At 61.7% G+C, this 325,546-nt stretch carries 287 protein-coding genes, 1 other RNA gene and 1 pseudogene (1 of these 289 only partly in view); 166 read left to right on the top strand and 123 right to left on the bottom strand.

Annotation, left to right across the window (positions count from 1 at the left end):
• Nucleotides 1-126 (bottom strand): annotated as a pseudogene (locus ACB039_RS04135) (IS5/IS1182 family transposase); the annotation flags it as partial.
• Nucleotides 127-242: 116 nt separating this feature from the next.
• On the opposite strand from ACB039_RS04135, the gene ACB039_RS04130 reads away from it, so the two are divergent.
• Nucleotides 243-1,010, top strand: coding sequence for a hypothetical protein (locus ACB039_RS04130; protein ID WP_371165191.1), 768 nt, complete (start codon nucleotides 243-245; stop codon nucleotides 1,008-1,010).
• 5 nt (nucleotides 1,011-1,015) lie between these two features.
• On the opposite strand, the gene ACB039_RS04125 is transcribed toward ACB039_RS04130, so the two are convergent.
• The gene (locus ACB039_RS04125; RefSeq protein ID WP_218408758.1) at nucleotides 1,016-1,345 is read right to left on the bottom strand and encodes a hypothetical protein; all 330 of its coding nucleotides are present in this window, start codon (nucleotides 1,343-1,345) and stop codon (nucleotides 1,016-1,018) included.
• A 308-nt stretch (nucleotides 1,346-1,653) separates the two neighbouring features.
• Here ACB039_RS04125 and hybO point away from each other — a divergent pair, with 308 nt between their 5' ends.
• From hybO to ACB039_RS04070, 11 genes are all read left to right on the top strand, one after another.
• On the top strand, nucleotides 1,654-2,787 hold the full coding sequence (gene hybO, locus ACB039_RS04120) for a hydrogenase 2 small subunit (RefSeq protein ID WP_226169501.1): 1,134 nt from the start codon (nucleotides 1,654-1,656) through the stop codon (nucleotides 2,785-2,787).
• Complete coding sequence (gene hybA / locus ACB039_RS04115) at nucleotides 2,784-3,839, top strand: hydrogenase 2 operon protein HybA (RefSeq protein ID WP_232092272.1); 1,056 nt, start codon at nucleotides 2,784-2,786, stop codon at nucleotides 3,837-3,839. The genes hybO and hybA overlap by 4 nt, the downstream gene beginning before the upstream one ends.
• Nucleotides 3,832-5,019: a Ni/Fe-hydrogenase cytochrome b subunit gene (gene hybB / locus ACB039_RS04110; protein ID WP_182785671.1), complete on the top strand. Its 1,188-nt coding sequence runs from the start codon at nucleotides 3,832-3,834 to the stop codon at nucleotides 5,017-5,019. The genes hybA and hybB overlap by 8 nt, the downstream gene beginning before the upstream one ends.
• Nucleotides 5,016-6,719, top strand: coding sequence for a hydrogenase 2 large subunit (hybC, locus tag ACB039_RS04105; RefSeq protein ID WP_182785670.1), 1,704 nt, complete (start codon nucleotides 5,016-5,018; stop codon nucleotides 6,717-6,719). The genes hybB and hybC overlap by 4 nt, the downstream gene beginning before the upstream one ends.
• Nucleotides 6,719-7,249, top strand: a complete 531-nt coding sequence (locus ACB039_RS04100) for a HyaD/HybD family hydrogenase maturation endopeptidase (protein WP_182785669.1) — start codon at nucleotides 6,719-6,721, stop codon at nucleotides 7,247-7,249. The genes hybC and ACB039_RS04100 overlap by 1 nt, the downstream gene beginning before the upstream one ends.
• Nucleotides 7,231-7,746: a hydrogenase-2 assembly chaperone gene (gene hybE / locus ACB039_RS04095; protein WP_182785668.1), complete on the top strand. Its 516-nt coding sequence runs from the start codon at nucleotides 7,231-7,233 to the stop codon at nucleotides 7,744-7,746. Before ACB039_RS04100 ends, hybE begins: the two co-directional genes overlap by 19 nt.
• Nucleotides 7,747-7,860: 114 nt before the next feature.
• The gene (locus tag ACB039_RS04090) at nucleotides 7,861-9,477 is read left to right on the top strand and encodes an ABC transporter substrate-binding protein (protein WP_182785667.1); all 1,617 of its coding nucleotides are present in this window, start codon (nucleotides 7,861-7,863) and stop codon (nucleotides 9,475-9,477) included.
• On the top strand, nucleotides 9,462-10,466 hold the full coding sequence (locus tag ACB039_RS04085) for an ABC transporter permease (RefSeq protein WP_182785666.1): 1,005 nt from the start codon (nucleotides 9,462-9,464) through the stop codon (nucleotides 10,464-10,466). The genes ACB039_RS04090 and ACB039_RS04085 overlap by 16 nt, the downstream gene beginning before the upstream one ends.
• Nucleotides 10,456-11,271: an ABC transporter permease gene (locus ACB039_RS04080; RefSeq protein ID WP_182785665.1), complete on the top strand. Its 816-nt coding sequence runs from the start codon at nucleotides 10,456-10,458 to the stop codon at nucleotides 11,269-11,271. The genes ACB039_RS04085 and ACB039_RS04080 overlap by 11 nt, the downstream gene beginning before the upstream one ends.
• A complete protein-coding gene (locus ACB039_RS04075; protein WP_182785664.1) occupies nucleotides 11,265-12,053 on the top strand; it encodes an ATP-binding cassette domain-containing protein in 789 nt (262 codons plus the stop codon). The genes ACB039_RS04080 and ACB039_RS04075 overlap by 7 nt, the downstream gene beginning before the upstream one ends.
• The gene (locus ACB039_RS04070; protein WP_182785663.1) at nucleotides 12,053-12,694 is read left to right on the top strand and encodes an ATP-binding cassette domain-containing protein; all 642 of its coding nucleotides are present in this window, start codon (nucleotides 12,053-12,055) and stop codon (nucleotides 12,692-12,694) included. The genes ACB039_RS04075 and ACB039_RS04070 overlap by 1 nt, the downstream gene beginning before the upstream one ends.
• A gap of 243 nt (nucleotides 12,695-12,937) precedes the next feature.
• Here the strand turns inward: ACB039_RS04070 and hypB are convergent, their stop codons facing one another.
• Entirely contained in the window at nucleotides 12,938-13,792 is an 855-nt protein-coding gene (gene hypB / locus ACB039_RS04065; protein ID WP_197970397.1) for a hydrogenase nickel incorporation protein HypB, read from the bottom strand.
• On the opposite strand from hypB, the gene ACB039_RS04060 reads away from it, so the two are divergent.
• Nucleotides 13,679-14,008: a hypothetical protein gene (locus ACB039_RS04060; protein ID WP_232092271.1), complete on the top strand. Its 330-nt coding sequence runs from the start codon at nucleotides 13,679-13,681 to the stop codon at nucleotides 14,006-14,008. The two genes, hypB and ACB039_RS04060, sit on opposite strands and share 114 nt — an antisense overlap.
• Here ACB039_RS04060 and hypA read toward each other — a convergent pair.
• From hypA to hypF, 5 genes are all read right to left on the bottom strand, one after another.
• A complete protein-coding gene (gene hypA, locus ACB039_RS04055) occupies nucleotides 13,986-14,327 on the bottom strand; it encodes a hydrogenase maturation nickel metallochaperone HypA (RefSeq protein ID WP_005301911.1) in 342 nt (113 codons plus the stop codon). The genes ACB039_RS04060 and hypA overlap by 23 nt on opposite strands.
• A gap of 69 nt (nucleotides 14,328-14,396) precedes the next feature.
• Nucleotides 14,397-15,401 (bottom strand): hydrogenase expression/formation protein HypE, encoded by a 1,005-nt coding sequence (gene hypE / locus ACB039_RS04050; RefSeq protein WP_182785661.1) that lies wholly within the window; start codon nucleotides 15,399-15,401, stop codon nucleotides 14,397-14,399.
• Nucleotides 15,402-15,486: 85 nt separating this feature from the next.
• Entirely contained in the window at nucleotides 15,487-16,605 is a 1,119-nt protein-coding gene (hypD, locus tag ACB039_RS04045) for a hydrogenase formation protein HypD (RefSeq protein WP_182785660.1), read from the bottom strand.
• Nucleotides 16,599-16,850 (bottom strand): HypC/HybG/HupF family hydrogenase formation chaperone, encoded by a 252-nt coding sequence (locus ACB039_RS04040; RefSeq protein ID WP_144712927.1) that lies wholly within the window; start codon nucleotides 16,848-16,850, stop codon nucleotides 16,599-16,601. The genes hypD and ACB039_RS04040 overlap by 7 nt, the downstream gene beginning before the upstream one ends.
• A 5-nt stretch (nucleotides 16,851-16,855) precedes the next feature.
• The gene (gene hypF, locus ACB039_RS04035) at nucleotides 16,856-19,273 is read right to left on the bottom strand and encodes a carbamoyltransferase HypF (protein WP_371165190.1); all 2,418 of its coding nucleotides are present in this window, start codon (nucleotides 19,271-19,273) and stop codon (nucleotides 16,856-16,858) included.
• Nucleotides 19,274-20,094: 821 nt separating this feature from the next.
• Here hypF and recR point away from each other — a divergent pair.
• The 9 genes from recR (at nucleotide 20,095) to ACB039_RS03990 (ending at nucleotide 29,759) form a co-directional block, all read left to right on the top strand.
• A complete protein-coding gene (recR, locus tag ACB039_RS04030; protein ID WP_025326665.1) occupies nucleotides 20,095-20,694 on the top strand; it encodes a recombination mediator RecR in 600 nt (199 codons plus the stop codon).
• 281 nt (nucleotides 20,695-20,975) lie between these two features.
• Nucleotides 20,976-22,889, top strand: a complete 1,914-nt coding sequence (gene htpG / locus ACB039_RS04025; protein WP_371165189.1) for a molecular chaperone HtpG — start codon at nucleotides 20,976-20,978, stop codon at nucleotides 22,887-22,889.
• Between the two features lie 253 nt (nucleotides 22,890-23,142).
• Complete coding sequence (gene adk / locus ACB039_RS04020; protein ID WP_042648493.1) at nucleotides 23,143-23,787, top strand: adenylate kinase; 645 nt, start codon at nucleotides 23,143-23,145, stop codon at nucleotides 23,785-23,787.
• 114 nt (nucleotides 23,788-23,901) lie between these two features.
• The gene (gene hemH, locus ACB039_RS04015) at nucleotides 23,902-24,876 is read left to right on the top strand and encodes a ferrochelatase (RefSeq protein WP_371165188.1); all 975 of its coding nucleotides are present in this window, start codon (nucleotides 23,902-23,904) and stop codon (nucleotides 24,874-24,876) included.
• 64 nt (nucleotides 24,877-24,940) lie between these two features.
• Nucleotides 24,941-25,333, top strand: coding sequence for an MAPEG family protein (locus ACB039_RS04010; RefSeq protein ID WP_371165187.1), 393 nt, complete (start codon nucleotides 24,941-24,943; stop codon nucleotides 25,331-25,333).
• A 187-nt stretch (nucleotides 25,334-25,520) separates the two neighbouring features.
• On the top strand, nucleotides 25,521-26,825 hold the full coding sequence (locus ACB039_RS04005) for an inosine/guanosine kinase (RefSeq protein WP_043132330.1): 1,305 nt from the start codon (nucleotides 25,521-25,523) through the stop codon (nucleotides 26,823-26,825).
• A 161-nt stretch (nucleotides 26,826-26,986) separates the two neighbouring features.
• The gene (locus tag ACB039_RS04000; RefSeq protein WP_371165186.1) at nucleotides 26,987-28,615 is read left to right on the top strand and encodes a methyl-accepting chemotaxis protein; all 1,629 of its coding nucleotides are present in this window, start codon (nucleotides 26,987-26,989) and stop codon (nucleotides 28,613-28,615) included.
• Between the two features lie 114 nt (nucleotides 28,616-28,729).
• Nucleotides 28,730-29,092: a DUF2750 domain-containing protein gene (locus tag ACB039_RS03995; protein ID WP_010674427.1), complete on the top strand. Its 363-nt coding sequence runs from the start codon at nucleotides 28,730-28,732 to the stop codon at nucleotides 29,090-29,092.
• A gap of 172 nt (nucleotides 29,093-29,264) precedes the next feature.
• Entirely contained in the window at nucleotides 29,265-29,759 is a 495-nt protein-coding gene (locus tag ACB039_RS03990) for a hypothetical protein (RefSeq protein ID WP_371165185.1), read from the top strand.
• Here ACB039_RS03990 and ACB039_RS03985 read toward each other — a convergent pair.
• On the bottom strand, nucleotides 29,722-31,359 hold the full coding sequence (locus tag ACB039_RS03985; RefSeq protein WP_371165184.1) for an EAL domain-containing protein: 1,638 nt from the start codon (nucleotides 31,357-31,359) through the stop codon (nucleotides 29,722-29,724). The genes ACB039_RS03990 and ACB039_RS03985 overlap by 38 nt on opposite strands.
• Nucleotides 31,360-31,546: 187 nt before the next feature.
• Here ACB039_RS03985 and glgC point away from each other — a divergent pair, with 187 nt between their 5' ends.
• Nucleotides 31,547-32,821, top strand: coding sequence for a glucose-1-phosphate adenylyltransferase (gene glgC, locus ACB039_RS03980; protein ID WP_371165183.1), 1,275 nt, complete (start codon nucleotides 31,547-31,549; stop codon nucleotides 32,819-32,821).
• A 78-nt stretch (nucleotides 32,822-32,899) separates the two neighbouring features.
• Here glgC and ACB039_RS03975 read toward each other — a convergent pair whose 3' ends face one another.
• Nucleotides 32,900-34,900 carry a hypothetical protein gene (locus ACB039_RS03975; RefSeq protein WP_371165182.1) on the bottom strand — a complete coding sequence of 667 codons (2,001 nt, stop codon included), beginning with the start codon at nucleotides 34,898-34,900 and terminating at the stop codon, nucleotides 32,900-32,902.
• Between the two features lie 135 nt (nucleotides 34,901-35,035).
• Complete coding sequence (locus tag ACB039_RS03970) at nucleotides 35,036-35,587, bottom strand: lipoprotein (RefSeq protein ID WP_042648500.1); 552 nt, start codon at nucleotides 35,585-35,587, stop codon at nucleotides 35,036-35,038.
• A 322-nt stretch (nucleotides 35,588-35,909) separates the two neighbouring features.
• On the opposite strand from ACB039_RS03970, the gene amoC reads away from it, so the two are divergent.
• The 7 genes from amoC to amoH all read left to right on the top strand — a co-directional run bounded on the left by amoC (nucleotide 35,910) and on the right by amoH (nucleotide 51,528).
• Nucleotides 35,910-37,103, top strand: coding sequence for an amonabactin biosynthesis isochorismate synthase AmoC (amoC, locus tag ACB039_RS03965; RefSeq protein WP_197970355.1), 1,194 nt, complete (start codon nucleotides 35,910-35,912; stop codon nucleotides 37,101-37,103).
• A complete protein-coding gene (amoE, locus tag ACB039_RS03960; protein WP_182785656.1) occupies nucleotides 37,100-38,764 on the top strand; it encodes an amonabactin biosynthesis (2,3-dihydroxybenzoyl)adenylate synthase AmoE in 1,665 nt (554 codons plus the stop codon). The genes amoC and amoE overlap by 4 nt, the downstream gene beginning before the upstream one ends.
• A 17-nt stretch (nucleotides 38,765-38,781) precedes the next feature.
• Entirely contained in the window at nucleotides 38,782-39,705 is a 924-nt protein-coding gene (gene amoB / locus ACB039_RS03955; RefSeq protein WP_182785655.1) for an amonabactin biosynthesis bifunctional protein AmoB, read from the top strand.
• Nucleotides 39,702-42,791, top strand: a complete 3,090-nt coding sequence (amoF, locus tag ACB039_RS03950) for an amonabactin biosynthesis non-ribosomal peptide synthetase AmoF (protein ID WP_371165181.1) — start codon at nucleotides 39,702-39,704, stop codon at nucleotides 42,789-42,791. The genes amoB and amoF overlap by 4 nt, the downstream gene beginning before the upstream one ends.
• A 20-nt stretch (nucleotides 42,792-42,811) precedes the next feature.
• The gene (gene amoA / locus ACB039_RS03945; RefSeq protein ID WP_371165180.1) at nucleotides 42,812-43,561 is read left to right on the top strand and encodes an amonabactin biosynthesis protein AmoA; all 750 of its coding nucleotides are present in this window, start codon (nucleotides 42,812-42,814) and stop codon (nucleotides 43,559-43,561) included.
• Nucleotides 43,562-43,696: 135 nt separating this feature from the next.
• The gene (gene amoG, locus ACB039_RS03940; protein ID WP_371165179.1) at nucleotides 43,697-49,969 is read left to right on the top strand and encodes an amonabactin biosynthesis non-ribosomal peptide synthetase AmoG; all 6,273 of its coding nucleotides are present in this window, start codon (nucleotides 43,697-43,699) and stop codon (nucleotides 49,967-49,969) included.
• Nucleotides 49,966-51,528 (top strand): amonabactin biosynthesis glycine adenylation protein AmoH, encoded by a 1,563-nt coding sequence (gene amoH, locus ACB039_RS03935; RefSeq protein WP_042648507.1) that lies wholly within the window; start codon nucleotides 49,966-49,968, stop codon nucleotides 51,526-51,528. Before amoG ends, amoH begins: the two co-directional genes overlap by 4 nt.
• An 83-nt stretch (nucleotides 51,529-51,611) precedes the next feature.
• Here the strand turns inward: amoH and ACB039_RS03930 are convergent, their stop codons facing one another.
• Nucleotides 51,612-52,550, bottom strand: coding sequence for an iron-siderophore ABC transporter substrate-binding protein (locus tag ACB039_RS03930; protein ID WP_161507301.1), 939 nt, complete (start codon nucleotides 52,548-52,550; stop codon nucleotides 51,612-51,614).
• A 210-nt stretch (nucleotides 52,551-52,760) separates the two neighbouring features.
• Between ACB039_RS03930 and ACB039_RS03925 the strand changes: the two genes are divergently transcribed.
• A complete protein-coding gene (locus ACB039_RS03925) occupies nucleotides 52,761-53,486 on the top strand; it encodes a 4'-phosphopantetheinyl transferase (protein WP_371165178.1) in 726 nt (241 codons plus the stop codon).
• Nucleotides 53,487-53,561: 75 nt separating this feature from the next.
• Here the strand turns inward: ACB039_RS03925 and ACB039_RS03920 are convergent, their stop codons facing one another.
• The 5 genes from ACB039_RS03920 to ACB039_RS03900 form a co-directional block, all read right to left on the bottom strand.
• Complete coding sequence (locus ACB039_RS03920) at nucleotides 53,562-54,356, bottom strand: amonabactin ABC transporter ATP-binding protein (RefSeq protein ID WP_226169460.1); 795 nt, start codon at nucleotides 54,354-54,356, stop codon at nucleotides 53,562-53,564.
• Nucleotides 54,357-54,399: 43 nt separating this feature from the next.
• Complete coding sequence (locus tag ACB039_RS03915) at nucleotides 54,400-55,470, bottom strand: amonabactin ABC transporter permease subunit 1 (protein WP_371165177.1); 1,071 nt, start codon at nucleotides 55,468-55,470, stop codon at nucleotides 54,400-54,402.
• A gap of 11 nt (nucleotides 55,471-55,481) precedes the next feature.
• Entirely contained in the window at nucleotides 55,482-56,498 is a 1,017-nt protein-coding gene (locus ACB039_RS03910; RefSeq protein ID WP_371165176.1) for an amonabactin ABC transporter permease subunit 2, read from the bottom strand.
• Between the two features lie 75 nt (nucleotides 56,499-56,573).
• The gene (locus tag ACB039_RS03905; protein WP_371165175.1) at nucleotides 56,574-58,547 is read right to left on the bottom strand and encodes a siderophore amonabactin TonB-dependent receptor; all 1,974 of its coding nucleotides are present in this window, start codon (nucleotides 58,545-58,547) and stop codon (nucleotides 56,574-56,576) included.
• Nucleotides 58,548-58,605: 58 nt separating this feature from the next.
• A complete protein-coding gene (locus ACB039_RS03900; RefSeq protein WP_005332985.1) occupies nucleotides 58,606-59,841 on the bottom strand; it encodes an MFS transporter in 1,236 nt (411 codons plus the stop codon).
• A 261-nt stretch (nucleotides 59,842-60,102) separates the two neighbouring features.
• Between ACB039_RS03900 and ACB039_RS03895 the strand changes: the two genes are divergently transcribed.
• Nucleotides 60,103-60,855, top strand: a complete 753-nt coding sequence (locus ACB039_RS03895; protein ID WP_041205527.1) for a hypothetical protein — start codon at nucleotides 60,103-60,105, stop codon at nucleotides 60,853-60,855.
• Nucleotides 60,856-60,873: 18 nt separating this feature from the next.
• On the opposite strand, the gene ACB039_RS03890 is transcribed toward ACB039_RS03895, so the two are convergent.
• From ACB039_RS03890 to ACB039_RS03880, 3 genes are all read right to left on the bottom strand, one after another.
• Nucleotides 60,874-61,335 (bottom strand): DUF2919 domain-containing protein, encoded by a 462-nt coding sequence (locus tag ACB039_RS03890; RefSeq protein ID WP_005332982.1) that lies wholly within the window; start codon nucleotides 61,333-61,335, stop codon nucleotides 60,874-60,876.
• Nucleotides 61,336-61,466: 131 nt separating this feature from the next.
• Complete coding sequence (gene corA, locus ACB039_RS03885; protein WP_005332981.1) at nucleotides 61,467-62,414, bottom strand: magnesium/cobalt transporter CorA; 948 nt, start codon at nucleotides 62,412-62,414, stop codon at nucleotides 61,467-61,469.
• 408 nt (nucleotides 62,415-62,822) lie between these two features.
• A complete protein-coding gene (locus tag ACB039_RS03880; RefSeq protein WP_264160708.1) occupies nucleotides 62,823-64,493 on the bottom strand; it encodes an electron transfer flavoprotein-ubiquinone oxidoreductase in 1,671 nt (556 codons plus the stop codon).
• A gap of 126 nt (nucleotides 64,494-64,619) precedes the next feature.
• On the opposite strand from ACB039_RS03880, the gene ACB039_RS03875 reads away from it, so the two are divergent.
• The 5 genes from ACB039_RS03875 (at nucleotide 64,620) to aroG (ending at nucleotide 70,435) form a co-directional block, all read left to right on the top strand.
• Nucleotides 64,620-65,372, top strand: a complete 753-nt coding sequence (locus ACB039_RS03875) for an electron transfer flavoprotein subunit beta/FixA family protein (protein ID WP_226169450.1) — start codon at nucleotides 64,620-64,622, stop codon at nucleotides 65,370-65,372.
• Nucleotides 65,373-65,475: 103 nt separating this feature from the next.
• Entirely contained in the window at nucleotides 65,476-66,405 is a 930-nt protein-coding gene (locus tag ACB039_RS03870; RefSeq protein ID WP_371165174.1) for an electron transfer flavoprotein subunit alpha/FixB family protein, read from the top strand.
• Between the two features lie 223 nt (nucleotides 66,406-66,628).
• Nucleotides 66,629-67,717 carry a 3-phosphoserine/phosphohydroxythreonine transaminase gene (serC, locus tag ACB039_RS03865; RefSeq protein ID WP_161507294.1) on the top strand — a complete coding sequence of 363 codons (1,089 nt, stop codon included), beginning with the start codon at nucleotides 66,629-66,631 and terminating at the stop codon, nucleotides 67,715-67,717.
• A gap of 173 nt (nucleotides 67,718-67,890) precedes the next feature.
• On the top strand, nucleotides 67,891-69,171 hold the full coding sequence (aroA, locus tag ACB039_RS03860; RefSeq protein WP_182785642.1) for a 3-phosphoshikimate 1-carboxyvinyltransferase: 1,281 nt from the start codon (nucleotides 67,891-67,893) through the stop codon (nucleotides 69,169-69,171).
• Nucleotides 69,172-69,379: 208 nt separating this feature from the next.
• Nucleotides 69,380-70,435 (top strand): 3-deoxy-7-phosphoheptulonate synthase AroG, encoded by a 1,056-nt coding sequence (gene aroG, locus ACB039_RS03855; protein ID WP_041205532.1) that lies wholly within the window; start codon nucleotides 69,380-69,382, stop codon nucleotides 70,433-70,435.
• An 83-nt stretch (nucleotides 70,436-70,518) separates the two neighbouring features.
• Here aroG and ACB039_RS03850 read toward each other — a convergent pair whose 3' ends face one another.
• Nucleotides 70,519-71,277, bottom strand: coding sequence for a TerC family protein (locus ACB039_RS03850; RefSeq protein WP_005332960.1), 759 nt, complete (start codon nucleotides 71,275-71,277; stop codon nucleotides 70,519-70,521).
• 73 nt (nucleotides 71,278-71,350) lie between these two features.
• Between ACB039_RS03850 and ACB039_RS03845 the strand changes: the two genes are divergently transcribed.
• From ACB039_RS03845 to ACB039_RS03835, 3 genes are all read left to right on the top strand, one after another.
• On the top strand, nucleotides 71,351-72,466 hold the full coding sequence (locus tag ACB039_RS03845; RefSeq protein ID WP_042648669.1) for an ATP-NAD kinase family protein: 1,116 nt from the start codon (nucleotides 71,351-71,353) through the stop codon (nucleotides 72,464-72,466).
• Nucleotides 72,467-72,574: 108 nt separating this feature from the next.
• On the top strand, nucleotides 72,575-72,853 hold the full coding sequence (locus tag ACB039_RS03840; protein ID WP_005332956.1) for a YfcL family protein: 279 nt from the start codon (nucleotides 72,575-72,577) through the stop codon (nucleotides 72,851-72,853).
• Nucleotides 72,854-72,952: 99 nt separating this feature from the next.
• Nucleotides 72,953-74,617, top strand: coding sequence for an AMP-binding protein (locus ACB039_RS03835; RefSeq protein ID WP_042648653.1), 1,665 nt, complete (start codon nucleotides 72,953-72,955; stop codon nucleotides 74,615-74,617).
• Between the two features lie 79 nt (nucleotides 74,618-74,696).
• Here the strand turns inward: ACB039_RS03835 and cdd are convergent, their stop codons facing one another.
• The 3 genes from cdd to ACB039_RS03820 all read right to left on the bottom strand — a co-directional run bounded on the left by cdd (nucleotide 74,697) and on the right by ACB039_RS03820 (nucleotide 76,863).
• On the bottom strand, nucleotides 74,697-75,578 hold the full coding sequence (cdd, locus tag ACB039_RS03830; RefSeq protein ID WP_317840992.1) for a cytidine deaminase: 882 nt from the start codon (nucleotides 75,576-75,578) through the stop codon (nucleotides 74,697-74,699).
• Nucleotides 75,579-75,820: 242 nt separating this feature from the next.
• Nucleotides 75,821-76,507: an LrgB family protein gene (locus ACB039_RS03825; RefSeq protein ID WP_317840991.1), complete on the bottom strand. Its 687-nt coding sequence runs from the start codon at nucleotides 76,505-76,507 to the stop codon at nucleotides 75,821-75,823.
• Nucleotides 76,504-76,863 carry a CidA/LrgA family protein gene (locus ACB039_RS03820; protein WP_005332952.1) on the bottom strand — a complete coding sequence of 120 codons (360 nt, stop codon included), beginning with the start codon at nucleotides 76,861-76,863 and terminating at the stop codon, nucleotides 76,504-76,506. The genes ACB039_RS03825 and ACB039_RS03820 overlap by 4 nt, the downstream gene beginning before the upstream one ends.
• Nucleotides 76,864-76,993: 130 nt before the next feature.
• On the opposite strand from ACB039_RS03820, the gene ACB039_RS03815 reads away from it, so the two are divergent.
• Nucleotides 76,994-78,709, top strand: a complete 1,716-nt coding sequence (locus tag ACB039_RS03815; protein ID WP_371165173.1) for a glycoside hydrolase family 36 protein — start codon at nucleotides 76,994-76,996, stop codon at nucleotides 78,707-78,709.
• A 58-nt stretch (nucleotides 78,710-78,767) separates the two neighbouring features.
• On the opposite strand, the gene ACB039_RS03810 is transcribed toward ACB039_RS03815, so the two are convergent.
• From ACB039_RS03810 to ACB039_RS03800, 3 genes are all read right to left on the bottom strand, one after another.
• Complete coding sequence (locus ACB039_RS03810) at nucleotides 78,768-79,274, bottom strand: hypothetical protein (RefSeq protein ID WP_041205536.1); 507 nt, start codon at nucleotides 79,272-79,274, stop codon at nucleotides 78,768-78,770.
• A 146-nt stretch (nucleotides 79,275-79,420) separates the two neighbouring features.
• Nucleotides 79,421-80,848, bottom strand: coding sequence for an exodeoxyribonuclease I (gene sbcB / locus ACB039_RS03805; protein WP_182785639.1), 1,428 nt, complete (start codon nucleotides 80,846-80,848; stop codon nucleotides 79,421-79,423).
• Nucleotides 80,849-81,036: 188 nt separating this feature from the next.
• Nucleotides 81,037-81,753 (bottom strand): metallophosphoesterase, encoded by a 717-nt coding sequence (locus ACB039_RS03800; protein ID WP_182785638.1) that lies wholly within the window; start codon nucleotides 81,751-81,753, stop codon nucleotides 81,037-81,039.
• A gap of 237 nt (nucleotides 81,754-81,990) precedes the next feature.
• Between ACB039_RS03800 and mprF the strand changes: the two genes are divergently transcribed.
• The gene (mprF, locus tag ACB039_RS03795) at nucleotides 81,991-84,546 is read left to right on the top strand and encodes a bifunctional lysylphosphatidylglycerol flippase/synthetase MprF (RefSeq protein ID WP_371165172.1); all 2,556 of its coding nucleotides are present in this window, start codon (nucleotides 81,991-81,993) and stop codon (nucleotides 84,544-84,546) included.
• 10 nt (nucleotides 84,547-84,556) lie between these two features.
• Nucleotides 84,557-85,285 carry an AcvB/VirJ family lysyl-phosphatidylglycerol hydrolase gene (locus tag ACB039_RS03790; protein ID WP_371165171.1) on the top strand — a complete coding sequence of 243 codons (729 nt, stop codon included), beginning with the start codon at nucleotides 84,557-84,559 and terminating at the stop codon, nucleotides 85,283-85,285.
• Nucleotides 85,286-85,414: 129 nt separating this feature from the next.
• Here the strand turns inward: ACB039_RS03790 and ACB039_RS03785 are convergent, their stop codons facing one another.
• From ACB039_RS03785 to ACB039_RS03775, 3 genes are read right to left on the bottom strand one after another with little or no spacing between them, the layout of a single operon-like run.
• Nucleotides 85,415-86,185 (bottom strand): ABC transporter substrate-binding protein, encoded by a 771-nt coding sequence (locus ACB039_RS03785; RefSeq protein WP_371165170.1) that lies wholly within the window; start codon nucleotides 86,183-86,185, stop codon nucleotides 85,415-85,417.
• A 53-nt stretch (nucleotides 86,186-86,238) separates the two neighbouring features.
• Nucleotides 86,239-87,054, bottom strand: coding sequence for a carbon-nitrogen hydrolase family protein (locus ACB039_RS03780; RefSeq protein ID WP_371165169.1), 816 nt, complete (start codon nucleotides 87,052-87,054; stop codon nucleotides 86,239-86,241).
• Between the two features lie 8 nt (nucleotides 87,055-87,062).
• Entirely contained in the window at nucleotides 87,063-88,214 is a 1,152-nt protein-coding gene (locus ACB039_RS03775; protein WP_043132160.1) for a methionine aminotransferase, read from the bottom strand.
• Nucleotides 88,215-88,328: 114 nt separating this feature from the next.
• Here ACB039_RS03775 and ACB039_RS03770 point away from each other — a divergent pair, with 114 nt between their 5' ends.
• Nucleotides 88,329-89,219, top strand: coding sequence for a LysR family transcriptional regulator (locus ACB039_RS03770; protein ID WP_371165168.1), 891 nt, complete (start codon nucleotides 88,329-88,331; stop codon nucleotides 89,217-89,219).
• Between the two features lie 106 nt (nucleotides 89,220-89,325).
• On the opposite strand, the gene araA is transcribed toward ACB039_RS03770, so the two are convergent.
• Genes araA through ACB039_RS03755 form a run of 3 tightly spaced genes read right to left on the bottom strand, consistent with a single transcriptional unit; the run spans nucleotide 89,326 to nucleotide 93,225 of the window.
• A complete protein-coding gene (gene araA, locus ACB039_RS03765; RefSeq protein WP_317840981.1) occupies nucleotides 89,326-90,825 on the bottom strand; it encodes an L-arabinose isomerase in 1,500 nt (499 codons plus the stop codon).
• Between the two features lie 13 nt (nucleotides 90,826-90,838).
• A complete protein-coding gene (locus tag ACB039_RS03760) occupies nucleotides 90,839-91,537 on the bottom strand; it encodes an L-ribulose-5-phosphate 4-epimerase (RefSeq protein WP_182310581.1) in 699 nt (232 codons plus the stop codon).
• Nucleotides 91,534-93,225 (bottom strand): ribulokinase, encoded by a 1,692-nt coding sequence (locus ACB039_RS03755; protein ID WP_371165167.1) that lies wholly within the window; start codon nucleotides 93,223-93,225, stop codon nucleotides 91,534-91,536. The genes ACB039_RS03760 and ACB039_RS03755 overlap by 4 nt, the downstream gene beginning before the upstream one ends.
• Nucleotides 93,226-93,586: 361 nt before the next feature.
• On the opposite strand from ACB039_RS03755, the gene ACB039_RS03750 reads away from it, so the two are divergent.
• The 4 genes from ACB039_RS03750 (at nucleotide 93,587) to araC (ending at nucleotide 98,248) form a co-directional block, all read left to right on the top strand.
• Nucleotides 93,587-94,570: an arabinose ABC transporter substrate-binding protein gene (locus ACB039_RS03750; protein ID WP_043132148.1), complete on the top strand. Its 984-nt coding sequence runs from the start codon at nucleotides 93,587-93,589 to the stop codon at nucleotides 94,568-94,570.
• A gap of 72 nt (nucleotides 94,571-94,642) precedes the next feature.
• Nucleotides 94,643-96,142: an L-arabinose ABC transporter ATP-binding protein AraG gene (gene araG, locus ACB039_RS03745; protein WP_371165166.1), complete on the top strand. Its 1,500-nt coding sequence runs from the start codon at nucleotides 94,643-94,645 to the stop codon at nucleotides 96,140-96,142.
• Between the two features lie 48 nt (nucleotides 96,143-96,190).
• Entirely contained in the window at nucleotides 96,191-97,192 is a 1,002-nt protein-coding gene (araH, locus tag ACB039_RS03740) for an L-arabinose ABC transporter permease AraH (protein WP_042649062.1), read from the top strand.
• Nucleotides 97,193-97,336: 144 nt separating this feature from the next.
• Nucleotides 97,337-98,248, top strand: coding sequence for an arabinose operon transcriptional regulator AraC (araC, locus tag ACB039_RS03735; RefSeq protein WP_371165165.1), 912 nt, complete (start codon nucleotides 97,337-97,339; stop codon nucleotides 98,246-98,248).
• Nucleotides 98,249-98,329: 81 nt separating this feature from the next.
• On the opposite strand, the gene ykgO is transcribed toward araC, so the two are convergent.
• The 6 genes from ykgO to ACB039_RS03705 form a co-directional block, all read right to left on the bottom strand.
• On the bottom strand, nucleotides 98,330-98,455 hold the full coding sequence (ykgO, locus tag ACB039_RS03730) for a type B 50S ribosomal protein L36 (protein WP_043132143.1): 126 nt from the start codon (nucleotides 98,453-98,455) through the stop codon (nucleotides 98,330-98,332).
• Nucleotides 98,452-98,682, bottom strand: coding sequence for a 50S ribosomal protein L31 (rpmE, locus tag ACB039_RS03725; RefSeq protein WP_171269751.1), 231 nt, complete (start codon nucleotides 98,680-98,682; stop codon nucleotides 98,452-98,454). The genes ykgO and rpmE overlap by 4 nt, the downstream gene beginning before the upstream one ends.
• A 591-nt stretch (nucleotides 98,683-99,273) precedes the next feature.
• Nucleotides 99,274-100,269 (bottom strand): 2-keto-3-deoxygluconate transporter, encoded by a 996-nt coding sequence (kdgT, locus tag ACB039_RS03720; protein WP_171269752.1) that lies wholly within the window; start codon nucleotides 100,267-100,269, stop codon nucleotides 99,274-99,276.
• A 62-nt stretch (nucleotides 100,270-100,331) separates the two neighbouring features.
• Entirely contained in the window at nucleotides 100,332-100,805 is a 474-nt protein-coding gene (locus ACB039_RS03715) for a YhcH/YjgK/YiaL family protein (RefSeq protein ID WP_171269753.1), read from the bottom strand.
• Nucleotides 100,806-100,925: 120 nt separating this feature from the next.
• Nucleotides 100,926-101,546, bottom strand: a complete 621-nt coding sequence (locus tag ACB039_RS03710) for a bifunctional 4-hydroxy-2-oxoglutarate aldolase/2-dehydro-3-deoxy-phosphogluconate aldolase (RefSeq protein WP_171269754.1) — start codon at nucleotides 101,544-101,546, stop codon at nucleotides 100,926-100,928.
• A complete protein-coding gene (locus ACB039_RS03705; protein WP_171269755.1) occupies nucleotides 101,530-102,498 on the bottom strand; it encodes a sugar kinase in 969 nt (322 codons plus the stop codon). The genes ACB039_RS03710 and ACB039_RS03705 overlap by 17 nt, the downstream gene beginning before the upstream one ends.
• A gap of 327 nt (nucleotides 102,499-102,825) precedes the next feature.
• Here ACB039_RS03705 and kdgR point away from each other — a divergent pair, with 327 nt between their 5' ends.
• Nucleotides 102,826-103,620 carry a DNA-binding transcriptional regulator KdgR gene (gene kdgR / locus ACB039_RS03700; protein WP_171269756.1) on the top strand — a complete coding sequence of 265 codons (795 nt, stop codon included), beginning with the start codon at nucleotides 102,826-102,828 and terminating at the stop codon, nucleotides 103,618-103,620.
• A gap of 73 nt (nucleotides 103,621-103,693) precedes the next feature.
• Here the strand turns inward: kdgR and ACB039_RS03695 are convergent, their stop codons facing one another.
• The 3 genes from ACB039_RS03695 to kduI form a co-directional block, all read right to left on the bottom strand.
• Nucleotides 103,694-104,212, bottom strand: coding sequence for a YgjV family protein (locus tag ACB039_RS03695; RefSeq protein ID WP_182785626.1), 519 nt, complete (start codon nucleotides 104,210-104,212; stop codon nucleotides 103,694-103,696).
• Nucleotides 104,213-104,280: 68 nt separating this feature from the next.
• Complete coding sequence (kduD, locus tag ACB039_RS03690; RefSeq protein ID WP_171269757.1) at nucleotides 104,281-105,042, bottom strand: 2-dehydro-3-deoxy-D-gluconate 5-dehydrogenase KduD; 762 nt, start codon at nucleotides 105,040-105,042, stop codon at nucleotides 104,281-104,283.
• An 81-nt stretch (nucleotides 105,043-105,123) separates the two neighbouring features.
• Nucleotides 105,124-105,960 (bottom strand): 5-dehydro-4-deoxy-D-glucuronate isomerase, encoded by an 837-nt coding sequence (gene kduI, locus ACB039_RS03685; protein ID WP_171269758.1) that lies wholly within the window; start codon nucleotides 105,958-105,960, stop codon nucleotides 105,124-105,126.
• 334 nt (nucleotides 105,961-106,294) lie between these two features.
• Between kduI and ACB039_RS03680 the strand changes: the two genes are divergently transcribed.
• Nucleotides 106,295-106,549 carry a DinI family protein gene (locus tag ACB039_RS03680; protein WP_171269759.1) on the top strand — a complete coding sequence of 85 codons (255 nt, stop codon included), beginning with the start codon at nucleotides 106,295-106,297 and terminating at the stop codon, nucleotides 106,547-106,549.
• A gap of 131 nt (nucleotides 106,550-106,680) precedes the next feature.
• Here ACB039_RS03680 and ACB039_RS03675 read toward each other — a convergent pair whose 3' ends face one another.
• The 5 genes from ACB039_RS03675 to dcuC form a co-directional block, all read right to left on the bottom strand.
• Complete coding sequence (locus tag ACB039_RS03675; RefSeq protein WP_371165164.1) at nucleotides 106,681-107,442, bottom strand: DUF2927 domain-containing protein; 762 nt, start codon at nucleotides 107,440-107,442, stop codon at nucleotides 106,681-106,683.
• An 84-nt stretch (nucleotides 107,443-107,526) separates the two neighbouring features.
• Nucleotides 107,527-108,030: a M48 family metallopeptidase gene (locus ACB039_RS03670; protein ID WP_043132136.1), complete on the bottom strand. Its 504-nt coding sequence runs from the start codon at nucleotides 108,028-108,030 to the stop codon at nucleotides 107,527-107,529.
• A gap of 129 nt (nucleotides 108,031-108,159) precedes the next feature.
• Nucleotides 108,160-109,803, bottom strand: coding sequence for a hypothetical protein (locus ACB039_RS03665; RefSeq protein ID WP_226169420.1), 1,644 nt, complete (start codon nucleotides 109,801-109,803; stop codon nucleotides 108,160-108,162).
• 282 nt (nucleotides 109,804-110,085) lie between these two features.
• Nucleotides 110,086-111,747: a bifunctional UDP-sugar hydrolase/5'-nucleotidase gene (locus tag ACB039_RS03660; RefSeq protein ID WP_161507270.1), complete on the bottom strand. Its 1,662-nt coding sequence runs from the start codon at nucleotides 111,745-111,747 to the stop codon at nucleotides 110,086-110,088.
• A 101-nt stretch (nucleotides 111,748-111,848) separates the two neighbouring features.
• Nucleotides 111,849-113,201 carry an anaerobic C4-dicarboxylate transporter DcuC gene (gene dcuC / locus ACB039_RS03655; protein ID WP_171269763.1) on the bottom strand — a complete coding sequence of 451 codons (1,353 nt, stop codon included), beginning with the start codon at nucleotides 113,199-113,201 and terminating at the stop codon, nucleotides 111,849-111,851.
• Nucleotides 113,202-113,520: 319 nt separating this feature from the next.
• Between dcuC and ACB039_RS03650 the strand changes: the two genes are divergently transcribed.
• On the top strand, nucleotides 113,521-114,126 hold the full coding sequence (locus tag ACB039_RS03650) for a DUF922 domain-containing protein (RefSeq protein ID WP_161507268.1): 606 nt from the start codon (nucleotides 113,521-113,523) through the stop codon (nucleotides 114,124-114,126).
• 72 nt (nucleotides 114,127-114,198) lie between these two features.
• Here ACB039_RS03650 and mnmC read toward each other — a convergent pair whose 3' ends face one another.
• Nucleotides 114,199-116,223, bottom strand: coding sequence for a bifunctional tRNA (5-methylaminomethyl-2-thiouridine)(34)-methyltransferase MnmD/FAD-dependent 5-carboxymethylaminomethyl-2-thiouridine(34) oxidoreductase MnmC (gene mnmC, locus ACB039_RS03645; RefSeq protein WP_371165163.1), 2,025 nt, complete (start codon nucleotides 116,221-116,223; stop codon nucleotides 114,199-114,201).
• A gap of 90 nt (nucleotides 116,224-116,313) precedes the next feature.
• Here mnmC and fabB point away from each other — a divergent pair, with 90 nt between their 5' ends.
• Complete coding sequence (fabB, locus tag ACB039_RS03640; RefSeq protein ID WP_041205911.1) at nucleotides 116,314-117,525, top strand: beta-ketoacyl-ACP synthase I; 1,212 nt, start codon at nucleotides 116,314-116,316, stop codon at nucleotides 117,523-117,525.
• A 62-nt stretch (nucleotides 117,526-117,587) separates the two neighbouring features.
• On the opposite strand, the gene ACB039_RS03635 is transcribed toward fabB, so the two are convergent.
• The 3 genes from ACB039_RS03635 to ACB039_RS03625 all read right to left on the bottom strand — a co-directional run bounded on the left by ACB039_RS03635 (nucleotide 117,588) and on the right by ACB039_RS03625 (nucleotide 119,876).
• Nucleotides 117,588-118,082: a GNAT family N-acetyltransferase gene (locus tag ACB039_RS03635; RefSeq protein ID WP_005326918.1), complete on the bottom strand. Its 495-nt coding sequence runs from the start codon at nucleotides 118,080-118,082 to the stop codon at nucleotides 117,588-117,590.
• Between the two features lie 97 nt (nucleotides 118,083-118,179).
• Nucleotides 118,180-118,494, bottom strand: a complete 315-nt coding sequence (locus tag ACB039_RS03630) for a DUF4377 domain-containing protein (protein WP_005326919.1) — start codon at nucleotides 118,492-118,494, stop codon at nucleotides 118,180-118,182.
• 95 nt (nucleotides 118,495-118,589) lie between these two features.
• Nucleotides 118,590-119,876, bottom strand: coding sequence for a citrate synthase (locus ACB039_RS03625; protein WP_161507266.1), 1,287 nt, complete (start codon nucleotides 119,874-119,876; stop codon nucleotides 118,590-118,592).
• Nucleotides 119,877-120,299: 423 nt separating this feature from the next.
• On the opposite strand from ACB039_RS03625, the gene sdhC reads away from it, so the two are divergent.
• The 8 genes from sdhC (at nucleotide 120,300) to sucD (ending at nucleotide 129,879) form a co-directional block, all read left to right on the top strand.
• Complete coding sequence (sdhC, locus tag ACB039_RS03620) at nucleotides 120,300-120,689, top strand: succinate dehydrogenase cytochrome b556 subunit (RefSeq protein WP_025326734.1); 390 nt, start codon at nucleotides 120,300-120,302, stop codon at nucleotides 120,687-120,689.
• The gene (gene sdhD, locus ACB039_RS03615) at nucleotides 120,683-121,027 is read left to right on the top strand and encodes a succinate dehydrogenase, hydrophobic membrane anchor protein (protein WP_005326929.1); all 345 of its coding nucleotides are present in this window, start codon (nucleotides 120,683-120,685) and stop codon (nucleotides 121,025-121,027) included. The genes sdhC and sdhD overlap by 7 nt, the downstream gene beginning before the upstream one ends.
• A 1-nt stretch (nucleotide 121,028) precedes the next feature.
• Complete coding sequence (sdhA, locus tag ACB039_RS03610) at nucleotides 121,029-122,795, top strand: succinate dehydrogenase flavoprotein subunit (protein ID WP_025326735.1); 1,767 nt, start codon at nucleotides 121,029-121,031, stop codon at nucleotides 122,793-122,795.
• 17 nt (nucleotides 122,796-122,812) lie between these two features.
• On the top strand, nucleotides 122,813-123,529 hold the full coding sequence (locus tag ACB039_RS03605; RefSeq protein ID WP_025326736.1) for a succinate dehydrogenase iron-sulfur subunit: 717 nt from the start codon (nucleotides 122,813-122,815) through the stop codon (nucleotides 123,527-123,529).
• Between the two features lie 114 nt (nucleotides 123,530-123,643).
• Nucleotides 123,644-126,454, top strand: coding sequence for a 2-oxoglutarate dehydrogenase E1 component (gene sucA, locus ACB039_RS03600; RefSeq protein WP_161507265.1), 2,811 nt, complete (start codon nucleotides 123,644-123,646; stop codon nucleotides 126,452-126,454).
• 92 nt (nucleotides 126,455-126,546) lie between these two features.
• Nucleotides 126,547-127,734, top strand: a complete 1,188-nt coding sequence (odhB, locus tag ACB039_RS03595) for a 2-oxoglutarate dehydrogenase complex dihydrolipoyllysine-residue succinyltransferase (protein ID WP_005326941.1) — start codon at nucleotides 126,547-126,549, stop codon at nucleotides 127,732-127,734.
• Nucleotides 127,735-127,840: 106 nt separating this feature from the next.
• Nucleotides 127,841-129,007: an ADP-forming succinate--CoA ligase subunit beta gene (gene sucC / locus ACB039_RS03590; RefSeq protein ID WP_005326943.1), complete on the top strand. Its 1,167-nt coding sequence runs from the start codon at nucleotides 127,841-127,843 to the stop codon at nucleotides 129,005-129,007.
• Nucleotides 129,007-129,879 carry a succinate--CoA ligase subunit alpha gene (gene sucD / locus ACB039_RS03585; protein ID WP_042649072.1) on the top strand — a complete coding sequence of 291 codons (873 nt, stop codon included), beginning with the start codon at nucleotides 129,007-129,009 and terminating at the stop codon, nucleotides 129,877-129,879. The genes sucC and sucD overlap by 1 nt, the downstream gene beginning before the upstream one ends.
• A gap of 223 nt (nucleotides 129,880-130,102) precedes the next feature.
• Here the strand turns inward: sucD and ACB039_RS03580 are convergent, their stop codons facing one another.
• Nucleotides 130,103-130,315 carry a hypothetical protein gene (locus ACB039_RS03580; protein ID WP_152565409.1) on the bottom strand — a complete coding sequence of 71 codons (213 nt, stop codon included), beginning with the start codon at nucleotides 130,313-130,315 and terminating at the stop codon, nucleotides 130,103-130,105.
• Between the two features lie 355 nt (nucleotides 130,316-130,670).
• On the opposite strand from ACB039_RS03580, the gene ACB039_RS03575 reads away from it, so the two are divergent.
• On the top strand, nucleotides 130,671-131,108 hold the full coding sequence (locus ACB039_RS03575; protein WP_041205904.1) for a YcgN family cysteine cluster protein: 438 nt from the start codon (nucleotides 130,671-130,673) through the stop codon (nucleotides 131,106-131,108).
• Nucleotides 131,109-131,645: 537 nt separating this feature from the next.
• On the opposite strand, the gene pflB is transcribed toward ACB039_RS03575, so the two are convergent.
• The 3 genes from pflB to ycaO form a co-directional block, all read right to left on the bottom strand.
• Complete coding sequence (gene pflB, locus ACB039_RS03570) at nucleotides 131,646-133,928, bottom strand: formate C-acetyltransferase (RefSeq protein ID WP_371165162.1); 2,283 nt, start codon at nucleotides 133,926-133,928, stop codon at nucleotides 131,646-131,648.
• Between the two features lie 41 nt (nucleotides 133,929-133,969).
• Nucleotides 133,970-134,818 carry a formate transporter FocA gene (gene focA / locus ACB039_RS03565; protein ID WP_268420140.1) on the bottom strand — a complete coding sequence of 283 codons (849 nt, stop codon included), beginning with the start codon at nucleotides 134,816-134,818 and terminating at the stop codon, nucleotides 133,970-133,972.
• Between the two features lie 381 nt (nucleotides 134,819-135,199).
• A complete protein-coding gene (ycaO, locus tag ACB039_RS03560; protein ID WP_371165161.1) occupies nucleotides 135,200-136,960 on the bottom strand; it encodes a 30S ribosomal protein S12 methylthiotransferase accessory factor YcaO in 1,761 nt (586 codons plus the stop codon).
• Between the two features lie 310 nt (nucleotides 136,961-137,270).
• Here ycaO and ACB039_RS03555 point away from each other — a divergent pair, with 310 nt between their 5' ends.
• Complete coding sequence (locus tag ACB039_RS03555) at nucleotides 137,271-137,969, top strand: B3/4 domain-containing protein (protein WP_371165160.1); 699 nt, start codon at nucleotides 137,271-137,273, stop codon at nucleotides 137,967-137,969.
• Nucleotides 137,970-138,049: 80 nt separating this feature from the next.
• Here ACB039_RS03555 and sugE read toward each other — a convergent pair whose 3' ends face one another.
• Nucleotides 138,050-138,364, bottom strand: a complete 315-nt coding sequence (gene sugE, locus ACB039_RS03550) for a quaternary ammonium compound efflux SMR transporter SugE (RefSeq protein ID WP_043132113.1) — start codon at nucleotides 138,362-138,364, stop codon at nucleotides 138,050-138,052.
• Between the two features lie 329 nt (nucleotides 138,365-138,693).
• On the opposite strand from sugE, the gene asd reads away from it, so the two are divergent.
• Complete coding sequence (gene asd / locus ACB039_RS03545) at nucleotides 138,694-139,806, top strand: aspartate-semialdehyde dehydrogenase (RefSeq protein ID WP_005325413.1); 1,113 nt, start codon at nucleotides 138,694-138,696, stop codon at nucleotides 139,804-139,806.
• Between the two features lie 125 nt (nucleotides 139,807-139,931).
• Here the strand turns inward: asd and cspD are convergent, their stop codons facing one another.
• Entirely contained in the window at nucleotides 139,932-140,150 is a 219-nt protein-coding gene (gene cspD, locus ACB039_RS03540; RefSeq protein ID WP_005300025.1) for a cold shock-like protein CspD, read from the bottom strand.
• Between the two features lie 228 nt (nucleotides 140,151-140,378).
• Between cspD and clpS the strand changes: the two genes are divergently transcribed.
• Both clpS and clpA read left to right on the top strand, forming a co-directional pair.
• Complete coding sequence (gene clpS, locus ACB039_RS03535) at nucleotides 140,379-140,696, top strand: ATP-dependent Clp protease adapter ClpS (RefSeq protein WP_005325410.1); 318 nt, start codon at nucleotides 140,379-140,381, stop codon at nucleotides 140,694-140,696.
• A 60-nt stretch (nucleotides 140,697-140,756) separates the two neighbouring features.
• Nucleotides 140,757-143,009, top strand: coding sequence for an ATP-dependent Clp protease ATP-binding subunit ClpA (clpA, locus tag ACB039_RS03530; protein ID WP_171269772.1), 2,253 nt, complete (start codon nucleotides 140,757-140,759; stop codon nucleotides 143,007-143,009).
• Nucleotides 143,010-143,078: 69 nt separating this feature from the next.
• Here clpA and infA read toward each other — a convergent pair whose 3' ends face one another.
• From infA to aat, 3 genes are all read right to left on the bottom strand, one after another.
• Nucleotides 143,079-143,297, bottom strand: a complete 219-nt coding sequence (gene infA, locus ACB039_RS03525) for a translation initiation factor IF-1 (RefSeq protein WP_005300033.1) — start codon at nucleotides 143,295-143,297, stop codon at nucleotides 143,079-143,081.
• A 68-nt stretch (nucleotides 143,298-143,365) separates the two neighbouring features.
• Entirely contained in the window at nucleotides 143,366-144,082 is a 717-nt protein-coding gene (locus tag ACB039_RS03520; RefSeq protein ID WP_042650310.1) for an arginyltransferase, read from the bottom strand.
• Nucleotides 144,079-144,786, bottom strand: coding sequence for a leucyl/phenylalanyl-tRNA--protein transferase (gene aat, locus ACB039_RS03515; RefSeq protein WP_171269773.1), 708 nt, complete (start codon nucleotides 144,784-144,786; stop codon nucleotides 144,079-144,081). Before aat ends, ACB039_RS03520 begins: the two co-directional genes overlap by 4 nt.
• Nucleotides 144,787-144,803: 17 nt before the next feature.
• On the opposite strand from aat, the gene ACB039_RS03510 reads away from it, so the two are divergent.
• Nucleotides 144,804-145,274 carry a glycine zipper 2TM domain-containing protein gene (locus ACB039_RS03510; RefSeq protein ID WP_043132106.1) on the top strand — a complete coding sequence of 157 codons (471 nt, stop codon included), beginning with the start codon at nucleotides 144,804-144,806 and terminating at the stop codon, nucleotides 145,272-145,274.
• Between the two features lie 102 nt (nucleotides 145,275-145,376).
• On the opposite strand, the gene ACB039_RS03505 is transcribed toward ACB039_RS03510, so the two are convergent.
• From ACB039_RS03505 to ald, 3 genes are all read right to left on the bottom strand, one after another.
• Nucleotides 145,377-146,618, bottom strand: coding sequence for a diguanylate cyclase (locus ACB039_RS03505; protein WP_043132104.1), 1,242 nt, complete (start codon nucleotides 146,616-146,618; stop codon nucleotides 145,377-145,379).
• Nucleotides 146,619-146,674: 56 nt separating this feature from the next.
• On the bottom strand, nucleotides 146,675-147,625 hold the full coding sequence (trxB, locus tag ACB039_RS03500; RefSeq protein WP_171269775.1) for a thioredoxin-disulfide reductase: 951 nt from the start codon (nucleotides 147,623-147,625) through the stop codon (nucleotides 146,675-146,677).
• Nucleotides 147,626-147,809: 184 nt separating this feature from the next.
• Complete coding sequence (ald, locus tag ACB039_RS03495; RefSeq protein WP_043132101.1) at nucleotides 147,810-148,925, bottom strand: alanine dehydrogenase; 1,116 nt, start codon at nucleotides 148,923-148,925, stop codon at nucleotides 147,810-147,812.
• A gap of 150 nt (nucleotides 148,926-149,075) precedes the next feature.
• On the opposite strand from ald, the gene lrp reads away from it, so the two are divergent.
• The 7 genes from lrp (at nucleotide 149,076) to purF (ending at nucleotide 158,236) form a co-directional block, all read left to right on the top strand.
• Entirely contained in the window at nucleotides 149,076-149,567 is a 492-nt protein-coding gene (lrp, locus tag ACB039_RS03490; RefSeq protein WP_005300047.1) for a leucine-responsive transcriptional regulator Lrp, read from the top strand.
• A 192-nt stretch (nucleotides 149,568-149,759) separates the two neighbouring features.
• A complete protein-coding gene (locus tag ACB039_RS03485; RefSeq protein ID WP_371165159.1) occupies nucleotides 149,760-152,267 on the top strand; it encodes a DNA translocase FtsK 4TM domain-containing protein in 2,508 nt (835 codons plus the stop codon).
• Between the two features lie 69 nt (nucleotides 152,268-152,336).
• Nucleotides 152,337-152,945 (top strand): outer membrane lipoprotein chaperone LolA, encoded by a 609-nt coding sequence (gene lolA, locus ACB039_RS03480; protein ID WP_371165158.1) that lies wholly within the window; start codon nucleotides 152,337-152,339, stop codon nucleotides 152,943-152,945.
• A gap of 150 nt (nucleotides 152,946-153,095) precedes the next feature.
• Entirely contained in the window at nucleotides 153,096-154,433 is a 1,338-nt protein-coding gene (locus tag ACB039_RS03475) for a replication-associated recombination protein A (RefSeq protein WP_226169389.1), read from the top strand.
• 288 nt (nucleotides 154,434-154,721) lie between these two features.
• On the top strand, nucleotides 154,722-156,017 hold the full coding sequence (gene serS, locus ACB039_RS03470; protein WP_182785613.1) for a serine--tRNA ligase: 1,296 nt from the start codon (nucleotides 154,722-154,724) through the stop codon (nucleotides 156,015-156,017).
• Nucleotides 156,018-156,205: 188 nt separating this feature from the next.
• The gene (locus ACB039_RS03465) at nucleotides 156,206-156,697 is read left to right on the top strand and encodes a CvpA family protein (protein WP_005325372.1); all 492 of its coding nucleotides are present in this window, start codon (nucleotides 156,206-156,208) and stop codon (nucleotides 156,695-156,697) included.
• Between the two features lie 18 nt (nucleotides 156,698-156,715).
• Nucleotides 156,716-158,236: an amidophosphoribosyltransferase gene (gene purF, locus ACB039_RS03460; protein ID WP_005325371.1), complete on the top strand. Its 1,521-nt coding sequence runs from the start codon at nucleotides 156,716-156,718 to the stop codon at nucleotides 158,234-158,236.
• Between the two features lie 90 nt (nucleotides 158,237-158,326).
• Here the strand turns inward: purF and ACB039_RS03455 are convergent, their stop codons facing one another.
• Nucleotides 158,327-159,757: a 6-phospho-beta-glucosidase gene (locus ACB039_RS03455; RefSeq protein ID WP_005325370.1), complete on the bottom strand. Its 1,431-nt coding sequence runs from the start codon at nucleotides 159,755-159,757 to the stop codon at nucleotides 158,327-158,329.
• Between the two features lie 33 nt (nucleotides 159,758-159,790).
• Entirely contained in the window at nucleotides 159,791-161,245 is a 1,455-nt protein-coding gene (ascF, locus tag ACB039_RS03450) for a PTS cellobiose/arbutin/salicin transporter subunit IIBC (protein WP_317840966.1), read from the bottom strand.
• Nucleotides 161,246-161,495: 250 nt separating this feature from the next.
• Here ascF and ACB039_RS03445 point away from each other — a divergent pair, with 250 nt between their 5' ends.
• The gene (locus ACB039_RS03445; protein ID WP_371165157.1) at nucleotides 161,496-162,509 is read left to right on the top strand and encodes a LacI family DNA-binding transcriptional regulator; all 1,014 of its coding nucleotides are present in this window, start codon (nucleotides 161,496-161,498) and stop codon (nucleotides 162,507-162,509) included.
• Between the two features lie 118 nt (nucleotides 162,510-162,627).
• On the top strand, nucleotides 162,628-163,386 hold the full coding sequence (locus ACB039_RS03440) for a tRNA-(ms[2]io[6]A)-hydroxylase (RefSeq protein WP_005325367.1): 759 nt from the start codon (nucleotides 162,628-162,630) through the stop codon (nucleotides 163,384-163,386).
• Nucleotides 163,387-163,531: 145 nt separating this feature from the next.
• Here ACB039_RS03440 and ACB039_RS03435 read toward each other — a convergent pair whose 3' ends face one another.
• The 6 genes from ACB039_RS03435 to pspF all read right to left on the bottom strand — a co-directional run bounded on the left by ACB039_RS03435 (nucleotide 163,532) and on the right by pspF (nucleotide 170,445).
• Nucleotides 163,532-164,317 carry an ATP-binding cassette domain-containing protein gene (locus tag ACB039_RS03435; protein WP_005325357.1) on the bottom strand — a complete coding sequence of 262 codons (786 nt, stop codon included), beginning with the start codon at nucleotides 164,315-164,317 and terminating at the stop codon, nucleotides 163,532-163,534.
• A gap of 235 nt (nucleotides 164,318-164,552) precedes the next feature.
• The gene (locus ACB039_RS03430) at nucleotides 164,553-165,551 is read right to left on the bottom strand and encodes an oligopeptide/dipeptide ABC transporter ATP-binding protein (RefSeq protein ID WP_005325353.1); all 999 of its coding nucleotides are present in this window, start codon (nucleotides 165,549-165,551) and stop codon (nucleotides 164,553-164,555) included.
• A 120-nt stretch (nucleotides 165,552-165,671) separates the two neighbouring features.
• The gene (locus ACB039_RS03425) at nucleotides 165,672-166,565 is read right to left on the bottom strand and encodes an ABC transporter permease subunit (RefSeq protein WP_005325348.1); all 894 of its coding nucleotides are present in this window, start codon (nucleotides 166,563-166,565) and stop codon (nucleotides 165,672-165,674) included.
• 44 nt (nucleotides 166,566-166,609) lie between these two features.
• Nucleotides 166,610-167,569, bottom strand: a complete 960-nt coding sequence (locus tag ACB039_RS03420; RefSeq protein WP_043131985.1) for an ABC transporter permease subunit — start codon at nucleotides 167,567-167,569, stop codon at nucleotides 166,610-166,612.
• 76 nt (nucleotides 167,570-167,645) lie between these two features.
• On the bottom strand, nucleotides 167,646-169,241 hold the full coding sequence (gene sapA / locus ACB039_RS03415; RefSeq protein WP_041205887.1) for an ABC transporter substrate-binding protein SapA: 1,596 nt from the start codon (nucleotides 169,239-169,241) through the stop codon (nucleotides 167,646-167,648).
• 160 nt (nucleotides 169,242-169,401) lie between these two features.
• Entirely contained in the window at nucleotides 169,402-170,445 is a 1,044-nt protein-coding gene (gene pspF, locus ACB039_RS03410) for a phage shock protein operon transcriptional activator (protein ID WP_317840964.1), read from the bottom strand.
• Between the two features lie 195 nt (nucleotides 170,446-170,640).
• Between pspF and pspA the strand changes: the two genes are divergently transcribed.
• From pspA to hutW, 13 genes are all read left to right on the top strand, one after another.
• Nucleotides 170,641-171,321 (top strand): phage shock protein PspA, encoded by a 681-nt coding sequence (gene pspA, locus ACB039_RS03405; protein ID WP_041205885.1) that lies wholly within the window; start codon nucleotides 170,641-170,643, stop codon nucleotides 171,319-171,321.
• A gap of 3 nt (nucleotides 171,322-171,324) precedes the next feature.
• Nucleotides 171,325-171,561 carry an envelope stress response membrane protein PspB gene (gene pspB, locus ACB039_RS03400; protein WP_161507256.1) on the top strand — a complete coding sequence of 79 codons (237 nt, stop codon included), beginning with the start codon at nucleotides 171,325-171,327 and terminating at the stop codon, nucleotides 171,559-171,561.
• Complete coding sequence (gene pspC / locus ACB039_RS03395) at nucleotides 171,558-171,962, top strand: envelope stress response membrane protein PspC (protein ID WP_161507255.1); 405 nt, start codon at nucleotides 171,558-171,560, stop codon at nucleotides 171,960-171,962. Before pspB ends, pspC begins: the two co-directional genes overlap by 4 nt.
• 76 nt (nucleotides 171,963-172,038) lie before the next feature.
• Nucleotides 172,039-173,445, top strand: coding sequence for a YcjX family protein (locus ACB039_RS03390; RefSeq protein WP_371165156.1), 1,407 nt, complete (start codon nucleotides 172,039-172,041; stop codon nucleotides 173,443-173,445).
• A gap of 30 nt (nucleotides 173,446-173,475) precedes the next feature.
• Nucleotides 173,476-174,507, top strand: a complete 1,032-nt coding sequence (locus ACB039_RS03385; RefSeq protein ID WP_161507253.1) for a YcjF family protein — start codon at nucleotides 173,476-173,478, stop codon at nucleotides 174,505-174,507.
• Between the two features lie 220 nt (nucleotides 174,508-174,727).
• A complete protein-coding gene (gene phhA, locus ACB039_RS03380) occupies nucleotides 174,728-175,522 on the top strand; it encodes a phenylalanine 4-monooxygenase (protein ID WP_161507252.1) in 795 nt (264 codons plus the stop codon).
• 48 nt (nucleotides 175,523-175,570) lie between these two features.
• Nucleotides 175,571-175,906 (top strand): 4a-hydroxytetrahydrobiopterin dehydratase, encoded by a 336-nt coding sequence (locus ACB039_RS03375; RefSeq protein WP_317840962.1) that lies wholly within the window; start codon nucleotides 175,571-175,573, stop codon nucleotides 175,904-175,906.
• The gene (locus ACB039_RS03370) at nucleotides 175,906-176,049 is read left to right on the top strand and encodes a 4a-hydroxytetrahydrobiopterin dehydratase (RefSeq protein WP_371165155.1); all 144 of its coding nucleotides are present in this window, start codon (nucleotides 175,906-175,908) and stop codon (nucleotides 176,047-176,049) included. The genes ACB039_RS03375 and ACB039_RS03370 overlap by 1 nt, the downstream gene beginning before the upstream one ends.
• A 140-nt stretch (nucleotides 176,050-176,189) precedes the next feature.
• A complete protein-coding gene (gene tyrR, locus ACB039_RS03365; RefSeq protein ID WP_042650408.1) occupies nucleotides 176,190-177,737 on the top strand; it encodes a transcriptional regulator TyrR in 1,548 nt (515 codons plus the stop codon).
• A 228-nt stretch (nucleotides 177,738-177,965) separates the two neighbouring features.
• Nucleotides 177,966-178,481 (top strand): YfiR family protein, encoded by a 516-nt coding sequence (locus ACB039_RS03360; RefSeq protein WP_081805885.1) that lies wholly within the window; start codon nucleotides 177,966-177,968, stop codon nucleotides 178,479-178,481.
• Nucleotides 178,478-179,719: a diguanylate cyclase domain-containing protein gene (locus ACB039_RS03355; RefSeq protein ID WP_161507250.1), complete on the top strand. Its 1,242-nt coding sequence runs from the start codon at nucleotides 178,478-178,480 to the stop codon at nucleotides 179,717-179,719. Before ACB039_RS03360 ends, ACB039_RS03355 begins: the two co-directional genes overlap by 4 nt.
• Before the next feature lie 28 nt (nucleotides 179,720-179,747).
• On the top strand, nucleotides 179,748-180,236 hold the full coding sequence (locus tag ACB039_RS03350) for an OmpA family protein (RefSeq protein ID WP_371165154.1): 489 nt from the start codon (nucleotides 179,748-179,750) through the stop codon (nucleotides 180,234-180,236).
• A 249-nt stretch (nucleotides 180,237-180,485) separates the two neighbouring features.
• The gene (hutW, locus tag ACB039_RS03345; RefSeq protein ID WP_182785604.1) at nucleotides 180,486-181,859 is read left to right on the top strand and encodes a heme anaerobic degradation radical SAM methyltransferase ChuW/HutW; all 1,374 of its coding nucleotides are present in this window, start codon (nucleotides 180,486-180,488) and stop codon (nucleotides 181,857-181,859) included.
• Nucleotides 181,860-181,914: 55 nt separating this feature from the next.
• Here the strand turns inward: hutW and xseA are convergent, their stop codons facing one another.
• Nucleotides 181,915-183,279 (bottom strand): exodeoxyribonuclease VII large subunit, encoded by a 1,365-nt coding sequence (gene xseA / locus ACB039_RS03340; RefSeq protein ID WP_371165153.1) that lies wholly within the window; start codon nucleotides 183,277-183,279, stop codon nucleotides 181,915-181,917.
• A 161-nt stretch (nucleotides 183,280-183,440) separates the two neighbouring features.
• Nucleotides 183,441-184,355 (bottom strand): DMT family transporter, encoded by a 915-nt coding sequence (locus ACB039_RS03335; protein WP_317840961.1) that lies wholly within the window; start codon nucleotides 184,353-184,355, stop codon nucleotides 183,441-183,443.
• A 383-nt stretch (nucleotides 184,356-184,738) separates the two neighbouring features.
• Here ACB039_RS03335 and ACB039_RS03330 point away from each other — a divergent pair, with 383 nt between their 5' ends.
• From ACB039_RS03330 to ACB039_RS03300, 7 genes are all read left to right on the top strand, one after another.
• On the top strand, nucleotides 184,739-187,945 hold the full coding sequence (locus ACB039_RS03330) for an alpha-amylase family glycosyl hydrolase (RefSeq protein WP_232092267.1): 3,207 nt from the start codon (nucleotides 184,739-184,741) through the stop codon (nucleotides 187,943-187,945).
• Nucleotides 187,946-188,574: 629 nt separating this feature from the next.
• Nucleotides 188,575-189,210 (top strand): YitT family protein, encoded by a 636-nt coding sequence (locus ACB039_RS03325; RefSeq protein WP_171273936.1) that lies wholly within the window; start codon nucleotides 188,575-188,577, stop codon nucleotides 189,208-189,210.
• Nucleotides 189,211-189,485: 275 nt separating this feature from the next.
• Nucleotides 189,486-190,949, top strand: coding sequence for an IMP dehydrogenase (gene guaB, locus ACB039_RS03320; RefSeq protein ID WP_042650401.1), 1,464 nt, complete (start codon nucleotides 189,486-189,488; stop codon nucleotides 190,947-190,949).
• 84 nt (nucleotides 190,950-191,033) lie between these two features.
• The gene (gene guaA, locus ACB039_RS03315; RefSeq protein WP_182785603.1) at nucleotides 191,034-192,623 is read left to right on the top strand and encodes a glutamine-hydrolyzing GMP synthase; all 1,590 of its coding nucleotides are present in this window, start codon (nucleotides 191,034-191,036) and stop codon (nucleotides 192,621-192,623) included.
• A 246-nt stretch (nucleotides 192,624-192,869) separates the two neighbouring features.
• Complete coding sequence (locus tag ACB039_RS03310) at nucleotides 192,870-196,703, top strand: hypothetical protein (RefSeq protein ID WP_371165152.1); 3,834 nt, start codon at nucleotides 192,870-192,872, stop codon at nucleotides 196,701-196,703.
• A 320-nt stretch (nucleotides 196,704-197,023) separates the two neighbouring features.
• Entirely contained in the window at nucleotides 197,024-198,385 is a 1,362-nt protein-coding gene (locus tag ACB039_RS03305) for a leucine-rich repeat-containing protein kinase family protein (protein ID WP_263685423.1), read from the top strand.
• A 117-nt stretch (nucleotides 198,386-198,502) separates the two neighbouring features.
• Nucleotides 198,503-199,150: a thiopurine S-methyltransferase gene (locus ACB039_RS03300; protein WP_043130782.1), complete on the top strand. Its 648-nt coding sequence runs from the start codon at nucleotides 198,503-198,505 to the stop codon at nucleotides 199,148-199,150.
• Nucleotides 199,151-199,454: 304 nt separating this feature from the next.
• On the opposite strand, the gene ACB039_RS03295 is transcribed toward ACB039_RS03300, so the two are convergent.
• The gene (locus tag ACB039_RS03295) at nucleotides 199,455-202,229 is read right to left on the bottom strand and encodes an insulinase family protein (RefSeq protein ID WP_043130780.1); all 2,775 of its coding nucleotides are present in this window, start codon (nucleotides 202,227-202,229) and stop codon (nucleotides 199,455-199,457) included.
• 162 nt (nucleotides 202,230-202,391) lie between these two features.
• On the opposite strand from ACB039_RS03295, the gene sixA reads away from it, so the two are divergent.
• The 3 genes from sixA to ACB039_RS03280 all read left to right on the top strand — a co-directional run bounded on the left by sixA (nucleotide 202,392) and on the right by ACB039_RS03280 (nucleotide 204,317).
• Entirely contained in the window at nucleotides 202,392-202,859 is a 468-nt protein-coding gene (sixA, locus tag ACB039_RS03290; RefSeq protein ID WP_043130778.1) for a phosphohistidine phosphatase SixA, read from the top strand.
• Between the two features lie 132 nt (nucleotides 202,860-202,991).
• The gene (locus ACB039_RS03285) at nucleotides 202,992-203,198 is read left to right on the top strand and encodes a DUF1107 domain-containing protein (RefSeq protein ID WP_005324080.1); all 207 of its coding nucleotides are present in this window, start codon (nucleotides 202,992-202,994) and stop codon (nucleotides 203,196-203,198) included.
• A gap of 198 nt (nucleotides 203,199-203,396) precedes the next feature.
• Nucleotides 203,397-204,317 carry a DMT family transporter gene (locus tag ACB039_RS03280; protein WP_371165151.1) on the top strand — a complete coding sequence of 307 codons (921 nt, stop codon included), beginning with the start codon at nucleotides 203,397-203,399 and terminating at the stop codon, nucleotides 204,315-204,317.
• Nucleotides 204,318-204,366: 49 nt separating this feature from the next.
• Here ACB039_RS03280 and ACB039_RS03275 read toward each other — a convergent pair whose 3' ends face one another.
• Complete coding sequence (locus tag ACB039_RS03275) at nucleotides 204,367-205,983, bottom strand: peptide ABC transporter substrate-binding protein (protein WP_371165150.1); 1,617 nt, start codon at nucleotides 205,981-205,983, stop codon at nucleotides 204,367-204,369.
• A 372-nt stretch (nucleotides 205,984-206,355) separates the two neighbouring features.
• Here ACB039_RS03275 and fbp point away from each other — a divergent pair, with 372 nt between their 5' ends.
• A complete protein-coding gene (gene fbp, locus ACB039_RS03270; protein WP_042650393.1) occupies nucleotides 206,356-207,390 on the top strand; it encodes a class 1 fructose-bisphosphatase in 1,035 nt (344 codons plus the stop codon).
• A 78-nt stretch (nucleotides 207,391-207,468) separates the two neighbouring features.
• Here the strand turns inward: fbp and mfd are convergent, their stop codons facing one another.
• Together mfd and ACB039_RS03260 are read right to left on the bottom strand one after the other, a co-directional pair.
• Nucleotides 207,469-210,921 (bottom strand): transcription-repair coupling factor, encoded by a 3,453-nt coding sequence (gene mfd, locus ACB039_RS03265; protein ID WP_371165193.1) that lies wholly within the window; start codon nucleotides 210,919-210,921, stop codon nucleotides 207,469-207,471.
• A 40-nt stretch (nucleotides 210,922-210,961) separates the two neighbouring features.
• Entirely contained in the window at nucleotides 210,962-211,537 is a 576-nt protein-coding gene (locus tag ACB039_RS03260; RefSeq protein ID WP_371165149.1) for a PilZ domain-containing protein, read from the bottom strand.
• A gap of 312 nt (nucleotides 211,538-211,849) precedes the next feature.
• On the opposite strand from ACB039_RS03260, the gene ACB039_RS03255 reads away from it, so the two are divergent.
• The 3 genes from ACB039_RS03255 (at nucleotide 211,850) to lolE (ending at nucleotide 215,122) form a co-directional block, all read left to right on the top strand.
• Nucleotides 211,850-213,085, top strand: a complete 1,236-nt coding sequence (locus tag ACB039_RS03255) for a lipoprotein-releasing ABC transporter permease subunit (protein ID WP_042650390.1) — start codon at nucleotides 211,850-211,852, stop codon at nucleotides 213,083-213,085.
• A 97-nt stretch (nucleotides 213,086-213,182) separates the two neighbouring features.
• Entirely contained in the window at nucleotides 213,183-213,881 is a 699-nt protein-coding gene (lolD, locus tag ACB039_RS03250; protein ID WP_371165148.1) for a lipoprotein-releasing ABC transporter ATP-binding protein LolD, read from the top strand.
• Entirely contained in the window at nucleotides 213,881-215,122 is a 1,242-nt protein-coding gene (gene lolE / locus ACB039_RS03245) for a lipoprotein-releasing ABC transporter permease subunit LolE (RefSeq protein WP_182785597.1), read from the top strand. The genes lolD and lolE overlap by 1 nt, the downstream gene beginning before the upstream one ends.
• Nucleotides 215,123-215,222: 100 nt before the next feature.
• Here the strand turns inward: lolE and yfbR are convergent, their stop codons facing one another.
• On the bottom strand, nucleotides 215,223-215,813 hold the full coding sequence (gene yfbR, locus ACB039_RS03240; protein WP_005324098.1) for a 5'-deoxynucleotidase: 591 nt from the start codon (nucleotides 215,811-215,813) through the stop codon (nucleotides 215,223-215,225).
• Nucleotides 215,814-215,903: 90 nt separating this feature from the next.
• Nucleotides 215,904-216,338 carry a YccF domain-containing protein gene (locus ACB039_RS03235; protein WP_041205872.1) on the bottom strand — a complete coding sequence of 145 codons (435 nt, stop codon included), beginning with the start codon at nucleotides 216,336-216,338 and terminating at the stop codon, nucleotides 215,904-215,906.
• A gap of 429 nt (nucleotides 216,339-216,767) precedes the next feature.
• Here ACB039_RS03235 and tig point away from each other — a divergent pair, with 429 nt between their 5' ends.
• The 6 genes from tig to ppiD all read left to right on the top strand — a co-directional run bounded on the left by tig (nucleotide 216,768) and on the right by ppiD (nucleotide 225,204).
• The gene (gene tig, locus ACB039_RS03230) at nucleotides 216,768-218,078 is read left to right on the top strand and encodes a trigger factor (protein WP_042650384.1); all 1,311 of its coding nucleotides are present in this window, start codon (nucleotides 216,768-216,770) and stop codon (nucleotides 218,076-218,078) included.
• 86 nt (nucleotides 218,079-218,164) lie between these two features.
• Complete coding sequence (clpP, locus tag ACB039_RS03225) at nucleotides 218,165-218,788, top strand: ATP-dependent Clp endopeptidase proteolytic subunit ClpP (RefSeq protein WP_005324106.1); 624 nt, start codon at nucleotides 218,165-218,167, stop codon at nucleotides 218,786-218,788.
• Between the two features lie 70 nt (nucleotides 218,789-218,858).
• Nucleotides 218,859-220,133, top strand: a complete 1,275-nt coding sequence (clpX, locus tag ACB039_RS03220; RefSeq protein ID WP_005324108.1) for an ATP-dependent protease ATP-binding subunit ClpX — start codon at nucleotides 218,859-218,861, stop codon at nucleotides 220,131-220,133.
• 140 nt (nucleotides 220,134-220,273) lie between these two features.
• Nucleotides 220,274-222,628, top strand: a complete 2,355-nt coding sequence (gene lon / locus ACB039_RS03215) for an endopeptidase La (protein WP_005324110.1) — start codon at nucleotides 220,274-220,276, stop codon at nucleotides 222,626-222,628.
• A 240-nt stretch (nucleotides 222,629-222,868) separates the two neighbouring features.
• Entirely contained in the window at nucleotides 222,869-223,141 is a 273-nt protein-coding gene (gene hupB, locus ACB039_RS03210) for a nucleoid-associated protein HU-beta (RefSeq protein ID WP_005315375.1), read from the top strand.
• 149 nt (nucleotides 223,142-223,290) lie between these two features.
• Nucleotides 223,291-225,204 (top strand): peptidylprolyl isomerase, encoded by a 1,914-nt coding sequence (gene ppiD, locus ACB039_RS03205; protein WP_161507243.1) that lies wholly within the window; start codon nucleotides 223,291-223,293, stop codon nucleotides 225,202-225,204.
• A gap of 301 nt (nucleotides 225,205-225,505) precedes the next feature.
• Here the strand turns inward: ppiD and ACB039_RS03200 are convergent, their stop codons facing one another.
• From ACB039_RS03200 to ACB039_RS03135, 14 genes are all read right to left on the bottom strand, one after another.
• Nucleotides 225,506-227,098, bottom strand: a complete 1,593-nt coding sequence (locus ACB039_RS03200; RefSeq protein WP_371165147.1) for an ABC-F family ATPase — start codon at nucleotides 227,096-227,098, stop codon at nucleotides 225,506-225,508.
• Between the two features lie 62 nt (nucleotides 227,099-227,160).
• The gene (locus ACB039_RS03195; protein WP_371165146.1) at nucleotides 227,161-228,414 is read right to left on the bottom strand and encodes an Arm DNA-binding domain-containing protein; all 1,254 of its coding nucleotides are present in this window, start codon (nucleotides 228,412-228,414) and stop codon (nucleotides 227,161-227,163) included.
• 142 nt (nucleotides 228,415-228,556) lie between these two features.
• On the bottom strand, nucleotides 228,557-228,967 hold the full coding sequence (locus ACB039_RS03190; protein WP_234691008.1) for a hypothetical protein: 411 nt from the start codon (nucleotides 228,965-228,967) through the stop codon (nucleotides 228,557-228,559).
• Nucleotides 228,968-229,068: 101 nt separating this feature from the next.
• Complete coding sequence (locus tag ACB039_RS03185) at nucleotides 229,069-229,287, bottom strand: hypothetical protein (RefSeq protein WP_371165145.1); 219 nt, start codon at nucleotides 229,285-229,287, stop codon at nucleotides 229,069-229,071.
• A 118-nt stretch (nucleotides 229,288-229,405) separates the two neighbouring features.
• Nucleotides 229,406-229,984, bottom strand: a complete 579-nt coding sequence (locus tag ACB039_RS03180; protein ID WP_371165144.1) for a phage N-6-adenine-methyltransferase — start codon at nucleotides 229,982-229,984, stop codon at nucleotides 229,406-229,408.
• Nucleotides 229,985-230,014: 30 nt separating this feature from the next.
• Nucleotides 230,015-231,103, bottom strand: a complete 1,089-nt coding sequence (locus ACB039_RS03175) for a hypothetical protein (protein ID WP_371165143.1) — start codon at nucleotides 231,101-231,103, stop codon at nucleotides 230,015-230,017.
• A gap of 50 nt (nucleotides 231,104-231,153) precedes the next feature.
• A complete protein-coding gene (bet, locus tag ACB039_RS03170; protein ID WP_371165142.1) occupies nucleotides 231,154-232,137 on the bottom strand; it encodes a phage recombination protein Bet in 984 nt (327 codons plus the stop codon).
• On the bottom strand, nucleotides 232,134-232,979 hold the full coding sequence (locus tag ACB039_RS03165) for a PD-(D/E)XK nuclease-like domain-containing protein (RefSeq protein WP_371165141.1): 846 nt from the start codon (nucleotides 232,977-232,979) through the stop codon (nucleotides 232,134-232,136). The genes bet and ACB039_RS03165 overlap by 4 nt, the downstream gene beginning before the upstream one ends.
• On the bottom strand, nucleotides 232,976-233,341 hold the full coding sequence (locus tag ACB039_RS03160; RefSeq protein WP_371165140.1) for a hypothetical protein: 366 nt from the start codon (nucleotides 233,339-233,341) through the stop codon (nucleotides 232,976-232,978). Before ACB039_RS03160 ends, ACB039_RS03165 begins: the two co-directional genes overlap by 4 nt.
• Before the next feature lie 2 nt (nucleotides 233,342-233,343).
• The gene (locus ACB039_RS03155) at nucleotides 233,344-233,535 is read right to left on the bottom strand and encodes a PA3496 family putative envelope integrity protein (RefSeq protein WP_371165139.1); all 192 of its coding nucleotides are present in this window, start codon (nucleotides 233,533-233,535) and stop codon (nucleotides 233,344-233,346) included.
• Between the two features lie 300 nt (nucleotides 233,536-233,835).
• Nucleotides 233,836-234,333 (bottom strand): hypothetical protein, encoded by a 498-nt coding sequence (locus ACB039_RS03150; RefSeq protein WP_371165138.1) that lies wholly within the window; start codon nucleotides 234,331-234,333, stop codon nucleotides 233,836-233,838.
• Nucleotides 234,330-234,614 (bottom strand): helix-turn-helix domain-containing protein, encoded by a 285-nt coding sequence (locus tag ACB039_RS03145; protein ID WP_371165137.1) that lies wholly within the window; start codon nucleotides 234,612-234,614, stop codon nucleotides 234,330-234,332. Before ACB039_RS03145 ends, ACB039_RS03150 begins: the two co-directional genes overlap by 4 nt.
• A 74-nt stretch (nucleotides 234,615-234,688) precedes the next feature.
• On the bottom strand, nucleotides 234,689-235,357 hold the full coding sequence (locus tag ACB039_RS03140) for a tetratricopeptide repeat protein (protein ID WP_371165136.1): 669 nt from the start codon (nucleotides 235,355-235,357) through the stop codon (nucleotides 234,689-234,691).
• A 338-nt stretch (nucleotides 235,358-235,695) separates the two neighbouring features.
• The gene (locus ACB039_RS03135; RefSeq protein WP_371165135.1) at nucleotides 235,696-235,953 is read right to left on the bottom strand and encodes a hypothetical protein; all 258 of its coding nucleotides are present in this window, start codon (nucleotides 235,951-235,953) and stop codon (nucleotides 235,696-235,698) included.
• On the opposite strand from ACB039_RS03135, the gene ACB039_RS03130 reads away from it, so the two are divergent.
• Entirely contained in the window at nucleotides 235,952-236,173 is a 222-nt protein-coding gene (locus ACB039_RS03130) for a hypothetical protein (RefSeq protein WP_371165134.1), read from the top strand. The genes ACB039_RS03135 and ACB039_RS03130 overlap by 2 nt on opposite strands.
• Nucleotide 236,174: 1 nt before the next feature.
• Here the strand turns inward: ACB039_RS03130 and ACB039_RS03125 are convergent, their stop codons facing one another.
• The 3 genes from ACB039_RS03125 to ACB039_RS03115 form a co-directional block, all read right to left on the bottom strand.
• Nucleotides 236,175-236,420 (bottom strand): hypothetical protein, encoded by a 246-nt coding sequence (locus tag ACB039_RS03125; protein WP_371165133.1) that lies wholly within the window; start codon nucleotides 236,418-236,420, stop codon nucleotides 236,175-236,177.
• A 299-nt stretch (nucleotides 236,421-236,719) separates the two neighbouring features.
• Nucleotides 236,720-236,899: a hypothetical protein gene (locus ACB039_RS03120; RefSeq protein ID WP_371165132.1), complete on the bottom strand. Its 180-nt coding sequence runs from the start codon at nucleotides 236,897-236,899 to the stop codon at nucleotides 236,720-236,722.
• Nucleotides 236,900-237,126: 227 nt separating this feature from the next.
• The gene (locus tag ACB039_RS03115; RefSeq protein ID WP_289982625.1) at nucleotides 237,127-237,702 is read right to left on the bottom strand and encodes a helix-turn-helix transcriptional regulator; all 576 of its coding nucleotides are present in this window, start codon (nucleotides 237,700-237,702) and stop codon (nucleotides 237,127-237,129) included.
• Nucleotides 237,703-237,870: 168 nt separating this feature from the next.
• Here ACB039_RS03115 and ACB039_RS03110 point away from each other — a divergent pair, with 168 nt between their 5' ends.
• From ACB039_RS03110 to ACB039_RS03085, 6 genes are all read left to right on the top strand, one after another.
• Complete coding sequence (locus ACB039_RS03110; RefSeq protein ID WP_289982623.1) at nucleotides 237,871-238,086, top strand: Cro/CI family transcriptional regulator; 216 nt, start codon at nucleotides 237,871-237,873, stop codon at nucleotides 238,084-238,086.
• A 38-nt stretch (nucleotides 238,087-238,124) separates the two neighbouring features.
• Nucleotides 238,125-238,514 (top strand): hypothetical protein, encoded by a 390-nt coding sequence (locus tag ACB039_RS03105; RefSeq protein WP_371165131.1) that lies wholly within the window; start codon nucleotides 238,125-238,127, stop codon nucleotides 238,512-238,514.
• Nucleotides 238,515-238,517: 3 nt separating this feature from the next.
• The gene (locus tag ACB039_RS03100; RefSeq protein ID WP_371165130.1) at nucleotides 238,518-238,736 is read left to right on the top strand and encodes a hypothetical protein; all 219 of its coding nucleotides are present in this window, start codon (nucleotides 238,518-238,520) and stop codon (nucleotides 238,734-238,736) included.
• Between the two features lie 122 nt (nucleotides 238,737-238,858).
• Entirely contained in the window at nucleotides 238,859-239,104 is a 246-nt protein-coding gene (locus ACB039_RS03095) for a hypothetical protein (RefSeq protein ID WP_234690363.1), read from the top strand.
• Nucleotides 239,101-239,862 (top strand): helix-turn-helix domain-containing protein, encoded by a 762-nt coding sequence (locus tag ACB039_RS03090; protein ID WP_371165129.1) that lies wholly within the window; start codon nucleotides 239,101-239,103, stop codon nucleotides 239,860-239,862. The genes ACB039_RS03095 and ACB039_RS03090 overlap by 4 nt, the downstream gene beginning before the upstream one ends.
• On the top strand, nucleotides 239,840-240,331 hold the full coding sequence (locus tag ACB039_RS03085) for a hypothetical protein (RefSeq protein ID WP_371165128.1): 492 nt from the start codon (nucleotides 239,840-239,842) through the stop codon (nucleotides 240,329-240,331). The genes ACB039_RS03090 and ACB039_RS03085 overlap by 23 nt, the downstream gene beginning before the upstream one ends.
• Before the next feature lie 310 nt (nucleotides 240,332-240,641).
• Here the strand turns inward: ACB039_RS03085 and ACB039_RS03080 are convergent, their stop codons facing one another.
• The 4 genes from ACB039_RS03080 to ACB039_RS03065 all read right to left on the bottom strand — a co-directional run bounded on the left by ACB039_RS03080 (nucleotide 240,642) and on the right by ACB039_RS03065 (nucleotide 243,110).
• Nucleotides 240,642-241,076 carry a hypothetical protein gene (locus ACB039_RS03080; RefSeq protein ID WP_371165127.1) on the bottom strand — a complete coding sequence of 145 codons (435 nt, stop codon included), beginning with the start codon at nucleotides 241,074-241,076 and terminating at the stop codon, nucleotides 240,642-240,644.
• Entirely contained in the window at nucleotides 241,076-241,720 is a 645-nt protein-coding gene (locus tag ACB039_RS03075; protein WP_371165126.1) for a serine protease, read from the bottom strand. Before ACB039_RS03075 ends, ACB039_RS03080 begins: the two co-directional genes overlap by 1 nt.
• 90 nt (nucleotides 241,721-241,810) lie before the next feature.
• The gene (locus ACB039_RS03070; RefSeq protein WP_371165125.1) at nucleotides 241,811-242,203 is read right to left on the bottom strand and encodes a hypothetical protein; all 393 of its coding nucleotides are present in this window, start codon (nucleotides 242,201-242,203) and stop codon (nucleotides 241,811-241,813) included.
• A 511-nt stretch (nucleotides 242,204-242,714) separates the two neighbouring features.
• On the bottom strand, nucleotides 242,715-243,110 hold the full coding sequence (locus ACB039_RS03065; protein WP_371165124.1) for a hypothetical protein: 396 nt from the start codon (nucleotides 243,108-243,110) through the stop codon (nucleotides 242,715-242,717).
• A 423-nt stretch (nucleotides 243,111-243,533) separates the two neighbouring features.
• On the opposite strand from ACB039_RS03065, the gene ACB039_RS03060 reads away from it, so the two are divergent.
• On the top strand, nucleotides 243,534-243,818 hold the full coding sequence (locus ACB039_RS03060; RefSeq protein WP_371165123.1) for a hypothetical protein: 285 nt from the start codon (nucleotides 243,534-243,536) through the stop codon (nucleotides 243,816-243,818).
• 204 nt (nucleotides 243,819-244,022) lie between these two features.
• On the opposite strand, the gene ACB039_RS03055 is transcribed toward ACB039_RS03060, so the two are convergent.
• Both ACB039_RS03055 and ACB039_RS03050 read right to left on the bottom strand, forming a co-directional pair.
• Nucleotides 244,023-244,970, bottom strand: coding sequence for an HNH endonuclease (locus ACB039_RS03055; protein WP_371165122.1), 948 nt, complete (start codon nucleotides 244,968-244,970; stop codon nucleotides 244,023-244,025).
• 119 nt (nucleotides 244,971-245,089) lie between these two features.
• Nucleotides 245,090-245,710 carry a hypothetical protein gene (locus tag ACB039_RS03050; RefSeq protein WP_371165121.1) on the bottom strand — a complete coding sequence of 207 codons (621 nt, stop codon included), beginning with the start codon at nucleotides 245,708-245,710 and terminating at the stop codon, nucleotides 245,090-245,092.
• A gap of 165 nt (nucleotides 245,711-245,875) precedes the next feature.
• Here ACB039_RS03050 and ACB039_RS03045 point away from each other — a divergent pair, with 165 nt between their 5' ends.
• The 7 genes from ACB039_RS03045 to ACB039_RS03015 are packed head-to-tail and all read left to right on the top strand — an operon-like array spanning nucleotide 245,876 to nucleotide 249,539.
• Nucleotides 245,876-246,484, top strand: a complete 609-nt coding sequence (locus tag ACB039_RS03045) for a Rha family transcriptional regulator (protein WP_371165120.1) — start codon at nucleotides 245,876-245,878, stop codon at nucleotides 246,482-246,484.
• On the top strand, nucleotides 246,481-246,921 hold the full coding sequence (locus ACB039_RS03040) for a recombination protein NinB (RefSeq protein WP_371165119.1): 441 nt from the start codon (nucleotides 246,481-246,483) through the stop codon (nucleotides 246,919-246,921). The genes ACB039_RS03045 and ACB039_RS03040 overlap by 4 nt, the downstream gene beginning before the upstream one ends.
• A complete protein-coding gene (locus tag ACB039_RS03035) occupies nucleotides 246,918-247,235 on the top strand; it encodes a Ref family recombination enhancement nuclease (protein WP_371165118.1) in 318 nt (105 codons plus the stop codon). Before ACB039_RS03040 ends, ACB039_RS03035 begins: the two co-directional genes overlap by 4 nt.
• Entirely contained in the window at nucleotides 247,232-247,666 is a 435-nt protein-coding gene (locus tag ACB039_RS03030; RefSeq protein ID WP_371165117.1) for a hypothetical protein, read from the top strand. Before ACB039_RS03035 ends, ACB039_RS03030 begins: the two co-directional genes overlap by 4 nt.
• Entirely contained in the window at nucleotides 247,650-248,414 is a 765-nt protein-coding gene (locus ACB039_RS03025; protein WP_371165116.1) for a phage antirepressor KilAC domain-containing protein, read from the top strand. The genes ACB039_RS03030 and ACB039_RS03025 overlap by 17 nt, the downstream gene beginning before the upstream one ends.
• A 21-nt stretch (nucleotides 248,415-248,435) precedes the next feature.
• On the top strand, nucleotides 248,436-249,134 hold the full coding sequence (locus tag ACB039_RS03020; RefSeq protein ID WP_371165115.1) for a TIGR02642 family protein: 699 nt from the start codon (nucleotides 248,436-248,438) through the stop codon (nucleotides 249,132-249,134).
• 57 nt (nucleotides 249,135-249,191) lie between these two features.
• Nucleotides 249,192-249,539, top strand: a complete 348-nt coding sequence (locus ACB039_RS03015) for a hypothetical protein (RefSeq protein ID WP_371165114.1) — start codon at nucleotides 249,192-249,194, stop codon at nucleotides 249,537-249,539.
• Here ACB039_RS03015 and ACB039_RS03010 read toward each other — a convergent pair.
• The gene (locus tag ACB039_RS03010) at nucleotides 249,511-249,843 is read right to left on the bottom strand and encodes a DUF4113 domain-containing protein (RefSeq protein ID WP_371165113.1); all 333 of its coding nucleotides are present in this window, start codon (nucleotides 249,841-249,843) and stop codon (nucleotides 249,511-249,513) included. The two genes, ACB039_RS03015 and ACB039_RS03010, sit on opposite strands and share 29 nt — an antisense overlap.
• 387 nt (nucleotides 249,844-250,230) lie before the next feature.
• On the opposite strand from ACB039_RS03010, the gene ACB039_RS03005 reads away from it, so the two are divergent.
• From ACB039_RS03005 to ACB039_RS02870, 28 genes are all read left to right on the top strand, one after another.
• Nucleotides 250,231-250,380: a hypothetical protein gene (locus tag ACB039_RS03005; RefSeq protein ID WP_160175498.1), complete on the top strand. Its 150-nt coding sequence runs from the start codon at nucleotides 250,231-250,233 to the stop codon at nucleotides 250,378-250,380.
• Between the two features lie 202 nt (nucleotides 250,381-250,582).
• On the top strand, nucleotides 250,583-250,795 hold the full coding sequence (locus ACB039_RS03000) for a hypothetical protein (protein ID WP_041215975.1): 213 nt from the start codon (nucleotides 250,583-250,585) through the stop codon (nucleotides 250,793-250,795).
• On the top strand, nucleotides 250,792-251,283 hold the full coding sequence (locus ACB039_RS02995) for a lysozyme (protein WP_171269013.1): 492 nt from the start codon (nucleotides 250,792-250,794) through the stop codon (nucleotides 251,281-251,283). The genes ACB039_RS03000 and ACB039_RS02995 overlap by 4 nt, the downstream gene beginning before the upstream one ends.
• Nucleotides 251,283-251,837, top strand: coding sequence for a DUF2514 domain-containing protein (locus tag ACB039_RS02990; RefSeq protein ID WP_371165111.1), 555 nt, complete (start codon nucleotides 251,283-251,285; stop codon nucleotides 251,835-251,837). The genes ACB039_RS02995 and ACB039_RS02990 overlap by 1 nt, the downstream gene beginning before the upstream one ends.
• Nucleotides 251,838-251,874: 37 nt before the next feature.
• Nucleotides 251,875-252,060 carry a hypothetical protein gene (locus ACB039_RS02985; RefSeq protein ID WP_234690383.1) on the top strand — a complete coding sequence of 62 codons (186 nt, stop codon included), beginning with the start codon at nucleotides 251,875-251,877 and terminating at the stop codon, nucleotides 252,058-252,060.
• Between the two features lie 414 nt (nucleotides 252,061-252,474).
• Nucleotides 252,475-252,933, top strand: coding sequence for a hypothetical protein (locus tag ACB039_RS02980; RefSeq protein ID WP_371165110.1), 459 nt, complete (start codon nucleotides 252,475-252,477; stop codon nucleotides 252,931-252,933).
• 42 nt (nucleotides 252,934-252,975) lie between these two features.
• The gene (locus ACB039_RS02975) at nucleotides 252,976-253,173 is read left to right on the top strand and encodes a hypothetical protein (RefSeq protein WP_043129239.1); all 198 of its coding nucleotides are present in this window, start codon (nucleotides 252,976-252,978) and stop codon (nucleotides 253,171-253,173) included.
• Between the two features lie 22 nt (nucleotides 253,174-253,195).
• Complete coding sequence (locus tag ACB039_RS02970; protein WP_371165109.1) at nucleotides 253,196-253,555, top strand: hypothetical protein; 360 nt, start codon at nucleotides 253,196-253,198, stop codon at nucleotides 253,553-253,555.
• 59 nt (nucleotides 253,556-253,614) lie between these two features.
• Nucleotides 253,615-255,312 (top strand): terminase, encoded by a 1,698-nt coding sequence (locus ACB039_RS02965; RefSeq protein WP_371165108.1) that lies wholly within the window; start codon nucleotides 253,615-253,617, stop codon nucleotides 255,310-255,312.
• Nucleotides 255,312-257,438: a portal protein gene (locus ACB039_RS02960; RefSeq protein ID WP_371165107.1), complete on the top strand. Its 2,127-nt coding sequence runs from the start codon at nucleotides 255,312-255,314 to the stop codon at nucleotides 257,436-257,438. The genes ACB039_RS02965 and ACB039_RS02960 overlap by 1 nt, the downstream gene beginning before the upstream one ends.
• Nucleotides 257,439-257,738: 300 nt before the next feature.
• The gene (locus ACB039_RS02955) at nucleotides 257,739-258,668 is read left to right on the top strand and encodes a hypothetical protein (protein WP_371165106.1); all 930 of its coding nucleotides are present in this window, start codon (nucleotides 257,739-257,741) and stop codon (nucleotides 258,666-258,668) included.
• A 70-nt stretch (nucleotides 258,669-258,738) separates the two neighbouring features.
• The gene (locus ACB039_RS02950; protein ID WP_371165105.1) at nucleotides 258,739-259,956 is read left to right on the top strand and encodes a DUF4043 family protein; all 1,218 of its coding nucleotides are present in this window, start codon (nucleotides 258,739-258,741) and stop codon (nucleotides 259,954-259,956) included.
• A gap of 65 nt (nucleotides 259,957-260,021) precedes the next feature.
• Nucleotides 260,022-260,411 (top strand): hypothetical protein, encoded by a 390-nt coding sequence (locus ACB039_RS02945; protein WP_371165104.1) that lies wholly within the window; start codon nucleotides 260,022-260,024, stop codon nucleotides 260,409-260,411.
• Between the two features lie 65 nt (nucleotides 260,412-260,476).
• Nucleotides 260,477-260,914: a hypothetical protein gene (locus tag ACB039_RS02940; RefSeq protein WP_371165103.1), complete on the top strand. Its 438-nt coding sequence runs from the start codon at nucleotides 260,477-260,479 to the stop codon at nucleotides 260,912-260,914.
• 1 nt (nucleotide 260,915) lies between these two features.
• Nucleotides 260,916-261,497, top strand: coding sequence for a hypothetical protein (locus ACB039_RS02935; RefSeq protein WP_371165102.1), 582 nt, complete (start codon nucleotides 260,916-260,918; stop codon nucleotides 261,495-261,497).
• Between the two features lie 12 nt (nucleotides 261,498-261,509).
• Entirely contained in the window at nucleotides 261,510-262,187 is a 678-nt protein-coding gene (locus ACB039_RS02930) for a DUF6682 family protein (RefSeq protein WP_371165101.1), read from the top strand.
• Nucleotides 262,188-262,196: 9 nt separating this feature from the next.
• Complete coding sequence (locus ACB039_RS02925; protein ID WP_371165100.1) at nucleotides 262,197-263,984, top strand: hypothetical protein; 1,788 nt, start codon at nucleotides 262,197-262,199, stop codon at nucleotides 263,982-263,984.
• The gene (locus tag ACB039_RS02920) at nucleotides 263,981-264,211 is read left to right on the top strand and encodes a hypothetical protein (RefSeq protein ID WP_371165099.1); all 231 of its coding nucleotides are present in this window, start codon (nucleotides 263,981-263,983) and stop codon (nucleotides 264,209-264,211) included. The genes ACB039_RS02925 and ACB039_RS02920 overlap by 4 nt, the downstream gene beginning before the upstream one ends.
• Nucleotides 264,204-264,503 carry a hypothetical protein gene (locus tag ACB039_RS02915; protein ID WP_371165098.1) on the top strand — a complete coding sequence of 100 codons (300 nt, stop codon included), beginning with the start codon at nucleotides 264,204-264,206 and terminating at the stop codon, nucleotides 264,501-264,503. Before ACB039_RS02920 ends, ACB039_RS02915 begins: the two co-directional genes overlap by 8 nt.
• 101 nt (nucleotides 264,504-264,604) lie before the next feature.
• The gene (locus tag ACB039_RS02910) at nucleotides 264,605-266,212 is read left to right on the top strand and encodes a hypothetical protein (RefSeq protein ID WP_371165097.1); all 1,608 of its coding nucleotides are present in this window, start codon (nucleotides 264,605-264,607) and stop codon (nucleotides 266,210-266,212) included.
• A complete protein-coding gene (locus ACB039_RS02905; protein ID WP_371165096.1) occupies nucleotides 266,212-271,596 on the top strand; it encodes a DUF1983 domain-containing protein in 5,385 nt (1,794 codons plus the stop codon). Before ACB039_RS02910 ends, ACB039_RS02905 begins: the two co-directional genes overlap by 1 nt.
• A complete protein-coding gene (locus ACB039_RS02900; RefSeq protein ID WP_371165095.1) occupies nucleotides 271,575-271,952 on the top strand; it encodes a hypothetical protein in 378 nt (125 codons plus the stop codon). The genes ACB039_RS02905 and ACB039_RS02900 overlap by 22 nt, the downstream gene beginning before the upstream one ends.
• 10 nt (nucleotides 271,953-271,962) lie before the next feature.
• Entirely contained in the window at nucleotides 271,963-272,595 is a 633-nt protein-coding gene (locus ACB039_RS02895) for a hypothetical protein (RefSeq protein WP_371165094.1), read from the top strand.
• Between the two features lie 8 nt (nucleotides 272,596-272,603).
• Nucleotides 272,604-272,984, top strand: coding sequence for a hypothetical protein (locus ACB039_RS02890; protein WP_371165093.1), 381 nt, complete (start codon nucleotides 272,604-272,606; stop codon nucleotides 272,982-272,984).
• The gene (locus ACB039_RS02885) at nucleotides 272,984-273,244 is read left to right on the top strand and encodes a bacteriocin (RefSeq protein WP_371165092.1); all 261 of its coding nucleotides are present in this window, start codon (nucleotides 272,984-272,986) and stop codon (nucleotides 273,242-273,244) included. Before ACB039_RS02890 ends, ACB039_RS02885 begins: the two co-directional genes overlap by 1 nt.
• An 11-nt stretch (nucleotides 273,245-273,255) precedes the next feature.
• Entirely contained in the window at nucleotides 273,256-274,656 is a 1,401-nt protein-coding gene (locus tag ACB039_RS02880) for a hypothetical protein (RefSeq protein WP_371165091.1), read from the top strand.
• Between the two features lie 130 nt (nucleotides 274,657-274,786).
• Complete coding sequence (locus ACB039_RS02875; protein WP_371165090.1) at nucleotides 274,787-283,465, top strand: LPD38 domain-containing protein; 8,679 nt, start codon at nucleotides 274,787-274,789, stop codon at nucleotides 283,463-283,465.
• A gap of 523 nt (nucleotides 283,466-283,988) precedes the next feature.
• Nucleotides 283,989-284,336, top strand: a complete 348-nt coding sequence (locus ACB039_RS02870; RefSeq protein ID WP_371165089.1) for a hypothetical protein — start codon at nucleotides 283,989-283,991, stop codon at nucleotides 284,334-284,336.
• A gap of 105 nt (nucleotides 284,337-284,441) precedes the next feature.
• Here the strand turns inward: ACB039_RS02870 and ACB039_RS02865 are convergent, their stop codons facing one another.
• From ACB039_RS02865 to ACB039_RS02850, 4 genes are all read right to left on the bottom strand, one after another.
• Nucleotides 284,442-286,097, bottom strand: a complete 1,656-nt coding sequence (locus ACB039_RS02865; RefSeq protein WP_371165088.1) for a cation acetate symporter — start codon at nucleotides 286,095-286,097, stop codon at nucleotides 284,442-284,444.
• Nucleotides 286,094-286,405, bottom strand: a complete 312-nt coding sequence (locus ACB039_RS02860; RefSeq protein ID WP_005324119.1) for a DUF485 domain-containing protein — start codon at nucleotides 286,403-286,405, stop codon at nucleotides 286,094-286,096. The genes ACB039_RS02865 and ACB039_RS02860 overlap by 4 nt, the downstream gene beginning before the upstream one ends.
• Before the next feature lie 107 nt (nucleotides 286,406-286,512).
• On the bottom strand, nucleotides 286,513-287,139 hold the full coding sequence (locus ACB039_RS02855; protein WP_182310611.1) for a 3'-5' exonuclease: 627 nt from the start codon (nucleotides 287,137-287,139) through the stop codon (nucleotides 286,513-286,515).
• Nucleotides 287,140-287,141: 2 nt separating this feature from the next.
• Nucleotides 287,142-288,929 (bottom strand): putative nucleotidyltransferase substrate binding domain-containing protein, encoded by a 1,788-nt coding sequence (locus ACB039_RS02850; protein ID WP_371165087.1) that lies wholly within the window; start codon nucleotides 288,927-288,929, stop codon nucleotides 287,142-287,144.
• A 159-nt stretch (nucleotides 288,930-289,088) separates the two neighbouring features.
• On the opposite strand from ACB039_RS02850, the gene ACB039_RS02845 reads away from it, so the two are divergent.
• A complete protein-coding gene (locus ACB039_RS02845; RefSeq protein WP_182310613.1) occupies nucleotides 289,089-289,895 on the top strand; it encodes a crotonase/enoyl-CoA hydratase family protein in 807 nt (268 codons plus the stop codon).
• Nucleotides 289,896-289,964: 69 nt separating this feature from the next.
• Here the strand turns inward: ACB039_RS02845 and ACB039_RS02840 are convergent, their stop codons facing one another.
• Nucleotides 289,965-291,464: a sodium:alanine symporter family protein gene (locus ACB039_RS02840; protein WP_041205868.1), complete on the bottom strand. Its 1,500-nt coding sequence runs from the start codon at nucleotides 291,462-291,464 to the stop codon at nucleotides 289,965-289,967.
• Between the two features lie 306 nt (nucleotides 291,465-291,770).
• Between ACB039_RS02840 and ACB039_RS02835 the strand changes: the two genes are divergently transcribed.
• A complete protein-coding gene (locus tag ACB039_RS02835; RefSeq protein WP_005324130.1) occupies nucleotides 291,771-292,202 on the top strand; it encodes a GNAT family N-acetyltransferase in 432 nt (143 codons plus the stop codon).
• Between the two features lie 19 nt (nucleotides 292,203-292,221).
• Nucleotides 292,222-293,031, top strand: a complete 810-nt coding sequence (locus tag ACB039_RS02830; protein WP_041205867.1) for a zinc-dependent peptidase — start codon at nucleotides 292,222-292,224, stop codon at nucleotides 293,029-293,031.
• A 78-nt stretch (nucleotides 293,032-293,109) separates the two neighbouring features.
• On the opposite strand, the gene ACB039_RS02825 is transcribed toward ACB039_RS02830, so the two are convergent.
• From ACB039_RS02825 to ACB039_RS02785, 9 genes are all read right to left on the bottom strand, one after another.
• A complete protein-coding gene (locus ACB039_RS02825; RefSeq protein ID WP_005315399.1) occupies nucleotides 293,110-293,706 on the bottom strand; it encodes a GPR1/FUN34/YaaH family transporter in 597 nt (198 codons plus the stop codon).
• Nucleotides 293,707-294,470: 764 nt separating this feature from the next.
• Nucleotides 294,471-297,374 carry a DUF748 domain-containing protein gene (locus ACB039_RS02820; RefSeq protein WP_371165086.1) on the bottom strand — a complete coding sequence of 968 codons (2,904 nt, stop codon included), beginning with the start codon at nucleotides 297,372-297,374 and terminating at the stop codon, nucleotides 294,471-294,473.
• 268 nt (nucleotides 297,375-297,642) lie between these two features.
• Entirely contained in the window at nucleotides 297,643-298,056 is a 414-nt protein-coding gene (locus tag ACB039_RS02815; protein ID WP_171273919.1) for a MerR family DNA-binding transcriptional regulator, read from the bottom strand.
• 72 nt (nucleotides 298,057-298,128) lie between these two features.
• Nucleotides 298,129-299,100, bottom strand: coding sequence for a hydroxymethylglutaryl-CoA lyase (locus tag ACB039_RS02810; protein ID WP_371165085.1), 972 nt, complete (start codon nucleotides 299,098-299,100; stop codon nucleotides 298,129-298,131).
• On the bottom strand, nucleotides 299,097-301,058 hold the full coding sequence (locus ACB039_RS02805) for a biotin carboxylase N-terminal domain-containing protein (protein ID WP_371165084.1): 1,962 nt from the start codon (nucleotides 301,056-301,058) through the stop codon (nucleotides 299,097-299,099). Before ACB039_RS02805 ends, ACB039_RS02810 begins: the two co-directional genes overlap by 4 nt.
• Complete coding sequence (locus ACB039_RS02800) at nucleotides 301,055-301,189, bottom strand: hypothetical protein (protein WP_264160700.1); 135 nt, start codon at nucleotides 301,187-301,189, stop codon at nucleotides 301,055-301,057. The genes ACB039_RS02805 and ACB039_RS02800 overlap by 4 nt, the downstream gene beginning before the upstream one ends.
• The gene (locus tag ACB039_RS02795) at nucleotides 301,186-302,040 is read right to left on the bottom strand and encodes an enoyl-CoA hydratase-related protein (protein WP_042650373.1); all 855 of its coding nucleotides are present in this window, start codon (nucleotides 302,038-302,040) and stop codon (nucleotides 301,186-301,188) included. The genes ACB039_RS02800 and ACB039_RS02795 overlap by 4 nt, the downstream gene beginning before the upstream one ends.
• A 10-nt stretch (nucleotides 302,041-302,050) precedes the next feature.
• Complete coding sequence (locus ACB039_RS02790) at nucleotides 302,051-303,685, bottom strand: carboxyl transferase domain-containing protein (protein ID WP_226169356.1); 1,635 nt, start codon at nucleotides 303,683-303,685, stop codon at nucleotides 302,051-302,053.
• A gap of 55 nt (nucleotides 303,686-303,740) precedes the next feature.
• Nucleotides 303,741-304,889 carry an isovaleryl-CoA dehydrogenase gene (locus ACB039_RS02785; protein WP_226169354.1) on the bottom strand — a complete coding sequence of 383 codons (1,149 nt, stop codon included), beginning with the start codon at nucleotides 304,887-304,889 and terminating at the stop codon, nucleotides 303,741-303,743.
• A gap of 276 nt (nucleotides 304,890-305,165) precedes the next feature.
• Between ACB039_RS02785 and ACB039_RS02780 the strand changes: the two genes are divergently transcribed.
• The 9 genes from ACB039_RS02780 to ffs all read left to right on the top strand — a co-directional run bounded on the left by ACB039_RS02780 (nucleotide 305,166) and on the right by ffs (nucleotide 314,652).
• Nucleotides 305,166-306,677 (top strand): CoA-acylating methylmalonate-semialdehyde dehydrogenase, encoded by a 1,512-nt coding sequence (locus tag ACB039_RS02780; RefSeq protein WP_042650370.1) that lies wholly within the window; start codon nucleotides 305,166-305,168, stop codon nucleotides 306,675-306,677.
• An 80-nt stretch (nucleotides 306,678-306,757) separates the two neighbouring features.
• The gene (locus ACB039_RS02775; protein ID WP_161507237.1) at nucleotides 306,758-307,915 is read left to right on the top strand and encodes an acyl-CoA dehydrogenase family protein; all 1,158 of its coding nucleotides are present in this window, start codon (nucleotides 306,758-306,760) and stop codon (nucleotides 307,913-307,915) included.
• A gap of 115 nt (nucleotides 307,916-308,030) precedes the next feature.
• Nucleotides 308,031-308,828: an enoyl-CoA hydratase gene (locus ACB039_RS02770; RefSeq protein WP_042650368.1), complete on the top strand. Its 798-nt coding sequence runs from the start codon at nucleotides 308,031-308,033 to the stop codon at nucleotides 308,826-308,828.
• The gene (locus ACB039_RS02765; protein ID WP_042650367.1) at nucleotides 308,821-309,933 is read left to right on the top strand and encodes an enoyl-CoA hydratase/isomerase family protein; all 1,113 of its coding nucleotides are present in this window, start codon (nucleotides 308,821-308,823) and stop codon (nucleotides 309,931-309,933) included. The genes ACB039_RS02770 and ACB039_RS02765 overlap by 8 nt, the downstream gene beginning before the upstream one ends.
• A 72-nt stretch (nucleotides 309,934-310,005) precedes the next feature.
• Entirely contained in the window at nucleotides 310,006-310,926 is a 921-nt protein-coding gene (mmsB, locus tag ACB039_RS02760; RefSeq protein ID WP_371165083.1) for a 3-hydroxyisobutyrate dehydrogenase, read from the top strand.
• 53 nt (nucleotides 310,927-310,979) lie between these two features.
• Entirely contained in the window at nucleotides 310,980-311,741 is a 762-nt protein-coding gene (locus ACB039_RS02755; RefSeq protein WP_005324164.1) for an SDR family oxidoreductase, read from the top strand.
• Nucleotides 311,742-312,135: 394 nt separating this feature from the next.
• Nucleotides 312,136-313,572 carry an arginine-ornithine antiporter gene (gene arcD, locus ACB039_RS02750; protein WP_005324166.1) on the top strand — a complete coding sequence of 479 codons (1,437 nt, stop codon included), beginning with the start codon at nucleotides 312,136-312,138 and terminating at the stop codon, nucleotides 313,570-313,572.
• Nucleotides 313,573-313,664: 92 nt separating this feature from the next.
• The gene (locus tag ACB039_RS02745) at nucleotides 313,665-314,453 is read left to right on the top strand and encodes a sulfite exporter TauE/SafE family protein (protein ID WP_043130725.1); all 789 of its coding nucleotides are present in this window, start codon (nucleotides 313,665-313,667) and stop codon (nucleotides 314,451-314,453) included.
• Between the two features lie 102 nt (nucleotides 314,454-314,555).
• Nucleotides 314,556-314,652: signal recognition particle sRNA small type (gene ffs, locus ACB039_RS02740), an RNA gene on the top strand.
• A gap of 353 nt (nucleotides 314,653-315,005) precedes the next feature.
• Here the strand turns inward: ffs and yjfF are convergent.
• The 5 genes from yjfF to ACB039_RS02715 all read right to left on the bottom strand — a co-directional run bounded on the left by yjfF (nucleotide 315,006) and on the right by ACB039_RS02715 (nucleotide 320,869).
• On the bottom strand, nucleotides 315,006-316,016 hold the full coding sequence (gene yjfF / locus ACB039_RS02735; RefSeq protein WP_371165082.1) for a galactofuranose ABC transporter, permease protein YjfF: 1,011 nt from the start codon (nucleotides 316,014-316,016) through the stop codon (nucleotides 315,006-315,008).
• On the bottom strand, nucleotides 316,009-317,031 hold the full coding sequence (gene ytfT / locus ACB039_RS02730) for a galactofuranose ABC transporter, ATP-binding protein YtfT (RefSeq protein ID WP_371165081.1): 1,023 nt from the start codon (nucleotides 317,029-317,031) through the stop codon (nucleotides 316,009-316,011). Before ytfT ends, yjfF begins: the two co-directional genes overlap by 8 nt.
• Before the next feature lies 1 nt (nucleotide 317,032).
• Nucleotides 317,033-318,541: a sugar ABC transporter ATP-binding protein gene (locus tag ACB039_RS02725; RefSeq protein ID WP_371165080.1), complete on the bottom strand. Its 1,509-nt coding sequence runs from the start codon at nucleotides 318,539-318,541 to the stop codon at nucleotides 317,033-317,035.
• An 89-nt stretch (nucleotides 318,542-318,630) separates the two neighbouring features.
• Nucleotides 318,631-319,590, bottom strand: a complete 960-nt coding sequence (gene ytfQ / locus ACB039_RS02720; protein ID WP_042655967.1) for a galactofuranose ABC transporter, galactofuranose-binding protein YtfQ — start codon at nucleotides 319,588-319,590, stop codon at nucleotides 318,631-318,633.
• Nucleotides 319,591-319,954: 364 nt separating this feature from the next.
• Nucleotides 319,955-320,869, bottom strand: a complete 915-nt coding sequence (locus ACB039_RS02715; RefSeq protein ID WP_041205853.1) for a LysR family transcriptional regulator — start codon at nucleotides 320,867-320,869, stop codon at nucleotides 319,955-319,957.
• Between the two features lie 130 nt (nucleotides 320,870-320,999).
• On the opposite strand from ACB039_RS02715, the gene ACB039_RS02710 reads away from it, so the two are divergent.
• Entirely contained in the window at nucleotides 321,000-321,851 is an 852-nt protein-coding gene (locus ACB039_RS02710; RefSeq protein WP_371165079.1) for a type 1 glutamine amidotransferase domain-containing protein, read from the top strand.
• A 63-nt stretch (nucleotides 321,852-321,914) separates the two neighbouring features.
• On the opposite strand, the gene ACB039_RS02705 is transcribed toward ACB039_RS02710, so the two are convergent.
• Complete coding sequence (locus ACB039_RS02705; RefSeq protein ID WP_371165192.1) at nucleotides 321,915-322,793, bottom strand: LysR family transcriptional regulator; 879 nt, start codon at nucleotides 322,791-322,793, stop codon at nucleotides 321,915-321,917.
• A 160-nt stretch (nucleotides 322,794-322,953) separates the two neighbouring features.
• Here ACB039_RS02705 and fdhD point away from each other — a divergent pair, with 160 nt between their 5' ends.
• Both fdhD and ACB039_RS02695 read left to right on the top strand, forming a co-directional pair.
• The gene (gene fdhD / locus ACB039_RS02700; protein WP_371165078.1) at nucleotides 322,954-323,739 is read left to right on the top strand and encodes a formate dehydrogenase accessory sulfurtransferase FdhD; all 786 of its coding nucleotides are present in this window, start codon (nucleotides 322,954-322,956) and stop codon (nucleotides 323,737-323,739) included.
• Nucleotides 323,723-325,546, top strand: the 5' portion of a protein-coding gene (locus tag ACB039_RS02695) for an FdhF/YdeP family oxidoreductase (RefSeq protein ID WP_371165077.1). It continues 474 nt past the right edge of the window; only the first 1,824 of its 2,298 coding nucleotides appear in the window; the start codon lies at nucleotides 323,723-323,725; its stop codon lies beyond the right edge, outside the window. Before fdhD ends, ACB039_RS02695 begins: the two co-directional genes overlap by 17 nt.

Below are 325,546 nucleotides of genomic sequence, written 5' to 3'. Positions count from 1 at the left end.
CTCGATGACTTCCACCATGTTTTGCCATGGCAGAATCTGCTCCATGCGGGACAAGAAAATCTCTTTTCTGGTCTGACGGCGCTTACTGCTGAATTCACTGTCGGCGAAGGTGAGCTGATGACTCATGATGAACCCTTTTTCATGGCTCCAGATGACAAACATGATCTCATATCAGGGACTTGTTCGCACCTTCCTTAATGAATAGTTTATCGAAATGTTTGTTAATGGCGTTTTGTTGTTTTGTGCACACATGGGCATATGCTGTTGAGGATTGTTCAGATGAAATCATATATCAAGTGGATACCAATATTGAAAGTGGTGAGCCAGTGAGTGTTGTATCAATAAAGTATAATGAGGAGGTGAGATCGTTCACAGTTCCGTTTACTGCGGGAAATAGTTCATGTAAAAGAATAAATAATGATGGTCTTATAAAACTAACTGTTCCTTCTGATGGGCCCAGACAGAGTGCCGTATATTATTTTGATGTTGCTGGGAAGCTTAATTATATAGGTGGTGCATCTATCTCAACAAGCTCAGGCGAGGAGCGAGTAAGTGGTATTGGCAAAATAAATAAGGGCGATGGAATCACTGCGGTTAATTTGGCAGGGGTAGCAAGTGAAGATGCTTCTATCATAAGTAAAATCATAAATATTCCTTATGTTCTTACAGATAATAAAGTGTCAGACCTATACAGTGAGATGCGTTATATTGAGATCGATGCATTGTCAGAGAGTACTGGGAACAAAATTTGTGACAGTGACGAGAGCGTGTTCTATTACTGTAAGACAAAATCGGGGAAAAATTTGAACTTATGTTACTCTCCTTTCTCAGGAGACATAACATATAATTATGGCAGGCAGGGAAAGGAGCTATCACTTAATGATTTTTCATTGATGGGTGAGATATTTAGCTTTAAGAATAAAAATACGATGTACAATGTGTCACCTGATAAGGGTGAGATATCAGTGATCCAGAATGGCAAGATATTATCTGTTATTTCATGCACATGAAATATTTATTTTTGTATAGATTCTATTATATTCCGACACCGGCTTAAGGCCGGTGTTTTTATATCCAGGATCGCGTAGTTACGGCTCTCAGGTTCGTTCTCTTTTATCTGAGCATCGAGATCAGCTGTGTTCGTTTTTGTCGGGGATGTTGCCTGAAAGGCTCCCATTGAAGCTTTTTTGTGTGGCATTAACAAGTCGGATGTAGGCAGCAGTGGCAGGTCCTGATGATTAGCAATCCAGGTTTGATTAATTAATCGGTCTTGTACTGTTTTTTCCAAGCTTTCTTTGCGTGCCCCACTTGGAAAAATTGCGGTCCCAGTATCGATAACAGCCAATATCACTCGTAGGAGAATGATACTGTGACAACGCTTTCATTTTCTTTAATGGATGGCCGGAATGGATCGATAATTTATATGATTTTAATTGTATTGGATCTTGAAATGCCTCTTTATGGGTATTCTGTGTCATGCTTATGAAGCAATAAGTGCATGTTATATATAGCTTTTTATTTTCATTTCATGGGGTCTCGAGCGCATTAAAGTGTGGTGACTTGATAAAGATCAACATAAAGGGGGAGGGGGAGGCATAGCATTCCCGCCATTAAGCATTTGTCAAACAATGCTCACTGACGGGAATAAAAAGAATGGTCGAGGATACTTTTTTATCGGCTCATGGAATTAATCGCCGTGACTTTATGAAATTGTGTGCCGGGATGGCCGCAACCCTGGGATTAAGTCAGAATGCCGTCGCCAAGATGGCCACCGCGCTTACCAGCCCCGAGCGGCCGCCGGTGATCTGGATTGGGGCGCAGGAGTGTACTGGCTGTACCGAGTCGCTGCTGCGGGCCACTCACCCCACCATCGAGAACCTGATCCTCAATACCATTTCGCTGGAGTACCACGAGGTGCTCTCGGCGGCCTTTGGTCATCAGGCGGAAGAGAACAAGCACAACGCCATCAAGCGTTATAAAGGCAAGTATGTGCTGGTGGTGGATGGCTCCATTCCGCTCAAAGATGGCGGCGTATTCTGCATGGTGGCCGGTGAGCCCATCGTCGACCATATTCGCCGCGCCGCCGCCGATGCGGCTGCGGTCATCGCCATCGGCTCCTGCTCCGCCTGGGGCGGTGTGCCTGCCAGCGGCGGCAACCCGACCGGCGCCGTCAGCCTGGAAGAGGCCCTCGGCAATATCGGCACCCCCATCATCAATATCCCGGGCTGCCCACCCAATCCCCACAACTTCCTCACCACGGTCGCCTACTACATCACCTACGGCAAGCTGCCGGCGCTGGATAGCAAGAAGCGTCCGCTGTTTGCCTACGAGCGCCTGATCCACGAGAACTGCGAGCGTCGTCCGCACTTCGATGCAGGCCGCTTTGCCAAGGAGTTTGGCGATGAGGGGCACCGTCAGGGCTGGTGTCTCTACCATCTGGGCTGCAAGGGGCCGGAGACCTATGGCAACTGCTCGACCCTGGAGTTCTGCGATGTGGGCGGCGGCATCTGGCCGGTCGGCATCGGCCACCCTTGCTATGGCTGCAACGAGCAGGGGGTCGGTTTCAGCAAGGGGATCTTCCAGCTCGCCAAGGTGGAGAACCCGACCCCGCGGGTGGATAAACCCGACGTGAAGATCCAGGAGGGGGGCTATACCTCGCCCACCGCGACCGGCCTTATCGGTGGCGCCCTCGGGGTGCTGGTGGGGGTGAGTCTGATGACGGTGCGTGAACTCGGTCGCCAGCAGAAGCGCCACGAAGCCGGGCAGCACCCATCACGGGAGGAATGACCGTGAACAGACGCAATTTCCTCAAATTCGCTTCCGTCGGTGCACTGGCGGCGGGCACAGCCGTACCCGGCACCGCACTGGCGGCGGCCAAGAACAAGCCGCCCATTCCCGGGGCGCTCGGTATGTTGTATGACTCCACCCTCTGCGTCGGCTGTCAGGCCTGTGTGGCGGAGTGTCAGCGTCTCAACGGCAACCCGGCCAATCCGGAGGGCGCACAGATCTGGTCCACCAACGACAAGCTGACCCCCTACACCAACAACATCATTCAGGTGTGGAAGAGCGGCACGGGTGAGCACAAGGATCAGCTGGTGGATGGCTACGCCTACATCAAGAAGCAGTGCATGCACTGTGTCGATCCCAACTGCGTCTCGGTCTGTCCGGTGCAGGCCCTTACCAAAGATCCCAAGACCGGCATCGTTCACTACAATCCGGACGTCTGTACCGGCTGTCGCTACTGCATGGTGGGCTGCCCGTTCGATGTGCCCAAATATGACTACGACAATCCGCTGGGGGCGATCCACAAGTGCGAGCTCTGCAACCAGAAGGGGCTTGAACGAATTGATCAGGGCAAGCTGCCCGGTTGTGTCGAGGTGTGCCCGACCGGCGCCGTGATTTTCGGCACCCGTGAGGAGCTGATGGCCGAGGCCAAGCGTCGCCTGCTGGCGGCCCCTGGCAGCGAATATGCCTACCCGCGCCAGACCTTCAGCGCCAACGACCCTTACCTGCATGAAGTGCCCAACTACCAGCCTTACGTCTATGGCGAGAAGGAGGGGGGCGGCACCCAGGTGCTGGTGCTGGCCGGAGTGCCCTACACCAAGCTCGACATGCCCGACTTGCCGGAGCTCTCCTCCGGTGCCCGCTCCGAGCATATCCAGCACACCCTCTACAAGGGAATGGTGCTGCCCATGGTGGTGCTGACCGGACTCTCGGTGCTCATTCGTCGCAATAGCAAGAAGAACGGTCACGATCACCATCACGATGATGGTCATGATCAGAGCAGCGCTCAGATTAAAGATCAGAGTTCAGCAAAGGGGGGCAAGGATCATGAGTAATCACAAGGCGCATCCTCTCGGCGGCAAGCTGGTCAGCTGGCCGGTGCTGGTGCTGGCCCCCTTTGCCGTGCTGTGCGGCATGTTGATCTTGAAACGCCTCTTCTTCGGGCTGGGTTCGGTCACCGACTTGAACGGGGGTTACCCCTGGGGGTTGTGGATCTCCTTTGACCTGCTGATCGGCACCGGTTTCGCCTGTGGCGGCTGGGCGCTGGCCTGGGCGGTCTATGTGTTCAACCGGGGCGAGTATCACCCGCTGGTGCGACCGGCGCTCTTGGCGAGCCTGTTCGGCTACTCGCTCGGTGGTCTCTCCATCACCATCGACGTGGGCCGTTACTGGAACCTGCCCTACTTCTACCTGCCCGGTCACTTCAACACCTCCTCGGTGCTGTTCGAGACGGCGGTCTGCATGACCATCTATATCGGGGTGATGGCGCTGGAGTTTGCGCCCGTGCTGCTGGAGAAGTTCGGCTGGAAGGCGTCACTCATTCGCCTCAACAAGATCATGTTCTTCGTGCTAGCGCTGGGGGCACTGCTGCCCACCATGCACCAATCCTCCATGGGCTCGTTGATGATCGTCGCGGGGGAGAAGATCCATCCGCTCTGGCAAAGCTACGAGCTGCTGCCGGTCTTCTCCTTACTGACCGCCTTCATCATGGGTTTTTCCATCGTGGTGTTTGAGGGATCCCTGGTGCAGGCGGGACTGGCGGGGCGCGGCCCCAACGAGAAGTCGCTGTTCTACAAGCTGACTCAGGTGATCGACATCTTCCTGATCCTGTTTGTGGCGCTGCGCTTTGCCGAGATCGTCATCAACGACAAGTCGGAGTACCTCTCCGAGTGGAACCGCTTCTCCATCATGTTCTGGAGCGAGATTGCGCTGATGATCTTCCCGCTGCTGGTGTTCCACTGGGACAAGAGCCGTCGCGATTCGCGCATGTTGTTCCTGGGGGCCCTCAGCATGTTGCTGGGCGCAGCCCTCTGGCGACTGGATTACTCCCTGCTCGCCTTCAACCCCGGCAATGGCTACCACTACTTCCCCTCCGCGGAGGAGGTACTGATCTCCCTGGGTTTCGTCGCCATCGAGGTGTGTGCCTATTTGCTGTTGATCCGGCTGCTGCCGGTACTGCCATCACTTGAACGTGTTCACCAAGATTATCAGGCCCGAGGGAAAGCCAACGTATGAGCCAACGTATCACCATAGACCCCATTACCCGCATTGAGGGGCACCTGCGTATCGACTGCGAAATCGAAGGCGGCAAAGTGACCAAAGCCTGGTCGTCCGGCACCATGTGGCGCGGGATGGAGGAGATCGTCAAGGGCTGCGATCCACGCGATGCCTGGATGATCGTGCAGCGCATCTGCGGGGTATGCACCTCCATTCACGCCATCGCCTCGGTGCGGGCGGTGGAGAACGCCATCGGCGCCAAGGTACCGGTCAACGCCCAGTACATCCGCAACCTCATTATCGCGGCCCACAACATCCACGATCACATAGTCCACTTCTATCAGCTCTCCGCGCTGGACTGGGTGGACATCACGGCCGCACTGCAGGCCAATCCGCAAAAAGCGGCCGACCTGCTCAAGGGGGTATCGACCTGGTCCCTCAACAGTGCCGATGAGCTGACCAAGGTGCAGGACAAGATCCGCGCCCTGGTGGCTAGCGGCCAGCTCGGCATCTTTGCCAACGGCTATTGGGGTCACAAGGCGATGAAGCTGAGCCCGGAGGTGAATCTGATCGCCGTGGCCCACTACCTGCAGGCACTGGAGTGTCAGCGCGATGCCAACCGCATTGTCGCCATCCTCGGTGGCAAGACCCCCCACATTCAAAACCTGGCGGTGGGCGGGGTGGCCAACCCCATCAATCTGGATGCACCGAGCGTGCTCAACCTCGAGCGGTTGCTCTATGTGAAGAGCTTTATCGACCGGCTCGGCGAGTTTATCGAGCAGGTCTACAAGGTGGATGCCGCCATCATAGCCGCGCACTATCCCGAGTGGCTGAACCTGGGGCAGGGGGCCAAGCACTACCTGAGCGTGCCGGAGCTCCCCACCGACGCCAACGGCGGCAGCTTCCTGATGCCCGGTGGCTACATCGAGAATGGCGATCTGGCCGGCTATCGTCCCATCGAGAGCCATCAGGATGCCTGGCTGATGGATGGCATCGCCGAGAGCAACAAGCACGCCTGGTACAAGGATGACTCCCCCCTCAAACCCTGGGAGGGCAAGACCGAGCCCAACTACACCGGCTGGCAGGATGACGGCAAGTACTCCTGGGTCAAATCTCCCACCTTCTACGGCAAGGTGGTGGAGGTGGGGCCGCTTGCCGACTTGCTGGTGAAGCTGGCCGCCAAGCACCCGGAGACGGTGGCGCACTTCGATCAGCTGAACGGCCTCTATAAAACGCTCACCGGTTCAGCCATCAAGACTGAACAGCTGCACTCCACCCTGGGCCGCATCATCGGCCGGGCGGTGCGCTGCTGCGTGCTGAAAGACACCTTGTCTCATCAGTGGAAGGCGCTGGTGGACAACATCGGCAAGGGAGATTTCAGCGCCTACATCAAGACCGAGATCCCGGCGGACAAGGAGTTTCGCGGGGTGGGCTTTGAAGAGGCGCCGCGCGGCATGCTCTCCCACTGGATCGTCATCAAGGGCGGCAAGATCGAGAACTATCAGGCGGTGGTGCCATCGACCTGGAACTCGGGCCCGCGCAACTTCAATGACGAGCCCGGTCCCTACGAGCAGGCGCTGGTGGGCACCCCGGTGGCGGATCCCGCCAAACCGCTGGAGGTGGTGCGCACCATCCATTCGTTCGACCCCTGCATGTCCTGCGCGGTCCACGTGGTGGATACCCAGAATGGCGAAACGACTCAGGTGAAGGTGCTGTGATGAACACCCTGATCCTGGGCGTGGGCAACCTGCTGCTCAGCGATGAGGCGGTGGGCGTGCGCATCGTCGAGGGGCTGGGGCGCGAATACCGTTTCGCTCCCGGCATCGAGCTGCTGGACGGCGGTACCGCCGGTATGGAGCTGCTCGAAGCGATGGCCAGTCGCGACCACATCATTCTGGCGGATGCGGTGCGCAGCGGTAATCCGCCGGGTACCGTGGTGACCCTGAAGGATGAGGAGATCCCGACCCTGTTTGGCCGCAAGATCTCCCCGCACCAGCTGGGGCTGGCGGACGTGCTCTCGGCGCTGCATATGACGGGGGAGTCGCCCAAGCGGCTCACCCTGATCGGGGTCGAGCCCGAATCCCTGGAGCCCCGCATCGGCCTCACCCCCGTGGTGGCGGCTGCCATGGGGGAGGCGACGGATCGGATTTTGACCCTGCTGGCTGCCGTTGGTGCGCCCGCCATTGCGCTCTCTGAGCAGGAGAAAGCTGAACAAGCGCGGGAGGGCCTATGGCGCAGTCCCATTTAAGCGAGCTTGATGCCGTGCAAGAACGCGTGCAGGAGTTTGCCGGTTTTACAAGCGATCCCGCACCTCTGCTGGTAGCCCAGTACGAGCGGATCGCTCGCGAAGAGATGCAGGCGTTGCCCTTCTATCACGCCACCATGCCCATCGTGGCCGAGTGCGTGCTGTTTGAAGGGCAGTGGCTCGGTTGCGTGCTCACCCCCTGGATGCTGAGCGTGGTGGTGTTGCCGGGGCCGGATCAGCTTTGGCCGGTGCGCAGCAGCGAACGCCTCGCCCTGCAGCTCCCCTGCGGCAACCTGACCTTTATGGTGGGTGAACTGCCCGAAAGTGGTCAGCTGCTGGCCTGCTCCCTGATGTCCCCCATCGATCCCCATCTCGGTGCCGAGCAGGGGCGCTCACTGGTAAGCAGCACCCTCAAGATGCTGCACTCCTTGCCTGTGCAGCAGGGGGAGGGACGTGTCGATCTCGGCCGGCGACGGCTGTTTGGTGCGCGCGGGTGTTAGCCTGCCTGCGTTGGTAAAAAAGATGGGGCCCTTATCGGCCCCTCATTCGCTTCTATCGGTGCCACCTTTTCTCGCGCTCTCGCACCCGGTGGCAACAGATGAAAAAGGAATGCTATGACCTTCCGAACGTATGATGCACGCGCCGCCGGGGCTTTGCTGGCCCTGCTATTGGGCGCCAGCCCCTTGGCGCAGGCCGCCCTCGCCACTGAGACCACCCCAGTTACCCAGCCGGTTCCTGCCGAACTCAAGCTCGCCATCGGCGCCGAGCCTACCGAAGGGTTTGACCCTCTGCTTGGTTGGAGTCACGGCAGCTACCTGCTGCTGCACAGCCCGCTGCTCAAGCAGAATGCAGACCTCAGTTGGCAGAATGTGCTCACCCAATCTGTGACCCCGAACCAGGATGGCAAGGGGTGGCTTATCACCCTCAAGCCCGACCTGAAATTCTCCAACGGCGCGCCGCTCACCGCCGAAGATGTGGCCTTTACCTACAAGAGCGCGGCCAGGGGCGGCGGCAAGATCGACATGGGCAACTTTGTCTCTGCCAAGGTGGTCTCGCCCACCGAGGTCGCCATAGTCTTAAGCGCCCCCCAGAGCACCTTCGTCAACGTGCTGGGATCCTTGGGCATAGTGTCAAAGCGGGATTACGATCCCAAGCGTTATGCCCGCGAGCCTGTCGGCGCCGGCCCCTACCGGCTGGTAAGCTTCCTGCCAGGCCAGCAGCTGGTGGTGGAGGCGAACCCCCATTACGCCGGTGGCAACAATGACTTCAAACGGCTGGTGTTTGTCTTTATCGATGAGGAGAGCGCCTATGCCGCCGCCCAGAGCAGCCAGCTCGATCTGGTGCGCATCCCCCCGTCGCTGGCGCCCACAGTGCCTGCCTCGCTCAAGCTCTGGGTTCGGCCGAGCGTGGAGAACCGCGGTATCGTCTTCCCCATTCCTGCAGCAGGTAAAAAAGACGCCAAAGGTTATGCCATCGGCAACGACGTGACCGCCGATGTGGCGGTGCGCCGCGCCATCAACTACGCCATCGACCGCAAGCTGCTGGCCGATCAGCTGCTGGAGGGGCACGCCATCCCTGCCTACAGCGCGGTGGAAGGCTTGCCCTGGCAAAGCAAATCTACCGCCTTCAAGGACGGCGATGCCGCCCATGCCAACGCCCTGCTCGACAAGGCAGGCTGGAAGATGGGCAGTGACGGCATTCGCCACAAGGGCGACCAGCGCGCCGCCTTTACTCTCTGGTACACCAGTGGCGACAGCACCCGCCGGGATCTGGCGGAAGCGGTGCGGGCCATGCTCAAACCCATAGGTCTGGAGGTGAGCCTCAAGTCCGGCAGCTGGGAGCAGGTGGAGCGCGAGATGCACGCCAATCCGGTGCTGATGGGGTGGGGGAGTCTGGATCCCATGGAGCTCTATCACCACTATCAGAGCGGAGCCGGCGGCGTTGAGTTCTACAACCCGGGCTACTACAGCAACCCTGTGGTGGATGGCCACCTCAAGCTGGCGCTGGATGCCCCGAACTGGCAGGCGGCCGTGCCCTTCTGGCAGCAGGTGGAGTGGGATGGCAAGACAGGCGCCGGGGTGCAGGGGGATGCCGCCTGGGCCTGGTTACTCAATGTGCAGCACACCTATCTCGCCAACCGCTGCATCGACCTTGGCAAGGGGGCGCCGGAAATTCACGGTAGCTGGTCTTTGCTCAACAACCTCTCTGACTGGCGGTGGACGTGCCGCTAAGTTCGTCCACTATGATGAGCGTCACTGTGAAAGCCCTGCTGCGTCTGGCAGGGCTTTTATGCTTGGTGTCGGTCGCTACCTTTGTGTTGCTCAGCTACTCCCCCATCGATCCCATCAAGGCCTATATCGGCAACGATCTGCTCCATGTGCCGCCAGAGCAGTACGCCCGCATCGCCGCCAGCTGGGGGCTGGATCAGCCGCTCTGGCTGCGCTACTGGCGCTGGTTTAGCCAGGTGCTGCAGGGGGATCTCGGTTACTCCATGCTCTACAACACGCCGGTGAGCGAGGTAATTGGCCAGCGCTTTGCCGCCTCCTTCCTGCTGCTGGCCGGCGCCTGGCTGCTCTCCGGCTTTTTCGGCATCCTGCTTGGGCTCTGCGCCGGTCGCTATCTCAACCGCTGGCCCGATCGTCTTATTTGCCGCTTTGCCTACCTGCTCGCCTCCCTGCCCACCTTCTGGGTCGGCCTCTTGCTGCTGGCGCTGTTTGCGGTGCACTGGCCGCTGTTGCCGGTCTGCTGTGCCTGGACGCCGGGGCTCGCTGCCGATGAGGCTGACTGGGCATTGCGGGCGCGCCATCTGCTGCTGCCGGTGACCACGCTGGCGCTGCTCGGGGTGGGCAATATCGCGCTGCATACCCGGGGGCGGGTGGCCGAGGTGCTGGAGAGCGACTTTATCCGTTACGCCCGCGCTCAGGGGGATGGCGGCTGGCCCATGTTGCGTTTTCACGTGTTGCGCCACGCCCTGACTCCGGCGCTCTGCCTGCAGTTTGCTTCCCTTGGTGAGCTGATTGGCGGATCTCTGCTGGCGGAGAAGGTTTTCTCCTACCCAGGGCTTGGGCAGGCCACCGTGGATGCGGGGCTGAGGGGGGATATTCCCCTGCTGATGGGCATAGTGCTCTTCTGCACCCTGCTGGTCTTTATTGGCAACACTGTGGCCAGTTTGCTGCTGGCCCGCATCAATCGGGGCTGGGAGGGTGAGCATGCTGTTTAATCCGCTTCCCTCCATAGTGCGCCTGGCCGTGGCTCTGATCGGATTGGCGCTGCTGGCCGCCTACGGCTGGAGCTTGTCGGCTCAGGATGTGCCCATGGATCTACTGGCCCGCCAGCAGCCTCCCTCGCTGGCCCACTGGTTCGGCACCGATCAGATGGGGCGGGATCTCTGGCTGCGGGCCTTTCAAGGCACCCTCACCAGTCTGGAGTTGGGTATCAGCACGGCACTCTGCAGTGGGCTGCTGGCCATGGTGGCGGCAAGCCTCTCGCTGGTTCATCCCAGATGTGATGCGGCGGTGCGGCTGGTGATCGATGCCATGCTGGCGCTGCCCCATATGCTGCTGCTGATCCTTATCTGTTTTACCGTGGGTGGGGGCATGCGCGGGGTGATCCTGGCTGTGGCCCTGACCCACTGGCCCAAGCTGGCGCTCATTCTCTGCGTCGAGGCGCGGCGGATCGCCTGCAGTGACTATGTGGTGCTGGCCCGCTGTCAGGGGATGGGGGCGCTGCGTCGCTGGCGCACCCACCTGCTGCCAGGGCTGTTGCCCCAGTGGTTTATCGGCACCCTGCTGATGTTTCCCCATGCGGTGCTGCACAGCGCGGCCTTGAGCTTTCTCGGCTTTGGGTTGGCGGCCCACGAGGCCTCGCTGGGCCTGCTGCTGGCCGATGCCTTGCGTTATCTGGCCGGTGGCGGCTGGTGGCTGGCCCTCTTCCCGGGGCTGATGTTGCTGCTGCTGGTGTTGCTCTTTGATCAGGCGACCCGCGCCTTGCAACAGCTGCTGTGGCACAGGAGTGAACCATGCTGAGTTTTGACCAGGTGACTATAGAGGCAGCCCACTACTCCTGGCTGGGACGGCGCAGCTGGCAGCCTTTGCTGACCGATATCAGCCTGCAACTGGCACCGGGGGAGATAGTGGCGCTAGTGGGGGGGAGCGGCGAGGGCAAGAGCCTGCTGCTGCAAAGCGCCCTGACATTGCTGCCGGACAATCTGCGGATGCGCGGTTCCATCTCCCTTGATGGCACGCCCCTTTGTGATGCCAGCCGGGCCCGTCTGCGCGGTCACACCCTCTGCTATGTGCCACAGGGGGTAAGCGCCCTCAATCCGCTGCTGACGGTGGAGCGTCAGCTGGGCCGGGCGGCACGCCTCTGCGGCCAGAGCGGTTCTCGCGAGCGGCTCGGCGAGCAACTGCTGCGCTACCAGCTGCCCGCGACCACCCTGGACAGATACCCGCGCCAGCTCTCCGGCGGCATGGCCAAGCGCATTCTGGCCTGCACCGCGGCCCTCGGCGGTGCCCGCTACATTCTGGCAGACGAGATCACCGCCTGGCTCGACGAGGGGCTGGCCTGTCTGCTGCTCGGCCAGTTGCGTGAATTGGCCAATCAGGGCAGCGGCATCCTCTGGGTGACCCACGATCTGGCGCTGGCGGCCCGCTTTGCCGATCGCATTGTGGCGCTGCATCAGGGCCAGGTGAGCGACACCCTAAGCTGTCACCATCTGCGCCAGGGGCAGGGGAGCGATATGCTCCGTGCCCACTGGCAGGCGCTGCCGGAGTTCAACGCGCTCTTCTCTGCGCCGGAGGTTTCATAATGTTGGAACTACGAAGTCTCACCATCGCCCAGGGGGAACGCCCCCTCTGGCAGGGGTTATCGCTGACGGTGAAAGCGGGCGAGCGGCTGGGCATCTCTGCCCCGAGCGGTTATGGCAAGACCACGTTGGGGCGGGTATTGGCCGGTTGGCAACCGATTTGGGCTGGCGGTCAGTTCCTGCTGGATGGGCAGCCTGTGCCTGAACAGGTAAAAGGCTATAACCCTATCCAGCTGGTGCCCCAGCACCCGGAACTCACCTTCAATCCCTATCGCACTACCGGGCAGGCGCTATGGGATGTATGGCGCCCCGATGAGGCCATGCTGGCCCGCTTTATGGTCAAACCTGCGTGGCTCGGTCGCAAGCCCGGTCAGCTCTCCGGTGGCGAGCTGGCCCGCATCGCGCTGCTGCGCGCCCTCGATCCCCGCACCCGATTGCTTATTGCCGATGAGGTGACTGCCCAGCTGGATCCGCAAATTCAGCGTCAACTCTGGCGGGAGTTGATGGTTGAGTGCGAGCAGCGCGGGCTCGCCATGGTGATTTTTAGCCACCAACAGGCGCTGCTGCGTCAGGTTTGCCATCGGGTGCTGCGTTTTGGTGAGGAGGCAGTTGAGCAAGAATTGATGGCCCGCAGCGTGGCCTGAGGATTGGTGTTCCCCCTTATCCCCAGCCCTTCTCCCGCAAGGGGAGAAGGGAGCGGAAGGTGGCATCAACAAACCGGTTCCCTCTCCCTGGGGAGAGGGCTAGGGTGAGGGGATGTGCTTGTGAGACGCTGGCCATTCGTACAGATAGAACTGCTGACAAGGTTCGCGGATTGCAGATAGAAGATAGGGAGGCATCAGCCTCCCTATCTTGTTATCCGCCACTGGTAACGGCGTTTAACCGGTTCAGGCCGTGGCCAGCCAGTTCAGCCAGGCATCCATCCCTTCACCCGTGGTGGCGCTGACCTGGATCACCTGGATATATGGGTTGACCCGTTTGGCGTTCTCGATGCAGCGGGCCACGTCAAAGCTGACGTAGGGCAGCAGATCAATCTTGTTGATCACCATCAGCTGGGCGGCGGCAAACATGTCCGGGTATTTCAGCGGCTTCTCTTCCCCCTCGGTGACGGAGAGAATCGCCACCTTGTACTTCTCGCCGAGATCGAAGCTGGCGGGGCAGACCAGATTGCCCACGTTCTCGATAAAGAGGATGCCCCCTTCATTGGCGGGCAGCTGGTGGCAGGCGTCGTGGACCATTTTGGCGTCCAGATGGCAGCCCTTGCCGGTGTTGATCTGCACGGCAGGCACGCCGGTGGCGCGAATGCGATCCGCATCGGCGCTGGTCTGCTGATCCCCTTCGATCACCGCGCAGGGGCGTTTGTCGGCCAGCTGGCGCAGGGTTTCGCACAGCAGGGTGGTTTTGCCTGAACCCGGGCTCGATACCAGATTGAGCACCAGCTGGGCCGCTTCGTCGAAGTGTTCGCGGTTGTGGGCCGCCAGCGCGTTGTTCTTGGCCAGCACATCCATCTCGATGGCGATCAGCTGGCGCTGCCCCATGCCGGGCACTGACAATCCCGCTTCTCCTTTGCCGTAGTGCAGATCACCCTGCTGATGGTCATGGTCATGGTCATGGTCATGGCTGTGATCATGGGAATGCGCGTGGGAATGGCCGTTGTCATGAGAGTGGGCATATTCATGATGATGGTCGTGGGGGTGATCATGGTGGTGCTCATGAGGCTGATCATGACCCTCATGGCTCATGGGAGCCCGTACCCCGTGGTAGTGGTGATGGACATCCCCCTGATGGTGATAGTGGTGGTGAATGATCAGGGTGCGCGGCGCGCTCTGCTCGTGGTCATGATGGTCGTGCTCATGGCCATGTTCGTGATGATGCTCATGATCGTGCTCATGGCCGGCGATCCGCGCCTGGCCGCATCCGCATACGCTACACATATCAACTTACCTCGATGTCGGTGATGCGCAGGCTATCGCCCTGCGCGACGCGTAATTTGTATCCACCACACTCGGGACAGGCCTGCCCGCGCTCGGTGAGGGTGACCGTCTGGTTGCAGTCGTAACACCAGGCCTCTGCCGCCTGATGCTGAAAGTGCAGTTGGGCCCCTTCGACGGCGGTACCCTTGGCGGCAGCTTCGAAACAGAAGGCAATGGTGTCCGGGTCGACGCAGGAGAAGCTGCCGACCTCGAGCCAGAGGGCGGTCACCTTGTTAAAGCCCCGCTGGGTGGCCTGCTCGGCTGCCAGATCGATGGCGGCCATGGCCAGAGACATTTCGTGCATGGTGGCTCCTTAACCGATATGGGGAGGAGCAGTGACTCCTCCCTGTAATTGACGGAACGGCATGGCCGCTCAACAGATCCGCGGCAGCAGCTCCCCTTGCGGCAGCTCCAGATAGCGGCGGCTGCCCCAGGGGTTGTTGAGGATCACCTTGTGACGATCGCTTGCCTGCACCACGCCGATCTGACTGGCGGCGGGGTTGAATTGCCGCAAGATGCCCAGTGCGTCCTGCGCCTGTTCGGCAGGCAGGGCCAGCACCATGGTCCCCTCGTTGGCGAGATCATGGGGCTCGAAACCGTAGAGCTCGCACAGGCCGCGCACTGGGTCGCAGACCGGAATGGCGGACTCCTCCAGCTCGATGGCAACGCCGGAGGCGTTGCTCCACTCGTTGAGCACGGCCGCAAGGCCGCCACGGGTGGCGTCGCGCAGGGCGTGAGGGGTAATGCCCGCCTGCAGCAGCGCTTCTACCTGTGGCCAGAGGGTAGTGCAGTCGCTCTTGAGATCAGATCCCAGTTGCAGGGCGTCGCGGGCCATCAGGATGCAGGCGCCGTGGCTGCCGATATCCCGCGACACCAGGATGGCGTCACCGGCCTTGAGGTTGCGTACCGAGATGCCCCGGCTCTGTTCAGGCTGCGGGAAAGTACCGACCCCGCTGGTGTTGATAAAGATCTTGTCGGCCGCCCCCTTGGGCACCACCTTGGTGTCGCCGCAGACGATACGGGCACCGCTCTTGGCAAGTTCAGCCGCCATCGACTCGACGATACGGGCGAGATCGGCGTAGGGGAAACCCTCCTCGATGATAAAGCTGCAGCTCAGATACTCGGGCTTGGCCCCCATCATGGCGAGATCATTGACCGTGCCGGCGATGGCCAGCTTGCCGATATCGCCCCCCTCGAAGAACAGAGGCGAGACGGTAAAACTGTCGGTGGTGAAGGCGACGGGGCCGCTGACCGGCAGCAGGGCTGCATCTTCACCGCGCAGCAGGATCTCGTTGCCAAAGTGGCGAAAGAAGAGCTGGTTTATCAGCTGATTCATTTCCACACCGCCACCACCGTGGCTTAACTGAATTTCTCTCATCGGGTCTGGTTCTCCACAAGATTGCCGAAACAGGCTGGTTCATCTCCACCCATCACCCGACCACCGTGGCTAAGTTGGATTTCTCTCATTGTTCCTGGATCCCCATATATCGGTAGTAGGCATTGCAGGCCCCTTCGGAGCTGACCATGCAGCTGCCCATGGGCTGGGTCGGGGTGCAGCCCCGGCCAAAGACTTTGCACTGGTTCGGTTTGGCCAAGCCGCGCAGGATATCGGCGCACTGGCACGCCTTGTGGTCATCGATGGGGGTCTGATTGAGCGCAAAATGACGCTCCGCATCGCGTTTGGCAAACGCATCGCGCAGGCGCAGGGCCGAGGCGTTGATATCCCCGAGTCCTCGCCAGCGAAAATGCTCGCGGGTCTCGAAAAAGCGCTCGACCAGCCGCTGGGCGGCTTTATTGCCACTGGCGGTGACGGCGCGGCTGTACTGCACCTCCAGCGCGTAGCGACCCTCAACCTTCTGGCGCACCATCATCAAGAGCGCCTCCATCACATCCACCGGTTCGAAGCCGCTCACCACCACCGGCACCTGATAACGATCGACGATGGGCAGGTAGATATCGGCGCCGGTGATGACGCTGACGTGGGAGGGGCCGATAAAGGCGTTCACCTTGGCCACCCCGTCCGCCATCACCGCATGAATGGCGGGGGGCACCAGCACATGGTTGATATGAAACAAGAGATTCTCAATCCCCTCAGCTTCAGCGGCAGCCAGCAAGGCTGCGGTCATCGGGGTGGAGGTCTCGAAACCGATGGCGAAGAAGACCACGGTTTTCTCCGGGTTCTCACGGGCGATGCGCAGGGCATCGAGGGGGTCATAGACCGGACGGATATCGCTCCCCTTGGCCCGCTGCTGGGCTAGCGTGCCCTTGGAGCCCGGCACCCGGATCATGTCCCCCAAGGTGACCAGAATGACGTTGGGCTGGCGGGCGAGCTCGATGGCCTGATCGATGCGCTCTTTGGGCATGATGCAGACCGGGCAGCCGGGGCCGTGGACAAACTCGATGCTGGCCGGCAGCAGCTGGTGCAGGCCGTACTTCATGATGGTGTGGGTATGGCCGCCGCACACCTCCATTACCCGCAGCGGCTCGGGCAGATTTTTGGCCAGCTCGGTGATCTGGACGGCGAGGGCGCGGATGACGTCGGGCTGACGAAAGCCCTGAAACAGGTCATTCAAGGTCAGCATGGCAAAATATCCTGTTTGGGCATCAGGGCCACCATCTGGCGGAAGCTCTCGAGGCTGGCCTGCGCCTCCGCTTCGTCAATCTTGCTCATCACAAAGCCGATATGGAGCAGCACATAGTCGCCCTCCTGGAGAGGCTCTTCGAGTAGCATGCAGCTGACGCGCCGCTGCACCCCCAGGGTGTCGACGGTGACGCAGTTATCTTCGGGGTGTAGCTGCACCACCTGAGAGGGGATGGATAGACACATGGATTTCAGGACTCCGACAAGGTGGCACAACCGGTGGTGACAGGCTGGTGCGTGGCAAGATGGTGGATGGCAAACCAGAGCTGACCGGCGGCGATGCCACCGTCATTGAGCGGCAGGGTTTCGCTGGTCAATACCTGCCGGCCGGCAGCTTCGAGTGCGGGCACCAGCTCGTCCATCAGCACCCGGTTTTGAAAGACGCCGCCCCCGAGCGCCACCGGATAGCCGGGGAAGCGTTCGGCCAGGGCGATCACCAGAGCGCTGACAGCGCGGATAAAACCGGCGGCCAGGCTGGCGGTGGAGGTGCTTTTGCGCCGCTCGTTGATGAGGACATTGAGCAGCTCGGCCCACTCGATGTGCAGTGGCCCCTCTGTTGATTGGCTGAGGCCAAAGACGAGGGGGAAGGGCGTTTCATCGGGAAGCAGCTGCAAGGCGGATGCCTCCAGCAGGAGCCCCGCTTCGCCCTCGTAATCCGGGGTATCGATCACCCCCAAGAGCGCCGCCACCGCATCGAACAGCCGGCCGATGGAGCTGGTGTAGGGGGCGTTGCGACCCAGCTGCCAGAGCTGGTGCAGGTTGCGGATTCGCTCAGCTGGCAGTTGCTTGATCAACGGAATATTGAGGGTGCTGATCTCCTCCACGCTATACGACTCAAACAGCAGCCCCAGCAGCTGACGTACTGGCTCGCGAATGGCCGCCTCGCCACCGATCAGCTTGAAGGGTTTGAGGTGGGCAACCCGCGTAAAGCCCAGTACGTCTGCGATCATCAGCTCGCCACCCCATAGGGTGCCGTCATCCCCAAGGCCGGTACCATCGAAGGCAAAACCCAGCACTGGGCCTGTGATGTCGTGCTCCGCCATCACCCCCAGCAGGTGGGCGTGATGGTGCTGCACCTCGAGATGGGTTGCACCCTGATCCTGGCAATAGTCCTTGGCCCACTGGTGGCTGAGATAGCCCGGGTGGCGATCCGAGACCAGAACTTCGGGCTTGAGATCGTAGAGACCGCGAAAGGTGGCGAGAGTCTGCTCGAAGTGGCTCTGCATCGGCAGGCTGTGCAGATCGCCGATATAGGGGCTGTAGATGCGCTGGCGACCGAAGGCGAGCGCCAGCTGGTTCTTCTGTTGCGCCCCGACCGCCAGCAGCGGCACCTTGACCGCCTCTTTCAGGCTGGGGGTGCAGGGGGCATAGCCCCGGGCGAGGCGCAACGTCTGGCGCCGCCCGCCCGCCCACTGCACCAGACTATCGTCGCACGGGTGCAGGATGGGGCGGTTGTGATCCAGGATGCCGTCAATCTCGCTGCCGAGTTCCCTGACCACCGCCTCGCAATCGACAAGGATCGGGCTGCCGCGACCATTGGCGCTGGTGGCCACCAGCGGCATGGCGCAGGCGTCCAGCAGCAACTGATGGAGCGGGGTATAGGGGAGCATGACGCCAAGGTAGGGGATGCCGGGGGCGATCCCCTCGGCCAGCGGCGCGGCTGGCTGTCCGGATTCTGAGTGCCGATCATCGTTTTTGCGCTTGCGCAGCAAGGTGATGGGTCTGGCCTGAGAGGCGAGCAGTTGCCACTCGTCATCGCTGCCGGTGACATGCAGTTTGGCCTCGGCTAGGGAGCCCATCATCACCGCCAGCGGCTTGCGCTCGCGCCGCTTGAGCTGGCGAAGCCGTACCACGGCGGACTCGCTGCGGGCATCACACATCAGGTGATACCCCCCCATCCCCTTGAGCGCAATCAGCGCGCCCGCTTGCAGAGCGCGGGCGGCAGCCTGCAGCGCATCCTCGTGCTCGGTCAGCACATCGCCGCGGCCGCTGCGCCAGCTGAGATGGGGCCCGCACTCGGGGCAGCTCACCGGCTGGGCGTGGTAGCGTCTGTCCAGCGGGTTTTCATAGGCCGCCGCACAGCGCGGGCACATGACAAAGCCCGCCATGGCGGTGTGGGGTCTGTCGTAGGGGAGGCGGCGGATGATGGTGTAGCGCGGGCCGCAGTGGGTGCAGTTGGTAAAGGGGTAGTGGTGGTGGCGATCCTCAGAGTTGGCCACATCCGTGGCGCACGCTTCGCACATTCCCTGATCCGGCGAGATGGCAACCGTGGCCGCGCTCTGCTGCTGGCTTGTCTTGATATGAAAGACTCCGTCGTAGTCGGGATTATGTTCGGAGTCAGCATCTCGGGGCAGTTCCCGCTCGCTGAAATGATCGATGCGGCTTAAGGGCGGCGCCAGTTCCCGTAGTTCGCGGGCAAAGCTGGCGAGCTGCTCAGGCGATCCTTCGGCGCCAATGGTGACGCCGTTGGCATCGTTCAACACATAACCGGCAATGCCGTGGCGCAGTGCCAGCCCATAGACGAAGGGGCGAAAACCGACTCCCTGCACTATGCCGTCGATATGAAATTCGCGGCGCAGTCTGGAAAGCGCCTGGGTCCGGGCCGTCATGGCGCCACCCTGAGGGGGGCGGGTGCTCTTCCCTGATAACAAGGGGACAGATAGCCCTCCCAGACGACAAGAGGGCAGAGGAGGGCCGGCCATCCGGCAATTATCCTGGGGAATGTCATGCGATATCGAACTCCCGTCTGCTGGCCTGCTGCCATGGCACGGGCTCAGGGTGCAACGAACCAGGTTGCAATGGGCGCCGCGAGTGGAAGGGGCCTTGGTTTGGCAGGGAAAGGAGGAGAGTGGCCCCTGCCGCGGGGGCCAAGTTTATCGGGTCAGTGGCCCCCATTACCTTGATCTCGCACCGGTTTGAGTGCCAGACGCGGCGCTTCTTTGCGATCCTGCGAGACGGGCCCGTTCGTTATGGAGAGGAGCATGGGCTGGGGGAATCGACGGTGCAGTGACGGCATAGTGACGGCATAGTGACGGCACAGCTTATCGGGTGCCCTGATAACGCCCTTGCAGAGTGCTGCGGCCAGGGGCGCTGGCCTCGGGAAAGATTTTTGTTTGGTTTTATTTGACGATGCTCATTAACCGAATAGAAAAACTAAACATCCCGGGTGCTTTTTATCGCCTTGTGAGCCCTGGGTGGCCCTTTTGGGGTCTGCACCTGAGCGTAAAGTGGGGCGCAGCCCGGTTTCCCCGGTGTGCCGGAAATCTGTGTGGCAAGGGGGAGGAGCCATTTGGCGGGATCTGCCATTGGCGCTCGGGGTCGGCTCGGGTATAGTCCTGCGCCAACAAGATAGGTTCGGATGGAGGAGTCGGCGTCGCGTCAGGCAAGCGAACCGACTCCTCCCTTCGGCGCGGCTTTAAAGGATATCCCCATGAAATTCAGTCCCCTGCTCGATGAGATGATGAAGGCGCTGCAGGTCTTGCCGGGCGTGGGCCCCAAGTCGGCCCAGCGCATGGCGTTCACCCTGCTGGAGCGCGAGCGCAGCGGCGGCCTGCGTCTGGCCTCCCTGCTCAATCGGGCGCTGACCGAGATCGGTCATTGCAGCCACTGCCGCACCTTTACCGAGAACGATCGCTGCGAGATCTGCGCCAATCCCAAGCGCGAGGAGAACGGTCTGCTCTGCGTGGTGGAGAGCCCGGCAGATGTGGCGGCCATCGAGCAGACCGGCCAGTTCTCCGGCCGCTACTTCGTGCTGATGGGCCATCTGTCGCCGCTGGACGGCATAGGCCCGGAGGAGCTGGGGCTGGAGATCCTGGAGCGGCGCCTCAAGGATGAGCACATCAAGGAGCTGATCCTCGCCACCAATCCCACCATAGAGGGGGATGCCACCGCCTGGTATATCGCCGACATGGCCCGCGCCGCCGGGGTGGAGGTGAGCCGCATCGCCCACGGGGTGCCGGTGGGTGGCGAGCTGGAGCTGGTGGATGGCACTACCCTGTCCCACTCCCTGATGGGGCGTCAGCGCATCTAAACCTGCTTATGTGCCTGCTGCGAAACCGTGATCAAGGCTCATATGCTACTCGGAATCCTCATTTATGCCTATAAACTCCGGTTCCTGCGCTGCTCTTCACCTTGTTGACGGCTTCTCGCGACGGCTCATAAACAGGTTTGGCTGGATGGTACAAGAAACGGGCATCCGAGCCCGCAACAAGGGGCCAGTGTGCAAGTTTGCACACTGGCCCCTTGATATTTGAAAGGCCAGCCCCATCTAGGTTGGGAATCTGTTCAACCCGACGTTTTGAGGACTGGTCGATGACCCAAAGTGTTCACGCCGAAACCCACGGCTTTCAGACTGAAGTCAAACAACTGCTGAGCCTGATGGCTCACAGCCTCTACTCCAACAAAGAAGTATTCCTGCGCGAGCTTATCTCCAACGCCTCCGATGCGGCGGACAAGCTGCGCTTCAAGGCGCTTTCCGATGCCTCTTTGTTCGAAAACGACGGCCAGCTGCGCGTGCGCCTGGTGGTGGACAAAGAGAACAAGACTCTGACCATCTCGGACAACGGCATCGGCATGACCCGGGACCAGGTGATCGAGCACCTGGGCACCATAGCGAAATCCGGTACCGCCGAGTTCTTCAAGCACCTCTCCGGTGATCAGGGCAAGGACTCCCAGCTGATCGGTCAATTCGGGGTGGGCTTCTACTCCGCCTTCATCGTCGCCGACAAGGTGACCGTGGTCTCCCGCGCCGCCGGCACCGAGCCGGGCCAGGGCGTGCAGTGGGAATCACAAGGGGAAGGCTCCTTCACGGTGGCTGACGTAACCAAAGAGGGTCGCGGTACCGACGTCATCCTGCACCTGCGAGCCGAGGAAGAGGAGTTTCTGGACGACTGGCGCCTGCGCGCCGTGGTCGCCAAGTATTCCGACCACATCAGCGTGCCGGTGGAGATGTACAAGGAGGGCACCCCGGATCGCGAAGAAGACGGTGAGACCATCGTCGGTACCCCCGGCGAGTGGGAGCAGGTCAACCGCGCCACCGCGCTCTGGACCCGCAACCCGAAGGACATCAAGGACGAGGAGTATCAGGAGTTCTACAAGCACGTCGCTCACGACTTCGAAGACCCCCTGCTGTGGGGCCACAACCGGGTGGAAGGGGCGCAGGAGTACACCAGCCTGCTCTACATCCCGGCCCGCGCACCGTTCGATCTCTACAACCGCGAGCAGAAGCACGGCCTCAAGCTCTACGTGCAGCGCGTCTTCATCATGGACGACGCCGAGCAATTCATGCCGACCTACCTGCGCTTCGTCAAAGGGGTGCTGGACTCCAACGATCTGCCGCTGAACGTCAGCCGTGAGATCCTGCAGGACAACAAGGTGACCGCCTCCCTGCGCAAGGCCTGCTCCAAGCGGGTGCTGACCATGCTGAACAAGCTGGCCAAGGACGACAGCGAGAAGTACGCCAAGTTCTGGAGCGAGTTCGGCAATGTGCTCAAAGAGGGCCCGGCCGAGGATTACGCGAACCGCGAAGAGATCGCCAAGCTGCTGCGCTTTGCCAGCACCGCCGGCGAGGGCGAAGCCCAGACTGTGTCGCTGGAAGACTACGTTGGCCGCATGAAGGAAGGCCAGCAGAAGATTTACTACATTACCGCCGATTCCTACGCTGCCGCCAAGAACAGCCCGCATCTGGAGATCTTCCGCAAGAAGGGCGTCGAAGTGCTGCTGATGTGGGAGCGGGTGGACGAGTGGCTGATGAGCCATCTCACCGAGTTCGACGGCAAGCAGCTGGTCTCCGTCACCCGTGGCGAGCTGGATCTCGGCGAGCTGGAGGACGAGGCGGCCAAGCAGGCCCAGGAGGAGGCTGAAAAGGCCAACGCCGGTCTGGTGGCGCGGGTCAAGCAGAGCCTGGCCGATGCAGTGAAAGAGGTGCGTGTCACCCACCGTCTGACCGACTCGCCCTCTTGCATCGTCACCGATGACCACGGCATGAGCACCCAGATGATCAAGCTGATGCGCGCCGCCGGTCAGCCGGTGCCGGAGCAGAAGTACATCCTGGAGCTCAACCCGGACCACGCCCTGGTGAAGAAGCTCGACACCATAGAGGATGAGGCGCTGTTCGGTGAGTGGGTCGCCCTCTTGCACGAGCAGGCCCAGCTGGCGGAGCAGGGCGGCCTCAATGATCCGGCGAGCTTCGTCTCCCGTATCAACCGTCTGCTACTCCAGGCGTGATGTGATTGGCCCACTGCAAGGTAGTGGGCTTTTTTTTGGTCGACGCCGCCCTCGGGGCGGCGTTGTCCGCCCTGCTGGTTGCTGCATTTTCAATCATTTTTGGTGGCAGGGGCCTGCGTCTTTGGTCGCAGAGACGGCGCCAGGGGGTGGTGATAATCTGGCCACTCACACGGGGTGAGCTTGTTAATATGGGCGAAAACGTGTAGTTTTTTGCCTTCTCAAGAATTGAATAAACAATCAATTAGGAGCGTGTATGCGCATTGTTCTGTTGGGAGCACCGGGTGCCGGCAAGGGTACCCAGGCTCAGTTCATCATGGAAAAACACGGTATTCCGCAGATCTCCACCGGCGACATGCTGCGTGCGGCGATCAAGGCGGGCACCGAGCTGGGCCTCAAGGCCAAGGCCGTGATGGACGCAGGTCAGCTCGTCTCCGACGACATCATCATCGGCCTGGTCAAAGAACGTATCGCGCAACCGGATTGCGCCAACGGCTTCCTGCTGGACGGCTTCCCCCGCACCATTCCCCAGGCGCAAGCCATGAAGGATGCCGGTGTGGTAGTGGACTTCGTGCTGGAGTTCGACGTGCCGGACGAAGAGATCGTCAAGCGCATGAGCGGCCGCCGCGTGCACTCCGGCTCCGGCCGTACCTACCACGTGGTGTTCAACCCGCCGAAAGTGGAAGGCAAGGATGACGTGACCGGTGAGGATCTGGTGATCCGTGCCGATGACGAAGAGACCACGGTGCGCAAGCGTCTGGATGTCTACCATCAGCAGACCGCGCCGCTCATCGGTTTCTACGGCAAGGAAGCGGAAGCGGGCAACACCCGTTACGTCAAGATCGACGGCACCCAGCCGGTGGATCAGGTCAGCCAGCAGCTGGCGACCATCCTGGGCTGAGCCCGCCATTGCCAACGCTCCTGAGGGGCCAGCGGCAATGTGCCATTGAGACAAGGGCCCGGCATGGGCCCTTTCTTGCATTCAGACATGACAACAGAAAGACAGGAAGCAAATGTGACCACGAAAACCGGGATCTTGCTGGTCAATCTGGGGACCCCAGCCGCGCCAACCACGGCCGCCGTCAAGGCGTTTCTCAGCCAGTTTCTGCACGATCAGCGGGTCGTTGACCTGCCGCGTTATCTCTGGTGTCCACTGCTCCACTTCATCATCCTGCCGACGCGCTCCCCCAGGGTAGCCAAGCTCTACCAGCAGGTGTGGACCGAACAGGGCTCACCCCTGATGGTGATAAGCCTGCAGCAGCGCGCGGCGCTGGAGCAGGAACTCAAGCGTGAAGGGGTCGAGGTGCCGGTGGAGCTGGCCATGACTTATGGCTCACCCTCCATGGAGGATGGCTGGCAGGCGCTCAAGGCCAAGGGTGTCAACCGGGTGATCCTGCTGCCGCTCTATCCGCAATATTCGGTCAGCACCACGGCCTCGGTGTTCGATGCCTGGGCCAAGGCGATGAAGAAAGAGCGCAATCTGCCGGTGGTGCGGCTCATTCGTGATTACCATGCCCACCCCGAATACATCCAGGCGCTGGCCATGAGCGTGCGTCGCCATTGGGAGCAGCACGGCCAGGGCGAGCACTTGCTGATGTCGTTCCACGGTATTCCGGAGCGTTACGAGAACGAAGGCGACCCTTATGGTCATCAGTGTCGGCGCACCGCGGCCCTGCTGGCCGAGGCGCTCGGGCTCGATGCCAACCAGTGGACCGCCAGCTTCCAGTCCCGCTTTGGCAAGGAGGAGTGGCTCAAACCCTACACGGACGTGACCGTGGAAGGATTGCCGACCCGTGGTGTCAAGCGACTCGATGTGATCTGTCCGGCCTTCTCGGCGGATTGCCTCGAGACCCTGGAGGAGATCCAGGTACAGAACCGCGAGATCTTCATGGACGCCGGGGGTGAGCAGTTCGAATACATACCGGCCCTCAACAGCGATCAGGCCCATATCCGCATGATGGTGTCGCTGATCTGTCGCGAGCTGGCGTGAGGGGTCTTTACGGCCGCGACTGTGCGAGCCGGATATTCGGGTTCAACGATAAAGGAGTGTCTCGATGATGCATATCACGCTGATCTACGGCGGCTTGCTGGGGCTCTTGTTCCTGCTGCTCTCGTTCTGGGTGGTCAAGCGCCGCGCACAGTTCAAGGTGATGATAGGGGAAGGGGAGGCGCCCGAAATGCTCTCCGCCATCCGTGCCCACGGCAACTTCGCCGAGTACGTGCCGCTCACTCTCTTGCTGATGGCCCTGTGCGAACTGGCCGGGGTGGGGGCGCTCTGGCTGCACCTGGGTGGGTGGCTGCTGCTGGTGGGGCGCATCCTGCACGCCATCGGTATCCAGATCCCCAGGGCGCCGAACAAGCCACGGCTGTTCGGCACCCTGTTTTTCTGGCTGTCCCTGGGGCTCTTCTCGGTGCTGGCGCTGGTGCAGGGGCTGTCATTCGGCTGAGACCCGACGTCACTTGAGTGCGAAAAACCACCTCACCGCGAGGTGGTTTTTTGAGGGGGGGGAGATCAAACGTTTTCCTCGCAAACCCTTGTCTATACTGACCTCAAAATTTAATCGTGCGACTTTTCGGCGGGGTGGATTGTGTTAAAATCCCGCCCCTCTTTCCCCCAGAGCACAGAAGATTGCCATGAAATTTCCCGGTCAGCGCAAGTCCAAACACTACTTCCCGGTCGACAGGCGTGATCCCCTGATCCCGCAAAATCCGTTGCTCACCGAACTGGGCAAGGCCTATGTGGTGGGCATAGATCAGACTCTGGTGGATATAGAAGCCCATGTGGACGAGGACTTCCTGAACCGGTACGGCCTGAGCAAGGGTCACTCCATGCTCATCTCCGACGATGTGGCCGAGCGGGTCTATGAAGAGCTCAAGGCCAACAACATGGTAGTGAGCGAGTTTGCCGGCGGCACCATAGGCAACACCATGCACAACTACTCTGTGCTGGCGGATTCCCACTCCATCCTGCTCGGGGTGATGAGCCAAGACATCCGCATCGGCAGCTACGCCTACCGCTATCTGTGCAACACCTCGTCCCGCGTCAACCTCGACTACCTGCAGCCGGTGGATGGCCCGGTCGGTCGCTGCTTCACCTTCATCACCGAAGGGGGCGAGCGCAGCTTTGGCATCAACGCCGGCAAGATGGATCACCTGGACGTGGCGCACATCCCGGAAGCCATCATCAAGGAGTCCTCCGCCCTGGTGATCACCGCCTACCTGGTGCGCGGCGCCGACGGCACCCCCATGAAGGAGGCGGCCATGGCTGCCGTGCGTTATGCCCGCGAGGCCGGTGTGCCCGTGGTGCTGACCCTGGGCACCCGTTTCGTCATCGACGAGAACCCCCAGTGGTGGCGTGACTTCATCAGCGAGAACGTGACCGTGCTCGCCATGAACGAGGACGAAGCCGAGGCCCTGACCGGGATTAAAGATCCGCTCGGTGCCGCCGACAAGGCGCTGGACTGGGCCGACATGGTGCTCTGCACCGCCGGTCCCGTCGGCCTCTACATGGCGAGCTACACCGAGGAAGACTACAAGCGCGAAACAACCCATACCCTGCTGCCCGGCGTCATCCCCGAATTCAACATGTATGAGTTCAGCCGCCCCATGGCCCGCGACAAGTGCCGCAATCCGGCGCGGATCTACTCCCATATCTCCCCCTACATGGGCGGCCCGGAGAAGATCAAGAACACCAATGGTGCAGGGGATGGCGCCCTGTCCGCGGTGCTGCACGACATGGTGGCCAACGCCTATCACCGCATGAATGTGCCGAACTCCGCCAAGCACCTCTCCGAGTTCCTCACCTACTCCTCCCTGGCCCAGGTGTGCAAGTACGCCAACCGGGTGAGCTACGAGGTGTTGGCCCAGAGCAGCCCGCGTCTCTCCCGCGGCCTGCCGGAGAAGGAAGACAGCCTGGAAGAGGTGTACTGGGAGCGGTGATACCGTCATCCGGTCGACAACAAGAAAGGGTGCCACTGGGCACCCTTTCTTGTTTTTGGGGCTGGATCATGTTTTTGGCACTGCTTTTGCTGTCATCGTGGACAGGCCGCGCCATGGCGACATACCTTGTTAACAACATGTAGCTGGTTCGGGACTAGGGTATGTTGAGACAATGGAGTATCGGCCGGCGCCTGTCGCTGGTGACCCTGATGGTGCTGGCGCTGCTGGGACTGCTGCTGTTCTTCTGCCTGCAGATCTATCAGCAGGGGCTGATGGGGGAGAAGAGCCGTCAGACCCGGGCTCAGGTCGAGACCGCCTACAGCCTGGTGGCCGGATTCGAGGCCAGGGTACGCAAGGGGGAGCTCGACGAGGGGCGCGCCAAGGCCGAGGCCCTCGCGGCGATCAAGGGGCTGCGCTATGGCGAGGAGGATTACTTCTGGATCAATGACAGCCACCCCACCATGGTGATGCACCCCATGAAACCCGAGCTGGACGGCAAGGATCTCTCCGGGGTGGAGGACAAGCAGGGGCTCAGGCTGTTTGTGGCCTTCGCCGATCTGGCGAGGGCGCAGGGCGCGGGAGAGGTGGCCTACTACTGGCCCAAGCCCGGGGTGGAGGAGCCGGTGCGCAAGATCTCCTACATCAAGCGCTTCGCCCCCTGGGACTGGATCATCGGTACCGGCGTCTATGTGGACGACGTCGAGGCCCAGTATCAGGAGGTGCTGCGCACCCTGCTCGGGATAGGCCTGGTGCTGGCCATACTGCTGTTTGCCGTGGTCGGGCTCATAGTGCGCAGCATAGTGGTGCCCCTCTCCCAGTCGGTATCGGCCCTCGGCAACATCGCCAGGGGGGAGGGGGATCTGCGTTTTCGGCTGCCGGAGTCGGGCCGGGACGAGCTGAGCCAGCTCTCGGTCAACTTCAACCTCTTCGCCGGCCAGATGGCGCAGCTGGTGGGGCGCAGCCAGCAGATCACGGCCCAGAACCGGGAGCAGGCGCACCAGCTGGCCCAGATCGTCGACCGGACCGGCGCCATCGTCACCGGCCAGGAGCAGGACACCCTGCGGGTGGCCAGCGCCATGGAGCAGATGACGGTGAGCAGCCGGGAGGTGGGCCAGCACGCGGCCCAGGCCGCCGAGGCGGCGGACTCCGCGCTCAATCTCGCCCAGCACGGGCGTCAGGTGGTGGCCCAGACCAGGGAGACCATCAGCCAGCTGGCGGACGAGATGGTGGAGACGGTGCAGGCGGTGAGCCAGCTCGAGCAGGAGACCCAGCAGATTGGCTCCGTGCTCGACGTGATCCGGGGGGTGGCGGAGCAGACCAACCTGCTGGCCCTCAATGCCGCCATCGAGGCGGCCCGGGCCGGCGAGCAGGGGCGTGGCTTCGCTGTGGTGGCCGACGAGGTGCGCACCCTGGCGACCCGCACCCACAGCTCCACCGACGAGATCCGGCAGATGATCCAGCGGCTGCAGGAGGGGGCGGGCCGGGTGGTCAGCGGCATCACCCAGTTGCAGCAACTCTCCCGCTCGACCGCGGACAGGGCCGGTGATGCCGACGGCGCCATTCATGCCATCGATGGCTCTGTGCACACCATCAATGCCATGAATAGCCAGATCGCCACGGCCGCCGCCGAGCAGAGCCGGGCGGCCGAGGAGATCAACCAGCGGCTGGTGGCCATCACAGAGTTGGCGGCGGATGCCCTGGCCCAGAACCGCTTGACCGAGCAGGCGGCAAGCCAGCTGGCGCTCTCTTGCGATGAGTTGGGGGTCCTGGTCGCCCAATATCGAACCTGATGGCGCTTATCCCCGTCTTTTTGGGGATAAGGCTTGAGTCTGGGGGGCTTTTGGGACACCATCAGCCCCATTATTGGCCAGCGTTGGCCGACCGCCTGCAAGAGAGAGACCCCCATGAGCAAACTAACTGACAATCTTGACGCCAATTTCCAGCTGTTCATCGAAGAAGTCCGCGAGTCGGGTCAGGTGTGGGGTCTGCGTTACGGTGAAGACTGGGTGGTGTGCCGCTCCGCCGAGTTCGAAGATGCCGACGTCATGCCGCTGTGGTCTGCCGAGGGCGATGCCCGTCTGCACTGCGTGGACGAGTGGGCGGACTACGAGCCGGAAGTGATCGAGCTCGAAGAGTTTCTCGACATCTGGATCAACGATCTGGACGAAGACGATGTGCTGGTCGGCCCGAACTGGAACGCCGATCTGGAAGGCCAGGAGCTCGAGCCCATCGAGCTGGCCAAGGCGCTGGTTGAGCTGGACGCCTGAACTGTGCTGCACTGATGGCTCCGACGCGGGCCATCGCCGAGACCAGAACCGACGGCTGCGAGGCCGTCGGTTTTTTTATGCCCGGCAAGGGCGCCAAGATGAGCGGGCGATTTGGCTTTGCACCCGTCACCGAGATGGGTCATCATCAACCCTTTGCCGATCGGGAGGTGCCATGTTTGTCTTTGACGTGACTACAGCGGCGGGCGCGCGGGCCCGGATCCGGGTGCAGGCGCTGGATTGGGGCCAGAGCGGTCCCGTGACCTTCCAATGCGACAGCGATGCCCTGGCCCTGGTGCTGCTCACCGGCTGCCGCTGCGATGCGGTGGGCTATTTCGATCTGCTGGCCGGTTGCAAGCCGCTCTATGTGGAGCAGTGGCTCGCCTATCTGCAGGAGAGCGGCCACCTCGACAAGCAGAGCTGCCAGCTGGAGAGCCCGTCCCAGGAGGACTATCTGGCCCGGGCGGGACTGGCGGACGAGGAGCTCAATGCCTTGCTCGGTCAGGTCTACAAGGTGGCCGGTTTCAATCGTCTGCAGATCAACCGTTACCTCAAGAACCGCCACAACCCGACCATGCTGGCGACCCGTTACGATCAGAAGGAGCTGGAGCGCTATCGCCAGCTCAATGACATCATTCTGACCCTGCTGAAGTTGAAACGCTCTCCGTAAAAAACGCCATCTGGCTCATCTCCGGTCCCAGCTCCTGGGGCCGTGCGATCAGGTACCCCTGCAACCCGTCTACGTACATGCCTTGCAGCATCTGCTTCTGCCCTATCTGCTCGACCCCTTCCGCTATCACCAGACTGCCCATGCGATGGGAGACGTCGACTATCATCCGCACGAATTGCTGGTTGGTCAGATCCTGCTCCAGCTCGGTGATGAGGCCGGGGTCCAGTTTGATGTAGTCGGGTTTGAGCTCACGAAACAGGCTGAAGGAGCCTATCCCCTTGCCAAAGTTGCAGATGGCCGAGCGGCTGCCGTGGCGCCTGAGCAACTCGAACAGCCGCCTCGCCCCCGTCAGGTTGCGCTCCAGATGTTCCTCATCTAACTCGAACACCAGGTTGGCACTGATGTCGGGGTCTTTTTGCAACTGGTGATCGAGCCAGATGAGGAAGGCGCTGTTTTGCAGCAAGGTGCCCGGCAGGTTGAGGCCCCAGCGGCTGTTGTGACCACCGAAGGCGCGGTATTGACGGATGACGTGGCGGATCACCATTTGCGCCAGGCGCAGCACCATGTCCAGACGTTGGGCCATGGCGTGCAGGGTGTCGCTCGGCAGCGTGGTGCCGTCGCTGCTGCAAAAGCGGGGGTAGATCTCGTGATAGGCCTGCATGCCGCGATGCAGGGGCTGGATGGGCTGGCAGGTAAAGCTGACGCTCTCCTGCTCCAGCAGATCGGTCAGTACCTGGGTCCAGTGACGCTGCCCCTGCAACTCGACCACCTCGTCACTCTGCTGGATGGCCCAGCCGTTGACCGCTTCCGTCTGGGCACGGGCCAGCGCCAGATCGGCTCGGGCCAGGATGGCCTCTATCTTCTGTTCGCTGCTGAGCCGGGTCATGCCCGAGTAGGCGGCACTGTCCAGCTCGTGTTCGTGCTGATAGCGATCGAAGGCGAGTTTCAGATCCCGCCCCAGCAGGTGGGGGGGGATCTGGGCCAGCGGTGGCATCAGAACCGCAAAGTCGGCCCCCGAGATACGATAGACCTGATGGCCAGGGAAGCGGATCACCGTGTGGGTGATGAGGTTGGCGATGTCCTTGATGTAGGCATCCCCCGACTGGAAGCCGCGCTGGGCGTTTAGCTTGCCAAGCTCGGTGGCACGGATCAGCACCAAGATGGCGGTCTGGGTATTCTCCTGTTGCAGCAGTTCGGTGAGATCGCGCCTGAACGCATGGCGGTTGCGCAGGCCCGTCATCTCGTCCCGGGTCGCCTGATTGTGCAGTTCGCTTATCTGGCGGTGTGCATCGAGTTCGGCTTCACTGAAGGAGGTGAGTAACTGGCGTAGCGCCGTTTGTGCCTGCGGGCTGTCCAGTATGGCGGGATCCCGCTGCTGCAGCGCCAGCAGCCAGCGCTGCTCTTGCCTCGCCCGTTCCCCCTTGCGCACGCTGTGGGTGAGAAAGAGAAGCATGGCAAAGCCAATGATGGTGGTCATCAGAACCAGCAGCAGGGTGAGGGGGGAGACCGGGGGCGCAAGCCAGAGCCCCTGCAGCAACAGCATGGGAATGCAGACCAGGGCGCTGACCAGCAGCAGATTTCCCTCGTGTTTATTCAACATCGTTTCATCCTTGATGATGTTCATGATGTAGAAATTCTAACCAAGCCGCCGGCACAAAGCATGAGTACTCACGCAACTCCGTGAAAAGGACCGGCGGAAAGCAACTAAATGTGAGTGAAAACACTTTCATAGTTTGTGAAAAAAGCGAAGATGGGTTGAAAACAGCCCCAACAGAGCAGAGGTAAATATGTTGCAAGAACCCGTAGACACAGCCAAAGCACGGCAACTATTGAATCAGAGTATGGCCTTGGTGCTCGCAGGGGGACGTGGTAGTCGCCTGAAGCAGTTGACCGACAACCGCGCCAAGCCCGCCGTCCATTTCGGCGGCAAGTTCCGCATCATCGATTTCGTGCTCTCCAACTGCATCAACTCCGGCATTCGCCGGGTGGGTGTGGTCACCCAGTACAAGTCCCACAGCCTGCTGCGCCACCTGCAATCGGGCTGGTCCTTCCTGCGCTATCAGATGAACGAGTTCATCGATCTGCTGCCTGCCCAGCAACGGGTGGACGAGGTGCACTGGTATCGCGGCACCGCCGATGCCATCTACCAGAACGTCGACATCATTCGCGACTACGGCCCCAAATACATAGTGGTGCTGGCGGGGGATCACATCTACAAGATGGACTATGCCGCCATGCTGCTCGATCACGTGCGCCTCGGCGCCAAGGTGACGGTGGCCTGCATCGAGGTGCCGCGTGCGGAGGCGTCCGCCTTCGGGGTGATGGACATCGACGAGCAGCGCAAGATCCGCGCCTTCGTCGAGAAACCGGCCAACCCGCCCGCCATGCCGGGCTGCGAGGATCGCTCGCTGGCCTCCATGGGCATCTACATCTTCGAGGCGGAGTACCTCTACCAGTTACTGGAAGAGGACATCCACAACCTGGAGTCCAAGCACGACTTCGGCATGGACGTGATCCCGCGCATCGTGGGGGAGGGCAAGGCCTTTGCCCACCCGTTCAACATGTCCTGTGTCGGGGCCAAGGAGGGGCAAAAACCCTACTGGCGCGACGTGGGGACCCTGGATTCGTTCTGGGAGGCGAACATGGACCTTGCCTCCGTGGTGCCCGAGCTCGACATCTATGACGAGAACTGGCCCATCTGGACCAGCCAGAACATGTCGCCACCGGCCAAGTTCGTGCAGGACAGAAACGGCCAGCACGGCATGACCATCAACTCCATGTTTGCGGGGGGCTCCATCGTGAGCGGCTCCTTCGTGCTCAACTCGGTGTTGTTCACCAACGTGCGGGTGCACTCCTTCTGTACCCTGGATCAGGCGGTGATCTTCCCCGGGGTCGAGATCGGGGCTGGTTGCCGCTTGCGCCGGGTGGTGGTGGACAAGGGGTGCAAGCTGCCAGACGGCCTGGTGGTGGGGGAGAATGCAGACGAGGATAGCCGCCGCTTCTACCGCTCCGAGCAGGGCATAGTGCTGGTGACCAAGCCGATGCTGGCCAAGCTGGGGTGACACCATTGCCAACGTCAGACGTCACAACTAAAAAGGGAGCCGATATGGCTCCCTTTGTCTGTTCAGCCGGGCGGCTGATTATTTTTCGGTGATCAGGGCCTTGGCGGCCATCACCATGGCGGTGCCATGCTTGCCACCGGCGGCGGTCACTTGCGGGACGCCATCTTCGTCGGTGTCGCTGCCGGCACCCTCGATGACGTTCTCGCCGGAATCACCGACCCATTCGGCCATCTGCATGCCGCCGTTGACGGTGCCGCGGAACCAGCTCACGTAGCGCTGGGTCAGCTGTGCCAGCTCCAGCTCGGGTGCCTTCTCGGCCCCTTCGTTGAGCAGGTTCAGCATGGCGGAGCGCAGGGCGCCGGAGATGGCTGCCTGGGTCCAGGGGGTGTATTCACCCTGCTTGCCGGCGAGCCAGGTACCGGCCTTGGCATTGAAGTAGGCCTTGTCGGCGGCGATGAAGAGCTCGCGCGCCGCAGTACGGTACTTGGCATCCGAGGTGGCCAGGAACGCGGCGGTCAGGCCGCGGATGGCGGCAAACTGCGCGTCGATGGACTGGCCGGCGTCAAGCTTGCCACCCAGGGTCAGACCGTCATGGACCAGGCCGTTCGTGCCCACCAGCTTGCCGAGGATGAAGTCAGCCTGCTTGCGCACCAGCTCCAGCGCCTGTTGACCTTGCTGAGTCTTGAGGTTCAGCTCGCCATTGTCACCGGCGGCGTAGCCCACCGGCAGCGCATCCTGGGCGCGCTGGAAGATCTGCAGGGCGACCAGGGCGTAGGCGGCGTCGAAGGTGGTGACGTGCTTGCCCTGCTTGCCTGCTTGCCAGCTGTCGACCAGGGTGCCGGCCTTGGGCTCGAAGTGCAGGGCCGCCAGGTTCTTGAAGGTCAAGTTGGAGAGATTCAGCGCCAGGGAGAAGGCATCGCTGCCCGCCACCGCCTTGCCTAGATCGTTGGTCTGGTTGGCGGCCGGGGCGGCGGCGAACGGGGCGCCGTCAAACACGGCGTGGAAGGCCGGGTTCTGGTTGGTGTTGGCGCCGCGCTGATCGGTGAAGGCGTAGAACTCGGAGAGCGGCCACAGCAGCATCCAGGCGTCGCGCAACTGGGCGGAGCCGTCTACCACGTCGAGCTTGCCGATGGCGCCGACGTCATTCTTGCCGGTCTCGGTCACCTTCACCTGATGGGGGAAGTAGACCACACCCTTGGCCGGATCGTACTGGGGGCTTACCTTGGCGCCGAGCTGCTTGCCATCGAAGCCGAGCTGACCCTGCAGGATGGCCAGCTTGTCGATGGACTGCTCGGTCAGCATCATGCCGTTGAAGCCGTCGGCGGCAGAGACGCCCAGCTTGTGCTTGCCGTCCTGATCCATGGTGGCGGACGCGGCCTCCACCTCTTCATCGCTCTCGGCCACGTGCATGCCGCCGAGGAAGTCCTGGGACCACATCACCTCCTTGAGCAGGATGCCGCCCACGGCTGCGGGGACCAGCAGGTTGTCACTGCCGCTCCAGCGCAGGGTGGCGTAGTCGCGGAAGTAGGCGGGGACCTGGGTCTTGACGCTCTTCTCGTTGCCCTTGGCTGTCTTGATGGTGATCTGGTCGCCATTGACCGGGGTGGCGTTCACGGCCTGCGCGAACTCCGGGTTGGCGGAGGCGTAGGGCAGGGAGAGGGGATACATGCCCTGTGGAATTTCATCGGCCGGGAAGCCGACGGCCTCGGCCATGGCCAGCACCCGCTTGCCCAAGTCGGCCAGGGTGCCACCGCGCGCCTGGTTTTGCGGTCCGTTCGCCAGATGGGGGCCCATGCCGGACTGGTAGTTCAGCGCGTACATGGCCTCTTCGGAGTATTCATAGGATTCGATGCCGGCGGCGAAGTCGAACGGGGTGGGCTCGTCGGCGCGGTTGGCGTCCAGCACGTCCAGATCCAGCCCCAGCGCCTCGGCCAGCGGCTCACCGGAGAGTTCGAATTCGGTGTAGGCCAGCATGTTGGCGGCGGTGTTGAAGGTCTTGTCTTCCACCTTGACGGCAGCGTGCGCTGCGCTGCTGAGCAATGCACAGGCGATCGCCTGCACCAGTACGGTTTTTCTCATGTCCTTTTTACCCATATGTTTGATTTTATTATGACGCTTCTCATGAATCTAAATGAGAATGGTGTGCATTATGGGGCAAAGGGGATGTCTTGAGAAGAAAAAACCGCGCCCTTAAGGAGGGCGCGGCGGCAGGCGTTACATCAGCTTGAAGGGGATCACCAGGCGACCCGGCTCTACCTTGAGGGCCTCGACCTTCTCCTTGATCCTGGCCTCGTTCTTGCGACTGCCGTCGAGCCGATAGACGGGGGTCTGGGAGAGGAAGAGGGAGAGCGACTGGTTGAAGGTGGGCAGCAGCGGCGTGAGGGCGGCGCCCACGTCGGCTGGCTCGGTCTTGACCGAGATGAGCTCGAGGTCTCGCAGGTAGATGGCGCCCTGCTCGGCCACGTAGTCGGGGCGGGCACTGAGGGAGAGGCGCACCTTCATCTGCTGGCTGCCAAGGGGGCTGGCCACTTCCAGATCGCCGGCGGCATCCAGCTCGACCCGGTCGGTCTGGCGGCGGCCGATGCGGCTTTGCATGTCATCGAGGCGGATCTTGCTCGACATGATGCCGGGGATCCCCAGCTGTTTCTCGAAGGCGACTCGCTCCTTGAGGTACTGGTTTATCTCCCCCTCGCTGACGCTGTACTGGGTGAGAGAGCAGGCCGCCAGCAGCAGGGCGAAGGGGAGCAGAAGCAGGTGCTTTAACATGGGAAGGTTCCATCAAATGGGTGGCAACAACGGATGGCGCCATCTTAGGGGCAAAGCGGGTCGGCCGCCAGTGGGGGCGGGCTGACCCCGTTTCTGTCGCATCCCCCATATGGGGATGGCAATCCGTGTTCATTCGAGTAGCGTTGTCATCCCCTGCGCCAACAGGCCCGCCGTGGCGCTGTCCCCGCAATACCCACAGACAAGCTCCTGTTTTATCGATTCAAAATCCCATTGACCCCGTGATTTCAAAGCGAGTATTTTACCGCCGCACAAAGTCAAATTGATAATCATTATCATTTTGAATCTTCTTTGAGGGTGTAACGTGAATACTCGAGTAATGGAAAATGGCGCACCTGCCGAGGCGAAGATGTCGCCTGATTTCTTGTTTACCTCGGGTCAGGGCACGATCAATGCCACTGACCTGGGGCAACCCATCACCACCCCCGCCTGTGAATGGCCTTTGCTAGAACAACAGATTGCTGACGCGCTGGCCGCTGCCAGCGCCGCCGGCCAGGCCAACCCCCTGCTTATCGGCGCCTTTGCCTTCGACCCGGCGGAAGCCTCCTGTCTCTATGTGCCCGGCCGCTATAAGCGGGGCGAGCGCCCTGTCCCGCTGGCACAGGCGCCGGCAACAGCGGCGATGGCTGAGCAGGCCATCGAGGCCAACCGGGTCATCTCGGTGCAGAGCACCCCGCCGGCCAGCGAATTCCAGGCCTCGGTGAGTGCTGCGCTGGATGCGTTTGCACAAGGCAAGCTCGCCAAGGTGGTGCTGTCACGCAAGCTGACGCTCACCCTACATCAGCCCGCCGACCCTAAGCGGGTGATGGCCCGTTTGATGGCCCAGAATCCCCACGCCTTCCACTTCTCCCTGCCGCTCGGCCAGGGCCGCCGCCTGCTTGGCGCCAGCCCCGAGCTGCTGCTGCGGGTCAGCGGGGGAGAGGTGTTCACCCATCCGCTGGCGGGATCCGCCAGACGGGCGAGTGAACCGGCGCAAGACGAGGCGGTGGCCCGGGATCTGCTGGCCTCCCGCAAGGATCAGCATGAACACAAGTTGGTGATCGACGAGATCCGTCGGGTGCTGACCCCTCACTGCCGCGAGCTGGCGATCCCGTCCAGCCCCTCGCTGATGAGCACGGACACCCTCTGGCATCTGGGCACCCCCATCGCCGGCAGGCTCAATGGCGGTGAGGCGTCGGTACTCTCCTTGGCCTGCCAGCTTCATCCTACCCCGGCCCTGTGCGGCTATCCCACCGATCTGGCCCGCCAGTTCATCCGCGAGCAGGAGCCCTTCCGGCGAGCCCTGTTCAGCGGCATCGTCGGCTGGTGCGACAGCCAGGGCAACGGCGAGTGGGCCGTGGTGATCCGCTGCGGCGTGCTCGATGGGCATCAGGTGGAGCTGTTCGCCGGCGCCGGCATCGTCGCGGGCTCGGATCCTGCCATGGAGTGGGCCGAGACCGGCACCAAACTGGGGACCATGCTCAAGGCCCTGGGCCTGAGTCCGGAGGTGGCGCAATGACCCAGTCCAACCGCTTCCTGCCCTATACCCGCTGGCCTGACGCATTGGCCCAGCGCTACCGCGCCAAAGGTTATTGGCGCGGCGAGCCCCTGACCGCCATGCTGGCGCGCCAGTGCGAGCTGGCCCCCGACGCCGAGGCCATTCTCTGCGGCGATCGCCGCTTCAGCTATGGCGAGCTGGACGCCGCTTCGAGCCGGCTGGCCGGGCGTCTGGCCCGCCACGGCCTGGGGGTAGGGGACACCGCTCTGGTGCAGCTCCCCAACGTGGCCGAGTTCTATCTGGTGTTCTTCGCCCTGCTCAAGGCTGGCATCGCACCGGTCAATGCGCTCTTTAGCCACAACCGGCTGGAGCTCCTCTCTTATGCCGAGCAGATCACTCCGCGCCTCTTTATCGGCTCGCTGGCTCATCCGCAGTTTGCGAGCAAGGGTCGCGAGAGCGAGCTGCTGACAACTATAGGCGCCGAGCTGGTGCTGCTGGATGGTGACGCAGGGGAGCTGGGGCTGACCCATTGGTTGGCGAAGGTGGCTGAGAGTGAGCCGGTGAAATCTGGCCCGACCCCGGCGGACGAGGTGGCCTTCTTCCAGCTCTCCGGTGGCAGCACAGGCACCCCCAAGCTCATCCCCCGCACCCATGACGATTACCTGTACAGCGTGCGCCGCAGCAATGAAATCTGTGAATTGGGGACTCACACCCGCTATCTGTGCGCCCTGCCGGCACCCCACAACTTCCCCCTGAGCTCCCCCGGGGCGCTCGGGGTGTTCGAGGCGGGCGGCACCGTGGTGCTCGCGCCCGACCCCAGCCCCATCAGCTGTTTCCCGCTGATCGCCCGCCACCGGGTCAATCTCACCTCGCTGGTGCCGCCGGCGGTCTCGCTCTGGCTGCAGGCCGCGGAAGCGGATCCCGCTGCGCGCACCCAGCTCGAGAGCCTCGACTTGCTGCAAGTGGGTGGCGCCAAGCTGGGGGAGGCGGTGGCCAGCAAGATAGGGCCGCTGCTCGGCTGCCGGCTGCAGCAGGTGTTCGGCATGGCGGAAGGGCTGGTCAACTACACCCGGCTGGACGACCCCGACGAGAAGATCATTCACACCCAGGGCCGCCCCATGAGCCCGGACGACGAGGTGCGCATTCTCGATGAGGCGGGCAACCCGGTTGCCCCCGGCGAGCCTGGCGCCCTGCACACCCGTGGCCCCTATACCTTCCGCGGTTACTACCAGAGCCCGGCCCACAACGCCCGGGTGTTCGATGCCGAGGGCTTCTACTGCTCCGGCGACCTGGTGGTACAGGATGCGGATGGTTACCTGACCGTGGTCGGGCGGCAGAAGGATCAGATCAACCGGGGCGGCGAGAAGATCGCGGCGGAAGAGGTGGAAAACCAGCTGTTGCACCACCCGGCCATCACCCATGCGGCCCTGGTCTCCATGTCCGACAGCGCCATGGGGGAAAAGAGCTGCGCCTTTATCGTCACCACAGAACCGGGGCTCAAGCCGCTGGCCTTGCGCAAGTTTCTGCGTGAGCGCGGGGTGGCGGACTTCAAGCTGCCCGACCGTTTCGAAACCCTGGACGCCCTGCCCATGACGGCGGTGGGCAAGATTGACAAGCAGGGGCTGCGGGCACGCATTGCGCACGCCATCGCCGCCAACCAGCCTCTACAGCATAAAAACTAGTAAGGAATCATGACGTTATGGCTATCCCAACCCTGAACAATTACGCCATGCCCAGCCAGTGGAAGGCCAACAAGGTCAACTGGTCTCTGGATCCCAAACGCGCCGCCCTGCTGATCCACGACATGCAGGAGTACTTCACCGCCTTCTATGGCGAAAACAGCCCGCTGATCGCGGCGCTCACCGAGCGCCTGGCCGCCGTGCGCAAGCAGTGCAAGGCCCTCGGCATTCCGGTCTTCTACACCGCCCAGCCCAAGGATCAGTCCCCTGAAGATCGCGCCCTGCTCAACGACATGTGGGGCCCGGGGCTCAACAAGCGGCCCGAGCAGCAGCAGGTGGTGGCAGCACTCTGCCCAGAGCGGGACGACACCGTGCTGGTCAAGTGGCGCTACAGCGCCTTCCAGCGCTCCGAGCTGGAACAGATGCTCAAAGCGCTGGGGCGGGATCAGCTGATCATCGGCGGCATCTACGGCCATATCGGCTGCATGATGACCGCCTGCGACGCCTTCATGCGCGACATCCAGCCCTTCTTCCTGGCGGACGGGGTGGCAGACTTCTCCCTGGCCGATCACCAGATGGCGCTCGACTACGTGGCGACCCGCTGCGGCAAGGTGATCCCCTGCGAGGAGGTGCTGGCCCTTGCCCCGGCTTCCGCTTCTGCCGCCCAGACCAGTCCGCTGCTGACCAATCCGTTGCTGACGTATGAGGGGCTCAAGGCGCGGCTGCTGAGCCATATCGACGAGGACGAAGGGGAGTTTGACCCCGACGAGAACCTGATCGACTACGGTCTGGATTCGGTGCGGATCATGGCCCTGCTCACCGAGTGGCGCGCCGCCGGGGTGGAGCTCGGCTTCGTGGATCTCGCCAAGCTGCCGACCCTCAACGGCTGGTGGCGCCTCATCGAGGCCAAGCTGGCAGCCCAGGCGCTGGAGGTGACCCCATGAACCGCTTCCCCTTGACCATCCCCCAGCAGGGGCTCTGGTCCGGACATCTGCTCAACGACGACAAGGCGATGTTCAACACCGCCGAGTGCATCGCCTTCGACGGCAAGGTCGAGGCGGCCGTGCTGGTAGCGGCCCTTGCCAAGGCGGTGGGGGAGTGCGAGGCACTCAAGGGCCACTTCGAAGACAATAAGGAGGCGGTCTGCTTCGTCTCGCATGAGCTGCCCCTGGCCTATGAAGAGGTCTCCCTCGAGCTCGATGACGAGACACTGGCCCGCGCCTGGGCCTGGGCCGATCTGCGCCGCCCGTTCGAGCTGACCCAAGAGGCGCCCTGCCGCTTCGCCCTGCTGCGCGGCCCCGGCCGCGATTATCTCTACAGCTGCGTGCACCACATCGCCCTCGATGGCTTTGGCACCACCCTGCTGTTCCAACGCATCGCCGAGCTGTATGCAGAGGGGCTGGCCGGTGAGATGAACTCCCCATCGCCTTTCGGTTCTTTGGTGGAGGTGCTGGCGGAAGAGGCGAGCCGCGAGCAGATCGGTAAGAACGCCGCCGCCCGTGCCTTCTGGCAGGAGCAGCTGCAAGCCTGGCCCGAGGTGAAGTCCTTTGGCGAGACCCGCGCACCGATTGCCGCCGAATTTATCCGTGAGAGCCGTCCGCTGCCGGCGGCGCTGTGGCAATCCCTGACCGGCTTTGCCGACGAGCACAAGCTGGGCTGGCCCGATCTGCTGCTGGCCGGCCTCTCTGCCCAGCTGTCGCTGTCGAGCGGCCAGGATAAGACCCTGCTCGGTCTGATGATGATGAACCGTATCGGCTCGGCGTCGCTGACCGTGCCCTGCATGCAGATGAACATTACCCCGCTGGCGCTGACTCTGGGTGAAGAACTGGATCTGGCGGGAGCTGCCGGCGCCGTGGCCAAGGCCAAGCGCGGGGTGCGCAAGCACCAGCACTACCGCTACGAGCTGCTGCGCCGCGACCTTGGCCTGGTGGGGGGCGACAAGCGCCTGTTCGGCCCGCTGGTCAACATCATGCCGTTCGATCACGCTCGCCGCTTCGGGCCGCTATCTGCCCATATTCTCAACATCAGTGCCGGCCCGGTGGAGGATCTCACCATCGAGGTGCAGGTCGGCGTCGATGGTCAGCCCAGACTGGATCTGGACGCCAACCCCGGCTGCTACCAGCAGGCGGATCTGGCTGCCATCGCCGATACCCTGTTTGCCCTGCTGGGCCGCTGGCTGACCGAGCCCGCCCAGACCCTAGGGGCGCTCAAGGCCGACTGGCTGACCGAGCAGCGAGCCAGGGCCCTGATCGCCGGCCCCGCCCATGAAGCTCTCCAGGTGCGGCCGGTGCTGGAGGCGCTCTGCCACTTCGCCGCCCAGACCCCGGACAAGATAGCGCTGGAGCAGGGAGAGACCCGCTTCAGCTACGAGGCGCTGCTGGCCAGATCTGAACAGATGGCAGCTGCCCTGCAGGCCGCAGGCGTCGCCCCCGGCGACAAGGTGGGGGTCATGCTGGCCCGCACCCCCCAGGCCATCTTCGCCCAGCTGGCGGTGCTGCTGGCGGGCGCCGTCTACGTGCCGCTCGACCCTGAGCAGCCGCTGGAGCGCCAGGGCCATATTCTGCGGCTGGGGGAGGTCAAGACCCTGATCACCCAGGCCGAGTACCGTCACAAGCTGGCCAGCCTGTTTGAGGGGCGCACGCTCTTGGCGGGGGATCTGGTGAGCGATGATCGGCTCAACCAGCCGGCCGCCGGCCGCGCCGTCGCCTACCTGATGTTCACCTCGGGCTCGACCGGTCTGCCCAAAGGGGTGGCGGTCAGCCACGGCGCGCTGGATCACTTCGCCGCCGCCGCCCGCTGCCGTTACCACCTGGGAGAGGGGGCGCGGATGCTGCAATTCGCCCCCTTCAACTTCGACGCCAGCATCGAGGAGGTGTTCGCCACCTTGAGCGCCGGTGCCACCCTGGTGCTGCGCACCGACGCCCTGCTCGAATCCATGCCCGCCTTTGCGGCCGGGGTGGCGCAGATGGGGATCACCCACCTCGACCTGCCCACCGCGTTCTGGAACGAATGGGTGGTGGCGCTGACGGCGGGCCAGGCCCACATTCCTGCCAATCTGGCCACCGTCATCATCGGCGGCGAGGCGGTCTACCCCGAGCAGCTGGCCCAGTGGCAGCGTCAGGGCCGCTCCGATGTGTGCCTGTTCAACACCTACGGCCCCACCGAAACGACCGTGGTGGTGACCACTCAGGAGTTGCAGCAGGAAGACCCCAGCCAGACCCAGCTGCCCATCGGCCTGCCGCTGCCCGGCATGCAGGCGCTGATCCTGGGGGCGGGGGAGCAACCCGCCAGCGAGGGGGAGCTGGTGCTGCTCGGCCCGCAGCTGGCCAACGGCTATGTGGGCGGCGTGCAAGGGAGCTTTGGCACCCTGCGGGTCGGCGAAGAGGATCTGCCCGTCTATCGCACCGGCGATCGAGTGCGCCTGGTGGCCGGCCGGCTGGTCTACCTCGGTCGGCGCGACAACGAATTCAAGATAAGCGGCTATCGCATCCAGCCCGGCGAAGTGGAGGCCCAGCTGCTGGCCCTGCCGGGGGTGGATGAGGCGTGCGTGCAGGGAGTGAGCATCGGCAGCGTGCGCCGGCTGGTGGCCTTCGTGGCGGGGCCGGAGCGCGACAGCCGGGTCATCAAGGCGCAGCTGGCCAAGGTGCTGCCTGCCGCCATGATCCCCACCGACTATCGTCACTATGACCAGCTGCCCCGCACCGGCTCCAACAAGCTGGATCGCAAGGCCCTGCTGGCCGCCTACCAGGCGGGCGGCGAAGCATTGACCCTGGGCAGCGAGACCGAGAACCGGGTCGGTACCATCTGGCAGCAGATCCTGGGGCTTGCCACCATGGCGCCCGCGGACAACTTCTTCGAACTGGGGGGCCAGTCCCTGCAGACCATCCAGATCGTCAACCGGCTCGGCGCCGAGTTCGGGGTGCAGGTCAAGGTCTCCGACGTGTTCGATCACCCTCGGCTGGATGATTTCTGCCGTTTCCTCGACGGCCTGCTTGCCGAGGACGAAGAGAGCGTGGAGATGGTGTGGTGATGGATAAGGAGCAACAAGCAATGGCCTTTGATTTCACTGGCAAGCGGGTCTGGGTGACCGGAGCAGGGCGCGGCATTGGCCGCGAGGTGGCGACGCAGTTCGTGGCGGCCGGCGCCTGTGTGGTGGGGCTGGATCTGACCTTTCCTGAAGCCGACTACCCCTATGCCACCCGGCTGCTCGATATTGGCGACTCGAAGGCGGTCAACGCCTGCTGCGCAGCGCTGCTGGCGGACGGCGGGCTCGATGTGCTGGTGAGCGGGGCCGGGGTGCTGCGCCTTGGCCCCACCGACGTCCTGAGCGATGACGACTGGCACGACTGCATGACGGTCAACGCCAGCGGCGTCTTCTATCTGCTGCGGGCCCTGGTGCCCCACTTCAAGGGGCAGCGGCGCGGTGCCATCGTCACCATCGGCTCCAACGCGGCCCATGTGCCGCGCATGCAGATGGCGGCCTACTGCGCCTCCAAGGCGGCGGTCACCAGCCTGACCCAGACGGTGGGGCTGGAGCTGGCCCCCTTCGGCGTGCGCGCCAACCTGGTGTCGCCGGGCTCGACGGATACCCCCATGCTGCGCGGCATGCTGCCAAACGAGGAGGCCATGGCCCGCACCATTGCCGGGTTGCCGGAGCAGTTCAAGCTCGGCATCCCCCTGCGCAAGGTCGCCACCCCGGCGGAGATCGCCCATACCGTCCTCTTCCTGGCCTCGGATCTGGCCAGCCACATCACGCTGCAGGATCTGGTCGTCGACGGCGGCGCCACCCTGAGTGCCTGAGGCTTGAGAAACAGATGAACAATATGATTTTGCTGTTGAAACAGCTGGATGGTCAGAGCGTCAAGCTCGCCCTGAATGAGAAGGGGCGGGACGGTTTTTCTTCCTATCGCGCCACGCCGGCTGTCTGAGGTACAGATGAACAATATGATTTTGCTGTTGAAACAGCTGGAACGGCAGGGGGTCAAGCTGGCGCTGAACGACAAGGGCCAGCTTATCTCCCAGTCGAGCAAGGAGGCGGTGACGCCGGCCATCGGCGCCACCATCAAGGCCCACAAGGATGAGCTGGTGCGCTGCCTGGCGGCTCGCGCTGCCTTCGAGGCGCCCATTGTCGCCGAGGGCGCCCGGCAGGGGCCGCTCTCGTCGTCCCAGAGCGGGCTCTGGTTTATCGAGCAGTACGAGGAGGCCTCCCACCTCTACAACATGCCGGTCTATTTTCGCGTCAAGGGAGAGCTGGACACGGCGGCGCTGGAGTTTGCTTTCGATCACCTGTTTGCCCGCCACCCCAGCATGCGCACTCGCTTCATCAAGGACGAGGCGGGCAGAGGGGCGCAGGAGATCCTGCCCCACACGCCCTTCACGCTGCAGATTGAGGACGTGAGCGCAGAGCCCGCTGCCGAGCGGGAGGCCTATGTAGCCCGCCGGGTGCGCGAGGAGATTGGCCGCCCCTTCTCCCTGACCCAGGGGGGTCTCAGCCGGGTGCATCTGATCCGGCTGGGCAACCGCGAGCACGTGCTGCTGATCACCCAGCACCACATCATCTCCGACGGCTGGTCGGTCAAGAACATGTTCGCGGATCTCAAGCGCGCCTTTCTTGCGCACCAGAACCGCGAGCCCCTGCAGGTGAGCGAACTGCCCCTCACCTACATCGACTATGCCCGCTGGTTCAACTCACCGCGTTTTCTCGATTATCACGCCGAGTTCAAGCCGTTCTGGGTCGACCGGCTCGGTGGCAGCCCCGAGATACACGGTCTGCCGCTCGACAAGCCGCGCCCGGCCCATCAGGACAGCGGCGGCGAGCTGGTCTTCTCCACCATCGACAACGCGCTGTGGGAGAGCTTCAAGCGCCTGTGTCAGCGCCACAGCACCTCCAACTTCATCGGTCTGCACGCCCTGTTTGCCCTGCTGATGGTGCGCCAGAGCGGCGAGAAGGAGGTGGTGATCGGCACCCCGCTCGCCTATCGCGAGCGCCACGAGATCGAGTCGCTGGTGGGCTTTTTTGTCAATACGCTGGTGCTGCGCACTCAACTCAGCGGCAAGCCCAGCTTCGTCGACTATCTGCAGCAGTGCCGGGAGGAGGATCTGGCGGCCTTCGATCACCAGCTCTACCGTTTCGAGGCGCTGGCCGAGGCCATCGGCGCCGATCGCACCACCGCCATCAACCCCATCTTCCAGATCATGCTGGTCTATCAGGCCAAGGTGGACTTCAACGATCTAATCCCCGGCTGCCAGCTGGTGGAGGAGACCTCGCCTGTGTTGCCGGCCAAGACCGACATCTCGGTCAAGGTGACCGAGCTGATGGACTCCGTCAGGGTGGACTGGCTGTTTGCCACCGCATTGTTCGAGCGAGAGACCATTCAGGCTCTTGCCGATCGCCTGCTGCACCTGATGCGCGCCGTGGTGGCTGCCCCCGAGACCGACATCTGGCAGTTGCCGCTGGAGGCGGGCACCGACCAGGCGGCGATGGCCGCACAGCTTGCCGATCTGCCGCCGGACTACCCGAGCCGTGACACCCTGCTCTGTCATATCGAGCGGCGCTCTATTCAGTTGCCGGACGCGCTGGCGGTGAGCGACGGCGCGCAATCGTTGACCTATGGCGAGCTGGAGGTGCGTGCCAACCGGCTGGCCCACTGGTTGCTGGCTTGCGGCGTCACCCCGGGCGCCGCCATCGGCATCCAGGCGAGACGCGATGTCGCCTTCGTGGTTGCCCTGCTCGCCTGCTGGAAGGCGGGGGCGGCTTATGTGCCCCTCGACCCTGCCTATCCCGCCGAGCGGCTGGCCCATATCCTCGGCGATGCATCCATCAGCCTGGTGCTGGGCGGCGTGCCGGACCCGCGGCTTGGCGAGGCGCTGGCGGGCACGACTGCCGAATATCATGATCTGCACCAGCTTGCGCTGGACAAGATGCCAACCAGCACGCCCGCACTACCCCGGGATGCCGCCATGCTGGCCCAGATCATCTACACCTCCGGCAGCACCGGTCTGCCCAAGGGGGTCATGGTGGAGCAGGGCAGCCTGGTCAACCTGATGGCGGATCACGGCGATCGCATCGCCCTTGATCAGAATGGCGCCATGTTCAACTGCATGTCCCTCTCGTTTGATGCGGGCAACATGACCAGCTTACTGCCCCTGTACTGCGGCGCGGCCCTGCACTTCGGCGAGCCGGGCGAGGGGGTGATCAGTGCCGCGATCGCTTGCGGTGCCAGCCATATGATTTTGCCGACCGCCTTGCTCGCCAACCTGCTACCACCGGCGGAACTCGGTTCCCTCAAGGCCATCGGCTTTGGTGGCGAGGCGTGCCCGAGCAGCCTGGTGGATCGCTGGGGGGAGCGGGTGGCGCTGTTCAACATGTACGGCCCGACCGAGTGCACCGTCACCGCGCTCTGCGCGCGGCTCACCCCGGGGGCGCCCATCACCATAGGTCGACCGGTCAACCACCTGAAGGCGTTGATCCTGGACGAGGCGGGCAATCTCTGCCCGGTGGGGGTGCCCGGCGAGCTCTGCCTGGCAGGGCTGGGGCTGGCCCGCGGTTACCTCAATCTGCCGGAGCGCACCCAGGAGGCCTTTATCGAGCTGGCGCTGGCGGAACGTACCCATCGTCTCTATCGCACCGGTGATCGGGCCCTGCTGCGCCGCGATGGCAGCATCCAGTATCTGGGCCGGATAGACGAGCAGATCAAGCTGCGCGGCTATCGTATCGAGCCGGGGGAGATAGAGACCCGGCTCGCCGAATTGTGCCCGGTCATCCGCCAGATCAAGGTAGTAGTGCAGGAGGGTCGTCTGCTCGCTTACGCCTGTTTGCAGGCCGGGGCAAGGGAGCCCGACGGCGACGCCCTGCTGCAGCGGGCCGGCGAGTGCCTGCCCGAATACATGGTGCCGGCGCGCCTCTGCTGGCTGCCCGAGATGCCGCTCACCCCCAACGGCAAGCTGGACTTGCGCCGCCTGCCCGCCATCGTCTGGCAGCAGAGCAAGGGCGAGCCGCAAAACGAACTGGAGCAGACCGTGCTTGCCATCTGGCAAGGGGTGCTCAAGCAACCGCTCGGGGTGGAGGATGACTTCTTCCGCTTAGGAGGTGACTCCATCCTCAGCATCCAGCTCACCACCCGGCTGCGGGATGCGGGGCTGCACTGCAGCGTGAAGGACGTGTTCGAAGCCAAGACGGTGCGCCGCCTCTGCCGCCAGCTCGGCCAGCAGCAGGCCGTCAGCCACAGGAGCGAGCAGGGCAGCCTGACCGGCGAGTTTCCGCTCCACCCCATTCAGCACTGGTTCTTCGAGCAGGGCTTTGCCAAGTCCGGCCACTGGAACCAGGGGGTGATCCTGCGCCTGCCGGCCGGGGTGGACGATGAGGCCCTGCGCGGCTGGCTGGATACCCTGCGCCAGCACCACGATGCCCTGCGCCTGGCGGTGACCCCGACCGGCCAGCGCTATCTGGCCGAACTGCCATTGCCGCCGCTGCCGACCCTGGATGCCGGCAGCCTCGATGAGGCCGAGCTGCAGGCCCGCCTGACCGAGCTGCAGGGAGATCTGGATCCTGCCAGCGGCCATACCCTGGCCTGGGCCCGCCTGCGCAATCTCTCTCTCGAGGGTGTGCGGGAGGGCGAGGGCGAGACGGTGGAGGGGCTCTTCCTCGCCTTCCATCACCTGGTGATCGATGCGGTCTCCTGGCGCATTCTGGCCGAAGATCTGGCACGGGTGAGCAGGGGCGAGCCGCTGCCCGCCAAGGGCAGCAGCTATCGCCAGTGGGGCGAGGGGCTCGCGGCCTACGCCAAACGGGAAGAGGATCAGCTTGGCTTCTGGCTTGCTCAGGGGGAGGCCAGCAAGCCAGGCTTGCTGGAGGAGCGACGCGCCGCCGATGGCCGCGCCGCCGCCAGCCTGCTGCAACTGAGTCAGGAGACCACGGCCCGTCTCATCGACATCGCCAACCAGGCCTACTTCACCCGGGTGCCCGACCTGCTGCTGGCGGCGCTGACCCATACCCTGAGCGAGCAGGGTTACGGCAGCCGTCACTGCGTGATGCTGGAAGGGCACGGCCGTGAGGCCATCGATGCGGAACTCGACGTGAGCCGTACCCTCGGCTGGTTCACCAGCACATACCCGCTGGCGCTGGCGGATGCCAAGGAGTGGGATGCGCTGGTCTGCGCCACCAAGGAGCAGCTGCGCGCCGTGCCGGACAAGGGGGTGGGCTTCAACGCCCTGAGGTTGCACCATCCCCGCGGGCAAGAACTGCCCCAGGCCCTTGTCGTCTTCAACTACCTGGGGGTCAGCCATCAGGGCGAGGCTGTTCAACCCTGGCAGCCCCTGCCGCTGGCGCCGGGGGCACCCACGTCCCCTGACAACCTGCCGCGGGAGCTGGTCAGCCTGCACGGGGGCGTGTTTGATGGCCGCCTCACCCTGCGTCAGGTGGGCGCCCTCAACCAGCAAGGGAGCGACGCCCTGATGGCACGGCTGGCGGACAACCTGACGGCGCTGGTGGAGCACTGCTGCACGGTGAAGGCTCCGCGCCATACCCCGAGCGACTTCCCGGGGCTTGGCCTCTCGCAAGCCGCGCTCGATCGGGTGCTGAACGGGCGCGAGGTGGAGACCCTGCTGCCCATGACATCGCTTCAGCAGAGCATGTTCCATCACAGGGCGCTGGCGCCCCGGGATCACGCCTATCACCTGCAGACCGAGATCGACTATCACCAGCCGCTGGACGTGGCGGTCTACCGTCAGGCCTGGCAGGGGCAGATCGCCCTTTGGCCGGCCCTTCGCAGCGAACTGGTGCTGGCGGATGGGGTGGCGCTGCAGCGCATCCTCAAGCACGCCGAGTTGCCATTCCACTATGAGGACTTGTCTGAAGTGGAAAATGCAGAGACACGGGTCCAGGCCTATCGCGAGCAGGATCTGGCCCGCCCGATCCCGCTCGAGCAGGCGCCCCTGCTGCGCCTTGCCTGCTTCAAATTGGCCCCCGATCACCACAAGGTGATCTTCAGCGCCCATCACAGCGTGCTGGATGGCTGGAGCGGTCCCGTGTTGCTGGGTTCCCTGCATCGCGGCTATCAGGCGCTGATGAACGGCCTGTTGCCGCAGGGCGAACCGGATACCGCCTGGCTCGAATTTGGCCGCCATATCGTGAGCCAAGCCCGCAGCGCCGAGACCTACTGGCAGGGGCGGGGCGAGCTCTTGGCAACGCCTAACGATCTCGCCTGCCTGTTCGGGGTGACGCTGGACGCTAGCTCAAGCGGGCGCCATACCCAGCTGCGACCGGCGGTGTGCGCCACGGCGCTGCCGGCCGAGGTGGCAACCTTGCTCGCGAGCCGTGCCCGCGACCTTGGCGTGACTGCGGGCCTGTTGGCCCAATATGCCTGGCACCGTCTGCTGGCACGCCGCTCTGGCGATGCCGTCACCCTGGTGGGCAACGTGACCCCGGGCCGGGATTACCCCATCGAGGGGATCACCGCGAGCGTCGGGCTCTACATCAACAGCCTGCCACTGGCGCTGGCCTGGCGCACCGAGCTGACCCTGGCCGAGCATATCGCCCAGTTGCAGACCGACCTGATGGCGCTCAATGAGCACGACACCCAGTCGCTGGCGGCACTGACCAAAGGCCGGGCGCGTCTGTTCCAGAGTCTGTTCGTGTTCGAGAACTACCCTATGCCGGCGGCCCCTGTCGCCCCCGAACCCCATCAGCTGGTGCCGCGCTTTGGCACCGTGGTGGAGAAGGTGGAGCTGCCGCTCTCCTTGGTGGTCAGCAGCCGGGGCGAGACGCTCCAGCTGCGCCTCGAATTCGACGGCGAGCAGATCCCCGAGGCCCGGGCCGAGGCGGTGCTGGCTGACTGGCTGGCCGAGCTCGACTGGCTGGCGCAGGCGGATCTGAGCCAGCCGGCCAGAGTGGCGGCGGCCGCGCCGTTCCCAGTGAGGGCGCAAGTGGCCGCCACCAAGGCTGATGAACCTGGCCTGGCTCAGCCGCCGGCCGAGGCCCGCAGGCTGGTGGCCCTGTGGGAGCGCCTGTGCGGCGTGCCCGGCATCTGGCAGCAGACCCTGTGTGAACTCGGGGTGGATTCGGTGCAGCAGCTCGCCCTGCTGGCGGCCCTCAACGAGGCGTTTGGCCAGGATCGGGCGTCGCTCACCCTGCAGACGCTCAAGGCCCACCCATCACCCAGCCGGCTCTATCGGCATTGGCTGGTGCGCCAAACGGAGGCCGCACTATGACGGTGACCATCAAGCATGAGGCTTCGCTCGTGCAAACCCGGCTTGCCCCCCGTGAGGGGGCGGCCAACCTGGGCGCGCGGCTGGCGGCCTGTCTGGCCGCCACCCCGCTGGCCCCCGCCATCCGTATGGGCGTGGGCATGAGTGTGGAAATGGCAGAGATCCGTGACGGTGCAACCGCAGGGCAGTGGCTCAGCTACGGCGCCCTCAATGCAAGGGTCGGCCAGATTGCCGCCCGCCTGCAGGGGCTGGCGGTGGGAGAGCGGGTCGGCCTCTATCTCTCCCGCAGCCCGGATCTGGTGGCCAGCCTGCTGGCCTGCCTGCGGCTCGGCCTCTGCTTCGTGCCGCTGGAGCCGGACTTTCCCCTGGAGCGGCTGCAGGGGATAGCCCGCCAGGCCAGGCTCTCGGCGGTGATCTGCGATGAGGAGGCGGGGACCCCGGACTTCGGTTGCCCCCTGCGTCCCCTCAAGGGGCCGGCCCCCGGCGGGGCTCTCTCCTGGCCCAGGGTGGACGACGCCCTGGCTGCCTACATGATGTTCACCTCGGGCTCCACCGGCGAGCCCAAGGGGGTGGTCATCAGCCGGCGGGCCCTGCTCTGCTTCCTCGACGGGATCCGCGATCGGCTCGGGCTTTCACCTGGCTGCCACTGGCTCTTCATCACCACCCCGGCCTTCGACATCTCCCTGCTGGAGATGCTGGGGCCGCTCTGGGGCGGGGGCCGGTTGACGGTGGCCGGCGGCGAGCACAACAAGGATCCGCTGGGGATGCTGGCGCTGCTCGAGGGCGACCCCTCCATCAACTGGCTGCAGGCCACCCCGGCCTGCTGGCGCATGCTGCTCAAGGCCGGCTGGCAGGGACGCAATACCCTCACCGCCCTGTGCGGCGGCGAGGCGCTGGACCCAGGTCTGGCCGAGCAGCTCTGTGCCCGCACCCGGCGGCTGTGGAACTGCTACGGGCCCACCGAGGCCACCGTCTGGTCGCTGGTGAGCGAGGTGCGCTGGCCACCGGCTGGGGGCCAGATCACCATCAGCCACAGCCTGCCCGGCTATCGGCACTGGGTGCTGGACGAGGCGGGGCTGCCGGTGGCGGAGGGGGAGTGCGGCGAGCTCTGCATCGAGAGCCCGGCCCTGTGCGAGGGGTACTGGCGCAAGCCGGCCTTGACCAGCGCCGCCTTCCTGCGCCTTGCCACCCATCGCCTCTATCGCACCGGCGATCGGGTGCGCCGGCTGGGGGCGGACCGCTTCCTCTATCTGGGGCGGCGCGATGATCAGGTCAAGCTGCGGGGCTTTCGCATCGAGCTCGGCGAGGTGGAGGCGGGACTGCGCCGCCAGGCAGGGGTGCAGGAGGCAGCGGTGCGTCTGGTGGGTGAGGGGGACGAGGCCATGCTGGTGGGCTACGTGGAGGTGAAAAGCGGGGTGACCCTCAATCGCCTCGCCCTGCGCAAGGGGCTGCAGGCGACGCTGCCGCACTACATGGTGCCGGCGCGGCTCATCCTGCTGGATGCCCTGCCCAAGACCGGCAGCGGCAAACTGGACAGAAAGGCGCTGCCCCTGCCGGAGTAGCATTGCCCGTTGCTCGCAAGCGTTGATAAACAAAGAAGCCCGCATGATGCGGGCTTCTTGTTGGCAGTCAACCGAGATGGGGATCAGTGCGCGATGGGGGCCGCGTCCGGCTTGGTGAGCAGCTGCTCGACGTCGTCGATCACCTTGAGGGCCGCCTGGGGGCCGCCGGTGGAGGTCCAGAGCGATCCGTCCACGGCGCCGAAGCGCTTGCCCTTGATGGCGCCAAGCTGCTGGAAGGCCGGGGTCTGCTCGGCCTGCTTCATGGCATCCACCGCATCGCCGCTGGTGCTGAGGGTGCCGACCACCAGCCAGTCACCGTCCAGCAGGTTGAGGGATTCGAGACTCAGGGCCGGGGAGTGGGGGCTCTTGTCGCCGATCTGGTGGGCCGGGCGAGCCAGCCCCATCTCGGTGACCACGCTGCTGGCGAAGGTGCCGCCATGCATGTAGCTAGGCCCCTTGGGGTTCCAGCGCACTATGCTCACCTGCTCCCCCTGGTGCTTGGCGAGCTTGCTGCGGGCCTCTGCCAGGCGGGCGTCATACCGGGCGAGGAAGGCCTTGGCCTCGGCCTCCTTGTTCATCACATTGGCGCTGCGGTTGAACACGGTTTTCCAGGGCTCGCCCCAGTTGCCGGTGACGACGGTGGGGGCTATCTCCTTGAGCAGGGCCAGCAGCTCGGGCTTGGTCTGGCCGGTGAGAATGAGATCCGGTTCGAGGTCTATCAGCTTCTCCAGATTGGGGTTGTCCAGATCCCCGACCACCTGGATCTCCTTGCCCGCCTTGTCCAGCAAATAGCGGGGCAGGGTGGACTGGCCGCGACCGTTGACTGTGCCGACCGGTTGCACCCCCAGGGTCAGGGCGCTGTCGAGATCGAGCTCGCTCAACACAACGACCCGCTGGGGCGCCTCGGGGACAGTGTGGGTCTGGCCGTTGGCATCGAGCACCTGGCGGGTGCCTGCCTGGGCCTGAAAGCCGACCAGGCTGGCCAGCATGAGCGCGGCGGCCAGGGGGGAGAAGATCTTCATGGTTACATCCTTAATGGGTGAAATCGGCGGCACTCTTGGCCCATGCCGGGCGGCCCCTGTGGGGTGTGCCTGCCAGTCAGCCTAAAACCGGGGTCCAAATGGGCGGGGACATGCTACCACAGAAGCGCAAGTGAGAAACATTGTCATTTGTATTTGTGGTGTCTGCCCTGGGGATTTTGTTACCATGAGGCGCCATTGCGAGGAGCTCAGATGCCCCCCTTATCCCCTCTCACCTCCTTCCTTTTGCAACGGGATCGCCTGCTGCTGCCGGGTACGCCCCCCTTGACCCTGCATCGCATCTGTTTCGATGCCGCTGCCTTTACCCCCGCCTGCTTCGCGGCCCACGGCATGGCGCTGCCCGCCAGCCTGCAGCATGCGGCCCCCAAGCGGCTGGGGGAGTTTCTGGCGGGGCGCCTCGCGGCCCGCGAGGCCCTGCGCCCCTTTGGCCTTGCGGGGAATGGGGTGGCCATCGGGAGCGCCCGCGAGCCCCTCTGGCCTTTGGGAATGGAGGGGAGCATCAGCCACAGCCAGCTGGCGGGGCAGGGGGTGGCGCTGTGCGGGGTACGCCCCGCACAGAGGGGAATGGGGCTGGATCTGGAGGCCTGGCTGGGGCCGGAGCAGGGGAGTCAGCTCTGGTCCGGCATCGTCGATGAGGATGAGTGGGGACGACTGGAGGCCGGAGCCCGCGCGCTCGGGCTGGACAGGGCCAGAGGGCTGACCCTGGTGTTTTCCGCCAAGGAGAGCCTGTTCAAGGCGCTCCATCCCAGGGTGGGGCGCTACTTCGACTTTCTCGATGCCCGCTGGCTGGGGATGACGGCCCAGAGCCTCACCCTGGAGCTGAAGGTCCCGCTGACGCCGACCCTGCCTGCCGGCTGGCGCTGCACCCTGCACTGGCAGCCGCTGCCGGGAGGCGTGCTCACCACCCTGCTGCTGTGAGCGGCGCCCGGGCTCTCGCGCCCCGCCACTGCCCAGACAAAGAAACCGCCATCAGGCGGTTTCTTGCTATCCGGCTCAGGCCGACTGTGCATGGTCGACGCGCCGACGGGGCACTATGACGGGGGCACCGTCGCCGGGGGCGTGCAGTATGTCCACGTCGGTCTGGTAGAGCCGATCGATGAGGGACTTGGTCACCACCTCCCGGGCCGCGCCCATGGCCTGGATGCCGCCATCCCCCAGGGCAATCAGCTCGTCGCAGTAGCGGGCGGCGGTGGCGAGATCGTGGATCACGATGAGCACCGTCTTGCCCTCGGCGGCGACTCTGTGGATGGCCTCCATCACCTCGGTCTGGTGGCCTATGTCCAGGGCGCTGGTGGGCTCGTCCAGCAAGATGAGATCCGCATCCTGGGCCAGCACCATGGCGAGCCAGACCCGCTGGGCCTGACCACCGGACAGCGAGCTGGCGCTCTGCTGCCAGATGGCATCGAGCTGCATCCGCTCCCTGGCCCAGCCCACCATGCGGGCGTCCTCCTCGCTCCACTGGTTGAACCAGCCCTGATGGGGATGGCGGCCGTATTGCACCAGCTGCTCGACCCGGATGCCGGGCGGCATCAGGGGGCGCTGGGGTAGGTAGGCGAGCTCCCGGGCCAGGGCTTTCATGCCGTAGCTGGCCAGCGGCTTGTCCTTGAGCAGTATCTCCCCGCTCTGGGGCTGCTCCTGGCCCGCCAGCAGTTTGAGCAGGGTGGACTTGCCGCCCCCGTTGGGGCCGACTATGCCCACCAGCTTGCCCTGAGGCAGGGTGAAGGAGATCTCCTCGAAGATGCTCTTATGCGGGTAGCCGAACTGGAGTCGATTCACGGTGAGCGTCATCAGGCGGCCCTCGGTCTGTCTTGGAAATGGATGAATGGCATGGTCAGTCCGCCCGTTGTCTGTCTTTGATCAGGATGAACAGCAGCAGCAGGCCGCCGAGAATGCGGGTCATGATGCCGGTGGCCACCTCGTGGGGGCTGGCCAGCACCCGCACCAGGGTGTCGCTGGCGAGCAGCAGCAGGGCGCCGCACAGGGCGGCAATCCAGAGCGGCACGATGCGATCCCGGCTGAGCCAGGAGGCGAGTATGGGGGCCGCCATGGCGATGAAGACCACAGGACCGCCGATGGCGGTGCCAAGGGCCGCAACTATGATGGCCTGGGCCAGCACCCCGAGCTGTACCCGGTTCACGTTCACTCCCAGGGTTCGGGCGGTGACGGGCCCGAGGCGCAGCACGCCGAGGGCGCGGGAGAGATAGACGACCCAGGGGCAGACCAGCAGGATCAGTATCCCCACCGGCAGCACTGTGCCGTAGCCCTGGCCGACGAAGTTGCCCATGTTCCAGAGATAAAGGCTGGTGAGGTGCACCAGGGACTGGGTGGACATGGCGAACTGGCCGATGGCGTTCATCAGCTCGGAGACGCCGATGCCGATCACCACGAACAGATAGCCTTGCTCCCCCGGCTTGTTGCACAGGGCATAGAGCACGGCGGCGGCAAACAGGGCGCCAAAGGGGGCGGCCCACCAGGGCCAGCTGCCGAGGGTCAGGTAGAGGGAGAAGATGATGATGGCCAAGGAGGCCCCCTCGTTGACCCCTATCATGTCCGGGGTGGCGAGGCGGTTGCGGACCAGGGTCTGCACCAGGCAGCCGGAGAGGCCCATGGCGGCCCCCGCCACCAGCACCGCCAGGATGCGCGGCAGCCTGATCTTGAACACCGTCACCTCGCTGAGCCGGCTCCCCTCCCCAAGCAGTGTCTGGATCACCCCCATCATGGTGAGCTTGCCGGAGCCCAGGGTCAGGGCCAGCAGGGAGAGCAGGATGAGGGCAAGCACCAGCGCCAGGGTGACGAGCCAGGCGCGGCGCTCCAGCAGCAGGGTGCGCTGACCGAGGCGCAGGCGCAGGGTGCCGGTGGGGAGTGGGAACTCGGGCCGGGTGTCGTGCATGGGGTTATTCATGGGAGGGCACCTTATTTGACGGCCAGCAGGGAGCGGAAGCCGCCGCTGCGCACCACCAGGACGAGCACGGGGGCGCCGATCAGCGCCAGAATGACGCCGTTCGGCAGCTCGAACGGCTGCAGCAGCCAGCGCGCCAGTATGTCGGCGCCGAGCAGGAACAGCACCCCGAACAGGGCGGAGAAGCGCACCTGGATGGCGAGGCGCACCGGCTCCACCAGGCGGGCGCAGTAAGCGGCCAGGAAGCCGACGAAGCCGATGGGGCCGGCGATGGCGATGGCGCAGGCGGTGAACAGGGTGGCGGCCAGGAGCACGCCGATGCGCACCCGGGTCGGCCGGATGCCGAGCGCCTGGGCCTGGTTGTCGCCCATCTGCATCAGGGTGAGCTGGCGGCAGAGCGCCAGGGTCATCAGCAATCCTGCCAAGGCAAACGGCATGACGGTGAGCACGGCATCGAGATCCGAGGCGGCGAGCGACCCCAGATTCCAGAAGCGGAACTGCTCCAGCACCACCCGGTTGGAGAGCAGCAGGAAGTTGGAGAGGCCGCCGAAGGTGGCGGAGAGGGCGACCCCCACCAGGATGAGCTTGAGGGGGTTGGAGCGCCCCACCATGAGGCCGAGGCCGAGCACGACGAGGTTGCCGAGCAGGGCCCCCATGCCGGACCAGAGCAGATAGCCGTAGGCGGACTCGACACCAAACCAGGTGAGGCCTATCACCAGGGCGAACACGGCGCCGGCGTTGACCCCGAGCAGGCCGGGTTCGGCCAGGGGGTTGCGGGTGGCGCTCTGCAGCATGGAGGCGGCGAGCGCGAGACAGACCCCCACCACCAGGGCCGCCAGGGTGCGCGGCAGGCGCAGGGTGTGGACTATCATGGCGAGTTTTTCATCGGCCACCAGGGCGGGATCGCCCAAGAGGAAACCGGCGACCTCGCGGCCACCATAGACACCGGCACCTGTGGCCAGTGACAGAGAAATCAGCAGGAAGAGGAGCAGCACGCTGAGCCAGAACAGCTGTGCTTGGTATCTGAGCACGCAAGAACTCCTTTGATACGGGGCGGTAGAAACGCAAAAAGGGAGCCCCGCATTCGGGGCTCCCACAGGGATTGCTTACAGCTTGTAATCGACACCGGCGTAGACGGTGCGCCCTTCCAGGATGAAGTCGGCGTCGGTGGCCACCTCGTCACGCTGGGTGTTGGTGAGGTTGGTGATGCCGAGCTTGAAGTCCAGGGCCGGGGTGACGGTCCAGTTGGTGTTCACGTCCAGGGTCTGGTAGTGCTTGGAGGTGAACGCCTGGGAGTTGCGGGTCGGCACCTTGATCACCTGGCTGCCGACATATTGCCAGGCCAGGTTGGCGCTGACGAGCTCGCTCGCCTGCCAGTCCAGGCCGAGGTTGCCGGTGTGATCCGGGGTCTTGGCCAGATCATCCCCCGTGCTCCTGTCCACTGAGTCCAGCAGGGTGAAGTTGCCGGTCAGCTTGACGTTGTCCAGCACGTCGACCCAGCCGGTCAGCTCCAGACCCTTGATGCGGGCCTCCTTGACGTTGAGGTAGGTCATCACGGTCGGACGGTAGCCCGGGCCCCACTGATCGCTCTGGATCAGATCCTCGATCTCGTTGTGGAAGCCGGTCACCCCGGCACCGAAGCGCGCGGCCTCGTAGGCGGTGCCGAGCTCATAGCTGACCGCGGTTTCCGGTTTCAGATCCGGGTTGCCGATCACCTGGCAGGCGCCGCGGCAGGCGGTGGTGGAGAAGCCTTCGCTGGACTGGGCCAGGGTCGGGGCCTTGAACGCCTTGCCGGCGCCACCCTTGATCACCCACTCGTCGGTCAGGGTGTAGAGGGCATAAGCACGGGGGCTGAACTCGGAGCCATAGGTCTCGTGGTGATCCAGACGACCGGAGAGGGTCAGGGCCAGATCGCCGAAGCCGAACTCGTCCTGCAGGTAGACGGCGCTCTGGGTCGCATCCACGCTGCCATTGGCGATGTTGCGGCTGTGCTCCAGCTCGGTCTTGCGCAGCTCGGCGCCCGAGGTGAGCAGGTGCTCCCCGAGGTAACCGCTGAGCTGACCGTCCACCGTGTTGTTGGTCTGGGTGATGTCGGCGGCGCCGCCATTGAGCTGGGAGTCATCCATCAGATCGGTCTGCTCGAAGTAGTAACGAGCGCGGCTGTCGAAGTGCTCCCAACGGCCGTTGTGGGTCAGCCCCAGGCTCAGGCGATCCAGGTTCTGCACGTTGTGGGGGGTGGCCGGTGCGGTCGGGGCGCGGGGCACGTTGTTGAAGTAGCTGTCCATGTCGTTCTGGTTGTAACCCAGATCGAAATCGATGTCCTGGTTATCCGCCACCAGCCACTTCAGGCTGGTCAGCACGTTGACCACTTCCCGTTTCTCCAGGGCATCGGCGTCCGGGTTGTTGGACTGATCGCTCTTCCAGTTGTCGCGCTGATAGCCTTCCACCACCACGCTGCCCAGCAGCTTGTTGTCGATGAGGGCGCCGGAAACGTAGGCGCTGGCCTGGTTGGCATCGCCACCATCACCCTTGGTGGGCATGCTGTGGGTGTAACCGACGGCGGCCTCGGTCTTCTCCTTGGCCTGGCGCAGGATCACGTTGACCACGCCCCCCAGGGCATCGGCCCCGTACAGGGAGGAGACGGGGCCGCGGATCACCTCGATGCGCTCGATGGCGGCCATGGGAATGGAGCTCAGGTCGAAGTCGTTGCCGTAGGCGCTGCCCAGGGTCTCGCGGGCGTTGACCCGTTTGCCGTTGATCAGCAGCAGGGTGTAGTCACCCCCCATGCCGCGGATCTTGATCTCGTTGCGGCCGGTAGGGTTGGTGGAGACGATGTTGACGCCCGGCACGTGCTTGAGGGCATCGCCGATGTTGTTGACGTTCATCTTGTCCAGATCGGCACGGGTCACCACCGAGACGCTGGCCGGGGCGGACAGCTCGGTGTGCTTGGTCTGGGTGGCGGTGACCACCATGGTCTCGTTGGCCTTGACCGACTCTGCCTGGGCCAGGCCCGGTATGGCCAGCAGGCCGAGGGAGAGCAAAATCGGGTTCAAACGAAATACGCCATGCTGCAACTGCATTGTCAAAACTCCATGAATAAACAGAGGTTATGGGGTAGGGCGCGGTGGGCCCAAATGCTCACTGACTTCCTTGTCTGGCAGTACCAGAGGCAGGATTATTGTTATCTCTTGTGCTCTTCAGTCCCCGGATGAGGAACCAGACGCCGGTGCAGGCCAGGAGGCCGCAGCCGATGTTGATCCAGGCCAGGGTGGAGAAACCGTGCAATGCGCCTCCCTCGTCGGAGACCAGGTATCTGGCGGAAAGCAAACTGCCGAGCCCGGCCGCCACATTGGTGACGGTGCCCTGGAAGGACATGAAGGCGGCGCGCTGATGGGGGGCCGGAATGGCCGCCGTGACCGCGAGGGTAGTGCTGGCGCGGGCCGAGCTCAGGGCCATGAAGAGGGTAAACAGCAGGTAGACGGGCAGGCCGACCGGCAGGGCGAAGCCGAGCAGGGTGACCAGGGCCAGCAACAGGCTGGTGAGCAAGATGGCGCCCTGGGCGCGGCCCTGGTCTATCCAGCCGCCGCACAGGCGCATGGTGGCCATGCTGGCGAGGCCGCCGCACAGATAGAGGGCGGCGATCTGCTGGCGCGGGAAACCGAGGTTGAACTGGAAGTAGTTGGCAAAGTGCGGGATCAGCAGGAAGTGGCCGAACATCTGCAGACAGAGGATGCACAGGGCCCTCTGACAGAGCGGCGATCCCAGCAACTGGCGCAGCCCCTGGCCCTGCGGGGCGCGGCTGACCGGCAACGAAGGCAGCAGGCGGGTGCAGATCAGGGCCAGCAGCAGGCCGCTGGCGCCAAACAGCAGGAAGGGGCTCTGCCAGCCGAGCCACTGGGCCAGCACCAGGGCGACGGGCACCACCAGGATGGCGGCAAGTGAAAACGCCATCCCCACGTAGGCGAGGCGGCGTCCGCGATCGCTTGGGGGCACCAGATCCAGCACGGCGGCCATCAGGATGGCGGCAAGGGGCCCTGCCACGCAGCCGGACAGAATGAAGAGCAGCAGCAGTTGCTGGCTGTCTTGCACCAGGGCGCAGGCCATCAGCAGCAGAAAACGCAAGGTGAGCAGCACCAGCAGGGCGGGTTTGCGATCGAAGCGGTCGAGCCAGGGAGCGGCGATAATACCCATGAGGGCGGCTCCCAGGGTGGCGCCGCCGCTGAAGTAACCGGTCTGCTCCGGGGCCATGCCGAGGCTGGTCACCAGATCGGGCCCGAGCGGCATCACCATCATCATGCTGCCCATGGAGAGCATGTTGATCAGCAGGGCCAGATGGATGGCAGCAGGGGAGGAGACGACAGGTTCTGGCTTCATCAGAGGCTGACTCGAAAAAATGAGTCCGAATTGTATCCGAGGGATATTGTCGTGACAACAAATGATAACCATTTTTATTTGTATTGAGTGGTCTCTCAATGAGTCTTTTATTTGGGCTCGAAAATGAGCCGGATGGGGGCCCCACGATCCTTTCCTGGGCCAGGCCGGTTGCCTCTTGCCATTGCAATCGGGGCGCCATGGCCCATGATGGCAAGGTGATGCAAGAGAGGCGGTGGGAAAGAAACTGATGTGGAGGCGACGATGAGAAGTTGGCGATGGTATTGGGTGCTCGGGTGCTGTGGACTCTGGGCCTTGCCCCTGCGGGCCGAGGTGAAAGTCATCCCGGTGTTTGAGGCAGAGGGGATGGTGCGAACCCTGAAGGAGATATACCCGGCGCTAGGGGTCAGTGCCATGGGTAACCAGCTGGTACTGAGCGGGACTCCTGCCCAGTTGCAGGAGGCTCAGGCCACCCTGGATCAGCTCAACCAGCCGCCCCAGAGCCTGCTCATCGAGTGGCGGGTAGCGGGGGCGTCCAGCAGCCGGCAGGCGGGAATCGGCATCGGCAATGACAACGCCAAACGGCGCTGGCTGGTGGAGGGGGGGGCCGAGGATTACCAGCGCACCCAGCAGGACAACTGGCAGGTGCGCGGCCTCTCGGGGCGGCCCGTGCTGCTGCAGATGGGCTCCTATCAGCCGGTCACCTTCTATCGCTGGCAGGGAGGCCGGGTGGTGGGCATGATGCCGCTGATGAACGGCCTCTACGCCACCGCCACCCTGATAGGGGACAGGGTGCAGATTGCGCTCAGCAGCGAGCAGGCCAGGCTGGAACGGGGCGACATCAAGACCGGGCAGAGCGCCACCGAGGTGAGCGGCCCCCCCGGGGAGTGGCTAACGGTGGGGGAGCTCTCCACCAGTCAGGAGGATCAGGGGGCCGCGCTATCCAATCCGTCACAGCTCGGGGTGGCGAGCGGCAGCGAGCGCCAGACCCTGCAGATCCGGGTCATGCGTCAATGAGGCGGCCGACGGTGGTCATTAATGGGGTTGATCCCGGGTGTAATCCCGCAACTGGCGGCTCTTGAGCAGATACCAGAGCGCCCAGAGGCTGGCGACCAGCACCAGGGCGGTGGGCCAGCTGAACGACCACGCCTGCAGACTGAGGCTGTGCAGCTGTATCACCAGACCGCTCGCGGTAGAGCAGAGCAACAGGCCCCGGCTGTGGCGCCTGAGTCTGGCGCGAATGCTTTGGGTCTGCTGATAGGTGCCGCCGCAGGCCAGCAGCGCCAGCATGGCGGGCACATCCGTCAGCAGGCCGAGATAGAGGCTCATCTTGTCCGGGTAGAAGAGGGTCAGGATGGCGCTGCCGCTCTCCCGAGTGACGCCGGCCATCAGAAACAGCCAGACCGAGCGGGTCAGCAAGAGGGCGATGGGCCAGAACCAGAGCGGCGGGCGCAGCTGGCCATGATCGTCATAGCGGTGTTCGGGGTAGAGGGTCATAAGGCCCGTTCCGGGGTTGAACTATTGATGCAGGGGATATGGGGCGGGGGGCGGCCCTTTGCAAGGCGGGGGAATTAATCGGGGGGCCATGCCCCCCAATCTCTGTGCAGCTTGTCTGACGCCAGAAGACGTTACAGCCAGCCCTTGCGCTTGAAGAAGAGGCCGGTGCCGAGCGACGACATTACCATCAGCACCAGCGACATCTGATAGCCGTACTCCCAGGCGAGCTCCGGCATGCGGCCGAAGTTCATGCCGTAGATGCTGGCGATAAGCGTCGGCGGCAGGAAGATCACCGCGGCCACCGAGAAGATCTTGATCACCTTGTTCTGCTCCAGATTGGTCACCCCCATGGAGGCCTCCAGCTGGAAGTTGATTTTGTCAAACAGGAACTGGGTGTGGGGCAAGAGGGACTCCACGTCGTGCAGCATCTCGTCGATCCACTTGTTCTGCTCCCCCGTCATGCGCTGGCGCAGGCTGCGTTTGAGGAAGCGCAGGGCACGGCGGGTATCGTGCAGGGAGAGACGGATCTGGCCGTTTGCCTCTTCCTGGGCCATCAGCTCCTTGAGCATGGAGTTGATCTGATCCGGCTCGAAGATCTGATCGGCGGTGTTCTCCAGGGTCTTGTAGCCGTCTTCGATAAGATCCGAGAGGTACTCCACCTTGAGGTTCTGCACCTCCAGCAGGATGTCGAGGGCATTCTCCACCTCCAGCCTGTCCTGGCGCATGTAGTGGCGCAGCAGGCGCACCAGGCCGATATCATCCTCGCGAATGCTGATCAGCAGGTTGTTGCGCAGGGTAAAGGAGACGTGGACACCCTTGGTGTCGCGGCCGATACGCTGGGGGAACAGGGAGTGGATGTGCAGGCCGTCGGTGTCCCAGTAGAAACGGGCGGACGCCTCGATGTCGTCCAGCTCTTCCTTGTCCGGCACTTCCTCCAGGAACAGGCCCGTCAACCATTCTCGCTCCGCCGTGTCCGGCTTGTAGGCATCCAGCCAGACGGTGTTGTCGGGGACGATGTCGTCCGGCCCGAGCGTGACTATGTCCAGCACCTTGTTGTTGAGAATGTAGGCGGTGATCATCTGTCCCCCCTTAAGAAGTCATGGGTAATCAGGGATGGTTGCACAGGTTCATGCGGCCTTAGATCGCACAGAAAGCGATTCCATGAAATAGCATAACGAGGCCGATGGACAACCTGAATGCGGCGAACTATACAGGGGCGGGCCGCGCTTGTCAGGGGCTATTCATCGGGGGTTCAGCCTGTTCGCTCAAAAAAACGGCGAGGTCGGAGCAGCTGTTCACATCCCCATGACCCGGGTGGGATAGCCAGGGCATGGGGGCTTGTTCGAGTGAACCTCTTGAGGTCAAGCCCCAGCCTGAATCGCAGCGGTCACATATTGGGATAGTTCGGCCCCGAGCCTCCTTGAGGCGGTGCCCAGGCGATGTTCTGGGGCTGCGCATCTTTGATGTCACCAGCCGGTTTGCCTATCTCACATATTTGGATAGTTCGGCCCCGAGCCTCCCTGAGGCGGGGTCCAGACGATGTTCTGGCTGGGATCCTTGATGTCACAGGTCTTGCAGTGAATGCAGTTCGCCGCGTTGATCTGCAAGCGAGGCTGACTCTCCGCCTCCGGGGTCTCGGCCTCTATTATCTCAAAGACGCCGGCCGGACAGTAGCGCTGGGCGGGCTCCGCCCAGGTGGGCAGGTTGACCGTCACCGGGATGCGCTCGTCCTGCAACTTGAGGTGGCAGGGCTGATCCTCGTCGTGGCTGGTGTTGGCCAGGTACACCGAAGAGAGCTTGTCAAAGCTGAGCCGCCCGTCCGGCTTGGGGTAGTCGATGGGCTGGCAGCGGCTGGCCCGGCGCAGTTGGCGATAGTCCGGCTCCTTGTCCAGCAGGGTAAAAGGAGAGGCGCGGGGGAACAGCCGTTGCTCCAGCCAGTTGAAGGCGCCGCCAAGCCAGGGACCGAAGCGGTGCAACGCAGCGCCGAAGTTGCGGGCGGTTTGCAGCTCCTGCGCCAGCCAGCTCTGTTGCAGCGCGTCCTGATACTCGGCCAGATCCCGGCCCCCCTCATCGCCGCCGCGCAGGCTCATGGCGACCGTGCCGGCCGCCAGCATGCCGGACTTCATGGCGGTGTGAATGCCCTTGATGCGTGAGAAATCCAGGGTGCCCGCATCGCAGCCGATGAGCAGGCCGCCGGGGAAATGCATGCGGGGCAGGGAGTGCCAGCCCCCCTTGGTGATGGCCCTGGCGCCGTAACTGATGCGCTCGCCCCCCTGCAGGGTCTGGGCGATGAGCGGATGGTGCTTGAGGCGCTGGAACTCGTCGAACGGACTGAGCCAGGGATTCTGGTAGTTGAGATCGACGATGAGGCCGACCGCCACCTGATCCTCTGCCAGATGATAGAGATAAAACCCCCCCTGACTCTTGCTGCCCCGCTGCTCACCGAGCGGCCAGCCGCTGCCGTGCAGCACCCGGCCGGGATGAGACTGGCCAGCCGGCACCTGCCACAGCTCCTTGAAGCCGATGGCATAGTGCTGAGGTTGGTGTTGCGGTTGGGCGGCGTTTTCCAGCGTGAACAGGGCGATCAACTGTTTGCCGAGGTGGCCGCGGGCCCCCTCGGCAAACAGGGTGTAGCGGCCATACAGTGCCATACCGGGCACGTGATCCGCCTTGGGATTGCCCGCTTTGTCGAGACCCAGATCGCCGGTCACCACCCCTCTTATCCTGTTCGCTTCCACGATGAGTTCGCTCGCCGCGAAGCCGGGGTAGATCTCGACCCCGAGCGCCTCGGCCTCCCGGGCGAGCCAGCGGCAGAGGTTGCCGAGGCTGATGATGTGGCAGCCGTCGTTGTGCATGCGCGGTGGCACCGCCCAGTTGGGCAGTTGCAGGGCGCGGTTGTCGCTTTGCAGCAGATGGACCTGATCATCCGTGACCGGGACGCCGAGCGGCGCCTCTTGCCAGCGATCCGGCAACAGCTCCTTGAGGGCGACGGGATCGAGCAGGGCGCCGGAGAGCAGATGGGCGCCCACTTCCGCCCCCTTTTCCAGCAGGCAGACCGAGAGATCCGGGGCCTGCTGCTTCAATGCGATGGCGGCACTGAGGCCAGCCGGGCCGCCACCGACGATGACGACATCAAATTCCATTGCTTCGCGTTCCATCTTGCCTCTGCGCTCGACTTGGCCTAGGGTAGTGCTGGTAGTTTACGTAAACGTAAACCATTTTGTCAGCATAAAAGTGTGAGAGTGCAAAATGGATTCACTCAACCGATACGAGGGATGACCGCCATGAAGCTGCTGGTCGCAGTCAAACGGGTCGTTGATTACAACGTCAGGATCCGGGTCAAGAGCGATGGCTCCGATGTGGAGCTCGCCAATGTGAAGATGGGCATGAACCCGTTTTGTGAAATCGCGGTGGAGGAGGGGGTCAGGCTGCGCGAAGCCGGGGTGGCGAGCGAGCTGGTGGTGGTGACCTTTGGCCCGGAGGCCGCGGCCGAACAGCTGCGTCACGCCCTGGCGCTGGGGGCGGATCGGGCGCTGCACTATGTTACCGATGAGACTTTGACCCCACTCACCGTGGCCCGCGCCCTGCAACAGGTGTGCGAGCAGGAGCAGCCCAGCCTGGTGCTGCTCGGCAAGCAGTCCATCGACTCTGACAACAACCAGGTGGGTCAGATGCTCTCGGCCCTGTGCGACTGGCCGCTCGCCACCTTCGCCTCCGCCGTCAGGCTGGTGGAGGGAGAGTTGCAGGTGACCCGCGAGATTGACGGCGGCCTCGAGACCCTTGGCATGCCGCTGCCGGCGGTGGTGACCGTGGATCTGCGCCTCAACGAACCGCGTTTTGCCTCGCTGCCCAACATCATGAAGGCCAAGCGCAAGCCGCTCGAGAGCGCGTCCTTTGCCGACCTCGGCGTCGAGCCGGCCGGTCAGACTCGGTTGCTCGGGGTGATGGCACCTGCCCCCCGGCGCGCCGGCGTCAGGGTGGGCTCGGTGGACGAGCTGCTGGACAGGCTCAAGCACGAAGCCAAGGTGATCCCATGAGCGTATTGAGGGGCACGGCCTATCCCGCGGGCCAACTGGTTGCCGCCAGCGAGCGCGTTGGCGAACGGACAGGAACATCAACGGACGACATCAAGGTGCTGCCATGAGCGTACTCATCATTGCCGAACATCATCAGGGCCAGCTGGCGGACAGCGCCGCCCGTCTGGTCACGGCGGCGACTCAGCTGGGCGCCGAGGTTCACCTGCTGCTGCTGGGTCAGGGTCTGGCGGAGGCGTGCGAGCAGGCGGCCTCCTTGCAGGGGGTCAACCGGGTGCTGCTGGCCGAGCACCCCATGTTGGCGGAAGGGCTCAATGACGGGCTCGATCGACTGCTGGCCCCCGTGGTGCGGGACTATCAGCACTGCCTGATGGCGGCGAGCAGTCACGGCAAGGATCTGCTGCCGCGGGTGGCGGCCAGGCTGGGGGTGGAGATGATCTCCGAGGTGACGGGCATAGAGGGGCCCGATACCTTCCTGCGCCCCCTCTATGCGGGCAACGCCATTGCCAGGGTGGCGAGCACGGCGCCCGTCAAGGTGCTCAGCATACGGGCATCGGCCTTCCCAGGCGCCGAGAGCGGGGGGGCTGAGGCCAGGGTAGAGCACCTTCCCGTCCCCGAGCTGGCGTGCCGGACCCGGCTCATCGAGCGGCGCGCGGTGCGATCCGCACGGCCCGAGCTTGGCGCGGCGCGGGTGGTGGTCTCGGGCGGGCGGGCGCTCGGCTCCAAGGCGCAGTTTGCCCTCATCGAGGCGCTGGCCGACAAGCTCGGCGGGGCTGTGGGTGCCTCGCGGGCCGCGGTGGACGCAGGCTTTGTGGCCAACGATCTGCAGGTGGGCCAGACCGGCAAGATAGTGGCCCCGGAGCTCTACATCGCCATCGGCATCTCGGGGGCCATTCAACACCTGGCGGGGATGAAGGAGTCCAAGGTGATCGTCGCCATCAACAAGGACTCGGAAGCCCCCATCTTCCAGGTGGCGGATTACGGCCTGGTGGGGGATCTCTTCACCCTGCTGCCGGAGCTCACCGCCAAGCTGTAAATGTGCCAAAAAGGGGCGCAGAAAGCCGTCTGTGCTGTCTCGCCCCTGTTTCCATGCATGTTCGCTGCAAGCCCTGGCCCGTTCAGGGCTTTTTCCATGGCGGGGGCGTCGGCCATGGGGCAAAAGGTTGCGCTGGATCCCAAAAAGCCTTTGCCCCCACGGGGGCCTGTCGTGTAAAAACGTTCGAGTCATCGATTACTCTCATCCACTCACGGAAAGCGTCATGAGCAAACAGATTTACAACTTCTGCGCCGGCCCCGCCATGTTGCCGGTTGAAGTCATGGAGCGCGCCCAGCGCGAATTTTGTAATTTCCAGGGGCTGGGAGCCTCGGTCATGGAGCTGTCCCATCGCGGCAAGCCCTATATGGCGGTCGCCGAGAAGGCCGAAGCGGATCTGCGCGAGCTGCTGGCGGTACCGGACAACTACAAGGTGTTGTTCATGCACGGCGGCGGTCGCGGCCAGTTCTCTGCCGTGCCCATGAACCTGCTGGGTGGCGCCAACAAGAAGGCGGATTACCTGGTGACCGGCGTCTGGGCCCAGAGCGCCGTGGATGAGGCCCAGAAATACGGGGACATCCAGACCTTCCAGGGGGTCGCCAAGAACGAACAGGGAATAAGCCACCTGTTGCCGACCCCGGCGTTTCGTGCCGACGCGGCCTATGTCCACTACTGCCCGAACGAAACCATAGATGGTATCGAGATGTTCGACATCCCGGCCACCGGCGATGTCCCTCTGGTGGCGGATCTTTCCTCCACCATCCTCTCCCGTCCCATCGACGTGAGCCGCTTCGGCATCCTTTACGCCGGTGCCCAGAAGAACATAGGCCCATCGGGCCTGGCCATCGCCATCGTGCGGGACGACCTGCTGAACCAGGCGAGAGCCGACGTGCCCTCGATCTTCGACTACCAGCTCACCGCCAAGAACGACTCCATGTTCAACACCCCGCCCACCTACGCCTGGTATCTGGCTGGCCTGGTGTTCGAGTGGCTCAAAGAGCAGGGTGGGCTCGAGGCGATGGAGGCGCGCAACAAGGCGAAGGCCGATTTCCTCTACGGCTACCTCGACGACTCCAGCTTCTACGGCAACAAGGTGGACGCGGCCTGCCGCTCCCGCATGAACGTGCCGTTCCAGCTGAAAGACGAGGCCCTGGACAAGCAGTTCCTGGCCGAGTCGGAAGCCGCCGGTCTGCTGGCGCTCAAGGGGCACCGCATCGTCGGCGGCATGCGCGCCAGCCTCTACAACGCCATGCCGCTGGAAGGGGTCAAGGCGCTGGTCAGCTTCATGGATGGCTTTGCCAAGCGTCACGGCTGAGGCGTGTTCCCCCAATAGTAATGACGCCGGGGAGCCCCCGGCGTCTGTTTTTCCAGAAGATCCTGACCGCCAGCCTCGTTGCCCCGGTTTTGTGCCATAGACGATCTTGCCGCGCGGGGCGCGGGCTGTTAACGTCCGGTCAGGTGATTTACTTGAGATCGTACGGGAAGTCTATGAATTCGTTGCGTTTGGAACCCATTTCTAGCGTGGCCGGGGTGGTCAATCTGCCTGGCTCCAAAAGTGTCTCTAACCGTGCCCTGCTGCTGGCAGCCCTGGCACGGGGCACCACCCGGCTCACCAACCTGCTCGACAGCGATGACATCCGCCACATGCTGGCGGCGCTGACCCAGCTCGGGGTCAAGTACAAGCTCTCCGCCGACAAGACGGAGTGCACCGTGCATGGCCTGGGTCGCAGTTTTGCGGTATCGGCGCCGGTCAACCTCTTCCTCGGCAATGCCGGCACCGCCATGCGCCCGCTCTGTGCGGCGCTCTGTCTGGGCTCCGGTGAATACATGCTGGGGGGCGAGCCGCGCATGGAAGAGCGCCCCATCGGTCATCTGGTGGATGCCCTGCGTGAAGCGGGTGCCCATGTCCAGTACCTGAAAAAAGATGGCTATCCGCCCCTGGTGGTGGATGCCAAGGGTCTGTGGGGCGGCGACGTGCACGTCGACGGCTCCGTCTCCAGCCAGTTCCTGACGGCGTTTTTGATGGCGGCGCCGATGGCGGCCGGCGACACCCGCATCCACATCAAGGGGGAGCTGGTCTCCAAGCCCTACATCGACATCACCCTGCACATCATGAAGCAGTTCGGGGTGGTCATCGAGCACGACGACTACAAGGTGTTCTACATCAAGGGCAACCAGACCTATGTCAGCCCCGGTGACTTCCTGGTGGAAGGGGATGCCTCCAGCGCCTCCTACTTCCTCGCGGCGGGCGCCATCAAGGGCAAGGTGCGGGTCACCGGTATCGGCAAGCACAGCATCCAGGGGGATATCCACTTCGCCGACGTGCTGGAGAAGATGGGCGCCCGCATCACCTGGGGTGACGACTTCATTGAGGCCGAGCAGGCTCCCCTGCACGGCGTCGACATGGACATGAACCACATCCCGGATGCGGCCATGACCATCGCCGTCGCGGCGCTGTTTGCTAAGGGACCGACCGCCATTCGCAACATCTACAACTGGCGCGTGAAGGAGACCGACCGTCTGCATGCCATGGCGACCGAGCTGCGCAAGCTGGGCGTGGAGGTGGAGGAGGGGCACGACTTCATCGCCGTCACCCCGCCGGAGCAGCTCAAGCACGCCGAGATCGATACCTACAACGATCACCGCATCGCCATGTGCTTCTCCCTGGTGGCGCTGTCCGATACCGCGGTCACCATCAATGATCCGGGTTGTACCTCCAAGACCTTCCCGGACTACTTCGCCAAGCTGGCCAGCATCAGCCATGACTGAGTCCGTCGGGCCCGCCTTGTGCGGGCCCGTTCGTTTCTGCCTCCCGTCTTCTTCCCGGTTTGCCAACGCCCTTTAGCAGCATTATCCAAACTTGCAAGGTTCGCAGATAAAATTCCTTTCCAAAGAATGTAATTTTCTATTTACACCGTCCCGGTCGCGGGCTAGATTGAAGTTTCTTCATCGCAGTCATTTAGCAGGAAACTTGGTCATGCAGCATCAAACCGACGACGTTCGTATCAGTGAAATCAAAGAGTTATTGCCCCCGGTTGCGGTGCTTGAGAAGTTTCCGGCGACCGAGACCGCATCAAATACCGTCTTTGAATCCCGTCAGGCCATCCACAACATCCTGGCCGGTGACGATCAGCGCCTGCTGGTGGTGATCGGTCCCTGCTCCATCCACGATCCTGTCGCTGCCCTGGAATACGGCAAGCGCCTCAAGACTTTGCGCGACGAGCTCAAGGGTCAGCTGGAGATCGTGATGCGGGTCTACTTCGAAAAGCCGCGCACCACGGTCGGCTGGAAGGGGCTGATCAACGATCCCTACCTCGACAACAGCTGCCAGATCAACGACGGCCTGCGCCTGGGTCGCAAGCTGCTGCTGGATCTCAACGACATGGGGCTGCCGACTGCTTCCGAGTTCCTCGACATGATCACCCCGCAATACGTGGCGGATCTGATGAGCTGGGGCGCCATCGGTGCCCGTACCACCGAATCCCAGGTGCACCGCGAGCTGGCCTCCGGTCTCTCCTGCCCGGTGGGCTTCAAGAACGGTACCGACGGCACCATCAAGGTGGCCATCGATGCCATCGGCGCCGCCAGCGCCCCGCACCACTTCCTGTCGGTGACCAAGTACGGTCACTCCGCCATCGTCTCGACCGCCGGCAACCCGGATTGCCACATCATCTTGCGCGGCGGCCGCGAGCCGAACTACAGCGCCGCCCACGTGGATGAGGTGGTGAAGGGACTGGACAAGGCCGGTCTGCCCCAGAAGGTGATGATCGACTTCAGCCACGCCAACAGCAGCAAGCAGTTCAAGAACCAGATGCTGGTGGCCGAGGACGTGGCCGGTCAGCTGCGCGCCGGCAGTAAGGCAGTGTTCGGTGTCATGGTGGAGAGCCATCTGGTGGAAGGTCGTCAGGATCTGGTGGAAGGGTGTGAGCTCACCTTCGGCCAGAGCATCACGGATGCCTGCATCGGCTGGGCCGACACCGAGGTGCTGCTGCGCAATCTGGCGGACGCCGTGGCCACCCGCAACGCCCTCTGAGGCAAGGGCGGGGATGCCCGCTCACGGCAATAAAAAAGCGCGACCCCAGGGTCGCGCTTTTTGTTGGCTCAGAAAGAGAGGGCCTACTTGGCCCGCTCCTGATGACCGCGCAGGCGGATGTTGATCATCTCCACCACCAGCGAGAAGGCCATGGCGAAGTAGATGTAACCCTTCGGAATGTGCAAGTCCAACCCCTCGGCCATCAGGGCGACCCCGACCAGGATCAGGAAGGAGAGGGCCAGCATCTTGATGGTGGGGTGGGTGTCGACGAAGTCACCGATGGCCTTGGCGGCAAACATCATGACGCCGACGGCGATGACGATGGCCAGTACCATGACGGGCACGTGATCCGCCATGCCGACCGCTGTGATGACGGAGTCCAGGCTGAAGATGATGTCGAGGATGGCGATCTGCACCAGTGTCGACATGAAGCCGACGGTCTTGCTCACTGTCCCTGGCTCTTCGGCGGCGCCCTCCAGGCTCTGGTGGATCTCGTGGGTGCTCTTGGCGATGAGGAACAGGCCCCCCACCAGCAGGATCAGATCCCGGCCGGAGATGGCTTCATTCAGCACGCTGAACAGCGGTTCGGTGAGACGCATCACCCAGGCCAAGGAGAGCAGCAGCAGGATGCGGGTGCCCATGGCAAGCCCCAGCCCCAGGATCCGCGCCTTCTGGCGCTGAGCCTCCGGCAGACGCCCCACCAGGATGGAGATAAAGATGATGTTGTCGATGCCCAGCACGATCTCGAGCAGGGTCAGGGTGGCGAGCGCGACCCAGGCTGAGGGGTCAGCAATCCATTCCAGCATGATTGAACCTTGGTTGAAAAATTTGAAGCAGCGCATTCTAGCAGGGGGTTATGGCTTGTCCCAGTGGCGGGAAAAGATAAAAATGGCAGCCATCCAACGGGAGGAAAACATGTTTCGATTAGGGCTCATCATCAACCCCATCGCCGGCATCGGCGGTGCCGTCGGTCTCAAGGGCAGCGACGGCATGGTGGCCGAGGCGCTGGCACGCGGTGCCACCCCCAAGGCCCGGGAGCGGGGCCGCCAGGCCCTCTTGCCCCTGTGCGAGCTGTCCACGCCGTTCGAGCTGCTGACGGTGGCCGGGGAGATGGGGGAGCGGCTTGCCGCCGAGCTGGGGCTGCCTCATAGCATCGTCTACCAGCCAGCCGGGGCCCAGACGTGCGCCGAGGACACCCGGGCAGCCGCCTTGGCTCTGCGGGAAGCGGGGGTGGATCTGCTGCTGTTCGCCGGTGGCGACGGCACCGCCCGTGACATCTGCGCGGCGGTGGGGGAGTCCTGCCATGTGCTCGGCATCCCGGCGGGGTGCAAGATCCACTCCGGGGTCTACGGCGTGACCCCGGCGGCGAGCGGCCGGGTGGCGGCGCGGATGATAGCGGGCGAGCTCCTGAGTCTGGTGGATGCGGAGGTGATGGACATTGATGAGGAGGCGTTTCGGGCGGGCAAGGTGCGCGCCCGCCACTACGGCCAGCTGCTGGTGCCCGGGGATCTGCGCTACGTCCAGGCGGTCAAGCAGGGCGGCAAGGAGTCCGAGGAGCTGGTGCTCGCCGATCTCGCCGCCGGTGTGGTGGAGCAGATGGAGCCCGATACTCTCTATCTGATGGGGTCGGGGAGCACGGTGGCCGCCTGCATGGCCGAGCTGGGTCTCGAAAATACCTTGCTCGGTGTGGATCTGGTGGAAAATGGCCAACTTATCGGGCAGGATCTCTCCGCCGCCGAGATCCTGACCCGGATCCGCGGCCGTCGCTGCCGCCTGATCATCACCCTGATCGGTGGCCAGGGACATCTGTTCGGGCGCGGAAATCAGCAATTGAGTCCAGAGGTGATCCGGGCCGTCGGGCGAGACCATATCCAGGTGCTCGCCACCAAGTCCAAGCTGGCGGCGCTCGAGGGCCGTCCGCTGCTGGTGGATACCGACGATCCGGCACTGAACCGGTCGTTGAGTGGTTATCTGCGTATAACCACCGGATACAAGGATCAGGTCATCTACCCGGTGGCCAACCCGGAATAGGACATCAAGGATGCGGCTGGCCTGGCGCCAGAGAGCCGCGATCAACCGGATCGCGGTTCCACTCCCCCGAATTTTTTGCCGGCAATCCCGGAAATGAGGCTGCGTTAAATGACGATTCACGATTTTGAACACAAGTTGTTGGGACTGATCGACGCCATGGTCGCCACGGCCAGCGAGGACGAGCTGTTTGCGGGCGGCTACCTGCGGGGTCATATCTCGCTGGCGGTGGCGCGCGCCGAGCTGGAGGGCAAGACGCTAGTGCGGGACGTAAAGAGCTATGTGCTACGCAGCCTGAACGAGGCCATCTTGCAGGGGGAGCTCTCCGAGCAGGACGAGGTGCTGGTGCAGGAGATGTGGAAGCGTCTGCAGCAGCAGGCGGAAGCTTGATCCCTTTCGCAATTCAAACAGAAGTTTAAGTAATCTGCTTCCCTGAGTGTTATCAAAAGGTTAATAATGAGGCTCGCCTTTTGTTTCAGGGATTAAACTATGGCCTCCTCCTCACGCATTGCCACCAAACTGCCGCTCGAGATGCTCTATCACTGGGAGCGGCAGTGTCCCGACCGGATCTATCTTCGCCAGACCATCCACCGCGAATACGTCGACTTCACCTGGGGTGAGGTCGCCGACGAGGCGCGGCGCATGGTGACGGCACTGCGTGCCTTGGGACTGGTTGCCGGTGACAAGGTGGCGCTGCTTTCCAAGAACTGCGCAGAGTGGTTCATCGCCGATCTGGCCATGCAGATGGGGCAGTACGTGAGCGTGCCCATCTACCCGACCGCCAACGTCGATACCATCGAATACGTGCTGCGCCACAGCGAGGCCAAGGCGATCTTCGTTGGCAAGCTGGACGACTGGAAGAGCCAGGAGGCGGGGGTGCCCGCCGATCTGTTGCGCATCGCCCTGCCGTACGACACCATGCCGGCTGCCCACCAGTGGGATGCGCTGCTCGATGCCCATGACCCCATCCCGGACAGCCCGGTGCAGGCGCCGGACGCCCTGCTGAGTCTGGTCTACACCTCAGGCAGTACCGGCAAGCCCAAGGGCGCCATGCTGAGCGTGGAGCGCTACGCCTGGTCCTGCGAGAAGCTGGTGGAGGCGGTCTCCCTGACGGCGGCAGATCGCGGCTTCTCCTACCTGCCGCTCGCCCACATCACGGAGCGAGTCTACATCTACGGCGGCAGCCTGTTCAGCGGCGCCACCATCGCCTTCCCCGAGTCCCTCGATACCTTCATCGAGGACGTCAAGCGCTGCCGGCCTACCGTTTTCATCTCGGTGCCGCGCCTGTGGGCCATGTTCCGTATCAAGATCCACGAGAAGCTGCCCCAGAAAAAGCTGGCGCTGCTGCTCAAGATCCCGCTCATCTCCGGTCTGGTTAAAAGCAAGTTGCAGAAGGGGTTGGGGCTGGATCAGGCGCGGGTACTGGGCTGTGGCTCGGCCCCGGTGGCCCCGGCACTGCTCGAGTGGTATCACAGCATCGGCATCGAGATCACCGAGGCTTGGGGCATGACCGAGAACCACGCCTACTCCACCCTCAACTACCCCTTCCGGGCGGACAAGATCGGGACCGTCGGCAAGGCCGGGCCCGGGGTGACCATCAAGATCTCCGAGGAGGGAGAGATCCTCTGCCGCTGTGACGGCATGATGCTGGGCTACTACAAGGATCCCGAGCACAGCGCGGAGGCCATCGACGCCGACGGCTGGCTGCACACCGGCGACATGGGCAAGCTGGATCGGGAGGGTTACCTCACCATCACGGGGCGCATGAAGGATGTGTTCAAGACCGCCAAGGGCAAGTACGTGGCGCCGGTACCCATCGAGGGGCTCTTGGGGCAGGAACCCATCATAGAGCAGTTGTGCGTCATCGGTTATGGCATGCCGCAGCCGGTTGCCCTGGTGCAATTGGCCGAGAGTGCCATGAAGGGGGACAAGGCCGGGGTCGACGCCCAGCTGGAGGCTGCCCTGACCCGGGTCAACGGCCAACTCGAGTCCCATGCCCGCCTGCGTGGCATCCTGGTGGTCAAGAGCCCCTGGAACATAGAGAACGGGGTGCTGACCCCCACCATGAAGATCCGCCGCCATCTGCTGGAGCAGAAATACGCAGACATCGGGGAGCGCTGGTCCGGTGTCCAGCGTATCATCTGGGAGTCCTGACAAGGGCGAGCCGTGTCTTGAACACAAATGCAAAGAGGGGAGCCAGTGGCTCCCCTTCGTCATTGCAGGCAACTGTGGTTCAGACCGCCTGGTACTCCAGCTCCACCTGCCCCAGCGCCTTGAGGGTCGACTGGGCGGAATCCCGCTGGCTGATCTGGCCGGACTTGCTCTCCAGCAGCACGGCGCGGCGCACTGTGGTGAGCTCCTCGCCATTCAGCACAGCATGGGCGCAAGCCATCTGCATGGGGGGGAGGCTTGGGTTGAAGGCGGCGTTCTCGGCGTAGCGGCCGCAGAAGATGCGGCCATCGGCAAATTGCAGTGCCACAGCGGCATAGCCCTGGCTGTAGGGGGCATAGCTCTGGCGGGCGGCTGCCAGCGCAGCCTGCCACAGGGGGTCGTCGCTCTCAAGCTTGAGCTCGTCGTGGGCCTGGGGGCTCATCAGGGCATCGGTGATGTCGAGATCGGCGGGACCGAAGGAGTGAGGCAGGAAGGACTGCAGCTCGCTCAAGTCGTCCGGCAGGGAGACCTTCAGGGTCTTGGCGGTGCTCAGCTCGTTCATGAACTGGCGGCAGTGACCGCAGGGGGTGTAGTTGACGGTGATTTCACTGATCCCGGTCTCGCCGCCGAGCCAGGCGTTGGAGATGGCGGACTGCTCGGCGTGGACCGAGTGGAACAGCCCCTGGCCCGCAAACTCCATGTTGGCGCCAAAATACCAGCTGCCGCTCAGGCCGCAGGCGATGGCGCCGACGAAGAACCTGGAGATGGGGGCGACCGAGCAGGCGGCCGCCAGCGGCAGCAGGGCCAGGCGCAGGGCCCGATCGTCGAGCCCGGTGGCGGCTTTCAGGGTCGCCACTTGCTCAGGGGTAAAACGGGCCTGGAAATCGTCCCCCAGCATGGGCAGCAGGGCAGCCTGGAGCGGGGCGGAAAGGGTCTCGAATGGCTTGGCAAAGCGGGGATGCATACTGTGTCCTCAAAGGCCAATTGGGGGGCCATTGTAGGGAGCAAGCGCGGCGAAATGTGTGAGCGCGCTCACGCCTTGATGGGCAAAGGGGCAGGGATGGTAAAGGAAACGTTTGTCTTTCGCAATCTGTGCGCTTGCTCGCAGCACGGGGGGCGCAGAAGTGCCGTCTGAATAGGGTTGGGTACCAGGAGAGAGTGCGAGCCATAACCGTCAGGGGCGGCTATGGCTGGGCGCTGTGGGGATCAGGTCAGCCAGTGATAGAGGGCAAACAGCAGGGGGGCGGCGGCGGCGGTCAGCACGCCGCATACCACCATGGCCAGCGACGAGAAGGCCCCCTGGGTGACTCCCTGCTCGGCGGAGGCGGCGGTGCCAATGGCGTGGGCACAAGCCCCCATGGCGAGCCCCTGGGCCTCGGGGTCGGTCACTCGCATCAGCCTGAGCAGGGGATAGCCCACCAGGGCCCCCAGTATCCCCACCACCACCACCACGGCTGCGGCGATGGCGGGAATGCCGCCGAGGGACTGGCTGACGCTCATGGCGAGCGGGGTGGTGATGGACTTGGTGGCGATGGAGGCCAGCAGCGCCGGATCCGCCCCCATCAGGTGGCCCACCACCAAGGTGGTACAGACCGAGATGAGCACCGAGGTGAGGGTGCAGATGACGATGGGCTTGAGCTTGTCCCGGATCTGGCGGGCCTGCTGGTAGAGGGGCAGCGCCAGCGCCACCACGGCGGGCTCCAGCAGGGCGGTGATGGGGACGGTGCCGCGCTGGTACTGATCCAGCGGCAGATCCAGCCAGAGCAGCAGACCTATGATGACGGCGGTGGGGATCAGCACCGGGTTGATGACGGGCCAGGGCAGGCGGCGGTAGAGGGCCCGGGTCATGAAATAGAGCGCCAGGGTCAGGGGCAGGGCAAACCAGAACATCATTGTCTGTTCATCCTCTGATAGAGATGGCCGACGGCGCCCAGGATCAGCACTATGCCGAGCACGACGCAGAGCATGATGAGGCCAAACGACTGGCGCAGGGGCTCGAGCCAGGCCACGAGGCCGACGGCGACCGGCACGAACAGCACCCCCATATGGCGTAGCAGCAGGCCGCCCCCCTGCTCGACCCAGGAGAAGCGGATGAGCTGCAGGGAGAGCAGCACGAACAGCAGCAGCATGCCGAGGATGCTGCCGGGGAAGGTGAAGGGCAGCAGGGCCGCCAGGGCCTTGCCTGCCAGCAGGCAGGCGATGATGACCAGAAAATCACGAAGGTAGCGCAAGGCGCGTTGCAACAACACGGGGGCCTCATCTTGGCAACTGTGAGCGAGGTCGCAGTTTAACAGGCACGGGGGGGATGGAACAGGGTCAACTGACCCGCAGGGGATACAATGGCCCCTCGCGTTTTTCCCATCACACGCAGGAGATCCCATGTCTTCCCCCTCTTTTCTGACCAGGTTGCGCCAGCTGCCCGCCGATCCCGCCCTGCCTCCCCACCTGCTGCAAACCCGCCAGTGGGACGGCCCCCTGTGCCGGGTGAGGCTGGACAACACTGGGTCCAGCCCCGAGGCCGTTCGCCACTGGCGGCTGTTTGAGGGGGATCTCGGTCTTGCTCCCGACGCGGCCATCTACGGAGAGGGGTTCCAGATGCTGGCCCAGACCATGGGCAGCTGGCAGGCCCCCGAGCCGGTGGGCCGCTGCCCCGACGCCAGCGTCTATCGCATCACGGACGACGACGGCTATCACACCGTGCACAACCTGCTGCTGGTGGCCTGCGAGGGGGGCTGGCTGTTGCTGGCGTTCGCGAGCTGTCAGCGCTTTGGCGGGGAGTTTCGCCTCTACCCGGACAGGCGCCTCGAGATAGTGATGAACGCCGAAGGGCGCACCCTGGCCCCCGGCCAGCACTGGCAGAGCGAGGCGCTGATCTGCCTGGAGGGGCCGGACAGGGAGGCCCTGCTGGGGTCGCTGGCGGACTATATCGAGGCCGAACACCCGTCGCTGGTGAACGAGGTGCCCGCACGCCCGAGTGGCTGGTGCTCCTGGTATCACTACTATGCGGACGTGAGCGCCGCCGACATTCGCGAGAACCTGGCGGTGCGGGCGATGCGCTTCCCGGCCCTGCGCTACGTGCAGATAGACGACGGCTATCAGGCGAAGATGGGGGACTGGCTCACCCCTTCCCCCAAGTTCGAGCAGGGGGTGGCAACCCTGGCCGGGGAGATCCGCGCCGCCGGCTGCGAACCCGCACTCTGGGTCGCCCCCTTTATCGCCGAGCCCGGCTCGCAAGTGTTCCAGCAGCACCCGGAGTGGTTCGTGAAGGGGGAAGATGGCCTGCCGCTGCCCTCGGAGCGGGTCACCTACGGCGGCTGGCGCTGCACCCCCTGGTATGTGCTGGACGGCACCCATCCCGAGGTGCAGGCCCACCTCGAGCAGGTGTTTCGCACCCTGCGCGAGCAGTGGGGCATTCACTACTTCAAGCTCGATGCGAACTTCTGGGGCGCCATCCACGGCGGCCGCTTCCACGACCCGGCCGCCACCCGGGTGGAGGCCTATAGACGCGGCATGGCCGCCATCCTGCGCGGTGCCGGGGAGGGGGCCTTCCTGCTCGGCTACAACGCCCCTATCTGGCCGAGCCTCGGCCTGGTGCACGGCATGCGGGTGAGCGATGACGTGGAGCGCCAGGGCCGGCGTTTTCGCCAGATAGCGCGGGAAGCCTTCTGCCGCGCCTGGCAAAACGACCGGCTCTGGGCGCTGGATCCCGACTGCGTCTGCCTGCGGGATATCCCGGGCCAGCACGCCAGCCGCGCCGAGTACGACTTCCACCTGGCCGCCCTGGTGGCGAGCGGTGGCATGGTGCTGGCGGGGGACAGGCTGCAGGATCTGGATGAGGTGCAGGGGGCGCACCTTGGCAAGCTGCTGGCCCTGTGCGCGGCGCGCACCCCAGCAGCCCGTTTCGATGACATGGGGTTCAGCCGTGGTCGGGTGGCGCTGCCCGGGGGCGGCGAGCTGCTCTGCCTGTTCAACTGGGACGAGCAAGCCACAGAGATGGCGCTGCCGGCGGGGGGGACGGATTTCTGGAGTGAGGCCCCCCTGGGAGAGACGCTGGTGCTAGAGGGGGGCCAGGGGGCGGTGATCCGCTACTACTGAATGTTGCACTCAGCAAAAAGGCTCCCTCGGGAGCCTTTCTATCGGGTGGGGTTGACCCCTAGAAGTGCCACTCCATCCCGATGGCGTAGTTGGCGGAGCCATAACCCGGGATCTCGTTGCTGGAGGCGAGCGCCTTTAGGGTCAGGCGGGCGCTGAGGGGAATGCCGAGCCCCATGCCGATGGCGACCTCGTCGCTCTGATCACCCATCATGTCGACCCGCAGGGTGCGATAGAGGGAGAGATCCTGGCTCATCTGGGCATAGATCTGGGACGATTTGTTGTAGAGCTGGCCGAAGATCTCCATCTGGAAGCCGTTCTGCGGCGTGATGGCCAAGGGAATACCGGCGAAGCGATAGAGGTCCGAGTGGTTGAAATAGCTGTTGGTGATCTGGGGGGTGAAGTCGGTCTGCTGATAGAGGGTGCTGAAGTTGCGCTCGATGAGCTGATAGGTCTGCTCCGGCAGACGCAGCAGATAGTCCGGCACTTCAAAACGCACCCCGGCCAGGGTGGTCTGGGGCAGCAAGGCACAGGCGACAAGGGTGAGAGCAGACAGTGCTGAACGCATAAAACGAGAGATCCCCAACAGTCGAGGCGCGGCATCCATGCCGGCAGCGCATGTAATTATCAAACTATCAGGAGCTTGGCTCCCCTGCTCATTATGTCGCGGACGCGGGGAGCTTACCGGGTTTTAAGTGTGAAACGCCTCACATCTCATAGATCTTCCAGGTAGCGATAGAGACTCTTCAGGATCGCAAAGTTCCGTTCGTTACTCTGATTCTGCTCCGCCAGCGCCTCGAGACGGGGCACATAGTCCGGCAGACGGCGGCTGAAGTAGTCGCTGCAGTGCAGGCGCCAGCGCTTCTGCTCCGCTTCGCTCAAGGTGTGGGGCCAGTTGCGGGCGCGGTAGCGGAACAGCATTTCCGGCAGGCGCGGATCACTGAAGGCAAACTCCCGCTCCCCCAGCAGATCCGCCGGGGTGGCGCGCACCAGATCCATGGTGGACTTGTCGCCGTGACCGAAGAAACCGGCGTAGAGCTGGGTATCGGGATCGCTGTCATTGCTGCCGGCAAACTCCTGATTGAACACCTCCACCAGTTTCTCCCGCACCTCGGGATGGGCTCGCAGCAGATCCAGGCTCTTGCGACACTGCTCCCGGTCTATGCCAAGCTGGTCGGCCCGCTCCGGGGTCAGGGTGGCGGCCGGCGCCAGCACCGGGCACTTGTTGATGTGCACCAGTTTCACCGGAATGGCCGCGAGATCTCCCAGATCCTCTTTTTTGGTATAGAGGCGCTCGCGGATCTCCTCGCTCGTGAGCTCGATGAGCGGGGTGGGGTCGCGGGTCAAGTCCACCATGATCACCGCATTCTGGTTGCTGGGGTGCCAGGCGAGTGGCGAGACCCAGCTTGCGCACCCCTGCCAGGGGGAGAACATGCCGGAGACGTGCACCAGGGGCTTCATGCTCACCACGTCGATCAGCGCCTTCACCTTGTTCTTGTTGCGCAGGGCAAACAGGTAGTCAAACAGCTTGGGCTGGGCTTTTTTCACCAGTTTGGCCATCTCTATGGTGGCCAAGACGTCCGAGAGCGCATCGTGGGCGTTGGCGTGGGCCACGCCGTTGGCCACCGTCAGCTTCTCAAGCCGAAAGCTCGGCTTGCCCTCGTCGTCCTGGGCCCACTCTATCCCCTCCGGACGCAGGGCATAGCAGGCCCGCAGCATGTCGAGGATGTCCCAGCGGGAGTTGCCGTTTTGCCAGCTGTAGGCATAGGGGTCGTAGAAGTTGCGATAGAGGGTGTAGCGGGTCACCTCGTCATCGAAGCGGATGCTGTTGTAGCCCAGCACGCAGGTGTTCGGGGTGGCGAACTGCTCGTGGATCTGGCGAATGAAGTCCGCCTCGCAGAGCCCGTCCTTCATCGCCTTTTGTGGCGTGATGCCGGTAATCAGGCACGCCTCCGGCTCCGGCAGGTAATCCGCGGGCGGCTTGCAATAGACAACTAATGGCTCGCCGATGATGTTGAAGTCGGTGTCGGTGCGAATGCCCGCAAACTGCGACGGCCTGTCCCTGGCGGGGCTGATGCCGAAGGTCTCGTAATCGTGGAAGTAGAAGGTGGGCTCGCTGCCGGGCTGTGCTGTTTTGCTCATGTTGCTCGAGGTGAGGTGTCCGATGGCGGCGCCATGGCGCCTGGGTGGGCGGTGCCATGCACCGCAGTTGCCAGCATGGTAAACCATAGCGCAGGCAGAGCGAAGCCCGGGCGCCCTGGCTGCCGGTTTATTAAACGCTCAAAGGGGGCGGCTCAGGGGGCTGTACAGGATTGCGGCTGGATGGGGGCTTATCGGACCGTACCCGGGGGCAGGGGCATCAGGGTGTGCAGATCCAGCAGGGTGAAGAAGCCGCCTTCGTCGGGATACCAGCCGCCGGTGTCTATGTAGTAGACGTTGCCAAGGCGGGCCGGGCGGCCCACCGGGGTGTGGCCCACCACCAGGGCGACGAGATCCTCGACACCGCTCTCATCCAGCCGCTCGATGCGGCGCCTTGACCAGAGGCAGACGTTCTTGATGGCGCGAAGCCTACCGCCGCTTACCCCCGCATCCAGTTGGTCCAGCAGCCCCTGCCAGGAAGAAAAGGGGCAATCGGCGTGGAGCAGCCCGACCGGGCCGGCCGGAGTGGCCACCTCGATGGCGATAGGCAGAGTGCGGTAGTGGGCGGCGAACGCCCCCTGCTCGTCCGGGGTCAGCTGCTGAAACCAGCCGCCGCCGTTCTGGATCCAGTTCTCCCTATCGCAGCTCTCGTAGCGGCAGACGTAGTCATCGTGATTGCCACAGACCGGGTGAAACCAGGGCTTGGCCAGCCACTCGAGCGCGGCTGTGCAGTCGGGGCCGCGATCCGTCAGATCCCCCACGGAGAAGAGGCGATCCCGAGCGGGGTCGAATCCCGCCTGCTCCAGCGCCCCTTGCAGCAGCGAAAAGTAGCCGTGGATATCGCCGACGGCGAGATCCCGCCCCAGAGGATTGCGGGAGAAGCGTCTGATCAGCGGGGACGGGTTCATGTCGGTCTCCTTGCCCGTGCCGACGGGCGGCTTGTTCGCTTTTGTCTGGCCGTACATAAGGTTACAGAAGAAAGATGGCGGCCTAGCAGGGGCTGGTAAATCATATGACAGCATGCATGAAAAGGGGGCTCAGTGGCGAGCTCTTCCCGCCTTGCCCTTTCATGTGCAGGTGCCACGGAGGCCTTGTTCGCCGTCCCATGGCAGCGTCGTCATCTCGCTTTTTGACAGGAATCTTGAATGCGGCGTCAGCTGTTGATCTGGATTGGCCCCCTGTGCAGCCTGCTGCTGCTGGGGGCGGCCTTGACCGTCCTCTATCATTTGACCCACCTGTGGCACTGGCACGACATCCGCCTGGCCATCTGGTCTCAAACCTTGCCGCAGCTGGGGGCCGCCCTGCTGCTCACCCTGCTCAGCTATGGCTGCCTCTGTTGTTACGATCTGCTGGCCCTGAAGGTGCTGGACAAGCGACTGCCCTTGCAGCAGGTGGGGATGACCTCCTTCATCGCCTACACCTTCTCCAACACCCTGGGCTTTGCGCTGCTCACCGGCTCGTCGGTACGCTACCGGCTCTACTACTCCCTGGGGCTTGGCACCGGAGAGGTGGCCAGGGTGATCCTCTTCTGCTCCATCACCTTCTTCCTCGGTCTGCTGGGCTGGGGTGGCAGCGCCCTGTTGCTGGGGCAGGGGGCTGCCCTGCTGGCACACTGGCCGTGCTGGGCGACCGGTCTGCTACAACTGGCGGGTGCCCTGGCCCTGCTGACGGTGCTGGTTTATCTATTTTGGCCGGGGGCGGCCCTGGTCTGGCGCGGGCACCTGCTGCTCCTGCCGCGCATCAGATACCGCCTGTTGCAACTGCTCATCGCCCTGCTCGACTGGATGGCTGCCGCCGCCGTGCTCTATGTGCTGCTGCCATCGGGCAGCGTGCCCTATCCGGTGCTGCTCAGTGCCTTCGTGCTCTCGAGCCTGCTCGGGGTGCTGGCCCATGTGCCGGGGGGCATCGGGGTCTTCGAGGCGAGCATGAGCCTGCTGCTCACCCACTATCTGCCGGTGGACAAGCTGCTCGCCTCCCTGCTGATCTACCGCTGCGCCTACTACTTCCTGCCCTTCCTCTGTGCGCTCCTGTTGTTCGCAGGTCAGGAGCTGCTGCAACAGCGGGCCCGCCTGCACCGGCTGCAGGGGATGATGATGGCGACCCGGGAGTTCGTGCCCGCCCTGGTGAGCATGGGCACCTTCGCGGCGGGTACTCTGCTGCTCTGCTCCGGGATGATCCCCACCATGAGGGTGCGGATCGAGGCCTTCCTGCAGGTGCTGCCCCTGCACCTGCTGGAGCTCTCCCATGTGCTCGGCAGCGTCAGCGGCGTGCTGCTGCTGTTGCTGGCCCACAGCCTCTATCGCCGTCATGACGGGGCTTTCAGGATCACCCAGTGGCTGCTGGGGCTCGGCATGCTGTTCTCCCTGTTCAAGGGGTTTGACTGGGAGTCTGCCCTGCTGCTCGGGGGCTTCTTGCTCGTCATCACCCCCTGCCGCCCGCTCTTTTATCGCAAGGGCTCCCTGCTCCACGCCCGGTTCACCCCCTCCTGGCTGATGTCGGTGGGGGCCGTACTGCTGGGAGCCTTGTGGTTGCTGCTCTTTTCCTATCGGCAGGTGGAGTATGACCCCTCCCTCTGGCTGCACGTCTCGGCCCACGGGCCCGGGGCGGCTTCCCGCGCCCTGCGTGCCATGGGGAGCGTCATCGGCGTGCTGGCGGTGGTGGGGGTAGCCCATCTGCTGGCCCCCTTGCGCCTCGCCACCGACAAGCCGGATGCAGAGGCGCTCTCCCGTGCCCATGGGCTGGTGATGCGGACAGGGGGAGGCCACGGCTACCTGGCCCAGCTCGGGGACAAATCCCTGCTGTTCCACCCAAGCGGCGAGGCCTTCCTGATGTACGGGGCAGAAGGCAGCAGCTGGATAGTGATGGGGGATCCCGTCGGCCAGCCCACCCTCGTGGAGGAGCTGCTCTGGCAGTTTCGCGAGCGCTGTGACGAGCACGACGTCAGCCCGGTCTTCTACCAGGTGTCTGCCCGCTATCTGCCTGTCTACCTGGATCTCGGGCTCATCCCCTTCAAGCTGGGGGAGGAGGCCATCGTGGATCTGCACGGCTTCGATCTCGCCGGCAGCCGCCTGCGCAACCTGCGCCAGAGCCACGCCAAGGGCAAGCGGGAAGGGCTGCGCTTCGAGGTGGTGGCCGCAAGTGAGATTGCCGCCCTGCTGCCCGAGTTGAAGGGGATCTCCGACAGCTGGCTGCACAGCAAGCAGGGCAAGGAGAAGGGCTTCTCCGTGGGCAGTTTCGAGCCAGCCTACCTCACCCTCAACCCGATGGCGCTGGTGCGGCGCGAGGGGCAGATCGTCGGGTTTGCCAACCTCTGGATCAGCGACAACAAGGAGAGCCTCTCCATCGATCTGATGCGCTACAGCCTGGACACGGGGGCGGCCCCCGTCATGGACTTCCTGTTCGTCGAGCTCCTGCTGTGGGGCAAACAGGAGGGCTATGCCAGCTTCAACCTGGGGATGGCCCCCATGTCGGGGTTCAACGACAACCCCCTCGGCGGTTACTGGGCCCGCCTTGGCAGCACCCTGTTCACCCGGGGCAGCCGCTTTTACAACTTCCAGGGATTGCGGCGTTACAAGGAGAAGTTCGGCCCAAGGTGGGAGCCCCGCTACCTGCTCTGTACCGGTCATCTGGTGCTGCCCCGCACCCTGACTCACCTCGTCTCCCTTATCAGTCGCGGCCCCTTCGGGCTCATGAAGAAATAGGAGTTGGCCCATGAGAGCCATGTTGTTGCTGTTGATTTGCTGTCTCGTCTCTTCGTTCACCCTGCCGGCGGTCGCCGCCCAGCCAAGCCGGGTCGGCGCGGATCTGGGGCTGGTGGAGTTGCCGGTGGCGCAAGCTTCTCCCGCCCCCATGGTGGTGTTTATGAGCGGGGATGGCGGTTGGGCCGCACTGGACAAGGGGCTCAGCGCCGAGTTGCAGCGCCACGGCATGCCGGTGGTGGGCTGGAGCTCGCTCTCCTATTACTGGAAGAAGAAGACGCCGGATCAGGCGACCGCGGATCTGGTGCGCATCCTCACCGAGTACCAGTCCCGCTGGGGGCGCCAGCGCTGGCTGCTGGTGGGCTTCTCCTTTGGCGCCGAGATAGTGCCCTTTGTCATCAATCGCCTGCCGCCGGCCTATCGCAACAGCCTGGTGGGCGCCGTGATGCTCTCTCCCTCGACCGCGTCGGATTTTGAGATCCACGTCAGCGACATGGTGGTACACGACAAGGCGGGCAGCTATCCCACCCTGCCGGAGGTCAAGGCCATCAAGAGCCTGCCGCTGCTCTGCGTGCAGGGGGCGGATGACGACTCCCCGGTCAAACTCTGCCCGCACCTGCAGCAGCCGAATGTCACCACAGTGACCCTGCCGGGATCCCACCACTTCGACGACGACTACGGAGTGCTGTACCGGAGCATCGCCGATCGGCTGCCCTGGACGGGGGAGGAGCAGGATCACTGAGCTGCCTTGCCCGCCAGGGGAGGCTGACTGAGAGAATCATTCAGCTGTCAATAGAATAAAAAAACGCCAGTCAATTGACTGGCGTTTTTTTATTCTGTGATAAGGCTTTTGATGGCGAGTCACCCGGCCTTAGAGCAGGTCTTCCAGCTGATACTTCTTGAGTAGTTGATCGAAGGTGCCATCGGCCTTGACGCTCTCGATGGCAGCATCGAACTGGCTCTTGAGCTTGTCATCCTTCTTGCGCAGGGCCACCGCCACCCCTTCTCCCAGGATCTTGTCCTGAGTGCCGTTGAACTGGGGGCCGACGAAGGCGAACTGCTTGCCCATCTCCTTGTCGAGGAAGCCCACCTTCAACTGCACCATGTTGCCGAAGGTGTAATCGGCGCGGCTGGACTGCAGATCCAGCATGGGAGACTGGGCGTTGACATAGCGCTTGATCTTGGCCACGTCACCGTAGCGGGCGGTGATGAAGTTGTCCTGGGGGGTGCCCTCCTGCACCGCGATCACCTTGCCCTTGAAGTGCTCAGGGGTGTCGGCAAAGTCGCCCGCCTTGTCGCTGCGCCCCACGAAGCGGTTCTGCATCATGTAATAGACCTGGCTGAAGGCGACCTTCTGGCGCCGCTCGTCCGTGATGTTCATGGAGGACATGATGGCGTCGTACTTGCGTACCTGCAGGCCGGGCAGCAGGGCATCCCAGGGCTGGTTGATCACCTCGCACTCGGTCTTCATGGCCGCACACAGGGCATAGGCGAGATCGACCTCGAAGCCGCCTAGCTTGCCGCTGCTGTCGACCATTTCGAAGGGGGGATAGGTGGCGTCGGTGGCGATCACCAGAGGTTTGGCGGCGGCCTGGCCCGCGGTGGCCAGGGCCAGCAGCATCATTGCGGTGTTGAGTTTCATGGTCAGTCCCTTGAAGTGTGATGTCATTCCTAGAGTGCTAAAGGGTGCCGGCCTCAAGGGCCGACGGCTATCTTGCGATGGGTGAGGGCCGGCAACTGGCTGCGCACCCTGCGCTGGGCCGCCAGATCCAGGGTGGCGATGGCCATGCCCTGACCCTCTTCTACCTGGGCCAGTACCCGGCCCCAGGGATCGATGATCATGCTGTGGCCGAAGGTGCGGCGCCCACCGGGGTGGTGCCCCCCCTGGGCGCTGGCGAACACGAAGGCCAGGTTTTCCACCGCCCGGGCCCGCAGCAGCAGCTCCCAGTGCGCGAGCCCTGTGGTGTGGGTGAAGGCCGCGGGCAGGGCGATGAAATCGGGGGCAGGGTCCAGGCGAAACAGCTCCGGGAAGCGCAGGTCGTAGCAGATCCCGAGGCGCAGCAGCCCCCAGGGCAGGGGATGGCTCACCACCTCCCGGCCCGGGCTCATGGTCGCGGCCTCGTCATACTGCTCCTGCCCGGTGCAAAAGCCAAACAGGTGCAGCTTGTCGTAGCGGCTCGCGAGCTCCCCTTGCGGGTCGATGAGCAGGCTGCTGTTGTGCATCTTGCCTGGCTCGTCGCTTTCAAGGGGCAGGGTGCCCGCCAGCAGCCAGACTCCGAGCTCCCGGGCCAGCTTCCGGGCCCAGGTCAGCAGGGGGTGATCCTCCACCGGGGCGGCCAGGGCCACCCGCGCCCGCTCGTCGACCGGCATCAGGTAGAAGTATTCGGGCAGCAGGACCAGCTCGGCCCCCTCGGCCGCCGCCTGACGCAGCAGTGCCTCGGCCTGGGTCAGGTTGTGATCGAGATCATCCCCGGAGACCATCTGCAGGACGGCAACGCGCACTGAATCCATGGTGCCTCCTAGACGCCGCACAGGCGCTCGGCGCCCGCCAGCAGGGTGTCGTCATCCTTGGAGAAGGAGAGACGGATGACCCGCTGATCCGTGCCGTCGTGATAGAAGGCGGAGACCGGAATGGTGGCGACCCCGTGATCGCGGATGAGCCGCTGCACGAACAGGCTGTCGGGCTCGTCGCTTACCCGCTCGTAGCTCGCCAGCATGAAGAAGCTGCCCGCCGAGGGGAGCAGGGTCAGGCGCGAATCCGCCAGGGCCGAGGTCAGCAGGTCGCGCTTGCGCTGGTAGAAGGCCGCCAGCCCCTGATAGTGGGCCGGTTGCTGCAACAGGTGGGCGAAGCCGTACTGCATGGGGGTGTCGGCGGCGAACATGGCGAACTGGTGCACCTTGCGGATCTCCTCCATCAGGGGGCGGGGGGCCACGCAGTAACCCACCCGCCAGCCGGTGACGTGGAAGGTCTTGCCGAAGGAGAAGACGGCGACGGAGCGCTCCACCAGCTCCGGATAGCGGATGACGCTCTGGTGCAGCGCGCCGTCGAATACCACGTGCTCGTACACCTCGTCCGAGAGAATGAGGATGTCGGTGCCGCGCACCAGGCGGGCGAGGTGCTCCTGATCCCCCGCCTGCCAGACGGTGCCGGTGGGGTTGTGGGGGGTGTTGAGCACTATCATGCGGGTGCGCGGTGTGATGCGGGCGGCCACTTCCTCCCAGGGGATGGCAAAGTCCGGCGCCTTGAGGGCGATCACCACAGGGGTGGCATCCTGCAGCTGGATCATGGGGCGGTAGCTGTCAAACGCCGGCTCGAACATGATCACCTCGTCCCCCGGGTGCACCAGAGCGGTGATGGCGCAGAACAGGGCCTCGCTGGCGCTGGCGGTGATGGTGATCTCCTCACCGGCGTCATAGTGGTGGCCGTAGCTGGTCGCTATCTTGGCCGCCAGCTGTTCGCGCAGGGCGGGCAGCCCCGTCATGGGGGCATACTGGTTCTCCCCCGCCAGCATGGCCTCGTGGGTCACCCGGATGAGCTCGGGATCGCAGGGGAAGCTCGGTGCCCCCTGGGAGAGGTTGATGCTGGGATGGCGGGCGGCCAGATCCCCGATCACGCTGAAGATGGTGGTGCCCACCTGGGGCAGTTTGCTGACAATGCGGGGGGAAGACATGGCGCCGTCACCTGAGTGTGTTAAAGAGGTCCCTTTTTAGCCCCCGCAAGGGTTGCCGGACAACGGATTATTCGGCATGTTATGCATGAGTTTTTCTCAAGCATGGAGGCTTGTATGTTGTCCACCCAACCCCGCAGCCAGTTGCCCCTGTATGGCTTGCAGGTATTCGAGTGTTCTGCCCGCCATCTGAGTTTCACCCTGGCCGCCGACGAGCTGTGCGTGAGCCAGGGGGCGGTGAGCAAGCAGATCGCCCAGCTGGAGGCGCGCCTCGGCCATCTGCTGTTCGTGCGCGGCACCCGCTGCCTCACCTTGACCCCGGCCGCCGAGCGGCTGCTGCCCTTCGTTCGCGAGGGGCTTGCCCGCATGGGGGAAGGGCTCAGTGCCCTGCAGACCCTGCCCCACGAGCAGGCCATCAGCATCAAGGTGCCCTCCTGCGCCAGCCGCTGGCTGCTGCGACGGTTGCAGGCGTTCGAAGGGGAGGCGGTGGAGGTGCGCGGCAGCCACAGCCACGGCATCGACTTTTCCCGGGAACCCTTCGATCTCGCCATCGTCTATCAGCCCTGCCTGGGGCGCTATCCCCACAGCCAGCCCCTGTTTCAAGAGCGGCTGACCCCGGTCTGCGCACCGGCGTTTGCCGCCAAGCATCGTCTGTTCGAGCGCGACCTGAACGAGTTGCCCCTGCTGCCACTCATCCATGCCAGCGCCGATCGGCGGGACTGGCGCAACTGGTTTGCCGCCTTCCTCGGCATTCCCTGGCAGCCCCAGGGGGGGCAACTGTTCGATACCCTGGACTTGGCGATGAACGCCGCGCTGCAGGGGTTTGGCCTCTCTCTCGGGGATCCCACCATAGTGGCCGAGGAGCTGGAGAGCGGCGCCCTGGTCGCTCCCTTCGCCCCCGTGCTGGAGACGGATCACGAATACGCCCTGATCGCCCGCCCCGACAGCCAGCGTCAGGGCGTGGCCCGCACCTATCACTGGTTGCTGGAGAGCCGCGACCAACACTGATTGTTGTCAGTGTCTCCCTGACTGAGTGATATCAGTCTGCCCCTAAAAGAAACAGCCCCGCGAGCGGGGCTGTTGTCATGGTGATGGCTGCTGGCCGATTAAGGGGTCAGTGGCAGATCTTGTAGTAGACCTCGTTCCAGCGCAGCTGCTCCTTGAGGGCGGGAATGCGGGTGTGCTCGTCGATCACCACGCACTCGATGCCCATGATGTCGGCGAAGGTGCGCAGCTGCTCGATATCCACCGATTGGGTGAACACCGAGTGGTGGGCGGCCCCGGCCAGGATCCAGGCCTCGGCGCTGGTTTGCAGATCCGGCATGGGGTTCCACAGGGCGCTTGCGACGGGCAGCTTGGGCATGGCCTCTGGCAGGTCTACCACCTCGAGCTGATTGACCACCAGCCTGAAGCGGTTGCCCATGTCGATGAGGCTGGCGTTGACCGCCTTGCCGGCGGGGGCCGCGAACAGCAGGCGTGCCGGATCGGCCTTCTTGCCTATCCCCAGATGCTGGGCGTCCAGCACGGGTTTGCCCGCAGCGATGGAGGGGCAGACCTCCAGCATGTGAGCCCCCAGCACCAGGTTGTTGCCCGCCTCCATGTGGTAGGTGTAGTCCTCCATGAAGGAGGCGCCCCCCGGCAGGCCCGCGCCCATCACTTTCAGGGTGCGCAGCAGGGCCGCGGTCTTCCAGTCCCCTTCCGCCCCGAAGCCGAAGCCTTGCTCCATCAGGCGCTGGCAGGCGAGCCCCGGCAGCTGGTGCAGGCCGTGAAGGTCTTCAAAGGTGGTGGTGAAGGCGCCAAAGCCGCCGTCGGTGAGGAATTTCTTCATCCCCAGCTCCTGGCGCGCCGCCTCATAGAGGGAGGTGCGAAGCTCCCCGCCCGCCTGCACCGCCTCGGTCAGGGTGTAGCTCTCTTCGTATTCGGCCAGCAGCGCCTCGATGTCGCTGTCGGACACGGCGTCGATGACCTTGACCAGATCGCCGACCGGGTGGTAGTTCACCTGATAGCCGAACTGGATCTGGGCCTCAATCTTGTCACCTTCGGTGACCGCCACGTTGCGCATGTTGTCGCCAAAGCGGGCGATCTTGAGGTGGTGGCTGTCGTGAATGGCGGCGGCGATGCGCATCCAGTTGCCCAGCTTGCGGTGGGCCTCCTCATCCTGCCAATGACCGACCACCACGGTGCGCGGCAACCGCAGTCGGGCCCCCATGAAGCCGAACTCACGGCCGCCGTGGGCGGTCTGGTTCAGGTTCATGAAGTCCATGTCGATCTCGCTCCACGGCAGATCCCGGTTGAACTGGGTGTGGAACTGCAGCAGGGGCTTTTGCAACTGGCTGAGTGCCGGGATCCACATCTTGGCGGGGGAGAAGGTGTGCATCCACACCATGAGCCCGATGCAGCGCTGGTCGTGATTGGCATCGCGGGCTACCGCGCTTATCTCGTCGAGGGTGGTGCCGGTGGGCTTGAGCACTATCTTGACCGGCAGGCCGGCGTGCTCGTTGAGCTGGCTGGTGATGGTGTGGGCGTGATCGGCCACCTGCTTCAGGGTGGCGGCGCCATACAGGTGCTGGCTGCCGACCAGGAACCACACTTCCAGCTGTTTCATCAATTCCATCTTGGTGTCCTCATTATGCTTTTGTCTGGCCGTAATAGGCGTGTTTGCCATGTTTGCGCTGGTAGTGCTTCTCCAGCAGGTAATCGGGCAGTGGGTGGGCCGCGGGGTTGATCTGGCCGGTGAGCCAGGCCATGCGGGCCACCTCTTCCAGCACCACGGCGTTGTGTACCGCGTCTTCGGCACTCTTGCCCCAGCTGAAGGGACCGTGGTTGGCCACCAGCACCCCCGGCATGGTGAGGATGGGGGTCTGCTTAAGGGTCTCGACGATGAGGTGGCCGGTCAGCCCCTCGTAATCCTCCTCGACCTCGCCCGGAGTGAGCAGGCGCGAGCAGGGGATCTCGCCGTGAAAGTAGTCGGCCTGGGTGGTACCGAAGATCGGGATGGCGCGCCCCGCCTGGGCCCAGGCGGTGGCATGGGTGGAGTGGGTGTGCACCACGCCGCCAAGCTCCGGATAGGTGCGATAGAGCACCAGGTGGGTGGCAGTGTCGGAGGAGGGGCGCAAGGCGCCCTCCACCTGCTTGCCCGCCAGATCCAGCACCACCATGTCCTCGACCCGCATCCGCTCGTAGCTGACGCCGCTTGGTTTGATGACCACCAGACCTTGTTCCCGGTCTATGCCGCTCACGTTGCCCCAGGTAAAGGTCACCAGGCCGTGGCGCGGCAGATCCAGGTTGGCGACGAGCACCTGCTCCTTGAGCATCTGGAGGTTCATGCCGGTATCCCCCGGTTGTAGAGCGGCTCGGCGGCGGCGCCCCAGGCAAGGTAGCGCTGGTAGAGGCGCTCGTATTCGGCGACCCGCTCGGGGTGTGGCTGGTGGGTGCGCTCCACGGCGCTCGCCATGTGGCGCTGGGCCTTGGCCACATCGGCGTGGATACCGGCCGCCACGGCGGCAAAGATGGCCGCCCCCAGGGCGCAGCACTGATCCGAGGCCACCACCTGGATGGGCCTATTCATCACGTCGGCGCAGGTCTGCATCACGGTGGCCGACTTGCGGGCGATGCCGCCAAGGGCGATCACCTGCTCCACCGGCACCTGCTGACTGGTCATGCACTCCATGATGCTGCGGGCCCCGAAGGCGGTGGAGGCCACCAGGGCGCCGAACAGATCGGGCGCATCGGTGCCGAGGTTGATGCCCGTGAGGGTGCCCTGCAGGCGCTGGTTGGCGTATGGGGTGCGGCGGCCATTGAACCAGTCGAGTACCACCGGCAGGTGGGCCAGATCGCGCTGCTGCTCCCAGGCGGCGGCGAGGCTTGGCAACAGTTCCCGCTTGTGGGCCTCGATGGCGGTGCGAAGCTCCGGATACTGGGCGGCGAGGCTCTCCAGCGGCCAGCCGAGTTGGCGCTGATACCAGGCATAGATGTCGCCGAACGCCGATTGTCCCGCCTCCAGCCCCACCATGCCCGGCACCACGCTGCCGTCCACCTGGCCGCAGATCCCGGCAATGGCGCGATCGCCTATGGTGGCCTCGTCGGCGATCAGGATGTCGCAGGTGGAGGTGCCTATCACCTTCACCAGGGCATTGTTGCCAGCCCCGGCCCCCACCGCCCCCATGTGGCAGTCAAAGGCGCCGCCGGCGATCACCACCTCGCAGGAGAGGTGCAGCCGCTCCGCCCACTCCGGGGTCAGGGTGCCGACCGGCAGATCGGCGGTCCAGCTGTCGGTAAAGAGCGGGTAGTCGAGATCCTGGGTCAACAGCGGATCCAGGGCGTTGAGAAACTCGGCGGGGGGCAGGCCGCCCCAGCTCGGGTGCCAAAGGGACTTGTGGCCGGCGGAGCAGCGCCCGCGCCGGATGTCGGCCGGGGCCTGGGTGCCGCTCAGGATGGCGGGCACCCAGTCGCACAGCTCGACCCAGTTGCAGGCAGCAGCGCGCACCGCCGCATCACTGCGGGAGACGTGCAGTATCTTGGCCCAGAACCACTCGGAGGAGTAGACCCCGCCGATGTAGCGGCTGTAGTCGGGGAACTGGCCGCCGTGGCACAGGGCGGTGATGGCCTCGGCCTCCTCGATGGCGGTGTGATCCTTCCACAGCACGAACATGGCGTTGGGGTTGTCGGCAAACTCCGGGCGCAGGGCCAGCACACGCCCCTCGGCATCGATGGGGGCTGGCGTGGAGCCGGTGCTGTCCACCCCTATGCCGCGCACGGCGGCGCGCTGACTCGGGGTGAGCTGACTCACCACAGCCACCACCGCCTGCTCCATGGACTCCAGATAGTCGAGGGGGTGGTGGCGGAACTGGTTGGTGACCGGCTGGCAGTAATGACCGGCCTGCCAGCGCGGGTAATAGACGACCTGGGTTGCCAGCTCGGCGCCGTCGTGGCAGCGCACGGCGAGTGCCCTGACCGAATCGCTGCCGAAATCGAGTCCGATGGCGATCTGCTCGGACCTGGGGTGCTCAGACATAAGTGCTCCTGACCATCAATGAGGGGTGACTGGTGAGGAACCATAGGAGATGGACCGGAGGGGCGGTTAGCCATTGGCTGCTGGAAATATGGATTTTAACGCTGTTGCTGCAAGAGGGTGACGGCCATCCAGAATTGGGCATGTGACAATTTTGCTAATTATATAGACGAAACGGCTGCAATTTCATGGCGTGATCCTGCTCTCCATTTTTCCATGTGAAAACGATTACAACTTGGTTCGCTCATCTAGCAACAACAATAACGTCATGTTTGGACATGTTTTTATGTGGCAGCTTGAGGAATGGACCCGATGGCCGCGCTTCATGGATACATGGATTGATAGAACACCTGGAGACACTCGCATGAACAAAATCGTTAAAAGCATGATCGCAATGGGGTTTGCCCTTGGTATGGCAAATTCTGCTTTCTCGGCCGAGGCGCTGAAGCTGGGTTATCTGGTCAAGCAGCCGGAGGAGCCCTGGTTCCAGACCGAATGGAACTTCGCCGACAAGGCGGGCAAGGATCTCGGCTTCGAGGTGATCAAGATAGCCGTCCCCGATGGCGAGAAGACCCTCAATGCCATCGACAGCCTGGCGGCCAACGGCGCCAAGGGCTTCGTCATCTGTACCCCTGATCCCAAGCTCGGGGCCGCCATCATGGCCAAGGCCAACAGCATGGATCTGAAGGTCATCACGGTGGACGACCAGTTCGTCAACGCCAAGGGCCAGCCCATGGAGCAGGTACCGCTGGTGATGATGGCCGCCACCAAGATTGGTGAACGCCAGGGCCAGGAGCTCTACAAGGAGATGCAAAAACGCCAGTGGGACGTGAAGGCGACCGGGGTGCTCGCCATCACCGCCGACGAGCTCGACACCGCCCGCCGTCGGGTCGAAGGCTCCTTGAGCGCGCTCAAGGGCGCCGGTTTCCCCGAGGGGCAGATCTACCGCTCGCCGACCAAGGCCAACGACATTCCGGGGGCGCTGGATGCCGCCAACTCCATGCTGGTACAGCATCCCGAGGTGAAGAACTGGCTCATCGTCGGCATGAATGACAACACAGTGCTCGGCGGCGTGCGCGCCACCGAAGGACAGGGCTTCAAGGCGGAGAACGTCATCGGCATCGGCATCAATGGTGTGGATGCGGTGAACGAGCTCTCCAAGTCCAGCGCCACCGGCTTCCTCGGCTCCCTGCTGCCAAGCCCGGACGTGCACGGTTACAAGAGCATCCAGATGCTCCATGACTGGGTCGTCAACGGCGCAGAGCCTGCCAAGTTCACCGAGGTGACCGACGTGGTGCTCATCACCCGCGACAACTTCAAGGTCGAGCTGCAGAAGAAAGGTCTGTGATTGACGCCATCTAAACCCTGATACCGAGACCGGCATGGCGGAGTGCGCCATGCCGGTCGGCTGGAGTGAAACATGAATCAGTCAGTTCCTTATCTGGAGTTTTGCGGCATCAGCAAGGAGTTTCCCGGCGTCAAGGCGCTGAAGAACGTCTCCTTCTGCTGCCAGCAGGGCACGGTACACGCGCTGATGGGGGAAAACGGCGCGGGCAAATCCACCCTGCTCAAGATCCTGAGCGGCTTCCAGTCGCCCACCACCGGAGTGGTGAAGCTGGCCGGCCAGGAGCGGGTCTTTCAGAGCACGGTCGATGCGCTGGAGAGCGGGATCGCCATCATCTATCAGGAGTTGCACCTGGTGCCCGAGATGACGGTGGCCGAGAACATCTACCTCGGTCAGCTGCCGACCCGGCGCGGGGTCATCGATCGGGAGAAGCTCTACCAGGATGCGGCCAGGCAGCTGGCGCGCCTTGGCATGGACGTCTCCCCCGAGACGCCGCTCAAGTACCTGTCGCTGGGGCAGTGGCAGATGGTGGAGATCGCCAAGGCGCTGACCCGGGACGCCAGCGTCATCGCCTTCGACGAGCCGACCAGCAGTCTCTCGTCCCGCGAGATTGAGCAGCTGTTTCGGGTTATCCGTCAGCTGCGGGGCGAGGGCAAGGTCATTCTCTACGTCTCCCACCGGATGGACGAGATCTTCGCCCTGTGCGACGCCATCACCGTATTCAAGGATGGCCAGTTCGTGCGCACCTTCGCCTCCATGGCCGAGGTGGACCGGGATCTGCTGGTCAAGACCATGGTGGGGCGCGAGCTGACCGACATCTATGGCTACAGCCCAAGGCCGCTCGGCGAATCGGGCCTCAAGGTGGAGAACCTGATGGGGCCGGGGCTCAAGGCGCCTGTGTCGTTCGAGGTCAAGCGCGGGGAGATCCTCGGCATCTTCGGGCTGGTGGGGGCCGGGCGCAGCGAGCTGATGAAGCTCATCTTCGGCGCCGACAAGATGCGCACCGGCGAGATAGCCGTGTTCGGCAAGCCGGTGGTCATCGGCAGCCCCATCGACGCCATTCGCTGCGGCATCATGCTCTGTACCGAAGACCGCAAGGCGCTCGGCATCATCCCCATCCATTCGGTGCAGGAAAACATCAACATCAGCGCCCGCCGTCACAAGGCGTGGGGGGGCTTCTGGATCAACCAGCAGTGGGAGGACGAGAACGCGAGGCTGCGGATCCGCGACATGCGGGTCAAGACCCCGTCTCCCCATCAGACCATCATGAACCTCTCGGGCGGCAACCAGCAGAAGGCCATTCTGGGGCGCTGGCTCTCCGAGGACATGAAGGTCATCTTGCTCGACGAGCCGACCCGCGGCATCGACGTCGGTGCCAAAAACGAGATTTACAACGTGATTTACGATCTGGCCAAGGTGGGTATCGCCGTGGTGGTGGTATCGAGCGAGCTGCCGGAAGTGCTGGGCATCGCGGACCGGATCATGGTCATGCGGGAGGGGGAGATCGCCGGCGAGCTTTCCCACGATGAGGCCAACGAGGTCAAGGCGCTCAATCTGGCCATGCCGGCCCGTTGATCTGCTGACCGCAACGAGATAGCACCCGGAATTTTCAGGAGAAAAACCATGACAACTACTACCTCAGTCGGCCAGGCCGCCAGCACCGCGGCGACCAGCGGCTCCCGCCTGCAACTGGCCCGCGTCTGGGATCAATACGGCATGCTGGTGATCTTCGCCATCCTGTTCCTGCTGGCCTGCGTGCTGGTACCCAACTTCGCCAGCCTGATCAACATGCGCGGGCTCGGGCTCGCCGTCTCCATGTCGGGCATGGTGGCCTGCGGCATGCTGTTCTGCCTCGCCTCCGGCGAGTTCGACATGTCGGTCGGATCCGTGGTGGCCTGCTCCGGCGTCGCCTGCGCGGTCGGCATCAACGCCACCGAGAGCATCACGGTCGGCATCCTGGCCGGCATGTCGGTGGGGGTGCTGTTTGGCCTCATCAACGGCATCGTCGTGGCCAAATTCAAGATCAATGCCCTCATCACCACCCTCGCCACCATGCAGATGGCGCGCGGGGTGGGTTACATCATCTCGGACGGCAAGGCGGTCGGCATAGTGGAAGAGGGCTTCTTCGAACTCGGCAACTCGGCCCTGCTCGGCATCCCGACCCCGGTCTGGCTGACCGCCGTCTGCTTCGTGCTGTTCGGCCTGCTGCTCAACAAGACCACTTTTGGCCGCAACACCCTGGCCATGGGGGGTAATGAGGAGGCGGCACGCCTGGCCGGGGTCAACGTGGTGCGCACCAAGATCATCATCTTCACCATGACCGGGCTGATTGCCTCCATCGCGGGGATCATACTCGCCTCGCGCATGACCTCGGGCCAGCCCATGACCTCCATCGGCTTCGAGCTGGTGGTGATCTCCGCCTGCGTGCTGGGGGGCGTATCCATGAAGGGGGGCATCGGCAAGATCTCCTACATCATCGCCGGGGTGCTGATTTTGGGGTTGATGGAGAACGCCATGAACCTGCTCAACATCTCCCCGTTTGCCCAGTATGTGGTGCGTGGCCTCATCCTGCTCGCCGCCGTGCTGTTCGACCGCTACAAGCAGGTGCGCAAGGCGCGCGTCTGATCCCTGTCCAACCATGCAGGCCCGCGTTCAGCGGGTCTGCCCAGGGTGGCACCATGGCTCACGGCACATCCCGTTGTGAGCCAGTTCACCAATTTCACACGGCGCCGAGCGCCAGATAGCGCGTTCCCAAGGTGAGTCTTTACAATGACCCAAGCCGATTTTTTTACCCAAGCGCTGTTTTCCGCCATGTCCTCGATGCAAAAAGAGAAGCCGAAACAACTCAACCCCCTGCTGCCGGGCTATGCCTTCGATGTGTTCCTGGTCTCGGGCATGACCCCCATAGAGCAGGGGAGTGCGCTCGACTTCATCATCGACCGGCCCCAGGGAATGAAGGGCTTCATCGTCAACCTGACCATCAAGGGCAAGGGGCAGATCTTCCAGGGGGATCAGGCATTCACCGTGGAGCCAGGGGACCTGCTGCTGTTTCCGCCCGCGGCCGTGCACCATTACGGCCGGGCGCCGGATGCGCGGGAGTGGTATCACCGCTGGGTCTATTTCCGGCCGCGGGCCTACTGGGCCGACTGGCTCAAGTGGCCGCAGGTGACGGAGCGGGTGGGGCGATTGCAACTGGCGGACGCCGCCTTGCTCGCCGAGTTCGACGCCCTTTTCCTCGACATCGAAGAGACCCACCAGCAGCTCAGGCCCATGTCGGAGCAGCTGGCCATGAACCTGCTGGAGCGGCTGCTTATTCGCTGCTATGAAGCCTCCTCCCTAAGTGCCTACCCCACCATAGATCACCGGGTGCACCAGGCGTGCCAGATCCTGAGCGAATCGCTCTGCGCCGAGATCTCGGTGGAGGCGCTGGCGGAGCAGGTGTTTTTGTCCCCGTCACGGCTGGCCCACCTGTTTCGCGAGCAGGTGGGGGTGAGCATAGTGCGCTGGCGCGAGGATCAGCGGATCATGCGGGCCAAGCTGCTGCTGCAGACCACGCCGCTGTCGGTGGCCACCATAGGCCAGCAGGTGGGCTATGACGATCAGCTCTACTTCTCGCGGGTGTTCAGGAAGCGGGTAGGGGTCAGCCCCACCGAATACCGCAAATGCGCCACCCCGCTGTGATGCCGGGTTCGGCAAGGTCAGAGAGACGACAAAGCCCTCGTGATGAGGGCTTTGTCATTCAGGTGCGGCAAGGGGCGGGGATCAACCCTGGCGAGCCTTGAATCTGGGATTGCTCTTGCAGATCACGAACAGCTTGCCGTGGCGGCGAACGACCTGGCAATCAGGATGACGTGACTTGGCTGATTTCAGTGAGGCGAGCACTTTCATGATTTCTCTTTTCCTTTGTTGAAGAATTGGCCGAATCGCTGACCGAAGCGGGCGACTTGTCCTTGCTTGCCAGCCTGCTTCTGGTTGCCGGTATAGAAGGGATGAGAGGCACTCGATACATCCAGCATCGCATAGGAACAGCTGTTGCCAACTTCCCATTTTTGGGTGCGACTGGTCAGGTCGTGAGGCAGTCCCTTGGAGTATTCGGGATGAATATGGAGGGACATGAGACGAGCGCCATAACCAGAAGTGTTATCTTATAACACATAAGGATAATGCTACTGATGAGAATTAATATCAACAAACTTCTGGTACCCCGTGAAGCTGCCGGCTGACATTAGGGTTGATCAGTGCGGTTGCAAAGAGAATGGCGTGTCTCTTTTGAGGCTTTTTGGGGATGGTACGGAGTAGCGTTCTGCCTTCTCTTTTACTGGTGCCGTATAGAGACAGCCTTTTATCATTGCGGTGTATTTTATGGTTCAGTGTGTTCTGTGCAAAAAATATAATGGATGTGGTGACAACTCAACATTACATCAGCCATTGAGTCAACCAGTCGTGAATGGAAATGACAACCTGTGTTGCGCCTGTCACTGCGATTTCGCTATCAAAAATAATGTGGAACGTGGTTGGCCAGACTCGCTTTTAATTAAGGTGGCTATATGTCTACAAGATATTTTACCTGCTTTTTTTTATAATTCCCCCATAGCGTGAATGGGCTGAGAGTATGCCTGTGGTGGTGTTTATATAAAAACCCCAGGCACTTTATGCCTGGGGGTTGGTGCAGATAAAAGATACTTGCCATCATCGGGTTATTATATTCAGGCCCTACGTGTCTGAGCCTTCACCGGGTTTGGAATGATATTCTCTTTTGCTGAAAACCGTTTGCTGCAAATAGCAGTGAGGATTGGCACCAACACGGCAGTCACTATCACACAGGTTGCGACCAGCGCGGTGGCGGATTGGGCTACGGGGGCAAAAGCAGGGTTCATCTGGGCGATGATCATCGGGTTGGCGACAGCCGCCCCGGCGGTGGAGGAGGCGGCTACTCCGGCGGTACCATTACCACCCGCCAGCCACTTGTCGGCGAGGATCAGCGGGATCCCGGTGATGATGATGACGGCCAGGCCGAGCAGGATCCCAAGCAGACCGGTGTCGATGATGACCGAGAAGTTGATGGTATTGCCCAGTGCGAAGCCGAAGAAGGGGATCAGGGTGCCGGTGGCCTTGCTGAAGAACTCCTTTAGATCCGGGTCTAAGTTGCCCAGAGCAAACCCGATCAGGAAGGGCAGGATGGCGCCGACAAAGTGGTGTCCCTGAAAGGAGGCCAACCCAGTAGCACCCAGGATAACCATGGTCATCAGCGGGCCGGATTCAATGGACATGAGCACGAAGGCGCCGGACTCTTCCTTGGTGCCGTATTGATTCATCAGGCTGGCATAAAGACCGCCGTTGGTCATGTCCATCGCTGAGACGAGCGCCAGGGTAGACAGACCGGCCAGCAGACCCGCCTCGATGCCATGCTCGGGAATGAGCTGGGCTGCCAGCAGAGCGACCAGCCAAGCCACGGCAATCTTGGTGATCACCAGCACGCCGGATTTACGCAGCACAGTCCCGGTGGCACGCAGGTTGATGGAGGCCCCGATACAGAAGAACCAGACCGCCAGGATGGGGACTGTCCCTGTGATGATACCCTTGGTGAAGCCGCCATAATATTCGGCGGTTCCGGGGGCAAAGGTATTTAATGTGGCGCCCAGCAACAAGGGGATCAGCATGATCCCGCCTGGGATCTTGTCCAACGTCTGCTTGATTTTCATACCTACCTCATTTGTTATAAAACAGAGTTATTAAAATTTTGATTATTGATAGTGTTGGCAGATCAGTGGTTGGCTAACCAGCTTTTGCTGACCTTGAATACGGCTTTCTTAATTCTGTCTGGGGCATCAATCTGGCAGGTTGGACGATGTACTTCGCCAGGATAAAAGATGACAAAGTCACCGGCTTCAAGCATGACCCGGGTCGTGATGTCATCATTCTCGACAAAGATCAGATCAGGTTTGGTTTCTTTATATTCATGGGGTTCTGAAATAGTGGCACTGGTGGCGATAATTTCCTGGCCGGCGAGCAATACCTGAATATCGAGATAGTGTTCATGGAATTCACTCTTCACACTGCTTTCATCTGCTGTGACGGGACTGGAGATCAGATAGAAAACGGTATTGTCGATAATGTCATATTTACCATCGGCTTTATTAAGCAGATTTTGGTGAGAACACTCTTCGCGGCTTAATAGCTGCAATAGAGGGGGAGGCAGCATGGCCATGTCGAGTCGTTGCAAATTACCGGTAATCATCTGCAGGTCTTCCTTTTGGTATTGCTTGTCCTGATGGCTGATGCATGGGGTGATGCCAGCCGAGAGGATGAAATAGGATTTTGGTGGGTCATTTGGAGCCTTTTACAGGCCCCGTTACTGTCAGAGTGCTGCCATGGCTTCACGGACCAGGGTGCCTATCTGTTCCCACTCCTGCCGATCGATGAGGTCTGTCGGAACCATCCAGGTGCCACCGCAGGCAAAGACCGAGCCCTGGGCGAGATAATCCTTCACATTGCTCGGGCTGATACCGCCGGTTGGCATGAACCGGACCGGGTAGACGGCGCTCATGGCCTTGAGCATGGAGAGACCACCGGAGGGCTCGGCCGGGAAGAATTTGAGGGTGCGCAGACCGAGCTCCATCGCCTGTTCGACCATGCTGGGGTTGTTGACACCCGGGATCATCATCACGCCGCGGGCCTGGCAATACTGGACGATGCGCGGGTTGAAGCCGGGGCTGACGACAAAATCCACACCGGCGTCGATGGCTTGATCCACTTGGGCCGTGGTGAGCACTGTGCCGGCACCGATGACCATGTCGGGGAAAGCGGCGCGCAGCTGACGAATGGCCTCGGCGGCGGCAGGGGTGCGGAAGGTGATCTCCGCGCTCGGCATGCCGTTGTCCATCAGGGCTCGGCCGAGGGCCACGGCGTCATCGGCGTTCTTGATGGCGATGACAGGGATGATCTTCAGGGTCGACAGTTTTTCAAGCAATGCTGACATGGGATGCCTCACTGGAAAGAGAAAGGGTATGGGTAACCGGCATGGCCGGCAGGGGAATGATGGCCCCACGATGCTGGATGACGGTGCTGGCCAGCAGGTGGGCATAGGATGCCGCCTCGCTTGCCGAAGCCCTGGCCAGTCGTTTGGCAAGGTAGCCGGCGCTGAAGGAATCTCCTGCCGCCGTGGTATCTATCACCTGCTCCCTGGCCAGGGACATGGCAGGCACTTCCTTTTGCCGATCACCTTGCGCGATGAGGCAGGGCTCGGCGCCGCGTTTGATGACGATCTCGTCGACCCCCAGCGCCTGGGTGCGTGCCAGGGTCTGAGCCTCCTGGTGGTCGCCCCACAGGGAAAATTCATCGTCCAGAGTCAGGAAGGCAATGTCGGTCAGGGCCAGCATGGCGCTATAGGTCTGCTGGGCTGCCTCTTTGCTTTCCCACAGTCGTGGGCGGTAGTTGTTATCGAAGGCTATCTTCACCCCCGCTGCCCGGCACTGGGCCAACTGCTGGAGCAGGGTGACCCGGTCGGCAGGGGAGAGAATGGCGAGGCTGATACCACTCAGATAGAGGTAATCAAAGCCGCGCAACTGTTGGCAGACCGGATTGGCCTCTGGTCCTTGCAGCCAGTACCGGGCGGCGGCATCACTGCGCCAGTAGTGGAAGGTACGCTCACCCTGCTCATCGGTTTCGATGAGATAGAGGCCGGGCAGCTTGTGGTCGAGGCGTTGTACCAGATCGGTGTGGACGCCTTCTCGCTGCCACTCGGCCATCATGGCACCGCTGATGGCATCGGTGCCCATGGCCGTCACATAGTGCACGGCCAACTCGGGGTTGGCACGGGTCAGGTAGACGGCGGTGTTGAGGGTGTCCCCTCCAAAATGGCGCACGAGATCCGTCTTGCTTTCAGATAACTCGATCATGCACTCGCCGATGACGGCAACCTTGATAGACATATGTCCTCCCACTTTTATGATGTGCTCATTCTATTTAATGAAACGAAACTATCAAATGAATTGAAACGCTATTTCATTAATATGTGATTAAACGCAAAGATTGGCCACTGAGGGGAGAATGTTCATCACCAGACCCCGATCCAGGACCCTGTGGCGCTCAGCAAAAACCCGCGTTTGTCCCCATGTGAGCGCGATCACGGAAGGAGGCGCTGGCGCTTTTCTCATGAGAGGAGTGAAGTCAAAAGAGGCTTGTCAGAGAGACTCACGGCTATGATTGCGCTGCCGTTTCAAATATAATGAAACGATAGGTTTCAGCAGGAGGTTTACATGTCAGTGGTAGATAATTCGCCGGATTCGGTCTCATCGGTATTGAAAGTGTTTGGCATCTTGCAGGCACTGGGGGAGCAGAAAGAGATCGGCGTGACCGAATTGTCCCAGCGGATCATGATGTCCAAAAGTACCGTCTATCGCTTCTTGCAGACCATGAAAACTCTGGGCTATGTCAAGCAGGAAGGGGAGACGGACAAGTACACCCTGAGCCTGAAGCTGTTCGAGCTCGGCGGCAAGGCATTGGGTTACCAGGACTTGATCCAGATTGCAGATGCCCAGATGCACCGCCTTGGCAAGTTGACCAAGGAGACCCTGCACCTGGGGACGCTCGACGAAGACAGCGTCGTCTATCTGCACAAGATTGACTCCGAATACAACCTGCGGATGTACTCGCGCATCGGGCGCCGCTGTCCGCTCTACAGCACGGGTCTTGGCAAGGTGATGATGGCCTGGCTGCCGGAAGAAGAAGTGCGCGGCATGCTGGCCAACGTGACCTTCGAGCGTTTTACCGAGCATACCCTGGCCAATATCGATGAAGTGCTGACGGAGCTGGTGCGGGTACGCGAGCTGGGTTATGCGGAAGACAATGAAGAGAACGAACATGGGCTGCGCTGTTTCGCGGTCCCCATCTACAACCGGATGGGGCGCATCATCACCGGGCTCTCCTTGTCACTGCCGAGCGTGCGTTTTGAAGAGAGCAAGCGAGCCGAGCTGATCAGTCTGCTGCACGAGGCGGCAGGCCACATCTCGGCTGAGCTGGGTTATCACGACTACCCCTTTACCCCGCGCTAGGGAGGCGAGATCGGGTTCACCCCTCATGAGTAGATGCCAGCCAGAGCAGGCTGGCATCCCCGCATATTCCCGGTTATCGCACAGTCTCTGGCTGGACCGTGCGTTGACTGCGGCAGAGTGAAAAGATGGTGTAGCCATTGATGACGAGGAACATCCCCTCCAGCAAGATCCCCCCAATCGATCCCGCCCAGAGGTTGTGAATGACCCAGCACAGGCTGCTGGCCAGCATGCACCAACGCAGTAACAGCCCTTCCAACCGGAACAACGCATAGGTGCTCAGAGTCGTACCTATCAGCGTGAGCAGCTGAACGGGATGCTCCAGCTGAGGTAGCACCAATCCCCAGGCCAGGGCGATGAACAGCAGCATGACGCCCAGGGTGCGATGGTAGCCGGAGACCCAGGTCCGGATCGCGCACAGCAGGCAGTGGATGGCGGCGGCCGTGGCGCCGAGCAACATGAAATGGGCTGTGAGGAGTACGCCGTTGAGGGTCAGGTGCAGCCGCAGTTTCCTATCTTGTCGTTGCAGGAAGGCGGTGACACCGATGGCGCAGGCCAGCAGGCCGAGCAGCTGGGCCAGGGGATCGAACAGCATGGGGTGAATTCCGTGATGGGATGAATGACAAAAGGCGCCTGATGGCGCCTTTTTCATGGGAGCTGCGCTTAGCGGGCCAGCCAGCCACCGTCGACGGCGATGGTGTAGCCGTTGATGTAGTCGGAGGCGGCAGACGCTAGGAACACCACAGGGCCCATCATGTCGTCGGGCAGGCCCCAGCGCCCGGCTGGGATCCGCTCCAGGATGGCGGCGTTGCGATCCTCATCGGCGCGCAGGGCCGTGGTGTTGTTGGTGGCCATGTAGCCGGGGGCGATGGCGTTGACATTGATGCCCTGGCTGGCCCACTCGTTGGCCAGCAGGCGGGTGATCCCCATGACACCGCTCTTGGAGGCGGTGTAGGAGGGGACGCGAATGCCGCCCTGATAGGAGAGCATGGAGGCGATGTTGACTATCTTGCCGCCCCGGCCCTGGGCCATGAACTGCCTGGCCACCGCCTGAGACATGAAGAAGACGCTCTTGATGTTGATGTTCATCACGTCGTCCCAGTCCTTCTCGCTGAAGTTGATGGCATCCTCGCGGCGGATGATGCCGGCGTTGTTGACTAGGATGTCGACGCGGCCGAACCGGGAGACAGCTTGATCCACCAGGGCGGGCAGGGTATCCACCTTGCTGACATCAGCCTTGAGGCTCAGGAACTGGCGCCCGAGCGCCTCCACCTTGGCGATGGTGTCGGTGGGCTCGACGATGTTGATGCCGACGATGTCGCAGCCAGCTTCGGCCAGACCGAGCGCCATGCCCTGGCCCAGACCCGTATCACAACCGGTCACGATGGCAACCTTACCCTTCAAATCGAATGCGTTGAGAATCATCTTGTTTCCTCTGCTGCCACCAGACGTGGCAGGGGTGATGGGGAATGCGGGCGACCCGTGTCGCCCGGAATCGGATGGGAATTAGCGCAGATCCCTGACGGCCACATGATCCATGTCGCCGAACACCTGGTTTTCACCGACCATGCCCCAGATGAAGGTGTAGGCCTGGGTGCCGACGCCGGAGTGGATGGACCAGCTTGGGGAGATGACGGCCTGCTCGTTGTGCACCAGCAGGTGCCGGGTCTCGTCCGGCTTGCCCATCATGTGGAACACGGCGGCATCGTCTTGCATGTTGAAGTAGAAGTAGACCTCCATGCGGCGCTCGTGGGTGTGGCAGGGCATGGTATTCCACAGGCTGCCCTCTTCCAGCTGAGTCATGCCCATCACCAGCTGGCAGGTCGGCAGCACGTCCGGCACCAGGTACTTGTAAATGGTGCGACGGTTGCTGGTGGCAGCCTCGCCCAGGGTGCTCGGGGAGGCCTGCGCCTGGGTGACCTTGCGGGTCGGGAAGTGCACATGGGCCGGGGCGCTGTTGTAATAAAACTTGGCCGGCTGCGCGGCGTCGACGCTGACAAAGCTCAACTCGCGGGCACCCTGACCCACATAGAGCGCCTCGGCGTTGCCGATCTCGAAGGGGATGCCATCAACCACCACCACACCGGGACCGCCGATGTTGATGAGGCCCAACTCGCGGCGCTCCAGAAAGTAGCTGACGCCGAAGGTCTTGCCCAGCGCGTCCGAGAAGGCGAGGGGACCTTGGACCGGCATGATGCCACCGAACACGATGCGGTCGATGTGGCTGTAGGTCATGGTCAGCTGGTCTGGCGTGAAAATCTCTTCTACCAGGAATTCACGGCGCAGGCCCTGAGTGTCCAGCTGTTTTGCATGATCGCTGTGAATGCTTTGACGAATTTGCATGATTAACCTCGGTAATGGCCCTCGGGCGTTGGCAAGCAGGTGTGTCTTCAGTGGCTACAATGCTACCAAATAAAAAATAAAAATCAAAACATCGTTTTGAAATTGTGATTGGTATGTCTACCGCTTTATGTCGACGGCGTTTCATTTTCCTCATCGAGCTCGACGGTCGCGCCAATCTGATGAGCATACGGCGGGGATCGGGATGCCTGGATGAAGGGTAAGCCCCCCTGTTTGAAGGCTCGGAGGACGCTTGGCTTGGGCTGTGGCAAGTGGCCCCTTTACTTTTGATTGTTACTGTATAAAAATACAGTCAACCATCATGGAGACGTATCCTATGCGCCTGGAAATCATCATCGACAGAAAACATCAGATCCCCACTGCGACCATGGAGGCGCTGCGTCAGGAGTTGCTCAAGCAACTGGGCGAGCGATTCCCTGATCTACATGTGCGGGTCGCCCCTGGCAGCGCAATGGCCCTGACGGTCAGCCGCGCCAGCAAGGAGGACAGGGAACTGGCCGAGGCCATGGTGCAGGAAGTATGGGAGAACGCCGAGAGCTGGATGCCGGAGGCGGAAGGCGCCGAAGTCTGATCAGGAACAGGTTGTCATTTTGCCTGTCATGGTAACAGGCTGGCTCTTACCCCGGTTTGAACGAAACGCAGCTCAAGGCTGCGTTTTGTGTTTGTGAGAAGGTGGCAGGGTGCTGGGCCAGCTAAGAGGGCTCAGAGCCCGGCCCAGCGTCTGAGGCTGCCGTTCTGTACCCGCTGGTTGGCCTCTGCGATGTCGCCATTGGCGCGAAGCGCCTTGAGGGCGATGGGCAGGGCTGTGCGCACCTCGTCGGTGGTCATGCCGGCATGGAGGGCGGGATGATAGGCGAGCTTGAGCAGCACATAGTCGAGCCCGGTGGGGAAGCTGTCGATGCTGTTGTCGTTGAAGATGGAGGGAAACACCTTGTCCGAGTCATTGGGCAGCCCCATCACCTGGGTGAGCTCCTCCACTACGCAATCCAGAAAACGGCCCTTAGCCCGGCTGTAGTCCACCGGGATGATGATGGTGGCACGGGTGATCTCATAGCGGCCGTTGGTCGCGAAATTGGCCAGGCAGATCCCCTCCTTGAGGGCAATGCCGACAGAGTCATCCTGGCGCATGGTGCGGCGGGCCCAGCCGGCCATCTGCTGGTGCCTGGTCATGATGAGGGTGAGATTGGGGTTGTCGCTGACGAGCAGTATGGGGTGGCCAGTGATCCTGGCCAGATGCTGGCTCTGCACCTTGACCACCTCGGCCTGCAGCGCCTTGTCGCCAAACTCGTTGATGAGCTTGAGGCGGATGGGGCCTTGCCAGCGGGAGAAGCGTACCTGGGCCTCATGACCATATTCCCGCTTCATGGCGACTTCCATGAAGCTCTGGATCAGATAGTCGTCGCTCTGCCAGCGCTCGGTTGCCAGCAGGGAGCAGGGCAGCAGCATGGCGAGCCACAGGGCCATCACCCGGCCTCGCGCGGCATGACGACAGCTATGCCCTGAACGAGTGTGCCCTGGGATCATCTTGCCTCCTTGCAACCGATGGCCTCAGCCCGAGGTGCGTTCGATGTCACGCCAGGTGAGCCAGAGCCTGAGATCGAACTCCAGTTGATGATAGTCCGGTTCCATGTGCAGGCAGAGCTGGTAGAAGGCCTTGTTGTGATCCTTCTCCCGCAAGTGGGCCAGCTCGTGCACCACTATCATCTTCAGGAAGGCGGGATGGGCCTCCTTGAACAGGGCGGCGATGCGGATCTCGTTCTTGGCTTTGAGCTTGTTGCCCTGTACCCGGCTGACATAGGTGTGCAGGCCGAGGGCATCCTTGATCACGTTGATCTTGCCGTCGAAGATAACCTTGGAGAGCGGCGCCGAGCTTTTCAGGTAGCGGTTTTTCAGCTCCATGGTATAGGCAAGCAGCGCCTTGTCACTCTGGACGAGGTGGGTCTCAGGGTAGCGTTTGGCCAGCATCTCGCCGAGTTTCCCTGCCGCGATCAACTGCTGTACCTGGCTCTTGAGGGGGTCAGGATAGCCCCCCAGATAGGTCAGTTCCGCCATGATGTCTCCCCCTTCACACTAAAAAGAGCGCCATTGTAATCATGATGGGTCCCCTTGAACACACGTCTGCACGCCAATGAAAGGGGCCGTCGCTGTTGCCAGCGACGGCCCCGACTTTCGCAATCGGTCTCAGCGACGGCGATAGAGACCCGGATCCACCTCTTCATAACGGTCCGTCAGATATTGATAGAAGGCGAGGCTGGAGGGAGAGCTCGGCGTTTTCAGCTGCTCTGCCACCCGCTCCGGCTTGGCGATGATGAACTTGGGATCCTGCCGCCGGATGTCGGCCAGCACCCGCTCGCGCACGTCATAGGGCGGGTTGACGTTGGCGAAGAACAGATAGGCGGAGGCGGGCTGGCGATCGGTCCACAGATAGTATTGCGGCTGTATGCCGTCGACCCAGATCTTGTCGCTCGGCCCTGTCTCGGCCTTGATCCTGTCGACCCTGACCTGGGCCGGCTGATTGAACGGCTTGCCCTTGAGGTTGCCCTCCCAGGCATTGTTGACCAGCAGAGCCAGCATGGCGAGTGACGCCAGCCAGGGGGTGGCGCTGCGCACATCCCAGGCGCGCCAGAGCGGCACCAGGATGAGCACTGGCAGGGCCCACAGCAGGCTGTTGCCGAGCACTTCGCGCACCCGCTCAAGCGACCACTCCTTGGTGCTCCAGCCGTAACCGAGCTGCTGGGCCAGCAGCCAACTGGCGGTCAGCACCACCAGCGAGATGCAGAGCAGGCCCAGGGCATCGGACTGTTGTTCGCTGCGATCCAGCAGGCAGGCCAGAGGCAGCAGGCCAAGCTGCAGGTAGAGCACGTCGTAGTGATCGAACACGTGGCCGGAGACGGAGTTGGCGATCAGGGTAAAGAGCACACCAAACAGGGTGGCGCAGAGGGCAGGCAGATACCACTCCTGGCGGCGACCCAGCATCAACACCATGAAGGCCGGCAGCAGCATGACGAGGCCGGTGCGCAGCAGGCCGACGGCCCCCACCTCCGGCGAGAAGCCGTTGCCGTAGCTCCCCTCGAAGAAGATGCCGAAGGCGTAGTATTGGAATTCGGCCAACAGGCCGTGGTGCTGGAAGTAGGCAAACAGCGGGCCGCCGACCAGGGCCAGTCCCAGCAGGCTGGAGCAGAGCAGACCGAAGGCGCAACGCCACTGCTCACGCAGACACCAGTGGCAGAACAGCACCAGATACCAAGCCCCCCAGAAGGCGCCGTTGTTGGTGCGCATCCAGGCCACGATGGCGAAGGTGAGGGCCGCCACCAGGGCCGGACCCCAGCGAAACTGCTTGTCCAGCAGCAGGGTGATGAAGGCCCACTGGGCGATGAGGGCCAGGTGGAAGGTCCAGTCCTCGGTCATGTTGCCGTAGTAGTAGCGGGTGCTGTAGAGCGCCAGCAGCGCCAGCATGCTGCCGAGGCGGGCCCGCAGGGAGAGCCCCAGCTGGGAGAAGGCCTGCCAGCTGGCGAGCAGACCGAGCCAGCAGAGTACCCACTCCAGCAGCCAGATCCCGAAGAAGCCGCCCAGGGAGTAGCCGAGGGCATCGAGGGCGAAGATCATGGGGCCCTTGATGTCGATCATGTCCCGATAGAGCACGCCCCCCTCGCTCCACATCTTGCCCATCACAGCGAACAGGGAGGCATCAAAGCCGGGCGCCATGCCGTGGAACAGCGGGTTGCGCAAGCAAAACAGCAGCGCCATCAGGGCGGTGAGCAGGACAACCAGAGGCTTGAGCCCGGGGTTGTAGCGCTGAGGGGTAAAACGGATGGCGTGATTCATGGATGACCTGTTCCTGCGGGAAAGACGTAAAAGCGGGCCTATCTTGCCGAGGCCGGCAGTCCGATGCAATGGGCTGGGGTGATGTGTTTGAAATAATGTATAAAAGTAGCGTTTTCAGTGCCCGCAGTGGGCTAAATGATTAGCGGGAGCCGCTGTTGCCTGATGTTGCCGAGGCCGGCAGTCCGCTGCAATGGGGCTGGGGAGTGTGCTTGAAAAATGTAACAAGCGCCGCTCTCACGAAGAAAAGCGGCGCCTTGACAGGGGAGGGCCCGGCGAGGGGCCTCAGGCCATGGGACTGGCGCCCTGGTATTCCACCAGTGCCGGCAGGGGGGCCAGCTCGGGCAGATGGCGGGCCCAGCGGATAAAGGCATCGGCCAGGGTGATGCCGAGCTCCTGATTGTGTTGGGTCAGGGTGCGGGCCAGGGCCGTGTAGCCCTCCTTGCCTGAGGCGGTGTAGGCACTGGAGACCCCCCGATAGATGGCATCCATCTCGACGTTCTGCCACTGACCCGGGCTCGCCTCCCATTCGAGGCGAGTGATCCGGCTCCCCCTGGGCTTGTCTGCCTGATAACTGAAGCGCATCCCGGCGGTATAGGGGAAGCTGCCGCTGCCATTGCCGACAACGCCGTTGTTGGTGGCGTTGTCGATGGCTCCCTCCAGCGCTTCCGCCAGCTCATGGCCGTGCACCCGGTAGAGGGTGAGCGGGATGGCAAAGGGCAGCAGGCGCCCGGCGATGTCCGCCTCGCTCAAGGGGCCGGGTTCGAGTGAGCAGCGCACGCCGCCTGCGTTGTGCAGGGCGAAATCCACCTGGCCCACCTGCTCGCGGGCACCGGCCAGCATGGCGCTCGCCACCAGGGGGGCGACCTGACTGCCGGCGGGCAGGGCGGCATCGGGCAGGCGCTTATGGTGCAGTGGCCCGGCGAGGTGGGACACTATGCGCCGGGTCATGGTCTCGAGTTCGGGCCGGTAGCGCCTGGCCAGATGCTGCTCGATCTCGGGGGCCGGCTCGCAGAAATGGAGCCCTGCCGGCGGGGGCGAGGCAAAGGGCCAGGGCTGCCAGGGCAGCCACTCCAGCTGGCCGCGGCTTTGGCAAACGCGCCCGCGCTCATCAAATTCCAGCTCGCATACCCCGAGGCACAGCGCGCTGTGGGCCGCATGCAGTATGGCGACCCCCTCGATCATCAAGGGGTAGCTCCCCTCGCTCATCAGCCCGAGCGGGGCCAGATCCCCCAGCTGGCTGTGGGTGTGGCCACCGACAATCAGGCTGAGTTCGGGGAAACGGGCTGCCAGCTTCTTGTCCTGCTCCAGCCCCAGGTGGCTGAGCAAGATGATGTGCTCTATCCCTTCGGCCTTGATCTCGCCAAGGGCGGCGTTGAGGGTATCTTCGATGCCGTGGAAGCGGGTGTGGGGATCCGGGCTTGCGATGGCGGCCATCTGCGGCAAGGTGATGCCGAGCAGGGCGAAGGGGACGCCGTCGATGACGCGTCTGTGCCAGGGGCGGCTGACATCAAACAGTTGTGGCAAGCCGTGCAACCGCAGCGGGGCATCGGCTGGCTCCTGGCTGCTGTCGAGGTTGGCGGCCAGCACCGGATAGTCGAGCTGGCGCAGAAACTCCACCAGCGGGCCGTTGCCGAGATCGAATTCATGGTTTCCGATCACCATGGCATCCGGTCGCAGCAGGCCGAGCAGGTCGGCGTTGGCCCGCCCCTTGAAGCGGTTGAAATAGAGCGACCCCTGGAAGGTGTCACCCCCGTGCAGCAGCAGGCAGGTCTGGCCCGCAGCGGCAGCCTGCTGGCGCAGGGCGGCCAGCCGGGTCAGGATGCGGCCGTAGCCGCCACACTGGGTGCGCCATTCGGACTCACCCTCAGGGGATAAGCGCATGGGGGCGCCATCGAAATGGGAGTGGCAGTCACTGAAGTGGGCAAGTTGAACCGTAATACTCAAGGCTCGGCCCTCCTTAGGGAAAAAGAGCACCGAGTCTACTGCAAGGAGTGGGGGGGATGCCAGCCCGGCAGGCGCCGGGCTGGAAAAGAGTCAGACGGTACTCAGGCAGGCACCAGGATCTGGGTGGCGAGGATCACCACCAGCAGGCCGACGGCGACCGGCATAGAGGTGCGCTTGACCACCTCGAACGGGGATAGATTGCCCATGCCCGCACAGGCGACCACCACCCCGGAGACCGGCGAGATGGTGCGACCCAGGTTGGAGGCTTGCAGCATGGGGATCACCAGGTAGGCTGGATTGACGCCCAGACTGGTGGCCAGGTGCGGGATCAGCTCCACGAAGGCATAGAAGGGGGCATTGCCCGAGCCCGTGGTAAAGGCGGCCAAGGTGGTGATGACCACCAGCACCAGCATGATGACGATGCCGCCTGTGCCAAAGCTCTGGGCCAGATCCAGGAGATTGGCGATGAAACCGAGCCCCATCAGCCCCTGGGCGAAGACCCCGGCCCCCACCAAGAGCATGACCACGCCGGCGAAGGCGTCAGCCATGCTGCGCCAGCACACCTGCAGACCGTCCAGCAGCTCGCGGCCGTTGCGCTTGCGCATCAGCTCCAGCAGGGCGGCCAGCACCAGACAGATGACGATGATGGTGACGATGTCGAGCTTGGGGCCCAGCTTGCCGTCAAACAGCAGTACACCGATGATGGGGGTGAACGGCAGTATGGCGTAGAAGCCGGGGGCATCGGTGATGAGATCGCTCGGGGCGACCGCCTCGTTGTGTTCGCCGGACTTCCTGTCCAGATAGCGCTGCCAGAAGAAGTGGGTCACCGCCATGGCGGCGATGGCCGTCAGGGAGATGGGCAGGGTCAGCTTGAAGGCAAACTCGATGAGCTCCATGTTGGCGGCCTGGGCGGCCATCACCACGTCCCCCGAGGTGGGGGCCAGTATGATGGCGGCCGGGGAGGCGCACACCGCAGCCGCGGCGCCGCGGGAGATCCCCATGTTGACCATCAACGGGAACAGGGTCGCCATCAGCAGCACGCCTAGGCCGGTGGCAGAGCTCACCGCCAGCGACATGGCGCAGGCCACCAGGTAGGCGGCTACCAGCAGTATGTAGGGGGACTTGATGATGCCAAGGGGCTTGCTGGCCAGCTTCACCAAGATGGTGTTGGCGCCTATGTGGCTCATGTAGCCGGCAAAGCCGCACAGCACCATGATCAGCATGCCGAGGCCGCCCCCCCTGTCTACCAGCAGGAAGCGCACGTACTCGAACACGTCTGTGGCCACGTGGCCGGTGGAGGCGACGCTGGCTGGCAGCACCGCCTTGCCCATCAGGGCGGTGATCGCCAGCAGCAAGAGGCCGCCGCTGAGCAGCACCCCGGTCGCCGAATAGCCCTTGAAGATGTAGCGACCCACGGCCAGGGTGACCAGGGTGCCAATAAGGAGTTCCATCATAAATAGGTTCCTGAGTATGGAGTGACGTATGGCATCTAACGGGCTGAGCAGAGGATTGGACTGGCTAGCCTGACATGTGCCAACAAAAGCACCGGGATTATTACCTCATAAGGAGTAATTCACCATGGGAATGGTGGCTGGCTGTGATCTCCCTTGCAAATCCCCATCCGCCCAGGGGGAGATCCTACCCTGTGCCACCCCCGGTACCGAGAGCAGGTGACAGCGCCCCTGATCGCGGTTAATCTCCACACTGACTATTAATTCATTGATTATTAATTGAAATTACGCCGGGACTCACAAGGAGCAAGGCAGCACGACGATGGGACTCTTCAGCAAGACAGGGGCGGTGGCGGCCCTCATATATGCCGCCTCAATCGGAGCAGCACCCTCCCATTATGCAGATATTCGGGTGGCGCCTGATATCAAGGTCGATTTCCAGTTCTATCGGGTATCAGGGTCCGATGTGGCTGCCGTGATGCGCCAGATCACCGCCTTGTCGCCTACTCAGGCAGACGGCCATATCGGCAGGGCCAGCTATCAGCTCTCCTGGCAGTTGCAGACCAGGGCGACCCCGGCGCGCTGCGAACTGGATCAGGCTCAGGTGACGGCCCGCATCCAGGTCAGGGTGCCGAACTGGATGGACAAGGCCAAAGCCTCCGCGGCGGAGCGGCAGAAGTGGGACAAGCTGGTGGCGGCCATGTTCGACTACGAGAGCCGCCACAAGGATATATTGCTCGAAAGCGTCAGCCAGCTCGGCATCCGGCTCGCCCAGTTGCCCGTCGCCCAGGATTGCGCCGTCTTGCAGCATCAGGGCTGGCAGCAGGGGCAGGCGGTGCTGGAGGCGACCCGGGATCGATTCGCCACCCTGGCGCAGCAGACCGATCGGGGGCGCAAGCTCGGGGTCAGCTGGCCAGAGGGCAGCTGACCGTCATCGCCAATAAAAAACGGGCTTCCCTTGTGGAAGCCCGTTTTGTTTGAGGTCCAACCTGGGTTGGGATCAGGACGCCGGATCGCGCAGCGGCTTGCCCTTGCGCAGCCTGCGCACCCAGTAGCGGGCCGGATGCAGCGCCTCCAGCAGATCGGCAGCCAGCGGCAGCGGATCACCGCAGATCTCGCTCGCGACCAGCTCACCGCAGAGGGGCGCCGAGCACAGACCCCGGGAGCCGAGGGCGCCCAGCACATAGAGACCGGCGTGCAGGGGCAGCGCGCGCTGCTGATCAGCGGGGGCCTTAGGGTCTTGATCCGCCAGGCTTGCCAATCTGGCGACGGGGCCTGCCACCGGCAGGTGATCCCGGCTGGCGCAGCGAACGCCGACCCGCGCCTCGTTGCCGCTCACGTCCACCTCGGCAGGCCAGCTTTGATCCGTCAGGCAGGCTTGCAGCCGTGCCTGGTTCTGAGCCTGCTCCTCGGCACTGAATGCGAGGGTGCTCTGGTTGCGGCCATAGCTGGCCCCGATGCAGTGCGCTCCGTCGTGGGCCGGGGTGAGGTAGCCGTCGTAGCAGAGCACAGTTCTGAGCTGGCCTAACCGCGCCGTGGTCGGCACATGGCTCACCTGACCGCGCACCGGGTAGAGCGGCAGCTCGGCAAAGGGGATGAGTGCAGGCAACTGATGGCCGGCAGCCACCACCAGGTTGGGGGCCTGCCACTGGCGGCCATCTTGGCTCTCCACCTGCCAGACGTCTGCCAGCTCGCTGATGGTGCTCACCGGTGTGTGGTACTCAAGGCGCAGCAGACCGCTGGCTTGCGCTTCTTTCAGGGCGGCGCGGGTGAGATCCGCCGGGCAGAGCCAGCCTCCCAGGGGGTAGCTGACGCCACCGTGGTCGCAGGGCAGGCCGACCACCTGCTCAACTTCCGAGACAGAGAGTGGGTGCATCAGCTCGGGGGGGAAGGGGCCCTGACCCATCTTGGCGAGCTTGGCGGCGGACTTGTCGTCGTAGCCAAGCTGGGTGACGCCGCACAGCGAGAAGGCCACGGGATGGCGCGCAGCCAGGGCCAGCAGCCGCTGGCGGGCATAGCCGAAGGCCAGGGAATAGAAGCGTGACAGGGCGTCGTGCTCCCCGTTAAGCAGCGGATAGAGCGCCCCCTGCCGGTTACCGGAGGCGCCGGTGGCAGGCTCGCCATCTTCACACAGCAGGGTCACCTTGCGACCCCGCTCCACTAGGGAGAGCGCCGTCATGGCCGAGGCGATGCCGCCGCCGATGATCAGCACCTCGCCGTCCCGGCCGGCGGGGCGGGCATACCAGGGGGAGATGGTCTGCTCGGGCACTTTGCCCTCCCGCCTCCCTGCCAGCATCTCCCGCTTGCTGCCGTGCCCCTTCACCTTCTTCATGGCAAAGCCGACGTCAATCAGACCGCGGCGCACGAAACCGGCGCAGGTAAAGGTCGAGAGGGTCGCGCTGGGGCGAGCGAGGCGAGCGAGGCCATCGAACAGCGCTTGTGTCCACATCTCGGGATTCTTGGCAGGCGAGAAGCCATCCAGATACCAGGCATCAACCAGACCTTGGGGGCCGTGAGGCACCTGAGGCAACATCTCCTTGATGTCGCCAAGCCAGAGATCGAGGCGGATGCGGCCGCCGGCAAAAATGAGGCGATGGCAGCCGGAGACCGGCAGCGGCCATTGCTCGATGAGAGGCTGGCTAAGGTGCGCGAGCTCGGGCCAGGCCGCTAAGGCCTTGCAGAGATCCGCCTGGGCCAGGGGGTATTTCTCGAAGCTGATGAAGTGCAGGTGCGAGCCGTTGCCGGATTGGGGGGCCTGTTCCAGGAAGGCGGCCATTGTCGCCAGAAAGTTAAGACCTGTGCCGAAACCTGTTTCGCCAATCACGAAACTGTCACTATCGTGGTGCGAAAATCGTGCCGGTAGGTGATTTTGCAATAAAAAGACGTAGCGGGTTTCACTTAGACCGTTATCATTGGAAAAGTACACATCCCCGAACTCACTGGAGACTGGAGTTTCCGCTTCATTCCAGTCCAATCGGGCATGATGTAAGGATGTTTGACTCACGTTTTCCTCTGCTCGCGTCATAAATTCGCGGGCATTCTACGTGAAAGCAGACCAGTTTGGCAGCCGAAAGCGGGTAGACTCGGTGCCAGTTTTTCCAGACGAGATGAATTAATGAGAAGAGCAGTGATCACCGGTATCGGCGTCATCTCCAGTATCGGCAACAACAAGGAAGAGGTGCTGGCCTCCCTGAAAGCAGGCAAATCCGGCATCACCTATTCCGAGCAGTTTGAACAGTACAATCTGCGCAGCCGTGTCTGGGGTAACATCAAACTCGATCCGTCTGAACTGATCGACCGTAAAGTCATGCGTTTCATGGGTGACGCCGCGGCCTATGCGTACCTCTCCATGCAGCAGGCTATCGCTGACGCGGGTCTGCCAGAGGATCAGGTCTCCAACGAGCGTACCGGGATAGTGGTCGGCTCCGGCGGCGCCTCCGGCAAGAACACCTCGGAGTCTGCGGACATCGCCCGTGAGAAAGGGGTCAAGCGTGTGGGTCCCTACATGGTGCCGCGTACCATGTCCTCCACCACCTCTGCCTGCCTGGCCACCCCGTTCAAGATCAAGGGTGTCAACTACACCATCAGCTCCGCCTGCGCCACCTCTGCCCACTGCATCGGTCACGCACTGGAACTGATCCAGCTTGGCAAGCAGGACATCGTCTTCGCCGGCGGCGGCGAGGAGCTGGACTGGTCTTCCACCATCCAGTTCGATGCCATGGGCGCCCTCTCCACCAAGTACAACGACACCCCGGAAAAGGCGTCCCGTACCTATGATGCGGACCGCGATGGTTTCGTCATCTCCGGCGGCGGCGGCATCCTGGTGGTCGAAGAGCTGGAACATGCCCTGGCCCGCGGTGCCCACATCTACGCCGAAATCACCGGTTACGGTGCCACCTCCGACGGCTACGACATGGTTGCCCCGAGCGGTGAAGGCGCGGTGCGTTGCATGAAGATGGCGATGCAGGACGTCGGCTCTGTGGATTACATCAACACCCACGGCACTTCGACTCCGGTCGGTGATACCAAGGAGCTGGAAGCCATCCAGACCCTGTTTGGCAGCAATGCGCCCAAGCTCTCCGCCACCAAGGCGATGACGGGCCATGCCCTTGGCGCCGCCGGTGTGCACGAGGCCGTCTACTCCCTGCTGATGATGGAACACGGCTTCATTGCCCCCAGCATCAACATCGAGAACCTGGACGAGAAGGCCGTGGGTCTGCCCATCGTACGCGAGTACGAAACGGCCGATCTCAATACCGTCATGTCCAACAGCTTCGGCTTTGGCGGTACCAACGCTTCCCTGGTGTTCAGCAAGTTCAAGGCTTGATGAACCGATGAAGTGAAAAAAAGGCGCCGCAAGGCGCCTTTTTATTGGGCTTTAACTGGGCCTCAGGCCGGTTCGGCCAGGGGCAGGCGCATATAGACGGCGTCTTCGCCGTACTCCTCCAGGGACTTGGGGGTCTTGGCTGGCACGAAGCCCTGCTTGCGCCAGAAGGCGGGGGCATCCTGCACCGCCACCAGACCTGCATGGCGATACCCTTCTCGACTCGCGAAATCGAGCGCCGTGGCCAGCAGTTGCTGCCCGACGCCCAGACCTCGGGCCTCGCCACTGACCGCGAGATCGTGCAGATAGAACTCTTCATGACCGGCCAGCGCCTTCATCGGCACCGAGAGGGGCGGGGGCTGGTGGGCGCGCCAGGGATGGCAGAGCAGGTAACCGAGCACCCGGCCCTGACGCTCGGCGACCCAGCAACAGGCGGGGGCGAGTTGTGCCTTGTTGCTCATCACCTCGAGGGGCTCGGGCTCCAGCTGGTGGTAGCACTCGCTCTGAATGGTCATGATGGCGGGCCAGTCGAGGGGCCGTATGGTTCTTATCTTGATCATCGTACTGGAGGGCGCGTGCCCCTGGTCAACCCTTGAAAGAAGGTGGTCAGCATCATAACCCAGGGGGCGTGCAAATTGAACCGCAGCCCCTCGTGGCTCAGCGAGCGGCCTCTTTGCTCACCACCTTGATCAGCTGATAGCGCACCGAGGAGGCGTCTGCCGGCACGTCGGTGAGCTGTTCGGTACGCACTTCCAGTTGATAGCGGAAACCAGGCTCAAAGGTGAAACCTTCGATCTGCTGGTAGAAGAGGGTCCAGCTCTCGCCAGGCTGGCTGCGCACCTGCATGCACTTCATGGGGGCGACACCGACGCAGTCGGCCAGCTTGTCCTGGATATACAGGGTCTCTGTGGCCGGGGTGCTCTGGCAGGCGCTGAGCAACAAGGCGGAGCAGAGGAGCAGGGGAGCTTTCATGATGGGTGTCCTTGGCGTAAAAGGGCGCGATTAGACCCTCAAATGAAAAGGCGGTCAATGACCGCCTTTGTAACAAACCATGACAACTCGCCGGATCAGCGCTGATCAAGCGGAGTGAAATCCCGTTGGGCCAGGCCGGTATAGAGCTGACGCGGACGGCCGATCTTCTGGTCCGGATCCGAGTGCATTTCGTTCCAGTGGGCAATCCAGCCGATGGTGCGGGAGATGGCGAAGATCACGGTGAACATGGACATGGGGATGCCGATGGCCTTCATGATGATGCCGGAGTAGAAGTCCACGTTCGGGTAGAGCTTCTTCTCGATGAAGTAGGGGTCGGAGAGCGCGATGCGCTCCAGCTCCATGGCCACGTCCAGCAGCGGATCCTTGATCTGCAGCTCGGTCAGTACCTCGTGACAGGTTTCGCGCATCACGGTGGCACGGGGGTCGTGGTTCTTGTAGACCCGGTGGCCGAAGCCCATCAGACGGAAGGGATCGTTCTTGTCCTTTGCGCGGCCGATGTACTCGGGAATACGGTCAACCGAGCCGATCTCCTCGAGCATTTTGAGGCAGGCTTCATTGGCGCCGCCGTGGGCCGGACCCCACAGGGAGGCGATCCCCGCAGCAATACAGGCAAACGGGTTGGCACCGGAGGAGCCGGCCAGACGCACGGTGGAGGTGGAGGCGTTCTGTTCGTGGTCCGCATGCAGGGTGAAGATGCGATCCATGGCGCGCTCGACGATGGGGTTGACCTTGTACTCTTCGGTCGGCACACCAAACATCATGTGCAGGAAGTTGCCGGCATAGGAGAGGGCGTTGCGCGGCTGCATGAAGGGTTGGCCGATGGAGTACTTGTAACACATGGCGGCCAGGGTCGGCATCTTGGAGAGCAGACGGAAGGCGCAGATCTCGCGATGCTCTTCGTTGTTGATGTCGAGGGCATCGTGATAGAAGGCGGACAGGGCGCTGACCACACCGCACATGATCGCCATGGGGTGGGAGTCACGGCGGAAGCCGCGGAAGAAGAAGGCGATCTGCTCGTGCACCATGGTGTGGCGGGTGACCAGGCGTTCAAATTCCGCGTATTGCGTCTTGGTGGGCGCCTCGCCGTACAGCAGGATGTAACAGACTTCCAGGTAACTGGCCTGGGTGGCCAACTGGGCGATGGGATAACCACGGTGCAGCAAGACACCCTGATCTCCGTCAATATAGGTAATGGATGATTTGCAAGCACCGGTGGCCATAAAGCCGGGGTCGAAGGTGAAGTACCCTTGCGCGCCCAGTTTTCTGACATCGATTACATCGGGTCCAACAGTACCGGACAGGATCGGTAGTTCTACCGGCTCTTTTCCGGGCAGATGTAGGGTGGCTATCTTATCAGCCATAGCACGTCTCCTTTGCTCTTTTATAATTTGGTTCCAGTCCTACTTTATTACGACTTTCATGACGCTGGCAAAGGTTCTTACCCGTACCACGGCGGCTGGAGCGCCTTATTTGAACCAGAGAACCACCTTCTTGTCAATTTTCCTGAATGATCATTAATGACTTGTTAAACCGGTTGTGAGATCTGGTTTACGGTTTTGGGTTTTCTATGTAGCTAATTGATTGTCATTGGTTAAGGCCGCCGATATACTGCGCCTCGTGGGTGATGGCCGTCGGTGTTTGAAACGCTTTCGCAAAGCCAGATGTGATATCTAAAATGTTATTTTTGGCTTTTCCGAGTTGTTTTGGTAACAAAAACCTAACAAATGCCACTCCTAGCCCTCAAAGCGTGTGAAAACAATAACTAACGTGCTCAATGGAGCTGAGTGGGCAAAGCCGTGAAAAATAAACAGAGACCTGTAAACCTCGACCTGCAAACGATCAGCTTTCCTGTCACCGCCATCGCTTCCATCTTGCACCGTGTCTCAGGGGTTATCACCTTTGTGGCGCTGGCCATCTTGCTGTGGATGCTTGGTACTTCACTCTCCTCTCCCGAAGGATTTGAAACAGTCGTTGCCATCATGGACAACTTCCTGGTCAAGTTCGTGTTGTGGGGGATCCTGACTGCGCTGGCATACCACATAGTGGGCGGCCTGCGTCATCTGGTCATGGACATGGGGCATTGGGAAGAGCTGGATTCCGCGAATCAGAGTGCCCGGGTGGGCTTCGTGATTACCGGGATTCTGGCGGTATTGGCGGGGGTACTGGTATGGTAACCAATTCTGCAACTTTCGGGCGCAGCGGTGTTCATGATTACATCCTGATCCGCGCCACCGCCCTCATCATGACGGCTTACGTCCTTTATCTGGTGGGCTTTGTCGCCTTCAACGACATTACCTACGAGGTGTGGACCGGCTTCTTCGCCACAACCTTCACCAAGGTCTTCACCCTGCTGACGCTCCTGTGCGTCCTGATCCACGCCTGGATCGGTCTGTGGCAGGTGCTGACCGACTATATCAAGCCGGTCGGACTGCGCGGTGCGCTGCAGTTTGCGCTGGTGGTGGTGCTGTTCGTCTATCTGATGACGGGTTTCGTCGTGCTGTGGGGTGTGTAAGGTGACTATTCCAACTCGTGAATTTGATGCGGTCGTGATCGGTGCCGGTGGTGCCGGCATGCGCGCCGCGCTGCAGATTGCCCAGTCCGGCAAGAGCTGCGCACTGCTTTCCAAGGTTTTCCCGACTCGTTCCCACACGGTTTCCGCCCAGGGCGGGATCACGGTCGCCCTGGGCAATGCCCATGACGACAACTGGCAGTGGCACATGTATGACACCGTCAAGGGCTCCGATTACATCGGTGACCAGGAAGCGATTGAATACATGTGCAAGACCGGCCCCGAGGCCATCTACGAGCTGGAGAACATGGGCTTGCCCTTCTCCCGTTTCGACAACGGCTCTGTCTATCAGCGCCCCTTCGGCGGTCAGTCCAAGAATTTTGGCGGCGAGCAGGCGGCCCGTACCGCGGCGGCTGCCGACCGGACAGGTCACGCCCTGCTGCATACCCTGTATCAGCAGAACGTCAAGAACAAGACCACCGTCTTCTCCGAATGGTATGCCCTGGATCTGGTGAAGAACCAGGACGGCCACATCGTCGGCTGCACCGCCATCGACATGGAGAGCGGCGAAGTCGTCTACTTCAAGGCCAAGGCCACAGTGCTTGCCACTGGCGGCGCCGGTCGCATCTACCAGTCCACCACCAACGCCCACATCAACACGGGTGACGGCGTCGGCATGGCGCTGCGTGCCGGAGTCGGCGTGCAGGACATGGAATTCTGGCAGTTCCACCCCACCGGCATCGCCGGGGCAGGGGTACTGGTGACCGAGGGTTGCCGTGGTGAAGGCGGCTATCTGCTCAACAAAGATGGCGAGCGCTTCATGGAGCGTTATGCGCCCAACGCCAAGGATCTCGCCGGTCGCGACGTGGTGGCTCGTTCCATCATGATCGAGATCCGCGAAGGTCGTGGCTGTGACGGTCCCTGGGGCCCGCACATCAAGCTCAAGCTGGATCACCTCGGCAAAGAGGTGCTGGAATCCCGTCTGCCGGGCATCTGCGAGCTCTCTCGCACCTTCGCCCACGTGGATCCGGTCAAGGAACCCATCCCCATCATCCCGACCTGCCACTACATGATGGGCGGCGTGCCGACCAGCGTGAACGGCCAGTGCCTGACCCAGGATAAAGACGGCAACGATGTCCCCGTGGTCGGCCTGTTCGCGGTGGGGGAAATCGCCTGCGTGTCCGTGCACGGTGCCAACCGCCTCGGCGGCAACTCCTTGCTGGATCTGGTGGTGTTTGGTCGTGCCGCCGGCATGCACCTGGTGGAGACCCTGGGCGAGATGGATCATGGTCGCGAGGCGTCTGAATCCGACATCGCCGCGGCGCTGGCCCGCTTCAATCGCTGGGAGAACAACCGCGATGGCGAGGATCCCGCCGAGATCCGCCGTGACCTGCAGCGCTGCATGCAGAACAACTTCTCCGTGTTCCGCGAAGGGGACGCCATGGCAGAAGGGCTGGCCGAACTGAAACTCATCCGCGAGCGCCTCAAGAATGCCCGTCTGGACGACACCTCCAAGGAGTTCAACACCCAGCGCATCGAGTGCCTGGAGCTGGACAACCTGATGGAGACGGCCTTTGCCACCGCGGTTGCCGCCAACTTCCGTACCGAGAGCCGGGGTGCCCACAGCCGCTTCGATTTCCCGGAGCGTGACGACGAGAGCTGGTTGTGCCACAGCCTCTATCATCCGGACACCGAGTCCATGACCCGTCGTGCTGTCAACATGTCACCCAAGACCCGTGAGGCGTTCCCGCCCAAGGTCCGGACTTACTGATTGCGGAGCCAAGCACAATGAACGTCACATTCTCTGTCTACAGATACAATCCGGACGTTGATAACGTCCCGCATATGAAGGAATATCGTCTTGATATTCCTGAAGGTTCCGACATGATGGTGCTCGATGCACTGATCCAGCTGAAAGAGCTGGATCCCACGCTCTCCTTCCGCCGCTCCTGCCGCGAAGGGGTCTGTGGATCAGACGGTCTCAACATGAATGGCAAGAACGGTCTTGCCTGCATCACCCCGCTCTCCGATCTGCTGAAGAAGGGCAACAAGGTCGTCATCCGACCCCTGCCCGGTCTGCCAGTGATCCGCGATCTGGTGATCGACATGACCCAGTTCTACACCCAGTGGGAGAAGGTCAAACCCTTCCTCATCAACGATGAGAAACTGCCGCCCGTGCGTGAGCACCTGCAATCCCCCGAAGAGCGCGCCAAGCTGGATGGCCTGTACGAGTGTATTCTCTGTGCCTGCTGCTCCACCTCTTGCCCCTCCTTCTGGTGGAACCCGGACAAGTTCATCGGCCCGGCCGGGCTGCTCGCCGCCTACCGCTGGTTGGCAGACAGCCGCGACACCGCCGCCACCGAACGACTGGGCAACCTGGATGACGCCTTTAGCGTGTTCCGCTGCCACGGCATCATGAACTGCGTGAACGTCTGTCCCAAGGGCTTGAACCCGACCAAGGCCATCGGTCAGATCAAGTCGATGTTGCTCAACCGGGCTGTGTAATACCAGGGCCAGGGCGCCTTGCGCCGGGCCCGACCTCTGGATAGCCATCCCGTCCCGGGATGGCTATGACCCTACAAGCTGCGCTGCAGTGAACAAGATGTACAAGGGATAGAAATGCATAACGGCGTGATGAAGGCCTGGTTGGAGTCATCTCACCTGGCTGGTGCGAATGCAAGCTACATTGAGGATTTGTACGAATCCTTCCTGGAAAACCCCGACTCCGTGGCCGAAGAGTGGCGCAGCCTGTTTAGCGAGCTGCCCCAGGTCAATGGCCATGCAGTTGAACAACCCCACTCTCAGGTTCGCGACTATTTCCGCCGCCTGGCCAAGGATCCCTCCCGTTACAGCGCGCCCGTTTCCGATCCCCAGGTGGATGCCAAGCAGGTGCGGGTACTGCAGCTGATCAACGCCTTCCGCTTCCGCGGTCACCAGAATGCCAATCTGGATCCCCTCGGCCTCTGGACCCGTGAAACCGTTGCCGAGCTCGACCCGGCATTTCACAACCTGCAGGGCGCAGACATGGATGCCACCTTCAATGTGGGCTCCTACGCCATCGGTCGCGAGACCATGGTGCTCTCCGATCTCTACGCCTCGCTGAAGAAAACCTACTGCGGCAGCATAGGTGCAGACTACATGCACATCACCTCTACCGAGGAGAAGCGCTGGCTGCAAGATCGTCTTGAATCCATCGAAGCCAAGGGCAACTACAGCACCGAGGAGAAGACCCGCTTCCTCGAGAGCCTGACCGCCGCCGAAGGGCTGGAAAAATACCTGGGCGCCAAGTTCCCAGGGGCCAAGCGTTTCTCCCTGGAAGGGGGCGATGCCATGGTGCCCATGCTGAAAGAGCTTATTCGCCGCGCCGGTGAGCAGGGTTGCAAGGAGGCCGTCATCGGCATGGCCCACCGCGGTCGCCTCAACGTGCTGATCAACGTGCTGGGCAAGCGTGCCCAGGATCTGTTCGACGAGTTCGCCGGCAAGCACGGCGAGTCCTGGGGCACAGGGGATGTGAAGTACCACATGGGCTTCTCCTCCGACTTCGCCACCCCGGGCGGCAACGTCCACCTGGCGCTGGCCTTCAACCCGTCCCACCTCGAGATCGTCAACCCCGTGGTCATCGGCTCGGTGCGTGCCCGCATGGACCGTCGCGGTGACAAGGATGGCTCCAGTGTGCTGCCCATCACCATCCACGGTGACTCCGCCATCGCGGGGCAGGGTGTGGTGGCAGAAACCTTCAACATGTCCCTGACCCGTGCCTACGGCGTCGGCGGCACTGTGCGCATCGTCATCAACAACCAGGTGGGTTTCACCACCTCCTATCAACGTGACCTGCGCTCCACCGAATATTGCACCGACATCGCCAAGGCGGTGCAGGCGCCTGTGCTGCACGTCAACGGGGATGACCCGGAAGCCGTGGTGCTGGTGACCCAGATTGCGCTGGATTATCGCAACACCTTCAAACGCGACGTGGTGATCGAGCTGGTCTGCTACCGTCGTCACGGCCACAACGAGGCTGACGAGCCGAGTGCGACCCAGCCGCTGATGTACCAGAAGATCAAGCAGCACCCGACTCCGCGCAAAATATATGCCGATCAGCTGATTGTCGAAGGCACCATCACCCCTGAGCTGGCCACCTCCCTGGTCAACGACTACCGCGATACCCTGGATCGGGGCGAGCGGGTGAGCAAGGAGTGGCGTCCCATGGAGCTTCACTCCGTGGACTGGACCCCTTATCTCGGTCACGACTGGGCCATGGCCTATGACAGCACAGTGCCCATGGATCACCTCAAGTCCCTCGGCGAGCGCATCAGCCAGTACCCGGCGACCCATGTGCTGCAGCGCCAGGTCGAGAAGATCTACGAAGACCGCCGCCTGATGGCCGCCGGCGAGAAGCTGGTTGACTGGGGCTTTGCCGAGACGCTGGCCTACGCCACTCTGGTGGACAAGGGCGCACGCATCCGCTTCACCGGGGAAGATTCCGGCCGTGGCACCTTCTTCCACCGCCACGCCGTGCTGCACAACCAGACCGATGCGAGCACCTACACCCCGTTGTGCAACCTGCACGACGAGCAAGGCCCGTTCGAGATCTACGACTCGGTGCTGACCGAGAACGCGGTACTGGCGTTCGAGTATGGCTACGCCAGCGCCGAGCCGGCCGGTCTGACCATCTGGGAAGCCCAGTTCGGCGACTTCGCCAACTGCGCCCAGGTGGTGGTGGATCAGTTCCTCTCCTCCGGCGAGCAGAAGTGGGGCCGGATGTGCGGTCTGACCATGCTGCTGCCTCACGGTTACGAGGGCCAAGGCCCTGAGCACTCCTCCGCCCGTCTGGAGCGCTATCTGCAGATGTGCGCCCAGCACAACATGCAGGTGTGTGTGCCCTCCACCCCGGCGCAGGTGTTCCACATGCTGCGTCGCCAGGTGGTGCGCCCGATGCGCCGTCCGCTCATCGTGATGACGCCGAAATCCCTGCTGCGCCACCCGCTGGCGGTCAGCAAGCTCGACGAGCTGGCGGAAGGCACCTTCCAGAATGCCATCGGCGAGATCGATGCGCTGGATCCGAAGGGCGTCAAGCGGGTGGTCTTCTGCTCCGGCAAGGTCTACTACGACCTGCTCGATGCCCGTCGCAAGGCCGAGCAGCAAGATGTCGCCCTGGTGCGGATCGAGCAGCTCTACCCCTTCCCGGAAGAGGAAGTACGCGCCATCCTGGCCGACTATGCCCATGTCACCGACTTCGTCTGGTGTCAGGAAGAGCCGCAGAACCAGGGCGCCTGGTACAGCACCCGTCATCACTACGACAGCGTGCTGCCAAGCCATGCCCGTCTGCGTTACGCCGGTCGTCCGGCCTCGGCCTCACCGGCCGTCGGTTACATGTCTGTCCACGCCAAGCAGCAGAAAGCCCTGGTGGAAGACGCGCTGACCCTGGAATAAACGAGTTGTGAAGGGGAGGGGGCTCTGTGCAGCCGACCCTCTCCGTCTCTGGAACAAGCCTGCTGGCCAAGAAGTAACAAGGAACTGATTACATGACTATCGAGATCAAGGTACCGGACCTGCCGGAATCAGTGGCGGACGCCACCATCGCCACCTGGCACAAGAAACCGGGTGATCTGGTTGCCCGTGACGAAGTGCTGGTTGACATCGAAACCGATAAAGTCGTGCTGGAAGTCCCCGCGCCGGAAGCCGGCGTACTGGGTGACATCCTGCAACTGGAAGGCGCCACCGTGCTTTCCCGTCAACTGATCGCCATCCTCAAGGCGGCCCCGGTGGCCGGTGAAGAGACCAAGGAGAAGCCGGTGGACGTGGCGACCGATGACGCTGCCGACGGTTTGAGCCCCTCCGTGCGCCGCCTGGTGGCCGAACACGATATCGACGTGGCCAAGCTGACCGGTACCGGCAAAGGTGGTCGTGTCACTAAGGAAGATGTGGACGCCTTCATCAAGAACCTGAGCAAGCCGGCAGCCCCCGCCGCCGTGGCAGCCGCACCGGTTGCGCCCATCGCCCCCCTGGCTGGTCGCACCGAGAAGCGTGTGCCCATGACCCGTCTGCGCAAACGCATCGCCGAACGTCTGCTGGAGGCCAAGAACACCACCGCCATGCTGACCACCTTCAACGAGATCAACATGGCGCCCATCATGAAGCTGCGCAAGCAGTACGGCGAGATCTTCGAGAAGAAGCACGGCATCAAGCTCGGCTTCATGTCCTTCTACGTGAAGGCGGTGGTGGAATCCCTCAAGCGCTACCCGGAAGTGAACGCGGCGCTGGACGGTGACGACATCGTCTATCACAGCTACTTCGACGTCAGCATCGCCGTCTCCACCCCCCGTGGTCTGGTGACCCCGGTACTGCGTGACTGCGACAACATGAGCCTGGCCGACATCGAGAAGGCCATCAAGGATCTGGCGGGCAAGGGCCGTGACGGCAAGCTGACCGTGGATGAACTGACCGGCGGCAACTTCACCATCACCAACGGCGGTGTGTTCGGCTCCCTGATGTCCACCCCCATCATCAACCCGCCCCAGAGCGCCATCCTGGGGATGCACAAGATCCAGGACAGACCCATGGCCGTCGACGGCAAGGTCGAGATCCTGCCGATGATGTACCTGGCGCTCTCCTACGATCACCGCATCATCGACGGTCGCGAGTCGGTGGGCTTCCTGGTCTCCATCAAGGAGCTGCTGGAAGACCCGACCCGTCTGCTGTTGGATGTCTGAACAAGAGTGACTGAAAGATAACGAGGGGCCGCCCAGGCCCCCATTCACAGGGGATTGAGAAACACGAGCCCCGGACGGAAATACCTACAACACGGATAGAGCATCTATGAATCTGCATGAATATCAGGCAAAACAGCTGTTTGCCGAGTATGGCCTGCCGGTCTCCGAAGGTTATGCCTGCGCTACCCCGCAGGAAGCGGCCGAAGCGGCCGACAAGATTGGCGGCAACACCTGGGTCGTCAAGTGCCAGGTCCACGCCGGTGGGCGTGGCAAGGCGGGCGGCGTCAAGCTGGCCAAGAGCAAGGACGAGATCCGCGCCTTCGCCCAGAACTGGCTCGGCAAGAACCTGGTGACCTATCAGACTGATGCCAACGGCCAGCCGGTCACCAAGATCCTGGTAGAGTCCTGCACCGACATCGCCAAGGAACTGTATCTGGGCGCCGTGGTTGACCGTGGCAGTCGCCGCGTGGTCTTCATGGCCTCCACCGAGGGTGGCGTGGACATCGAGAAGATCGCCCACGAAACTCCGGAACTCATTCACAAGGCGGCCATCGATCCTCTGGTGGGCCCGCAGGCTTATCAGGCCCGCGAGCTGGCCTTCAAGCTGGGTCTGGTCGGCGATCAGATCAAGCAGTTCACCAAGATCTTCATGGGTCTGGGCCAGATGTTCCTGGATTGCGACTTCGCCTTGCTGGAGATCAACCCGCTGGTGATCACCGACAAGGGCAACCTGCACTGCCTGGACGGCAAGATCAACATCGACGCCAATGCCCTCTACCGCCAGCCCAAGCTGCGCGAGATGCACGATCCCTCCCAGGATGACCCCCGCGAAGCGCATGCCGCCCAGTGGGAGCTGAACTATGTGGCCCTCGATGGCAACATCGGCTGCATGGTCAACGGCGCAGGTCTGGCCATGGGCACCATGGACATCGTCAACCTGCACGGCGGTTCACCGGCCAACTTCCTGGACGTCGGCGGCGGTGCCACCAAGGAGCGTGTGACCGAGGCCTTCAAGATCATTCTCTCCGACAGCAAGGTGCAAGCCGTGCTGGTCAACATCTTCGGTGGCATAGTGCGCTGCGACATGATCGCGGAAGGCATTATCGGCGCAGTTAAGGAAGTAGGGGTCAAGGTGCCCGTGGTGGTGCGTCTGGAAGGCAACAATGCCGAACTGGGTGCCCGTAAACTGGCCGACAGCGGCCTCAATATCATCGCCGCAACGAGTCTGACTGACGCAGCTCAGCAAGTGGTTAAAGCAGCGGAGGCCAAATAATGAGCGTTCTGATCAACAAAGACACCAAGGTGATCTGCCAGGGCTTCACCGGCGGTCAGGGTACTTTCCACTCCGAACAGGCGATTGCCTACGGTACCCAGATGGTCGGCGGCGTCTCACCGGGCAAGGGCGGCACCACTCACCTGGGCCTGCCGGTGTTCAACACCGTTCGTGACGCCGTGGAAGCCACCGGCGCCACCGCCTCCGTCATCTATGTTCCGGCCCCGTTCTGCAAGGACGCCATCCTGGAAGCGATCGACGCTGGCATCAAGCTCATCGTCACCATCACCGAAGGCATCCCGACCCTGGACATGTTGCAGGTCAAAGTGAAGCTGCAGGAAACCGGCGTGCGCATGATTGGGCCGAACTGCCCGGGCGTCATCACCCCGGGTGAGTGCAAGATCGGCATCATGCCGGGTCACATCCACAAGCCGGGCAAGGTAGGCATCGTCTCCCGCTCCGGCACCCTGACCTACGAAGCGGTCAAGCAGACCACGGACGAGGGCTTCGGCCAGTCCACCTGCGTCGGCATCGGTGGCGACCCCATCCCGGGTTCCAACTTCATCGACATCCTGGAGATGTTCCAGAACGATCCGAAGACCGAAGCGATTGTGATGATCGGTGAGATCGGCGGCAGTGCCGAGGAAGAAGCCGCAGCCTACATCAAGGCTCACGTCACCAAGCCGGTGGTCTCCTACATCGCGGGCGTCACCGCCCCGGCTGGCAAGCGCATGGGTCATGCGGGCGCCATCATCGCCGGTGGTAAAGGCACGGCCGCAGAGAAATTTGCCGCCCTGGAAGATGCCGGCGTGAAAACCGTGCGCTCCCTGGCCGATATTGGCAAAGCCCTGCGCGAAGTAACTGGCTGGTAAGTTCTTTAGCCTGTTATCTCAGATAGCAAAATGCCGCCCTAGGGTGGCATTTTTTATGAGCGCGGGTTTATGCCGTTTGGTACCCACCGGCATCATGTTCCGTTTGTCGGTTGGTGCCGGTCGGCCGCCGGGTGCCGGAAGAATGGTTCCAGATCCGGTCTGATGAAAGATAACCTGAGGCTTCAGTGAAGTAGGCCCCGGGGAAGCGGCCAGGGCTGTGCACTTAATCTGTTAAAACAGACATCTCCTGCTGGTCGTTCTGTGACATGGTGGCAGCAAAGTTATTGCGACCACCTCCTTTGCCGTAAGCAGGCTCCATTCCTCCTGATGGGAGGGCACCTCCAGCGGCGGGCGCTTCTCCTGGGATCACCGACGAGGAGCAGGACGTGAGCAATAGCGATGCAGCTATTAGCAATGCAAGTTTCAACGTCTTCATGGCAACGTCCTCTGTCCAGCTAATGGGCTGGGCTTGCGAGTAATCAGTTTAGATCTTGTTGCCGGGGCAGAGTGCATCAGCATTGACTCATGTTGTAGCCATTGGAGGCTTTCCGATGAAAATTTTGCATCAATTCAATGACAAGAACATCATGGCAAATTTGCCAAAAAATTCGTGGAAGTCGCTAAAGGTGCATTGGTTCTGCTTCTTTCGGCGTCAAAACCAGACCCCTTGGGCAGGGGGCTAATTGGCAGTGGGTGTAGTCCATCTTCCTTGAAAAATCGGACCATAAAGGGTATAACCACGCGCTTTACTGGTCTATTGAGCGAGCCCTTCCATGCAGCGAGTCGAGAAAATGCAGCCAACTCCTTTTTGGCAGGAGAAGACCCTGCAGCAGATGACCATGACGGAGTGGGAGTCACTGTGCGACGGCTGCGGCAAATGCTGCCTGAACAAGCTGATCGACGAGGACACCGAGGAGCTGGTGTTCACCAATGTGGCCTGCAACCTGCTCAATACCAAGACCTGCCAGTGTTCCGACTACGGCAACCGCTTTAAAAAAGAGCCGGACTGCCTGCAGATCACCTTCGACAAGATTGCCGAGTTCGACTGGCTGCCGTCGAGCTGCGCTTACCGCCTGCTGGCAGAGGGGCAGAGCCTGCCTGAGTGGCACCCGCTCATCACCGGCAGCCGCAGCGCCATGCATCAGGCCGGTCAGTCGGTACGCGGCAAGGTGGTGCACGAGGCCCATGCCGGCGACTGGATCGATCACATCATTACCTGGGCCAGTTAAGCCGCAGCCGACAACAGAGTATCCAGATGCCACAGGGGCAGGGGAGTCGGACTCCTCTGCCCCTGTTGCTATGGGTATATAGAACGATCAGTTTTAAGGCCTGATGGCAGTGGAAACACGATGTTGCACTCAGGGGATAGAGCGCGCGCCATCCTCTCTCGGGGTCGCGTGCTGAAGCCGGAGGGTGATAAGAGCGACCGCTTGCCACCATTAAGCCCGCCAGCGCCCGCCAAATCGCTTTTATGACCAGGGGCAGGGGAGTTTACCCCCCCCTCTGCCCCTGCTGTTTTCTGGCGCCTCACAGCGGGACACCAGGCCCCTTTCCTTCACACTGACCCCTCTCCCGAGAGTAAAGAAACCAACCCTGGCGTGCAGGGGCTACGTTGGCTTTGCGGCAGCTAGTCTGACTGCGCTTTTCTGAATGGGAGGTTGGGCAGAGGATGTGTATCTAAAACCGCGGGGGAGAGCGGTGATCGCCAGCAAACAGCCATAAAAAAACCGGCGCCTTGGCGCCGGTTTTTGTTCACCGAGATCCTATTACAGAGAGGCGGTGAAGGTACGGGTGATGACGTCTTGCTGTTGCTCTTTGGTCAAAGAGTTGAAGCGAACGGCATAACCGGATACGCGGATGGTCAACTGCGGATATTTCTCCGGGTTTTCCATGGCGTCCAGCAGCATTTCACGGTTCATCACGTTGACGTTCAGGTGCTGACCACCTTCCAGGTTGGCTTCATGGTGGAAGTAACCATCCATCAGGCCGGCCAGGTTGGCTTTCTGGGCTTCCATGTCTTTGCCCAGGGCGTTCGGCACGATGGAGAAGGTATAGGAGATACCATCTTTGGCGTAAGCGAACGGCAGCTTGGCGACGGAAGTCAGTGACGCAACGGCACCCTTCTGGTCACGACCGTGCATCGGGTTGGCACCCGGGCCGAACGGCGCACCGGAGCGACGGCCATCCGGGGTGTTACCGGTCTTCTTGCCGTACACCACGTTGGAGGTGATGGTCAGCACGGACTGGGTAGCCACGGCACCACGGTAGGTGTTCAGCTTCTGAATTTTCTTCATGAAGCGCTCGACCAGGTCACAGGCGATGTCATCGACGCGAGCGTCGTTGTTACCGAACTGCGGGTACTCGCCGTCGATTTCGAAGTCGATGGCAACGCCATCTTCGTCACGAACCGGCTTGACCTTGGCGTACTTGATGGCAGACAGGGAGTCAGCTGCCACGGACAGACCGGCGATGCCGCACGCCATGGTGCGATAGACGTCACGGTCGTGCAGCGCCATCAGGGAGGCTTCGTAGCTGTACTTGTCGTGCATGTAGTGGATGATGTTCAGGGCAGCCACGTACTGCTTGGCCAGCCAGTCCATGAAGTGATCCAGACGATCCATCACGTCGTTGTAGTCGAGGTACTCGGACTTGACCATTTCGGTTTTCGGGCCGACCTGGATCTTGAGCTTCTCGTCCATGCCGCCGTTGATTGCATACAGCATGGTCTTGGCCAGGTTGGCACGAGCACCGAAGAACTGCATCTGTTTGCCGATGATCATCGGGGACACACAGCAAGCGATGGCGTAGTCATCGTTGTTGAAGTCCGGACGCATCAGGTCATCGTTCTCGTACTGAACGGAAGAGGTCTCGATGGATACCTTGGCGCAGTACTTCTTGAAACCGACCGGCAGCTTCTCGGACCACAGAATGGTCAGGTTCGGCTCAGGGGACGGGCCCATGGTGTACAGGGTGTTCAGCATACGGAAGCTGTTCTTGGTGACCAGGGTACGGCCATCAACGCCCATACCGGCCAGGGTCTCGGTCGCCCACATGGGGTCGCCGGAGAACAGTGAATCGTATTCAGGGGTACGCAGGAAGCGAACCATACGCAGCTTCATGACCATGTGGTCCATCAGCTCCTGGGCTTCTTGCTCGGTCAGCAGGCCTTTCTTCAGGTCACGCTCGATGTACACGTCCAGGAAGCTGGAAGTACGACCGAAGGACATGGCGGCACCGTTCTGGGACTTGACCGCCGCCAGGTAGGCGAAGTAGGTCCACTGCACGGCTTCTTTGGCGGTCTTGGCCGGTACGGAGATGTCGCAGCCATATTTGGCGGCCATCACCTTCATCTGGGCCAGGGCACGGTGCTGCTCGGAGATCTCTTCGCGCAGACGGATGGTGGCTTCCAGGTTGACACCGTTTTCCAGGTCGGCCTGCAGTGACTTGAACTGGGCCAGTTTGTCGGCCATCAGGAAGTCGATACCGTACAGGGCAACACGGCGGTAGTCACCGATGATGCGGCCACGGCCGTAGGCATCCGGCAGACCGGTGATGACGCCGGATTTGCGGCAGTTCAGGATGTCCTTGGTGTAAACGTCGAACACGCCCTGGTTGTGGGTCTTGCGGTACTCGGTGAAGATCTTCTCGACCATGGGGTCAAGTTGACGACCGTAGACTTCGCAAGAGGTCTTGACCATCTTGATACCGCCGTTGGCGATGATGGCGCGCTTGAGCGGCTTGTCAGTCTGCAGACCGACGATTTGCTCCAGGCTCTGATCGATATAGCCGGCATCGTGAGCGGTAATGGTGGAGGGCAGGTCGGTATCAAAATCGACCGGCGCGTGAGTGCGGTTCTCGATCTTGATCCCTTCCATGACCTTGTCCCACAGCTTGGTGGTGGCTTCGGTCGCGCCAGCCAGGAAGGACTCGTCACCTTCATACGGGGTGTAGTTCTTCTGGATGAAGTCACGGGTGTTGACAGAGGTCTGCCATTCACCGGCTGCGAAGCCTTCCCATGCTTTTTGGAACTGTTCGTTAAGTTCTGCCATTTTCATTACCTCTCAAGGTATTTATGTGTCTGCCGCCATCCTTAATGATGGCGACGGAAGATAAACCAGTAAGTCAGACCAACCATGACGCCGCCACCAATGATATTACCAAGGGTGACCGGAATGAGGTTGTTTAGGACGAAGTTGGATACGGTCAGATCGGCGAACGATGCCGGGTCCTGGCCGATGGCCTGCCAGAATTCCGGGCCTGCTACCGCATGGATGGCGATGCCGACCGGGATCATAAACATGTTTGCGATGCTGTGCTCAAAGCCGGAGGCCACGAACATGGCGACGGGGAGCAGCATCACCATCACCTTGTCGGTGGCAGTGCGGGCGCCGAACGCCATCCACACGGCGAGACACACCATGAGGTTGCAGAGGATGCCGAGCGCCAGGGCTTCTAAGAAGGTGTGATGGATCTTGTGCTGGGCCACTTTCATGGCGTTCAGCCCCCACTGACCATCCGCCGCCGTGTACTCGGCCGACATGATGATGAGGGCGACTATGATGAGCCCGCCGATGAGGTTGCCGAAGTAGACCAGACCCCAGTTCTTGAGCAGCTGAGTCCAGCTGATGCGGTTGGCTGCCTTGGCCACCAGGGTCAGGGTGGTGGAAGTAAACAACTCGGCGCCGAGCAGTACGCACAGAATGAGACCGAGGGAGAAACAGAGGCCGCCGACCAGCTTGGACATTCCCCAGGCCATGCCGCTCGATCCCGTGGTGACGGTGATATAGAACACGAATGCGATGGCGATGAAAGCGCCAGCCGTGATGGCCAGAGGAATGACCTTGTGGGCGGGCTTGGTGGCCTTGGCATAGGTGATGTCTTCAGCCAGGGCGGCGATGGCTTCGGGCTTCAGACAATCAAAGGGAGATTCTGCTTTCAATTCTCAGTACCTGCATATTTTGCCTGTGGAAATCATAACAAAGGGGCTGATCCCCAAAATTGACTCCGATCAAGAATTACAGATTGTGAATGTAATTTTACTACAGGTTTTTTATTCATCCGGAAGCTTGACTTTACACCAGGTTTCAGGTGAAACAGAAAGTGGTGTGTTTTTAATTTCATGATTTTTAAGAGTTTATATCTGCTGCATCAAAAAAGGCACTGGCAATGCACCTTTGAGGCCGCCGTGCACGATGAACTTCAAATTGACAACCCCCTAAGAGGTATTTTTTGTTATTTATTTCATCTTTGAGTAGTGGCCAGCAAAAGCGTAGACCATAAAACAGAAGGGGCCATCAGGCCCCTTCGTCACACTGGCATGTCAACGCCATGTATGGATTCGTTTGGCTTTTTGCAGCTTCTCGTAGGCTGCCAGCAGTTTCTGATGCAGGGGGAACTGGGACAGGGATAGATCCGCAGTCTCCAGACCATGGAAGCGTGCCTCGCCGCGGGCATGGGCCCAAGCCTCGGCCAGGGTCTCTTCCCCGAACATGCGGGTGAACACCGGGCGGTACTGCTCTGGATCACGCTCTTCATCCAGGAACAGCTCGACGCAGGCGCGCAGGGCACGGTAGTAGTTCGCGCGATCGGCCGGGAACACCGACTGGTTGAACTCCATGGTCCAGTCGATGAGATCCAGTGCGCTCTCCAGGTCACCTGCGGCCAGGGCCAGCATGGCCTTGAGCTCACCGATCCGCAGGGTATGCAGGGCGGAGCCCTTGGCGGCGGCGAGGCCGAGCAACTCACGGACGCGGGTGCGCTCGTCGTGCCCCTCTTCGTCCAGCTGATCGAACAGCGCCATGTACTGTTCTGCGTTCCACTCCAGGGACGGCAGCGCCAGGATCACTTCCCGCAGGTGGGCACCCATGGTGTTGTTGGCCAGCAGCAGATCCTCGACCGGATAGATGTCGGACATGCCCGGCACCAGGATGCGGCAGGCGTAGACGCCGAGGTGCTCGTAGTCGGCGATGTAGACCGGTTGCTCCAGCTCGTGGAAGATGCCGATCAGGTGATCGAACTCCTGCTGGGAGGTGCCACGGAAGTCCCAGTCGGCAAATTCGAAGTCGGACTCCTGCTTGAACAGATCCCAGCTGATGAGACCGGAGGAGTCAATGAAGTGAGTTTCTAGGTTGTGGTGATCCGCCACCTGCTCGTTGTCGAATGACGGCGGCACGAATACGTCCAGATCCTTCAGGCCACGGCCCTGCAGCAGCTCGGTGACGGTCCGCTCGAACGCCACTTCGAAGCGCGGGTGGGCGCCGAAGGAGGCAAAGCAGGTGCCATTGCTCGGGTTGAGCAGCACCACGCAGATGACCGGATAACGTCCGCCGAGCGAGGCATCGAAGCTGTAGATGGGGAAGCCTTCGGCCTCCAGCGCCTCGATGGAGGCCTTGATGCCGGGATAGCGGGCGATCACCTCGCTCGGGATCTCGGGCAGGCTCAGGGCCTCGGCGATGATCTTGTTCTTCACGTGGCGCTCGAACACCTCGGACAAGCCCTGGGTGCGGGCCTCGGTCTTGGTGTTGCCGGCGCTCATGCCGTTGGAGACATAGAGGTTGCCGATGATGTTCATCGGGATGTAGACGGTCTGATGATCGGACTGGCGCTCGAACGGCAGGGCGACGATGCCACGCTCCTCGTTGCCGGACTGCAGGTCCACCAGCATGTCGGCGGTCACTTCGCCGTCCGGGTTGTAGAACTTGCGGGTGAAGCCGTCGAGCAGACCGGCAGGCAGTTGGTCACCCTGGATGGGGAACCACTTCTCGTTCGGGTAGTGGACGAAGTCACCGTTCGCCACCTGCTCACCCAGATAGAAGTCGGCAAAGAAGTAGTTGGTGGAGAGACGCTCGAAATACTCCCCCAGGGCCGAAGCCAGGGCAGCCTTCTTGCTGGCTCCCTTGCCGTTGGTGAAGCAGAGGGCGCACTCTTTGTCCCGGATGTGCACGGACCAGACGTTGGGCACGGGGTTGAGCCAGGAGGCCTCTTCGATATCAAAGCCCAGGGCCTGCAGCTTGGTCTGGAAGCGTTCGATGGAGTCTTCCAGCGCCGCGTCCTTGCCGGGAATAAAAGTGTGGTCGGTCATCACAATATCCTGATTTTTATTGGCTCATGTTCGGTCGCAGATAATAGCATGAGTGGCGGGAAAAGCGGCCAGGACAATCCCATTCCAGGTGCGGGTCAGGGGGCTGTCGGTGGCCTGAATAGTCTGGGTTATTAGCTCTCCTGAACAACATTAAGAAAAAGTAGTTTTTTTTATGTCATGCCGTCACCCATCATGGGGCCGACTTGTTTCTTCGTGGTGACAAGCATCACGGGCCTGCCTTCCGGGCATGGGTCATTTGGCCTCGTCTGCCGTTATCGCCTGCGCCACTGATCATTTATTGGGAGTTGCTATGCCATTCATGACACCACAGGTTGATGCCAGGGTGACCAGGCTGGCCCCGGGATTCCGGGCCCTGAGCATCCAGGTCGATGCGGCCAGCATCGTCGATCGCAACGTTGGCACACAAGCGCTGGCGCGGGCCTGCCAATCCGTCGCAGCGGGAGGTGCGCCCTGGGCACAGGCGCATCTGTCCGCCTGGGGCGAGGTGTTCAAACGCTTCGGTGCCAAGCCTCAGCGCACCCCCTGTTCGGCACAGGCACTGCTCAAGCGGGTGCAACGCGAGGGCAGCCTGCCCTGCATCGATCCCGTCGTCGATCTCTACAACGCCATCAGCATCGAGTACGCCATCCCCGTCGGTGGGGAGGATCTCACCGCATATGAGGGGTCGCCCCGGCTGATCATTGCCGATGGCACCGAGCTGTTTGACATCATGAAGGAGGGGGCCCCTGCCCACGAGACCCCCGAACCTGGCGAGGTGGTCTGGTGTGATGACAGAGGCGTGACCTGTCGCCGATGGAATTGGCGTCAGGGGACCAGAACCCGGCTCAGCGCCGAGTCCGGGCAGATGTGGTTCATCCTGGAAAGCTTGCCTGAAATGCCGTTGGCGGCGCTGCAGGAGGCCGGTGATCGGCTGGTCGAGGGGTTACGGCAGATGATGCCGGACGCCCGGATAGAGAGCGTGCTGATAGGAAACCCCGACGGGGCATGAGGAAAGCATAATGGCCACCCTGGGTGGCCATTTTTATACGTGATACCGGGGCGTTGCGGGGCCGTATGTCCATCTCGCTATCAGCCGATCAACTTGAGCCCCAGGATACCGCCGATGATCAGCAGCAGGCAAAGCACACGGGCCAGGGTGGCCGGTTCGTTGAACAGCCAGATCCCCATCAGCACGGTACCGACCGCGCCTATGCCGGTCCAGACCGCGTAGGCGGTGCCAAGGGGCAGCTGCTTGACCGCCATGGCGAGCAACAGCACGCTCACCCCCATGGCAGAGAGGGTCAGCAGGGTAGGGAGGGGACGGCTGAAACCGTCGGTGTACTTGAGGCCGATGGCCCAGGCGACCTCGAACAGGCCGGCCAGTAGCAGGAGTAACCAGGGCATATGAGTATTCCAGGCGGGGCAGGGTCGTCCCTGCGAGTCAAGAAGGCCTTGGGGTCGTCCCCAGGGGGCAGTGGTTGCCAGTCGGGCATCATGATGCCTGACCGATGGGGAGTCCGCCAAGCGCGGTGGCCCGAACCCCAGGGTTATTGCGGCAAATGACACAGAATATTGCGCAATTCGACTTGCGCCCGTCGCCACAATCCGTAATGTGGACAGACGCATTAATTACACATCATGCTTGTGGCCAATTTGTGAACGGACCCACATCCGGCAAGGGATCACGGCGTATGAGACTTCATTTTTACAGCAGCTATCCAGGGTAGGACATTATGAAAAAAGTTGGTTTGGTCGGTTGGCGTGGCATGGTAGGTTCGGTACTGATGAGCCGGATGCAGGAAGAGAAGGATTTTGCCCGCATTCAACCCACCTTCTTCACCACCTCCCAGGCCGGTGAGGCCGCCCCCAATTTCGGCGTCGATGCCGGCACCTTGCAGGACGCCTTCGATCTCGAGGCGCTGGCCGCGCAGGAGATCATCATCACGGCTCAGGGTGGCGACTACACCAAGGATGTCTATCCCCGTCTGCTGGCCGCCGGCTGGCAGGGTTACTGGATTGATGCCGCCTCCTCCCTGCGTATGGAGAAGGACGCCGTCATTATCCTGGATCCGGTCAACGGCGACGTGATCGACGAGGCGCTGGACAAGGGGATCAAGACCTTCGTCGGCGGCAACTGCACCGTCAGCCTGATGCTGCTGGCTCTGGGTGGCCTGTTCAAGGCCGATCTGGTGGAGTGGGTGAGCGTGGCCACTTATCAGGCCGCATCGGGCGGTGGCGCGCGCCACATGCGCGAGCTGGTCACCCAGATGGGGCTGCTGCGCGACGAAGTGGCGGTAGAGCTGGCAGATCCTGCCTCCGCCATCCTCGACATCGAGCGCAAGATCACCGAGAAGACCCGCTCCGGCACCCTGCCGGTGGACAACTTCGGTGTGCCGCTGGCCGGTGGCCTCATCCCCTGGATCGACACCAAGCTCGACAACGGTCAGAGCCGTGAAGAGTGGAAGGGCCAGGCCGAGACCAACAAGATCCTCGGTATCGAGAACGCCGCCATTCCGGTGGATGGTCTGTGCGTGCGCATCGGTGCCCTGCGCTGCCACAGCCAGGCCTTCACCATCAAGCTGAAGAAAGATGTGCCGCTCCCCGAAATCGAGGCCCTGCTGGCCGCCCACAACGACTGGGTCAAGGTGATCCCCAACGATCGCGACATCACGGCCCGCGAGCTGACCCCGGCTGCTGTTACCGGCACCCTCAGCATTCCGGTAGGCCGTCTGCGCAAGCTCAACATGGGCCCGGAATACCTGGCGGCCTTCACCGTGGGTGACCAGCTGCTGTGGGGCGCCGCCGAGCCGCTGCGCCGCATGCTTAACATCCTGCTGGCGCGCTAACAGGAATAGCTCGCAAGAGCACACAATAAGGAAGGCCTGGCCTTTCTTATTGTGTCGACATATCGAGCGACATAAAAAACGGCATCCTTGCGGGATGCCGTTTTTCAATTTATCCAGTTTGACTCTTACATGTTCTGTGCTTCGTTTGGCACGATGACAGAGGCGTGATTTCCTTTCGGCCCCTGCTGCAGTTCAAAGTTGACTGCCTGACCCGCTTTCAAGGTCTTGTAACCTTCCATTTGAATCGTGGAGTAGTGAGCGAAGATGTCTTCACCACCGCCTTCCGGACAGATAAACCCAAATCCTTTTGCGTTGTTGAACCACTTGACTGTTCCGGTTGCCATACATCTACATCCTTTTATTGATTACCCTGAAGTCGTTGAGTAACCTGCGCCAGCCTTATATAACTAGAGCATCACCCCGTAGCAGACGGGCGCCGATTAGCAAGTAACCAATCTAGTCCAACTTTTAAGCGAGTCAAGAAGTTGTTAACAACCGATGTGATCTGGTTAACAAGTCTATTGACAATCTTGAGCGAGACGGTAGTAATCTAGAGGTACCAAAGCGCAACTATGAGCAAGCAGAAAGAACTCTTTGCTAATGAAGAGATTGCAGAAGCAGAGAAAACGAAGCTGCAACCGCCACCCATGTACAAGGTCGTCTTGAACAACGACGACTACACGCCGATGGAATTCGTGGTGGAGGTGCTGCAAAGGTTCTTTGGTATGGATCTGGAGAAGGCCACTCAGGTCATGCTGAGCGTGCATTATAGTGGTAAGGGAGTCTGCGGCACATTTACCGCCGAGATTGCCGAGACCAAAGTGGTCCAGGTCAACACCTATTCACGTAACAACGAACATCCACTGCTATGTACCATGGAAAAGGCTTGAATCTGATGACTTGATGGCGATAACGACACCGCATTGTTGCTGTACTGAGGGGAGGTGCCTATGTTGAACAAAGATCTAGAAAAGACGCTGAACGAGGCTTTCAAGCTGGCCCGTGACGAGCGCCACGAATTCATGACCGTCGAGCACCTGTTGTTAGCCCTGCTGGATAACAGTTCAGCCCATGAGGCGCTGAATTCGTGTGGTGCGGATGTGGAGCAGATGCGCAAGGAAATACGCGCCTTCATCAATCAAACGACCCCGCTCATCCCCCGTGATGACGAAGACAGAGAAACCCAACCGACCCTTGGCTTCCAGCGCGTGCTGCAACGTGCCGTGTTCCATGTCCAGTCGTCGGGCAATACCGAGGTGAGCGGTGCCAATGTGCTGGTTGCCATCTTCAGTGAGCAGGAGTCCCAGGCCGCTTACTTCCTGAAAAAAGCCGAGATCAGCCGGCTGGATGTGGTGAACTTCCTCTCCCACGGGGTGCGCAAAGACAGCAAGCCCGAGAGTGGCGGTAACAATGCCGAGTCCGATGACGAGGTCTCCTCCGCCCAGATCGAGAGCTTTGCCACCAACCTCAACCAGCTGGTACTGGAGGGGCGCATCGATCCGCTGATCGGTCGCGATCAGGAGCTGAGTCGCACCATCCAGGTGCTCTGCCGTCGCCGCAAGAACAATCCCTTGCTGGTGGGGGAGGCCGGGGTGGGCAAGACCGCCATCGCCGAGGGGCTCGCCTATCGCATCGTCAAGGGTGACGTGCCCGAGGTGATAGCAAACAGCACCATCTATTCTCTGGACATGGGTTCCCTGCTGGCAGGCACCAAGTACCGCGGCGACTTCGAGAAGCGTCTCAAGGTGCTGCTCAAGCAGATCGAGCGTCAGGAAGGGGCCATCCTTTTCATCGACGAGATCCACACCATCATAGGGGCGGGCGCAGCCTCCGGCGGACAGTTGGATGCGGCCAACCTCATCAAGCCGCTGCTCTCCAATGGTCTGCTGCGCTGTGTGGGGTCAACCACCTATCAGGAGTATTCCCAGATCTTCGAGAAAGATCGGGCACTGGCGCGCCGCTTCCAGAAGATCGACATCGTCGAGCCGAGCATAGATGACACCACTCGCATCCTGATGGGGCTCAAGAGCCGTTATGAGGCGCACCATGGCGTCCGTTACACCGTCAAGGCCATCCGTGCCGCAGTGGAGCTCTCCGCCAAGTACATCAATGATCGACACCTGCCGGACAAGGCCATCGACGTGATCGACGAGGCGGGGGCGGGGCAACGTCTGTTGCCGGTCAGCAAGCGTAAAAAAGTGATCAATGTGCCGGAGATCGAGGCCATAGTCGCGAAGATTGCCCGCATCCCGGAGAAGTCGGTCTCCTCTTCCGACAAGGAGGTGCTGAAGAACCTGGAGCGCAATCTCAAGATGGTGGTGTTCGGCCAAGACAAGGCCATCACCGTATTGACCGACGCGATCCGGCTGTCACGTTCCGGCCTTGGTAACGAGCGTCGCCCTGTGGGCTGTTTCCTGTTTGCCGGCCCGACCGGGGTGGGCAAGACCGAAGTCACCCAGCAGCTCGGCAAGGCGCTCGGGGTCGAGGTGCTGCGCTTTGACATGTCCGAATACATGGAGCGCCATACCGTCTCCCGTCTGATCGGGGCACCTCCCGGCTATGTGGGCTTCGAGCAGGGCGGCTTGCTGACCGACTCGGTACTCAAGCATCCCCATTCGGTGGTGCTGCTGGACGAGATCGAGAAGGCGCATCCGGATGTCTTCAACTTGTTGCTGCAAGTGATGGACAACGGCACCCTGACGGACAACAACGGACGCAAGGCCGATTTTCGCAACGTGATCCTGGTGATGACCACCAACGCGGGCGTGCAGGAGACCCAGCGCAAGTCCATTGGCTTCCAGCAGCAGGACATGAGTCACGATGCCATGGCGGTGATCAACAAGACGTTCAGTCCGGAGTTTCGCAACCGGCTCGATCACACCATCTGGTTCAACCATCTGGACATGGCGGTGATCCATCAGGTAGTCGACAAGTTCATCGTCGAGCTGCAGGTACAGCTGGATGCCAAAGGGGTATCACTGGAGGTATCTGAAGAGGCGCGCCACTGGTTGGCCGAGAAGGGTTATGATCGGGCAATGGGTGCCAGACCCATGGGACGGGTCATTCAGGAGCACCTCAAGAAGCCGTTGGCCAATGAGATCCTGTTCGGCTCACTGGTCGATGGCGGAGTAGTGAGAGTGGAGCTGGTGAATAACAGCCTCAGCTTTGACTTCCAGGTCAATGTTGAAGCTGTCTCTCACTAAATGTGATTGAGGCCAGAAACGACAAAAAACCCCAACCGCGAGGCTGGGGTTTTTTGCTGAATTCCTGGCTTAGCGAGAGCGGAAAACAATACGTCCCTTGGAGAGATCGTACGGAGTCAGAGCCACCGTTACTTTGTCCCCAGTCAGGATACGGATGTAGTTTTTGCGCATCTTGCCGGAAATATGAGCGATAACCACGTGACCATTTTCCAGTTCCACACGGAACATGGTATTGGGCAAGGTTTCGAGAATGGTACCCTGCATCTCAATACTGTCTTCTTTAGCCATTGAATCCTCTTGATAAGCCACAACAAAAAACCGCTGGATCATGCCGGATTTAAGGCTATGTGTAAAGTTTACTCGGGCTTGGTGTCGATATTTTTCCATTCTCCCTGCACCAGCAGCTCGTGGGGCAGGTACTGGCGCTTGTAATTCATCTTGCGGCACGCCTCCACCAGATAGCCCAGATACAGCCAGCTGCGACCGGTGCGCCTGGCCAGTTCCAACTGGCTCAGAATGGCAAAGGTGCCCAGTGAGCGGTCGGCATAATCGGGATCGAAAAAGGTATACATGGCGCTCATGGAGTGGGGGAGCAGGTCCGTGGTGGCCACCCCGATGAGGCGTCCCTCCTTGCGTATCTCCATGTAGAGCGGTGGCATCCAGTCGCAGTGCAGGAATCCCTTGTACTGGGTGCGGCTCGGCGGGTACATGCTGCCATCGTGGTGGCGCTCGCGGATGTAGCGCTCATAGAGCTGGTAATACTCGGGTTTGTCGTCGTAGCTCAGCACCAGCTCGAGATCCCGGTTCAGCTGACGAACGCGTTTCTGGCCGCGGTTAGGCACGAAACGCTCGCTGTGGATGCGCAGTGACTGGCAGGCGCTGCAGGCCGGGCAATGGGGGCGATAGATGTCGTTGCCACTGCGCCTGAATCCCGCCGTCAGCAGCCGCTCGTAACCGGCCGCATTGAGCAGCTCATGATCCATCAGTACCAGCAACTGCTCCTGCTCATGGCCGAGGTAGCTACACGGGTGTCTGGGGGTCAGGCCTACCTTGAGGATCACTTCTTCGGTCATAGGCTGATTCTCCTCTGCTGCCAGCAACCGTCTTGCAGTGGTTGCTTGATCAGGCTCGCCAATGTGGTCAGAAACCGGCTTCTTGGCCACTCCTGGACTCCCAGGGTGGCCAGGAAGTCGTTCTGCATCTGGCAGTCGATGAGGGCACCCCCATGGCGTGCGAAGTGGCGACAGAGCGCCACCATGGCCAGTTTGGCGCCGTTATCGATGCGGCTGAACATGGATTCACCGCAGAAGAGGCGGCCAAGGGAGAGACCATAGAGCCCCGCCTGCAACTGACCATCCTGCCAGATCTCGACGGAGTGGGCATGGCCCAGGCGGTGCAACTGCCGATAGGCGTCGATCATGGGGGCGCTTATCCAGGTGCCGCTGGCGCTGCGACGGGGAGCGGCGCAGGCCGCTATCACCTCATCGAAGGCATGATCGATGGTAATGTCGAAGGGGGTGCGGCGCAGATACTTCTGCAGGCTGCGCCCTATATGCAGCTCATCGGGCACTATCACCCCCCTGGGATCCGGCGACCACCACAGCAGCGGCTGATGTGGCTCATTCCACGGAAAGATCCCGCTGTGATAAGCTGCCAGCAAACGGGCAGGGGAGAGATCTCCCCCAATCGCCAGCAGGCCGTTGGGTTCTTCCAGCGCATGGCTGGGGGAGGGAAACCAGCACAGCTCATCATCCAGTTCGGTGAGATAGTGAGACATAAGACAGAGGTTCACAGATGAAGGCCATTATCCTGATAGTATCCAGCTTGCTGGGCTTTGTCACGGCGCCCGCCTGGGCTGCACCCTACGAGCGCAATACGGCTCGCCCCGTCGATCAGGTGGTGTTTGGCCAGGTGGACACGGTGCGCAACATCACCCAGCGCCAGGTGCTGGAATCCGAGCATACCGGCTGGAAAACCCTGGGTGGCGCCGTGCTGGGGGGACTGCTTGGCAACCAGTTTGGCGGCGGTCATGGGCGGGAGATCGCCACCGCCGTGGGGGCACTGGCGGGGGCTGCTGCGGTGCAGCACTACCAGTCCGGTGGCAGCGTGGTGGAGAACCAGCTGGTGGAGCTCTTGATCCGCAATGAACAGAACGGGCTCATCAACGTTATCCAGGACTACGATCCGGCCATGGTGTTTGCGAGCGGAGACAAGGTGCGCATCCTCTATTTCAGCGATGGGGTGCGGGTCGACAAGACCTATTGAGGAAACCCGTGAGCGGGTAGAGTGCAATCAGAAGGGGGAATAACCCGGCGGCCGCAAGGGGCGCCGGGCGGTACTACACGGAGTGTCTCTTTCGAGACTCGCTCAGGCGTCCTGGCAGACTATTTTGTCGCGACCTGTGTTCTTTGCCTGATACAGCTGGCGATCTGCCTCACTCAGCGCCTCGTCCATGGAGAGCCGCCCGACCTTGATGACGCCAAAGCTGGCGCGCACAAAGAGCGGTACTTCCCGTGACAGCGGCTGCTGACGCAGCTGTTGCCGCAGCCCTTCCAGCCGCTTGAGCAGCACGGGAACCGGACAGTGGGGCACCATCAGGGCAAACTCCTCGCCACCGAAACGGGCTATCATGGCATCCGGGAAGAACTGGGTGAGCAGCCGGGTCAGGTGGCAGAGCAACTGATCGCCGATGGCATGGCCCCAGTGATCGTTGACCTGCTTGAAATGATCCACGTCCAGCACGCACAGGGCGAGCTGCGCCTGCTGACGTTGATGCTCTTCGAACCACTTCTGCCCCTCGTTGAACCAGTAACGCCGGTTGTAGAGCCCGGTCAGGTAGTCGCGGTTGGCCGATTCCTGGATGTTGTTGAACTGCTCGAGCGCCTCCAGATTGTGGCTGACCCGGCACTGCAGCTCCTCGGGCTCGAACGGCTGGTTGAGAAAGTCGTTCGCCCCCTGCTTGAGGTAGCGGGCAGAGAGGCCGTGCTTGTCCGACACCGAGATGCCGATGATGGCGAGCTGCTGCTTGCTGTAACGCTCACGCAGCATCCGCACCAGGCTGATGCCGTCTATCTCCGGCATGTAGTAATCCACCAGCATCAGGCGAATGGCCGGGTGCTGCTCGAGCAGGGCCAGGGCATCCCGGGCGCAGGTTGCCTCGTGCACCAGCAGCAGCTGTTTGCGCAACTGGGCAGCGGTGCGATGGCGGGAGGTGCGGGAGTCATCGACCACCAGCACCTCGATAGCCTGATTGAGGTAGAGGCGGTGCACCAGGCTGACGGCGTATTGCAGGGAGTGGCGTGAATCCTTCATCACGTAATCCAGCACACCGGCCTCCAGCCAGGCTTCCCGTTTCTCCTCGCTGATGTCGGCGGTGAGGATCACCACGGGCAGACCACGTTCCAGCAGCACATTGACGGCTTCTCCACTCGGGGCATCCGGCAGGGTGAGATCCACCAGGGCGACCACGTACTCTTCGCCCTGACAGTCGCGGGCGCCTTCAAGGGTATCGAACGCATCAATCTCCAGCCCGGTTTGTTGCGAAATGGCCTGAGTCAACATGCGGCGAATCGTCAGGCTGTCTTCCACAATCAATATTTTCCGTTTCATCCGGCTCCTTAAAAGAAAAGGGCATGCCACTTGGCATGCCCTTTATATCCTTGTGCTTATTGTGCGTCCAGATATCGCTCGGCATCCAGGGCTGCCATGCAGCCGGTACCGGCTGAGGTGATCGCCTGACGGTAGACGTGGTCGGCCACGTCGCCGGCGGCAAACACGCCCGGGATGCTGGTCTGGGTCGCGAACCCTTCCAGGCCGCCACGCACCTTGAGGTAGCCGTTTTCCATCGCCAGCTGGCCTTCGAAGATCTGGGTGTTGGGCTGATGACCGATGGCGATGAAGACCCCCATCAGCGGCAGCTCGGAGGTGGTGTCGTCCCGGATGCTGCGCAGGCGCACGCCGGTCACGCCCATGTTGTCACCCAGCACCTCGTCCAAGGTCTGGTGAGTGTGCAGCACTATGTTGCCGCTCTCGACCTTGTCATTGAGGCGCTTGATCAGGATCTTCTCGGCGCGGAACTCGTCGCGGCGGTGGATGAGATGCACCTTCTTTGCGATGTTGGCCAGATAGAGCGCCTCTTCCACGGCGGTGTTGCCGCCGCCGACCACGGCCACTTCCTGGTTGCGATAGAAGAAGCCGTCACAGGTGGCACAGGCGGAGACGCCACGGCCCTTGAAGGCCTCTTCGGAAGGCAGGCCCAGGTACTTGGCGGAGGCGCCGGTGGCGATGATCAGCGCGTCGCAGCTGTATTCACCGTTGTCACCCTTGAGGCGGAACGGGCGCTGGGTCAGCTCCACTTCATTTATGTGATCAAACAGAATGCGGGTATCGAATTTTTCCGCATGCTCTTTCATGCGCTCCATCAGGGCCGGGCCGGTCAGCCCTTCCGCGTCCCCTGGCCAGTTTTCCACCTCTGTGGTGGTGGTCAGCTGACCACCTTGCTGCATGCCGGTGATGAGCAGGGGATTGAGGTTGGCGCGGGCGGCGTAGACGGCGGCGGTATAACCCGCCGGGCCGGAGCCCAGGATCAGCAGTTTGCTATGAGTAACTTGGCTCATGATGTGATTTCCGAGACGTGATGAGTTTGCGCGATTGTAGGTAATTCGTGATCCGGGGTCAAAGGCCAGGGCATCGATTGTGGCAATCGCCAAAGAGAGGAAAGGATGGCTGGATTTGAGCCATAAAAAAACCGCCCATCGCGGGCGGATTTTCACTCATCGACGCTCCCTGGCGGGGGCGGGATCAGTTCAGCAGGGTCAGGGGATCCGTGTAGGCCAGGTTGTGCGCCACGGCGACCTCCTTGCAAGTGATCTTGCCCGCCATCACGTTCAGGCCGTGCAACAGGTGGGGATCACTGAGCAGTGCACCGCGATAGCCCTGTTCCGCCAGCTTGATGATGAAGGGCAGGGTGGCGTTGTTGAGGGCCACGGTGGAGGTGCGGGCCACGGCGCCCGGCATGTTGGCTACGCAGTAGTGCACCACCTCGTCGACGATGAAGGTGGGATCCTCGTGGGTGGTGGCGTGAGAGGTTTCGACGCAGCCGCCCTGATCGATGGCCACATCCACGATGGCGGAGCCCGGCTTCATGCGCGCAATGTGGTCACGGCTGACAAGTTTTGGCGCAGTGGCGCCCGGCACCAGCACGCCGCCGATGACCAGATCCGCCGCCAGCAGGTGGCGCTCCAGAGTCTCGCGATTGGAGTAGACCACCTTGGCCGCCCCCTGGAACTCGCTGTCGAGACGACGCAAGGTGTCGATGTTGTTGTCGAGTATGGTCACGTCGGCACGCAGGCCGATGGCCATGCGGGCCGCGTTGGAACCCACCACACCGCCGCCGATGATCACCACCTTGGCCGGTTCGACTCCGGGTACACCACCGAGCAGCACACCGCTACCGCCGCGGGATTTTTCCAGCGCCTGGGCACCGGCCTGAATAGACATGCGTCCGGCCACTTCCGACATGGGGGCCAGCAGGGGCAGGCCGCCACGGCCATCGGTGACGGTCTCGTAGGCGATGCAGACGGCGCCGCTGTCGACCAGCTCCCGGGTCTGGGCCAGGTCTGGCGCCAGGTGCAGGTAGGTAAAGAGGGTCTGGTCCGGGCGCAGCATGGCGCGCTCGACCGCCTGGGGCTCCTTGACCTTGACGATCATCTCCGCCTTGGCGAAAACGTCTGCCGCGGAGGCCAGAATTTCGGCTCCGGCAGCCAGATAATCTGCGTCACTGAAGCCAATGCCATTTCCTGCGCCGCTTTGGACGAAAACGGTATGGTTTCGTGCTGTCAGTTCACGTACACTTGCCGGAACCATGCCTACGCGATATTCATGGTTTTTTATTTCCTTAGGTACACCGATAATCATGCTATCCCTCGTCTATCGATTGGTGGTTTATGTTGCCCAGATGTTAAGCAACATTTGCGCCTAGTATATTCAGGTATTGACAGGATTTGTGACCATTATTATAAAATGACTGGTGATTCTTACCAAAAAATAGCCAAAGGATGGAATTAAATGATGGAAGCTAAGAGTCGGCTAAAGGATTTGGACAGGATTGACCGCAACATTCTGAATGAACTGCAAAAGGATGGCAGGATTTCGAACGTTGAGTTGTCCAAACGAGTTGGCCTGAGTCCCACACCGTGTCTGGAACGGGTTCGTCGCCTCGAGCGTCAAGGCTATATCGAAGGATATGCCGCTATTCTGAACCCTCATTATCTGGATGCGTCTCTGCTGGTGTTCGTGGAAATTACCCTCAATCGTGGCGCCCCCGACGTGTTCGAACAGTTCAACAAGGCTGTTCAGGTGCTCGAAGAGATCCAGGAGTGCCATCTGGTGTCAGGTGATTTCGACTATCTGCTCAAGACCCGCGTCAGCGACATGTCGGCCTACCGCCGCCTGCTGGGGGAAACCCTGCTGCGTCTGCCCGGCGTCAATGACACTCGCACCTATGTGGTGATGGAAGAGGTCAAGCAGAGCAGTCGTCTGGTGATCAGTACCCGATAAGCGGGATTGTGCTGTGACTTGCATGCACCACGACGAGTCACGATAGTCAGAAACGAGCGGCCGGTCCGCTCGTTTCTTCTTATTACTGTATTCATGGCCCCGCCCTCAGGCACTGGCTGACAATCGGTGGGCTTTTCAGGGATACTAGGCCCCCTATCCCCGCATTACATGTTTTCAGAAAGGAGCCGGAGTTTGGCCGATAAAAAGCTGTTTACTCCTTTGTCAGGTACGCAACGGATCTTCGAGGCCGTCTTGATCGCCATCACGCTGATGGCTGCCTATCTCTTGCTTGCCCTGTTGACCTACCATCCCGCCGATCCCGGTTGGTCCCAGACCTCCTGGCAGGGAGAGGTGAAGAACCTGGCGGGCAGCGCCGGTGCCTGGCTCGCCGACATCACCATGTTTACCTTCGGGGCCTTCTCCTATCTGGTGCCTCCCCTAGTGGTACTGCTCGGCTGGAGCCTGTTCTGGCGCCCGAGCCGGCTGCTGGAGGTGGACTATCTCACCCTGTCGGTGCGCATCATCGGCTTTGTCCTGACGGTGCTCGGGATGTCCGCCATCGCCAGCATGAACTTCAATGACTTGCAGAATTTCTCCGCAGGCGGCCTGGTGGGGGACGTGATCGCCTCCGCCGTGGTGCCCCTCTTTGGCGGCGTCGGGGCCAACCTGATGCTGCTCTGCTTCGTGGCCACCGGCATCACCCTGTTCACCGGCTGGTCCTGGCTCACCATAGTCGAACGGATCGGGGCCACCTGCACCGGCAGCGTCAGCGCCATCTACCATTTCCCGACAACCCTGGGTCGCTGGCTCACCGGCGGCTGGCGCCAGCCCCGTTTTGAGGGGCCGGATCCCCTGCTGGAAGGGGGGGTGGGCGCTCTCGATCTCGACGACGAAGAGGACGAGCCCCATAGCAGCTGGACGCGCAACCCCAAGGCTAAGGGGAGCCAGAAGTCAAAATCTGACGAATGGCTGCCGGAGCTCGATGACGACACCTTCCAGTTCGATCCGCAATTCGATGATGAAGAGGACGAGCCGGCGCCCGTGACCAGACCCAAGCGCGCCGCCGTTGCCCATGCCCGCCGTCAGCCGGCCCTGGCCGATGACGGGGATGACGAACTCGATCTGCCCTGGGCGGAAGGGGAGGAGGCAGCCGCCGCCCCTGCGGTCGCCGCACCGGTCAAGCCCAAGCGTCGCCCCCAGCCCGCCATGGCGCCGCTGCCGAGCATAGATCTGCTCGACCGCCCGCCCGCCAAGACCCAGATGATGAGCAAGGACGAGCTGGACCGCATGGGCCGGCTGGTGGAGGCGAAACTCGCCGACTACAACGTGCAGGCCAAGGTGGTCGGTGTCTATCCGGGCCCTGTGATCACCCGCTTCGAGCTGGATCTGGCGCCGGGCATGAAGGCGAGCAAGATCACCAACCTCTCCCGGGATCTCGCCCGTTCGCTGTCCGCCAGCAGCGTGCGGGTGGTGGAGGTGATCCCGGGCAAGACCTTCGTCGGCATCGAGCTGCCCAACCGGGTACGCCAGACCGTCTACCTGCGGGAGACCCTGGACTGCGAGGCCTTCTCTGGCAGCCACAATCCGCTGACCATGGGGCTGGGGCAGGACATCGCGGGGGAACCCGTGGTGGTGAACCTGGCCAAGATGCCCCACCTGCTGGTGGCCGGTACCACGGGCTCGGGCAAGTCGGTGGGGGTCAACACCATGATCATCTCCATGCTCTACAAGTCGACGCCGGACGATCTGCGCTTCATCATGATCGACCCCAAGATGCTGGAGCTCTCGGTCTACGAAGGTATCCCCCATCTGCTGACCGAGGTGGTCACCGACATGAAGGACGCCGCCAACGCCCTGCGCTGGTGCGTCGGCGAGATGGAGCGTCGCTACAAGCTGATGTCCGCGGTCGGGGTGCGCAACCTCAAGGGTTACAACGACAAGGTGCTGGCCGCGGCCGCCGAGGGCGAGCCCCTGCGGGATCCCTTGTGGCGTCCGGGTGACTCCATGGATCAGATGCCGCCTGAGCTGGAAAAACTGCCCCACATCGTGGTGGTGGTGGACGAGTTCGCCGACATGATGATGATCGTCGGCAAGAAGGTGGAAGAGCTGATTGCCCGTATCGCCCAGAAGGCGCGGGCAGCCGGTATTCACCTCATTCTCGCGACCCAGCGCCCTTCTGTGGATGTCATCACCGGCCTCATCAAGGCCAACATCCCGACCCGGATCTCTTTCCAGGTGTCGAGCAAGATTGACTCGCGCACCATCCTGGATCAGGGCGGCGCCGAATCCCTGCTCGGCATGGGGGACATGCTCTACATGCCCGCCGGCACCTCCAACCCGACCCGGGTCCACGGCGCCTTCGTCGATGATCACGAGGTGCACAAGGTGGTGGCGGACTGGAAACTGCGCGGCGAACCGAACTACATCGAGGAGATCCTCTCCGGTGAGTCGGACGGCGAGGGCGGTGGCGGCGAGTACGGCGGCGGTGGTGACGAGGAGCTGGATCCCCTGTTCGACGAGGCGGTGGCCTTCGTGGTGGAATCCCGCCGTGGCTCGACCTCCAGCGTGCAGCGCAAGTTCAAGATTGGTTACAACCGGGCGGCCCGTCTCATCGAGCAGATGGAAAACCAGGGCATCGTCAGCTCTCCGGGGGGCAACGGCCAGCGCGACGTGCTGGCACCGCCCCCGGTGCGTGATTAAGCCTTCATATCATCCTGGCCATGTCTGCGGACATGGCCTTTTATCTGACCCTCTTCAACGGGAATCGCGATGAAAAAAGCATTATTGATGGGTTCTGTACTGTTGCTCGCCAGCAGCCAGGTGTGGGCCGATGCGGCCAGCGATCTCAAGCAGAAGCTGACGGGCGTCAGCCTGTTCTCGGCCAAGTTTGCCCAGACCGTCTATGACAGCAAGGGCAAGGAGCTGCAGAAGGCGAGCGGCACCCTGCTGGTGCAGCGCCCGAACCGCTTCAACTGGCACACCACTGCCCCGGACGAGAGCCTGATAGTGGCGGACGGCAAGGATGTGTGGGTCTATGACCCCTTCGTCGAGCAGGTCACCGCCCTCAAGATGAAGGATGCTGTGCTCAACACCCCCTTCGTGCTCATCGCCGGCAACGATGTCGGGCTCTGGAAGAATTACGACGTGACCCAGCAGGGGGACGTCTACACCGTCACCAGCCGCAACAAGGATGAGCTTATTGCCTCCTTTCGCATCACCTTCGACCGCCAGAACAACATCAGCCGGTTCGACGTGAAAGAGGCCCAGGGGCAGTGGAGCGAATTCACCTTGAGCAGTTTCAACCGCAAGCCGGTGCTCAAGGGCAACGAGTTCGTGTTCAAGACGCCTGCGGGGGTCGCGCTGGACGATCAGCGCTGATGAGCAGGCGGTCGCTGGATTTTTCGTCAGTGCGTCTGTCAACGGCGGTGGGCGTGACGCAGGGGGTCAACAGATGAGTAACCTCTTATTGAATTTCTCGTCGGACCGTTTTTCCATGGCGGTATGCGTGATACTGAACGGTCAATACAGATGAGCAACTTGTCGCTGGATTTCTCGTCGGACTTTCGTCCGCTGGCGGCCAGGATGCGGCCGCAGAACCTGGATCAGTACATAGGCCAGCAGCACATCCTGGGGGCTGACAAGCCCCTGCGCAAGGCGATCCTGGCGGGGCACTGCCACTCCATGATCCTGTGGGGACCGCCCGGCACCGGCAAGACCACGCTGGCCGAGCTGATGGCCCACTACTGCCAGGCCGAGGTGGAGCGGCTCTCCGCGGTCACCTCCGGCATCAAGGAGATCCGCGCCGCCATCGACAAGGCGAAGGAGAACAGCTGGCGCGGGGTGCGTACCATCCTCTTCGTGGACGAGGTGCACCGCTTCAACAAGAGCCAGCAGGATGTGTTCCTGCCCCACATCGAAGACGGCACCATCACCTTCATCGGCGCCACCACCGAAAATCCCTCGTTCGAACTCAACAACGCACTGCTCTCCCGGGCCCGGGTCTACCTGCTCAAACGGCTGGAGGAGGAGGACATCCTCGCCATGATCGATCAGGCGATGACAGACCCCCGTGGCCTCAATGACCCCAGCCTCACCTTTGCCCCCGGCGTCAAAGCGGCGCTGGCCAAAGCCGTGGATGGGGACGGGCGCAAGTCCCTCAACTACCTGGAGCTGCTGGCCGACATGGCCGAGAGTAATGGGGCAGGGGAGAGGGTGATCGACAGCGCCCTGCTCGCCGCCGTGGTGGGGGAGCATGTGGCGCGCTTCGACAAGGGCGGGGATCACTTCTACGACCTCATCTCGGCGGTGCACAAGTCCATTCGCGGCTCGGCGCCGGATGCGGCCCTCTACTGGTATGCCCGCATGGTGAGTGCCGGTTGCGATCCCCTCTATATCGCCCGCCGTTTGCTGGCCATTGCCTCGGAAGATGTGGGCAATGCCGATCCCCGTGCCATGCAGGTGGCGCTGTCTGCCTGGGACTGCTTCCACCGCATCGGTCCGGCGGAAGGGGAGCGGGCCATCGCCCAGGCCATCGTCTACCTCGCCTGCGCCCCCAAGAGCAATGCGGTCTACACCGCCTGGAAGGCGGCGCTCAATGACGCCAAAAACCTGCCGGACTTCGAGGTGCCGCCGCACCTGCGCAACGCCCCCACCAAGCTGATGAGCGAGCTCGGCTATGGCGCCGAGTACCGCTACGCCCACGACGAGCCCGGCGCCTATGCCGCCGGCGAGGAGTACTTCCCGCCAGAATTGGCCGGCAAGCACTACTACCAGCCCACCGATCGGGGCCTCGAGAAGCAGATCGCCCAGAAGCTCGATTACCTGCGCGATCTGGACCGGCAGAGCCCGCGTCAAAGAGACAAGTAAAGGCACGTTGTCCGGGCAGCATGGCGATCCCTCGGATCGGCGAAGATAAGCCTGCCGATGCCGTCAAACTTGGCAAAAACGACAGCAATACGCCCTGTTCGGGCGGGGGGGCGGTCTGCTACACTGCCCCTCTGACCCCGCTTGTCTTGGCCTTGCACCATCTTCTTGATTTAGAAGGCCCGATTCCGAAGACATAGGGGTGCGCCAACCGACGTTAACTTCCGGATCTGTTTTCTCGCCAGGGCGGATGACCCAGGCCCAGATCCCATTAAAAAAAGTAGGTAAACCATGCTGGATCCCAAATATCTGCGCAGCGATATCGAAGAAGCTGCCGCTCGTCTGGCGACACGTGGCTACGCGCTGGACGTAGCGGCTGTCAATGCTCTGGAAGAGAAACGCAAGGATCTGCAGTCCCGTACCCAGGAGCTGCAGGCCGAGCGCAACGCCCGCTCCAAGTCCATCGGTGAGGCTGCCCGTCGCGGCGAAGATGTGGCTCCGCTCAAGGCCGAAGTGACCAAGATCAACGACGAGCTGGAGACCAGCAAGGTCGAGCTCGAGACCCTGCTGGCCGACATCAAGGCCATCTCAGACGCCATCCCCAACTTGCCGAGCGACACCACCCCGGTGGGCCGCGACGAGAACGACAACGTGGAAGTACGCCGTTGGGGCACCCCGCGCGAGTTCAGCTTCCCGGTGCGCGATCACATCGATCTGGGTGAAGCGGCCAAGGGCGTGGACTTCAAGAACGGCGTCAAGCTCTCCGGTGCCCGTTTCGTGGTGATGAAGGGTCAAATTGCCCGCCTGCACCGCGCCCTGGCGCAGTTCATGCTGGATCTGCACACCCTGCAGCACGGCTACACCGAATGCTACGTGCCCTATCTGGTCAACCCGGACAGCCTGTATGGCACCGGCCAACTGCCGAAATTCTCCCAGGACCTGTTCAACACAGGTATCGAGGGCGAAGGGGAAGACGAAGGCAAGGTGCGCAAGTTCTCCCTCATTCCTACCTCCGAAGTGCCGCTCACCAACATGGCCCGCGACGAGATCTTCGACGAGCAGGAACTGCCCATCAAGATGACCGCCCACAGCCCCTGCTTCCGCTCCGAAGCCGGCTCTTATGGCCGTGACACCCGCGGCCTCATCCGCATGCACCAGTTCGACAAGGTCGAGATGGTCCAGCTGGTGCACCCGGAGAAGTCCTGGGATGCGCTGGAAGAGATGGTGGGTCACGCCGAGAAGGTGCTGCAACTGCTGGAGCTTCCGTATCGCGTGATGGCGCTCTGTACCGGTGACATGGGCTTCTGCGCCGCCAAGACCTACGATTTGGAAGTGTGGCTGCCGGCCCAGAACACCTACCGCGAGATCTCGTCCGTCTCCAACTGCACCGACTTCCAGGCGCGCCGCATGCAGGCCCGCGTGCGTGTCGACGGCAAGCCGCAACTGCTGCACACCCTGAACGGCTCCGGCCTTGCGGTAGGGCGCACCCTGGTGGCGGTGATCGAGAACTACCAGCAGGAAGACGGCCGTATCGCCATCCCGGCGGCGCTGCAGTCCTACATGGGTGGCCTGACCCACATCGGCTAAGCCCCTCTTGCTCAGCACAACGCCATGGCCATGCCATGGCGTTGTGCATTTGGGCGCCAGTCGCCCCCTCGGCAGGGGACGGGGTCGGTCTCCTTCGGCGCTCCATTGAACCTTTAACACATTTTTATCAAGCATTGCGCAATCGTTTTTGTTAGACTGCGCCGCAATTTCGCAGGACATCTTTTTCTATGGTCTGGATTGATTACGCCATCATCGGCATCGTCGGTTTCTCTGCCCTCATCAGCCTGGTGCGCGGCTTCCTGAAGGAAGCCATGTCCCTCGTCACCTGGTTCGTCGCCTTTTTCATTGCCAGCCATTTCTATCCGGATCTCGCCGTCTACTTCACCTCCTTCTCCGACGCCATGGTGCGCAACGGCCTCGCCATCGCCGCCCTGTTCGTGGCGACCCTGATCCTGGGGAGCGTGGTCAACTACGTGGTGGGCTTGCTGGTGGAAAAGACGGGACTCTCCGGCACGGATCGGGTGCTGGGGGTCTGTTTTGGCGCCATTCGCGGGGTACTGATCGTCAGTGCCCTGCTGTTTTTCATGGATACCTTCACCAGCCTCTCCCAGAGCGACTGGTGGGTGGCGTCCAAACTGGTTCCCGAGTTCAAGCCGGTGATCCAGTGGTTTTTCGGGTTCATGCTGAACTCGTCCAGTTTTCTTCAACAGGTACAGTGACTTCGAGGTAGCAAAGACATGTGCGGTATTGTCGGTATAGTTGGCACCACCCCCGTCAATCAGGCCCTCTACGACGCCTTGACGGTGTTGCAGCACAGGGGACAGGATGCCGCCGGGATCGTGACCATTGACAGTGGAAACTTCCGGCAACGCAAGGCCAACGGCCTGGTGAAGGATGTGTTTGAAGTGCGCCACATGCAGCGACTGAAGGGGCATATCGGCATAGGACATGTCAGATATCCCACCGCAGGCAGCTCCAGTGCCGCTGAAGCCCAACCTTTTTACGTGAACTCTCCCTACGGCATGGTGCTGGCCCATAACGGCAACCTCACCAACGCCAAGGATCTCAAGGAGCAGCAGTTCAAGGTGGCTCGCCGCCACATCAACACCACCTCGGATTCCGAAGTGCTGCTGAACGTGCTGGCCCACGAGCTGGATCTGTGCGACAAGATGGCGCTGCGGCCGGAAGACATCTTCTCTGCGGTACGCAAGGTGCACCAGCAGATCCGTGGCGCCTATGCGGTGGTCTCGCTGGTGATTGGCCACGGTCTCATCGGCTTCCGCGATCCCAACGGCATCCGCCCGCTGATCCTGGGTCGTCGCGCTGACGAGCAGGGCCAGGTGGAGTACATGCTCGCCTCCGAGAGCGTGGCGCTTGACGCCATCGGCTTCGAGACGGTGCGTGACGTCGCTCCGGGCGAGGCCATCTACATCACAGAGCAGGGCCAGCTCTTCTCCGAGCAGTGTGCGGAAAACCCGCAGATGAGCTCCTGCATCTTCGAGTACGTCTACTTCGCACGCCCCGATTCCTGCATCGACAAGGTCTCCGTCTATGCCGCCCGTCTCAACATGGGCCGCAAGCTGGGCAAGAAGATTGCACGGGAGTGGGAAGATCTCGACGTGGACGTAGTCATCCCCATCCCCGAGACCTCCTGTGACGTGGCGCTGGAAATCGCCCACACCCTGGGCCTGCCTTACCGTCAGGGCTTCGTGAAGAACCGCTACATCGGCCGTACCTTCATCATGCCGGGCCAGACCCAGCGCAAGAAGTCGGTGCGTCGCAAGCTCAACGCCATCAGCTCCGAATTCAAGGGCAAGAAGGTGTTGCTGGTGGATGACTCCATCGTCCGTGGCACCACCTCCGAGCAGATCATCCAAATGGCCCGTGAAGCAGGGGCGGCCAAGGTCTACTTCGCCTCGGCGGCACCGGAAATCCGCTTCCCCAACGTCTACGGCATCGACATGCCCACTGCCAACGAGCTGATCGCCCACGGCCGTGAAGTGGAAGAGGTGTGCAAGCTGATTGGCGCCGATGGCCTGATCTTCCAGGATCTGGAAGATCTGGAAGAGGCGGTGCGGGAGATCAACCCCGAGCTGCGCCACTTCGAGACCTCGGTGTTCAATGGCCACTACGTCACCTCGGATGTGGATCAGGGTTATCTGGACCACCTGAACGCCCTGCGCAGCGACGACAACAAGGCGGTGCGCGAGTGGCAGGAAGGGACCAGCAACCTGGAGATCTTCAACGAAGGCAGTTAAACGTTTTCTGATTGCCATCGTGATGAACAACAGGGGGGCCTAGGCCCCCCTGTTGCATTGATGCTCTTACTCGCCAGTAAGGGGAGGCCCTCAGGCCAGATCTTCCCCGTGGCTGGCGATGACCTTCTGGTACCACCAGAACGACTTCTTGCGCCTGCGCGCTAGGGTGCCCTGGCCGGCATCGTCCCTGTCCACATGGACGAAGCCGTAGCGCTTGCTCATCTCGCCGGTGGAGGCGGAGACCAGATCGATGCAGCCCCAGCTGGTGTAGCCCAAGAGTGGCACTCCGTCTTCGATGGCATCCCCCATGGCGCGGATGTGCGCGCGCAGGTAGTCGATGCGATAGTCGTCCACTATCTCGCCATCGGCGTTGATCTCGTCCATGGCCCCCAGGCCGTTCTCCACTAGGAACAGGGGTTTCTGGTAGCGATCGTACAGGCTGTTCATGGTGATGCGAAGGCCGAGCGGGTCTATTCCCCAGCCCCACTGGCTCACCTCGATGTGGGGGTTTCGCAGGGATTTGACCACGTTGGCGGCGCTGGTGTTGCCCGCGTTCATGTCAGCCGAGGCGCAGCGGGAGGCGTAGTAGCTGAAGGAGACGAAATCGACGCTGTGTGTGAGGATCTCATCATCCTCCGGCGCCTTGACGAGCTGGATCCCCTTCTCCCGAAACACCCGGGCGGCATAGGCCGGGTAGGCACCTCTCGCCTGCACGTCGATGAACAGCAGGTTTTCCCGCTCCTTTTGCAGCGCGGCCCAGACATCTTCCGGCTTGCAGGAGTAGGGGTAGAAGCTGCCCCCCGCCAGCATGCAGCCCACCTGGTTGGCCGGATTGACCTCGTGGGCAATTTGGGTCGCCAGGGCGCTCGCGACCAGCTCGTGGTGGGCCGCCTGGTATTTGACCTGCTCCTGGTGCTCCCCTTTCTCGAACACCAGCCCCGCCCCGGAGAAGGGGCTGTGCAGCAGTATGTTGATCTCGTTGAAGGTGAGCCAGTACTTCACCAGGCCGTCGAATTGCTCGAAGCAGGTGCGGGCATAGCGGGTGAAAAAGTCCACCATCTGGCGGTTGCGCCAAGAGCCGTACTCCACCACCAGGTGCATGGGCACGTCGAAGTGGCACAGGGTCACCAGGGGCTCGATGTTGTACTTTCTGCACTCCTCGAACAGCGCCCGGTAGAAGGCGATGCCCTCGGGGTTGGGTTCTTGCTCGTCACCCCTGGGGTAGAGCCGGCTCCAGGCGATGGAGGTGCGAAACACGGTGAAGCCCATCTCTGCCATCAGGGCGATGTCTTCTTTGTAGCGGTGGTAGAAATCGATGGCCTCGTGGCTTGGGTAGAACTCGTCATCCCGCAGGGTGAAGCGCTTCTCCTGGCCAAGCTTGACCGCCATGCGGTTGGCGCCATGGGGGATCATGTCGACCGTGGTCAGCCCCTTGCCCCCCTCGCGATGGCCGCCTTCCGCCTGGTTGGCGGCCAGGGCGCCGCCCCAGAGGAAATCCTGGGGAAATCTGGTTATCGACATCGGTTACCTCTTGTCATGTCGGATGATTTGAATTCACAGGCTGGCGGCCGGCTGGCCCGGCATGGCCGCGTCGGCCCGGGCTGGCGTCTGGGAAGCCTGCTCCTGCACCGGTATGTCTTCAAAGCCCATCACCAGGGTCAGCACGAAGGAGAGCACCACTGAGAGCGCCATCACGGCGAACACCCAGGCGATGCTCATGGGGTTGGCCGGATCGAAGAACTGCACGCTGGTGAAGAGCCCGGGGGCCGCCATGGAGTGGCTGGCGAGCCCGGCCATGCCCGCGACGGCGCCGCAGATGAAACCGCTGATGAGGCTGGCGATGAGGGGGCGCTTCAATCGCAGGGCGACGCCGTAGAGGGCGGGTTCGGAGATCCCCGCCATGATGGCGGAGGCGGCCGCCGCCAGCGCGGTCTGGCGCAGCTCGGGGTTTTTGGTGCGCCAGGCGACGGCCAGGGAGGAGCCGCCGAGGGAGAGGTTGGCGCCTATCTCGGAGGGCATCACCATACCTTCCTTGCCGGTTTCGGCGATGGTCTGGATGATGGTCGGGGTGAAGACGCGGTGCATGCCGGTCATCACCAGCAGAGGCCAGAGCGCGCCCATGATGGCCACCGACAGCCAGCCCAGGTAGTCGTGGACCGTGTAGACCAGGCCCGAGATGGCGGTGCCAATCCAGATGCCGATGGGGCCGATGAGCAGGATGGCGAGCGGCGCCGCAATCAGCACTATCAGCATGGGCTTCAAGAAGTTCTTGGTCACTGCCGGGGTGATGCGATCGACCCAGCGCTCTATGTAGGAGAGGCACCAGGTCATCACCAGGGCCGGGATCACTGTGTAGGTGTATTTCACCGCGGTGACCGGGATCAGGGCGAAGGTCACCTGCTCCCCCTCGGCGGCCCTGGCCATCAGCTCGATGAAGCTGGGGTGCACCAGCACGCCGGCGATGGCGATGGCGAGCGACATATTGGTCTTGAACTTGACGGCGGCGGAGGCGGCCACCATCAGGGGCAGGAAGAAGAAGGCGCCGTCACCGGCCACAGTGAGTATGGTGAGGGTCGAGGAGCCTTTCTCAAGCACGCCGGTCATCTCCAGCACCATGGCCAGCAGCTTGAGCATGGAGCCACCGATGATGGCCGGGATGAGCGGCGACATGGTGCCGATCAGGGCGTCGAGGATGGCGGCGCCCAAGCTGCGCAGGCTGAAACCTGGCTTGGCCGCTGACAGGTCTTCCTGTGCGCCTTCCGGCAACTGGACAAGCACCTCGCGATAGGCGTGGGAGACCATGTTGCCGATGATCACCTGGCACTGGTTATCACTGCTGACCACCCCAAGTACCCCGGCAGTGGCCTTGAGCATTGGACTGTCCACCAGGGCGGGGTCTTGCAGCACGAAGCGCAGGCGCGTCATGCAGTGGGTCACGGCGACGATGTTGCCGGTTCCGCCGAGGGCCGTGATGACCTTGCCGGCCAGGGCCGCGTAGTTCTTTGACATCTAGTCGTATCCTTTTTACCAAATGAGGCTTGTCTAACCCCGTCATTGACGACGGGAAGAACGGGAATGAAACTGCATTGTGGAACCGGTTCCACATAGCATGCTCAGTTTCATGCTCACAGACAAGACGGTCGCACCGCCATTGTGCAGAAGCGTGAATGGGATCACTGAAAGGGGGGGCCGGCGCCCATTCTCGTTAGCACAAGCGGGTCCCGTGCAGTACACTGCGGCCCGTCGAGAAGAGGGGAAGATGATGACGACTATGCTGGAGGTGGCGAAGCGGGCAGGGGTGTCGAAGGCGACTGTCTCCCGGGTGCTGTCGGGCAATGGCTATACCAGTCAGGAGACCCGGGATCGGGTGTTCCAGGCCATAGAGGAGAGCGGCTATCGCCCCAACCTGCTGGCCAGGCAGCTGGCCACCAAAAACACCCAGACTCTGGGCCTGGTGGTGACCAACACCCTCTATCACGGCGTCTATTTCAGCGAGTTGCTCTCCCACGCGGCGCGGCTGACCGAAGATCGGGGCCGCCAGCTGATCCTGGCCGACGGCAAGCACAGCGCCGAGGAGGAGCGACAGGCCATCCAGTACCTGCTCGACTCCCGCTGTGACGGCGTCATCATCTACCCGCGTTTTCTCAGCGTCGAGGAGATGGACGAGCTCATCGAGCAGCACTCCCAGCCCATCATGGTGCTCAACCGGCGGCTGCGGCGCCACCCGGCGCACTGCGTCTACTCCGATCAGCAGGCTGCCGCCGCTGCCGTGGTGGACAGGCTGGTCGGGATGGGGCACAGCGGCATCGCCTTCATCACGGGCTCGGCGGATTCCCCCACCGGCATGGAGCGTCTCGCCGGCTACCGCGAGGCCCTTGCCCGGCACGACATTCCCGTGCAAGAGGCGCTGATCGCCCCCGGCAAGTGGACGCCCGCCTGCGGCGCGGCCGCCGTCTCGACCCTGCTGGCGCGCGGGATGAGCTTCAGTGCCCTGATCGCCAGCAACGATGACATGGCGATCGGTGCCATCAAGCAGTTGCACGAGTGCGGCGTGTCGGTGCCGGAGCAGGTCTCCGTGGTGGGGTTCGACGACATCGCCCTGGCTCCCTACGTCATTCCGTCGCTGGCCAGCGTCAAGATGCCGGTGACCGAGATGATCCAGGAGACCATCAACCGGTTGATCACCATGGTAGAGGAGGGGGAGCCCGAGGCGCTGCCCTCTTTCAGTGGCAAGCTGGTCCGGCGCGATTCCCTCAAGCGCCTGCTGGAGTGAAGCGGCCTCTGCGCTGGGCAGGCGGGGCGGGATCCGTTAGCATGGGCCCCCTTCGCGGGCCTCGCCCGCCGCATCAATATATGCCAATCAAGACCAACCAGAGAGTACAAGAGTTCAGATGGATGACCTGCTAGCCCCCGTGCGCCAATTTCTGCATTGTGAGACCCCGGATGAGTGGGTGGAGATGGCGCGGGATCCCGCCCAATTGCCGACCCTGCTCATCGATCACGCCAACTGCGAGAACAAGGCCGCCCTGACGGCCCACAGCCTGGTGCGCCGCTACTGCCTGCCCAAGGAGAAGCGCCACCTGCTGCCCAAGCTCGAATTTTACCGTGAGCTGGATGCCATCCCCGAGAAGGCCGAGATCCTCGGCAAACGCACCATGGGCGAGTCCGACAGAAGCGTGTTCGCCGAGCTCGAGCGCAACCCCCTGCTGTTCCCCATGGTGCGGCTCATTCAAGAAGAGCTGCACCACTTCGAGCAGGTGCTGGAGATCATGCAGGCCCGCGGCATCCCCTACGGCCCCGTCACCGCCTCCCGCTATGCCCGCAGCCTGCTGGCCCACGTGCGCACCTACGAGCCGGCGGCCGTGGTGGACAAGATGATCATCGGCGCCTACATAGAGGCGCGCTCCTGCGAGCGCTTTGCCAAGATTGCCCCTCATCTTGACGAGGAGCTGGGCCGCTTCTATGTCTCCCTGCTGCGCTCGGAGGCGCGCCACTACCAGGACTATCTGGCACTGGCGGAGCAGTATGCGGGAGAGGATATCAGCGAGCGGGTCGCCTATTTTGGCCGGATTGAAGCCGAGCTTATCTGCTCGCCGGACCCGCAGTTCAGGTTCCATAGCGGCCTGCCTGTCAGATCTGACAGTTGTTGAGCCCAGAGGGGCTGCCTACTATCTCGGTGTTCCTACTACGAGCGACGCAATCACTTTTTTGAGCGCAATCCCCCGGCGACTGATGTGACATCAGGCCGGGTTTTTTTATGCCCGGCCCATGGGCCTGAGGGGGAACGGCTGGGGATCAGCGGCGGTATTCGTTGTTGTAGTTCTGGATGAGGCGGCGGGTCACGTCGTGCTGGGGATCGGCGAAGACCCGCAAGGTCTTGCCGCGCTCCACCACCCGGCCCTCGTGCATCACCAGCACCTCGTCGCTGATGTGGCTGACGATGCCCAGATCGTTGGCCACCAGCACATAGCTCAGCCCCATGGTCTCCTGCATCTCCAGCAGCAGGTTGATGATCTGGGAGCGCACCGAGATGTCCAGGGTGGAGAGCGCCTCATCCGCGACCACGATTTTCGGGTTGAGGATCAGCGCACGCGCCAGCCCCACCCGCTGCTGCTGACCGGCGGAGAGCATCTGTGGGTAGAAGAGGGCGTGATCTGCCAGCATGCCCACCATGCGCAGGGTCTGGATCACCTTCTCCCGACGCTCCTCCTCGCTCAGGGCCGTGTTGAGGCGCAGCGGCGTCTCCAGGATCTGGCCGACCCGAATTTTTCGGTTGAGCGAGGTGTTGGGGTCCTGGAAGATCATCCGCAGCAGCTTGCAGCGGGTCTGATAGTCACCGTGAACCAGGGGCTGCCCCTCGATGGCGATCTCGCCGCCGCTCGGCTCTATCATGCCGGCCAGGATCCGCGCCAGCGTGCTCTTGCCCGAGCCTGCCTCCCCGACGATGGCTAGGGTCTGGCCCACCCCGAGATCAAACGACAGGGGCTTGATGGCCTCCACCGCCTGGCGCCGAAACAGGCCGGTGCGGTTCTGATAGGTCTTGCACAGGCCCCTGACCTGCAACAGGGCGGGTTCGATCACAGGCTTGGCTCCTTCATGACAACATTCACGTTCAGGCTCATTTCTTTGGCTCTTCCATGTTCAAGGGGAAGTGGCAGCTGGGGCATGGATGTCCCTTGGCCTAGCTGATTGGGCATGGAATGGTGATGACTCGGGTTCATTTCTTCGGCTCTTCCATGTTCAAGGGGAAGTGGCAGTTTAGAAATGGATGTCCCTTGGCCTTGCTGATTGGGCATGGGCTGGTGATGACTCGGGCTCATTTCTTCGGCTCTTCCATGTTCAAGGGGAAGTGGCAGCTAAATTGGTGTCCCTTTACCTTGCTCATCAGCGGGGTCTGCACGCACTGCTTCTGGGCATAGGGACAGCGGGGGCCGAGGCGGCAGCCGATGGGCAGGTGCTGCAGGGGGGGGATCACCCCGGGCAGGGTCTCGAGCCGGGACTTGTGGCGCACCAGCTTGTCGAAGTCGGGAATGGACTTGAGCAGGGCATCCGTATAGGGGTGACGGGGGGATTCGAGGATCTGATCCCGGGTGCCCACCTCCACCATCTGGCCGCAGTACATGATGTTGATGGTGTCGGTCAGGTTCGCGATAGCGGCGATGTCGTTGCTGATGATGAGGATGGTGGTGTTGCCCAGCTTGTTCATCTTGTCCAGCAGCCGCAGGATCTGGGAGTGGGTGGTGGACTCCATGGCGCTGGTGGGTTCATCCGCCACCAGCAGCCGCGGCTGATTGGCGATGGCCATGGCGATCATCACCTTCTGGCACATGCCGTCCGACAGCTCGTGGGGATAGGCCCGCATCACCTTGCGGTGATCCTTGACCCCGACCCGGTGCAAGAGGGCGATGGCCCGCTTCTTGCGCCACTGGAAGCGCTGCCAGAACTTGCCGGCGAAGGCGCTGGTGGGAATGGCCTCTTCCAGCTGGGTGCCTATCTCTTCCGAGGGGTCGAGACAGCTGATGGGGTCCTGGAAGATCATGGCGATCTCGCGGCCCATGATGCGACGCCGCTCCTTGGGGGCCATGGTCAGCAAGTCCATGTCGTTGAAGCGCATCCGGTCGGCACGCACCGTCCAGTTGTCCTTCTGGATGCCGACGATCACCTTGGCCACCAGGCTCTTGCCCGAGCCCGATTCTCCTACCAGGCCGCGGATCTCCCCCTCGTTCAGGGTCAGGCTGACCCTGTCCACCGCCTTGACCTTGCCCTGGGGAGTGTCGATCTCGATGGTCAGGTTGCGTATATCAAGCAAGGGCATGATGATTTCCCCCTTTTAACGGCGCGAGGGTGACTGTATCGGCTCGTGACGGCTGGGCCTGAACGCTGTACCGGCGTGAACCCGGAACCATGAGGCTGCCTCTCTTCAATGATACCCCCATCAGTCGTTCCCCTCTTTAAGCGCTTCGCGAATGCCTTCACCCACCAGGTTGGTCACCAGCACGCTGAACAGGATGGCCATGCCCGGCAGGGTCACCGTCCAGGGGGCCAGATAGATGAGATCGCTCGAATCCGCCAGCATGGCGCCCCACTCCGGCTGGGGTGACTGGGCCCCGAGGCCGAGGAAACCCACCGCCGAGATATCCAGGATGGCGGCAGAGAGGGTGCGGGTGGTCTGGGTCACCAGGGTTTCCACTATGTTCGGCAGTATGGCCAGACGCATGATCCGCAAGGGGGGCGAGCCGTCAAGGCGGCTTGCGATGATGTACTCCTTCTGCATCTCGGCGTGGACGGCGTTGTAGGTCGCCCGGATGAAAGGCGGTATCAATGCCAGCGTGATGGCGATCAGGGTATTGAACAGCCCGGGCCCCAGGATGGCGACCACTATGATGGCCAGCAGCAGGGAGGGGATGGAGAGCAGGGTATCGAGCAGGTGATGGAGCACGCTCGACTTCACCCCCTTGCTCATGCCGCCGAGGATGCCGATGGCGGAGCCGACGAGGAGCGCTATCACCACCACCAGCAAGGCGTTGCCGAAGGTGAGGCGGGCCCCCACCACCAGGCGGGAGAGGATGTCGCGGCCCAGATCGTCGGTGCCGAGGAAGTAGTCAATGTTCCCCGTGCTGGCCCAGGAGGGGGCCAGCAGCAGGCGGCCGCTGTGCTGATCATCGATGCCGTAGGGCACCACCAGGGGGCCCACCAGGGTGATGAGCAGCAGCAGGCCGAAGCACCAGAGCCCCCCCATGGCCAGCGGATTGCGGCGATAGGAGGCCCAGGTCTGCTCCAGGGGGGAGAGGATCTTGAGCTCCGGATAGATGTTCGATTTATCGTGCATGATGCAGGCTCCAGCCCTGGCCCCAGTTCAGGCAATAAGCGAGTTCAGTCTTGTTTTGCATAGAGTTCTTTGCGTCGTGCCGGATACATGATGGTGGTCAGCAACTCGGTGCTGACGCTGATGAAGATGACGAAGCTGGCCACCACCAGGAAGGCGCCGCGGATGGCGGCATAGTCCTGCAGCGCTATGCTGCTCACCAGCCAGCGGCCGATCCCGGGCCAGTCGAACACCACCTCGGTGATCATGGCGGAGGTGAGCACGCTGCCGAGCTGCAGGCCGAGCAGCGGCAACACCGGCGGCAGGGCATTCTTGAGGCCGTGGCGCCAGACGATCTGGCGGCGGGAGAGGCCGCGGCTGGCGGCGGCCTTGATGTAGTTCTGCTTCATCACGTCGATGAGGGAGCTGCGCACGTGGCGGATCACCTCTGTGGTGGGCACCACGGCTAGCACCAGAGACGGCAGCACCAGGTGACGCAGGGCGTCATGCAGCGCCGCCTCGCGCCAGGGCTCCTGGCTCATCAGCACGTCGACGATGGCGATCCCCGTGATGGAGGGAACGTCGTAGAGCAGGCTGATCTGACCCGAAGAGGGCAGCCAACCGAGATCCAGGGAGAAGAACATCACCATCAGCAGCGCCAGCCAGAAGACGGGCACGGCGTAGCCGATGAGGCCGGCGGCCATGATGGAGAGATCCAGACCGCGCCCCTGATAGAGGGCCGCCAGGGTCCCGAGCGGGATCCCCACCAGCAGCGAGATGGTAAAGGCCGCGAGACAGAGGGTCAGGGTCGCCGGGAAGTAGTGGCGGATCTCGTCCAGCACCGGCAGGCCGGAGACGCTGGAGAGGCCGAAATCCCCTTCGACGATGCGCTGCAGAAAGTCAGGATAGCCGTGCCAGAAGTCCAGCACCTGGCCGATGAGGCGAAACTCCAGCAGATAGGCCCCCAGCGTCAGCACCAGCAGGGTGATCACCAGCAGGGTGATGCGGCGCAGAATATAAAAAAACATGCTTATGCCTCCGCGTGCGGGTGCGTCGATGGGAAGGGAGGCCAGATGCCACCTGTGGGATGGATGTCAGCCATGTTCACTCCCGATGGGCCTGGTTGAAGGTGGTGCCGCCAAAGGGCATGAGGGTCAGCCCCTGGATGTCGCTGCGGCTCACCTGGGTGCGCAGGGCATGAGCCAGCGGGATGAGCGGCAACTGTTCGTTGAGCAGCGACTGGGCATAGTAATAGTTGCGCAAGCGGAACGCGAGTTGCGGGGTGGTTACCGCATCGTCCAGCAGTTGATCGAAGGCGGGGCTGCACCAGCGGCTGTAGTTGTTGCCCCGCTCGACGGCGGCGCAGCTCAGCAACTGGCGGAAGAAGTTGTCCGGATCCGCGTTGTCGGCGATCCAGCCGGAGAGCAGGCTGTCATATTGTCCCTTGGCGAGCCGGGTCTCGATGACCGGCCAGGCCTGCTGCACTATCTTGAGCTTCACCCCTATCTTGGCGAGATCGCTGCGCATCAGCTGGGCGGTCTTGAGGCCGTCCGGGTTGTAAGGGCGGGCACCGGGCTGCACCAGTACCTGCATCTCGAACCCGTTCGGGTAGCCAGCATCCCTGAGCAGCTGACGGGCGAGCGTCAGGTCTGGCTTGCGCTGGGTCAGGGAGGGGTTGTAGCCCCAGGAGAGCGGCGGCAGCAGGCTGGCGGCAGGCTGGCCGGTCTCGAAATAGACCGCCTGCAGCAGGTTTTGCACGTTGATGGCGCTGGCCAGCGCCTGGCGCACCTGTACCTTGTTGAAGGGGGCCTTGCGGGTGTTGAGGGCGAGGAAGGCGACGTTCATGCCCGACTGTACCGACAGGTTGAGGTGAGCGTCCCTGTCGATCACCGACAGCTGGCTGGCGGAGGGGGTACTCATCACGTCGCACTCGCCGGTCAACAGCTTGGCGAGCCGCTTGGACGACTTGGGGGTGATGTCGTAGATGAGCTGCTCAATCTTCGCCTCGCCGCCCCAGTAGCCAGGGTGGCGCAGGTAGCGCACGAACTCGTTGTGACGGTACTCCTTGAAGCTGAAGGGCCCGGTACCTATGGGTTGACTGTCCAGCAACTCGGGGGTGCCGGCCTTGTCCATCTGCTCGCCATATTCGGCCGAGAGCACGATGGCGTAGTCGCTGGCCAGGGTCGCGAGGAAGGAGGCATCCGGCCGGTTCAGCTCGAACACCACCTCATGGGGGCCCTTTTTGTAGACCCGCTTGATGAGGCTGGTCAGCCCCAGACTGTGAAAATAGGGGTACTCGCCACCCGAGATGCGGTGGAAGGGATGCTGTTCGTCCAACAGGCGATGATAGGTGAACAACACGTCGTCGGCGTTGAAATGGCGTGTCGGATTGAACCAGGGGGTGTGATGGAAGGTCACGCCCTTGCGCAGGGTCAGGGTATAGGAGAGGCCATCTTCGCTGCTGCGCCAGTGGGTGGCGAGGCCCCCCTCGATGCTGAGGGTATTGGCATTGACCTCGAGCAGGCGATCGTAGAGCGGGCGGGCGCTGGCATCCAGGGTCGCCTCGGCATTGGCAAGCTGCGGGTTGAAGGATCTGGGCGCCCCGTCGGCACAATAGATGAGCCCGGTCCTGGAGGCATCGTCTTGTTTCTGACAGCCGGTGACCAGTACCAGGAGACCGAGCAGCAGTGGTGTGAGCATTCTCATGTTGGAACCATGTTTTCAGACAGAGTTGCCCGCCAGAGGGCGAGCGCGTTGCGGGATCCTGTCGGGCAGGAACTCCCATCGGGATGTGCGAACATCCCGTTCGTCAATTCCCTCGAGCAGCTGGCATTGGCTCCTGAAGGGGGATGGCTCGGGGTCAGTCGTTGTCCGCATTGCCATTGTTGTCATCCCCGTCGAGCAGCTGGTATTTACGCAGCATGCCCCTGAACTGGTGGTAGCTCAGGGTCAGCAATTGGGCGGCTTTGCGCTGATTATACTGGGATTGCTGCATCGCTTGCTTGAGTAAATTAATCTCGTATTCCGCGACCGCTCCCTTGAGATCCAGCGGCAGGCTGATGGCCTGGGGGCCGCTTGCTGAGGCCGCCTCGGTGGCAACCGGGGACGGGGTGCCGGTTCGGGGGCGCCAGGGGGAGTCGAAGGGGTTGATCACCAGCTCCGAGAGCGGCAACTGCGGGTTGCCCTGACGATAGAGGCTGCGCTCCACCACGTTCTTGAGCTCGCGCACGTTGCCGGGCCAGGGGTAGTCTTGCAGCAACTGGGTCGCCTTGCGGGAGAAGCCGGCAAACAACGGATACCCCAGCTCCCGGGTCATGCCGTGGGCGAAGTGCTCCGCCAGCATCAGTATGTCCTCCCGTCGCTCCCGCAGCGGGGGCAGGGTGATGACATCGAAGGCCAACCGGTCCAGCAGATCGTGACGAAACTGTCCCCGGGCCGCCAGCTGCGGCAGATCCTCGTTGGTGGCGCACACCAGGCGCACATCCACCTTGAGCGCCTTGGCACCGCCGACGCGCTCGAATTCACCGTACTCGATGACCCGCAGCAGCTTCTCCTGCACCCGGGCGCTGGTGGTGGCCAGCTCGTCGAGGAACAGGGTGCCGCCATCGGCTCGCTCGAACCGGCCCTGATGACGCTTGGCTGCGCCGGTGAAGGAGCCCGCCTCGTGGCCGAACAGCTCGGTTTCCAGCAGGCTCTCGCTCAAGGTGGCGCAGTTGATAGTGACAAAGCTTTGATCCCAGCGATCCGAGAGATAATGTAGGCGGTGGGCGATGAGCTCCTTGCCGGTCCCCCGCTCGCCGATAATAAGCACAGGTTTGCGCAGGGGGGCGAGTCGCGAGGTCTGCTCGATGATTTCTAGAAACGCGTTGGACTCACCCAACAGACTTTCCGTGGCCGTGGTCATCCTGATCCCTGTTCGTTGAAAAATCTGGTTAATCTTACCAAAAGTTGGTTATTTTTATCATCTCTTGTTCTGGGCATCTTGCAACTCATGGAGAGTGCCCATATAAATCAACAAGTTAATTATTGTTCCAGATTGGCACACAAGTTGCCATTGTCAATGGAGAAACAACCCAATGCCCATCACAGGAGTAGAACCATGAGTATTTTTTCCCGCCTGGCCGACATCATCAATTCCAATCTGACGTCCCTGCTGGACAAGGCCGAGGATCCCCAGAAGATGGTGCGCCTGATCATCCAGGAGATGGAAGATGAACTGGTGAAGGAGCGCTCCAACCTGGCCCGCTTCCTCGCCAACCAGAAAGAGATCGGCCGTCAGGTCAGCCGCCATCAGGAGCGGGTGAACGAATGGCAGGCCAAGGCCGAGCTGGCCCTGACCAAGGGGCGCGAGGATCTGGCCCGTGCTGCCCTCATAGAGAAGAACAAGCAGAGCGAGCTGGCCGAGGCGCTCTATCGCGAGCAGCAGGCGGTGGACAGCGGCATCGACAAGCTGGGCGACGAGATCCGCCAGCTGGAAGCCAAGCTCGAAGACGCCCGTGCCCGCCAGAAGGCGATGGCCATTCGCAGCGAAGCGGCCAGCAGCCGCCTGAACGTGCAAAGCCAGGTGGCCCGTGGCGACAGCCAGGCCGTGGTCAGCAAATTTGAGCGCATGGAGCGTCGCATCGACGAGATGGAAGCCCGTGCCGATCTGGGACAGTCCGACAAGGCCCTGGCCCAGCAGTTTGCCGAGCTGGAAGCGGACGATCAAATCAGCAAAGAGCTCGAGGCCATGCGCCAGAAGCTGGGTCAAGGCGATACCACGCCGAAACAGGGGGAGTAACAGATGGAAGATCTGCTGGGTGTATTGATGGTTCCCATGGTGGTCTTCATGGTGGTGGTGGCCCCCATCTGGCTGGTGCTGCACTACCGCGCAAAGGGACGCATTGGTGCCGGTCTTGCCGATGACGAGCGTGAACAGCTGCAGGGGCTGCTGGTGCGTGCCGAGAAGATGCAGGAGCGGGTCGGCGCCCTGGAGTCGATTCTGGATGCGGAAGTGCCGGGCTGGAGGAACAAGGTATGACACAGTGGAGCAAAGAGGGGCGCAACCTCTATCGTGATCCCCAGCGCGGCAAGATAGCCGGGGTCTGCGCCGGCCTTGCCGACTACTTCGGAGTGGAGACCTGGATCGTGCGGCTGTTGGCCATCAGCGGCCTCATCTTCGCCGGTTTCATCACCTTCACCGCCTACGTTGCAGCCTGGTTTCTGCTCGACAAGAAGCCAGTCACCCTCTACGCCCAGGAGGATGCCGATTTTGCCGAGGTGCGCATGAAGGCGCGCAGCTGGCAGGCCGGTGTCACTCCCCATCAGGCGCTCGGTCGCATCGCCCAGGAGCTAGACGCGCTCGAGCCTAGGGTGCAGCGTCTCGAGAAGCTGGTGACCTCCAAGGAGTTCACCCTGCAGCGCGAGTTCAGCAAACTCTGAGTACCACAGGGCTGCGGGGCCATGGCCCCGGCCCTTATCCCCATGGTTCGGCTGTGACAGGAGAAAAAGACCCGCCTTGATACGCAACAAACTCGAACAGTCATGGTCTGTGCTTCAGCACAAGGCCTTTGAGGTGGTGAACCGGGCTCGGGATCGCCACATCCGGCTGGCGGTCACCGGCCTGTCGCGCAGCGGCAAGACCGCCTTCATCACGGCGCTGGTGAACCAGCTGGAGCACGCCGCCATCGACGGCCGTCTGCCCCTGTGGGATGCCCATCGTCAGGGGCGGATCCTCGGTGCTCGCCGGGTTCCCCAGCAAAACGCCCACATCCCCACCTTCCCCTACGAGCGGGGCCTCGATGCCCTGTTTGGTGACCCCCCAGCCTGGCCTGAGCCGACACGTGGGGTGGCCGAAGTGCGCCTGGAAATCCGCTACCGCACCCGTCACCCCTTGCGCCGGCACCTGGGGGAGATCTCCACCCTTTATGTGGATCTGGTGGACTACCCAGGCGAGTGGTTGCTGGACTTGCCGCTGCTGGATCTGAGCTACGAGCAGTGGAGCGAGCAGGTGGCAAACCAGTTGCGTCGCCCCGAGCTGCAGGCCCTGGCCGCCGACTGGCTGACCCCCGGCTGGCAGGCCGAGCAAGCCTTCGAGGAGCGGCCAGCGAGCGAGCTGGCGGCCCGTTACACCGACTATCTGCATGCCTGCAAGCAGGAGCTCGGGCTGCACCTCATCCAGCCGGGCCGTTTCGTGCTGCCGGGGGAGTATGCCGGGGCGCCGCTGCTGCAATTCGTGCCCTGGGTGTGGGACAAGCCAGCCCGGGAGCCCGCCGATGGCACCCTCTACGCCACCTTCAAGCAGCGCTTCGAGCAGTACAAGCAGCATCTGGTGCAGGGCTTCTACGAGCAGCACTTCGCAGGCTTCGATCGCCAGATAGTGCTGGTGGACTGCCTGGCGCCCCTCAACGCCGGGGCCGCCAGCTTTGGTGACATGCAGCAGGCCATCGCCCGCATCATGGAAAGCTTCGCCTATGGCAAGAGCAACTGGTGGCGCCGGCTGTTCTCCCCACGCATCGACAAGCTGTTGTTCGTGGCGAGCAAGGCCGATCACGTCACCCCGGAGCAGCACGCGCCCCTGGTCTCCCTGCTCCAGCATCTGGTGAGCAGCGGCCGGGGTCAGGCCCGCTTCGAGGGGATAGAGACCGAATGCCTGGCGCTGGCCGCCATCAAAGCCACCGAGGTGGGCAAGGGGGTCGCGAATGGTCGCGAGTTCCCGGCCATTCGCGGCACCAGTCTCGCCGGGGAGCCGCTCTTGCTCTTCCCGGGGGAGGTGCCACCCCATATTCCACCTGCTCAGTGGTGGAGTACCCAGGGCTTCGATTTTCAGGCATTTCGCCCCATGCCCATGAGCGCCCATCAGGCGCTGCCCCATATCCGGCTGGACGCGGCACTGGAGTTCTTGCTCGGGGATCACCTCGAATAACCGGCGCCGCACCAAGGAGCAGACAACAAGATGAACGATCAGACAACACAGAAGGTGCCGCTGCAAGGCAAGGTGATCCTGGAGCCGACCCTGTCGGTGGCGAGCGAGACGCCGCCCCCGGCACCGGCCCAGCGGCTGGAAGAGGAGAGCTTCGAGCGACTCGAGGCGCTGGACGAGCTCACCGAGGTCGAACCCGCGCTCACTGTCAGGCCTCGCCGTCGTCATCGCCTGCTGGCCTGGGGGTTGGGGGCGGTCGGTCTGCTCTCCCTGGGCCAGTTTGGCGCCTTTCTCTACGACCAGTTTCTCACCACCCCGCTCTGGGGCGGCGCCTGGCTGCTGGCTTCGGGTCTGGTGGCGGTGGGCACGGCCGGCGTGGTCGGGCGCGAGTGGCTGCGGCTGCGCACCCTCAAGCGGCGCCAGGATGTGCGCTCAAGGGCCGAAGATCTGCTCGCCCATCAGGGGGTGGGGCAGGGGCAGGCATTCTGCGAGGCCCTGGCCGAGAAGAGCTGCGACAAGGGGCGGGAGGGATATAGCACCTGGCTGGCCCAGCTCGATGAGAGCCACAGCGATCGGGAGGTGCTGACCCTCTACAGCCAGCTGGTGCTGGGGGAGCGGGATAAACTCGCCCAGGCCCGGGTCGCCAAGTGGTCCGGGGAGGCCGCGGTGCTGGTGGCCCTGAGCCCGCTCGCCACCGTCGACATGATGCTGATGCTCTGGCGCAACCTGCGGATGATCGAGGACATCGCCGATGTCTACGCCATCGAGCTCGGCTACTGGAGCCGCATTCGCCTCATCCGCCAGGTGTTTCGCAACATGCTCTATGCCGGCGCCACCGAGCTGGTGACCGAGGTGGGGATGGACTTGCTGGGGGCCGAGCTGACCGCCAAGCTCTCCGCCCGCGCCGCGCAAGGGGTGGGGGCCGGCCTGCTCACCGCTCGCCTTGGGCTGCGCACCATAGAGGCGTGCCGCCCGCTGCCCTGGTGTGCGGACGAGAAACCCAGGCTCGGGGAGCTGCGCAAGCGGCTTGTCGGCCAGCTGGCGGGCTATCTTCGCAAGTCATAGTGCCATTCAAGGGCGGGGATCACCCTGCCTGATCTCTCCCCGTGCGGGTCGTTTGCGCCACCACAGCGCCCCGGGAAAGTAGATTTGGATGTCACAAATTATTTACATCTGTGGCAGGCAGCCGACCTCGGGGTCGGCTGCTTTTTTGATGGGCAAGCCGTTACAGTGATCCTGAAGAGCAACGACAAGGAGCCTCTAGGGGCAGGAGATGACAGGGATCATGGCAAGTAGCTACACAGCACACCAACCGGACGAGCAGGGCGTCATCCACTACTCGGAGGAAGAGCAGGGGACCTGGCAGATCCTGATCGCGCGCCAGCTCGCGGCGCTCGAGGGCAAGGCCTGCGACGCATACAGGGCGGGGCTGGCTCGGCTCGCACTGCCTCGGGATCGCATCCCGCAACTGGGGGAGATCAACGCCGCCCTGACCCCCGTCACCGGCTGGTCGGTGGCCGCCGTGCCTGCCCTCATCTCCTTCGATCGCTTCTTTGCCCTGCTCGCTGATCGCCAGTTTCCGGTGGCCACCTTCATCCGCCGCCGGGACGAGCTCGACTACCTGCAGGAGCCCGACATCTTCCACGAGATCTTCGGCCACTGCGCCATGCTGACCAACCCCGCCTTCGCCCACTTCACCCACCTCTATGGCCAGCTCGGGTTGAACGCCAGCAAGGAGGATCGGGTCTATCTGGCGCGGCTCTACTGGTTCACGGTGGAGTTCGGGCTGGTGCAGGAGGGCGATGACCTGCGCATCTACGGCGGCGGCATCCTCTCCTCCATCGGCGAGACCGCCTATGCCCTTTCCGGGCAACCGGTGCTGCAACCTTTTGATCTGCTGGAGGTGCTGCGCACCCCTTATCGCATCGACATCATGCAGCCCACCTATTTCGTGTTGCCGAACCTGGCGTGTCTCTACCGTCTGGGGCCACAGGAGATCATGGCGGCGGTGGCCGAGGCCCGTCGCCTCGGCCTGCGTCCGCCCCGTTTTGCCCCGGCCCCTGGCCGGCAGGCGAGCTGAACCCGTTTTCAACCCATTCCACAACATGATTGATGAAAGGAGTCCCGAATGTCTGAACTGGCAAACCAGCGGTGCGAAGCGTGCCGCGCCGATGCCCCCAGGGTGACCGAGCAGGAGCTGAGCGAGCTGATGCACGCCATCCCCGACTGGCAGCCCCTGGTGGTGAACGGCGAGCTGCAACTGAGGCGTGAATTTGCCTTTCGCAACTTCAAGGAGGCGCTGGCCTTCACCAACCGGTTGGGGGAGCTGGCGGAGGCCGAGTTCCACCACCCGGCGATCCTGACCGAGTGGGGCAAGGTGACCGTCAGCTGGTGGACCCACAAGATAGGCGGCCTGCACCGCAATGACTTCATCATGGCGGCACGCACCGACGAGTTGCTGTAGTGAAGGCGCCACCTGCGCCACCTCTCCATCGGAACTCACCGAGTGGACAATTTGGTGACGTGAGCTGGTGGACCCACAAGATAGGCGGCCTGCACCGCAACGACTTCATCATGGCGGCACGCACCGACGAGTTGATGAAGTAACCGCGGCTTGACGCGAAGAAACAGGGCCTGCCCGGTGAAAACGGGGCAGGCCCGCATTTTTATGGGGGAGCGCTCGCACTGGCGGGATCGAGTCTGTATCATCCGGCTATTCAGAATGTTAGCTAGGAAGTGTGTGCCGAATGCGTCTTGAAGTCAGCTGTGAAGACCGTCTGGGCCTGACCCGGGAACTGCTCGACCGACTGGTGGAGCACAACATCGATCTGCGCGGCATCGAAATCGATACCTCAGGCATCATCTATCTCAATTTCCCCGAGCTGGAGTTTCGCGATTTCCAGCATCTGATGCCGGAGATCCGCCGCATTCCCGGCGTCTATGACGTCAAGACCATCCCCTACATGCCCTCCGAGCGAGAGCATCACGAGATAGAGGCCCTGCTCAAGGCGCTGCCGGACCTGGTCTTCTCCCTCGACAGCAAGGGACGGGTGACCCAGGCCAACCAGGCCGCCCTCACTACCCTGGCGCTGCCGCCGGAAGAGGTGCGTGGGGTGGCGCTCGCCTCCCTGGTCAAGGGTTTCTCCTTCGCCCGCTGGCTGGAGGCGAGCGAGATCAAGCCCCAGACCTGCAAACTCAGCCTCGGCGGTGAGGAGTACCTCGGCGATCTGATGCCGCTGTTCGTGGCAGAAGAGAAGGGCAAGCAAGCCCTGGCCGGCGCCGTGGTGGTGCTCAAATCCGCCCGCCGGGTCGGCATGCACTTCAGCGCGCTCCATGCGGTGGAGGTGGGAGGCTTCGAACACCTGCAGGCCGAGAGCCAGAAGATGAAAGAGGTGCTGGCCCAGGCCGCGAAACTCGCAATGCAGGATGCCCCCCTGCTCATCGTCGGCGAGACCGGCACCGGCAAGGAGCTGCTGGCCCGTGCCTGCCATGGCGCCAGCCTGCGCTCCAGCCACCCCTTCATGGCCCTGAACTGCGCCGCCATGCCGGACAACGTGGCCGAGAGCGAGCTGTTTGGCTACGCCCCCGGCGCCTTTGGCAACAACACCGAGGGCAAGCGCGGGGTGCTGGAGCTGGCGAGCGGCGGCACCCTGATGCTGGACGAGATCGGCGACATGTCCCCCCATCTGCAGACCAAGTTCCTGCGGGTGCTGCAAGACGGGGTCTTTCGCCGGGTCGGGGACGAGCAGGAGGTGAGGGTCAACGTGCGCTTCATCTGCACCACCCAGAAGCAGTTGCTGGATCTGGTGCACGAGGGCAAGTTCCGGGAAGATCTCTACTACCGCCTCAATGTGCTGAGTCTGGCGCTGCCGCCGCTGCGCGAGCGCAAGGCGGACATCATGGCGCTGGCCCAGCAGTTCGTCTCCCGCTTCGCGATCGAGTTGCAGCGCCCGCGCCCGCGTTTTACCCGCAACATGGCAGAATACCTGACCGCCTACCGCTGGCCCGGCAACGTGCGCCAGCTGCGCAACTGCCTCTACCGGGCCATGACCCTGCTGGAAGGGGACGAACTCGGCCCCGAACACGTGGATCTGCCGGTGGCGGCCGATGCCATGCCGCTCATCGACGAGTGGTTCGAAGGGGGGCTCGACGAGGCGGTGAAGCGCTTCGAGAGCCGGCTGCTGGAGCGGCTCTACCCGGCCTTCCCCTCTACCCGCCAACTGGCCAAGCGGCTCGGGGTCTCCCACACCGCCATCGCCAACAAGCTGCGCGAATACGGGATTGGTAAAAAGTAACTCCGAAGGCGGTGTGCACCCAGGACGCCCCTCTTGGTGTGGGTGGCCGCCATCGCTGCGACGCCAGATGACGCAACCGGTGTGTGTCCGGATGGGGAGCCGCCGCGCGGCTGGTAAGCTCGGTGCGACTCCTCTCTGGCACTCCCTTCATGGGCGTCGGCCCATCCCGGTACCGACGTGGATTTAAGCGCGGGCATCATGCAGTTGTTTTGTTTCATCCGGATTTCCATGTGGTTGCTGCCACTGTGTTGCATGCTGGCACTGGCCAACGTGGCGGTGGCCGCGACCTCGGCCGAGATCCGCAGCGACATGGTGCGTCAAACCGTGCTCGATATCCTCAGCTACACCCGTTGGCCCAGCGAGCCTGCCACACTGCGGCTCTGTGTCGCCGCGCCCACGGCATATGCGGCGTCGCTGCTGACCATCAGACAACAGGCCAATGGCCGCCCGGTCGATGTGCATCGCTACGAGCTCGACGACGAGGCGTTGTTTCGGCGCTGCGATGTGATCTATCTGGGAGTGCTGACCCCCGAGCAACGCCTCGCCTTGTTCGAGCGTCTGCATGGGCACGCCATCCTCAGCATCAGCGAGCAGAGCCGCGAGTGCATCGCCGATGCGGTGTTCTGTCTGCAGGCAGGGGAGCGGGTGCGTTTTCGGGTCAACCTGGATGCGCTGGCCCGCAGCGGCGTGCGGGTGCACCCGGCCGTGCTGAAGCTCGCCAGGGCGGATGAGGACGCGCGATGACAATCAATCACGCAAACCCTCGACTCACGCTGCGACAGAGCCTGGGGCGTACCCACATGATGATCTCCCTGACCGCCGTCTGCATGGCGGGCCTCTTCCTGACCATCACGGCGCTGCTGGCCCTGCGCCTCTATGCGGATCACAACCTCAAGCTGGTGGCGCGTGCCATCAGCTACACCACGGAGGCGGCCGTGGTGTTCGATGACAAGGATGCGGCCAAGGATGCCCTGGAGACCATCACCTCCCGGGAGGACATCGCCAGCGCCAGTATTCTGCTGCCCGACGGTCAGGTGCTGGCGAGCTGGCGGCGGGACATCACGACCCCCTGGACCAGCCTGGAACAGCAGTTGGCCCGCTTGATCCTGCCGGGGCCGGTGGAGCTCTCCATGGTGCGGGAGAACAAGGAGATAGCCCGGGTCCACCTGGTCGGTCACGGACAATACCTGCTGCGCTTTCTCTTGCAGACCCTGATGGCGACCCTGGTGTGCCTGTTGCTCAGCATCCTGGGGGCGCTCTATGTGGCGCGCCGGATGCAGCGATCCATCACGGCACCCCTCAAGGCCCTGACCGAGGTTGCCTACAACGTCAGCCGCCAGCGCGCCCTCAAGCAGCGAGTACCGGCGGCCAACATCGCCGAGCTGCACGCGCTCGGGGAAGACTTCAATTCCCTGCTCGACGAGCTGGAGGCATGGCAGGCTCACCAGAAACGGGAGAATGCCAGCCTGCTGCACCAGGCGACCCATGACCCTCTCACCGGTCTGCCCAACCGGGCGCTGTTCGAGGCGCGGCTGGAGCAAGCCATCCAGGCAGGACACACCCGGCATGAGCGGTTTGCCCTGCTCTATCTGGATTGCGACCGCTTCAAGCAGATCAATGACAACCTGGGCCATGCCATAGGTGACGAGGTGCTCATCGCGCTGGCGCGGCGGGTGCAGCATCAGCTCAGGCCCATGGATCTGGTGTGTCGATTGGGAGGGGATGAATTTGTCATCCTGCTCTCTCCGGTGCATCAGGAGAGTGAGGTGCGCGAGGTGATGATGCGGATTCAGCAGGCGATGACCACTCCTGTGGTCTTGAGCGATGGCCACCATCTGCAGATAGGGGTGAGCGTCGGCTCCGCCCTCTACCCCGAACAGGGGGGGACGGCAGAAGCCCTGTTGCAATTCGCCGACGGTGCCATGTATGAATCCAAACGACAACGCAGGGAGGGTACCGGAGACCATAAGACAACCACTTGAAATTGAAAATAATGAAAGGACGAGAACAATGACTTTTTTCAACCTGATGAGAGCGGGTCTGTTCGCGCTCTTGCTCGGTGGTCTGGCGGCTTGCCAGAGCGCGCCCAAGGGCCTCACCGAGCAGCAGATCGCCGCACTCAAGGAGCAGGGGTTTCACCTGACCGACGAGGGCTGGACCCTGGATATCTCCAACAAGGTGCTCTTTGCCAACAACGTTGGGGCTCTCAATCCCGGCACCCGCCAGGTGGTGGAAGCCTTGGGCAGGGCCCTGATTGAGGTGGGTCTGAACCGGGCCCGGGTGGACGGTCACACCGACTCCAACGGCGAGGCGGCCTACAACCAGCAGCTCTCGTTGAAACGGGCCCAGTCCGTGGCCGAGGTGCTGGCATCTGTGGGCATGCCTGCGGCCAACCTGGACATCCGTGGACGCGGGGAAGAGGCGCCCATCGCCGATAACGGCACCGCCGCCGGGCGGGCGGAGAACTGCCGGGTCGCCATCATCATAGACAACGGCTGATCTGTCCAGCCAGCGTCAGCGCCCTGATCCCTCCTCTGGCCTGACCGCGTGTGTGCCACCACTCTCCCGCCGGAGAGTGGCTCTCTTCCTGCCACTCCTTCAGCATGATCCCGCTCTACATATTTTCTCGCACCCAGATAGCGGAGGCGATGACGCTCTCTCAATGTCCCTGACTTGATCCAGCACAACACGGAGCTCAACTGATATTAGTTATCATTTGCATTATTTCCAGACGGTAACCTGCCAGTGATGACACCACTATTCACCCCGACCATGACGGGGCTCGCCACCCCTGATCCCCTGAAGTTCGCCTTTGGCGCCAAGACCTCGGCCCATGCCAGCCGGGGCGGCGCAGCCCCCTTGACGCTGGACGACGCCGGTTGGCGAGCCTGGTGGCAGCGGCCAAGCGAGGCTCAGGAGCGGGCGCTCTATATCCATGTTCCCTTCTGCCGCAAGCGCTGCAGCTTCTGCAACTTCTTCGAAAACGGCGCCAACCCGGCGCGCATGAGCCACTACATGGCGGCCCTGTGCGACGACCTGCAACGGGCCGCCGAGTCTCCCTTTGGCCAGAGCCGCCCCTTCTCGGCCATCTACGTGGGGGGCGGCACCCCGACCGACATGGCGGCGGCGGATCTGGGGCGACTGGCCAGGGCCATTCGCGCCTTCCCCTTGACCCCGGATGCGGAGCTGACCCTGGAGGGGCGGCTCAACGGTTTTGATGATGATAAGTGGCAGACGGCCCTGGCGGGAGGCTTCAACCGCTTCTCGTTCGGGGTGCAGAGCTTCAACACAGCAGTGCGCCAGCAGGCGGCCCGCTTCGACGACAGGGAGACACTGCTCGCCCGGCTGGGGGAGCTGACCCGGGATGACGCGGCCGTCATAGTGGCGGATCTCATCTTCGGTCTGCCGGGGCAGGATGATGCCCTGTGGCGCCAGGACATCGCGGACGTGATGGCCAGCGGGGTGCACGGGGTGGATCTCTACCAGCTCATCCCCATGCAGGGCACCAATCTGGATCGGGCGCAGGAGAAGGGCCGGCTCGGCTGGTGCGCCGATGGCCAGCAGCGGGCGGCCATGTATGCCTATGGCGCCCACACCCTGGAGCAGGGGGGCTGGCAGCGGCTCTCCTGCAGTCACTGGCGACAAGGCGAGGCCGAGCAGAGCCGCTACAACCAGATGGCCAAGCGCGGCGCCGAGATCCTCCCCTTCGGTGCGGGGGCCGGGGGCAACATCCATGGCCACGGCCTCATGTATGGCCGGGATCTGGCAGCCTGGCACGAGGCGCTGGCGGCCGGTCAGCGTGCTCCCGGCATGGTGATGAGGCCCAATCCCAGCGCGTCCATCGACGGCCTGCTGCGCGGTGGCCTCGACACCGGCTGGCTGGCCCTCGGGCGCTTGCCGCCCTCCTTGCGGGCGCATCTGTTGCCGCTCTTTGAACGCTGGCAACAGCACGGCCTGGCCGAGCTGGCCGGGGAGACACTGGCGCTGACCCTGGCGGGGCGCTTCTGGACCGTCAATCTGCAGGCGGGTCTGTTCGAGTATCTGCAGTCAAATCCCCTGGGAGGGGAGGCGGCAACCCACGCCGCTCATCCGGGCGGGGCCCGGCATCACTCGCGGGTGTAGCGGGCAGGGAGCAAAACGAGAAAGGAAAGGGGGCCGCTTGAAGGCCCCCTTTTCGTCATGGGTTGTTCACTTCCTCCACCCGCACCCGCAGAGCTCCCTCTGCGAGCGTGGTGACCAGTTGCTGGCCCGGGCTCACCTGGGCGGCGCGGCGGATCACCTCGCCATTGGGGGTGCGGGTGATGGAGTAACCCCGCCCCAGGGTGGCCAGCGGGCTTATCCCGTCGAGGCGCGCACTCAGCATGGCGAGGCGGTGGGCGGCGAGATCCTGGCGCTTGTTCATCAGGGTATGGAGCCGCTCTTGTGCCAGCTGGTGGCGACGCTTGCCAGCGGCCAGCAGTTTTTCCGGGCTCCTGGCCTGCAAGCGCAGTTCGAGGTTCGCGAGGCGCCGCTCCCCCTGATGCAGGCGCAGATTGAGCAGGTGCTGCAGGCGGCCGGACAACTCGTCCAGACGCTGGGACTGCTGCTCCAGCCGGCGCTTGGGATCCTGATGGTCGAGCCGCTTTTGCAGCAGCGCGAAGCCGTGGCGGGCGGCGGTCTGGCGCCGGGAGATGGCCTGCACCAGGCGCTGCTTGAGGTGCACCAGGCGCTGGGCGCGGGCGCTCCTGTCCGGTGCCACCAGCTCGGCGGCGGCGGAGGGGGTGGGGGCGCGCAGATCCGCGGCGAAGTCGCTGATGGTGACGTCCACCTCGTGGCCCACGGCGCTCACCACCGGAATGGCGGAGTGGGCGATGGCGCGGGCCACCGCCTCCTCGTTGAAGCACCAGAGATCTTCGAGCGATCCGCCGCCGCGCCCGACGATGAGCACATCCACCTCGGCACGGCGGTTGGCAAGAGTGATAGCCGCGACTATCTGGGAGATGGCGGCGCTGCCCTGCACCTGGGTCGGGTAGATGAAGACCGGGAGATCCGGGGCGCGGCGCCCAAGCACCGTCAGCATGTCGTGCAGGGCGGCGCCGGTGGCCGAGGTGACCAGCCCCACGGCGCGTGGCTCGCGGGGGAGCGGGCGCTTGCGGCCCTCGTCGAACAGCCCCTCGGCGCCGAGGCGGCGCTTGAGCTCCTCGAAGCGCAGGGCCAGCATGCCGTCCCCGGCGGGTTGCATGGATTCGATGATGAGCTGGTAGTCGCCCCGGGGCTCATAGAGGGAGACCCGCGCCTGCACCAGCACCTGCATGCCATCTTGCGGCCGGAACGGCACCCGGCGGTTGTTGCCCTTGAACATGGCGCAGCGCACCTGGGCTGAGATGTCCTTGAGGGAGAAGTACCAGTGGCCCGAGCTTGGCATCGCCAGGTTGGAGAGTTCCCCAGTCAGCCACACCAGCCCCAGATCCTGCTCCAGTATCATGCGCACGGCGCTGTTGAGGCGGGTGACGGTGAAGATCTGCTGTTGCCTGCTCTGGCTGGATTTGTCGAGGTGGTTCAAGGCTGGCCCTGCTGCTGTGTCCGCCGGGGCGGGGAGAAAACGATGGGGCATACCTTACCCCAGTTCAGCCCATCCGCCGAGTCCATGTCTGTGGCAGCAGCGGCATCTGGCACCAGTTTGGCTGTGCCAGACGCCGAGCCATGGGGTCCGGCAGATGGCAGTTAGCTCTGTGGCTGCGCCTTGGCCGGTTTGGCGGCCTTGCTCGGGCTCACCACCAGCCAGACCGCGAGACAGACGATGGCGCCGCCCGCCACGAAGCCGCCGGTGAGGGTCTCGCCGAGCACCAGATAGCCCCACAGTATGCCAAAGGGCGGGATCAGGAAGGTGACCGTCAGGGAGCGCAGGGGTCCGATATCGGCGATCAGCCTGAAGTAGATCAGATAGGCGAGGGCGGTGCAGATGAAGCCGACCGCGAGCACGCTGGCCCACACCTCGGGCAGGGCCCAGTTGACGGTGGGGCCTGTCACCAGGGTGTAGCCGAAGAAGGGGAGCAGGAAGAGGCAGGCACCGAGCTGGCTGCCAAAGGCCACCAGCTTGGCGTCGAGGCCGCCCCGCTCGCTGATCCAGCGCCGGGTGAGAAAACCGGCGCAGCCATAGCAGGCGGTGGCGATGAGGCAGGCCAGCACGCCGATGGCCAGCTGACCACTCAGGTCGACCTCCCCCGTGGTGGTGGTGAGCCCTATGCCCATCAGCCCCAGCATGACGCCGCTCCATTTGCGCAAGGTCAGCGTCTCGTTGAAGAAGGAGAAGCCGATGAGGGCCCCCATCAGCGGCGTGGTGGCGTTGAGGATGGCGGAATAACCGGCGGGCAGCCAGAGCGCGGCGATGGCGTACATCAGGAAGGGCACGCCTGAGTTGATGATGCCGAGCACCATGATGGACTTGAGCTTGCACTGAAACAACATGGGAGTGCGCAGCAGCAACAGCATGGCGGCGAGCCCGACCAGGGCGAAAAAGACCCGCAGGAAGGTGGTGTTGACCGAGCCGAAGGCGGGCGCGGCGATGCGCATGAACAGGAAGCTGGCGCCCCAGATGGCCGCCAGCGCCAGCAGCCGCACGTAATCCGATGTTCTCATCTTCTCTCCCTGAATGAACCGCCCTGCTGCCCGAGATGGCAAGGGGCCTTGCATCATGGCGGCAAGCGCCCCCAATGGCAACGGCCCAGAGCAGTAGGAAAGGCGCTGATAAGGTTCCCCGATGTGACCGCCACGGGCGGCGCGTCTATATCCTCCGGGTGGGGGACTTCCCCTTCACTCCCATACAAAGAAATGAAAGCGCTATCAATCACATACAGCCAATGGTGAGGTCGACGCCGGTCACATTTTGCGCGTGTTTGCCATGAGTCGGTCACTCGGGACTCTAGACTGGTCGGGCTCATCCGAAGGCGGGACGTTGCGGATGGGGGAATGCCTGGGTACACAGGCGTCACACACAAAACAATGAAAATAAAGGACTATCAATGGCTAGATGGATACTCGCGGCCGGATTGTTGGGAACCCTGATCACGGCGCCGAGCACGGCGGCGGAATGGTTCTTCCGGGGCACCGCGAATGGATGGGTGGCGACCGCCATGACGTCGACGGACGGCGTCAACTTTGATACCTGCCAGCGCTTCGTGAGCGGGGACGCCAGCGGCGGCCCGCGCTTTAAAATCGACCGATACGGCAACTGGCAGCAGAGCTACCCGAGCGCCGACTACGCGGTCACTGCCAATACCTCCTATCAGATCCGCATCCATGCCGGCACCCAGGCCATCACCACCACGGCGGTGGCGAGTTGCGAGGCCGCGGGGTTTACCAGCACGCTGCCGCAGCTCAACGTACGCGGTACCTTCAATGGCTGGGCCAGCCTGCCCATGACGCTGGTGGCGGATCACCTGTGGCAGGCCGACGCCTACATGGATGGCAAGACCAACCAGCGGCTCAAGTTTGATCAGGCGGGGGACTGGGTCATCAACTTCGGCGACAGCAACGGCGACGGTGTGCTGGAGCGCAGTGGCGGCGACATCCTCTGGAGTGGCACCGGCAATGTTCGCTTCCAGGTCAATGACCAGACCCAGGCCTACAGCATCACGGCGCTCGGGGACGACAACCAGCCCCCCATCGCTGTCATCACCCCGGGGGGCACCCTGAATGTCGCTGTGGGGGATGCCGTGACCTTGAGCGGCAGCGACTCCACGGATCCCGACGGCCAGATAGCGAGCTATCTGTGGAGCAGCGGCGAGACCACGGAGAGTATCAGCGTCAACACAGCTCAGGCGGGCACCTTTACCTATGGCCTGACGGTCACCGACGATCAGGGGGCCAGTAGCAGCAGCAGCGTGAGCCTGGTGGTTGCCGCTGCCCAGACCGGCGGCAGCTGGTATTTCCGCGGCACCCCCAACAACTGGGGCCTGACCGCCATGACCAGCGAGGATGGAGTGACCTTCTGTACCGAGCAGACGTTTGGCAGCAGCAACCCCCGCTTCAAGATTGACCGCAAGGGGGACTGGACCGAGGCTTACCCGGCCCAGGACTATAAGGTGAGCGCCAACACCAGTTACCGCATCTGCTTCGATAGCCAGGACAAGACGCTGGAGGCGGCACCGCTCGCCGGCGCCGACAATCAGGCGCCCACCGTGACCGCCACCCCGGCCCCGGGCAGCTATGTGGATAGCCAGTCCATCACCCTGGGGGTGAGCGACGATAACGACAGCGCCCCCGCCGTTCATTTCACCACGGACGGCAGCACTCCCACCACGGCGTCCCCCCTCTACGCCGGTCAGGCCATTCTCGCCAGCGACAAGGGCAGCGGCACCGATCTGGTGATCCGCTCCCTCGCCATCGACGCCAGCGGCAATCAAGGGGTGCAGAGCTTCAGCTATCAGATTGGCGAGACCCCGGTGGCGAGCGGCGATTTTCGCGCCGAGAGCATCTACTTCCTGCTGACCGCCCGTTTCTACGATGGGGATGGGAGCAACAACTACTACAATCGGGACCGCTACAAGGCGGGGGATCCTCACTGGCGTGGCGACTTCAAGGGGCTCATCGAGAAGATCGACTACATCAAGGATCTCGGCTTCACCGCCATCTGGGTGACGCCGCCGGTGGAGAACCGCTCCGGCCTCGACTACCACGGCTATCACGCCTACGACTTCTACCGAGTCGATCCCCGTCTGGAGTCGCCGGGGGCCGGTTATCGCGAGTTCATCCAGGCCGCCCACGCCAAGGGGCTCAAGGTGATACAGGATGTGGTGATCAACCATTCGAGCCAGTACGGCCTGCGCGGCAAGACCTGGATCGATCGCCTGCCGGTCAAGTACTACGTGCCGGCAGGCTCCAGCCAGGGACTCATCAACAACGGCCCCTATCAGGGCAACCTCGGGGACTACGCCAGCGCCAACCGCTGTGACGACGACAACCCGGCGGCCCCCGACTGGTACAAGGCACGTTGCCAGTCCGATCCGGCGGGCACCCAGCCCCTGGTGGACCCCAAGACCGGCGCCACAGTGCCGAGCGCAGGCTACAACCCGAACCGCTTCTTTGGCATCGACGCCCAGACCCTGGATCCCGCCTGGTATCACCTGGACGGCTTCATGTCCGGCGGCGACTGGGAGAGCCCGCTCGCCCTGCAGCGCAAGCACATGGCGGGGGATTGCATCGATCTCGCCACCGGCAACCAGAACGTCAAGGATTACCTCAACGGCGCCATCCACCAGTACCTCGACATGGGGGTCGACGCCATTCGCATCGATACCCTGAAGCACATAGAGCGGGACGAGCTGCTGACCTATGTCCACGACTGGCAGGCCCACAAGCCGGGGCTGTTCGTCTTTGGCGAGAACCTGGTCAAGGGCACCGGCTGGGGCTCTGAGCTGGCCAATGACAACGCCTCCGCGGTGATCCGCCCCTGGTGGTATACCCGCACCACGGCCAATCCGGTGGATCCCCGCGCAGGGGGTGATTCCGGCCTCTCGGTGCTGGACTTCTCTCTCTTCTCCACCTTCCGTGACAACGTCACCAAGGGGAGCTTTGGCGGGGTGGGGGGGATCTTTGGGATGGACTGGGTCTATGGCGATGCCACCAAGCTCATCACCTTCTTCCAGAACCACGACGTGGGGCCGGACAACGACTTCAAGTACCGCTACGGCGGGGAAGAGGGCAATGCGGCCATGACCTACAACCTGCTCTGGACGGCGCGGGGCATCCCGACCCTCTACTACGGGGAGGAGGTGATGTTCCAGGCCGGCAAGCCCCAGGACATCGACGGGGCCACCATGACGGTGGATCAGACCGGTCGCGCCTATTATGGGGACGTGCTGGACAACCCGGCCACCCCGAGCCACCCGCTCTATCAGCACATCAAGCGCCTGAACCAGATCCGCAAGGCGGTGCCCGCCCTGCAGAAGGCGCCCATGAGCCAGGTGAACGAGTGGGGGAGCGGCATCAGCTTCGTGCGCGACCTGAGCGCCGAGGGCAGCTACGCCGCCGTGGGCCTCGCGGCCAACGCGGCCCAGCAGATAAGCCTAAGTGGCCTGAAGAACGGCACCTACAGGGACGTGATAACCGGCGCGAGCCAGAGCGTCAGCAACGGCAGCCTGAGCTTCCAGGTGCCCGCCTACTCGGCGCGAGTCTGGGTGTTGAACGGCCCGGGCAAGGTGGGGGTTGACGGCAAATACCTCAAATAAGGAAAGCCTGTCACTGTGTGCAGCGAGTCGGCCTTGGGGCCGACTTTTTTATGGCGCCGAGCATGACGCGGGGGATGAGAGCTGGCCCATCCCACCCAGGTCGCTCCGAGCGAGGCAAACGCAGGGTCCAGAATTGCACGTCTTTGGTGCGATTGCCCCGATATGGTGCATTTCCTTGTTGTTTGCCCTTGAACCCAATCCCGCAGAAATATGCCGTATCACCCCCATGACTCCCTCCTTATGGGCATCTTATATGCTTTAAAATGGCATTTTATCGGCATGATCTACCGAATAAACGGGTTAATCAGGAATGACCACGACATGCTTTTGAGTGGATTGGGTAAACATGCTGATCCGGCAGGGTAGCCCATCCCCGGATTGGTATGTTCCATCTGTTTCTTGATGACTATACGGAATTTAAATTCGATTTTTGATGGTATCTCGGACTCTTGTTTTGATTGGCGCTCTTTTTGCTGTGACTTGTCATGCCCATGATGGCGATGTCAGGGGCAGGGGGCCGCAAGGTCGGGGGTTGGTGTCAGCAGGCTGAATGCACCGCCGCCATCCGTGCCGGAGCGGCCTGGTTTTCGGGCAAGGGACGCCACAATCAATTCGTGTTAAGGAGTCATATGGAAGGTGAAATGACCATGCAGCCACTCTCTGTGGACAAGGGGCTGGCCCACAGCCTCAAGGATGATGTCTACGGCATGGTGCTTGGCGTCATGTTTATCGCAGTCGGCCTCAATCTGCTCAAGTGCGCCGGCATGATCACCGGCGGCATCGCGGGCATAGCCCTGCTGCTCGCCCATGTCAGCAGCCTGCCCATAGGGGTGCTCTTCTTTCTGGTCAACCTGCCCTTCCTGGTGTTTGGTTACGTCACCATGGGGCGGGCTTTCATGGTCAAGACGCTGATCGTCAACGTCGCCCTCTCGGCCGCCACCCAGGCGGTGCCGCTGCTCTTGACGGTGAGCTATGTCCACCCCCTGTTTTCGGCCCTGGTAGGGGGCACCTTCCTCGGTATGGGGGTCTTGTCCCTGGCCCGCCACAACGCATCGGTGGGGGGCATAGGCGTGGTGACGCTCTGGCTGCAAAGGCGTACCGGCATCAATGCGGGAAAGAGCCAGATGGTGCTCGATGTGCTGGTGTTTGCGCTCTCCCTGCTCACCCTGCCGCTCTCTCTGCTGCTCTGGTCCACCCTGAGCGCACTCGCCATGAACGCCATGCTGATGAACTGGCACAAACCCGGTCGCTACCAGGGGGGCTGAGTGGTGGCCCCCTGCGGGACGCGGGGGAGGGGAATTGTTAAAAAGTGACCCGAGGGGCGCTTCACGGGCATTTGGCTGCCAACGGCAAAAAAGATCATCTTGTCGCGAAAAAAGGCATGGTTACGCCTGAATTTATTGGTTTTTTGCCCCGTTGGTCGTATTAAATCGGGCTACGCCATAAAAAATTCAAAAAACTTCTTTACCACTGGCCAATGCATGAGTAAAATTTGTCGGCAATATTTTACACCCCCACTCCTCAACGGTGAGATATTGCCATGCTCAGGATTGCCAAAGAAGCGCTGACCTTCGACGATGTACTGTTGGTTCCAGCACACTCCACTGTTCTTCCGAATACCGCCGACCTGCGTACCAAGCTCACGTCTGCTATCTCCCTGAATATCCCGATGATTTCCGCTGCCATGGACACAGTGACCGAAGCCCGTCTGGCTATCGCACTGGCCCAGGAAGGCGGTATCGGCTTCATTCACAAGAACATGTCCATCGAGCAGCAGGCTGCCGAAGTGCGCAAGGTCAAGAAGTACGAGAGCGGCGTGGTCTCCGACCCCGTCACCGTACGCCCTGACATGACCATCGCCCAGATCAAGGAGCTGAGCCACAAGAACGGTTTCGCCGGTTACCCCGTGGTAACTGACGGCAACCAGCTTGTCGGCATCATCACCGGCCGTGATGTGCGCTTCGTGATCGATCTCTCCCAGACCGTTGAACAGATCATGACCCAGAAGGATCGTCTGGTCACCGTGCGTGAAGGAGCCCCTCGCGAAGAGGTGGTTGCCCTGATGCAGAAGCACCGTATCGAGAAGGTGCTGGTGGTGAACGCCGACTTCAAGTTGAAGGGCATGATCACCGTCAAAGACTTCCAGAAAGCCGAGCGCAAGCCGAACGCCTGTAAAGACGAGCGCGGCCGTCTGCGGGTCGGTGCCGCCGTCGGTGCCGGTGCCGGCAACGAAGAGCGCGTTGCCGCCCTGGTGGAAGCCGGTGTGGACGTGCTGCTGATTGACTCCTCCCATGGCCACTCCCAGGGCGTGCTGGATCGCATCAAGGCGACCCGTGATGCCTATCCTGACCTGCAAATCATCGGTGGCAACGTCGCCACCGCCGCTGGCGCCAAGGCGCTGGCTGCCGCCGGCGTCAATGCCGTCAAGGTCGGTATCGGCCCGGGCTCCATCTGTACTACCCGTATCGTGACCGGCGTGGGTGTGCCCCAGATCACCGCCATCTCCGACGCCGTGGACGCGCTGGAAGGCACCGGTATCCCGGTGATTGCCGATGGCGGCATCCGCTTCTCCGGTGACGTGGCCAAGGCCATCGCTGCTGGCGCGAGCTGCGTCATGGTGGGTTCCATGTTCGCCGGTACCGAAGAGGCGCCGGGCGAGATCGAGCTCTACCAGGGCCGCTCCTTCAAGTCCTACCGCGGCATGGGGTCCCTGGGTGCCATGTCCAAGGGCTCCAGCGACCGCTACTTCCAGACCGACAACGCCGCCGACAAGCTGGTACCGGAAGGGATCGAAGGGCGCGTGCCGTACAAGGGCCGCCTCAAAGAGATCATCCATCAGCAGATGGGCGGCCTGCGCTCCTCCATGGGGCTGACCGGCAGCGCCACCATCGACGACATGCGCACCAAGGCCGAGTTCGTGCGCATCTCGGGCGCCGGGATGAAAGAGTCCCACGTGCACGACGTGACCATCACCAAAGAAGCCCCCAACTACCGGATGGGCTGATAAAACGGGGCCCTGCGCCCCGTTTTTCCACCATTTTTTTATCCCATGCTTTTTGTGACAACATCAGCCTGATGCAGGAATAAAATGACTAAAGACATTCACGCCCACCGTATCCTTATCCTGGATTTTGGTTCCCAGTACACCCAGCTCATCGCCCGTCGCGTCCGTGAAATCGGCGTCTACTGCGAGCTGTGGGCCTGGGACGTAACCGAAGAGCAGATCCGCGAGTTCAATCCTAGCGGCATCATCCTCTCCGGCGGCCCGGAATCCGTGACCGAGGCGGGCAGCCCGCGCGCCCCCGAGTACGTGTTCAACGCCGGCGTGCCGGTGTTTGGCATCTGCTATGGCATGCAGACCATGTCCGAGCAGCTCGGCGGCAAGGTGCAGTCCTCCAACCTGCGTGAATTCGGTTATGCCCAGGTGGAAGTGTTGGGCCACTCCGGCAAGACCAGCGCCCTCTTGCGCAACATCGAAGACGCCATCGCCGACAACGGCCATGCACTGCTGGACGTTTGGATGAGCCACGGCGACAAGGTCACCGAGATCCCGGCTGGCTTCACCACCATAGCCCAGACCGCGACTTGCCCCCATGCGGCCATGGCCGATGAGGCCCGTCGCTTCTACGGCGTGCAGTTCCACCCGGAAGTGACCCACACCCGCCAGGGTGCCCGCATGCTGGAGCACTTCGTGAAAGAGATCTGCGGCTGCGAATGCCTGTGGACCCCGGCCACCATCATCGACGACGCCGTTGCCCGCATCCGCGAGCAGGTGGGTGACGACGAGGTGATACTGGGCCTCTCCGGCGGCGTGGACTCCTCCGTTGTTGCCATGCTGGTGCACCGCGCCATCGGTGATCGCCTCACCTGCGTCTTCGTCGACAACGGCCTGCTGCGCCTGAACGAAGGCACCCAGGTCATGGAGATGTTTGGCGATCACTTCGGCCTCAAGATCGTCAAGGTCGATGCCGAAGAGCGCTTCCTGTCAGCTCTGGCAGGCATCGACGAGCCGGAAGCCAAGCGCAAGACCATAGGTCGCGTCTTCGTGGAAGTGTTCGACGACGAAGCCAAGAAGCTCAAAAACGCCAAGTGGCTGGCCCAGGGCACCATCTACCCGGACGTCATCGAATCCGCCGCCAGCAAGACCGGCAAGGCCCACGTCATCAAGTCTCACCACAACGTCGGCGGCCTGCCGGAAGAGATGAAGATGGGCCTGGTGGAGCCGCTGCGCGAGCTGTTCAAGGACGAAGTGCGCCGTGTCGGCCTCGAACTCGGCCTGCCCTACGACATGCTCTACCGTCACCCCTTCCCGGGTCCGGGTCTGGGCGTGCGCGTCCTTGGCGAAGTGAAGAAAGAGTACTGCGATCTGCTGCGCAAGGCCGATGCGGTCTTTATCGAAGAGCTGCGCAAGGCCGACCTCTACAACCAGGTCAGCCAGGCGTTCGCCGTCTTCCTGCCGGTGCGCTCCGTCGGCGTCATGGGCGATGGCCGCAAGTACGACTGGGTCATTGCGCTGCGCGCCGTCGAGACCATCGACTTCATGACCGCCCACTGGGCCCACCTGCCGTACGACTTCCTCGGCCACGTGTCGAATCGCATCATCAACGAGATCAACGGCATCTCCCGCGTGGTGTACGACGTCTCCGGCAAGCCGCCCGCAACTATCGAATGGGAATAAGCGACTAACGCCTATTCCTGCGAACACGCAAAACTGTCAAAAAGGCGCCCTTGAGGCGCCTTTTCTTTTTCCAATCGTTTGCGCAACAATCTGCTCCTATAGCAGAGCCCTTGCAGGGCTGATGACGATGACTCTTTGTTGGTCGAAAGTCACTCATTCCCTTGGGCTGATGGGGCTTTCTCATTAAATGGATTATTGGTTTACCTCCGAATATGATATGAGCGTTCTATTTGGGGGTAAGGTGTCGTGGCCATTTTTGATATTGAGAAAGACGAATTACTCCGGTTCTCCGATACCCAGCTCGAAGAGTTGATAGCGCGCCTCGCCGAGGCTGAGATCGCCGCCCACGGTCATAGCCCTGCCTATGTACACTGGTCAGGCTCTATCAATGCTCCCGATGGTGGTATAGATGTGCATGTTCAAGTACCGATCGAGCAAATGAGCACGGGCTTTATTGAAAGACCCGATACGATCTTCCAAGCCAAAAAGTATCCAATGCCGAGAGCTGCGATAACCTCAGAAATGATCACTGATGGGGCATTATCACCGACGATCTCTGAGCAAGCGGCAAAGGGAGGGAGTTATATCATCGTCAGCTTGGGTGATGATTGCTCTCCTCTTATGAAGAGGGATCGCCTTAAGGCAATGAAGGATGTAATAACGGATGACCCTAATCGCTCCAATATTCACTTGGATTTTTTCGACCGTTCGAAATTGGTGCAATGGTTGCGACAGCACCCGTCAGTCATGCTCTGGGCAAAAAGAATACTTGGTCAGGGATATTCTGGGTGGCAGCCATATGGTGCTTGGAGTAATCCGCCTCAGGGGTCAGTAGATACCTTGATTTCAGCACCAGGGGTGACAATTACTCTGCCATCTGGAAAGGGGCAAAAGCTAGCCATTCAGGATGCTATCGGTCCAATGCGTGAGCTGATTCGCTCAACCAATAAAGCTGTTCGCATCACGGGATTATCCGGTGTTGGAAAGACCCGAATTGTACAGGCACTTTTCGATGAATCAGTCGGAGCAGATGCGCTCGATCGTACTATCGCAGTTTATGTTGATACTGGAGAAAGCCCAGAACCCTCTGCAACAGCAATGCTGGATCGACTGATCGCTGAGGGGCGACGGGCCATTATGATCCTTGATAATTGCCCTTCTGAATTGCACACACTTCTAGCCAGTAAAGTAGCGGCCAAAGGTACGATCAGCCTTATCACTGTTGAGTATGACATTAGAGACGACAAACCTCAGACCACAGAGGTCATCCAGATAGAAGCGGTTGGGCCTGAGGTGGCCGAACAGCTTCTTCTGCGTCGTTTTCCCAACATTGGTCGGAGTAATGCACGCCGAATAGCCGAGTTTGCTGATGGCAATGCGCGGGTTTCTCTGGCTATCGCCGAGAGAGTTGAGGAAGGTGAGAGTTTGGCTCAACTTTCTGACGTTCAGTTATTTGATCGTTTGTTCGAACAGCGAAACAATCCGGATGACGGTCTACGGGAGCAAGCTGAAATATTATCTCTAGTCTATTCATTTTCGGTTTCAACGGCTGAGGAAGGTCAAAACGAACTGGAGGTATTGGATTCTATCTCGGGGTACTCCGCAAACCAGTTGTTCCGAGCAACAAGCAAGTTGTCAGATCGCCATATCGTACAAAAGAGAGCCCATTGGCGGGCTGTCCTGCCCCATGCGATTGCCAACAGGCTGGCGTCATCGGCACTAGATAGCATCCCGATTTATCAACTCAGAAAAACCTTTGAAGCCCCCGGCCGTCAACGTTTACTCATGTCGTTCGCACACAGGTTAGGGTTGTTGCACGATCATTCCATTGCGAAAGAAATCGTTGAGGCTTGGCTTGAACCTGATGGGCTGCTTGGACGGATAACTGTGTTGGACGATAGGTCGGCGCGAATGCTGGATTATATCGCGCCGGTTGCGCCAGAAGCTCTGCTCGACAGGATCGAAGCAGTGCTTATTGCCTCTGATTTTGAAGGCATGATGCCGGGTTACAGTTCTCGGCGAACATCAATTATCAATCTTTTGCAATTACTGGCGTATGAAACGAACGCCTTCGAACGGTGTATTAGGCTCCTTATTCATATGGCGGACTATGAAGAGGAAAACAACGATAACAACTCGGTGAGAAATCAGATCACACAGTTTTTCCAAGCATATCTGTCCGGCACACATGCCTCCTTATCGCAACGCATTTCGATCATGAATGAATGTCTTACATCAGGTGTTGCTAGACGCAGGTCGTTGGGTTTCAAGATGCTTTCGACAGCCTTAGAGGATCGTTGGACTGGCTTTGGAATGAATGAGTTTGGTGCTCGGCCAAGAGACTATGGATTTAACCCCAGTCAGGATGAATTGTCTGAGTGGCGTAAAGCCTTTATCGACATTGCAGTCAAACTGGGCACCTCCAGAGATCCAGACCTTGAAGGTCCTGCTCGACAGACCCTGGCGAATGCGTTTCGAGATATGTGGGGCGAAGAAGCGATTAGGGACGTATTAGTCGATGCAGCGCACAAGTTACATGCTTATCACCCTTGGGGTGAAGGTTGGATAGCAATTCGTTCAACGATCTATTTGGACCATATCAAGCGAGAAGGCGAGGGTGATGTTGAGCCGCTACCAGACAATCTTGCCGCATTGGAGAGGGCGTTGAAGCCCCATGGTTTGGTTCCAAAAATCATGATTTATGTACTAGGTTCTGAGCTCGATTATTGGACGCAAGATACTAATTTTGAACATAGCGACACCAATGTCTTTCAAGAGTCTGAGAATCAACTTGAAGCAAAGGCGTTTAGGCTGGGTGAGGAGTTTGCTGCATCGGGATATAGGCTAAATGAGCTATGTCCCAAGCTTTTTTCCAACGATTGGTTGCCATACCGCATTTCATTCGGGAGAGGGTTGGCAAGGGGAGCACATGACTTACAAGCTGGTTGGCTGCAACTTGTTGAACAATTGGAACAACAGCCTGAAACTTGCAGGGATTTTGCTGTCTTTGGCGGTTTCATCAGAGAGGTTGACTCTATCAATCCAGCGCTAGCGGAGGAACTGCTCGATGATTGTGCCCAACATCCTGATCTTCGAAGAGTTTTGGTTGGTTTGCACCCCCTGCGAAAGTTCACAGAAACTGATCTAGACCGTTGTATGGTGCTTCTGGATGATTTTGATATTCCTCCCAGAATGTATGAACCAATCCTTTGGCAGGATAAGTATGCTCATTTGCCCAGAGATCGTGTTCTTGATCTTGCTCAGCAGCTTCTAAGTAAACCAAACGGTGATGACGTGGTTGTACATGCTCTAAGCAGGAAGCTACGTGGCAAAGAAAGTGATGAGGATACTCTTGGAGCTGATTTTCGGCGGATAGGTCTAAGAGCTGCAATCCAGAGTCTTACAAGAGAACACCGTAGCTATAGTGGGTCTATAGGTTATCGTATGGAACTAGTTGTTGAGGCTGCATTGCGTTTTGATGGTAATGAGACTGAAAAGCGGGATTGGCTGGATACGATTTTTGCTGCTGTTGACAAGCACTATGGCTACATTCATGCGTTTAAACGTGCCATTGATACGACCGCGGGATTGATGCCAGAAGCATTTCTCAATCGTATTTTTGAGGGAACTAAAGAACAACAACGTAGGCGGTTGTTTTTTATCCACCATAGCGGATTGCGACAGTCACCTATCTCCAAGATCTATGTGGATGTGTTGATTAAGTGGTGCCGCACCAAAAACGATCCTAATGTCTGGGGCGGGGTTGCAGCTGGTGTCAGCCTTTGGAAGGAGGGGGAAGATCTTGGTGGACTTACTATGTCGGAATCCGCGCTCAGGTTGTTGGAGGCGTCCCCTGAGCCTGCAATTATTCTAGAGGCATTCGTCAAGCGTGTCTGGTCTGGTAGCAGAGCAAACGTGATGCAGCCCAGAGCCGATGCAATTAGAAAATTGGTTGAACATGAGAGGGCTGACATCGCTGCGGCAGCTCGATCGGTGTCTGCAAAGCTGATTGAGTCGATCAAGGATGAGAAAGAGCGAGAACAGCGGGAGGATATGGAGCGCGAGCAGCGGTTTGAATAAAAATTGTCTGTTTCAAGTCCGGTAGGGTGCAATGAAAAAAGTGAATTGCACCTCTAATTTTTTGTGCCTCATACCTTGCGCAAAAGCCGCTCTGAAAACGGTGCAATGCGCTGCGCTTATTGCACCCTACGTGTTTCGCCAATTCGATGGGGGTGGCGGTGTTGAGCGCCATGCCTCGTCAGCAGGTAACAAAAGGGGCGATCTGCGCCCCGAATTCTTTATAATGCCCTCCTTTAAAACCGCCGGGCCCATGTCCGGCGGTACCATATGGTCTGCTTTAGCGCCGCTAGGCAGGGCCACGACAAGATTGAGAAATGGTTATGCATACCCTGGAACAGCTGCGCGCAGGTGAACTGTGCGGTGCTCGCCATTTGAAGCTTTGTGAAAATCTGACGGAGTTCCCCAGCGAGATTTTGAGCCTGAAAGAGACGCTGGAGGTGCTGGATCTCACCGGCAACCAGCTGAGCGCGCTCCCTGACGAGCTGGCCGGGTTTGGCAAACTGCGCATCATCTTCTGCTCCGAGAACCGCTTCACCGAGCTGCCCGAGGTGCTGGGGCGCTGCCCTGCACTCACCATGGTGGGGTTCAAGGCCAACCGGATCGCCACGGTTCCCGCCGCGTCACTGCCTGCGGGGCTGCGCTGGTTGATCCTGACCGACAACGCCATCGAACGGCTGCCGGACGAGCTGGGGCAGTGTGCCGCCCTGCAAAAGCTGATGCTCTCTGGCAACCGGCTGCGCGAGCTGCCGGCAAGCCTTGCCAACTGCCAGCGTTTGGAGCTGTTGCGCATCGCCGCCAACCGGCTGGAGGCACTTCCCGAGTGGCTGCTCGGTTTGCCGCGCCTCGCCTGGCTGGCCTATTCAGGCAACCCCTTTAGCGACGAGCAGGAGCGCCGACTCGGCGAGACGGCAGCCGCGGCCGAGATCCCCTGGCAGGCGTTGACGCTGGGGGAGCAACTGGGGCAGGGGGCGTCCGGGGTTATCCACAGCGCAGCACTGCACTCCGATGAGGGGACGCAGGGGGTGGCAGTCAAGCTCTTCAAGGGGGCCATGACCAGCGATGGCCTGCCTCGCTGCGAGATGGCGGTGTCGCTCGCCGCAGGCAGGCATCCCAATCTCATCGGGGTGGCGGGCCGAGTCAGCGGCCATCCCTCTGGCATGCCGGCCCTGGTGATGACGCTGATAGACCCCGGGTTTGTCAACCTGGCGGGGCCGCCGAGCCTGGACTCCTGCACCCGGGATGTCTATCCGGCGGATCTGACCTTCACTCCGAATGCGCTGCTTGCCATGGCGCAGGGGGTGGCAAGCGCCGCGCTGCATCTGCACGGGCGGGGCATCCTGCACGGGGATCTCTATGCTCACAACCTGCTGCACTCTCTGCTGCACTCTGTTCAGGAACAGGGCCGGGTGCTTCTCGGGGATTTCGGCGCCGCCTCCTGTTATGACCTCGCCGACCGCGAGCGGGCTGCCCGGCTCGAGCGTCTGGAGGTCAGGGCCTTTGGCTGTTTGCTGGAGGAGCTGCTGGCGCGCTGCCATCCCAGGGACGAGGCGCTTGGGGCGCTCCATTCACTGGCCGAAGCGTGTCTGTTGGAGACTGTGTTGCAGCGCCCCTCGTTTGCACAGATTGCTGCCCGGATAGACGCCGTGGCCACCACCATGGCGGCTGAGCCCGCCTGCGCCTGAGTGCGGTCGGCTGGACGTCATCGGACCCTCGCTCCCTGTGCAGTGGACAACAAGGCTTGCGCCGTCCCGATGAAGTTGTGATATTGATGCATCAATGCAGATGACGAGAGGAAGATGATGGAAGCGGCGTTTTGGCATCAGAAGTGGAAAGAGAACCGGATTGGCTTTCATCAGGCAGATTTCAACCGCTGGCTGCAATCCTGGTGGTCGGCGCAGCAGCAGGGTGAGCCCGTGCTGGTGCCCCTGTGCGGCAAGTCCCGCGACCTGCTCTGGCTGAGCGGTCAGGGGCATCCGGTGGATGGTTTCGAGCTCTCCGAGCTCGCCATTACCCAGTTTTTTGACGAGAACAATCTGAGTGCAGAGACAAGCGAGGTGGGCCCCTATCAGTGTCACCAGCACGACGACCTGCGCATCTATCAGGGGGATTTCTTCGCCGTCCCCGAGCTTGGCTGCCGCTACCGGCTCGCCTATGACAGGGCCGCCCTTATCGCCCTGCCGACGGCCATGCGCCGCCAGTATGCGACCCTGATGAGCCGCCTCATCGAGGCGGGTGGTCAGGTGCTGCTGGTGACCCTCGAGTATCAGCCGGAGCAGCAGGTGCAGCCGCCGTTCTCGGTGGGGGAGATGGAGGTGCGCACCCTGTTCGAACGCGACTTTAGCGTGGAGGTGCTGGGGCGCGCCGCCGAGCTGGATCACCCCAGGGTGCTCTCGGGGCAGCTCTCCTATTTCGATGAGGTGGCCTATCGCCTGATCCGCCGGGGCTGAGGTGACTACGTGATCCCGCCACTGAAGAGGAAAAGCGCGCTTCTTTACCTCCTTTGACATAGATCAACGTGACAAGTCGGGGGAATGCCTAAGATGAGGCTGTTTCTCAATCACTGCAGGTGTCGACCGATACGCTCTGGTTTGAACCATTCGGCCGTTCATCGACTCAGTGTCTGATTTTCACGCTCATGTTCACTTTTGGCGGCTCTGGTCGCAATTGATTATGGTTTTTCCAGCCGACCCTCAGGGGTCGGCTTTTTATTGCCCGCAATCTGCCGTGGGATGGGAGGGGGTCGAGGCCTGATCAGGCCTCGAAGGTGGCGGCATTGAGCCGGAAGGCCCGGGGATCGTCGATGAACTGGCCGGTGATCCGCTCGTCGTGCTCGTGGCCCAGGCCATAGCTGCAGAGGATCAGCCTATCCGAGGTGCGTGAGCGCAACTGGGTGATGAAGCGCACCAGGTCGGCGCGGCTGAGACTGCCCACCTCCTCGCGCACCCGTTCGCGTTGATCGAAGCCGAGATCCTTGTTGCCTATGCTGACCCAGAGCCGCTGGCCGCGGCTGCGCAGGTTGGCATCCCGCTCGCTGAGCTGGGCCTGCAGCCCCGCCTTGCTGTCCTGCCACTGCTGCTCGGTGAACTCCAGCATGGCCAGCGGGAAGAGATCGATGAACTCCTCCACCGCATCCAGCAGGATCTGCGGCCCCGCCACCGGCGACTGTATATAGAAGATGAGGCCGGGGTGGCGATTGAGGGGCAGGTTGCCGGCCCCCACCACGTAACCGAGCTGCTGGCGGGTGCGCAGCTCGTGGAAGAAGGTGGAGGACATGATGTGGTTGGCCAGGGTGAAGCAGGCGAGATCCCGCGCCCGGGTGGTGCGGGACTGGTAATAGACCAGCAGCGCAGAGTCTTCGTGATCGCACCCCTGCTCGCGAATGAGGGTGCCCCTGTCCTGAATGGAGATGAGGGGGCGGCGGGTCTCGGCACTGGGCTGACTTCTGACGCCGAGGTGACGCTCCAGCAGGGCGGCCAGTTCAAGCGCCTCGGCGGCGGTCCAGTCGCCGTGCACCAGGGTCTCTATGTGCACCTCGGCAAAGAGCCGGCTGACGAAGTCAGGCATTTCGTCGAGTGCTATGGTGCGCAGGTGGCGCAGCAACTGCTCGAACGGCGGGTTGTTCGGTTGCAGCAAACTGGTGAGCTGGTTGAACAGCTGGGAGATGGGTCGGGTCTTGGACTGGTTCTCCCAGTTGCGGATGAGCTGCTCCTTGATTTCACTGAAGCGCGCCGGATCCGGGTAGCCCAGGGTCCGGTTGCCGAGGATCATGTCGAGCAGCAGCGGCAACTTGTCGGCAAAGCCGCTCAGGTTGATGGTAAAGCCCCCCTGATGGGCATAGATCTGGTAACCGAGCCCGGCGAGCTCGGCCGGGTAGGTGAGGGCATTGAGGTGATCCGTGAGCAGCTCCACCGCAAGCCTGGCCATGGCGATGTGGCGCGGGCTTCTGACCGCATGCTCGCTGTCGATGGAGATATAGAGGCTCCCCTTGGGCACCCCAAACAGGTGCTCGTGCAGATGCCAGAGCCGAAAACCGGGGCGGTCGACCAGACAGGCCGGCATGTCGGCGCTGAGGGCCGGCGTTCTGGCATCGAGGCGGCTGCTGATAAAGGGGTTGGGGGAGGGCAGGTGCAAGGCGGGATCCGGCTCGCTCTGCTGCCAGCGGATCTTCTCCGCCTCGGTGATGCTCTGGACGCTGTAGGGGGTCTGATACCAGCGGGCGAGGCGATCCGTGCTCACCTCCGGCGCCTGTATGGTCACCCGAAGGTTGTGGGGGGTCAGCTTGGCGAGGAAGCGCCGGATCAGGGGCTCATCGTACTCGCGCATCATGTAGTCGCCGTGGATCAGATCGTCCGGGGCATAGCTGAACAGGTTGAGCACGAGACCCGAGACGGTGTCCAGCGCCCGGCCCCGCTCCTGGAAGCGGAAGGCCGATTCCAGCACGCTGCGCTTCTCGTCATAACGCCAGGCCTGCAAGCCATCGCGTTCGATGAGCTTCAGGTAGCCGAACAGGTCGGCGATGATGTCGTCCACATGGGCAAGCCCCAAGGGAGTGAGGCCGAAGCTCACCCCAAAGTCCTTGAAGTTGGCACCGCTGATACCGCCTCCGGCGGCGAGCTGGTTGACCCAGCCTCTTGCCTTCAGCAGAGAGAGCAGGCTGCCTTCCCCTTCGTAGCCGATGAGGTGGCTCAGGAAGGTGAGGGGTTTCTTGTCGTAGAGTGCATCCACGCTCGGCAGCGGGAAGGTCAGCGCCAGTTTGCGGGTCTCCTTGACCGGGGCTATCTGGATGCGGATGCCGAGATCATCGAGCCGGTAGAGGGGGGCCGAGAGGGCGGGGGGGCCCAGGCGGCGATCCAGAATGGTGCCAAAGAAGCGATCGCACCAGCCGAGCTGGGTTTCAATGGATGCCGGAGAGAGCATCACCAGCGCCATGCGATCCGCACTGTAGTGCGTTTCGTAGAACGCAATGAGGTCGGAGCGCAGATCCCGGCCGGGCAGATCCGCCAGGGTATCCAGGTTGCCGACCGAGAACTTGGAGAAGGGGTGGGCCGGGTTGACCGTCTCCTTGTGCACCTGATAGCTGCGGCGCACATCGTCTTGCAACTTGAGGCGGTATTCGGAGTCGACCGCGTTGCGCTCCTTGTCGACCCACTCGGGGGCGAAGGTGGGGCAGATGAAGAACTGGGAGAAGCGATCCAGCCCCGCTTCGAAGAAGCCGTTGTCGATGTCGAAGAAGAAGTTGGTGAACTCGGTGCCGGTCCAGGCGTTGTTGCTGCCCCCATGGCGACTCATGAACTGCTGGTACTCGCCGGGTTTGGGATAAGTACGAGTACCGAGGAACAGCATATGCTCAAGGAAATGGGCCATGCCCTGGCGATCGACTGGGTCATCGAAGTGGCCGGTGTTGACGGCCAGGGAGGCGGCCGATTTATCGGTCTCGGGATCGCAGATCAACAAGACCCTGAGCCGGTTTGCCAGCTCCAGATAGTGATACCGCCGATGGTCGTTGGGACTGGCATATGGGCTCATTGGGGAGTGACTCGCGGTGAATTTATTTGAATTTAAACATGATTATCGACCCCGCTATCTCACGAGGCAAACCCTTTTCTGAGAGGTAGCGCAATTGTTTCCCCCTGCATGGCGGGGTAAGATCCCCCCGCTATTTAAACAGGCCCCCTGGGCGAGGTTGTAATGAAAATCTACATCATGCGTCATGGCCAGGCTGGCATGAACGCAAAGACTGATGAACAGCGTCCACTGACCGAGCAAGGCATCGAAGAGTCCATCCACATGGCGGGCTGGTTGGCCCCTCAGCTGACAGGCTCTCTGAGCCTGGTGATCCACAGCAACTACGTGCGTGCCAGACAGACCTGGCAGGCCATCTCTGCCGAGCTGCCCGAGGCCCTGAAGGTCGAGGAGAGCGGCGAGATCACCCCCTATGGGGATCCGGCTTTCGTGGCGAGTTATCTCACCGCGCTGGCGGAGACCCACGACAATATCCTGATGGTCAGTCACCTGCCTCTGGTCGGGTATCTGGTGCAAAGTCTCTGCCCGGCGGCAGGGGCGCCCATGTTTGCCACCTCGGGTCTGGCCTGCATCGAGTGGCAAGATGGCAAGGGGGTCTTGCTCTGGCTGGAAGGACCGCATACAATACGATAAAAGTTAATAAAAAGTTACAGATTGGTTTTTTGGGGAAGAGAGAGTCGATTTTTCCGGTTTTTATACAAATTTAACGGAATTATCTCGCATAAGCTGCTGTCATACGGATACAACTGCAAGAGGTTGCAAACGATGAGAGTGTTCAAGAAGTACCTGCCACTGATGGTGGCAAAGCATGTCAAAACCTTCTTCAAGGGACGGATCTACATCCACGGCAGGGGGCGCTTCGATTTCCAGTCGGGCCTGCTGATGATGCCACTGCAAGCCGATATTCCCCATCGTCAGACGGTGCTCGAAGTCAACGAGTTGATATCGAGGCTGCACATGGATGCCGCTTGAGTTGCATCAGCATGGCCATCTCCCCCTCATGCCCGCCCTGTGCGGGCATGATTGTATCTGGGGCTGAGTGAAGCAGTTTGAGCCCGTTCAAGTTTATTTCTGGATGAGGTTGTCGCGCCCCGCATCAGTGCGCTTGCTTATCCTGTTTGCCTCTCTATACTCCCGCGAAATATCCGCCCCCTTTCTCTGGACATAGTGATGCCCCTTGCCTTTCTGTTCCCCTTCTCCTGCATGGCCATCTGGGCCGGCAACGGCATCGTCAGCAAGCTGGCGGTGGGGGTGCTCTCGCCGGCCGCTCTGGCCTGGTCCCGCTGGATGGTGGCGGCCCTGGTACTGACTCCTTTCCTCGCGCGGCGGGCCTGGCGCATGCGTGACCAGCTGCGGGCCGGTTTCTCCCGGCTGGCCATACTGGCCCTTCTCGGCATGGTGTTGAACCAGACCTTCGGTTACTACGCGGCCCAGACCCTGGGTGCCACCGAGATCGGGCTGATGATGGGACTGACCCCGCTGATGACGGTGCTGCTCAGCATCTGGCTGCTGCGCGAGCGCCCCACTTGGGGGGCCCTCGTCGGCGGCGTTATCTCCATCCTGGGGCTGACCATCTTGCTGGGGCAAGGGGACCCGACCCGCTTGTTCACCCAGGGTATTCATATCGGCTCCGTCTACATGCTGCTCTCGGCGGCCACCTATGCGCTCTACAGTGTGCTGCTCAAGCGTTGGGATCTGGGGCTCGACAACTGGTCCATGCTCTACGGCCAGGTGCTCTGCAGCCTGCTGTTCCTCACCCCCTTCTACCTGCTGGTGGATGGCAAATGGCCGGATGGCAGCGCGCTCTGGCTCATCCTCTATGCGGGGATCCCGACCTCGGCCCTCTCACCCTGGCTCTGGATGCAGGGGATAGCCCTGCTGGGGGCCAGCCGTACGGCTATCTTCATGAACTTGCTGCCGGTGATGACGGCGGCGCTGGCCATCAGCTGGCTGGGGGAGCGGCTCACCAGTTATCACCTGATTGGTGGCGGCATGACTCTGTTGGGGGTGTTGCTGGCTCAACTACTGGTCAAACCGGTGATGGTGCGGCGGCGGGTCCGGCTCGCGATGGCCACCTGCCGGGAAGATTAAGAAGAAAGACCGCCGAAAGGCGGTCTTTTTGTATGCGGGATAGCGAACCTTATTGCGCGGTCAGATAGAGGTCTTTCGAGTAGACCAGATCCTGCGGGTTCTGATAGGGGTAGCCCTTGATGTTGGGCTTGAGCAGGCGGGATTTGACGTAGAAGTAGACCGGAGCGATGGGGGCCTCCGCATCGATCAGGGCTTCGGCCTGTTGATAGAGCTGGTTGCGCTCGGCCGGATCTCTGGCGTCATGGGCCTTGGCCAGCAGGGCGTCATACTGCTTGTTGAACCACTTGCCGCTGTTGGCGCTGCTGCTGGAGGTCATGATGTCGAGGAAGGTGGAAGCATCGTTGTAATCCCCGTTCCAGGCGTAGCGACTCACCCCGAAATCCCCTTCGTTCAGGGCCGACACCATGGTCTTCCACTCCATGTTGTTGAGCTCGGCCTTGACCCCCAGGTTGTGCTTCCACATGGAGGAGATGGCCAGCGCTATCTTCTTGTGCCCCTCGTTGGTGTTGTAGAGGATGTCCACGTCCAGCGGATTCTGCGGCCCGTAGCCCGCCTCGGCGAGCAGCGTCCTGGCCTGCTTGATGCGTTCTTCCTTGCTCATCAGCTCGCTGGCCGGGCGCTTGAGTTCGAAGCCGTCCACAATGGGCGGTGTCAGGCTGAAGGCAGAGAGCTGGCCCTGTCCCAGGATCTTCTCGGTGATGGTGTCCCTGTCGATGGCAAGAGACAGCGCCTTGCGTACCTTGGGGTTATCGAACGGTTTGCGCTGGGTGTTGAACACGTAGTAGTAGGTGGCCAGGGTCGGCACGCTCACCAGCTCCTGCGGGCTCTGCTGCTTGAGCTGCTTGTACTGCTCCAGCGGATAGCTGGTGTAGTGCAGCTCGCCGGCGCGATAGCGGTTGTAGGCGGCGGTGTCGGAGACTATCTCCAGATAGAGCACCTTGTTCAGCACCGTATGCTGGTTGTCCCAGTAATAGGGGTTGCGCTCGGAGATGAGACGCTCGTTGGGAGTCCACTCCTTGAGCACGAAGGCGCCGTTGGAGACGATGTTGCCCGGCTTGACCCACTCATGTCCGAACTTCTCTATGGTCGCCCTGGGGGCCGGGAAGGTGGTGTAGTGGGAGAGGGTCTTCAGGAAGAAGGGCACCGGGTTCTTCAATGTGATCTGCAGGGTATGGGCGTCGAGTGCCTTGATGCCCAGCGCATCCGGGCTCTTCTTGCCCTGCACCACGTCACTGGCGTTGGTGACACCGGTCAGCTCGATGAACCAGGCATAGTTGGAGGCATTCTTGGGGTCCGCTGCCCGCTGCCAGCCATAGACGTAATCGGCTGCCGTCACCGGCTCGCCGTTGGACCACTTGGCATCGGGTCTCAGTTTGAAGGTGTAGACGGTGCCCGTGGGATCGAGCTCGTAGCTCAGGGCGCCGGCAGGCTGCAACTTGCCGTCGCCATCCAGGGTGTAGAGTCCTTCGAACAGATCGTTGACGATGTCGCTGCCTGCGGTCTCTTCCACCATCTGGGGGTCGATGGAGGCGGGTTCGGTGCCGATGTTGCGGATGAAGGTTTGCTGTTCTGCTGGCAGCAGCTTGGTACCGGCCGGTACCTGGGCCGCCAGCGCGGGGAGCGCGAGCAGGGCGGCAACCGCACCGGCAATGAGAGTCCTTTTCATTGAATATCCTTATGTTTTTTTGCTTCCAAAGCCAGAGCAGTGTGCGGGATTGATGGCGAGATCTCAAGAGGGGGACCGACTGGCATTGCGGGGCGAATGCCGGATGGGGAAGAGTGGAGACAGGAAGTGTGAAGTAACATTCTCGTCACGAATTAACATGATGAAAGACGCCAATCGAAGCCTTTTTTTCAGCGCTGCATGCCGTACTGACGGGGTTTTCTGGTGATTTATACGCCGGCTTAATTCGCTGCAAAAACAAAAAACAGGCGTTACATTGGGTTACAAAATAACGCTGCCGAGGATCGGCACTTTTTTTGCCGACACTTGCAAACGTTTTCAACGGCCAACGGAAACGATCTTAAAGGAACAAGAATGCGAAACATGATCACCATGGGCGAGTTCATCGTCAAGAAACAGGCGGACTACCCTACCGCGACCGGCGAGCTGACCTCCTTGCTCAGCTCCATTCGCCTGGCCGCCAAGGTGGTGAACCGGGAGATCAACAAGGCGGGGCTGGCGGACATCATCGGTTCCATGGGGGCCGAAAACGTGCAGGGGGAGGTGCAGCAGAAGCTGGACGTCTACGCCAACGAGCGCTTCAAGGCGGCGTTGGAGGCCCGTGGCGAGGTGTGCGGCATGGCGTCCGAGGAGGAGGAGGACTTCGTCTCCTTCGATTCCGAGCTCTCCCGCCACTCCAAGTATGTGGTGCTGATCGATCCGCTCGACGGCTCTTCCAACATCGATGTCAACGTCTCGGTCGGGACCATCTTCTCCATCTATCGCCGGGTCAGCAAGCCGGGCGCCGGGGTGACTCTGGAGGACTTCCTGCAGCCGGGCAACCGTCAGGTGGCCGCCGGTTATGTTGTCTACGGCTCCTCCACCATGCTGGTCTACACCACGGGCTTTGGGGTCAACGGCTTTACCTACGACCCTTCCATCGGCTGCTTCTGCCTCTCCCACGAGAACATCCGCATTCCGGAGGAGGGCAAGATCTACTCCATCAACGAGGGCAACTACATCAAGTTCCCGGACGGGGTGAAGAAATACCTGAAATATTGCCAGGAGCGGGACGAGGCGACCCACAGGCCCTACACCTCCCGCTACATCGGCTCCCTGGTGTCCGACTTCCACCGCAACCTGCTCAAGGGCGGCATCTACATCTATCCGTCCGGCACCAACTCCCCGAACGGCAAGCTGCGCCTGCTCTACGAGTGCAACCCCATGGCCTTCCTGGTGGAGCAGGCCGGTGGCAAGGCGTCCGACGGCTTTGGTCGCATCATGGATATCCAGCCCACGGCGCTGCACCAGCGTACCCCCTATTTCGTGGGCTCCACCAAGATGGTGGAGCGGGCCGAGGCCTTCATGCGGGAATTCTCCGCCCACGAGGATCCGGCCCGTCAGGGGTGATGCCAGGCGTGTCGCGGCGATAGTCACATAAAAAACGGGAGCCGATATGGCTCCCGTTTTGTTTGGCGCTGGCAGCCACTAGAGGCTGTGGCTGGCGAGATCCGTCAGCAGGGCATCCACCAGTTTGAGCCGCATGGCCCTGTCCTGGTTCGGCACCTGGAAGCGCAATCGGGTCGGTCCATCCATTTTATAGATACGTGGCTGCTCGGAGAGCAGTTTTACCAGATAAGTCGGGTTGACCTTGGTCTCCTGGGTGAAGTCCAGGTAGCCGCCGCGATCGCTCATCTCTACCCGGCGAATACCCAGGGCCGTGGCGCGCTGGCGGAAGGCCGCGATCTCCATCAGCGTCTTGGTCGGCTCCGGCAGCAGGCCGAAGCGGTCGATGAGCTCCACCTTCAGCTCGCGCAGCTCCTGCTCGTCCGCCGCACTGGCGATGCGCTTGTACATGGACAGACGCATGTTGACGTCCGGGATGTAGTCGTCCGGCAACAGCGCCGGCAGGCGCAGCTCCACCTCGGTGTGCTGGCTCATCAGCTGTTCGAGCGATGGCTCCTTGCCGTTCTTCAGCGCCTCCACCGCCTGCTCCAGCATCTCCATGTAGAGGGTGAAGCCCACCGATTCGATCTGGCCGCTCTGATCGTCGCCGAGCAGCTCGCCCGCGCCCCGGATCTCCAGATCGTGGGTCGCCAGCGCAAAACCGGCGCCGAGATCTTCGAGCGACGCGATGGCTTCCAGCCGCTTGGCCGCATCCTTGGTCATCAGCTTGGGATGGGGGGTGAGCAGGTAGGCATAGGCCTGGTGGTGGGAGCGGCCGACCCGACCCCGCAACTGGTGCAACTGGGCCAGCCCCAGGTGATCCGCCCTGTCCATGATAATGGTGTTGGCGCTCGGCACGTCGATGCCGGTCTCTATGATGGTGGTGCACACCAGCAGGTTGAAGCGCTGGTGGTAGAAGTCCGACATGATGCGCTCGAGGTCGCGCTCGCGCATCTGGCCGTGGGCGATGCCGATACGCGCCTCCGGTACCAGTTCGGCGAGATCGCTGGCGCACTTCTCTATGCTCTCCACGTCGTTGTGCAGGTAGTAGACCTGACCGCCGCGCTTGAGCTCCCGCAGCACAGCCTCGCGCACCACGGCTGGCTCGTGCTGGCGCACGAAGGTCTTGATGGCGAGCCGCTTGGCAGGCGGGGTGGCGATGATGGAGAGATCCCGCATGCCGGACATCGCCATGTTGAGGGTGCGCGGGATCGGTGTTGCCGTGAGGGTGAGGATATCCACATCGGCCCGCAGCGCCTTGATCTTCTCCTTCTGGCGTACCCCGAATCTGTGCTCCTCGTCGACGATGAGCAGCCCCAGATCCTTGAAGGTGAGGTCGGAGCCGAGCAGCTTGTGGGTGCCTATGATGATGTCCACCTTGCCATCGGCCAGCTCCTTCAAGACGCTGGTCTGCTCCTTGGCGGAGCGGAAGCGGCTCAGCACCTCCACTCGCACCGGCCAGTTGGCGAAGCGATCGCGGAAGTTGTCGTAGTGTTGCTGGGCCAGCAGAGTGGTGGGCACCAGCACGGCCACCTGCTTGCCGCCGTGCACCGCTACGAAGGCCGCCCGCATGGCCACTTCGGTCTTGCCAAAGCCCACATCGCCGCACACCAGCCGGTCCATGCTCTTGGCCTGGCACATGTCCCCCAGCACCGCATTGATGGCATTGAGCTGATCCTCGGTCTCCTCGAACGGGAAGCTGGCGGCAAACTGGCGGTAGCTCTCCTTGTCGTGCTTGAAGGCAAAGCCGGCACGGGCCGCGCGTATGGCATAGACGTCGAGCAGCTCGGCCGCCACGTCGCGCACCTTCTCCGCCGCCTTGCGCCGTGCCTTGGCCCAGGCCTCGCCGCCGAGTTTGTGGCTGGGGGGGTTATCCGACCCCGTGTAACGGCTGATGAGGTGGAGGTTGGTGACCGGCACGAACAGCTTGTCGCCACCGGCGTATTCCAGGGTGAGAAACTCGGTGGGCAGGCCACCGGCATCCAGGGTCTCGAGCCCGAGATAGCGGCCGACCCCGTGATCCAGGTGCACCACGGGCTGGCCCTGGGTCAGTTCGCCGAGGTTTCTGATCACCGCATCCGAGCTCAGGTTCTTGCTCTTCTCCCGCTGCCGCTTGCTTCTGATCTTGCCGCCGAGCAGCTCGGTCTCTGTGATGAGGGCCAGGGCCTCTGCCCCAGCGGGTTCCAGCAGGAAGCCCCGCTCCAGCGGGCTGACCAGCAGGCCATGGCGCGCCTTGCTCCCGACGAACTCATCGAGGGAGGCGAACTCCTTGGGTTGTAGCTTGATCCGCGCGAGCAGATCGCCTAGCCCCTCGCGCCGCCCTTCGGATTCCACCGCGAACAGGGTGCGGCCGGCAAAGCCTTGCAGGAACTGGCTGAGGGCCAGCAGGGGCTGCTCCTTGCTGTGATCGAGCTGCAAGTCGGGCAGGGGGGCGATGGGCAAGTCGTGCTGGCCCGCGCCGCCGTCGGTGGTGGCCTCCTGCAGGCGCACGGCGCCGTACTGACCGAGGGCGGCAAACAGCTGCTCCACCGGCAGGTAAATTTGCTGAGGGGGCAGCAGGGGGCGGGTATTGTCCCAGCGCCTGTCTTCATAGCGCTGGCCTATGTCGTTCCAGAAGCGCTGGGCCGCCGGGTAGATCTCCCCCACGGTGAGCAGCAGGGTGTTGTCCGGCAGGTAGTCAAACAGGCTGGCGGTCTGGCTGAAGAAGAGTGGCAGGTAGTATTCGATGCCGGCGGGCCAGCGCCCCTTGCTCACCTCCTGATAGACGGAGCCCTCGGCCCGCGACAGCTCGAACTGCTCGCGGAACTGGCCGCGAAACAGCTCGATGGCGGCCTCGTCGGTGGGAAATTCCCGGGCGGGCAGAAGGCTGACGCTCTTGACCGGCTCGCTGGAGCGCTGGCTCTCGGGATCGAATGGGCGGATGGAGTCCACCTCGTCATCGAAGAAGTCGATGCGATAGGGCCGGTTGCTGCCCATGGGGAAGAGATCCAGCAGGGAGCCGCGGGCGGCGAACTCGCCGTGCTCCAGCACCTGCTCCACCGCCACATAGCCCGCCTCGGCCAGTCGTCCCCGCAACTGTTGCAGGTTGAGGCGCTGGCCGCTGGTCACCATCAGGCTGTATTTGTCGAGATAGGCCTGGGGCGCCGTGCGCAGCATCAGGGTGGAGATGGGCACTATCAGCACGCCGCTGCTCATCTGCGGCAGCCTGTAGAGGGTCTCGAGGCGCTGGGAGATGATGTCCTGGTGGGGGGAGAAGGTGTCGTAGGGCAGGGTTTCCCAGTCCGGGAACATCAGCACCGGGCAGCCTTGGTCGGCCAGCAGGTACTGCAACTCCTGTTCGAGGCGCAGGGCACTCGGGGTATCGGCAGTCACCAGCAGGACGGGGCGGTTGGCCTCCCGGGTGAGGCGGGCGGCAACCAGCGCCAGGCTGCTGCCGACCAGCTGGCCCAGGGTCAATTTCTGGCCCGCTTTGGCGGGCAAGGCGGGGAGTTTCATTGGCATCGTTCGATTCTTTTAACGTTGACGTTGGCTGTGATTAGCGCTGACGCTCTTGGGCACGCAGTTTGAGCTGCTTGGATTGCACATGCAGGCTGGCACGCACCAGCAGCTCCCTGTCATCCTCGCGGATCCGCACATAGTCGAGCACCACATGCTCGCCATGCTCGCCGTGCTCCCGCTGCTTGACTTCGCCATAGCAGTAGACGGCGGAGGCCTCTTCCCGCAGGAAGATCTTGAGCCGCACTATCTGGTGCAACTGCGGCGGCTCGCCGTGACCCTGGCGTGGGTGCAGGTAGGTGAGCTGGCCGGCGCCAAAGCGCAGGGTGTGGAAGCGATGTTCGGGGTGATCCTGCGCCGCCAGCACGAAGCCCATGATCATGTCGATCTTGCGGGACTGCTGGTTGATGATCTCCACCAGATCGTGCATGGACTCGTTCTGGTTGCGCAGCAGGCGGCTGCTCACCAGGTCGATGGAGGTGATGGCGGAGGCGATGCGAAAGGGCTCGGGCAGCTCGGCGTCAAGAGCCTCCAGCGTCGGCAGGTGAAAGTCGGCCGGCATGGGGATCACATTGACCGGCGTGGCATGGGTGACGCTGAAGAACTGTTCCTGCATGGAGGCTATCCCTTGTTGTCATAGACGATTTTTTATAGGCACTGCTGACCTTGCCCCGCCGCGGCGTCCCCGGTCTGGCGCGAGACGCCATCTCCGGTCGCCCCTGGGGCTCTCCCGTCACTGTGGGGGCGCAACATGGCGGCGGGGGCCTGCGCATTCGGCAAAACATGGCGCCATGGGCTGCCTCCTGGGCTCAGGGGAATGGGCCATTGCGCCAGCCCCGGCGTCATCTGCTGCGGCAACGCGGCTTGCGTTGAAGCGTCAACAGACCCTATTATCCGGCATCTTATTTTGTTGGCAACGTAGATATCCTTGAAGACCGGACTTTTTCAGCCACTCTCGCTGGCCATAGGCCTGCGTTATGCAGGCTCGCGACGCAGTAACCGCTTCGTCTCCTTTATCTCCCTGTTTTCCACCTTTGGCATCGCCATCGGGGTTGCTGCCCTGATGGTGGTCATTTCGGTGATGAACGGGTTCGAGGGGCAGCTCAAGGGGCGCATTCTCGGGGTGATCCCCCACGTGGTGGTGACCAATCCGGCGGGGCGCATCGATGCCCATCCGCCCGGCCTGCCCGATCTCGACAAGTTGCCCCACGTGGTGGCCACGGCCCCCATGCTCGACAGCGAAGGCATGTTGCAAAGCCCGGGCCAGCTCACCGGGGTGAGCGTGCAGGGGATAGATCCGGCCCGCTGGCCCAAGGATGACATTCTCCATGCCCAGATGCTGGGGGGACGGCTGGACAGCCTGCAGCGCGGCCAATACCACATAGTGCTGGGGCAGGGGGTGGCCAACCGCCTCAAGGTCTCCATTGGCGACGAGGTGCGTCTCATCCTGACCGAAGGGACCCGCTTCACCCCCTTTGGCCGGGTACCGGCCCAGCGGATCTTCACCGTCTCCGGCATCTTCGGGGTCGGCGCCGACGTGGACAGCCAGGTGGCGCTGATTGCCCTGGGGGACGCCCAGCGCCTGCTGCGCCTGCCCGAGGAGACGGTGGGCGGCATCCGCCTCTGGCTCGACGATCCCTTCGCCGCCGACCAGGTGGTGAAAACCGCGCTGCCGGACGGGCTGGAGTGGCAGGACTGGCGCCGGGAGCGGGGTGAACTCTTCCAGGCGGTGGCCATGGAGAAACGCATGATGGGGCTGATGCTGGTGCTGATCATCGCGGTCGCCACCTTCAACATCCTCTCCGCCCTGGTGATGGTGGTCACCGACAAGGAAGGGGAGGTGGCCATATTGCGCACCATGGGCATGAGCGAGTCGGGGATCGTCAAGATTTTCATGGTGCTGGGGGCGTCGAGCGGCGTCATCGGCGCCCTGTTTGGCGGTCTGGCGGGGCTGGCCCTGTCGTTCGGACTCAACCCCCTGCTCGATGCAGTGGGGCTCAACCTCTATATGGCGGCGGGGGGCAGCGGTCTGCCGGTCATCGTCGAACCCGCCCAGGTCATGACCATCTTGCTGGGGGCCGTGCTGCTGAGCTTCAGTGCCACCCTCTATCCGGCAGCCCGTGCGGCCCGGGTCAAACCGGCCGAGGCATTACGTTATGAATAGCGCTGTGAATCCATCATCTTCTGTTGTTACCTCCGGTGCGAGTGCCGGCGTTGTGACTGGTGCCAATGTGGTCACTGGTATAAGTGGAGCCCCTGTTATGAATGAACCCCAGTCCTGCGAGCCTCTGCTGCGCTGTCAGGCCCTCAACCATGTCTATAAAGAGGGCAATCTGGAGACCCAGGTGCTCAAGGGGATAGATCTCTGCGTCGCCCCAGGCGAGATGCTGGCGGTGGTGGGGAGCTCGGGCTCGGGCAAGACCACCTTGCTGCACCTGATGGGGGCGCTGGACAACCCCTCGAGCGGCGCCGTGTTGTTCAAGGGGCAGGATATCCACCACTGGGACAGCAAGACCCAGGCTCGTTTTCGCAATCAGGAGCTGGGCTTCGTCTATCAGTTCCACCACCTGCTGGCCGAGTTCACCGCGCTGGAAAACACTGCCATGCCGCTGCTGATCGCCGGCGAGTCGGTGGCGAGCGCCACTGACAAGGCGACCCGGATGCTGGGACGGGTGGGGCTCTCCCACCGTCTCAATCACCGGCCTTCCGAGCTCTCCGGTGGCGAGCGCCAGCGGGTGGCCATCGCCCGTGCCCTGGTCAACGAGCCGAGCCTGGTGCTGGCGGACGAGCCTACCGGCAACCTGGATCATGCCAGCGCCACCGCGGTGTACGAACTGCTCTGCGAGCTCAACCGGGAGCTGGGCACCGCCTTCGTGGTGGTCACCCATGACTTGAACCTGGCTGCCAAGCTGCACCGCCGGGTGACCCTGGTGAGCGGCATCATGGCGGAGGTCGCCTGATGTTCAAGCCGCTGCCCCTCTTTCTGGGCCTGCGTTACAGTCGCTCCCGCCGTCGCAACGGCTTCATCGCCTTTATTTCCGCCTCTTCCCTCATCGGCATAGCCCTCGGGGTGATGGCCCTCATTCTTGGCCTCTCCGCCATGAACGGCTTCGAGCGGGAACTTAAAAACAGGGTGCTCTCTGTGGTGCCCCACGGTGAGCTCATCGGCATGGAGGCGCCCCTGCCTGACTGGCCGAGGCTTCGGGACTACCTGCTGGCCCAGCCCGGGATCGAGGCTGCGGCCCCGGTCATCCGCCTCGATGGCCTGCTGGAGCACGGCTCCGCCATCAAGGGGGTGCAGGTGCGCGCCGTGCTGCCCGAGCTCGAGGCGAACCTGTCAGATGCAGGCAACTACATGACGGGGCTGGGTTTTCGTGAACTCCAGGCGGGCGAGCACGGGGTGATCCTCGGCAAGACCATCGCCGACAAACTGGGGGTCAAGATAGGTGACCCCGTGACCCTGCTGCTGCCCCAAGGGGGAGACGAGACGGGGATCAAGAATCCCCGGCGGGAGACCCTGACCGTGGTGGGGCTGCTGGAGATAGGCGGCCAGCTCGACGGCGTGCTCGGCTTCATGCACCTGACCGATGCCCAGTCCATCACCGGCATGGGCAGCGCGGTGGAAGGCTTCAGCCTCAAGGTGAACGACGTGCTCAAGGCGCAGTCCATCACGGTGGCGGCCGCCCGCAAATTCCCGCACTACGTCTACATCAGCAGCTGGATGAGCCGCCAGGGCTACCTCTATCAGGACATCCAGATGGTGCGCACCGTCATGTACGTGGTGATGCTGATGGTGGTGGCGGTGGCCTGTTTCAACATCGTCTCCACCCTGGTGATGGCGGTGAACGAGAAGCGCAGCGAGATCGCCATCCTCAAGACTATGGGGGCGAGCCCGGGCCAGATCCGGCTCACCTTCGTCATCCAGGGGATGGTGAACGGGGTGCTCGGGGCCTTGCTCGGGGCCTTGTTGGGGGGCCTGCTCTCCAGCAAGCTGACTCAGATCCTGAGCTTCATCGAAGGGGTGATCGGCCATCGTTTCTTGAACCCGGACATCTACTTCATCGACTTCCTGCCGACCGAACTGCACATGCAGGATCTGATGATAGTGACCAGTGCCGCCATCCTGATGAGTCTGCTGGCCACCCTCTATCCCGCCTGGCGGGCGAGCGGTCTGGTGCCTTCCCGGGAGCTGGGACACTGATCCGCGAGCCAGGTCTGCCAAGCCTAGCAATATGTTGAAAAAGAAGGGCCCGCCGGTCTGCATCGGCGGGCCCTTCTCTCTTCTGGTCGTTCCGACTGGCTTAGTGGGCGTTGAGCTCATCGAGGGGCAACGAGAAGCTCGCCACGAACACATCGATAAAGTAGCGCATTGCCGGGTTCATCCTGGCCTCCAACATCTGCTCTAGGCGCTTGCGCGCGGGCTCGAACTCCCGGTTGCCTGCATTTATCTCCTCCAGACACTTGGTATAGGCGCAGAGGGTGTCGGCATCCTTCACCAGCCGGGCCAGGGCGTCGTCCTGGGCACCTGAGTCGAGCAGGGGGCGAAAGTCTTCCACCAGCTCGGTGGGCAGCATACCCAGCAGGCGCTGTTCGGCGGCGAGTTCAATCTTCTTGTACTCGCGGGCTATCTCGGGGTTGAAGTACTTGACCGGGGTCGGCAGATCGCCCGTCAGCACCTCGCTGCTGTCGTGATAGAGGGCCATCACGGCGGCGTGGTTGGCATCCACCTTGCCATCAAACAGCCGGTTGCTGATGACGCCGAGGGCGTGGGCCACCATGGCCACTTGCAGGCTGTGCTCGGCGATGTTTTCCGGCTGTATGTTGCGCATCAGGGGCCAGCGGTAGATGAGCCGCATGCGGGCGAGGTTGGCGAAGAAGTGGCTGGGCAGCATGGAAGACCTCGAACTGGGGCAATGAAAAAGGGCAGACCCTAGTCTGCCCTTTTTTGACATCCCAGGCATAGCCTGGCGATGCATTCTTGTTTAGCGAATATAGCGACCGGACTCGGCCTCGTGGTTGGTCACCACCATCTGGCCTATGGGCGCCAGGGCAATCAGGGCCAGCTTGAGGTGTTGGATGCCGAACGGAATGCCGATGATGGTCACGAAGCAGGCCAGGGCCGAAGCGATGTGGCCGATGGCCAGCCAGATCCCGATCACCAGGAACCAGAGGATGTTGCCAATCATCCCCAGGGCACCTGTGCCGATATCGCTCTGGCCGGTCATGCTCTTGCGGCTCACCGCCTGCTTGCCAAACGGGAAGAAGGTGAAGGTGCCGATGACGAAACAGGAACGTCCCCAGGGGATCCCTATCAGGGAGACGAAGCAGAGCAGCCCGGCCAGCCACCAGGCCAGCCCCATGAAGACGCCTCCCAGTACGAACCAGAGCAGATTGAACAAGAAGCGGAAAAAGGACATGTGGGTCACTCCAGACTCATAAATTGGCAGTCACCATAGCGAGCGGCGCAGAGGGACGCAATGGCTGATGCGAGAAGGTGGACAATTTGGGTCGCAGACCCGCTGATCGGATGCACCCTGACGACGCAGGAAGATGAAAAAAGCATGGTGTGGCGCACAAAAGGGTGAGCAAGTGCAAATTATTGCGGGCCGGATGCTTGAAGTAGGCGCCAGGCTTCCCCATATAGCAGGCAGTCATGCGCAAATTGTGCCGTCTGTGCCCCCGAGGGGGATGTGCGGCTCGACGCGACCAATGTGCGCCGCTATAATGTCGCGTCATATTTTCTCATCACAAAGACAGTCGTTGTCTTTATAAACAGGAAGACTCCGGGCTTTGCCCAGGGGCAATAAAGGGTCAGCACACAGTGCTGAGTTGAACGAGGTAAAAGAATGCAAGTTTCTGTAGAGACAACCCAAGGTCTGGAACGCCGTCTTACCATCACTGTACCGGCTGCTACCGTTGACGCTGCCGTGCGTAAAGAATTGAATGGCCTGGCCAAGACTCGTCGCATCGACGGTTTCCGTCCTGGCAAGGCTCCGGTTGCCATCATCAAGAAGATGTTCGGCGCCATGGCCCATGCCCGTGTTGCCGATGAAATGATGCAGAACAACTTCATCAAGGCCATCATCGAGAGCAAACTGAGCCCGGCCGGTGCCCCGACCATGGATCCGAAAGAGATCAAGGAAGGCCAGGATTTCGAATTCACCGCCACTTTCGAAGTGTACCCGGAGTTTGAAGTTGCCGGTCTCGAGAGCATCAAGGTTGAGAAACCGGTTGCCTCCGTCAAGGATGCCGACCTGGCCAACATGATCGACACCCTGCGCAAGCAGCACGCCACCTGGTCTGACGTCGATGCCGCTGCCGCCAATGGCATGCGTGTCACCCTGGACTTCGTCGGTTCCATCGACGGTGAAGAGTTCGACGGTGGCAAGGCCGAAGGTTTCACTCTGGAACTGGGCGCCGGTCGCATGATCCCTGGCTTCGAAGACGCCATCCTGGGCAAGAAAGCGGGCGACGAGTTCACCATCGAGGTGACTTTCCCGGCTGACTACCACGCCGAAGCCCTGAAAGGCAAAGCGGCCAAGTTTGCCTCCAAGCTGATCAAGGTTGAAGAGCAGGTACTGCCTGAGCTGACCGAAGAGTTCGTCAAGCGTTTTGGCATCGAGAGCGGCAGCGTTGAAGAGCTCAAGGCCGAAGTGCGCAAGAACATGGAGCGCGAACTGGCTCAAGCCCTGAAAAACAGCGTGAAAGAGCAAGTGCTGAACGGCTTGGTTGAAGCCAACCAGATCGATCTGCCGAAGGCTGCCGTTGCTCAGGAAATCGACGCCCTGCGTCAGCAAGCCCTGCAGCGTTTCGGTGGCTTCCAGGGCGGCAACGCTCCTGAACTGCCGGCCGAGCTGTTCCAGGCGCAAGCCGAGCGTCGCGTACGCGTTGGTCTGCTGCTGGGTGACGTCATCCGCACCAACGAGATCAAGGCTGACGACGCCCGTGTGACCAGCATCATCGAGTCCATGGCCACAGCCTACGAAGATCCGAAGGAAGTGATCGAGTACTACCAGAAGAACGAGCAGATGCTGAACGGCGTTCGTAACCTGGCAGTAGAAGATCAAGCCATCGACCTGATCCTGTCCAAGGCGCAAGTGACCGAGAAAGAAGTTGCCTTTGACGACGTGATCAACAAGTCCGGTGCCGCTGCCTAAGAACATTTGACTTAAGGTCAAAACTGTTAAGTATAATGGCTCGTGTGATCTCCACTCGGGCCATTTTATTTTAGGGACAATGCCTTATGTACAAGAACTATAACGATGTGACTGAATCCCCACGCAATGCGCTCATCCCTATGGTGGTCGAGCAGACGGCTAAGGGTGAGCGTTCCTACGACATCTATTCCCGTCTGCTCAAGGAGCGGGTGATCTTCCTGACCGGTCAGGTTGAAGATCACATGGCGAATCTGGTGGTGGCTCAGCTGCTGTTCCTGGAGTCCGAGAACCCGGATCAGGACATCAGCATCTACATCAACTCGCCGGGTGGTGCCGTCACTGCAGGGATGTCCATCTATGACACCATGCAGTTCATCAAGCCGGACGTCAGCACCGTCTGCATGGGGCAGGCCTGCTCCATGGGCGCCTTCCTGCTGGCCGGTGGTGCCAAGGGCAAGCGTTTCTGCCTGCCTAACGCTCGGGTGATGATCCACCAGCCGCTGGGCGGCTTCCAGGGCCAGGCATCTGACATCCAGATCCATGCCCAGGAGATCCTGAAAATCAAGAATACCCTGAACGATCGTCTGGCTTTCCATACCGGACAGGACATGGCCACCATAGAACGCGACACCGACCGTGACAACTTCATGTCGGCCGAGCAGGCTGTGGCCTATGGTCTGGTTGACGGCATCCTGAGCCAGCGCGGCTGAGCAGGGTATCCCGTCCTGTTGTAAACTCAACAGGACGATCCATCCTCTATTGATAAAACGAGGTCGCTGAATGACAGAGAAACGCAAGGGTGAGGGCGACAAGCTGCTTTATTGCTCTTTCTGCGGCAAAAGCCAGCATGAAGTGCGTAAGCTGATCGCTGGCCCTTCCGTCTACGTATGTGATGAGTGTGTCGAGCTGTGCAACGACATCATCCGCGAGGAGATCCGTGAGATCTCTCCCAAGCGCGATGGTAGCGAGCTGCCGACCCCTCATGAAATCCGTGCCCATCTGGACGACTACGTGATCGGGCAGGAGTACGCCAAGAAGGTGCTGGCAGTTGCCGTCTATAACCACTACAAGCGTCTGCGCAGCGGCAGCGAGTCCGGTGGTGTGGAGCTTGGCAAGTCCAACATCCTGCTGATTGGCCCGACCGGCAGCGGCAAGACCCTGCTGGCCGAGACACTCGCCCGTCTGCTGGATGTGCCCTTCACCATGGCCGATGCCACCACATTGACCGAAGCCGGTTATGTGGGTGAGGACGTGGAGAACATCATCCAGAAGTTGCTGCAAAAGTGTGACTACGACGTGGAGAAGGCCCAGCGCGGCATCGTCTACATCGACGAGATCGACAAGATCTCCCGAAAGTCGGACAACCCTTCCATCACCCGCGATGTGTCCGGGGAAGGGGTGCAGCAGGCACTGCTGAAGCTGATCGAAGGCACCATAGCCTCAGTACCGCCGCAAGGTGGCCGCAAGCATCCGCAGCAGGAGTTCCTGCAGGTCGATACCTCCAAGATCCTCTTCATCTGTGGTGGCGCCTTCGCCGGCCTGGACAAGGTGATCGAGCAGCGTTCCGTCAAGGGAACCGGCATCGGGTTTGGCGCTGACGTCAAATCCAAGAATGCCAAGGCGACCTTAAGCGAGAACTTTGCCAAGGTGGAGCCGGAAGATTTGATCAAGTACGGTCTTATCCCCGAGTTCATCGGTCGTCTGCCGGTGGTGGCGACCCTCACCGAGCTGGACGAAGCGGCCCTCATCCAGATACTGAAAGAGCCGAAGAACGCACTGACCAAGCAGTACGCCGCGTTGTTTGCCTTGGAAGAGGTGGAGCTGGAGTTTCGTGACGACGCCCTGAACGCCATCGCCCGCAAGGCAATGGAGCGCAAGACCGGTGCCCGTGGCCTGAGATCCATCGTCGAAGCCGTGTTGCTCGACACCATGTATGACCTGCCCTCCCTGGAAGGGGTCAGCAAGGTGGTGATCGACGAGACGGTGATCAAGGGGGACTCCGCGCCCCTGATGATCTACGACAATCCCGAGACACAGGCCGCAGCGTCAGAGTAACTGACTGATTTTTAATCACATAAAGGGGCATTTTGCCCCTTTCATGCTTTTTACGGACAAGACGATTGAATCTCATCTTTGCGCCCCCATATACTCAGCCAAGCGCTTTGCCAACGGTATAACAAGCCGAGAGGACATATATGAACCTAGAGCGTTCAGAACGCATCGAGATTCCCGTCCTGCCTCTTCGTGACGTGGTGGTTTACCCCCACATGGTCATTCCACTCTTTGTGGGGCGGGAAAAATCCATTCGCTGTCTGGAAGCGGCCATGGAGCAGGACAAAAAAGTCCTGCTGGTGGCCCAGAAGGATGCGTCGACTGACGAGCCTACGGTGGAGGAGATCTTCTCCGTCGGGACAGTGGCCAACATTTTGCAGATGCTCAAGCTGCCTGACGGCACCGTCAAGGTGCTGGTGGAAGGGGGCCAGCGTGCCCGTCTTGAGCGGATGATCGATGACAAGGACTTCTTCGTCGGTGAGGCGCAGTACATAGCGTCTGCCCCCATCGAAGAGAAGGATCAGGATGTGCTGGTGCGCTCCGCCATCGGCCAGTTTGAAGGCTACATCAAGCTCAACAAGAAGATCCCGCCCGAGGTGCTGACCTCGATTTCGGCGATCGACGATGCGGCGCGCCTGGCTGACACCATGGCTGCCCACATGCCGCTCAAGCTCGAAGACAAGCAGAAGGTGCTGGAAATCGCCTCTGTGTCCGAGCGCATCGAGTTTCTGATGGCCATGATGGAGTCGGAGATCGACCTCTTGCAGGTCGAGAAGCGCATCCGCTCCCGGGTCAAGAAACAGATGGAGAAGAGCCAGCGGGAGTACTATCTCAACGAGCAGATGAAGGCCATCCAGAAAGAGCTGGGTGAGCTGGAAGACAGCCCGGACGAATTCGAAGCCCTCAATCGCAAGATTGACGAGGCGGGGATGCCGGACGATGCCCGTGAGAAGGCCCTGGCCGAGCTTGCCAAGCTGAAGATGATGTCCCCCATGTCTGCCGAAGCCACAGTGGTGCGCAGTTATGTGGACTGGATGGTGCAGGTGCCGTGGAAGGCCCGCTCCAAGGTCAAGAAGGATCTCGCCAAGGCACAAGAGGTGCTGGATTCGGATCACTATGGCCTGGACAAGGTCAAGGATCGCATCCTCGAGTACCTGGCGGTGCAGGCGCGGGTGAACAAGCTCAAGGGCCCCATCCTCTGTCTGGTTGGACCTCCCGGTGTGGGCAAGACCTCGCTCGGTCAGTCCATTGCCAAGGCGACTGGTCGCAAGTACGTGCGCATGGCGCTCGGTGGGGTGCGTGACGAGGCGGAGATCCGCGGTCACCGCCGCACCTATATCGGCTCCATGCCCGGCAAGCTCATCCAGAAGATGGCAAAAGTCGGCGTGAAGAACCCGCTGTTCCTGCTTGACGAAATCGACAAGATGAGCTCGGACATGCGCGGCGATCCCGCATCCGCCCTGCTGGAAGTGCTGGATCCCGAACAGAACAGCAGCTTCAACGATCACTATCTGGAAGTGGATTATGACCTGTCGGACGTGATGTTCGTGGCCACTTCCAACTCCATGAATATCCCGGGTCCGCTGCTGGACCGGATGGAAGTGATCCGTCTGTCCGGTTACACCGAGGACGAGAAGCTCAACATTGCCAAGCAGCATCTGCTGGCCAAGCAGATACAGCGCAACGGTCTGAAAGAGTCCGAGATCACCATCGAAGACTCTGCCCTGATCGGCGTCATCCGCTATTACACCCGCGAGGCGGGGGTGCGTAGCCTGGAGCGTGAGATCTCCAAGATCTGTCGCAAGGCAGTCAAACGCATCCTGCTGGACAAGAGCATCAAGCATGTTCTGGTCAATCAGGAGAACCTCAAGGAGTTCCTCGGGGTACAGCGTTTCGACTACGGCAAGGCCACCGATCAGAATCAGGTAGGCCAGGTGTGCGGGCTGGCATGGACCGAAGTGGGGGGCGATCTGCTCACCATCGAGACCACCAACATGCCGGGCAAGGGCAAGCTCACCTATACCGGTTCACTCGGTGACGTGATGCAGGAGTCCATCCAGGCTGCCATGACGGTGGTACGGGCCCGTGCCGAGAAGCTGCGCATCAACGCGGACTTCTACGAGAAGCGCGACATCCACGTGCACGTGCCGGAAGGGGCGACCCCGAAAGACGGCCCGAGTGCCGGTATCGCCATGTGTACCGCCCTGGTTTCCAGCCTCACCGGCAACCCGGTGCGTGCCGACGTGGCCATGACCGGCGAGATCACCCTGCGCGGCGAGGTGCTGCCCATCGGGGGTCTCAAGGAAAAACTGCTGGCGGCTCACCGTGGCGGCATCAAGCGGGTGCTCATCCCGAAAGAGAACGAACGCGATCTCGAGGAGATCCCGGACAATGTCAAACAAGACCTTGAAATTTATCCGGTTCGCTGGATTGATGAGGTGCTTGCACTGGCGTTGCAGGACAATCCGCAGGGTTTCGAACGCGTTTCTGTCGTGTAAATGTTGATGCGCCGCAAATTTGGCGCATTCGGGGGGTGGTTAAGGCTTGCATGCACCGGATAACGGAAGTAGCCTTGACCACCGATCGGGTACTCATGATGAGTCGCAATGCGTGATGTGGCGCGGGTTTGCGCCAGATTGTCACTTGCAACTGATCAGGAGGCTTGTTATAAAACCTCCACTTGTTGTGGCCAGGGAAATCAGTGCCGCAGCGATGTTCGATAAAAGGGGAATATAAGAGTGAATAAATCTCAACTGATTGACAAGATTGCAGACGGTGCTGATATCTCCAAAGCTGCCGCTGGCCGTGCGCTGGATGCTTTCATTGACGCCGTGGGTGAAGCCCTGAAAGAGGGTGACCAGGTTGCTCTGGTTGGCTTCGGTACTTTCGCCGTTCGCGAGCGTGCCGCTCGTTCTGGCCGTAACCCGCAAACTGGTGCGACCATCGAAATCGCCGCCGGTAAAGTTCCTGCCTTCAAAGCCGGCAAGGCCCTGAAAGACGCGGTCAACTAAGCCGGGCGCTGATGTTCATCGGCTCCGACCTTGGTCGCTGACCAGACAAGTGAGAGGGCTCTCCCTCATACTGATTGACCAAGGCGCATCGCAATCGGTGCGCCTTTTCATTATTTACGCCCATCGAGTTCGGGAGCATAAGTACAAACATGATGTTGGATAAACTACGCGAAGGGGCGCAGGGCAAGGTAGCCAAGATTATCTTGGGCCTGATCATCCTCTCCTTTGCCTTGGCCGGTGTAGGCAGCTACCTCAATGGCCCGGCACGTACCGCCCCCGCTACCGTCAACGGCAATGACATCAGTGCCCCTGCACTGGAGAATGCCTATCGCAATGAGCGGGCCCGCATGGAATCCCAAATGGGTGAGGCCTTCAACCAGCTGGCCGCCAACCCCGACTACATGAAACAGTTCCGCCGCGGCGTGCTGGACCGGCTGATCGATCAGGCGCTGATCGATGACAAGGCCCGTTCCCTCGGCCTGCGCGTCAGCGACGAGCAGATCAAGCAGGCCATCGTGGAGATGCCGGAGTTTGCCGAGGACGGCAAGTTCAGCAACGATCGCTACCTGCAGCTGATCCGCCGCGCCGGCATGACGCCTGAGATGTTCCGCGACTCCCTGCGTCAGGACATGGTACGCCAGCAACTGATGGGCGCCCTGTTGGGCTCCGAGTTCGCCCTCAAGGGCGAGGCCGAGCAGCTCGACAAACTCTACAACCAGACCCGGGACCTGCGCCTGGTGCGCCTGGCTGCCTCCGCCTACATGGGTGAGGTCGAGGTGAGCGACGCCGAGGTGGATCAGTTCTACAAGGCCAACAGCGGCCGCTTCATGAACGACGAGAAGGTCAAGGTCGACTACCTGCTGCTCGATGCCGCCAACCTCGGCAAGAACATCAAGGTCACCGAGCAGGATGCCCAGGATTACTACGATCAGCACCAGGACCTGTTCCAGCGTGCCGAGCGTCGCCGCGTGGCACACATCCTGATCCCCTTTGGCAAGGATGAGAAGGCGGCCCAGCAGAAGGCTGACGAGCTGCTGGCCAAGGTCAAGGGCGGTGAAGACTTCGCTACCCTGGCCAAAGCCAACTCCAGCGATACCTTCTCCGCCAAGAAGGGCGGCGAACTGGACTGGTTCGAGAAAGGGGTGATGGATCCTGCCTTCGAGCAGGCGGCCTTTGCACTGGCCAAGACTGGGGATCTTTCCGCAGTGGTGAAGAGCCCGTTTGGTTTCCACATCATCAAGCTGCTGGCCGTCGAGCCCGCCAAGACCAAGATGTTCGCCGATGTGATGAGCGAAACCATCAGCCGTCTGCAAGCGGACAAGGCCAAGGAGCTGTTCTTCGCCGAGCAGCAGAAGATGGCCGACAGCAGCTTCGAGAACCCGGACTCGCTGGATTTGACTGCCGAAGCCATGGGTCTGAAGGTGATCTCGTCTGATTACTTCAGCCAGGCCGATGCCCAGGCACCCCTCAATGATCCCAAGGTGCTTGCGGCTGCCTTCTCCGAGCAACTGCGCGACGAGAACACCAACTCCGACGTGATCGAGCTCTCCGATGGCAAGGCGCTGGTGCTGCACATCATGGGTCACCAGCCGAAAGCGGCCAAGCCGCTGGCGGAGATCAAGGATCAGGTGATTGCGGCTATCAAGCATGAGAAGGCCAGTGAAGTAGCCCGTGGCAAGGCCCAGGGCCTGCTGGACAAGCTGCACGCCGGCGAGGACATCCAGGCCGATCTGACCGCCCTCGGGCTGAAGGTGGAGAGCCACAAGGGTGTCTCCCGCTTCGCCCAGGAGATGGATCAGAATCTGCTGGCCCAGGCGTTCCGCATGCCCCATCCGAAGGATGGCAAGCCGAGCGTCGAGCTGGTGGCCGAAGCCAATGGCGATCGCGTAGTGGTGGCGCTCGACAAGGTCAATGTGACCAAGGAGCCATCCCAGATGGTGAGCCTGCTGCAAGGCCAGCTCGGTCAGGGCAAGGCTCAGGCCGACTACAAGTCGCTGATCGACGAGCTGCGCAAGGCGGCCAAGATTGAGTACTTCACCGATGTGGAGGCAACCGTCGAGTAATCGATTCACGCCCTCATTGAAAACGGCTCCTTGATGGAGCCGTTTTTTTATGTCCCGACCATGCTCCGCTCGGCAAGCTCGGGCGGGCTGAGAGGGAAGGGGCCGGGCACCGGCTTGTGCTGTCTATCCTGGCAGTGGATAAGCCGGACAGCTGGATGACAAGCGTGCGGCTCCTGCACAGCACTCTTGCTCTTCTAACCCGGCTCGCGCAGTGGGAGACGCAGGGGAGAAGGGAACAAGGAGACATAAAAAAACCGGCACCATTGGCGCCGGTTTTACGATGAAAGACCCGGGGAAGGAGTTACACCACGCCCTGGCTGCGCAGGTAATCTTCGTAGGTGCCGCCGAAGTCGCGGATGCCGTTCTCGGTCAGTTCCATGATGCGGGTCGCCAGGGACGACACGAACTCACGGTCGTGAGAGACGAAGATCAGGGTGCCCTGATACATCTCCAGCGCCAGGTTCAAGGATTCGATGGATTCCATGTCCAGGTGGTTGGTCGGCTCATCCATGATCAGGATGTTGGGGCGCTGCATCATCAGCTTGCCGAACAGCATGCGACCCTGTTCGCCACCGGAGAGCACCTTGACCGGCTTCTTGATGTCGTCCTGGGTGAACAGCAGACGACCCAGTACCGAGCGCACCGCCTGCTCGTCTTCGTTGGCCTGTTTCCACTGGGCCATCCAGTCGAACACGTTGAGGTCGGTGTCGAAATCGTCGGCGTGATCCTGAGCGTAGTAGCCGATCTGGGCATTCTCGGACCACTTGATGGTACCGCTGTCCGGCGCCAGCTCACCCATGAGGGTCTTGATCAGGGTGGATTTACCGATACCGTTGGTACCCAGAATGGCGACCTTCTCGCCCACTTCCAGCATCATGCTCAGGCCCTTGAACAGCGGCGCCTCACCATAACCCTTGGACACCCCTTCCACTTCCAGGATGTTGCGGTAGAGCTTTTTGTCCTGCTCGAAGCGGATGAAGGGGTTCTGACGGCTGGAGACCTTCACTTCTTCGATCTTGATCTTGTCGATCTGCTTGAGGCGGGAGGTCGCCTGGCTCGACTTGGAGGCGTTGGCACTGAAACGGGAGACGAAGGATTGCAGGTCGGCAATCTGGGCCTTCTTCTTGGCGTTGTCGGCGATCAGACGCTCGCGGGCCTGGGTGGCCGCCGTCATGTACTCGTCGTAGTTGCCCGGGTAGACGCGCAGCTCGCCGTAATCCAGATCCGCCATGTGGGTGCAGACGGAGTTCAGGAAGTGACGGTCGTGAGAGATGATGATCATGGTACTTTCACGATCGTTGAGCACCTGCTCCAGCCAGCGGATGGTGTTGATGTCCAGGTTGTTGGTCGGTTCGTCCAGCAGCAGGATGTCGGGGTTGGAGAACAGCGCCTGTGCCAGCAGCACCCGCAGTTTCCAGCCAGGGGCCACTTCGCTCATGGGGCCGTTGTGCAGCTCGATGGGGATGCCGGCACCCAGCAGCAGCTCGCCCGCGCGGGATTCGGCGGTATAGCCGTCGTATTCTGCGACCAGACCTTCCAGCTCGGCGGCCTTCATGTAGTCGTCGTCGGTGGCGTCGAGGTTGGCATAGATGGCATCGCGTTCGGCGATGGCGGCCCACAGCTCGCTATGGCCCATCATGACCACGTCCAGCACGCGCATCTCTTCGTAGGCGAACTGATCCTGGCGCAACTTACCGATGCGCTCGTTGACGTCCAGGCTCACATTACCGCCAGTGGGCTCCAGATCGCCGCCGAGGATCTTCATGAAGGTGGACTTGCCACAGCCGTTTGCGCCGATGAGGCCGTAGCGGTTGCCGCCGCCAAACTTGACGCTGATGTTCTCAAACAGCGGCTTGGCGCCGAACTGCATGGTGATGTTGTTGCTGCTTAACATATGATTGTAAAAAAATCCTTAATTATCAGTGCTCTATGTCACTGGTTGAAAATTCTGGGGCGCTATTGGGGCAAATGCCCATTCTTTTGCATTGCACTCCAGATCAAGTCGGCCTCACTGCGGCTGGCGGATTCGATCCATTTTCCATAGACCTCTTGCAACATCCTTGCGGAGTTGTGGCCCATCTGTTCAGCTATAAACGCAAGATTTCCGTGAGCAGTAATATTCCAACTGGCAAAGGTATGCCTAAGTTGGTAGGCCCGACGATATCGAACCCCAGACTTTTTGATTGCTGCTTGCCATGGTGCCACCAGGAAAACACCGGAGTAAAAAGGTGGCCTGCCCGGCACAACTCTGGTTGGTCGGAAGACTGGGCGCAATGTTTGGCGCACGATCATGCCACCTGGTAGGTGCATGTCAATCTTTGCATCCGAAAGTGCCCCAGTTATCTTAAATTGTTCCTGTAACGCGGCCAGAGCCGGGGGCATCAGATGCACAATCCGAGTGCGATTAGTCTTTGGCAGTTTGAACTGCATCTTCTGTTGAGTGATGCTGCGCCGGATGTGGAGCTCCCGCCGCTCCATATCGACATCCTCCCAACTGAGGGCGCGTAGCTCACCGGGGCGGATACCGGTATAGGCCAATACCAACAAGATGTTCTTGAACTGCTTGTTAGACGTTACCTCCAGCAACTTTTGAAACTCCCAGTGTTCAAAAGGATCTGCGCTCTTTCCTGTACTTAACTTTGCTGCATTGACGCGTACATCAAACTCTCTTTCGATAAGTTCATTTCTGGCTGCCCAGTTCAGTAAGTTCCCAACATGTCCCATGTAGGTCTTGACTGATCTTGGTTTGCAATCGCTGAACAAGTCGTTGCGCAACCTTTCGATATGCATGGGCAGTAGGTCAGAAATCGGCATGTCCTGGCCCAGGAACAAGGTCATTCTACGGAAGGCGCTAAGGTATGAGCGCTTGGTGGAGATGCCCACTGTCGGGCCTACGCTCTCCATAAATGTTGAGACGGCCTGGGCCAGGGTCATGTTGGGAGTATTCTTAATACCTAGGCGCGCCAGAGCCTTGGAATTGGGGAAGTGCTTGGCATAGTCAAAATTGCCCAGGGCGATCTCGTGCTTTATCGCAGCAAGTTTGTTTGCTGCGAATTTGATGTTGGCTTTGCTTAGAGGGATGTCGAGGACTTCGCGACAGCGGTTGCCTTTGTAGCTGAAGCAGAGCCGCAATTTGTTACCGTGTACCTCTAACCCAGTCTGTCCTGCAACCAGGGTGGAGAGGTTGTCTATTGCGTTGACTCTACCCACTTGTCGTATTCCTCAATGCTGTAACGAACCTGTCCATCTGGACCATATTTCCAGATCACTCCTTCCGGCCATTCTCCTTTGAGGCGTCGTCCCTCGGCTGCCTTCTCTGTCATGCCTGTGAGCGCCTCAAAAAGGCGTGGCCTTACCCATCTGGCGCAGGGGTAGATGTAATTTCGTTGCATGTGGTCCTCGCGGTTAATAGTGACTCGAGCCGGTGACGCCCGAGCTTGTTGTAGTAGAAGGTTTGAACTTGCTTGCGGGAGTTGGCTGCCTGGTCAAGGCGGTATTCTCCCAGTTCGGTGGTTTTCAGTTTGTGCTGGTTGGCCAGTCGGCCAATGGCTTGGGCGCTGACCCCCAGCTCCTTACCCAGTGCTGTTGCGCTCCAGAGCTGGCCGGTAACCCGGGGCGCTTCGATAGGCAGATCGAAGTGCGCCAGGATGCGGCCTATCTCGGCGAGCTTGGCCGAACGGGAAAGGGTGGGGGAGCGCACGGTGCTGACCAGGTCGTTGAGTAGCTGGCTATCCTGGTCGATGGTCAGTTGAAGTTGTTGCATGGCGTGGCCCTCCTGTCCTTGAGGATGGGGCGCCGACTTTAATGAAGGAAGAGCCGTGATTCCTTGCTACCTAAGTTATGGGAACACTATTGGTTTGCCGGTTATGCCCGCCAGCCGCGGTACCCGATAAAACCTGGCGCCAGTACCTGCCGGAACGGCAGAACAGGGAGGTGAGCTATCAAGGTCTTGAGTTGGGGGTTGTCGGGTTCGCTGTCGATGGTGACCCGGGCGCCCGGGTTGATGCGGAGGTATCTGGTACGGGTTTCTTCAGCTTCGGTGCGGGTCAGGCCTTGCTGGATGATGGGTTGCCTGTAACGCATTGCTTAACTCCTTCAAGGTGCGGCCCTGATGTCGCCACCGTATTTACGGTTTTAAGCATGGGAGTCCTATGAGTTATCCACCGTTTCTGTGTGGCCAGCGGTGGATGAATTGGGGGTATCAGGCTGCAGCGCTGACGGGCTCTGCTCCGGCCAGCAGTAGGGTGAGCTTGCTGACATCGCGGATCCGGCAGTTACCGCGCCAGCCAGGGGCGAAGATGAGGAACATGGACCCCTTGGGGTTGCCCTTCATTTCCTCGCCGGTGGCCTTGTTGATGAAGCTCACCCGGCCGTTGCGCCATTTTCCGTTGTCATCGCGGTAGCCTGTGATATGGCGGACCTCGCTTGCGCGCTCACCGGGGTACCATTCCGTGCTGGTGTCCTGGGGGACCAGCATTACGGTGCCAATCCCGCGCCCCTGTTGCTCGATGGCCTTCTCCACCCATGGGCGGATATCGGAGTAGGGCGGGTTGAGCCAGGCCCATGGGGCCCGCACCGATGGGCTGATAAAGTCTCCCCAGTCCACGTTCAGGGCGTCGATATCCGGCGTCAGGTACTTTTGGCAGAGCGCCGTTTCCGGCAGGGCGGCGGCATCGAGGGAGAAGTTGAACTCCAGATTCAGAGCCCGGAATAACCAAAGCGGGGTCTGGGTCATGTCCCGGGTGTCGGTCTGTGTAGTGGAGCCGCGGTAGTCGGCCATCTTTGTATTACTCCTTGTTTCACCTTGTGGTCAGTAGTTGATGGCCAGGTGGTCGATCTTGTTGCTGGCGATGTGCTTGATAAGGTTGATGGCTTTTTCTTCCTCAATTCCCAGGCCCATCAGGTCCATCAGAATGGCGTTGTGGATAGTGCGGCGGTGCTCCACATCGGCGGCGCGACGATCCTCTTCCTGCTGTTTGCGGGTTTGTTCCAGCTCGATGCGTTGACGCTCCTGCTCGGCGGCGCGGGTGGCGGCCTCCTCTGCCTGGCGCGCGGCGTTGGCTTCGGCCTGCTGGCGGGCCAGCTTGGCGGCTTCGGCATCGCGCCTGGCTTGATCCTCACGCTCGCGGGCGGCCTGGGCTTGGCGCTGGGCCTCCTGTTCGCGGTGCTGGGCGGCTTCGCGCTCTAGGCGCTGGCGTTCCTCTTCCTTAAGGCGGGCTTGCTCCGCGGCTTGCTCTGCTATCAGGCGCTCGCGATCGATGCGCTCCTGTTCGGCCTGCTTCTGGCGCAGCAGCTCCAGCTCTGCCTGCTCGGCTTCGTACTTCCGGCGTGCCGCCAGGGCCTCGCCGAGGTGTTTGGTTGCGAGCTCTTTTGCGACGGTCGCCTGAGGAAGCAGTTCTTGCCAGGTGTCGTCCAGCGCGGTCTGCTCGACCTCCAGCAGCATGGTCTGCAGATCGGCGGCAGAGAACTCGTTAGCGCCTGACGCTCCAAGGTCTTTCAGCATGGTTAGGCGGTCTTGCAGAGCGGCGACCCGGGCGGCTTCTGCCTCTTCGTACTGGGTGAGCGGGGCGCGCACCTCATCGTTCAGGGCGTCGAGTGTGTCGCGGATCTGCTTGCGGTTGGCGTCTATGCGCTTGGGGATCTCCTTGTACTTGCCGGCCAGTTCCTTGCCGAACCCTTCCAGGTAGGTTTTGGTCTTGGCGACGGCGTAGGCGACGCTGGCAATCTCCTTGCGGCCTTTGGGGGTGGTGATGTCGGGCACCAGGCTGGTTGCCTTCTGGCGAATGTCAGCCAGCAGTTCACCGATACCCTGGCCTTCGGTGAACAGGGCGATGGCGGTGGTGGGTTCGATGACAACCAGCTGAGCTTGGGAGTTGTCGGTCTTGGCTTGTTCGGTCATGGCGGGTCCTTAGGATTGAAAAGGCCCGCAGTGGGCGGGCCTGATGGTTATTACTGAGTGCTGCGCCCGGCGCCGAGCTGCTTCTTGCGCTCGCCGGCGATCTGCTTGATACCGGCGATGATGTTGCCGTCGCCTGTTTCGTTGGCCCATGCCCATGCGTCGGTATAGGCCTGTTGCCACTCGGCGGTATCGCTGGCCCCCTCGATGGCGGCGCAGTGGTCGGCGTAGGCGCTGGCGTGGTCAACCTGGGCGGAAGCCTCAGACTCGGCCGCCCGCTCGTGATCCAGAGTGACCGGCCCTGTGGTCTGGCCACGAATGGCATCCAGGGCACGACTCTTCGCAGGGACAACCTGCTGCGGCTGGCTGTCGGGGATCTCGTTGATGATGATCTCCTTGCCCTCCATCTCCTCGGCGGTGGGCTCGCTGCCGATCTCCGGCCAAGCCTTTCGCAATGCCTGCGCCTCCGTGCACTTGGCGAGTTGGGCATAGGGCCTTTTGCGCCACATGGCGTTGGGGCACTCAGTCTTGCCGCTCTGGGTGGCGTAGTTTTCCTTCCAGCGCTCAAGGGCGTGGAAGGCGACTCGTTGCCCATTCACCACCTTGTAGACGGTGTACTTGCACCACTGCGGGTAGGTGACCTTGATCTTGGTGCTCTGGTTGTAGGGGTCTTGGAACTCCTCGGTCACATCCGGCCCGAACACGGGCTCGTCGGCGCCGGCGTAGTTGCCGGAGCGGTCAGCCTGGATCCGGTACATGCCGATCCCTGGCATCGGCACATCCCGCCAGACTTTATCCTTGCTGCGGGCATCAGTGACCTGCATGGGGACGAGGTGAACCGGCTTGAGCAGAATGTCCAGGCCGCGAGCCTTGCAGTAGTCGATGGCCATGACCACCGAATCGGGGTTGGCACCCGGGTAGATGGTGTTACACAGGGCGTTCCAGGTCGGTTCGTCGATGCCACGCTGGACGAGGATGGGGTACTGGGCGGTGAAGTTCTCGACCGCCTGCTGCTTGATACTGGTGATGTTGCTCATGCGGCTTTCCTTGCCGCCCATGCTGGGCGGAGTAGGGGTTTGAAGTCGTGCCAGTCGTTGTTGACTCGGCAGTCGTGGAAGCGCTGGAGGTCGCGGCGGAACAGGTCCTTGCCCGCATCCTTCCAGTCGTCGGGGAGGGGCCGCACCCGCACCGGGTAGCGGCCACAGTTCACGCTGGTGCTTACCGCCAGAAAGACGAATTCCGGCTGCTCGCCCATCACCCGGTGGAAGCCTTCGGAGTACATGGCGTCCTGCACGTGGTAGCGGAACTCCTCGACGTGGCGCTCTAAGCGACTCATGTCGTCCACCGACTTCACGTCAATGATGACGGGGTGATTGCTCAGGTGGCGGTCTGGCCGTACCCGGCACAGCTCCTGGGTCTGGGGGTCAATCCAGTAGAAGGAGGCCTCGCTGTGTCCCTCCTGCTCCAGCAGCCAGCGGGCGTCCGGGTGGGCCATCACGCTGTCGCGCATCAGGTGGAGCTTGCGGCCCTCTTCGGCATCCATCACCGTTTTGCCCAGTTCGGCGCAGCTGGCCAGGAACTCGGCCTCTTCTGCCTTGCCGGCGTTGGTGCGGCGGTTGAACGGTGGGGCGATGATGAAGCGGCTTTCGAACTCGTCCGGTTCGAGCAGTAGGCAGTGGATGGCGCTGCCCATGTCGAATGCCTTGAGCTTCTCTACATCGCGCGGGGCATTCTTGGCCCAGATATAGGTGGCCGGGCTCTCCGCTATCTGGTCGAGCTGGCTTTTGCTGACCCCGGGGCCTGCGTGGTACTCCTCGTTGGAGAGGCCGAACACCCGACCAAGCGGGTGCGCAGCGGAGGTGTCTACTATGGCGTTCATGCTGCGCTCCTGTGCTGGTATTGCTCCCACTGCTCGTCGCTCATGGCGTCGTGCAGGGCGGCAAGGTGGTTACTCCAGGCCTCCTGGGCGAGGGCATCGAGCCCGGCGTTCAGTACCTGCTGGATTTGCAGGGTGAGCGGCACCTTGTCGCCGGACACCATCAGCAGGTAAATGGCCTGGTTGAGTTGGGTGGCCCGCTCGGCATTTACCTCGGCCAGCAGGGTGGCAGCGTCGGTATCGAGCTGGCCGGCCAGTAACAGCGGGAGGTTCTCTTCGCTCCACTCGGCGATCCACTCAGCCATGGCGTTGGCCTCGGCCTCCTGGCTCTCCAGCAGGGCGAGCAGGGCGGTTTCGTTGGTCATGACTAGATCTCCATTTCACGACGCAGGGCGCGCGCTTCGTGATACTCCTCGATGGCGCGGCGAGCGGCGGTGCGTTGGTGGGCAATCCGGCGCTCTGCGGCGCTGGGTTCGACGGTCACGCTGTAGCGATGCTGGGCACGGGGCGGCATTGAGCCGCGAAAGCCCATCAATTGGGCCTCGGTCAGTAGCTTCATGGTTTTGGTCCTTGGTCTGGGTCCTGGTGGTAATCAGCAGAAAGAAACGTTAATTTGGTATCATTTGACGCTTCATTTGCTGGAGGAGTTATGGCGTGGTTCAAGGTGGTTACGGACAGCACTAGCAGTGCCGAATACAAGCAAATTGCTCAGTGGGACAGTGTGTTAATTGGTCAGGGCACTGTTGGGCACAAGGTGTTCTCGGTTCTCAGTGATGACCATAAGTGGGTGACTTACTTTCTTTCTGATGAGTTTGAACCGATAGCGTTGGCGCTTAATGCGGAGCCTTGCGAGATGCCCTCAAAAGCCAGCGAAAATTCGCTCAAGCTCGTCATCGGGGATCCCTTTGCCCTGCACTCGAGCGAGTAACCCTCTGATCGCATCGAATCGAGGGGTGAAGTAGTTCCTGACGAAGTTGAACTCCGCCGCTCCATCGCCATCGATAAAGCCATCGCTATAGATGTTGATGACTCTCCCGTCACGGCTCCTCACCTGAAATACCAAGAGCGGTGGGTTTTCTTCGGATTGGACCTTCTGTTCAACCACGCTAGCACCCATGAAGAGGCTATATCCATGCATGGTGATTTCCGTTCCTCCGGAGCTCTTTAGAAAGTCTGCGGCTTCGTTACCAATGAGGCCATCGTCTAGGGCTTGTGCTATCTCGCGAAGTGCTTGTGCAACTTCAGGGACGAATCGACGATCGCCAACCCCATCGTTCTGCATGTGGATGGACACGACTCTGCGCTGGACAGCGATGTTCTCGACACTGCGATGGTTAGTGAGGCCAAGAATCTTCATTCTGATGTCTCCAACACTGCAGGCTCTTTTCCTTGGCCGGTGGTCAACCAGCTGAAGTGGGCCGAGAGCTCGGGGTGCTGTGCTACCAACAGCAGGGTCCCGCCGCTGATTTCCCGGTAGTTCAGCTCGTAGTTCTTGAGCGTGGTGGGCGGGATGCCCAGCATGTCGGCGAACTTCGGCCGGCTCAGGCCGAGGTGTTCACGCAGTTCCCGCAGGCGCTTGCGGCATGCGTCATTGAGCGGGGGGATTAGTTGGTTGCATTGGTCGGTACGCTTTTTCATGGTCGGGTCCTGTGGTGGTAAAAACAAAAACCCCAGCGCGAGGGCTGGGGTGATTGGGTGAAAACGAGTGAGCATTACTGCTTGGGCTTGTATTTCTCAAAGTAGTTTGCAGCGAGATCTTGGCCTTTCTCAAGTTGAGATGGTGTCATCGAATTTGCAATGTAGTCACGAGCTTCAGTGGCAGGTTTGAGGCCGGTTGCCGCAGCCACCGATAGCCAAGCATAGGCTTGCACATTATTCTGTGGCACACCTTTACCCTGGGCATATGCCAAGCCCAAGTTGGTTTGGGCTAATGGCAAACCTTGCTTGGCCGCTTTTTCATACCAGAAAACTGACTGTTGATAATTTTGTGGCAGGCCCATCCCTTCGCTTTGCATCAATCCAAACTTCAACTGTGCCTCGGCATTACCTTGTTCCGCCGCTTTAGCTAACCAGCTGGCGGCTTGCTTATAGTTTAGGGTCACCCCCTGACCTTTCAAGTACATATGACCAAGTATGTATTGCGCATCGGCATTTCCCTGCTCAGCGGCTTTCAGAAACCAGCTAGCGGCCTTTGTATGGTCTTTGGCCACACCTTGGCCGTCATAATAAGACGCTCCGACAAGGTATTGAGCGTTTACATCACCTTTCTCGGCCGCAGTCATCAGTGTGGCCAGATCAGCCGACGTGGCCATAGCAACGGGTGCCGCCAGTAGTGATAACCCCAGTAATATCGTATTAAGTATCATCCTAGATCGACCCATAACCCCTCCTTGTTATTAGTAGGGTAATTATGGCAGTTAGCGGTGAGCTCATTACATTCTGCCCATCCCAAAACATCGCGCTGTTCACGCTATTTTGGGATGCCGGCTCGCAAGCCGGCACCCTTCACGTTCACACACCGCTTTCCGGTTTGACGGGTTATCGGCGCATCCCTACCGGCATCGGGATTTGTGGTTGTGAGCCGGTTCCATGTTGTTAAAGAGCATGCTCAGCCGAATTTGGCGTGAGCGAAGCCAAAGCATCCTTGCGGTGCTTGAGAAAGAGGCTTTGGCTACGGCGCTATGAGGGAAGCGCCAGACCCGGATTCGGTGAGTGAGGCCTATGTGTAGGCTGCACCAGGGATGGGGTATTGCTGTTCAAGTTCATTTTCTTTGGGATCAACGTTGCAAAGCTCGCCTTCCCAAGATGCAATTTTTTCCAGACGGTTTAGTAATGTTGGCCTGATCTCATTTAGGTCTGATGCGCCTTCGATTTTGTGAATAACCGCATTCAGACCCATGAATACACGCTGTTTGGGAGTGTAAAACACGATGAAAGAACGTCCTTCAGTTGGCCCTGGTGACTGGATCAGTGTCATGCCTGGCTCGATCGATTGTGTTGTTTGCTCTGTCTTTGCCACCGGAACGTCCCCCTATGATTGTGAAGTCGTAAAGAACCCTAAAAAGCCTGGAAATGTGGAGGTCGTTTGGAAAAATGGCGCCTGGTATTTCCATGACCCTGATGATTTCGGTGGCTATGCAGAGCGGTATTCACGCCTGGCTCCTTTTGTTGCGAAATTGCAGTCCGGCCGTCGCTGAATCAGACCGCATTGCGGTGAAACTCGGCCCGCCAGTGGAGGAGGGCGCTGTGCTTGGTGATGCCAGCTGTGCGTTTCTGGGCGGCACGGGCGGCGACGATGTGGTGCTGCTCGGTGGCCATCATAGCGATATGCAGGCGCTGCTTGATGACCCGACGACGGGCGGCGTTGCCGTTCAGTCGGTCGGCGATGGCCGCAATCATCTGGTCGGCGCGATGCGCGGCTCTGGAAAAAATGCGCTTGGTCATGGTACATTTGCTCCTGTTGACGGGTTGGTCCTCGTTAACTCCCTTCCTAGCTTTGGCTTGGATGGGTCCTTATTGCTGGGGTTGGTCCCCTGGCAGTATCTGACCGGGTGGTACCCGGTCCTTCGAAGCCCGCCTTGTGCGGGCTTTGTCGTTCTTACGCGCTGGTCAGGCGCTTCACTTCTGCCCTGGTTAAGGGGCTGGGTCCTGATTGCTGGTTGTCGATGATGCGTCTCAACCGGTTGAACACTGAGCCAATGCTCATGCGGTTGAGTGCTCCCGCGCTCGGCGGGAGCGACTCGCTAAGCAGCTGCTTGCAGGCTGGCTGCCCGAGCCCGGTGTTCCTTACCGCCCTCGGTCTTGACGGTGTAGAACAGACCACCACCGCGGCGTTTTCCGAGATCAGTGATGTCGGTGATCACGGCCGGCACGGTGACGCGGGTACGGGGGTTGGTGTACTGCACAGGGTCATTGATTTTCATGGTTGGTCCTCTGGTCTGGTTCAAGGTTGTTTTGTATTGCGTCTCTCGAGTCACCGTCAGGTCGTTCTCGATAGTTGACGGAAATGATTGTTATCGATCGGGAACGATTGGTCAATGCACGATCGTGAATTTTTCAAATAAAAAAAGCCCCGCCTAGTGGCGGGGCTTCTTGAGCAGGGTTCGCAGGCGGCCATTGGCCGTGGATTAGCGGGTCACTGGGCGATGGATTAGCCTCTACGCTCTACCATCCTACCAAGGATGATCACATCTTTAGCGGAGATGACTGGAAGGCGTTCATCATCAACACCAAAGGCCCATCCCTCTATGGCTGGTATAGCCCTAAGAAGCTTGGCTTGGTTAGCTCGACTTAATTGCACTAGCAGCACGGCATCGGCTTCTATCGCGTTAACCCCGAGATCGATCACACAAACATCACCTTGCACGATACCTTGCTTGGATAGCTGGTCGTTTGGCGCTTCAACCCCAATAAGCGCACCAGGCATCTCGGTGAGAAGCATCCGGTCTGAGCTTACGAGAGGTAGTGAGTCAGTTGGGTGTTGCAGCACCTCATCGATGGTGAACACTGGTATTCGATAAACGCTATTCACCAAGTCGCTGACCACCTCAATAGACGGGCGGCCGGTGTACAGCTCAATAGGATCTACTGACAGAGCCTTTGCAAGACCGAATAAGGTGGAAACCCGAACGTCTTTCAGAGGGTTGCTCAGAAGGTTCGATACCAGGGATTTGGATATACCAGCCCTCCTGGCTATCTCAGAGACGCCAAGACCTTGCTGTTCCATTCTCGCTCTGACTCGTTCGTTAAATGAAGGTTTCATGTCGCCCGCTGCAAGTTACCGATTATGAACAAATTTTATGATGCATGGTGTTCTCATTGGTTGTTGAATATTGGATTGTTAGTGGTTACGATAGTGAACGATTGCCAATGACCTATACCAAGGACCCGACCAATGAAGAAACGCGAAGTGATTGAGTATTTCGGCAACATGGCCCGTGCAATGAAAGCCATCGGCATTTCCCGCAGCCTCGCTGTGAAGTGGGGCGATGTGATCCCGGCACAGCATGCAGTCAGCTTTGTCATCGCAAGCAACGGCGAGCTGCGTCTGGGCTTCGAGGATTACCCCCTGAACAAGGACCAAGACCATTCCGCTCAACAGGCCGCCTGACCACCGGCCTGAGTCAAAACCACTAGAGGACCAACACAATGGGACGACCAGCTCTGTCTGATCACGAAAAAATGGATTCTGTTTCACCACTTCGCGTGCGCGGCAACCCGGCACAGCGCCGAGTGTGGCAAGAGGTAGGGGCCGAACTGCAGATGACAGAAACCGCATTTGCCCGCACCTCGCTGCTGATCCTGCTTAAGGCCATATCTCAACATGAGCCGCAAATCCTGGCGAGAGCCGTCAAACGGGCCAATCTGAGCCTTATCGAGCAGGGATACCCGTCCGTGACCGTCGAGGAGATCCTGGATGGTTCCGGCCTGCCCGAGCGCGGCCTGCTCCAGTTCAGCCCGGAAGACGAGGCCGTCTACAACCAGGAGCGCCCGCTGCGCCCACTACAAAAACTCATCAACTTCGTCCTCGGGAGGTAACCCATGACCACGCAACTCCGTCCGCCGCGCCCGGCATCTCAGCTTGTGAGCGATCGGGACAACATCATCCTGAAATCGGTTATGCATGAGTTGGCCCTGGCCCTGGATGAGCCGCTGATTTCGACTGCCCAAGCCGCCGGCACCGACCGCCAGGCCGTTCGCCTGGCCCGCGAGCTTGAGGCTCGCACCCTTGAACGCGCCGAGAACCAGCCTAGCGCCTAATTTCCTTGGCCCGCCTCACCACCGGGCTTTACAAACCAGGACCCATCCAATGACCAATTCATCCATGGCCCATGGTGCCGACCTATTGCGCCATTCCTCACAGCTCAAGCAGGGGGTGGCCCATGCATCCTAAAGAGTTCATCGATCGCCACGTGCGCCAGCTCCTGCTTGCCGACGGATATTCTGATGAAGCTACCCACCTGGCCTGCAAAGAGGCTGTGAGCCACTACGAGAAAACATCGGGTTTCCGGAAAGGGGCGGTGTTCTCGGAATGTCTACGGGTCGCCAAGCGCATGGCCAAGCTGGTCCAGAAGAAACAGCGCCAGCAGGCGAGGGCAGATAAGAAGAAAGGGAAGGTTGCGGCATGAGCATGCTACTGATGGCCAAGGCCATGAGCATCAAGGTGGGTAATCCACTTCGGAAGTTGGTGCTGATCAAGCTGGCGGACAACGCCAGCGATACAGGCGAATGCTGGCCGTCGTACCAACACATTGCAGATCAGTGTGAGATCTCCCGGCGCTCAGTGATTAATCATATCGATGCGCTATGTGATTCGGGGCTCCTGACTAAGGAGTCTCGGGTAGGACCTCAAGGGAAGAGATCGAACGTCTATGTGCTGACATTGGATGGTGCAGGAGCTGCACATCCAGAGGTGCAGGAGATTCACCAGGGTAGTGCAGGAGCTGCACTAGGGGGTGGTGCAGGAGATGCACATAGAATCAGTAACTCTTTAGAACCAGTCATTGATCCAAAGATCCCCCCTGTATCCCCCCAGGGGGAAAAATGCCCTGACAGCGGGACGCCACGACGAGGTACCCGTTTGCCGAATGACTGGAGACTGCCTGGCGAGTGGGGGAGGTGGGCTATCCAGGAGACAGGCCTCCCCAGAGAGCGGATTTTGTTGGAGGCGGCTACGTTCGCCGATTACTGGCAGGCGCTGCCCGGCGCCAAGGCCGTCAAGCTGGACTGGGAGAAGACCTGGCGAAACTGGATACGCCGGGCAGCCAGCTCGTTCCGAACGGCAGCACAGCGGAAGCCCTTGGCCAATATCCAGGCCGCCCAGCAGGCCGCTCAGGCACTTAGAGAGTCGGGGAGGGGGGTCTATGACGACAGCACTCCGCTCTAACGAGCCGACGGCCCTGAGTGCTCCAGGGGAGCCGCTGCAGGTAAGCGCCCGTATGTCGGTATTCCTGGCCGAGGAGCTGCTGCCGCTGATGGCCGGACTTTGGCCTGCCAGTGCCAACCAGCTGGACAGCAATGCCCGCGGCGTGGCGCTGGCCTGGGGCAGCATGCTCAGGGGCTTCAATGCGCAGCAGATTCGCGAGGCTGTGCTGCAGCTTGGGGAGGATGCCGATCGGCAGTTCGCGCCGCGCCCGGCAGAGGTGAGGGCTGCAATCTTGCAGCGAAGCCCGGCTTACCGAGCTGCCCCTGTGGACGGTTGCCAGGTATCGATGAGGGCGTGTGAGATGGAGGCTGAGGTTCGGGTGTTTCTGCGGGAGAGAGCAGTACCGACGGACACTGTGGCTAAGGAGCTGCAGCAGGTGCTGGTTGAAAAGGTGCGCCAGGGAGTGACTGTGATGGAGAAGGTTGTATGAGTGAAATGGAACCGAGAGGGGTTGTGCTGCTAATGGCTTGGGAAGATATTGGGGCGGAGTTCTCGCCATCTTTAATTGGCCAGAGATAGCACCGATGATGGTGGTATACAAGTCACTACTGCTTATTTGGCGCGCACTGGATGTTGTTATGTAATTACAAGGGCTTTAAGGAAAAGCCCCTGAACCAGAACCTGCAACGGTAGCTGGATTACTAGCGAATAACCTTTTAAGGTACTTCATGGATTTTATTCTTATAAAATCACCAATGTTTAATTGACGATTCCTTTCAGTATAATTATTAACTATGTTATCAGCCAGTCTCGCACCATGCATTTACTCCTACTTTACCTACTACATGGAGTAAAATTGCAATTGCGGGAGTGATCAAGGCTGCTGCGAGCCCTAATGTTGAAGCAATAACACTACTAATTCCAGAGACGATGAACATCGCAGTCGGGGTTGCTTGGGCAAGAAGCTTATCTCTGTCTTTTTTATATTTTATATTCCCACAGATAAATAGACGAAATTCAGCCATAAGGCGATCCCAGAATGGTCGTGGATCCCCTTGTGGCTGTCCTCCAAATTGTTGTGTGCTTGAAGGACCATTTGCCGCTAGCCATTTTTTTGCCGCATCTTCTTCCCCATGCGCAGAAATAAGAGACTCTATTGAGGTCTTTTGATATGGTTTCAATGCTGACAAAAGCTCATCTAAACTGAATGTTGGAAGAGTGTTTAGTTCGCTCATTACATCATCTCCTGAATATATTCAGCTGATATGATGTGGGTTGTTTGATTTAGTTCCGCTGGGTTTATTCCTCCAAGAGAAATGCCAAACTGTGGGGCATAAGTTCCAACGAGCAAGCCAACCACCTTTTGTAGTCGTGGACTAAACACCATAGATCCTGATTGCCCAGGACGAGATTGAATGTTAAGCACTGCATGTTTACTCTTGATAGAACTCGACTCAAGAAGAATTTTTGCGCCAATAGCCGTACTTTGAAAGGTAAGGACACGACGCCCTTCTGTGCAGTGTGGGTAGCCAAATATTCCTACATTTTCTCCAACAGCTACCTCGTCAAGAGAAGCTAAAGCAGGAAAAAAACCATTATAGCTTATATCTGCTTTTATTATTGCCAGATCTTTTATAGGATCTATCTCTAATACAGTAACGCTTAGTGGCTGACAGCTTGTATCTGAAACATCTTGATATTCATCAATTCTTTTAATATTCGGAGCCAATATAACCAAACCGTTAGGGTCATTGCCAATTACATGTCGTGAAGTTGCATAAGAACCATTACTTGAAATCATAAAGGCAGTCCCAAGCATTTCAACATGGCTAGGGGTCATGCGTCCAACAATTGCAACGAATTGAGTAAATACATCCATAATATACCCTTGTTATTTTCTTATAACTCACTGATAAAAAATAAAAGTGAGAAATAAATTATAGGACAGTGAGATATATAGATTTCATTATTAATTTTCGGCATTCTTTATTCGTGAAATCAACGATTCTAATGAACTCTCACGCCAGTGAGTTATCATTATTACTATGCTAGCTATAAACCAAACTCCGGACGCTATTGCAGCAAGGATAAATATAGCCTCCCAGGTGCTCGCCGCAACGCCGAATTTTTCATTAAAGGTAGCAGAGACGTTTGCCAATACTACGGAGATAAGCAAACCAATTGGGGCAAGCCACGCTCGTCGTGTACCCATTCTCTTCAAGTATTTAAGAAGAATGTTTTCCAGTTTATCTTCTGTTATTTCTATAAGATCAGATTTGATATTTGATCTTCGTCGATCAACAAATCTATTTTCACCGTCAGTATTATAGCTCGCAGTCTGAGAAGTACCGTTGTCATCCATTTTTTTCTTCCTCTCGAGGTAGCATATTGAGAGCTCCTAGCGCATGAGGTGTAATTGCACCACAGTTATTGCATACAATATGGACAACTGGAACGGAAGGCCCTCCTATAACAAGCCCTGCATTGAAGTCATCTTGGAAGTGTATATTTGAGAATCCTTCGAGAACGGTAAATGAGTTCGTGCCACATCTGTGGCATGGTCGTATTGCTCCTTTCTCGTTGAGTTTTCTAGCTATTTCGTTTCTATCTATTGCCATTGCTATAAATTTCCTTGTTTACTGCTATAAATAGTGTTTCCAGCTTACATGAGTATAAATTAGTTAAATATGTTGGAGAATGAATTTATTTGACAAATAACTAAACGCTACTGAGGTTTGTTTCGAAGAAAAGAGTATAAAGATAATCTATCGGATCTGTGCGTGGTTAGAACTAGAACTTGCTGTAGCTCTTGATTACAGTACCCAGAATACTGCTTTTGAGCTGTGAAGTGGGTAGTTTGAGAGGGCTATGTATTACTCCAACTGAATTGTATTATCTCTCCAGTCAAGCCCATCACCTATGGCATCTAAGGTACTTTTAAGTGCCAGGGCATGAGTCTCGCCTCTGCCGTGGATACCACAGTCCTGGCATTCGCAAAGGTAGAAGGTGTTGCTAATTTTGTAGGTACTCAGTTCATGAAGGCCACACTGTGGACAGTCTTCAGTCAGGAGATACGCTGCCTCTTTCTTTTTAAGCCATGCGTTCATGATGACGGCATTGATTTCTGAGCTGGCTTTGTTGGTGGCTCCTCTCAACCTATCCTCATGATCACGAATCTCTTGCGCCAGCTGAGGATTGAACTGTCCGTTAACCCAGTTTGCCGGGTTCTCTTCCGGGAAGTCTTCAAAATACTCTGACCATTCACCCATAGGGTTTCTCCTTGTCAGCAGTGGATAAACATGTCCATGTCGTGCCAATAGAAGGGTAGTAGGAGCTAATGCAATTGCTACCGCCCTTAGGTTACAGCCCCCAGATGCTGCTTTTGACCTGTGATCAGATGACAGTTCCTTGTCATGGGTAGGCCTTGCATGGAGCTTGGGCACCGTGCGGAAATCGTATCTCAAACGATGCCGATTGTTGAGCGAAAAGAAGGGAGATTTGAGAGGGGATCACAGATTCTGCAGAGGAACATACCCCTGGGTCGTGGGAGGGCAAAGTAGCCTGCCTGTAGCAATGGGTGAGAGTCACTTGACAGCAGTAGAAATGTTGGGCAGTTTTTAAGCGGCTATCGATTGTCCTGTAATTACGGCAAGCCATTGGCTGCCTATGTAACCAACTTAAGGAGAATCTGTATGAATATGAGCGAACATCTTCGCTTGTGTGAAGAAATGGCGCAGCTGTGGGTCAATAGTGGTGTAGAGCTAACCCATGAAGCACTGCTTGAAAAGGCTGCACAAGACCGGGGGTTTAAGAGCTTCGTTTCGCTAGAGGGGTTGCACAAGTTGCTCGGTTCTGAAGGTGTGCCAACCAAAGAGGCAATCATCAACGCCGGCGGAGATCCTCAGGAGGCACCTATGATGCCTCTCCATTCGACGATCAGCTCTGGATGGTCGGAAGCCCGGACCGTTAACAAGTAGGTATGTGAGAAGAGGGGCCTGGTACCTACGGCTCCAAGCCTTGGGCCTATAGGACCTCTTCAATATATGGGGTCTTTGTCAACAAAGTTTCTCGTATGAGGCCGTCGATGGTGGTTGCTTGTTTTCTATAATCAGGATGGGATCTCAGATTTTCAGGGTTGCTGTAGGGGGGCGGGATAGAAGTACCCGCTCCGGAGGAGGGCATCAGGCCGCTGCGACGGGGTCGGCTTTGAAAATCGTGTCACGGTGATATTCGAGGAATGCTGCCTGTTTGGGGCTAAACGGGCCGACATTCAGGGGCAGTTCAATGCCCCACTGCAGCAGGGCCTGCGCGATGTCGGGCTCGGCACACAGCAGGTCGCCGGCATCAGTGAATGTAATCCAACCCCGGTCGAACAGCTTGTCGATGTGAGGGGAAAGCAGCAGGCCATTGTTTCCATCCAGGCGTTCGGCGTTGTTGTCGCACTTAGACCAGGGCTTAATGTGGCTGGCAATGAGCAGGGCCTTGTTGGTGACGCCGGTGACCCGGCAGGCAGGCTCAATCGCCTCGAGGTTACTGCGGAATAGACCCTGGCCGATGCGAGATTTGGAGAGCTGCAGCTTCTCTGTGACTTCCAGGGTAGAGGCCTTGATGTCCGCCTCGATGGCATCGCCTTCCAGTTCGGCCTGATGTTGCTCGATATCATCAGAAAAGAAAGGATTCACGCGGTTGGCCAGTGAGAGCAGCAGGCTGCCCAGCTCATTGTTGATGGCAGCAAGATAGCATCCCTGGTTACCGTTCCCACTGGCCTGCAAGGGCGAGTTCTTCAATGGGAGGAGGGGAGAGATCAACTCCAGATGGTCCTTCGGGCGAATCGGCTTCTCCAGCAGCTCCCAGTCGATAAGAACTTCCCAGCCAGTATCGGACCAGGAATCGCCGGCGCTGCCGAATTCAGAGGGCTTAGACTTCTCGCTGCAAGGGGCTGCTACTAGGCCGATGGCCTTGATAAGCCCGCCGGCGTAGGAGATAACAACGTCTCCGGGCCGGGTCAGCGTGAGGTTGATATAGGTCTGATTCTTCGAGCCGTTTCGGTTCGTCTTGGGCGACCAGATGTAGCCGCCCCCGACTTCTGCGCTGTACGTTTGCTTATGGTTGACCCACCAGAATGCCACTGTAATCCCCTAGAGACTTCTGACCACGGATAAAGGACCTCATGGTAACTCGAATGGTTCCATATGTAGAGGGGCGTCAAACTTCGTTGTTGGGGATTTCGGTTAACAGCAGCGCAACACTAAGTCCTGTTTTTAAGTGTTCGGTTTATGGTTGTCAATGAATATACTGGGGTGCCCATATAGAGCATGTAAATACCCCCAATAATCATGATAACTATTAGAGTTAAAGGGCGGCCATTCAGAGAAAACAATCCTCTGTCGATTTGATGAAATAATGCAATTAACCCTAGTATCAAGAAAAGAAATCCAAAAAAGAGATGATATAGCCCAAAGAAATAATCTATAAGGCTAGCTTTAAGCCGAAACTTGCCATCACTGCCTCTGATTATTTTCGGGTAGAGTTTTAGCGCATTAGCAAATTGACTAAGTGTCCTTTCCCCTTCTATTTTACTATGCAACATGAATACTTGATCTATCACTGTTTTCTTCGCTCTGACACCATAAACTATTTTAAAATGTTCACTCTCAATCTCTTCTTTAAGGTTTTTCTTGAAAGGTGAGCTTATGTATTCACTCTTAATAGTGTTTTCCAGGTCAGTTACTCGCCGCTTTCTGTGTGCATGATAAGCATCAAATAAAGGGAATAATTTATATATAAGGCTTGCGATGATGACTGCGAACAGGATTGCGTAGTTGCCTGACTGTAAATGAGCCATTGCTTTCTCTATAAGTTCGAACATGAACAATCTCTTAATCGATAAGGCGATGAATGAAAGTCAATCATACAAGGGACTCATAGTGTTCTGAATGGTTTTGTTGTGCGTGACAGAAATTCTCAAGAGTGGGTACCATTGCCAATGCCGGACCTAGACCACCCGGCTTTGAGTAACCAAAGGACCCATACCATGACCAAACCACATACCCGAGATCTATCTGCTGCACGCCCTCGCGGCTGCGGCAGTATCCACAGCATCAAGCCTATCCCCCCTCAGTACAGCCCCGAGCAGATCGAGCTGTTCAAGAAGCTGGTGAGTGCCCAGGAGGCGGAGGTGTTCACTACCTCCCGTCAAATTGCTGAGCTGTTTGGCAAGGAACATCACAACGTTCTGAAAGCGATCGATCGCCTATCATGCTCAGCACATTTTAAGGCTGCCAATTTTGACTTCGCTGATTTCATTGATAAAAATGGCGATCCTCGCCGTGAATGCCACATGACAAAAGATGGAATGGTCTTCCTCGTGATGGGCTTCACCGGTAAGAAAGCTGCCCAGCTCAAAGAGCTCTACATCCTGGCCTTCAACTGGGCCATAGGGCAGCTTTACGAGAAGCAGGAACTGCAGCAGCTCCTGCACGACTTCACCAAGCGTGAAGCAGTCTCCGTTTCCAACGGCACTTTCCATGGGCAGGGCTTGGCCCGGCGGCGCATCGAGAAGCGGGCACTGTGCCTAGAACAAGCCCAGCTCGAAGCCAGATCCCAGCTTTCCCTTGAACTAACAGGGGAAGATGCGGCATGAACTCCTACCCCAAGTATTTCCTCCGCAGCCCTGAAATCCGGTCCCGTGCTTGCCAGTTGGTCGCTGGCCTGCCGGTTGACCAGGACAAGCCGCTGGTCGTCGAAGTCAAAGAGATGACCCGCTCCCTGGCCCAGAACGCTCTGTTCTGGGCTGTCATGACCGATATCGCCGAGCAGGTGGTCTGGCACGGCCGCAAGCTCACCAAGGAGGATTGGAAGCATGTGCTCAGCGCCGCGCTGTACCAGCAGGACGTTGTGCCGAATATCGACGGCAATGGCTTCGTAGTGCTGGGCAAGTCCACCTCCAAGATGACCGTGCGCGAGATGCGTGACCTCATCGAGCTCGCCCAGGCTTTTGGTGCTGAGCAGGGCGTGAAGTTCGGGGATGAATCCCGCCGAGGCTTCGACTGGGTGGCCGCCTACGGGAGGGCTGCATGAGCAAGACCAAGGCTGATAAGCAGCATCTCTCCGACGTCGCCTCCCTGGGCTGTGTTGCATGTCGCAATGCAGGCCTGGGGCCGAGCCCCGCCGAAATCCACCATGTGCGCTCTGGCGCTGGGATGGCGCAGCGTGCCGCTCACACCCTGGTGCTTCCCCTCTGCCCGCGGCACCACCGGGCCTGTTACCCCACGGGCTTCCATGCCGCCCCACGCACATGGCAGCAGGAGCACGGTAGCGAGGAGGCCCTGCTGGAGCAGGTGGCCAGAGAAGTCACCGAACTGCGCAAGAACACCATCGGGAGGGCGGCATGATCCACCTCACCGCCCTCGATGCGGCCCGGTTGCTGGGTAACAGCCCAAAAGTCAGGAACGTCGCCAGCCAGGTGCGCAAGGTCAAGCAGGTCACTTCCCTGCACGACAAGGTGCTGGCCCAACTGGCCGGCTTCCCTGATCCCGTCACCGAGCTGCTGTTCCATCCCAAGCGCAAATGGCGATTCGACTACGCCTGGCCTACCCGCATGATCGCCCTTGAGGTCCACGGCGGGATCCACTCCGGCGGCCGGCACACCCGGGGGAGGGGATTCGTAGAAGACCGAGCCAAGATGAACGAGGCTGCCCTGCTTGGGTGGACCGTCTTGGAAGTTACCCCCGAACACATCAAGACCAGCCAGCTGCGCGCCTGGCTGCTGAAAGCATTTGAACAGACCAATAACCAAGGACCCGACCATGACCAACTTGATTAGCAAAGCCTTTGAAGGCCATAGCATCCGTATCGTCACCGATGAGCAGGGAGAGCCCTGGTTCGTTGCTGCGGATGTGGCTTCCGCTCTTGGCTATACAGATACCGACCAAGCCATTCGCCGTCACTGCAAGGCTGCAAAAACCTGCCCCGTCGAAACGACGGGGCAGGTCAGACACCTATCCGCAATCCCAGAGCGCGATGTGTATCGTCTGATCATGCGCTCTAAGCTCGAGAGCTCTGAACGTTTTGAAGAATGGGTAGTGGGTGAGGTTTTGCCCAGCATTCGAAAGAATGGAGGCTATATCGTTGGCCAAGAGCAAGACACCCCTGAACTGATCATGGCGAAGGCGCTGATGGTGGCCCAGTCCGTTATTGAGCGCAAAACCGTGGAGCTACAGAGAGCTCAAGAACAAATCGCCATTCAGGCTCCAAAGGCCGATTTTGCCGATCGGGTGGCCGGAGCTGATAAGGGAGTTCTTCTCGGCAACTTTGCCAAGGCTGCTGGTATTGGCCCCAAGAAGATTTTCACCATCCTGCGTGAGATGCAGATCTTGATGAAGGGGGGCAACCGCCACAACCTGCCTTACCAGCAGTATCTTGACCAAGGCTACTTCGAGGTCATCGAAAAACCCTATGAGATAAACGGCGAGACCCGTCTTGCCTTCTCCCCAACGATTACCGGCAAAGGGCAGCAGTGGTTGACCCACAAGCTCCTCACCGCCGGCCATCTGCAGGCTCGTGCTGCCTAACCATCCAGAGGAGGACTGAACATGAGTAATGCATTGGAAATGGTTCTGCGCCTATTTTCACCGAAAGGAGCACTCCACGAGCCATCCTCCGGTAATGCCAGCAGTCTGGGCCGCGATGAGTTTCTTGGTGCCTTGCAGGTCGCAGCCAAGAGCAATCCCCAGGGGTACCAGTATCTGATGGCTGATCACCTTATGGATGAGCAAGCCATTCAGGGGTTGCTGACTCACTTCTGCGCAACCCTGGGTGATGACGAGGTCGGCTGCATGGCGCTGGCTATCCTGCTGCGCCGCCCATTGCCTGAGCAGTTGGAGCGCCTGGTGCTGTCCCACCCGCACTATGACAAGGAACGCCGCCGGGCGGCCGTGGTGATGGAGAAGGCCAAGCGGGCTCACCGCGCTGGCAATGATCATGAGTACCAGCGCCTGCTGGGTGAGCGGAACGAGATCCTGCAGTTGGCCCGCGACCACTGTGTCGCCGAGATGCTCCGGTCAGGGCGCTGCCCGCACTGCAATGGCACCGGGATCCGCCCGCGCAAGGGTGACGACTGCCCCAAGTGCCACGGCACCGGCCGGGTCGTGCCACACGTAGAGCTGGTGTCGCGCCGGTTCGGGCAGGAGATGCGGCATGCCGTAGAGCGCGCTGTTGATGAGGTGATCCACCAAGCGTCTGACCTGTCTCGAATCATGGACCGGCAGGTGAGGGAAATGCGGGCTGCTTGAGTAAACCCCGGCTGTGATGCTATGAGTTGTATCTGCATTGGCTCACGGATGAGGATGATGGAAGAAAGTAAGCTGAAACCTTTCGCTCTTCAGATCGCCGGTTGGGGGCTGCTCCACGGCGATTTCTTTGACTTTTACGAGGTGACCGAACGGCTGGGTGTCTCTGCTGAGGTAGCCCGCGAGGCAGTCGTCTACCTCCGGTCCCTCCGCTATGTGGACACGCTGGCGGAGTCGAGAAGCTGCAAGCGTGAGGTGGGCAAGAGAAGCTCAAAGCGAGTGTTTATCAAGGTCCTGGCGATCCACCCCGAGCCGCCGGTTCTATCCCATCCCCCCAGGTTGAATGTGCTGCGCTCAAAGCTGGCCCGCCTTTCCAAGGCTATGCCTTCACCTCGGGGAGCTCGCTGAGGCATGTGGTGTAGCGGGGGCTAAGCTGCTCCCGCTTCATCATCCACTCCCTTGTATCCCGGCCCCTTGCCGCGAAGTACACCTTGCCCAACCGGCCCTGGTTGATCTGGTCAATCACCTGCATCAGTGCCTCGCTGCGGGGCGATTGCTGCTCAGCAGCGAACAGGTCACCCTGCTGCATGTCGGCTGGGGTAAAGTCGGCCAGCATGACGCCGCCCTTCTGATAACGCTGCTCGCCGCGCCAGATACGGGGGAGTAGTTGGGGTATCAGGGCCAGCAGCGCTCGGGTGTCATTGGTGGGCATGGCAGGAGGAGCAGGGCTACACCTTCAGTTTCTCCCAGCTCACGATCAACGCCGACACGCACCCGCTGTTGCGGCGAATGCACAAGCTTGGGGACGAGAAGCGGAGCCTGGTCATTGTGCCGCCTGAAGACTACGACGCTTGGTTGCTTGGTTGGGGGGCCGGGATCCTGAGCTGGCTCGAGCCTACCTAATTCCGCAATTGGCAAAACTGCTAGTAGGTGAGCCAATGCCACGAGAGCGTCGAGGTAACTAAAAATAGACGCTCACAATCGGCGTTGGTTAAATCTATGGCGATACATGCTAATGAACCCTACCATTGATTTTGGCTGGCTAAGTGACTTAGTTGGCCGATTTTGTTGCAATGATACACAGAAAAGGAGTCCTGTGATGTCTACCCATCACTATCAGTGTCAATACTGCTATTGCACCACTTCAATGTGGGAAGATGATGACGGCAAAGATGATTTCTATGGCGGCCCTATTGAAGACTGCGGTTGTCAATCTGCTGTGAATGATGACTACGATGATGATGATTAATGGATAACGTTGATGTCATTACTTAGAGCCGTATCGATGCTCTTGTCCGGCATTGTCGATGGTTAGCTTGTAATGCCGATGGTTGAAACCCTACGGCCCCAGCGTTAGTATTGCCCCAACATGGCCAGAGTCTCACCGACCCTGGCCTTTTTCATTTCTGGCCCGCCTCGTGCGGGCTTTGTCGTTTCTGGAGGAGCGATGCATGGGGAAAGAAGAAGATCTCGCGACGGCTGCGGCTGCCGCGGGGGTGGCAAAGAGCGCACCGCCGGTGGTGGTGTCCGGTATGACGCTGGCCGGGTACTCGCTCAATGACTGGGTGCTGGCTGCCACGTTGATGTGGATAGCGGTTCAGATGGGCTGGTTTATCTGGTCGAACATCATCAAGCCGCGCCGCCAGCAGGGAGGTGCAAAATGAACAAGGTCCGCATTGCCATTGCCGCGCTCAGCCTGAGTGCAGCGGGCTTTGTGGGGCTCCTGAATCGGGAGGGGTTTGAGCCGACGGCTTACCCCGACCCGGTACACGGTACCAAGCTCCCCACCATCGGCTTTGGGAGCACCGAAGGGGTCAAGATGGGTGACACCATCACGCCCGTCGCTGCGGTGAACAGGAGCCTTCGGGAGGTGCGGGTGTTCGAGGATGCCCTCAAGGCCTGCATCAAGGTGCCACTCCACCAGTATGAGTTCGACGCCTATGTCGAGCTCTCCCACAACATCGGCCCCGGCGCCTTCTGCCGCTCCACCATCGTGAAGCGCCTGAACGCTAGTGACTACCCAGGTGCCTGCGAGGCGATCCTGCTGTTCAAGCGTGCCGGTAACCAGGACTGCTCGGCGCCAGGAAACCGGGTCTGCCCCGGGCTCTGGAAAGACCGGCTGCGCCTTAATGCTAAGTGCAAGGGGGGGTGATGGGAGTGACTCCGCAGAGCAAGACGCTGCCGTTCCTGGCCGGCGCCCTGGTGATAGCTGCCCTGGCCGGCGGTGGGGTGGCGCTCTATCGCTCCGGCCATGCTGCTGGGGAGGAGGGAGAGCGCAAGACCTGGCAGGCGAAGTGGAATGAAGAGGCTGCCCGCCTCGCTACTGCCAGGACCAAGGCAGAGCTGGAGGCCCGGGAGGAAGAACAGCGCCGCCAGGCTGAAATCGATGAGGTGAGAGACCATGCACAAGAAGAAATCGCCCAAGCGCAGGCTGATGCCGTTGCTGCTGGCCTTGAGTCTGGCCGGCTGCGCGAGCAAGCCCGCCGCCTGGCAGCCCGAACAAGTCAGTGCGCCAGCGGTTCCAGCGCTCCCCAAGGAGGCCAGGCAGCAGAACAACCTGCCATGGTGCTCGCCGACCTGCTCAGCCGGGCTGACGAAAGAGCGGGTGAGCTGGCAGCAGCGTATGACCGAGCTCGAGCGTCAGGACTAGCCTGCGAGCGGGCCTATGACTCTCTGCGCACCGTGACCATGAAACCCCGCCAGTAACGGCGGGGTTTGTCTTTCTGGGGAAGGGGAGAAGGTGATGCAGATGAACTGGAGCAGTGAAGTGGAAAGCGGTATCGATGTGACTGGGGTTATCACCCGCGTTGAGCACTACGATGGAGCCGAGGCGGTGGTTGTCCTTTCCTCCGGTGTTTCTGTGGTGGTGGCTGCAGCCCACAAGCCGGTACCCGGCGATACCATCGTTGAAGGCGAGCTATCTCTCTAAATGGCAAAGACCGACTGGGCACAGCTCAATGCAGAGTTCCTGCAAGAGCATGAAGCGACCGGCATCAGTGCGAAAGACTGGTGTGACAGCCGCGGCCTGAACTACAACTCGGCGCGTCGCTATTTGAAATCTCGGGGGCAACCCCCTGCGCAACCTGACAAATCTCGCGTAGCTGCGCAATCTGCGCATTCCGAAGTGCGCAAAACTGCGCAATCTGCGCAAAGTGCGCAAGCCAAGGGAAATGAGGCCAAGGCGAAAGGGGGAGAGCGAAGAGGGGAGAAGTCATCCTCATCTACACAATCCCAGCCCGAGCCTGAACAGACCTCGAAAAACAAAGGGCGTGATGGCTCCGGCCGTTTCGTCCGTGGTGAGTATGAGGGCAACCCTAACCCGCCAGCCAACATCAAGCCCGGCATGCAGATAGCCAAGACCCACGGCGGTTATGCCAAGTACCTCGATGCCGAGGAGCTGTTCGACCAGGCCCGCGAGTTGCAACTGCGCGACGAGCTGGACTTCACCCGGGCTCGCGTCATCTCCGTCACCAAGCTGCTCAAGGGGCTGCAGCAGGACCTGGTCACTGCCACCGAGATGACCGACCGGATAGCGCTTTACGACAAGATCCTGAAAGCAGAGCAGGCCCTAGACCGCAACATCCAGCGGATTGAGTCCATCGAGCGGACCCTGAGCGCCCTGCGCATCGACGAGGTGAGTGTGCCGAAGATTGAGGAAGATACTCGGCGCATCCGGGCTGCTGCCCGCAAGCTGACCGCCGAAGCCGATCGGCTCGAGAAGGATGGCGGCAGCGAGGCAACGCCCGTCAGCGAGATGGTCACCGAGCTGCAGGGGATGGGGACTGGCGGGCTGATGTCGTGATAAAATGCGAGCCAGAGTTCACCCCCCATGCAGGAGCCAGCCATGAAACAAAGAGAGCGTCAGGCCGCACAACGGATTTTGGCTATTGAGGCGATCGCCAAACTTCGCTCGGTGTCAGAGCTGTTTGGCGTAGAAGATGTGGGGCTTGACGATGAACGTGCAACGGCTGACTTCAAGCGTTGGGATGAAAAGATCACAGAGCTTGAGCGGTGGATAAAAGATGAAAGCCCGATCGCCTGAACTTGCTTCCACTGGAGTAATAATGAGAATTTATCGCAAGAATGAGGCTGGGGAAGCGGTTTACATCGCCGATTGCTCATTGCCGCAGGAGGTGTGCGACGCCGTTGATTCAGGGCGTGAGGCGCAATACGAGTTGCCGCCAGTTCTGGGGCCATCGCGACAAATTGGTTATGACATCGAACCTGATTACGCCGCTACTGTCACCATTGAGCGCGTGCTCCTCGAGCCATACCGCCTTTACCGCAACGGCGTGCTGGTCGAGATGGGCGCAATGATTGCAGATCCCAGTCATGTGAGGATGCTGGCCGAAAACATTCAGCAGCGTGCCGCAGCCAGGGCAGAGGTCAACGCCATCACCGCAGCATGGCAAGAACGAACATAACTACAGCATCACCCACACCAACCCGCTTCGGCGGGTTTTTTGTTGCCTGAGATCCCACGATGACCGAACTCGATACCTCCGCCATGACTGAGCAGGAGCAGATGGCCTACATCCGCTCGAAGCTCGGCGATAAGTGGTGGCGGATGAACAACCTCTACATGATCGAGAACGAGCAGGGCCAACTGGTGCGCTTCCGGCTGCGCCCGGCACAGGAGCTGCTGTTCCGGACCATGTGGTACCTGAACATCATCCTCAAGGCGCGTCAGCTCGGATTCTCCACGGCTATCGACATCTATCTGCTGGATGAGGCGCTGTTCAACAAGAACCTCAAGTGCGGGATCATCGCCCAGGACCTGACGGCCGCCGGCGAGATTTACCGCACCAAGATTGAAGTGCCCTTTGATAACCTGCCGGGCTGGCTCAAGGCCCAGTTCAAGGTGGTGACCCGGCGGGGCGGGGCGAATGGCGGTCATATCCTGTTCCGGCATGGCTCCAGCATCCAGGTGGCCACCTCGTTCCGCTCCGGTACCGTCCAGCGCCTGCATGTCTCCGAGCATGGGAAGATCTGCGCCAAGTACCCGGAAAAGGCCAAGGAGGTGCGCACCGGTACCCTCAACGCAATCCACCCAGGCGCTATCGCCTTTATCGAGAGCACTGCGGAAGGTGTTGGTGGTGACTTCCACGCCATGAGCATGAAGTCGCTGGAGCTGTCTCGCTCAACCGGCGAGCTGACCCAGCTGGATTGGAAGTTCCACTTCTTCGCCTGGTGGCAGGATCCGAAGTATCGCGCCGACGTCCCCGCTTCCGGTGTGGTGATGAGCAAGGCCCAAGCGGAATACTTCGCCGCAGTGGAGAAGGCGATGAGCTGCACCATCAGCGACGAGCAGCGCCAGTGGTACGTGCTGAAAGAGGGCACGCAGCGTGGGGAGATGAAGCAGGAGTATCCCAGCACGCCGCTGGAAGCCTTCCTGACCTCCGGGCGCCGGGTGTTCGACCCCATCGCCACTATGGAAGCAGAGGGCGATTGCATGGCCCCGCTCATCGTCTACGACATCGACCCTGTGACCGGCAGGCGTGAGAAGGCCCGCAAGCCGGAGAAGCTGGACGAGCAGGGACAGCGCTCGCTCGAGAACATGCTGCTGGTCTGGGAGCTGCCAGACCCCGACGAGGATTACGCCATCGGCGCCGATGTGGCGGAAGGGCTGGAGCACGGCGACCGCTCAAGCCTCGATGTGACCGCCAAGAGCGACGGACGGCAGGTGGCCCACTGGTTTGGGCATCTCGACCCGGGGCTGTTTGCCCAACTGCTTGCCCACGTTGGCAGGTTCTACGGCACCGCAGAGCATGGCCCGGCCTACATCGGACCAGAGCGCAACAACCACGGTCATGCCGTGCTGCTCAAGCTCCGTGAGATCTACCCGACCCGGCGCATCTACACCCAGGAGCACATTGACCGGGACCGCGACGACGAGACGCCGCGCCTCGGCTGGCTCACCACCCGGCAGTCCAAGCCGATCTTGGTCGATGGCCTCAAGGACCTACTGCGTGCCGGTCAGTCTGGGATCCGCTGGATTGGGACCATTTCCGAGGCCACCACCTACGTCTACGACAAGAGCGGCAGCATGAACGCCCAGGACGGCTGCTACGACGACCAGCTCATGAGCTACATGATTGCCCAAGAGATGCGCGCCCGGATGCCGGCCCGCATCGTCAAACCTGAATCCTCCCGCAAACCCAAGCACTGGATGGCTAACTGATGATCAACGCCCAACCCAAGGCCCCTGAAAAAGGCGGCCTCGATACCCCGCGCCTGCTCAAACTGATGAGCGATATCAATGGCCAGCCGGACTGGCGAAGCCTTGCCAATCGAGCTTGTGCTTACTACGACAACGACCAGCTGCCACCTGCGGTGAAAAAGGCACTCGATGAGCGCGGGCAGCCCATCACTATCCACAACCTCATCGCCCCGACTATCGACGGCGTGCTGGGGATGGAGGCCAAGAGCCGTACCGACTTGATGGTGATCGCCGATGACCACGACGACGAGCTCGAGCAGCTGGCGGAGGCCGTCAACGCTGAATATGCCGATATGTGCCGCCTGGGCGGACTGGACCGTGCCCGGGGCGAGGCGTATGGCGGCCAGATCAAGACCGGTGTGGGCTGGGTTGAGGTATGCCGCCGCGATGATCCGTTCGGCCCGCGCTATAAGTTCAGCAACGTTCACCGAGACGAGGTGTATTGGGACTGGCACAGCAGGGAGCCGGACCTGAGCGACTGCCGCTGGTTGATGCGCCGCCGCTGGGTCGATCTGGATGAGGCCAAGACCATGTTCCCGAGCAAGGCACAGGCGCTGCAGTGGGGCGTCAACGACTGGGAGGGGATGGTAAGCCTGACCGCCATCGAGGGGATGGATCCCAACCTGGTCAGCGCCTATGACGAGTGGAGCCAGTTCAGCGGCAAGGAGATAGAGTGGTGCAGCCGGGAGCGAGACCGGGTGCTGCTGCAGGTGGTCTACTACCGCACCTACACCATGCGTCAGGTGCTGAAGCTCGACTCAGGTCGGGCGCTGGAGTACGACAAGGCCAATCAACTGCACCTGGCTGCTGTGGCCATGGGGCGCGCCAAGCTGGAGCGCTGCCCTGTGGCTGTGATCCGGGAATCCTGGTTCGTCGGCCCCCATCATCTGGTTGATCGGCCCTGCTCAGCCCCTCACAACATGTATCCGCTGGTGCCGTTCTGGGGTTACCGCAAAGATCGCACCGGTGAGCCTTATGGCCTGATTGCCAGGGCGATGCCAGCGCAGGACGAGGTGAACCTGCGGCGTATCAAGCTGACCTTCCTGCTGCAGGCCAAGCGCGTCATCATGGACAAGGACGCCACCAACATGAGCCGGGATCAGGTGCTGGAACAGGTCGAGCGCCCGGATGGCTATATCGAGCTCAACCCTGACCGCGCCAACAAGACCAGTGTGGCCGATGCCTTCAAGGTGGAGCAGGACTTCAACGTTGCTGCCCAGCAGTTCCAGGTGATGCAGGACTCGGTGAAGCTGATCCAGGACACCATGGGGGTTTATGCCGCCTTTCTGGGCCAGGGCTCCACCGGACAATCTGGTGTGGCCATCAGCAACCTGGTGGAGCAGGGGGCAACCACGCTTTCCGAGATCAACGACAACTACCGGATGGGCTGCCAGCAAGTGGGGCAGTTGGCTCTGGCGTACCTGCTGGAAGACATGGCCAACAAGCGCAACTACAAGGTGACTGTGAACCGGGATGACCCCCGCCGCCGTAAAGCCGTGGTGGTCAACGTAGAGCAGGAGGATGGCAAACTCACCAACGACGTGACCCGGCTGCGGGCTCATATCGCCCTGGCGCCCATCCAGCAGACAGCCGCCTACAAACAGCAACTGGCCGAGCGGATGACCCAGGCCATGTCGCAACTTCCGCCCGCGGCGGCAGGTGCTTGCTTTGACCTGCTGGTCGAGCTGATGGATGTACCGCGCAAGGCCGAGTTCGTGGAGCGGATCCGCAATGCCCTGAACATCCCGAAAGATCCGGACGAGATGAGCGACGAAGAGCGCGCGGCAGCCGAGCAGCAGGCTCAGCAGGCCCAGATGCAGCAGGAGCTGGCCATGCGGGAGATGCAGGCCAAGCTGGCAGAGTTGGAAGGCAAGGCCGCCAAGTGGCAGGCTGAGGCCCAGCGCATAACCAAGCTGACCGACTCTATCCGGTTCGAGGACGCCCTCAAGCAGGCCCAGACCGGCAAGACGCTGCAGGAGATGGAGCGGCTCGCCGCCGAGCAGCAGAGCATCCAGGGTGAGCAGGCCGTGCTGCAGGCCCAGCTGTTGGACACCATCCAACAGCAGATCGACGCCATCGCGCTCTGATAGTTGCTTTCCTGACCTGCCAGCGTTACGATTTCCCCAACATGGCCCAGTCTCTCGAGATTGGGCCTTTTTCTTTGATTGAGTTGACAGTCAGTAGCGTAACGGACTCTCTTTGCGTATGATTTGCGATGAGTCTTATGACTCCCGTACTTGTTTTAAGCCCGCCCCACGCGGGCTTTTTTTATGGACCAGCCTCGAGCTGGTTTTTTTGTGCCCAGCTCCGGCCGGGGAGGGCTTTCACCGAGAGCCTTCCCCCGCTTGGGCAGCGATACCACCCACTGAAAACCCACGAGGACAACCATGGATAAGAACATCGACAACCTGACCGGGACTGAGAGCCTGGACGAACTGGAAGCCATGCTGGAGGCGATCGAGCGTGAGCCCGATGCCGAGCTGGATGATGGCACTGCTACCGAGCAAACGGACGTAGACCCCGCGCCGTCGGCGGGTGAGGTGGCAGCCGGTAACGAACAAGCCAACACCGAGCAGGGCGGTGAAGGGGCCACGGAGCCTGAGAAGGTGATCCTGGCCAAGAGCGGTCAACACACCATCCCGTATGAGGTGCTGGAGCAGTCGCGCAATGAGGTCAAGGTACTGCGTGAGCAGTTGGCCGCATCGCAGCAAGCCCAGGCCGAACGGGACAAGCTGCAGGCGCTGATGGAGAAGCACGGGATCAACCCCGACGTTGACCCGGACGACATCAGCCAGGAAGAGCTGGCGCAACTGGCGCAGGACTACCCGGATCTGGGCAAATCCATCGCGGCCATTGCAAGCAAGCTCCAAAGGCTGGAGCAGCAGGCAGCACCGCAGCAGGTTACCCCCGCCACCAATCCGGTTCAGGCCGCACTGCAGGCGGTACCTGACCTGATGAACTGGCGGGAAAAGGACCAGGACCGCTTCGACTTCGCCATCATCGTCGATGAAAAGCTCCAGGCTGATCCCGCGTGGCAAGGCAAGTCGCTGGATGAGCGATTCGCAGAGGCGGCTCGCCGCACCAAACTGGCCTTTGGCGATGAGGTTCAAGCGCCTCCCGCCAAGGTACCCGGCAAGGGTGCAGAGAAGCCCGCTGATTTCATCCCGTCCAGCCCTTCGGCGCTCGGCCAGACCCATCATGCAGCACCCACCGGAGTGGAGCGCTATGGCGCCATGTCTCAGGCCGAGCTTATCGGCGAGATGGGCGCCATGACGGACGCCCAGATGGAGGCGCTGCTGGAGCAGGCCGGGTACTAACCCACCACCCGTTTATACAAGCCAGCCCCGACCCTGTGTCGGGGTTTTTGTTTTCATGTAGGAGAGGCTCATGACCCAAGTCACCTCGGCGCAAGCCAACAAGATTTTGCAGGCCGCACTGTTCACGGCGGCCAACCGTTCTCACTCGCTGGTGAACATGCTGACCGAAGAGGCCCCCAAGGGCGCCAAAGTCAACGGCGGCAAACAGACCAGTGCCGGCGCCCCCGTGGTGCGCATCACCGACCTCGGCAAAGGCGCCGGGGATGAAGTGGACATGCAGCTGTTCCACCAACTTTCTGGCCGCCCGACCATGGGTGACAAGAAGCTGGCAGGGCGCCTCGAGAGCATGTCCTTCGCGGATTTCTCGCTCAAGATCAACCAGACCCGCCACGGTGTGGACGCGGGCGGCAAGATGAGCCAGAAGCGCACCAAGCACGACTTTATCAAGACGGCTCGCGTGCTGCTGGGTGATGGCTACTACGGCCGCCTGGTTGACCAGCGCGGCTTTGCTCAGCTGGCCGGTGCCCGCGGCGATTACTCGGCCACCGATATCATCCTGCCGCTGGCCGATGATCCCGAGTTTGCCGACATCATGATCAACGAGCTGACCGCGCCGACCTACGAGCGCCACTTCTTCGGCGGTGATGCGACCAGCTTCGAAGCTCTCGATGCGGCGGATCGCTTCAACCTCGGCTGTGTGGACAACATGGCGCTCTACCTGGCCGAGATGGCCAACCCCATCCAGCCGATCCGCATGGTGGCGGACCCGTCCGGTGGTGAGCCGCTCTACGTGCTCTACGTGACCCCGCGCCAGTGGCACGACTTCTACACCTCCAGCTCCGGCAAGGACTGGAACGCCATGCTGGCGGCGGTGGCGGAACGAGCCAAAGGCTGGAACCACCCCATCTTCCGCGGGGAAGGCGCCATGTGGCGCGGCATCCTGGTCAAGCCCTACAAGGGCATGCCGATCCGCTTTAACCAGGGCAGCATCGTCAAGGTGTGTGCGGCCAACTCCGCGACCGGGGTGGAAGTGAACAAGGTTGCGGGCACCCTGATCGACCGCGCCGTGCTGCTGGGCGGCCAGGCGCTGGCCAATGCCTTTGGCTCTGGCGAGCAGGGCGGTTCCTTCGGCATGCACGAAGAGAAGACCGACCACGGCAACAGCACCGAGATCTCCATCAGCTGGGTGTCCGGTCTGCAGAAGATCCGCTTCAAGCAGCGCAACGGCAACATTCAGGACCATGGCTGCATGGTGCTGGATACCGCGGTGAGCGCCATCGCCCGCTAAGCCGCTGACCATTGGGGCTTCAGGGCCCCATCCAAACACTTTCTGACCAGACAAGGAGCCATATCATGGCCAAGACTACCCTGCTCGCCCGAGCGTACCGCTGGTTTGTCGGCGCGTTCGGCAACCTCTCTATCTCTCCGACCCTGGTGGCCAAGCTGGCGGCTGTGCCGTCTGGCGATGTTGTCGCATACGGCGACAAGGTGGAGCCCAACCTGAAAGTGGTGGGTGTGACGATGTTCAGCACTGCGCTGGGCGCGAGTACCACCATCACCGCCAAGATCGGCGACACCACCATCATCAACGCCGAGAGTACGGTGGGGACGGTGGCAAAGTATTACCCGGTCGATGACCTGATGACCGAGCCTGACCAGGAGCTCACCCTCACGGTTGGCGGGGGCGCTGCGACGGGAACCGTCAAGCTCAAACTGCATTACGAGGTAGTCGGCAACCTGTAAGGCAGCCGATCACTGTCCGCCCGGCCCCGTGCCGGGCTTTTCGTTTCTGAAGAGGAGTCATCGCCATGAGCGACAAGATTGCCGTGGTTTATATCGGCGACAAGCCGAGCAAGAAGGATACCGTCACCGGCAGCCGCCTGGTGTTCCCGCGCCATACCGCGGTGGATGTGGAGAGTCACATCGCCATGCAACTGCTGGAGTTCCCGAGCGTCTGGATCCGCCATGAGGCACTGGCAGGCGAACTGGAGCGGCAGGAGGTCACTGCCCAGGCTGCTGCCGACGAGCAGGCGCGCCTCGCCGCTGAAGCTGCACGCCTGGCCGAAGAGCAGAGCATGGCGGTCGGTGAGCGTGACCTGGCCAAGATGACCTCTGCCCAACTGGCCACCTTGGTGGAGGGGGAAGACCTGGATATCGAGCCGCAGGGCCCGCAGGAGAAGGTGCCCGAATACCGGGTGCGCGTGCGTGATGCCCTGAAGGCCAAGCTGGCAGAGCAGGGGGAATAGCATGCAGATGGTGTCGCGTGAGCAGTTCCTGCCCACCATCAGGCTGCACATCACCGGCCCGCTCGAAGTCATGCTGGGTGAGGCCGTCACCGAGGCGGCCATCACGTTCTGCCGGGAGTCGGCCTTGCTGACCCTTGACCGACTATTGCCAAGCGCGTCAGCCGGCAGCCTGGTGGAGGTCTGCAACATCAGCGGGATGACATCGTGCAATGTGCTGCACCTGACCGGTGAAGGGGGTACGCCATTTGTCAGCGGGCGAGACTTCTTTGCCATGTCGGCCAATGAGCTGAGCATCCTGACTGATCTCAGCGATGCGCGGATCTGGTATGTGGCTGCCCCGGTCAAAGGTGCCACCGACCTCCCAGCCCAGCTCTACCACGATCACGCCGATGCCATTGCCCATGGCGTCGCAGCCTTGCTCTATGCCCAGCCAGACCGCCCCTGGTCTGACCCTAAGCGAGCAGGATACCACCGGGCTGAGTTTGTCGAAGGTTGGCGTCGCGCTGGCCGGTTCCGCAAAGAGCACAGTGCCCCGACCCAGGTCGAATTCCACAACCCGTCCCGTAAACACTCATTTTTCTAAAGGACCCCACACATGGCAACCGTTACCGTTGACTCGATCCTGAAGCGGGTAAACACCCTGCTCAACGATCGCACCTGGGTTCGTTGGCCCAAGCAGGAGCTTCTGGACTACTACAACGACGCCGCCAAGGCCATCGTGCTGATGCGTCCGGATGCTCATACCAAGAACGTCCAGTTCAGCTGCGCGGCTGGCACCAAGCAGAGCTTGCCGGCAGATGCCCTGCGGCTGATCGAGGTGCTTCGCAATGCCGATGGAAAGGTGATCCGTTTCGTGCCGCGGCGCGCCCTCGATGACAGTTACCCGGACTGGCATGCTGGCAAGGATGGCACCAGTGTGGCCGCCTACACCTATGACGATCGGGACCCCAAGAACTTCTATCTCTACCCGGGTCCTGCCGCCGCGGTGAAGGTGGATGTGATCTACTCCGTGGCGCCGCAATCCAAGGTGCTGACGGACGTGGAAAACGTGGGCACACCGGCGCTGGCCGATCTGGATGACATCTACATCAACCCGCTGATCGACTTCATCATGTACCGGGCCTTCTCGAAGGACTCCGAGTACAGCGCCAACTCCAATCGGGCTGTCGGCCACTACAACGCCTACCTGCAGCAACTGGGTGAAAAGACCCAGGTTGATACCAACTTGGAGCAGCGCAAGTCCGAAGGCTTCTCCCGCGTGACCGGGCAGTAAGGAGGCGTCATGGCTGGAGTGTGGAAGCGTGACGGCACGGTGGCCGTCACCAATGGCAACAAGAAGGTGACCGGCACCGGGACGACCTTCGCCGATACCAAGAATGGGGTGGCCAAGGGCCACCTTTTTTGTATCACCAGTGGCACCTCGGTGGATTTCTACGAGGTGGACTACGTAGTGTCAAACACCGAGCTGTATCTGGTGCAGGCCTACCGTGGCACCACTGCCACAGGCAAGGCTTACGAGGTCATCACGACCTTCTCCGACTCCATTCCGGAGTTCGCCCGCCGCATGACAGCCATGCTGGGGGTCTACCAGGGGCAGTCAGATGTGATGCAGTTGCTGTTGACCAGTGACGCTGCCAGCGTGACGGTGACCGCACCTGATGGCACTAGTCACACCCTTGTCCCCTGGAAGAGGGTCACGAGCGAAGGAGAGGGGCAGGCGGCCCGTGCCAAGCTGGAGGCCGACAAAGCGGCTTCCAGCGCGGAAGAGGCCAAATCAGCGCCTAGAGCCGCCATTCCATATATGGACTTTCCGCGCTACGGCATCAATGGAAAAGCGCCAACGCTTTCTCTCGATTTCATTAAGGCAGAGCACCGCATTTATGAAGGTATGGGGGTTGGGTTTAATCTAAAGCCTATTGCCAGTGTCATGGCGTTTAGTCGCACTGGGGGTGCTGTTGCGCATGGGCCGACCTTGATGGAGTCGGTTGCCGACAACGTGATGCGGGTCGCCTATCAGCGTGGTGTGAAGCTAGGTGGCGTTGTTGAGCCGCAATCAACGAACCTGATCACCTATTCGGAGGATCTATCTAACACGGCCTGGCAGAAAACGCGGGCAACAGTTGAGGTGCTGGCAGGGGCATCCCCTCGTGGGAATCCTGCTTACAAGATAGTCCCATCCACGGATGATGGGGCTCATTATATAGCCAGGGTTTATACGCCACCGGGTTCTGGTTCGCATGTGTTGAGCTTCTATGCCAAGTCAGCTGGATATACAGGGGTTGGTATATACCTCAAAGGGGTGCCGGCTGTTGCTGGTAGCGTAGACATTGCATCAGGCGCTATTCGGGCCGGGTCAGCGGGAAACATCACGGCTGATGATATGGGTGATGGGTGGTGGCGAATTTCAATAACAACCCCTGTTACCTCTGGGGTGATGGCTGACATCCATATCCTGGCGCTACCTAATGGGGGAATGATGTGGACCGATGCCTATCAGGGAAATGGGTCATCTGGGATTCTGGTATGGGGTATTCAATTAGAAGCGGCATCCATCGCAACTAGCTACATGGCGACTACTGATGCCCAAGTTACTCGGCCTCGTGAGCTACTGCGGAGGGACTTGTCATCCAACCTGTTGTCACGGTCCCAGTCTGTCGTTTTTGTTGGGCGAAAGCAGCTGGGGATCACTAATGTTTTTTGGTCATTAGATGATGGAGCCGATGGCGATAAGGTAATTCTTGAGTCCGACACGTCAGGCGGCTTGATTCGTGCCAAAGTTTTCGTTGCTGGCGCGGAAGTGGCCAGGGTTAATGGGCCATCAATCAATACTCCTGCGCTGCGATTTAAAGCTGCCGTTGCGTATGACAATGCCTCAAAACGCCTGTCACTGGCGGTAAACGGGGTGCTGTATTCAGCATCAGTCGGTACATCCGCCATCTCAAACACGATCAATAGGCTGAGCGTAGGCTGTACCGTTGGTGGATTTGGTCAGGGCGGTCAGCCTATCGAACAGTTTGCCGTGCTTCCTTCAGTGCTGGCTGATGCCGAGCTTATTGAGGTGACCAAGTGACCCGCCACTACTGCACGGGGCTTGGCCCCGTTTCTCCTGGTACTAACAGCTGCTGCAAGCGGCATGACAACGACTATGGCGCCAAGGGCACGGTTTCCCGTGCCGAGGCGGACCGGCGCCTGCGGCAGTGCATGACTGCCCAGGGGAAGCCGCTACTGGCCAAGCTGTTCTGGGCCGCCTGCCGCGTCGGCGGCTGGTATTTCTGGAAGGACAAGACCCATGATTGATCTCTACCTCAAGGCCGGCAGCAAGTCGGCCATGAACGCAGCCCTTTCGGCGGCAGGTTTCACGCTGGACAGCGACAGTGACACACTCTACCACCCCGCCGCCGCGCTCGATGTGATCGGCACCATCTACCAGCCCACCGGCGAGGTGACCCTGGTTGATGGCCAGGAGGTGCCCGTCACCGCCCCGGTGTCTGGCTACCATGTCAACGTGCGCACCACCTCTGACGAGCTGGCCGCCGCCCTGGGTGCCCTGCGTACCTACCCGGTGACGCCCGTGCGATTGTGGGCCTGAGTTCGGCGCTTGCCTCCTGACGCACCCGGCGTTAGGATTTACCCATCATGGCCCCGCTCTCCCGAGTGGGGCTTTTTCGTTTCTGCCTCCCTGAGATCCCCATGCCCGTACTCGATATCGTCACCATGCGAGGGACTATGCCGCGCGTGGCGCCACACCTCTTGTCTGATGAAGTCGCGGTGATTGCGCGTGACTGCCATTTTGACCATGGCGTTATCTCCCCGCTGGAGGATGACGCCAGTGCTGGTGTGGAATTGCCCATCGTTCCTACCACCCTTTTTCACTATGGCCAGCACTGGTTCGCCTGGAACAAGGTGGTGGAGGCTATTCGCTCCCCGATTGCCCAGGATCCGTATGGCCGGGTTTACTACACGGACGGTGAGTATCCCAAGGTGACCCATGCCCAGATCGCTACTGGCGGCGGCAACAAGCCGACGGCGTGGTATCGACTGGGCATTCCAGCACCAGGTGTTCCGGTCGGGATTGGTACCATCACCCCACCTGTTGGTGGTGTGGATGATGATCTGACCGATGACGAAACCCGCTTCTATGTGGATACCTTCGTTACTGCGATGGGGGAGGAGGGCCCCCCGGGCCCGGCCAGTGGAAAGGTGGATATCGGGATCCCAGGGTCATCCGTCACCTTGATGCTGAGCCCGCCGACGGCCCAGAACAGCAACATCACCAAGCGTCGGATTTACCGGTCAGTATCCGGTGGCGGCCTTGCCGATTACCTGCTGGTTGCGGAGCTGCCGATCGCCCAGGCGTCGTTTGTCGATACCCGGGAGGATGGGGAGCTGGGCGCCGTGCTGGAGACCTACAACTACACCATGCCGCCGGATGGCATGCGTGGCATGTGTCAAATGGCGAATGGCATGTGTGCCGGGTTTGCTGGTAACTCCCTCTACCTGTGCGAGCCCTACCTTCCCTACGCCTGGCCGGAGAAGTACCGGCTGACCACTGAGCACGACATCGTGGCGATCGCTGCCATGGATACCACCTTGGTGATCGGGACCAAGGGATACCCTTATCTTGCCCAGGGCGTGAGCCCGGCATCCGTGACCACTCAGAAGCTGAGCCAACTGCCGCAGTCCTGTGTCAGCGGTCGCTCTATGGTCGCCATGGATGGGGTGGTGCTCTATGCCTCCCCGGACGGGTTGGTCGGCATCGGCGCCAACGGTGGGCAGGTGGTGACCGAGCAGATCATCACCCGCAAGCAGTGGCGCGCGATGAAGCCTGAAACTATGCGGGCATGGCACCACGAGGGCAAATATGTGGGCATGACTGACACTCACGCATTCATTTTTGACCCGAAAAGTGGCGACTTGCGTGAGCTGACGAACCGGTGGGATGCGGCTGTCTCCGACATGGAGAGCGATTCGCTGTTCGTGGCCAAGGGCCGCAGCTTGCAGATATGGCGGGGCGGGAGTGCCAACAACGGTCAGTTCGTCTGGCGATCGAAGCGATTTATGGTGCCAGAGGGGACGTCGTTCAGTTGCTGCAGGCTGCTGGCTGCGGACATCAGCCAAGTGGGGATCAAGCTGTTCGTTGACGGGGAGCAGGTAATGGAGCTTGCCCCAGGCAACTTGGTGCAGGGGGCCTTCCGCTTGCCACCTGTGCGCGGCCGGCTGTGGCAGATAGAAGTCTTTGGCACCTCGGTGGTGAGCCGTATCACCCTCACGAGCAGCATGGCGGAGATGGTGAACTGATGGCTAAGAAACCCGCATATCGCGCCGGTCGTGACCAGGCCGCAACAGCCGAGAACGTGGAGCTGCTCACCGGTCAGCGTGGCGATCGCCTCGATAAAGCCGTGACCTTCAGGGAGCTGTCAGCCCTGGGGTTGTCCACGCTGCGCCCCGGTGCGGGTGGCGTGTACGTCCCCGGCAAGAACCCGGACCTTTTCCCTGCGGGCCAGATGGAGTTTCCCCACGCCCCGGTCAACGTGATCGCCAATGGCGCGTTTCACACGGTCCTGGTGGAGTGGGATCCGCCGCGGTACCGGGGGCATGCTCACGCCGAGATCTGGCGAGCGGAGAGCAATAACCAGTCCGATGTCACCCTGGTTGGCACTTCGTCCGCAAACCTTTTCTCTGACGCCATTGGCAAGGGCGCCACATTTTACTACTGGGTTCGCTTTGTCAACGGCAAGGATGATAGGGGGCCCTTCCAGGGCGCACAGGGCGTTGAGGCTGCAACCAGCCGAGATGTGCAGGACATTCTCGACGAACTGCAGGGGAAGATAGAGGAGAGCCACTTGGCGCAGGCGCTGCTGGCGCCAATAGAGCAAGTCCCCCAACTTCAGCTGGACGTTGCGATCCTGAAGCCCAAGGTCGATGAAATCGAGGTCATGCGCCCCAAGGTCGATGAGATCGATCTCATTCTCCACAAGGTGGATGAGATCGAGGTCATTCTCCCCAAGATTGATGAAATCGAGGTGATTCGCCCCAAGGTTGCCGCCATCGAGGACAAGATCCCCGGCATCGAGCAGGAGCTGGCCGGGCTGGATGAGCGCCAGAAGGTAGCGCAAGAGCTGCTGGATGATGCCCAGCAGCAGCTTGGGATGTCGAGCATTGAGCTTGGTCTGGTGCAGGACCGCCTCAATGCCAAGCTGGACAAGTACAAAGGCGACTTTGACTCGTTCCGGGATGCCGTATTTGTCATCGACCCAGAAAACGGCAGCATGACCATGGATGCGGTCAATGCGGTGCGGGAGGAGATGCGGACTTCTATCACTGAAGTCCATCTGGGGCTCGATGCCGTCGCCGGCCAGATCGACAGCAAGGCCGACAATGTGACCGTGGATAGTCAGGGCTCGCGTCTCACAGAAGCAGAGCAGCGCATTAATGGTCTGGATGCCAGCCTGAGTCAAACGGTCACCAAGGGGGAGTTCACTGACGAACAACAGCGGGTCACCCAGATTGGACAGGAGCTCAACGCCACAAAAGGGGAGTTGACCCAGAAGGCCACCCAGCAAGAGGTGGACGAGCAGGGCCAAAGGCTGGCCAACGCAGAAAGCAAGCTGACGGTGCATGCCGATGCTCTATCCACCCAGGCCCAGCGAATCGACGGCTTGCAGGCGACCGTCAGCAGTAGCAGCGAAGAACTGGACGCCAAGATCACTGAGTTGGCTCGCGTGACGGCTGATGCCAACGGGGTGGCCGCACAACGCATCGATGGCCTGCAGGCCACTATCAGCAGCAGTGATGAAGAGCTGGACGCCAAGATCACCGAGCTGGCGCGCGTGACAGCTGACGCCGATGGCGTTGCCGCCCAGCGAGTCAGCGGACTGGAGGTGAGGGCCAGCGAGGCGGAGGGCAAGATCCTAGCGCTGGAGGAGGTTATCGAGTCGGAGGGCGGGATCACTGCCGGGCGGTTTGATGAAATTCAGGTCGAGATTGAGCTGGCAAAGGATAAGGCGGAGGGGGCTGCCGATGTCGGCCAGGCTGCCATTGATGCCGCGCTGGCCGGTGATGAGCGGGATAGGGAAAATCGCAGCGCATTTGGCACCATTCGCACCCAGCAGCAGGTAATCGTGGATGAGCAGTCTGCTCAAGCCAAGCGCATCACCGATATGAACGTCAAATTTGAGGGGAGGGATGCCAACACCCAGGCACGTATCAGCGGCGTGGAGGAAGTTATTGCCGACGCCGGTAGCGCGCTGGCCCAGCGCATCGACGACCTGAGCGCCTCAACAGACACAGCCCTTGATGAGACGATCGCCACCATCAAGGCACTGGAGAAGGTATCGAGCGACGCTGACGCTGCGCTTGCACTGAGCCAGGATCAGATGCGCGTCGAGATGATTGAGGCTGATAACACGCTGAGTGCAGATATCGCCAGTGAGTCTGAGGCCAGGGTCACCGCTGATGAGGCCATCTCGAGGAGGGTGTCTGAGGTTGAGGCGCAGTTCAGCAGCGACCTTGATGAGGTGACTGCGAGGGTGGCGGCCGAGGAGTCGGCCAGGGCGAACCAAGACGAGGCGCTTGCCCAGCAGATCAGCACTGTAGATGCTGCGTTTAAGGCCGCGGATACGGCGCTGTCTGCCTCACTCGCTGAGTCCAGCAAAGCCCTGGCAGATGCCCAGCAGGCGCTGGGTGAGCGTATCAGCACCATCGATGTAACGGTCGGGGAGAACGCGGCCAGCATCACCGAGCTGCAGCGAGTCGTGGTGAGCAATGAGGAGTCGCTGAGCCAGCGCCAGGACAAACTGGAGTCAGAGGTAGATATCGGCGCCGCCAGTCTGGTCGAAGGCGCCCTGGCCGGTGATGAACGTGACCGGGAGAACCGCAAGGCTCGCGGCACCATCCTCCTGCAGCAGAGCACGTTGGCAAATCGGCAGGAGGCGCAGGCCAGGACCATCGAGCAGCTGACCGCAGAGTTTGATGCCGAAACGGCAGATCTGAAGGCGCAGATCACCAACGAGCAGTTGGTCAGGGCGACGAAGGATGAGGCTCTGTCTCAGCAGATCAGTGTTGTTGATGCCGAGTTCAAGGCGGCCAATGCGGATACCAATGCCGTTATCAGCGCGCTGGAACAATCGAGCGCATCGGCAAACGAAGCGTTGTCTCTTCGCCAGGATCAACTTGCTGCCGCGCTTTCAGATGCTACTGCCGAGCTTGTCGCAAACATCACCCAAGAGGAATCAGCCAGGGTCACCGCCGATGAGGCCGTTTCGAGGCGAGTTGCCGAAGTGGAGGCGCAGTTCAGCAGCGACCTTGATGAGGTGACTGCGAGGGTGGCGGCCGAGGAGTCGGCCAGGGCGAACCAAGACGAGGCGCTTGCCCAGCAGATCAGCACTGTAGATGCTGCGTTTAAGGCCGCGGATACGGCGCTGTCTGCCTCACTCGCTGAGTCCAGCAAAGCCCTGGCAGATGCCCAGCAGGCACTGGGTGAGCATATCAGTACCATCGATGTGACAGTCGGGGAGAACGCGGCCAGCATCACCGAGCTGCAGCGAGTCGTGGTGAGCAATGAGGAGTCGCTGAGCCAGCGCCAGGACAAACTGGAGTCAGAGGTAGATATCGGCGCCGCCAGTCTGGTCGAAGGCGCCCTGACCGGGGATGAACGCGACCGGGAGAACCGCAAGGCTCGCGGCACCATCCTCCAGCAGCAGAGCACGTTGGCAAATCAGCAGGAGGCGCAGGCCAGGACCATCGAGCAGCTGACCGCAGAGTTTGATGCCGAAACGGCAGATCTGAAGGCGCAGATCACCAACGAGCAGTTGGTCAGGGCGACAAAGGATGAGGCTCTATCTCAACAGATCAGCGTTGTTGATGCCGAGTTCAAGGCGGCCAATGCGGATACCAATGCTGCCGTGGCTGCTGAAGTGCGGGCGCGTAGCGATGCTGATAGCGCGCTGGCTGAACAGTTGTCCACGATGGATGCAGAGTTCAAGGGGGCTGAGCAGACCCTGGCTGCCAGCATCGATGAAGTGTCACGGGTCAGCGCCGAGGCAAGCCAGTCCCTTTCTGAGCAGTTGAGTCAGGTGAAAGCCACTGCTGAATCGGCGGGCGCCGCTGCATCCGGCGCTCAGGAAAGCGCGGATCAGGCAAAGCTAGATGCTGCAGAGGCGGCTGGGATTGCCAATGGGAAGGGGAAGGTGATCATTCAGCCGGTTGCCCCAGGCGCCAGCGACCAGCTTGCTCAGAACCTCTGGATTGACACCAGCAACGGCATCAACACCCCGAAGCGATGGGGTGGCTCTGGCTGGATCGCCGTGACCGACAAGGCTGCAATCGACGCAGCGCAGGCAGCCGCCGCAGCGCAGGAGGCTGCGGATCGGGCGAATCAGGGCGTTGCCCAGAACAGTGCGGCCATCAACAACGAAGCGAAGGCGCGGGCTGACGCAGATTCGGCCATGGCCCAGCAGATCCAGCAGGTCACGGCGAACTATCAACAGGGGGATCAGCAACTCGCCGGCCAGATCACGGCGGAGTCGGTCGCCAGGGCAAATGCCGTGCAGTCGCTTGGTAGCCAGATCAACACGGTCTCGGCGGTCGCTGGCAGCAAGAACAAAACCTTTTTCCAAGCCTCTGCTCCCAGCACCGGCATGGGTACCGGCGATCTGTGGTTCGACACCGACAGCAACAATCGGCCATACCGTTACAGCGGCACGGCCTGGATAGCCACCGACGACCCCCGGATTGCTGCCAATGCGGCCTCCATACAGACCCAGAGTCAAGCGATTGCCAACTTGCAAAATGGGGCTCAGGCAATGTGGACGGCCAAAGCCAGTGCTGGCCAAATCACCGCCGGGATCGGCCTGATTGCCAAGTCTGACGGCACAAGTCAGGTGGCTATCTCTGCCTCTCAGGTGTTCGTTTTCAACCCGAACAGCTCAACGCCAATGGCGCCGCTGTTTGCCATCGACAACGGCCAGGCTGTCATTGCGGAGGCCATCATCCGCAAGGCCACCATCCAGATCCTGACCTCAGAGAAGCTCACCGCCGATTATGTGAAGGCTGGTGTCAGCATCAGCACCCCCTTGATCAACGGGGGGCAAATTGACATGGGGAATGCTTTCCTGTCTGGAGGCGCCGCTGGCTTCGGGAAGGGTGGCCCCTATTCTGGATGGGGGTGGGGCTGGTACACGATGATCTATGCGGACGGTAGTATCTATACCAACCGACTCCGTGCCGAGGGTGGTTATGTGAAAAACATGACCATGAACAACTGCACGATTGCTGCTGACTGTGAGGTGCTGGGGACGCTGGAGGCGGATCGGATTGTGGGTGATATCACAAGGATGATCAGGGCGTCAGGAAACTTCTCTTTGGCAGGTTACAAGAGAGCCAGGAACATGGTCTGTATCAAACCGCTAACAGGCATGGCAGAGGTTTCCGGGTCTGGCACCATAGGGATAATTTTGCTGTGCAAGCTGAATGGAAGCGAGGTGGCCAGGGCTACGTCAACAGCTTCGTTCCCGATGGGGACGAATAGGGCTCCAATGAGTGTGACCTTCCAAGATGCCTTTGTAATCCCGGCTGGTACTGCGACCGTCAACATCACTTTCGAAGTGGTGGCTTATCCTGGTTCTTCTATCCAGAACCAGCGACTAATGGGGGAGAGCCTATGGCTGATGGGACTATGGTGAGCGCTGCTTTGAAGCGCATCACCAGGGATACTGGGAGACCTAATCTTCCCCTCGAGCTGCAAGACGCCATCCGTAACCGGGTGGCGTTTTTGTTTGTGCGTGGTGATGACGGGTTTGTGCTCAAGCCGCAGGCCGAGGATGGCGTGATCGGTGTCTTGGTCTGGGTGGGGTGGGGGGATGGCGGTGCCCCTGAACGGTACCTACCGGAAGTGAAGCGTCTGGCGCGACTTATAGGAGCACGCTGGCTGCGTTTCCACTCAGTGCGTAAGGGGTGGCTCAAAGTTGCGCCAAGAATGGGATGGGTCCGTCAGTCGGATGATGCTGACGGGTTCTATGTGTTTCAGATCAACCTGTGAGGGGTGGGTGATGGGGAAGGGCGGTTCGAACGAAATCAAGGAGACCGAGGCTCAGAAGGCTGCGGCCGGTGTGGCGATGGAGCAGTGGGATCTCTACAAGAACGACCTGCAGCAGTATGAGGACCTCTTCATGGAGAAGGTGGATGACCTTAACAGCGAACGAGAGTACGACAAGCTGGCGGGAACCGCGTCGCTGGGGGCGACAACTACCTTTGGCGAGGCCAGGAAGGGGCAGGCTGACGCCATGGCTGCCGGGGGTATCGACCCGACCAGCGGGCGGTACCAGGAGACGATGGCAGGGCTTGAGACAGATCAGGCACTGAGCCAGACGGACACGGCCAACCGAGCTCAGTCAAGCCAGCAAGACAGGCATGTGGCTGGCCTAAAGGATGTGGTGAGCATCGGTGCAGGGCAGAAGGCGGAGTCCCTGGCGGGCATGGGGGATGTGGCCACGACCAGCCTGCGTAAGTCGGTGAGTGATGCACAGATCTCGTTCCAGAATCGACAAGCTACGGCCGGCATGGTTGGTACCGTAATGGGGGCGGGGGCGTCATATGGCCTGAGCAATCTAAAAGCGCCGGTAGCAACGGAAACCAAGAAAATCAGTCCTACAGCGTCGGTGCTGCAGGGCAAAGGTTACTAGGGGGATAGATGGGATACGCAGCAGACACTTACGCCAAAATCACCCGAGAGCAGTACCAGGACTGGAAGACACGCTTCTATCCCAAGCAGCAGGAACTGATGGAGCTGGCCAACAACGGTCAATTGCTGCGGGAGCAGCTTGGCCGGGTGGACGAGAACAACACCAACGCTCTGCGCTCCGCCCAGCAGGCCACGGCTAATCGCAATGCGCGCATGGGGGTCAACTCCGGCAACAACACCAGCGACAACAGCCAGGGGCTGCGCATGGCCCTGATGACGGCGGGTACCGAGAACGGGCTGCGTGAGCAGGAGCAAGCTCGTCAGATGGGGATCCTGACAGGGGCTGACGCCGGGTTACGCGAGGCAATCAAGACAGGGGGGCAGGGCTGATGGGCTACGGGATTTTGGATATCGGCGCCCAGACGCGCCAACAGGGGATGGCCGGGCTGCGTGATGCAGCCAATCGTGAAAATGAAATTGAGGCTGGCAACAAGCAGCTCAAAGCGCAAGAGAAGCAGGCCAAAATGTCCGCAGTGGGGACAGGGGCGGCCACTGGCGCGATGATCGGCGCGTCTTACGGGTCGGCTGGCGGCCCTGTCGGGGCGATTATCGGCGCGGGTGTGGGCTTTCTGGCAAGCAGCTTATTTTGAGGAGAGTGGGGATGGGCATTTCAGGATTGGCCGAAGGCTTTCTGGCCGGGTTCAACACCATGGACCGCTATCAGCGTGGCCAGAAAGAAGATGAGCGGCTGGACAAGGCCATGAGCCTGCGGGATGCCATGTGGCAAAACGAGCAGGAGCGGCAGAAGGTGGCAGACGAGCGCTACCAGGGGGAGCTGGAGTACGGCAAGGGGCGCGATAAGCTGGCTGATGCCCGTTATGATCGACAGCTCGCCCTGACCGAGCGGCAGGTGAAATCGTCCGAGGCGCGCGCTGGTGCTGCTGAACGGCGTGCCACAGCACAGGAGGCTCGCCAACAGCAGGAGTATGAGTGGCAGAAAGAGCAGCGGAATAAACAACTCTTCCAGCAGGAGAATTTGCCGATCATCCAGTCTGGTTGGCAAGCTGTGGCCGAGGGCAAAGACCCAGGCCAGCAATTTTGGGGGGTAGTGCGTGATCCGCGTGCAGGCTCGTTCAACCCTGAGCGCTATCTGCAGCAGGATTATGCCGAGGCTGGCAAGACCTTCGTCACCTATGCTGGAAACCTGGTGCGCCAGTCACAGGAAGGAAAACTGGACCCCAGCACGCCGGAAGGGCACGCCGCGGTCAACAACCCGCAATTTATCAAGGCCGCCGGCACCCTCTACCAGGATGAAGTCAGCAAAGGGGTGGGCGATATCGACCCGGAAAGCGGCAAGACCATCACCGACAAGCAGTTGAACAACATCATGATCACCCCGGACGGACGTGGCGTGGTGTTGGGGGTGGAAGTCACCTATGACGACGGTAGCAAGGCTGTTCGCCCGGTCACCAACAACCGCACCTCGGCACCGGATGATCATCCCAAGGTCATCCCCATCAACGACTTCCTGAAGCCGGCCTACCAGCGGGCGGCCCTGGCCAAGCACATGATTGGCAATGCCGATCAGCTGCGCACCTCTCTCGGCCTGACGGCTGGGCCTGACCAGGCTGGCTACAAGAAGGCGGTCACCGAACTGGAGAAGCAGCACGGCCAGAACAGGGCGCGCATCTCTGCCAGCAATGCAGAGGATAAGGACCTGCAACAGGAGGCGCTGGACGCCCAGCTTGAGCAGAGCAAGGCCGCCCTGGCTGACACCTACGGTATGACCAGCAAGGCGGATGCGCCCAGACAAGAGGCTCCCATCAAGGAGTGGACTGGCGGCGATCCCGAGCGCCTTCAGTTCGTCAAGGAGGCCAACCAGCACGGTAAGCTAAGCGGTCTGCTGGATAACCCCACCAGGATGAACACCGCCTTTGAGATGTGGCGCCAGCAGGCAGCCAAGCAGAGACAGGCTGAGCAGGCGGCGGTCACAGCTAATCGACTGCGAGACACCGAGGCCAACGCCTATCAGGCGATGGGCCTGGCTCAGGCACGCCGCTAGTTGCCTTTCACCCACCCCAGCGTTAGCATCTCCCCATAGTCGGCCAGTCTGCATGCTGACCGCCCACCCCACAAAGCCCTGATCGGTTACCCGGTCGGGGCTTTTCTTTTTGCCAGAATCCGAGGACACCATGGAAAAGCCTGGACTGCGTGACGCCCTGCCACAGCCGCAACAATCTGACACCCTCAATGACCCCTTCTGGGGAAACCTGGATAGCAGCCTGTCTGCTGCCGAGGCTGCACCGCCCCAATCTGCCCACCCGGCCGCCAAGCGCGACCTTGATGTCGGTCTGGGTGATGTGGCGCGTGGGGTGGGTGCGGGCGCATTGGAGCTGGTAGGCGGCATTGGCGAACTGGCAAGGCAGGCCAGCAACTTCGGCAAGGAGAATGCTGGCAAGCAGGGTGGGGATTATCTGGAGCAGGCCCGCGCCAATATGGCCAACAAGCTGAGCCCTGTGCTGGATGCGGTTGCGGGCGCAGGTGACCTGGCCCAAGGGGGAGCCGAGTCGCTAACCGAGGGAATGAGTGCGGATGCCAAGGAGGCCATGGGGCGCCGGCTGGTAGATGAAACACCGGAAGGCCGTTTGACCCTGGGGGATGGTGCAGGGGATATCGATGTCTGGGCCATGAAAATGGCGCAGGGGGTTGGCTCCTTGCTGCCGACCCTGGCGGCTGGCGGCGTCACAGGGTTGGCAGCCAAAGCCTCTATTGGCCGTGCGGTCACCGCGACCATGCTCAAGCGTGGCGTGACCCAGGAGGTGGCCGAAGCAGTGGCGGCTAAGGCCGTATCCAAAATCGCCACCGGCGCCGCTGTGACTACGGGGGCGACCGGGTCGGTTGGCAGTGCGGGGATGAACGCCAAAGAGTCCGTGCTTACGATGGGCTATGACGAGTTGGCTGCGAGCGACACCTTCCGCCAATCCTTCACCCGCATCGACCAGGATCAACAAACGGCACACCTCTCCGACGAGGAGAAACTGGCAATGGCCCGGGAAGAGACGGCCAACGTTGCCAGTCGCGCGACCATGAGCGATGCCAAGACCTGGGGCGCGGCTGCCATGGGGTCCATGATGGGTGACGCCATGCTGTTCAAAATGCTGGCAGGTAAGGCTGCGGCTGGCGGCATGCTGAAAGGGGCTGCCAAAGGGGCGCTTGGCGAGGGGATCGGTGAGACCCTTGAAGAGGGTACTCAGCAATACGCAGTGAACGAGGCGCTGAACAAGGTAGCCGCTGCCGACATCGACCCGATGAAAGGCGTGGTGTCGAGTGCGCTTGAGGGTGGCATGATCGGGATGGGTACCGGCGGAGCGGTGGGGGCGGTTGGTGGATTGCGAAGCGGTAAGCATGCCGATGGCCAGGAGCAGGGCACCAAAGATCCGCTCTCTGACCCCGTATCGGTGATGATGGATGATGCGGCTTCTACTCCAGCTGCGGAGCCCATGCCTGCAGCTGATCTTACTCCGACCACTGAGCATGATCAGATGGTACAGCCTAATCTGGCCGCTGCCGTGGATGGTCTGACGGATCCACTGCAGGCAAGTAGCGAGCAAAACCCACTCGGCCCCAGCCCAAGCCAGTTCGACGAAATGAGGGATGTGCCAGCATACCTACGACAGGACGATACTGCTGACCGGTTCAAGGGGCTGGCCCAGGATAGCGAGGTGCAGCGTGCCCTGGCTGGTGAGTTTGGCCCCTCAGTGCAGGAGCTGGTGACTATCCAGGTCCAGGGGGGTGAGCAGGGTAAGAGCCTCTATGAGCGTGTGCAGGGTGGTGAGCTGGGGACTGACCCCTTTGCTGGCAACAAGAGCGCCCTGCAGGTGGCGGTGGAGGGGCAGCGCCCTGCCTTGCCGCTCAAAGATGTGATCTTTGCCGGTGACGCCAATGCCAAGCACAAAGGGGACGGGGTGGCCGCGCCGGGTGACCACGATGATCGCCAGGCCGGACCCGGTCCTCAGTTTCGAGGCAGCGAGCGCACCCGGTGGCAGAGCGGGCAGGAGGGGGATCTGCTCCCGCCCGAAGCGGTTGCGGAGCAAGAAAATATCGCGCTGCCTGGGGCGACCATTGACGGGGATGGGCGCGAGGTTGGCACCGAGCTCCCGCACCGCGATGTGATCTATGGCAGCGATCAGCGACAGCCCGATGCTACGCAGATGAAGGGAGATGTGCCGGTCGGCGCTGAGACTGACAGCATCTTTGGCCCGCTCCAGACCTTGCGCATTACCCGCAAAGGCAAGCCCTTTGCCAGCGCGAAAGAGGCTGCCATGGCCAGCCGCAAGGGCAAGGAGACCCCGGTCCCCCTCAATGGCGGCGGCTTTGGCGTGGCCGAGATCGCCGAAGTGGAACAGGTGCGTGGAGCGCCATCCAACCCCGTAAACACAGCCCCTCAACAAGGCGTTGTCGAATCACAGCTCAGCGACATCAATGCCGGAGAGCTGGGTCAATTGTCAGATCTGACAGCAAAAGACGTCGGTGATGATGCGGTGGCCCCCCCGTTTCAGGCAAATGCCAACCAGCAGCAACTCGCGCCAGCTATCGATACCAGATACCGCGAGGTGATCCCCGCCAACCAACCACAAGCAGAGGTCAGCAATGAGCCAGTTGCCCCAGTACCTGCAATCGGCAGTGAACGACAAGGTGATCAGCCTGGCGCAGGCGAACCAGCTGCAGCGGGCACTGGAACAGCCCCTGCCGGGCTCACCGAGCAAACTGGAACCGGAGATCCGACAGATCTCCCTCCTGCTCTACCTGCACCAGATGGACAGCAGCAGAATGACCCAACACTGACAACCCCGGCCACTGATGCCGGGGTTGCTGTTTCTGGGCCCGCAACCTCGACGCCCTGGACAGAGATGGTCGATAACCCTGACGGTACCCTGACCTTGAGGGGGGAGGTGCCCGCCATCATGCAGTGGGCCAAGGATAACGGGGTGAAGGCTATCCCACGGCGGGATGGCATGTTGGTGGCCAAGGCGTCTGTGGCCAAGGTGCGGGAGGTCGCCATGGCTGTCGCCAGTGAGCCGGTGCAGCAGCTCGAAGCTGCTCGTGCCGACGTAGCGCCGGAGCCCACCGAGGCGCAGAAGGAGGCGGGGAACTACAAGAAGGGCCACCTCAAGCTGCAGGGACTGGAAATCGCGCTTGAGAACCCCAGGGGATCCATCCGTTCCGGTACCGATCGGGATGGCAAGGCGTGGCAGTCAACCATGGTCCATGACTACGGCTACATCAAACGCACCCTAGGGGCGGATGGTGATCACGTTGATGCGTTCATTGGTGATCAGCCCGATAGCGAGATGGTCTATGTGGTGGATCAGGTGGACCCCGGCACCGGCAAGTTTGACGAGCATAAAGTGATGATGGGCTTTGCCGATGAACAGGCTGCCCGTGCCGGCTATCTGGCGAACTACGAACAGGGTTGGGAAGGGTTGGGGGCAATCAAGTCCATGCCAGTGGATACCTTCAAGCGCTGGATAAAGGAGGGTGATACAACCAAGCCAGTCAAGGGGCTGCGTGGTACCGGCTCTGGTAAAGCTGATGTGAATGCGATGGTGGCGGCCGCTAAGGCCGAGCGTAAGGCCGAGCGCGCCAAGGCCATCGAGGCCGCGGGTACGGGTCATCCGGATTTGGATGAGGTGATCGCCACCTTCAGCAAGGAGCCAATCCGCAACGATCGCAACGCCTCGCTTCCAGCTCAAAAGAAGGTTTACGACACCATCAAAGATGCACGCGGACTGCATGACGCTTACCGCTTCAGCACACTGCTTGATAGCAACTGGCAGAACGATCGAGACGAAGCCATCAAACTCGCCAAGGATGTGTATTCAGAGATAGGCGCCAAGGCAAGTAGCAAGCTGTCCGCAGCCAAACCAGTGCCAGCAGCAGGCAGCAAGGAGACCATCACCGACTTTGGTCAGAAGATTGGTGGAGCCCGCAAGGATGTGTGGGCCGCTTACCGGGACAGCGTGCAGGGTGAAACGGTCGAGGAGATCAAGACGCTGCCGTTGTCCAAGGCCTGGCCGGCACCAGACTACCAAAAGCTGATCGACGGTGGGGTGCCCCCCAAGGTGGTGGCCATCATTCGCGCTGCCCGCGACAGCATCCCGGCCAAGCCGAAGATCGGCTGGAGGCTGCAGGGCTGGGCTGATGCCGTCAAGAATTTGCGGGATGCCTCGCTTAGCATGCTGGACGATGAAGTGATGGCGAAGGAGGTGCAGCAGCGGATTGCAGACTCAAAATTGCACCTGGCTCGGGGCGTGGTAAGTCGCGCCGAGCTGTATGAGGCGGTGGGGCACCAGCGCAGCCTGGCCGACCTCAAGCTGGAGCGCGGCGAGTACAGCCTGTTCGGGGGGGTGAAATACGATCCACCCAAGACGATTTGGTCGGTCCAGCGCGAGGGTAACTCCAGCGCCATGGGGGCCTGGCCGCGCATGCTGGCCCAAGGTGACACCAAGCAGCAGGCCATCGATGCCTTCAAGCGCCAATACGAGGCGTTGACGGCCGAAGCCAGCAAGCCCAAGGCGATCAGCTTCGATATCTACAGTCATGGCGCAGGCAAGGGCTGGGTGGTCGGCAAAAAGGTGGGCCGCAACTATCTCGATCTGAGCCCGCCTTTTGAGAAAGTGGGAGATGCTCGCGCCTACCGGGAAGAGCATCAGGATGAGCTGGTCGCCAAACTGGCGCAGCGCAAGGTGATCCCGCTCGAGCGCCGAGATATCAATCAGCCACGTGTGGGCGAGGACATGCGTGCTGGTCAGGATGTGACCATGGAGCAGTTCGCCAATGCCTTTGGCTTTAGGGGGGTGGAGTTTGGCAACTGGGTGGAGAAAGGCCGCCGCCAGCAAGACCTCAATAATGCCTATGATGCCATGATGGATCTGGCCGCCATCATCGGGGTGCCGCCCAAGGCCCTCTCCCTCAACGGCGAGCTGGGGCTGGCATTTGGGGCGCGGGGCACGGGTGGCATCACGCCCGCTGCCGCCCACTATGAGCGGGGCAAAGTGGTCATAAACCTGACCAAGATGAACGGCGCCGGCTCGCTGGGCCACGAGTGGTGGCATGCGCTCGACAACTATTTCTCCCGCCTGCGGAGCGAGGGCGCCGACTACATGAGCGAGGCGCTGGATGTCAGCCTAGCTGCACGTGGCAGCGCCTTTGCTCACCGAGGATCGGTGCGCAAGGAGATGGTGGAGGCCTACGGTGCTGTCATGCGCGCAATCAAGCAGACCTCGCTCAAGGCGCGCTCACAAAAACTCGACAGCCGTCGCAGCAAGGCATACTGGACCACAGATGTGGAGTTGTCAGCGCGGGCCTTCGAGTCATATCTGATTGCCAAACTACAGGATCAGGGTGCCAGCAACGACTACCTGGTCAATATCGTCAGTGAGTCGCAATGGGACGCCGAGGCAGCGTTGGGGGTGGAGCTGGAGGGGAGCTATCCCTATGCCACGGCGGGTGAGGTGCAGGCCATTCGCGCCGGGTTCGACCAGTTCATCGATACCCTGGAGCACCGGCAGGATGGGGATCGCACCATCCTGTTTTCCAAACAGGCTATGGCCCAGGGTGACAAGCCAGCCAAACACCTTACCCGCAAAGAGGCGGAGCTGGTCACCAAGGGGTGGTTCAATCAGTACCGCGGCGCCGCCGGCATTGATGTGAAGATCCACGCCACTCAGGGGGAACTCGAGGGGGCTCTGGGACTGGATACCAAGGAGGGGTTGATCCGGCGTGCGGCGTTTGACGACGATGCCGGCACCCTGCACGTGGCTGCGGACACCATTTCCGACCCCAAGCGGATGCGCGAGATCCTTCGCCATGAGGTATTGGCCCACTACGGCCTGGCCAACGTCCTGGGTGATGGGGAATACACCAAGCTCATGAGCCGCCTCATCCAGTCGCAAAAGGACCCCAGCATGAAGCCGGTGTGGGACTGGGTAAACACCCATTATGCCGACGAGGACATCGGTACCAAGGCCGAGGAGGTGGTCGCCCATCTCGCCGAGCTGGAGCAAGGAGCGTGGGGCCGAGGTTGGGATAGGGTGGTGGCCTGGGTCACCCGGGCGCTGCGCGCTGTTGGCTTTGTACCGGATGGCATCACCGCTGCGGAGACCCGCGCCCTGATCGAGGGGCTGGGTAAGAAGTTGCAGCGCACTGGCCCTGAGGACAATGGCCCCGATGGTGGCAAGAAATTCAGTCAGGAGGATGCTCAGGCGCCGATCAAGAAAGGTGGTGTCAGGATGAGCCAGACGGCCACCGCTGCAGACAAGGCCATGGGAAAGCTGAATCTCGGCGCAAAGCCCGACATCATCGACAAGTCCAAGGCCAATCTGGACAAGCTGCGCGCGGTTGACCGTAGCGTGGTGGAGTCCTGGGTTGACCGCTTCATCAAGAAGGCCAACACCGAGGTGCTCGACGCCCTAGCTCCCATCAAGTATGCCGAGGATGCCGCAGGCATAACTGACGCGGCAGACTCCGGCTATGTGGCTGCACGCATGGCGACCGGGGCGGCCTCCACTATGCAGGCCACCATGCTTTATGGCCTGCCGGAGTGGAAGGACGGAGTGATCCAGCGTAAGGCCGGCACTGGCGAAAAAGATGCCCTGCTCGGTATCTTCTCTGATCTGGGGAGTGACCTTCACAACTGGCTTGGCTGGATGGCTGGTCACCGGGCGGAGATCCTACTGGCTCAGGGACGCGAGAACCTGCTCGATGCCAATGACATTGCTGCGCTCAAAGCCCAGGGCAAAGGCAAAGAGGCCAAGTTCATGGAGGCCAAGGCCCGCTGGAACCGCCTCAATGCCGCCACCCTTGATCTGGCGCAGGAGGCAGGACTGTTTACCCAGGAGGCGCGGGCTGAGTTTGAAAGCGAGTGGTACATCCCCTTCTTCCGTGAATCTGACGATGGCGATGTTATTGCCCCCTTCAAGCCGAGGGGCATTGCCAACCAGAATGCGGGCATCAAGAAGCTCAAGGGCGGGGAGGCCAACACCAACGATCTGCTCGAGAACATCTTCACCAGCACCAGCAAGCTGATCGACGCCTCCATGAAGAACATGGCGGCCCAGAAGACGGTTTGGAACCTGGCTGACACCGGCATCATCGAGGTAGTTGCCAAACCCAACATGATGGATTGGCGTGCTCTCAAGAATGGGAAAGACCTGATCACCGTGAAGTTGGAGGGGGAGGACTACATGATCCGGGTTGAGGATCCGGACCTCTATCGCGCCATGACCTTCTTCGATCGCCAGCCGTTCGGCGCCATGGTCAACGTGGCCGCCAAAGCCAAGCGCCTGCTGACGGCTGGGGTCACAGCGTCACCCGAGTTCATGCTGCGCAACTTCTTACGCGACTCCCTCTCCAGCTGGGCAATCAGCAAGGATGGCTTCAAGCCGGTGATTGGCTCTATTCGTGGGGTGAAGAAGACCCTGGCGATGGATGGTAGCACCATCGATGTGATGTTCAGCGGGGCCAGCTTCCTGGGTGGCTACGTCAACGGCAATGACCCTGGGGCTATGGCCGATACCGTGCGCAAGTCGCTGCGGCGCAAGGGGATGACTCCGGAGCAGATTACTCGTTATGAGAAGTCCATCATCCGCAATGCGGCGCATGCCAAGGGCGTGGTGGCTGACGTGTGGGAGAAGTACAGCAGGCTTGGTGAGGCGGTGGAGAATGGCAACCGTGAGGCTGTATATGATGCGGCCATCAAGGCAGGCAAGAGCCACGCCCAGGCGGCATTCGAGTCGAAGGATTTGATGGACTTCTCCATGCTGGGGGCGGCCCGCGCCATTCAGGGGGCGGCCATGATCCTACCGTTCTTCAATGCCCGCCTACAGGGGCTTGGCAAGTTGACGCGGGAACTGCGTGATAATCCGCGCGAAATCGCCAAGCGGGCTGGCATGATCACTGCCATGTCACTCGGACTGCTGGCCACCAACTGGGACGATGAGCGATATGAGGAGCTGCCGGACTGGGACAAAGACGCCAACTGGCACTTCTTTGTCGGCGATCAGCACTTCCGGATCCCCAAGCCGTTCGAGATTGGGGTGATGTTCGGCACCATCCCGGAGCGCATGGTGCGTGCCCTGGGTGACAAGGACACCGGCGCCCAGTTCGGCAAGGCGGTGGCCAGGGCGATCGGGGACACCTTCGCTCTGAACCCGACTCCGCAGATCGTCAAGCCGATGGTGGAGGCTGCTTTCAACTATGACAGTTTCCGGGGCGGCCCTATCGACAGCCCGCAGGATCTGGCCGTACGTGCCGAGGCGCGCTACAACGAACAGACCAGCCTGCTGATGCGGGAGCTTGGCGAGATGTCTGGCTTATCACCAAAGCAACTGGAGCACCTTGTGATCGGCTATACCGGCACCATGGGCAGCTATGTAATGGCAGCAGCTGATGGCCTGATCCGTGCGGCCAGACCGGGAGAGTCAGCAGCCTGGCGCGCCGACGAGATCCCACTGGTGAAAGCGGTGTACCGCGGCACCGGGCCGGCCAAGTCTACCCAGCACATGGAAGAGTTTTACCGGATGCTGAGCGAGGTAAACCAGCTCAAGCGTACAGTGGACCAGTACCGCAGCGAGGGGCTGACAGATAAGGCCAGTGAGTTGCTGACGGAACAGGGTGGGATCCTCAAATCACGCCGTAGCCTGAGCCGCACGCAGCAGCAAGTTAGGGTGGTGCGCAACAAGATAGAGCTAATCCAGCGTGACAAGATCATGGGGGCTGAGGAGAAGCGCCGGCGCATCGATGAGCTGCTGGCTCGTCGTAATGACCTCGTGTACCAGGCAGTCAGTACCAACCGGCGGAACTGGGAATAGCGGCCCTGCCATGGTCATATTGATGGAAGTAGACTGAGGCCTTTATCTATGGGGCTCAACCATGTGGCTGTTGCTTGCGATCGGATGCATGGTGCTGGCGCTTAAAGCGTTCAGCATCAGTTTCACCCTGGCACTGATACCTTTTGCTGCCGGGTGCTGGTGCTTCAGTAAGTCCAGTCGCGATGACCTGGACACCTTCATGGCGTTCAGTTTCTTAGCTGCCTTGATAGGGTTTGCGTTGAACGTTCTCACTAGTATCTGGTGAAATTGAGGCCACAGCTTCGTGAAGGACATGATACATGAAGGGGCCACGGCCTCTTTTTTAATACCCAAAGCGGTCCAAAAATGATAGATTCGCCTTGTAACTGTATGTCTATACAGTGCTTCACAGCCGAGAGGCTGAGAGAGAAAGGGAGACATTGGATGGCACCATCATTGGTAGAACTAGAAGAGTTTATCGAGACATTGGATTTGACGCCTCAGGAGGAAGATAGATTCGCGCGCATTCTTGAAAAACTTCGCGATGAAACCACAGCGTCGTAATGATGTGGAAGGATTCGGATTAGCCCGCCACTGTGCGGGCTTTTCTATGTCTGCAAAGCGGGAATTTCTTGGGGCAATTTTGGGGCAAAACGAGAGGGAAAATACGGGGAAATGGGGGGGGATTGACCTTAATACGTGTTGTGAAAAAGCAGTTAAATCACAGGTATGGCGCGCCTTTCGGGCGGTTTCAGCTTACACGATGATGTTGTTGCTGCTTAACAAAGGAGATGTCCCGGGTTGTCTGTCAAATGGCGCGCATTATGGCACAGATCCCCCGAAAGTTTTAGCAAGAACTGTGATCGAGACCCATTGCAAGGGGGGAATGTGACGGGAAAGGCGCCACTCGCTGGTGGGCCGGGAAAGAGGCGGCGAGGGGGAATGCCCTGAATGAAAAAAGCCGGCACTGGGCCGGCTTGGGGGCGGTCAGACAACCTTAGTGGGCGGAGGCGCCGGAGGCACCGAGCCCGGTCTGGGAGCGGACGAACTGCGGGAAGAACTTCTGGTGTTCCTCGGAGGCGTTCTGGGACTTGTCGGTGACCGAGAAGAACCAGATCCCGATGAAGGCCAGCGCCATGGAGAAGAGCGCCGGGTATTCGTAGGGGAAGATCGCCTGTGCATGGCCCAGTACCTTCACCCACACGGTGGGGCCCAGGATCATCAGGGTCACGGCGCTGATGAGGCCCAGCCAGCCACCATAGACGGCGCCGCGGGTGGTGAGGCGGGACCAGAACATGGAGAGGAAGAGCACCGGGAAGTTGCAGCTCGCCGCGATGGAGAAGGCCAGGCCCACCATGAAGGCGATGTTCTGCTTCTCGAACAGGATGCCGAGCCCAATGGCGACGACACCCAGCACCAGTGTGGTCATCTTGGAGACGCGCAGCTCGTCGGCTTCGTTGGCCTTGCCTTCCTTGATGACGCAGGCATAGAGGTCGTGGGAGACCGCAGAGGCACCCGCCAGGGTCAGCCCGGCAACCACGGCGAGTATGGTGGCGAAGGCCACGGCGGAGATGAAGCCGAGGAACAGGCTGCCACCCACGGCGTCGGCCAGATGGACGGCGGCCATGTTGGTGCCTCCCAGCAGGGCGCCGGTGGCGTCCTTGAAGTCCGGGTTGGTGCTGACCAGCAGGATGGCACCGAAGCCGATGATGAAGGTCAGGATGTAGAAGTAGCCGATGAAGCCGGTGGCATAGAACACCGATTTACGGGCTTCCTTGGCGTCGCTCACGGTGAAGAAACGCATCAGTATGTGGGGCAGACCGGCGGTGCCGAACATCAGGGCCAGCCCTAAGGAGATGGCGGAGATGGGGTCGGCCACCAGGCCACCCGGACTCATGATGGCGGCGCCATTGGCATGGACCTTGACCGCTTCACTGAACAGGGCACCGATATCGAAGTTGACGGACTTCATCACCATGATGGCCATGAAGGAGGCGCCGGAGAGCAGCATGACCGCCTTGATGATCTGCACCCAGGTGGTGGCCAGCATGCCGCCGAACAGCACGTAGAGCACCATCAGGATGCCGACCAGCACCACGGCCACATGGTATTGCAGGCCGAACAGCAGCTCGATGAGCTTGCCGGCACCCACCATCTGGGCGATGAGGTAGAGGGCCACCACCACCAGAGAGCCGCTGGCGGAGAGGCTGCGCACCGAGGTCTGCTTGAGGCGGTAGGAAGCCACGTCGGCGAAGGTGTACTTGCCGAGGTTGCGCAGCCTTTCCGCTATCAGGAACAGGATGATGGGCCAGCCCACCAGGAAGCCGATGGAGTAGATGAGGCCGTCATAGCCGGAGGTGTAGACCAGGGCGGAGATACCGAGGAAGGAGGCGGCGGACATGTAGTCACCGGCGATGGCCAGCCCGTTCTGGAAGCCGGTGATGCGCCCGCCGGCGGCATAGTAGTCGGAGGCCGAGCGGTTGCGCTTGGAGGCCCAGTAGGTGATGAACAGGGTGGCGGTCACGAAGACCACGAACATCACGATGGCCGAGATGTTGAGGGGCTGGCGTTGCACCTCGCCGGTCAGCGCATCGGCCGCCAGCAGGGGGGTGGACAACAAGCTGCCAAGCAGCAACAGAGACTTGCCTTTCATGATTGCACTCCCTTGAGGATCTTCTGGTTCAGCTCGTCAAACTCGCCGTTGGCCCGCAGCACATAGATGCCGGTCAGCACGAAGGAGGAGACGATGAGGCCTACGCCAACCGGGATGCCGCGGGTGATGCTGGAGCCTTCGCTGAGCGGAGTGCCGAGCCAGCCCGGGGCAAAGGCGATGAGCAGGATGAACGCCAGGTAGAGCCCCAGCATCAGAATGGAGAGGGTCCAAGCGAAGCGCTGGCGTTTGCTGACCAGCTCCTGGAAGTTGGGATCTTGCTGGATCCTCAGATAACGTTGCTGTTCCATTGCAGTTCTCCGTGACGGTTGTGTCAGCTGTGATTGAAGGGTGTCCCTACCGAGCAGCAGACCTGCTCATGTAATCAAAATGTGAAGCAAATGTTATTTTCGGACAATTAGACTTTGGGATAAGCCAGAGGGCCACCCTGATGCAGGCGCAGAAAGATGAGGGCGGCGGCGGTGGCGTCACTCAGGGCGTCGTGCAGGGGCAGGGCCGGCAGTCCCAGATGCTGGCAGATGGCGGCCAGATGCAGATCGATGACGGCGTCAGGGTAGCGTCGGTAGAGGCGGTCATGATAGAGCCGGCTCACCTCCAGGCCGCGCTGGGGCAGGGTCAGCCCCCAGAGCCGCTGGCAGGCCAGGTTGAGAATGTGCAGGTCATAGGCGATGTGGTAACCCACCAGTTCACGGGGCCCGATGAAGGCAAGCAGCAGGCGCAGTGCGGCTTCCAGCGTCATGCCCTGTTGCAGATCCTGATGGCGCAGGCCGTGGATCACCACCGACTGCGCGCTCAGACTGGCCGGTGGCTGCACCTTGATGCTGAGGGCCTCCCCGGTCAATACTTGGTTGCCCTGGATGCGCACCGCGCCGATGGAGACGATCTCCGCCTTGGCAGGATCCAGGCTGGTGGTCTCGAAATCCAGCGCCACCCACTCCTCTCCTGGGGGGGTTGCAAAGAGCGGGGCAAACTCCCCGTCCCGAAAGGCTCTACCCAGCCAATGACGTCGCCAGCGGCGCAACATGGCTATTGCCTAAGACGAAAGTGCAAGGTGAGCCACTGCTGGAACTTCTTCACCTGATGCAGGGCATGGCGCAGCAGATCCCGCTCCCCGTGCGCGAGTTCGGTGACCAGTACCCGGCTGTCGCCATCCTTGAGCTGGCTGCGCAGCCGCAGCCGCACAAACAGCCGGAAGGCTTCCGCCAGGTTGGCCCCATAGTCGGGGCTGAGGCGCCCCATGGCCACCAGGGCGTCGATCCGTCCCAGGGTCGAGGTCTCCAGCACTTCTGCCTCCAGGGCCAGCACCCGCAGGCCGTGCACCAGGGGGAAGAGACCGCCCCGTTTGAGATCCAACCCCTCGGGGGCCTGTTCCAGCCGGCCAAAGAGGGTGAGAGGGGTGTGGAAGGCGACCGCCGCCCGGGCCATCTCCGCGAGCAGATCCGGTCTGTCGGCCAGGCACTGTCTCAGGTGGCGGGCGAGGGGAGTAAGCAGAGGACGATCCCCCATGATGGCCTGGGCATCGGCCAGGGTGGCGAGCCACAGCAGATCGGCCTCGCTGGCACGCACGCACGCCTGCTCTATCTCGTCTTGCCACTGTTGTGCGCCCTTCACCCAGTCCGGGTTGCTGACCATCACCCGCCCCGGGCAGGGGGGATAGCCCAGGCGCTCGAGCAGGGTGCTGAAGGCGGCCAGATCGGCCTGTCGAGCGGGCCAATCCAGGTCATCTCGCAGGATCAGGGCATTGTCCTGATCGGTCTTCTGGATCTGCTCGCCGCGTCCCTCCGAGCCCAGCATCAGCAGGCACACCTGCTCCTGCACCTCGGGGGGGATCACCAGGGCGAAGGCCTTGGCGATCAACTGCTCGTTGATGGTGGCGATGAGCTTCATCAGAAACAGGGTATGGATCCCCTGAGCAAACAGGGAGCGGGTCAGCTGTTGCTGCTCCCGTGCCACCGCCTCCAGTGCTGGCAAGCTGTCGGCTCGAGCGATGCGCAGGGTCAGCACATGGGAGTGGGTGGAGAAGAGCCCCAGCACCTGGGTCAGGTGAAGGATCCCCACCACTTCCTGCCCCTGCCAGATGACCAGCCGCTTGATGCGGTGGCGGGTCATCAGCAGCAGGGCATCGAACAGATAGCTGCCTTGCGTCAGGCCGATCAGCGGTGCCGGGGTCAGCACCGCGAGCGGCGCCGTCAGGGGCAGTCCCTTGAGGGTCAGGGCATGGAGCAGGGTCTTGCGGGTGGCGAGGCTCAGACTGCCGTCAGCGGCGGGATAGAGCAGGCAGTCGGTGCCCCGGCTGGCCATGGCTTCGCTCGCGACCAGCAGGCTGGTCTGGCTGTCCAGTTGCAGGGCTGGCTGTAGATGACCAGGGTCGATGCGAGTCAGGATGAATTCCGCCAGGTTCTGTTGTCCGAGCTGGCCGCGCCGCTCCTGCTCTCGTTGGCGCTCGGCCAGGGTTGCGGTGAAATAGTGTGCGAAGGGGGGGTGCGCGTCGCACAGCGCCTGGAAGGTGTCGCGGGGGATCAGTTGGCAGAGGGTGTCTTCTAGGGCGCTGAAGCGATGGCGGCAGCGGCCATCGAACTGGGCGCGCACGTCGAACATGTCCCCCACGCCATAGTCGCCGAAGGGCTGGTGGGGCGCCGACTCCTCCACCGCGCCCTTGATGACGAGATAGAGGCCGGCGGGCTCGTCCCCGGGGTGCAGCACCGTCTGCCCGGCGCGAAAGTAGCAGATGCTGAGGCGCTGGCCGAGCCGTTCACGGGCAGCCACGTCCAGGCAGTCAAACGGCGGGCGGGCAAAATCGAACAGGAGTGACATGGCTATTCTCGGCCGTGAGCATGGGGCCAGTCTGGCAAAGGGGCTGGCGCGGGGCCAGCCGACTTTAGTCGCAGAGCGGGGCTGGCCTCCCTGTACCTGTCGATCACACTCTGGTAACGTTGTGGTATGACCAGTTTCGGCACAAGGAAGAGGAAGAAAATGGACAAGCCAAGGATCAGGTGCGAGATTCGGGACGGCATCGCCGAGGTGATGCTGACCCGGGGGGACAAGCTCAATGCGCTGGATAGGGCCATGTTTGGCGCCATCGACGAGACGCTGAACCAGCTGGCGCGGCAGAAGGGACTGCGGGCGGTGATCCTGCACGGCGAGGGGCGGGCGTTCTGCGCCGGACTGGATGTGAAATCCATGCTGAGGCAGCCGGTGGCGGCCCTGGAAATATTGAGGCGCGAGGCGGATGAGGCGACCAACCTGGCCCAACGGGTCGCCTACGGCTGGCACCAGTTGCCGGTGCCGGTGATCGCGGTGACTCAGGGGGTCTGTTTTGGCGGCGGCCTGCAGATCGCGCTCGGGGCCGATTTTCGCTTCAGCACCCCGGATTGCCGCTTCTCGGTGATGGAGATCAAGTGGGGCATCATCCCCGACATGAGTGGCAGCGCCACCCTGCGCAATCTGATGGGGGTGGACGTGGCCATGGAGCTGGCCATGAGCGGCCGCGAGCTGGATGCCCAGGAGGCCAGGGCGCTCGGGCTGGTGAGCCGGGTCTGCGAGGATCCCCTCGACGCGGCGCGGGAGTTCGCCAGGACCCTGATCACCAAGTCACCGGATGCACTGGCGGGGATCAAGCAGCTCTACCATCAGGCCTGGGCTCGCAGCGACGAGGTGATGCTGAAAGAAGAGACCCGTTTGCAGCAGCAGATCCTGGGGCGTCCCAACCAGTGGCGGGCGACCCTCAACAGCCTGTTTCGCTGGCGCCTGCCGTTCGGACCCCGCCGCAACGCTCTCTGAGTTCGCATCATCAATGCAACACAAATGAAAATGGCAGCCGAAGCTGCCATTTTGCATTGTGCCCTCTGATCACTTGGCAACGATATCCGGGTCTGCCTCGAAGGGATGGCCGGTTTGCTCGCGCATCAGGTTGACCTCGGCGCGGTTGTCAATCCAGTAGTCGGCGTTCTTGATGCCGAGTTTCTCCGGGTGGAATACGGGATCAATTCCCTGCGCCAGCTGTGCCTCGTAATCCTTGAGGCAAGCGAAGGCCGGTTTTTGCAGCATCAGGATGGCACCGATGTTGAGCCAGGCCATCAGACCGACCCCGATGTCACCGAGGCCCCAGGCCAGATCGGCGGTCTTGACGGTGCCGTAGACGGTGGCAGCCATCAGAGCGATCTTCAACAGGAAGGTGAGCCAGGGACGGTTAATCTTGCGGTTGATAAAGGCGATGTTGGTTTCGGCGATGTAGTAGTAGGCCACTATGGTGGTGAACGCGAAGAAGAACAGGGCGATGGCGACGAAGTAGTTGCCAAAGCCGGGCATCATGCTCTCCATGGCGGTCTGTACATAACCGGGGCCTGCCGCGATGCCGGCGATGCCGGTATAGATGGCGGCACCGTCCGGACCCTGTACGTTGTACAGGCCGGTAATCAGCAGCATGAAACCGGTGGCGGAGCAGACGAACAGGGTGTCGATGTAGACGGAGAACGCCTGCACCAGGCCCTGTTTGGCGGGGTGGCTTACCGCGGCGGCGGAAGAGGCGTGTGGCCCCGTGCCCTGTGCCGCTTCGTTGGAGTAAACGCCACGTTTGACACCCCACATGATGGCCAGACCCAGAATGGCACCGAAACCGGCTTCCATCCCGAAGGCGCTCTTCCAGATCAGCAGGATCACACCGGGCAGTTGGCCGATGTTGAGGGCGATGATGACGCAGGCGACGATGATGTAGCCCAGCGCCATGAAGGGCACCACAGTACTGGCGAAGTTGGCGATGCGTTTCACGCCGCCGAAGATGATGAAGCCGAGCAGCAGCGCCAGACCGGCGGCGGTGACGTTCGGATCGATGTCAAAGGCGGTCTGCAGGCTGGAGCCGATGGAGTTCGCTTGCACCCCTGGCAGCAACACGCCGCAGGCGAAGATGGTGGCGATGGCGAAGGTCCAGGCGTACCACTTCATGCCGAGCCCTTTCTCGATGTAGAAGGCCGGGCCGCCGCGGTACTCGCCGTTGATCTTCTCCTTGTAGACCTGACCCAGGGTGGACTCCACGAAGGCGGAGCTGGCGCCGAGGAAGGCGACCATCCACATCCAGAACAGGGCGCCCGGGCCCCCGAAGGTGATGGCGGTGGCGACACCGGCGATGTTGCCGGTACCGACCCGACCGGCCAGCGTCATGGAGAGCGCCTGGAAGGAGGAGACCCCGGCATCGTTGCCCTTGCCCTGGAACATCAGGCGTATCATGCCCTTCAAGTGACGCAGTTGCAGGAAACGGCTGCGCAGGGAGAAGTAGAGGCCCACCCCCAGGCACAGATAGATGAGCGCTGGGCTCCAAATCACGCCATTGATGGCATTGACGATCTCATTCATGTACAACAACTCCTTTGTTGCGCTGTCTTGGCGAGGTCTATATGCCTCGCTCCCTTAATATTGAAATATGCGGTGACCAAGGGGGTCACTCAGTATTGTGCGGGACTTTCGACTGGTTAGTCCGCGGGATTTAACATATCGGTTTGTATCGACCCTTCCTAGTGAAAAGTGTTGTCACTTTGTTAATTTGTGAATTGACATTAACAAATGGTGAATGGAACTGGACAAGATTCGGAACTTGCAGGTGCATGTTTTTCGTATCCAGGGTTCAGAGGGGATAATGCAAATGGGAGGCCAGGAGTGACAATGAAAGAAAATGACTGCACCATTCGTCTCGCCGAGCGGGGGGATGGCGCCCTGCTGTCAGCGCTGTTCGCGCAACTGGGGTATCCGACCCCGGGCGATGCGGTGGACGGGCGGCTGGCTGAACCCGATCCGGCCCGGGAGGTGCTGGTGGCCCTCTATCATGGGGAGATGGTCGGGGTGCTGGTATGGCATAGGTTGCAACCCATGCACCTTGCACCAGCCTGGGGCCTGATCTCGGCGCTGGTTATCGATGAAGGTGCAAGGGGCGGCGGCATGGGGGCCCGGCTGCTGGCGGCGGCCGAGGCGCGAGCGCTGGCCTCGGGTTGCAGCCAACTGGAGCTTTCCAGCAGCCTCAAGCGCGAGGGGGCTCACCGCTTCTACCTGGCGCAAGGGTATGGCGAGCGGCCGAAACGGTTCGTGAAATTATTCTGATGTGGCATGAGGAGTCTGTGTGTTCTGGTCCAGGTTGAAAGCGGTATTCGGTCTTGCATCCCCTGCTGAGAGTCATGCCTTGGGAGCGCTAGAGTGGCAGCAGGCCCTGGCGGCCGTGCCCATCTTGCAGGGCTTCTCCCGCGATGAAGAGCAGCAGCTGATCGAACTGGCCCGCCACTTCCTCTCCCGCAAGACGCTGACCCAGCTCGGGGTCGAGCTCACCCCCCGTCAGCAGGGAGTGCTGGCCCTGCAGGCGGTGTTGCCCATACTGCATCTGGGGTTGGAGTGGTATCGCGGTTTTCACGAGGTGATCATCATCCCCGAACCCGTGACCCGCCGTCAGGAGGTGCAGGACGAGTTCGGGCTGGTGAGCGAGTTTGAAGAGGAGAACGCCGGCGAGTCCTGGCCCCAGGGACCCCTGGTGCTGGCCTGGAGCGAGTTGCAGCAGGATGGGGACTGGGATGGTTTCAACCTGGTGATCCACGAGCTGGCCCACAAGCTCGACATGCTGGGAGGGGATGCCGACGGGGGGCCGCCGCTCCCGAGCAGCATGGATCAGCGGCAATGGACCCAGGCGCTGCAGAGCGCGTTCGATGAGATGAATGCAGCGCTGGCCAGGGGAGAGGTAACGCAGATAGACCCCTATGCCGCCACGCACCCCGCCGAGTTCTTCGCGGTGTGCAGCGAGAGCTTCTTCACCGAGCCCCTGCGCCTGCGCGACACCTATCCGGCGGTATATGAGCAGTTCACCCGCTTCTACGGTCAGCAGCCTGCCGCCCGTTTTCCGGCCACCCGATTGCTGGCGGGAGATGGTGAGCTGCACAGCTGACTGGCGTCCCGGCGACAGAAAAACAAAAGGCACCCGAGGGTGCCTTTTGTATGGGCGCGAGCGCCGGGGCGCGGCAGATTATGCGGCAGCCTTGAGCTGCACGGCGGCGGCCTTCTTGTGATCGCCGATGGGCAGCACGGTGCGGCCGAACTGCTCGTTGATCACGGTGGCCATGGCCAGGTAGATGGCGCTGGCGCCGCAGATGATGCCTTCAAAACCGGCGATGGTGCCGATCAGGGTGCTGCCGGTGAAGTCACGGGCGGCCAGCAGGAAGAAGAGCACGGTCAGGGAGGCGAACACGAACTGCTTCACGCGCGGGAAGTTGACGGTGCCCACCAGCATGAACAGGGTGAACATGCCCCACATCAGCAGGTACCAGCCCATGTAGGCGTGGGGAGTGGCTTCGGCCAGACCCATGGTCGGCATCACCAGCAGGAACACCAGGCTCCACCAGAAGGTGCCGTAGGAGATGAAGGCGGTGACACCGAAGGTGTTGCCACGCTTGAACTCCATGATGCCGGCGATGATCTGGGCCAGACCGCCATAGCACAGACCCATGGCCAGGATCATGGCGCTGATGGGGAAGAAACCTGCGTTATGGATGTTCAGCAGAATGGTGGTCATACCGAAACCCATCAGACCCAGAGGGGCAGGGTTGGCCAATTTTTCGCTCACGTGGCGTTCTCCAAAAATAGAGGTGGGGGTTGATAAAAGACGCGCGATTTTAGGCAGGCTCTCGGCCCCGAGCAAGGGGGGGAGGAGGCTAAATGGTAAAAAAATGACAGGAAATTTTAAGTGACCAACCATTCGTGTCATTCAGGTAGACGATGGGTGAATGGATAACATTTTCAATGTTGCTTTTTTGTATGAAAGGCTCCCGAAATGAAAGCGGGTAACAAAAGGAACGTCTGCCGCGATGACCGGTTTGCGGGCCCACCGCGCGCTGGAACAAGCGACGCCTGGGTTGAAAATTCATCTCATATGCCATCAGACAAGAGGTGTTCAGCACCACTTGATCCTCTGGAACCCTCTGCTGATTGACGGCACAGCCCCGATGCCAGGCAGAGGCGCCCTCAGGACCGGGCAGGGGCGTGGTGCTGGGTCCGACACAGGAGACCGGCCAGCGGAGCCTGGAATCTTCCTTCAGGAAGCACGAGGAAAAGGAAGGCGTGCATATCTGCTGCCAACCGGCTTGAGGGGGGCGCAGGTTTACAGAGGCGGTCTGCTCACCACCTGGAAGCTGGCCTGTGTGGGAGCGCCGGATTTTCCACCCGCCCATGGGGTGGGTTGGTGCTTATGCGCAAAGGATGGTGCAGGGCCAAGGGCGTGTGGCCAGCAAGGAAGCAAGCAAAGAGGCGAGCAGAGAAGGGAGCAGGAAGACCGGCAGGGAGGGCGAGCCAGAAGGAGGAATCCCCCCTTCGCGGGGCCATCATCGTGGCTCAATTATCCAGGGTGAGGACTACCTTGGCCTCCTTGTCGCTCTCCTTGACCTGGCTGTCGAGCACGAACAGGCGATCCGGCGTGATGCCCTGAGTATCCACCAGGTACTCCTTGGTGTTCTGGGCACGGCGCATGGCGAGGTTGCGCAGGGACTTGGCGGTGATCAGCTGCTGGTCCCGCAGCAGGATCACCGCCTGGGCGCGCAGGCCTGGGCTCGTCTCATCCAGTTTCAGTCGATCGGCAAGGGTGCCGAGATCTTCGTTGAACTTGGCCTCATAGGCCTCGGCCAGGGCGCTCTGCAGGGCGCGGTCCTGCTCCAGCAGGGCGAGATCCACCGGGTTGCCGATGATCTTGGCCAGCACCCGCTCCAGCTTCTGGCGCTGCAAGATGGGGCGCTCCTCGTTGAAGTTGACCTTGCCGCGGATGTTCATGCTGAGCCTGGGCCTGTCTTTCAGTGCCTGAGCCAGGGTGGTCAGCTTGCTCTGCTGGGTCGGGGTGAGGGCGGGATCGCCGGGCAGGAAAGGAAGCTCATCGAGATCCTTGGTGCCCCCTGTCAGGGAAGCCAGCAGGGAGAAGGGGGAGGTGATGGCCTTGCTCAAGGTGTTGCCGAGCACGTCCCAGAAGATGTTGCCCAGGCTGAAATCCGGCTGATCCAGGTTGCCCTTCACCTTGAGGTTCATCTTGATGACGCCGCTGGCGTCGCTCAGCAGGGCGATGGCGAGCCCCAGCGGCAGCTCCTTGGCCTGCTCGCTTTTGACCTTCTCGCCGAGTTGCAGCTTCTTGATGGTGATGTCGTTGTCTCCCTCCAGCCGGTTGCCTTGCAACTTGTAGTTGAGCTTCATGGAGAGCTGCCCCTTGTCGATGGCGTAGCCGGCATAGGTGCTGGAGTAAGGGGTGAAGGTGGTGAGCTCCAGGTTGTTGAAGGCCACGGCGACGTCGAGCACGGGATCGTCGATCAGCAGGTTGGCGCCCCCCCGGATGGTGACGGGGGCGTACCTGTCCACCTTGCCATGAAAGGCGAGCTCGGAGCGTTGGCCCGGTGTGTTGCTGATGTGGCGGTTCTGGCCCTCAAGGGAGGCGATGTCTACCACGAATTCCGGGCTCAGGCTGCGGTCGGCGAAACGCAGGTTGCCCTGCGTGGTGCGGACCTGGTCGATGAGGATATGCGGTGCGGGCGCGCTCTGCTTGCTGGCCGGTTGCGGCAGCAGCAACTGCTGGACGTTGGTGACGCCCGTTTCGCTTATCTCGATGCGGGCGAAGGGCTTGCTCAGCAGGATGTCGGCAATCTTCAGCTGCTGGCCGATGCCGTCATAGTGCAGCCCGCTCAGTTGCAGCTTGTCTATCTGCAGCAGGCGCTGGTTGTCGGCCCGATCCAGCACATCGAGCCCCTCGATGTCGAGCCCGCCACTGACGTCCAGCTTGCTGAGGGCCCCCTTGTCGTTGGTGGCCAGGTCCAGCCGGGTGCGGCTGGCAAGCATGCCGTCCCGCACGCTGATGCGCAGCAGATCCTGCAGGTAGGGCTGCGCCAGGGTGAGCGGCAGGCCCTGCTGCTTGAGGGTGCCGTTCAGGGCGAAGGGACTAAGATCCAGGGTGCCATCAAAGGCCACCGTCGCCTGGGGAGGGAGTGTGCCGGTCAGGGTGAGGGGGCTGGGTTGGCCGGTCTGGCTGCCGAGGGGGCCCAGGGTGAGATCCAACCCGGAGAGATCCCGCAGCAGGGGCTTGCCGCTGCTGGACTCGGTCAGCTTGAGCGCCCCCTGGCTGATGCGGGCCTGTTTGAGTTGCCAGCGCCAGGGCTTGGCGGGTTTGGCCGGTTTCTTGTCCGGTTTGGGGGCTGGCTGGGGGATCAGAAGATCCGCGAGGTCCAACTGCTGCTGGTGGTCGAGCACGGCGGTGACGGCGGGGGCCTTGAGGGTGATGGCCTCGATATCGAGGGACTGCTTGCTGCCATCGACCCGGATCCCGGTCAGGGCCAGCTGGTTGAAGCGGGCAAATTCGCCGCCCTTGGCACCCTTGAGCTGCCAGTTGGCCAGGGTCAGCCTGCCCTTGGAGATCTGCCATGCCAGACCCTGCTTGCCGGATGTGAGCCGGTACGCCAGTTCGGCGCTGGCCTCGCCCCTGGCCAGTGTGGCCTTGAGATAGGGGGCCCAGAGCGGGGAGAAGGGGGCGAGGGCGACCTTGCCGAGGCTGAGCTGCCCCTTGCCAGTCCCCGTGATGATGTTGAACTCGCCGTCGGCCTTGAGGGGACTCTTCTCATTGAGGGTCGCACTCAGCTGATAGCGGTTGAGGGCCGACGGCGCGCTGGAAAAATCGGGCAGATGCAGGGCGAGCTTGCCAAGGGTGAGGGGCGGCGCCCAGCCCGGACTGCGTTGCTTGCGGCTATCGTGGTAGTGGAATTGCCCCTGGGCCAGGGCCAGCTTGCCGATGCTCACCACCAGGGGCTCGCCGGTGGATGCTGCTTGCTCCCTGGTTTGCAGGGAGTCGAGCAGGGGGGTCAGGGCCTCGGTCAGATTGAAACTGACCTCTCCCTTGTTATCCGCTAGGCGCACAAGATCCACCTTGGGGGTGGTCAGGGTCAGCTCCTCCAGCACCAGGGCGTGCTGTTGCCAGCTCGCTTTCAAGGCGGGAATGACCTTCAGCTCTTCAAACGACACCAGAGGCTGCTGCCGCTCATCGAGCAGGGCGCTGGGCCCCAGGGTGAGGGAGGGGGAACGCAGCCCGACCTCTATCTTCCCCAGGGTGAGCTGCAGACCATAATGGGTGGCGAGCCAGCCCGGCAGGTGGCGCTGGATGAGGTTGGGGGCTTGCCAGAGCAAGATGGAGAGGGAGACGAGCAGGGCGGCGCAGAGATAGAGGGCGTAACGCAACAGGCGAGCGGGCAGAGGCTTGAGCATGATGGTCTCCATTGGATGCGCACATGGTAGCAATAAATCGGGCCCTGTTCATGGAAAGGACTCATGAGGTGCGCCGCACTCTGACCGCGTTGGGGAAATATTGCGCGATCCAGGCCAGGTTTCGCCCGTTGGCAAGCACCAAGGGTACCCAGGCATGCCGCGACTGACTGGCGTGGTGGGGTCATGGGGGTATTTTGCCAAGATCTGGGCCGGGGCTTGCCATATGGGATGCACCTTTGCGACATAGGGGACTCCGGGGGCGAGATGCCCCCAGATTCAGTCAATCCCCGTCGGTTTTCAAGCCGCTCAGTGACTGGATGCAGCGCTGCTCCGCAGCGTCGAGCTCTGCCATCACCATCTGGATGTCTTCGAGCTGCTGGCGCAGGGAGTGACGCCTGGCCTCAATGAGCTGGATCATGGAGTGCAGCTGCATCCGGCTCGAGCGGTCGGTGTCATACATGTCGAACAGCTCGCGGATCTCCGCCAGGCTGAAGCCGAGGCGCTTGCCACGCAGGGTCAATTTCAGGCGGATCCTGTCCTTGTGGCTGTAGATGCGGGTCTGCCCCTCCCGGGCCGGGGTGATCAGCCCCTCGTCCTCGTAGTAGCGGATGGTGCGCGGGGTGATGTCGAACTCCTGAGCCAGCTCGGAGATGCTGTAGGTTCTCTCCTTGCCGCAGAGGTTGCCGGCTCTCATGGCCTGATCCTGCATGGGTCAACCTCCTGACATGACGACATGCTGCCGCTCTTCTTTCTGGCGGGGGCGTTTTCAGGGGTCATGGCACTCTCCTTGTGCTATCTCATCGAGTCCTGGCTGCAGCTCTCTGGCCCTGGCATGGAGCGCCTGCCCGACTCGCGAGCCGTTGGGACGGCCGAGCAGTTCGCTCACCCACTGACCGGTGGCGGCCAGCTTGTCGAGGTTTACCCCCGTGCTCATGCCAAGGCCGTGCAGCAGATAGACCACCTCCTCCGAGGCGACGTTGCCGGAGGCCCCGGGGGCATAGGGGCAGCCACCCAGCCCCGCCACCGAGCAGTCTATGGTGCGGATTCCGCGCTCGAGTGCCGGCAACAGGTTGGCGAGCCCCTGGCCATAGGTGTCGTGAAAATGCACCGCGAGCCGGCCGGCCGGCACTTCGTGCAGCACCGCATCCAGCATGGGGGCGACGGTGCCCGGGGTGCCTGTTCCTATGGTGTCGCCGAGCGAGATCTCGTGGCAGCCGAGATCCAGCAGCTGCTCGGCCAGGGCGGCGACCCGTTTCGGGCGGGTCGGGCCGTCATAGGGACAGGCGATGACGGTGGAGAGGTAACCCCGCACCTTGATGCCGAGGCGGCGAGCCTCAGCTACCAGAGGGGCGAAGCGGATCAGTGACTCTTCGACGCCGATGCCGATGTTGGCGCGGGTGAAGCCGTCTGAGCAGGCGGTGAAGAGGCCAATCTCGTCGACCCTGGCCTGGATCGCGGCCTGCAGGCCCTGCAAATTGGGCACCAGGGCACCATAGCGGGTAGGTCCCTTGCGCGGCAGGGCCTTGAACAGTTCGGTGGAGTCCGCCATCTGCGGCACTCGCTTCGGGGAGACGAAGGCCCCCACCTCGATCCGCTGCAGGCCGCTCTCTGCGAGGCGGTTGATAAGCAGAAGCCGCTGCGCCAGCGACAACAGGCGGGGTTCGTTCTGCAGGCCATCCCGCGGGCCCACCTCCACCAGGCTGACCCTGTCGACGGGCGTGCCATGCTCCTTGCTCATGCTGCACCTCCCTCAGCGTTCTCTGCGCCTGGGTCGGCAAAGTGCACCAGGACGGCGCCCTGGCTCACCTGATCCCCCTGGCGGCAGGAGAGGGCGGTGATCACCCCCTCCTTGTCTGCTTTCAAGACGTGTTCCATCTTCATCGCCTCCAGCACCAGCAGGGATTGCCCCTTGCTGACGGATTGCCCGACCTCGACCAGCAGTGCCACCACCATGCCGTGCATGGGGGCCACGGCGCCCTGGGCCGTGTCGTGATCATGATGTGGTCGATGGCGTTGATCATCGGCGGCGAAGGGAATGCGCCGGCCATCCAGCTGCAGCACGAAAGCCGCGTCTGCCGCCGGGGTAATGGGGCAGCGTACCCAGCGGCCCGCCCGCTGCAGGCGGATATGATCCACACCTAGCTCATAGGGGTAGGTTTCCCCTTGCCATGTGAGCCGACCGGCGCGCTCGGCAAGGGTCAGCACCCGGGCCTCCTCGCCGATCCGCACCGCCGCCGTCAGGCTTCTGAGGTCGCCCAACCGAAAACCGGGGGCCTGCTGCCAGGGGGAGGGGCCGGTGCGGCTGGCGAGCCAGAGGGTGGCGAGCGGCCAGGCGAGGGTCGGGGTGGCCAGCGATTCGGTCGGAATGGGCCACTGGGTGTGGTGTGCCATGGCCAGTACGTCCGGCTCCTCGCACAGGCGCAGCAGCAGCGGGCCGTTGTGCACCAGGGGGCCGAGACTCAGGGCCGCCAGGGCATCGGCCAGCCTGGCGAAGGCCTCGGCCCGGCTCTGGCCGTGGGCGACCAGCTTGGCGATCATGGGATCGTAATAGGGGCTGACTTCATCGCCAGCGGCGACGCCGGTGTCGATGCGCACCCCCTGTGGCCACTGCAGCCACTGGATGGGACCGCTGGCGGGCAAGAAGCCTGCCCCCACGTCCTCGGCGTAGAGGCGCGCCTCCACCGCATGGCCGCGCAGCACTACCTCTTCCTGAGTCAGCGGCAGCGGCTTGCCCTCGGCGACCGCCAACTGCCAGGCCACCAGATCCTGGCCGGTGATGGCCTCGGTGACCGGGTGCTCCACCTGCAACCGGGTGTTCATCTCCATGAAGAAGAACTCGTCCCCGCACAGCAGAAATTCGATGGTACCGGCCCCCACATAGTCGATGGCCCGGGCGGCGGCCACGGCGGCCTCGCCCATGGCGCGGCGAAGCGTGGGTGCTATATCCGGCGCGGGGGCTTCTTCTATTACTTTCTGATGGCGGCGCTGCAAGGAGCAGTCCCTGTCCCCCAGATAGATGGCGTTGCCGAGGGTATCGGCGAAGACCTGCACCTCCACGTGACGGGCGCGGGCCAGGTAGCGCTCGAGCAGCACCCTGTCATCCCCGAAGGCGGCCAGGGCTTCCCGTTTCACCGCCGCCAACGCCTCGTCAAACTCGCCTGGCTGTTCGACCCGGCGCATCCCCTTGCCGCCGCCACCGCTGGCGGCCTTGATAAGGAGCGGGAAGCCGACCTGGTGCGCCTGATCACGCAGCAGCGCCGTTCCCTGATCTGCGCCGTGATAGCCGGGCAGCACGGGGACGCCGGCCGCCTGCATCAGCGCCTTGGCGCCGGACTTGTCCCCCATGGCGAGGATGGCGGCGCCACTTGGGCCGATAAAGCGCAGCCCCTGGCTGGCGCAGGCGCTGGCAAAGTCGCTGTTCTCCGACAGAAAACCGTAGCCGGGGTGCACGGCGTCGGCCTCGGCCGCGTTGGCAATTTTCAGCACCTTGGCGGCGTCGAGGTAGCTCTCCCGCGCGGGGGCGGGCCCCAGGTGCCAGGCCTCGTCGGCTTCCCGCACATGCATGGCGCGAGCGTCGGCGTCCGAGTAGAGCGCGATGGTGTGAATGCCGAGGCGGCGGGCGGTCCGGATGATGCGCACGGCGATTTCGCCTCTATTGGCGATCAGCAGGCGTTTGATGGGAGCCTGATGTGTCATGTCTGCTCCTGGTGAATAAAGGCACACTCGTTCATGAAGAGATCGAGGGGGGCAAGGCATTGATCCGCCCCCCGGTTATCCTCGCCGCGGCTGGCGACAAGAAGGCGTTTGATGGGCTGGTATTGAGTCATGTTTCATCCTTGAAACGGGGGCGCCAGCTGGGGGGGCGCTTGTCGAAGAAGGCCTGCATCCCCTCCTGGGCTTCGAGTCCGACCCGTACCCGGGCTATGGTCTCGACGGTTATCTCTTCGTGTTGATGGCCGGGCTGGTGCTCTATGGCGGCCAGCAGCCGCTTGGTCTCCTTCATTGCCTCCGGGCCGTTGCGGCACAGCCGCATGCCCAAGGCCCGGCCCTCCGAGAGCAGCTGATCCGGCGTGCAGAGCCGGTGCGCCACGTTGAGGCGGCAGGCGGTGATGGCATCGAAGGGCTCGGCACTCAGCATGTAACGGCGGGCCTGACGCATTCCCATGGCGCGTACCACATAGGGGCTGATCACCGCAGGTACCAGCCCCAGGCTCACCTCGGAGAGGCAGAAGCGGGCGTCGTCGCTGGCCAGTACGATGTCACAGGCACAGAGCAGACCGAGGGCCCCGCCATAGGCCGCCCCCTGCACCAGCGCCACGGTGGGGAAGGGGAGCTCGTCCAGGGCTTGCATCAGCCTGGCCAGTACCCGGGCATCTTCCCGGTTCTTTTCAAACGAGGTGGGATCGAAGTCGCCCTGAAGCTGGTTGCGCATCCAGTTGAGGTCGGCGCCAGCACAAAAGTGCCGGCCCTCTGCCCGCAGCAGCAAGACATGGGGGCGTTCGGCCAGCGGCTGGCCGTGGCGATGGGCCAGATCATCGAGGCAATCGAGCAGTTCCTGCATCAGATCAGCATCGAGGGCGTTGTGGCGGGCGGGGCGTGCCAACACCAGCTCAACCAGCGGACCGTGGCGCTCCAGCCGACAGCCTGCCAGGGGGTCATTGTACAGTGGATCTGACATGTCGAACTCCTTACATCCGGAAGATGCCGTATTGCTCGGGCCCGGGATTGGCTCCCTGGCAAGCGGCCAGCGCCAGGGCCAGCACGGTGCGGCTCTGGGCAGGATCGATCACGCCATCGTCCCAGAGCCTGGCACTGGCGTAGTAGGGGTGACCCTGGCATTCATACTGTGCGATGACCGGGGCGCGGATGGCATCCGCCTCCTGTTCGTCCAGGGTCTTGCCGTCGGCCGCCAGCTTGTCTCGACGCACCTGCACCAGCACGTTGGCCGCCTGCTCGCCCCCCATGACGGAGATGCGGCTGTTGGGCCAGCTGAACAGAAAATCGGGCTCATAGGCGCGGCCGCACATGCCGTAGTTGCCGGCGCCGAAGCTGCCCCCGACGATCAGGGTTATTTTGGGCACCCGGCTGCAGGCCACGGCGGTGACCAGCTTGGCACCGTGCTTGGCGATCCCCTCCTTTTCCGCCTGACTGCCCACCATGAAGCCGGTGATGTTCTGCAGGAACAGCAGGGGAATGGCGCGCTTGTTGCACAGCTGGATAAAGTGGGCCCCTTTCTGGGCGCTATCGCTGTGGAGCACGCCGTTGTTGGCGAGGATCCCCACGGGCATGCCCTGGATGCGGGCAAACCCAGTGACCAGCGTGGTGCCGAACAGCGCCTTGAATTCATCGAACACGGATCCATCCACCAGGCGGGCGATGAGTTCCCGGGCGTCGTAGGGGCGCTTGAGGCTGGTGCCCACCAGGCCGTAGAGCTCCTCGATGGGATAGAGCGGTTCATCGAAGGTTGGTGCTGAGCTTGCGAAGCCCAACACCGGAACATCTCTCGATTGCGAGGGGGGATCCCCAAGATTGCCAACCAGGGTGCGGGCGATGGCCAGGGCATGGGCATCGTCCTCGGCCAGGTGATCGGCCACCCCGGAGTGGGCGCAGTGCACCAGGGCCCCCCCCAGGGCCTCGGCGCTGATCTCCTCGCCGGTGGCGGCCTTGACCAGCGGCGGGCCCGCCAGAAAGATGGTGGCCTGTTCCCTGACCATGATCGACTCGTCCGCCATGGCGGGCACGTAGGCGCCGCCTGCGGTGCACAGCCCCATCACCACGGCCAGCTGGGGGATGTTCTGGGCCGACATGCGGGCCTGGTTATAGAAGATGCGGCCAAAATGGTCCCGGTCGGGGAACACCTCATCCTGCATCGGCAAGAAGGCACCGCCGGAATCCACCAGATAGAGGCAGGGGAGGCGCAGCCGCTCGGCGATGGCCTGGGCACGCAGGTGCTTTTTCACCGTGAGCGGGTAATAGGTGCCTCCCTTGACGGTGGCGTCGTTCACCACCAGCAGGCAGAGCCGGCCCGCAATCTGGCCCAATCCGGTGATGATGCCGGCGGCGGGCACCGACTCGTCATAGACCTGCCAGGCGGCCAGCGCCGAGAGCTCGAGGAAGGGGGAGCCCGGGTCCAGCAGCTGGTTGATGCGCTCGCGGGGCAACAGCTTGCCGCGCCCCTGATGGCGGGCGTTGTTGGCCGCGCCACCGCCCAGGGCTATCTCGGCGAGGCGGGCGTTGAGATCCTCGACCAACCCCTGCATCGCTGTCCTGTTGGCGGCAAACTCGGCGCTGGTGGTATCCAGGCGGGAGTGGATCTGGCTCATGTGATCTCTCCCATCTGGTTGTTGTTGCCGATGGCAGGTGACAAAGGGAGCAGCATCATGCGTTATCCCCCATCAGCTCGCGGCCGATGAGCCAGCGGCGGATCTCGGAGGTGCCTGCCCCTATCTCGTAGAGCTTGGCGTCCCGCAGCAGACGACCGGTGGGGTATTCGTTGATATAGCCATTACCGCCGAGCAACTGGATGGCATCGAGCGCCATCTGGGTGGCGTTCTCGGCGGCAAACAGGATGGCGGCGGCGCAATCCTTGCGGCTGGTGTGGTCCTGGTCGCAGGCGCTTGCCACCGAATAGACCAGGGCGCGGCTGCTGGCGAGCCGGGTATACATGTCGGCGAGCTTGCCCTGCACCAGCTGGAATTCGCCGATGGCCTGGCCGAACTGCTTGCGCTCGCGCACATAGGGCAGCACCACGTCCATGCAGGCCTGCATGATGCCAAGGGGGCCGGCGGCCAGCACCACCCGCTCGTAGTCGAGACCGCTCATCAGCACCCGGGCCCCGCCGTGCAGGGCGCCGAGCAGGTTCTCTGCCGGCACGGCGCAGTGGTCGAACACCAGCTCGCAGGTGCTGGAGCCGCGCATGCCGAGCTTGTCGAGCTTCTGGGCCGTGGTGAATCCCGGGGTGCCCGCCTCGACGATGAAAGCGGAGATCCCCTTGGCCCCGGCGGCCGGATCGGTCTTGGCATAGATGACGAAGGTGTCGGCATCCGGACCGTTGGTGATCCACATCTTGTTGCCATTGAGCACGAAGTGATCGCCCTCGCGCACGGCGGTCAGGCGCATGCTGACCACGTCGGAGCCGGCCCCAGGCTCGCTCATGGCCAGCGCCCCCACGTGCTTGCCACTGACCAGATCAGGTAAATAGCGGGCCTTCTGATCAGGGGTGCCGTGGCGGTGGATCTGGTTGATGCAGAGGTTGGAGTGGGCGCCGTAGGAGAGGCCGACCGAGGCGCTGGCGCGGCTCACCTGCTCCATCACCAGCACATGGGCCAGATAGCCGAGGCCTACCCCGTCATACTCTTCCGCCACCGTGATGCCGTGCAACCCGAGCTCACCCATCTGTGGCCAGAGGTCGCGCGGGAAGGCGTTGCTCTGGTCAATCTCGGCGGCGCGCGGCGCTATGACTTGTTGGCAGAAGGCCTCGACCTGCTCGGTCAGGGCGCGGAGGGTTTCATCCATCAGGGCATGCATCCTTGCTCTCCTTGGTTTGTGGTGCTCACCGGTGCCACGCTCCTGAAAAAGGAGGGTTAACTGGTCAGTCCATCTGTGATTTAAGTTTACGTTAGCGTAAACGTAAATGAATTGTTAGTCTAAGGTAAATTCGTTGAGTGCCGACTGCAAGGGGCATTCCCCGTGCGGGCAAACACAAGGAGTGAGCAAGATGAGCAGCGAGTGCATCCGGCCTGCCGGTCTGCCTGAGGGGGCCTGGCGTAGTGCCAGCCAGTGTGCAGCCAAGGAGAGTGCGGCATGAGCCAATACCACACCCAGTACGGCGATCTGCCGCTCTATATTGGCGGCGAGGCGTACTCCTCCGCGAGCGAGGCCTGGATCGAGGTGACCAACCCGGCGGATCAGAGCCTGCTGGCGCGGGTGCCGAGGGCCACCGCCGAGGAAGTGGAGCTGGCGGTGCGCCGCGCCCAGCAGGCCTACCTGCTGTGGCGAGAGGTACCGGCCCCCGAGCGGGCCCGGGTCATGTTCAACTATCAGCATCTGCTGAAAGTCCATCATGACGAGTTGGCGACCCTGCTGGCCCGGGAGACCGGCAAGAACCTGGCGGATGCCAAGGGGGACGTCTGGCGCGGCATCGAGGTGGTGGAGCAGGCCTGCGGCATTGCCAGCCAGACCATGGGGGAGACCATGGGCAACGTGGCGCGCCGGGTGGATGGCCACTCCTGGGTGCAGCCGCTGGGGGTCTGTGTCGGCATCACGCCGTTCAACTTCCCGGCCATGATACCGCTGTGGATGTTCCCTTTGGCGGTGGCTTGCGGCAACGGCTTTGTACTCAAGCCTTCCGAGCAGGATCCCCTGACCCCCATGCGCCTGGCCGAGCTGTTCACCGAGGCGGGGGCACCAGCGGGCATCCTCTCGGTGGTGCACGGCGGCGCCGAGCAGGTGGATGCGCTGCTGAGTCATCCGGATGTGAAGGCGGTCAGCTTCGTCGGCTCGGCCCGGGTCGGGGCGCACGTCTATCGCACCGCCACCGAACACCTCAAGCGCGCCCAGTGCTTCGTCGGTGCCAAGAACCACATGGTGATCATGCCGGATGCCAACAAGGCGCAGGTGCTGAGCAATCTGGTGGGAGCAGGGGTGGGCGCCGCCGGTCAGCGCTGCATGGCCATCAGCGTGGCGGTCTTCGTGGGCAGTGCCCGCGACTGGATCCCGGAGCTTGCCACCGAGTTTGCCAAGGTGAAACCCGGGGTCTGGCACGATCCACAGGCGGCCTACGGCCCTCTTATCAGCCCGGAAGCCAAGGTACGAGTCGAGGGGCTGATCGAAGCAGGCATTGAGGAAGGGGCCGAGTGCCTGCTGGACGGCCGCTTCTGTGACGTGCCCGGCTACCCGGTGGGCAACTGGGTGGGACCCACCCTGTTTCGCGGCGTGACCCCCAGGATGCGCATCTACCAGGAGGAGATCTTCGGCCCCGTGCTTGCCTGCCTGGAGGTGGAGAGCCTGGACGAGGCGCTGACCCTCATCAACACCAACCCCTACGGCAATGGCACCTCGATCTTCACCGGCTGCGGCGCCGCGGCCCGCAAGTTCCGTCACGAGGTGGCGGTGGGCCAGGTGGGGATCAACGTGCCCATCCCGGTGCCGCTGCCGTTCTTCTCCTTCACCGGCTGGCGTGGCTCCTTCTACGGGGATCTGCACGCCTACGGCAAGCAGGCGGTGCGCTTCTACACCGAGACCAAGACGGTGACCGAGCGCTGGTTCGACGAGGACATTCCCAGCGGCCCCAACATGACTATCCACCTGCGTTGACGGCGGGATGCAGCAAATGATGTCCGGGCCATGGCACCGGGCACTCGGATTGAACGAACAAGCACAAGGAAGCGAACAAGATGGACTTTACCCTGACCGAGGATCAGCAGGCCTACATGGAGGCCGCCACCGCCTTTGCCAACGAGGCGCTCAAACCTCACGCCGCCCGCTGGGACAAAGAGCACGAGTTCCCCGTTGCCACCATCAAGGAGGCGGCTGCGCTCGGCTTCTGCGGCCTTTACACCCCGGAGCAGTACGGCGGGCTGGCCCTGCCGCGGCTCGACGCCAGTCTGGTCTTCGAGCGTCTGGCCATGGGCTGCACCTCCACCACGGCGTATCTGACCATCCACAACATGGTGAGCTGGATGCTGGGCACCTGGCTGCCGGCCGAGGTGGCGGCAGAGTGGGTGCCGAAGCTTGCCAGCGGCGAGCTGCTGGGCTCTTACTGCCTCACCGAGCCGGGGGCGGGATCGGATGCCGCCGCCCTCAAGACCCGCGCCGTGCGCGATGGCGATGATTATCTAATCGAGGGCAGCAAGGTCTTCATCTCGGGGGCCGGCAGTACCGACGTGCTGGTGGTGATGGCTCGCACCGGTGGCGAGGGGGCGAAAGGGATCTCTGCCTTTATGGTGCCCGCCGACAGCCAGGGGGTTGTCTACGGCAAGGCGGAGGAGAAGATGGGCTGGAACAGCCAGCCCACCCGGGAGGTCGCCTTCAACGGGGTTCGCATTCCCGCCCGCTACCGCCTGGGGCAGGAGGGGGAGGGCTTCAGGTTTGCCATGCAGGCGCTGGACGGCGGGCGCATCAACATCGCCACCTGCTCGGTGGGAACGGCCCAGCAGGCCCTCGACGACGCCCTGGCCCATGTGCAGCAGCGCCAGCAATTCGGACACCCGATCAGCGAATTCCAGAGCGTGCAGTTCCGCCTCGCCGACATGGCCACCGAGCTCGCCGCCGCCCGCCTGCTGGTGCGCCAGGCCGCCGCCAAGCTCGACAGCGGCAGCCCGGACAAGAGCGCCTGGTGCGCCATGGCCAAGCGCTTTGCCACCGACGTGGGCTATCGCGTCTGCGATGAGGCTCTGCAACTCTTTGGTGGCTATGGTTATATCCGCGAATACCCCCTCGAGCGTTACCTGCGCGACACCCGGGTACACCGTATTCTGGAAGGCACAAACGAAGTGATGCGGCTGATCATCGCCCGCCGCCTGCTGGGAGACCCGGGTCTGTCGCTGGAGTAGGGGGGCATTCTCTCTGACGGATGCAGTGCCGTCGTCAGGCTTTGTGAACCAGCCGAATTTAGGCGCCATTCAACCCTGTCATCATGGCGGCAGGTTTATTGACAAGGACAATGCAATGACAAGGATCAGGCTCGAATATCACGGTCACGTGGCCTACATCACCCTCGACCACCCGCCTGCCAACACCTGGACTCTGGCCAGCCTGCAGGCCTTCCTGCAGATGATGGTGGAGCTGGATGGTCGCCCCGACGTGGTGGCGCTGGTGATCCGCGGGGCGGGGGACAAGTTCTTCTGCGCTGGCGCCGATCTCAAGATGTTTGCCGACGGCGACCTGGAGCACGCTCGCGAAGTGGCAGAAGCCTTTGGTCGTGCCTTCGAGGCGCTGGCCCGCTTCCACGGCGTCAGCATCGCCGCCATCAATGGCTTTGCCATGGGAGGCGGGCTGGAAGTGGCGCTGGCCTGCGACATTCGCATCGCCGAGCAGCAGGCGCTGCTGGGACTGCCGGAGGCGTCGGTGGGCTTGCTGCCTTGCGCCGGCGGTACCCAGCGTCTCACCGAGCTGGTGGGCCCGGGTTGGGCCAAGCGGATGATCCTGTGCGGCGAGAAGGTGAGTGCCACCCTGGCCTACGAGATGGGGCTGGTGGAGGAGGTGGTGACCGAAGGACACGCCTGGACGGCGGCGCAGCAGATGGCGCAGCGGGTGGAGCGCCAGAGCCCGAGCGCCCTGCGTGCCTGCAAGCGCCTCATCAACCAGGGGCGCAGCGGCCATAGAGATGCGGCGTTGCCGCTGGAGCGCAGCCTGTTCCTCGCGTTGTTTGACGATGCCAACCAGCGCGAAGGGGTGGTCGCCTTCCTGGAGAAGCGGGCCCCCTGCTGGCACTATGACAAACCCAGTGGAGAGTCCCATGACTGACCCCGTGCGCGTCGCAACCCATCCCACGGCGGACGGGTACCTCATCGGTGTCTTGACGCTCGACAGCCCCGCCTCTCTCAATGCCCTGAGCCTGCCGATGATCCAGCGCCTGCAAGAGGCACTCACGGCGTGGGAGCAAGATCCTGCCATCGTCTGCGTGCTGTTGCAGGGGGCCGGGGAGAAGGCGTTTTGCGCCGGGGGCGACATTCGCTCCTTCTATTACCGCCGGCAGGAAGAGAGCGAACAGGCGCTCTTTGCCTATGCCCGCGATTTTTTTGAGCAGGAATACCGGCTCGATCACCACATCCACCGTTACACCAAGCCCCTTGTCTGCGTGGCGGATGGCATCTGCATGGGGGGCGGCATAGGCCTGTTCGCCGGTGCCGATTTTCGGGTGGTGACCGAGAAGAGCCTGTTTGCCATGCCGGAGGTGACCATAGGTCTCTACCCGGACGTGGGCGCCAGCTGGTTCTTGAGCCGGATGCCGGGGCGACTCGGACTCTGGCTCGGGCTCACCGGCGCCCGCTTCAACGGGACGGATGCTCTGGGGCTGGGGCTGGCGGATCACGCCATGGCCAGCCGCGAGCGGGCCGAGCTGCTGCCACGGCTCGCCACCCTCGACTGGGCTGCCAAAGAGGATCCACGTGAGCAGATAGATCAACTGCTGGGCGGGTTGCACGCCGAGGCCCGCGAGCAGTTACCAGCCCCCGTGATCCTGCCTCATCAGGCCAGGATCCATGACCTGCTGGCCGGACGCTCCCTGCAAGGGGTGCTGGACAGGTTGAACCATGCCGTCTTCGATCCCGCCCTTGGCGAAGGGAGCCTGACGCAGGCTCGCGACACCTGTCGCACCGGCAGCCCCATCAGTCGCGCCATCCTGTGGCGCCAGTACTGGGCGGCACGTCGCCAGTCGCTGGCCGAGGTGTTTGCCGACGAACTGGCGCTCTCGGTCAACTGCGTGCTCAAGGGGGATTTCGTGGAAGGGGTGCGGGCACTGCTCATCGACAAGGACAAATCCCCCCGCTGGCAGCCGCCCCGGCCCGGTGCTGACTGGCTCGACGATTTCTATCGCTGGCCCGAGGGGAAAAATCCCCTGGCCTGCTGAGGGGCCAGCGCTGCCAGGCAAGGGATGCACTGGCCGAGAGGCCGGATTACGAACGGAGCAAGGAGCAAACTGATGACAAGGATTGGATTTATCGGGCTCGGCAACATGGGGGGGCCCATGGCCGCGAACCTGGCCAGGGCGGGCCACGCCGTGCGCGTGTTTGACTTGATGCCGGAGAGTGTCGCCAAGGCGATCGCCGCTGGCTGTATCGCTGCCGGGGATGCCCGCGAGGCGGTCACCGGCTGCGATCTGGCCATCAGCATGCTGCCGGCTGGTGAGCATGTGCGCGGACTCTGGCTGTCGGAGGGGGGCGGCCAGGATCTGCTGGGAGCGCTGCCGGCGGGGGCGCAGGTGATCGACTGCTCCACCATAGACGTGGCCTCGGCCCGCGCGGTGGGAGACGCGGCGAAGGCGCGCGGCATCCGCTTCCTCGATGCCCCCGTCTCGGGCGGTGTGACCGGCGCCGCGGCGGGCACCCTTACCTTTATCGTCGGTGGCGAGTCCGCCGATTTTGAAGCGGCCAGGCCCATCCTGGCCTGCATGGGGCAGAACCTGTTCCATGCCGGGGCGCTCGGGGCGGGCCAGATCGCCAAGATGTGCAACAACATGCTGCTCGCCATCCACATGGCGGGCACCGCCGAGGCGCTGGCGCTCGGGGTCAAGGAGGGGCTGGATCCGGGCGTCCTCTCCATCATCATGGGCAAGAGCTCGGGCAACAACTGGAGCCTGGAACGCTACAACCCCTGGCCCGGGGTGATGGAGAACGCCCCCGCGTCGCGCGGGTATGAGGGGGGCTTCATGACCCGGCTGATGGTCAAGGATCTGGGGCTTGCCATGGCGCTCGCCGAGCACGCCCACAGCGCCGTGCCCATGGGGGCACTGGCCCGCAACCTGTTCAACCTGCACGCAAGCCAAGGCCGGGAGAGCAAGGATTTCTCCAGCATTCTCGAGCTCTATCTGGATAAATCCCAGGACAAGTCCGGCGCGATGTGACGCGGGGTCCTGCCTTTCATTCGTCATCCGGGTCCAGGCAAAAAGGAGCATTTATGGATATCACAGAAAAAGTCATCGCCATCACGGGGGCCGGGCGGGGGCTCGGTCGCGCCATCGCCCTGCGTCTGGCCAGTCAGGGTGCCGTGCTGGCGCTGATTGACGTCAACCGCGCCGATCTGGAGGTGACTGAGGCCGAGGTGCGCAGCCGGGATGGTCGCTGCGCCCTGTTCGTCTGCAACGTGGCGGATGAACCCGAGGTGGAGGCGACCTTTGCCGCCATGGAGGAGCAATTGGGCGCCCTGCATGGCCTCGTCAATTGCGCCGGCATATTGCGGGATGGCATGCTCATCAAGATGAAAGAGGGGGAACTGGTGGAGAAGATGAGCCTGTCCCAGTGGCAGGCTGTCATCGACGTCAATCTCACCGGTACCTTCCTCTGCGGACGCGAGGGAGCGGCCTTGATGGCGAAAGGGGGGCAGGGGGGCGTCATCATCAACATCTCTTCCATCGCCCGCGCCGGCAATATCGGCCAGAGCAACTATGCCGCCAGCAAGGCGGGGGTCGCCTCCCTGGTGGTGACCTGGGGGCGCGAACTGGCCCGCCACGGCATCCGGGTGATGGGCATCGCCCCCGGGGTCTTTGCCACCGACATGACGGCGGCCATGAAGCCCGAAGCCATGGCCCGGATGCAGCAGGCCATTCCGGTCGGCGCCCTGGGACAGGGGGAGCAACTGGCCCAGACCGTGCAATTCATCCTCGCCAACGACTACCTGTCCGGCCGGATCATCGATCTCGACGGTGGCCTGCGACTCTAACCCCGGCGGTGATCCGCCCATGCCCCATGCCCCTTGCCACTGGCACAGGGGCATTTTTATTGCAGTTTCTGCCAAAAGACCTGCCTGACGCCCAAGGTGGCACACTGCATGGGCATGCAGGGCTTCTTTGAAAAACAGGGCTGACATCATGGAAAAACGTGAAAGATCAACGGGTCTTTCTGAATTTGAACCAGCTCACAGGCCGGGTGAGTGAGTGCTGTAGAATTGCGCGCGGTCAAGGCGGTGTGTGATTGGCACTGCGAAGGATTGCGGTCGGAATAGTCATGCAATATAGTTGCCGCCTTTTTCACGGGGTACGGATTTATCACCCCTCCCATATCGCGCGCTGTATGAATACGGATGCTCAGTCGCCGCTTAATAAAACAGGTTTGAGATGGACAAGAAACTAGGGCTCGGCGCCCTCATTTCGCTGGTGATCGGCTCCATGGTCGGTGCCGGGGTCTTCAGTCTGCCACAAAACATCGCAGCGCACGCCAGCGCCGGGGCCGTCGCCCTAGGGTGGGCCATCACCGGGATCGGCATGATCTGCCTCGCCCTGGTCTACCAGAACCTCTCCATGCGTCGCCCGGATCTCGACGGGGGCATCTTCAGTTACGCCAAAGCCGGTTTCGGTGATTTCGTCGGCTTCAACGCCGCCTGGGGCTACTGGCTCTGCCAGCTGCTGGCCAACGTCTCCTACGCCATCGTGGTATTCAGCGCCCTGAGCTACTTCTTCGACACGCCGGACAACGTCATCTTCGGCGACGGCAACACCCCGGTCGCTATCACGCTCGCCTCCCTCCTCATCTGGTCGGTGCACGCCCTGGTGCTGCGCGGCATCCAGGTGGCGGCCCTGGTGAACATAGTCACCACCATCGCCAAGATGGTGCCCCTCATCGTCTTCTGCGTCGCCGTGTTGCTTGCCTTCAACATGGAGACCTTCACTCTGGACATCTGGGGGCAGGGCAACACCGAGCTTGGCTCCGTGATGGATCAGGTCAAGTCCACCATGAAGGTGACGCTCTGGGTCTTTATCGGTATCGAGGGGGCCGTGGTGGTCTCCGCCCGTGCCCGTCATCGCAAGGATGTAGGCCGTGCCACCGTACTGGCGCTGCTCGGCGCCCTGGCGCTCTACGTCATGGTGACCCTGTTCTCCCTCGGCGTGATGAACCAGCCGCAGCTGGCGGCCCTGAAGAATCCCTCCACCGCCATGATCCTGGAAGCCGTGGTCGGTCCCTGGGGCGCCTGGCTCATCAACATCGGTCTGGTGATTTCCGTGATGGGGGCCCTGCTGAGCTGGACAGTACTGGCGGCGGAAGTACCCTATATCGCAGGCAAGACAGGGGTCTTCCCGGCCTGGTTCGCTAAGGAGAACAAGAACGGCTCGCCCCAGGTGTCGCTGTGGTGCTCCACCTGTCTGGTGCAGGCCTTCCTCATCATCATCTACTTCCAGAGCAGCACCTACCTGGCGCTGGTCAACATCGCCACCTCGGCGGCCCTGGTGCCTTACGTCTTCTCCGGCGCCTATGGCCTCAAGCTGGCGCTGCAGGGCACCACCTACGAGAACCAGCCCCATCAACGCAAGCGTGACCTGCTGCTGGCCCTGGTGGCCACCGTCTACGGCTGCTGGCTGGTCTATGCCGCCGGGGTGGAGTACCTGCTGCTGGTGGCGCTGCTCTACAGCCCCGGCATCTTCATCTATTGGAAGGCGCGCCAGCACCACGGCCTGCGCAGCCTCAACCGGCTGGAGCGGGGAATGACGGCGGCCCTGCTCGGTTGCGCCGTGCTGGCCTTCTACAAGGTGATGGACGGTACCATTCCCCTGCATTAATCGGCACAATAAAGAGATGGCGCAACGCCATCTCTTTTTTTATGGGCAATGGCGGTCAACTTGACCGCCATTCAGCTATATAAGGAATTTTTATGCTGTTTGTGGGTTATCTGGTGTTGGGGGCCTTCGCGGGCATGCTGGCGGGACTGTTCGGCATTGGTGGTGGGCTCATCATAGTGCCGGTGCTGGTCTTGAGCTTCCATGCCCAGGGGGTGGCCCCGGAGATCATTACCCACCTCGCGCTCGGTACCTCACTGCCCACCATGATCTTCACCGGTTTCAGTTCCCTGCGGGCACATCAGGAGGCGGGGGCGGTCGACTGGGTGATGATACGGCGCCTGGGGGCGGGCATGCTCATCGGCGCCTGGCTCGGTGGCATGACTGCGAATCTGCTGAGCGCCAGCACCCTCAACATCATCATCGGCTGCTTCGCCTGGACCATGGCGCTGCAGATGGGGCTCAACCTCAGGCCCAAGGCGGAGCGCCACCTGCCAGGGCCGGTCGGTACCGGCATCGCGGGTGCCGTCATCGGCTGGCTCTCGGCACTGTTTGGCATCGGTGGCGGCTCCATGACGGTGCCTTATCTCAGCTGGAACAGCGTCCCCATGCGTAACGCGGTAGCGGCCTCCGCCGCATGCAGCATGCCCATCGCTTTGGCGGGCAGTCTGAGTTACCTCTATGCCGGCTGGGGTCATACCGATCTGCCCGAGTGGAGTGTCGGCTACATCTACCTGCCGGCCCTGCTCGGTATCGTGCTGACCAGTACCCAGTTTGCCCGCGTCGGCGCCAGGCTGGCCCATAAACTTTCCCCCAAACGGCTCAAGCAGGCGTTCGCCCTGCTGATGCTGCTGGTGGGGGCAAAATTCATGCTGTTTAGCTGATCCATTCGGCAGATTGTTGAAAAATAAGGCGATCGGTTCGTCTCGGGGAAGAAAGCCATTGCATTGGCAGGCCAGTTTGCCTATTCTCCTCGCCGGTGGTCCTATTGGTCCTCTCGCATTGATAACTCGTCAACCTGGTCAGGACCGGAAGGTAGCAGCCAAGGCGGGGGACTCGAGTGCCGGGATGTGGCTGGTAGGGCCACCACCTGTTTCTGCAATTCAATAAGTTAGCCTCCAATACCCCCTTCAGACCTCTTGGTAATCCACTTTGTGTGGACAAGAAGATGCTCGCCATCTGCCCCGCATTCCTTCTCTGTGTGCTTTTCGTTTCCTCTTCGCCTTGTTGTGATCCTGTTTTCTTCTCTTGGCAGTTGGCATCCGTCTGCGATGCCACCATGGCGTCTGGCCATTGTCTGTATGTCCGTTGTTTGAGGCGTTGTCGGATAACCCTGGCTCCTTGGTCTGTGGTTCTGAACCTGGCGGCGTGAGGTCGGCGCAATGCGTCCTGCTGGCATGCCACCGGGCCCGCGTATGGCGGGCCCGGTGGGGGTGTCACTCAAGGGGGATGGCGGCAACCTGGCGCTTGAAGGGAATGGGCTTGTTGGCCTTGCGGTGTTCCGAGACCAGGATCAGCAGGCGCTGCAGGCCGATGAAGCAAAACAGCAGCAGACCTATGATGATCTTGGTCCACCAGGAGCTGAGGGTGCCGTCGAAGTTGATGTAGGTCTGGATCAACCCCTGGATCAGCACCCCGAACAGGGAGCCGAAGACGGTGCCCACCCCGCCGCTCAACAGGGTGCCGCCGATGACCACGGCGGCGATGGCATCGAGTTCCACCCCGACGGCGGCGAGCGGGTAGCCCGCCGAGGTGTAGAGCGCGAATACGATGCCGGCCAGGGTCGCCAACGTGGTGGAGAGCAGGTAGATGCGGATGGTGGTGTGGCGTACCGAGATCCCCATCAGGGCTGCCGAGGTGGCGTTGCCGCCGATGGCATAGACGTTGTTGCCAAAGCGGGTGCGGTTGGCGAGCAGGATGCCAAACACCACCACCGCCAGCATGATGAGGGCCAGCAGGCTGAGGCGCCCGCCCCCCGGCAGCTTCCACGACAGGCTCGACAGGTAGGTGAAGGTGGGGTGATCGATGGGCAGGGACTGCTCCGAGATGAGGAAGCTGGCCCCCCGCAGGAAGAACATGCCCGCCAGGGTGATGATGAAGGCGGGGATCTTCAGGGTGTCGATGAGCCAGCCCATGAGGGCGCCGAAGCCTGCTCCCAGCACCAGCACCAGAGGGATGGCCAGCATGGGGCTGACCCCCAGGTCCCCGATGAGCTTGGCCAGCAGCACGCCGGTGAAGGCGATGACGGCCCCCACCGACAGATCGATGCCCCCCGAGAGGATGACGAAGGTCATGCCCACCGCCACTATGCCGAGAAACGCATTGTCCGTCAGTATGTTGCAGATGATGCGGGTGGACATGAAGGCGGGGAAGGAGGCCAGGCAGAGCAGATAACTCAGCACGAAGACCATGATGGTCACCATCAGGGGCAGGTTGCGTTTAAACATGGCGAGTCCCTCGCTGGAACAGGTGATTGAGGGCCGGCGACTGAATGACCAGCACCGCCAGCACCACCATGGCCTTGACGATCTGGTTCCACTGGGGCTGGTAGCCGGAGAGCAGGATCCCGGTGTTCACTCCCTGGATGATCAGTATGCCGACCAGGGAGAGGGCGAGGTTGAAGCGTCCGCCCATCAGGGAGGTGCCTCCTATCACCACCGCCAGGATGGCGTCCATCTCCAGCCAGAGCCCGGCGTTGTTGGCATCGGCCCCGCGGATGTCGGCGGCGACTATCATGCCGGCGACGGCGGCCATCATGCCGCTCAGCAGGTAGGTGGCGATCACCACCATGGGGGTGTTGAGCCCGGCGTTCTTGGCGGCCCTGATGTTGATCCCCACCGCCTCGATGAAGAGGCCGAGGGCGGTGCGCTTGGTCAGCAGCCACAGCAGCAGTGCCATCCCCAGAGTGATGATGATTGGGGTTGGCAGATAGAAGAGCGCGCCGCTGCCGATCCAGGCGAGGGCCTCGTTGTTGAAGGTGATGATCTGCCCCTCGGTGATGAGCTGGGCGATGCCCCGGCCCGCCACCATGAGGATCAGGGTCGCGACGATGGGCTGGATCTTGAACACCGCTACCAGCAAGCCGTTCCAGAGGCCGCACAGCAAGCCCACTCCGATGACGGAGGCGAGAATGACCGGCAGGCTGTGACCGCCGGTGGCCAGGCTGGCCATGGTGGCCCCGCTGATGGCCATCACGGCGCCGACCGACAAGTCGATGCCGCCGGTGGCGATCACCAGCGTCATGCCGAGGGCGAGCAGGGCCACAGGAGCGCAGCGGTTGAGGATGTCGATCAGGCTGCCAAACAGCCGGCCATCCTGAATGTGGATGGCGAAGAAGTTGTCGGCGACCAGGGCATTGATGAGCAGCACGCAGAGCAGGGCCCCGCATTGGGCCGTGCCCGTGGGCAGCGCTCTGCGGGGGCGCGCCGGCCCGCCAGGGAGGGGGAGAGTGGATGACGTCATATCAGGCCTCACATGCAATGGCGTTCATGATGGCAGGGACGCTGAGGGCGTCCGTCGCAAGCTCTGCCACCTGTTTTCTGTCGCGCAGGACGATCACCCGGTCGGCATAACCCACCAGCTCCTCGAGCTCCGAGGAGATGACCAGCAGGGCCAGCCCGTTGGCGCAAAGGGATTCGATGAGCCGGATGATCTCGGCGTGGGCTCCCACGTCGATGCCCCGGGTGGGCTCGTCCAGGATCAGGAACTGCGGCTTGGTGAGCAGCCAGCGCGCCAGCAGCACCTTCTGCTGGTTCCCCCCGGAGAGAAACTGGATAGGTTGCTCCGGGCCCGGGGTCTTGATCGCCAACTGCTCGATGAGGCGAGCGGTGATCTCGTCCTGCTCCTTGCGGGGCAGGGGGCGCAGCCAGCCCCGCTGGGCTTGCAGGGCAAGCACCATGTTCTCGCGCACCGAGGCCGAGGCGATGATGCCGGCATTCTTGCGATCCTCCGGGCAAAAGCCAAAGCCATTGGCGGCCGCCTGGCGTGCAGAGCGGATAGTCACCGCTTTGCCCCGCACCCGACACTCGCCGCCATCCCTTGGCACTATGCCGAACATCAGCTCGGCGGTTTCGGTGCGACCCGACCCGAGCAGGCCGGCGAGACCCACTATCTCCCCTGGCATGACGTCGAGACTGAACGGGGCGATGACCCCGCGCTTGCCATAGTCCCTGAACGACACCGTAGGCTGATTGCTGCGCAGCGTCTTGCCGGCCCGCTTGAGGGCGTTGTCGTCCAGCTCGCGCCCCAGCATCATCTTGACCAGATCCAGTTGCGGCAGCGCGGCGGTATCGCGGGTACCGACCAGCTCGCCGTTGCGCAGCACAGTGATGCGATCGCTGATGGCGTAGACCTGATCGAGAAAATGGGTGATGAAGATGAGGCTCACCCCCTGGTCTCTCAGGTTCCCCATCAGGGAGAAGAGCATCTGCACCTCGCTGGCATCCAGACTCGCGGTGGGTTCATCGAGGATCAGGATCCTGGCGGACAGGGAGATGGCCCGGGCAATGGCCACTATCTGCTGCATGGCGACCGAATGGTGGCCCAGGGGCAGGGTGACATCCATCTCGAAGCCGTATCCCTCCATGATGGCCTGGGCCTGCCGGTTCATGGCGGCTCGATCGATGAGGCCGAAGCGGCGGGGTTCGTGGCCGATGAAGAGGTTGTCGGCCACCGACATGTTCGGCAGCAGATTGACCTCCTGATAGACGGTGCCTATCCCCAGGCGCTGGGCATGGGCAGTATCTGTCGGGGAGATGGGGACGCCATCGAGTTCGATACGGCCCCCGTCGGGCTGATAGACGCCGGTGAGTGTCTTGACCAGGGTGGATTTGCCGGCACCGTTCTCGCCGAGCAGCGCCATGATCTCTCCCCGACGCAGGGAAAAGTCCACCTGATGCAAGGCACGCACTCCGGGAAAGGTCTTGCAGATCCCGCGGGCGTTCAACAGGACATCCTGATTGTTCTGTGACATGAAAATAGGCTCTCCGATATAACGCGCCATATCGCAACGTTGCCGATATGGCGTGTTATTTAACAGGCTGGCTCAGAGGGCGAGCGGCATTAGTAACCCATGTCTTTTTTCAGCTCGAGCTGGGCCTGGGCACTTTCTGGCTCGAACAGAATAGATTCCGTCTTGATAAGTTTGGGGGGCTGGGTGCCGTCCTTTTTATAAGCCAGCAGGGCATCGAAGGCGGGGCCTGCCATATTCGGCGTCAATTCCACCGAGGCATTGGCTTCACCTGCCATCATCGCCTTGAAAATATCCGGCACACCATCGATGGATATGATCTTGATATCCGTACCCGGTTTCAGACCAGCTTCTTTAATAGCTTGGATGGCACCGATGGCCATGTCGTCGTTGTGGGCGTAGACGGCGCAAATATTCTTGCCGTTATTCTCCGCCTTGATGAAGCTCTCCATCACCTCCTTGCCCTTGCTGCGGGTAAAGTCCCCTGACTGGGTGCGGATGATCTTGATGGTGGGCACGGCCGCGACCGTATCGAGGAAGCCTTTCTTGCGATCCAGCGCTACGCTGGCCCCCACTGTGCCTTGCAATTCCACCACATTGCAGGCCTTGCCATCCTGCTGCTTGATGAGCCACTGGGCCGCCACGGCCCCTTCGTGGACGCTGTCTGCGGCGACCCCCGTCATGAAGAGGGCATCATCTTTCACCGTGATATTGCGATCCAGCAGGAACACCGGGATCTCTGCCTCTTTTGCCTCCTGCAATACCGGATCCCAGCCGGTCTGTACCACGGGGGCAATAAAGATGGCATCGACGCCCTGGGCAATGAAGGAGCGAATGGCCTTGATCTGGTTCTCCTGTTTCTGCTGGGCATCGGCAATTTTCAGGGTGATGCCGCGTTTTTGTGCTTCGCTCTTGGCGACCGAGGTTTCCGCCGCCCGCCAGCCGGATTCAGAACCTATCTGGGAGAAGCCCACCGTCATCTCGGCAGAATATGCAGAGGCAGAGAGAATAAGGGTGCTGATAATGCCCGCCAGTTTCACTTTTTTATACATGTGACACTCCTTTGTGATGCATGGTGAAATAAACCAAAGCGACTCTGGTTTAATGGTACGGGTCAAGCGTATAGGCTCTTGGGTTTAACGACGGGAGATGGCTCACAGAAAATTTTCAGCAGCATGATGCTTCATACAAACAGCAGACAAGTTCATATATCAGGCAAGGGCTGCGTTGATTTATCTGCATATTTATTTATTTCAGCAACCATTGTGTCCAGAGTCGGCGTCCACGGGTATGCACAATAGGGAAAGGACCCGACGGTGCGCCGGGTTGGTACGCGCAGCCCATGTACCCCGCAACGGGTGCACGGGGAAGAGGAGCGAGGGGCCTGGCCCCCGGCGGTGAGGCGATGCCCTTGTCTCAGGGGCGCACCGCCGCCAGCAGGTAATCCACGAAGGCACGCACCCGGGCAGAGAGGTGGCGGTGCTGGGGATAGAGGGCGTAGAAGGGGCGGGATCGCCCCGCAAAAGGCGCCATGACTTCCACCAGCTTGCCCTGGCGGAGCGCCTCTGCCGCCACGAAATGGTAGATCTGGAACAGACCCCCGCCAGCCACCGCCCAGCCAAGGCCCGCCAGTACATCCTCCAGTACCCGCTGCCGACTGTGGACACTGACCTCGACGGGCAGCCCCTTGTCATCGATGAAGCTCCAGGGGAAGGGGCGCCCCGTGCTGGGGGTGATGAACTGGATCAGATCATGCTGGTGCAGTGCGTCCAGGGAGGTCGGTGGCGGGCGGCGAGCGGCATAGGCGGGAGAGCAGAAGACCCCGACGCTGGCCTCCTCCAGCTTGCGGGCGATCACCCGGGAGTCGCGTGGTTCACCCAGACGAATGGCGAGATCGTAGCCATCCTCCACGAAGTCGATGTTTCTGTTCGAGACATTGAGCTCCAGCTCGATCTCGGGATAGGCGGCCATGAAGCCTGGCAGCAGGGGCACCAGGCGATGGTGGGCATAGACGGTGCCCACGCTGACTCGCAGCAGCCCCTTGGGGTGACGCTGGCGGCCGGTGAGGGCCCGCTCGGCCTCGGCAATCTGATCGAGGGCCTGCTGACATTGCGCCCGATAGAGCTCACCGTCCTCGGTGAGGCGCACGCTGCGGGTGGTGCGATTGAAGAGTTTGACGCCGAGCCTGGCTTCGATGCGCTGGATGGAGCGGCTCACCGAGGCCGGCGTCACTCCCAGCACCTGCGCCGTGGCGGTGAAGCTGCCAAGCTCGGCCGCCTTGCAAAAGAGCTCTATGCTGCCGAGCTGAACGGGGTCGAAGGCACGGGACATATGTTCATCCATGTAAATAAACAAGTTCAATGGCGTCAGTTTATTCGCCACAAGGTAATCAGTAAATTCTTCATCCAGCGCGGCACCCTTGCCGTTTGAGTGATCACCGTCCATTCCAAGGAGTATCAAGATGAAAAACACCCTCAAGGTCCTGCTGGCGTCACTGCTGCTGGCAACCTCGGCCGCGGCCAGTGCGGCGCCCAGGGGAGAGGTCCTGATCCTGCTCTCGAGCGAGACCACATTGCCGCTCAAAGCGGGCAAGACAATGACGTCCGGTTATTACCTCAATGAGCTGGGGGTGCCCGCCGCCGCCCTGCTGGACGCGGGCTATGACCTGACTCTGGTGACACCGAAAGGAAACAGGCCCCAGGCCGACAAGAGTTCCATCGACCCCCAATACTTCGCTGGCAGTGAGCAGGAGATGGGACGCATCGCATCTGTGGTGGACGGCCTGCTCACCCCCGGCAAGGTGCTGTCCTTGAAGGAGGTGCTGCAGTCAGGGCCCGAGCGCTATGCCGGCCTGTTCATCCCCGGCGGCCACGCCCCTCTCATCGATCTCGCCACGGATCCCGAGGTGGGCACCCTGCTGCGCCACTTCCATGAAAGTCAGAAGCCCACGGCGGCCATCTGCCACGGCCCCATCGCGCTGCTGGCGGCGCAGGGGGATCCGGCCGGGTTCGAGCAGTCGGTCATCGCAGGCAAGGCGGACGGCGCCAGGGAGTGGATCTACGACGGTTACAGGATGACCATCTTCTCCGACGAGGAAGAGGCGGTGTTTGAGGCCTCGCTCAAGGGCGACAAGCTGCGCTACTACCCGGCGCAGGCCATGGCCCGGGCCGGTGGCAAGATGCAGTTCGTCGCCCCCTGGCAGCCCGGTGTGGTGATCGATCGCGAACTCATCACAGGTCAGAATCCCTTCTCCGATCACGCCCTGGCGAGCGCCTTTATTGCGGCGTTGGACAAGCAGCAAGGGGGGCGCTGACGCCAGGGGAGGCGCCAGGTTCTCGATCTCTATATGCAGGCAGCCCAGGGTGGGCTGCCTTTTCTATGCCCCGGCCTCGGCGAGAAACGCCTTCATGGCGGGGGTGATACTGTGCTTGCGGGTGATGAAGGCGATGGTGCCGGCGCTCGCATCGCTCAAGGGGTGGCAGGGCAGCCTGAAGAGCTGACGGGCGGTGGCGGCGATACCGGCACTGACCACGGCGCAGCCCAGCCCGTGGCTCACCCCGTTGGCCAGGTGGAACAAAGAGTCTGTCTCCAGCACCACCCGCAGGCTGAGCTGCTGGCGGGCGGCGGCCTCGTCGAAATAGCGGCGAAACTGCATGGTGGCGCTCGGCAGGATCAGGGGCAGATCCTGCAAGTCCGCCAGCCTCAGGGGCTGGCTCGGGGAGAGGTGCGGGGGCAGGGGCCCCAGCAGCGCCATGGGGTTGGGGTGGCGCAACTGCACGTCGAGGGCGCGGCGCTGATGCTCGGTGAGCAGCTCGTCAAAGCCGAGGCCGATGTCGGTCTGGTGCAGATCCAGCTGCTCGAGCAGGGTGCCGTGGGTCATCACCGACAGGCGCAGGCTGACCTTGGGGAAGGCGTCGTTGAAGCGCTTGAGCAGCGGCATGATGTCGATGCTCGACTGGGGCACCATGCCGATGCGCAGGGTGCCAGAGAGCGCGCCACCAAACAGGCTCAGCTCCTGGCGCATGGCGTCCTGCTCCAGCAACATGCGCTCGGCGTGGCGCAGCACCACTTCCCCCGCCTGGGTCAGCGCCACGAACTGGCTGTTGCGCACCACCAGCTCGGTGCCGAGGGATTTCTCCAGCGCCGTGATGCTGGCGGACAGGGTCGGCTGGGTGATGAAGCAGGCCTTGGCCGCCTTGGCGAAGTGACGGTGCTGGGCCAACTCGTAGAAATAGTGCAACTGCTTGATGTTCATCGAAGAGGGGGGCTTGGCATGGAGGATGGTCGACAAAGTTAATCAATCGACATCGCCATGGCAATAGAGGTTATCTATCGGTGAATAGATTTGTTTCATTGGTTTTGGGGGAACGACTTATCTAAACTTGAGGCCCGAATACAGCTTATAAGCGTCTCGCATGAACCCTTTCAATTCACGGTTGCCCAGGCTGGATGAGCTGGTGGAAGAGGTGGCCGTGTCCGTCAACATCAATGGCATCAACCACGCCGTCATGATGGCCACCCCGGATGATCTCGACGACTTCGCCATCGGCTTCCTGTTTGGCGAGGGGATCATAGGGGGCAATCACGATGTGCACGACATCCAGAGCACCCCGTCGGAGCAGGGGGTGGTGCTCGACATCACCATCGCCAACCGCTGCCTGGCGGCGCTGGGGCGACGCAAGCGCCGCCTGGCCGGGGCGAGCGGCTGCGGCATCTGCGGGGTGGAGGCCATCGAGCATGCGCTGCCCGAGCTCATCCCCCTGACCCCGGGCGCCCCCCTGGATCCCGCGCGTTTGCGGGACTTGCGCGAGCGCATCGCCCCCTGGCAGAACAAGGCCCGCCAGAGCGGCGCGCTCCATGCAGCCCTGGCGCTGGATGATCGCGGCGAGATCCTGGCCTGCCGGGAAGACATCGGCCGTCACAACGCCCTGGACAAGCTTATCGGCATGCAGCTGCGCCAGCCCGCGCAGGCCGCCACCCTGGTCATCACCAGCCGCTGCGGCAGCGAACTCATTCACAAGGCGGTGCAATTTGGCGCCGCCCACCTCATCAGCCTTGCGTCTCCCAGCCAGCTCGCGGTGCGACTGGCCCTGAAATACAACCTGACCCTCATTCATGTGCCCAGATCCGATGCCCCGGTCTGCTATGCCAGCCCCCGCGCCCTGGATCACGTTGGAGAACCCCATGTCCCGTCATATTGAAAAACCGGCCAAGGCCGGCGGCTTTTCCTCCCTGCAGTCCACCTTCAAGCAGGTGCTGCAGAGCCAGAAGACCCGGCAGAACATCAAGAACCTGCTGCGGGTCAACCAGACCGACGGCTTCGACTGCCCGGGCTGCGCCTGGGGTGACAACAAGCAGGGGGCCTTCCAGTTCTGCGAGAACGGCGCCAAGGCGGTGGCCTGGGAGTCCACCGGCAAGACGGTGGGGGCAGACTTCTTCGCCGAGCATTCGGTGCGCCGGCTCGCTACCCAGAGCGACTACTGGCTCGAATACCAGGGGCGCCTGACCGAGCCCCTGCGCTACAACCCGGCGACCGATCACTACGAGCCGATAAGCTGGGATCAGGCCTTTGCCCTCATCGCAGACAAGCTGAGCAGCCTGGCCAGCCCCGACGAGGTGGAGTTCTACACCTCGGGTCGCGCCAGCAACGAGGCCTCCTACCTCTATCAGCTGTTCGGCCGCCTCTATGGCACCAACAACTTCCCGGACTGCTCCAACATGTGCCACGAGGCGAGCGGGGTGGGGCTGATCCAGTCCGTCGGGATTGGCAAGGGCACAGTGGTGCTCGATGACTTCGACGCCGCCAAAGCCATCTTCGTCTTCGGCCAGAACCCGGGCACCAACCACCCGCGCATGATGAACGCCCTGCGCAAGGCGGCTCGCCAGGGGTGCCAGATAGTCACCTTCAACAACTTGAAAGAGGTGGCCCTCGAGCGCTTCGCGAGCCCCCAGAGTCCGGCGGAGCTGTTGACCCCGGCGGCCACCCGCATCAGTCACCAGTACCTCACGCCAAAGCTTGGCGGTGACATGGCGGCCATTCGCGGCATGGCGAAATACATCCTGGAAGAGCAGGGGGATCGCATCGATCTCGCTTTTATCGAGCAGCACACGGCGCACTTTGACGACTACCTGGCGCAGGTGAAGGCCACGGAGTGGGCGCAGATCGAGGCGCAATCCGGGCTTGGCAGGGAGGCGATCATCCGGGCGGCGCAGATCTTCGCACAGAGCGAGAGTGTGATCAGCTGCTGGGCCATGGGGATCACCCAGCACAAGCACTCGGTCGACACCATTCGCGAAATCGTCAACCTGCACCTGATGTGCGGCCAGATTGGCAAGCCGGGTGCCGGCCTCTGCCCGGTGCGCGGCCACAGCAACGTGCAGGGCAACCGCACCATGGGGATCAACGAAAAACCCAGCGCCGCCTTTATCGACCGGCTGGAGCGCCGCTTCCCGGTGGGCCTCAAGCGCACGCCGGGGCACAACGTCTACGAGGCCCTCAAGGCCCTCCATGGCGGCAAGAGCAAGGTGCTCATCTGCCTTGGGGGCAACCTGGCGGCCGCGGCGCCGGACACCGACTTCACCTATGAGGCGATGCGCAAGAGCGAGCTCAACGTGCAGATCAGCACCAAGCTCAACCGCAGCCACCTCATGGTCTCCAAGGATGCCCTGATCCTGCCCTGCCTCGGCCGCACCGAGCTCGACACCCAGCGCGCCGGGGTGCAGAAGATCACCGTGGAAGACACCTTCAGCATGGTGCACGCCTCCACCGGCATGAACGAGCCGGTCTCGCCGCTCTGCCTGTCTGAAATCGACATAGTCGCGCGCATGGCCGAGGCGACCCTCGGCAGCGATCGGGTGGACTGGTTTGCTCTGCGGGACGATTACGCCCTGCTGCGCAACCTCATCGCCGAGACCATCGCCGGCTTTGACGACTTCAACCGCCGCATCGAGGAGCCTTGCGGCTTCCACCTGGAGAACAGTGCCGCCCTGCTGCGCTGGAATACCGCG

Source organism: Aeromonas sp. S2(2024) (assembly GCF_041402505.1).
Taxonomy (GTDB): domain Bacteria; phylum Pseudomonadota; class Gammaproteobacteria; order Enterobacterales; family Aeromonadaceae; genus Aeromonas; species Aeromonas media.
The sequence above is the reverse complement of the archived record's forward strand: the minus strand, read 5'-3'. Positions and strand labels throughout refer to the sequence as shown.

Coding starts and splice junctions, on each gene's coding strand:
- ACB039_RS03760 (WP_182310581.1), bottom strand. CDS start 91,537: ATGAACCTCCAGATGCTCAAGGAGCAGGTGCTCGTCGCCAACCTGGAT.
- ACB039_RS03680 (WP_171269759.1), top strand. CDS start 106,295: ATGCGCCTGGAAATCATCATCGACAGAAAACATCAGATCCCCACTGCG.
- ACB039_RS03750 (WP_043132148.1), top strand. CDS start 93,587: ATGAACAAAATCGTTAAAAGCATGATCGCAATGGGGTTTGCCCTTGGT.
- ACB039_RS03160 (WP_371165140.1), bottom strand. CDS start 233,341: ATGACCAACGAAACCGCCCTGCTCGCCCTGCTGGAGAGCCAGGAGGCC.
- ACB039_RS02950 (WP_371165105.1), top strand. CDS start 258,739: ATGACCCAAGTCACCTCGGCGCAAGCCAACAAGATTTTGCAGGCCGCA.
- ACB039_RS02795 (WP_042650373.1), bottom strand. CDS start 302,040: ATGTCAGATCCACTGTACAATGACCCCCTGGCAGGCTGTCGGCTGGAG.
- ACB039_RS03555 (WP_371165160.1), top strand. CDS start 137,271: ATGCCATTCATGACACCACAGGTTGATGCCAGGGTGACCAGGCTGGCC.
- amoE (WP_182785656.1), top strand. CDS start 37,100: ATGACCCAGTCCAACCGCTTCCTGCCCTATACCCGCTGGCCTGACGCA.
- ACB039_RS03665 (WP_226169420.1), bottom strand. CDS start 109,803: ATGAATCACGCCATCCGTTTTACCCCTCAGCGCTACAACCCCGGGCTC.
- infA (WP_005300033.1), bottom strand. CDS start 143,297: ATGGCTAAAGAAGACAGTATTGAGATGCAGGGTACCATTCTCGAAACC.
- ACB039_RS03355 (WP_161507250.1), top strand. CDS start 178,478: ATGACAATCAATCACGCAAACCCTCGACTCACGCTGCGACAGAGCCTG.
- ACB039_RS03185 (WP_371165145.1), bottom strand. CDS start 229,287: ATGCGTTACAGGCAACCCATCATCCAGCAAGGCCTGACCCGCACCGAA.
- ACB039_RS03840 (WP_005332956.1), top strand. CDS start 72,575: ATGACGATTCACGATTTTGAACACAAGTTGTTGGGACTGATCGACGCC.
- ACB039_RS03135 (WP_371165135.1), bottom strand. CDS start 235,953: ATGACACTGATCCAGTCACCAGGGCCAACTGAAGGACGTTCTTTCATC.
- ACB039_RS04080 (WP_182785665.1), top strand. CDS start 10,456: ATGCTGTTTAATCCGCTTCCCTCCATAGTGCGCCTGGCCGTGGCTCTG.
- sdhD (WP_005326929.1), top strand. CDS start 120,683: ATGGTAACCAATTCTGCAACTTTCGGGCGCAGCGGTGTTCATGATTAC.
- hutW (WP_182785604.1), top strand. CDS start 180,486: ATGACACCACTATTCACCCCGACCATGACGGGGCTCGCCACCCCTGAT.
- ACB039_RS03890 (WP_005332982.1), bottom strand. CDS start 61,335: ATGACCCTCTACCCCGAACACCGCTATGACGATCATGGCCAGCTGCGC.
- hybC (WP_182785670.1), top strand. CDS start 5,016: ATGAGCCAACGTATCACCATAGACCCCATTACCCGCATTGAGGGGCAC.
- odhB (WP_005326941.1), top strand. CDS start 126,547: ATGACTATCGAGATCAAGGTACCGGACCTGCCGGAATCAGTGGCGGAC.
- pflB (WP_371165162.1), bottom strand. CDS start 133,928: ATGGCAGAACTTAACGAACAGTTCCAAAAAGCATGGGAAGGCTTCGCA.
- ACB039_RS02710 (WP_371165079.1), top strand. CDS start 321,000: ATGAAAAACACCCTCAAGGTCCTGCTGGCGTCACTGCTGCTGGCAACC.
- ACB039_RS02945 (WP_371165104.1), top strand. CDS start 260,022: ATGGCCAAGACTACCCTGCTCGCCCGAGCGTACCGCTGGTTTGTCGGC.
- ACB039_RS03905 (WP_371165175.1), bottom strand. CDS start 58,547: ATGCAGTTGCAGCATGGCGTATTTCGTTTGAACCCGATTTTGCTCTCC.
- ACB039_RS02800 (WP_264160700.1), bottom strand. CDS start 301,189: ATGACTCAATACCAGCCCATCAAACGCCTTCTTGTCGCCAGCCGCGGC.
- ytfQ (WP_042655967.1), bottom strand. CDS start 319,590: ATGTATAAAAAAGTGAAACTGGCGGGCATTATCAGCACCCTTATTCTC.
- mfd (WP_371165193.1), bottom strand. CDS start 210,921: ATGAAACTCCCCGCCTTGCCCGCCAAAGCGGGCCAGAAATTGACCCTG.
- ACB039_RS02985 (WP_234690383.1), top strand. CDS start 251,875: ATGCAGATGAACTGGAGCAGTGAAGTGGAAAGCGGTATCGATGTGACT.
- ACB039_RS03715 (WP_171269753.1), bottom strand. CDS start 100,805: ATGATTACCGGTAATTTGCAACGACTCGACATGGCCATGCTGCCTCCC.
- sucA (WP_161507265.1), top strand. CDS start 123,644: ATGCATAACGGCGTGATGAAGGCCTGGTTGGAGTCATCTCACCTGGCT.
- ytfT (WP_371165081.1), bottom strand. CDS start 317,031: ATGACGTCATCCACTCTCCCCCTCCCTGGCGGGCCGGCGCGCCCCCGC.
- ACB039_RS03670 (WP_043132136.1), bottom strand. CDS start 108,030: ATGGCGGAACTGACCTATCTGGGGGGCTATCCTGACCCCCTCAAGAGC.
- ACB039_RS03625 (WP_161507266.1), bottom strand. CDS start 119,876: ATGGCTGATAAGATAGCCACCCTACATCTGCCCGGAAAAGAGCCGGTA.
- ACB039_RS02850 (WP_371165087.1), bottom strand. CDS start 288,929: ATGTCACTCCTGTTCGATTTTGCCCGCCCGCCGTTTGACTGCCTGGAC.
- clpP (WP_005324106.1), top strand. CDS start 218,165: ATGTACAAGAACTATAACGATGTGACTGAATCCCCACGCAATGCGCTC.
- ACB039_RS03835 (WP_042648653.1), top strand. CDS start 72,953: ATGGCCTCCTCCTCACGCATTGCCACCAAACTGCCGCTCGAGATGCTC.
- ACB039_RS02770 (WP_042650368.1), top strand. CDS start 308,031: ATGACAAGGATCAGGCTCGAATATCACGGTCACGTGGCCTACATCACC.
- ACB039_RS03575 (WP_041205904.1), top strand. CDS start 130,671: ATGCAGCCAACTCCTTTTTGGCAGGAGAAGACCCTGCAGCAGATGACC.
- araA (WP_317840981.1), bottom strand. CDS start 90,825: ATGGAATTGATGAAACAGCTGGAAGTGTGGTTCCTGGTCGGCAGCCAG.
- ACB039_RS02870 (WP_371165089.1), top strand. CDS start 283,989: ATGAAACCACAGCGTCGTAATGATGTGGAAGGATTCGGATTAGCCCGC.
- ACB039_RS03880 (WP_264160708.1), bottom strand. CDS start 64,493: ATGGAACGCGAAGCAATGGAATTTGATGTCGTCATCGTCGGTGGCGGC.
- sapA (WP_041205887.1), bottom strand. CDS start 169,241: ATGCTCACACCACTGCTGCTCGGTCTCCTGGTACTGGTCACCGGCTGT.
- ACB039_RS03035 (WP_371165118.1), top strand. CDS start 246,918: ATGAGCAAGACCAAGGCTGATAAGCAGCATCTCTCCGACGTCGCCTCC.
- ACB039_RS04005 (WP_043132330.1), top strand. CDS start 25,521: ATGAAATTTCCCGGTCAGCGCAAGTCCAAACACTACTTCCCGGTCGAC.
- ACB039_RS03815 (WP_371165173.1), top strand. CDS start 76,994: ATGTCTTCCCCCTCTTTTCTGACCAGGTTGCGCCAGCTGCCCGCCGAT.
- ACB039_RS03520 (WP_042650310.1), bottom strand. CDS start 144,082: ATGACCGAAGAAGTGATCCTCAAGGTAGGCCTGACCCCCAGACACCCG.
- ACB039_RS03125 (WP_371165133.1), bottom strand. CDS start 236,420: ATGACCAAGCGCATTTTTTCCAGAGCCGCGCATCGCGCCGACCAGATG.
- ACB039_RS03970 (WP_042648500.1), bottom strand. CDS start 35,587: ATGTTAAAGCACCTGCTTCTGCTCCCCTTCGCCCTGCTGCTGGCGGCC.
- mnmC (WP_371165163.1), bottom strand. CDS start 116,223: ATGACGCGAGCAGAGGAAAACGTGAGTCAAACATCCTTACATCATGCC.
- fabB (WP_041205911.1), top strand. CDS start 116,314: ATGAGAAGAGCAGTGATCACCGGTATCGGCGTCATCTCCAGTATCGGC.
- ACB039_RS03420 (WP_043131985.1), bottom strand. CDS start 167,569: ATGTTTTTTTATATTCTGCGCCGCATCACCCTGCTGGTGATCACCCTG.
- ACB039_RS02990 (WP_371165111.1), top strand. CDS start 251,283: ATGGGAGTGACTCCGCAGAGCAAGACGCTGCCGTTCCTGGCCGGCGCC.
- ACB039_RS03030 (WP_371165117.1), top strand. CDS start 247,232: ATGATCCACCTCACCGCCCTCGATGCGGCCCGGTTGCTGGGTAACAGC.
- ACB039_RS03015 (WP_371165114.1), top strand. CDS start 249,192: ATGGAAGAAAGTAAGCTGAAACCTTTCGCTCTTCAGATCGCCGGTTGG.
- pspF (WP_317840964.1), bottom strand. CDS start 170,445: ATGACCACGGCCACGGAAAGTCTGTTGGGTGAGTCCAACGCGTTTCTA.
- ACB039_RS03105 (WP_371165131.1), top strand. CDS start 238,125: ATGGGACGACCAGCTCTGTCTGATCACGAAAAAATGGATTCTGTTTCA.
- ACB039_RS02705 (WP_371165192.1), bottom strand. CDS start 322,793: ATGAACATCAAGCAGTTGCACTATTTCTACGAGTTGGCCCAGCACCGT.
- ACB039_RS02790 (WP_226169356.1), bottom strand. CDS start 303,685: ATGAGCCAGATCCACTCCCGCCTGGATACCACCAGCGCCGAGTTTGCC.
- ACB039_RS02840 (WP_041205868.1), bottom strand. CDS start 291,464: ATGAATGAGATCGTCAATGCCATCAATGGCGTGATTTGGAGCCCAGCG.
- ACB039_RS02810 (WP_371165085.1), bottom strand. CDS start 299,100: ATGAGCAAGGAGCATGGCACGCCCGTCGACAGGGTCAGCCTGGTGGAG.
- ACB039_RS02905 (WP_371165096.1), top strand. CDS start 266,212: ATGGCTAAGAAACCCGCATATCGCGCCGGTCGTGACCAGGCCGCAACA.
- ACB039_RS03025 (WP_371165116.1), top strand. CDS start 247,650: ATGACCAACTTGATTAGCAAAGCCTTTGAAGGCCATAGCATCCGTATC.
- ACB039_RS02820 (WP_371165086.1), bottom strand. CDS start 297,374: ATGGAGACCATCATGCTCAAGCCTCTGCCCGCTCGCCTGTTGCGTTAC.
- dcuC (WP_171269763.1), bottom strand. CDS start 113,201: ATGATGGAACTCCTTATTGGCACCCTGGTCACCCTGGCCGTGGGTCGC.
- ACB039_RS03810 (WP_041205536.1), bottom strand. CDS start 79,274: ATGCGTTCAGCACTGTCTGCTCTCACCCTTGTCGCCTGTGCCTTGCTG.
- ACB039_RS03455 (WP_005325370.1), bottom strand. CDS start 159,757: ATGTCGATAACCAGATTTCCCCAGGATTTCCTCTGGGGCGGCGCCCTG.
- hybO (WP_226169501.1), top strand. CDS start 1,654: ATGGTCGAGGATACTTTTTTATCGGCTCATGGAATTAATCGCCGTGAC.
- ACB039_RS03305 (WP_263685423.1), top strand. CDS start 197,024: ATGCATACCCTGGAACAGCTGCGCGCAGGTGAACTGTGCGGTGCTCGC.
- ACB039_RS03040 (WP_371165119.1), top strand. CDS start 246,481: ATGAACTCCTACCCCAAGTATTTCCTCCGCAGCCCTGAAATCCGGTCC.
- ACB039_RS03045 (WP_371165120.1), top strand. CDS start 245,876: ATGACCAAACCACATACCCGAGATCTATCTGCTGCACGCCCTCGCGGC.
- ACB039_RS03200 (WP_371165147.1), bottom strand. CDS start 227,098: ATGTTAAGCAGCAACAACATCACCATGCAGTTCGGCGCCAAGCCGCTG.
- ACB039_RS03930 (WP_161507301.1), bottom strand. CDS start 52,550: ATGAAGATCTTCTCCCCCCTGGCCGCCGCGCTCATGCTGGCCAGCCTG.
- ACB039_RS03475 (WP_226169389.1), top strand. CDS start 153,096: ATGAGCAACTTGTCGCTGGATTTCTCGTCGGACTTTCGTCCGCTGGCG.
- ACB039_RS03065 (WP_371165124.1), bottom strand. CDS start 243,110: ATGGGTGAATGGTCAGAGTATTTTGAAGACTTCCCGGAAGAGAACCCG.
- kdgT (WP_171269752.1), bottom strand. CDS start 100,269: ATGAAAATCAAGCAGACGTTGGACAAGATCCCAGGCGGGATCATGCTG.
- hypD (WP_182785660.1), bottom strand. CDS start 16,605: ATGCTGACCTTGAATGACCTGTTTCAGGGCTTTCGTCAGCCCGACGTC.
- ACB039_RS02960 (WP_371165107.1), top strand. CDS start 255,312: ATGATCAACGCCCAACCCAAGGCCCCTGAAAAAGGCGGCCTCGATACC.
- ACB039_RS03010 (WP_371165113.1), bottom strand. CDS start 249,843: ATGCCCACCAATGACACCCGAGCGCTGCTGGCCCTGATACCCCAACTA.
- ACB039_RS02890 (WP_371165093.1), top strand. CDS start 272,604: ATGGGATACGCAGCAGACACTTACGCCAAAATCACCCGAGAGCAGTAC.
- sucD (WP_042649072.1), top strand. CDS start 129,007: ATGAGCGTTCTGATCAACAAAGACACCAAGGTGATCTGCCAGGGCTTC.
- araG (WP_371165166.1), top strand. CDS start 94,643: ATGAATCAGTCAGTTCCTTATCTGGAGTTTTGCGGCATCAGCAAGGAG.
- ACB039_RS03440 (WP_005325367.1), top strand. CDS start 162,628: ATGGATGACCTGCTAGCCCCCGTGCGCCAATTTCTGCATTGTGAGACC.
- ACB039_RS03465 (WP_005325372.1), top strand. CDS start 156,206: ATGGTCTGGATTGATTACGCCATCATCGGCATCGTCGGTTTCTCTGCC.
- ACB039_RS04090 (WP_182785667.1), top strand. CDS start 7,861: ATGACCTTCCGAACGTATGATGCACGCGCCGCCGGGGCTTTGCTGGCC.
- ACB039_RS02755 (WP_005324164.1), top strand. CDS start 310,980: ATGGATATCACAGAAAAAGTCATCGCCATCACGGGGGCCGGGCGGGGG.
- ACB039_RS03100 (WP_371165130.1), top strand. CDS start 238,518: ATGACCACGCAACTCCGTCCGCCGCGCCCGGCATCTCAGCTTGTGAGC.
- ACB039_RS03285 (WP_005324080.1), top strand. CDS start 202,992: ATGAGAGTGTTCAAGAAGTACCTGCCACTGATGGTGGCAAAGCATGTC.
- mmsB (WP_371165083.1), top strand. CDS start 310,006: ATGACAAGGATTGGATTTATCGGGCTCGGCAACATGGGGGGGCCCATG.
- ascF (WP_317840966.1), bottom strand. CDS start 161,245: ATGTCAAAGAACTACGCGGCCCTGGCCGGCAAGGTCATCACGGCCCTC.
- sucC (WP_005326943.1), top strand. CDS start 127,841: ATGAATCTGCATGAATATCAGGCAAAACAGCTGTTTGCCGAGTATGGC.
- ACB039_RS03990 (WP_371165185.1), top strand. CDS start 29,265: ATGTTTGTCTTTGACGTGACTACAGCGGCGGGCGCGCGGGCCCGGATC.
- ACB039_RS03335 (WP_317840961.1), bottom strand. CDS start 184,355: ATGAGAACATCGGATTACGTGCGGCTGCTGGCGCTGGCGGCCATCTGG.
- ACB039_RS03150 (WP_371165138.1), bottom strand. CDS start 234,333: ATGAAGATTCTTGGCCTCACTAACCATCGCAGTGTCGAGAACATCGCT.
- ACB039_RS03755 (WP_371165167.1), bottom strand. CDS start 93,225: ATGTCTGAGCACCCCAGGTCCGAGCAGATCGCCATCGGACTCGATTTC.
- ACB039_RS04000 (WP_371165186.1), top strand. CDS start 26,987: ATGTTGAGACAATGGAGTATCGGCCGGCGCCTGTCGCTGGTGACCCTG.
- hypE (WP_182785661.1), bottom strand. CDS start 15,401: ATGAGAGAAATTCAGTTAAGCCACGGTGGTGGCGGTGTGGAAATGAAT.
- ACB039_RS02915 (WP_371165098.1), top strand. CDS start 264,204: ATGATTGATCTCTACCTCAAGGCCGGCAGCAAGTCGGCCATGAACGCA.
- ACB039_RS03075 (WP_371165126.1), bottom strand. CDS start 241,720: ATGGATGTATTTACTCAATTCGTTGCAATTGTTGGACGCATGACCCCT.
- ACB039_RS04040 (WP_144712927.1), bottom strand. CDS start 16,850: ATGTGTCTATCCATCCCCTCTCAGGTGGTGCAGCTACACCCCGAAGAT.
- yjfF (WP_371165082.1), bottom strand. CDS start 316,016: ATGTTTAAACGCAACCTGCCCCTGATGGTGACCATCATGGTCTTCGTG.
- ACB039_RS03775 (WP_043132160.1), bottom strand. CDS start 88,214: ATGTCTTCCCCCCGCATTGTCAGCAAACTGCCCCAGGTGGGCACCACC.
- ACB039_RS02980 (WP_371165110.1), top strand. CDS start 252,475: ATGCAGATAGCCAAGACCCACGGCGGTTATGCCAAGTACCTCGATGCC.
- phhA (WP_161507252.1), top strand. CDS start 174,728: ATGGCAAGTAGCTACACAGCACACCAACCGGACGAGCAGGGCGTCATC.
- ACB039_RS03090 (WP_371165129.1), top strand. CDS start 239,101: ATGAGCATGCTACTGATGGCCAAGGCCATGAGCATCAAGGTGGGTAAT.
- ACB039_RS04075 (WP_182785664.1), top strand. CDS start 11,265: ATGCTGAGTTTTGACCAGGTGACTATAGAGGCAGCCCACTACTCCTGG.
- ACB039_RS03430 (WP_005325353.1), bottom strand. CDS start 165,551: ATGCCCTTGCTTGATATACGCAACCTGACCATCGAGATCGACACTCCC.
- ACB039_RS03165 (WP_371165141.1), bottom strand. CDS start 232,979: ATGAACGCCATAGTAGACACCTCCGCTGCGCACCCGCTTGGTCGGGTG.
- ACB039_RS03280 (WP_371165151.1), top strand. CDS start 203,397: ATGCCCCTTGCCTTTCTGTTCCCCTTCTCCTGCATGGCCATCTGGGCC.
- htpG (WP_371165189.1), top strand. CDS start 20,976: ATGACCCAAAGTGTTCACGCCGAAACCCACGGCTTTCAGACTGAAGTC.
- hypF (WP_371165190.1), bottom strand. CDS start 19,273: ATGACGGCCCGGACCCAGGCGCTTTCCAGACTGCGCCGCGAATTTCAT.
- yfbR (WP_005324098.1), bottom strand. CDS start 215,813: ATGCTGCCCAGCCACTTCTTCGCCAACCTCGCCCGCATGCGGCTCATC.
- ACB039_RS02815 (WP_171273919.1), bottom strand. CDS start 298,056: ATGAGAGCCGGCAACCTCTGCGGCAAGGAGAGAACCTACAGCATCTCC.
- ACB039_RS02775 (WP_161507237.1), top strand. CDS start 306,758: ATGGACTTTACCCTGACCGAGGATCAGCAGGCCTACATGGAGGCCGCC.
- ACB039_RS03845 (WP_042648669.1), top strand. CDS start 71,351: ATGTTTCGATTAGGGCTCATCATCAACCCCATCGCCGGCATCGGCGGT.
- ACB039_RS02745 (WP_043130725.1), top strand. CDS start 313,665: ATGCTGTTTGTGGGTTATCTGGTGTTGGGGGCCTTCGCGGGCATGCTG.
- ACB039_RS03675 (WP_371165164.1), bottom strand. CDS start 107,442: ATGGCCCTGTGGCTCGCCATGCTGCTGCCCTGCTCCCTGCTGGCAACC.
- ACB039_RS03790 (WP_371165171.1), top strand. CDS start 84,557: ATGAGAGCCATGTTGTTGCTGTTGATTTGCTGTCTCGTCTCTTCGTTC.
- ACB039_RS02970 (WP_371165109.1), top strand. CDS start 253,196: ATGAGAATTTATCGCAAGAATGAGGCTGGGGAAGCGGTTTACATCGCC.
- clpS (WP_005325410.1), top strand. CDS start 140,379: ATGAGCAAGCAGAAAGAACTCTTTGCTAATGAAGAGATTGCAGAAGCA.
- kduD (WP_171269757.1), bottom strand. CDS start 105,042: ATGATTCTCAACGCATTCGATTTGAAGGGTAAGGTTGCCATCGTGACC.
- recR (WP_025326665.1), top strand. CDS start 20,095: ATGAAATTCAGTCCCCTGCTCGATGAGATGATGAAGGCGCTGCAGGTC.
- ACB039_RS03780 (WP_371165169.1), bottom strand. CDS start 87,054: ATGGATTCAGTGCGCGTTGCCGTCCTGCAGATGGTCTCCGGGGATGAT.
- ACB039_RS02955 (WP_371165106.1), top strand. CDS start 257,739: ATGGATAAGAACATCGACAACCTGACCGGGACTGAGAGCCTGGACGAA.
- ACB039_RS03705 (WP_171269755.1), bottom strand. CDS start 102,498: ATGTCTATCAAGGTTGCCGTCATCGGCGAGTGCATGATCGAGTTATCT.
- araC (WP_371165165.1), top strand. CDS start 97,337: ATGACCCAAGCCGATTTTTTTACCCAAGCGCTGTTTTCCGCCATGTCC.
- ACB039_RS03235 (WP_041205872.1), bottom strand. CDS start 216,338: ATGTCCTTTTTCCGCTTCTTGTTCAATCTGCTCTGGTTCGTACTGGGA.
- amoA (WP_371165180.1), top strand. CDS start 42,812: ATGGCCTTTGATTTCACTGGCAAGCGGGTCTGGGTGACCGGAGCAGGG.
- ACB039_RS03800 (WP_182785638.1), bottom strand. CDS start 81,753: ATGAACCCGTCCCCGCTGATCAGACGCTTCTCCCGCAATCCTCTGGGG.
- ACB039_RS02845 (WP_182310613.1), top strand. CDS start 289,089: ATGGACAAGCCAAGGATCAGGTGCGAGATTCGGGACGGCATCGCCGAG.
- ACB039_RS03085 (WP_371165128.1), top strand. CDS start 239,840: ATGACGACAGCACTCCGCTCTAACGAGCCGACGGCCCTGAGTGCTCCA.
- ACB039_RS04100 (WP_182785669.1), top strand. CDS start 6,719: ATGAACACCCTGATCCTGGGCGTGGGCAACCTGCTGCTCAGCGATGAG.
- ACB039_RS03630 (WP_005326919.1), bottom strand. CDS start 118,494: ATGAAAGCTCCCCTGCTCCTCTGCTCCGCCTTGTTGCTCAGCGCCTGC.
- ACB039_RS03060 (WP_371165123.1), top strand. CDS start 243,534: ATGAATATGAGCGAACATCTTCGCTTGTGTGAAGAAATGGCGCAGCTG.
- ACB039_RS03070 (WP_371165125.1), bottom strand. CDS start 242,203: ATGGATGACAACGGTACTTCTCAGACTGCGAGCTATAATACTGACGGT.
- arcD (WP_005324166.1), top strand. CDS start 312,136: ATGGACAAGAAACTAGGGCTCGGCGCCCTCATTTCGCTGGTGATCGGC.
- ACB039_RS03580 (WP_152565409.1), bottom strand. CDS start 130,315: ATGAAGACGTTGAAACTTGCATTGCTAATAGCTGCATCGCTATTGCTC.
- ACB039_RS02975 (WP_043129239.1), top strand. CDS start 252,976: ATGAAACAAAGAGAGCGTCAGGCCGCACAACGGATTTTGGCTATTGAG.
- rpmE (WP_171269751.1), bottom strand. CDS start 98,682: ATGTCCCTCCATATTCATCCCGAATACTCCAAGGGACTGCCTCACGAC.
- ppiD (WP_161507243.1), top strand. CDS start 223,291: ATGATGTTGGATAAACTACGCGAAGGGGCGCAGGGCAAGGTAGCCAAG.
- ACB039_RS02965 (WP_371165108.1), top strand. CDS start 253,615: ATGACCGAACTCGATACCTCCGCCATGACTGAGCAGGAGCAGATGGCC.
- cspD (WP_005300025.1), bottom strand. CDS start 140,150: ATGGCAACCGGAACAGTCAAGTGGTTCAACAACGCAAAAGGATTTGGG.
- ACB039_RS02725 (WP_371165080.1), bottom strand. CDS start 318,541: ATGTCACAGAACAATCAGGATGTCCTGTTGAACGCCCGCGGGATCTGC.
- aroG (WP_041205532.1), top strand. CDS start 69,380: ATGCAGCATCAAACCGACGACGTTCGTATCAGTGAAATCAAAGAGTTA.
- hybE (WP_182785668.1), top strand. CDS start 7,231: ATGGCGCAGTCCCATTTAAGCGAGCTTGATGCCGTGCAAGAACGCGTG.
- araH (WP_042649062.1), top strand. CDS start 96,191: ATGACAACTACTACCTCAGTCGGCCAGGCCGCCAGCACCGCGGCGACC.
- pspC (WP_161507255.1), top strand. CDS start 171,558: ATGACACAGTGGAGCAAAGAGGGGCGCAACCTCTATCGTGATCCCCAG.
- ACB039_RS03190 (WP_234691008.1), bottom strand. CDS start 228,967: ATGCAACAACTTCAACTGACCATCGACCAGGATAGCCAGCTACTCAAC.
- ACB039_RS03360 (WP_081805885.1), top strand. CDS start 177,966: ATGTGGTTGCTGCCACTGTGTTGCATGCTGGCACTGGCCAACGTGGCG.
- ACB039_RS02715 (WP_041205853.1), bottom strand. CDS start 320,869: ATGTCCCGTGCCTTCGACCCCGTTCAGCTCGGCAGCATAGAGCTCTTT.
- hypB (WP_197970397.1), bottom strand. CDS start 13,792: ATGAGCCATGAGGGTCATGATCAGCCTCATGAGCACCACCATGATCAC.
- ACB039_RS02835 (WP_005324130.1), top strand. CDS start 291,771: ATGAAAGAAAATGACTGCACCATTCGTCTCGCCGAGCGGGGGGATGGC.
- ACB039_RS02765 (WP_042650367.1), top strand. CDS start 308,821: ATGACTGACCCCGTGCGCGTCGCAACCCATCCCACGGCGGACGGGTAC.
- ACB039_RS03375 (WP_317840962.1), top strand. CDS start 175,571: ATGTCTGAACTGGCAAACCAGCGGTGCGAAGCGTGCCGCGCCGATGCC.
- ACB039_RS03425 (WP_005325348.1), bottom strand. CDS start 166,565: ATGCACGATAAATCGAACATCTATCCGGAGCTCAAGATCCTCTCCCCC.
- ACB039_RS02875 (WP_371165090.1), top strand. CDS start 274,787: ATGGAAAAGCCTGGACTGCGTGACGCCCTGCCACAGCCGCAACAATCT.
- fbp (WP_042650393.1), top strand. CDS start 206,356: ATGCGAAACATGATCACCATGGGCGAGTTCATCGTCAAGAAACAGGCG.
- hybB (WP_182785671.1), top strand. CDS start 3,832: ATGAGTAATCACAAGGCGCATCCTCTCGGCGGCAAGCTGGTCAGCTGG.
- ACB039_RS03050 (WP_371165121.1), bottom strand. CDS start 245,710: ATGTTCGAACTTATAGAGAAAGCAATGGCTCATTTACAGTCAGGCAAC.
- ACB039_RS03995 (WP_010674427.1), top strand. CDS start 28,730: ATGAGCAAACTAACTGACAATCTTGACGCCAATTTCCAGCTGTTCATC.
- clpX (WP_005324108.1), top strand. CDS start 218,859: ATGACAGAGAAACGCAAGGGTGAGGGCGACAAGCTGCTTTATTGCTCT.
- ACB039_RS03000 (WP_041215975.1), top strand. CDS start 250,583: ATGGGGAAAGAAGAAGATCTCGCGACGGCTGCGGCTGCCGCGGGGGTG.
- ACB039_RS02940 (WP_371165103.1), top strand. CDS start 260,477: ATGAGCGACAAGATTGCCGTGGTTTATATCGGCGACAAGCCGAGCAAG.
- ACB039_RS02860 (WP_005324119.1), bottom strand. CDS start 286,405: ATGGAACAGCAACGTTATCTGAGGATCCAGCAAGATCCCAACTTCCAG.
- ACB039_RS03175 (WP_371165143.1), bottom strand. CDS start 231,103: ATGACCGAACAAGCCAAGACCGACAACTCCCAAGCTCAGCTGGTTGTC.
- ACB039_RS03510 (WP_043132106.1), top strand. CDS start 144,804: ATGAAGGCCATTATCCTGATAGTATCCAGCTTGCTGGGCTTTGTCACG.
- ACB039_RS02935 (WP_371165102.1), top strand. CDS start 260,916: ATGCAGATGGTGTCGCGTGAGCAGTTCCTGCCCACCATCAGGCTGCAC.
- ycaO (WP_371165161.1), bottom strand. CDS start 136,960: ATGACCGACCACACTTTTATTCCCGGCAAGGACGCGGCGCTGGAAGAC.
- amoB (WP_182785655.1), top strand. CDS start 38,782: ATGGCTATCCCAACCCTGAACAATTACGCCATGCCCAGCCAGTGGAAG.
- ACB039_RS03445 (WP_371165157.1), top strand. CDS start 161,496: ATGATGACGACTATGCTGGAGGTGGCGAAGCGGGCAGGGGTGTCGAAG.
- hybA (WP_232092272.1), top strand. CDS start 2,784: ATGACCGTGAACAGACGCAATTTCCTCAAATTCGCTTCCGTCGGTGCA.
- ACB039_RS02865 (WP_371165088.1), bottom strand. CDS start 286,097: ATGAAAGGCAAGTCTCTGTTGCTGCTTGGCAGCTTGTTGTCCACCCCC.
- ACB039_RS03110 (WP_289982623.1), top strand. CDS start 237,871: ATGAAGAAACGCGAAGTGATTGAGTATTTCGGCAACATGGCCCGTGCA.
- amoG (WP_371165179.1), top strand. CDS start 43,697: ATGAACAATATGATTTTGCTGTTGAAACAGCTGGAACGGCAGGGGGTC.
- ACB039_RS03985 (WP_371165184.1), bottom strand. CDS start 31,359: ATGTTGAATAAACACGAGGGAAATCTGCTGCTGGTCAGCGCCCTGGTC.
- ACB039_RS03080 (WP_371165127.1), bottom strand. CDS start 241,076: ATGAGCGAACTAAACACTCTTCCAACATTCAGTTTAGATGAGCTTTTG.
- ACB039_RS04070 (WP_182785663.1), top strand. CDS start 12,053: ATGTTGGAACTACGAAGTCTCACCATCGCCCAGGGGGAACGCCCCCTC.
- lolA (WP_371165158.1), top strand. CDS start 152,337: ATGAAAAAAGCATTATTGATGGGTTCTGTACTGTTGCTCGCCAGCAGC.
- serC (WP_161507294.1), top strand. CDS start 66,629: ATGAGCAAACAGATTTACAACTTCTGCGCCGGCCCCGCCATGTTGCCG.
- ACB039_RS03710 (WP_171269754.1), bottom strand. CDS start 101,546: ATGTCAGCATTGCTTGAAAAACTGTCGACCCTGAAGATCATCCCTGTC.
- pspB (WP_161507256.1), top strand. CDS start 171,325: ATGGAAGATCTGCTGGGTGTATTGATGGTTCCCATGGTGGTCTTCATG.
- lrp (WP_005300047.1), top strand. CDS start 149,076: ATGATGGAAGCTAAGAGTCGGCTAAAGGATTTGGACAGGATTGACCGC.
- ACB039_RS03870 (WP_371165174.1), top strand. CDS start 65,476: ATGAGCGTACTCATCATTGCCGAACATCATCAGGGCCAGCTGGCGGAC.
- ACB039_RS03145 (WP_371165137.1), bottom strand. CDS start 234,614: ATGAAAAAGCGTACCGACCAATGCAACCAACTAATCCCCCCGCTCAAT.
- ykgO (WP_043132143.1), bottom strand. CDS start 98,455: ATGAAAGTGCTCGCCTCACTGAAATCAGCCAAGTCACGTCATCCTGAT.
- ACB039_RS02880 (WP_371165091.1), top strand. CDS start 273,256: ATGGGCATTTCAGGATTGGCCGAAGGCTTTCTGGCCGGGTTCAACACC.
- ACB039_RS02900 (WP_371165095.1), top strand. CDS start 271,575: ATGGCTGATGGGACTATGGTGAGCGCTGCTTTGAAGCGCATCACCAGG.
- aat (WP_171269773.1), bottom strand. CDS start 144,786: ATGTCTCACTATCTCACCGAACTGGATGATGAGCTGTGCTGGTTTCCC.
- ACB039_RS03330 (WP_232092267.1), top strand. CDS start 184,739: ATGGCTAGATGGATACTCGCGGCCGGATTGTTGGGAACCCTGATCACG.
- ACB039_RS02930 (WP_371165101.1), top strand. CDS start 261,510: ATGGCAACCGTTACCGTTGACTCGATCCTGAAGCGGGTAAACACCCTG.
- ACB039_RS03120 (WP_371165132.1), bottom strand. CDS start 236,899: ATGAAAATCAATGACCCTGTGCAGTACACCAACCCCCGTACCCGCGTC.
- ACB039_RS03155 (WP_371165139.1), bottom strand. CDS start 233,535: ATGAAGCTACTGACCGAGGCCCAATTGATGGGCTTTCGCGGCTCAATG.
- ACB039_RS03825 (WP_317840991.1), bottom strand. CDS start 76,507: ATGATGTTCTGGTTTGCCCTGCCCCTGACCCTGGCGCTCTATTTCATG.
- hypA (WP_005301911.1), bottom strand. CDS start 14,327: ATGCACGAAATGTCTCTGGCCATGGCCGCCATCGATCTGGCAGCCGAG.
- sixA (WP_043130778.1), top strand. CDS start 202,392: ATGAAAATCTACATCATGCGTCATGGCCAGGCTGGCATGAACGCAAAG.
- ACB039_RS04010 (WP_371165187.1), top strand. CDS start 24,941: ATGATGCATATCACGCTGATCTACGGCGGCTTGCTGGGGCTCTTGTTC.
- fdhD (WP_371165078.1), top strand. CDS start 322,954: ATGAACCCTTTCAATTCACGGTTGCCCAGGCTGGATGAGCTGGTGGAA.
- ACB039_RS03130 (WP_371165134.1), top strand. CDS start 235,952: ATGCCTGGCTCGATCGATTGTGTTGTTTGCTCTGTCTTTGCCACCGGA.
- ACB039_RS03325 (WP_171273936.1), top strand. CDS start 188,575: ATGGAAGGTGAAATGACCATGCAGCCACTCTCTGTGGACAAGGGGCTG.
- ACB039_RS02885 (WP_371165092.1), top strand. CDS start 272,984: ATGGGCTACGGGATTTTGGATATCGGCGCCCAGACGCGCCAACAGGGG.
- tyrR (WP_042650408.1), top strand. CDS start 176,190: ATGCGTCTTGAAGTCAGCTGTGAAGACCGTCTGGGCCTGACCCGGGAA.
- ACB039_RS03895 (WP_041205527.1), top strand. CDS start 60,103: ATGAGAAGTTGGCGATGGTATTGGGTGCTCGGGTGCTGTGGACTCTGG.
- serS (WP_182785613.1), top strand. CDS start 154,722: ATGCTGGATCCCAAATATCTGCGCAGCGATATCGAAGAAGCTGCCGCT.
- ACB039_RS03350 (WP_371165154.1), top strand. CDS start 179,748: ATGACTTTTTTCAACCTGATGAGAGCGGGTCTGTTCGCGCTCTTGCTC.
- ACB039_RS03770 (WP_371165168.1), top strand. CDS start 88,329: ATGTTGTCCACCCAACCCCGCAGCCAGTTGCCCCTGTATGGCTTGCAG.
- ACB039_RS03260 (WP_371165149.1), bottom strand. CDS start 211,537: ATGCAGGAACAGTTCTTCAGCGTCACCCATGCCACGCCGGTCAATGTG.
- ACB039_RS03115 (WP_289982625.1), bottom strand. CDS start 237,702: ATGGAACAGCAAGGTCTTGGCGTCTCTGAGATAGCCAGGAGGGCTGGT.
- ACB039_RS03140 (WP_371165136.1), bottom strand. CDS start 235,357: ATGGGTCGATCTAGGATGATACTTAATACGATATTACTGGGGTTATCA.
- ACB039_RS02995 (WP_171269013.1), top strand. CDS start 250,792: ATGAACAAGGTCCGCATTGCCATTGCCGCGCTCAGCCTGAGTGCAGCG.
- ACB039_RS03005 (WP_160175498.1), top strand. CDS start 250,231: ATGTCTACCCATCACTATCAGTGTCAATACTGCTATTGCACCACTTCA.
- ACB039_RS03920 (WP_226169460.1), bottom strand. CDS start 54,356: ATGACGCTCACCGTGAATCGACTCCAGTTCGGCTACCCGCATAAGAGC.
- amoF (WP_371165181.1), top strand. CDS start 39,702: ATGAACCGCTTCCCCTTGACCATCCCCCAGCAGGGGCTCTGGTCCGGA.
- lon (WP_005324110.1), top strand. CDS start 220,274: ATGAACCTAGAGCGTTCAGAACGCATCGAGATTCCCGTCCTGCCTCTT.
- ACB039_RS02785 (WP_226169354.1), bottom strand. CDS start 304,889: ATGCATGCCCTGATGGATGAAACCCTCCGCGCCCTGACCGAGCAGGTC.
- clpA (WP_171269772.1), top strand. CDS start 140,757: ATGTTGAACAAAGATCTAGAAAAGACGCTGAACGAGGCTTTCAAGCTG.
- ACB039_RS03020 (WP_371165115.1), top strand. CDS start 248,436: ATGAGTAATGCATTGGAAATGGTTCTGCGCCTATTTTCACCGAAAGGA.
- asd (WP_005325413.1), top strand. CDS start 138,694: ATGAAAAAAGTTGGTTTGGTCGGTTGGCGTGGCATGGTAGGTTCGGTA.
- aroA (WP_182785642.1), top strand. CDS start 67,891: ATGAATTCGTTGCGTTTGGAACCCATTTCTAGCGTGGCCGGGGTGGTC.
- ACB039_RS03180 (WP_371165144.1), bottom strand. CDS start 229,984: ATGGCCGACTACCGCGGCTCCACTACACAGACCGACACCCGGGACATG.
- ald (WP_043132101.1), bottom strand. CDS start 148,925: ATGATTATCGGTGTACCTAAGGAAATAAAAAACCATGAATATCGCGTA.
- ACB039_RS02925 (WP_371165100.1), top strand. CDS start 262,197: ATGGCTGGAGTGTGGAAGCGTGACGGCACGGTGGCCGTCACCAATGGC.
- kduI (WP_171269758.1), bottom strand. CDS start 105,960: ATGCAAATTCGTCAAAGCATTCACAGCGATCATGCAAAACAGCTGGAC.
- amoH (WP_042648507.1), top strand. CDS start 49,966: ATGACGGTGACCATCAAGCATGAGGCTTCGCTCGTGCAAACCCGGCTT.
- ACB039_RS03275 (WP_371165150.1), bottom strand. CDS start 205,983: ATGAAAAGGACTCTCATTGCCGGTGCGGTTGCCGCCCTGCTCGCGCTC.
- corA (WP_005332981.1), bottom strand. CDS start 62,414: ATGATCACCGCCTACATTCTCAACAACAAGGTGCTGGACATAGTCACG.
- ACB039_RS03785 (WP_371165170.1), bottom strand. CDS start 86,185: ATGAAACTCAACACCGCAATGATGCTGCTGGCCCTGGCCACCGCGGGC.
- ACB039_RS03650 (WP_161507268.1), top strand. CDS start 113,521: ATGGGACTCTTCAGCAAGACAGGGGCGGTGGCGGCCCTCATATATGCC.
- ACB039_RS03385 (WP_161507253.1), top strand. CDS start 173,476: ATGAACGATCAGACAACACAGAAGGTGCCGCTGCAAGGCAAGGTGATC.
- ACB039_RS02855 (WP_182310611.1), bottom strand. CDS start 287,139: ATGTTGCGCCGCTGGCGACGTCATTGGCTGGGTAGAGCCTTTCGGGAC.
- ACB039_RS03875 (WP_226169450.1), top strand. CDS start 64,620: ATGAAGCTGCTGGTCGCAGTCAAACGGGTCGTTGATTACAACGTCAGG.
- lolE (WP_182785597.1), top strand. CDS start 213,881: ATGTTCAAGCCGCTGCCCCTCTTTCTGGGCCTGCGTTACAGTCGCTCC.
- guaB (WP_042650401.1), top strand. CDS start 189,486: ATGCTCAGGATTGCCAAAGAAGCGCTGACCTTCGACGATGTACTGTTG.
- sbcB (WP_182785639.1), bottom strand. CDS start 80,848: ATGAGCAAAACAGCACAGCCCGGCAGCGAGCCCACCTTCTACTTCCAC.
- ACB039_RS03925 (WP_371165178.1), top strand. CDS start 52,761: ATGCCCCCCTTATCCCCTCTCACCTCCTTCCTTTTGCAACGGGATCGC.
- ACB039_RS03975 (WP_371165182.1), bottom strand. CDS start 34,900: ATGAGAAAAACCGTACTGGTGCAGGCGATCGCCTGTGCATTGCTCAGC.
- sugE (WP_043132113.1), bottom strand. CDS start 138,364: ATGCCCTGGTTACTCCTGCTACTGGCCGGCCTGTTCGAGGTCGCCTGG.
- ACB039_RS02910 (WP_371165097.1), top strand. CDS start 264,605: ATGCCCGTACTCGATATCGTCACCATGCGAGGGACTATGCCGCGCGTG.
- ACB039_RS03095 (WP_234690363.1), top strand. CDS start 238,859: ATGCATCCTAAAGAGTTCATCGATCGCCACGTGCGCCAGCTCCTGCTT.
- ACB039_RS03605 (WP_025326736.1), top strand. CDS start 122,813: ATGAACGTCACATTCTCTGTCTACAGATACAATCCGGACGTTGATAAC.
- ACB039_RS02805 (WP_371165084.1), bottom strand. CDS start 301,058: ATGACACATCAGGCTCCCATCAAACGCCTGCTGATCGCCAATAGAGGC.
- ACB039_RS04060 (WP_232092271.1), top strand. CDS start 13,679: ATGGGAATGCGCGTGGGAATGGCCGTTGTCATGAGAGTGGGCATATTC.
- pspA (WP_041205885.1), top strand. CDS start 170,641: ATGAGTATTTTTTCCCGCCTGGCCGACATCATCAATTCCAATCTGACG.
- kdgR (WP_171269756.1), top strand. CDS start 102,826: ATGTCAGTGGTAGATAATTCGCCGGATTCGGTCTCATCGGTATTGAAA.
- glgC (WP_371165183.1), top strand. CDS start 31,547: ATGTTGCAAGAACCCGTAGACACAGCCAAAGCACGGCAACTATTGAAT.
- mprF (WP_371165172.1), top strand. CDS start 81,991: ATGCGGCGTCAGCTGTTGATCTGGATTGGCCCCCTGTGCAGCCTGCTG.
- ACB039_RS02895 (WP_371165094.1), top strand. CDS start 271,963: ATGGGGAAGGGCGGTTCGAACGAAATCAAGGAGACCGAGGCTCAGAAG.
- tig (WP_042650384.1), top strand. CDS start 216,768: ATGCAAGTTTCTGTAGAGACAACCCAAGGTCTGGAACGCCGTCTTACC.
- ACB039_RS03915 (WP_371165177.1), bottom strand. CDS start 55,470: ATGAATAACCCCATGCACGACACCCGGCCCGAGTTCCCACTCCCCACC.
- ACB039_RS03900 (WP_005332985.1), bottom strand. CDS start 59,841: ATGAAGCCAGAACCTGTCGTCTCCTCCCCTGCTGCCATCCATCTGGCC.
- ACB039_RS03295 (WP_043130780.1), bottom strand. CDS start 202,229: ATGAGCCCATATGCCAGTCCCAACGACCATCGGCGGTATCACTATCTG.
- bet (WP_371165142.1), bottom strand. CDS start 232,137: ATGAGCAACATCACCAGTATCAAGCAGCAGGCGGTCGAGAACTTCACC.
- ACB039_RS03300 (WP_043130782.1), top strand. CDS start 198,503: ATGGAAGCGGCGTTTTGGCATCAGAAGTGGAAAGAGAACCGGATTGGC.
- lolD (WP_371165148.1), top strand. CDS start 213,183: ATGAATGAACCCCAGTCCTGCGAGCCTCTGCTGCGCTGTCAGGCCCTC.
- ACB039_RS03850 (WP_005332960.1), bottom strand. CDS start 71,277: ATGCGCTGCTTCAAATTTTTCAACCAAGGTTCAATCATGCTGGAATGG.
- ACB039_RS03695 (WP_182785626.1), bottom strand. CDS start 104,212: ATGCTGTTCGATCCCCTGGCCCAGCTGCTCGGCCTGCTGGCCTGCGCC.
- cdd (WP_317840992.1), bottom strand. CDS start 75,578: ATGCATCCCCGCTTTGCCAAGCCATTCGAGACCCTTTCCGCCCCGCTC.
- ACB039_RS03505 (WP_043132104.1), bottom strand. CDS start 146,618: ATGAAACGGAAAATATTGATTGTGGAAGACAGCCTGACGATTCGCCGC.
- ACB039_RS02780 (WP_042650370.1), top strand. CDS start 305,166: ATGAGCCAATACCACACCCAGTACGGCGATCTGCCGCTCTATATTGGC.
- ACB039_RS03635 (WP_005326918.1), bottom strand. CDS start 118,082: ATGATCAAGATAAGAACCATACGGCCCCTCGACTGGCCCGCCATCATG.
- purF (WP_005325371.1), top strand. CDS start 156,716: ATGTGCGGTATTGTCGGTATAGTTGGCACCACCCCCGTCAATCAGGCC.
- trxB (WP_171269775.1), bottom strand. CDS start 147,625: ATGAGCCAAGTTACTCATAGCAAACTGCTGATCCTGGGCTCCGGCCCG.
- guaA (WP_182785603.1), top strand. CDS start 191,034: ATGACTAAAGACATTCACGCCCACCGTATCCTTATCCTGGATTTTGGT.
- adk (WP_042648493.1), top strand. CDS start 23,143: ATGCGCATTGTTCTGTTGGGAGCACCGGGTGCCGGCAAGGGTACCCAG.